Annotated in this window: 398 protein-coding genes and 3 pseudogenes (1 of these 401 only partly in view); 211 read left to right on the top strand and 190 right to left on the bottom strand. The window is 71.8% G+C overall.

Annotated features, from left to right (window positions below):
* The 5 genes from ACIA5G_RS11365 to ACIA5G_RS11345 form a co-directional block, all read left to right on the top strand.
* Positions 1-54 carry the final stretch of an Lrp/AsnC family transcriptional regulator gene (locus ACIA5G_RS11365; protein WP_395922500.1) on the top strand. It extends 441 nt beyond the left edge of the window, so 54 of the gene's 495 nt are visible here — the last part of the coding sequence; its start codon lies off the left edge, out of view; the stop codon is at positions 52-54.
* Positions 55-171: 117 nt separating this feature from the next.
* Positions 172-1563, top strand: a complete 1392-nt coding sequence (locus tag ACIA5G_RS11360) for an aspartate aminotransferase family protein (RefSeq protein WP_395922498.1) — start codon at positions 172-174, stop codon at positions 1561-1563.
* Between the two features lie 204 nt (positions 1564-1767).
* Entirely contained in the window at positions 1768-2973 is a 1206-nt protein-coding gene (locus tag ACIA5G_RS11355; RefSeq protein WP_395922496.1) for a cytochrome P450, read from the top strand.
* A gap of 30 nt (positions 2974-3003) precedes the next feature.
* On the top strand, positions 3004-3393 hold the full coding sequence (locus ACIA5G_RS11350; RefSeq protein WP_395922494.1) for a hypothetical protein: 390 nt from the start codon (positions 3004-3006) through the stop codon (positions 3391-3393).
* 3 nt (positions 3394-3396) lie between these two features.
* Positions 3397-4038 (top strand): LuxR C-terminal-related transcriptional regulator, encoded by a 642-nt coding sequence (locus tag ACIA5G_RS11345; RefSeq protein WP_395922492.1) that lies wholly within the window; start codon positions 3397-3399, stop codon positions 4036-4038.
* A 7-nt stretch (positions 4039-4045) separates the two neighbouring features.
* Here ACIA5G_RS11345 and ACIA5G_RS11340 read toward each other — a convergent pair whose 3' ends face one another.
* From ACIA5G_RS11340 to ACIA5G_RS11325, 4 genes are all read right to left on the bottom strand, one after another.
* Complete coding sequence (locus ACIA5G_RS11340; RefSeq protein ID WP_395922490.1) at positions 4046-4507, bottom strand: GNAT family N-acetyltransferase; 462 nt, start codon at positions 4505-4507, stop codon at positions 4046-4048.
* Between the two features lie 58 nt (positions 4508-4565).
* On the bottom strand, positions 4566-5717 hold the full coding sequence (locus tag ACIA5G_RS11335) for a S8 family serine peptidase (protein ID WP_395922488.1): 1152 nt from the start codon (positions 5715-5717) through the stop codon (positions 4566-4568).
* 14 nt (positions 5718-5731) lie between these two features.
* Complete coding sequence (locus ACIA5G_RS11330) at positions 5732-7858, bottom strand: hypothetical protein (protein WP_395922486.1); 2127 nt, start codon at positions 7856-7858, stop codon at positions 5732-5734.
* Between the two features lie 112 nt (positions 7859-7970).
* On the bottom strand, positions 7971-8696 hold the full coding sequence (locus ACIA5G_RS11325) for a FadR/GntR family transcriptional regulator (protein WP_395922485.1): 726 nt from the start codon (positions 8694-8696) through the stop codon (positions 7971-7973).
* Between the two features lie 142 nt (positions 8697-8838).
* Between ACIA5G_RS11325 and ACIA5G_RS11320 the strand changes: the two genes are divergently transcribed.
* From ACIA5G_RS11320 to ACIA5G_RS11285, 8 genes are all read left to right on the top strand, one after another.
* A complete protein-coding gene (locus ACIA5G_RS11320; protein ID WP_395922483.1) occupies positions 8839-10437 on the top strand; it encodes an ABC transporter substrate-binding protein in 1599 nt (532 codons plus the stop codon).
* 12 nt (positions 10438-10449) lie between these two features.
* On the top strand, positions 10450-11409 hold the full coding sequence (locus ACIA5G_RS11315; RefSeq protein WP_395922482.1) for an ABC transporter permease: 960 nt from the start codon (positions 10450-10452) through the stop codon (positions 11407-11409).
* Positions 11406-13310 carry a dipeptide/oligopeptide/nickel ABC transporter permease/ATP-binding protein gene (locus tag ACIA5G_RS11310; RefSeq protein ID WP_395922480.1) on the top strand — a complete coding sequence of 635 codons (1905 nt, stop codon included), beginning with the start codon at positions 11406-11408 and terminating at the stop codon, positions 13308-13310. Before ACIA5G_RS11315 ends, ACIA5G_RS11310 begins: the two co-directional genes overlap by 4 nt.
* On the top strand, positions 13307-14260 hold the full coding sequence (locus ACIA5G_RS11305) for an oligopeptide/dipeptide ABC transporter ATP-binding protein (protein ID WP_395922479.1): 954 nt from the start codon (positions 13307-13309) through the stop codon (positions 14258-14260). The genes ACIA5G_RS11310 and ACIA5G_RS11305 overlap by 4 nt, the downstream gene beginning before the upstream one ends.
* Positions 14260-15183 carry a dihydrodipicolinate synthase family protein gene (locus tag ACIA5G_RS11300; RefSeq protein ID WP_395922478.1) on the top strand — a complete coding sequence of 308 codons (924 nt, stop codon included), beginning with the start codon at positions 14260-14262 and terminating at the stop codon, positions 15181-15183. Before ACIA5G_RS11305 ends, ACIA5G_RS11300 begins: the two co-directional genes overlap by 1 nt.
* On the top strand, positions 15183-17141 hold the full coding sequence (locus tag ACIA5G_RS11295) for a beta-galactosidase (protein ID WP_395922476.1): 1959 nt from the start codon (positions 15183-15185) through the stop codon (positions 17139-17141). Before ACIA5G_RS11300 ends, ACIA5G_RS11295 begins: the two co-directional genes overlap by 1 nt.
* Before the next feature lie 2 nt (positions 17142-17143).
* The gene (locus ACIA5G_RS11290; RefSeq protein WP_395922475.1) at positions 17144-18970 is read left to right on the top strand and encodes an exo-alpha-sialidase; all 1827 of its coding nucleotides are present in this window, start codon (positions 17144-17146) and stop codon (positions 18968-18970) included.
* A gap of 181 nt (positions 18971-19151) precedes the next feature.
* Entirely contained in the window at positions 19152-19991 is an 840-nt protein-coding gene (locus tag ACIA5G_RS11285; protein ID WP_395922473.1) for an alpha/beta fold hydrolase, read from the top strand.
* Positions 19992-19995: 4 nt separating this feature from the next.
* On the opposite strand, the gene ACIA5G_RS11280 is transcribed toward ACIA5G_RS11285, so the two are convergent.
* From ACIA5G_RS11280 to ACIA5G_RS11265, 4 genes are all read right to left on the bottom strand, one after another.
* Positions 19996-20325, bottom strand: a complete 330-nt coding sequence (locus ACIA5G_RS11280; protein ID WP_395922472.1) for a hypothetical protein — start codon at positions 20323-20325, stop codon at positions 19996-19998.
* 51 nt (positions 20326-20376) lie between these two features.
* The gene (locus ACIA5G_RS11275; RefSeq protein WP_395922471.1) at positions 20377-21729 is read right to left on the bottom strand and encodes a protein kinase; all 1353 of its coding nucleotides are present in this window, start codon (positions 21727-21729) and stop codon (positions 20377-20379) included.
* A gap of 117 nt (positions 21730-21846) precedes the next feature.
* Positions 21847-22308: an HNH endonuclease gene (locus ACIA5G_RS11270; RefSeq protein ID WP_395922470.1), complete on the bottom strand. Its 462-nt coding sequence runs from the start codon at positions 22306-22308 to the stop codon at positions 21847-21849.
* Between the two features lie 118 nt (positions 22309-22426).
* Positions 22427-23365 (bottom strand): alpha/beta hydrolase family esterase, encoded by a 939-nt coding sequence (locus ACIA5G_RS11265; RefSeq protein ID WP_395922469.1) that lies wholly within the window; start codon positions 23363-23365, stop codon positions 22427-22429.
* A gap of 163 nt (positions 23366-23528) precedes the next feature.
* On the opposite strand from ACIA5G_RS11265, the gene htpG reads away from it, so the two are divergent.
* From htpG to ACIA5G_RS11245, 4 genes are all read left to right on the top strand, one after another.
* Positions 23529-25433, top strand: a complete 1905-nt coding sequence (htpG, locus tag ACIA5G_RS11260; protein WP_395922467.1) for a molecular chaperone HtpG — start codon at positions 23529-23531, stop codon at positions 25431-25433.
* A 125-nt stretch (positions 25434-25558) separates the two neighbouring features.
* Positions 25559-26728 (top strand): erythromycin esterase family protein, encoded by a 1170-nt coding sequence (locus ACIA5G_RS11255; protein ID WP_395922466.1) that lies wholly within the window; start codon positions 25559-25561, stop codon positions 26726-26728.
* Between the two features lie 5 nt (positions 26729-26733).
* Positions 26734-27375, top strand: coding sequence for a phosphoribosyltransferase (locus tag ACIA5G_RS11250; RefSeq protein WP_395922464.1), 642 nt, complete (start codon positions 26734-26736; stop codon positions 27373-27375).
* A 111-nt stretch (positions 27376-27486) separates the two neighbouring features.
* Positions 27487-27921, top strand: a complete 435-nt coding sequence (locus ACIA5G_RS11245; protein WP_395922463.1) for a DUF6292 family protein — start codon at positions 27487-27489, stop codon at positions 27919-27921.
* A 15-nt stretch (positions 27922-27936) separates the two neighbouring features.
* Here the strand turns inward: ACIA5G_RS11245 and ACIA5G_RS11240 are convergent, their stop codons facing one another.
* On the bottom strand, positions 27937-28299 hold the full coding sequence (locus tag ACIA5G_RS11240) for a VOC family protein (RefSeq protein ID WP_395922462.1): 363 nt from the start codon (positions 28297-28299) through the stop codon (positions 27937-27939).
* The gene (locus ACIA5G_RS11235) at positions 28296-28754 is read right to left on the bottom strand and encodes a hypothetical protein (RefSeq protein ID WP_395922460.1); all 459 of its coding nucleotides are present in this window, start codon (positions 28752-28754) and stop codon (positions 28296-28298) included. Before ACIA5G_RS11235 ends, ACIA5G_RS11240 begins: the two co-directional genes overlap by 4 nt.
* A 427-nt stretch (positions 28755-29181) precedes the next feature.
* Here ACIA5G_RS11235 and ACIA5G_RS11230 point away from each other — a divergent pair, with 427 nt between their 5' ends.
* Positions 29182-30261 carry an FUSC family protein gene (locus ACIA5G_RS11230; RefSeq protein WP_395922459.1) on the top strand — a complete coding sequence of 360 codons (1080 nt, stop codon included), beginning with the start codon at positions 29182-29184 and terminating at the stop codon, positions 30259-30261.
* Positions 30262-30333: 72 nt separating this feature from the next.
* Here the strand turns inward: ACIA5G_RS11230 and ACIA5G_RS11225 are convergent, their stop codons facing one another.
* Positions 30334-30939: a flavodoxin family protein gene (locus tag ACIA5G_RS11225; RefSeq protein ID WP_395922458.1), complete on the bottom strand. Its 606-nt coding sequence runs from the start codon at positions 30937-30939 to the stop codon at positions 30334-30336.
* A gap of 69 nt (positions 30940-31008) precedes the next feature.
* Positions 31009-32178, bottom strand: coding sequence for a glycosyltransferase (locus tag ACIA5G_RS11220; RefSeq protein ID WP_395923506.1), 1170 nt, complete (start codon positions 32176-32178; stop codon positions 31009-31011).
* Positions 32179-32631: 453 nt separating this feature from the next.
* On the opposite strand from ACIA5G_RS11220, the gene ACIA5G_RS11215 reads away from it, so the two are divergent.
* The 3 genes from ACIA5G_RS11215 to ACIA5G_RS11205 all read left to right on the top strand — a co-directional run bounded on the left by ACIA5G_RS11215 (position 32632) and on the right by ACIA5G_RS11205 (position 36736).
* Positions 32632-33822 (top strand): zinc-dependent alcohol dehydrogenase, encoded by a 1191-nt coding sequence (locus ACIA5G_RS11215; protein WP_395922457.1) that lies wholly within the window; start codon positions 32632-32634, stop codon positions 33820-33822.
* Between the two features lie 231 nt (positions 33823-34053).
* Positions 34054-35127 carry an NAD-dependent epimerase/dehydratase family protein gene (locus ACIA5G_RS11210; protein ID WP_395922456.1) on the top strand — a complete coding sequence of 358 codons (1074 nt, stop codon included), beginning with the start codon at positions 34054-34056 and terminating at the stop codon, positions 35125-35127.
* 16 nt (positions 35128-35143) lie between these two features.
* Positions 35144-36736: a phytoene desaturase family protein gene (locus tag ACIA5G_RS11205; RefSeq protein ID WP_395922455.1), complete on the top strand. Its 1593-nt coding sequence runs from the start codon at positions 35144-35146 to the stop codon at positions 36734-36736.
* Here ACIA5G_RS11205 and ACIA5G_RS11200 read toward each other — a convergent pair.
* A complete protein-coding gene (locus ACIA5G_RS11200; protein ID WP_395922454.1) occupies positions 36727-37188 on the bottom strand; it encodes an SRPBCC family protein in 462 nt (153 codons plus the stop codon). The genes ACIA5G_RS11205 and ACIA5G_RS11200 overlap by 10 nt on opposite strands.
* A gap of 84 nt (positions 37189-37272) precedes the next feature.
* On the opposite strand from ACIA5G_RS11200, the gene ACIA5G_RS11195 reads away from it, so the two are divergent.
* Together ACIA5G_RS11195 and ACIA5G_RS11190 are read left to right on the top strand one after the other, a co-directional pair.
* Positions 37273-38253, top strand: coding sequence for a YihY/virulence factor BrkB family protein (locus ACIA5G_RS11195; RefSeq protein ID WP_395922453.1), 981 nt, complete (start codon positions 37273-37275; stop codon positions 38251-38253).
* Between the two features lie 4 nt (positions 38254-38257).
* Positions 38258-38638, top strand: coding sequence for a VOC family protein (locus ACIA5G_RS11190; RefSeq protein ID WP_395922452.1), 381 nt, complete (start codon positions 38258-38260; stop codon positions 38636-38638).
* A 9-nt stretch (positions 38639-38647) separates the two neighbouring features.
* Here ACIA5G_RS11190 and ACIA5G_RS11185 read toward each other — a convergent pair whose 3' ends face one another.
* The 3 genes from ACIA5G_RS11185 to ACIA5G_RS11175 form a co-directional block, all read right to left on the bottom strand.
* Positions 38648-38986: a hypothetical protein gene (locus tag ACIA5G_RS11185; RefSeq protein ID WP_395922451.1), complete on the bottom strand. Its 339-nt coding sequence runs from the start codon at positions 38984-38986 to the stop codon at positions 38648-38650.
* Between the two features lie 158 nt (positions 38987-39144).
* Positions 39145-40158: a DNA topoisomerase IB gene (locus ACIA5G_RS11180; protein WP_395922450.1), complete on the bottom strand. Its 1014-nt coding sequence runs from the start codon at positions 40156-40158 to the stop codon at positions 39145-39147.
* 60 nt (positions 40159-40218) lie between these two features.
* On the bottom strand, positions 40219-41718 hold the full coding sequence (locus ACIA5G_RS11175; RefSeq protein ID WP_395922449.1) for an FAD-dependent oxidoreductase: 1500 nt from the start codon (positions 41716-41718) through the stop codon (positions 40219-40221).
* A 380-nt stretch (positions 41719-42098) separates the two neighbouring features.
* Between ACIA5G_RS11175 and ACIA5G_RS11170 the strand changes: the two genes are divergently transcribed.
* Genes ACIA5G_RS11170 through ACIA5G_RS11160 form a run of 3 tightly spaced genes read left to right on the top strand, consistent with a single transcriptional unit; the run spans position 42099 to position 45740 of the window.
* Complete coding sequence (locus tag ACIA5G_RS11170) at positions 42099-43109, top strand: chemotaxis protein CheB (protein ID WP_395922448.1); 1011 nt, start codon at positions 42099-42101, stop codon at positions 43107-43109.
* Complete coding sequence (locus ACIA5G_RS11165) at positions 43106-43873, top strand: ATP-binding protein (RefSeq protein ID WP_395922447.1); 768 nt, start codon at positions 43106-43108, stop codon at positions 43871-43873. Before ACIA5G_RS11170 ends, ACIA5G_RS11165 begins: the two co-directional genes overlap by 4 nt.
* A gap of 10 nt (positions 43874-43883) precedes the next feature.
* The gene (locus ACIA5G_RS11160; protein ID WP_395922446.1) at positions 43884-45740 is read left to right on the top strand and encodes a CheR family methyltransferase; all 1857 of its coding nucleotides are present in this window, start codon (positions 43884-43886) and stop codon (positions 45738-45740) included.
* Between the two features lie 5 nt (positions 45741-45745).
* On the opposite strand, the gene ACIA5G_RS11155 is transcribed toward ACIA5G_RS11160, so the two are convergent.
* On the bottom strand, positions 45746-45901 hold the full coding sequence (locus ACIA5G_RS11155; protein ID WP_395922445.1) for a hypothetical protein: 156 nt from the start codon (positions 45899-45901) through the stop codon (positions 45746-45748).
* A 157-nt stretch (positions 45902-46058) separates the two neighbouring features.
* Here ACIA5G_RS11155 and ACIA5G_RS11150 point away from each other — a divergent pair, with 157 nt between their 5' ends.
* Positions 46059-46331 (top strand): CDGSH iron-sulfur domain-containing protein, encoded by a 273-nt coding sequence (locus tag ACIA5G_RS11150; protein ID WP_395922444.1) that lies wholly within the window; start codon positions 46059-46061, stop codon positions 46329-46331.
* On the opposite strand, the gene ACIA5G_RS11145 is transcribed toward ACIA5G_RS11150, so the two are convergent.
* Positions 46310-47314: an iron-containing redox enzyme family protein gene (locus tag ACIA5G_RS11145; protein ID WP_395922443.1), complete on the bottom strand. Its 1005-nt coding sequence runs from the start codon at positions 47312-47314 to the stop codon at positions 46310-46312. The genes ACIA5G_RS11150 and ACIA5G_RS11145 overlap by 22 nt on opposite strands.
* Positions 47315-47323: 9 nt before the next feature.
* Positions 47324-48436, bottom strand: coding sequence for a glutamate--cysteine ligase (locus ACIA5G_RS11140; RefSeq protein ID WP_395923505.1), 1113 nt, complete (start codon positions 48434-48436; stop codon positions 47324-47326).
* Between the two features lie 132 nt (positions 48437-48568).
* Between ACIA5G_RS11140 and ACIA5G_RS11135 the strand changes: the two genes are divergently transcribed.
* A complete protein-coding gene (locus tag ACIA5G_RS11135; RefSeq protein WP_395922442.1) occupies positions 48569-48958 on the top strand; it encodes an STAS domain-containing protein in 390 nt (129 codons plus the stop codon).
* On the opposite strand, the gene ACIA5G_RS11130 is transcribed toward ACIA5G_RS11135, so the two are convergent.
* Positions 48955-50052 (bottom strand): glutamate--cysteine ligase, encoded by a 1098-nt coding sequence (locus ACIA5G_RS11130; RefSeq protein WP_395922441.1) that lies wholly within the window; start codon positions 50050-50052, stop codon positions 48955-48957. The genes ACIA5G_RS11135 and ACIA5G_RS11130 overlap by 4 nt on opposite strands.
* Before the next feature lie 97 nt (positions 50053-50149).
* On the opposite strand from ACIA5G_RS11130, the gene ACIA5G_RS11125 reads away from it, so the two are divergent.
* Together ACIA5G_RS11125 and ACIA5G_RS11120 are read left to right on the top strand one after the other, a co-directional pair.
* Complete coding sequence (locus ACIA5G_RS11125; protein ID WP_395922440.1) at positions 50150-50629, top strand: hemerythrin domain-containing protein; 480 nt, start codon at positions 50150-50152, stop codon at positions 50627-50629.
* Between the two features lie 69 nt (positions 50630-50698).
* Positions 50699-51886, top strand: coding sequence for an amidohydrolase (locus tag ACIA5G_RS11120; protein ID WP_395922439.1), 1188 nt, complete (start codon positions 50699-50701; stop codon positions 51884-51886).
* Positions 51887-51908: 22 nt separating this feature from the next.
* Here the strand turns inward: ACIA5G_RS11120 and ACIA5G_RS11115 are convergent, their stop codons facing one another.
* The 6 genes from ACIA5G_RS11115 to ACIA5G_RS11090 form a co-directional block, all read right to left on the bottom strand.
* A complete protein-coding gene (locus ACIA5G_RS11115) occupies positions 51909-52805 on the bottom strand; it encodes a TauD/TfdA dioxygenase family protein (protein WP_395922438.1) in 897 nt (298 codons plus the stop codon).
* The gene (locus ACIA5G_RS11110) at positions 52802-54115 is read right to left on the bottom strand and encodes an LLM class flavin-dependent oxidoreductase (RefSeq protein ID WP_395922437.1); all 1314 of its coding nucleotides are present in this window, start codon (positions 54113-54115) and stop codon (positions 52802-52804) included. The genes ACIA5G_RS11115 and ACIA5G_RS11110 overlap by 4 nt, the downstream gene beginning before the upstream one ends.
* Positions 54112-54954, bottom strand: coding sequence for an ABC transporter permease (locus ACIA5G_RS11105; RefSeq protein ID WP_395922436.1), 843 nt, complete (start codon positions 54952-54954; stop codon positions 54112-54114). The genes ACIA5G_RS11110 and ACIA5G_RS11105 overlap by 4 nt, the downstream gene beginning before the upstream one ends.
* Positions 54951-55742, bottom strand: a complete 792-nt coding sequence (locus ACIA5G_RS11100) for an ABC transporter ATP-binding protein (RefSeq protein ID WP_395922435.1) — start codon at positions 55740-55742, stop codon at positions 54951-54953. The genes ACIA5G_RS11105 and ACIA5G_RS11100 overlap by 4 nt, the downstream gene beginning before the upstream one ends.
* Entirely contained in the window at positions 55739-56758 is a 1020-nt protein-coding gene (locus tag ACIA5G_RS11095) for an ABC transporter substrate-binding protein (protein ID WP_395922434.1), read from the bottom strand. Before ACIA5G_RS11095 ends, ACIA5G_RS11100 begins: the two co-directional genes overlap by 4 nt.
* A gap of 144 nt (positions 56759-56902) precedes the next feature.
* Positions 56903-58123, bottom strand: coding sequence for an ROK family protein (locus ACIA5G_RS11090; RefSeq protein ID WP_395922433.1), 1221 nt, complete (start codon positions 58121-58123; stop codon positions 56903-56905).
* An 89-nt stretch (positions 58124-58212) separates the two neighbouring features.
* Between ACIA5G_RS11090 and ACIA5G_RS11085 the strand changes: the two genes are divergently transcribed.
* Complete coding sequence (locus ACIA5G_RS11085; protein WP_395922432.1) at positions 58213-58548, top strand: ArsR/SmtB family transcription factor; 336 nt, start codon at positions 58213-58215, stop codon at positions 58546-58548.
* 1 nt (position 58549) lies between these two features.
* Complete coding sequence (locus ACIA5G_RS11080; protein WP_395922431.1) at positions 58550-59044, top strand: SRPBCC family protein; 495 nt, start codon at positions 58550-58552, stop codon at positions 59042-59044.
* On the opposite strand, the gene ACIA5G_RS11075 is transcribed toward ACIA5G_RS11080, so the two are convergent.
* Positions 59013-59978, bottom strand: coding sequence for a helix-turn-helix transcriptional regulator (locus tag ACIA5G_RS11075; RefSeq protein ID WP_395922430.1), 966 nt, complete (start codon positions 59976-59978; stop codon positions 59013-59015). The two genes, ACIA5G_RS11080 and ACIA5G_RS11075, sit on opposite strands and share 32 nt — an antisense overlap.
* A gap of 62 nt (positions 59979-60040) precedes the next feature.
* On the opposite strand from ACIA5G_RS11075, the gene ACIA5G_RS11070 reads away from it, so the two are divergent.
* The 5 genes from ACIA5G_RS11070 to ACIA5G_RS11050 all read left to right on the top strand — a co-directional run bounded on the left by ACIA5G_RS11070 (position 60041) and on the right by ACIA5G_RS11050 (position 66867).
* Positions 60041-61171, top strand: coding sequence for an epoxide hydrolase family protein (locus ACIA5G_RS11070; RefSeq protein ID WP_395922429.1), 1131 nt, complete (start codon positions 60041-60043; stop codon positions 61169-61171).
* Complete coding sequence (locus ACIA5G_RS11065) at positions 61168-62241, top strand: winged helix DNA-binding domain-containing protein (protein WP_395922428.1); 1074 nt, start codon at positions 61168-61170, stop codon at positions 62239-62241. The genes ACIA5G_RS11070 and ACIA5G_RS11065 overlap by 4 nt, the downstream gene beginning before the upstream one ends.
* A gap of 34 nt (positions 62242-62275) precedes the next feature.
* Positions 62276-65278 (top strand): ATP-binding protein, encoded by a 3003-nt coding sequence (locus ACIA5G_RS11060; RefSeq protein WP_395922427.1) that lies wholly within the window; start codon positions 62276-62278, stop codon positions 65276-65278.
* 31 nt (positions 65279-65309) lie between these two features.
* Positions 65310-66542 carry an FAD-dependent monooxygenase gene (locus tag ACIA5G_RS11055; RefSeq protein WP_395922426.1) on the top strand — a complete coding sequence of 411 codons (1233 nt, stop codon included), beginning with the start codon at positions 65310-65312 and terminating at the stop codon, positions 66540-66542.
* 115 nt (positions 66543-66657) lie between these two features.
* Complete coding sequence (locus ACIA5G_RS11050) at positions 66658-66867, top strand: DUF2945 domain-containing protein (protein WP_395922425.1); 210 nt, start codon at positions 66658-66660, stop codon at positions 66865-66867.
* On the opposite strand, the gene ACIA5G_RS11045 is transcribed toward ACIA5G_RS11050, so the two are convergent.
* Both ACIA5G_RS11045 and ACIA5G_RS11040 read right to left on the bottom strand, forming a co-directional pair.
* Complete coding sequence (locus ACIA5G_RS11045; protein ID WP_395922424.1) at positions 66864-67313, bottom strand: HIT family protein; 450 nt, start codon at positions 67311-67313, stop codon at positions 66864-66866. The two genes, ACIA5G_RS11050 and ACIA5G_RS11045, sit on opposite strands and share 4 nt — an antisense overlap.
* A 22-nt stretch (positions 67314-67335) precedes the next feature.
* A complete protein-coding gene (locus tag ACIA5G_RS11040) occupies positions 67336-68226 on the bottom strand; it encodes an NmrA family NAD(P)-binding protein (protein WP_395922423.1) in 891 nt (296 codons plus the stop codon).
* A 101-nt stretch (positions 68227-68327) separates the two neighbouring features.
* On the opposite strand from ACIA5G_RS11040, the gene ACIA5G_RS11035 reads away from it, so the two are divergent.
* Complete coding sequence (locus ACIA5G_RS11035; protein ID WP_395923504.1) at positions 68328-68873, top strand: TetR/AcrR family transcriptional regulator; 546 nt, start codon at positions 68328-68330, stop codon at positions 68871-68873.
* Here ACIA5G_RS11035 and ACIA5G_RS11030 read toward each other — a convergent pair.
* Positions 68863-70023 (bottom strand): helix-turn-helix domain-containing protein, encoded by a 1161-nt coding sequence (locus ACIA5G_RS11030; protein ID WP_395922422.1) that lies wholly within the window; start codon positions 70021-70023, stop codon positions 68863-68865. The two genes, ACIA5G_RS11035 and ACIA5G_RS11030, sit on opposite strands and share 11 nt — an antisense overlap.
* Before the next feature lie 260 nt (positions 70024-70283).
* Here ACIA5G_RS11030 and ACIA5G_RS11025 point away from each other — a divergent pair, with 260 nt between their 5' ends.
* The gene (locus tag ACIA5G_RS11025; protein WP_395922421.1) at positions 70284-71492 is read left to right on the top strand and encodes a YncE family protein; all 1209 of its coding nucleotides are present in this window, start codon (positions 70284-70286) and stop codon (positions 71490-71492) included.
* A gap of 42 nt (positions 71493-71534) precedes the next feature.
* Here ACIA5G_RS11025 and ACIA5G_RS11020 read toward each other — a convergent pair whose 3' ends face one another.
* On the bottom strand, positions 71535-71948 hold the full coding sequence (locus ACIA5G_RS11020) for a DUF5655 domain-containing protein (RefSeq protein ID WP_395922420.1): 414 nt from the start codon (positions 71946-71948) through the stop codon (positions 71535-71537).
* Between the two features lie 17 nt (positions 71949-71965).
* On the bottom strand, positions 71966-72442 hold the full coding sequence (locus ACIA5G_RS11015; protein WP_395922419.1) for a MarR family winged helix-turn-helix transcriptional regulator: 477 nt from the start codon (positions 72440-72442) through the stop codon (positions 71966-71968).
* A gap of 217 nt (positions 72443-72659) precedes the next feature.
* On the opposite strand from ACIA5G_RS11015, the gene ACIA5G_RS11010 reads away from it, so the two are divergent.
* Positions 72660-73370: a DUF4142 domain-containing protein gene (locus ACIA5G_RS11010; protein ID WP_395922418.1), complete on the top strand. Its 711-nt coding sequence runs from the start codon at positions 72660-72662 to the stop codon at positions 73368-73370.
* Here the strand turns inward: ACIA5G_RS11010 and ACIA5G_RS11005 are convergent.
* Positions 73363-73941 carry a TetR family transcriptional regulator gene (locus ACIA5G_RS11005; protein WP_395922417.1) on the bottom strand — a complete coding sequence of 193 codons (579 nt, stop codon included), beginning with the start codon at positions 73939-73941 and terminating at the stop codon, positions 73363-73365. The genes ACIA5G_RS11010 and ACIA5G_RS11005 overlap by 8 nt on opposite strands.
* A 96-nt stretch (positions 73942-74037) precedes the next feature.
* On the opposite strand from ACIA5G_RS11005, the gene ACIA5G_RS11000 reads away from it, so the two are divergent.
* Positions 74038-75210, top strand: coding sequence for an FAD-dependent monooxygenase (locus tag ACIA5G_RS11000; RefSeq protein WP_395922416.1), 1173 nt, complete (start codon positions 74038-74040; stop codon positions 75208-75210).
* A 13-nt stretch (positions 75211-75223) separates the two neighbouring features.
* Here the strand turns inward: ACIA5G_RS11000 and ACIA5G_RS10995 are convergent, their stop codons facing one another.
* Positions 75224-77026 carry a sigma-54-dependent Fis family transcriptional regulator gene (locus ACIA5G_RS10995; RefSeq protein ID WP_395922415.1) on the bottom strand — a complete coding sequence of 601 codons (1803 nt, stop codon included), beginning with the start codon at positions 77024-77026 and terminating at the stop codon, positions 75224-75226.
* 168 nt (positions 77027-77194) lie between these two features.
* Here ACIA5G_RS10995 and ACIA5G_RS10990 point away from each other — a divergent pair, with 168 nt between their 5' ends.
* The 10 genes from ACIA5G_RS10990 to ACIA5G_RS10945 all read left to right on the top strand — a co-directional run bounded on the left by ACIA5G_RS10990 (position 77195) and on the right by ACIA5G_RS10945 (position 86621).
* On the top strand, positions 77195-77443 hold the full coding sequence (locus ACIA5G_RS10990; RefSeq protein ID WP_395922414.1) for a hypothetical protein: 249 nt from the start codon (positions 77195-77197) through the stop codon (positions 77441-77443).
* 105 nt (positions 77444-77548) lie between these two features.
* On the top strand, positions 77549-79201 hold the full coding sequence (locus tag ACIA5G_RS10985; RefSeq protein WP_395922413.1) for a methane monooxygenase: 1653 nt from the start codon (positions 77549-77551) through the stop codon (positions 79199-79201).
* Positions 79202-79220: 19 nt separating this feature from the next.
* Positions 79221-80258, top strand: coding sequence for an NADH:ubiquinone reductase (Na(+)-transporting) subunit F (locus ACIA5G_RS10980; protein ID WP_395922412.1), 1038 nt, complete (start codon positions 79221-79223; stop codon positions 80256-80258).
* 5 nt (positions 80259-80263) lie between these two features.
* The gene (locus ACIA5G_RS10975) at positions 80264-81433 is read left to right on the top strand and encodes a toluene hydroxylase (RefSeq protein WP_395922411.1); all 1170 of its coding nucleotides are present in this window, start codon (positions 80264-80266) and stop codon (positions 81431-81433) included.
* Positions 81430-81801, top strand: a complete 372-nt coding sequence (gene mimD, locus ACIA5G_RS10970; protein WP_284748407.1) for a propane 2-monooxygenase effector subunit MimD — start codon at positions 81430-81432, stop codon at positions 81799-81801. The genes ACIA5G_RS10975 and mimD overlap by 4 nt, the downstream gene beginning before the upstream one ends.
* 42 nt (positions 81802-81843) lie before the next feature.
* Positions 81844-82881, top strand: a complete 1038-nt coding sequence (locus ACIA5G_RS10965; protein WP_395922410.1) for an amidohydrolase family protein — start codon at positions 81844-81846, stop codon at positions 82879-82881.
* On the top strand, positions 82878-83594 hold the full coding sequence (locus ACIA5G_RS10960; RefSeq protein ID WP_395922409.1) for an iron-sulfur cluster assembly protein: 717 nt from the start codon (positions 82878-82880) through the stop codon (positions 83592-83594). The genes ACIA5G_RS10965 and ACIA5G_RS10960 overlap by 4 nt, the downstream gene beginning before the upstream one ends.
* The gene (locus ACIA5G_RS10955; protein ID WP_395922408.1) at positions 83591-84616 is read left to right on the top strand and encodes an NAD(P)-dependent alcohol dehydrogenase; all 1026 of its coding nucleotides are present in this window, start codon (positions 83591-83593) and stop codon (positions 84614-84616) included. Before ACIA5G_RS10960 ends, ACIA5G_RS10955 begins: the two co-directional genes overlap by 4 nt.
* A gap of 11 nt (positions 84617-84627) precedes the next feature.
* A complete protein-coding gene (gene groL / locus ACIA5G_RS10950; protein WP_395922407.1) occupies positions 84628-86319 on the top strand; it encodes a chaperonin GroEL in 1692 nt (563 codons plus the stop codon).
* 74 nt (positions 86320-86393) lie between these two features.
* On the top strand, positions 86394-86621 hold the full coding sequence (locus tag ACIA5G_RS10945) for a hypothetical protein (RefSeq protein ID WP_395922406.1): 228 nt from the start codon (positions 86394-86396) through the stop codon (positions 86619-86621).
* Between the two features lie 4 nt (positions 86622-86625).
* On the opposite strand, the gene ACIA5G_RS10940 is transcribed toward ACIA5G_RS10945, so the two are convergent.
* On the bottom strand, positions 86626-88113 hold the full coding sequence (locus ACIA5G_RS10940; protein ID WP_395922405.1) for a TIR domain-containing protein: 1488 nt from the start codon (positions 88111-88113) through the stop codon (positions 86626-86628).
* A gap of 117 nt (positions 88114-88230) precedes the next feature.
* On the opposite strand from ACIA5G_RS10940, the gene ACIA5G_RS10935 reads away from it, so the two are divergent.
* Positions 88231-91827 (top strand): NB-ARC domain-containing protein, encoded by a 3597-nt coding sequence (locus tag ACIA5G_RS10935; RefSeq protein WP_395922404.1) that lies wholly within the window; start codon positions 88231-88233, stop codon positions 91825-91827.
* Between the two features lie 15 nt (positions 91828-91842).
* Here the strand turns inward: ACIA5G_RS10935 and ACIA5G_RS10930 are convergent, their stop codons facing one another.
* The 3 genes from ACIA5G_RS10930 to rox form a co-directional block, all read right to left on the bottom strand.
* Positions 91843-92442 carry a hypothetical protein gene (locus ACIA5G_RS10930; RefSeq protein ID WP_395922403.1) on the bottom strand — a complete coding sequence of 200 codons (600 nt, stop codon included), beginning with the start codon at positions 92440-92442 and terminating at the stop codon, positions 91843-91845.
* Positions 92443-92514: 72 nt separating this feature from the next.
* A complete protein-coding gene (gene helR, locus ACIA5G_RS10925; RefSeq protein ID WP_395922402.1) occupies positions 92515-94713 on the bottom strand; it encodes an RNA polymerase recycling motor ATPase HelR in 2199 nt (732 codons plus the stop codon).
* A 30-nt stretch (positions 94714-94743) separates the two neighbouring features.
* Complete coding sequence (gene rox / locus ACIA5G_RS10920) at positions 94744-96171, bottom strand: rifampin monooxygenase (RefSeq protein WP_395922401.1); 1428 nt, start codon at positions 96169-96171, stop codon at positions 94744-94746.
* A 255-nt stretch (positions 96172-96426) separates the two neighbouring features.
* On the opposite strand from rox, the gene ACIA5G_RS10915 reads away from it, so the two are divergent.
* Together ACIA5G_RS10915 and ACIA5G_RS10910 are read left to right on the top strand one after the other, a co-directional pair.
* Positions 96427-97080 (top strand): GNAT family N-acetyltransferase, encoded by a 654-nt coding sequence (locus ACIA5G_RS10915; RefSeq protein WP_395922400.1) that lies wholly within the window; start codon positions 96427-96429, stop codon positions 97078-97080.
* On the top strand, positions 97022-97516 hold the full coding sequence (locus ACIA5G_RS10910) for a TetR family transcriptional regulator C-terminal domain-containing protein (protein WP_395923503.1): 495 nt from the start codon (positions 97022-97024) through the stop codon (positions 97514-97516). The genes ACIA5G_RS10915 and ACIA5G_RS10910 overlap by 59 nt, the downstream gene beginning before the upstream one ends.
* On the opposite strand, the gene ACIA5G_RS10905 is transcribed toward ACIA5G_RS10910, so the two are convergent.
* The 5 genes from ACIA5G_RS10905 to ACIA5G_RS10885 form a co-directional block, all read right to left on the bottom strand.
* Positions 97513-98643 carry an epoxide hydrolase family protein gene (locus ACIA5G_RS10905; protein WP_395922399.1) on the bottom strand — a complete coding sequence of 377 codons (1131 nt, stop codon included), beginning with the start codon at positions 98641-98643 and terminating at the stop codon, positions 97513-97515. The genes ACIA5G_RS10910 and ACIA5G_RS10905 overlap by 4 nt on opposite strands.
* 20 nt (positions 98644-98663) lie before the next feature.
* A complete protein-coding gene (locus tag ACIA5G_RS10900; RefSeq protein ID WP_395922398.1) occupies positions 98664-99065 on the bottom strand; it encodes a sigma-70 family RNA polymerase sigma factor in 402 nt (133 codons plus the stop codon).
* Between the two features lie 199 nt (positions 99066-99264).
* Positions 99265-100047, bottom strand: a complete 783-nt coding sequence (locus ACIA5G_RS10895) for an SDR family NAD(P)-dependent oxidoreductase (RefSeq protein WP_395922397.1) — start codon at positions 100045-100047, stop codon at positions 99265-99267.
* 22 nt (positions 100048-100069) lie between these two features.
* Positions 100070-101053: a glutathione S-transferase family protein gene (locus ACIA5G_RS10890; RefSeq protein ID WP_395922396.1), complete on the bottom strand. Its 984-nt coding sequence runs from the start codon at positions 101051-101053 to the stop codon at positions 100070-100072.
* Between the two features lie 8 nt (positions 101054-101061).
* A complete protein-coding gene (locus ACIA5G_RS10885) occupies positions 101062-101538 on the bottom strand; it encodes a MarR family winged helix-turn-helix transcriptional regulator (protein WP_395922395.1) in 477 nt (158 codons plus the stop codon).
* A gap of 107 nt (positions 101539-101645) precedes the next feature.
* Here ACIA5G_RS10885 and ACIA5G_RS10880 point away from each other — a divergent pair, with 107 nt between their 5' ends.
* Positions 101646-102203, top strand: a complete 558-nt coding sequence (locus ACIA5G_RS10880; RefSeq protein WP_395922394.1) for a YceI family protein — start codon at positions 101646-101648, stop codon at positions 102201-102203.
* A gap of 22 nt (positions 102204-102225) precedes the next feature.
* Here the strand turns inward: ACIA5G_RS10880 and ACIA5G_RS10875 are convergent, their stop codons facing one another.
* Positions 102226-102831 (bottom strand): TetR/AcrR family transcriptional regulator, encoded by a 606-nt coding sequence (locus ACIA5G_RS10875; protein ID WP_395922393.1) that lies wholly within the window; start codon positions 102829-102831, stop codon positions 102226-102228.
* Between the two features lie 54 nt (positions 102832-102885).
* Here ACIA5G_RS10875 and ACIA5G_RS10870 point away from each other — a divergent pair, with 54 nt between their 5' ends.
* The gene (locus tag ACIA5G_RS10870; protein WP_395922392.1) at positions 102886-103809 is read left to right on the top strand and encodes a pentapeptide repeat-containing protein; all 924 of its coding nucleotides are present in this window, start codon (positions 102886-102888) and stop codon (positions 103807-103809) included.
* A gap of 5 nt (positions 103810-103814) precedes the next feature.
* On the opposite strand, the gene ACIA5G_RS10865 is transcribed toward ACIA5G_RS10870, so the two are convergent.
* The 5 genes from ACIA5G_RS10865 to ACIA5G_RS10845 are packed head-to-tail and all read right to left on the bottom strand — an operon-like array spanning position 103815 to position 109834.
* The gene (locus ACIA5G_RS10865) at positions 103815-105815 is read right to left on the bottom strand and encodes a TIM-barrel domain-containing protein (protein ID WP_395922391.1); all 2001 of its coding nucleotides are present in this window, start codon (positions 105813-105815) and stop codon (positions 103815-103817) included.
* Positions 105816-105824: 9 nt separating this feature from the next.
* A complete protein-coding gene (locus ACIA5G_RS10860) occupies positions 105825-106628 on the bottom strand; it encodes a carbohydrate ABC transporter permease (protein WP_395922390.1) in 804 nt (267 codons plus the stop codon).
* A complete protein-coding gene (locus tag ACIA5G_RS10855; protein ID WP_395922389.1) occupies positions 106625-107563 on the bottom strand; it encodes a carbohydrate ABC transporter permease in 939 nt (312 codons plus the stop codon). Before ACIA5G_RS10855 ends, ACIA5G_RS10860 begins: the two co-directional genes overlap by 4 nt.
* Complete coding sequence (locus ACIA5G_RS10850; RefSeq protein WP_395922388.1) at positions 107560-108792, bottom strand: extracellular solute-binding protein; 1233 nt, start codon at positions 108790-108792, stop codon at positions 107560-107562. The genes ACIA5G_RS10855 and ACIA5G_RS10850 overlap by 4 nt, the downstream gene beginning before the upstream one ends.
* A 34-nt stretch (positions 108793-108826) precedes the next feature.
* On the bottom strand, positions 108827-109834 hold the full coding sequence (locus tag ACIA5G_RS10845) for a LacI family DNA-binding transcriptional regulator (protein WP_395922387.1): 1008 nt from the start codon (positions 109832-109834) through the stop codon (positions 108827-108829).
* A 385-nt stretch (positions 109835-110219) separates the two neighbouring features.
* Between ACIA5G_RS10845 and ACIA5G_RS10840 the strand changes: the two genes are divergently transcribed.
* Positions 110220-113108: a glycoside hydrolase family 3 C-terminal domain-containing protein gene (locus ACIA5G_RS10840; protein ID WP_395922386.1), complete on the top strand. Its 2889-nt coding sequence runs from the start codon at positions 110220-110222 to the stop codon at positions 113106-113108.
* Here the strand turns inward: ACIA5G_RS10840 and ACIA5G_RS10835 are convergent, their stop codons facing one another.
* The gene (locus ACIA5G_RS10835; RefSeq protein ID WP_395922385.1) at positions 113109-113924 is read right to left on the bottom strand and encodes an SAM-dependent methyltransferase; all 816 of its coding nucleotides are present in this window, start codon (positions 113922-113924) and stop codon (positions 113109-113111) included.
* Between the two features lie 123 nt (positions 113925-114047).
* On the opposite strand from ACIA5G_RS10835, the gene ACIA5G_RS10830 reads away from it, so the two are divergent.
* The 3 genes from ACIA5G_RS10830 to ACIA5G_RS10820 all read left to right on the top strand — a co-directional run bounded on the left by ACIA5G_RS10830 (position 114048) and on the right by ACIA5G_RS10820 (position 118742).
* Positions 114048-115379: a cytochrome P450 gene (locus tag ACIA5G_RS10830; protein WP_395922384.1), complete on the top strand. Its 1332-nt coding sequence runs from the start codon at positions 114048-114050 to the stop codon at positions 115377-115379.
* Between the two features lie 73 nt (positions 115380-115452).
* The gene (locus tag ACIA5G_RS10825) at positions 115453-116544 is read left to right on the top strand and encodes an alpha/beta hydrolase (protein ID WP_395922383.1); all 1092 of its coding nucleotides are present in this window, start codon (positions 115453-115455) and stop codon (positions 116542-116544) included.
* Between the two features lie 62 nt (positions 116545-116606).
* Positions 116607-118742, top strand: coding sequence for a putative bifunctional diguanylate cyclase/phosphodiesterase (locus ACIA5G_RS10820; protein WP_395922382.1), 2136 nt, complete (start codon positions 116607-116609; stop codon positions 118740-118742).
* Positions 118743-118986: 244 nt separating this feature from the next.
* Here ACIA5G_RS10820 and ACIA5G_RS10815 read toward each other — a convergent pair whose 3' ends face one another.
* On the bottom strand, positions 118987-119649 hold the full coding sequence (locus ACIA5G_RS10815) for a nitroreductase family protein (RefSeq protein ID WP_395922381.1): 663 nt from the start codon (positions 119647-119649) through the stop codon (positions 118987-118989).
* Positions 119650-119871: 222 nt separating this feature from the next.
* Between ACIA5G_RS10815 and ACIA5G_RS10810 the strand changes: the two genes are divergently transcribed.
* Both ACIA5G_RS10810 and ACIA5G_RS10805 read left to right on the top strand, forming a co-directional pair.
* Entirely contained in the window at positions 119872-120291 is a 420-nt protein-coding gene (locus ACIA5G_RS10810) for a hypothetical protein (protein ID WP_395922380.1), read from the top strand.
* A gap of 31 nt (positions 120292-120322) precedes the next feature.
* On the top strand, positions 120323-122422 hold the full coding sequence (locus ACIA5G_RS10805) for a (Fe-S)-binding protein (protein ID WP_395922379.1): 2100 nt from the start codon (positions 120323-120325) through the stop codon (positions 122420-122422).
* Between the two features lie 6 nt (positions 122423-122428).
* Here the strand turns inward: ACIA5G_RS10805 and ACIA5G_RS10800 are convergent, their stop codons facing one another.
* Positions 122429-123940 (bottom strand): hypothetical protein, encoded by a 1512-nt coding sequence (locus tag ACIA5G_RS10800; protein ID WP_395922378.1) that lies wholly within the window; start codon positions 123938-123940, stop codon positions 122429-122431.
* A gap of 155 nt (positions 123941-124095) precedes the next feature.
* On the opposite strand from ACIA5G_RS10800, the gene ACIA5G_RS10795 reads away from it, so the two are divergent.
* Entirely contained in the window at positions 124096-124683 is a 588-nt protein-coding gene (locus tag ACIA5G_RS10795; protein ID WP_395922377.1) for an FHA domain-containing protein, read from the top strand.
* Here the strand turns inward: ACIA5G_RS10795 and ACIA5G_RS10790 are convergent.
* Positions 124645-125964, bottom strand: a complete 1320-nt coding sequence (locus tag ACIA5G_RS10790; protein WP_395922376.1) for an MFS transporter — start codon at positions 125962-125964, stop codon at positions 124645-124647. The two genes, ACIA5G_RS10795 and ACIA5G_RS10790, sit on opposite strands and share 39 nt — an antisense overlap.
* Before the next feature lie 289 nt (positions 125965-126253).
* Here ACIA5G_RS10790 and ACIA5G_RS10785 point away from each other — a divergent pair, with 289 nt between their 5' ends.
* From ACIA5G_RS10785 to ACIA5G_RS10760, 6 genes are all read left to right on the top strand, one after another.
* The gene (locus tag ACIA5G_RS10785) at positions 126254-127102 is read left to right on the top strand and encodes a shikimate dehydrogenase (protein WP_395922375.1); all 849 of its coding nucleotides are present in this window, start codon (positions 126254-126256) and stop codon (positions 127100-127102) included.
* 319 nt (positions 127103-127421) lie between these two features.
* Positions 127422-128726 (top strand): sugar ABC transporter substrate-binding protein, encoded by a 1305-nt coding sequence (locus ACIA5G_RS10780; protein ID WP_395922374.1) that lies wholly within the window; start codon positions 127422-127424, stop codon positions 128724-128726.
* Entirely contained in the window at positions 128723-129709 is a 987-nt protein-coding gene (locus ACIA5G_RS10775) for a carbohydrate ABC transporter permease (protein WP_395922373.1), read from the top strand. The genes ACIA5G_RS10780 and ACIA5G_RS10775 overlap by 4 nt, the downstream gene beginning before the upstream one ends.
* On the top strand, positions 129706-130536 hold the full coding sequence (locus ACIA5G_RS10770; RefSeq protein ID WP_395922372.1) for a carbohydrate ABC transporter permease: 831 nt from the start codon (positions 129706-129708) through the stop codon (positions 130534-130536). Before ACIA5G_RS10775 ends, ACIA5G_RS10770 begins: the two co-directional genes overlap by 4 nt.
* Positions 130537-130539: 3 nt before the next feature.
* Positions 130540-131979 carry a glycoside hydrolase family 3 protein gene (locus ACIA5G_RS10765; protein WP_395922371.1) on the top strand — a complete coding sequence of 480 codons (1440 nt, stop codon included), beginning with the start codon at positions 130540-130542 and terminating at the stop codon, positions 131977-131979.
* A 136-nt stretch (positions 131980-132115) separates the two neighbouring features.
* On the top strand, positions 132116-132886 hold the full coding sequence (locus ACIA5G_RS10760) for a hypothetical protein (protein WP_395922370.1): 771 nt from the start codon (positions 132116-132118) through the stop codon (positions 132884-132886).
* A gap of 63 nt (positions 132887-132949) precedes the next feature.
* Here ACIA5G_RS10760 and ACIA5G_RS10755 read toward each other — a convergent pair whose 3' ends face one another.
* Entirely contained in the window at positions 132950-133480 is a 531-nt protein-coding gene (locus ACIA5G_RS10755; protein ID WP_395922369.1) for an ArsR/SmtB family transcription factor, read from the bottom strand.
* 76 nt (positions 133481-133556) lie between these two features.
* On the opposite strand from ACIA5G_RS10755, the gene ACIA5G_RS10750 reads away from it, so the two are divergent.
* Positions 133557-134786, top strand: a complete 1230-nt coding sequence (locus ACIA5G_RS10750; RefSeq protein WP_395922368.1) for an MFS transporter — start codon at positions 133557-133559, stop codon at positions 134784-134786.
* Here the strand turns inward: ACIA5G_RS10750 and ACIA5G_RS10745 are convergent.
* Positions 134773-136737, bottom strand: coding sequence for a YcaO-like family protein (locus tag ACIA5G_RS10745; RefSeq protein WP_395922367.1), 1965 nt, complete (start codon positions 136735-136737; stop codon positions 134773-134775). The two genes, ACIA5G_RS10750 and ACIA5G_RS10745, sit on opposite strands and share 14 nt — an antisense overlap.
* 316 nt (positions 136738-137053) lie before the next feature.
* Complete coding sequence (locus tag ACIA5G_RS10740; RefSeq protein WP_395922366.1) at positions 137054-138484, bottom strand: DUF1996 domain-containing protein; 1431 nt, start codon at positions 138482-138484, stop codon at positions 137054-137056.
* Between the two features lie 572 nt (positions 138485-139056).
* On the opposite strand from ACIA5G_RS10740, the gene speB reads away from it, so the two are divergent.
* Positions 139057-140082, top strand: a complete 1026-nt coding sequence (speB, locus tag ACIA5G_RS10735) for an agmatinase (protein WP_395922365.1) — start codon at positions 139057-139059, stop codon at positions 140080-140082.
* A gap of 53 nt (positions 140083-140135) precedes the next feature.
* Here speB and ACIA5G_RS10730 read toward each other — a convergent pair whose 3' ends face one another.
* On the bottom strand, positions 140136-141038 hold the full coding sequence (locus ACIA5G_RS10730) for a hydroxymethylglutaryl-CoA lyase (protein WP_395922364.1): 903 nt from the start codon (positions 141036-141038) through the stop codon (positions 140136-140138).
* A 1-nt stretch (position 141039) separates the two neighbouring features.
* Entirely contained in the window at positions 141040-142248 is a 1209-nt protein-coding gene (locus ACIA5G_RS10725; protein WP_395922363.1) for a CaiB/BaiF CoA transferase family protein, read from the bottom strand.
* 116 nt (positions 142249-142364) lie between these two features.
* On the opposite strand from ACIA5G_RS10725, the gene ACIA5G_RS10720 reads away from it, so the two are divergent.
* On the top strand, positions 142365-143159 hold the full coding sequence (locus ACIA5G_RS10720) for an IclR family transcriptional regulator (protein WP_395922362.1): 795 nt from the start codon (positions 142365-142367) through the stop codon (positions 143157-143159).
* Positions 143160-143316: 157 nt separating this feature from the next.
* Positions 143317-144726: an MFS transporter gene (locus tag ACIA5G_RS10715; RefSeq protein WP_395922361.1), complete on the top strand. Its 1410-nt coding sequence runs from the start codon at positions 143317-143319 to the stop codon at positions 144724-144726.
* A gap of 117 nt (positions 144727-144843) precedes the next feature.
* On the opposite strand, the gene ACIA5G_RS10710 is transcribed toward ACIA5G_RS10715, so the two are convergent.
* The gene (locus ACIA5G_RS10710) at positions 144844-145461 is read right to left on the bottom strand and encodes a sigma-70 family RNA polymerase sigma factor (RefSeq protein ID WP_395922360.1); all 618 of its coding nucleotides are present in this window, start codon (positions 145459-145461) and stop codon (positions 144844-144846) included.
* Between the two features lie 243 nt (positions 145462-145704).
* Between ACIA5G_RS10710 and ACIA5G_RS10705 the strand changes: the two genes are divergently transcribed.
* The 4 genes from ACIA5G_RS10705 to ACIA5G_RS10690 all read left to right on the top strand — a co-directional run bounded on the left by ACIA5G_RS10705 (position 145705) and on the right by ACIA5G_RS10690 (position 148995).
* Complete coding sequence (locus ACIA5G_RS10705) at positions 145705-146127, top strand: pyridoxamine 5'-phosphate oxidase family protein (RefSeq protein WP_395922359.1); 423 nt, start codon at positions 145705-145707, stop codon at positions 146125-146127.
* A 150-nt stretch (positions 146128-146277) separates the two neighbouring features.
* Positions 146278-147780: a GAF domain-containing sensor histidine kinase gene (locus ACIA5G_RS10700; protein ID WP_395923502.1), complete on the top strand. Its 1503-nt coding sequence runs from the start codon at positions 146278-146280 to the stop codon at positions 147778-147780.
* Positions 147780-148442, top strand: coding sequence for a response regulator (locus tag ACIA5G_RS10695; RefSeq protein WP_395922358.1), 663 nt, complete (start codon positions 147780-147782; stop codon positions 148440-148442). The genes ACIA5G_RS10700 and ACIA5G_RS10695 overlap by 1 nt, the downstream gene beginning before the upstream one ends.
* A 121-nt stretch (positions 148443-148563) precedes the next feature.
* Positions 148564-148995, top strand: coding sequence for a hypothetical protein (locus ACIA5G_RS10690; RefSeq protein ID WP_395922357.1), 432 nt, complete (start codon positions 148564-148566; stop codon positions 148993-148995).
* A gap of 56 nt (positions 148996-149051) precedes the next feature.
* Here the strand turns inward: ACIA5G_RS10690 and folE are convergent, their stop codons facing one another.
* Entirely contained in the window at positions 149052-149672 is a 621-nt protein-coding gene (gene folE / locus ACIA5G_RS10685) for a GTP cyclohydrolase I FolE (RefSeq protein WP_395922356.1), read from the bottom strand.
* Between the two features lie 84 nt (positions 149673-149756).
* On the opposite strand from folE, the gene ACIA5G_RS10680 reads away from it, so the two are divergent.
* Positions 149757-150413 carry a helix-turn-helix transcriptional regulator gene (locus ACIA5G_RS10680; protein WP_395922355.1) on the top strand — a complete coding sequence of 219 codons (657 nt, stop codon included), beginning with the start codon at positions 149757-149759 and terminating at the stop codon, positions 150411-150413.
* A gap of 6 nt (positions 150414-150419) precedes the next feature.
* Here ACIA5G_RS10680 and ACIA5G_RS10675 read toward each other — a convergent pair whose 3' ends face one another.
* The 3 genes from ACIA5G_RS10675 to ACIA5G_RS10665 form a co-directional block, all read right to left on the bottom strand.
* The gene (locus ACIA5G_RS10675; RefSeq protein ID WP_395923501.1) at positions 150420-151187 is read right to left on the bottom strand and encodes a sulfite exporter TauE/SafE family protein; all 768 of its coding nucleotides are present in this window, start codon (positions 151185-151187) and stop codon (positions 150420-150422) included.
* A 72-nt stretch (positions 151188-151259) separates the two neighbouring features.
* Entirely contained in the window at positions 151260-152357 is a 1098-nt protein-coding gene (locus tag ACIA5G_RS10670; RefSeq protein WP_395922354.1) for a CU044_5270 family protein, read from the bottom strand.
* Positions 152350-152922 carry an RNA polymerase sigma factor gene (locus tag ACIA5G_RS10665; RefSeq protein WP_395922353.1) on the bottom strand — a complete coding sequence of 191 codons (573 nt, stop codon included), beginning with the start codon at positions 152920-152922 and terminating at the stop codon, positions 152350-152352. Before ACIA5G_RS10665 ends, ACIA5G_RS10670 begins: the two co-directional genes overlap by 8 nt.
* 116 nt (positions 152923-153038) lie before the next feature.
* On the opposite strand from ACIA5G_RS10665, the gene ACIA5G_RS10660 reads away from it, so the two are divergent.
* The 3 genes from ACIA5G_RS10660 to ACIA5G_RS10650 all read left to right on the top strand — a co-directional run bounded on the left by ACIA5G_RS10660 (position 153039) and on the right by ACIA5G_RS10650 (position 159250).
* Positions 153039-153929: a hypothetical protein gene (locus ACIA5G_RS10660; protein ID WP_395922352.1), complete on the top strand. Its 891-nt coding sequence runs from the start codon at positions 153039-153041 to the stop codon at positions 153927-153929.
* Between the two features lie 83 nt (positions 153930-154012).
* Positions 154013-155056 (top strand): LacI family DNA-binding transcriptional regulator, encoded by a 1044-nt coding sequence (locus ACIA5G_RS10655; protein ID WP_395923500.1) that lies wholly within the window; start codon positions 154013-154015, stop codon positions 155054-155056.
* Positions 155057-155161: 105 nt separating this feature from the next.
* Positions 155162-159250 (top strand): beta-galactosidase, encoded by a 4089-nt coding sequence (locus ACIA5G_RS10650; RefSeq protein ID WP_395922351.1) that lies wholly within the window; start codon positions 155162-155164, stop codon positions 159248-159250.
* Here the strand turns inward: ACIA5G_RS10650 and ACIA5G_RS10645 are convergent.
* Both ACIA5G_RS10645 and ACIA5G_RS10640 read right to left on the bottom strand, forming a co-directional pair.
* Positions 159231-159935, bottom strand: a complete 705-nt coding sequence (locus tag ACIA5G_RS10645; protein WP_395922350.1) for a DUF6008 family protein — start codon at positions 159933-159935, stop codon at positions 159231-159233. The genes ACIA5G_RS10650 and ACIA5G_RS10645 overlap by 20 nt on opposite strands.
* A gap of 98 nt (positions 159936-160033) precedes the next feature.
* Complete coding sequence (locus ACIA5G_RS10640) at positions 160034-160684, bottom strand: LysE/ArgO family amino acid transporter (RefSeq protein ID WP_395922349.1); 651 nt, start codon at positions 160682-160684, stop codon at positions 160034-160036.
* A gap of 186 nt (positions 160685-160870) precedes the next feature.
* Here ACIA5G_RS10640 and ACIA5G_RS10635 point away from each other — a divergent pair, with 186 nt between their 5' ends.
* Positions 160871-161665: an SDR family NAD(P)-dependent oxidoreductase gene (locus tag ACIA5G_RS10635; protein WP_395922348.1), complete on the top strand. Its 795-nt coding sequence runs from the start codon at positions 160871-160873 to the stop codon at positions 161663-161665.
* A 301-nt stretch (positions 161666-161966) separates the two neighbouring features.
* The gene (locus ACIA5G_RS10630) at positions 161967-162092 is read left to right on the top strand and encodes a hypothetical protein (RefSeq protein WP_395922347.1); all 126 of its coding nucleotides are present in this window, start codon (positions 161967-161969) and stop codon (positions 162090-162092) included.
* Between the two features lies 1 nt (position 162093).
* Here ACIA5G_RS10630 and ACIA5G_RS10625 read toward each other — a convergent pair whose 3' ends face one another.
* Positions 162094-163563: a cellulose binding domain-containing protein gene (locus tag ACIA5G_RS10625; protein ID WP_395922346.1), complete on the bottom strand. Its 1470-nt coding sequence runs from the start codon at positions 163561-163563 to the stop codon at positions 162094-162096.
* A gap of 121 nt (positions 163564-163684) precedes the next feature.
* Entirely contained in the window at positions 163685-165724 is a 2040-nt protein-coding gene (locus ACIA5G_RS10620; RefSeq protein ID WP_395922345.1) for a phosphocholine-specific phospholipase C, read from the bottom strand.
* Between the two features lie 229 nt (positions 165725-165953).
* Between ACIA5G_RS10620 and ACIA5G_RS10615 the strand changes: the two genes are divergently transcribed.
* From ACIA5G_RS10615 to ACIA5G_RS10520, 20 genes and pseudogenes are all read left to right on the top strand, one after another.
* Complete coding sequence (locus tag ACIA5G_RS10615; protein ID WP_395922344.1) at positions 165954-166193, top strand: hypothetical protein; 240 nt, start codon at positions 165954-165956, stop codon at positions 166191-166193.
* Between the two features lie 179 nt (positions 166194-166372).
* Positions 166373-167215: pseudogene (locus ACIA5G_RS10610) on the top strand (family 16 glycosylhydrolase); the annotation flags it as partial.
* A gap of 193 nt (positions 167216-167408) precedes the next feature.
* A complete protein-coding gene (locus ACIA5G_RS10605; protein WP_395922343.1) occupies positions 167409-168332 on the top strand; it encodes a D-alanyl-D-alanine carboxypeptidase family protein in 924 nt (307 codons plus the stop codon).
* Positions 168329-169297 carry an endonuclease/exonuclease/phosphatase family protein gene (locus tag ACIA5G_RS10600; RefSeq protein ID WP_395922342.1) on the top strand — a complete coding sequence of 323 codons (969 nt, stop codon included), beginning with the start codon at positions 168329-168331 and terminating at the stop codon, positions 169295-169297. The genes ACIA5G_RS10605 and ACIA5G_RS10600 overlap by 4 nt, the downstream gene beginning before the upstream one ends.
* 231 nt (positions 169298-169528) lie before the next feature.
* Positions 169529-170572, top strand: coding sequence for a LacI family DNA-binding transcriptional regulator (locus ACIA5G_RS10595; protein WP_395922341.1), 1044 nt, complete (start codon positions 169529-169531; stop codon positions 170570-170572).
* Positions 170573-170609: 37 nt separating this feature from the next.
* Positions 170610-171629: an ABC transporter substrate-binding protein gene (locus ACIA5G_RS10590; protein ID WP_395922340.1), complete on the top strand. Its 1020-nt coding sequence runs from the start codon at positions 170610-170612 to the stop codon at positions 171627-171629.
* 10 nt (positions 171630-171639) lie between these two features.
* Positions 171640-173154, top strand: a complete 1515-nt coding sequence (locus ACIA5G_RS10585; RefSeq protein ID WP_395922339.1) for a sugar ABC transporter ATP-binding protein — start codon at positions 171640-171642, stop codon at positions 173152-173154.
* Positions 173151-174188 (top strand): ABC transporter permease, encoded by a 1038-nt coding sequence (locus tag ACIA5G_RS10580; RefSeq protein WP_395922338.1) that lies wholly within the window; start codon positions 173151-173153, stop codon positions 174186-174188. The genes ACIA5G_RS10585 and ACIA5G_RS10580 overlap by 4 nt, the downstream gene beginning before the upstream one ends.
* Positions 174185-175168 carry a galactofuranose ABC transporter, permease protein YjfF gene (gene yjfF, locus ACIA5G_RS10575; RefSeq protein WP_395922337.1) on the top strand — a complete coding sequence of 328 codons (984 nt, stop codon included), beginning with the start codon at positions 174185-174187 and terminating at the stop codon, positions 175166-175168. The genes ACIA5G_RS10580 and yjfF overlap by 4 nt, the downstream gene beginning before the upstream one ends.
* A gap of 29 nt (positions 175169-175197) precedes the next feature.
* Positions 175198-179007 carry a LamG-like jellyroll fold domain-containing protein gene (locus tag ACIA5G_RS10570; RefSeq protein ID WP_395922336.1) on the top strand — a complete coding sequence of 1270 codons (3810 nt, stop codon included), beginning with the start codon at positions 175198-175200 and terminating at the stop codon, positions 179005-179007.
* 23 nt (positions 179008-179030) lie between these two features.
* Positions 179031-180662 carry a ribulokinase gene (araB, locus tag ACIA5G_RS10565; protein ID WP_395922335.1) on the top strand — a complete coding sequence of 544 codons (1632 nt, stop codon included), beginning with the start codon at positions 179031-179033 and terminating at the stop codon, positions 180660-180662.
* Entirely contained in the window at positions 180662-181339 is a 678-nt protein-coding gene (locus tag ACIA5G_RS10560) for an L-ribulose-5-phosphate 4-epimerase (RefSeq protein WP_395922334.1), read from the top strand. Before araB ends, ACIA5G_RS10560 begins: the two co-directional genes overlap by 1 nt.
* A gap of 19 nt (positions 181340-181358) precedes the next feature.
* Positions 181359-182867, top strand: coding sequence for an L-arabinose isomerase (araA, locus tag ACIA5G_RS10555; protein WP_395922333.1), 1509 nt, complete (start codon positions 181359-181361; stop codon positions 182865-182867).
* A 17-nt stretch (positions 182868-182884) separates the two neighbouring features.
* Entirely contained in the window at positions 182885-183991 is a 1107-nt protein-coding gene (chvE, locus tag ACIA5G_RS10550) for a multiple monosaccharide ABC transporter substrate-binding protein (RefSeq protein ID WP_395922332.1), read from the top strand.
* On the top strand, positions 183988-185508 hold the full coding sequence (gene mmsA, locus ACIA5G_RS10545) for a multiple monosaccharide ABC transporter ATP-binding protein (RefSeq protein WP_395922331.1): 1521 nt from the start codon (positions 183988-183990) through the stop codon (positions 185506-185508). The genes chvE and mmsA overlap by 4 nt, the downstream gene beginning before the upstream one ends.
* Positions 185505-186725 carry a multiple monosaccharide ABC transporter permease gene (gene mmsB / locus ACIA5G_RS10540; RefSeq protein WP_395922330.1) on the top strand — a complete coding sequence of 407 codons (1221 nt, stop codon included), beginning with the start codon at positions 185505-185507 and terminating at the stop codon, positions 186723-186725. Before mmsA ends, mmsB begins: the two co-directional genes overlap by 4 nt.
* A 132-nt stretch (positions 186726-186857) precedes the next feature.
* Positions 186858-187550 (top strand): hypothetical protein, encoded by a 693-nt coding sequence (locus tag ACIA5G_RS10535; RefSeq protein ID WP_395922329.1) that lies wholly within the window; start codon positions 186858-186860, stop codon positions 187548-187550.
* 59 nt (positions 187551-187609) lie between these two features.
* The gene (locus ACIA5G_RS10530) at positions 187610-188440 is read left to right on the top strand and encodes a substrate-binding domain-containing protein (protein ID WP_395922328.1); all 831 of its coding nucleotides are present in this window, start codon (positions 187610-187612) and stop codon (positions 188438-188440) included.
* 18 nt (positions 188441-188458) lie between these two features.
* Positions 188459-189583, top strand: coding sequence for an acyl-CoA dehydrogenase family protein (locus ACIA5G_RS10525; protein WP_395922327.1), 1125 nt, complete (start codon positions 188459-188461; stop codon positions 189581-189583).
* An 83-nt stretch (positions 189584-189666) separates the two neighbouring features.
* Entirely contained in the window at positions 189667-190296 is a 630-nt protein-coding gene (locus ACIA5G_RS10520; protein ID WP_395922326.1) for a hypothetical protein, read from the top strand.
* A gap of 145 nt (positions 190297-190441) precedes the next feature.
* Here ACIA5G_RS10520 and glpK (ACIA5G_RS10515) read toward each other — a convergent pair whose 3' ends face one another.
* Positions 190442-192391 (bottom strand): glycerol kinase GlpK, encoded by a 1950-nt coding sequence (glpK, locus tag ACIA5G_RS10515; RefSeq protein ID WP_395922325.1) that lies wholly within the window; start codon positions 192389-192391, stop codon positions 190442-190444.
* A gap of 235 nt (positions 192392-192626) precedes the next feature.
* Positions 192627-193379 (bottom strand): IclR family transcriptional regulator, encoded by a 753-nt coding sequence (locus ACIA5G_RS10510; protein WP_395922324.1) that lies wholly within the window; start codon positions 193377-193379, stop codon positions 192627-192629.
* Positions 193380-193532: 153 nt separating this feature from the next.
* Here ACIA5G_RS10510 and ACIA5G_RS10505 point away from each other — a divergent pair, with 153 nt between their 5' ends.
* Genes ACIA5G_RS10505 through glpD form a run of 3 tightly spaced genes read left to right on the top strand, consistent with a single transcriptional unit; the run spans position 193533 to position 197596 of the window.
* Positions 193533-194351, top strand: a complete 819-nt coding sequence (locus ACIA5G_RS10505; RefSeq protein WP_395922323.1) for an MIP/aquaporin family protein — start codon at positions 193533-193535, stop codon at positions 194349-194351.
* A 14-nt stretch (positions 194352-194365) separates the two neighbouring features.
* Entirely contained in the window at positions 194366-195883 is a 1518-nt protein-coding gene (glpK, locus tag ACIA5G_RS10500) for a glycerol kinase GlpK (protein ID WP_395922322.1), read from the top strand.
* A gap of 9 nt (positions 195884-195892) precedes the next feature.
* Positions 195893-197596: a glycerol-3-phosphate dehydrogenase gene (glpD, locus tag ACIA5G_RS10495; protein WP_395922321.1), complete on the top strand. Its 1704-nt coding sequence runs from the start codon at positions 195893-195895 to the stop codon at positions 197594-197596.
* 54 nt (positions 197597-197650) lie between these two features.
* Here glpD and ACIA5G_RS10490 read toward each other — a convergent pair whose 3' ends face one another.
* Positions 197651-198517: an aminoglycoside phosphotransferase family protein gene (locus tag ACIA5G_RS10490; RefSeq protein WP_395922320.1), complete on the bottom strand. Its 867-nt coding sequence runs from the start codon at positions 198515-198517 to the stop codon at positions 197651-197653.
* Between the two features lie 92 nt (positions 198518-198609).
* Here ACIA5G_RS10490 and argG point away from each other — a divergent pair, with 92 nt between their 5' ends.
* Positions 198610-200058 carry an argininosuccinate synthase gene (gene argG / locus ACIA5G_RS10485; protein ID WP_395922319.1) on the top strand — a complete coding sequence of 483 codons (1449 nt, stop codon included), beginning with the start codon at positions 198610-198612 and terminating at the stop codon, positions 200056-200058.
* Positions 200059-200106: 48 nt separating this feature from the next.
* Here the strand turns inward: argG and ACIA5G_RS10480 are convergent, their stop codons facing one another.
* From ACIA5G_RS10480 to ACIA5G_RS10470, 3 genes are all read right to left on the bottom strand, one after another.
* Entirely contained in the window at positions 200107-201114 is a 1008-nt protein-coding gene (locus tag ACIA5G_RS10480; RefSeq protein WP_395922318.1) for a medium chain dehydrogenase/reductase family protein, read from the bottom strand.
* A 73-nt stretch (positions 201115-201187) separates the two neighbouring features.
* A complete protein-coding gene (locus tag ACIA5G_RS10475) occupies positions 201188-201757 on the bottom strand; it encodes a TetR/AcrR family transcriptional regulator (protein WP_395922317.1) in 570 nt (189 codons plus the stop codon).
* Positions 201758-201839: 82 nt separating this feature from the next.
* On the bottom strand, positions 201840-202541 hold the full coding sequence (locus ACIA5G_RS10470) for a S1 family peptidase (protein ID WP_395922316.1): 702 nt from the start codon (positions 202539-202541) through the stop codon (positions 201840-201842).
* Positions 202542-202798: 257 nt separating this feature from the next.
* Between ACIA5G_RS10470 and ACIA5G_RS10465 the strand changes: the two genes are divergently transcribed.
* Complete coding sequence (locus ACIA5G_RS10465; RefSeq protein ID WP_395922315.1) at positions 202799-205570, top strand: BTAD domain-containing putative transcriptional regulator; 2772 nt, start codon at positions 202799-202801, stop codon at positions 205568-205570.
* A gap of 56 nt (positions 205571-205626) precedes the next feature.
* On the opposite strand, the gene ACIA5G_RS10460 is transcribed toward ACIA5G_RS10465, so the two are convergent.
* Positions 205627-206142 carry a hypothetical protein gene (locus ACIA5G_RS10460; protein ID WP_395922314.1) on the bottom strand — a complete coding sequence of 172 codons (516 nt, stop codon included), beginning with the start codon at positions 206140-206142 and terminating at the stop codon, positions 205627-205629.
* Between the two features lie 309 nt (positions 206143-206451).
* Between ACIA5G_RS10460 and ACIA5G_RS10455 the strand changes: the two genes are divergently transcribed.
* From ACIA5G_RS10455 to ACIA5G_RS10435, 5 genes are all read left to right on the top strand, one after another.
* Positions 206452-207048 (top strand): DUF6801 domain-containing protein, encoded by a 597-nt coding sequence (locus ACIA5G_RS10455; protein WP_395922313.1) that lies wholly within the window; start codon positions 206452-206454, stop codon positions 207046-207048.
* A 225-nt stretch (positions 207049-207273) separates the two neighbouring features.
* Positions 207274-207861, top strand: a complete 588-nt coding sequence (locus ACIA5G_RS10450; protein ID WP_395922312.1) for a papain-like cysteine protease family protein — start codon at positions 207274-207276, stop codon at positions 207859-207861.
* Positions 207858-208625, top strand: coding sequence for a hypothetical protein (locus ACIA5G_RS10445; protein ID WP_395922311.1), 768 nt, complete (start codon positions 207858-207860; stop codon positions 208623-208625). The genes ACIA5G_RS10450 and ACIA5G_RS10445 overlap by 4 nt, the downstream gene beginning before the upstream one ends.
* 69 nt (positions 208626-208694) lie before the next feature.
* On the top strand, positions 208695-209732 hold the full coding sequence (locus ACIA5G_RS10440) for an Lrp/AsnC family transcriptional regulator (protein WP_395922310.1): 1038 nt from the start codon (positions 208695-208697) through the stop codon (positions 209730-209732).
* 48 nt (positions 209733-209780) lie between these two features.
* Positions 209781-211025, top strand: coding sequence for an FAD-binding protein (locus ACIA5G_RS10435; RefSeq protein ID WP_395922309.1), 1245 nt, complete (start codon positions 209781-209783; stop codon positions 211023-211025).
* Between the two features lie 15 nt (positions 211026-211040).
* Here ACIA5G_RS10435 and ACIA5G_RS10430 read toward each other — a convergent pair whose 3' ends face one another.
* Positions 211041-212021: a LacI family DNA-binding transcriptional regulator gene (locus ACIA5G_RS10430; protein WP_395922308.1), complete on the bottom strand. Its 981-nt coding sequence runs from the start codon at positions 212019-212021 to the stop codon at positions 211041-211043.
* A 230-nt stretch (positions 212022-212251) separates the two neighbouring features.
* On the opposite strand from ACIA5G_RS10430, the gene ACIA5G_RS10425 reads away from it, so the two are divergent.
* The 14 genes from ACIA5G_RS10425 (at position 212252) to ACIA5G_RS10360 (ending at position 229168) form a co-directional block, all read left to right on the top strand.
* Positions 212252-213229 (top strand): polysaccharide lyase family 1 protein, encoded by a 978-nt coding sequence (locus ACIA5G_RS10425; RefSeq protein ID WP_395922307.1) that lies wholly within the window; start codon positions 212252-212254, stop codon positions 213227-213229.
* A 214-nt stretch (positions 213230-213443) separates the two neighbouring features.
* The gene (locus ACIA5G_RS10420) at positions 213444-214628 is read left to right on the top strand and encodes a Gfo/Idh/MocA family protein (protein ID WP_395922306.1); all 1185 of its coding nucleotides are present in this window, start codon (positions 213444-213446) and stop codon (positions 214626-214628) included.
* A 210-nt stretch (positions 214629-214838) separates the two neighbouring features.
* Entirely contained in the window at positions 214839-216137 is a 1299-nt protein-coding gene (locus tag ACIA5G_RS10415) for an ABC transporter substrate-binding protein (protein ID WP_395922304.1), read from the top strand.
* Between the two features lie 3 nt (positions 216138-216140).
* Positions 216141-217115: a carbohydrate ABC transporter permease gene (locus tag ACIA5G_RS10410; RefSeq protein ID WP_395922302.1), complete on the top strand. Its 975-nt coding sequence runs from the start codon at positions 216141-216143 to the stop codon at positions 217113-217115.
* Entirely contained in the window at positions 217112-217957 is an 846-nt protein-coding gene (locus ACIA5G_RS10405; protein WP_395922300.1) for a carbohydrate ABC transporter permease, read from the top strand. Before ACIA5G_RS10410 ends, ACIA5G_RS10405 begins: the two co-directional genes overlap by 4 nt.
* Before the next feature lie 4 nt (positions 217958-217961).
* On the top strand, positions 217962-218534 hold the full coding sequence (locus tag ACIA5G_RS10400) for a DUF624 domain-containing protein (RefSeq protein WP_395922298.1): 573 nt from the start codon (positions 217962-217964) through the stop codon (positions 218532-218534).
* Positions 218531-219673 (top strand): Gfo/Idh/MocA family protein, encoded by a 1143-nt coding sequence (locus ACIA5G_RS10395; RefSeq protein ID WP_395922297.1) that lies wholly within the window; start codon positions 218531-218533, stop codon positions 219671-219673. Before ACIA5G_RS10400 ends, ACIA5G_RS10395 begins: the two co-directional genes overlap by 4 nt.
* 16 nt (positions 219674-219689) lie before the next feature.
* Positions 219690-220898 (top strand): Gfo/Idh/MocA family protein, encoded by a 1209-nt coding sequence (locus ACIA5G_RS10390; protein WP_395922295.1) that lies wholly within the window; start codon positions 219690-219692, stop codon positions 220896-220898.
* Positions 220895-221848, top strand: a complete 954-nt coding sequence (locus ACIA5G_RS10385; protein ID WP_395922293.1) for a PmoA family protein — start codon at positions 220895-220897, stop codon at positions 221846-221848. Before ACIA5G_RS10390 ends, ACIA5G_RS10385 begins: the two co-directional genes overlap by 4 nt.
* Positions 221832-223226 (top strand): polysaccharide lyase family 1 protein, encoded by a 1395-nt coding sequence (locus ACIA5G_RS10380; protein WP_395922292.1) that lies wholly within the window; start codon positions 221832-221834, stop codon positions 223224-223226. The genes ACIA5G_RS10385 and ACIA5G_RS10380 overlap by 17 nt, the downstream gene beginning before the upstream one ends.
* 170 nt (positions 223227-223396) lie before the next feature.
* A complete protein-coding gene (locus ACIA5G_RS10375) occupies positions 223397-224191 on the top strand; it encodes a pectate lyase (protein ID WP_395922290.1) in 795 nt (264 codons plus the stop codon).
* Positions 224192-224248: 57 nt separating this feature from the next.
* A complete protein-coding gene (locus tag ACIA5G_RS10370; protein ID WP_395922288.1) occupies positions 224249-225253 on the top strand; it encodes a pectinesterase family protein in 1005 nt (334 codons plus the stop codon).
* Complete coding sequence (locus ACIA5G_RS10365) at positions 225250-226236, top strand: arabinan endo-1,5-alpha-L-arabinosidase (protein ID WP_395923499.1); 987 nt, start codon at positions 225250-225252, stop codon at positions 226234-226236. Before ACIA5G_RS10370 ends, ACIA5G_RS10365 begins: the two co-directional genes overlap by 4 nt.
* A 49-nt stretch (positions 226237-226285) precedes the next feature.
* A complete protein-coding gene (locus ACIA5G_RS10360; RefSeq protein ID WP_395922287.1) occupies positions 226286-229168 on the top strand; it encodes a beta-galactosidase in 2883 nt (960 codons plus the stop codon).
* On the opposite strand, the gene ACIA5G_RS10355 is transcribed toward ACIA5G_RS10360, so the two are convergent.
* The 5 genes from ACIA5G_RS10355 to ACIA5G_RS10335 all read right to left on the bottom strand — a co-directional run bounded on the left by ACIA5G_RS10355 (position 229149) and on the right by ACIA5G_RS10335 (position 234047).
* Complete coding sequence (locus ACIA5G_RS10355; protein ID WP_395922286.1) at positions 229149-230345, bottom strand: amidohydrolase; 1197 nt, start codon at positions 230343-230345, stop codon at positions 229149-229151. The two genes, ACIA5G_RS10360 and ACIA5G_RS10355, sit on opposite strands and share 20 nt — an antisense overlap.
* An 88-nt stretch (positions 230346-230433) precedes the next feature.
* Complete coding sequence (locus tag ACIA5G_RS10350) at positions 230434-231297, bottom strand: manganese catalase family protein (RefSeq protein ID WP_395922285.1); 864 nt, start codon at positions 231295-231297, stop codon at positions 230434-230436.
* A 94-nt stretch (positions 231298-231391) separates the two neighbouring features.
* Complete coding sequence (locus tag ACIA5G_RS10345; protein ID WP_395922283.1) at positions 231392-231790, bottom strand: hypothetical protein; 399 nt, start codon at positions 231788-231790, stop codon at positions 231392-231394.
* 49 nt (positions 231791-231839) lie between these two features.
* A complete protein-coding gene (locus ACIA5G_RS10340; RefSeq protein ID WP_395922282.1) occupies positions 231840-232703 on the bottom strand; it encodes a universal stress protein in 864 nt (287 codons plus the stop codon).
* 132 nt (positions 232704-232835) lie between these two features.
* Positions 232836-234047, bottom strand: a complete 1212-nt coding sequence (locus tag ACIA5G_RS10335; RefSeq protein ID WP_395922281.1) for an MFS transporter — start codon at positions 234045-234047, stop codon at positions 232836-232838.
* Between the two features lie 114 nt (positions 234048-234161).
* Here ACIA5G_RS10335 and ACIA5G_RS10330 point away from each other — a divergent pair, with 114 nt between their 5' ends.
* Together ACIA5G_RS10330 and ACIA5G_RS10325 are read left to right on the top strand one after the other, a co-directional pair.
* Positions 234162-235049 (top strand): LysR family transcriptional regulator, encoded by an 888-nt coding sequence (locus ACIA5G_RS10330; protein ID WP_395922280.1) that lies wholly within the window; start codon positions 234162-234164, stop codon positions 235047-235049.
* 56 nt (positions 235050-235105) lie between these two features.
* Positions 235106-236074 carry an epimerase gene (locus ACIA5G_RS10325; protein ID WP_395922278.1) on the top strand — a complete coding sequence of 323 codons (969 nt, stop codon included), beginning with the start codon at positions 235106-235108 and terminating at the stop codon, positions 236072-236074.
* A gap of 42 nt (positions 236075-236116) precedes the next feature.
* On the opposite strand, the gene ACIA5G_RS10320 is transcribed toward ACIA5G_RS10325, so the two are convergent.
* Complete coding sequence (locus ACIA5G_RS10320; RefSeq protein ID WP_395922276.1) at positions 236117-237136, bottom strand: helix-turn-helix domain-containing protein; 1020 nt, start codon at positions 237134-237136, stop codon at positions 236117-236119.
* Between the two features lie 104 nt (positions 237137-237240).
* Between ACIA5G_RS10320 and ACIA5G_RS10315 the strand changes: the two genes are divergently transcribed.
* Positions 237241-238191, top strand: coding sequence for an alpha/beta hydrolase (locus ACIA5G_RS10315; RefSeq protein ID WP_395922275.1), 951 nt, complete (start codon positions 237241-237243; stop codon positions 238189-238191).
* A 4-nt stretch (positions 238192-238195) separates the two neighbouring features.
* On the opposite strand, the gene ACIA5G_RS10310 is transcribed toward ACIA5G_RS10315, so the two are convergent.
* The 5 genes from ACIA5G_RS10310 to ACIA5G_RS10290 all read right to left on the bottom strand — a co-directional run bounded on the left by ACIA5G_RS10310 (position 238196) and on the right by ACIA5G_RS10290 (position 244122).
* Positions 238196-238807: a hypothetical protein gene (locus ACIA5G_RS10310; RefSeq protein WP_395922274.1), complete on the bottom strand. Its 612-nt coding sequence runs from the start codon at positions 238805-238807 to the stop codon at positions 238196-238198.
* Positions 238808-238817: 10 nt separating this feature from the next.
* A complete protein-coding gene (locus ACIA5G_RS10305) occupies positions 238818-240623 on the bottom strand; it encodes a serine/threonine-protein kinase (RefSeq protein ID WP_395922273.1) in 1806 nt (601 codons plus the stop codon).
* Entirely contained in the window at positions 240620-242494 is a 1875-nt protein-coding gene (locus tag ACIA5G_RS10300) for a serine/threonine-protein kinase (protein WP_395922272.1), read from the bottom strand. Before ACIA5G_RS10300 ends, ACIA5G_RS10305 begins: the two co-directional genes overlap by 4 nt.
* Before the next feature lie 150 nt (positions 242495-242644).
* Complete coding sequence (locus tag ACIA5G_RS10295) at positions 242645-243601, bottom strand: zinc-binding dehydrogenase (RefSeq protein WP_395922271.1); 957 nt, start codon at positions 243599-243601, stop codon at positions 242645-242647.
* 38 nt (positions 243602-243639) lie between these two features.
* On the bottom strand, positions 243640-244122 hold the full coding sequence (locus tag ACIA5G_RS10290; RefSeq protein WP_395922270.1) for a hypothetical protein: 483 nt from the start codon (positions 244120-244122) through the stop codon (positions 243640-243642).
* Between the two features lie 116 nt (positions 244123-244238).
* On the opposite strand from ACIA5G_RS10290, the gene ACIA5G_RS10285 reads away from it, so the two are divergent.
* Both ACIA5G_RS10285 and ACIA5G_RS10280 read left to right on the top strand, forming a co-directional pair.
* On the top strand, positions 244239-246992 hold the full coding sequence (locus tag ACIA5G_RS10285) for a BTAD domain-containing putative transcriptional regulator (RefSeq protein ID WP_395922269.1): 2754 nt from the start codon (positions 244239-244241) through the stop codon (positions 246990-246992).
* A gap of 18 nt (positions 246993-247010) precedes the next feature.
* Entirely contained in the window at positions 247011-247847 is an 837-nt protein-coding gene (locus tag ACIA5G_RS10280) for a DUF1932 domain-containing protein (protein WP_395922268.1), read from the top strand.
* On the opposite strand, the gene ACIA5G_RS10275 is transcribed toward ACIA5G_RS10280, so the two are convergent.
* Positions 247831-248868: an NADPH:quinone reductase gene (locus ACIA5G_RS10275; RefSeq protein WP_395922266.1), complete on the bottom strand. Its 1038-nt coding sequence runs from the start codon at positions 248866-248868 to the stop codon at positions 247831-247833. The two genes, ACIA5G_RS10280 and ACIA5G_RS10275, sit on opposite strands and share 17 nt — an antisense overlap.
* A gap of 180 nt (positions 248869-249048) precedes the next feature.
* Between ACIA5G_RS10275 and ACIA5G_RS10270 the strand changes: the two genes are divergently transcribed.
* Together ACIA5G_RS10270 and ACIA5G_RS10265 are read left to right on the top strand one after the other, a co-directional pair.
* Positions 249049-249198 (top strand): hypothetical protein, encoded by a 150-nt coding sequence (locus ACIA5G_RS10270; RefSeq protein WP_395922264.1) that lies wholly within the window; start codon positions 249049-249051, stop codon positions 249196-249198.
* Between the two features lie 179 nt (positions 249199-249377).
* Positions 249378-249506: a hypothetical protein gene (locus ACIA5G_RS10265; protein ID WP_395922262.1), complete on the top strand. Its 129-nt coding sequence runs from the start codon at positions 249378-249380 to the stop codon at positions 249504-249506.
* A 39-nt stretch (positions 249507-249545) separates the two neighbouring features.
* On the opposite strand, the gene glgC is transcribed toward ACIA5G_RS10265, so the two are convergent.
* The 4 genes from glgC to ACIA5G_RS10245 all read right to left on the bottom strand — a co-directional run bounded on the left by glgC (position 249546) and on the right by ACIA5G_RS10245 (position 255227).
* A complete protein-coding gene (glgC, locus tag ACIA5G_RS10260; RefSeq protein ID WP_395922260.1) occupies positions 249546-250763 on the bottom strand; it encodes a glucose-1-phosphate adenylyltransferase in 1218 nt (405 codons plus the stop codon).
* Positions 250760-251914, bottom strand: a complete 1155-nt coding sequence (gene glgA / locus ACIA5G_RS10255; protein ID WP_395922259.1) for a glycogen synthase — start codon at positions 251912-251914, stop codon at positions 250760-250762. The genes glgC and glgA overlap by 4 nt, the downstream gene beginning before the upstream one ends.
* Positions 251915-252008: 94 nt before the next feature.
* Positions 252009-253544, bottom strand: coding sequence for a hypothetical protein (locus tag ACIA5G_RS10250; protein ID WP_395922257.1), 1536 nt, complete (start codon positions 253542-253544; stop codon positions 252009-252011).
* A 207-nt stretch (positions 253545-253751) separates the two neighbouring features.
* Positions 253752-255227, bottom strand: coding sequence for a choice-of-anchor A family protein (locus ACIA5G_RS10245; protein ID WP_395922255.1), 1476 nt, complete (start codon positions 255225-255227; stop codon positions 253752-253754).
* Positions 255228-255474: 247 nt separating this feature from the next.
* Between ACIA5G_RS10245 and ACIA5G_RS10240 the strand changes: the two genes are divergently transcribed.
* The 4 genes and pseudogenes from ACIA5G_RS10240 (at position 255475) to ACIA5G_RS10225 (ending at position 258618) form a co-directional block, all read left to right on the top strand.
* Positions 255475-256638, top strand: coding sequence for a sensor histidine kinase (locus ACIA5G_RS10240; RefSeq protein WP_395922253.1), 1164 nt, complete (start codon positions 255475-255477; stop codon positions 256636-256638).
* Positions 256635-257294 (top strand): annotated as a pseudogene (locus tag ACIA5G_RS10235) (response regulator); the annotation flags it as partial. The gene ACIA5G_RS10240 and the pseudogene ACIA5G_RS10235, both read left to right, overlap by 4 nt.
* A gap of 24 nt (positions 257295-257318) precedes the next feature.
* The gene (locus ACIA5G_RS10230) at positions 257319-258143 is read left to right on the top strand and encodes a BTAD domain-containing putative transcriptional regulator (RefSeq protein ID WP_395923498.1); all 825 of its coding nucleotides are present in this window, start codon (positions 257319-257321) and stop codon (positions 258141-258143) included.
* Between the two features lie 43 nt (positions 258144-258186).
* Complete coding sequence (locus tag ACIA5G_RS10225; protein WP_395922251.1) at positions 258187-258618, top strand: hypothetical protein; 432 nt, start codon at positions 258187-258189, stop codon at positions 258616-258618.
* A gap of 32 nt (positions 258619-258650) precedes the next feature.
* Here the strand turns inward: ACIA5G_RS10225 and ACIA5G_RS10220 are convergent, their stop codons facing one another.
* Positions 258651-259025: an STAS domain-containing protein gene (locus tag ACIA5G_RS10220; RefSeq protein WP_395922249.1), complete on the bottom strand. Its 375-nt coding sequence runs from the start codon at positions 259023-259025 to the stop codon at positions 258651-258653.
* A 366-nt stretch (positions 259026-259391) separates the two neighbouring features.
* Between ACIA5G_RS10220 and ACIA5G_RS10215 the strand changes: the two genes are divergently transcribed.
* Positions 259392-260261 (top strand): MerR family transcriptional regulator, encoded by an 870-nt coding sequence (locus ACIA5G_RS10215; protein WP_395922247.1) that lies wholly within the window; start codon positions 259392-259394, stop codon positions 260259-260261.
* Positions 260262-260272: 11 nt separating this feature from the next.
* Here the strand turns inward: ACIA5G_RS10215 and ACIA5G_RS10210 are convergent, their stop codons facing one another.
* Positions 260273-260707, bottom strand: coding sequence for an SRPBCC family protein (locus tag ACIA5G_RS10210; RefSeq protein ID WP_395922246.1), 435 nt, complete (start codon positions 260705-260707; stop codon positions 260273-260275).
* Between the two features lie 244 nt (positions 260708-260951).
* Here ACIA5G_RS10210 and ACIA5G_RS10205 point away from each other — a divergent pair, with 244 nt between their 5' ends.
* Entirely contained in the window at positions 260952-264563 is a 3612-nt protein-coding gene (locus tag ACIA5G_RS10205) for a discoidin domain-containing protein (RefSeq protein WP_395922244.1), read from the top strand.
* Position 264564: 1 nt separating this feature from the next.
* On the opposite strand, the gene ACIA5G_RS10200 is transcribed toward ACIA5G_RS10205, so the two are convergent.
* The 3 genes from ACIA5G_RS10200 to ACIA5G_RS10190 are packed head-to-tail and all read right to left on the bottom strand — an operon-like array spanning position 264565 to position 266302.
* Positions 264565-264726: a hypothetical protein gene (locus ACIA5G_RS10200; RefSeq protein WP_395922242.1), complete on the bottom strand. Its 162-nt coding sequence runs from the start codon at positions 264724-264726 to the stop codon at positions 264565-264567.
* Complete coding sequence (locus ACIA5G_RS10195; protein ID WP_395922240.1) at positions 264723-265958, bottom strand: hypothetical protein; 1236 nt, start codon at positions 265956-265958, stop codon at positions 264723-264725. Before ACIA5G_RS10195 ends, ACIA5G_RS10200 begins: the two co-directional genes overlap by 4 nt.
* Positions 265955-266302: a hypothetical protein gene (locus tag ACIA5G_RS10190; protein ID WP_395922239.1), complete on the bottom strand. Its 348-nt coding sequence runs from the start codon at positions 266300-266302 to the stop codon at positions 265955-265957. The genes ACIA5G_RS10195 and ACIA5G_RS10190 overlap by 4 nt, the downstream gene beginning before the upstream one ends.
* Before the next feature lie 129 nt (positions 266303-266431).
* Here ACIA5G_RS10190 and ACIA5G_RS10185 point away from each other — a divergent pair, with 129 nt between their 5' ends.
* The 3 genes from ACIA5G_RS10185 (at position 266432) to ACIA5G_RS10175 (ending at position 271673) form a co-directional block, all read left to right on the top strand.
* Positions 266432-268237, top strand: a complete 1806-nt coding sequence (locus ACIA5G_RS10185; protein ID WP_395922237.1) for a hypothetical protein — start codon at positions 266432-266434, stop codon at positions 268235-268237.
* A 78-nt stretch (positions 268238-268315) separates the two neighbouring features.
* Positions 268316-269965 carry a PucR family transcriptional regulator gene (locus tag ACIA5G_RS10180; RefSeq protein WP_395922235.1) on the top strand — a complete coding sequence of 550 codons (1650 nt, stop codon included), beginning with the start codon at positions 268316-268318 and terminating at the stop codon, positions 269963-269965.
* 304 nt (positions 269966-270269) lie between these two features.
* Positions 270270-271673 (top strand): M4 family metallopeptidase, encoded by a 1404-nt coding sequence (locus ACIA5G_RS10175; protein WP_395922233.1) that lies wholly within the window; start codon positions 270270-270272, stop codon positions 271671-271673.
* Positions 271674-271732: 59 nt separating this feature from the next.
* Here the strand turns inward: ACIA5G_RS10175 and ACIA5G_RS10170 are convergent, their stop codons facing one another.
* The gene (locus ACIA5G_RS10170) at positions 271733-272935 is read right to left on the bottom strand and encodes a cysteine desulfurase-like protein (protein ID WP_395922231.1); all 1203 of its coding nucleotides are present in this window, start codon (positions 272933-272935) and stop codon (positions 271733-271735) included.
* 37 nt (positions 272936-272972) lie between these two features.
* Positions 272973-273200, bottom strand: a complete 228-nt coding sequence (locus tag ACIA5G_RS10165; RefSeq protein WP_395922229.1) for a hypothetical protein — start codon at positions 273198-273200, stop codon at positions 272973-272975.
* Positions 273201-273296: 96 nt separating this feature from the next.
* Between ACIA5G_RS10165 and ACIA5G_RS10160 the strand changes: the two genes are divergently transcribed.
* Entirely contained in the window at positions 273297-274550 is a 1254-nt protein-coding gene (locus ACIA5G_RS10160) for a glycosyltransferase 87 family protein (protein WP_395922227.1), read from the top strand.
* Here the strand turns inward: ACIA5G_RS10160 and ACIA5G_RS10155 are convergent.
* Complete coding sequence (locus tag ACIA5G_RS10155) at positions 274501-274869, bottom strand: DUF4383 domain-containing protein (protein ID WP_395922225.1); 369 nt, start codon at positions 274867-274869, stop codon at positions 274501-274503. The two genes, ACIA5G_RS10160 and ACIA5G_RS10155, sit on opposite strands and share 50 nt — an antisense overlap.
* Positions 274870-275041: 172 nt before the next feature.
* Between ACIA5G_RS10155 and ACIA5G_RS10150 the strand changes: the two genes are divergently transcribed.
* Positions 275042-275503 (top strand): SRPBCC family protein, encoded by a 462-nt coding sequence (locus ACIA5G_RS10150; protein ID WP_395922224.1) that lies wholly within the window; start codon positions 275042-275044, stop codon positions 275501-275503.
* Here ACIA5G_RS10150 and ACIA5G_RS10145 read toward each other — a convergent pair.
* Together ACIA5G_RS10145 and ACIA5G_RS10140 are read right to left on the bottom strand one after the other, a co-directional pair.
* Positions 275473-276672, bottom strand: coding sequence for an FAD-dependent oxidoreductase (locus ACIA5G_RS10145; protein ID WP_395922222.1), 1200 nt, complete (start codon positions 276670-276672; stop codon positions 275473-275475). The two genes, ACIA5G_RS10150 and ACIA5G_RS10145, sit on opposite strands and share 31 nt — an antisense overlap.
* On the bottom strand, positions 276669-277112 hold the full coding sequence (locus ACIA5G_RS10140; RefSeq protein WP_395922221.1) for a nitroreductase/quinone reductase family protein: 444 nt from the start codon (positions 277110-277112) through the stop codon (positions 276669-276671). The genes ACIA5G_RS10145 and ACIA5G_RS10140 overlap by 4 nt, the downstream gene beginning before the upstream one ends.
* A 64-nt stretch (positions 277113-277176) precedes the next feature.
* On the opposite strand from ACIA5G_RS10140, the gene ACIA5G_RS10135 reads away from it, so the two are divergent.
* The gene (locus ACIA5G_RS10135) at positions 277177-277623 is read left to right on the top strand and encodes a MarR family winged helix-turn-helix transcriptional regulator (RefSeq protein WP_395922219.1); all 447 of its coding nucleotides are present in this window, start codon (positions 277177-277179) and stop codon (positions 277621-277623) included.
* 4 nt (positions 277624-277627) lie between these two features.
* On the opposite strand, the gene ACIA5G_RS10130 is transcribed toward ACIA5G_RS10135, so the two are convergent.
* From ACIA5G_RS10130 to ACIA5G_RS10115, 4 genes are read right to left on the bottom strand one after another with little or no spacing between them, the layout of a single operon-like run.
* Positions 277628-279091 (bottom strand): MFS transporter, encoded by a 1464-nt coding sequence (locus ACIA5G_RS10130; protein WP_395922217.1) that lies wholly within the window; start codon positions 279089-279091, stop codon positions 277628-277630.
* Positions 279082-283269, bottom strand: coding sequence for a beta-ketoacyl synthase N-terminal-like domain-containing protein (locus tag ACIA5G_RS10125; RefSeq protein ID WP_395922215.1), 4188 nt, complete (start codon positions 283267-283269; stop codon positions 279082-279084). The genes ACIA5G_RS10130 and ACIA5G_RS10125 overlap by 10 nt, the downstream gene beginning before the upstream one ends.
* The gene (locus ACIA5G_RS10120; protein ID WP_395922214.1) at positions 283266-284969 is read right to left on the bottom strand and encodes a fatty acyl-AMP ligase; all 1704 of its coding nucleotides are present in this window, start codon (positions 284967-284969) and stop codon (positions 283266-283268) included. The genes ACIA5G_RS10125 and ACIA5G_RS10120 overlap by 4 nt, the downstream gene beginning before the upstream one ends.
* Positions 284970-284994: 25 nt before the next feature.
* Positions 284995-285663, bottom strand: a complete 669-nt coding sequence (locus ACIA5G_RS10115; RefSeq protein WP_395922212.1) for a hypothetical protein — start codon at positions 285661-285663, stop codon at positions 284995-284997.
* 448 nt (positions 285664-286111) lie between these two features.
* Between ACIA5G_RS10115 and ACIA5G_RS10110 the strand changes: the two genes are divergently transcribed.
* From ACIA5G_RS10110 to ACIA5G_RS10100, 3 genes are all read left to right on the top strand, one after another.
* Positions 286112-287134 carry an alpha/beta hydrolase gene (locus tag ACIA5G_RS10110; RefSeq protein ID WP_395922211.1) on the top strand — a complete coding sequence of 341 codons (1023 nt, stop codon included), beginning with the start codon at positions 286112-286114 and terminating at the stop codon, positions 287132-287134.
* Positions 287092-287961 (top strand): SDR family NAD(P)-dependent oxidoreductase, encoded by an 870-nt coding sequence (locus ACIA5G_RS10105; protein WP_395922209.1) that lies wholly within the window; start codon positions 287092-287094, stop codon positions 287959-287961. Before ACIA5G_RS10110 ends, ACIA5G_RS10105 begins: the two co-directional genes overlap by 43 nt.
* Before the next feature lie 103 nt (positions 287962-288064).
* Positions 288065-289294, top strand: coding sequence for a glycosyltransferase (locus tag ACIA5G_RS10100; protein ID WP_395922207.1), 1230 nt, complete (start codon positions 288065-288067; stop codon positions 289292-289294).
* Here ACIA5G_RS10100 and ACIA5G_RS10095 read toward each other — a convergent pair.
* The 5 genes from ACIA5G_RS10095 to ACIA5G_RS10075 all read right to left on the bottom strand — a co-directional run bounded on the left by ACIA5G_RS10095 (position 289291) and on the right by ACIA5G_RS10075 (position 293603).
* Complete coding sequence (locus tag ACIA5G_RS10095; protein WP_395922205.1) at positions 289291-289602, bottom strand: transcriptional regulator; 312 nt, start codon at positions 289600-289602, stop codon at positions 289291-289293. The two genes, ACIA5G_RS10100 and ACIA5G_RS10095, sit on opposite strands and share 4 nt — an antisense overlap.
* Positions 289599-290429, bottom strand: coding sequence for a hypothetical protein (locus tag ACIA5G_RS10090; protein WP_395922203.1), 831 nt, complete (start codon positions 290427-290429; stop codon positions 289599-289601). The genes ACIA5G_RS10095 and ACIA5G_RS10090 overlap by 4 nt, the downstream gene beginning before the upstream one ends.
* A gap of 85 nt (positions 290430-290514) precedes the next feature.
* On the bottom strand, positions 290515-291498 hold the full coding sequence (locus tag ACIA5G_RS10085) for a YdcF family protein (RefSeq protein WP_395922201.1): 984 nt from the start codon (positions 291496-291498) through the stop codon (positions 290515-290517).
* A gap of 147 nt (positions 291499-291645) precedes the next feature.
* A complete protein-coding gene (locus tag ACIA5G_RS10080; RefSeq protein WP_395922199.1) occupies positions 291646-293169 on the bottom strand; it encodes a catalase in 1524 nt (507 codons plus the stop codon).
* The gene (locus tag ACIA5G_RS10075) at positions 293166-293603 is read right to left on the bottom strand and encodes a Fur family transcriptional regulator (RefSeq protein ID WP_395922197.1); all 438 of its coding nucleotides are present in this window, start codon (positions 293601-293603) and stop codon (positions 293166-293168) included. Before ACIA5G_RS10075 ends, ACIA5G_RS10080 begins: the two co-directional genes overlap by 4 nt.
* A gap of 103 nt (positions 293604-293706) precedes the next feature.
* Here ACIA5G_RS10075 and ACIA5G_RS10070 point away from each other — a divergent pair, with 103 nt between their 5' ends.
* Both ACIA5G_RS10070 and ACIA5G_RS10065 read left to right on the top strand, forming a co-directional pair.
* Positions 293707-294078, top strand: a complete 372-nt coding sequence (locus ACIA5G_RS10070; protein WP_395922195.1) for a DNA polymerase ligase N-terminal domain-containing protein — start codon at positions 293707-293709, stop codon at positions 294076-294078.
* The gene (locus ACIA5G_RS10065) at positions 294065-294889 is read left to right on the top strand and encodes a dihydrodipicolinate synthase family protein (RefSeq protein ID WP_395922194.1); all 825 of its coding nucleotides are present in this window, start codon (positions 294065-294067) and stop codon (positions 294887-294889) included. Before ACIA5G_RS10070 ends, ACIA5G_RS10065 begins: the two co-directional genes overlap by 14 nt.
* Positions 294890-295008: 119 nt before the next feature.
* On the opposite strand, the gene ACIA5G_RS10060 is transcribed toward ACIA5G_RS10065, so the two are convergent.
* The 6 genes from ACIA5G_RS10060 to ACIA5G_RS10035 form a co-directional block, all read right to left on the bottom strand.
* Positions 295009-295695 (bottom strand): DUF998 domain-containing protein, encoded by a 687-nt coding sequence (locus ACIA5G_RS10060; protein ID WP_395922192.1) that lies wholly within the window; start codon positions 295693-295695, stop codon positions 295009-295011.
* A gap of 130 nt (positions 295696-295825) precedes the next feature.
* Entirely contained in the window at positions 295826-296692 is an 867-nt protein-coding gene (locus tag ACIA5G_RS10055; protein ID WP_395922190.1) for an NAD(+)/NADH kinase, read from the bottom strand.
* Between the two features lie 28 nt (positions 296693-296720).
* A complete protein-coding gene (locus ACIA5G_RS10050) occupies positions 296721-298196 on the bottom strand; it encodes a flavin-containing monooxygenase (RefSeq protein ID WP_395922189.1) in 1476 nt (491 codons plus the stop codon).
* Entirely contained in the window at positions 298193-299038 is an 846-nt protein-coding gene (locus ACIA5G_RS10045) for an SDR family NAD(P)-dependent oxidoreductase (protein WP_395922187.1), read from the bottom strand. The genes ACIA5G_RS10050 and ACIA5G_RS10045 overlap by 4 nt, the downstream gene beginning before the upstream one ends.
* The gene (locus ACIA5G_RS10040) at positions 299022-299912 is read right to left on the bottom strand and encodes an alpha/beta fold hydrolase (RefSeq protein WP_395922186.1); all 891 of its coding nucleotides are present in this window, start codon (positions 299910-299912) and stop codon (positions 299022-299024) included. Before ACIA5G_RS10040 ends, ACIA5G_RS10045 begins: the two co-directional genes overlap by 17 nt.
* Entirely contained in the window at positions 299909-301198 is a 1290-nt protein-coding gene (locus ACIA5G_RS10035; RefSeq protein WP_395922185.1) for a cytochrome P450, read from the bottom strand. The genes ACIA5G_RS10040 and ACIA5G_RS10035 overlap by 4 nt, the downstream gene beginning before the upstream one ends.
* Before the next feature lie 94 nt (positions 301199-301292).
* Between ACIA5G_RS10035 and ACIA5G_RS10030 the strand changes: the two genes are divergently transcribed.
* The 4 genes from ACIA5G_RS10030 (at position 301293) to ACIA5G_RS10015 (ending at position 304814) form a co-directional block, all read left to right on the top strand.
* A complete protein-coding gene (locus tag ACIA5G_RS10030; protein WP_395922183.1) occupies positions 301293-301880 on the top strand; it encodes a TetR/AcrR family transcriptional regulator in 588 nt (195 codons plus the stop codon).
* A gap of 9 nt (positions 301881-301889) precedes the next feature.
* Entirely contained in the window at positions 301890-302309 is a 420-nt protein-coding gene (locus tag ACIA5G_RS10025) for a cupin domain-containing protein (RefSeq protein ID WP_395922181.1), read from the top strand.
* A gap of 169 nt (positions 302310-302478) precedes the next feature.
* Positions 302479-303669: an acyl-CoA dehydrogenase family protein gene (locus tag ACIA5G_RS10020; protein WP_395922179.1), complete on the top strand. Its 1191-nt coding sequence runs from the start codon at positions 302479-302481 to the stop codon at positions 303667-303669.
* Between the two features lie 101 nt (positions 303670-303770).
* Positions 303771-304814, top strand: coding sequence for an alcohol dehydrogenase catalytic domain-containing protein (locus tag ACIA5G_RS10015; RefSeq protein ID WP_395922177.1), 1044 nt, complete (start codon positions 303771-303773; stop codon positions 304812-304814).
* Here the strand turns inward: ACIA5G_RS10015 and ACIA5G_RS10010 are convergent.
* Positions 304804-304953 carry a hypothetical protein gene (locus tag ACIA5G_RS10010; RefSeq protein WP_395922175.1) on the bottom strand — a complete coding sequence of 50 codons (150 nt, stop codon included), beginning with the start codon at positions 304951-304953 and terminating at the stop codon, positions 304804-304806. The two genes, ACIA5G_RS10015 and ACIA5G_RS10010, sit on opposite strands and share 11 nt — an antisense overlap.
* A 173-nt stretch (positions 304954-305126) precedes the next feature.
* On the opposite strand from ACIA5G_RS10010, the gene ACIA5G_RS10005 reads away from it, so the two are divergent.
* Entirely contained in the window at positions 305127-305696 is a 570-nt protein-coding gene (locus tag ACIA5G_RS10005; protein ID WP_395922173.1) for a dihydrofolate reductase family protein, read from the top strand.
* Between the two features lie 7 nt (positions 305697-305703).
* On the opposite strand, the gene ACIA5G_RS10000 is transcribed toward ACIA5G_RS10005, so the two are convergent.
* The 5 genes from ACIA5G_RS10000 to ACIA5G_RS09980 all read right to left on the bottom strand — a co-directional run bounded on the left by ACIA5G_RS10000 (position 305704) and on the right by ACIA5G_RS09980 (position 314551).
* Positions 305704-308772, bottom strand: coding sequence for a TIR domain-containing protein (locus ACIA5G_RS10000; RefSeq protein ID WP_395922171.1), 3069 nt, complete (start codon positions 308770-308772; stop codon positions 305704-305706).
* A gap of 182 nt (positions 308773-308954) precedes the next feature.
* Positions 308955-309746, bottom strand: a complete 792-nt coding sequence (locus ACIA5G_RS09995) for an Asp23/Gls24 family envelope stress response protein (protein ID WP_395922169.1) — start codon at positions 309744-309746, stop codon at positions 308955-308957.
* A 212-nt stretch (positions 309747-309958) separates the two neighbouring features.
* Positions 309959-311176, bottom strand: coding sequence for an SGNH/GDSL hydrolase family protein (locus tag ACIA5G_RS09990; protein ID WP_395922168.1), 1218 nt, complete (start codon positions 311174-311176; stop codon positions 309959-309961).
* Positions 311173-313470, bottom strand: a complete 2298-nt coding sequence (locus ACIA5G_RS09985; RefSeq protein ID WP_395922166.1) for a beta-glucosidase — start codon at positions 313468-313470, stop codon at positions 311173-311175. The genes ACIA5G_RS09990 and ACIA5G_RS09985 overlap by 4 nt, the downstream gene beginning before the upstream one ends.
* 70 nt (positions 313471-313540) lie before the next feature.
* Positions 313541-314551: a LacI family DNA-binding transcriptional regulator gene (locus tag ACIA5G_RS09980; RefSeq protein ID WP_395922164.1), complete on the bottom strand. Its 1011-nt coding sequence runs from the start codon at positions 314549-314551 to the stop codon at positions 313541-313543.
* A gap of 132 nt (positions 314552-314683) precedes the next feature.
* Between ACIA5G_RS09980 and ACIA5G_RS09975 the strand changes: the two genes are divergently transcribed.
* Genes ACIA5G_RS09975 through ACIA5G_RS09960 form a run of 4 tightly spaced genes read left to right on the top strand, consistent with a single transcriptional unit; the run spans position 314684 to position 320816 of the window.
* Positions 314684-315976, top strand: a complete 1293-nt coding sequence (locus ACIA5G_RS09975; RefSeq protein WP_395922162.1) for an ABC transporter substrate-binding protein — start codon at positions 314684-314686, stop codon at positions 315974-315976.
* The gene (locus ACIA5G_RS09970; RefSeq protein ID WP_395922160.1) at positions 315973-316944 is read left to right on the top strand and encodes a carbohydrate ABC transporter permease; all 972 of its coding nucleotides are present in this window, start codon (positions 315973-315975) and stop codon (positions 316942-316944) included. Before ACIA5G_RS09975 ends, ACIA5G_RS09970 begins: the two co-directional genes overlap by 4 nt.
* Positions 316944-317768 carry a carbohydrate ABC transporter permease gene (locus tag ACIA5G_RS09965; protein ID WP_395922159.1) on the top strand — a complete coding sequence of 275 codons (825 nt, stop codon included), beginning with the start codon at positions 316944-316946 and terminating at the stop codon, positions 317766-317768. The genes ACIA5G_RS09970 and ACIA5G_RS09965 overlap by 1 nt, the downstream gene beginning before the upstream one ends.
* Before the next feature lie 15 nt (positions 317769-317783).
* Positions 317784-320816: a glycosyl hydrolase 115 family protein gene (locus ACIA5G_RS09960; protein ID WP_395922158.1), complete on the top strand. Its 3033-nt coding sequence runs from the start codon at positions 317784-317786 to the stop codon at positions 320814-320816.
* A 152-nt stretch (positions 320817-320968) separates the two neighbouring features.
* Here ACIA5G_RS09960 and ACIA5G_RS09955 read toward each other — a convergent pair whose 3' ends face one another.
* Positions 320969-322039 (bottom strand): LacI family DNA-binding transcriptional regulator, encoded by a 1071-nt coding sequence (locus ACIA5G_RS09955; protein WP_395922156.1) that lies wholly within the window; start codon positions 322037-322039, stop codon positions 320969-320971.
* A gap of 103 nt (positions 322040-322142) precedes the next feature.
* Here ACIA5G_RS09955 and ACIA5G_RS09950 point away from each other — a divergent pair, with 103 nt between their 5' ends.
* A complete protein-coding gene (locus ACIA5G_RS09950) occupies positions 322143-323159 on the top strand; it encodes an endo-1,4-beta-xylanase (RefSeq protein WP_395922155.1) in 1017 nt (338 codons plus the stop codon).
* A gap of 71 nt (positions 323160-323230) precedes the next feature.
* On the opposite strand, the gene ACIA5G_RS09945 is transcribed toward ACIA5G_RS09950, so the two are convergent.
* The gene (locus ACIA5G_RS09945) at positions 323231-324169 is read right to left on the bottom strand and encodes an acyl-CoA desaturase (RefSeq protein WP_395922153.1); all 939 of its coding nucleotides are present in this window, start codon (positions 324167-324169) and stop codon (positions 323231-323233) included.
* Positions 324170-324430: 261 nt separating this feature from the next.
* On the opposite strand from ACIA5G_RS09945, the gene ACIA5G_RS09940 reads away from it, so the two are divergent.
* Positions 324431-324658 (top strand): hypothetical protein, encoded by a 228-nt coding sequence (locus ACIA5G_RS09940; protein ID WP_395922151.1) that lies wholly within the window; start codon positions 324431-324433, stop codon positions 324656-324658.
* Positions 324659-324719: 61 nt separating this feature from the next.
* Here the strand turns inward: ACIA5G_RS09940 and ACIA5G_RS09935 are convergent, their stop codons facing one another.
* From ACIA5G_RS09935 to ACIA5G_RS09925, 3 genes are all read right to left on the bottom strand, one after another.
* On the bottom strand, positions 324720-324923 hold the full coding sequence (locus ACIA5G_RS09935) for a cold-shock protein (RefSeq protein WP_072479091.1): 204 nt from the start codon (positions 324921-324923) through the stop codon (positions 324720-324722).
* A 99-nt stretch (positions 324924-325022) separates the two neighbouring features.
* A complete protein-coding gene (locus tag ACIA5G_RS09930) occupies positions 325023-326318 on the bottom strand; it encodes a class I SAM-dependent methyltransferase (protein ID WP_395922149.1) in 1296 nt (431 codons plus the stop codon).
* On the bottom strand, positions 326300-327706 hold the full coding sequence (locus tag ACIA5G_RS09925) for an FAD-binding oxidoreductase (RefSeq protein ID WP_395922147.1): 1407 nt from the start codon (positions 327704-327706) through the stop codon (positions 326300-326302). The genes ACIA5G_RS09930 and ACIA5G_RS09925 overlap by 19 nt, the downstream gene beginning before the upstream one ends.
* Before the next feature lie 383 nt (positions 327707-328089).
* On the opposite strand from ACIA5G_RS09925, the gene ACIA5G_RS09920 reads away from it, so the two are divergent.
* The 3 genes from ACIA5G_RS09920 to ACIA5G_RS09910 all read left to right on the top strand — a co-directional run bounded on the left by ACIA5G_RS09920 (position 328090) and on the right by ACIA5G_RS09910 (position 331158).
* Positions 328090-328521 (top strand): DUF6292 family protein, encoded by a 432-nt coding sequence (locus ACIA5G_RS09920; protein WP_395922146.1) that lies wholly within the window; start codon positions 328090-328092, stop codon positions 328519-328521.
* A 203-nt stretch (positions 328522-328724) separates the two neighbouring features.
* Positions 328725-329627, top strand: a complete 903-nt coding sequence (locus tag ACIA5G_RS09915) for an aminoglycoside phosphotransferase family protein (RefSeq protein ID WP_395922144.1) — start codon at positions 328725-328727, stop codon at positions 329625-329627.
* 85 nt (positions 329628-329712) lie between these two features.
* On the top strand, positions 329713-331158 hold the full coding sequence (locus ACIA5G_RS09910; protein WP_395922142.1) for a trypsin-like serine protease: 1446 nt from the start codon (positions 329713-329715) through the stop codon (positions 331156-331158).
* A gap of 50 nt (positions 331159-331208) precedes the next feature.
* Here ACIA5G_RS09910 and ACIA5G_RS09905 read toward each other — a convergent pair whose 3' ends face one another.
* Complete coding sequence (locus tag ACIA5G_RS09905; RefSeq protein WP_395922140.1) at positions 331209-332747, bottom strand: S8 family serine peptidase; 1539 nt, start codon at positions 332745-332747, stop codon at positions 331209-331211.
* 273 nt (positions 332748-333020) lie between these two features.
* Between ACIA5G_RS09905 and ACIA5G_RS09900 the strand changes: the two genes are divergently transcribed.
* Positions 333021-335888, top strand: coding sequence for an ATP-binding protein (locus ACIA5G_RS09900; RefSeq protein ID WP_395922139.1), 2868 nt, complete (start codon positions 333021-333023; stop codon positions 335886-335888).
* Between the two features lie 2 nt (positions 335889-335890).
* Here the strand turns inward: ACIA5G_RS09900 and ACIA5G_RS09895 are convergent, their stop codons facing one another.
* Positions 335891-336340, bottom strand: a complete 450-nt coding sequence (locus ACIA5G_RS09895) for an ATP-binding protein (RefSeq protein ID WP_395922137.1) — start codon at positions 336338-336340, stop codon at positions 335891-335893.
* A gap of 104 nt (positions 336341-336444) precedes the next feature.
* Between ACIA5G_RS09895 and ACIA5G_RS09890 the strand changes: the two genes are divergently transcribed.
* Entirely contained in the window at positions 336445-338193 is a 1749-nt protein-coding gene (locus tag ACIA5G_RS09890) for a S9 family peptidase (protein WP_395922135.1), read from the top strand.
* Here the strand turns inward: ACIA5G_RS09890 and hpaD are convergent.
* The 6 genes from hpaD to ACIA5G_RS09860 form a co-directional block, all read right to left on the bottom strand.
* Positions 338176-339219: a 3,4-dihydroxyphenylacetate 2,3-dioxygenase gene (hpaD, locus tag ACIA5G_RS09885; protein ID WP_395922133.1), complete on the bottom strand. Its 1044-nt coding sequence runs from the start codon at positions 339217-339219 to the stop codon at positions 338176-338178. The genes ACIA5G_RS09890 and hpaD overlap by 18 nt on opposite strands.
* Complete coding sequence (hpaE, locus tag ACIA5G_RS09880) at positions 339216-340724, bottom strand: 5-carboxymethyl-2-hydroxymuconate semialdehyde dehydrogenase (protein WP_395922132.1); 1509 nt, start codon at positions 340722-340724, stop codon at positions 339216-339218. The genes hpaD and hpaE overlap by 4 nt, the downstream gene beginning before the upstream one ends.
* The gene (dapA, locus tag ACIA5G_RS09875) at positions 340721-341668 is read right to left on the bottom strand and encodes a 4-hydroxy-tetrahydrodipicolinate synthase (protein WP_395922131.1); all 948 of its coding nucleotides are present in this window, start codon (positions 341666-341668) and stop codon (positions 340721-340723) included. Before dapA ends, hpaE begins: the two co-directional genes overlap by 4 nt.
* Positions 341669-341697: 29 nt before the next feature.
* A complete protein-coding gene (locus ACIA5G_RS09870) occupies positions 341698-342366 on the bottom strand; it encodes a GntR family transcriptional regulator (RefSeq protein WP_395922129.1) in 669 nt (222 codons plus the stop codon).
* On the bottom strand, positions 342348-343766 hold the full coding sequence (locus tag ACIA5G_RS09865; protein WP_395922128.1) for a fumarylacetoacetate hydrolase family protein: 1419 nt from the start codon (positions 343764-343766) through the stop codon (positions 342348-342350). Before ACIA5G_RS09865 ends, ACIA5G_RS09870 begins: the two co-directional genes overlap by 19 nt.
* A gap of 73 nt (positions 343767-343839) precedes the next feature.
* Positions 343840-345276 carry an aldehyde dehydrogenase family protein gene (locus ACIA5G_RS09860; protein ID WP_395922127.1) on the bottom strand — a complete coding sequence of 479 codons (1437 nt, stop codon included), beginning with the start codon at positions 345274-345276 and terminating at the stop codon, positions 343840-343842.
* Positions 345277-345414: 138 nt separating this feature from the next.
* Here ACIA5G_RS09860 and ACIA5G_RS09855 point away from each other — a divergent pair, with 138 nt between their 5' ends.
* Positions 345415-346854, top strand: coding sequence for a GMC family oxidoreductase (locus ACIA5G_RS09855; RefSeq protein ID WP_395923497.1), 1440 nt, complete (start codon positions 345415-345417; stop codon positions 346852-346854).
* A gap of 79 nt (positions 346855-346933) precedes the next feature.
* Here the strand turns inward: ACIA5G_RS09855 and ACIA5G_RS09850 are convergent, their stop codons facing one another.
* Genes ACIA5G_RS09850 through ACIA5G_RS09840 form a run of 3 tightly spaced genes read right to left on the bottom strand, consistent with a single transcriptional unit; the run spans position 346934 to position 349825 of the window.
* A complete protein-coding gene (locus ACIA5G_RS09850; RefSeq protein ID WP_395922125.1) occupies positions 346934-347764 on the bottom strand; it encodes an alpha/beta hydrolase in 831 nt (276 codons plus the stop codon).
* Entirely contained in the window at positions 347761-348711 is a 951-nt protein-coding gene (locus ACIA5G_RS09845) for an aldo/keto reductase (protein WP_395922124.1), read from the bottom strand. Before ACIA5G_RS09845 ends, ACIA5G_RS09850 begins: the two co-directional genes overlap by 4 nt.
* 10 nt (positions 348712-348721) lie before the next feature.
* On the bottom strand, positions 348722-349825 hold the full coding sequence (locus ACIA5G_RS09840) for a zinc-binding dehydrogenase (RefSeq protein ID WP_395923496.1): 1104 nt from the start codon (positions 349823-349825) through the stop codon (positions 348722-348724).
* Between the two features lie 56 nt (positions 349826-349881).
* Here ACIA5G_RS09840 and ACIA5G_RS09835 point away from each other — a divergent pair, with 56 nt between their 5' ends.
* Entirely contained in the window at positions 349882-351162 is a 1281-nt protein-coding gene (locus ACIA5G_RS09835; protein ID WP_395922123.1) for an amidohydrolase, read from the top strand.
* On the opposite strand, the gene ACIA5G_RS09830 is transcribed toward ACIA5G_RS09835, so the two are convergent.
* Positions 351163-351897 (bottom strand): SDR family NAD(P)-dependent oxidoreductase, encoded by a 735-nt coding sequence (locus ACIA5G_RS09830; protein ID WP_395922121.1) that lies wholly within the window; start codon positions 351895-351897, stop codon positions 351163-351165.
* Between the two features lie 51 nt (positions 351898-351948).
* Between ACIA5G_RS09830 and ACIA5G_RS09825 the strand changes: the two genes are divergently transcribed.
* Positions 351949-352866 (top strand): aldo/keto reductase, encoded by a 918-nt coding sequence (locus tag ACIA5G_RS09825; RefSeq protein ID WP_395922119.1) that lies wholly within the window; start codon positions 351949-351951, stop codon positions 352864-352866.
* On the opposite strand, the gene ACIA5G_RS09820 is transcribed toward ACIA5G_RS09825, so the two are convergent.
* The 5 genes from ACIA5G_RS09820 to ACIA5G_RS09800 are packed head-to-tail and all read right to left on the bottom strand — an operon-like array spanning position 352867 to position 358701.
* Positions 352867-353583, bottom strand: coding sequence for an alpha/beta fold hydrolase (locus ACIA5G_RS09820; RefSeq protein WP_395922117.1), 717 nt, complete (start codon positions 353581-353583; stop codon positions 352867-352869).
* Positions 353584-353595: 12 nt separating this feature from the next.
* A complete protein-coding gene (locus tag ACIA5G_RS09815; protein ID WP_395922116.1) occupies positions 353596-354450 on the bottom strand; it encodes an ABC transporter permease in 855 nt (284 codons plus the stop codon).
* Positions 354447-355391, bottom strand: coding sequence for an ABC transporter permease (locus ACIA5G_RS09810; protein WP_395922114.1), 945 nt, complete (start codon positions 355389-355391; stop codon positions 354447-354449). The genes ACIA5G_RS09815 and ACIA5G_RS09810 overlap by 4 nt, the downstream gene beginning before the upstream one ends.
* A complete protein-coding gene (locus tag ACIA5G_RS09805; RefSeq protein ID WP_395922113.1) occupies positions 355388-356968 on the bottom strand; it encodes an ABC transporter substrate-binding protein in 1581 nt (526 codons plus the stop codon). Before ACIA5G_RS09805 ends, ACIA5G_RS09810 begins: the two co-directional genes overlap by 4 nt.
* Positions 356965-358701, bottom strand: coding sequence for a dipeptide ABC transporter ATP-binding protein (locus tag ACIA5G_RS09800; protein ID WP_395922112.1), 1737 nt, complete (start codon positions 358699-358701; stop codon positions 356965-356967). The genes ACIA5G_RS09805 and ACIA5G_RS09800 overlap by 4 nt, the downstream gene beginning before the upstream one ends.
* 227 nt (positions 358702-358928) lie before the next feature.
* On the opposite strand from ACIA5G_RS09800, the gene ACIA5G_RS09795 reads away from it, so the two are divergent.
* Entirely contained in the window at positions 358929-359903 is a 975-nt protein-coding gene (locus tag ACIA5G_RS09795; protein ID WP_395922111.1) for a methyltransferase dimerization domain-containing protein, read from the top strand.
* Positions 359900-360814 carry an alpha/beta hydrolase gene (locus ACIA5G_RS09790; RefSeq protein ID WP_395922110.1) on the top strand — a complete coding sequence of 305 codons (915 nt, stop codon included), beginning with the start codon at positions 359900-359902 and terminating at the stop codon, positions 360812-360814. The genes ACIA5G_RS09795 and ACIA5G_RS09790 overlap by 4 nt, the downstream gene beginning before the upstream one ends.
* Before the next feature lie 3 nt (positions 360815-360817).
* Here ACIA5G_RS09790 and ACIA5G_RS09785 read toward each other — a convergent pair whose 3' ends face one another.
* The 4 genes from ACIA5G_RS09785 to ACIA5G_RS09770 all read right to left on the bottom strand — a co-directional run bounded on the left by ACIA5G_RS09785 (position 360818) and on the right by ACIA5G_RS09770 (position 365903).
* The gene (locus tag ACIA5G_RS09785; RefSeq protein WP_395922109.1) at positions 360818-361405 is read right to left on the bottom strand and encodes a TetR/AcrR family transcriptional regulator; all 588 of its coding nucleotides are present in this window, start codon (positions 361403-361405) and stop codon (positions 360818-360820) included.
* Positions 361406-362104: 699 nt separating this feature from the next.
* Positions 362105-363334, bottom strand: coding sequence for a DUF222 domain-containing protein (locus ACIA5G_RS09780; protein ID WP_395922108.1), 1230 nt, complete (start codon positions 363332-363334; stop codon positions 362105-362107).
* Positions 363335-363514: 180 nt separating this feature from the next.
* Positions 363515-365119, bottom strand: coding sequence for an amidohydrolase (locus tag ACIA5G_RS09775; RefSeq protein WP_395922107.1), 1605 nt, complete (start codon positions 365117-365119; stop codon positions 363515-363517).
* A 4-nt stretch (positions 365120-365123) separates the two neighbouring features.
* Positions 365124-365903: a molybdenum cofactor biosynthesis F family protein gene (locus ACIA5G_RS09770; RefSeq protein WP_395922106.1), complete on the bottom strand. Its 780-nt coding sequence runs from the start codon at positions 365901-365903 to the stop codon at positions 365124-365126.
* 113 nt (positions 365904-366016) lie between these two features.
* On the opposite strand from ACIA5G_RS09770, the gene ACIA5G_RS09765 reads away from it, so the two are divergent.
* Both ACIA5G_RS09765 and ACIA5G_RS09760 read left to right on the top strand, forming a co-directional pair.
* A complete protein-coding gene (locus ACIA5G_RS09765; protein WP_395922105.1) occupies positions 366017-366715 on the top strand; it encodes an SDR family NAD(P)-dependent oxidoreductase in 699 nt (232 codons plus the stop codon).
* A gap of 12 nt (positions 366716-366727) precedes the next feature.
* Positions 366728-367519, top strand: coding sequence for an SDR family NAD(P)-dependent oxidoreductase (locus ACIA5G_RS09760; protein WP_395922103.1), 792 nt, complete (start codon positions 366728-366730; stop codon positions 367517-367519).
* A gap of 4 nt (positions 367520-367523) precedes the next feature.
* Here ACIA5G_RS09760 and ACIA5G_RS09755 read toward each other — a convergent pair whose 3' ends face one another.
* From ACIA5G_RS09755 to ACIA5G_RS09725, 7 genes are read right to left on the bottom strand one after another with little or no spacing between them, the layout of a single operon-like run.
* Positions 367524-368216, bottom strand: coding sequence for an ABC transporter ATP-binding protein (locus tag ACIA5G_RS09755; RefSeq protein ID WP_395922101.1), 693 nt, complete (start codon positions 368214-368216; stop codon positions 367524-367526).
* Positions 368213-369916 (bottom strand): ATP-binding cassette domain-containing protein, encoded by a 1704-nt coding sequence (locus ACIA5G_RS09750; protein WP_395922099.1) that lies wholly within the window; start codon positions 369914-369916, stop codon positions 368213-368215. The genes ACIA5G_RS09755 and ACIA5G_RS09750 overlap by 4 nt, the downstream gene beginning before the upstream one ends.
* Positions 369903-370763 (bottom strand): branched-chain amino acid ABC transporter permease, encoded by an 861-nt coding sequence (locus ACIA5G_RS09745; RefSeq protein WP_395922097.1) that lies wholly within the window; start codon positions 370761-370763, stop codon positions 369903-369905. Before ACIA5G_RS09745 ends, ACIA5G_RS09750 begins: the two co-directional genes overlap by 14 nt.
* 10 nt (positions 370764-370773) lie before the next feature.
* Positions 370774-371943: an ABC transporter substrate-binding protein gene (locus ACIA5G_RS09740; protein ID WP_395922096.1), complete on the bottom strand. Its 1170-nt coding sequence runs from the start codon at positions 371941-371943 to the stop codon at positions 370774-370776.
* Positions 371940-372338, bottom strand: coding sequence for a nuclear transport factor 2 family protein (locus tag ACIA5G_RS09735; RefSeq protein ID WP_395922095.1), 399 nt, complete (start codon positions 372336-372338; stop codon positions 371940-371942). The genes ACIA5G_RS09740 and ACIA5G_RS09735 overlap by 4 nt, the downstream gene beginning before the upstream one ends.
* 11 nt (positions 372339-372349) lie before the next feature.
* Positions 372350-373108 (bottom strand): MoaF C-terminal domain-containing protein, encoded by a 759-nt coding sequence (locus ACIA5G_RS09730; RefSeq protein ID WP_395922094.1) that lies wholly within the window; start codon positions 373106-373108, stop codon positions 372350-372352.
* A gap of 39 nt (positions 373109-373147) precedes the next feature.
* Complete coding sequence (locus ACIA5G_RS09725; protein WP_395922093.1) at positions 373148-374110, bottom strand: helix-turn-helix domain-containing protein; 963 nt, start codon at positions 374108-374110, stop codon at positions 373148-373150.
* Between the two features lie 115 nt (positions 374111-374225).
* Between ACIA5G_RS09725 and ACIA5G_RS09720 the strand changes: the two genes are divergently transcribed.
* A complete protein-coding gene (locus tag ACIA5G_RS09720; protein WP_395922092.1) occupies positions 374226-376439 on the top strand; it encodes a helix-turn-helix domain-containing protein in 2214 nt (737 codons plus the stop codon).
* A gap of 321 nt (positions 376440-376760) precedes the next feature.
* Here the strand turns inward: ACIA5G_RS09720 and ACIA5G_RS09715 are convergent, their stop codons facing one another.
* The 3 genes from ACIA5G_RS09715 to ACIA5G_RS09705 are packed head-to-tail and all read right to left on the bottom strand — an operon-like array spanning position 376761 to position 379710.
* Positions 376761-377483 (bottom strand): glycosyltransferase, encoded by a 723-nt coding sequence (locus ACIA5G_RS09715; protein WP_395922091.1) that lies wholly within the window; start codon positions 377481-377483, stop codon positions 376761-376763.
* Positions 377480-378763: a bifunctional PIG-L family deacetylase/class I SAM-dependent methyltransferase gene (locus ACIA5G_RS09710; RefSeq protein WP_395922089.1), complete on the bottom strand. Its 1284-nt coding sequence runs from the start codon at positions 378761-378763 to the stop codon at positions 377480-377482. The genes ACIA5G_RS09715 and ACIA5G_RS09710 overlap by 4 nt, the downstream gene beginning before the upstream one ends.
* Positions 378760-379710: an acyl-CoA dehydrogenase family protein gene (locus tag ACIA5G_RS09705; RefSeq protein ID WP_395922088.1), complete on the bottom strand. Its 951-nt coding sequence runs from the start codon at positions 379708-379710 to the stop codon at positions 378760-378762. Before ACIA5G_RS09705 ends, ACIA5G_RS09710 begins: the two co-directional genes overlap by 4 nt.
* A gap of 75 nt (positions 379711-379785) precedes the next feature.
* Here ACIA5G_RS09705 and ACIA5G_RS09700 point away from each other — a divergent pair.
* Positions 379786-380756 (top strand): annotated as a pseudogene (locus tag ACIA5G_RS09700) (magnesium transporter CorA family protein).
* A gap of 21 nt (positions 380757-380777) precedes the next feature.
* On the opposite strand, the gene ACIA5G_RS09695 reads toward ACIA5G_RS09700, so the two are convergent.
* Positions 380778-381932: an NAD(P)/FAD-dependent oxidoreductase gene (locus ACIA5G_RS09695; protein ID WP_395922087.1), complete on the bottom strand. Its 1155-nt coding sequence runs from the start codon at positions 381930-381932 to the stop codon at positions 380778-380780.
* 333 nt (positions 381933-382265) lie between these two features.
* On the opposite strand from ACIA5G_RS09695, the gene ACIA5G_RS09690 reads away from it, so the two are divergent.
* Positions 382266-386810 carry a HAMP domain-containing protein gene (locus ACIA5G_RS09690; RefSeq protein WP_395923494.1) on the top strand — a complete coding sequence of 1515 codons (4545 nt, stop codon included), beginning with the start codon at positions 382266-382268 and terminating at the stop codon, positions 386808-386810.
* Positions 386807-389179 carry a SpoIIE family protein phosphatase gene (locus ACIA5G_RS09685; protein WP_395922086.1) on the top strand — a complete coding sequence of 791 codons (2373 nt, stop codon included), beginning with the start codon at positions 386807-386809 and terminating at the stop codon, positions 389177-389179. The genes ACIA5G_RS09690 and ACIA5G_RS09685 overlap by 4 nt, the downstream gene beginning before the upstream one ends.
* Here ACIA5G_RS09685 and ACIA5G_RS09680 read toward each other — a convergent pair.
* The 3 genes from ACIA5G_RS09680 to ACIA5G_RS09670 all read right to left on the bottom strand — a co-directional run bounded on the left by ACIA5G_RS09680 (position 389163) and on the right by ACIA5G_RS09670 (position 392299).
* Positions 389163-390056, bottom strand: a complete 894-nt coding sequence (locus ACIA5G_RS09680) for a cobalamin-binding protein (protein ID WP_395922085.1) — start codon at positions 390054-390056, stop codon at positions 389163-389165. The genes ACIA5G_RS09685 and ACIA5G_RS09680 overlap by 17 nt on opposite strands.
* 191 nt (positions 390057-390247) lie before the next feature.
* The gene (locus ACIA5G_RS09675) at positions 390248-391345 is read right to left on the bottom strand and encodes a calcium:proton antiporter (protein WP_395922083.1); all 1098 of its coding nucleotides are present in this window, start codon (positions 391343-391345) and stop codon (positions 390248-390250) included.
* 51 nt (positions 391346-391396) lie between these two features.
* A complete protein-coding gene (locus tag ACIA5G_RS09670; protein WP_395922082.1) occupies positions 391397-392299 on the bottom strand; it encodes a LysR family transcriptional regulator in 903 nt (300 codons plus the stop codon).
* Between the two features lie 70 nt (positions 392300-392369).
* Here ACIA5G_RS09670 and ACIA5G_RS09665 point away from each other — a divergent pair, with 70 nt between their 5' ends.
* Entirely contained in the window at positions 392370-394103 is a 1734-nt protein-coding gene (locus ACIA5G_RS09665) for a pyruvate dehydrogenase (RefSeq protein WP_395922081.1), read from the top strand.
* On the opposite strand, the gene mftB is transcribed toward ACIA5G_RS09665, so the two are convergent.
* From mftB to ACIA5G_RS09645, 4 genes are all read right to left on the bottom strand, one after another.
* Positions 394100-394363: a mycofactocin biosynthesis chaperone MftB gene (gene mftB, locus ACIA5G_RS09660; protein WP_395922080.1), complete on the bottom strand. Its 264-nt coding sequence runs from the start codon at positions 394361-394363 to the stop codon at positions 394100-394102. The two genes, ACIA5G_RS09665 and mftB, sit on opposite strands and share 4 nt — an antisense overlap.
* 20 nt (positions 394364-394383) lie before the next feature.
* Positions 394384-395496 carry an NDMA-dependent alcohol dehydrogenase gene (locus ACIA5G_RS09655; protein WP_395922078.1) on the bottom strand — a complete coding sequence of 371 codons (1113 nt, stop codon included), beginning with the start codon at positions 395494-395496 and terminating at the stop codon, positions 394384-394386.
* 94 nt (positions 395497-395590) lie between these two features.
* The gene (locus ACIA5G_RS09650; RefSeq protein ID WP_395922077.1) at positions 395591-397204 is read right to left on the bottom strand and encodes a sigma-54-dependent Fis family transcriptional regulator; all 1614 of its coding nucleotides are present in this window, start codon (positions 397202-397204) and stop codon (positions 395591-395593) included.
* Positions 397205-397325: 121 nt separating this feature from the next.
* Complete coding sequence (locus ACIA5G_RS09645) at positions 397326-398186, bottom strand: urea carboxylase-associated family protein (RefSeq protein ID WP_395922075.1); 861 nt, start codon at positions 398184-398186, stop codon at positions 397326-397328.
* A gap of 149 nt (positions 398187-398335) precedes the next feature.
* Between ACIA5G_RS09645 and ACIA5G_RS09640 the strand changes: the two genes are divergently transcribed.
* Positions 398336-399220, top strand: coding sequence for a hypothetical protein (locus ACIA5G_RS09640; protein WP_395922073.1), 885 nt, complete (start codon positions 398336-398338; stop codon positions 399218-399220).
* 94 nt (positions 399221-399314) lie between these two features.
* A complete protein-coding gene (locus ACIA5G_RS09635) occupies positions 399315-399977 on the top strand; it encodes an HNH endonuclease family protein (protein WP_395922072.1) in 663 nt (220 codons plus the stop codon).
* On the opposite strand, the gene ACIA5G_RS09630 is transcribed toward ACIA5G_RS09635, so the two are convergent.
* Entirely contained in the window at positions 399974-400735 is a 762-nt protein-coding gene (locus ACIA5G_RS09630; RefSeq protein WP_395922070.1) for a fructosamine kinase family protein, read from the bottom strand. The two genes, ACIA5G_RS09635 and ACIA5G_RS09630, sit on opposite strands and share 4 nt — an antisense overlap.
* A gap of 34 nt (positions 400736-400769) precedes the next feature.
* Here ACIA5G_RS09630 and ACIA5G_RS09625 point away from each other — a divergent pair, with 34 nt between their 5' ends.
* The gene (locus ACIA5G_RS09625) at positions 400770-401114 is read left to right on the top strand and encodes an MmcQ/YjbR family DNA-binding protein (protein WP_395922069.1); all 345 of its coding nucleotides are present in this window, start codon (positions 400770-400772) and stop codon (positions 401112-401114) included.
* On the opposite strand, the gene ACIA5G_RS09620 is transcribed toward ACIA5G_RS09625, so the two are convergent.
* From ACIA5G_RS09620 to ACIA5G_RS09595, 6 genes are all read right to left on the bottom strand, one after another.
* Positions 401039-401902 carry a GNAT family N-acetyltransferase gene (locus ACIA5G_RS09620; RefSeq protein ID WP_395922067.1) on the bottom strand — a complete coding sequence of 288 codons (864 nt, stop codon included), beginning with the start codon at positions 401900-401902 and terminating at the stop codon, positions 401039-401041. The two genes, ACIA5G_RS09625 and ACIA5G_RS09620, sit on opposite strands and share 76 nt — an antisense overlap.
* 40 nt (positions 401903-401942) lie before the next feature.
* A complete protein-coding gene (locus ACIA5G_RS09615; RefSeq protein ID WP_395923493.1) occupies positions 401943-404015 on the bottom strand; it encodes a putative Ig domain-containing protein in 2073 nt (690 codons plus the stop codon).
* A 108-nt stretch (positions 404016-404123) separates the two neighbouring features.
* Positions 404124-404345, bottom strand: coding sequence for a hypothetical protein (locus tag ACIA5G_RS09610; protein ID WP_395922066.1), 222 nt, complete (start codon positions 404343-404345; stop codon positions 404124-404126).
* A 200-nt stretch (positions 404346-404545) separates the two neighbouring features.
* Positions 404546-406138, bottom strand: coding sequence for an acyl-CoA synthetase (locus tag ACIA5G_RS09605; protein ID WP_395922064.1), 1593 nt, complete (start codon positions 406136-406138; stop codon positions 404546-404548).
* Positions 406139-406188: 50 nt separating this feature from the next.
* Positions 406189-409158 carry a BTAD domain-containing putative transcriptional regulator gene (locus ACIA5G_RS09600; RefSeq protein WP_395922063.1) on the bottom strand — a complete coding sequence of 990 codons (2970 nt, stop codon included), beginning with the start codon at positions 409156-409158 and terminating at the stop codon, positions 406189-406191.
* 228 nt (positions 409159-409386) lie between these two features.
* Positions 409387-409977: a hypothetical protein gene (locus tag ACIA5G_RS09595; protein ID WP_395922062.1), complete on the bottom strand. Its 591-nt coding sequence runs from the start codon at positions 409975-409977 to the stop codon at positions 409387-409389.
* 56 nt (positions 409978-410033) lie between these two features.
* Here ACIA5G_RS09595 and ACIA5G_RS09590 point away from each other — a divergent pair, with 56 nt between their 5' ends.
* Entirely contained in the window at positions 410034-410399 is a 366-nt protein-coding gene (locus tag ACIA5G_RS09590; RefSeq protein WP_395922061.1) for a DUF488 domain-containing protein, read from the top strand.
* Between the two features lie 2 nt (positions 410400-410401).
* Here ACIA5G_RS09590 and ACIA5G_RS09585 read toward each other — a convergent pair whose 3' ends face one another.
* Complete coding sequence (locus tag ACIA5G_RS09585) at positions 410402-412789, bottom strand: glycoside hydrolase family 2 protein (protein WP_395922059.1); 2388 nt, start codon at positions 412787-412789, stop codon at positions 410402-410404.
* Between the two features lie 79 nt (positions 412790-412868).
* Positions 412869-413903, bottom strand: coding sequence for a LacI family DNA-binding transcriptional regulator (locus ACIA5G_RS09580; RefSeq protein WP_395922057.1), 1035 nt, complete (start codon positions 413901-413903; stop codon positions 412869-412871).
* Positions 413904-414065: 162 nt separating this feature from the next.
* On the opposite strand from ACIA5G_RS09580, the gene ACIA5G_RS09575 reads away from it, so the two are divergent.
* From ACIA5G_RS09575 to ACIA5G_RS09530, 10 genes are all read left to right on the top strand, one after another.
* On the top strand, positions 414066-415583 hold the full coding sequence (locus ACIA5G_RS09575) for a sugar ABC transporter ATP-binding protein (protein ID WP_395922055.1): 1518 nt from the start codon (positions 414066-414068) through the stop codon (positions 415581-415583).
* Positions 415580-416617 (top strand): ABC transporter permease, encoded by a 1038-nt coding sequence (locus ACIA5G_RS09570; RefSeq protein WP_395922054.1) that lies wholly within the window; start codon positions 415580-415582, stop codon positions 416615-416617. The genes ACIA5G_RS09575 and ACIA5G_RS09570 overlap by 4 nt, the downstream gene beginning before the upstream one ends.
* Positions 416610-417623 carry an ABC transporter permease gene (locus ACIA5G_RS09565; RefSeq protein WP_395922053.1) on the top strand — a complete coding sequence of 338 codons (1014 nt, stop codon included), beginning with the start codon at positions 416610-416612 and terminating at the stop codon, positions 417621-417623. The genes ACIA5G_RS09570 and ACIA5G_RS09565 overlap by 8 nt, the downstream gene beginning before the upstream one ends.
* Before the next feature lie 5 nt (positions 417624-417628).
* Positions 417629-418690: a rhamnose ABC transporter substrate-binding protein gene (rhaS, locus tag ACIA5G_RS09560; RefSeq protein ID WP_395922052.1), complete on the top strand. Its 1062-nt coding sequence runs from the start codon at positions 417629-417631 to the stop codon at positions 418688-418690.
* A gap of 55 nt (positions 418691-418745) precedes the next feature.
* The gene (locus tag ACIA5G_RS09555) at positions 418746-419090 is read left to right on the top strand and encodes an L-rhamnose mutarotase (RefSeq protein ID WP_395922051.1); all 345 of its coding nucleotides are present in this window, start codon (positions 418746-418748) and stop codon (positions 419088-419090) included.
* Positions 419087-420262, top strand: a complete 1176-nt coding sequence (gene rhaI, locus ACIA5G_RS09550) for an L-rhamnose isomerase (protein ID WP_395922049.1) — start codon at positions 419087-419089, stop codon at positions 420260-420262. Before ACIA5G_RS09555 ends, rhaI begins: the two co-directional genes overlap by 4 nt.
* Positions 420263-420264: 2 nt before the next feature.
* A complete protein-coding gene (locus tag ACIA5G_RS09545) occupies positions 420265-422283 on the top strand; it encodes a bifunctional aldolase/short-chain dehydrogenase (protein WP_395922048.1) in 2019 nt (672 codons plus the stop codon).
* 9 nt (positions 422284-422292) lie between these two features.
* Complete coding sequence (locus ACIA5G_RS09540; RefSeq protein ID WP_395922046.1) at positions 422293-423714, top strand: arabinose isomerase; 1422 nt, start codon at positions 422293-422295, stop codon at positions 423712-423714.
* A 5-nt stretch (positions 423715-423719) separates the two neighbouring features.
* The gene (locus ACIA5G_RS09535) at positions 423720-425114 is read left to right on the top strand and encodes a rhamnulokinase family protein (RefSeq protein ID WP_395923492.1); all 1395 of its coding nucleotides are present in this window, start codon (positions 423720-423722) and stop codon (positions 425112-425114) included.
* Between the two features lie 171 nt (positions 425115-425285).
* Positions 425286-426047 (top strand): NPP1 family protein, encoded by a 762-nt coding sequence (locus tag ACIA5G_RS09530; RefSeq protein WP_395922045.1) that lies wholly within the window; start codon positions 425286-425288, stop codon positions 426045-426047.
* 7 nt (positions 426048-426054) lie between these two features.
* Here ACIA5G_RS09530 and ACIA5G_RS09525 read toward each other — a convergent pair whose 3' ends face one another.
* The 4 genes from ACIA5G_RS09525 to ACIA5G_RS09510 are packed head-to-tail and all read right to left on the bottom strand — an operon-like array spanning position 426055 to position 429384.
* On the bottom strand, positions 426055-427257 hold the full coding sequence (locus ACIA5G_RS09525) for an FAD-dependent monooxygenase (protein WP_395922044.1): 1203 nt from the start codon (positions 427255-427257) through the stop codon (positions 426055-426057).
* Positions 427258-427305: 48 nt separating this feature from the next.
* The gene (locus ACIA5G_RS09520; RefSeq protein ID WP_395922043.1) at positions 427306-427914 is read right to left on the bottom strand and encodes a response regulator; all 609 of its coding nucleotides are present in this window, start codon (positions 427912-427914) and stop codon (positions 427306-427308) included.
* Entirely contained in the window at positions 427911-428981 is a 1071-nt protein-coding gene (locus tag ACIA5G_RS09515; protein ID WP_395922042.1) for a sensor histidine kinase, read from the bottom strand. Before ACIA5G_RS09515 ends, ACIA5G_RS09520 begins: the two co-directional genes overlap by 4 nt.
* Before the next feature lie 10 nt (positions 428982-428991).
* Complete coding sequence (locus ACIA5G_RS09510) at positions 428992-429384, bottom strand: hypothetical protein (protein ID WP_395922041.1); 393 nt, start codon at positions 429382-429384, stop codon at positions 428992-428994.
* Positions 429385-429505: 121 nt separating this feature from the next.
* On the opposite strand from ACIA5G_RS09510, the gene ACIA5G_RS09505 reads away from it, so the two are divergent.
* The 3 genes from ACIA5G_RS09505 to ACIA5G_RS09495 all read left to right on the top strand — a co-directional run bounded on the left by ACIA5G_RS09505 (position 429506) and on the right by ACIA5G_RS09495 (position 434403).
* Complete coding sequence (locus ACIA5G_RS09505) at positions 429506-430549, top strand: LacI family DNA-binding transcriptional regulator (RefSeq protein WP_395922040.1); 1044 nt, start codon at positions 429506-429508, stop codon at positions 430547-430549.
* A gap of 16 nt (positions 430550-430565) precedes the next feature.
* Positions 430566-431054: a DinB family protein gene (locus ACIA5G_RS09500; RefSeq protein ID WP_395922039.1), complete on the top strand. Its 489-nt coding sequence runs from the start codon at positions 430566-430568 to the stop codon at positions 431052-431054.
* Positions 431055-431178: 124 nt separating this feature from the next.
* Complete coding sequence (locus tag ACIA5G_RS09495) at positions 431179-434403, top strand: TIM-barrel domain-containing protein (RefSeq protein ID WP_395922038.1); 3225 nt, start codon at positions 431179-431181, stop codon at positions 434401-434403.
* A gap of 122 nt (positions 434404-434525) precedes the next feature.
* Here ACIA5G_RS09495 and ACIA5G_RS09490 read toward each other — a convergent pair whose 3' ends face one another.
* Positions 434526-435062, bottom strand: a complete 537-nt coding sequence (locus tag ACIA5G_RS09490; protein ID WP_395922037.1) for a DUF305 domain-containing protein — start codon at positions 435060-435062, stop codon at positions 434526-434528.
* Positions 435059-435991, bottom strand: coding sequence for a DUF1996 domain-containing protein (locus tag ACIA5G_RS09485; RefSeq protein ID WP_395922036.1), 933 nt, complete (start codon positions 435989-435991; stop codon positions 435059-435061). The genes ACIA5G_RS09490 and ACIA5G_RS09485 overlap by 4 nt, the downstream gene beginning before the upstream one ends.
* Positions 435992-436210: 219 nt before the next feature.
* On the opposite strand from ACIA5G_RS09485, the gene ACIA5G_RS09480 reads away from it, so the two are divergent.
* A complete protein-coding gene (locus tag ACIA5G_RS09480; RefSeq protein ID WP_395922035.1) occupies positions 436211-438343 on the top strand; it encodes a discoidin domain-containing protein in 2133 nt (710 codons plus the stop codon).
* 42 nt (positions 438344-438385) lie between these two features.
* Here the strand turns inward: ACIA5G_RS09480 and ACIA5G_RS09475 are convergent, their stop codons facing one another.
* On the bottom strand, positions 438386-438733 hold the full coding sequence (locus ACIA5G_RS09475; RefSeq protein WP_395922034.1) for a VOC family protein: 348 nt from the start codon (positions 438731-438733) through the stop codon (positions 438386-438388).
* 71 nt (positions 438734-438804) lie between these two features.
* On the opposite strand from ACIA5G_RS09475, the gene ACIA5G_RS09470 reads away from it, so the two are divergent.
* From ACIA5G_RS09470 to ACIA5G_RS09450, 5 genes are all read left to right on the top strand, one after another.
* The gene (locus ACIA5G_RS09470) at positions 438805-439608 is read left to right on the top strand and encodes a helix-turn-helix transcriptional regulator (RefSeq protein WP_395923491.1); all 804 of its coding nucleotides are present in this window, start codon (positions 438805-438807) and stop codon (positions 439606-439608) included.
* A 102-nt stretch (positions 439609-439710) separates the two neighbouring features.
* Complete coding sequence (locus ACIA5G_RS09465; protein WP_395922033.1) at positions 439711-440763, top strand: hypothetical protein; 1053 nt, start codon at positions 439711-439713, stop codon at positions 440761-440763.
* Positions 440764-440975: 212 nt separating this feature from the next.
* The gene (locus ACIA5G_RS09460) at positions 440976-441410 is read left to right on the top strand and encodes an XRE family transcriptional regulator (RefSeq protein WP_395922031.1); all 435 of its coding nucleotides are present in this window, start codon (positions 440976-440978) and stop codon (positions 441408-441410) included.
* Positions 441411-441442: 32 nt separating this feature from the next.
* Positions 441443-442018, top strand: a complete 576-nt coding sequence (locus ACIA5G_RS09455) for a hypothetical protein (protein WP_395922029.1) — start codon at positions 441443-441445, stop codon at positions 442016-442018.
* Positions 442019-442027: 9 nt separating this feature from the next.
* Positions 442028-443107, top strand: coding sequence for a hypothetical protein (locus tag ACIA5G_RS09450; protein WP_395922027.1), 1080 nt, complete (start codon positions 442028-442030; stop codon positions 443105-443107).
* A gap of 31 nt (positions 443108-443138) precedes the next feature.
* Here ACIA5G_RS09450 and ACIA5G_RS09445 read toward each other — a convergent pair whose 3' ends face one another.
* Both ACIA5G_RS09445 and ACIA5G_RS09440 read right to left on the bottom strand, forming a co-directional pair.
* On the bottom strand, positions 443139-443645 hold the full coding sequence (locus ACIA5G_RS09445; protein ID WP_395922026.1) for a 2'-5' RNA ligase family protein: 507 nt from the start codon (positions 443643-443645) through the stop codon (positions 443139-443141).
* Positions 443646-443661: 16 nt separating this feature from the next.
* Complete coding sequence (locus ACIA5G_RS09440; RefSeq protein ID WP_395922025.1) at positions 443662-444081, bottom strand: hypothetical protein; 420 nt, start codon at positions 444079-444081, stop codon at positions 443662-443664.
* A gap of 155 nt (positions 444082-444236) precedes the next feature.
* Between ACIA5G_RS09440 and dinB the strand changes: the two genes are divergently transcribed.
* Positions 444237-445427 carry a DNA polymerase IV gene (gene dinB, locus ACIA5G_RS09435; RefSeq protein ID WP_395922024.1) on the top strand — a complete coding sequence of 397 codons (1191 nt, stop codon included), beginning with the start codon at positions 444237-444239 and terminating at the stop codon, positions 445425-445427.
* Here dinB and ACIA5G_RS09430 read toward each other — a convergent pair.
* Entirely contained in the window at positions 445366-445713 is a 348-nt protein-coding gene (locus tag ACIA5G_RS09430; protein WP_395922023.1) for a hypothetical protein, read from the bottom strand. The two genes, dinB and ACIA5G_RS09430, sit on opposite strands and share 62 nt — an antisense overlap.
* A 216-nt stretch (positions 445714-445929) precedes the next feature.
* The gene (locus tag ACIA5G_RS09425) at positions 445930-446253 is read right to left on the bottom strand and encodes a hypothetical protein (protein ID WP_395922022.1); all 324 of its coding nucleotides are present in this window, start codon (positions 446251-446253) and stop codon (positions 445930-445932) included.
* A gap of 218 nt (positions 446254-446471) precedes the next feature.
* Between ACIA5G_RS09425 and ACIA5G_RS09420 the strand changes: the two genes are divergently transcribed.
* The 3 genes from ACIA5G_RS09420 (at position 446472) to fdhD (ending at position 449641) form a co-directional block, all read left to right on the top strand.
* On the top strand, positions 446472-446879 hold the full coding sequence (locus ACIA5G_RS09420) for an Lsr2 family protein (protein ID WP_395922021.1): 408 nt from the start codon (positions 446472-446474) through the stop codon (positions 446877-446879).
* Between the two features lie 616 nt (positions 446880-447495).
* Positions 447496-448806 (top strand): OFA family MFS transporter, encoded by a 1311-nt coding sequence (locus tag ACIA5G_RS09415; RefSeq protein ID WP_395922019.1) that lies wholly within the window; start codon positions 447496-447498, stop codon positions 448804-448806.
* Position 448807: 1 nt separating this feature from the next.
* On the top strand, positions 448808-449641 hold the full coding sequence (gene fdhD / locus ACIA5G_RS09410; protein WP_395922018.1) for a formate dehydrogenase accessory sulfurtransferase FdhD: 834 nt from the start codon (positions 448808-448810) through the stop codon (positions 449639-449641).
* Here fdhD and ACIA5G_RS09405 read toward each other — a convergent pair.
* From ACIA5G_RS09405 to sucC, 4 genes are read right to left on the bottom strand one after another with little or no spacing between them, the layout of a single operon-like run.
* A complete protein-coding gene (locus ACIA5G_RS09405) occupies positions 449629-450447 on the bottom strand; it encodes a LysR family transcriptional regulator (protein ID WP_395922017.1) in 819 nt (272 codons plus the stop codon). The two genes, fdhD and ACIA5G_RS09405, sit on opposite strands and share 13 nt — an antisense overlap.
* Positions 450447-450872: a beta-class carbonic anhydrase gene (locus ACIA5G_RS09400; protein WP_395922015.1), complete on the bottom strand. Its 426-nt coding sequence runs from the start codon at positions 450870-450872 to the stop codon at positions 450447-450449. Before ACIA5G_RS09400 ends, ACIA5G_RS09405 begins: the two co-directional genes overlap by 1 nt.
* Positions 450872-451753 carry a succinate--CoA ligase subunit alpha gene (sucD, locus tag ACIA5G_RS09395; protein ID WP_395922013.1) on the bottom strand — a complete coding sequence of 294 codons (882 nt, stop codon included), beginning with the start codon at positions 451751-451753 and terminating at the stop codon, positions 450872-450874. The genes ACIA5G_RS09400 and sucD overlap by 1 nt, the downstream gene beginning before the upstream one ends.
* Position 451754: 1 nt before the next feature.
* The gene (gene sucC, locus ACIA5G_RS09390; RefSeq protein ID WP_395922012.1) at positions 451755-452900 is read right to left on the bottom strand and encodes an ADP-forming succinate--CoA ligase subunit beta; all 1146 of its coding nucleotides are present in this window, start codon (positions 452898-452900) and stop codon (positions 451755-451757) included.
* A 284-nt stretch (positions 452901-453184) separates the two neighbouring features.
* On the opposite strand from sucC, the gene ACIA5G_RS09385 reads away from it, so the two are divergent.
* From ACIA5G_RS09385 to ACIA5G_RS09365, 5 genes are all read left to right on the top strand, one after another.
* Complete coding sequence (locus ACIA5G_RS09385; RefSeq protein ID WP_395922011.1) at positions 453185-454921, top strand: thiamine pyrophosphate-binding protein; 1737 nt, start codon at positions 453185-453187, stop codon at positions 454919-454921.
* Positions 454922-454935: 14 nt separating this feature from the next.
* Positions 454936-456165 (top strand): formyl-CoA transferase, encoded by a 1230-nt coding sequence (gene frc / locus ACIA5G_RS09380; protein ID WP_395922009.1) that lies wholly within the window; start codon positions 454936-454938, stop codon positions 456163-456165.
* The gene (locus tag ACIA5G_RS09375; protein ID WP_395922008.1) at positions 456166-458292 is read left to right on the top strand and encodes an acetate--CoA ligase family protein; all 2127 of its coding nucleotides are present in this window, start codon (positions 456166-456168) and stop codon (positions 458290-458292) included.
* A 165-nt stretch (positions 458293-458457) separates the two neighbouring features.
* The gene (locus tag ACIA5G_RS09370; protein ID WP_395922006.1) at positions 458458-459840 is read left to right on the top strand and encodes an OFA family MFS transporter; all 1383 of its coding nucleotides are present in this window, start codon (positions 458458-458460) and stop codon (positions 459838-459840) included.
* Between the two features lie 55 nt (positions 459841-459895).
* Positions 459896-461373: OFA family MFS transporter (locus tag ACIA5G_RS09365; RefSeq protein WP_395922004.1), on the top strand; the 1478-nt coding region annotated here is incomplete at its 3' end.

Below are 461373 nucleotides of genomic sequence, written 5' to 3'. Positions count from 1 at the left end.
GTGATGGTCTACCTCAAGCTGCGGAAGCAGACCTACCAGTGGGGCACTCGCTGAGGGTGACGACTAAATCCGAAGCTCGTCGCGGGTAGATGACCATGGATTAGTTGTGAAAGTTGGTCCAGGCGACTGAATCGCTTGCGTCGTGACGCTGACGCGTGCGATAACCAGGGCATGACCACTACCGCCGACCGCGCTGCTCTCGACGCCTCGGGCCTCGCCCAGTCCGCCCGCACCAACCTCTGGATGCACTTCACCCGTCACTCCGCCTACGACGAGACCGACGTCCCGGTGATCGTGCGCGGCGAAGGCGCCTACATCTGGGACGCCCGCGGGAAGCGCTATCTGGACGGGCTCGCCGGCCTGTTCGCGGTCCAGGTCGGCCACGGCCGTGAAGAGCTCGCGGAAGCCGCCGCGCGGCAGACGAAGCAGCTCGCGTACTTCCCGCTGTGGGGCCACGCGCACCCGACAGCGATCGAGCTGGCCGAGCGGCTGGCCGCCGCGTCGCCCGGTGACCTGAACCGCGTGTTCTTCACCGTGAGCGGCGGCGAGTCGGTCGAGACGGCGTGGAAGCTCGCCAAGCAGTACTTCAAGCTGGTCGGGAAACCGACCAAGCACAAGGTGATCAGCCGTGCGCTGGCCTACCACGGCACGTCGCAGGGGGCGCTGTCGATCACCGGCATCCCCGGCGCGAAGGCCGACTTCGAGCCGCTCGTGCCGAGCACCCTGCGGGTGCCGAACACCAACTTCTACCGCGCGCCCGAGCACGCCGACGACTACGCCGCCTACGGGCGCTGGGCCGCCGACCAGATCGAACAGGCCATCGAGTTCGAAGGCGCGGACACCGTCGCGGCGGTGTTCCTCGAACCCGTACAGAACACCGGCGGGTGTTTTGTGCCGCCGCCCGGCTATTTCGCGCGGGTGCGGGAGATCTGCGACAAACACGACGTGCTGCTGGTGTCCGACGAGGTGATCTGCGCGTTCGGCCGGGTCGGGTACGACTTCGCCGCCAAGCGGTACGGCTACCAGCCGGACATCATCACTACGGCGAAGGGGCTGACGTCCGGCTATGCGCCGCTGGGCGCGGTGCTCGCGAGCGAACGGCTGATGGAGCCGTTCACCCACGGCGCCACGACGTTCATGCACGGCTCGACCTACGGCGGGCACCCGGTGTCCTGCGCGGTGGCGCTGGCCAACCTCGACCTGATGGCGCGTGAGGACATCTACGGGCACGTGCTGTCGCGGGAAGCCGCGTTCCGGTCCACTTTGGACAAGCTGACCGATCTGCCGATCGTCGGCGACGTGCGCGGTGCGGGGTTCTTCTACGGCATCGAGCTGGTGAAGGACAAGGCGACGAAGGAGACGTTCAGCGCCGAGGAGTCCGAGCGGGTGCTGCGCGGGTTCCTGTCTGACGCGCTGTTCGAGGCCGGGTTGTACTGCCGTGCCGACGACCGCGCCGAGCCGGTGGTGCAGCTGTCGCCGCCGCTGATCTGCGACCAGGCGCAGTTCGACGAGATGGAACAGATCCTGCGGGACACGTTGACGCAGGCTTGGAAGCTGCTGTAGCTGGGCCGCCGCCCCCGGAATCCAGGCTAGCGGAAGGCACCGACAGTTCCGGTCCGCCTTTGGCCCGATCGGGCGGGGAACCCGGCTTTCCCGCCCGGGGGCCGGGTTCCTCGGTACCGTGGAAACCGGGGGACCGGGGGGAGCGGCCGGTGACCGGGCCGCCCGTGTTCGCGCCGTCCGGCCGCGCACCCGGGAGGAGACCCGATGACCACCACGGAGACCCCGCGCCTGCCGTTCGAGCGGCCGAACGTCCTGGAGATCGCCCCGCTGTTCGGCGTGCTGCGCCGCCAGGGGCCGGTGGTGGCGGTGACCACGCCGACGGGTGACCCGGCCTGGCTGGTCACCGGGTTCGAGCAGGTCCGCGCGGTGTTCACCGACTCGCGGTTCGGCCGTTCGCACCCGGCGCCGGAGGAGGCGGCGGCGCTGTCGGAGGCGGCGATCCTCAGCCGTCCCCAGGGCGACCACGAGACCGAGCACGTCGAACACGCGCGGATGCGGCGGATGCTCGTGCCCGCGTTCTCCGCCAACCGGATCCGGCGGCTCGCCGGGCACGTCCAGGAGCTGGCCGACGGCTGCTTCGCCACGATGGAGCGGGTCCGGCGCGGGGATGAGCCCGTCGACCTGCACGAGCACCTTTCGTTCCCGTTGCCGGTCCTGGTGATCTGCGAACTTCTCGGCGTCCCGTACGAGGACCGCGACACGTTCCGCGTGCTCTCCGACCGGATGGGCCGGATGGACATCGGCGCCGGCGCCGAAGCCGCGCTCGACGAGTTCGCCGGGTACATGGGCCGGCTCGCGGCGGCCAAACGGCGAGCGCCCGGCCAGGACGTCGTCTCGGACATGGTGCGGGCGCAGGCCGAGGACCCGGCGTTCACCGACGACGACCTCGCCCGGCTCGCCGCCGGCCTGCTGTTCGCCGGCCACGAGACGACGTCCAACCGGATCGACCTCGGCGTGCTCTACCTGCTCACCGACCTCGCCCGGCGGGACGCGCTCGCCGCCGACCCCGACGGCCGGGTGCACGGGGTGGTCGAGGAGATCCTGCGGATGTCCGCGCCGGGCGGGCTCGGTGTGCTGCGCTACGCCCACGACGACGTCGAGCTCGGCGGGGTGACGGTCGCCCGCGGGGACGCCGTCGTCCTGTCGCTGGCCGCGGCCAACCGCGATTCGGCGGTGTTCGACGACCCCGAGTCGTTCGACCCGGACCGCAAGCCGAACTCGCACGTCGCGTTCGCCTACGGCGGCTGGTTCTGCATCGGCGCGAGCCTCGCCCGGACCGAGCTGCGCGTGGTGTTCGGCTCGCTGTTCCGGCGGTTCCCGGGGCTTCGCCTGGCCGCGTCAGTTGATGAACTGGAGGTCCGGACCAACCGTGTCACCGGGGGAGTGGACCGCGTGCCGGTCCTCTGGTAGACCTGCGGCGACAGAGGGGAACGGGACAGCATGACCCTGTGGGACAAGCTCGGAATGGACGACAAGCTCGTCAAGGTGCTGCAGGAGATCCCGCCCGGGCCGGACGCCGGGGACTTCGGCCCCGCGTACGTCACGATCCACCAGCTGGCCGTCGAGCTCGACCAGCGGTTTCCCGAGGTGCGCAAGCAGCTGGACGTGCCGCTGGGCGGCGGGGCGACCCGGCACGCCGGGCTCGTGGAACTGCTCGGCAAGGAGCTGGTCGACAAGATCAAGCGGTACGGCGACGTCTACCCGATCGAAGCCGCGCAGCTGTCGTCGGTGCGGTTCCGTGAGCTGCGGCTTCGCGGGCCGGGCGGCCGGGACCTGGTCGGCGCGTCGCGGGCGGACCTGCCGTTGATCCGCCTGCGGCCCAAGGACTGAGTTGTGCTCTCACCGCAGCCGGTCCGGGTCCTGGTGGTCGAACGTGACCCCGGCGTGCGGGACCGCTTGAGCGGGCTCCTCAGCGAGGCGGACGGCATCGAGGTGGTCGGCACGGCGGGCGACGCGACGGCGGCCCGGACCACCCTCCGGCGGCGGCTGCCCGACGTGGTGCTGCTGGACCCGCGCCTGGGTCCGCTGGGCCCGGTGTCCCGCCGTCCGGCGGTGGTGGTGCTGGCGACATTCGATTCCGAGGCGGGGATCCTGCGGGCGTTGAGAGACGGCGCGGCCGGGTTCCTGCTGCGGTCCGCCCGGCGCAACGAGCTGATCAAGGTGGTCCGGCTGGCGGCGGACGGTCACGTGGTGCTGTCACCGGACGCCTCCCGCCGGCTCGTGTCCGCGGCAACGCGCTTGTCCGGGCCCCGGGATGAGCGGCTGGCGCGGGTGGACCGGCTTTCCGGGCGCGAGCGGGAGGTGCTCGTCGGGATCGGTTCGGCGCTGACGAACGCCGAGATCGCGACGCAGCTGGGCGTGGCGGAGCCGGTGGTGCGGAGTTGTGTGGCGCAGGTGGTGCGGAAGCTGGGGTGCGCGCATCGGACTGAGGCCGGGTTGCTGGCTTACGAGCGGGGCTTGTGCCGGCCGGGCTGAGGTCTGCTCAGCTCGGTTCGGCCTGCAGCAGTTTCGCCGACACGGCAAACCCGTGCCGTTCGTAAGCCGGCACTGCGCGCTCCGACGAGTGCACGGTCACCCGCTCCAGCTCGAGTTGCTCGGCCAGGTGCAGGATCGCGTTGATGAGGAGGCCGCCGAGGCCGCTGTCGCGGGCTTCCGGCGTCACGTACACGCACTGGACGTCGCCGGCGGCTCGGGTGAACTCTCGCGGTGTCGGGACTCGCGCGGTGATCGCCAGGAACGCCATGCCCGCCACCCGGCCGTCTCGCACCAGCACCAGGCACCGATGGGTGGCCGCGTTCTCCCGCGCCCACGCCGCAAAGCCTCGCACGAACTCGGCGCGGCCGGTGCCGGGCAAGGCGTCCTGGTCGGCCACCCAGCGCCAGCGCAGCTCCGCGACGGCTTCGAGTTCGGTCGGACGCACGGGACGGATCTCGATCTTCGCCACCTCTCGATTCTGGCAAAGCCGCTCCGCCGGGCTCAACACCCGGCGGAGCGGCTTCGGGTCAGAAGCCGGTGAGGCCGTTCGGCACTCCCACCCCCGTCGGCGCGTCATACCCGGCGCCGGCCACGCACAGGTAATCACCGCCGCACTTCTTGCCCGCGCCGGCCGGGTCGTTGTGGCCCGTGGTGATGTCGACGAACTGGGACGCGTGGGCGTACAAGTCCGCCGGGCCCGCGACTCCCGCGCGCCCCGAACGGCCGTACAACCCCGCGACGAACGGCGCCGATGCGCTGGTGCCGTTCACCGGGAGCCAGCCACCCGCGTCGGCGTTGAAGATCGCGACGCTGTCCGCGACCGCCGCGACGTCCGCGACTGTGCGCTTGCCGCAGTGGGTGTCCTTCTGCCACTTCGGTTTGGTGATGTAGGCCGAGCAGCCGCTGCCGCCGTACTCCCACGCCGACTCCGCCCAGCCCCGCGCCGAATCCGGGTCGCGGGCCAGCGTCGTTCCGCCGACCGCGACCGTCGAGGCCAGCACGGCCGGATAGCTCGCCGCGGTGAAGCCGGTGTCGCCGGACGATGCCACCACCGTCACGCCCGGGTGCTGGTAGTGGCTCGCGTATGCCAGCGGCGCGCCGCCTTCGCGGGCGCCGTAGCTGTTCGACACCACCTTTGCGCCGAGCCGGACCGCGGTGTCCTCGGTCTCGGCGAGGTCGGCGAACCCGGGTGTGTTTCCCTCCACGACGACGATCCGGCACGACGGGCACGCCGCCGACACCATCGATACGTCCAAAGTGGACTCCAGGGCCCAGCCGAAGTCGGCCTCCGGCAGGGGAGCCGCGGCGCCCTGCTGGTTGACCTTGGTGAAGCAGCCGTTCGCCGTGGTGCACGGCGGCAGGCCGTACTGCGCCCGGTAGGCGGCCAGGTCGGCCTCCAGGTTCGGCGCGTCGTAGGCGATCGAGATGCCGACGACGGTGTCCGGACCGGCCGAAGCCGGTAGCCGGTAGGCCGACACCAGGTCGTCCGCACCCCAGCCGACCGGGCCGTCGGCCAGGGCGCGAACCGCAGCCGGCGTGAACGTGGTGAGGCAACGCAGGACGTTCGGCCCCGCGTCCGGGCAGGCCGCGCGCGGCCCTGGTGCGGCGGACGCGGCCGGCGCCAGCGCGATCGCCGCCGCGCACACGGCGGTCAGCACGCCGAGTTTTCGGATGTACACAGTGGACACTCCCCTCAGACGGCGTAGACGTGGTAGGCGGCGGTGAGCGTCTCCGCGATGGTCGCCCCGGCGGCGTCGGCGGCGGTGACCCGCAGCGAGACGTCGTCACCGCGGAAGGTCTCCGTGGTTGCGGTGAAGTCCGCGTGGAAGACCCCGTCACCGCGGGCGGTGACGGTCGTGTCGTGCCAGGTCACGCCGTCGAGCGAGTACTGCACCGTTGCGGCTGTGACGGGCGAAGCGGCGCTCTGCTGCAGGTGCCCGACCGTGAGGTCGAGACCCTGCGGCCCGGAAACGGTGGAGCCGTCCGGCCGGAGCCCACCGACCGCGTACTCCAGGGTCAGCAGGGGCTCGACCGCGCAGGCCCGGTCCGGCACGCTCCCGCGCGCGCAGTACAGCGCCTGCGGGAGCGTGACACCCTCGACGTGCTGCGACTGCCACGTCCACTCGGTGTGGCTCGCGGTGCTCTGGCGGTACATCGGCCCGGTGCGGCCCGCGTCGATCGTCAGCCCCAGCGTCGACGGCCCGGCGGCGACCTCCTGCTCCAGGTTGAGCGCGGTGCCGCCCACCGGGTTGCCCTCGGCGACCGTCGCACCGTCCTGCGTCAGCGTGTAGTGCCCGGTGACGGTGTCCCGGGACTCGCCGTAGAAGCCGAAGCCGGTGTGGCCGGGCTCGTTGTCGCTGAACGGCGTGATCGCGAACCGCAGCAGATCGCCGGCGCGGGTCGCGCCCGGCTGGGTGTAGACGGTCGCGTGGTCCAGCGGCTCGAGGGCCACCGGGCTCGCCGGGTGCAGCGGGAACTTGTTCCAGTTCTCGGTGACCGAGGAGCCGCCCCGGTAGCCGTGGAACGCCTCGTACTGACCCCCGGCCCAGGCTTCGAACGGCCCGGGCGGGACGTACTTGGAGAACCCGCCGAGCCAGGTGAGGTCCGGCGCCGCCGAGACGTACTCGGTCTGCCGCCGGGGCAGCTGGATCGGGTGGGACACCCGGCCGCTGGAGTCCTCGAAGGCGAACATGCCGCTGCGCTGCCGCCGGCCCAGCGAGGCGAACTCGGTGAAGTAGGTGGCGTCCACGGTGGCGACGTCCTTCGCCGTGATCACGTACCGCTGCTGCGGAATCGTGCCCACGCTGGCCTTCTGCAGCACGTATTCGTACGGGGTGCCCGGCCCGGGCGGGGACACGAGCCTGCTGTACGGATACGTCTGCAGCGCCCCGGTGCGCACCGGGACCGCCGTCGGCGACACCGAGATCGGCACGCCGGGCCCGGCGTCGAAGTCGACGAGCAGCGCCGGGCCGGTCTTGGCGGCCCGCCGGAAGAAGAACCCGGTGTCGTCGAGCAACGCGGGCCGCGGGGTCACCCAGGTCACCTTGCTGGAGGCACGCGAAGCGTCCACTCGGACGGTCTTGTCCGCCTTCACCGCGAACTCGGGCTGCGCGCTGAACCGCACCTCGGTCGGGTTGCCGTCGGCGTCGGCCGTCCAGAAGAGGCCGAGCGCGCTGTAGTTGCCGTCCGGCGCGCTGAACTTCGCCGTGCCGCCCGAGAAGTAGTTGAAGTTCTCGCTCGGGTCGAGGAGGTTCCCGTCGTCGGTGTTGTACAGGAACGCGACGCCGGTGTCGGCGGGCTTGCCGCCGATGTCCGTGGCGTCGACGGACACCGTGCGCATCACCGAGCGGGGCTGGACAGCCCGCCGCGTCGGTGCCCCCGAGAGCGCGAAGGTCTTTCCCCCGGCGAAGAGCCCCTGACCCCCGAAGTGGCCCTTCGCGTTGTCCTCTTTGAACTGCTTGGCCAAGGCGGCGCCGAACGCCGACGGGTCGACCGGGGCCGAAGCGCCGGCCAGGAGCGCCTTGACGTCGAACAAGCTCAGGTCGAGCCCGCGCCCGAGGTAGGGGAGCGCGGTGCCGGGAACCTCGTAGTCGCGCTCGCCGAGGCGCAGGTGCACCAGCGCCCGCGCCATGCCCTTCTCGGCGGCGGGCCGGATCTCGAAGGTGTCGCGACCGTCCGAAGCGGTCCGGACGGTCACGCGGTCACCCGTGGGCAATGTGACAGTCGACGACGTCGTCGCGGCAAGAGCGGGCGGGGCGAGCCCGGTCAGCCCCGCCGAGCCGGCGAGCAGGACCGCGAACGCCGAAAGAGTTCTTCGCACTGGCACCTCCGTGTGGTGGTTGATCACCACTACTACGAGCCAGGCGCCGGATCCGTTGGGCCCGGTTTCCCGATCTTCCGGAAGTTACCTCGATCGGCTCAACGACCGAGAGTCAGGAATGCGCCGCCGGCACCGGCCGCGCGACACCGAAACCCCCGTACGGACCGGCTTTCGCACGCTTGCGCACCTCGTCGAAGTGCCGGTGCACGGCTTCGGCGGCGGCGTCGGCGTCGCGCAGCAGGAGGGCGTCGACGATGGCCTGGTGACGTTTTGCGGTGGCCGTCGCGGACGACGCCGGGCCGCCGAGCTCGCTTTCGGCGATCCGGTAGACGTCCCAGAACAGGCCGGTGAGCTCGCGGGCGAGGTCGAAGCCGGCTTCGGCACAGATGAGGTCGTGGAACTCGCGGTCGGCCTCCGCCGCGTCCGGGCCCTTGCGCTTCATCCGCGTGACGCAGGCCTGCAGTTCCTCGACCAGTCCGGGCCGGTGGTCGGTGGCGACGCGGCGGGTCAGCTCGGTCTCGAGCATCTCCCGCACCTCCAGGAGGTCGCGCAGCCGCCCGACGTCGGTCGCGCCGCGCGCGCGGGTGCGGAACAGCAGCCACGTCTGCAGCGACTCCGAGCCGGCGGAGCCGACGAACGTGCCGTAGCCGTGGCGGATCTCGACGATGCCGAGGGCCTGCAGGGCCTTGATCGCCTCGCGGATCGAGTTGCGGCTGACGCCGATGTCCTCCATCAGGCTCAGCTCGGTGGGCATGGGCGCGCCCGGCGGGAGCTCCCGCTCGACGATCAGGTCGATGATGCGCTTGGTGATCTCTTCGCTGCGCTGCGGACGGGCCACTGCTGTCCTCCCCGGATGCGTCGTGAGAGGACATCCTACGTCATACGTCCAGAAGGGTTGACCGGCACGCGAACCCATCCTAGGCTCACGCCGGTCATAGGACGTCCCATGTCCTACCGTTCGAGGCCAGCCGGAGACACCGATGTCCCAGAGCCCGTCGCTCAGCCGCCGCCAGTTGCTGCGCTACACCACCTTCGCCGGGGCGGCCTTGGCGTTCCCGACCGTGCTCGCCGCGTGCGGCGGGCCGGCGTCCACCAACAAGACCGGCAGCTCGGCGGGCTCGCTGACCGCCGTGATCGGCTACGGCAACAACCAGACGTGGGACCCGCTGCAGACCGCGTCCGCGTTCTCGATGGCCGCGATCCTGCACTGCTACGAGTCCCTGGTGGAGGGTGACCCGATCACCCGCGCGCCGTTCCCCGGCCTGGCGAAGGCACTGCCCGCCGACACGAGCGGCACGAGCCTGAAGTTCGACCTGCGCGACGGTGCGAAGTGGCACGACGGCCAGCCGGTGACCGCCGACGACGTCGTCTTCACCTACGCGCGGGCCCTCGACGACAAGGAAAACGTCCTCATCCACAGCTTCTTCTCCACGTGGCTGAAGGAAGTGCGCAAGACGGGCGACCGCTCGGTCGAGTTCGTCCTCAAGTTCCCCTTCCCGTACGCGCTGCAGCGGATCCAGTGCTGCAAGATCGTCCCCAAGCACGTCTACGACGGCAAGTGGGCCGACGCCGCGGCGGGCAAGGTCGTCGGCTCCGGCCCCTACAAGGTCGTCGAGCAGGCGCCGCTGTCCCACACCAGCTTCGAGAAGTTCGCCGACTACAACGGCCCGCGCCCGGCCGCGTACGACAAGATGCTGTGGAAGTCCATCGTGGATTCCGCGCCGCGCGTCGCGGCCATCTCGGGGGCGAAGCCGGACGCGCAGATCGCCGAGAACATCCCGGCCGCCAACGCCGACCAGCTGCGGAAGGCGGGCCGGACGGTCGAGTTCGCCGACGGCGGCAACAACCTCTTCCTGCTCTTCAACACCCAGCACGCGCCGTTCGACAAGAACCTCGTCCGGCAGGCGCTGCACTACGCGATCGACAAGAAGAAGATGATCGAGATCGGGCTGAAGGGCGCCGGTTCGCCCGGCACGTCGTTCATCAACCCGAAGCTCCCGTCGTCGCAGCCCGCGTCGCAGGACTTCGCCTACAACCCCGACAAGGCCAGGCAGCTGCTGCAGCAGGCCGGCGTGAGCGGCCTGAAGATCACGCTGTCCACGACGAACACCTCGCTGGTCGCCGACTGCGTCAAGGTGATCAAGGAGGGCTGGGACGCGATCGGCGTCCAGACCACTTTGGACTCCCAGGACACCAAGGCGCTGTTCTCCAAGCTCGACGCCGGCACCGACTTCCAGGTCGTCGCGACGACCAACAACCCGATGCAGTTCGGCAACGACCCCGACCTGCTCATCCGCTACTACTACGACGCCAAGTCCATCCTCACCAGCAAGTACGCCCGGTTCACCGGCCCCGACGCCCGGTCCCTGCTCGCGCTGCAGGACCAGGCCGCCGCCGAAACGGACGAAGCCAAGCGGACGACGCTGAACAAGCAGCTGCTGGACCTGATCTCCGAGCAGGCCGTCATCTACCCGGTCGTATTCACCCAGCTCGGCACGGCGTGGGACCCGAAGGCGATCTCCGGCGTGCACGCCCAGGGTTACCCGGGCATCTACCTGAACCAGGCGAAGCCGGTCTAAGAGGAGAAACCCGTGGCCGTCGTCGTGCGGATGCTGCTGAGCCGCATCCTCGCCCTGATCCCGCTGCTGCTCGGCGTGATCCTGTTCGTGTTCATCGTGATGCGGTTCGCGCCCACCGACCCGGCGCTCGCCGCGTTCGACGGCGCGAACGCCACCGCCGAGCAGCTCCAGCAGTTCCGGCTGGAGAACGGCCTGCTCGACCCGCTGCCGCTGCAGTACGTCCACTTCGTCTGGCACCTGGTCCAGGGGGACTTCGGCACCAGCGTGATCACCAAGCAGCCGGTCGGCGAGACGATCGCGACCGCGCTGCCGCTGACCGTCCAGCTGACCCTGCTCGGCCTGGTCATCGCGCTCGTCACGGCGCTGCTGCTCGGCGTGACGTCGGCGCTGTTCCGCGACCGCTGGCCGGACAAGGTCATCCGGGTGGTCACTCTGGCCGGCGTCGCGGCGCCCGCGTTCTGGGTGGCGCTGCTGCTGGTGCAGTGGCTGGCCGTCGACCGGGGCCTGTTCCCGACGAGCGGCTACGTCAGCCCGGCCGACTCGGTCGGCGGCTGGCTCAACTCGCTGACGCTGCCCGCGGTCTCCCTGGCGCTGCCGGTGGCCGCCCAGCTGACCCGGGTGATCCGGACGTCGATGGTCGAGGAGCTGGACCGCGACTACGTCCGCACGGCGCGCGGCGGTGGCCTGCCGCCGGTGGTCGTCGTCGGGCGCAACGTGCTGCGCAACGCGCTCGTCACCCCGCTGACCGTGCTCGGCCTGCGGGTCGGCTACCTGCTGGGCGGGGCGGTCGTGATCGAGACGATGTTCGCGCTGCCGGGAATGGGGCAGAACATGATCCAGGCCGTCAAGGACGGCGACACCGCCAAGGTGCAGGGCTTCGTGATCACGATCGCGATCGGGTTCGTCCTGGTCAACCTGATCGTCGACGTCCTGTACCTGATCGCCAACCCGCGCCTGCGGAGCCACTCGTGAGGCGGCTGCGCGGGTCGTGGCCCGCCCTGGCGATCCTCGGTGTCCTGGTGCTCGTGGCGGTGCTGGGCACGCTGCTGGCCACGCACAACCCGGACGCGCTGAGCACCGACACCGGCGGCCCGAGCGGCACGCACTGGTTCGGCACCGACACCTCCGGCCGCGACATCTTCTCCCGGCTCGTCGCCGGCACGCGCTGGTCGCTCGCCATCGGCCTGGGGGCGGTGGCGCTCGCGCTCGTGTCGGGGGCGGTGATCGGGGCGTTCGCCGCGACGTCGCACCGCCGGGTGGACGCGCTGGTCATGCGGGTGCTCGACGTCATCATGGCGTTCCCGGGCATCGCGCTCGCGGCGGTGCTCGTGGCGGTGTTCGGGCACGGGATCCTGGTGCTGATCCTGGCCATCGGGTTCCTGAACATGCCGCCGGTGGCCCGGGTGATCCGGGCGAACGTGCTGGCCCAGTACGGCGAGGACTACGTCGCCGCGGAACGCGTCATCGGGGCCCGCCGGTTCTTCGTGCTGACTCGGCACATTGCGATCAACTGCGCCGCGCCGGTGCTGGTCTACTGCACGGTGACGGTGGCCGACGCGATCGTGTTCGAGGCGTCGCTGTCGTTCATCGGCGCCGGCATCCAGCCGCCGGACCCGTCGTGGGGCTCGGTGCTCGCCGACGGCAAGGACCTGGTGCTCACCGGCGGCTGGTGGGCGACGCTGTTCCCGGGCCTGATGATCCTGATCACCGTGCTGGCGCTGAACATCCTGTCCGAGCGGATCTCGGACGCGTGGGCCGCGCCCTCGGCCCGCGCGGTCAAGGCGGCGGAGGTCGCGAAGGCCGTCGCCAAGCGGGAAGACGCCGACACCGCACCCGTCCTGCCGATCGCCGGGCTCCGGGAGGCGGGGGAGCGGCTGGCCCGCACCGCCCGGTCCCTGGACCACCACGAAACGGTCCTCGAGGTCGACCGGCTGGCGATCGCCTTCCCCGGCCGCCACGAAGGGGTCGACGTCGTGGATGGTGTCTCCTTCAGCGTCCGCGCCGGCGAGGTCCTCGGCCTGATCGGCGAGTCCGGCTGCGGCAAGACGCTCACCGCGTTGTCGATCCTCGGCCTCCAGCCCGCCGGGGCCCGGGTGTCCGGCCGGATCCGGTTCGCGCAGCGTGACCTGCTCGCGTTGCGCCCCGGGGAACGCCGCCGGCACCTCGGCCACGACATCGCGATGATCTACCAGGACGCGCTGAGCTCCCTCAACCCGGCGATGACCATCCGGGCCCAGCTCAAGCAGTTCACCCGCCGCGGCGGCACCCGCACCCCGGCCGAGCTGCTCGAGCTGGTCAACCTCGACCCGGGACGCACCCTGCGCGCGTACCCGCACGAGCTGTCGGGTGGTCAGCGCCAGCGGGTGCTCATCGCGATGGCGCTCTCGCGGGACCCGAAGCTGATCGTCGCCGACGAGCCGACCACCGCGCTCGACGTCACGGTGCAGGCCCAGATCATGGCGCTGCTGCTGCGGCTGCAGGAGGAGCTCGGCTTTGCGCTCATCCTCGTCTCGCACGACCTGGCGCTGGTGTCGGAGATCGCCGACCGCGTCGTCGTCATGTACGGCGGGCAGGTCGCCGAGCTGGGCGCGACCGCCGCGGTGGTCGGGTCGCCCCGGCACCACTACACCCGCGGCCTGCTCAGCGCGGTGCTGTCGCTGGAGGAGAACGAGGCCCGCCTCACCCAGATCAAGGGTGTCGTCCCGGCCCCGGCCGAGTTCCCGGCGGGCTGCCGGTTCGCCGACCGCTGCCCGGCGGCCCGCGCCAAGTGCCACGAGGAGACCCCGGTCCGCTTCGGCGAACCCGTCGCCCACCTCGTCGCCTGCCACTTCCCGGCGGTCGACATCGCTCGTGAGAAGGAGGCGACGGCGTGAACCTCCTGGAGCTCGACGGCGTCCACGTCGTCCACAAGATCCGTGGCGCCAACCTCTTCGGCCATGACAACGTCTACGCCCTGACCGACGCCCACCTGGTCGTCAACCCGGGGGAGACCATCGGCGTCGTCGGCGAGTCCGGCTGCGGCAAGTCGACGCTGGCCAAGGTGATCGTCGGCCTGCAGCGGCCCACCGCGGGCACCGTCCGGTTCCGTGGCAAGCCCCTGGACCGCGGCTTCGGGCGTGAGGTCGGCATGGTCTTCCAGGACCCGTCGACCGCGCTGAACCGGCGGCTCGCCGTCGCCAGGATCATCCGCGACCCCCTCGACGTGCACCACGTCGGCACCTCGGCCGAGCGTGACGAGCGGGTCCGCGAGCTGATGGCGCTCGTCGGCCTGCCCACCAGCGTCGCCGACGCGGTGCCGGGCCAGCTCTCCGGCGGCCAGCGCCAGCGCGTCGCGATCGCGCGGGCGCTCGCCCTGCGGCCGGCGCTGCTCGTCGCCGACGAACCGACGTCCGCGCTCGACGTCTCGGTCCGCGCCCAGATCCTCAACCTGCTGCTCGACCTGCGCGAACAGCTGGACCTGGCGATGGTGTTCGTCTCCCACGACATCCAGACCGTGAAGAAGATGAGCGACCGCATCGTCACGATGTACCTCGGCCGGATCGTCGAAGAAGCCCCGGTGACGGCGCTGCCGGACCAGGCCCGGCACCCGTACACCCGGGCCCTGTTCTCCGCGACGCCCAGCCTGCTGAACCCGGTCGAGCCGATCGTGCTCAGCGGGCCGGTGCCGTCGGCGACCCACCCGCCGAGCGGCTGCCCGTTCCGCACCCGCTGCCCGAAGGCCACCGAGGAGTGTGCGGGCGACCTGCCGCCGCTCGCCGTGGCGGACGGCGGCCACACCTACCGCTGCATCCATCCCGAGATCCCTACCGGAGTGAGCGCCTGATGCCGAAGTTCGCCGGAATCGTCCCGCCGCTGTGCACGCCGTTCAACGACGACTTCAGCGTGGACACCGACTCGCTGCGCCGCCACGTCGAGGTCCAGCTCGACGCCGGTGTGCACGGCGTCTTCGTCCTCGGCTCCTCCAGCGAGGTCGCCTTCCTGCCCGACGCCCAGCGCCGGGTCGTCGTCGAGACGACGGTCGACCAGGTCGCCGGCCGGGTCCCGGTGCTGGCCGGCTGTATCGACATGACGACATTACGTGTCGCCGAGCACGTCCGGACGGCCGAAGCCGCCGGGGCCGACGCCGTCGTCGTCACCGCGCCCTACTACACGCGGACCCACGTCGCCGAGATCGACCGGCACTTCCGCCTGCTGGCCGAGCGCACCGCACTGCCGATCGTCGCCTACGACATCCCCGTCGCCGTGCACACGAAGCTCGACGGCGGGATGGTCCTGGATCTGGCCGCCGACGGTGTTCTCGCCGGGCTGAAGGACTCCAGCGGCGACGAAGCCGCGTTCCGCGCCGTGCTGCTCGGCAAACGCGAACGTGGCCTCGACTCCTTCGCCGTGTTCACCGGGTCCGAGCTGATCGTGGACGCGGCGCTGGCGATGGGCGCGGACGGCGCGGTGCCGGGCCTCGGCAACGTCGACCCGGTCGGGTACGTGCTCATCCACGACCACTTCAAGGCCGGCAACCTCGCCGCGGCCCGCCGCGAGCAGGAGCGCCTGCTGAAGCTGTTCTCGATCACGTCCGTCGCGCCGCCGAGCCGGATGGGCCGCGGCTCGGCCGGCCTCGGCGCGTTCAAGGCCGCGATGAAGATGCGCGGGTTCATCGACAACGCTGTCATGGCGCCGCCGCAGCTGCCCCTGGACGACGAAGAGCTGTTGCGGATCAAGGAGAAGCTCGCCGAAGCCGGCCTGCTCTGATGATCCACTACGGGGCCGACTACAACCCGGAGCACTGGCCCGAAGAGGTCCGCCGAGAAGACCTCAAGCTGATGGCCGAAGCCGGCGTCACGATGGTCACCGCCGGGATCTACTCGTGGGCCGCCGTCGAACCCCGGCCGGGGGAGTATAACTTCGGCTGGTTCGACGAGGTCATGGACGGCCTGGCCGCCGCGGGCGTCCAGGTGTGCCTGGCGACGATGACCGCGTCCCCACCGCCGTGGCTGTCGTTGCGGCACCCGGAGATCCTGCCGGTGCGCGCCGACGGTGTCCGGCTCTCACCCGGCGCACGACAGCAGTTCTGCCCGTCCAGCCCGGTGTACCGGGCGCACGCCGAACGGCTCGTCGCGGAATTGGCGACGCGGTACGCCGGGCACCCGGCGCTCGCGATGTGGCACATCGGCAACGAGTTCGGCTGCCACGTCCGGGCCTGCTACTGCGACGTCTCCGCGGCAGATTTTCGCGTCTGGCTGCGCGAGCGCTACGAGACGATCGAGGCGCTCAACGCCGCCTGGACAACGACGTTCTGGTCGCAGCGCTACGACGACTGGGCCGAGATCCTCCCGCCCCGTGTCGCGCCGACGTTCCCGAACCCCGCGCAGCACCTGGACTTCCACCGGTTCTCCTCCGACGCCGCGCTCGGCTGTTACCTGACCGAGCGGCGGGTGCTGCGGCGCATCACGCCGGGCGTGCCCGCCACCACGAACTTCGTCGGCCTGGTGCAGAAGGCCCTCGACTGGCACACCTGGACACCGCACGAGGACGTGGTCAGCCTCGACTCCTACCCGGACCCCTACGACCCGCGCGCCCACGTCGAAGCCGCGTTCGCCTACGACCTGGTGCGGTCGACCAAGGACCAGCCGTGGATGCTGCTGGAGCAGGCGCCGAGCGCCGTCAACTGGCGGCCGCGCAACAGCCCGAAGCCGCCGGGCGCGATGCGGCTCGGCAGCTGGCAGGCGATCGCCCAGGGCGCCGACGCCGTGCTGTTCTTCCAGTGGCGGCAGACCAGCGGCGGCGCGGAGAAGTTCCACTCGGCGATGGTCCCGCACGGCGGCCGCGACACCCGGACGTTCCGCGAAACGTCCGCCCTCGGGCAGGAGCTGGCCCGCGTGCCGGAGCTGGCCGGGACGCGCGTGCGGGCCGACGTCGCGCTGCTGCACGACTGGCCGAGCTGGTGGGGCCTGGAGCTCGATTCACACCCGGCCCAGCTCGAGCAGCTGGAGACGCACCTCGCGCACTACGCGCCGTTGTTCGACGCCAACGTCACCTGCGACGTCGTCCATCCGCAGCGTGACCTGTCGGGCTACAAGCTTGTCGTCGTGCCGAATTTGTACCTGCTGGAACAGGCTTCCGCGGACAACTTGCGCGCGTATGTGGCGGGCGGCGGGCATCTGGTGGTGTCGTACTTCTCCGGCATCGTCGACGGGTGCGACCGCGCCTACCTGGGCGGGCATCCCGCGCCGCTGCGGGACATCCTTGGTCTGCGGGTCGACGAATTCTGGCCCTTGGACTCGATCTCCCTCGAGTTCGCCGACGGGACAACGGATTCCGGGTCGATCTGGTCCGAATGGATCGAGACCGAAGGCGCCGAGGTGGTCGCTTCCTTCGCTTCCGGAGACCTCGCCGGGCGGCCCGCGATCACGCGTCACGCGTTCGGCGACGGGGTCGCCTGGTACCTGGGCACCCGGCCCGATCTGGGCTCACTGTTCGATCGCATCACCGCCGAAGCCGGGGTGACACCGGTGCTGAGCACTCCGCCCGGTGTCCAGGCGGTGGTCCGGCACGGCGAGGAAAGCGCTTACCTGATCCTGCTCAACCACGGCACCGAGCCGGTCACCGTCGACCTGCCGCACGCCGCGCCGGACCTGCTGACCGACCCGTCGAGGCCGCTCCGTGAGGTCCGGCTCGCCCCGCGAGGTGTCGCCGTCCTGAAGGGATGAGAATGAGAACACTGGGGAGATGGGCCGCTCTGCTGGCCCTGGTGGGCAGCTCGCTGCTCGCCGTGAGTCCGGCGCAGGCCGCGCCGCAGTTCGACCAGCAGGTGCTGTTCAAGGCGGCCCAGGATCCCGGGTACAGCTGCTTCCGGATCCCGGCGATCGTCAAGTCCACCCACGGCACGCTCCTGGCGTTCGCCGAGGGCCGCATCAACAACTGCGGTGACACCGGCGACATCGACCTCGTGCTGAAGCGCTCGACCGACGGCGGCAAGACCTGGTCGCCGCTGCAGGTCGTCAACCGCGGCGGCGGGGACACCCACGGCAACCCGGTGCCCATCGTGGACGGTCGCACCGGCCGGATCGTGCTGATCACCACGTACAACAAGGGCCGTGCCGACGACAAGGCGTGCGACGTCCCGTGCCCGCGCACCCCGCATTCGCAGTACAGCGACGACGACGGCCGCACGTGGTCCACGCCGGTCGACATCAGCGCGCAGGCCAAGCTGCCGAACTGGGATTCGTGGTACGCGTCCGGCCCGGTGCACGGGATCCAGCTGACGAAGGGCCGGCACGCCGGGCGGCTGGTGTTCGGCGTCAACGCGGAGACCAGTGACGGCACGAACTCGATCGAAAACCACGCCGGGCTGGTCTACAGCGACGACGGCGGCCGCAGCTGGCACGTCGGCGCGGTGAACTCGTACCCGCACCCGGTTGGCGGGACGTACACGCAGAAGCCGTCCGAAGTCACGGTTGTCGAACTGGCCGACGGCTCGATCTACGCCGGCGGCCGCGAGCAGGGCGGCACCGACATCGGCAACCGCGACTACGCCATCAGCCGGGACGGCGGTGAGACGTTCTCCAGATCCTTCACCACCATCCCCGACCTGGTTACGCCGATGGTGCAGGGAGCGATCGTGCGGGTCGGGAACCGTCTCCTGTTCTCCTCGCCGTCGGACACCGACCGGCGCCGCTGGATGATGATCCGGTCGTCGTACGACAACGGGCGGACGTGGGAGAACGCCGAACAGGGCACGCAGATCACGACGGACTGGTCGGGCTACTCGGACCTGGTGCAGATCGGCGGCCCGGAGATCGGGCTCATGTACGAAGGCGGCGCCGTCGACGCGCGGGACGAGATCCGCTTCGCGCGCTTCAACGAGGAGTACCTGGGCTGGAAGAACTCCGCCGGACCGTCCACACCGGACGTTTCGGGTCACTCGGACGCCCGGGTGCTGGGTGGCGCTTCCGTTGCTGCCGGACGCTTCGGCGGAGCTTTGACGTTGGACGGCGTCGACGACTACGTCCGCGTGCCGTACAACCCGGCGCAGCCCCCGGGCGACGGCGACCTCACGTGGACCGGCTGGTTCCGGTACGGCGCCACGAAGGGCAACCAGGTGCTCTTCTGGCTCGGCGGGATGGGCACCACGGCCCCGCAGCTGTGGTTGCGCGGCGAGCCGGCGAACCACCGGCTGATCACCACGATGACCACGGCGGCCGGGACCGCGTCGATCACGACGGCGCAGGCCTACGACGACCAGGCGTGGCACCACGTCGCGCTGGAGCGGACCGGCGGCAAGCTGCTGCTCTGGGTGGACGGCGTCCAGGTCGCGTCCGGCGCGGCGGTCGCGGGGTCGGTCAGCCGGACGGTGTCGTTCCAGCTGCAGCTGGGGCAGCGGCTGGACAACGCGTACCGCTGGAACGGGTCGTTCGACGAGGTCCGGTACTACCGCCGGGCACTGACAACGTCGGAGCTGGACGCGATCCGGCTGCGGAACGCGGCGGTTCCCTCGGGCCAGGTGCTGCGGCTGCCGTTCGACCGGGTGCACGGCTGAGCCCTCGAACCGCACGAACCGGGGTGGATGACCGGTTCGTGCGGTTCCGGGCCGTTGTGCCCTGGTGCCCGGTTGCGCCGAGTGGTCCGATCGTGGTCGGACAGCAGGCGAGGCCACGCGGCCGAGCAGCACTTCCGTTGCGGGGCGGGCGGGGTCCACCGCCGCTGTCACGGAGGTAGCCATGTCATTCATCTCGGTGAACGGAACGACGCTGTACTACGAATTGCGCGGCGAAGGGCCGTCGTTGCTGTTCATTTCGGGCGCGGTGGGCGACGCCGGCCAGTGGAGTGCCGTCGCCGACGGCCTGGCGGACGAGTACACCGTCCTGACCTACGACCGCCGCGCCAATTCGCGCAGCCCGCGGCCGGACGGCTGGTCCGCGACCACCGTCGACGAGCAGGCCGACGACGTGTCCGCCCTGGTCGTGGCCCTCGGTCTCGCGCCGGTCCTCGCGTACGGGAACAGCATGGGCGCGACGATCCTGACGAATCTCGCCCTGCGGCACCCGGAAGTGCTGCGTGGCGCGGTCTTCCACGAGCCGCCCTACCTCGCGGGCTGTTCGGAGCCGGAGGCCACCGCCGGAGCGCTCCAGGAAGTCGTCGACGCCGGCATGGCCGAAGGCGGCCCGCGCACCGCCGTGGAGCGGTTCCAGCGGTGGATCGCCGGCGACGAGGCGTACGAGTCGTTCGCGCCCGATTTCCGGGCGCGGCTGCTGGCCGACGGTGAGGTGCTGTTCGGGATCGAACTGGGCCCGGTGATGAGTTATCTCCCCACCGATGAGCAGCTCGCGGGCATCCGGGTGCCGAGCGTCGTCGCCGCGGGAGCGGAGAACCGGGATCCGGCCTCGATCCGGCACCCGCTGTTCGAATGCGCCCAGTGGTTCTCCGAGCGGCTCGGCGTGCCGCTGGTCGAAACCCCCGGTGGGCACGTTCCGCAGTTCACCCACGCGCCCGCCCTCGTGGACCGGCTGCGCCCGATGCTGCGCACCTTCGACCAGCCGCCGGTGCCGGCCGGGAGCTGAACCGCTACTTCTCGGGGCGCGCCTTTTCCACGGCCTCGAGGAACTTCGCGACCTTCGCCCGCATCCCGTACGGGTACAGGAACGTGTTCCCGGCCAGCTTGTCGGCGAACAGCGGCACGTTCGTGACGACCTCCGCGGGCGGGCCCGGGACCACGAACACGATCCGGCCCGGCTTCCAGGCCGTCGGCGGGGTGTGCTGGATCTTGCTGATCTTCTCCACCGGGAACCGGTTCTTGGTGTCGCCGGGGACGATGAACCAGCTCTTCGTCGCGATGCTGAGCGTGACCGTGTGCCCGTCGAAGTGGAGTGATCGCCGCCTGGCCCGCAGGTGCACCGTCCGACTATGGCAGAGCGGGCGCCCGGTGGGACAGGTGCTTCCGGGTGCTCAGAGCGTCCGGCAGGTCACGGCCGGGCGCGCGGTTCCGTCGCCCTGCCCCGTCAAGGCGGTCAGGCCGAACGACGTCGAGCTGTTCGCGCCGAGCTTCGCGTTCCAGTCCGCGTTGTCGACGGTGACCGTCGAACCGTCGACCGTGAAGGTGCCGTTCCAGAGGCCGGTGATGTGGTGGCCGGCGGGCAGGGTCCAGCGGACGCGCCAGCCGAGCAGGCCCGCCGTCCGGTCGTTGCGCACCGTCACCTCCACCTGGTAGCCGCCGGGCCACGAGTTCGTCACCCGGTAGCTGGCCGCGCAGCCCAGGTCGGCCGGGGCCGACGAGCCGGTGGTGGGGGCTGCCGACGGGGGAGTGGTGGACGGCGCGGGCGCCGGCGCGGCGACCGGCGTGCCGTCCGGCACGAGCGCCGTGCCGATCACCACGCCCAGGGCCAGCAGCACCACCCCGGCGGCGCCGGCCAGCGCAAGGCGACGGCGCGGGCGCGGCACGTGCAGCAGGCGCGTCCCGGTCTTCGGGCGGGGACGCGGCGGCGGCAGCGGACGGCCGCCGGTGACGGCTTCGAACAGCTCCTGGACCTCGGCCATGGCCGGCCGCTGGTCCGGGTTCCGCTGCAGGAGCCGCCCGAGCACCTCGGCCAGCGGGCCGTCGTGCTTCGGCGGGGTGACCTCGTCGCGGGCGATGCGCTTCAGCAGGACGATGGTGTTGTCGTTGGTGCCGAACGGCGGGGTGCCCTCCAGCGCGCGGTAGAGCGTCGCGCCGAGGGAGAAGACGTCCGCGGGGAACCCGGCTTCGGCGCCGCCGGCGACTTCGGGCGCCAGGTAGGCGGGGGTGCCGGCGATGAACCCGCCACCCGTCACGGTCCCCTCGCCGGTGGCGCGGGAGATGCCGAAGTCGGCGATCTTCGTGACACCTTCGGGCGTGATGAGGACGTTGCCGGGAGTGACGTCCCGGTGCACGATCCCCTCGGCGTGCGCGGCGGCGAGCGCCGAAGCGACCTGTTCGCCGATGCGCGCGACCTGGTCGGCCGGCAGGCTTTCCCGCTCCAGCAGGACGTCGGCCAGGCTCTGCGACGGCAGGTACTCCATGACCAGGTACGGCGCGCCGTCGTGCTCGACGACGTCGTGGACGGTGATGGCGTGCGGGTGCCGCAGCCGCGCGGTGAGCCGCGCCTCCCGCAGCGCCCGCGCCCCGCCCTGGCCGCTGCCAGAAGGGTCGTAGCCCAGCTGCTTCACCGCGACGACGCGGTCGAGCCGCTCGTCGCGGGCACGCCAGACGACGCCCATCGCGCCCTGGCCGATCCGGTCGACCAGCCGGTAGCGCTCGGCGATCAGCTGTCCTGCCTCGGTCACGACGACCTCCGGTACCGGTGCTCGCCCAGGCCTTCCCCGGATGACACGGATCCGGGGACCGATCGGTTCGAGCTTAACGGCCCGCCCGCCGCCTCGCCGACGGGCGGGCCGCCCCGCTCACGCGCCGAACGGGTGCAGCTCGTCCCAGGTCGGGACGCGCGGGGTGAACCGCAGCTTCATCCCGGCCTCGCCCGGCAGCTTGTCCGCCTTGCGGGCGTTGCAGCTGCGGGACGTGCCCCCGCACGCGGCGACCGTGTTGAGCCAGCTGGTGCGGGCGCCGCCGCGGGACAGCGGCGTCACGTGGTCGATCGTGGTCGCGCGCTGCCCGCAGTAGGCGCAGCGGTGCCCGTCCCGGGCCAGGACACCGCGCCGGGACCAGCGCGGTGCCTGCGTATATCGCCACTTCATGACGACGTACCGCAGCAACCGGACGATCTTCGGGCGCGGGAACAGCCCGTAGGCGAGACCGTCTTCGGCCTCGTGGATCTCGGCGACGTGCCGCACGAGCATGCGGATCGCGTGCGGGACCGAAACGGTGTGCAGCGGCTCGTAGCCGGCGTTGAGGACGAGAACCTTCACAGTGCACCTCTTCCTGGTGGGGAGACGCAGAAAGCCGCCCGATCGGCTGGTCCGACGGGCGGCTTCTGCCTGGTGCAGTTCATCGTCGCCGAGCGGCGCGAGCTGCGTCAATCGTGTTTCACCCCAGGGGATGGGTGCGGAAGAACCGCCAGATCACCGGGGTCGCGTTGATGACCGTCGGCGTGGCCGAGTCGTTGTTCGGCGCGGTGCTGGGCCAGACGTGCCCCGCGCCTTCGACGCGGTAGTGCTCGAGGGCGCCCCGCCGGTCGCAGCCGAGCCACTTCTGGGCGACGACACCCTCGACCGGCGTCCACGACACGGGTTTCGCCCGGCAACCGTCCCTTGTGGACCACGCGGCCAGCCAGTCCGGGATCGACGGCAGGCCCTTGTCCGGGTTGCCGGTGTAGGGGATGGTCGTGTCGGCGGTGCCGTGGAAGTCGAGGATCGGCACGTCCCGGCTCGGGTGGCAGGCGCCGCCCTGCGGGTAGAAGGCGCCGGAGACGGGGGCGAACGCCGCGATCCGGCCGGCCAGCCGGCACGCCAGCACGCCGACGAACCCGCCGCCGTTCGACTTGCCGGCGGCGAAGATCCGGTTGTTGTCGACGCACAGGGTGCGCTGCAGCGAGTTCAGCAGGTCGCTGGTGAACAGGACGTCGTCGGCGGCGGCCGAGTACGGCGCGCCGGTCCAGGCCGACTCGCCGTCGGTGCCGATCAGGCCCTGCGGGTAGACCGAGATCGTGTCCAGCGCCGAGAAGCCGGACAGCTCCTCCTGGTACTGCGACGTGCGCTTGTGCCCGTGGTAGGACAGGACCAGCGGGTACGCCCGGCGCGGGTTGTAGTGCGCGGGCAGGTGCACGGTGTACTCGCGGTCGAGGCCGCCCGAGACGACGTGCTGCGGGGTCGTCACCCCGGCCGGGACCGGCGCCGTGTGCCCGCAGCCGGTGGTGCGGACGGGGCGGTCGACGACCCCCGCGGCAGCGGCGGGCGCGGCAAAAGCGGTGGTCAGGGCAGCGGCCGCGGTCAACGCGGCGGCCCACCGGGGGAAGCGTCCGGGCACTCGATCCTCCTTGATCGGCAGCGGGGCGTGGCCAGCATCACCCCACGGTCCGGGGCCCACCTAGATTGCGTTCATAAAGTGCACGACCGGGTGAGCACCGGGAATGTCGGACCGCCTCGGTAGGATCGGCCCGCTCGGCACCCCGCCCCGGAAAGGACCGGAAGTGACCACCCCGATCGAGACGCTCGAGTTCCAGTCGGAAGCGCGTCAGCTGCTCCAGCTGATGATCCATTCGATCTATTCGAACAAGGACACGTTCCTGCGGGAGCTCGTGTCGAACGCCTCCGACGCCCTCGACAAGCTGCGGCTGGAGTCGTACCGCGACAAGGACCTCGACGCGGACACCGCCGACCTGCACGTCGCGATCGAAGCGGACCCGGCCGAGCGGACCCTGACGGTGCGGGACAACGGCATCGGCATGACGCGCGACGAGGTGGTCGCCCTCATCGGCACGATCGCCAAGTCCGGCACCGCCGACTTCCTGAGCAAGCTGAAGGAGGCGAAGGACGCAGCGGCGTCGCAGGACCTCATCGGCCAGTTCGGCGTCGGGTTCTACTCGAGCTTCATGGTCGCCGACAAGGTCACCCTGGTGACGCGCAAGGCCGGCACCGCCGAGGGCGTCCGCTGGGAGTCGACCGGCGAAGGCACGTACACGATCGAGCCGGTCGAAGACGCGCCGCAGGGCACCGCGGTCACGCTGCACCTCAAGCCCGAGGACACCGAGGACCACCTCTACGACTACACGTCCCCGGCGAAGATCCGGGAGATCGTGAAGCGGTACTCCGACTTCATCACCTGGCCGATCCGGATGACCGCCGAGGCGGGCGAAGGCGAGGAGCCGAAGGTCGAGACCGTCAACTCGATGAAGGCGCTGTGGGCGCGTTCGTCGAGCGAGGTCACCGAAGCCGAGTACAGCGAGTTCTACAAGCACGTCAGCCACGACTGGCAGGACCCGCTGGAGACGATCCGGCTGCAGGCCGAGGGCACGTTCGAGTACCAGGCGCTGCTGTTCCTGCCGTCCCAGGCGCCGATGGACCTGTTCCTGCGGGAGCGCAAGCGCGGTGTCCAGCTGTACGTGAAGCGCGTCTTCATCATGGACGACTGCGAGTCGCTCGTCCCCGAGTACCTGCGGTTCGTCAAGGGCGTCGTCGACGCGCAGGACCTCTCGCTCAACGTTTCGCGGGAGATCCTGCAGCAGGACCGGCAGATCCAGCTGATCCGCCGCCGCCTGGTGAAGAAGGTCCTGTCGACGGTCAAGTCGATGATGACCGCCGACGCCGAGAAGTACGCGACGTTCTGGCGCGAGTTCGGCCGCGCGGTCAAGGAGGGCCTGCTCGACGACTTCGAGAACCGCGAGGCGATCCTCGAGATCTCGTCGTTCGAGTCGACGCACGACACGGAGAAGCCGACTTCGCTGCGCGACTACGTCGAGCGGATGAAGGACGGCCAGCAGCACATCTACTTCATGACCGGCGAGTCGCGGTCCGCGATCGAGAACTCGCCGCACATGGAGGCGTTCCGGGCCAAGGAGTACGAGGTGCTCGTGCTCACCGACCCGATCGACGAGATGTGGGTCGACGCGGTGCCGGGCTTCGACGGGAAGCAGTTCCAGTCCATCGCCAAGGGCCAGGTCGACCTGGAGTCGGACGAGGACAAGAAGGCCACCGAGGTCGCGCGCGAACAGCAGCAGAAGGACTTCGAGGGCCTGCTGTCCTGGATGGGAACGGCGCTGGGCGAGTCGGTCAAGGAGGTCCGGCTCTCGTCGCGGCTCACGACGTCGCCCGCGTGCATCGTCGGGGACACCCACGACCTGACGCCGACGCTCGAGAAGATGTACCGCGCGATGGGGCAGGAGCTGCCGCCGATCAAGCGGATCCTGGAGCTCAACCCCGAGCACGCCCTGGTGACCGGCCTGCGCGAAGCGCACACCGCCCGCCCGGAGGACGCGGACCTGGCCGAGACGGCCGAGCTGCTCTACGGGATGGCGCTCCTGGCCGAAGGCGGCGAGCTGGGCGACCCGGCCCGGTTCATCAAGCTGCTGGCGAGCCGGCTGGAGAAGACGCTCTGAGACCGTGGCCCGGGCGGGGGTTCCCGCCCGGGCCACGTCCATTGTGGACATCTCGGTCCCGGTGGCGCCGGTCCGGTCGAAGGGCCGGACGTTTCGCGCGAAGATCGAACGGGCAGACGCGAGGTATGTCCGGAACCGTGCTCGACGACGTCACGACGATCCGCGAAGCCGCCCGGCCGCTGCGCTGCCCGCAGGACCTCGACCCGCTCGTCCGGCGGATCGGGCAGGCCCGGATCGTGCTGCTCGGCGACGCGACCCACGGCACCGCCGAGTTCTACGCCTGGCGTGCCGAACTCACCAAACGGCTGCTGGCCGAACGGGACTTCTCGTTCGTCGCCGTCGAAGGGGACTGGCCGGAGTGCCACCGGCTGCACTGCTGCGCCGCCGGGGCGCCCGGTGCGCCGAAGGACCCCGGCCAGGTGCTGTGGGGCTTCCGCCGCTGGCCCACCTGGCTGTGGGCGAACGAAGAGGTGGCGGAGTTCGCCACCTGGCTGCGTGCCTTCAACAGCACCGGTGACACCCCGTGCGGCTTCCACGGTCTCGACGTCTACAGCCTGGGGGAGTCCCAGCGCGAATGCCTCGAGTCGTACGGCGACGCCGGCGCTTCCCCCGCGCCGGAAGGCCGCCGCGAGGACGTGGTGCGCCGCCTGACCGCGGCCCACACCGGCAGCGTGCCGGGCCTCGACCCGGCGCACCAGGCCGAGGTCGTCGCCGGCGCGGAACACCACTACCGGGAGCTGGTGCGGGGCGGCGTACGGTCCTGGAACGTGCGGGACACCCACCTGAGTGACACGCTCGACCGGCTGCTGCGTGCTTACGGCCCGCGGTCGAAAGCCGTGGTGTGGGCGCACAACACGCACGTCGGGGACGCGCGAGCGACCGACATGGCCGCCGCGGGCCTGGTCAACCTCGGGCAGCTGGCCCGCGAACGGCACCCGGCGGACGGTGTGGTCACCGTCGGGTTCGGCACCCACCGCGGGTCCGTGGTCGCCGCCGACCGCTGGGGCGGGCCGGTGCGCCGGATGCCCGTCGAGCCGGCGCGCCCGGACAGCCTCGAAGGGGTGCTGCACGAGGCCGTGCCCGGTGAAGACAGCTTGTACGTCTTCGATGCGGCCGAAGGGCGCGAGTGGTCCGCGGAGCTGCGCGGGCACCGCGCCATCGGCGTTGTCCACCGTGGCGGCGGGTACGTCCCGACCGTGCCGGCCGCCCGTTACGACGCATTTGTGCACTGCGACGAGACCACTGCGATCACGCCGCTGCACCACTGGGAGCCGGTTCGCACGGACGGGGACTGACAACGATGGCCGGTTGCTCGCGCGTTTTCGCCGACCGCGAGGACGGGGGACGACAGCTCGCCGAAGCGCTGCAGCGTCGCACCTGGGTCGACCCGCTCGTGCTCGGCCTCGCCCGGGGCGGGGTGCCGGTCGCCGCCGTGGTCGCCCGGCGGCTCGGGGCCGAACTGGACGTCGCGGTCGCCCGCAAGATCGGCGCGCCGGGCCGGCGCGAGTACGGCGTCGGCGCGGTGACACCCGGCGGTCCCGCCATCTACGACGAAGCGATCCTGCACACGCTGAAGCTCACGGCCGCCCGGATGGCCCGCGCGGAACGGCGAGAACGGACGGAGGCGCGCCGCCGCCTCGACCGTTACCTCGGCGGCCGGGCGCCGGCCGGCCAAGCCGACCGTGACGTCATCCTCGTCGACGACGGGCTGGCCACCGGTGTCACCGCAACGGCGGCGCTGCGTGACGTACGGGCCGGGAACCCGCGGACCGTCGTCTTCGCAGTGCCGGTGGGTGCGCCCGGCGTCGCCGCGGGGCTGCTGCACGAAGCCGATGACGTCGTCTGCGTCGCGGAACCGGCGGAATTCCGCGCGGTCGGCCAGTGGTACGCCGATTTCCGCCAGATGAGCGACGAGGACGTGCTTTCACTGCTCGCGCGGTGACCCGGGCAACTCCACACAGGACGTGCTGCTCCACCCGGGGAGTGCCGGGTTGACCGGATGGGCGGCGGGGTACCACCCGGCGGGGGCACCTACCGGATGGGCAGGCGCGTGATGATCGAACGGGACGGACTCGGCGCTCCGGCGCGCGGACTGCGGCAGTACCTGCTCGCCGTGGCGACGAAGCTGGACGTGCCCGCCTGGTTCTGCGAAGTCGAAGTGCCCGCGTCCGCTTATTTCGCCCTGGAGCGCCGGCTCGCGCGGTTCCCGGACCACGAAGCGGCGCTGCTGTGGGACGAGCGCGACGGCTGGGCCGCGGCGGTCGAGTCACCGACGGGCGAGGACGCGGTGGTGCTCGCCTACCTCGGCGCCGACGTGCTCCCGGCACCGGACACCGTCGGGGCGTTCGTGCAGGACCTTTACGGCGACGGCTACCCGGGCCGGCCCGACCCCCCGGACTTCCGCAGACCCGGGGCCCCGGACGGCTTCGACGACCGCCTCGCCACCTGGACCGGCGACCCCGTCTGCTTGCCCGAGGGCCAAGCCTGAGACTCCGAGCCGTCGTCAGCGCGGCGGCAGCACGCAGAACTCGTTGCCCTCCGGGTCGGCGAGCACGATCCACGGGTCGTCCGCGGGGTCGTCGAGGACCTTCGCGCCCAGCATCACGAGCCGCTCGACTTCTGCCCGCTGGTTCCGGCCCACCGGGGCCAGGTCGAGGTGCAGGCGGTTCTTGCCGGTCTTTCCCTCCGGCACCGGCTGGAACAGGAGCGCCGGTCCGTCGTCGACGTCGACCTGGCGGTAGTTCGTGCCGTGCGAGTCGGTCCAGGTTCGCTTCTTCCCGTTGCCGAGCGCCTTCGCCCAGAACTCGGCGAGCAGGTCCGGCCGGTGGCAGTCGACCGCGACGGCCAGGATGCGCGCGGTGGTCATGCCGCCGCCACGATCCGGTTGATCGCCGCGGCGACCAGCTCCGGCTCGGCGACCGTCACCGTCAGGCCCGGGTGGCGGACGAGCCCCCACGGGTCGATGCCGGGCACCGGCTCGTGGAACCGCAGGCAGACGCCGCGTTCGGTCGTTGTGCCGAAGGTCAGGCCACGGTCGGCGAGCGAAAGGCGGACGCCGAGTCCCTTGAGCGGGTTGAACGGGCCGCTGACTTCGGCGCCGGCGAGGTTGTGCAGCGGTGTGGTGACCAGCCACGGCCCGAGCCGCACGCGCAGGCCGTCGGCGTCCAGCTCGAGTCCGCTCCAGGGGTTGAGGACCGGGCGCAGCCAGGGGTGGACGGCGAAGTCCGCGTGCAGGCGGTGCTGCACAACAACGGCGGGTTCGCCCGCCGCCGTCCCTGGGGCGGTCATGCCCCTCGGCCGGCCGTCGCGTTCGCGGTGCATGGGCTCTCCTTCACGCCGTGTCCTCCCCGGCTACCCGGTGATCGCCCGCCGAAACCGGCTGGTCACCGGGCGGCAGCCCGGTTCGCCGCTCGGGGTGGAAGGGGCCGGACGGCGGACCCGGAAGCCCGCCGTCCGGCCCACGGCCGGGACCCGCGCCGGCCCCTGCAGCCAGGACGCGGGCCCCTGGTCTCAGGGGAAACGCCAGTCGTGCCCGGAAGCCGCCGCGCCCGTCAGACGCACACAGTCGTCCGCGGGCAACGGTGCCGGGACGGACACGAGCGGCTCCCTTGTTCCCCGTCGGCTACCACGTCCTCATGGGACTAAACCTGACCGGCCCGGGGTATCCGGGCCGCGACCCGGAGGAGGTGCGGATGCCCGCGACAGCAAGCGAAATCCGGAACGCGGCCGCGCTCGTGGCGCCGCCCCGATGACCGATCGTCACGACCGGACCCCGGTGGGCTGGTTCGCCCGCGCGCTGCGGGTCCCGGGAACCGAACGACAGAACCTGGTCCAAGCCGCAAAAGCGACCTTCGCCGCCACCGGCGCGTGGCTGCTGGCCACCTTGGTCCTGCGCCTGCCTCAGCCGTTCCTCGCGCCGTACGCCGCGGTGTTCCTGGTGGAAGCGACGGTCTACCGGTCGCTGCGCGGATGGCTGCAGCAGGTCGGCGCGGTCGCGGCGGGTGTGCTGCTCGCCGCCTTCGCCGGTCAGCTGATCCCGTCGCAGGCCGTGGCGCTCGCCGTGGTGGTGTTCGCCGGGTTGCTGGCCGGGAACTGGCGGCACTTTGGGTCCGCCGGGATCTGGGTCGGCGTCACCGGGATGCTGGTGATCTCCTACGGCACCGCGACCGAGACCGTGCTGCTGGGCGACCGGCTGCTGGAGACGGCGCTGGGCGCGACGATCGGCGCCGCGGTCAACGCCCTGATCTTCCCGCCGCTGCACGGGGAACGCCTCGCCTCGGCCGCCGGCCGGCTCGCGTCGTCGCTGGCGGACCTGCTGGAGGCGACGTCCGACCTGGTCCGCCACGACGAGCCGCCGGAGGACGTCGAAGACCTGCTGGCCCAGGCTCGTGACGTGCGGAGCCTCGTCCAGCTGGCCGAGGACGCGATCGGCCTGACCCGGGAAGGACGGCTGCTCAACCTGCGCCGCCGCCGTCCCGGGGCGGGCGGCCGCCACGAACGTCCACTTGTGACACTCATCGCGCTCTGGCCGCCGGTGGCCCAGCTGATCGCCGCGGTCCGGACCACGTCGGGGCGGCAGGAGCACCCGTTCGGCTACCCGTGGCCGGACGCGCGGGACTCGCTGGCGGACCTGATCCGCGGCCTGGCCGGCGCGGTCCGGTCGGTGGCGAAGGACGGCGAAGCGGTCGACCTCGACGGCTCCCGCGCGCTGCTGGCCCAGCTCGAAGAGCGCCTGGTCACCGCGGACGACGGGGTGTCGGCGCGGCTCGGGCTGGGCACGTTGACGCTGCCCGCGCGGCACCTGGTGGAGAAGCTGGAGAACCGCTGAGCTGCTGGACCGCGACGGCGTCGGCTTCGGAGCGGCGGGTTGCTGTCGTGGCTGATCAGCACTCGGGAGTCGTCACGACGCCGGGTACTGCTGCTCCCGGAGCAGGTTCGCGAGGTGAACGGCGTTGCGGACGAGGGTCGTGTTGGTCGAGGCCACGGCCTTCGGCGTCTCGTCGAGGTCGTTGTAGTCGCCGCCCTGCATGGCCTCGCCGTTCCAGTACGTGCCGCCCTGGGCGGGGACCGTGAAGCCGGTGTCGTTCAGCGCCTGGAACAGGTCGGCGATGATCTTGTGGGCGCCGTCCTCGTTGCCGACCGCCGCGGCTACCGCGACCTTGCCGAACATCGCGGGCCGGCCTTCGTCGTCCTGTTCGGACAGTTCGGCGTCGAGGCGTTCGAGGACCCGCTGGGCGACGCTCGACATGTGGCCGACCCAGGTCGGCGTGGCGATCAGCAGGACGTCCGCGGCCGCGATCTTCCGCCGGATCTCGGGCCATTCGTCACCCTCGCCCATGTCGGCCTCGACACCCGGGCGGACGTCGTAGTCGACCACGCGGACCAGCTCGCCGGTGGCGCCCCGCTCCGCGAAGAGGTCGAGCAGCTGGCGCGCGATGAGGTCGCTGCTCGACTTCGCGGGCGACGGCTTGAGCGTGCAGGTCAGCGCGAGGACGCGCAGTGCCATGGGTGCCTCCGGGCGTGAGTGCTGGACAGAACGGCTACCCGGTCCCCGCGTGCACAAACCCCGGGCGGTTCACCGGGCCTCGGCCGTGAAAGTGGTTTCGGGGACCAGTTGGCGGTACGCGCGCAGTGTGTCGGCGGCGACGCGGTCCCACGAGTAGCGGGCCACCACCCGGTCGTGGCCCGCCGTGCCGTAAGCGTGGCAGAGCGCCGGGTCCTCGAGGAGCCGCCGCAGCCGCGAGGCGAGCTCCTTCGGCTGGTTCGGCCGGACCAGCAGCCCGGTGACGCCGTCGACGACGGTGTCGGTGAGCCCACCGACCGCGGTGGCCACGACCGGGACGCCGCAGGCCATCGCCTCCAGCGGCACGAGCCCGAACGGTTCGTACCGCGGCGCGCACACCACGACGTCGGCCGAGCGCAGCAGGGCGGGCAGGTCCGCCCGGGACACCCGGCCGGGCCAGGACACGCGGTGGCCGACGGTCAGCCGGTCGGCGAGCGCCCGCAGGCGCGCCGCCTCGGCCGGTTCGGGGTGGCCCGCGATCACCAGTTCGGTGTCCGGCAGCCGCGCGAGTGCGGCGAGTACGAGGTCGAACCCCTTGCGCGGGACCACCGGGCCCACGGCGACCAGCCGGTGCGCCGCCCGGCGGCGCGCCACCGGCCCGTCGGGGGTGAACCGCTCGAGGTCGACCCCGCCGGGGACGATCGAGATCCGCGAGCGCGGCACGCCGAAGCCGGCCAGCGTGAAGACCTCGTCCCCGCCGGTGGCGAGCACGAGCCCGGCCCGCCGGGCGAGGAGGCGTTCCATCCGGACCCGGTCGGCCGGTCCGGTCTCCCGGGCACCCAGGTGCCGCTGCTCGGCCACGCCGAGGCCGTGGAACGTGTGCGCGACCGGCGTTCCGGTCGTGTTCGCCGCGAGCGCCGCCGCGAGGCCGGAGGTCCAGGAGTGCGCGTGCACCACGTCGGGCCGGTCGGCGGCCCACCGGTCCCGCAGGAAGCCGCCGAACTCGCCGGTGCCGGGCAGGTCGTCCTCGTGCACCGGGCCGCGCACGACGCGGTAGCCCTGCGGCGCCCGGAGCTCGGCCGGCTCACCGGGAGCCTGGTGGTGCGTGTGGACGGTGACGTCGTGGCCGGCCCGGGTCAGCGCGGCCGCGAGCTCGGCGACGTGCACGTTCCGGCCATCGGCGCCGGCTCCACCCGGTTCCGCCAGCGGGTCCGCGGGCCCGGACACCATCGCGATCTTCATCGGTGCGGCGGGTGCTCCGGAGGGTGAGGCGCCGGGTACGGTCATGGCCTCCTGGTTTCCCGGACGAGGCTCGTTAAACGTGCCCCCGCACGGGGTATCCGGGTGGGTTTGCTCCGTGTTGACGGAAGGACGGCCATCGATGCGGTTCACCCCACGGGAACCCGGTTCTTCGACCTGCTGACCGACGCGGCGAGAAACCTGTTTTGTCGCGGAGTCGGTGGCGTCGTCGGTGCCTGTACGTGACGGCGTTCGCGGTGAAGGCCCCGATCTTCACGACGCACGTGATCACGGCGGCGATCATGGGTGTCGGCGCGACCCGGCGGCTTTCCGCGGTGCGGTGGGGCATCGCCCGGGACATCGTGCTCGGCTGGCCGACGCGCTCACCTGACCCGCGTTTGTCGACCGCACTCCTGGGAAACCGGGAGGCGACAACGAAGCGGATGAGGGAGAGCCATGAAGGCAGTGACCTGGCACGGCAAGCGCGACGTGCGCGTCGAAGAAGTGCCGGACCCGAAGATCGAGGAAGGCACCGACGCCGTCATCCGGGTCACCTCGACCGGGATCTGCGGCTCCGACCTGCACCTGTACGAGGTCCTGGGCGCGTTCATGACCGAAGGCGACGTCCTGGGCCACGAGCCGATGGGTGTGGTCGAGGAGGTTGGGCCCGACGTCAAGAACCTCAAGCCCGGTGACCGGGTCGTGGTTCCGTTCAACATCTCCTGCGGGCACTGCTGGATGTGCGAGCGCGGCCTGCAGTCGCAGTGCGAGACCACCCAGGTCACCGAGCAGGGCAAGGGCGCGGCGCTGCTGGGCTACACCAAGCTCTACGGCCAGGTCCCGGGCGGCCAGGCCGAATACCTGCGTGTCCCGCAGGCGCACTACGGGCCGATCAAGGTCCCCGAGGGCCCGCCGGACGAGCGGTTCGTCTACCTCTCCGACGTTGTGCCCACCGCCTGGCAGGCCGTCGACTACGCCGGCATCCCCCAGGACGGCACGGTCGTCGTGTTCGGGCTCGGGCCGATCGGGCAGATGTGCGCCCGGATCGCCCGGCACCGCGGCGCCGGCCAGGTGATCGGCGTCGACCTGGTGGCGGAACGCCTCGCCCGGGCTCGCGAGCACGGTGTCACCGCGCTCGACACCCGTGACCACAAGGACATCGGCGACACCATCCGGCAGCTGACCGCCGGCCGCGGTGCCGATTCGGTGATCGACGCGGTCGGCATGGAGGCGCACGGCGCGCCGGTCGGCCGGCTCGCGCACAACCTCGTCGCGATGCTGCCGCAGCAGCTCGGCGCCAAGATCACCGAGAAGGCCGGCATCGACCGGCTCAGCGTGCTCTACGCGGCGATCGACAGCGTCCGCCGCGGCGGCACGATCTCGCTGTCCGGTGTGTACGGCGGGATGGTCGACCCGATGCCGATGATGGAGCTGTTCGACAAGCAGATCCAGCTGCGGATGGGCCAGGCCAACGTGCGGCGCTGGATCGACGACATCATGCCGGTGCTCACCGGCGACGGCGACCCGCTCGGCGTCGAAGGCTTCGCCACGCACAAGCTGCCGCTGGCCGAAGCGCCGCATGCGTACGAGATCTTCCAGAAGAAGCTCGACGGCGCGCAGAAGATCCTGTTGCAGCCCAACAAGTAATTCTCGGGAGGACCCTGCCGGTCACCGACCGACGGGCACGACGAGCCGGCGCCGATGCAGGCCGGTCGGTCGGCGGTGCGCGGTCGAGATCGAGCTGAACGCCGTCGCGCAGGCTTTCCCACCGGGGCACCGGATCCGACCTGGAGGTCACGGCGAGTGCTACACCTGGGTCACCGACGGACACGGAGCTGGTCTGAGTTTCGCGGCCGCGACACCGGGTAAGCCTCTCGCGTGCGGATCGTGATCACCGGGGCCACCGGCAACGTCGGAACGGCGCTGCTGGCCGCCCTCGAACCCGGGCACGACGTGGTCGGCCTGGCGCGGCGGTTGCCCGACACGGCGGCCGAGCCGTACCGCCGGGCGGGCTGGCGCGCCGTCGACGTCGGCGAGCCGGGCGCCGACCGAGAGCTGACGCGGCTGTTCGACGGCGCGGACGCCGTGGTCCACCTCGCGTGGGCGATCTCGCCGGTGCGCGGCGACCCGCCGATGTGGCGGACCAACGACCACGGCACCCGGCACGTGCTCGCCGCGGCGGCGGCCGCCGGGGTGCCGCACCTGGTCGTCGCGTCGTCGGTGGCCGCCTACGGACCCGCGCCGCGCTGGGAGAAGGTGGCCGAGGACCGGGCGTGCACCGGCATCAACGGCAGCGCCTACAGCCGCGGCAAGGCCGCGCTGGAAACCCTGCTCGACCGGTTCGAAGCCGAACACCCGGAAGTGCGGGTGGCCCGGCTCCGGCCGTGCGCGATCCTGCACCGCCGCGCAGCCGGGGCGTTCGCGCGCTGGCTGCTCGGCCCGGTGGTGCCCGCGGGTGTGGTCGGCGGCCGCGGCCTGCCGGTTCCGCTGTGGACTGATCTGCGTGCGCAGATCGTGCACCCCTCCGACGTCGCCGGCGCGATCCGGCTGATCCTCGACCGCGGCTTCACCGGCCCGGTGAACCTCGCCGCACCCGAAGTGCTCGACGCCGACGCGCTGGCCGCGGTCCTCGGCGGGGTGCGCGTGCCGGTGCCGAAGCTGTTGGTGCAGGTCGCGGCCCGGGCGGCCTGGTTCACCGGCGTGCTGCCGCTGCATCCCAGCTGGCTCGAGCTCGCCGATCGCGCCGCGCTCGCCGACACCACGCTGGCGGAGACCGCGTTGGGCTGGCAACCTCGGTACGACGCCGCGTCCGCGCTCGCCGAGCTGGTCGACGGGCTCCGCTCGGGTGCGGGGGCGGCGAGTGAGCCCCTGGCTCCGCCGCGCCGCGACGGGGTCGTGTCCCGGCTCCGCTCGCTGACGCGGGTCGGGCCGAGTCACCAGTCGCAGTCCTGACCTCCGGGAGGCCCCAGTGAGTACCGAAGCCGCCGACGTCGTGGTGATCGGCGCCGGGCACAACGGCCTGGTGGCGGCCAACCTCCTGGCCGACGCGGGCTGGTCGGTGCTGGTGCTGGAGGCGACCGACCGGCCGGGCGGGGCGGTGCAGACCGCCGAGGTGACCGAGCCCGGCTTCCGCAACGACCTGTTCAGCGCCTTCTACCCGCTCACCGCGGTGTCCCCGGTGATCAAGAGCCTGCGGCTGGCGGAGTACGGCCTGCGCTGGCGACGGGCGCCCGACGTCCTGGCGCACGTGCTGCCCGACGACCGGTGCGCGGTGCTGTCGCGGGACCTCGAGCGGACGGCGGCGTCCGTGGACGAGTTCGCCCCGGGTGACGGTGCCGCCTGGCGGCGGTTGTTCGAGCAGTGGCAGGAGATCCGCGAGCCCCTGCTGGGCGCGCTGTTCACGCCGTTCCCCCCGGTGCGCCCGGCGCTGAAGCTGCTGCGCCGCACCGGGACGGCGGACGCGCTGCGGCTCGCCCGGATGCTCACACTGCCGGCGCGGCGGTTCGGTGACGAGCTGTTCGCCGGTGAAGGCGCCAAGCTGCTGGTGGCCGGGAACTCCGCGCACAGCGACCTTTCGGTCGACAACGCGGGCAGCGCGGTGTTCGGCTGGCTGCTCGCGATGGTCGGGCAGGACGAAGGGTTCCCGGTGCCCGAAGGTGGTGCGGGGGAACTGATCGCGGCACTGGTGCGGCGGCTGGAGTCGCGCGGCGGGACCATCCACTGTGGACGTCCGGTGCGGGAGGTGATCGTCGGCGACGGCCGGGCGCTGGGTGTCCGCGACGCCGCGGGTGACCCGGTCCGGGCACGCAAGGCCGTGCTCGCCGACGTCCCCGCGCCGGTGCTGTACGGGTCGCTGGTCGGCGCCGAATGGCTGCCGTCGCGGCTGGTCGAAGACCTCGGCAAGTTCGAATGGGACAGCGCGACGGTGAAGGTGGACTGGGCGCTGTCCGGCCCGATCCCGTGGACGGCCGAAGCCGCGCGCGGCGCCGGCACGATCCACCTCGGCACCGACCTGGACGGCCTTTCTGCCTTCGGCGGCGAGCTGGCGCGTGGCCGGACGCCACGGCGGCCGTTCCTGCTGCTCGGCCAGATGACGACGAGCGACCCGACCCGCTCCCCGGCGGGCACGGAGTCGGCGTGGGCGTACACGCACGTCCCGCGCGGCACGATGGAGAACCGGGCGGCGCTGGAGCGGCGGGCCAAGCGGATCGAGGAGACGGTCGAGGCGAACGCGCCGGGCTTCACGGACCTGATCAAGGCGCGCTACATCCAGGGCCCGGTCGAACTGGCCGGCCACAACCCGGGCCTGGTCGGCGGCGCGATCAACGGCGGCACCACGGCGATCCACCAGCAGCTGTTCTTCCGGCCGGTGCCGGGTACGGGCCGCGCGGACACCCCGGTCGACCGGTTGTTCCTGGCCGGCTCGTCCGCGCACCCGGGCGGCGCGGTGCACGGCGGCCCGGGGGCGAACGCGGCTCGCGCGGCGCTGGCCCGGGCCGGCCGGCTCGGTGGCGGTTACGCGGCGGTGATCCGGGCGGCCAACCGCGCGGTCTACGGCTGAGCGTTCTTCGTGCGGGTGTGCTTGCCGGTCGCCAGGTCGGCGAGGCGGGCCAGGGATTCGGTGTTCCGCGGCTTGATCAGGAGCGTCTGCAACGCCGCCGGCAGCACCTTGGCGGGGCCGCCGACGATGTGCTCCGTCATCCGGACCTCCGTCTTCCCTTCGCCGTGCGGCACGAGGGTGAGCCCCACCGCCGCCTCGCCGAGCGGCCAGCCGCGTGCCTGCAGGGACAGCGACAGGCCCGGCTCGACCGCCGTGACCACGGTTTTGTCCTGGATGTGCACGGGCCACGGGCCCACGCTGTGGTGGATGCGCGACCCGATCGCGGGCCAGTTCTCGTCGACGTCGCGGATGTGCGAGCTCCCGACCACCCAGCCGGCGTAGAGCCAGCCGTCGGCGAGCACCGCGAACACGGCCTCGGGCGGTACGTCGATCACGCGGCTGACCTCGGTCACGGTTTCCTCCTGCTCGTCGGGCAAGGCAGGAGTACCCCGTCGCGGACGGGGTATGCCCGCGGCGACGAACTGGAGGTGGCGACGGTGGCCGGACGACACAAGGAGCCCGAAGGACCGGGAGAGCTGTCCCGGCGGTCGTGGTGGGCGGTGCTCAAGCGCACCGTGAAACAGTTCGGCCGGGACAACTTGACCGACTGGGCCGCCGCACTGACCTACTACGGCGTGCTGTCGATCTTCCCCGGCATGGTGGTGCTCACCGCGATCCTGGGCCTGCTCGGACCGGGCGCGATCCAGACGGTGATCGACAACGTCAACCAGGTGGTCCCGGGTCAGGGCAAGGACATCATCGTCGGCGCGATCCGGGAGCTGGCCGGTTCCCGGAGCCTGGCCGGGCCGCTGGCGATCATCGGCCTGCTCGGCGCGCTCTGGTCGGCGTCCGGCTACATCGGCGCGTTCATGCGGGCCGGCAACGCGATCTACGGCATGCCGGAAGGCCGTCCACTGTGGAAGGTGCTGCCGATCCGGGTGCTGCTGACCGTCGGCATCGTCGTGCTGCTGGCCCTGTGCGCGCTCGGCGTGGTCGCGACCGGCTCGGTCGCCCGGCGGATCGGCGACCTGATCGGGCTCGGGTCGACCGGGGTCCTGGTGTGGGAGATCGCGAAGTGGCCGGTGATCGCGGTACTGGTCAGCCTGGCGTTCGCGCTGCTGTACTGGGTGGGGCCGAACGTCCGGCAGCCGAGCTTCAAGTGGCTGACGCCGGGCGGGCTGCTGGCCGTGGTGCTGTGGGTGCTGGCTTCGGCCGGATTCGCGCTGTACGTCGCCAACTTCGGGTCGTACAACAAGACCTACGGTTCGCTGGCGGGTGTGATCGTGTTCCTCGTATGGTTGTGGATCTCGAACCTCGCCGTGCTGCTCGGCGCCGAGCTGGACGCCGAGCTCGCCCGCGGCCGGGGGATCGAGGCGGGGCGGGAAGCGGAGGAAGAGCCGTTCCTGCCGCCGCGCGACACAAAGGCGATGGACGACGACGAAGCCGCGGAAGTGGCGAAGGAAAGCGAACGGAGCTGAGCCGATGGCCTGCCGGATCACCGAACTCGTGCTGGACTGCCGCGACCCCGGCCGGCTCGCGGAATTCTGGTGCGCGGTGCTCGGGTACGAGGTGATCCTCCGCGACGGCGAGGACCTGGAGCTGGGCCCGCCCGGCGGCCGCTTCGGCGAGGGAGCGATCACGCTGGTGCTGAGCCGGTCGGACGACCCGCGGCGCGGCAAGCTGCCCCTGCACCTGGACGTCAACCCGGTCGGCTGTGACCAGGAGACGGAGCTGGCCCGGCTGACGGCCCTCGGCGCCCGGCCGGCGGACGTCGGTCAGGACGGCACCGAACCATGGGTGGTGCTCCAGGACCCGGAGGGCAACGAGTTCTGCCTGCTGCGCAAGGACGTCGGCGCGGCGTGACGCTCGTGGTCAGTCGCTCTCGGCCGCGCAACGGTGCCAGTGCACCTGGTCACCGGAGCGGTCGGCGTGCCACACCGCGGTGCCCGAATCCGACTCCCAGGTCGGCACCAGCCGCCCGGTGACAACGTGGCCGCGGGCCACCCGGCCGAACAGCTCAACACCGTCGGCCCGGCGGGCGGCCGGGATCCAGGCGGGGAACCGGGTGCGAGGGAGCTTGCGCTCGATCCACTCGCGGGCGGACCCCTCGCTGCCGTGCTCGGACTCGACGATGCTCGAGACCGGGCCACCGCCGCCGACGGCCAGGCCGATCGACGCGCGCCAGCGCACGGGGGAGGGTTCGGGGTCCATTACTCTCAGGGTCCCGGACGAGCGGGTGCGCGGACCAGTACACGTTCGGATGGATCGCCGTTCACTCACGGTGCCCCCTGCTGGTCGCGGGACGTCTGCACACCCCAGGCTTCCCCGTCCGGGTGACCTTCAATCACGGCGCGGGATCAGGGTCGAGATCACGACCGGGCCAGCAGGCGCGCGCACGCCTTTTCGAGCACGGCTCGCGCGTCGTCGCCGTCAAGCCGGCCCGCCCGGTTCAGTGCCGCCGAAATGGTGCGTTCGTCCCGGTACGCCGCCACCAGCCGCGGGTCCACATAGGACGAACGGCACACCGCCGGGGTGTTGCCGAGGGCCTGGGACACCTCCCGCATCACCCGGGCTTCGGCGCGCTTGCGTGCGCTTTCGGACACGGGCGGGTCCGCCGCGGCGAACGCGGCCGCCGCCAGCACCGTCGCGGTCCAGGTGCGCAGGTCCTTGGCCGAGCAGTCGTCGCCGGCCAGCTCCTTGAACCGCTCGTTGATGTCGGCCGCGTGCACGTCGTGCCAGTCGCCGCCCACGCGGTAGACCAGCAGCCGGTCGCTGTCCGCGCGACTCCGCAAGAGGGACTTCACGACCTTCGCCAGCGCGGGGTCGCGGATCGCCACCTCGCGGTCGAGACCGCCCTTGGCGACGTAGCAGAACCGGCACTCGTCCCCGCGGACCGCGGCGTGCTCGCGCAGCAGCGTCGCCACGCCGTGGGTGCCGTTCTCCTCCGCGTACTCCTCGCCGCCGGTGCGGAAGATGCCCCGGTCGAGCATGCGCAGCGCCGCCCCGAGAACACGTTTCCGGGTGAGCCCGCGCCCGGTCAGGTCGGCCTCGACCGCCTTGCGCCAGGCCGGCAGCCGGCGGGCCATCGCCAGCACGCGGTCGTGCTTCTCCTCGTCGCGGTCCTGGCGCCATTGCTCGTGGTAGAGGTACTGGCGCCGGCCGGCGTCGTCGGTTCCGACGGCCTGGACGTGCCCGTTCGGGTACGGGCAGATCCACACGTCCCGCCAGGCCGGCGGGATCACCAGGTCCTTGATCCGGTCGAGGAGCTCACGATCGGTGACGGGTTCGCCGTCGGTCGTCGTGTACGAGAAGCCGCGGCCGCGGCGGACCCGCCGGATGCCGGGGCCGCGCAGCTCACTGCGCCGGAGTCGGGTGCGTCCCACCGCCGCCTGGTACCCGCCCGGGCGGAGCGGAAACCACGATTACCCCACGCGGGGAGCGGATCAGGGGCCGCGGTGCAGCGGGCGCACCGCCGGGCCTTGGACCACTTCGCCGTCCACGCCGAACCGGGAGCCGTGACAAGGACAGTCCCACGTCTTCTCGGCGTCGTTGAACGACACCAGGCAGCCGAGGTGGGTGCAGTGCGCGCCGACCGTGTGCAGCTGCCCGGCCTCGTCGCGGTGGGCCGCGACGAGCTCCCCGCCGACCCGGACGACCTCGGCGTCGCCGGGCCGGAGGTCGTCGAGCTTCTCCGACCGCCACAGCGCGGCCACGTGGTCGCCGATCAGGTACCGGGCCACCGTCAGGTTGTCCTGCGCCACGCCGAGCACCGAACGCGTGTCGAAGCGGTTGGGGTCGAACAGGTCCGCGGCCGGGTGCGGCTCGCCGAGGATCCGCGCGGCGAGGAGGTGCCCGGCCGCCGTGCCGCCGGTCATGCCCCACTGGCCGAACCCGGTGGCCACCCACAGGTTCGCGGTGCCCGGCAGGTACCGGCCGACGTACGGCACGCCGTCCACTGTGGACATGTCGTGGGCGGACCAGCGGTGGGTGACGCGGTGCAGGTTCGCGTGCGCGTCCGCCCAGTCCGCGAGCCGCCGGTACCGGCGTTCGACGTTGACGTGCGCTCCGACGCGGTAGTGCTCACCGCCGGCGATCACCATCGGCGTGCCCTGCTCGGTGTAGCCGCGGACGGAGTGGTGGGTGTCGGCGTCGAGGAACATGCCTTCGGGTGCGGCGTTCCCGGCCGCGGGGCCGGCGACGACGAGGTCGCGGATCGGTTCGAGCCGGGCGAAGAACAGGCCGCGGTCGAGCACCGGGTAGTGGGTCGCGACGACGACTTCGCCCGCCACGACGTCGCCTCGGGAGGTGCGGACGGTCTGCCCGTTCACCGCGGTCGCGCGGGCGTGTTCGACGATCGTCCCGCCCGCGCGTTCGACTGCGTCCGCCAGGCCGAGCAGCCACCGGCGCGGGTGGAAGTGCGCCTGCCCGGTGGTCCGGACGGCGCCGAGCGCGGGCACGTCGAGCGCGATCTCCTCGACGTACGACGCGGGCAGCCCGGCCGCGGCGGCGGCGTCCGCCTCCCGCTTCAGCGAGTCCACGCTGCTCTCCCGCGTGGTGTAGACGAAGTTGTCGGCGCGCGTGAAGCCGCAGCTGATGCCGAATTCCGCCGACGTCGCGGCGATCCACTCGCCCGCGGCCGACTGGACGTCGGCGTAGGTCTTCGCCGCTTCGGCGCCGTGCCGGGACGTCAGGTGCGCGTACTTGGCGCCGTGCTGGGCGCTGACCTTCGCGGTGGTGTGGCCGGAAACGCCGGCGGCGACCCGCTCGGCCTCCAGCACGACGACCGACCGGCCGGCTTGGGCGAGCAGCAGCGCGGTGGTGAGCCCGGCGATGCCCGCGCCGAGCACCGCGACGTCGGCCGACTCCGGCACCGGCACACCGGTGCGGTCCGGGGCGGGTGCGGTGTCGACCCAGAGCGAGAGCGGTTCGGGCAGCGCTGTCATGGCGGCGGTGTTCCCGCTTTCGGGCCCGGCAAACGGCCGTCCGGTCCGGTTCGACCTGGACGAGGAGAACCACCGCTTCCACGGCCTGCTGACCCCGAAGTGCTGCAGCCCGGGCGACATCACCGCGATCGTCGGCTACTGGACTTCCCGGGCGCGGCGCTCGTCCCGATCCTGTGCGCCCGGTACGGCCTGCCCAATCGAGATCTTCTGCGACCCGGACTCGGGTCAGGTGGCCTGCTGGAGATCAACCCGCGGCACTCGCAGTCGCACGCCGAACTGTTCGAGTTCGACGCCGGGTGACCACCGGGTTTCGATCCACCCGTCCCGGTTACCCCGCGTTGGTGAGGGGGCTACCGTGAGCGGGTGAGGAGGTGTTCGCCGTGCCCCTCCACCGCGACGTGGTGGTGGTCGGCGCCTCCGCTGGCGGGGTCGAAGCACTTCGCGAGCTGGTCCGGGCGCTGCCCGCCGACTTCCCGGCCGCCGTCCTCGTCGTCATGCACCTGGCGCCCGGCGCGTCGAGCGCCCTGCCGCAGATCCTGAGCCGGGCCGGCGCGCTGCCCGCGGTGCACGCGGCACACGGCGAACGGCCGGCCAAGGGCACGATCCACGTGGCCCCGCCCGACCACCACCTGCTGCTCGGCGAAGACACCTTGGTCCTCAGCCGCGGGCCGACCGAGAACGGCCACCGGCCGGCCATCAACGCCACCTTCCGCTCCGCGGCGGTCACCGCGGGTCCTTCGGCGATCGGCGTCGTCCTCTCCGGGGCCCTCGACGACGGCTCCGCCGGGCTCTGTTCGATCGTCGAGCGGGGCGGCGTGGCGATGGTCCAGGACCCGGCCGACGCGCTTTACCCGGGGATGCCCGAGAACGCCATCGCCCGCACGTCGACCGAGCACGTCTACCCCGTGGGCGTGCTCGGCGGTGTGCTGAACCAGCTGGTCCGCACCCCGGTGGAGCCGGGTCCGGCGGCCGGGCCGTCCCCGGCCCTCCTGCTGGAGGACCGGATCGCGCGAGACGGCGTCCGCGCGGACGCAGTCACCCCGGGCGAGACGACACCCGTGTCCGGCCACATGTGCCCGGACTGCGGCGGCGCGCTGCTGGAAGTCGGCCGGCGTGGCGGGCACTACCGCTGCCGGATCGGGCACGCCTGGTCGGCCGAAGCTCTGCTCGGCGCGCACGACCTCGAGTTCGAGCGGGCCCTGTGGACGGCGCTGCGCTCCCTCGACGAGAAGGCCGCATTGGCCCGGCGGATGCAGCGGGACGTGGGACTCCGCGGCACGGTCGGGCTGACCGGACGGTACGAGACCACCGCGCGGGAGTGTGTGACGGCGGCCGAGACGCTTCGCCGGTTCCTGCTGGCGCAGCACCCCGAGCCCGGGTCGGCGTCGTGAGCCGCGAAGGCGCCGGCGTGCGCCTGGTCCCGAACGAGGACGTCGGATCGACCGTCGTGGCGGTGACCGGGCGCCTCGACCTCGCCAGTTACCCCGGCCTGCGGGACAACCTGCTCAAAGTGGCCACCGACTCGCCCGAAAGCATGATCGCCGACATCGACGGGCTCGCCGTCGCCGAAGACACCTTCGCGAGTGTGTTTTCGGTCGTCGCCACCCGGATCGGCGACTGGCCCGGCATCCCGTTCACGCTCGTCGCCACCCGGCCGGAGCACCTCGCGATGCTGGCGCGCCAGTCCATCGACCGCTTCGTGGCGGTGCACGCCGACGTCGGCACGGCCGACCGCGAACGCGACCACCCGCCCCGCCGCCGGGCGGTCCAGCTGCTGGTCGCCCCCGAGGGCGCGTCGGCGCTGGCCCGGCAGTTCGTCCTCCGCGTCTGCGCGGAGTGGGGGATCCCGGAACACACCCACGACGCGCTGATCGTCGCCACGGAACTGGTCGAGAACACCCTCCGGCACACGACCTGCACCCCACGGCTGCGGCTGGAGCTGCGCCGGCAGGTCTTCACGGTCGCGGTGGGTGACGACGACCCGCACCCGGCCGTGCTGCGCGAGCGGGTCCCCGGCGGGGACTCCGGCCTCGGGCTGATGCTGGTCGCCCAGGTGGCGCGGGTGTGGGGCTGCAGCCGGTCCGCTTCGGGCGGCAAGGTCGTGTGGGCGGTGCTGACCAAGAGGGGCCGATTGCGCCCGGTTTCGACCGCGTAGCGTGTCCGGCGTGACGGATGACCGGCCGGAAGCCGACGACGAGTTCGAATCGGTGCTCGCCTACCTCAAGGAGTCCCGGGGTTTCGACTTCACCGGCTACAAGCGGACCAGCCTCATGCGGCGGGTCCAGCGGCGGATGAACCAGGTCGGCGCCGAGAGTTACGGCGACTACATCGACCAGCTCCAGGTCAACGCGGACGAGTTCGTCGCGCTGTTCAACACGATCCTCATCAACGTCACCGGGTTCTTCCGCGACCCCGACGCCTGGGATCACCTGCGGAACGAAGTGATCCCCGCGCTGCTGGCCGAACGCAGCCCCGAAGAGCCGATCCGGGTGTGGAGCGCGGGGTGCGCGGCCGGTCAGGAGGCCTACAGCCTCGCGATGGCCTTCGCCGACGCGATCGGCGTCGAAGCGTTCCGGCAACGGGTCAAGATCTACGCCACCGATGTCGACGAAGAGGCGCTCACCCAGGCGCGGCACGCCGCCTACACGCCGGCCGAGCTCGAAGGGGTGCCCGAGGCCAAGCTGGAGGAGTACTTCGAGCAGCAGGGCAGCCGGTACAGCTTCCGCAAGGACCTGCGCCGCTCGGTCATCTTCGGCCGCAACGACCTCGTGCAGGACGCCCCCATCTCGCGGATCGACCTGCTGGTGTGCCGGAACACGCTGATGTACTTCAACGCCGACACCCAGACGAAGATCCTCGAGCGGTTCCACTTCGCGCTCGCGCCGCGGGGCATGATGTTCCTCGGCAAGGCCGAGATGCTGCTCAGCCACACGCGCATCTTCGAGCCGCTCGACCTCAAGCGGCGGGTGTTCCGCAAGGTGGCCAACTCACCGGTGGCCTACAACCACTTCCTCGCCCAGGGGTACCCGCCGCGCAAGCCGGCCGACGTCTCGGGCCTGGAGCAGATGCGCGAGCAGGCGTTTTCCGCCAGCCCGGTCGCGCAGATCGTGGTGACCGGCGACGAGGTGACGGCGCTGATCAACCAGCAGGCCGAGATCGCGTTCGGACTGTCCGAACGCGACATCGGGCGGAAGCTGTGGGACCTCGACGTCTCCTACCGCCCGGTCGCGCTGCGGCCGTACGTCGAGCAGGCCCGGCTGGAGCGCCGCTCGCTGCGCATCAAGGACGTCGAATGGCGCCGCGGCGGCGACCCGGTCTGGTACGAGGTGCACATCAACCCCTTGCTGGGCAAGGAGAAGAGCCTCATCGGCGTGTCGGTGGTGTTCCACGACGTCAGCTGGGCGCGGTTGCTGCTCACCGAGCTCGAGCACGCCAACCGGCAGCTCGAATCGGCGTACGAGGAGCTGCAGTCGACCAACGAGGAGCTGGAGACCACGAACGAGGAGCTCCAGTCCACGGTCGAGGAGCTGGAGACGACCAACGAGGAGCTCCAGTCCACCAACGAAGAGCTCGAGACCATGAACGAGGAGCTCCACTCCACCAACGACGAGCTGCAGACGATCAACGACACGCTGCGCGACCGCAGTCTCGAGCTCGACCAGCTCAACGACTTCCTGGAGTCGGTGCTCACCTCGATCCAGGCCGGGCTCGTCGTGATCGACTCCGAAATGCGGGTGAAGGCCTGGAACCGCGGGGCCGAAGAACTGTGGGGCGTCCGCCGTGAAGAGGCCGAAGGCACCCACCTGCTCAACCTGGACATCGGCCTGCCGCTCACCGAGCTGCGGCCGGTGGTCCGCGACGCGCTGGCCGACGCCGGATCCGAGACCGAGCTGACCCTGGACGCCATCAACCGCCGGGGCCGCGCCGTCGTGGTCCGGCTGCTGTGCGCTGCGCTGCGCAGCGCGAGCGGGGAGAGTGTCGGGGCGCTGCTGATGATGGAGGAAGTCAAGCCGGCTTCCTGAGCTCGTCAGCCCGACTGCGGGTCGCTGTCGTCGTGCTGGTCGCCGCTCGACGTGCCCTGCTCGCCCCGGAGCGTCTCGCGCTGCTCCTCCGAAGTGTCGCCGTGCGGGTCGTCGCCGTGGGCCGGCTCGGCCGGGTGTTGCGTGCGGTCCTCGGACGTCATCTCGGCGTCTCCCTCCGGTGTCCTATCCGGACCGGATACCCGGCCCCGGACGGTTCAACCGGCGGTGTTTGCGCCGATCTTCGCCGGGTAGCCCGGTGCGACGCGGACGTCCGCCGGCGGGGACGCCGGCACCGCGGTGAAGGTGAAGGAGACCAAGATGACCGCGTTGGCGGAACCCGTTCGCGCGAGCCAAGGCGAACCGACGGAAGCGCCGGCCCCGACCGAGCGACACCCGCGCCGCGTGACGGTCGTGCCGGGTGGCCCGGTCCTCGTCGAAGGACCGGTCGAGCTGTGCACGCCGGAGGGCGAGGTGGTGACGTCCGACCGGTTCGTGGTGGCGGTGTGCGCGTGCCGGCGGAGCAAGCGCTTCCCGTTCTGCGACACCAGTCACCGGCGGCGGGTGCGGGCTCAGCCGAGTGAGAGCGGCTGACGCAGCGAAGACCGCCCGGCCCGCCAGCTGCTCAGCAGGTGCGCACCGAAGCGGCCCTCCAGGAACTCCGTCGCCTGGAGGCCGAACACCACGTCAGCGGCCAGTTCCGGCTCGTGCTCCAGCAGGTCGCCGAGCACGTCGTGCCGCATCACCTGTTCGTGGACCGCGTCCGCCTCGATGTGTTCCGTGTAGAAGTACCGGCACGCCTCGGGCGCGCCCAGCCGCTGCAGGGCTTGGTCGATCCGGTGGGCCGACGGCCCCGTCGTGATCTCCGTTGCCGCGAAGTGGCCGCACAGCGCGCCCCGCAGGGACCGGTGCAGGCCGAACAGCGACATCATGTTGACCACCGCCAGCATCGACCCCGGGACGTGGTCGATCAGCTCCAGGTAGCCGTCCGGCAGCTCGGCCGCGCGGAGCAGGTCCGTGTAGAGGCGGGAATGCATCAACTCCGCGCGGCCGGCGCCGAACTCGTCGAACTCCACCGCCACCAGCGCGGCCTTGGCCCGGCCGCGCAGCCGCGGGATCACCCACGCGTGCGGGTCGGCCTCCTTGTGGTGGTACACCGACCGGTGGGTGAACAGCTCCAGCACGTGCTGCCACTCGCCGTGGTCGCGCAGGAAGTGTGAGAGTCCGTCGGCGTCCAGCGGTTCGACGAGCAGAGCGTCGAGCTCGGCGGTGACGTCGTCGCCGCCCGCGACGTTTTCGCGCAGCGCGGCCAGGAATCTCGCCTCCAGCACGCCGCGCAGGCGCAGCAGCTCCGGGTCCCACTCCCATTCGTCCGAGACCCCTGGCAGGCCCTGGTAGTGCAGTTCGTAACACAGGTGCAGGGCGAGCTGGAGGTCGTCGCCGAGCGGGTCGGTGTCGGCCAGGACGGCAAAACCGAGGTCCGCTCGCGGTTGTTCGCGCAGCAGCGTGCCGAGCACGGACTCCGACAGGGGGCCGCGAGCGGCCGGCAGCGTGGTGGTGGCGGTGAAGGTCGTCATGGCCCCGGGCTACCCCGTGAGCTGCGTTCCATGCCCCGCCGGCACCGTCCGTGCGGTCAACCACCGCACGGCCGCCGGGATCCCGCGTCCGGCGACGGCACGCTGGTGCGCCGAACCGGTGCCGTCCGCGCGCACGGCCGCAACGAGGTCCTGGACTTCGGCCAGGTCACCATTCGCCTCCAGTGCTGTCCGGACCTGCGCCAGCAGCGCTTCGACCAGCGACCACGCGGGCCGCCGCGTCTCTTCCACCGGGTCCACGAGCCGGTCGGTGAGGCCGTGGCGCGACGCGGTCCACAACGCCGCCGCCGCGACCTGCGGCGACAGCGGTGCGGCCTCATGCCCCCGAGAAAGGTCTTCCAGGGCCCGGCTCACCAGTGCCCGGCTCAAAAGTGCCTGCAGCACGGCGTGGTCGACGGTGAGAGCGGTGTCGGCGACGCGGAACTCCACCGTCGGGAACCGGCCGGACGGGCGGGCGAGCCAGAACGTCTGGTTCGGGTCGACCAGAGTCCCGCACTCCACGAGGGTGCCGACCGTCCGGCGGAATTCGTCGTACCCCCGGAAATGCGGCGTGAGACCGCCGCCCGGGAACCGGGACTGCAAAACCGTCCGCCAGCTGTGATAACCGGTGTCGCGGCCGTGGTCGAACGGCGAGTTGGCCGACAGGGCGAGCAGCGTGGGCAGCCAGCGGCCGACGTGGTTGACCACCGCGACCGCGGTGTCGCGGTCCTCGACCCCGACGTGGACGTGGCAGCCGCAGGCCTCGTAGTCCGCGACCACTGCGCCGTAGGCGGCGTCGATTTCGGCGTACCGGCCGGTGCTCGCCGCCAGTGTGGTCGCCGTGCCGGGCCCGATCGGCGTGCCGGTGGCCAGGAGCGCGCAGTCCTCCGCCGCCGCGGCGGCGGCCAGCACGCGCCGGGCCGCTGCCAGGTGGTCGCGCAGTTCGCCGGCGGTGGTGCAGACGCCGCTGGCCGCCTCGAGCTGCGTGAGCCGCAGTTCGCGGTGCACCTGCGCACCGTCGGGCAGCGTGCCGTGGTGGTGGTACCGGGCCAGCACCGGTTCGGCGCACGGCGACGTGTGCCCGGTGCGGGGATGCACGAGGAGGAACTCCTCTTCGACGCCCATCGTGGGCGGGCCGTCGGACACGGGCGGGCTCCTTCCGGGCGGGCGCCGCCGCGGGTTACCCGGTCCGGCCGCGGAAACACGTCCGGACCGGGGCGTGTTTCGCGATGATCATGGCCGGGGTACTTCGCAGCCATGACGACTTACGAGCGTCCGCGCGCCGATCCGCAGCGGACGCACCGGCTGCCTTCGCCGCGCGCGCCGGCGGACGGTGACCTGCACAGCCGGATCCGCTGGAAGACGGCCGACGCGATCGTCGTCGAAGTCGCCGGGGACATCGACCTCTGCACGGCGCCGGACCTGGCCGCCGCCCTGGACGAGCACGTGCGGGCCGCCCCCGGCGTGTTGCGGGTCGACCTCGGCGAAGTCCGGTTCCTCGGCGCCGCGGGCATCCGCGTGCTGCTGCGGGCCCACGAGCAGGCCGAGGCCGCCGGCGTCCACCTCGTGGTCGATCCCGGGCGGTCCTGCGCCGCCGGGCGCGCGCTCGAACTGCTCGACCGGCTCGAAGGCCGGCGCCTGCGCTAACCGCTGCCGGTGAGCAGGTCGACGACGTCTTCCGGGCGGCTCCGTTCCGCGAAGCGGCGCCGCTGGCGGTCCGCCCCGCCGCCCTCCGAGACCAGCCGCGTCGTCCCCTCCCGCGCGAACTCCAGGTCGCCCGCCGCCTCCAGCGCGGGCGCCGTCAAGGTGATCAGGTCCTCGAGCACCGCCTTCGTCGGCACCAGGTCCCCGCTGTCCGGGTGCGGGCAGCAGCCGGTGGCGCCTTCCCGCGACGCCCGCCAGAGCTGGGCGCGCAGCACCTCGTTGGACAGTTCCGGTGGGGGAGCGTCCTCGGCCAGCGCGGTCGCGACCAGGCCGCGCGCCAGCACTCCCAGCAGGACGGCTTCTTCCGGTGTCGCGGCGACGTCGGCGATGCGGAACTCGAGCGTCGGCTGTTTCTCCGAGAGCCGGACGTCCCAGTAGATCATCGCGCGGTCGAGGATCGACCCGGCGCGCAGCCAGCCGTCGACGATGCTCTCGTATTCGTCCAAAGAGGCGAACCGCGGCGGCGGACCGGCCGAAGGCCACCGGCTCCACTGCTGGTAGCGCCAGCTGCTGTAGCCGGTGTCGTACCCGTCGGCGATCGCCGAGTTCGCGGTGATGGTGAGCAGCGCCGGCAGCCACGGCCGGAGGTGGCCGAGCACCTGGATGCCGCTCTCCTTGTCGGGGATCGCGACGTGCACGTGACACCCGCAGGTGTGCGAAGTCCTCGCGGTGGCGCCGAAGTGCTCGGCCATCCGCTCGTAACGCGGGTTGGGCGTGATGATCGGCAGCCGCTCCGGGGCCAGCAGCGGCGCCGCGGCGGGCAGCAACCGAAGCCCGCGCCGGCGCGCGGCGCCCGCCAGATCCCCGCGCATCGAGCGAAGCTGCCGCAGTGCCTCGGTGTGGGTCCGGCAGACGTCGGTGGCGGCCTCGGCCTGCGACCGGGTCAGCTCGTGCTGCAGGTCGCCCTGATCGTCCGCAGTGGCTTCCGCGGCGTCGACGACGTCGTCGCCCGCCTGCGAAAGGTGGCCGCGGCGGTCGACGACGAAGAACTCCTCTTCGATGCCGAACGTCAGCACGTCACCGGTTGGTTCGTTCACCGGGGTTCTCCTGGGGGTGGGGGAGCTTCCGGAATACCCGCGGGGTGGAGCGCGCAAACGGCGTTTCCGCAGCCCGCGACGGGGTATCCCGCCCGGCATGTCGACCGATGCGATAGTGCTGCTCAAGAACGATCACAAGACCGTGGAGAAACTGTTCAAGGAGTTCGAAAATGCGGAGGACAAGGCGTACCGGCAAAAGCGCCGGCTCGCCGACTCGATCATCGAAGAGCTGACCGTCCACGCCTACATCGAAGAGGAGATCTTCTACCCGGCCGCGCGGGCAGCCGTGCCGGAGACGAAGGACCACGTCCTCGAAAGCGTGGAGGAGCACCACGTCGTGGTGTGGATGCTCTCGGAGCTGCTCGACCTCGACGCCCAGGACGAGACGTTCGACGCGAAGGTCACCGTCCTCACCGAGAACGTCCGCCACCACGTGGCGGAGGAAGAGGACGAGTGGTTCCCGGAGGTCCGCTCGGCGATGGGCCGCAAGCAGCTGCAGGAGCTCGGGCAGCGGATGATCGACGCCCGGTCGGGCGCGCCCACGAACCCGTTGAAACTCCGGAGTGCCAAAGCCTGAGGCCCAGCGCGCTCCGTGTGGAACACTTCGGAGGGTAGGAGCGTGCGGGGTGGGGGTATTCCGGTGGGCATGGAGTGGCACGAAGAGCGGCACGAGCGGGCCGACGAGCGCATCGAGCAGCTGGACGACCGGCTGTGGGCCGTGGCCACGGCGCTGCACGAACGGCCGGAACTGTCCTATGAGGAGCACGCCGCCGCGGACTGCCTGACCCGGGAGCTGACCGCGGACGGCTTCGAAGTGGAAACCGGGGTTGCCGGACTGTCCACGGCGTTCGTCGCGCGGTCGGGCGCCGGACGGCCGTGCGTCGCGCTGCTGCTGGAGTACGACGCCCTGCCCGGCCTGGGGCACGCCTGCGGGCACAATCTGATCGCCGCGGCCGGGCTCGGTGCCGCGCTGGCCGCCAAGGAGGTCCTGGCGGACAGCCCGGGGTCGCTGCTCGCCATCGGCTGTCCCGCCGAGGAACGCGGGGGTGGCAAGGTCGCCCTCGCCGAAGCCGGCGTCTTCGACGATGTCGACGCGGCCCTGACGGTCCACCCCGGTGTCCACTCGTGGTCCTGGGCCCCGCTGACCGCGCAGGTCGAGCTGAAGGTGACCTTCCACGGCCGTGCGGCTCACCCGACCGGCAACCCCGAGCAGGGGGTCGACGCCCTCGCCGCGCTGATCCAGGCGTTCGGCGCGGTCTCGGCCCTGCGCCAGCGGCTGCCCGCGAGTTCCCACGTCCAGGGCATCATCACCGAGGGCGGTGAGGCGACGAACATCGTCCCCGACCACGCCGAAGGCCGGTTCGGGCTGCGCGCGCTGACCACCGCGGCGCTGGACCGCCTGGCCGAGGACGTCGGAACCTGCGCCCAAGGTGCGGCGCTCGCGACCGGCACGAAGGTCGACGTCGAACGCCTCGGGCGCGGGTTCGCGCACTTCCGCGACAACCCGGTGCTGTCCGAGCGGTTCACCGAGCACCTTGCGGCGTGCGGGATCCACGCGACACCGCCGGCGCCGGGGGTGTACCTGGGCTCGTCCGACATCGGGGACGTCAGCGTCCGCGTCCCGGCGATCCACCCGTTCGTGGCGATCACGGCGGAGGAGTACGCGGTGCACACGGAAGAGTTCGCGGCCGCGTCGGCGAGCCCGCGCGGCCGGTCGGTGATGCTGGCTTCGGCGGCGGCGCTGGCCCGCACGGCGATCGACCTGCGGACGCACCCGGCGCTGGTCAGCCGGGCCTGGGACTACTTCCGCGAGCTGGAGCGGAACGAGCGCTGAGCGCGCCCGTTCCGCTCCCGGCTCACGCCACCGACGTGTAGTGCGAAGCGTCGCCCTCGAGGGATTCGCTCGCCCGGCCGTCGATGCCGACCGGGATGTCGCCGGCCACCGTCACCCGGTTGAGGCGGCGGGGCAGGCCGTCGTAGTTGTCGATCGCGTAGTGCTGGGTGATCCGGTTGTCGAACAGCACCAGCTGGTTCGGCTCCCACGGCACCCGCACGACGTTCTCCGGCCGCGTGACGTAGGACTGCAGCAGCCGCAGCAGATCACGGGACTCGCCGGCCGACAGCCCTTCGATCCGCTGGGCGAACCCGCCGATGTACAGCCCGCGCTCGCCGGTGACCGGGTGCACCCGCACCACCGGGTGCACGGTCCGGTACTTGCGCGAGACGAACTGGGCGCGCCGCGTCTTTTCCTTCTCGTCCACCGTTTCCGGCGGCTGGACGTAGTCGTAGTCGTTGGTGTGCACCGCGCGCAGCGTGTCGGCGAACGCCCGCAACGGCTCCGGCAGGTCGCGGTAGGCCGCCGCGGAGTTCGCGATCAGCGTCTCTCCGCCGTACGGCGGCACCACGAGGCTGCGCAGGGTGCTGGCCTTCGGCGGGTTGAGCACGAAGGTGACGTCGGTGTGCCAGTGGTTGGCGCGGCCCTGCTCGCTGTCGACCGGCAGGATCGTGGGCGCGCCTTCGACGGCGGGCACCGTCGGGTGGGCCTTGGTCAGTTCGCCGAAGCGCGCGGCGAACCGCTGCTGTCCTTCGTCGTCCAGCTCGACGTTCCGGAACACGAGCGCCTTGTGCTCGTGCAGCGCGTCGGCCAGGAACGCCACCTGCGTGGCGTCCAGATCGCCGGCGGGGTCGACGCCGACGATCTCGGCGCCGATCCGGCCGGTGATCTTGCGGACGTCGGTGCTGATCGTGGTCATGCGGGCTCCTTCACTCGGGTGCGGTGGACGGGACGCGCGAGGCCGTAGTGCTCGCGCAAGGTGGTGCCGGTGTATTCGGTGCGGAACAGCCCGCGCCGTTGCAGCTCGGGGACAACGAGGTCGACGAAGTCGTCGAGCCCGCCCGGCAGGGTCGGTGGCATGACGTTGAAGCCGTCCGCGGCGCCGCCGGTGAACCAGGCCTCCAGCTCGTCGGCGACCTGGACCGGGGTGCCGGCGAAGACGCGGTGCCCGCGCCCGCCGGCCAGCCTTTCCAGGAGTTGCCGGATGGTCAGGTCCTCGCGCCGGGCCAGGCCGACAACAAGCTCGAACCGGCTCTGGCCGCCCTCGGTGAAGCTGCCGACGTCCGGCAGGGGACCGTCCAGCGGGTAGCCGGTGACGTCGTGGTCGAGCATCTTCGACAGCTGCCGCAGCCCGTAGTCCGGGGTGATCAGCGCGTTCAGCTCGGCCTCGCGCTCGCGGGCCTCGGCTTCGGTGCGGCCGAGGATCGGCGAGATGCCGGGCAGGATCTTGAGCTCGTCCGGCGAGCGGCCGTAGCGGGCGAGCCTGCCTTTGACGTCGTCGTAGAACGCCTTGCCCTCGGCGAAGGTCTGCTGCGCGGTGAACACGGCTTCGGCGTGCCGGGCGGCGTACTCCTTGCCGGTTTCGGACGACCCGGCCTGCACGAGCAGCGGGTGGCCCTGGGGTGGGCGTTCGATGTTCAGCGGCCCGCGGACCTGGAAGTGCGCACCGTCGTGCTCGATCGGCCGGATCCGGTCGGTGTCGGCGTAGACCCCGCTCGCCCGGTCGACCAGCGCCGCGTCGTCTTCCCAGCTGTCCCACAGCTTCTTGACCACCTCGACGAACTCCTCCGCCCGGTCGTAGCGCGCCGCGTGCGCCGGCCGCTTGGCCAGGTTGAAGTTGCGGGCCTCGTCGATGCCCGCCGAGGTGACGATGTTCCAGCCCGCGCGGCCGCCGGAGAGGTGGTCGAGCGAGGCGAACTTGCGCGCCAGGTGGTAGGGCTCGTTGTAGGTCGTCGACGCGGTCGCGATCAGTCCGATGTGGACCGTCGAGGCGGCGAGCGCCGAGAGCAGTGTCAAAGGTTCGAAGTGGCTGTGGGAGTTGTGCTTCACGTTGCCCCACAGCGCGACGCCGTCGGCGAGGAACAGCGAGTCCAGCTTGCCGCGCTCGGCCGTGCGGGCGATGTCGACGTAGTGCTGGAGCGTCCGGGCCCGGTGCGGGTCGGTCGACGGGTGCCGCCAGGCGGCCTCGTGGTGGCCGTTCGGCATCACGAACGCGTTGAGGTGCATCATGGCTTCTCCTTGGGGCGCCAGGTCGAGAACCGCCGTTCGAGGACGACGAAGCCCTGGTTGACGAGCACTCCGAGCACCGAGACCGCGATGATCCCGGCGTACATCTGCTGGATCTGGAAGTTCACCTGGCTGGTGTTGATCAGGTAGCCGAGGCCGGCCTTCGCGCCGACCATCTCCGCGGCCACCAGCACCAGGATCGAGTACGACGCCGCCATCCGGATGCCGGTGAACACCGTCGGCACCGCCGACGGCAGGATCACCTTCCGGAACAGCCGCGGACTGGCCAGGCCGAGCGAGCGTGCGGCCTTGACCAGCAGCGGGTCCACGGTGTTGACCCCGGCGATCGTGTTGAGCAGCACCGGCCACACGCAGGCGTAGACGACCAGGGTGACCTTCGACAGCTCGCCGATGCCCAGCAGCAGCGTGAAGACCGGCAGCAGCGCCAGCGCGGCGGTGTCGCGGGCCAGCTCCAGCAGTGGCTGCAGGAACCGCGCCACCGGCCGGTACCAGCCGATCAGCAGCCCGAGCGGCACCGCGACCACCACGGCGATCGCGAAGCCGGCGGCCGACCGGCCGACGCTGGCCAGCAGGTGCTCGGCGAGCTGGCCGTCGAGCGTCAGCTCCCAGAGGGCCTGCAGGTCTTCCGACAGCGGCGGCAGGAAGGTCCGCGTGCCCTCGTCGAGGACGAACCGGGGGAGCAGCTCCCAGAGCGCCACGAACAGCACGACCGCGGCCGAGCCGTGCACCGCGCGGGTGAGCTTCTTCGTGAACCGCCGCGGCCGGGGCGGCTCGGGCGGGGGTCCGGTGTGGACGGACGGCGCTTCGAGGGTGGTGGTCATCCGACCGCGCTCCGTTCGTGTTCGGCCGCCTTGCGGACCTCGTCGTGCAGCAGTTCCCAGAGCCGGTGGCGCTGCCGCCCGAACGCCGGGTCGGAGCGGACGTCCCCGGCGCTGTCGGCACGGTCGCCGAGCTCGACGTCGACGACGGCCTTGAGCCGACCGGGCCGCGACGTCAGCACGGCCACCTGCTGCCCGAGGTAGACGGCTTCGTCGATGCCGTGGGTGATGAACACGATCGTCTTGCCTGTCCGGCGCCAGATCCGCAGCAGCTCGTCCTGCAACTGCTCGCGGGTCTGGGCGTCGAGGGCGGCGAACGGCTCGTCCATCAGCAGCACGCCCGGGTCGTAGGCGAGGCTGCGGGCGATCGCGACCCGTTGCTTCATCCCGCCCGACAGCTCGTGCGGGTAGCGGTCCTCGAAGCCGGAAAGCCCGACCAGGGCGAGGTATTCGCGGGCTCGCTCGGTCCGTTCCCGCTTCCCGAGCGGCCCGCCTTCGAGCCCGAACTCGACGTTGGCACGAGCGGTGCGCCACGGGAACAGCGCGTACTGCTGGAACACGACGCCGCGGTCGAGACCGGGGCCACGCACCGGCTCGCCGTTGATGAGGACTTCACCGGACGTCGGGGTGGCGAGCCCGCCCAGGAGGTCGAGCAGCGTCGACTTGCCGGAGCCGCTCGGCCCGACGAGGGACAGGAACGTGCCTTCGGCGACGTCGAGCGAGACGTCGTCGAGCGCGGTGAGCTCGCCGAAGGTCTTGGTCACCGAGCGGAGGCTGATCTTGGCGGTCACTTCGCCGCCGCCGGCGCGCCGTCGCGGTAGGGGTTGAACTCGTTGGTGTAGAGCTTCCCGGTGGTGATCCGATCGCCCTTGATGTAGTCCTGCTGCTTCAGCCACGGCTCCCACAGTGTGTAGTCCTGGTCGGAGATGAGACCGCCGTGGGTGACGCCGACGCTCTTCCAGTACTTGAGGGTGTCGGTGTTCTCGTTGCGGCCGCGGGCCTGGATGATCTGGGTGAACCGGGCGATCACCTCCTCGCGCGGGGTCGTCCGCTCCCACTCGATGGCGCGGGCCACGGCGGAGACGAAGATCTTCGTGGTCTCCGGGTTCTTCTTGATGAAGTCGGTGCGCAGCACGTACGGCCCGCCGTTGTACGGGCCGAACGCCTGCACGTCGCTGAACAACGAGCGCACGCCGCCGGCGGCAAGAGCGTGGTCCTGCAGGATTCCCTGCAGCGCGGCGACGTCGAGCTGGCCGTTGCGCAGCGCCTGCTCGGCGTTCACCGGCGGGATGACGACGAGCTGCACCTGCTTGATCTCGTCGTCGGAGAGGCCCTGGCGCTTCAGCCAGGTGTCGAGCGCGGCTTCGAGGTTCGCGCCGGCGGTGTTGACGCCGACCTTCTTGCCGATCAGGTCGCGGGCGGTCCGGATCGGACTGTCCTCTTTGGTGTAGAAGCCGATGAAGGCCTTTTCGTCGGAGCCGTAGTAGTTGACGACGGCCTTGACCGGCGCCCCGGCTTCGACGAGCTTGACCACCGCACCGGTGAAGGCGCCGCCGAAGTCGGTCTGGTCGGTGGCCGCGGACTGGATGTCCTGCGGGCCGCTGATCGTGTTGCCGACCCACTTCAGCTTGACCGGGCCGAAGTAGCCCAGGTCCGCGGCGAGCTCGGGCAGGGTCACGGAGTTCGCGCTGCCCTGGTAGCGCAGTTCGAGTTTCTCGGGTTGCCCGGGCGCACCGGTGGCCGTCGCCGACGCGCAGCCGGACAGCAGCACCGCGGCCACGGCGAGGAGGGGCAGGATCTTCTTCACGGCGGGGCTCTTTCGGCTCGGGAGTCGGCACGACGCGGCCACCGGCCGAAACGGCCGGCGGGCTCGCCGGTGGGGATACGGCAATTCTTCGCAGCCCCGGCGAGGGTGGTCAACTTTGCGAGTTTCTGAAATAACTGCGGCGCTTCACGAAGCGTGGGACAACCGCGTCAGCAGCGGACCGAGCGGATCTTCGTAGAGCACGTCCAGCAGCACCGCGCCACCCGCCGTCGCCAGTTCGGTGCCCGGGAAGCTTGTCGCCACAACGGTTTCCTCGGGATCGGCGCAGCCGCGGGACCGTGTGCGGACCTCGTCCCGGATGGCGGGAAGGCAGCCGGGCAAGCGGGCTACACTCTGGTCGACCACCACGAGCACGTCCGGGTTCAGCACGTCCAGCAGCAAGGCCGCGGCCTGGCCGATGAGCCGCGCGCGGTCGTGGAACACCCGCACCGCCGCGGATTCGCCGGAGGCGGCGAGCGTGAGCAGGTCCGGGAAGTCCGGTCGCGCGATCAGGCCGCTTTCCGCGGCTTTGCGCGCGAGCGTTCCTTCCGAGACGGTGGCTTCGAGGCAGCCGGTGCGCCCGCAGCGGCACGGCTCCGTGCTGTTGTCGACCGGCAGGTGGGCCACGGCGCCCGCGGCCGAGCGGGGCCCGTGGTGCACCGTGTCGCCGGTGGCGAACGCGGCGTCGACGACGTTCCCGGCGAACAGCTGCACCACACTGTCCCGGGCCCGGGGGTGACCGAAGAGCCGTTCCGCGTGGACGAGCGCCCGCGCGTGGCCGTCCACTTCCACCGCCAGCCCGGTGCTTTCGGTCAGCAGGTCGCGCACCGGGACGTTGCGCCAGCCCAGCAACGGGTGTTCGACCACGGTGCCCGACTCGCGGTCGACCCAGCCGCCGGTGGCGACACCGAGGCCGAGCGGCTCGCGGTCCGGCGCGTGCCCGAGCAGCAAGTCGTCGAGGATCTCCGCGGCGCGTGCGAGCAGGTCTTCGGCGGCCAGGCCGTCGTGCGGTTCTTCGTGCTGCACCAGGACGTTCCCGCGCAGGTCGAGCAGCGCGACCGTCGCGTGGTGCACGGCCAGGTGCAGCGCGCCGACAACATGGCGTCCGGTGTCGAGGTCGACCGGCACGTGCGGCCGCCCGACCCCGCGGCGTGGTTCGGCGCCGGAAAGCTCGCGCAGCAACCCGAGGCGCGCCAGGTCGGCGGTGTGCCCGGTGACCGCGGCCGCGGACAGCCTCGTCCGCCGCGCGATGGTGCTGCGCGCGATCGGCCCTGCGTCGAGCACCGCGCGCAGCACGGCACTCGCGCTCGCACTGCGCCGGGCGCCGCGTGCGTCCGTCCTCTGTGGACCGTCGGCCCCCGGCGTCATGGACCGATCGTGGCAGATGCCGCGACGCGAGCCCAGCGTGCCCAGGATGCAGGACTTGACGCATACCCATATGGGAATATGATGGGCGCGTGGCACGAGCGGCAACAACGACGGACACGTTCAACGCGGTCGCCGAACCCCGGCGGCGGCAGATCCTCGACGTCCTGAGGGGCGGTGAGCGGTCGGTCGGCGACCTCGTCGACGCGCTCGGGCTGGCCCAGCCGCAGGTGTCGAAGCACCTGCGGGTGCTGCGGGAGGTGGGTGCGGTGGACGTGCGCGACGAAGGCCGCCAGCGCGTCTACCGGCTCAACGGCGCCGCGCTGAAACCCATCCACGACTGGGTCAAGCACTACGAGCGGACGTGGTCGGAACGCTTCGAGCTGCTGGACGACGTGCTCGAAGACCTCAAGGAACAGGAGTGCTGACATGGTGGCGACGAGCAGTGCGAAGATCACCCTGCCGACCGACGAACAGATCCTGATCACGCGCGAATTCACCGCCCCGAGACACCTGGTCTACCGCGCGTGGACCACACCGGAGCTCGTGAAGCGCTGGTGGGCCGGCCACCGCGGCACGACCACGGACGTCGAGCTGGACCTGCGGCCCGGCGGGCGCTGGCGTTACGTGATCCGGGCGAACCCGGGTTTCGAAGTCGCGTTCCACGGTGAGTACCGCGAAGTCGTGCCGGACGAGAAGATCGTCTACACCGTGGTGTTCGAGGGTGCGGACCCGTTGCCCGAAGCCGATGTGCCGGTCGACACCGTCACGTTCACGGCCCTCGACGGTGATCGCACGGTGGTGCACCTGCTGACGCAGACGACGAGCAAGGAACTGCGGGACGTCATCCTCGAGTCCGGCATGGAGGTCGGCATGCAGGAGCAGATGACCATCATCGAGGAGCTGGCGAACTCCCTGCGCTAGCCCGCAGGAACCGCTCGCCCGTCTTCGCCAGTTCCGCGGCCAGCTCCGGGGCGTCGAGCACCTCGAAGTCCACTTCGAGCAGCCCGAGGTACAGCGCGAGCATCTGCGCGTTGTCGGACCCGACCTCCGCGACGCAGCGGTCGGGCGCCTCGGACGTCACCTCGACGGCCAGCGGGAGCCGGGCCCGTACGTGCTCGGCCGAGGCGTGCAGCCGCACCTTGGCGTGGAACCGCCAGGTCGCCGCGCCCGCGCTGCGCTGCACGAACTGCGCGACGTCACCCTCCGGCGGTTCACGCGGCGCGAAGCGCGGGCCGTTCGGCACCCGCGGTGTCATCCGGTCGACGCGGAAGGTGCGCCAGTCGTCCCGCGTGGTGTCCCAGGCGACGAGGTACCAGCGCCGGCCCCAGCTGACCAGCCGGTGCGGCTCGACGTCGCGGCGGCTCGCCGCCCGGTCGTGGCTGGTGTAGTCGAACCGCAGCCGCTCCCCGGCCCGGATCGCCGCCGCGATCGTGGTCAGCACGTCGGCGTCGACGGCCGGGCCGGCGCCGGGCACCGCGACCGTCGCGGCCTGCAGCGCCTGGACCCGGTGCCGCAGCCGCGACGGCAGCACCTGTTCCAGTTTGGCCGAAGCCCGCACGGACGTTTCCTCGATCCCGGCGACTCCTGCGGCCGTCCGGAGCCCGACCGCGACGGCGACCGCTTCGTCGTCGTCCAGCAGCAGCGGCGGCAGCTGCGCGCCCGCGCCCAGCCGGTAGCCGCCCTGGACGCCGGGGGAGGCCTCGACGGGGTAACCGAGGTCCCGCAGTTTGCCGATGTCGCTGCGGACGGTGCGCGGGGTGACACCGAGCCGCCCGGCGAGGTCGGCGCCGGTCCAGTCGCGCCGCATCTCGAGCAGCGACAGCAGCCGCAGCAGGCGGGCGGAGGTCTGCAACATCTTCCGAGGATCGCACGAATCGCGGAAGGAAGTCTTCCGCAATGGCTCCTACCGTCCTTCCCATGACGAATCAAATCCGCCCCTTCCGCATCCGGATCCCGCAGGCCGAGCTGGACGACCTGCACCGGCGCCTCACCGACGCCCGGTTCGCCGACCCCGTGCCCGGCGACGAGCCGGACTGGTCCCGCGGCATTCCCGCCGCCGTCGTCCGGGAGCTGGCCGAGCACTGGCGCGACGGTTACGACTGGCGGGCGCAGGAGGCAGCGCTCAACGCGTTTCCGCAGTTCACGACCGTGATCGACGGTCAGCCGATCCACTTCCTGCACGTCCGGTCGACCGACCCCGGCGCGGTCCCGCTGCTGCTGACCCACGGTTATCCCAGCACTTTCGCCGAGTTCCTCGACGTGATCGGACCGCTGACCGAGCCGGGGCCGGACGCGTTCCACGTTGTGGTGCCGTCGCTGCCCGGCTTCGGGTTTTCGACGCCGCTGAGCGGACCCGGCTGGGAGCTCGCCCGGACCACGGACGCGTTCGCCGAGCTGATGACCCGCCTCGGCTACGACCGGTTCGCCGCGCAGGGCGGCGACATCGGCGCGGGTGTCACCGGACGGCTGGCCGCGCTGTATCCCGAGCGTGTCCTCGGCACCCACGTGAACAGCGATCGCGGCACGATCGCCCTGGCCGGGGAGCAGCTGCCGATGCCGGAGCACCTGACCGTCACCGAGCAGGCCGAGCTGGACGCGGCCCGTGCAGCGTGGAAGGCTGGCCGCGGGTACCTGGACCTGCAGTCGCACACACCGGAGACGATCGCGGCGGCGCTCACCGACTCGCCGGTCGGGCAGCTGGCCTGGCTCGCGGAGAAGTTCGAGGCCTGGACGAACCCGGGAAGCGGGATCAGCCGTGACCGGCTGCTGACGACCGTCAGCCTGTACTGGTTCACCCGCAGTGGCGCGACGGCGGCCCGGTTCCTCTACGAGGCCGCCCACGCCGGGCACGGCTGGCTCGCGGCATCGGACGTGCCGGTGGGCTGGGCGGTGTTCAACACCTCCCCGGTGGTCCGCCGGATCATGGACCCGGACGAGAAGATCGAGCACTGGTCTGACTTCGCCGAGGGCGGCCACTTCGCGGCGATGGAAGCGCCCGAGCTGCTCGTGGCCGACATCCGCGCGTTCTTCCGTAAGCTGCGGCCGTGACGGTCCTGGGGCAGCGCGCGCTCAACCGCGCGCTGCTCGCGCGGCAGCACCTCCTCGGCCGCGCGGAGGTGCCCGCCACCGTGCTGCTCGGGCACCTGGTCGGCATGCAGGCGCAGGCGCCGCTCGCACCGTACGTCGGGATGTGGACGCGGATTTCCGGCTTCCGGCCGGAAGAACTGGCCAAGCTGACCGCTGATCGCGACGCTGTGCGTGGGCTGCTGATGCGGGGAACCGTCCACCTCGTCCTCGCCGAAGACGCCCGGATTCTGCGGCCGCTGGTCCAGCCGGTGGTGGCCGCCGGGTTCACCGGGCACTTCGGCCGCCTGATCGGCGACGCGGACCTGGACGCCGTCGCGAGGGCCGGGCGGGAGCTGCTGGCGGAGAAACCACGCACCCGGCGGCAGCTGCAGGATCTACTGGCCGAGCGGTGGCCCGAGCACGACGCCGTGGCGCTCTCCTACGCCGTCAGCTACCTGGTGCCGACCGCGCAGGTCACGCCCCGCGGCGTCTGGGGCGCGACCGGACCGGCCACGCTGACGACCCTCGAAGGCTGGCTCGGCCGGGCGCTGGCGGAGAAGCCGTCACTCGAGGACGTCGTCCGGCGGTACCTCCGCGCGTTCGGCCCGGCGTCGGTCGCCGACGTCCAGACGTGGTCGGGGCGGACAAAACTGCGCGAGGTCATCGAGCCGATGGGCCTCCCGACGTTCCGCACCGAAGCCGGTGACGTGCTGTACGACGTCGAAGGCGGCTTGCTGCCGGACCCGGAACTCCCGGCGCCGGCACGGTTCCTGCCGGAGTACGACAACGTCCTGCTCTCGCACGCCGACCGGGCCCGGGTGCTGCCGCCCGGGCGACGCGTCCCGCTGCCGCCGGGCAACGGCGCGTCGCGGGGGACCGTGCTCGTGGGCGGGTACTACCGCGCGGACTGGCGGCTGCAGAGCACCGGCCTGCACGTCACGCCGCACGACGACCTGCGCGAGGAGGAGCGCGCGGACGTCGTCGAGGAGGGCAGGCGGCTGCTGGAGTTCCTCGACGCGGGGGACACGGACGTCCGGTTCACCCAAAGCTGACCGCCGAACCGCGCGGTTGAGCCAGAATCGGCGGGTGCAGTTCGCCATCCTCGGGCCGGTCGAAGCCCACCGTCCCGACGGGACCCCGGTCGCCCTCGGCGGCCCGCAGCTACGCGGGCTGCTCGCGCTCCTCGCCCTCGAAGCCGGGCGGATCGTCAGCGCCGAGCGGCTGATCGACGGGCTGCACGGCGAGCACCCACCCGAGGGCGCCGCCGAGGCCCTGCAATCCCAGGTGTCGCGGCTCCGGCGGCGGCTGCGGGACGGCGGCGCTCCCGACGGCCTGGTCGAGTTCACCCCCGCCGGGTACCGGCTGGCCGTCGACCCGCTGGCCGTCGACGTCCACCGGTTCGAGCGGCTCACCGCCGAAGCCCGGGAGACGCCCGATCCGGGCACCAAACTGGCGCTGTTCGGCGAGGCGCTCGCGCTGTGGCGGGGGCCGGCGCTCGACGGGCTCGCGGACCCGCCCCGCGCGGCCCGGCTGGCCGAGCTGCGCCTGGCCGCGACCGAGGACCGCGTCGAGGCCGGGCTTGGGCTGGGCCACCACGAGCGGCTGGTCGCCGAACTGCGTGAGCTCACCGGCGAACACCCGTTGTGCGAACGGCTCGCCGCCCAGCTCGTCCGGGCGTTGCACGGCAGCGGACGCTCTGCCGAAGCCCTTGCCGTGTTCGCCGAAATCCGGGACCGGCTGGCCGACGAGCTCGGCGCCGACCCGTCACCGGAACTCGCGGACGCGCACGTCGCCGTCCTCCGGGCTGCCGCCCCCGCGCCGGCCCGGCGGGTTCCGGTGCCGCTCACCGGGTTCGTCGGCCGGACCGAACTCGGCCGGCTCATCGCGGCGCTGCGTGACGCCCGGCTCGTCACGCTCGTCGGGCCGGGCGGAGCCGGCAAGACCCGGCTCGCCGTCGAAGCCGCGTCCCGCGAAGGCGAAGTGTGCTTTGTCGAACTGGCGACGACGACCGACGTCCCACGAGCCGTGCTCGCCGCGCTGGGCCTGCGTGAAGCGGGCGTGCTGGCACCCGGTGCGCCGGCGGACCCGGCCGACCGCCTCGTCACCGGGCTCGCCGACCGGCCGTTGCTGCTGATCCTCGACAACTGCGAACACGTTGTCGCCGGGGCTGCCGCCCTCGTCCGGCGGCTGCTCGGCGAGTGCCCCGGCCTGCGTGTACTCGCCACCAGCCGGGAAGCGCTGGGCCTGACCGGGGAAACCCTGGTGCCGGTCGGAGCGCTCCCGGCGGAAGCGGCGGAGCAGCTGTTCACCGACCGCGCCGCGGCGGTGGCTCCCGGTGCCGCGCTGGACGCGAACGCCGTCACGCGGATCTGTGCCGCCCTCGACGGGCTCCCGCTGGCGATCGAGCTGGCCGCCGCCCGGCTGCGGTCGATGTCCGCGGACGACGTCGCCGCCCGGCTCGGTGAGCCCTTCCGGCTGCTGTCCCGGGGCGAACGGACCGCCGAGCCGAGGCACCGGACCCTGCGCGGTGTGGTCGAATGGAGCTGGGACCTCCTCGATCCGGACGAGCAACGGCTCGCCGCCCGGTTCGCGGTGTTCACCGGCGGCGCCCGGCTCGACGCGGCCGAGCGCGTCTGCGACGTCCCCGACGCCGACTTCGTGCTCACCGGCCTGGTCGAGAAGTCCCTCGTCGAGTTCGCCGGCGGCCGGTACCGGATGCTCGAGACCATCCGCGCGTTCTGCGCCGAACAGGGTGACGACCGTCGCGAGGCGCACGCGAAGTACTTCCTCGACTTCGCGCGCGCAGCCGAGCCGAAGCTGCGCAGTGCCGATCAGCTCACAGCGCTGGCGGAGCTGACCGCCGAGCACACGAACCTCCACGCGGCGCTGCGCTGGAGCGTCGAGCACGCGCCGGACCTCGCGCTGCGGCTCCTGGCGGCGCTGACGTGGTACTGGTGGCTGCGCGGACTGCGGAGCGAGGCGACGCCCTTTGCGGACGCCGTCCTCGCCGCGGTCGGGCCCGAGCCGCCGGCGGGGATGACCGAGGAGTACGTCCTGTGCGTGATCCACGCGTCGGCCACCGACGTCGAGATCGAGCCGATCCTCGCCGGGTACGCCGGCCCGCTGCGGCACCCGTACCTCTTCCTGCTGTGGGCGTTTTCCCCGCGCACCAAGGTGAAGGAGGGTGAACGGCTCGCCGGTCTGGTCGGCGGCGACGCCTGGTCGCGCGCGTTCACTCGGATCGGCGACGGGCTCGGCGCGCAGTACCGCGGGCGGATCGCCGAAGCCGGGGCGCACTTTTCGGCGGCGCTGGACGGGTTCCGCGCTCTTGGTGACCGCTGGGGCGAGGCGAGCGCACTGGAGAAGCTGGCGGAGTTCGCGGACTGGCGCGGGGACCACGCGCGGTTCCGCGCGCTGATGGACGAGTCCGTCCGGCTGGCCGGCGAGCTGGGTGCCGGCGAAGATGCGGCGGACCTGCTCTGCCGCCGCGCCGACGGGGTGCTCCGGGCCGGCGACGCGGCGGCGGCCAAGGCCGACTACGAAGCCGCCGCCGAGCAGGCCCGCGCGGCGGGAACGCCGCTGATGCTCGCCCGGGCCCGCGGCGGGCTGGGCGAGATCGCGCGGCGTGCGGGTGACCTGGCCGCGGCCCGGCGCTGGTACACCTCGGCGCTCGCGCTGGCGGTCGACCCGGTGACCGGCGGGGAGACGCGAATCCGGCTCCACACCGGCTTCGGCTGGACGGCGGCCGCCGAGGGTGAGCTCGACGAGGCGACCGAGCTGCACCAGGAGGCCCTGGCCACGGCGATGGAGCACACGAACCTGCCCGGAGCGGCCCAGGCGATCGAGGGCTTGGCGGGAGTGCTGGCGGGCCGGGCCGAGGACGACCGGGCCGCGTTCCTGCTCGGCGCCGCCGTCGGACTGCGCGGAGCCCCGGTTCTGGGCGACACCGACGTCGCCGCGGTGACGGCGCAGGTGCGGGCGCGCATCGGTGCGGAAGCCTATGCCGCAGCGTTCGAGCGTGGCCGGGAAATGCCGCCTGAGCAGGCCCTTCAGGAGTTCGGTCAGCGGCGGTTCGCGCTCGGTTCGTGAGCGGTCAGCGGCCGCGCCCACAGTTCGGGGCATGACGAAGAGCATCCTGATCTCCGGCGCCAGCGTCGCCGGCCCCGCCCTCGCTTTCTGGCTGCAGCAGCACGGTTTCCGCCCCACCGTCGTCGAGCGGGCCCCGAGCCTGCGCGAAGGTGGTTACAAGGTCGACATCCGCGGTGTCGCCGTCGACGTCGTCCGCCGGATGGGCCTGCTGGAGCAGGTGCACACGGCGAGCACCGACATGCGAGGAGCGGCGTTCGTGAACAAGCGCGGCAAGGAGCTCGCGACGCTCGACGCCGACACGTTCGGCTTCCGCCACGGCGACGACACCGAGATCCTGCGCGGCGACCTCGCGGAGATCCTCTACTCGGCGACCCGGGACAACACCGAGTACGTTTTCGGCGACTGGATCACCGGCCTCGACGAGCGCCCGGACGGCGTCCACGTGACGTTCGCCAATGGCGCCCCGCGCCGGTTCGACTTGGTCGTCGGCGCCGACGGCCTCCACTCCGGCGTCCGCGCGCTGGCGTTCGGCCCGGAGGAGGACCACCTGCGCCGGTTCGACGCGTACATCTCGATCTCGACCGTGCCGAACACGCTCGAGCTGGACCGCTGGGAGCTGCTGCACTCGGCGGCAGCGGGCAAGATGGTCAACGTCTACAGCACCGCCCGCGCCGACGACGCGAAGGCCGCGTTCTGGTTCACCGCACCGCCGCTGTCCTACGACCGCCGTGACGTCGAGAGCCAGAAGGACCTGGTCGCCGGCCAGTTCGCCGGCCTGGGCTGGGAAATCCCGGAGCTGCTCGAGGCGATGCGCGAGGCAGACGACTTCTACTTCGACCCGGTGTGCCAGATCGTCATGGACCGCCTGTCGGCCGGCCGCGTGACCCTCCTGGGCGACGCGGGCTACTGCGCATCCCCGGCGTCGGGCCAGGGGACAAGCCTGGCCCTGGTGGGCGCATACGTCCTGGCGGGCGAGCTGGCCGCGGCTTCCGGCGACCACTCGGCGGCGTTCGCGCGGTACGAGGCGGAGATGCGGCCGTACATCGAGAAGAACCAGGCCCTGGCGAAGACGGCGTTGCGCGGGATCATCCCGCAGTCGCGGGCGTTCGCTTGGTTCAACACCCGGATGATCAAGCTGATGCCGTACCTCCCGGGCCGCAACCGCGTCCTGGAGCAGATGTCCCGCCCGATCCGGGAAGCGGCGAATGCCTTGGTGCTGAAGGATTACTCGCTGAGTGCAGGGGGTCGTGTCTCCAGTTCATGAGCGAGTGCCGCCCGACGGATTCGGCGCTCTTGTGCTCGCGGCGGATCTGGTCGTCGTCCATATCGGACGGGTACCCCCGGTGATCGCGGGTACTCCCGGGTCAGGAGGTGGTCCCATGACCCAGGAGTTCCGCAAAGGCGACCGCGTCCGCTGGGACGCGGGCAACCAGAGCTCGGTCGGCACCGTCGAGGAGAAGATCACCGGGGATACGCACGCCGGCAAGCGTGATGTGAAGGCGTCGGCGGAGGAGCCGCAGTATCTCGTGCGAAGTGAGAAGTCCGGGAAGACCGCCGTGCACCACCCGGACAAGCTGCATCCCGCCTAGAGGACGGCGCGCACCTTTGCCGAGACCTCCGCCAGCTCCTCGCGGGACCGCACACGCCAGTCGGCGTCAAGGACGAAACCGTCGCCCGCATGGCGGGGGATCACGTGCAGATGGACGTGGGGGATCTCCTGGCCCGCGGCCGTGCCGTCGGCCAGGAACAGGTTGATCCCCTCGCAGCGCAGGTCCGTGCGCCGCAGCGCGGCCGCGAGTTTCTGGGCGATGGTGAACATCCGGCCGCCCGCTTCAGGCGGGAGCTCGGCCAGGTCCGCGTGGTGCGCGCGGGGGAGCACCAGCAGGTGGCCGGTGGTCACCGGGCACAGGTCGACGATGCCGACGAACTCGTTGTCCTCGTGCACGAACGCCGCCGGGGCGCGGCCGGTGCTGATGGCGCAGAAGATGCATTCGCCGTCGGACGTCGTTGCGGGGAGACGGGGACGCTCAGCCATGCGAGTGACCCTAACCGGGCGATCATCGCGCGGTCAGGTGGTTTTCCGCCCAGACCGCGAACGACGTCAGCGGAATGCCGAGAGCCCGCGCGAACTCGGGCCGCGCCGGGTGACCGACCTCGTTCTGCCACTCGTGCCGCACGGCGAACGGGGGCGCGCCGGCGGCGATCGCCTCCTCCGCCGTCATGTCGGGTGCGGTCAGCTCGACGCCGAGCACGCGGGACAGCACCTCGGCGATCCGCTTCATGGTCATCATCTCGCTCGCGAGCTCCAGCTCGACCCGGTGGAAGCGCGCGGGATCGGCGAAGGCGGCCGCGGCCGCGGCGCCGATGTCGGCCACCGCGACCAGGCTCAGTTCGGTGCCCGGCTTGATCGTCGTCACCAGGCGGCCGTGGGGCAGGAGGAACGACGGCGGCAGGAAGTTCTCCATGAAGAACCCCGGCTTGAGCAGCGTCCAGTGCTCGAACCCGGCGTCGCGGACCCGGTCCTGGATCGCCGTCTTGGTCTCCAGGTAGTGCTCCATCGAAGCCCAGCGGCCCTCGGCCCAGCCGGGCACGGAGCGGTGCTGCCCGGCGCCGGACACCGACGTGTGCACGAACTGCGCCACGCCGGCCGCCCGGGCGGCGTCGACCAGGTTGCGGCCCTGGACCTGCTCGGAGTCGCCCTCCAGGTTCGTCATGTCGGGCATCTGGACGGAGAAGACGCCGCGCACACCTTCCAGCGCGGGGCGAAGGGAGCCTGGGTCGTAGAGGTCGCCGGTGACCAGTTCGGCGCCGAGCGCCTGGATCGCCCGGGCTCGCTCGGACGCGGGATCGCGGACCAGCGCGCGGACGGGGACACCCGCCGCGAGGAGGGCGCGGGCGGTGGCGCCGCCTTGTTTGCCGGTGGCGCCGGTGACGAGGACAGGGGACACGGGTGCTCCTCGGACAGCTAAACGGCGGGGTCCGCCATTTCGTGTCCGCTACACTAGCCGCTAAGTGGCGGGCCCCGCCACTTCCTGTCCGGAGGTGAGCCATCCCGCGGTCCGATGCCCGGCGCAACCACGAGCGCATCCTCGCCGTCGCCGAGGCGGAGGTCGCCGCGCACGGCGCCGACGCCTCACTGGAGCAGATCGCCCGCACGGCCGGCGTCGGCTCGGCCACGGTGCGGCGCCACTTCCCGAGCCGGCAGGTGTTGCTGGAGGCCGTGTTCCGGCAGCAGGTCGACGCACTGGCCGCCCGCGCGGATGAGCTGGCCGCCTCGGCGGACCCCCGGACGGCGCTGCTCGACTGGCTCGCCGCCTTGACGTCCTACGCGGCGACGGCGCGCGGCCTGGCCACCGCCCTGATCCGCGACGACTCCACCACGGAGCACGCGCACGCTTGTTCGGTGCAGCTGACCGAGGCGGGAGAACCGTTGGTGCGCCGGGCGATCGAGGCGGGCGCGGTCGGCGAGGAAGTGACGCCCGAGGACTTGATCGCGGTGGTGACCGGGATCGTGCTGGCGACCGAGCACGGCCACGACCCGGCGAGGGAGGCTCAGCGGCTGCTCGCCCTGGCGGTGAAGGGAATCAGTCCGTGACGGTGTCCACGCGGGTCAGCCAGTGGTGCAGCGCCCACCAGGACCGCACGGAGTCCAGGACGTTCGCGCCGGCGTTTTCGGTCAGCGACAACGGGGTCAGCTCGGCGAGCCGGTCGAGGCGGTAGCGGACCGTGTTCGGGTGCAGGTGCAGTGCTTCGGCGGTCGTCCGGAGCCGTTGGCCGTGGTCGAGGTAGGCCAGCGCGGTGGCGGCGAGCTCGTGGTGGAACGGGTTCCCGGGGTCGAGCGCGCCGAGCAGGTCCGCGGTGAGCAGGTCGCCGAGCAGCGGCTGGGCCGTCAGCGCGATCTCACCCGCGAGCGCGGTCAGGTCGTGGTAACCACGCCGGTGCTGTGCCGCGGCGGTCCGCAACGCCGCCGCGCAGAGCTGGTGGATCTCCCGCAGTGCGGGCAAGGCGGCGGCGGGCGCGGCGATCAGGAGCACGCCGGGGGCGAGCGTGAGCCCGCCCGGCGGCCGCGCGGCCAGGCCGGTGAGCCGGCCCTCGACCAGCCCGTAGACACCACCGAACTCCAGCAGCGCCTGTTCGACCGCGCGCGCCTGGGCCGGGTCGCTGACGTCGGACACCACGCAGTGGTACCGGCCACCGGGACGCAGGCCCGCGCGGTGGAGTTCTTCGGGCGCGGGCGGATTCCCCGCCCCGGGCAGCAGCAAGGTGCGCAGCAGCTGGGTGCGCGCGTCGCGCACGGTGCGCGAGAGCTGGAGTTCGGCGGCGTGGTACCCCTTGACGATGTGGCGTTCCAGCGCGCCGGTGTAGCGCTCGGCGTCGAGGACGGTCTCGAGGATGACGTCGTCGGGCACCCCCGCGGCCCGGCAGCGTTCGACGGCGACGCGCGCCGCGAGCGTGCGCCCGGCCTGGACCCCGCGCAGCAGGTCGGTCAGCGGGACACCCTGCGCGGCGCGGTCGGCTCCCAGCGTCTCCGCGGTGGTGTAGTCGTCCCGCGAGGCGGAATCGGGGTTCGCCGTCGCCCGGAGCGCGGCGCCGAGCAGCACCTGGATGTGCCGCCGGTTCTCGGCCGCGGGCAGGCGCGCGACCGCGGGTGACTGGCTGCGCGCGGCCTCGACCAGTTCGTCCAGCACGGCCTCGTCCGCGGCCATCGCGTCGAGCACCTGCCGGAGCAGCGGCGTCGCCGGCACCGAACCTCCCGAACCCGTTGTGGCCCAGCCACAACGGCACACCCGCGACGTTGGGCGGACGGCCCTACCGGAAGAGCTCCCGTGCGCGGTTATCGTGGTTATACCGGACAGTAACCCCTCTACCTCGCGAAAGCCACCGAGTGCTTCGCGGGGTTGTTGCCGCACCTCTTCAGCGTCGAAAGGTGTCTCCCGTGCACATCTCCCCGACAGGTGGCAGGACCCGCCGACGGCGGTCGTACCTCTCGCGCCTGGCGATTCTCGTGTCCGCCGCCGTCCTGCTGACGACGGGCGCGGCGGTGCCGGCGACCGGCGCGCCCGCGGCCCTGCGGGAGGTGATGTTCGTCGGCAACAACTGGGAAGGGACGGCCGACGTCATCCAGTCCCGCGGGTCCTTCGCCCGCATCGGGCGGGTGAACATCATCCCGGACAAGGACGACCGGCTGCGGGAGATCTACCTGAACCCGATCAAGCTGGCGTTCTTCCTCGGCATCCGCAGCGGGCCCGGCGAGGGGCACGACCAGTTCGTCGACGACATGTACACCACACCGGACGGCGCTTCGGTGGTCGCGTCGCGCCCGAGCTTCGCCGATGTCGTGTCGATCAGCCTCACCACCGGCCGGGTCAACTGGCGGTTCCCGGTGTCGGGGTTCCGCTCCGACCACATGGCGGTCTCCCCGGACGGGCGCCGCGTCGCGGTCTCCGCTTCGACGTCGAACACCGTGCACGTGCTGGACATCGTCACCGGGCAGCAGGTGGGCTCGTTCGCCACCGGGGACAAGCCGCACGAGAACGTCTTCACCGACGGCGGCCGGACCCTGTGGAACATGTCGATCGGCGAGGTCAACACCGATCTCGACGACCCGGGGTGGGACTTCACGAAGGGGGACCGGCGCATCACCGTCGTCGACGCCGCGACCTTCCGCCAGGTCAAGGTGATCGACATGCGGCCGCGGCTCGACGCCTTCGGGCGGCGGGACCTCTCGGACGCGGTGCGGCCGGTCGCGTTCACCCCGGACGAGTCGAAGCTGTACTTCCAGGTGTCGTTCTTCAACGGCTTCCTGGAGTACGACGTGGCGGCCGACCGCATCACGCGGCTCAAGGAACTGCCGAAGAACCCGGCGACGAGCGACGACCGCACCACCTTCGTCAACGACTCGCGCCACCACGGCATGTCGATGAGCCCGGCGGGGGACAAGCTGTGCGTCGCGGGGACCATGGACGACTACGCCACGGTCGTCGACCGCGCATCCCTGCAGCAGGGCACGCTGGTGCCCGCCGTGAAGCCGTACTGGGCGACGGTCAGCGGGGACGGCAGCGCGTGCGTGATCTCCGAGGCCGGCGCGGACCAGGTCACCGCGATCTCCTTCGCGACCGGGCAGAAGCTGCTCTCGGTGCCGGTGGGCGACCACCCGCAGCGGGTCCGCATCGGGCACGTGCCCGAAGGCTGGACGGGCCCGGCGAGCTCCTGAGCCCGCGCGGAGCGGCGGCCCCCGGTCCGCCGCTCCGGCGGGTCAGGCGATGTCGAAGGCGATCGTCAGCCACTCCCGGACTTCGTCGTCCACATCGGACACTTCGCGCAGCTTCAGCTGGTGCCCCACCCGCGGCCCGCTCGCCCAGCGCGCCGGGGCGATCCGCGCCGTCTCCACCGGATGCGGCAGCCACAGGTACACCAGGACGTCGCGGGAGCGCGGCCGCAGCTCGGCGAGCTTCCGGTCGCGCTTGAGGAACACCCCGACCTTGACGGCGTCCTCGTGGACCTCGCCCAGGGTGCGCAGGTGCCCGACCACCGCGTCGTAGACCGCGCGCTGCCACGGGGCGCGCCCGGCGAACGTCTCGTCGACCGTGCTGCCCGGGACGCAGGTGTGGCCCTGGCGGGCGCGCGCGAACTCGCGGTCGCAGCGCGGGCACGTCCAGCGGGTCGGCATGCCGTCCAGGATGGCACTCACAGCGGGTGGGGACCGAGCGCGGGGATCGTGGCGGCCGCGTGCACCAGCCGCCGCGCCGCCGCGGCCGCGGCCTTTCGCTGCGCCGGCGGCAGGCGGTCCAGCAGTTCGCCCAGCGCGGCGTGCCGCCGGTCGAGCACCTGCGCCACCAGTTCGTGCCCGGCCGCGGTCACCTCCAGGGTGACGACGCTGCGGTTGCGTGGTTCGCGGCCGCGGGCCACGTAGCCGAGGGCCTCCAGCCGGTCGGCCAGCCGGGTCACCGACGACGCGTTGACCCCCATCGCCGCCGCCAGCCGCGAGCTGGGGACCCGGCCGAGGCGATCGAGGATGAGCAGCAGGCGCGTCTGCGGGAACGAGACCTCGGGCGGCGCCGCGTGCGCGCATTCCCAGGCGATCCCGACCAGGACCAGGGTGAGACCGTCCAGGGCCTCGACGTCCGGATCGGCCCCGGGGGCCGCGTCCTCAAGGGTTTGCATGAAGCAATACTTGCCATCCGCAAGAGCATCGGTCAAGATGGGGCGCCCCGGCTCTCGTCCGGGTCCTCCGGCCGGATCGGCCGCCCATCTTCGTGTCTCCACTATGGACTGTGGAAAACCGTTGGCGTGCAAGGAAAATATTCCGTGATCCGGTGAACTCCGCCGCGACGGGAGCCGTACTACCCCGTACAGGCACTTGTCGCCAGAAGGAGGAACGATGCCGGATCACCGTGGCATGACGGCCAAGGCCAGGGCTCGGACCGTGCTGGTCGTCGTGGCCACACTCGCCGTGGTCGCCGCAGGCTCGGTCATGGTGCTGAAAGCGAGCGCCCAGACCGCCCCCGGGTCGACGCAGGCGCAGGTCCCGGCCTACGGGCACAACATGGCGGGCATGCAGCCGGGGTCGGCCGCCGAAGCGTCCGCCGCCTCCGCGGGCATCGCCGGCGCCGGACCGGTCACCGACCTCGACAAGACGTTCCTGGTCAAGGTGCGGCAGGCGGGGCTGTGGGAGATGCCCGCCGGTGACCTCGCGCAGACCCACGCCAGCAGCGACGCCGTGAAACGCGCCGGACTGCACCTGCTGGACGGGCATTCCCACCTCGACCAGCTCGTCCGCGAGGACGCGAAGATGCTCGGCGTGCAGCTGCCCGACCAGGCCAGTGCCGAACAGCAGGGCTGGGTCCGGCAGCTGACCGCCGCGCAGGGCCTCGAGTTCGACAAGCTGTTCGTGAACCTGCTGCGCGCCTCGCACGGCAAGATCTTCGCGACCATCGCCGAGGTCCGCGCGGGCACGCAGAACGACGTCATCCGCCGGCACGCGACGCAGGCGAACCAGACCGTCCTCGACCACATGAACGTCCTGGAGGACACCGGTCTGGTCGACACGGCCACCCTGCAGGACGTCGCGAACACCGTGAACCCTAAGTGAGCGAGCTGCCCGCCAGGTACCGCTGCACCGTCGGCGCAATCTCTGCGACGACCTCGGCCTGAGTCAGCGCGACCACCGGGGGCAGCCGCAGGACGTATCGCGTCAGCGCCAGGCCGAACAGCTGGCTCACGACCAGGCCGGCGCGGCGGGGGGCGTCGGCCGGTTCGCCGAACCGCAGCACCGCCGGGGTGACCTGGCCGGCGAACACGCTGCGGATCTTCTCGACCACGGCGTCGTCGGCGACCGCGGACCGCAGCAGCGTCAGCAGGATCTCGTCGGTCGGCGGCTGCTCCCAGAGAACCAGGAACTGCCGGGTCAGCAGCTCGCCGACGGTGCCCGGGTCGGCCTCGGCCAGGTCGGGCAGGTCGAGCTCGACGTCGACGGCCGCCGCGAACAGGCCGTCCTTGCTGCCGTAGTAGCGCATCACCATCGACGGGTCGATGTCCGCGTCGGCGGCGATCGAGCGGATCGTCGCGCGGCGGAAGCCGTCGGCGGCGAACCGGCGGCGCGCGGCGTCGAGGATGGCCGCCCGGGTGGCGTCGGACCGGCGAGGAGCGGGCTCGTCACTCATGTCAACAAGTGTAGGTCAACACTTGTTGACAAGCCAGCGGCGGCGTGCCTACAGTCGATGCCAACAGTTGTTGGCAAACGCTTGGAGGCATCCGCCATGACGACTCAGCTGCCCACCCGGACCGACGTCCTCATCGCCGGCGCCGGCCCCGCCGGGCTCGCCGCCGCGATCGCGCTGGCCGAGGCCGGGGTCGACTTCGTCCTGCTGGACCGCCAGGCCGAGGGCGCGAACACGTCCCGGGCCTGCGTGATCCACGCCCGCACCCTGGAGGTGCTCGCCGAGCTCGGCGTCACCGAACGGCTGAAGGAGCTGGGTGTCGTCGTCCCGACGTTCACCGTCCGCGACGGCGCGACGGTGCTCGCCAAGGTGGAGTTCGGCGGCTTGCCGACCGACTACCCGTACACGCTGATGGTGCCGCAGGACCGGACCGAGGCACTGCTGCTCGAGCGGCTGCGCGAGGCGGGCGGCGACGTGCACCGGCCGTACCGGGTCACCGCGATCGCGGGGGACGACACCGGTGTGACGGTGACCGTCGAGGGTGACGGCCGGACGGGCGAGGTGCGGGCGCGCTACGTCATCGGCGCCGACGGCATGCACAGCACCGTGCGGGAGCAGGCCGGGATCGGGTTCACCGGCGCCACCTACGGCGAGTCGTTCGTGCTCGCCGACGTCCGGATGAGCTGGCCGCTGGCCCGCGAGGAGGTCAGCCTGCACCTGTCGCCGGAAGGGGTCACGGTGGTCGCCCCGCTGCCCGGCGCGGACGACCGCTACCGCGTGGTCGCGACGGTCGCCGAAGCGCCCGAAAAGCCGGGCATCACCGACATCCAGTCCATTGTGGACGCGCGGGGCCCGGAAGGGGCCCGGAGCCGGGTCACCGAGGTGCTGTGGAGCTCGCGCTTCCGCGTGCACCACCGCGTCGCCGACCACTACCGCGCCGGTCGTGTCCTGCTGGCCGGCGACGCCGCCCACGTCCACAGCCCGGCAGGCGGGCAGGGCATGAACACCGGCATCCAGGACGCGGTGGCGCTCGGCCGCCTGCTGGCGCGGGTCGTCGGCGGCGAGCCGGACACCGTCCTCGACGGCTACGAGCGGACCCGCCGCCCGATCGCGACCGGCGTGGTGGCGTTCACCGACCGCATGACGCGGATGGCGACGCTGCGTCCCCGCCCGGCGCGGGTGCTGCGCAACACGGTGATGAAGGCGGCCTTCTCACTGCCGCCGGTGCGGGCGAAGCTGGCCTACCAGCTGGCCGAGCTGGCGGCCCGCTGAGCCGGGAGCGTGCTCAGCGGGCCGGCGGCACGATCCCGTACTCGTGGATCTTGCGGTAGATCGTCGCCCGCGAGATCCCGAGCAGCTTCGCCGCCCGGACCTTGTTGCCGTCGGCATCTTCGAGGCACCGCACGATGGCGTCCCGCTCGATCGACTCGAAGCGGTTGAGCGGCCGCCGGGTCACCGCGTGGAACTCCGCCGGCAGGTCGCCCGGGCGGATGGTGCCCGCCCGCCGGCGCTGGGCCACCTTGCGCAGCACCTGGTAGAGCTGCCCGGTGTTGCCCGGCCACTCCGCCCGCATCAGCAGGTGCAGCGCCGCCGCCGAACACGTGAGCCGCCCGCCGTAGCCGAGCTTGCTCAGCACCAGCGGTACCAGTTCCGCCAGGTCCTCGACGTGGTGGCGCAGCGGCGGCACCCGCACCGTCCGCGGGAACGACTTCAGCAGCTCGGCCAGCCTCGGCTCGGTCTCGGCCTCCGGCACGAGCGTCGCGACGACCCACGGTGCGTCCGGCCGCTCCCGCAGTTCGCGCAGCACCGCCGCCAGCGCGGTCGCCGCCGGCGCCGTCAGCCGGTCGGCGTGGCGCACCACCAGCGTCCGGATCGGGGTCTCGGCGTGTTCGCGCAGCAGCGCGCTCGCCCAGTCGGGGCCGGTCGCGGTCGCCGCGTCGACGGTGAGCAGCCGGTCCGCCGGGTGGTGCCGCTGGTGCAGGCCCTTCGCCAGGACGAGCTTGCCGGTGCCCGGCTCGCCTTCGAGCGCGACCCACTCGCCGCGCTGGTGGCCGGTGTCGAGGTCGTGCCCGCAGCGCAGCCACAGCGGCGCCGAACCGACCACCCCCGGCAGGTACATCGGCAGCATCGGGGTCGAGATCGCGAGGGTTTCCTCCGCCTCGATCAGCTTCACCGACAGCACACCACCGGCGGTGTCGGTCTCGCGCTGGCCGGGGACCCGGCGGCAGAACACGCGCACCCGCAGGCCGCTGGACAAGGCGAGCGTCGCCGACGTCCGCCGCCCGTCGGTCAGCGCTTCGGTCCCGTGGCTGAGCAGCACCGACTGGTCGACCGGGTCGAGCAGCTGCCGAGCCCGGTCGTTCATCATCACGATGTCTTCGTTGAACGCCAGCACGATGCCGGTCCACCGGCGGCAGGTCTGCAGGTAGGCCTGGAAGAGGATCATCTCCCGCAGGTCGCTGTGCCGCAGCAGCGCCTGGCGGATCTGCTCGGCGGTCGAGCGGGCCAGCGCGATGAGCAGGCCGCCGGCGTCCTTGTACCAGCAGGTGAGGTCGACGGCGCCGATCTTCTTGCCGGAGATCGGGTGGTGGATCGGCACCCCGGCGCAGGCCAGGTTCTCCAGGTGCTCGGCGTAGTGCTCGTGGCCGAACACCGTCGTCGCGCGGCCGTCCTCGAGCGCGGTGCCGATGCCGTTGGTCCCGACGGACTGCTCGCCGTAGCTGAACCCGGGCACGAGCTCGACCCGCTCGAGGTGCCGGCGCAGGTCGGCGTCGCCGGTCCGCTGGGTGAGCACCACGCCGTTCGGGTCGGTGAGGATGAGGCTGATCGGCTGGCCGTCGAACTGCTCGCTCAGCTTGTGGAGCACCGGCTCGGCGCCGCGCATCAGCGGGATGTCGAGGTTCTGGTCGCCGAGGAAGTGCGGGTCGATCCGCTCCGCCTGGACCTGGAACTCCTGCGAGCGCCGCCAGGACGCCAGGATCGTCTGCCGGACGGTCCCGGGAGGCACCGGCTCGGCGGTCAGGAAACGCACCCGGGTGCGGGCGAGCTCGTCGTCGGCGAGCAGGGTTCCGGGCGCGATCTCGTCCACGTGACCTCCATTTTCCCGCGGCCCACGTGGGTGCGGGCACACCCGTTGTGCCGCCCGTCCAGCCTAAGCGCGTTAGGCCGGTCACGGTGTCTCAAATTGAGACGCCCGGGTGGCGCGGGCGGCGGTCCGATGGACCCCGGAAGAGTCCGTCGACCAGGAGGAGAGCCGATGGCCGCCGAAGGCGCTGAGACGTACAACCCGTGGACGATCGTCAACGTGGTTTTCACGCATCTGGCCGAACAGGGGCTGCACCCGGTGTTCGGCGGGGAGGGTCATCCCGGCGAGCCCGCCGCCGCGCTGCTGCGGGCGCTCGGCATCACGCCGACCGTTGAAGGAGACGCGCGCGTGCGGAACGGCGTCCAGAACGAGCTCGCCGAATTGCGCGCCCGGATGCTCGGCGCGGACGAAACGCCCTGAGCAGCGCTTCTGTCTCAGATTGAGACCCGCGTCACTGACGCACGCCCCTTGAATGGTGAACGCAGGACGTCCGCCCCGACGGCGAGCGACGGACAAGGAGTCTCCATGAGTCGCCAGAGTGTGGCGAAAGCCCACCAAAAGATCCAGGAACTGTCGTGGGAGCCGGCGTACCACACCCCGGTTTCGCACTACGGGACCGACTACACCTTCCAGAAGGCCAAGAAGAAGGACCCGCTGAAGCAGGTCCTCCGGTCCTACTTCCCGATGCAGGAAGAAAAGGACCACCGGGTCTACGGCGCCGAAGACGGCGCGATCCGCGGCAACATGTTCCGCCAGGTGCAGGAGCGCTGGCTGGAGTGGCAGAAGCTGTTCCTGTCGATCATCCCGCTGCCGGAGATCTCGGCCGCGCGGGCGATGCCGCTGCTGTTCCGCACGGTGCCCAACCCGGAACTGCACAACGGCCAGGCGATCCAGATGATCGACGAGGTCCGGCACTCGACGATCCAGCAGAACCTCAAGCGCCTGTACATGCAGAACTACATCGACCCGGCGGGCTTCAACTCGAGCCTGCGCAACTTCCAGAACGACTACTGCGGCACCATCGGCCGCCAGTTCGCCGAAGGCTTCATCACCGGTGACGCCATCACCGCGGCGAGCATCTACCTCACCATCGTGGCCGAGACGGCGTTCACGAACACGCTGTTCGTCGCCATGCCGGCGGAAGCCGCCGCCAACGGCGACTACCTGCTGCCCACGGTGTTCCACTCGGTGCAGTCCGACGAGTCCCGCCACATCAGCAACGGCTACGCGACCCTGCTGATGGCGCTGTCGGACGAAAGCAACCACCAGCTGCTCGAACGCGACCTGCGGTACGCGTGGTGGAACAACCACGCCGTGGTCGACGCCGCGATCGGCACGTTCATCGAGTACGGCACCAAGGACCGCCGCAAGGACCGCGAAAGCTACGCGGAGATGTGGCGCCGCTGGATCTACGACGACTACTACCGCTCGTACCTGGTCCCGCTCGAGAAGTACGGGCTCGTGATCCCGCACGACCTCATCGAAGAGGCGTGGAACCGGATCTGGAACAAGGGCTACGTGCACGAAGTCGCGCAGTTCTTCGCCACCGGGTGGCTCGCCAACTACTGGCGCATCGACCCGATGACGGACGAGGACTTCGAGTGGTTCGAGTACAAGTACCCGGGCTGGTACGACAAGTACGGCGCCTGGTGGGAGAACTACAGCCGCCTCGCGACGCCGAACGGGCACCACCCGATCGTCGCCGAAGACGTGAACTACGTGTACCCCCACCGCTGCTGGACGTGCATGGTGCCGTGCCTCATCCGCGAGGACATGGTGGTCGACGAGGTCGACGGCCAGCACCGGACGTACTGCTCGGAGACGTGCCGCTGGACCGACGCCGAGGCGTTCCGGCCCACCTACCAGGGCCGCAACACCCCGAACATGGGCCAGCTGGTCGGCGCCCGCGAGTGGGAGACGCTCTACCACGGCTGGAACTGGGCCGACGTCGTCTCCGACATGGGCTTCGTGCGCGACGACGGCAAGACCATGGTCGCGCAGCCGCACCTGAACCTCGACCCCAAGAAGATGTGGACGCTCGACCACCTGCGCCGGATGCCCGAGGTGCAGTCGCCGAACGTGCTGCTGAACCAGATGACCGACGCCGAACGCGCCGCGTTCGTGGCCGACTACAACCGCCAGGGCCCGGCCGGACGGCCGGCGCCGCAGCAGGCCTGACCGCGAGGAGAGGCCCGGCATGGCAGAAAAGCACCGCGTCCGGTTCGAACCGGTCGGGATCGAGATCGACGTCGCCGAGGACACCACGATCCTGCGCGCCGCCGCCGAGCAGGGCGTCATGCTCATGCACGGCTGCAAGGAAGGACAGTGCGCGGCCTGCAAGTCGTTCATCCTCGACGGCGAGGACGTCGAACACGACCGTTACTCGACCTTCGCGCTCCCCGATTACGAAAAGGAGGAGGGTTTCACGCTGCTGTGCCGGGCCCACGCCTACGAAGACCTGACGATCGAGCTGCTCAACTACGACGAGGAAATGATCCAGTCCGGCCTGCCGATCCAGGAGGCCGAGGTCGAGGTCGTGGCGAACGACCACGTCACCCACGACCTGCGCCACCTCGTCGTCAAGCTGACGGATCCGGACCAGTCGCTGAAGTTCTTTCCCGGGCAGTACCTGGACTTCGCGATCCCGGACACCGAGGAGTCCCGGTCGTTCTCCATGGCCAACACCTCGGCGCGCGAGGGGCTCCTGGAGTTCGTCATCAAGATCTACCCCGACGGGCTGTTCTCCCGGTTCCTGGACGCCGATGTCGCGGTCGGCGACCGGCTCCGGGTGACCGGCCCGTTCGGGGTGTTCACCCTCCGGGACAACCCGGGCAAGGACCTGGTCTTCGTCGGCGGCGGGGCCGGGATGGCGCCGATCCTGTCGCTGCTGCGGTCCATGGCCGAGCGCGGCATCGACCGCAAGGCGACCTACTACTACGGCGCCCGCCGCGAGGCGGACCTCTGCTTCCACGCCGAACTGCGGGAGCTCGAGGAGAAACTGCCGAACTTCCGTTACGTCCCAGCGCTTTCCGAACCGGGTGACAACGCCTGGGACGGCGAGACCGGCCTGATCACCGACGTCCTGCGCCGGGCCGGCCTGGACCTGAAAGGGGCCGACGCCTACGTCTGCGGGCCGCCGCCGATGGTGGAAGCCGCGCTGGAACTGCTGCCCGCGCTCGGCGTCGCCGACAAGCGCGTCTTCTACGACAAGTTCACCACCACGGGCGAAGGGTAAAACCCATGACAGCCACCTCCGAACGCAGCGTGCCCAAGCCGACGTTCACCGACGCCGAAGCGGGCGCCAAGGTCTTCCCGGACTCCACCGCCCGCCAGTACAACTACTTCACCCCGGCCAAGCGCAAGCAGAGTCACTACGAAGACGTCACCGTCGAAGTCCAGCCCGACCCGCGGCACTACCTCGCCCAGGGCTGGCTCTACGCCTTCGCCGACGGCAAGGGCGGCTACCCGCTCGAGTGGACCGCGCTCAAGGCCTGGGGCTCGGACCGGCCGATTCCCGAGCGCAGCCCGGGTTCCGGCGGCAAGGGTTACGACTGGCCGGCCCTCGGCTGGCACGAGTTCCGCGACCCCAACGAGGAGTGGGAGCTCACCCTCTACCGCTACAACGCGAACGTCGTGCGCCAGCTCAACCAGAACATCGACGCGGCGCGCCAGGCCAAGGCGTTCGAGCAGTGGAACCGCAACTGGATCGACTTCGTCGCCAAGAACGTCGGCGCCTGGATGCACGTCGACCACGGCCTCGGCCTCTACCTGTACGCCAACGCCAACCGGCGCGCGCCGACGAACATGCACAACAACGCGATCTCGGTGAACAGCATGCACCGGATCCGCGCGGCGCAGGACCTGGCGCTGTACAACCTGACGCTCACCGAGGAGATCGAAGGCTTCGACGGCGCCGCCCACCTGACGACCTGGGCCGAGGACCCGGCCTGGCAGGGCGTGCGGGAGACCGCCGAGCAGCTGACCGGGATCTGGGACTGGTGCGAGGCGATCTTCGCCGCGAACATCGTCTTCGAGCCCCTCGTCGGCGAGCTTTTCCGCAGCAACCTGGTGCAGCAGGCCGCGCCGGCGAACGGCGACTTCGTCACGCCGACGCTGATCGGCGCCGAAGAGTTCGACTTCTCCGAGCGCGACCTCCGCTACACGAAGGCGATGTTCCACCTGCTGATCAACGACAAGGAGTTCGCCGGCCACAACCAGGCGCTGCTGCAGAAGTGGCTCGAGGACTGGGTGCCGAAGAGCATCGCCGCCGCCCGGGCCCTGCAGCCGCTGTGGTCGCAGCCCGACGCGAAGCCCATCCGGTTCGAGGACGGTCTCGACCGGGCGAAGAGCCGGTTCGCCGGAATCCTGTCCGAATTGGGTCTCAAAGCACCGGAGGAGCTGGGCCAGTGACTGTCTTCAAGACGTCGGAAAGTCCGTACAAGGTCAACAACACGGCCTCGAACATGTGCGGCTTCACCTTGATGAACAACCAGGTCGGCGCGATCATCGCCGAAGTCATGGCCGGCAAGGACAACGTGACCGTGACGCCGCTGCCGTCGATGATCCGCGTCGACGCGAAGGGCCGGACCGACCTGGTCTACGCCGAGGTCGACGAGGCCGCCGGCGAGGAAGAGGGCTGGTTCAACGCGGCAGAGTTCGAGGAGAGCATGTCCACCCACTACGGGCGGATGATCCACGAGGACGACCGCACGATCATGTTCGCCAACCCCGAGGACGCGGCCGAGTACCTCGACTTCGACCTCAAGGTCATCAAGTAAGAACCGCAGGGAAGCACTCGATCCGCTCAGGAAGGATCACCGATGTACGAAAAAGACGGCGAAAAGTATTTCGTGGTGGACGCCCACACCCACTTCTGGGACGCGAGCCCGGACAACTGGGTGAAGGGGCAGGAGGAATACGCCAAGGGCTGGATCGAGTGCTTCCACGCCTACCAGGGCCTCGGCCCGAAGGAGACGCACTGGCCGATCGACCGGTTCCAGAAGTACTCCGAAGAGCTGATGATGCACGACCTGTTCGAGGTCGGGCACGTCGACACGGCCATCTTCCAGCCGACGAACCTGCGGCAGTGGTACAAGAACGGCTTCAACACCACCGAAGCCGACGGCGCGCTGGCCGCGAAGCACCCCGGCAAGTTCCTCGTCAACACCACCTTCGACCCGCGGGAAGGCGACGCGGGGATGAGGGCGTTCGAGGAACGGGTCAAGAAGTACGGCTGCAAGGGTGTCAAGCTCTACACGGCCGAGTGGTACGGCGACTCCCGCGGCTGGAGCCTCAAGGACCCGGAAGCGGCTCGTTATCTCGAGAAGTGTGAAGAACTGGGCGTCAAGAACGTCCACATCCACAAGGGCCCGACGATCTGGCCGCTCGACAAGGACGCCTTCGACGTGTCCGATGTGGACCACGTGGCGACGAACTTCCAGGGCCTCAACTTCATCGTCGAGCACGTCGGCCTGCCGCGCATCGAGGACTTCTGCTTCATGGCCACCCAGGAGCGGAACGTCTACGCAGGGCTCGCCGTCGTCGTCGGCGGCCTGATGCACGCCCGGCCGAAGTTCTTCGCGAAGGTCATGGGCGAGCTGATGTTCTGGATCGGCGAGGACAAGCTGATCTTCGGCGCGGACTACGCCATCTGGGAGCCCAAGTGGCAGGTCGAGGGCTTCGTCGACTGGAACATGCCGGGTGACGACGAGCTGTCGGACTTCGCGCCGCTGACCGTCGACCAGAAGAAGAAGATCCTCGGCCTGAACGCCGCGCGGCTCTACGACATCGACGTGCCGAAGGAGCTGCAGCTCGCGGCACCGGAGTCGGTCGAGCCCGTCGGCGTGCCGAACTCATGACGGCACTGCAGGACACGGGTGTGCACGCCGGCCACGCCGCGGTGTGGTCGGCGCTCGGCACCGTCCGGGATCCCGAACTGGACGAACCCCTCACCGATCTGGGTTTTGTGGCCCGCTGCGAGGTGAGCGCGGCGGGCCACGCCGTCATCCGGCTGCGGTTGCCGACCTACTTCTGCGCGCCCAACTTCGCGTTCCTGATGGTCGCGGACGCCTACGACGCCGTCGCCGGGGTGCCGGGCCTGACCGGGCTCGACATCCGGCTCGACGACCACTTCGCGTCCGACGTCATCAACCGCGGGGTGGCGGCGCGGCAGGGGTTCGTCGCGTCGTTCGAGGGTGAGGCCGTCGACGAGCTCGACACGCTGCGCTACGACTTCGTGCGCAAGGCCGTGCTGGCCGGCACCGACCGCGTCTGCCGGACGCTGTCGGGCACCGGGCTCGACCCGGCGTCGCTGACGCTCGGCGAGGTCCCGCCGGGGCCGGACGTCGAGCGGCTGCGGGCGCGCCGCCGCGAGCTGGGCCTGCCCGCCGAGGACGGCGACCCGCTGCTGCTCGACCCGGCCACCGGGCAAGCGGTGGCTCCCGCCGACGCGAAACGGCACCTGGCGTTCGCGCGGCTCACGCGTACCAGCATGGAGGCCAATTCGGGCGTGTGCCGCGGCATGCTGCGTGCGCGGTACTCGCTCACTTCGGATGAGGAGGGCACGGGATGAAGGCCGTGCGGCTGCAGAAGTACCACCAGCAACCGGTGATCGAAGAGGTGCCGGAGCCGCGCGCCACCGGGCCCTTCGACGTCGTGGTCAAGATCGGCGGCGCCGGCGTGTGCCGCACCGACCTGCACATCATCGAGGAGCAGTGGGCCGAGAAGTCCGGGGTCGCGCTGCCGTACACGATCGGCCACGAGAACGCGGGCTGGGTGCACGAGGTCGGCCCGGCGGTGACGAACGTCGAAGTCGGCGACACGGTCATCCTGCACCCGACGCCGACGTGCGGGCTGTGCCACGCCTGCCGCGCGGGCGACGACATGCACTGCCCGAACGGGAGCTTCCCGGGCATCGACTCCGACGGCGGCATGGCCGAGTACCTGCTGACGTCGGCGCGGGCGTGCATCAAGCTCGACCCGGCGACCCAGCCGTCCGACGTCGCCGCGCTCGCCGACGCGGGCATCACCGCCTACCACGCGGTGCGCAAGGCCGTCCCGCAGCTGTACCCGGGCACCACCTGCGTCGTCAACGGCGCCGGCGGCCTCGGGCACATCGGCATCCAGTCGCTCAAGGCGCTGACCGCGGCCCGCGTGATCGTGGTCGACCGCAACGCCGACGCGCTGGAGCTGGCGGCCACCCTGGGCGCCGACGAGACGGTGCTGGGCGACGGCAAGCAGGTCGAGGCGGTGCTCGACCTGACCGGCGGCAACGGGGCCGAGGTCGTGCTCGACTTCGTCGCCGAGCAGGGCGCACAACAGGACGCCTTCGCGATGACCCGGCGTGCCGGGTCGCACTTCGTCATCGGCTACGGCAGCAACATCGACATCCCGACCATCGACATCATCTCCACCGAGCGCAACGTCATCGGCAACCTGGTCGGCACCTACAACGACCTGGCCGAGCTGATGGTGCTCGCGCAGGCCGGGAAGGTCACGCTCCACACGAAGAAGTACCCGCTGGACGCGGCTCTCGACGCACTCGCCGACCTCGATGCCGGACGCGTGCGCGGTCGGGCCATCCTCACACCCTAGGAGCAGGAAACATGGCGAAGGAACTGCGGTTCGGCTCGGACGCCCGCGACCTGCTGCTGGCGGGCGTCGACAAGCTGGCCGAAGCGGTCAAGTCCACCCTCGGCCCCAAGGGCCGCAACGTGATCATCGAGAAGATCACCGGTTCGCCGGTGGTCACCAACGACGGCGTCACCATCGCCCGCGAGATCCACCTGAAGAACCAGTTCGAGAACATGGGTGCGCAGCTGGTCAAGGAAGCGGCGATCAAGACCAACGACGTGGTCGGCGACGGCACCACCACGGCCACCGTGCTCGCTCAGGCGATCGTCCACGAAGGCATGCGGGCCATCTCGGGCGGTGGCAACCCGGTGCTCGTCAAGCGCGGCATCGACCACGCCGTCGGGCTGCTGGTGGCGCACCTGGAGAAACAGGCGCACCCGGTGGTGTCCGAACAGGACTACGCGCGGGTCGCGGCGATCTCCGCCAACGACGACGACACGGTCGGCGCGGTGATCGCGAAGGCCCTGCACACCGTTGGCGACGGCGGTGTGGTGACGATCGAGGAGTCCCCGGCGATCGGCATGAGCGTCGACTTCGTCGAGGGCTTCGAGTTCGACAACGGCTACCTCTCGCCGTACCTGGTCACCGACCCGGGCCGGCTGGAGGCGGTGCTCGACGACCCGTACATCCTGATGTCGGCGGAGAAGATCACCAAGGTGCAGCAGCTGATGCCGTTGCTGGACAAGGTGATGCGGGCCCCGCGGCCGCTGGTGGTGATCGCGGAGTCGATCGAGGGCACGGCGCTGTCGATGCTGGTGCACAACCACGTCAACGGCACGTTCCAGTCGGTGGCCGTCCGCGCGCCCGGCTTCGGCGACCGGCGGCTGCACAAGCTGGAGGACCTCGCCGCGATCGTCGGCGGCGCGGTGCTGTCGAAGACGTCCGGGTTCAGCATGGAGACGATGACCCTGGAGCACCTCGGCCGGGCCAAGCAGGTCCGGGTCACCGAGAACAACACGACCATCGTCGGCGGCGCCGGCACGTCCGAGGCGGTCGAGTTCCGGGTCGGGCAGCTGCGGGCGGAGCTGGAGCGCGCGCAGTTCGGCGTCGACGAGGACGTGCTGACCGAACGGATCGGCGCCCTGACCGGCAAGGTCGCGGTCGTGCGTGTCGGCGCGGCCACCCCGGCCGAACTGAAGGAGCTGCAGCACCGGGTCGAGGACGCCCTGTCGGCGACCCGGGCGGCGATGGCGGAAGGCATCGTGGCGGGCGGGGGAGCGGCGTTGCTGCACGCCGAGAAGGCCCTCGAAGGCCTGGGGCTGGAAGGCGACCAGGCGATCGGCGTCGAGATCGTCCGGCGTGCGCTGGCCGAACCGGCGTTCCTCATCGCGCACAACGCGGGCCACCCGGCGCACGAGATCGTCGCGCGCACCCGCGAACTGGGCGACGACGAGGGCTTCGACGCCCTGCACGACGAATTCGGCGACATGATCGCGCTCGGGGTCGTCGACCCGCTTCGGGTGTGCCGGTCGGCCATCCAGAACGGCGCTTCGGTGGCGGGTCTGCTGCTGACGACGAACTCGCTGATCGCCGAGGAGCAGACCCCGTGGGGCGGCAGCGCGGCGCTGATGACCGAGTTCGGCCCGCTGGACGAAGGCTTGCACCAGCCGTCGCCCGACGCCAGCACACCGCAGTCCCTCGGGATGGGCCCCTCCGTCGGCTGAGCTTTCGTCCGCCAGCCCACGGAGATCGGAGGTCCCTTCGCCGGCGTCCTGAGCGCCGGTGAAGGGACCTTCCCGTGCTGCGCCGGGCCGCCGTCGATGCCACGCTGGTGATCATGACGCACTACGTGATGGCCCAGACGCTGGCGACGGTGACCGAGTTCGAGGCGAAGGGCTTCCTCGGCACGGTCGGCAAGATCGCCGCGGCGACGGTGATCTTCTTCATCGCTATCGGCTTGGTGGTGGGGTTGCTGCTGGGGTTCTTCATCGGCCGCTCGGTGGGCCGGCGTCAAGGCCCGCGCTGAGGCGTCAGTTCGCTCCGAGCGGGGGCGCTTTGCGCGCGGCGCGCACGACGTTCGGGTCGAGGTGCCAGTCGGTGCCGACCCGGACGGCGGCCGACCGGTCACGCAGCAGCTTGAGGGTCGCGCCCACGTCGAACGGTGCGAGGTCGTTCAAGCCGGTCACGCTCGCGGCCGAGAAGGTCGTCGTGCTCAGCCGGTCGGCGAGCAGGACGATGAGCCGCTCGTCCGGTGTCATCCGGTCGAGCACGCCTCTCGCCGGCGCCAGGATCGCCCCGGCGACCGATCCGGTGATCGCCAGGTCGTCCGCGAACGTGCGGTAGGACGCGAGACCGTGCCGATCACAGAGGTGCTTGCCGACGGTAACCAGCGAAGCGGCGTGATGGCCCAGGTGGGCCGCGAGCTCGTCGCGCGCGTTGCTGTCCTCGTCGTCGTCCGGTACCCGATAGGCGTCCAGCAGCGCGGCCGCGTCGCCCGGGGGGAGCGGGCCGACCCGCACCACCGGGAGATCGTCGCGGAATTCGTCGTCTTCGCTGATCAGGATGACCCGGGTGCGGCCGAATTCGGGCAGCGGGAGGGCCTCGAGCAACTCGGGACCGACGCCGGCCGGGATGTCGTCCACCACCCACAGGCAGCGCGGCGACGCACGAGCGGACCGGCGAGTCCGCACGACGCCCGTTCGCCCGAGCAGCCGCGGCCGGGGCGGATCGAGGTCGATCAGCGCGGTCTCGAGCCGTCGCCGCAGTTCGCCGGGTTCCGCGGTGGCGCCCTTGAGGCTCAACCACCGCACGCCGCCCGGGTATGCCGCCGCGAATCGCCACGCATAGGTCGTCACCAAGGCCGTCTTACCTGCGCCCGGCAGGCCGGACACCGCGGCGAAGGCACCGCAGGCGGTCTCGTCGATCAACGGGAACTCCGCCACGTGCAGTGCCGTGTGCAAGTCCCAAAGCTCCCGGTAGCGCCCGAGGAACCGGCGGACGGGCCCCACTCGCTGCGCGTGCCACGACGGGGGCGAATCCGGCAGGGCGGAGCCGATCGGGGTGCCGACCGCCGCGGCTCGCTTGGCGATCGCGCGCACGAGTTCGTCGTCGTCCGCGATCGCGAACTTGGCGTCGGCCAGCTGGACCGGACGGAGGTGATCGGTGTCCGGTTCCGGGTTGAGCACCATGATCCGCCCACAGGGGTCACCCTCTTGCTCGCCGGCGAGGATGGCGAGCATGAGCTCGTGCTGGCACGCGGCGCGCTCGGAGTAGTCCGTCGAGTAGTAGGCGAGCAGCGTCTTCGACTCGCTCAACGCCTCTCGGATACTCTCCGTGATACCTGAGAACAATTCGATCTTCTCGTCGAAGAAAACGCGCACACCTGAAGTGCTGAGATTGTCCGCGAGCCGCCGGCCGATCGACCGGTCCGTGCCGGCGAAGGACAAGAAGACATCGTATCTGGGTTCAGGCAAGTCGTTCGGTCCTCTCGGGCTGACGACTTGCTCACTCGTCGTCATGGGCGTTGGTCCTCAGGCTTCGCCCATTTGTACCAGCGATCACCCTGTGTTGCGGCGTTACATCGTTCCCTTCGCAGTTTGTAACGCCGATGGGCCGCAGCCGCGATCCTTGGCTCAATGGCCATGGCCGATGATGGGAGCTGCGTGGTGCAGGGCCCGGCGGCCGGAGGAGGCGAAGTGGGCGAAGACTGGGAGTCTTTCGGCGGGAGGGTCCGGGAGCTCCGGTTGCGGGCCGGGCTGTCCACGAAGGCCCTCGGCGACCTCATCCACTACAGCAAAGCGCAGGTCAGCAGAGTCGAGCAGGGTCAGTCGCCGCCGACGACGACCTTCGCGGCCGCTTGCGACCGCGTCTTCGCAACCGGGGACGAACTGGCCCGCGTGGCGGCCAGGCGGGCCGTCGGCGACCGGCGGATGTCGGCCGAGCCGAAGTTCGATCTGCCCGCCGGTCCGAGCCGGCTGATCGGGCGTGATGCCGAGGTCGAGGCGCTCACGAAACACCTCAAGGAGGTGGGAGGGCGGCAGGCGGCCCAGGTTTGCGTGCTGCACGGGCTGCCCGGGGTCGGCAAGACGGCGATCGCCCTGTGGGTCGCGGACGTTCTCCGCGACGACTACCCCGACGGTCGGCTCTATCTCGACATGCAGGGATATAAACCGGACAGCAAGCCCATCGCGGAAGACGAGGCGCTCGACCGCATCCTCCGCCGCCTGGGTGTGCCCGGCGAGCTCGTACCGAGGAACACCGATGACCGCGCCGCGCTCCTGCGTCAGAAGCTGGTGAACCGGCGGGTCCTGTTGATCCTCGACAGCGTCAAGAGCGAACAGGAACTCGCGCGCCTGCTGCCGCCGAGCGGCCGCTCGGCGGTCATCGTGACCAGCAGACAGCCGTTGACCGCCCTCGGCACTTCGTTCCACCACCAGGTCCGGACATTGGCTCCCGGCCACGCCGCCGAGCTCTTCCGCTCGGTGGCGCAGCTGCGCCAGGATTCGGACGAGCGGGGTGACCGCGCGGTCATCACCGAGATCACCCGGATGTGTTACCAGCTGCCACTCGCGCTCTGCATCGTCGCGTCACGGTTTCGCGACAACCCCGCGCGGCGGCTCGAAGACGTGGCAGCGCGGCTGGCCGACGAGGCGGCCCGCCCCCGTGAATTCGACGACGGGGTGCGCAGCATCGCAGCCGTGTTCGCGGCTTCCTGCGCGACGTTGTCCGATGCCCAGCAGGCCATGCTCGCGATGACGGCCTTGCACCCCGGGCCGCGGATCGACGTCTACGCGGCCGGGGCACTGGCCGGAATCACCCCATCCGCCGCCGAAGAGCTGCTCGACGGGCTGATCCGGTCCGGAATGCTCGAATGGCATTCTCACAACGCCTATCGATTGCACGACATGCTGCGGGATCACCTGCGTCGCCCGGAGACCGGGATCCTGTCCGAGGGGGAGGCCATCGCAGGCCGCCGCCGGTTGTTCGAGTATTTCCTGCACACCGCGGCCGCGGCCAACAGGCGGACGAACGAGCATCGCTACCGGATCCCGCTGGACCCGCCGTCGACACCGGTCACCAGCCCGGTCTTTCCTGATTCCGAGGCCGGGAAGGTGTGGATGGACCTGGAAGCCGACAACTTCCTGCCGCTGCTGCAGGAAATGGCCGACCACGGCCACGACACCGAGTGCTGGAAGTTCGCCTACAACCTTCGCGAGTACTTCTACGCCACGAAGCAGTGGGAACAGATGATCGTTTGCTTCGTGCGGGCGCACGAGTCGGCGGTCCGCACGGACGACCACAAGGCGATGGGGGTGACGCTGAACGGGCTCGGGCTGGCGCGTGGGCAGCTTGGTGAGCGGGACGAGGCGATGGACCTCTACGAGCAGGCACGAGCCGAGTTCGTCGCCGCCGAAGACCAGCACGGTGAGATGAACGTCGTGGCCAACCACGCGTGGCTCGCCTTCGAAAGCGGAGACTGCCAAGTCGCCGTCGAACTGGCCGATACGGCCTGGCAGTTCTACCGCGACGAAGGGCAGCGGTTCAACGCCGCGATCGCGCTGGATCTGATCGCTCGGTGCCAGCTGCGGTTGGGGTTGCTGGAGGAAGCGGAGCAGCATTTCCGGGATGCTTTCGACGAGTTCGTCGAACTCGAGTTCCGTGACGGTGACGTTGCCCAGCTGCTGTCTTACCTCGGCGAGACGGAGTTGAAGCTCGGCAAGGTGTCGACCTCGGGCGATCGCTACCGCAAGGCCGTGGAGCGGGCCCGTTACGGCGGGGCCACCAGAGAAGAGGCGGTGGCATTCGAAGGCCTGAGCAGGGTCGCCACCGCGATCGGTGACTTGGTGGACGCGGCGGCCCATCGCGCTGCGGCCATCGCGCTCTACGAGGAGGTCGGGGCGAACACGGACGTGGAACGGCTGCGGGCGGAAGGTCCCGTGCAGGCTCCTCCCGATCAGCCGGCGGTGCTGTCCGGCACCGGGCGCGAACCCGTCAGGATCTCCTTACGTCGTCGGCTGCGGGTGCTCGCCGTGAACACCGAATGGGAGTCGCGTAACGGTGGCTTGAGTACGTTCAACCGCCAGCTTTGCCGGGCCCTGGCCGCCGAGGATGTCGAGGTGTACTGCTCGATACCCTTCGCTTCCGCGGAGGAGCGCCGGGATGCCGCGGCGACGGGCGTGACCCTGGTCCACCCACCGGCCGCGCTCGACCGCGCCGAGACCGCCTTGTCCAGGCCGCCGCTGGGCCTGGACGGCGTTGTGCCGGACGTCGTGATCGGTCATGGACGTAAGACCGGCGAACCGGCCTCGTGGCTGGTGGAGGACCATTTTCGCGACGCGAAGCTGTTGCACTTCTTCCACGTGATCTCCGACCGTGTCGAGTTCGAGAAAGAATACGAGCCCGACGAAGACCCCACCGCTGAAGCCGAAAAGCGGTTCCTGGCCGAGTTCAAGCTGGCGAGCAAGGCCGATCTGGCAGTCGGTGTCGGTCCGGTCCTCCACCACTACCTGCGTGATCGTTTGCACGGCTCCGTGAACACGACGTCGCTGCGGCTGGACCCGGGTTTCGACGTCTCGGAGCGGCTTGTGGAGCGGCCGCCCCCGAGCGACACCGTCCGGGTGCTCCTGGTGGGCAGGCTCACCAGGCGCGAAGCGAAGCTGAAGGGAGTGGACCTGCTCGCCCGGGCACTGGGGCACGCCTGCCGGCAGCGGGGTGCGCACGACCCGGAGGTCGAACTGGTCTTGCGCGGGGTGGAAGCCAAGGAAGGCAAGCCGCTGGCGGACGCGGTCCGAGCCTGGGCCGAATCGCCGTCCTTGCGCGTCGTCCCTCGTCCGTATTCGCCGGTGGCGTCGACGCTGGCTCAAGATCTTCACCAGGCGAGCGTCGTGGTGATGCCGTCCCGTACCGAAGGCTTCGGACTGGTCGGGCTCGAGGCGATCACGGCCGGAGTCCCGACCATCGTGAGCAAACGCAGCGGTCTCGGGGCGCTGCTCGAAGAAGAGCGTGGGGATCTCTCGGTGGAGCTGACGACCCGGGTGCTCCCCGTGATCGACGACGAACGCGTGGATGCCCTGCGGTGGGGGGACGCACTCGCCGCAGTCCTGAACAATCCGAAACCCGCGTTCGCGACGGCCAGAGCGCTTCGGGACGAGATGTCGGTGAAGCGGACTTGGGCGATGGCGGCCAGGAGCCTGATCGAGTCGATGCACACGCTGACTCGGTTCACGCCTTGACGGCTTGGGGCCCGCTCAGGTCACGAGGCCGTGCCGGGCCAGTTCGTGGCCCGCGAGCTTCTTGATGACGTCCTTGTCGCGGGCCCGCCAGCCGGTCGCGACCTCACCGACCGAAGCCAGCCGACGCAACGGTTGGGTGGCCAGCGCTCGCAGCGCCAGTATGTCGAGACCCTCGTCGCCCAGGTCCCGCAAGCGGGCGGCCGCCGAGGCGCGGCGGGTGAAGTTCCAGCGTAGCGGCAGCCACGTCACCACCAGCGCCAGCAACGGCAGTGCGATGATGATCGCCGCCATCCACCACGCCAGGCTTTCCACGGCGTCGATCTGCCAGCGGCCGGCGTCGGCGAGCTGGGTGCCGACGCCGGACCCGCCGTGCAGGGCCTTGGCCAGCGCGTCCCCGATGAGCGGGATCCCGTCGGCGGAGTTCGCGGCGGAGTCGAACGTCCCGGTCAGCCCGGTGCCGGCGCCGACGAGCCCGTCGCCGGGTGCGCGCAGCTTCATGACCTCGTCGTACACCGTGGTGCCCAGCCACACCGCGACCACGACGAGCAGCAGCGCGAGCAGATCGCTGACGAGCTGGACGGTGCGGCGGATCGGCCGTTCGGCGTAGAGCTGCATCGGGGCGCCTTTCGCGGTGGGGGGAGCGCGGCCACGGCAACGTACCCGCGCTCCGCCCCGCCGAATCGTGGCCTACCGCCGGGCGGGCACCCCGGTTTCTTCGAGCCCGCTCAGCGCCGCCGGCAGCGGGTCCCGGTGCAGCACGCCGAGCCGCTGCGTGGCCCGGGTGAGGGCCACGTAGAGCTCGGCCGCGCCGCGTGGGCCGTCGGCGAGGATCCGGGCCGGTTCCACCACCAGGACCGCGTCGAATTCCAGGCCCTTCGTCTCCGCCGCCGGCACCGTGCCGGGCACGCCGGGCGGCCCGATCACGATGCTGGTGCCTTCACGGCCGGCTTCGTCCCGGACGAACTCCTCGATCGCCCCGGCCACTTCGTCGTCGGTGACCTGACGGGACCACGGCTGCACGCCGCACGCGCGGACCGACTCCGGGGCCTTCACGTCGGGGGCGAACTCGGCGAGCAGCGCCGCCGCGATCGCCATGATCTCCGCCGGCGTGCGGTAGTTCACCGTCAGCGACCGGTAGACCCAGCGCCCGGGCACGTACGGCGCCAGCATCGTGTCCCACGACCGTGCCCCGGCCTCCGACCGCCGCTGCGCGAGGTCGCCGACCACCGTGAACGACCGGCCCGGGCAGCGGCGCATCAGCACCCGCCAGTCCATTTCGGACAGTTCCTGGGCCTCGTCGACGACGACGTGCCGGTAGGTCCAGTCGCGGTCCGCGGAAGCCCGCTCGACGAGCGTCCGCGTGTCGTGCTCGACGAAGCGGTCGGCCAGGTCCTCGGCGTAGAGCAGGTTTTCGGCGGACAGCAGGACGTCCTCGTCCATCTCCTCACGGTCGAGCTTCATCGTCTGGAAGACACCTTCGGCGTACTCGGCCTCGGCCTTCTTCGCCCGCTCAGCTGCTTTCTCTGCCGCCTTCTCGGCCGTCTTGTCGTGGCCCAGCAGGTCGACCAGCTCGTCGAGCAGCGGCACGTCCGACACCGTCCAGGCCGCGCCGTCCGCCCGGAACAGCGCTTCGTTCGCGCCGGCCGCCCGCAACCGCGCGGGCGACGAGTAGAGCGACGCCAGCAGGTCCTGCGGGGTCAGGATCGGCCACAGCTCGTCGAGCGCCGCGGTGAACTTCTCGTCGGCGGCGAGCTCGTCGAGCAGGCCCGCCCGGAACTGCTCCCACTCCTCCCGGTCGTCCCGGCTCAGCCAGCCGCGGCCGATCCGGCCGATCGCGCGCTCGGTGAGCACGTAGGTGACGATCTCCCGGAACACCGCGCGGGCTTCGTTGTGGGCCAGCCCGCTGTCACGCGCCTCCTGCCGGGCCCACTCGGCGGTCTCGGCGTCGATCCGCACCGTGACGTCCTTGAGCTGGATCGGCAGCGGCTCCTCCGGCAACCGCTGCCGGTCGGCGACCGCCGCCTTGAGCACGTCGAGGATCTTCAGGGACCCCTTGAGCCGTGCGGCTTCGGGGGCGTCCTCGGCGGTGACGCTCAGGCCGGGCACCAGGCCGCCGGTCGTGGTGAACACGACGTCGGTCTCGCCCAGCGACGGCAGGACGCGCCCGATGTGGTGCAGGAACGCCGGGTTCGGCCCGACCACCAGCGCGCCGTGGCGTTCCATCCGCTCCCGCTGGGTGTAGAGCAGGTACGCGACGCGGTGCAGCGCCACGACCGTCTTCCCGGTGCCCGGGCCGCCCTCGATCACCAGCACACCCGGGTGGTCGAGCCGGATGATCTCGTCCTGCTCGGCCTGGATCGTCGCGACGATGTCGCGCATCCCCTCCCCGCGCGGCGCGTTGACGGCCGCGAGCAGGGCGGCGTCGGCGTCACCCCGCTCGCCGGCGTCCGGGCGGCCGAGGACCTCGTCGGTGAACCCCAGCACCCGGCGCCCGCGCGTGCGGAACTGGCGCCGCCGGCTCATGTCCTCCGGGTTCGCGCCGGTGGCGGTGTAGAACGGGCGCGCGGCCGGCGCCCGCCAGTCGAGCAGCACCGGCCGGTAGTCGTGCTCCTCGTCGAACAGGCCGATCCGCCCGATGTAGGACCGCTCGCCCGCCACGGTGTCCAGCCGGCCGAAGCACAGCCCGTTGTCCACCACTTCCAGCCGCTTCGTTTCGCGGCCGAGCGCACGCACGCCGACGTCGCGCTCCATGGCGCCGGCCCCGTCACCGCGCAACGCCGCCTCGTACTCGCCCTTCACCCGCGCGCGCTCGGCGTCGAGCCGCGTGTACAGCCCGTCGACGTAGTCGCGTTCGGACCGCAGTTCTTCTTCGTACCCCTGAGACAATTTCCCTCTTCGTTCTCGGACGACAGCGTTTCAGGCGGTGGGCGCGCCGAACCACTTCCGCAGCGCACCGGACAGGTCCGCGCCGTCTTCCCCGGCCCAGACGACGTGCCCGTCCGGGCGCAGCAGCACCGCGGGCACGTCCAGCTCTTCGCTGACGTCGACGACGTGGTCGACCCGGTCTTCCCAGCCCGCCGCCGAAAGCGAGCCGGTCTGGTCGAGCAGCAGGCCGCGGCCCGCGTGCAGCAGCCCGTAGAGGTGCCCCTGCTTGAGCTCGACGTCCCGCAGCCGCCGGCCCAGCAGGGCGTGTCCCTCGCCGAAGTCGTAACGGATGCCGATCGCGATGATCTTCTCCGTGAGGTACCGGTTCACCTCGTCGAAGTCCATCAGGTCCGCGAGCAGCCGGCGGGCCGCCTGCGGGCCCGGCTCGAGCAGCATCAGCTCCATCTGCGCGCGGGTGTTGTTCAGCACCTCCTCGGCCACCGGGTGCCGCTCGGCCTCGTAGCTGTCGAGCAGTCCGTCCGGCGCCCAGCCGTTGACCTCGGCCGCGAGCTTCCAGCCCAGGTTGAACGCGTCCTGGACACCGAGGTTGAGCCCCTGTCCGCCGACGGGCGGGTGGATGTGGGCCGCGTCGCCGGCCAGCAGCACCCGGTCCACCCGGTAGTGCTCGGCCTGCCGGGTGGCGTCCCCGAACCGGGAGAGCCACCGCGGCGAGTGCACGCCGTAGTCGGTCCCGGCGGTCTTCCGCAGCTGTTCCTTGAGCTCGTCCAGCGTCGGCGGGGTCCGGCGGTCCTCGGCGACGCCTTCGGCGGGAACGCCGACGCGGTAGGTGCCGCCTTCCACCGGCATGAAGCCGAACCGCTTCTGGGTCTTGCGGACCTCGATGTTCGCGGTGTCGATCTCCTCCCGCGACACCGTTACCTCCACCTCGGCCAGCAGCGTCTCGATCCGGCTGGGCTCGCCGGGGAAGCCGACACCGAGCAGCTTGCGCACGGTGCTGCGGCCGCCGTCGCAGCCGACCAGGAAGCGCGCCCGCAACCGTTCGCCGCCGGCCAGCTCGACCGCGACACCCTCGTCGTCCTGCTCGAGCCCGGTCACTTCGCAGCCGCGCCGGATCTCGGCGCCGGCTTCGAGCGCGTGCTCGGTCAGCAGCCGGTCGATGACGGGCTGGTGGATGCCGAGCGTGTACCCGTGCGCGGTGTCCAGCCGCTCCGGCGACGGCTTCGGAATTCCCGCGAAGAAACCCCCGACCGGGTACTTCGTGCCCAGTTCCAGGAACCGCTCCAGCAGCCCCCGCTGGTCCATCACTTCGATGCTGCGCGCGTGCAGGCCGAGCGAGCGGACGACCTTCGTCGGCTCCGCGTCCCGTTCCAGCACCAGCACGTCGACGCCGTGCAGCCGGAGTTCGGCCGCCAGCATCACGCCGGTCGGCCCGCCGCCGGCGATGATCACGTCAGTCAAGAGACCCCCTTGAAAATCCCCACGTTTCCGCAGGTTGTGGCTACGGCCGAGAATTGTGCGGCACTACGGGGGTCTTGCCGCAAGCCCAGGGGTGCGCTATACATTAATTACGGAGGGGAGTGGTCATTCCTCCCGCCGGTTCCGGGACGTCTTCCCAGCTCCAGCTCATCCGCATGGTGGCAGACTTGCGCGCCGTCGTCGATCTATGACGGCTGTCATAGTGTGGTTCGCGTCGCAGTGTGCTCTCATGAGGTCATGACAGCTGTCATAGAAGTCCGGGAGCTGGGCGACCGCCCGGCGGACCGGGAGTGCGTGGCCGCGCTGGTCGCGGCCTGCTCGCCGGACAGCCTCCGGCGGCGCTTCATGATGGGCGGCCCGGCCGAACCGGCCGAGGTCTTCCGGCGCTACGGCCGGTTCCTGCTCGCCGGCTCACCCGCCCTGCTGGCCACCCGCGGCGGCGTTCCGGTGGGGCTGCTCAACTTCGTCGCGGTGACCCCGGGCGAGGCCGAGCTCGGGATCCTCGTCGCCGATCCGTGGCAGCGGCAGGGGATCGGGAGCGCGCTGGCCCGGTGGCTCTGGGCTTCGGGAAGGTTCCCGGGGTGGACGGTGCGCGGCACCGTGTGGGCGGGCAACAAGGGGGCCGAAGCGCTGTTGCTGCGCCAGGGTTTCCGGCCGGTGCCCGGCTACGAACGCGGCGAACGTGACTTCGCCCTGGTCGTGCCGGACTGGGCTACCATGACAGACGTCATGAAGGAGGCAGCCGATGACGAGGACACCGCGCGAGCGGATGGTGCTCAGCGCCGCGCAGCTGGTGCGGATCCACGGTGTCGGGGCGACCGGCATGCGGGACGTGGTCGCGCACGCCGAAGCGCCGCGGGGGTCCCTGCAGCACTACTTCCCGGGCGGTAAGGACCAGCTGATCGCCGAAGCGGTCGCGTGGGCCGGCGGGTACGCCGCCCGGCGCGTCGCGCGGGTCGCGGCCAAGATCGAGGACCCGACACCCGGCAAGCTCTTCGAGGCCATGGCCGCGCAGTGGCGCGACGAGTTCACGGCACAGGGCTACGACGCGGGCTGCCCGCTGGTCGCGACGGTCGCCGACGCGGCGGCCACCAGCGAAGACCTGCGGCAGGCGGTCGGCAAGGCGTTCGACGGCTGGCAGCGCCCGGTCGCGGCGACCCTGGCGGAGCTGGGCGTGCCCGCGGCCCGCAGCGAGTCGCTGGCGGTGCTGATGCTCAGCGCGCTGGAGGGCGCGATCGTCCTGGCGCGGGCGCACCAGGACGTCGCGCCGCTGGACACAGTGGTCGCGGAGCTGCGTCCCCTGCTCGACGGCGCCGTGAAAGCCTAGAGGCCGCGGAAGAACTCGCGGATGTCGTCGACCAGGACTTCGGGCGCCTGCAGGGACGCGAAGTGCCCGCCGGTGTTGTACTCCGTCCAGCGCGTGATCGTGTTGGACAGTGCCGCGAGGCCGCGGATCGCGTGGTCGCCGCGGAAGTTCGCCACCGCCGTCGGCACGCCGGACGGTTCCGGCCGCTCGCCCCAGCCGTCCTGGCCTGCCTCCAGGTAGAGGCGTGCGGCCGAGCCGGCGGTGCCGGTGAGCCAGAAGATGGTCACGTTCGTCAGGATCGCGTCGCGGTCCACTGTGGCCTGGTTCGTCGCGGTGGGATCCCAGTCCACGAACCACTCCAGGTTCCACGCGAGCTGGCCGGCGGGGGAGTCGTTGAGCGCGTAGGCGAGCGTCTGCGGCCGCGTGGCCATCTGCGTGGCGTAACCGGAATGGCTGTACCACCAGGCTTCGTTCTCCCGCGCCTGCTTGCGGTCCTCTTCGGACAGTCGCTCGAGGTCGCCGGGCGCGGTCGGGACACCGGCGTTGGCGACGGCGTTGACGTGCACGCCGAGCACCGCCTCCGGGGCGGTCCGCCCCAGTTCGGGGGAGACGATGCTGCCGAAGTCACCGCCCTGGGCGCCGTAGCGCTCGTAGCCCAGCCGCCGCATCAGCTCGGCCCACGCCCGGGCCGTCCGGCGGGTGTTCCAGCCGCGGTCGGTCGTCGGTCCGGAGAAGGCGAAGCCGGGCACCGACGGCGCGACGACGTGGAAGGCGTCCGCGGGATCGCCACCGTGGGCGCGCGGGTCGGTGAGCGGGCCGAGGACGCCGAGGAAGTCCGCGACCGTGCTCGGCCAGCCGTGGGTCAGGATGAGCGGCGTCGCGTCCGGTTCGGGGGAGCGGACGTGCAGGAAGTGCACGCGCTGGCCGTCGATGGTGGTGGTGAACTGCGGGACCGCGTTGAGCCGGGCCTCCTGGGCGCGCCAGTCGTAGCTCGTCTGCCAGTAATCGACGAGCTCGGCCAGGTAGGGCTCACTGACGCCGTAGTCCCAGCCGGCGCCGGGCAGCTCGCCCGGCCAGCGGGTGCGGGCGAGCCGGTGGTGCAGCTCGTCGAGGTCGGCCTGCGGGACGTTGATGCGGAAGGGGTCCATGGGCTCACCCTCCCGCGCGTCTAGGACAGGTTCGGTCCTGGACGTCCGGCAGTGGCCGGACGGCTCAGGGTGCTGTCCGTGGGGTACGGCTCGGCGAGCTGCGGGCCCGGCGTCGTCAGCTGAGTCATGGCGAACACGCTCGTCGACACCACCAGTGCCGTCACGAGGGGCGCGGCCACCAGCAGGACGCGTGTCGAAGGCCGCCGGACCGGCGGTCGAGCCCGGGTTTCCCGGTGCAGCTTCGCCAGCCCGCGCCGGAGCACCGCCTCGACCGTGTCCGGTGAGCGGCCCAGGGTCTCCGCGATGTCGGTCGTGCCGAGGTCCAGGCCGTACCGCAGCACGAGGACTTCGCGCTGGCGCCGGGGGAGTGCGTCGAGCTCGGCGCCCGTCCCGAGGGCCCGCTGCTTCCGGGCCAGGCGCACCACGGTCGCGCGAAGCCGGCCGGCCGCGCGGACGTGATCGCGCAGGGGATCTCGGGACCGGTGGAGCCGGAGGAACGCCTCGTGCGCGATGTCGTCCGCGTCGGCGGCGCCGAGCAGGCGGGCCAGCTGCGTCAGCCGGCCGCCACGCGCGACGGGCGCCGCCGGTTTAGTCCTGGTGCTACGAGAAGCACCTGGCCGACTACGTGTGCGTGCCGCCGTCGATGCGGATTTCCGTCCCCGTGATGAACTTGCCGTCGTCTGACGCCAGCATCGCCACCACGCCCGCCACCGTCTCCGGGCCCGCCACCGGGTTGCCGACCTCCGTCGTGTGGTCCGTCGGGAGGATCGGCAGCAGCCGGCCGAACAGCGAAAAGTCGACGTCCTGGGGCAGCCAGCTCGCCGCCGAGTCCGTGATGCCGCTCTTCACGCTGCCCGGCGCGATGCTGACCGCGCGCAGGCCCTGCTTGCTGTACTCCAGCGCCAGCGAGTGGGTGAACGCCTGGATGCCGCCCTTGCTCGCGCAGTACGCCGCCATGTACGGGTGGGCGAACGAGGCCGACGTCGAGCTGAAGTTGACCACCACGCCGTGCTCGGATTCGAGCAGGGCCGGCAGGGCTGCCCGCGTCACCAGGAACGTGCCGGTCAGGTTGACCGCCAGCACCCGGTTCCACAGCTCCAGCGACGTCTCGTGCGTGTGCGACGCCAGCAGGATGCCCGCCGCGTTGACCACCACGTCGAGCCCGCCCAGCACGTTGACCGCCGAAGTCACCCCGAAGGCCACCGATTCTTCGTCGGCGACGTCCATGACGTACGTCGTCAGGCCACCCGTGGGGGCCGCCTTCTGGGTTTCGATCAGCCCCTCTTCGGAGACGTCGGTGCCGATCACCTGCGCCCCCTCCTCCATCAGGCGGAAGGTGGTGGCGCGGCCGATGCCGGAGCCGGCACCGGTGACGAGGACTCGGCGATCGCGCAGGCGTTCCATGGCGATCACCGTAACCAAGAAGTCAGAGCGCGGGCACCTGCTCGTCGGCGAGCGGCGGGCCCGGCGGGGTGCCGTCGCCGAACGGGCGGCCGCCCAGCTGCTCGCGGTCGTGCGGCGTCAGCCAGCCGGACACGTCCGGTCCCAGCGGCACGATCCCGCTCGGGTTCACGTTCTTGTGCACCACGTAGTAGTGCTCCTTGATCTGCGGGAAGTCGATCGTGTCGCCGAAGCCGGGCGTCTGGAACAGGTCGCGGGTGTAGGCCCACAGGACCGGCAGTTCGGTCAGCTTCTGCCGGTTGCACTTGAAGTGCCCGTGGTAGACCGCGTCGAACCGGACGAGCGTGGTGAACAGCCGGACGTCGGCCTCGGTGATCGTGTCGCCGACCAGGTAGCGCTGGTCCGCGAGCCGCTCGGACAGCCAGTCCAGCCGTGAGAACAGCTTCGTGTACGAGTGGTCGTACGCCTCCTGGGAACGAGCGAACCCGCACTGGTACACCGCGTTGTTGACGTCGGTGAAGACCTTCTGCGCCACGTCGTCGATCTCGTCGCGCAGCTTGTCCGGGTACAGCTCAGGCGCGCCGTCGCGGTGGTACGCGGTCCACTCGGTGGACATGTCGAGCGTCATCTGCGCGAAGTCGTTGGTGACGACCTGGCCGGTCGGGACGTCGACGAACGCCGGCACCGTGATGCCGCGCGGGTACTCCGGGTCGCGCTTGAAGAACGCCTCCTGCAGCCGCTCGATGCCCAGCACCGGATCCCGGCCGCCGGGGTCGAGGTCGAAGCTCCAGCTCCGCTCGTCGTGCACCGGCCCGGCGATGCCCATCGACAGCACCGGCTCGAGGCCGAGCAGCCGCCGGACGATCACCGCGCGGTTGGCCCACGGGCACGCGCGGGCGACGACCAGCCGGTAGCGGCCGGGTTCGACCGGCCAGCCGTCGCGGCCGTCGGCGGTGATGCGGTCCGGGATGTAGTTCAGGTCGCGCTTGTACTCGCCCTTGTCACTCATCGGCGTCCTCAGCAGTCGTCGGTCGGGGGAGTGGCCTCCATGGCCACGGCCAGCCGGGCCAGCACCGGCCCGGCGGTGCGGATGTCCTCGGCGCTCAGGTGGGTGAACACCGAAGCCCGCACGCGGGCGAGGTGGCCCGGGAAGGCCGCCTCCAGTTTGGCCAGTCCCGCCGCGGTCAGCACGGCGTTGGACGCGCGGCCGTCCTCGGCGCACCGGCGCTTCTCGACGAGCCCGCGGCGCGTGAGGTCGTCGACCACCCGGCTGATCCGGCTGAGCGACAACCCGGTCGCCGCCGCCAGGGCCGAGATGCGGAGCAGGTGGTCCGGCGCCTCGGACAGCGCGACGAGCACTCCGTAGTCGGTGATCGTGAGTCCGGTCTCCGGGAGGAACTGGTCGTCGAGTGCCCGCGGCAGTACCGTCGTGATGCGGATCAGCGACCGCCAGAAGGCGGCTTCCTCCTCGTCCAGCGGCGCCAGTTCACCCATACCGGCAGTCTATCGAAAGCTTGCTTGCGCAACCAGTCAAACTGAGTACAGTGTTGTTGAGCCCTCAATCAACCGGGGGAACACACCACGAGGAGAGAAGACCAGCGATGACCACCGCCACCACGTACCCCCAGCTGACCGGCGAGTACACCCTGGACGCCGCCCACTCGCGGATCGGGTTCGTCGCCCGGCACGCCATGGTGACCAAGGTGCGCGGCAGCTTCAACGACTTCACCGGCACCGCGACGATCGACGGTGACGCCCCGGAGAAGTCGTCCGCGCAGGTGACCATCCAGGCGCACAGCATCGACACCCGCAACGCGGACCGCGACGGGCACCTGAAGAGCAACGACTTCCTGTCGATGGACGAGTACCCCACGATCACCTTCACCACCACCGAGATCAAGCAGGCCGGCGAGACCTCCTTCGAGGTGACCGGTGACCTGACGATCAAGGACGTCACCCGTTCGGTGACCATCCCGTTCGAGTTCGAGGGCTCCGCCAAGGACCCGTTCGGCAACGACCGGATCGGCTTCGAGGGCTCGACCACGATCAGCCGCAAGGACTACGGCATCACCTGGAACGCGGCGCTGGAGACCGGCGGCGTCCTGGTGAGCGACAAGGTCACCCTCGAGTTCGAGATCTCCGCGATCAAGAACGCCTGACTTCGCCGAGCGGGAACCGGCCTCAGCGCCGGTTCCCGCTCGCCCGCAGGTTTTCGATCCCGACGTCGAGCGCCGCTTCGAGGTGGTCGATGCGGCCGGTCGACAGCATCACCACCACGCCGCCCTGCAGGCCCGCCAGCAGGGCGGCCGCCGTGCGTTCGACGTCCAGGTCCGGGTCCACCTCGCCGTGGTCCCGCAGGTGGCGGATCCCCACCTCGAGCTCGTCCTGCCAGCTCCGCAGCATTTCGGTCACCACGGCTTGCGCCCCCGGTGTCGCGCGGCCGAGCTGGGAGATCAGCACGTTGAGCGGGCAGTGCTGCCCGCGGCCTTCGTAGTGCGAGACGACCGTGTCGCGCCAGCGCTGCCACGCCGCCCACGACGTCAGCCGGCCCAGCTGCGGCTGCTGGACTTCCAGGACCTGAGCGGCTTCGTACTCCGCCACCGCCAGCAGGAGCTCTTCCTTGCCCTCCGGGAAGTAGTGGAAGAGCTGGCTCTTGCTCGTGCCCGTCCGCGCCCGGACGTCGTCGAGGGTCGTGACGGCGACCCCGCGCTCGCGGATCTCCGCCGCGGCGCCTTCGATGATCCGCTGCCGCGTCGCGGCGCCTTTCGAGGTCAGCTTTGGACTCACAGGTCCACTTTAAACCAGTGTTGCGCACCCGGGGTGGGACGGGACAATCCCGGCATGTCCACGCTCACGCCGTTCCCGCTGCTCGCGCTCATCGGCGCGGTCTCCGGCGCGGTCACGGCGTGGGTGCTCCTCCGCCGCGACCGGCCGGCCGAGGTGCTGACCCCGTCCGCACCGCCGGAGCCGATGCCCGACGGCGTCACCGCTCGGCTGCTGGCCGATGAGCGCGAAGCACGTCTCGACGCGCTCCGGAGCCTCTCCGAGGAGGCGGACGAGGACCCCGGGCTGCGCCAGGACTGCGTCGACGAGGTCCTCGCGCAGTTCCGCACCGACCCGCACGCGCCGTTGTGGGAGCTGCTACGGGAGCACCTGCGGCGCGACAGCCCCCGGTTCTGGCCCGGCATGGACCTGCACGTCGTGTTCGGGCTGCTCGCCGACGTGGACCTGCGCGGGTGCGAGGTGCGCGACGGGGTGTTCCCCAGCGTGGGCTTCGCCGGCGACGCGCACTTCGAAGACACGGTCTTCACCGGCAAGGTGAACTTCGAGGAGTCGTGCTTCGCCCGCCACGCCTTCTTCGACCGTGCCCGGTTCGAGGCGGGGGCGAACTTCGAGCACACCACGTTCACCGCCACGGCGGCCTTCCCCGGGATCACCACCCACGGCCGGGCGTGGTTCGACGCCGCCCGGTTCTCGGCCCGCACGGACTTCGCGGCCGCAGGCTTCGGCGACGGCGTCTCGTTCGGGGGAGTGGGTTTCAGCGGTCCCACGACGTTCCGCGACGCCCGGTTCGCCGCTGTCGCCCTGTTCGGCCAGGCGCGCTTCGGCGGCCACGCGGACTTCACCGGAGCGGTGGCCGCGGCGTTCGAATTCGCCGGTGCGCGCGTCCGGACGGACGTCCACGTCGTGCACACCTGGCCGGACGGCGTGACGGCCGGCGAGCCGGCGCCGCGGCGACCGGGCAGGTGGGCCGAGCTGCGGTAGGTCGCCTACCGCGGCCGGATGGGCAGCTCCGCCCCGTCCCGCAGGAAGAGCGGGATCCGCTCGGCCGGCGCGTCGGCGACCACCGTCGTCCCGCCTTCGTGCCGGTCCCCGGTCACCGCGTCCGTCCACACCGGACCGGCGGGCAGGTACACCTGCCGGGAGGTGACCCCGGGCGAGAGCACCGGTGCCACCAGCAGGTCCGGGCCGAGCAGGAACTCGTCGTCCACGTCCCACGCGGCCGGGTCGCCGGGGAAGTCGACGAACAGCGGCCGCATCGGCGGCACACCCTGCTCGTGCGCCACCCGCATCTGGGCCATCAGGTACGGCCGCAGCCGCTCCCGCAGCCGCAGCGACTCGGAAATCGCGGCGTACGCAGGATCGCCGTAGGACCAGACTTCGTTGGGCCCGCCGGTCATCTCCGGCCCGAACGGCGGCCGCGGGTCGCGGAAGCCGTGCAGCCGGAACAGCGGGCAGCACACGCCGTAGGAGAACCAGCGAACCATCAGCTCGCGGTACTCGGGCGACGCGGGGTCACCGCCGTGGAAACCACCGATGTCCGTGGTCCACCACGGGATCCCGGCGACCGCGACGTTCAGCCCCGCCCGCACCTGCGCCCGCAGCGACGCCCAGGTCGCCGGGACGTCGCCCGACCACAGTGCCGCTCCGAACCGCTGGCTGCCCGCCCACGCCGACCGGCTGAGCAGCACCACCTCGTCGTCACCTTCACCGCGGATGCCGTCGTGGAACGCCTGCGCGTGCACCTGCGGGTAGAGGTTGAAGACCTCCGCGCCGGGGCCGGCGTGGAAGCCGAGGTTGTGCGGGTGCCCGGGCTGGATCTCCGGCTCGTCGCCGTCCAGCCACCAGGCGCGCACGCCCAGGTCGTAGTAGTTCTCCTTGACCTTCGCCCACAGGAACCGCCGCGCCGCCGGGTTCGTCGCGTCGTAGAACGCCACCGGCATCTCGACGTCGAAACCCTTGTCCTTCCACGGCGCGTGCGCCGGCACGCCGTTCTCGGCGGCCACCAGCAGCCCCTGCTCGTGCAGCTCCCGGTAGTGCTCCGACAGCGGGCTGATCGACGGCCACACCGACACCATCAGCTTGACACCCAGCTCGTCGAGCTCCCGCACCATGGCCGCCGGGTCGGGCCACTCGACGGGGTCGAACTTCCAGTCGCCGAGGTGCGTCCAGTGGAAGAAGTCCGCCACGATCACCGACAGCGGCAACCCCCGCGAGTGGTACTCACGCGCGACGGCCAGCAGCTCGTCCTGCGTCCGGTAGCGCAGCTTGGACTGCCAGAAGCCCGCCGCCCACTCCGGCAGCATCGGCGCGTACCCGGTCGCGTCGGCGTAGTGGCCGAGGATCTGCCGCGGGCCGTCACCGGTGGTCACCCAGTAGTCGAGCTGACGCGCGTCGTCGGCGACCCAGCGGGTGCCGTTCGCGGCCAGCTCGACCCGGCCGACGGCAGGGCTGTTCCAGAGGAACCCGTACCCGCGGCTCGACAGCAGGAACGGCACCGACACCTCGGCGTTGCGCTGCACCAGGTCGAGCACGAGGCCCTTCTGGTCGAGCCGGCCGTGCGTGTGCTGGCCGAGGCCGAAGATCCGCTCGTCGTCGTAGGCGGTGAACCGCTGTTCGAGGCGGCCGTAGCCGTTGCGCGACGGCATGAACAGCCGCGCCCCGGGCCACCAGAAGTGCGCACGCTGCTCGGACAGCAGCTCCTCGCCGGTGTCCGTCCGGACGAACCGCAGCTGCGCGTCGACGCCGGTGTCGGTGTCGGCGATCTCGACGATCGCCGTGAGCGCGCCGTTCACCACCCGCCCGCTGCGTCCGTCCACCGAGGCGGTGGCGGCGGACGGCTTGGCCGGCACGAGCGCGCCCGGGACGTCGTCGAGGATCCGGTGCCGCCCGGCGCGCACCCGCAGGCTGTCGGCGCCCCACGGCTCGATCCGCAGCACCTCGTGCCGCACGGTGACTTCGAGCGAGCGGCCGTCTTCGGAAGTGATCACGCGGTCTCCTTAGTCTTTGACGGCGCCGCTGGTCAGCCCGGCGACGACGTACCGCTGGGCGACGACGAGCAGGACGGCCGCGGGGATCGCGGCGAGGACGGCGGTGGCCATGATCCCGTTCCAGTCGGCGGACTGGTTGCCGACGAACCGGTAGATCCCGACCGTGATCGGTTCGAACGACCGGCCGGTGGTGAGCGTGACGGCGAAGAGGAAGTCCGCCCAGGCGAACAGGAACGCGAACAGCCCGGCGGTGACCAGCGCGTTGCGGCTGATCGGCAGGATGATCAGCAGGAACGTCCGCCAGTACCCGGCACCGTCCACCCGGGACGCCTCGGTGAGCTCTCTCGGCACGGAGATCATGAAGGCCCGCAGCAGGAGGATGGCGAACGGGATGGTCGCCGTGGAGTCCGCGAGCACCAGCCCGAGGTAGTCGTCGATCAGGCCCAGGTTGCTGAACACGGTGTAGAGCGCGTTGGCCATCACGATGCCCGGGATCATCTGCACGATGAGCAGCACGAACACCAGTACCGGGCCGCCGCGGACCTTGAGCTGGGCGAGCGCGTACGACGCGGGCGCGGCCACGACCAGCGACACGAGCACCGTGCCGAGGGCGACGACGACGCTCGACACCAGGTGCGGGCCTTGCGACGCGAAGGCCTTCCGATAGCCGTCGAAAGTTCCGTCGACCGGGAAGAACGCCGGGTCCGGGCGCAGCAGCGCGCCGCTGGGCTGCAGCGACGCATTGACCATCCAGTACAGCGGGAACAGCAGCACGGTCACGATCAGGACCCCGAAGACCGTCCGGGCCTTCATGCCGCCGCCTCGGCCAGGGTCGCCTTCGCCGAGCGCAGGTACAGCAGCCCGAAGACCGTCGCCACCAGGATGAGGACGTTGCCGACCGCGGCGCCCTGCCCGAACGCGAAGTCCTGGAAGGACAGCCGGTAGGACCACGTCGTGAGCGTCTGCGTCGCGTTGGCCGGCCCGCCGCCGGTGACGACCATGATCACGTCGAACACCTTGATCGTGTAGACCAGCCCCAGCATGAGCACGATTCCGGTGACCGGCCGCAGCAGCGGCCAGGTGACGTGCCGGAACCGCTGCCACGCGTTCGCGCCGTCGAGCGCCGCGGCTTCGTGCAGCGACGCCGGGATCGCGCGCAGCCCGCCGTGCAGGATCACCAGGTTGAACGGGATGCCGATCCAGATGTTGGTGAGGATCACCGCGGGCAGCGCCCAGCTCGTGCTGCTCAGCCACGGCACCGCGTCGAGACCGAGGAAGCGCAGACCCGCGTTGAGCACCCCGTGGTCCTGGTCGAACATCCACCGCCAGACCGCGCCGCTGACCACCAGGGGCAGCAGCCACGGCAGCAGGAGCAGCGACCGCAGCAGCGCGCTGCCGAGGAACCGGCCGTCGAAGAACACCGCGAGCGCCAGGCCGATGCCGAACTGGAAGACCAGCGACCCCACGGTGAACAGCACCGTGTTGAGCACCGCCGTCGAGAACAGCGGGTTGTCCAGTACCGCCGCGTAGTTGGCGAGGCCGACGAAGGGCGCTTCGCCGGTGTAGAACGACTTCACCGTGTAGTTCTGGGTGCTCATCACCACGTTCGCGGCCAACGGATACCCGAAGAACACCACGACGTAGACCAGCGCCGGCAGCAGGAACGCCCCCGCCGCGAACCGGGGTTCGCGGCGGGGCTTCCGGCCGGCGCGGGGTGGTGCCGCGACGGCCGGCGCGGCCAGCGTCACGACCCGCTCGCCTGCTGCGCGGCCTTCAGGGCCTGGTCGGCCGGCTGCTTCCCGGTCAGCGCCGCCTGCAGCGCGTCGGCCAGCGCCTGCGAGACCTTCGGGTACTTCTCGCCGAGCTCGGCGGTGCGGGAGCGGGCCGTGCCGACCTCGTCGACGAACGCCTGCATCGCCGGCTGCTCCGCGCCGAACTTGGCCGCCGCGGCGGTCTTGGACGGGATGTAGGCGTGCGCCTTGCTCCACTCGAGCATGGCCGGCTCGGCGAGGATGCAGGAGAGCACCTTGCCGGCGGCCTGCTGGGCGGGCCCGTCGGTGACCGGGATCGCGCCGACCTCGCCGCCGAGGGCGACCACCGGTTTGCCGCCGGCCTGGGGCACAGGGACCGGGACCACGCCGTAGTGCAGGGCCTTCTGCTCGTCGAGCCGGGCCAGGTTCCAGCTCCCGTTGATCATCATGGCCGCGCCGCCGCCGACGAACTGGTCGGCGACGTCGTTCTGGTTCCAGGTCACCACGGACTTCGACGCCGAACCGGAGTTCACCAGGTCCGTGACGTACTGCAGGGCCTGGACGGCCTTCGGGGAGTCCAGCTGGGACAGTTCGGCGCCGTTGCTCCAGAAGAACGGGAGGAACTGCCAGGTGCCTTCTTCGGACGGGATCGCGGAGAAGGCCAGGCCGTACTTGCCGTCCTTGGTGAGCTTCGCCGCGGCGGCCTTCAGCTCGTCCCAGGTCTTCGGCGGCTCGACCCCGGCCGCGGTGAGCAGATCCTTGTTGTAGATCAGCGCGAGGCCGTTCACGCCGGGCGCGACGCCGTACACCTTGTCCCGGTAGGTCCCGGCCTTGACGATGCTCGGGTAGTAACCGTCGGTGGTGATGCCGTAGTCGCCCAGCGGGGTCAGCGCACCGGTGGCGGCGACCTGCTGCAGTGTCGGGTTGTCGGTGAAGAGCAGGTCGGGCAACGTCTTCGAGCTCGCGCCCTGCAGGACCTTCGGCAGCATCTGCGCGGTCGGCACCTTCTGCCGCTCGATCTTGATCCCGGTCTGCGTGGCGCACGCGTCGAGGATCTTCTGCCACGCGGCCGAACCCTGCTCGTCGGCGTAGTAGTCGAGCTCGGTGATCGAGGTGGCGGCCGGGGCGCCGGCCTCGCCGGAGGCCGACGGGGGCGGGCTGGGGCTGCAGGCGGCCAGCAGGGTGGCGCTCGCGGCCAGGATCAGGGCGCGACGGGGTAGGGACATGGTGATCCTCCTTCGACGCTGGAGCAGAACCGGGTCAGGCGCGCGGCGGGGCGGTGCTGTCACGCCGGGTGAGGCGGGGCCCGAGCAGCCGGACCTCGGGGGTGGTGTGGCCGGCGAGCCGGCGCATGGTCATCTCGACGGCCTGGGCCCCGACCTCCTCGGCCGGGATGGCCACCGTGGTCAGCGAAACCGCGTGCTGCGCGGCCATGCTGTCCGGGCAGACCGCGACGACGGAGATGTCCTCGGGCACCCGCAGCCCGCGGTGGCGCAGGTCCGACAGCAGCCCGGGCAGCACGGCTTCGTTGTGCACGACCAGGCCGGTCAGGTCCGGATCGGCGTCCAGGAGCTCGTCCAGGCAGGCGCTGACCGCTTCGTAGGAGTGCGCGCACGGCCGGTTCGTCGCCCGCACGTCACGTTCCTGCGCGGCCTCGTCGAAACCACGCAGGAACCGTGTCGCGTAACTGGTGCCGCGCCGGTAGACGGCGGGGGAGGGGCCGATCAGCGCGACCGAGCGGTGGCCGAGGTCGGCCAGGTGCGCGAGGCACGCCGAGCCGGCGGCGGTGAAGTCCAGGTCGACGCAGCTCAGCCCGGCCGGGTGGTCGGGCACGCCGATGAGCACCACCGGCCGGTCGAGCGCGATGAGCATCGGCACCCGCGGGTCCGCGGCCTCGACGTCCATCACCATCAGCGCGTCGGCGATCGCCGACGACGCCACCCGCTGCAGCGCGGCGGGGCCTTCGTCCTTGGTGAGCAGCAGCAGGTCGTGGTCGTGCGCGCGGGCCGCGGTGACCGCCGAGGCGACGAACTGCATCACCACGGCGACGTTGAGGTCCGTGCGCAGCGGCACGACCAGGGCGAGCACGTTGGTCTTGCTGCTGGCGAGCGCGCGGGCCCCCGCGTGCGGGTGGTAACCGAGCTTGCGGATACTCTCCTCGACCAGCCGGCGGGTCTTCGGCGAGATCGAGCGCTTGCCGCTGATCACGTACGACACCGTGCTGGGCGCCACGCCCGCCGCGCTCGCGACGTCGTTGATCGTGACCACGTGCGGCCTCCTGGGGACGGAGCGGGAGAACTGCGTCGAAGCGCATCGACGATGGCAAGAAGGTAAGTGACACCCGCCCGAAACACAAGCACTATTCGCCGTGCGGAGATATTCGATTCCCATTCGATCGCGAGGCCTGGCGTCGAATTTGTCGAACGTCCCTGGTTGCGGATCTTCCCGCAGCTCAGAGTGCAGATTCGCGCGTGATCGAAACTTCCTGGGTGCGCTCCCAGTAAGTCTTGACCCCGTGCTCACACGGCTGTAATAGTCGTCACCATCCTCACCTTCGACGCGAATGTTCCGCGCCGCGCCGTCGAAACGTTTCGACGAATCCGGGAGGCCGTCCGTGCGCCAGTCCCCGTTCCGCCGTGCCCTAGTCCCGGCGGTGACCGCGCTCCTGCTGCTGGCGCCGGCGCCGGCGCTCGCTGCGCCCCCGCCGGCGTTCCGCGACCCGGGTCTGCCCCTGGCCACGCGGATCGACGACCTGCTGTCCCGGCTGACGGCGGACGAGAAGATCTCGCTGCTGCACCAGTACGAACCGGCCATCCCGCGGCTCGGCATCGGCGTGTTCAAGACCGGCACCGAAGCACTGCACGGCGTCGCGTGGTCGACGGACTACAACAACAACGGCGCCGTCGTCAAAGCCGACGGCACGGTGTTCCCGCAGGCCATCGGCCTGGCCGGGACCTGGGACCCGGCGCTGGTCAAGCAGGTGGGCACGGCGGTCGGGCGTGAGGCGCGCGGTTTCAACGTGCGCAACCCGACGCTGTGGGGGCTCAACCTGTGGGCGCCGGTGGTCAACCTGCTGCGCGACCCGCGGTGGGGCCGCAACGAGGAGGGCTACTCCGAGGACCCGTACCTCACCGGGCAGCTCGCGACCGCGTACGGCCGCGGCATCCAGGGTGACGACCCGCGCTACCTGCAGGCCGCGCCGACGTTGAAGCACTACCTCGCCTACAACAACGAGGTCAGCCGGGACACCAGCAACTCCTCGGTGCCGCCGAAGATCCTGCACGACTACGACGAGCAGGCGTTCAAGATCCCGCTGCAGGCCGGGGCGGCGAACGCCGTCATGCCGTCGTACAACCTGACCAACGGGCGGCCGAACACGGTGAGCCCCGACCTCGGCGGGGTGCTCCGGAAGTGGGCGCCGCGGGACATCGCCGTCGTCAGCGACGCCGGGGCACCGTCCAACCTGGTCAACTCGGAGAAGTACTACGCCACCAAGGCCGAGGCGGACGCCGCGGCGATCAAGGCCGGGCTCGACAGCTTCACCGACAACGACACCAACGGCTCGATCACCGTCGAAGCGGTCAAAGAGGCGCTGGCCCGCGGGCTGCTGACGATGGCCGACGTCGAGAACGCCGACCGGCACCTGCTGTCGCTGCGGTTCCGGCTCGGCGAGTTCGACCCGCCGGGACGCAACCCGTACACGAAGATCACCCCGGCGGTGATCGGCTCACCCGAACACCGCGCCCTCGCGCGCAAGGCGGCCGACGAACAGGTCGTCCTGCTGCGCAACAACGGCGGTGCCCTCCCGCTGGACGCGGCGGCGAACCGGCGTGTCGCCGTGGTCGGCCCGCTGTCGGACACGCTGTACGAGGACTGGTACAGCGGCGCGATGCAGTACCGCGTCACGCCGGCACAAGGCGTCGCCGAACGGCTGGGCTCGGCGGGCACGGTCGCGTCGTCCGAAGGTGTCGACCGGATCGCACTCAAGGACCTGACCACCGGCCGGTACCTGACAGCGCCCGCCGCGCCGGGCAAGGTGACCGCGGGCGGGACCGTCGCGGGCACCGCGGAGTCCTTCGACGTCTTCGACTGGGGCGCGGGCAAGAACACCCTGCGCGCGGCCGCGAACGGCCGGTACCTGAGCTATTCCGGCGGCGCGCTGGTCAACGACGTCGAGCAGCCGACCGGCTGGTTCGTGCAGCAGCAGCTGAAGCTCGACCCGCAGCCGGACGGCAGTTATGTGCTCGAGTACGCGGGCAACGAGGTCACCGAACCGTGGTTCGGCCCGAACCGCTACGCGGTCGTCGGCGCCGACGGGGTCCTGACGATCTCCGCGCCGGACGCCGCACACGCCACGAAGTTCGGCCGGGAGGTGCTCCACAGCGGGATCTCCTCCGCAGTCGCCGCGGCGCAGGGCGCGGACACGGCCGTCGTGGTGGTCGGCAGCATGCCGTTCATCAACGGCCGGGAGGCGAACGACCGGACGAGCACCGAGCTGGCGCCGGCGCAGCGCGCGCTGATCGAAGCCGTGCAGAAGGTGAACCCGCACACCGTGGTCGTGGTGGAGAACAGCTACCCGACGACCGGCTGGGACACGCTGTCCGTGCCGGGGATCGTGTGGACCAGCCACGCCGGGCAGGAGACCGGGCACGCGGTCGCCGACGTGCTCTTCGGCGACCACAACCCGAGCGGGCGGCTCACGCAGACCTGGTACGCCTCCGACGCCGGGTTGCCGAGCATCCTCGACTACGACATCGCGAAGACCGGCATGACGTACCAGTATTATCGCGGGAAGCCGTTGTACCCGTTCGGTTACGGACTCAGCTACACCTCGTTCCGGTACGGCTCGGTGCGGGCTTCGCTGTCCGGCTCGGCGGTGCGGGTCAGCGTCGAGGTGACCAACACCGGGGATCGCGCGGGGGCCGACGTCGTCCAGCTGTACTCGAAGGATTCCGGCGTGCAGCGGTTGCGGGACTTCTCCCGTGTAACGCTGAAGCCGCACGAGACGCGGACGGTCCGGTTCGAGGTGCCGATCGCGGACCTGGCTTCGTGGAACGCCTCACTGGGACGGTCGGTGGTGGCGGCCGGAGTCCGCGACTTCTCGGTGGGCCGCAACGCTTCCGACCTTTCGGTGGCCCAGCCGGTCTTCGTGCCGGGGGAGCGGATCCCGCCGCGCGACCTGAGCCGTCCCACGCCGGCGCAGAACTTCGACGACTACTCGGGCACGACTTTGACGGACACGGCGAAGACGGCGGGCACCTCGGTCGCGACTGTCGCCGGGAGCTGGCTGGCCTATCGCGACGCCGCTCTCTCCGGCCCCGCACGGTTCTCCGCTTCGGTGTCCACAGTGGAGTCAGCGCGTGTCACGGTCCACCTGGACTCGCCGACCGGGCGGATCCTGGGTACGGCGGCCGTCCCGAGCACCGGCGACCGGTACGCGTACACGACGGTGACGGCGGCGCTGGCCAAGGCGACCGGCCGCCACGACGTGTACCTGACCTTCGACGGGCCGGTGAACCTGGCGTCGTTCTCCCTGCGGTGACTAGGGTTTCCGGCCCACCCCGGCGTACGGCAGGGAGTTGATCGCCGGGTCGTCGGACATGTCGCCGGCTCCCTGCGGGTTCCACATCGCGCACCCCACGAGGCCCGGCTCCACCAGCTCGAAGCCGTCGAAGAAGCGGAGGACCTCGTCGTGGGTGCGGGGGACCGGCTGGTTCTGCTGGTTCTGGTTGCTCTTGTAGACCTCGACCGCCTCGTCGAGGCGCTCCGACGCAGAGTCGGCCGCCACGTGGGAGACCGCCAGGTAGCTGCCCGGGGGGAGGCGGTCGCGGTAGCGGGCGACGATGGCCGCCGGGTCCCACGAGTCCGGCACGAAGTGCAGCAGCAGCAACATGAACACGGCGATCGGCTCGTCCGGGTCCAGGAGCTTGCTCGCGCCGTCGAAGACGTCGTCGACGTCGCGCAGGTCGGCCTGCAGCACCAGGCAGTTGTCGTTGTCCTGCAGCAACAGCTCGCTGTGCGCCACGGCGACGGCCTCGCGGTCGACGTACACCACGCGGCACGACGGGTCGGCCTGCTGGACGATCTCGTGCAGGTTCCCCACCGTCGGGATGCCGGAGCCGATGTCGAGGAACTGCCGCACACCGGCGTCGACCAGGTAGCGCGCCGCGCGGCGCAGGAACGCGCGGTTGAGGCGGGCCGCGTCGCGGACGCCCGGCATGATCTTGAGGATCTGCTCGCCGAGCTCGCGGTCCGCGGCGAAGTTGTGGTCGCCGTCGAGCCAGAAGTCGTACACCCGCGCCGGGTTCGGCACCGAAGTGTCGATCTCCGGCGGTACCCAGCTCAGTTCCCCGGTCACCGTGACCTCCACCCCTCGCGGAATCCTGGAGGCCGGAGTGTAGCGCCTCCTCCGTTCGTGTGGACCCGCGCTCGGAGCGCCCGCCGCGCCACTAGGGTGGCCCGGGTCGCGAGGAGACGAGACATGACGGACGCGCGTCCCGTTCCCGGCCGCTGGCCCGTGCTCGGGCACACGGTGCCACTGCTGCGCAACCCCCTGAAGCTCTTCACTTCCCTGCCCGGGCACGGAGAAGTCGTCAAACTCCACCTCGGCCCGCTGCCGGTGCACGTGGTCACGACGCCGGAGCTGTCCTGGCAGGTGCTGGCCACCGACGCCGACAAGTTCGACAAGGGCCTGGTCTTCGACAAGATGCGCCCGCTCTTCGGCGACGGGCTGGCCACCTCGAACGGTGAGCTCAACCGCCGCCAGCGCCGGCTGGTGATGCCCGCCTTCGGGCGGAGGCGGATCGCGGGCTACGCCGAGAACACGATGACCAAACTGGCCGACGAACTGGCGAGCTCCTGGCAGCCGGGCGAAGTCGTCCAGTTCGACCGCCGGATGCAGGACCTGGTGCTGACCATCGCCGGCCAGACGCTGTTCTCCACCGCGCTCGGCGAAGACGCGCTGGCCGAAATCCAGCGCTCGATCCCGGTCATGCTCAAGTACGTGCTGGTCCGGGCGTTCTCGCCGAAGTTCGTGGAGCGCCTGCCGATCCCGCCGAACCGGAAGTTCGACGCCGCGGCCGCGCGCCTGCGCGAAGTGATCGGCCAGACCGTGGTCACCGCCCGCGAACAGGGCGCCGACCACGGCGACCTGCTGTCGATGCTGCTCATGGCCCGCGACGAGGACACCGGCGAAGGCATGTCCGACCGGCAGGTGCACGACGAGGTGATCACGATCCTCACCACCGGCGCCGAAACCACCGCCGTCGCGCTGGCCTGGTTCTTCCACGAGCTCGCGGTGCACCCGGACGTCGAACGGCGGTTCCACGCGGAGGTCGACGAAGTCCTCGGCGGGCGGCCCGCGCGCTTCGAGGACCTGCCGGATCTGGTCTACACCCACCAGATCGTCAACGAGATCGTCCGCCGCACCCCGCCGCTGATCCTCATGCGCCGGGCCCGCGAAGACGTCGAACTCGGCGGTGTCAAGATCGCCGCGGGCAGTGAGGTCGCGGTCAGCCAGCACACCCTGCACCGGGATCCGCGCTGGTTCCCCGATCCCGAGCGGTTCGACCCCGATCGCTGGGCGCCCGGCCACACCGCGGAACTGCCGAAGGGCGCCTACATCCCGTTCGGCGCGGGCGCCCGGCTGTGCCCGGGGCACGTGTTCGCGCCGACGGAGATCGGCATCGTCGCCGCGACCATCGGCGCGCGCTGGCGGCCGGTCCCGGTGCCGGGCAAGAAGGTGTACGCGCAGATCAAGGCCACCATGCAGCCGAACCGGCTGCCGATGACGCTGGTGCCGCGCGGGACCTGACGGTGTCCGAACGGCTACCGGGTGTAGTGTTCCGGAGTTCCTTCACCTGTCCGAGTCCAGAGGGAGTTGCGGCGTGAAGCTGCCGGTCAAGTTGACGTCGGCGTTGTTCGCCTGCGGTGTCCTGCTCGCCTCGCTGACCGCCGCGATGCCCGCCGAAGCGGCCGCGATCTCCTGCAGCGACACGGATCTGCCGGTCAGCGGCCCCGGGCTGCCGCCGCTGGTGCCGGGCGCGCCGGCGACGGTGCACGGCCGGCTGTGCCTGCCCGCCGGTGACGCGCCGGACACCGTCCAGCTGCTCGTGCACGGCGGGACGTACAACAGCGCGTACTGGGACCTGCCGTACGAGCCCCAGCGGTACTCCTACCAGCGCGACATGGCGGCCCACGGCTACGCGACGTTCGCCGCGGACCAGCTCGGCGCCGGGCGCAGCAGCCACCCGCTGAGCCTGCCGCTGTCGGTCTGGGCGGCGGCCGAGTCGATGCACGAGGTGATCGGCCACCTGCGCGCCGGCAACGTCGGCGGGGTGCGGTTCCCGAAGGTGGTGATCGTCGGGCACTCGGTCGGGTCCGGCGTGGTCGCCGTCGAGGCGTCGACCTACCACGACGTCGACGGGGTGATCCTCACCGGCATCACGCACCTGCCCGCGCTGCCGGTGCTGGCGCTCGGGGCGGCGCTCGGCCTGCAGCCGGCGCTGCTCGACGGTCAGCTCGGCCGGCTGGGCAGCGACCCGCTGTACTTCACGACGAAGCCGGGAGCGCGCGCCGGGTTGTTCTACGCGGCCGGCGACGCCGACCCGGTCGTGATCGCGGCCGACGAAGCCACTAAGGACCAGGTTTCGGTGCCCGGGATGGGCACCGTCGCGTTGTTCGGGATCGTGTTGCCCGCGACGAAGGGAATTACCGTACCGGTTTTCCAGGTGGTGGGAGAAAAGGACGTGCTTTTCTGCGGGCTGCTCGCGCTGCGTGACTGTTCGAACTCCGCTGCGTTGCGCGCGCAGGAGGCGCCGTATTACGCCGATCCGTCGAACCTGTCGATGTACGTCCTGCCGGGTGCCGGTCATTCCGTTGCGTTGCACGAAAACGCCGCGAACTACCGGGACGCCACCCGGTCGTGGCTGCAAGGCCACCTGGGTGTCGCTCCGCAGGGTTACCACTCGATTGGATGAATATTAAACCGTGCGTGTCGCGTTGTTTCGCGCCAAGATATGTCGGTTGACCGAATCGGAGTATGCCCGAGACCCCTGGACAGGCTGAGGTGACTGCTCCCCATCCCCGCGGCGGCACCCCGCGGAAGAAGCCGTCCGCCGAACGTGCGGCGCGCCGGCTCGGCACGCTCGCGCGCAAGTGGGGCTACCTGGTCAGCACCACGGCCTACCTGCCGCACACGCCCGAAGAGATCGAGGGCGAGCTGGGGATCCTGACCGGCCGGCTGTTCGAGGCGGTCGCGAGCGAGCCACCGGATCTCGCGGCGGCTTCGGCGGCCGGCGCGCGGCTCGTCGAGCTGCGCTGCGTCGGCGCGGACAGCCTGCGCCGCACCCTGGAGGTGCTCGGCAAGGCGCTGGTGCGCGAGCCGGAGCTGCACCGGGTCGACGGGCTCGCCGAGCGGGTCGTGCTCGTGCTCGGGGCGCTCAGCTCGGGGTATGGCGAGATGCTGCGCGACGACATCCAGAAGCGCCAGGAAGGCCTCAGCCGCGCGCTGCTGAAGGTCGAGCAGGAGACGCGGCAGAAGCAGGTCATCACCCGCGCGCAGTTCGAGGAGGTGTTCGCCGGCTCGGCCAGCGGCGTCGCCCTCACCGAGCTGGACGGCCGGGTGCTGCGGGCCAACGCGGCGCTCGCCAAGACGCTCAACCGCACACCGGCCGAGATCACCGCGCTGACCCTGTTCGACCTGGTGCACCCCGAGGACGTCGAGCTGCTGCGGGAGGGCTACCAGGACCTGGTGGCCGGCAAGCTTCGCCGGCTGCGCGCGGGCCGGCGCCTGGTCGGCCGGGACGGCGAGCCGATGTGGGCCACGTTCGCGGCGTCGGTCATCCGTGACGCCGTCGGCGCGCCGCGGCAGCTGCTCACGATCGTCGACGACGACACCGAGGTCTCGCTGCTGCAGCGGCGCCTGTCCCACCAGGCCCTGCACGACGCGCTCACCGGGCTGCCGAACCGGCAGTTCTTCAGCACCCGCCTGGAGAACCTGCTGCGCGAGGCCGACGCGGCTCGTGGTGTCACGCTGTTCCACCTCGACCTGGACGGCTTCTCGCAGATCGCCGGCGGCCTCGGCCAGGAGCTCGGCGACCGGGTGCTGCGCGGGGTCGCGGCCAAGCTGAAGACGGTGTTCGAAGCGGAGAAGGCGCTCGTGGCCCGCCTCGGCGGGGACGAGTTCGGCGTGCTGGTGCAGAACACCGAGGCGACGCCGGGTGTCGTGACGCTCGTCCGCCGCATCACCCACGAGCTCGCGGAGGCGGAGTACGTCGACGGGCACCGCGGCGTCGCGGTCTCGGCCAGCATCGGCGTGGTCCACCGGCCGCCCCGCGACATCACGCCGGCGGAACTGCTGCGCGCGTCGGACCTGACACTGCGCCGCGTCCAGCGGACGGGCAACCAGTGGGGCCTGTTCGACCGCGAGCTGGACCGGCGCGACCGGCACGACTTCGGCCTCGCCGCATCGATGGCGGGAGCTTGGGAGAACGGCGAGATCGAGGTCCGCTACCGGCCGCTGGTCGACGCGGGCGGCGAGGTGGCCGGCGTCGAGGCGAGGCTGCGCTGGACCCACCCGGAGGAAGGCCTGCTGTCGCACGAAACCTGCGTGCGGCTGGCTTCGGAGACCGGGCTGGCGCTGCCGCTGGGCACGTGGCTGCTGCGCACGGCGGCCGAGCGGGTCGCCGCGTCCGGTGTCACCGTGCCGCTCACCGTCGAGCTCACGGCACAGCAGGCCGCCGATCCCGAGCTGGTCGGGGAGATCCGCCGGGTCCTCGAAGAAACCGGCCTCCCGCCGGAACGGCTCCGCCCCGGCTTCCCGGCGGCGGTCCTGCCCCCGGACGCCGTCGACGCGGCCGACAACCTCAAGGTGCTGTCGGAGATCGGCGTGGCGGCGGAGATCCACGACTTCGGCACGGCGGGCGACATCACGAGCCTGGTCGACTTGCCGGTGCACACGGTCCGTCTGGCCGGGAACCTGGTGGTGCGTCGGGACCATCCGCTGGTGGAGCGGTCGGCAACGGCGCTGATCGACGCGGCTCGTTCGGCTGGGGTGTCGGTTTCGGTGGCCGGAGTCGCCGGGCGGGAGCAGGCCGCGTGGTGGCGGGAGCGGGGTGTGGACGTCGTGTCGGGCGCGGCCTTCACCGAGCTGCCGGGCGGGTTGCCCGGCAGCTGAGCTGCACGAGCTTGGTCGACCTACCAGTGGCCACGGTTCGTCTGGGGCGTTGGTCTCGGTGGCCGGGGTGGCCAGTCGGGAGCAGGCCGCGTGGTGGCGGCAGCGAGGCGTAGACGTTGTGTCGGGCGCGGCCTTCACCGAGCTGCCGGGCGGACTGCCCGGCAGCTGAGCCGCCCCCGTCAGATCCGGACCAGGACCTCGTCGAGGGACTTGCGGTGCAGGTCCGGCAGCTGAGCCGCCCCCGTCAGATCCGGACCAGGACCTCGTCGAGGGACTTGCGGTGCAGGTCCGGCACCACGCAGTCGTCCGCCGGGTACCCGACCGGGATCACCGCGAACGCCTTCTCGTTGCGGGGACGGCCGAGCAGCTCGCCGAGGAACCGCATCGGGGACGGCGTGTGCGTCAGCGCCGCCAGTCCGGCCACCTGCAGCGCCGTCAGCAGCATGCCGACGGCGATGCCGACCGACTCGTCGACGTAGTAGTGCTTGTGGACGCCGCCGTCGTCGTCGAGGGCGAAGCGTTGCTGGAACACGACGATCAGGTACGGCGCGTCCGTCAGGTGCGGCTTCACCGCGTCCGTGCCCAGTGGCCGCAGCGCGTCGAGCCACGCGTCGCCGAGCCGGCCGCCGTAGGAGATGCGCTCCTCTTCTTCAGCGGCTTCGCGAATCGTGCGGCGCACCGCCGGATCGGTGACGAGGACGAACGTCCAGGGCTGCTGGTGCGCGCCGCTCGGGGCGGTGGAGGCCACCGCGATCGCGTCGAGCACCGCGCGTTCGGGCACCGGGTCGGGGGAGAACATCCGGACCGAGCGCCGTGCTTCCATCCGCTGCCGGAGGGAAGCGGCCTGGGCGACGGCTTCTTCGGCGGGCAGCCGGGCGGGCCGGTAGGGCACGGGGTGGTAGGTCATGCCCGGATTGTGGCGGGGGACACGGTCGCCGCAGCAGGGCCGAACGTGCGATTTGCGCGACGGAGGCGTCCGTTCTACGGACAGTAAGGTGATCCTTGCTTCGATTTTTACGCCGGACAGCCCAATGTAACTAGGCTGAATGGTCCTGTCGCACGAAGTGAGCTCCTCATTACCCTCCAGTAGCAGGCAGTGGTGCCGATCACAGTCGCCGGAGGAGGCCCCATGGCGTCGCGCGTCCGAGGACCTGGCTCCGACGATCGGCGCGAACTGCGGCTCAGGCACATCACCGGCTGCCTTTCCTGCACCCTCAAATGCGGGTACTGCGGGCTGCCGGTGCGGCTCACCGGACCGGGCGCCCACCCCGGTTACGGCGTCGTCGAAGAAGTGACCGGAGAACTGGTCTTGCTGCACCGGTTCTGCCGCGGCGCACTCGGCCGCTGCCGGACGCGGGGGTGCGTGCTGCGGCGCGCCCACCTCGGCCGCGCGACCGAGCAGTACGAGACCGGCCGGCGACGGCCCGGGCGTTACCAGCGCCTCGGCGTCCGCCGGTCGGCCGACCTCGATCTGTACCGGAAACACTGGCGGGTCGCGAAGATGCGGTACGCGTGCAAGGCGTGCCGCTACTACACCGGCTCGCACTGAGCCGTTCCTTCAAGCACGTCACGGAGGACTCGTGCTCGTTCGTCTCATCCTCGGTCTGCTCATGACCGTCGTCGGCCTCGCCGTCGCCGGCAAGCGCGTGGCCTTCCTGTACCGGCTGATCAAGGCCGGCCAGCCCGACACCAAGCGGTCGGACGACCTGGGTGCCCGGGTGTTCGCGCAGGTGCGCGAGGTGTTCGGCCAGCGCAAGCTCCTGAAGTGGTCCGTCCCCGGCCTGGCGCACCTCTTCACGTTCTGGGGCTTCGTGATCCTCGCTTCGGTGTACCTCGAGGCGTACGGCGCGCTCTTCGACGAGCGGTTCGCGATCCCGTGGATCGGCCACTGGGCGGTGCTCGGCTTCCTGCAGGACTTCATCGCCGTCATGGTGGCCGTCTCGCTCGGCGTGTTCGCGGTGATCCGGATCCGGCAGGCGCCCGAGCGCAAGGAGCGCGCGTCCCGGTTCTACGGCTCGCACACCGGCGGCGCGTGGCTGATCTTGCTCATGATCTTCAACGTCGTCTGGACGATGTTCTTCTTCCGCGGCGCGTCCTCGGCGTCCGGCAACTTCCCGTACGACTCGGGCGCGTACGTCTCGCTCGGCGTCGGGAACCTCCTCGAGCCGCTCGGGCACTCGACGACCGAGGTGCTCGAGACGGTCGGCCTGCTGCTGCACATCGGCGTCATGCTGGTGTTCCTGTCGATCGTGCTCTACTCCAAGCACCTGCACATCTTCGTGGCGCCGATCAACGTCTCGGCGAAGCGGCTGCCGGACGGGCTCGGCCCGCTGCTGCCGATGGAGTCCGGCGGCAAGCCGATCGACTTCGAGGACCCGGGCGAAGACGACACGTTCGGCCGCGGCAAGATCGGCGACTTCACGTGGAAGGGCATGCTCGACTTCTCGACGTGCACCGAGTGCGGCCGCTGCCAGTCGCAGTGCCCGGCGTGGAACACCGGGAAGCCGTTGTCGCCCAAGCTGCTCATCATGGGCCTGCGCGACAACCTGTTCGAAGAGGCGCCCTACATCCTCGGCGGCAAGGAGCACGAGGACGCGCGCCCGCTGGTCGGGACGGAGGCCGAAAACGGCGTCATCGACCCGGACGTGCTCTGGTCGTGCACCACCTGCGGCGCGTGCGTCGAGCAGTGCCCGGTCGACATCGAGCACGTCGACCACATCGTCGACATGCGCCGCTACCAGGTGATGATCGAGTCGGCGTTCCCGACCGAGCTGGGCGGCCTGTTCAAGAACCTGGAGACCAAGGGCAACCCGTGGGGCCAGAACAACTCCGAGCGGCTGGCGTGGACGAAGGACCTCCCCTTCGACGTCCCGGTGTTCGACGGCGAGCTGGCCGAGGACGTCGAGTACGTCTACTGGGTCGGCTGCGCGGGCGCGTTCGACGACCAGGCCCGCAAGACGGTCCGCGCCACGGCGGAGCTGCTGCACATCGCCGGCGTGAAGTACGTCGTGCTCGGCAAGGAAGAGTCGTGCACCGGTGACCCGGCGCGCCGCGCGGGCAACGAGTTCCTCTTCCAGATGATGGCGCAGCAGACCGCGGAGACGCTCAACGCCGTGTTCGAAGGCCGCGAGCCGCGGCTGCGCAAGATCGTCACCACCTGCCCGCACTGCCTGAACACCCTCGGCCGCGAGTACCCGGACCTGGACGGGCACTACGAGGTCGTCCACCACACGCAGCTGCTCAACCGGCTGGTGCGCGGCGGGCAGCTGACGCCGGTCAAGGCGGTCGAGGACGGTCCCAAGGTCACCTACCACGACCCGTGTTACCTCGGGCGGCACAACAAGGTCTACACCCCGCCGCGCGAGCTGGTGGGCGCGACGGGAGCAACGCTCGAGGAGATGCCCCGCCACGCGGACCGGGCCCTGTGCTGCGGCGCCGGGGGCGCGCGGATGTGGATGGAGGAGCAGATCGGCAAGCGCATCAACCTCGAGCGCGTGGACGAAGCGATCGCGACCGACGCGGAAACGATCGTGACGGGCTGCCCGTTCTGCCGCGTGATGCTCACCGACGGGTTGGTGCAGCGGCAGAGTGAGCAGAAGGCGGAGAACGTCGACGTCCGCGATGTCGCGCAGCTGCTGCTGGAGCGGGTGAAGGCACCGGAGGTGGCGCCGAAACCCTGACCGGGATCAGCGCGAGAACTGGTCGACGGCCTTGATCGTCGCGCAGAACCCTTCGATGGCGGCGAGGTCCTGCTTCGGGACCTCGTCGCCGGAGAAGTGCATGAGGTCGTTCCTGATCCGGCGTGCTTCCTTGAGCAGATCGAGGAACGCCTGGTGGTCGAGTGGCCAGTTCAGCATGTCGAAGTGGTGCTGCTCCTCGAAGAGGCGCACGTAGTTGCCGAACGTCGGATTCCCGTGTGCCCACTTGGGCGCGACTTCGTCGAGCAGGTCCTCGGAAAGGCTGCGCTTGGTTTGGCGGCGAAGTCGCAGCTCCGCCTCCTCCAGCAGGGAGAACGGCCGGGCGAGGGCGCCGAACTGGCGGGCGAGGTCGTTGGCGGTCACGATCCCGATGAGCGTCCGGCGGTCCTCTCCCCGGACGAAGACGTAGCCGCGCCGGAAGATCTCGTCGATCTGGCTGAACAGTTCTTCGTCGAAGTCGATGACCCGGACCGGGGTGGTGGCGTCCCGCAGGGTCGGCGCGGGGTTCGCCAGGCGGGCCCGGCCGATGGACTCCCAGCTGACCGCTCCGGCGCAGAAGCCGTCCTCGTGGAGCACCGCCAGCTGGGAGTAGTTCTTGGCCAGCATCAGGGTCACCGCGGCGGCCAGGGGCTTGCCGGCGGTGACGGTCTCGATGGCCGGCACGTCCGGCAGGATCGCGCGCACCATCCACTTGGTGGGCAGGTCGTCCGCAACCTCGACCTCGGGTGAGTCCGGCTCCGGGTCCGCCGGGCCCGGCTCGTCGGCGATCGGGACCAGCTCGACGGCGGTGTCCATCCGGGCCGTGGTGAACGGAGGCCTGGTCGTGACTCCGTGCTCGGCCAGCTCGGATTGAACGGTGACCAGCGACGTCGCGGTGCGCCGCCGGTAGTCCCACATCGACAGCAGGTCCCGCACGGTGAGCTTCACCGGCGCCGCACCGGTCTCGACGGCTTCCCATAGGTCGGCTCGGGTGGCGTCGGGATCGAGGTTCGCCGAGGCGTGCTGCCAGCCCGGATCCGCCCGGCCGGCCGCGACTTCCCCGATCCGGCGGGCGGCGTCGTGGCGGCTCAGCCGGCAGACGGTGAGCAGTGAACCGAGGCTGCCGCGCAGGTCGGGTTCGAACTCGCCGGGGCCGACGTCGGTCCGGAGCCACCGGACCGGCCGGGCGTGCCGGAACTCCGGCGCGGAGCCGGGGCGGTAGTGGTAGGACCCGGTGACCTCCCCGATGGCGAACCGCCGAACGTTCTTGAGCGGCATGACGACCAGGTCACCCTCGCTCATCTCCCGGGAGAAGCGCCACAGCTGCCCGGCCCAGTTCCCGATCACATAATTCGACCGGTGCGGGTAGCACTCCCGGAGCCCTTCCTTGAGTGCTCCCTTGCTGCCGAACCGGCCGAGCGGGGGAACGCCGCCCCAGCCGACGATCGTGAGACCGTCGGCGAGGGACTCCTGGTCGCGTTCGCCTTGCCGGCCGGCGCGGACTTGCCATGCTGACTTCATCGTTCTCCCGGTGCCCTGGAGCCGAACTGGCTTACGCACCCAGTCGGTGGAGGGGCGATGATCGTCGCCCGAATGCTGCCCGGTTCACCCGTTCGGGGCGCATTTTTCCGCCGCGGCTCCGCTCTGTCCGGAGTCGGCACGTGGCGGGAGGGGCGATGGCACAGCGGGATACGGCGACGATCGAGACGCTCGAGGGCGCGGTCGCGCGGCTGGAGGTGCGGCGGGGCTCGTGGCTGGTCGGGCGGGTGCCCGAGGCGAACCTGAAACTCTATTCGGACCGGGTGAGCCCGCGGCACGCCTGGCTCCGGCGCGACGCGCGTGGCACCTGGGTGTCCGACGCCGGCTCGCGCGCCGGCACGCTCGTCAACGGGGAAGCCCTGGCGAACGGGCAGGCCCGGCTGCTGCACGACGGCGACCGCGTGTCCTTCGGGCCGATCACCGCCGTCTACACCGAGAACTGCCCGACCGGCGAGGAACGGCCGGTGTTCGCCGACGTGCCGGCGGCGAAGAAGGGAACGGCCGCGCTGGTGCTCGGCCCGGTCCTGTTCGTGACCGGGTTCGGCCTCGGGGCGGCGCGGGTGCTCCGGCACTTCGACGCCCGGCCGGAGGTCGGGGTCACCTTGCTGGTGGCGGGGTTCGTGGTGACGCTGGCCGGACTGGCCTGGGCGCGGGCGCACCGGCGGAAGGCACGCCCGCGCCGGCCGTCAACTGTCCACAGTGGAGGGGACCATCGGGGACGGTGACTTTCGCTCGGCCGGCCGGTTTCCCAGCTCTGCCGTCGGGACGCGGTAGGTCTCCCGGGCCGTCGCCGCGGCGATCGCCGCCACCACGCAGACGGCCGCGGTGAAGATCGCCACGCCCAGCCAGTCCTCCTTGCCCGAGCCGATCGCGGCCACCACGCTCGGCGCGAAACCCGCCACCGCGAAGCCGATCTGCGTGCCGATCGCCATGCCGGACAGGCGGACGCGGGCGGTGAACATCTCCCCGTACAGGGACGGCCAGACGCCGTTGACCCCGGAGTACGCCACACCGAAGAGCACGATGCCGAGCACGAACAGCAGCGCGTACGAGCCGATCGAGATCGACCACAGGTACGGGAAGATCAGCACGCCGCAGGCGAGGCACCCGGTGATGAACACCGGCTTGCGCCCGACCCGGTCGGCGAGGCCGGCCAGCAGCGGGATCGCCGCCAGCGCGACGACGTTGGCGAGCACGCCGACCCAGAGCATCGGGGTGCGCGCCAGGCCGATCGTGTTGACCGCGTAGCTCAGCGCGTAGACGGTGAAGATCGTGCTCACCGAAGCGATCGTCGCCGCGACGACCACCCGCAGGACGTCCAGCCAGTGGTGGCGGAACAGGAGCGCGACGGGCAGCTTCGCGACCTCGGTGCGTTCGAACACCGGCGTCTCGTCGAGCTTGCGGCGGATCACGAACCCGACGACCACCACGGCCGCGCTGCACCAGAACGGGATCCGCCAGCCCCACGTCAGCAGGTCGGCCTGGGGGAGTGCCGCGACCGGCAGGAAGATCGCGGTGGCCAGGATCTGGCCGGCCTGCGTGCCGCTCAGGGTGAAGCTGGTGAAGTACGCACGCCGGCGTTCCGGGGCGTGTTCGAGTGACATCGAGTTCGCGCCCGCCTGCTCGCCGGCCGCCGAGAGGCCCTGCAGCAGCCGCAGGACGACCAGCAGGATCGGCGCGAGCACGCCGACGCTCGCGTAGGAGGGCAGGCAGCCGACGGCGAAGGTCGCGAAGCCCATCAGGAGCAGGGTGAACACCAGCACGCGCTTGCGGCCGAAGCGGTCGCCGACGTGGCCGAGGACGAAGGCGCCCACCGGCCGGGCGAGGTAACCGACGCCGAAGGTGGCCAGCGCCAGCAGGGTGCCGGTGGCGGGGGAGGAGGCGGGGAAGAAGACCTTGTTGAACACCAGCGCGGCGGCGGTGCCGTAGATGAAGAAGTCGTAGTACTCGAGCGCGCTGCCGATCCAGGCGGCCAGCGCCGCCTTGCGGGGCATCGATCCGGTCACGGGATGAGCTCCTGACGTCCGTGCTTCGTTGCTCAGAGTCGGCGGGAAGCAATGTACGGGCTAGTTAGTTAATAGAGAGTGAGAGACGGAACTCCGGGTGTCAAGAGGGGATTCCGGTGCTCCGGGTAGTTGATCAGCAGGTCGGTGGGTGCATGCCGGGTGTGCGCCGAGGGCGTCGCGGGCGGGGATCCTGCAGGTGGGCGGCCACGTTGCCAGTCGGGCCTTTCAAGTGGGTGAGTGGCGCGCTACTGTGAACTCACTAGTTCGTACATTAATCGGAGGACGCGGCGTGAGCAGCTACCTGATCGGACTCGTGGGCTCGGGTATCGGGCCGTCCGCCAGCCCCGCGTTGCACGAGCGCGAAGCCGACCAGCTCGGCCTCCGCTACGTCTACCGCCTGCTGGACCTCGACGTGCTGCGCCGGCCGGTCGCCGACGTCCTGGCGGCCGCGCGGCTGGCCGGGTTCGACGGGCTCAACGTCACCCACCCGGCCAAGCAGGCCGTGCTGCCGCACCTGGACGAGCTCTCACCCGAGGCTGCCGCGCTCGGCGCGGTCAACACCGTCGTCTTCGACGGCGGCCGTGCCATCGGCCACAACACCGACGCCACCGGCTTCGCCCGCAGCCTGAGCCGTGGCCTGCCGGACGTCCGGCTGGACAACGTCGTCCTGCTCGGGGCCGGTGGGGCGGGGGCCGCGGTCGCACACGCGCTGCTGGCGCTGGGCACCGGGCGGCTGACCGTCCACGACGTCGACGGCGAGCGGAGCGCGAAGCTCGTTTCCGCACTCCGGAGCCGGTTCGGCGCCGGTCGCGCCGACGTCGGCGGGCTCGACGCCGTCCGCCGGGCCGACGGCCTGGTGCACGCCACCCCGACCGGGATGGCCGCCCACCCCGGCTCGCCGCTGCCGGCCGGGCTGCTGCGCCCGGAGCTGTGGGTCGCCGACATCGTCTACCGGCCGCTGGAGACCGCGCTGCTGGCCGCCGCCCGCGCCCGCGGCTGCCGGGTGCTGCACGGCGGCGGCATGGTCGTGCTCCAAGCGGCCGAGTCGTTCCGGCTGTTCACCGGCGTCGACCCGGATCCGGAGCGGATGCTGCGGCACTTCGACGCTCTTGACGGGGAGACCGCCCGCGCCGCCTGAACACGCCCGTCAGCACCGCCCCGGGAGTTCTTTCCCGGGGCGGTTTTCCGTGCGCCATCCGGGTGGCTCCGCGGGGGATTCCGAGTGGCCACCGGTGAAAAACGTTCCGGACACACTCCTATTCGGACGACTTCCGCCGCAGGTCGGCGGGGTGCCGGTGACCGTGCGACTACTCCCCGTCAGACTGCCCGGTGCGTTTACAACGTTCCGGCAACCGCCTTGACAGGGCCTGTGGTACGTACCACTCTAACCCCAACATTGGTCTACACCATTTGGGGCGCCTGGCCACGGTGGCCGGGCATGGAAAGGACGGCATCGAGTGAAACGCTGGCTCAAGCTGGCGGCGGGCGCCGCCGCAGTCACCCTCGCGACCGCAGGCTGCGCGGGCTCCAGCGGCACCGACACGGCCGCTTCGTCGAGCGGTGCTCCCGCGCCGATCACCGGCGACGTCACGGTCTGGCTGATGACCGGCTCCGCGCCGGCCACGCTGACCGACGCGCTCAACAAGGAGTTCGAGGCCGCCCACCCGGGCGTCAAGGTCAAGTACGAAATCCAGCAGTGGGACGGCATCCAGCAGAAGCTGACCACCGCGCTCGCCGGCGGCACCCCGCCGGACGTGATCGAGATCGGCAACACGCAGACCGCGGCGTTCGCGGCGCAGGAAGGCGTCCTGACCGACCTGACCGCCGACAAGGACGCCTTCAACGGCGCCCAGTGGCTGAAGGGGCTCGCGGACTCGGGCACCTACGAAGGCAAGGTCTACGGCGTCCCGTTCTACGCGGCGAACCGCGAGGTCATCTACCGCAAGGACATGTTCGAGCAGGCCGGCATCACCAAGACGCCGACGTCGAACGACGAGTGGATCGAGGCGATCACCAAGCTGAAGACGAAGTTCGGCTCCGACCCGGACTTCCAGGCCCTCTACATGCCGGGTCAGAACTGGTACTCGCTGCTGTCGTTCATCTGGGACAACGGCGGTGACATCGCCCAGCCCGACGGCAAGAAGTTCAAGGCGACGCTGGACAGCGCCGGCGCGAAGGCGGGCCTCGAGTTCTACAAGAAGCTCGTCGACACCTCCGGCACCAAGGCGCCGAAGGACGCCGACGAGGCCAAGCCGCAGCAGGCGACCGTCTACGGCGGCGGCAAGGTGGCCATGATGATCGGTCTCCCGTGGGAGCTGCCGACGGCCGCCAAGACGGACCCGAGCCTGACCGCCAAGACCGGCGCGTTCGCGATCCCGAGCAAGACCGCCGGCCAGAGCGCCCCGGTCTTCCTGGGCGGCTCGAACCTGGCGATCCCGGCCAACAGCAAGAACGCGGCCGCCGCCAAGGAGTACATCAAGCTGCTCTCCAGCCCGAAGTACCAGAGCCAGCTCGCCGCCGCCGGCGTTGTGCCCGGCACGTCGACCGACCTCACCGGTCTGGACAAGGACCCGCTGGGCAGCGTGATGGCGAAGGCCTCCACCAACGGCAAGGCCGTGCCGGCCAGCCCGCAGTGGGGTGACGTGGAGTCCGGCCAGAACCCGGTCAAGGACATGCTGACCGCGTACCTGACCGGCAAGAAGACGCTCGACCAGGCGACCGCCGACGCCAACGCCGCGCTGAACAAGCTCATCGGCGGATGACGGCGACCGCCAATGTGACGATGCCGGCGGGGGCGACCCCGCCGGCATCGCCGCGCGACACGCGGGTCAAGAAGCGCAGGCGAGGCCGGTTCGGCGACCGGGTGCTCCCGTACCTGCTGCTGCTTCCCGCGCTCGCGGCCATCCTGGTGCTGCTCGCCTGGCCGCTGGTCCAGGTGCTCGCGATCAGCTTCCGCAAGCTCGACATCGGCCAGCTCGTCTCCGGCAAGACCGTCTGGATCGGGTTCGACAACTACACGAACACGCTCTCGGACCCGGAGTTCTGGACCGTCACCTTCCGGACGCTGGTCTTCACCGCGTCGATCGTGGCCGCCACCATCCTCGGTGGCCTGCTGCTGGCGGTGCTCATGCGCCACCTCGACCCGGTCGTGCGGATCATCGTGCAGGTGACGCTGGTGCTCGCGTGGGCGACCCCGGTGATCGCCACGACCACCGTCTTCCAGTGGATCTTCGACGAGCAGTACGGCATCCTCAACAAGACCCTGGACCGGCTCGGGTTCCACGGTTTCATCGGGTTCTCGTGGTTCTCCAGCGGCGCCAGCACGCTCACCGTGATCGGGCTGCTCATCGTGTGGCAGGCCGTGCCGTTCGTGACGTTCTCGCTGTACGCGGGCATCGTCGGCGTCTCGCGTGAGCAGTACGAGGCCGCCGGCATCGACGGCGCCAGCGCGTGGCAGACCTTCCGCGCGGTCACCTGGCCCGCCATCAAGCCGATCACCACGATGGTGACGTTCCTGTCGGTGCTGTGGGACTTCAACGCGTTCGCCCAGATCTGGGCGATCCGCGAGGGCGGCCCCGACGGCGAGAGCACCACGCTGGCCGTGGTGCTGTACCTCAAGGGCATCGCGGGCAACCACTTCGGCGCGGCGGGCGCGATCGCGACGCTGATGCTGATCGTGCTCGCGCTCATCACGGGCCGGTACATCCAGCTGCTCACCCGGACCCGGGAAGGTGATCTGAAGTGAAGAAGTCGCTCTCGCAGCGGATCGTGCTCTCGGTGGTCGGCGTGCTCGTCGCGCTGGCGATCGTCTTCCCGACGTACTGGATGTTCGTCACGTCGCTGCGGACGCCCGGTGAGATCCTGTCGCCGAAGTACGACCTGATCCCGACGTCGTTCTCGTTCGGCAACTTCGCCACCGCGCTGGGCAAGGACAACTTCCCGGTCTACCTGATGAACAGCCTGATCGTCACGGTCGGGTCGGTGCTGTGCGCACTGGTGGCCGGCACCCTGGCGGCGATCCCGCTGTCGCGGCTGCGGTTCACCGGCCGCAAGGGCTTCCTGGTGCTGGTCATGGTGGCGCAGCTGGCGCCGGTGTCGGCGCTGTTCATCCCGCTGTTCCTGCTGATGCGGGACGCCGGGCTGCTCAACACGCTGCCGTCGCTGCTGCTGATCTACTTCGCGACCACGCTGCCGTTCACGGTCTGGATGCTCTACGGGTTCGTCAACGGGATCCCGTACGAGCTGGAAGAGGCCGCGATGATCGACGGCTGCAGCCAGACCGGCGCGTTCCGCCGGGTGACGCTGCCGCTGCTCGGCCCGGGCCTGGTCACCACGTCGGTGTTCAGCTTCATCACGGCCTGGAACGAGTACCTGTTCGCGCTGGTGTTCATCCAGGACAAGCCGAAGGAGACGCTGCCGGTGTGGCTGGCGTCGTTCCGCACCGCGTTCGCCACGGACTGGGGCGGGGTGATGGCCGCGTCGGTCATCTACGCCATCCCGGCGCTGATCTTCTTCCTGCTCGTGCAACGCAAGCTGGTGTCCGGCGCGACCGCCGGCGCCGTGAAGGGGTAGCCGTTGTCGTCGCCCGAGAAACTCGCCGAAGCCGTCCTCCTGCCCGGGTTCGCCGGGACGACCGCGCCGGACTGGCTCCGCCGCCGGATCGCCGGCGGCCTCGGCGGGGTGATCCTGTTCGGCCGCAACATCGTCGACGACGAGCAGGTCGCCGCGCTCACCGCCCAGCTGCGGGGTGAGCGCGACGGCGTCGTTGTCGGGATCGACGAGGAGGGTGGCGACGTCACCCGCCTCGACGTCAACACCGGGTCGTTCGTGCCGGGGCCGCTCGCCCTCGGCGCGGCCGACGACCCGGAGCTGACCACGGCGGTCGCCGCCGCGCTCGGGGAACGGCTGGCGGCCTGCGGTGTCACGGTGAACCTCGCGCCGTGTGCGGACCTGACGCTGGCGGCCGAGGACCCGATCATCGGCGTCCGGGCGTTCGGGTCCGACCCGGTGAAGGCGTCCCCGCACGTCGCGGCCTACGTGACGGGGCTGCAGAAGTACGGTGTCGCGGCCTGCGCGAAGCACTTCCCGGGCCACGGCGCGGCGACCGAGGACTCGCACGTGGCACTGCCGGTGCTGCCGCGGACGCCGGAAGAGCTGCGGGAGATCGAACTGGTCCCGTTCGCCGCCGCGATCCGGGCCGGGGTGCGCTCGGTGATGACGGGGCACCTGGTCGTCCGGGCCTGGGGTGACGAGCCGGCCACGCTCAACCGCGTGGCGTTGACCGACGTCCTGCGCGGCGAGCTGGGCTTCACCGGCGCGGTGATCACCGACGCGCTGGAGATGGGCGCGGTGTCCGGCGCGTACGGCAAGCACGACGGCCTCGGCCGCTCGGCCGTGCGGGCCCTGACCGCGGGCGCGGACGCGCTCTGCCTCGGCGGCGCGGCGTTCGAGGCCGAGCACCTGGACGCGTGCGTCGCGGCGATCGTGGCCGCGGTCGCGGCGGGGGAGCTGCCCCTGGAGCGGCTCGAGGAGGCGGCTTCGCGGACGGCGGCGCTGGGCACCGACCCGGCGCCGGCGAAGGTCGGCCCGGTGGACCGTCGGCTCGGCCTGGAGGCGGCGCGCAAGGCGCTCCGCATCCGGGGTGACGTGCGGCTGGACGGGCCGCCGCTGGTGGTCGACGTCCAGACCGAGCCGACCATCGCGGCCGGCCCGATGCCGTGGGGCCTCGGCGCGCACCTGGCCGAGCTGGTGCCCGGCACCCGGGCGATCACCGCGACCCCCGACGACGTCGGTGAGATCCTCGAAGCGGCACAAGGGTTCCGCAGCGTCGTCGTGGTCACCCGGGAAGCGCACCGGCACCCGCGGGTGCGCGCGCTGCTGGCCGCGTTGTCCACTGTGGACTTCATCCGGGTGGAGACCGGCGCGCCGGGCCCGGCGGACGAGGGTGGCCCGCGGATCGACACGTTCAGCGGCTCCTACGTGAGCCTGCGCGCGGTGGCCGAACACCTGGCCTGAGTGTGTCCGGCAGGCCCCGCCTCCGGGCGGGGCCTGTCCCATTTGCCGCATCTCCACGAGCTGCCAGCGCTTTTGTACGGAGCTTGTACCGGCGCTCGCCATTCTGTCCTCACACCGGAACATGGAGGACGGACAAATGGGAATTCGGATCGGGAAGCGAGCGGCCGGCGTGGTCGGCATCGCCGCGGCGATCGTGCTGGTGGGCGCCACTCCGGCGCTGGCGGCGGCGGGCACGGTGCACACCGACTCCGGCGCGCCGCTGACCGTGCGCTCGTCGCCGAGCACCGGCGCGAGCTCGACCGGCACGGTCGCCGACGGCGCCGCCGTCGACATCGACTGCCAGACCACCGGCGAGACGGTCACCGGCAAGTACGGCACCAGCAACATCTGGGACCACGTCCCGGGCGGCTACATCACCGACACCTACGTCTACACCGGCTCCGACGGCCGGATCGCGCCGGACTGCACCGACGTGCCGACCCCGCCGGCCTCGACCTGCACGACCTCCGGGCTGAGCGACCCGAACACCTGCGCCCAGGCGGTCACCAAGGCGAAGTCGCGTATCCACACCAACAACGACCCGGCCTACGACGGCTGGTGCGACCGCATCAACGCGCAGAACTACGGCTTCAGCGCGAGCGGCTCGACCACGGCGTACGTGCACTGGACGCAGATCCCCAGCACCTACAAGCACCCGAACAGCACGGACGTCCCGGCCGGCGGCCTGGCGTTCTTCTCCAACGGCGGTTCGGGCCACACGATGATCTCCATCGGCGGCGGCAAGTTCCTGTCGAACGACATCAACGGCGCGGGCACCTACACCGAGACCACGATCGCGCAGATCAAGAGCAAGTGGGGCCAGACCTACCTCGGCTGGTCGCAGCCCTGGTTCAAGGTGAACCACTGACCTCGGTGACCGGCTGACACGCGCGGCCCCTGCCCACCTCCCCCGGGCAGGGGCCGCGCCGGGTCAGCTGTCGCGCTTCATGTGGTGCAGCACGAAGATCCCGCCGAGGGCCGGGCGGTCGAGCCGCTCGTGGTCGGTCGCCACGTACTCGTCGAGCACCGCCAGGATGCGCCGGTCGAGCTCCTCGACCTCGTCGGGGGACAGGTGCAGCAGGAACTTCTCGTGCACCGCCACCGACTCCGGCCCGGCCTCGCGCAGCTCGTCCTGGAAGATCTCGATCGGCGCGAACCGTGTCTCGGCGTCGGCGCCGGAGAGCGGGCCGTCGAGCCACCACGTCTCGTTGTTCGAGCGGTACGGCTTCTCGAGCGCGCCGCTGGCTCCCGTGCGGACCGGCGCCGGCTCCAGCAGGCCGGCGGCCACGAGCTGCCGGACGTGGTGCAGGACCGTGCCCGGGTCGCGGTCGAGGCGGTCGGCCAGCTGCTTGTTCGTCAGCTCGTCGACCAGGCACAACCGCATGATGCGCAGCCGCAGCGGGTGGCCGAGGGCCTTCGCCTCCGCCGGGGTCGCGGGCCGCCGGCGGCGGGGTTCGGTCATGAACGCAGCGTAGTCCATCGATGGAGTCCGGTCACATCGATGGAGAAAACTCCATCGATGTGCGATCCTCCATTTCATGACCGGGCTCGGGAGCACGTATTGGCGGCTGTGGACCGCCGCCGGCCTGTCCAGCCTCGCCGACGGCGTGCTCAAGGTCGCGCTGCCGCTGGTCGCGGTCGGCTACACGCGCTCACCGGCGCTCATCGCCGGGCTCGCGTTCGCCTTCAGCCTGCCGTGGCTGCTCTTCGCGCTACCCGCCGGCGCGCTGGTCGACCGCCTCGACCGCCGCCGCGCGATGCTCACCGCGAACCTCGTCCGCGGCGGGCTCCTCGCCGCGGTCACCCTGCTGACCGTCTTCGGCGGGGGATCGATCTGGGCGCTGTACGTCGTGGCGGTCGGTGTCGGGTGCGCCGAGACGATCTACGACACCGCCGCGCAGTCGATCGTGCCGCAGGTGGTCGGACGTGCGCAGCTGGCCCGCGCCAACGGCCGGATGTTCGCCGCCGAGCAGACCGCCAACGAGTTCGCCGGCCCGCCACTCGCCGGGGTGCTGGCCGCGGCCGGTGTGGTGGCCGCCCTCGTCACGCCGGTGGCGCTGTGGGCGGTGGCCGTCGCGGCGCTGCTGCTGGTGCGCGGGACCTACCGGATCGAGCGGCCGGCCCGCACCCCGCTCCGCGCCGACATTGCCGAGGGTCTGCGTTTTCTCTTGCGGCACAGAGTGTTGCGGACGTTTTCGATCATGGTCGGCACGTTCAACTTCGCCACCGGCGCGACCTTCGCCGTGCTCGTGCTCTACGCGGTCGGCCCGGGCTCGGCGATGGGACTGTCCGCACCGGCCTTCGGCCTGCTGATGGCCACGACCGCCGCGGGCGGTCTCGTCGGGGCACTGGTCGCCGAACCGGTGGAACGCGCCCTCGGCCGGGTCCGCGCGCTCTGGGTGTCGTGGCTGACCGGCGGGCTCCCGGTCGGCGTGCTCGTGGTGACGGCGAACCCGTACGTCGTCGGGGCAGCCTTCTTCACCGGCGGTGCGGGAATCCTGGTCTCGAACGTCGTCATGGTGTCGCTGCGCCAGCGCGTCACACCCGACCGGCTGCTCGGCCGGCTCAACAGCAGCCACCGGCTCGTCGCCTGGGGCACGAAGTCGCTCGGCGCCCTGGCCGGCGGCACGATCGCGCAGACCGCCGGGCTGCACACCGTGTTCGTGGTCATGGGTGTGCTGGCCTTCGCGGTCGTCGCGGGTTTGCTCGGCATCACCGAGGACACGCTGGCCGAAAGTGAAGTTGCGCAGGGAATTACTCGGGCATAGGGAGGGTGTTCAGCCGGTCCTCGGGAAGCGGCTCGGTGCGCCACCCGAGGTCGACGGCAGCCCGGCGGACCCGGCCCGCACCCCGGTACGGCAGCCCGGGCACCAGTCCCGGCACGAGCGTGTGCACGGCGTGGAACCCCGCGGCCGCGACGTCGCGAGTCGTGAGGTCGACGCTGATCACCTCGAACCCGCGGGCCTCCACCCGGTCCTGGTAGGCCTTGAACGTCCGCTCGCTCAGCGCGGGCAGGCCCTCCTGGTCGCGCACCGGCAGGTCACGGCCGAAGTCTTGGAGGTGGCGCCGGTCCGCCGGGTTCACCCTGAGCGGGCTCAGCACGGGCCTGTTGTCGGCCACGAGCTGCCGGGCGAACCCGTCGGCGAGCGCCGCCTTGGCCGCTTCGATCGCGTCCGGCCGGGTGGCGAACCCGATCGCCGGCCGCCGGCGGAGGCGGTCGAAGACCGCGGCCGCGACCACCGGGACACCGAACTCGTTGTCCAGCGGAACGATCGTGACGTCGTGGGTGTCGGCGGTCTCGGCGACGAGCGCGCGGAGCTCGGCCGGCAGCCGCAGCCGTGGCAGCCGGGGTGTGCCGGCCCACCACAACGTGGCCGTGTCCCGTTCCAGCACCGCTTCGAGCCCGGTGGTAAGGGCCTGCTCTTCACTGCTGCCGCCGGCGGCGCCGATCAGCGGCCGGGTGAAGCGAGCGCCGGGATCGGGTGAGACGAGGCAGGCGGGAACCCAGACCGGTTCGCGCGTGGTGTGCGAAAAGCCTTCCAGCCACGCACATTCGACGTCGGTGGTCAGCGGGACGAACGGGAAGCCGGCGGTCCGGTACTGCTGCGGCGAATAGAGGTTGAGCCGGCGCGGGTCGAGCGCCGGGACGCCGTCGCGGCGCAGCCGGGTGTAGCTGTCGTGGCGGATTTCGCGATCCGGCGGCAGGAAGCCACCGCAGTACCGCGCCACGGCTTTGCCGATCGCCGACTCGCGCGCGGTTTCGCCGTCCTGCCACGACACGCCGAACACCCGCCCACCGCCCGCGATGCCGGCCGTGGACACCCGCAGCCGGGCCGGGATCGCGGGCAGTTCGCGCACCCCGGTGACGATTCCGGTCCGGTCGTCAACGAGCAGTTCGGGCCGGTCTCCGCCCGCCACCACCGGCCGGGGCCGGTCGGGCATCGGCAGCACGGGCCGGGGTGAGGTGGTCAACCGGACCGGGTCCAGCTCGAGTTCGCCCCGCGTGGTCTCCGCAGGGTCTCCGGCGATCCAGCGCCCGAGCTCGACGGCGGCCGTGGCGAGCAGCCAGCGGGTGTCGGCGGACCCGAACCGCGGGCCGGGCTCGTCGGCGTGAGTGTCGTCCTCGGCCGCGCGTCGGCGGGCCAGCGCATCGGCGAAGTCGGGTCCGGTGCCCGGCGTGACGGCGGGCCCGGCGATGCCCCGGCCGCGTTCCCCGCGGAACGGGAAGAAGCGCAGTTCGTGACGGGCGCAGAACGCGCCCAGGGCGGTGAGCTCGGCATGCGCCGGATGGGCGAACGCCGCGACGACAACGGTGTTGGCCGCGTCGACGGAGAAGGTGCGGTCGAGGGTGGTCAGCACTTCGACGCGCGCGTAGCCGGCCGGGGCGAGGATGTCCGCCAGGGGAGTGGTCAGCTCGGCCGGGCCGGCGAGCAGCACGGTCGTCGCGGCGAGCCGCGGGGAACCGGTGTCGGGTGCCGGGCGCGCGGGGCCGTCCGCGGCCAGGATGTCGAGCACGTCGGCGTACCCGGGGTCCATCCAGGACAGCAGCTCGGTGCGGGTGCGCGTGCCGTCGCAGCGGCGAAGCCAGTCCCGGACCTCACCCGCCGGCGCGGGAACCGGGACTTCGCGGCCGTTCGGCGTGATCAGCAGGCACCGCCGGGGTTCGAGGTCGTGGACCTCGGCCCCGGTGATCCGCAGGCGGACGTCGTCGGCGGGCATCACGGACCTCCGGTGGGGCGGACGTGGGTGTGCCGCGGCCCCGGAGCCAGGGGGCCGCGGCACTCGGCGGGTCGAGTCGTCGAAATCCTGCGGTTCCTCCTTTTCCGGTGTGCGGGGCCCCCGGCCGCAACCGGGGAGTGGTGAGGTGACCCAGTTTCGGGCGCGGCCGGGTGTTCCGGCGTCTTCTGGAATGCGGTCCGCACCCCCGCGCCGCACGTTCGTCACGGACCCGGCCGGGAAGTTCGCACGGGCCACGACGTGCAGGCGCCCCACCGGTGACTGCCGCCGGTGGGGCGCCCGTTCGGGATCTTTCAGCTCACGCTCGGCAGGTCTTTCCGCGGTTCACGCAGTTGACCAGCCCGTTCATGATCCGCTGCGACATCACGTTGGCGAAGTCGTCGTGGTCGGACAGCGGGTTGTGCTTCTCCTGCGGGAAGGCGTCCACTTTGTACTGCTTCTTGACCTGGATGTCGTGCGGGATGTCGTAGGTCAGCGAGATCTGCAGCTGCGGCACGGCCTTGAAACCCTTGGCGCAGCGGCCGAACTTGTCGGGGAACACGATGTGCGTGCGGTGGTTCGCACTGTCGGTGTTCTGCCCGTCCCAGCAGCTCGGGAACGTGTGGATGCGCTTGATCTTGCTGTTCTGCGGGCAGATCGGGTACTTGTCCGTGACGCGGTTCTCGAAGCCGGTGCACGTCCAGCTCGCGCGGGCGTTGGCCGGCCCGTTGGTCGACTGCTTCGCGTCGCCGTAGAGCACCCGCAGGAACCGCGGCATCGCCACGACCTTGCCGACCGGGCTGCCCCGGAAGGTGATCTGGGCCTTCTGCGGCCGCTGGATCTCACCGTCGTTGCCGGGCAGCTCGTTGTTCTCGTCCTGGCCGGGCAGTGCGCCGCCCGCGGTGCTGCTCGGCGGCGGGGTGGGCGTCCCGGTGTCCTTGCCGGGCTTCGGCGCGCACGGCGCGAGCCCGCCCAGGTCGCCCGGCTTCGGCGCGAACCGGCCGATCGCGATGGCGATGCGCTCGAGGATGGCGGCGCGGCGGTCCTTCAGCGGGTTCAGGATCGCGTTGCGCACGAAGTCGGCGCCGCCCTGGCCCTGCGTCGCCGCGACCCGCTTGTTGGCCTCGTCGGTCTGGGTGTCGAGCTGGTCCAGGTTGTTGTCGACCTCGGCCATCGCCTGGTCGGGGACGTCGGCGAGCTTGCTCGCGACGTCCGGGCACGCCACCTGGACGGTCTTCGCCTCCTGGTCGGCCTGCGCGCGGTCGCCGTCGGGCACCTTCGCGGCCTCGTTCTCCTCTTCTTCGCCGGTGTCGATGCGGACCACGGGCCAGAAGTAGGCGGACTTGTCCCCGTTCCGGCAGGTGGTGCCGGCCTTGACGAGGCTCTTGTTGTTCGAGTCGGCGTTGGTGGAGAGGTTGCCGACGTAGTCGTGCAGGTGCTGGGCGCCGTTGCGGACGCCGGGCTGGGCGATGAAGTTGTCGGGGTTGAAGTGGCCGTTCTCGTTGCGGCCGCAGTCGACGGTGAAGGTGCCGGTCGCCGCGCCGGAGACCGGCCGCGGGTCGAACTGGTTCGGCTTCACCTTCAGGATGTCGATGTAGAGCGCGGGATCGGCTTCGTCGGCACTGGCTTCACCGGTGCCGCCGGTCGTCGTCGCGACGACGATGCCGCCGACCGCGATCGCCAGGGCGAGGCCGCCGGTCGCGATCTTGGTTCTGCGGGAAAGGCGATGCCGTCCTTGGGTGCTGGGCATGCGGAATCCTCCGGGGTGTCGGGCTGGCGGGAACGCGCGACACTGAACGGGCACGAGGCAAGGCTCGCCCCCATCAGGATGACAACTTCGAAAAGCTGCGTCGGCGGGAGAACGATTCCCGGCTGGTCCACCGACCCGACATCGGTGGGTGCGCGGCCACCTGCCCGCGGCCACGCCGTCAACCGGCTGGTTATCGTTCCGTGATGGAAGCTACACCGGGACTTGACGCCGGGCAAGAAGGTATTTCCGGCAATCACGAACCGTCAGCGCCGGTTTCCGTTTCCGTAGCCGGGTACGGGCGTGAAAGGGCGCGGGGAATGAACGAAGAATGGCGCACACGAAATATCGCGGGCGCGACGGCCCGCAGGTGGATCACGCTGGGTAGCCGCGCGTGACCCGCTCCGGCGTTCTCGGGTGCGCGGTCATCCTGGGCCCCCGACCGGGGCGTTGTCCAGCTTCCGGCGGTGTGGCGAAAAACTTTGAACCGATCTGAACCCGCATCCGTATCCCTGAGTGAGGCGCGCGGAATGCCCGCTGGCCGTGAACCCGGAACCGGAGGAGAATCCGTACCCATGGCACGGTACGGAACCCAGTTCGGCCCGGACATCACATTCCTGGGCGTCGAACGCTGCGATTGGGCGGACGCCGCCACATATCGCGACGCCGACGTCGTCATTCTCGGTGCGCCGTTCGACGGCGGGACCTCGCACCGCCCGGGCACGCGGTTCGGCCCGCAGTACATCCGCCAGAGCTGCTACCTCCCGCACGACGGCTCGCGCCCGTCGCTGGCGTTGCGCGTCGACGGGCTCAAGGACCTCGCCGTTTACGACGCCGGCGACGTCGAGATGTACTCGGGTGACGCCGAGCGCTCGGTCCGTTCCCTGCAGGAAGCGGTGCACGCGGTCACCGCGAACGGCGCGATCCCGCTCGTCCTCGGCGGTGACCACACGATCGCCTGGCCGGACGCCGCCGGCGTCGCCCAGCACCTGGGGCAGGGCCGGGTGTCGATGGTCCACTTCGACGCGCACGCCGACACCGGCGACATCGCGTTCGGCTCGCTCGTCGGGCACGGCCAGCCGATGCGCCGCCTCATCGAGTCCGGCGCGGTCCGCGGCGACCGCTTCCTGCAGATCGGCCTGCGCGGCTACTGGCCGGAACCGGCGACGCTCGACTGGATGGCTGCGCAGCGGATGCGGTCGTACGAGATGACCGAAGTCGTCGCGCGCGGTCTCGACGAATGCCTCACCGAAGCGTTCACCATCGCCACCGACGACTGCGACGGCGTGTTCCTGTCGGTGGACATCGACGTCTGCGACCCCGGGCACGCGCCGGGCACCGGCACCCCCGAGCCCGGCGGCCTCACCGCCCGCCAGCTGCTCGACTCGGTCCGCCGCATCGCGTACGAGCTGCCGGTGGTCGGCGTCGACGTGGTGGAGGTGTCCCCGCCGTACGACCAGGCCGAGATCACGTCGTTCCTGGCGAACCGCGTGGTGCTGGAGGCGTTGTCGGGAATCGCCCGGCGACGTCGTGACGCTGCGGACGGCACCACCTGGGATCCGACGCAGCCACTGCTGGCCGACCGCCCCGAAAGGCCATGAACGACTCTTTCCCGTCGTCCGACGCGATGAACGAGTCGTTCATGACGTTCGGGTCAGCGCAGCACGGCCGGGACCGCCGGAATCGCGGCCAGCGCCGAGTCCAGGCGGTGCCCGACCGCGTGCCCCACCTGGTCGCGCAGTTCGGCGAGCTTCTCGACGTCGATTCCCGTCGCGATGCCTTCGCGGTGGAAGAAGTCGACGAGGTCGTCGGTAGCGACGTTGCCGGACGCGCCCGGGGCGAACGGGCAGCCGCCGAGGCCGCCCAGGGCCGAGTCGAACCGGCGGATGCCGAGGTTGAGCCCTTCCCAGGCGTTCGCCGCCGCGCGGCCGTAGGTGTTGTGCAGGTGCAGGCCGAGCGGCACGTCCGGCAGCTCGTCGCGCACCGCGGCCACCGTCGCGCGCAGCTGGCCCGGCCGGGCGGCGCCGATCGTGTCGGCGAGGTGGACCACCCGCGCGCCCATCGCACCCAGCCGGGCGGCGACGTCGGCCGTCCGGTCGGGGTCGGTGTCACCGTCGAACGGGCACACGAACGCCGTCGCCACGGATGCTTCGATCGCCACTCCCGCCGCCGTCAGCAGCGAAGCGCACCCGGCCAGCCGGTCGAGGGCCGCGGCCGTCGGCACGCCGGCGTTCGCGGTGCTGTGCCCGTCGCTGGCCGAAACCACCAGCCGCACCGAGCGCGCGCCGGCGTCGATCGCCTGCTGTGCTCCGCGTTCGGTGAACACCAGGGTGTGCAGGCTCGCCGGCACGTCCGGCAGCAGCGTCCGCAGCACTTCGCCGGTGTCGGCCATCTGCGGCACCCGGCGCGCGGAGACGAACGAGCCGACCTCCAGGGAGCGCACGCCCGCGTCGATCAGCCCGCGGGCGAGGCGGACCTTCTCGTGCGACGGCACGGTGACGGGCTCGTCCTGCAGGCCGTCGCGCAGCACGACCTCGGTGATGAGGACTTCGCTCATGTCAGATCACTCCGTTCTCGCGCAGGCGGGTGACCGCCTCGCCGGTGACGCCGAGCTCCGCGAGCACGGCCTCGGTGTGTTCGCCCAGCTCCGGCCCGAGCGTGCGGGTCCGGCCGGGCCGTTCGGTCAGCGTCGGCACGATGCCGGGGAACGTGATTTCGCCGTCGTGGCCGCGTACCCGGTGCCGCTCGTGCATGCCGCGTGCCTCGAAGTGCGGGTCCTTGGTGATGTCCGCGGCGGTCAGGATCGGTCCACACGGGACGGACGCCCCGCGCAGCTCGGCTTCGGCGGCCTCCTGACCGAGCGCCGCCGTCCACGCGCCGATCGCGTCGTCGAGCAGTTCGGCGTGCGCGACGCGGCCGGCGTTGTCCGCGAAGCGCGGGTCGTCCGCCAGGTCGGCGCGGCCGATGGCGTGCATCAGCCGCCGGAAGATCGCGTCGCCGTTGCCGCTGACGACGATGTACTTGCCGTCGGCGCACCGGTAGGTGTTGGAGGGCGCGACCCCCGGCAGCGCGGAGCCGGCCGGGCCGCGGGTGACACCGAACGCGTCGAAGTCCGGGATCAGCGACTCCATCAGCGAATAGACGGCTTCGTACAACGCGACGTCGACCACCTCACCCGGCGTGGCGCCCGGCTCGCGGTCGCGCCGCAGCAGGCCCATCAGCGCGCCGATCACCGCGTAGAGCCCGGCGACGGAGTCGGCCAGGCTGACGCCGACCCGGGTGGGCGGCCGGTCGGGGTAGCCGGTGAGCGCGCGCAGGCCGCCGATCGCTTCGGCGACCCCGCCGAAGCCGGGCCGGTCGCGGTAGGGGCCGGTCTGGCCGTACCCGGAGACGCGGACGACGACCAGCCGCGGGTTGAGCGCGCGGAGCTCGGCGGGGCCGAGCCCCCAGCGTTCCAGGGTGCCGGGCCGGAAGTTCTCGAGGAGGACGTCGCTGCGGGCGGCCAGCGAGCGGACGATCTCCTGGCCTTCGGGACGCCGCAGGTCGACGGTCACCGAGCGTTTGTTGCGCCCCAGGGTGCGGAACAGCAGTGACGTGTCGCCGGCGTGCAGCCGCCAGCGGCGCAGTTCGTCCCCGGTGCCCGGGCGCTCGACCTTGACGACGTCGGCGCCGAAGTCGGCCAGCAGGCGGCCGGCGGTCGGCGCGGCGATGAAGTTGCCCAGTTCGACCACCCGGACGCCGGTCAGCGGCCCGGTTTGTTCACTCATGCCCGACTCCAAATCACTATGTGAGTTGTAAACCCAGAATACGGGCGAGTGTCGCGGAGTCAACCGGGTCCGGCGTGGATAGACTGTGCGGCACACCACGGGCACGGGGCGGGGCGATGGCAGAGGAAGAACGCAGCGGCACGACGCCGGTGCTGGTGCTGCGCAAGTTCAAGCAGATCCTCGAGTCGTTCACCATCGACGACCCGGAGCTGACGCTGCAGCAGATCACCCGGTCCACCGGCCTGCCGGCGAGCACGTGCCAGCGGCTGGTGCACAACCTGGTGCGCGAGGGTTTCCTCGACCGCTACGACGACACCTACCGCGTCGGCCTCGGCCTGGTGCGCTGGGCCGCGCCGGGCACGTTCGGCCTGGACCTGGTCCGGCTGACCCGGCCGGTGCTGCAGCAGCTGCGCGACGAAACCGGCGAGACGGCCTGCCTCTACGTCCGCGACGGCGCCTACCGCACGGTGATCTCGCTGGCCGAGTCCCGCCACCCGGTGGTGCGGCTGTTCGTCGTCGGCATGGTGATGCCGCTGCACGCCGGCTCGGCCGGGAAGGTGTTCCTGGCCTGGGACAAGCTCGCGGTCAAGGACGCGATCGGCCACGGCCTGGCGCGTTTCACCCCGCGCACGACCGTCGACATCGACCTGCTCACCGAGCAGCTCGGGCAGATCCGCGAGGCGGGGTACGCGGTGAGCTTCGAGGAACGCGACCTCGGCGCCGCGTCGCTCAGCGCCCCGGTGTTCGGCCTGAACGGCGAGGTCAGCGCGGCGATCGGGATCGGCGCGCCGACCCAGCGGATGACGGCGGCGGATGTGCCGCGGCTGGCGCCGGTCGTGGTGGAGGCCGGACGCCGTGCGTCGGAGCGCCTCGGGTACCGGCCGGGTGTCGAGCAGGTTGCCGGGCTCTGATCTTCCCCGCCCGCCGGCGTGTCCGGTTCGTGTCGGGCTGCACTCCGTTGCCCGTTAACGCACCACGGCTTCGTCCCGGGTGTCCTTGACTCCACGCGTCAGCCGTCACATTATGGGTTGGCCAACCACATAGTGGAGAAGTCAAAGGAGACGACGGATGGCGAACATCCCCGACGCCGCCGTGCCGGACGGCGGCACGATCGCGGGCCGGCTCGACCGGCTGCCCATCACCCGCACGCACCGCCGGGCCACCGTCGCCGTCGGGCTCGGCTTGTTCTTCGACTTCTACGAGGTCTTCCTGACCGGCGTGCTCAGCTCGGTGCTCGTCGAGGAGTTCTCCCTCACGAAGGCGGACCTGCCGCCGCTGCTCGCGTCGACGTTCGTCGGCATGTTCTTCGGCGCCCTGCTGCTCGGCCGGCTCGCCGACCGGTTCGGCCGCCGCGGCGCGTTCCTGCTGAACCTCGGGCTCTACTCGCTCTTCTCGCTGCTCGGCGCGTTCAGCGGCAGCGCGCTGATGCTGCTGGTGACGCGGTTCTTCGCGGGCATCGGCCTGGGCGCGGAGCCGCCGCTGGCCGACACCTACCTCACCGACCTGCTGCCCGCCCGCAAGCGCGGCCGGTTCATCGCCTGGGCGTACACGCTCGCCTTCTGCGGCTTCCCGGTGGTCGGCTTCCTGGCCCGCGGGCTGACCGAGCACGAGCTCCTCGGCATTCCCGGCTGGCGCTGGCTGTTCGTGATCGGCGCGCTCGGCGCGGGCGCGGTCTTCCTGCTCCGGCGCGGGCTGCCCGAGTCGCCGCGGTGGCTGGCCTCGGTCGGCCGCACCGCGGAGGCCGAGCACCTCGTGGCCGGGATGGAAGCCGAGGCTCGTGGGGCTGTCAACGAGAACCCCGCCCCGCCGCGCGGCACCACCCGCAAGCGGGCCGGGGCGCCGGTGCGCGAGCTGTTCGGCGCGGCCCTGCGCCGCCGCACCTGGATGATGGTCGTCTTCCACATCCTGCAGACCCTCGGTTACTACGGCTTCGGCACGCTCGTGCCGCTGGTGCTGGCCGCCAAGGGGTACGCCGTTTCGCAGTCCCTGCTGTTCGCCGCGCTGACCTACCTCGGTTACCCGGTCGGCTCGGCGCTCTCGCTGCCGATCGTCGAACGGGTGGAACGGAAGTTCCTCGTGATCGGCTCGGTGCTGGCGATGGCGGTGTTCGGCATCGCGTTCGGCTACGCCGGTTCGATGGTGTGGATCCTCGTGTTCGGCTTCCTCTACACCGCCACCAGCAACCTGTTCTCGAACGCCTACCACATCTACCAGGCCGAAATCTTCCCGACGGCGCTGCGCTCGACGGCGTCGAGCGGCACCTATTCGCTGTCGCGGCTGGCCAGCGGGGCGATGCCGTTCGTGCTGGTGCCGCTGCTGGACTCCACCGGCCCGACCACGCTGTTCCTGGTCGTGGCGGGCGCGCTGGTGGTGGTCGCGGTGGACGTCGCGGTGCTGGGCCCGCGCACCACCGGTCGCCGGCTGGAAAGCGTCAACAACGACGTCACGGCGGCCGCGTCGCAGCAGCCGCTTCGATGACCGATCAACCGCGGAGGCACCGCGGCACGCTCGCACGGCGGCCCGAACGAAGCAGGGGACGCCGCGTCGAAAGAGGCCAAGTGTTCCTTCGACGCGGCATTCCCCGCTTCGCGGGCCTCACGGCGCGGCGCCCTTCTGGGCGAGCAAGCCGCGCCGCAGCGTGGTGAGCGCGCGGTGCTGGGCGACGCGGACGGCGCCGGCGCTGGCGAGGCCGACGGCCGCGGCCGTCTCTTCGGCCGAAAGACCGAGGATGATGCGCAGCACCAGGATTTCCCGCTGGCGCGGCGGCAGGGTGTCGAGCAGCCCGGCCGACCAGTCGAGCGCGGCGGACCGCTGGACCTCGTCGCCGGTGGGATCCCGGCCCACCGACCGCTCGGCGGGCGGTTCGGCGACCGGGCTGGTCCGGTCGCGCGCCCGGCGGCGGTGGAAGTCGGACACCTTGTGCGCGGCGATCCCGAAGACGAACGGGACGAAGCCGGCCGGCTCGTAGCGGTACCCGGGCAGTGCCCGCACGACCGCGAGCAGCACCTCCTGCGCGCAGTCCTCGGCGTCGGACGAGCCGTCCTGCCAGGTCCCGAGCCGGCCGAGGCAGTAGCGGAACACCATCGGCCGCAGCGCACGCAGCAGCCCGGCCACCGCGGCCCGGTTCCCGGTGACCGCCGGCCCGACGAGGGCCGGGTCGAGTGCGGACATCGCCGTGGGTGCGGCGTCACCCTCGGCGGAGTGCGGCGGCATCTGCTTCACCCTTCCCCTTACGCTCCCGGCAACCGACGGTCATGACGCTAAGTCACCCCGCGTGGCCGCCACACCGGCCGGGCGACCGCGGCGACCCGGGTCTTCCGGCCCTGGCGCGTGATCTTGCGGTGTGCGTGCCGGGGCGTCGTGGCGGCAGCCGGGCCGAACGGCCCTACCGGCGGCCCACCACGGTCGATCACGCTGGATGCCGGGGATTTTTCACAGGAGAAACACAGGTATCCGATGGTGGACGACGTGGGCTTCGGGTTGCTGCTCGACCGGCAGCAGTGCCTCGCCCTGCTCCGGACGGCGAGCCTCGGCCGGGTGATCTTCACCCACCGTGCCATGCCCGCGGTCCGCCCGGTGCGGTTCACCGTCGTCGACGAGGCCGTCGTCTTCGCGGTGCCGACCGGCAGTCCCCTCTACGCGGGCGCGCGCGACGCCGTCGTCGCGTTCGAAGCGGACGACTTCGCCGCCGACTTCGGCGCCGGCTGGTACGTCAGCATCCTGGGCCGGGCCACCGAGCCCGCCGTCGACGACACCGATGTCGCTTGCCTGTGCCCGTGCCCCTCACTGGCCGGCCGCCGGTTCCTGCGGATCCCGGTCGAGGCCGTCACCGGTCACCGCATCGCCTGCCACGCCGAGGTAACTCCCCGGAACCAGTAACAGAGCCGTTCCGCCGATCGACCCACCGGATGGACGAACCGGATTGGGCCGTCGCGGGCAGCCGCCTGTGGCACCCTTGACGCCCCGGGGAGTCCTCCGGGAGACGGCGAGCCGACGGGGTCGACGGAAAAAGTGGCGGACGAAATCAGCATGCCGATGATCCTGGCCGCGGTGGCCGGGATCGCGCGGGAGCTGGACCTGCCGGCGTTGCTGGACCGCGCGGTGAAGACCGTGTGCGAAGTGGTCGGCGCCCGCCGGGGCCGGCTCGAGGTGACCGGTCCCGAGGGCGGTGTCGCCGAGTACGGCCGGCCCGGTGGCGCGGCCGCGGTCGAACTGCCGGTGCGGGCCGGCGAGCGGACGCTCGGCACGTTCGTGGTCGAGCCCGGGAACGGCGGCGAGTTCGGCCGCCGCCAGCGGGAGGTGCTGGGTGCGCTCACCGCCGCGACCGGGATGGCCGTCGAAAAGGCCTTGCTGGTCGACGGGATGCGCCGCCGCGAACGCTGGCTGGAAGCGTCCTACGACGTCACCCGGGCGCTGCTCGGCGCCCAGGACCTGCGGGCCACCCTGCGGCTGATCGCCGAACGCGCCCGCGTGGTGGCCGGCGGCACCGGGGGCGCGATCGCGCTGCCCGCCGGGCCGGGCCGGCTCGTCTTCGACGTCGTCGAGCCGCCGGGGGAGGACGCGGACCGGCTCACCGGGCTGACCGTCCCGACCGAGGGCACCGCCACCGGGATCGCGTTCACCACCCGCCGCCCGATCGTGGTGCGGGACTACGGCGAGCACGTCCAGAACGAGCAGCGTGACCGCGCCGGGTCGATGCCGGCGATGATCAAGGACCTCGACTCGGCGATCTCGGTGCCGCTGATCGTCGGTGACGAGACCCTCGGGGTGCTCGTGGTCGCGAAGTTCCGCGACAAGTCGCCGTTCACCGACTCCGACGTCCAGCTGGCCGAGACGTTCGCCGGGCACGCCGCGCTGGCCGTCGAGTTCTCGCGGGCGCAGGTGGCCCGTCAGCAGCTCGCGGTGTTCGAGGACCGCGACCGGATCGCCCGCGACCTGCACGACCTCGTCATCCAGCGGCTCTTCGCGACCGGGCTCGGACTCGAGGGGGTCAGCAGGCTGATCTCCGACCCGGGCGTCGGGGCGCGGGTCGCCGGGTTCGCGCAGGACCTCGACGGCACGATCCGCGAGATCCGCAACAGCATCTTTTCGCTGCAGGCGCCCGCCCAGGCGCAGGGCAGCCTGCGTGCGGAGCTGCTGCGGGTGGCGGTCGACGCCCGCGACACGCTGGGCTTCGAGCCGCGGGTCGGCTTCGACGGGCCGCTGGACGCCGCGGTGCCGGACGCGGTCCGCTCCGACCTGATCGCGTCCCTGCGTGAGGCGCTGACGAACGTCGCGCGCCACGCCGTGGCGACGTCGTCTTCGGTCGAGGTCGGCGTGGACAGCCTCGGCCGGCGGCTGAGCCTGGTGGTGCGCGACGACGGGACCGGTCCACCGGCGGAGCCGGGCCGTCGCAGCGGGCTCGCCAACCTGGCGGCCCGTGCGGCACGGTGGGGCGGGAACTGCGTGCTGGCGGCCGCCGAAGGTGGCGGCTCCCGGCTCGAATGGACGGCCGAGCTGCCGGCGCGGACCGGCGAGCAGGGGAGTGCGTGATGACGATCTCGGTGTTTCTGCTCGACGACCACGAGCTGGTCCGGACCGGGCTGAAGACCGTGTTCGAGTCCGAAGAGGACATCCAGGTGGTCGGCGAGGCGGCGACGGTGGCCGAGGCGCTGGTCCGGATCCCGCAGGTCCGCCCGGACGTGGCGATCCTCGACGTCCGCCTGCCCGACGGCCAGGGGGTGGAGGTGTGCCGTGAGATCCGCTCGACGGTCGAGCCGCCGCCCGCGTGCCTGATGCTGACGTCCTATTCGGACGACGACGCGCTGTTCGGCGCGATCATGGCCGGTGCGGCCGGGTACATGCTGAAGCAGGTTTCCGGCCGGTCGCTGGTCGACGCCGTCCGCACGGTCGCCGTGGGTGGTTCCCTGCTGGACGCCACGCTTACCGCGTCGGTGATGAACAAGCTGCGCGGCGAGACGGCGTCGTCGGGGCCGGACCCGCGGTACGAGCAGCTCAGCCCGCAGGAACGGCGGGTGCTCGACCTCGTCGCGGAGGGCCTCACCAACCGCCAGATCGCCGAGCGGCTGTTCCTGGCCGAGAAGACCGTGAAGAACTACGTGTCGTCGGTCCTGCACAAGCTCGGGGTCGAGCGGCGCACCTCGGCGGCGGTGTACGTGTCCCAGCGGCGCGCCGATACCGGCCATTCGGGGTGATCTTGCCCCCACTCGGACGAAACGGGTGGGGCGTTCGACGTATCTGGACGCCGATGGAGTACACCTGTCGGGTGATCGCAGGGGGCCGCCGGGGACCCTGCTGCGCGGTGGAGGGGACGGCATGGCGGGGTTGTCGAGCGGGGACTATGTCACGCAGCAGATCAGAGCGCTCGCGGAAGCGGTGCGCCGGGAAGGTGCCGGCGGGGTCGGCACGCACAGCTTCCAGCTGGCGGAGCACCTGGCGGCCGAGGGAGGCGTCCACCGCGGCGACATCCTGACGGCGACGGCGACCCTGCTGGCGATGACGGCGTGGTGCGACGGCGCGGCCGACGCGGCCGGCCGGTTCGCGGAGCTGGCGGGCGAGTGCGACGAGGAGTCGCGGGAGCTGGTGACGCACCTGCTGCGCCTGGAGGTCGGCGCGGACCAGGGCTGGCTGCCGGAGGCGCACGCGGAGGCGTTGCTGGAGTACGCGCAGCGGGCGCGCCGGAGCGACCTGGCGACGCGGGTGCGGTCGATCGCCGGCTCGCGACGCGGCCGGCACCGGCGCGACTGACCGGGCCGCGTCCCACCGGCTTCCCGCCGGCGCGGCCACGGTCGCGCCGGTGGGCGTCAGGCGTGGACGCCGGTGAGGGCGAAGAACTCCTGGCGCGTCTTGGGTTCTTCGCGCAGCAGACCGTGCAGGGCCGAGGTGACGGTGAGCGCGCCGGTGGCCCGCACCCCGCGCAGCGACATGCACATGTGCTCGGCTTCGATCACCACGCCGACCCCCTTCGGTGCGAGGTGCTCCTGCAGCCAGTCCGCGACCTGCTTCGTCAGCCGTTCCTGCACCTGCAGGTCGCGCGCGAACAGTTCGACCACGCGGGCCAGCTTCGACAGGCCGAGGATGCGCTCGCCGGGGAGGTAGCCCACGTGCGCGACACCGCGGAAGGGCAGCAGGTGGTGCTCGCACAGCGACTGCACCGGGATGCTCCTCGCCAGCACGAGCTCGTCGTAGCCCTCGTCGTTGGGGAACGTCGTCAGCTGGAAGTCCCGCGGCTGCAGCATCTCCGCGAAGGCGTTCGCGACGCGCCGCGGGGTGTCGCCGAGGTGCTCGGACGACGGGTCCTTGCCCAGGGCGCGCAGCAGGTCGGCGACCGCGCGTTCCGCGGCGCGCAGGTCCATGGTGTCGCGGTCGTGGACAACGCCGAGGTGCCGCAGCGGCACCGGCTCGCGGACGGGGTCGACGGTCACGAAAGGCCTCCTCAAAGCAGTTCGAGCCGACGGTAGAAGCCCGCCCGGGTTTTCGTCAACGTTCTTTTGTTTTAGAGTGCGCTGATGCACACCTCCGAGACCGGTGCGCTGGCCGCGGTCGCGGCACTCGACGAGCCGACCCGGCGCCGGCTGTACGAGTACGTCGTCCGCCGGCCGGAGCCGGTGAGCCGCGACGACGTCGCCACGGCCCTCAGCGTGCCCCGGGGGACCGTCGCTTTCCACCTCGACCGCCTGGTGGACCTCGGGCTCCTCGCGATCGGGTACGAACGCCGGACCGGCCGCAGCGGACCGGGCGCGGGCCGGCCGGCCAAGGTGTACCGCCGCGCGGACCGGCACGTGAGCGTCTCCTTGCCCGAACAGCAGTACGAACTCGCTGGTCAGCTGCTCGCGGCCGCCGTGGAGGAGGCCGACGAGACCGGCTGCTCGCCGCGGGAGGCCCTGAGCCGGCGGGCCCGCGAGCAGGGCGCCGAGCTCGCCGCGGGCGCCACGGAGATCATCGGCACGCTCGAAGAACACGGCTTCGAGCCGCGCGCCGAGGGCGGCGAGGTGCTGCTGGGCAACTGCCCGTTCCACCGGCTCGCCCGAACCCACCCGCGGCTGGTGTGCGAGATGAACCTGGGGCTGGTCGAAGGAATGCTCGCCGGCGCGGGGGAGCACGGCCGGCGGGCGCGGCTGGACCCGAAGCCGGGTTTCTGCTGCGTGCGCGTGGTCCCGGCGTAGCTCCGGCTAACGCGGGAGGAAGGGTAGTACGAAGAGGAAACCGCCGAAGGCCACCAGGGCGGCGGACACCACCCGATGCAGGAGCCGGCCCCGGAGCCGCGGCGCCAGCCGGGTGCCCGCCAGCGCGCCCGCCCCGGCCAGCACGCCGAGCACACTGCCGAGTCCGAAGTGGACGTTGCCCTGCGCCGCGTAGCCGATCGTCGCGAAGCCGACGAGCGGGATCTGGATGAGCTGCCCGGCCGCGATCGTCGTCAACGCGGGCACCCCGAGGGCGAGCAGCACCGGGACGAGCAGCACCGGCCCGCCGGTGCCGGTCAGCGCGGAGCCGAACCCGACCACCGCGCCCACCACCACGGCGGCGGGCGCGGGCAGTTCGCGGGTTTCGCGCGGCCGGGCCCAGAGGTTCCAGGCGCCGGACCCCGCCGTCACGACGCCCAGGACGAGCCAGAGCACCGTCGCCGGGACGACGTTGTTGACCAGGGCGCCGGCCGCTGCGGCCGGTGCGGCGCCGAGGGCGAGCAGCCCGCCGAAGCGCCACGGCATCGCCTGCTGCCGCGCGTAACCGACGGTGCCGACGACCCCGGTGAACAGGAAGGCCCAGCTGCTCGTCCCGGCCGCCGCGTGGATGTCGAGCCCGCCGAGCCAGGTGAGCGCGGGTGGCAGCAGCACGCCGCCGATGCCGATGGTCCCGATGAAGACCCCGACCGGGACGGCGATGACCAGGACGGCGAGCAGCACCCGGCCGACCGTAGTCCGTCGGGTACCCGGCTTGATCCAGCGGCTGGTGTCGCGCGTCCGAGGTTCGTTGACCGGGGCCCGGGCGCTCGGCCCGGCTGTTCGGAGCCGCTACCGGGCCGGGACCTCGCCGAGCCGCCCGGCGACCGCCGTGGTGATCGCGCTGGCGCCGAGTTCCGTGCCCGGCTTGATCCACGCCTCGCTCGGCTCCGCGCCGGCGACCGTGCGCTCGCCGATGAACCCGCCCGTGGCCGGGTCGATGATCAGCTGGCGGATCTCGTGGCGGTCGTCCAGGCCGAGGGCGACGCCGGTGCGTCCGTCGAGGTTGGTCTCGGCGGCCAGCACCGTCATGCCCGGGATCTTCGCCAGCGCCCGGTACCACTGGGCGCGCAGCTCGGCCGGCATCTGGCCGGCGCGGAGGATCTCGGTGCCGAAGTGGAACATCGCGGCCGGCGTCGAGCCGCGGCCCTTGGTCAGCTCCTGCAGCTTCGTGTAGAGCTGGGCCGGGTCGTGGGGGAGCGTCGCGTAGAAGGCGGGGCTGTCCCAGTCCGCCGGGTCGTCGCACTTCTTCGCCGGCTTGGACTTCGGGAAGAAGTCGCCGCAGCGGCCCTGCCACCGGCCCTGGTCGGTGCTGGTGAGCTCCGGCTCGGGCGCCTGGGACTGCGGCACCGAGCCGCCGAGGAACTTCCCGGTGGTGAGGATCTTGCGGTCCTCCTGCCAGACGTCGTGCGCGTCGGCCGGGATCCAGCGCTCGATCTGCTGCTCCCACAGGTAGGTGTAGCCGGTCGTGTCCCCGGTCTGGACCCCGCGCCCGACCCAGGTGTGCTCGGCGACGTAGCGGAACTGCCCGGGCCCGACGGGCTGATCGACCGCGCCGACGCTGAGGTCGGCCGCCCGGTTCAGGACCTCCGTCGCCGACATCAGCCGGATCTGCGGGGACGACGACACCGGCGCGGAAGGCGCGGCTTGCGGGGTGGCCGCCGGACCGGACGAACCGGCCTGCACGACGACGACCGTCACCGCGACCACCCCCGCCACGGCGGCGGCGACCGGCAGGGCGAACCGGCGGGCCCGCTTCGGCCGCAGCGGGAGCACGGTGGCGCCGGGTCCGAGCTCGGCCATCAGCTTCGCGCGGGCCGCGGACAGGTCGGCCGGCGCGGTGCGGGCGTCGCGGTGGAGCAGCTCGAGGGTCTCGTCGAGCTCATTCATGGGTGTTCTCCTCGGTGGGGACGAGCAAGGCCTGGAGCCGGTGGCGCACGCGGTGCAGGCGCGAGCGCACCGTGCTGGCGGGGACGCCGAGCGCTTCGGCGACTTCGGCCGGTTCGAGACCGGCCCAGGAGGTGAGCAGCAGGACGTCACGGTCCTCTTCGGACAGTCCGGCGAGCTCGCCGGCCAGGACACGCAGGCGGGCGGCCGCGTCGACCCGGCCGGCCACCGCGGTGTCGTGGTTCTCCGCCGGCCGGTCTTCGGTCCCGGCCCTCGCGGTCAGCTGGAAGCCGCGGACCTCCTGGCGCACGTGGTTGCGGAGCAGGTTGGTGGCGATCCCGTAGAGCCAGCCCCGGATCGGCGCCTTCGCGGGGTCGTAGCTGGCCCGTCTTCGGAGCGCGACGACGAACGTCTCCGCCACGAGGTCGTCCGCGGCGTGCACACCCACCCGGCCCGCGAGGTAACCGCGCAGGGGATGGGCGTACTCGTCGAAGAGCCGCGCGAAGACCTCCTTCGGATCCCGCGCGGCGAGGTCGGGCCGATCGAGTCGTTCGACGATTCTGGTCACGCTACTGGTTGTCGTGACCCCTCGCCCGCGTCCCCGATCACCCGCCCGGATGAGAGCCAGGCCACATCCGGGGCGGCAACGCCGAACACCAGCGGGGTCTGCGGACAACAACCGGTATGCACCGAGGGAACGTGATGCTGCTGGCCGGGATTTGCGCCGGCGCGGTGGTGGCGATGCTGGTCGTGGCCGCGGCGCTCCGGCCAGCGGAGCCTGCCGCCGCGGCCGATCCGTCGCTCGCGACCGTGCCGATGCTGACGACGAGCGTGGCGACCACGGCGACTTCGGCGCCGCCGGAGACGTCCGCGACGAAGACCGGTTCGCCCCTGCCCGACGGCGCCACGCTCGCGGCGCTGGTGCCCGGCAAGCTGAGCGTGCTCGTCCACGACCGCAAGAACGACCGGGACATCGTCTCCTACCGCCCGGGCGCGACCTACACGTCCGCGTCGCTGGTCAAGCTGCTCATCGCGCTCGAAGCGCTGAAGCAGGGGGAGCCGGCCGGTGACGTCGTGGAGATGCTTTCGCGCAGCGACGACGAGGTCGCGAGCCGGCTGTGGATGAAGCTGGGCGGGCCCACGATCGTCACGTCGTGGGCGAAGCGGATCGGGATGACCTCGACCCGGCCGCCCGCCGACGGAACCCACTGGGGCAGCACGCTCGTCACCGCCACCGACCTGGTCCGGTTCTACAGCTACCTGATGGACGACGCGCCCGGCGCCACCCGGCAGGTCGTCCTCCGCGCCCTCGACGGCGCCACCGAGCGGGGCGCCGACGGCTTCGACCAGTACTTCGGCATCCCGGGCGCGGTCACCGCCGCCGACTGGGCCGTGAAGCAGGGCTGGTCCTGCTGCGACCCGGGCCGCAACCTGCATACCAGCGGGATCGTCGGCGGCCGCCGCTACGTGGTCGTCGTGCTCAGCGCCCAGCCCGCCGGCACCAGCTGGGCGAAGTCATCGCAGAACGTGACGGCGGTCGTGAAAGCGCTGTCCGGCCCGCTCGGCTGGTCCTGACGCGCCCGGCGTCCGCCGGTGGCGGCCCCTTCGGCGGTACCGTCTCGTGGGTGGTGGCGAAGCGTGAGGTGGAGGGGGCCAGGGTGGTGGACCGGGCGAAGCCGGGCGAGCAGGTCAGGACGTCGTTCCCGGGGCCGCGGCAGCCGAGCCTGGCCGACGTCGCCGGCATGGCCGGGGTCTCGCACATGACCGTCTCGCGTGTGGTCAACGAGAGCGGGCCGGTGCGCCCGGAAACCCGCGAACGGGTGCTCGCCGCCGTGCAGAAGCTCGGGTACCGGCCCAACACCGCCGCGCGGACGCTGGTCACCGGCCGGTCCGGGACCCTCGGTGTGGTCGCGCTGGAGTCGAACCTCTACGGCCCGGCGAGCACGCTGTACGGCATCGAGAACGCGGCGCGCGAAGCCGGCTACGGGATCGCGATCTGCAGCGTGACCCGGCCCGGGCGGACGTCGATCGGCGATGCGGTGGAGAGCCTGCGGCGCCAAGCCGTCGAGGGCATCGTCGTGATCGCCCCGCACGTCACGGCCGGGCGCGCCCTGGCCGCGGCACCCGCGGACATCCCGCTGGTCGCGGTGGGCGGCGGCGAGTCCGCGCCGGTCCCGGTGATCTCGGTCGACCAGTACGACGGCGCCCGGCGGGCCACCGAGCACCTCCTCGCGCTCGGCCACCGGACGGTCTGGCACGTCGCCGGGCCCGAGGACTGGCTCGAGGCCCGCGACCGCGAACGCGGCTGGCGAGAGACCCTCGAAAAGCGCGGCCTGCGGGTGCCCGCGGTCGTGCGCGGCGACTGGAGCCCGCGGTCGGGCTACGAAGCGGGCCGCGCGCTCGTCGGCAAACGCGGGCTCAAGGCGGTCTTCTCGGCCAACGACCAGATGGCGCTGGGCCTGCTGCGCGCGTTCACCGAGGCCGGGATCCGCGTGCCGGAGGACGTCCACGTCGCGGGGTTCGACGACGTGCCGGAGGCCGCGTACTTCACCCCGCCGCTGACAACGGTGCGCCAGGACTTCATCGAGGTCGGCCGCAAGACGTTCGGGCTCCTCGAGGACCGCATGGCGGGCGGTGACGTCGGCGCGCGGCACCTCGTGCCCGCCGAGCTGATCGTGCGGGAGAGCACCGGGCCGCGCTGACCCGACGTCGGAACTGATCCATCTCGGTGTTGCATCTTGACCGCTTCTGTGTGATCGGCGAAGGATCGTGTTCGGTTCTGGTCCCCGCCGTCCCGGAGGTCCCCCGTGCGTGCCGTCATCCGGACTCTGCTCGTCGCCGTGCTCGCTCTGGCCGGGATCACCGTCCCGACGGCGTCGGCGGCACCCGCGCCCGCCGCGAAAGCGACGCACACGGTCACCTACGACGGCTATTCGTTCCTCGTCGACGGCAACCGGACCTACCTCTGGTCCGGTGAGTTCCACTCCTACCGGCTGCCGAGCCCGGACCTGTGGCTCGACATCTTCCAGAAGATGAAGGCCGCCGGCTTCAACTCGACGTCGCTGTACTTCGACTGGGGTTATCACTCGCCGAAGCAGGGCGTCTACGACTTCACCGGCGTCCGCGACCTCGACAGGCTCCTCGACGTGGCGCAGCAGGCCGGGCTCTACGTCATCGCGCGGCCCGGGCCGTACATCAACGCCGAGGTCGACGGAGGCGGGTTCCCGACCTGGCTGTCCACGACGCCCGGCCACACGCGCAGCGCCGACCCGGTCTACCTGAAGTACTCCGACGAGTGGCAGACGCAGATCGACCGGATCATCGCGCGCCACCAGCTCACCAACGGCACCGGCAGCGTGCTCGCCTACCAGGTCGAAAACGAGTACTACAACGGTAACGCCGACGGCCGCGCCTACATGAAGCACCTCGAGGACAAGGCCCGTGCCGACGGCATCACGGTTCCCTTGGTGGGCAACAACAACGGCACCTTCAACGCCGGTGAAGCCGCCCTCGACGTCGACGCCGCCGACTCCTATCCGCAGGGTTTCGACTGCTCCAACCCGACGCGCTGGAACGGCGTCCCCGACATCAGCTACGACCACGTGCCCGGCAAGCCGCTGATCACCGCCGAATTCCAGGGCGGCGCCTTCGACCCGTGGGGCGGGCCGGGCTACGAGAAGTGCGCCCAGCTGATCAACGACCAGTTCGCGAACGTCTTCTACAAGCAGAACATCGCGGTCGGCGCCACCGGCCAGAGCTTCTACATGCTGCACGGCGGGACGTCGTGGGGCTGGAGCGCGATCCCGCAGAACTACACCTCCTACGACTACGGCGCGGCGATCACCGAGGCCCGGCAGTTCGACCCGAAGTACAACGAAGACAAGCTGATCGGCTACTTCACCCAGTCCGTCACCCCGTTGACCAAGACCGACGGGCTGGCCGCGGCGCCGCTGACCGATCCGGCGCTCACCGACACCGCCCGGATCAACCCGGACACCCGCACGCAGTTCCACACCCTGCGCCACACGGATTCGACCTCCACCGCCACGAACACCACGAACATCGCGCTCGACCTGGCCGCGCACGCCGGTTACACCTACGACGACCGCGCCGGCGAGGTCGGCTACACCGGCACCTGGAGCCACGTCGGGCCCGAGGTGAACTACACCGGCGGCGACTACCAGCACACCGAGTCGTTCTCGGAGGTCACCGGGGACAGCGTCAGCATCCCGTTCACCGGCACCGGGATCCGCTGGGTGACGTCGAAGGACCCGAGCCACGGGATCGCGGACGTCTACCTGGACGACACGAAGGCCGGCACCGTCGACCTCTACGCGGCGAGCAAGCAGAACCAGGTCACCGGGTACGAAGCGCGCGGCCTGACCGCCGGGGCGCACACGCTGAAGATCGTCGTCACCGGGCAGAAGAACACGAACGCCACCGGGCCGTTCGTCGTCGTGGACGCCGTCGACCTGCTGTCCGGCAGCACCGACTACTACCCGGTCGTGCCGCAGCAGCCCGGCACCGGCCTCACGCTGAACGGCCGCCAGTCGAAGATCCTCGTCGCCGGGTACGACCTCGGGCGGACGCGGCTGCAGTACTCGACGTCGGAGATCATGACCACCGCGGCTATCGGCGGCCGGGACGTCGCGGTCCTCTACGGCGACCAGGGCGGGCCGGGTGAGACCGTCCTGCGGTTCGCGAAGCAGCCGTCGGTGCAGGTCCTCGACGGCGCCGCAACGTCCACTTGGGACGCCGGCCGCGGTGACCTGCGGCTGAACTACACCCATCACGGCCTGACGCGGGTGCTGGTGACCCCGCCCGGTGCGCGTCCCCTGCTCCTGCTGCTCGCGGACAAGGCGACGGCGGCGACGTTCTGGCGCCAGGACACCGCGGCCGGGCCGGTCCTGGTCCGCGGCACCCACCTGGTGCGAACCGCGGCCGACAACCACGGCACCCTGGCCCTGACCGGCGACACCGGCGCCGACGGCGCGTTCGAGGTCTTCGGCACCACGAAGGACGTCACCTGGAACGGTTCCCGGGTCGCAACCCGGCCGACCTCGAGCGGCAGCCTGACCGCCACCGCGCCGGCCGCAAAAGCCGTGACCCCGCCCGCCCTGACCGGCTGGAAGCACCAGCAGGAGTCTCCGGAAAGCCAGCCGGCGTTCGACGACTCCGCGTGGCCGGTGGCCGACAAGGAGAGCAGCAACAGTTCGACGGCGCTCGGCACCAAACCGGTGCTCTTCGCCGACGACTACGGCTTCCACACCGGCAACACCTGGTACCGCGGCCACTTCACCGGGACCGGGCAGCAGACCGGGATCACCCTCTCGAGCCAGAGCGGCGGCCCGGCGGGCGCGTTTTCGGCGTGGCTCAACGGTGTCTTCCTCGGCAGCTCCACCGAGCCGCAGCACACGTTCGGTTTCCCGGCCGGCGCCCTGCGCCAGGGGGACAACCAGATCTCCGTGCTGACCGTCAACATGGGACACGAGGAGGACTACGGCGCGAACAACGGCAACAAGGCCGCGCGCGGGCTCACCGCCGCCCGGCTGACCGGGGCGCCGCTGACGTCGGTGACCTGGCGGCTGCAGGGTGTCCGCGGCGGCGAGACCGGGCTCGACCCGGTCCGCGGCCCGCTCAACACCGGCGGGCTGTACGGCGAGCGCGCGGGCTGGTCGCTGCCCGGCTTCCCGGACGCGCGCTGGGCGCCGGCGTCGCTCCCGGCGAAGGACACGACACCCGGCGTCTCGTGGTACCGGACGTCGGCGGATCTGGATTTGCCGCGCGGCCAGGACACCTCGCTCGGGCTCACGATCACCGACGACCCGGCTCGGCAGTACCGCGCGCTGCTGTTCGTCAACGGCTGGCAGCTCGGCCAGTACGTCAACTACCTCGGGCCGCAGCACAGCTTCCCGATCCCGAACGGGATCCTGAACCCGAACGGCCACAACACCATCGCCGTCGCGGTGTGGAACCTCGGCGGCAGCACGGGCGGCCTCGGCAAGATCACCTGGACGAACTACGGCAGCTACCGCTCGCCGCTGACCGTCCGGCAGAACGCCTCGCCCGGGTACGACGCCGCGCGGTACACGATGCCGCCGGCGCCGACCGCGGGGGTGTCCCTGACCGCGCCGGACACCGCGTCGGGCGGGCAGCGGTTCACCGCCTCGGCGACGGTCCGGGTGCCCGCGGGCGCACCTGCGGCGTTCGACGTGAAGCCGACGCTGACCGCGCCGGCCGGGTGGACGGTCGGTCCCGCGGCACCGCCTTCGGTCGCGCGGATCGACGGCGGCGGCTCGGCGACGTTCTCGTGGCCGGTCACCGCTCCCTCCACAGTGGACACGGCTGCCCTGAAGGTGGCGGTGACCTACCGGCAGGCCGGCCGTCCGGGTGCGGTGACCGGGGAACGGATCGTCGGCGCGGTGCCGCCGGCGCCGCCCGCCGGGCAGGTCGCGGTGAGCTCACTGCCGTTCCTGACCGCCACGAACGGCTGGGGCCCGGTCGAGCGCGACACGAGCAACGGCGAGGCGAGCGCGGGGGACGGCAAGCCGATGACCATCGGCGGCGTGGCGTACCCGAAGGGCCTCGGTGTCCACGCGGCGAGCGACGTCCAGCTCTACCTGGCCGGTTCGTGCACCCGGCTGACCGCTTCGGCCGGTGTCGACGGTGAGACCGGCACCGGGGGCAGCGTCAGCTTCAGCGTCTCGGTGGACGGCGCGACCCGCGTGACGACGCCGGTGGTGCGGGGCGGCCAGGCGGCCGTGCCGATCGACGTCGACGTCACCGGGGCCCAGGTCCTGGACCTGCTGGTGGGCGACGGCGGGGACGGCAACGGCAACGACCACGCGGACTGGGCGCTGCCGACGCTGACCTGCGTCACGCCGCCTGGCGGGTGAATTCCGGCAGCGGGCGGACGAAGAACGTGGCCCGCACCTCCCGGCGTTCCTTCCACAAGTGGTACAGCGCCAGCCCGAAGATGATCGAGCCCATCACGTTCGCGATGAAGTGCCACCAGACGCGGTAGGTCGTCAGCCCCGGGCCCGGGTCGATCAGCCCGAAGAACGTCGACAGGCCGATGGCGCGCGAGCCGAGCGCCACGGACAGCGTGAGGACCAGGTGCTCGAGCCCGTGCAAGCCCTGCATCCACACGCCCATCTTCGCCCAGCGCCGGGTGCGGGTGCCGACGGCGCGGCGGGTGATCACCATGACGCCGGCGAGCCCGGCCAGGAAGATGAAGTTGCCGGTGAGGTGCAGCAGCTCCATCCCGAAGGTCGGCCGGTTCGGCAGGACCATCTGCAGCCCGTCGGCCAGCCCGGTGCCCCACGGTGTCATCCACGCCGGGGCGTTCGGGTGGCCGAGCCAGTACCCGACCTGCGCGATGTGCTCCTGGACGTGGCCGAGCTGCCCGAGCACACCGACACCGATCACCGCGAGCGAGCCGCGGTAGACCCAGGGCCGCACCGGCCCGCGGTTCGCGTACGCCAGCACCCCGACCGCGGCCCACATGGCCAGCGCCCAGAGCACGAGCAGGCTCGCCCCCGCGACGTCCCAGCCCGACATCGACGTCATCGGCATGTCCATGATCGCCTCCCGTCTCGTCCCCTCGACACTATCCGGAGGCTGGGCCGCGGAACCTCTTCCCGAATGCCCGAAAAACGTTACAGGACAACGGTTTTCGGTCAGGAGAGGACAAGTCGGACGGCCAGCGCGGTGATCACCGCACTCGACACGAGTGCGGTCACCAGCCGGCCGCGCGGCCCGGTGAGGAGCCGGCCGAGCAGGGCGCCGCCGCCGGCCAGGAGGGCCTGCCAGCTCGCCGAGGCGGCGAACGCGGCGAGCACGAACACCACCTGGCCGGGCGCCGGAACGGCGGCGCCCGCGCGGTCGCCGACGACCAGCGCGGCGAAGTAGACGACCGTGGTGGGGTTGACCAGTGTGACGGCGAGCAGGCTGACGTAGGCGCGTCCAGGCGCGAGCGGGGTCACCGTGCGCACGGCGGGGTCGCGGTGTGAGCGCAGGGCCAGCACCGCGCCGCGGATCGCCAGCACCACGAGGATCCCGGCCGAGCCGAACCGCAGCGGCCCGGCGACCGGTGTGATCACCCCGGCGATCGCGGCCCCGCCGAGCACGGCGACCAGCGCGTACACCCCGTCGGCGGTCGCGACACCGAGCGCCGCGGCGAGGCCGGTTTTGAGGGAGGTGCGGGCGGTGAGCGCGACGAGGTAGGTGGCGACGGCGCCGACCGGGATCGCGATGCCGTAGCCGGCCAGCAGGCCGGCGACCAGCGCCCCGGTCACGGCGTCGGGCGGATCGACCTCCGCGGACGGCACGGCTGCTGCCGGACCGGCGCGGTGGTCGCGGCGACGGTCGGCAGGAGCGGGGTGCGGTGCGTGGTCATGCGCCGATGGTGCTGCCGGGCGGTCCGGGCGGGCAACCGGATTTCCAGCCGGTGCGTGCCGGGGAGCTGTGCTTGAATCGGCCCGGGGGAGCCGCCGACGCGAGAAAGGGCTTTCACGATGCGGGTCGACCTGAGCGGGAAGACGGCGCTGGTCACCGGGTCCACCCAGGGCATCGGCTCGGCGATCGCCGCGGGTCTCGCGGCCGCGGGCGCGCGGGTCGCGATCAACGGCCGCGGCGAGACCGGGGTCCTGAAGGCCATCGCGCGGCTGCGCGAGGACCTGCCGGACGCGGACCTGGTGCCCGCACCCGGCGACGTCTCGGAGGAGGCCGGCGCGGCGCAGGTCGTCGAGGCGGTGCCGGACGCCGACATCCTGGTCAACAACCTCGGCATCTTCGGCGCCCAGGAACCCCTCGAGATCACCGACGCCGACTGGCGGCGCTACTTCGAGGTCAACGTCCTGGCGGCGGTGCGGCTCACCCGCGCGTACCTGCCCGGGATGACCGAGCGCGGCTGGGGCCGGATCCAGTACATCGCCAGCGACTCCGCGGTCGTTATCCCGGCCGAGATGATCCACTATGGAGTGTCGAAGACGGCGCTGCTCGGGGTGTCCCGCGGGTTCGCCAAGCACGCGGCCGGGACCGGGGTCACCGTCAACGCCGTCATCGCCGGCCCGACGCACACCGGCGGTGTCGAGGACTTCGTCTACGAGCTGGTGGACAAGGACCTGCCGTGGGACGAGGCGCAGCGCGAGTTCATGAAGAAGCACCGGCCGCAGTCGCTGCTGCAGCGGCTGATCGAGCCTGAGGAGATCGCGAACCTGGTGGTGTACCTCAGTTCGCCGTTCGCCTCGGCGACCACCGGCGCGGCCGTGCGCGTAGACGGCGGGTACGTCGACTCGATCCTGCCCTGAGCCGGGTCCCGCTCCCGCCCGGAAGCACGGGGGAACCTCTGGCGGGAACGGGAGTTCGGGGCCGGTACGGGGGGCCGCCTCGCGGCGGAAGGCACAACACGGCTCCAGCGTGACCGGTATTCCGTGAAGGCAAGGGGTGAGGCCCGGGGGCACCGCCGTACCGACACTCCGTACAACGCGCCGGGCCGCCCGGTGTTCCGCGGCCGGGAGTGACGTGCGTCGCCGGGGTACCCCGCCCAGGGGTCGCCCGGACGGGCGCGCCGGGTGTCGGGATCCGCGTTCGTGGTTCATGATCGATTTCATGGACCACATCGAGACACCGGCGAAACCCGCCCGCGGCCTGCGCCGGGTCCTCCTCGCGGCGGCAGCGGGCGCGGTGCTCGCCGCCGCCGCGTGGGTGGCCCTCTGGCTGGCCATGCACCTGTGAGCTACGGCGTGACCGGGATGTTCGTCAGCCCGGACCTGGCGTTCGTGACCGTGTTGGACGCGTACACCACGTTCGGGTCGGCCGAGCACTTCGACACCGAGCTGATCTTGATCGCGTAGCCGCCGACGCCGCCCAGGTCGGACTTGTTGTTGCGCCACACGTTGCCGCAGCCGTTGTCGAACGACGGGCTGGTGCTCGTGTTGTGGTTCTCGTAGCCGTTGGCGAACGTGCCGGGTGCGGAGAACGTGCCCGTGTTGTTCTCGATCGTGTAGCCGATGCCCTTGACGTCGATCCAGGAGTCGGCCGAGTTCTCGCCGGAGATGCCGCGGCCGTCGAAGGTGTTGCCGCGGATCACGCCGGTGAAGGTGCCTTCCTTGACGTCGATCGCTTCCGCCGCGATGAACGGGCCGATGTGGTTGTCCAGCACCTGGATCCGGTCGCCGCGGTCCACGCCGCCGGAGTTGCCGTGGCAGGCCCAGTTCGAGTTGGCCGAGCCGAGGTAGACGCCTTCGCCGTACCCGGGCTGCACCAGGCCGGTGTAGGTGATCGTCGAGTTCTTCAGCACGCTGTCGGCCGACGAGCGGCGGAAGTGGACCGCCTCCTCGTCGACGTGGTTGACGTTCACCCCGTCGATCGTCGTGTGTGGCGAGTTGTCGACGACGATGCCCTTCTTGGACTCCTGGACCGTGAAGCCGGTGAGGTTCCAGTACGGCGCGCCCGACAGCCAGAGGCCGTAACCCGAGTCCCAGCCCGCGGTCGGCGCCGGGCAGTCCGGCGCGTCGCCCGACGGGCCGTCGTTGATCAAGATGGCGTTCGCCGGGCCGGACAAGGTGATCGGCTTCGCCGCCGTGCCCGCCTTCGTCGTGACGAACGAACCGCGGTAGGTGCCGGCGGCCAGCTTGATCGCCTGGCCCGGGGCCGCGCCGGCCAGGGCGGCCTGCAGCTGGGCGGCGGTCGAGACGTTCACGGTGTCGCCGGCCGGCGGGGGAGTGGTCGTCGTGGTCGGTGGGGGCGTGGTGGTGGTGGGTGCCGGGGTGGTCGTGACGGGGCCGCCGCCCGCGCACGGCACGCCGTTGATCGTGCAGCTTCCGGGCAGTCCTGAGCCCGCGACGTTGAAACCGAAGTCCGCGGTGGCACCCGGCTCGACCGCGCCGTTGAACCCGGCGTTGGTGAACTTGTAGTGCTGCCCGGCCTGGGTCTTCACCGAGCTCCACGAGCTGCTCACCGACGTCCCGGCGGGCAGGTCGAACTCGACGGTCCACCCGGTCGCGGTGGCGTCGCCGCGGTTGGTGATGGTGTACCCGGCGCCGTAACCCCCGTTCCAGACCGAGGTCTGCGCGAAGGTGGCGGACAGGTTCGCCGCCGCGGCCTGCGCGGTCACCGCGCCGGTCAGCGCGACGGCGACGGCCGTGGCGGAAATCGTGACGGTACCCAGGAAAACGGCACGGCTGAGCGGACTTCGCAGGGACACCAGGAGCCTCCGGGAGAAGCGGACAGCGGAGGTGTTGCGGCGTACACCCGGACCGTCCCTTTATAGGTCACCCATGTGACGTGCGTCAACTCGCTGAACGCGCGTCAGATACGTGAACAACTCAGCCGGTGACGCTCGGCGCGCCCGTCTCGACGTGGCCGCTGAACCGGCGCAGGAACTTCGGGTCCGCGTCGAGCGTCGCCGACAGGTCGTACCAGCCGGAGCCGTAGGTGACGGGGTTCCAGTCGTCGGTGAGCGTCTGACCGGCGGCCAGCGCGTACGTCCACGGCCCGTCGGTGCGGTAGTGGTTCGCGGTCACCGTGAGCTTCACGGCGGTCGAGCCGCCGTTGCGCATCGTCAGCCGCAGCTTGTTCTCGGTGGTGTAACCGGCCGTGACGTCGACACCCGCGCCGGCGCTGTTCGCGTCCCCGGCGAAGACCCAGCGGAACCGGTTGGGCCCGTGCACCGCGACGCCGTACTTGCCGCCGCCGTAGAGCTGGACCCGCCAGGTGTCGCTGACCTGCGCCCCGGGAGCGACGTCGTAGGGCCACGGGCCGTCGGTCTGGCCGTCGTTGGGGTAGGCCATCAGCTGCACGGCCGCGGTGCCCTGGTTGGCGAACGTCGTGGTCAGGATCTGGTGGTCCGCGCTCAGCGAGGTCGTCACCAGCGGCCGGTAGGGCAGCGGCCGGGCGGGGCGGGTTCCGGCCTCCTGCACCGGCGCCTGCTGCTTCCCGGTCGCCGGTGGTGCGGGCTTCGGCAGTTTCCGCTGCGTGTCGTCGGCCTGCTTGCGCAGGGCCGCGGTGTCGGGCAGCACCGGGATCTGGAGGTTTTGCGTGCCGAAGTCGAAGCAGCTCATCAGGTCACCGCAGATCGCGCGGCGCCACGCGCTGATGTTCGGTTCGGCGACGCCGGTCCAGCGCTCCAGGAACCGGATCACCGAGGTGTGGTCGGTGACCTCGGAGCTGACCCAGCCGCCGCGGCTCCACGGCGAGATCACCGTCATCGGCACCCGCGCGCCGAGCCCGATCGGCTTCCCGCCGATGTACTCGCCGGTGGTGCCGGACGGCGCGATCGGCGGCACGACGTGGTCGAAGAAGCCGTCGTTCTCGTCGTAGTTGATCAGGACCACGGTGGACTCCCAGAGCTTCGGGTTGGCCCACAAGGCGTTCAGCACGGTCTGGGTGTACGCGGCGCCGTCGACCGGGCGGGCTTCCGGGTGCTCGCAGTAGCCGTACGGCGCGACGATCCAGGACACGCGGGGGAGTGCCCCGCTCGCGCAGTCGGCGGTGAACTCGGCGAGAACGTGGCCGACGTCCTTGCCCCGGCCCGAATCCGGGCCCCAGGTCTTGAACACACTGGCCCGCCTGGACAGTTCGCTCGTGTAGTCCTGGTGGTAGGCCTTGAACAACCAGAGCGGGTTGTCGCCGTAGTCGCCGACGAAGGAGCCGCTCGCGTCACCGACCTCCTTGTTGGCGTAGACCTTCCACGAAACGCCGTGCTGCTGCAGGCGTTCCGGGTAGGTCGTCCAGCTGAAGACCGGCTGGTAGTCGGCCGGGTTGTAGTTCGCCGGGCCGCCCGCCCGGCCCGCGGCGTCGATCGTGCCGGTGAACAGGTAGAGCCGGTTGGGGGTGGTCGGGCCCTGCACGGAACAGAAGTAGTGGTCGCACAGGGTGAACGCGCCGGCCAGCGCGTGGTGGAACGGGATGTCGCCCGGCCCGAAGTAGCCCATGGTCATCTCGCCCTTGGCGGCGACCCACGCGTTGTTCGCGCCGCCGGCGATCGCCTGGTGCTGGTCGGCCCAGCCGTGGCCGAGGTCGCCGAGGTCCTGACCGTCCACTTTGGTGGTGTCCACGCGGAACGGCAGCAGGTACTTCCCGTCGGAGCGGCCGGAATCGGGCTGGTGGAAGACGTCCTGGCCGTTCGGGAGCACGATCGCCGACCGGTCGCCGAAGCCGCGGACACCCTTCATGGTGCCGTAGTAGTGGTCGAACGACCGGTTCTCCTGCATGAGGACGACCACGTGTTCGACGTCGGACAGGCTGCCGCTCACCCGCGGTTCGGCGAGGGCTTCGGCCATCCCCGGCGGCAGGGCGCCGAGGGCGCCGGCGGCGGCGACCCCGCCGAGGAAGCTGCGGCGGGTGAGTCGGTTCGGGTCGGCCATCACGGGAGCCTCCAGGGGACCTCGGCGGGCAATCCACAGCCTAAATGGCTGAAGCTGCTCAAAAACACCGACCTTCGGACGTAATCGAGCAGAAGATGTTCACGTTCTGTTAGACTGCCGGTCCCGCGTTGTGACACTTTCCGGTGACGCGGAGCTGAACGGGCGCCGGGCGGGGAACTCCTCCCAGCACAAACCCCTGGCACACAGGGGATTCCGGAAGGGGAGCACCATGAAGACCCGCATCGCCGCACTCGCGGCCGCCCTCGCTCTCGCCTCGGCCGTCGCCACCGCGACCCCCGCGTCGGCGGACCCGGTGCCCGGCAGTCCGAACCAGTTCTACGCCTACTGCTCGGTCGACCTGCTCGGAGTGCCGCTGGGGTGCACCGAGACCGACGCGGCCCACTCGTCGCACATCTGCCAGTACGTCTCGACCGCGCTCGGCCTGGGCCTCGACTGCATCCAGCGCTGAACCGCGGCCCGAGTTGCCCGAAAGTACCCGGTGGTCCGGACCATCGGGTACTCGTCGGAAAATGTCCGACCGGATAGTCTTGTTCTTCGCCACCTGCCCGTTCATACTTTGTTGCCATCCACAACAAATAGGGTGCCGGTGAGCCGCCAGCCGTCGCCCGCGGAACGGAAGAGGCGACAATGATGTCGACCTGGAACTCCGCCCGAGGGTGGCGGACGGCCCGGCTGCTGGCCGCGCCCGCCGCCCTGCTCGTGCTCGGCGCCGTCGTGGCCGCCCCGCAGAGCCAGGCCGCGCCGGCCGCACCCCTCGCGAGCTTCACCGACGACTTCGACGGCCCGGCCGGCGCCGGTGTCGACGGCGGGAAGTGGGTCCACGAGACCGGCGACAACGTGAACAACCACGAGCGCCAGTGGTACACCGACGGCACCGCCAACGCGGCGCTCGACGGCCAGGGCCACCTCGTGATCACCGCGAAGAAGGAGAACAGCGGCAACAACTGCTGGTACGGCGCCTGCGAATACACCTCGGCGCGGCTCAACACCTCCGGCAAGTTCACCGCGTCCGCCGGGCACATCGAGGCCCGGATGAAGCTGCCCCGCGGGCAGGGCATGTGGCCCGCGTTCTGGATGCTGGGCTCGGACATCGGCAACGTCGGCTGGCCGCAGTGCGGCGAGATCGACATCATGGAGAACGTCGGCTTCGAGCCGAACACGGTGCACGGCACCATCCACGGCCCGGGCTACTCGGGTTCCGGCGGCATCGGCGCGGCCTACAACGGCCCGAACTTCTCCGACGACTTCCACACCTACGCGATCGACTGGTCGCAGGACAAGATCGTCTGGTCGGTCGACGGCAACGCCTACCAGACCCGCACCCCCGCCGACGTCGGCGGCAACCAGTGGGTGTTCAACCACGACTTCTTCGTGATCTTGAACCTCGCGGTCGGCGGCTACTGGCCCGGCGACCCCGACGGCAGCACCCAGTTCCCGCAGCAGCTCGTCGTGGACTACGTCCACGTGAGCTGACCCCGCGGCGCGGGGCAAGGCCTCCCGTCGTGCGCGCGGCACGGCGGGAGGCCTTCCGGCGCCTTTTGGTACAGAACCGCGACACTTCTGGTTCAGACCTGTCGAACAACCCCGACGGACCGGCGATCTTCCCCGGACAGAGTGACCGGTGTGCGCTCGACCAGCGCACCCCGGCACCCGGAGGAGACCCATGGCCCGTACCCGCATCCCACCGCTGGCCGGCGGGCTGGCCGCCGCCGTGGCGGTGGCGCTCGCCGCGGCCTGCTGGGTCGTCTTCCCGCCCGAGGTCGCCGGGCGGGCGAGTGCCGCCCGGCCGGACGTCGACCTGCCGCTGCCGTGGCCCGCCGGGGGCCAGGCCAGCGCCGAGGTCCAGGGCCTCGGCTCGCTCGGCAGCCGGGGTGAGCAGCAGCCGGTGCCGATCGCCAGCGTCACCAAGGTCATGACCGCCTACGTCGTGCTGAAGGACCACCCGCTCGCCGACGGGGAAGCCGGTCCCGAGATCACCGTCGACGACCAGGCCGAAGCCGAGTCGACGTCGTCCGAAGAGTCGACCGCGCCGGTGCGTGCGGGACGCCGGATCAGCGAACGGGACCTGCTGGCCCTGATGCTCGTCCCGTCCGGCAACAACGTCGCCCGCCTGCTCGCCCGCTGGGACGCCGGGAGCCAGGACGCCTTCGTCGCGAAGATGAACCGCGAGGCCGCCGCGCTCGGCATGACCAGCACCACCTACACCGGCGCGAGCGGCGTCGAGGACTCGACTACCAGCACCGCCGCCGACCAGCTGCGGCTGGCCCGCGAGGTGATGAAGAACGGCGTGATCCGCTCGATCGTCGGCACCGCGAGCCTGCGTGTCGACGGGGTGCCGGGTGCCGTCGTCAACACGAACACGCTGCTGGGCCGCAACGGCGTGATCGGGCTCAAGACCGGGTCGTCGACCGCGGCCGGGGGTGCCCTGATGTGGGCGGCGCAGGCGCGGGGTGGTGCGCTGATCCTCGGTGTGGTGCTGCACCAGAGCCCGGGCGGGAGCCCGGCCGCCGGGTTGCGGGCCGCGCTGGACAACAGCGAGAAGCTCATCACCGCGATCCAGCGGGAACTGCCGGCGGCAACCCGATGACCGCGATCACCGAACCGATGACCCTGCCGAAACCGGACCACCGCACCGGAATCTGGCGCCGCGGCCGCGTGATCGCCGTTCTTGCCGTGCTGACGGCGTTGCTGCTGCTCGCGCACCCGCTGGTGCCCAACTGGGTGGGCAACGCCGGCAGCCTGCTGGAGACCGTCCTGCCGTGGATCGGCCTGCTCGTCGTGCCGCTGCTGGTGGCGGCGCTGGTCCGGCGCTCGGCGCTCGCGCTGGTGGCTCTCCTGCTGCCCGCCCTCGTCTGGGGTGTGTCGTTCGGCGGCCGGGTGTTCGACAAGCGGGGGACCGGCGGCGACCTCACGATCGTTTCGCACAACGTCAACGACGAGAACCGCGACCCGCTCGGCACCGCACGCGCGCTGGCCGCCTCCGGTGCGCAGGTGATCGCGCTGGAAGAGCTGAAGAAGTCCGAGATCCCGAAGTACGAGGAGGCGCTCGCGGCGGGCTACCCGCACCACTCCGTGCAGGGCACCGTCGGCATCTGGAGCACCTTCCCGCTCGGGGACACGCAGCCGGTGGCGATCATGCCGTGGACCCGCGCGCTGCGGACCACAGTGGACACTCCGAAGGGGCCGGTGGCGGTCTTCGTGGCCCACCTGCCGTCGGTGCGGGTGCGGCTCGACTCCGGGTTCACCGCGAACGGCCGTGACGACGCGATCGGCCTGCTCGCCGACGCCGTCAAAGCGGAATCCGCGCCGCGCACGGTACTGGTCGGCGATTTCAACGGCACCACCGACGACCGCGCGCTCGCGCCGATCACCGGCCGGCTGCAGGCGGCCCAGGACGAAGCCGGCGACGGCTTCGGCTTCAGCTGGCCGGCAGCACTGCCGATGGCGCGGATCGACCAGATCTTCGTGAGCGGGGTGCGCCCGGTGGCGGCGTGGACGTTGCCCGCGACCGGCAGCGACCACCTGCCCGTCGCGGCCTCCTTGACGCTCTGACGCGGCGGGAACATGCCCTTGAACACCGGGCTGCCCGGGGGCCGGTGAATTTCCCACGACCCTTCCCGCAGGTCGGGCGACGAACCCCGCCGGCGGCGGACCGCTCGGCCCACGTGACGAGACCGTTACGCGAGCCGGGTTGACCGCGTGGGTGTTATCGCTAACACTACTCCTCGCCGTCACCGGAACGGGTGACGGGGACCACGTCGGAGCGGACGGAAGGGGATGCCGGTGGCCGAACGACCCCGCACCGGCGGTCCCGTCAAGGTGACCGCGGCAGGCACGCGGCAGCCGAGCCTGACCGACGTCGCGGGAGTGGCGGGCGTGTCCCACATGACCGTGTCCCGGGTGATCAACGGGACCGGCCCGGTGCGCCCCGAGACCCGGGCCCGGGTGCTCGCCGCGATCGAAGAACTGGGCTACCGCCCCAACTCCGCGGCTCGCGCGCTGGTCACCGGGCGGACCGGCACGCTCGGTGTCGTCGCGCTCGAGTCCAACTTGTACGGTCCGGCCAGCACGCTCTACGGCATCGAGAACGCCGCCCGCGAAGCCGGGTACGCGATCACGATCTCCAGCGTCAGCCGGCCGGGCCGGTCGTCGATCGCCGACGCGGTGGAGAACCTCCGCCGCCAGGCGGTCGAAGGCATCATCGTCATCGCGCCGCACGTCACCGCGGGCCGGGCGCTCGAGGCCGCGCCCGCGGACTTCCCGGTCGTCGCGGTCGGCGGCGGCGAAACCGCGCCGGTGCCGGTGATCTCCGTCGACCAGCGCGACGGCGCCCGCCGGGCCACCGAACACCTCCTGGCGCTGGGCCACCGCATGGTGTGGCACGTCGCCGGTCCGGAGGACTGGCTGGAGGCCCGCGACCGCGAGCTCGGCTGGCGGGAAACCCTGGAACGCCACGGTGTTCCGGCGCCGCGGGTGGTCCGCGGCGACTGGAGCTCGCGCTCCGGCTACGAGGCGGGGCGATCCCTCGCCAAGGAACGCGATCTGGACGCCGTCTTCGCCGGCAACGACCAGATGTCGCTGGGCCTGCTCCGCGCGTTCGCCGAGGCGGGCATCTCGGTGCCGCGGGACGTGCGGGTCGCCGGCTTCGACGACGTGCCCGAGGCGGCGTACTTCACCCCGCCGCTGACCACGGTGCGCCAGGACTTCATCGAGGTCGGCCGGCGCACGTTCGGCCTGCTGACCGAGCGGATGGACGGGGGCGACCGGCACGCGCGGGCCCTGGTCGTGCCCGAGCTGATCGTCCGCGAGAGCACCGGGCCGCGCTAGCGCGGTCGCCTGCCCGGAGCCGGAAGACCACCTCCGAATGTTAACGCTAACAGAATTGATCACCGTCGATCGAGGAGTGAACGTGCTGAAGAAGCGATGGGCCGCAGCGGCGGCCGCGGCGGCCGGACTCGTCCTGCTCACCGCCTGCGGTGGCGGGAGTGGCTCGGGTGCCACCGGCGGGGCGATCACGCTCGGCTTCGCCCAGGTGGGCGCCGAGAGCGGGTGGCGCACCGCGAACACGAAGTCGATCCAGGAGTCGGCGAAGACCGCCGGCATCGAGCTGAAGTTCTCCGACGCGCAGCAGAAGCAGGAGAACCAGATCTCGGCCATCCGCTCCTACATCCAGCAGAAGGTCAAGGTCATCGCCTTCTCGCCGGTCGTCGAGTCCGGCTGGGAGACGGTGCTCAAGGAGGCCAAGACCGCCAACATCCCGGTCATCCTCACCGACCGGGCGATCGACTCGCCGGACAAGTCGCTCTACAAGACCTTCCTCGGCTCGGACTTCATCGCCGAAGGCAAGAAGGCGGGCGAGTGGCTGACCAAGGAGTTCGGCAGCGCCACCGGCCAGGTGAACATCGTGGAGCTGCAGGGCACCACGGGTTCGGCCCCGGCGAACGACCGCAAGAAGGGCTTCGCGGACGTCATCGCGGCGGACCCGAAGTACAAGATCGTCGCCTCGCAGACCGGTGAGTTCACCCGCGCCAAGGGCAAGGAGGTCATGGAGGCCTTCCTGAAGTCCCAGCCCAAGATCGACGTCCTCTACGCCCACAACGACGACATGGCCCTCGGCGCCATCGAAGCGATCCAGGCCGCGGGCAAGGTGCCGGGCAAGGACATCAAGATCGTCTCGGTCGACGGGGTCAAGGACGCGCTGCAGGCGCTGGCCGACGGCAAGATCAACCACGTCGTCGAGTGCAACCCGCTGCTCGGCCCGCAGCTGATGGACCTGGTGAAGAAGGTCGCCGCCGGCGAGTCGGTGCCCGAGCGCATCGAGACCCAGGAGACCGAGTTCGACCAGGCGTCGGCGAAGGCCGCCCTGCCGCAGCGCCAGTACTGAGGGGTCCCGCATGCCCGCCGAAATCCTCACCATGTCCGGGATCCGCAAGGAGTTCCCCGGCGTCCTCGCCCTCGACGGCGTCGACTTCCGCCTGTTCCCGGGCGAGGTCCACGCGCTGATGGGCGAGAACGGCGCCGGCAAGTCCACGCTGATCAAGGTGCTCACCGGCGTGCACGGGGTGGACGCGGGCACGATCACCCTGGCCGGGACCGCCGTCGCCTTCGGCGGTCCCGGCGAGGCGCAGCAGGCCGGCGTCAGCACGGTCTACCAGGAGGTCAACCTCTGCCCGAACCTCTCGGTCGCGGAGAACGTCTGCCTCGGCCGGGAACCGCGCCGCTTCGGCCGCATCCAGTGGGGCCCGATGCGGCGGCGGGCCGAGGAGCTGCTCGCCCGGCTGGACGTCCACGTGGACGTCTCGGCCGAGCTGAGCACCTGCTCGATCGCGGTGCAGCAACTGGTCGCGATCGCCCGCGCGCTCGACGTCGACGCGCGGGTCCTGGTGCTCGACGAGCCGACGTCCAGTTTGGACGCCGGCGAGGTCGAGCAGCTGCTGCGGGTCGTCCGGTCGCTGCGGGACGAGGGCCTGGCCATCCTGTTCGTCTCCCACTTCATCGACCAGGTCTTCGCGATCGCCGACCGGATGACCGTGCTGCGCAACGGAAAACTCATCGGCGAATACCGCACGGCCGACATCACGCCGGTCGAGCTGGTCACCAAGATGATCGGCAAGGAGCTGCGCGTCCTCGAAACGCTGGAGGACTCCGGTCCCACCCGGGCCGAGGTCGCGGACGCGCCGGTGCTGCTGGCGGCCGAAGACCTCGGCCGCAAGGGCGGCGTCGAGCCGTTCACCCTGGACATCCACGCGGGCGAGGTGGTCGGCCTGGCCGGCCTGCTCGGCTCCGGGCGTACCGAGCTGGCCCGGCTGCTGTTCGGGGCCGACCACGCCGACAGCGGATCCGTCCGCGTCGACGGGGCGGCCACGAACCTGCGCACCCCGCGCGCCGGCCTCGACCACCGGATCGCGTTCTGCTCGGAGAACCGCAAGACCGAAGGCCTGGTCGAGGAACTCACCGTCCGCGAGAACATCGTCCTCGCGCTCCAAGCCTCCCGGGGCTGGGCCCGCCCGCTGTCCCGGCGGCGCCAGGACGAGATCGCGGGGAAGTACATCAAGACGCTCGACATCCGCCCCACCGATCCCGAGGCGCTCGTCGGCAACCTGTCCGGCGGCAACCAGCAGAAGGTGCTGCTCGCCCGCTGGCTCATCACCGAACCGCGGCTGCTCATCCTCGACGAGCCGACCCGCGGCATCGACATCGGCGCCAAGACCGAGATCCAGCGGCTGGTCACCCAGCTCTCGGCCGACGGCATGGCCGTCGTGTACATCTCCGCCGAGCTGGACGAGGTCCTGCGGCTGAGCCACCGCGTCGTCGTGCTGCGCGACCGGAAAGTGGTGGCCCAGCTGGCGAACCAGGCCCTCACCGCCGACGACATCATGGCCACGATGGCCGAGGGAGCCGTCTCATGACCAAGCACCGGTTGTTCTGGCCCGTCGTGGCGCTGCTCGCGCTGCTGCTGGGCGACCTGATCGCGAGCCCCGCGTTCTTCTCGATCGAGATGCGCGACGGTCACCTCTACGGGAACCTCGTCGACATCCTCAAGAACGGCGCCCCGCTGATCCTCATCGCGATCGGCATGACGCTCGTGATCGCCACCCGCGGCATCGACCTCTCGGTCGGCTCGGTCGTGGCGATCAGCGGCGCGCTCGCCTGCCTCTGGGTCAGCGACCACCCCGACGGCGCCGGCGCCACACTGGTCGCGTTCGGCCTGGCACTCGGCCTTTCGCTGCTGCTGGGGGCGTGGAACGGCTGGCTCGTCGCCGCACTGGGCATCCAGCCGATCATCGCCACGCTGATCCTGATGGTCGCCGGGCGGGGGATCGCGCAGCTGATCTCCGGCGGCCAGATCATCACCGTCAACTCCGGCTCCTTCGAATGGATCGGCAGCGGGTTCCTGTTCACCCTGCCCAGCGCGATCCTCATCGCGCTGGCGGTGTTCGTGCTGGCGTCGGTGCTGGTGCGCCGGTCCGCGCTGGGCATGCTGGTCGAGGCGGTCGGCGGCAACCCCGAAGCCAGCCGGCTGGCCGGGCTGCGGTCGGCGCGGCTCACCTGGCTGGTGTACGTCTTCTGCGCGCTGTGCGCGGGCATCGCCGGGCTGATGATCAGCGCGAACGTGCACAGCGCCGACGCCAACCACGCCGGGCTGTTCATCGAGCTCGACGCGATCCTCGCCGTCGTCGTCGGCGGCACCCAGCTCACCGGGGGCCGGTTCTCCCTCGGCGGCGCGGTGATCGGCGCGCTGCTCATCCAGACGCTGACCACCACCGTCTACGCCCTCGGCATCCCGCCCGAGGCGATCATGCTGTTCAAGGCCGTGGTCGTGCTGGCGGTGTGCCTGCTGCAGTCGCCCGCGTTCCGCCGCAAGCTCCGGCGGCGCCGGACACCCCAGGCCGGGCAGCCGGCGCCCACGTCCGCTCCGGAGAAGATCGAGGTCACGGCATGACCACCCTGGACCGCGTCCGCGGCTACCGGCCGAAGCAGCGGCACGTCCCGATCCTCGCGACGATGGCGCTGCTCATCGGCGCGTACATCTTCGGCGCGTCGAGCTACGAGGCGTTCGGGTCCGGGCAGGTCGTGCTCGACCTGTTCATCAACAACGCCTTCCTGCTCGTGGTCGCGGTCGGGATGACGTTCGTGATCCTCACCGGCGGCATCGACCTGTCCGTCGGGTCGGTGGTCGCACTGTCCACAGTGATCTCCGGCGACCTGCTGCAGAAGCACGGCTGGCCCGCGTACGCGGCGATCGCGGTGGTGCTGGTGGTCGGCGCGCTGCTCGGCGCCGGGATGGGCGCGCTCATCCACTTCTTCGAGATCCAGCCGTTCATCGCGACGCTGATCGGGATGTTCTTCGCCCGCGGCCTCTGCTACACGATCAGCACGGAGGCGTACTCGATCGACAACCCGACGATCGCCACCCTCGCCCAGACGCAGATCCCGCTCGGCGGGGAGCTGCACATCTCGATCAGCGTGGTGGCCGCCCTGGTCGTCGTCGCCGTCGCGGGGTACGTGCTGGCCTTCACCCGGTTCGGGCGCACGGTCTACTCGATCGGCGGCAACGCACAGTCCGCGATGCTGATGGGCCTCAAGACCGGCCGCACGAAGATCGCGGTGTACACGATCAGCGGCTTCTGCTCGGCCCTCGGCGGGCTGCTGCTGGTGCTGTACAAGTCTTCCGGCGACCCGCTCAACGGCGTCGGCCTGGAGCTGACCGCGATCGCCGCGGTGGTCATCGGCGGCACCATCCTCACCGGCGGTTCCGGCTACGTGCTGGGCACCGTGCTCGGGATCATGGTGCTGGGCATCATCCAGACGCTGATCACCTTCGACGGCACCCTCAACTCCTGGTGGACCTCGATCATCACCGGGGCCCTCCTGTTCGTCTTCATCGTCCTGCAACGCCTCGTCACCCGCCGAACCCCCTGACTGTGAGCGTTCACACTCGAAGGAGAGTCATGCTCCGCAGAATCCGGCGTCTCCTGGCCGTGCTCGCGGCCCTGACCCTGTTCTCCGCCATGCCCGTCACGGCTGCCGTGGCCGAGGCCGACCCGGCGCTGGCCGGGCATTGGACGTTCGACGAAGGCAGCGGGACGACCGCCGCCGACAGCGCAGGGGCGCACCCCGCCACCCTGAACGGCGGCGCGGGCTGGGGCCCGGGCATCCGCGGCGGTGCCCTGACCACCGACGGGGCCGGGGGTTTCGCCGACGCCGGTGCGCCCGTGCTGGACACCACGAAGAGCTTCTCGGTCAGCAGCTGGGTCAAGCTCGACAAGATCTCGGGCTTCCAGACGTTCGTGAGCGTCGACGGGAACCAGGTCAGCAACTTCTTCCTGCAATTCCGCGACGACTCGCGCCGGTTCGCCTTCACCCGCCTCGCCGGGGACGCCCCGGCCGACGGTGTGGTCGCCTCGGCGAACTTCGACCCCGTCATCGGCCAGTGGTACCAGCTCACCGGCGTGTTCGACGCCGCCGCGTCGACGCTGGCCCTGTACGTCGACGGCACCCGCCAGGCGACCGTCGCCGCGCCGGCCGGCTGGGCCGGCACCGGGCACCTGGTGATCGGCCGCGGCAAGTACGGCGGCAACCCGGTGGACTACGTCGACGGCACGATCGACGACGTCCGCGCCTACACCGGCGCGCTGACCGCGGCCGACGCCGCCCGCCTGGCCATCGCCGGGCACTGGCGGCTCGACGAGGGCACCGGCACCACCGCGGCGGACGACTCCCTCGACGCGCGCACCGCCACCCTCACCGGCGGCGCCACCTGGGGTGAGGGTGTGGTCGGCCCGCACGGCGTCGTGTTCAACGGCACCGACGCCTCCGTCGAGGCCCCGGCCCCGGTCGTCGACACCGCGCAGAGCTTCTCGGTGTCCGCGTGGGTGAAGCCGACAACGGCCACCGGCTTCCGGACCGCGGTCAGCGTCGACGGCTCGACGATCAGCGGCTTCTACCTCCAGCGCACCGCCGACGGCCGGTTCGCGTTCACCCGTCGTGCGTCCGACGGCGACACGGCGTCGTCCTCGGCGGTGTCCACCCTGCCCGCCCAGGCCGACCAGTGGCAGCACGTCGTCGGTGTCTACAACCGGGCGGCCGGCACGCTTTCCCTGTACGTCAACGGAACCCTGCAGCAGAGCGTCCTGTTCACCACGCCGTGGATCGCGGGCGGGCACCTGGTCGTCGGACGCGGCAAGTGGGCCGGCAGCCCGGCCGACTGGTTCGCCGGGGGAGTCGACGACGTCCGCGCCTACCCGACCCCGCTCACCGGCTCCGCGGTCGCCGCACTCGCCGCGAGCGGGTCGTGGCACTTCGACGAAGGCACGGGCACGGTCGCGCGCGACTCTTCGGCCAACGCGGCCGACGGCACGCTTCACGGCGCCACCTGGACCGCCGGCGCGGCGGGCAAGGCCGTCCAGTTCGACAGCAAGTCCACTGTGGACATGGGGACCTCGCCCGCGTTCGACACCGGCACCGGCTCGCTGTCCCTGGCCGCATGGTTCCGCACCGCGTCGGACGGCACCCTCGTCGATCACGGCGACGGTTACGCGCTCGGCGTGACCGGGGGCAAGCTCACTGCTCGCGTCGGCACGATCCAGGTGACCACGAATGGCGGCGGGCTCGCCGACGGCAACTGGCACCACGCGGCCGTCGTCCTGGACCGCACTTCGCAGCGGCTCACCGTCTACGCCGATGGCGACGCGGCCGCAGTCACCGGCACCTGCGGGACGCCGACCGGCACCACGCTCGACGTCTCGGCCTGCCCGGCCTCCGGCAGCAGCGCGGCGGCCTTCACCGTCGGCACCGGGTTCACCGGCGCGATCGACGAGGTCGAGCTGCGCCGCTTCCCGCTCACCGCGGCCCAGGTCGGCACCCTCGCCGGAGCCAACCAGCTCGCGGTCGACGCCAACGTCGTCCGCGCCAACACCCGCCCGACCACCTACGGCTCGATCCTCGAGGACATCAGCCACTCCGTCGAAGGCGGCCTCTACGCCGAACTGGTCCGCAACCGTACGTTCAAGGAGACCTACCAGCGCAACAGCGGCGCGGGGGACACCGCGGTCCCGTACTGGTCGCTGCTCACCTCGCCGGGCGCGACGGGCACGTACGCGATCGACACCGCCACGCCGCTGAACACCGCCTTGGACCGGTCGCTGAAGCTGCACGCCGACGCGGTCCCGGCCGGCGGCCGGATCGCCGCCGCCAACGTGGGTTTCTACGGCATCGCCGCAAAACCGTCCACGAAGTACACCGGCAGCTTCTTCGCCAAGGGCACGTGGACCGGCGGCCTCCGGGTCAGCCTGGAGAAGCCGGACGGCACGGTGCTGGCGAGCAAGGACGTCCAGCCGGTCGGCGCGGGCTGGGCGCAGCAGACGTTCAGCTTCACCACACCGTCGACGATCACCGCGTCCACCGACAACCGGATCGTCGTGTCGCTGGTGAACAAGGGCAAGAAGGCGCTCGCCGGCGACGCCTGGTTCCAGCAGGTGTCGCTGTTCCCGCCGACCTTCAAGAACCACGGCGTCCGGCTGGACCTCGGGCAGAAGCTCGCCGCGATGAAGCTCGGCCTCTTCCGCGTCCCCGGTGGCAACTACCTCGAAGGCAACACCCTCGACACGCGGTTCGCGTGGAAGAACACCATCGGCCCCCTCGAACAGCGGCCCGGCCACCAGAACACCGCGTGGGGTTATTGGTCCACCGACGGCTTCGGCATCCTCGACTACCTGAAGCTCGCCGAGGACATCGGCGCCCAGCCGCTGCTCGGGCTGTTCGCCGGCTACACGCTCAACGGCCAGCACGTCGACCAGGCCGACTACCCGCAGTACGTTCAGGAAGCCCTCGACGAGATCGAGTACGCCATCGGCGACGCCTCCACGACGTGGGGCGCGAAGCGGGCCGCCGACGGGCACCCGGCGCCGTTCGACCTGCGCTACGTCGAGGTCGGCAACGAGGACTGGTTCGACAGTTCGGGTAGCTACGCCTGGCGCTTCACCGACATGTACAACGCCGTCAAGGCGAAGTACCCGCAGCTGACGGTCATCGCGACGACCGGCGGCCTGCAGGGCGGGGCCGCGTCGAGCACCCCGACCGGCGTGCGCCCGGACGCCGCGGACGACCACTACTACCAGTCGCCGCAGTGGTTCACCGACAACTCGACCCGCTACGACACCGCGGACCGCAGCGGCCCGGAGATCCTCGTCGGTGAGTACGGCGCCCAGGACGGCCGGCCCACCGGCACCCTGGCCGCCGCGATCGGCGAAGCCGCGTTCCTCACCGGGCTGGAACGCAACAGCGACATCGTCATCGGCTCGATGTACGCGCCGGTGCTGGTGCACGAAAACCAGTCCAACTGGCCGGTCAACCTGATCGGCCTCGACGCCGGGAGCAGTTACGGCTCGCCGTCGTACTGGGTGCAGCAGATGTTCTCCAGCACGCTCGGCAAGCAGATCGTCACCAGCCGCCTCAACCAGGGCAGCCCGCTGCGGCAGGTGGTCAATGTGACCACCAAGGGGGGGAAGAAGACGTTCACGGTCAAGCTCGTCAACCCGACCGGGCAGGTGCAGACCGCCCGGCTGGCGCTGACCGGCGTCACGGCGGTCGACGGCACCGGGACGCTCACCACGCTCACCGGCGACCCGGCGGGCCGCAACAGCCTCGCCGCGCCGACCGCGATCGTGCCGCAGACCAGGGAGATCACCGGGCTGGCGGCGACGTCGAAGCTGACGTTGCCCGCGAACTCCGTGACGACTCTCGTGATGACCGGCCGTTGAGCCATCCCAGGAAGGAACCAGAAGTGTCAGCAGACCCTCTCGTCGTCGGCGTCGACTTCGGCACGCTCTCCGGGCGTGCGGTGGTCGTGCGCGTGGCCGACGGCGCCGAACTGGGCAGCGCGGTCTTCGAGTACCCGCACGGCGTGCTCGACGAGACGCTGCCCGCCACCGGCCGCGCGTTGCCACCGGACTGGGCGCTGCAGGTGCCGGCGGACTACGTCGGGGTGCTGCGCACTGCCGTCCCCGCCGCGATCACCGCGGCGGGGGTGGACCCGGCCGATGTGATCGGCGTCGCCACCGACTTCACCGCGTGCACCATGGTGCCGACGACCGCCGACGGCACACCGCTGTGCGAGCTGCCCGAGTTCGAAGGCAACCCGCACGCGTACGTGAAGCTGTGGAAGCACCACTCGGCCCAGCCGCAGGCCGTGCGGATCAACGACCTGGCCCGCGCCCGCGGCGAGAAGTGGCTCCCGCGTTACGGCGGGCTGATCTCGTCGGAATGGGAGTTCGCCAAGGGACTCGAGGTGTTCGAAGAGGCGCCGGACGTCTACGCGGCGATGCGGCACTGGGTCGAGGCGGCCGACTGGATCGTCTGGCAGCTCACCGGAACCTACGTCCGCAACGCCTGCACCGCCGGGTACAAGGGCATCCTGCAGGACGGCCAGTACCCGAGCCGCGACTTCCTCCGCGAACTGGCCCCGGGCTTCGAGTCCTTCGTCGCCGACAAGCTGGAACACCCCCTGGGTGAGCTGGGTGCCCGCGCAGGCGGCCTCAGCGCGGAGGCCGCCGCCTGGACCGGGCTGCCCGAAGGCATCGCGGTCGCCGTGGGCAACGTGGACGCGCACGTCACCGCACCCGCCGCGAACGCCGTCGAGCCCGGGCAGATGGTGGCGATCATGGGCACCTCGACGTGTCACGTGATGAACGGCGCCGAACTGCGTGAGGTCCCCGGCATGTGCGGGGTGGTCGACGGCGGGATCGTCCCCGGGCTGTGGGGTTACGAGGCCGGGCAGAGCGGTGTGGGCGACATCTTCGGCTGGTTCACCGAGCACTTCGCGAGTGACGGTCACGAGCAGCTGACCCGGCTGGCCGCGCAGCAGGAGATCGGCGAACACGGCCTGGTCGCGCTGGACTGGCACAGCGGCAACCGGTCGGTGCTCGTCGACCACGAGCTGTCCGGCGTCATCGTCGGCCAGACCCTCGCCACCCGCGCCGAGGACGTCTACCGCGCGCTGCTGGAAGCCACGGCCTTCGGCACCCGCAAGATCATCGAGACCTTCGGGGACGCCGGGGTGCCGGTCACCGAGCTGATCATCGCGGGCGGGCTGATGAAGAACACGCTGCTGATGCAGATCTACGCCGACGTCACGAACCTGCCGCTGTCGGTCATCGGCTCCGAGCAGGGGCCCGCGCTCGGGTCGGCGATCCACGCGGCCGTGGCCGCCGGGGCCTACCCGGACATCCGCGCGGCCGCCGCCGCGATGGGTTCGGTCCAGCGTGCGGTGTACCAGCCGGTGCCCGCGCACGTCGCCGCGTACGACGAGCTGTACGCCGAATACACGACGTTGCACGACTACTTCGGCCGCGGCGCCAACGATGTCATGCACCGCCTGGCGGCCCGCCGCCGAGCCGTCGCGAAAGGACGGTCTTGATGTCTCTGACCGACGAAGTCCTCGACACCATCGCCGAACTCCGGGAGACCGTGGCGAACCTGCACGGCGAGCTGACCCGCAACGCGCTGGTCATCTGGACCGCGGGCAACGTCTCGGCGCGGGTCCCCGGCCGCGAGCTGATGGTCATCAAGCCGTCGGGCGTGTCCTACGACGACCTGTCCGCCGACACGATGGTGGTCACCGACCTGCACGGCGAGCTGGTGCACGGTGAGCTCGCGCCGTCGTCCGACACCGCCGCGCACGCCTACGTCTACCGGCACCTGCCGGAGATCGGCGGGGTCGTCCACACGCATTCCACCTACGCGACGGCGTGGGCGGCCCGCGGTGAGCCGATCCCGTGCGTGCTGACGATGATGGCCGACGAGTTCGGCGGCCCGGTCCCGGTCGGGCCGTTCGCGCTGATCGGCGACGACTCGATCGGCCGCGGCATCGTCGAAACGCTGCGCACCAGCCGCTCCAAGGCGGTGCTGATGCGCAACCACGGCCCGTTCACCGTCGGCCGCACCGCCCGCGACGCGGTCAAGGCCGCGGTGATGGTCGAGGACGTCGCCCGCACCGTGCACAAGGCCTTCGAGCTCGGCACGCCCGAACCCCTCCCACCCGAGGACGTCGACCGGCTCTACGCCCGGTACCAGAACGTCTACGGCCAGCACTGAAACGCTTCCAGGAGAAACGATGACCCGCGCGTCGAAACCCCAGCTCTGGTTCCTCACCGGCAGCCAGGCCCTCTACGGCGAGGAGACCCTCGAGCAGGTCGCCGGCCAGTCCCTGCGGATCCAGCAGCTCCTGGCCGCCTCCGGCGGGCTGCCGGCCGAGATCGTCGGCAAGCCGGTGCTGACCGAGGCCTCCTCGATCCGCCGGGTCCTGCAGGAGGCCAACGCCGACGCCGCCTGCGTCGGCGTCATCGCATGGATGCACACCTTCTCGCCCGCGAAGATGTGGATCACCGGGCTGGACGCGCTGCGCAAACCGCTGCTGCACCTGCACACCCAGCTCAACGAAGCGCTGCCGTGGTCCACCATCGACATGGACTTCATGAACCTCAACCAGGCCGCGCACGGCGACCGCGAGTTCGGGTTCATCCAGACGCGGCTCGGCGTCCCGCGCAAGACCGTCGCCGGGCACGTCTCCGACCCGGTCGTCGTCGCGCGGATCGACGCGTGGGCGCGGGCCGCGATCGGTGCCGACCACCTGCGGAACCTGCGCCTGGCCCGGTTCGGCGACAACATGCGCGACGTCGCCGTCACCGAGGGGGACAAGGTCGAGGCCGAACTGCGGTTCGGTGTCTCGGTCAACACCTACGGGGTGAACGACCTCGTCGAGCTGGTCGACCAGGTGTCCGAAAAGGACACAGTGGATGGTCTGGTAGCGGCCTACGCCGAAGACTACGACGTCGTCCCGGAGCTGGCGGCCGGGGGAGCGCGGCACGACTCCCTCCGCTACGCGGCCAAGATCGAAGCCGGGATGCGGAAGTTCCTCACCGATGGCGGATTCGGCGCGTTCACCACGAACTTCGAGGACCTCGGCGGCCTCCGCCAGCTGCCCGGGCTCGCGGTGCAGCGGCTGATGGCCGACGGTTACGGCTTCGGCGGTGAGGGCGACTGGAAGACCTCCGCGCTGCTGGCGGCGGTCAAGGCGATGGGCGCCGGCCAGGACCGCGGCACGTCGTTCATGGAGGACTACACCTACCACTTCGGGCCGGGTACGCCGAAGATCCTCGGCGCGCACATGCTGGAGGTCTGCCCCAGCATCGCCGCTGCCAAGCCGTCCTGCGAGATCCACGCGCTGGGCATCGGCGGGCGTGAGGACCCGGTCCGGCTGGTGTTCGACGCCGCGCCCGGCCCCGGCGTCACCCTCGGCCTGGTCGACCTCGGCGACCGGTTCCGGCTGGTCGCCAACGAGATCGAGGTCGTCCCGCCGGACGAGCCGCTGCCGAACCTGCCGGTCGCGCGGGCGGTGTGGGAGCCGGCGCCGTCGCTGGCGACGTCCGCGGAGTCGTGGATCACCGCGGGCGGCCCGCACCACACCGTGCTCACCCAGGCCGTGGGCACGGAGACCCTTCGCGACTTCGCGAACCTGCTCGGCGTCGAGCTGCTGGTGATCGACCAGGACACGACCCCGCACGACTTCGCCGACCGCATCCGCTGGAACCAGGCCTACCACCGGCTCGCTCAAGGTTTCTGAGAAAGGAAGAAGGAACAATGAAGTTCACCAGAACACTCGCGGGGATCGCTGCCGCGGGGCTCGTGCTCACGCTGTCGGCGTGCGGTTCGAGCCAGAAGACCGCCGACCAGACGGCGGCACCCGGCGCCGCCGCGGCGGCGGGCGGCCTCGTCGGCGTCACCATGCCGACGAAGTCGTCGGAACGCTGGATCCACGACGGCGACAACATCAAGTCGGCGCTGGAGAAGCTCGGCTACAAGGTCGACCTGCAGTACGCCGAGAACGACATCCCCACCCAGGTGAACCAGATCGAGAACCAGATCACCAAGGGCGCCAAGCTCCTGGTGATCGCCTCGATCGACGGCACCGCGATCACCACCCAGCTGCAGGAGGCGGCCGACCGCAAGATCCCGGTCATCGCCTACGACCGGCTGATCCGCAACTCGCCCAACGTCGACTACTACGCCACGTTCGACAACTTCAAGGTCGGCGTCGAGCAGGCGAACTCGCTGGTCAAGGGGCTGGGTGACGGCGCGGGCCCGTTCAACATCGAGCTGTTCGCCGGTTCGCCGGACGACAACAACGCCACCTTCTTCTTCAACGGCGCGATGTCCGTGCTCAAGCCGCTGATGGACAGCGGCAAGCTCGTGGTCAAGAGCGGGCAGACCGACTTCGCCCGCGCAGCCATCCTGCGCTGGGACCCGGCCACCGCGCAGCGCCGCATGGAGGACCTGCTCACCAAGACCTACACCGGTGGCGCCAAGGTCGCCGGCGTGCTCTCGCCGTACGACGGCCTGTCGATCGGCATCCTCTCGGCCCTGAAGAGCAACGGCTACGGCACCGCCGGCCAGCCGTACCCGATCGTCACCGGGCAGGACGCCGAGGTCGCCTCGGTCAAGTCGATCATCGCCGGTGAGCAGTACTCGACGATCTTCAAGGACACCCGCATCCTCGCCGACACCACGGTGAAGATGGCCGACGCGGTGCTCAAGGGCGGCAAGCCCGAGGTCAACAACACGACCGACTACGAGAACGGCAAGAAGATCGTGCCGTCCTTCCTGCTGCAGCCGGTCACCGTGGACAAAGCCAACTACCAGAAGGAGCTCGTCGACTCCGGCTACTACACGGCGGGTCAGCTGAAATGACCGAACTGCTCGGCATGCGCGGGATCACCAAGACCTTCCCCGGGGTCAAGGCGCTGTCGGACGTCACCCTTTCCGTGAACAGCGGCGAGATCCACGCGATCTGCGGGGAGAACGGCGCCGGGAAGTCCACCTTGATGAAGGTGCTTTCCGGCGTCTACCCGCACGGGACGTACGACGGTGAGATCCACTTCGACGGGCAGCGGTGCGAGTTCGGTTCGGTGCGCGACAGTGAGCGGCACGGAATCGTGATCATCCACCAGGAGCTCGCGCTGTGCGGGCAGCTCTCGATAGCGGAAAACATCTTTCTCGGCAACGAACGCGGCAAGCGGGGCTGGATCGACTGGAACCGCACCAACCACGAGGCCGGCGCGCTGCTCCGGCGCGTCGGCCTCGCGGAGAACCCGGTCACCCCGGTGCGGGACCTCGGGGTCGGCAAGCAGCAGCTGGTCGAGATCGCCAAGGCGCTGTCCAAGGAGGTCCGGCTGCTGATCCTCGACGAGCCCACCGCGGCGCTCAACGACGAGGACTCGGCGCACCTGCTGGACCTGCTGCGCGAGCTGCGGTCCGACGGCGTCACGTGCGTGATCATCTCGCACAAGCTCGGCGAGGTGACCGCGATCGCCGACACCGTCACGATCCTGCGGGACGGCCGCACCATCGACACCCTCGACGCGGCCGGCCTGACCGAAGAACGGATCATCACCGGAATGGTCGGGCGCGACCTCGAGCACCGGTTCCCGCCCCGGGAACCGGACATCGGCGAAGAGGTGCTGCGGATCGAGGACTGGACGGTGCACAGTCCCACCCAGGCCGGCCGGGTCGTCGTCGACCACGCGTCGCTTTCGCTGCGGCGCGGGGAGATCGTCGGGCTGGCCGGCCTGATGGGCGCGGGCCGGACGGAGCTCGCGATGAGCGTGTTCGGCCGGTCCTACGGCAAGGACATCTCCGGGCGGATCCTCAAGCACGGCGAGGAGATCGACGTCCGGTCGGTGCGCGACGCCGTCCGCCACGGCATCGCGTACGCCACCGAGGACCGGAAGCGCTACGGGCTCAACCTGATCGAGGACATCCAGCGCAACGTGTCCGCGGCCGGGCTGGGCAAGCTGGCCAAGCGCGGCTGGGTCAACGAGCACGCCGAACACGAGACGGCCGTCGGGTACCGGCGGAGCCTTTCGATCAAGGCACCGACCGTGCGCAGCGTGACCGGGAAGCTCTCCGGCGGCAACCAGCAGAAGGTCGTGCTGGCCAAGTGGATCTTCACCGACCCGGACGTGCTGATCCTCGACGAGCCGACCCGCGGCATCGACGTCGGCGCGAAGTTCGAGATCTACACGATCATCAACGAACTGGCCGCGCAGGGGAAGGCCGTGCTGGTCATCTCCTCCGAGCTGCCGGAGCTGCTCGGGCTCTGCGACCGGATCTACGCGCTGTCGGCCGGGCGGATCACCGGCGAGGCGACCCGCGAAGAAGCCACCCAGGAACTGCTCATGCAGTACATGACCAAGGAACGGCAATGACCACGACCGAAGCGCGTCCCGACGCGCCCCCGGCCGAGCGCTCCGCCCGGCGGATCTCGATCAACCCGCGCCAGAGCGGCATCTACGTCGCGTTCGCGCTGATCGTGGTGCTGTTCGAGGTGCTCACCGGCGGCGCGCTGCTGGAACCGCAGAACATCTCCAACATCATCGTGCAGAACTCCTACGTGCTGATCCTCGCGATCGGGATGATCCTGGTGATCATCTCCGGGCACATCGACCTGTCCGCCGGGTCGGTGGTCGCGATGACCGGCGCGGTCTCGGCCGTGCTGATGGTGAACTGGCACCTGCCGTGGTTCTGGGCGGTGCTGGTGACCCTCGTCGTCGGCGCGGCGATCGGCGCTTGGCAGGGTTACTGGGTCGCCTACTTCGGCATTCCGGCGTTCATCGTGACGCTCGCCGGGATGCTGGCGTTCCGGGCCCTGACCCTGACGGTGCTGGGCAACCAGGGCATCGGCCCGTTCCCGGACGCGATCCGCACGCTGTCCAACGGCTTCACCGACGGTTACCTGGGCAACATCGGCCTCGGCCCGCTCGGCGGCGCCGACCTGGTGTCGCTGCTCGCCGGCGTCGCGGCCGTCGCCGGGATCGGGTTCACGCAGTGGCGGAAGCGCTCGGCGCGGCTGGGCTACGGCCAGGACGTCGACCCGTTCGCGGTGTTCGTGCTGAAGATCGCCGGGATCGCGGTGCTGGTGCTGGCCCTGGTGGTGCAGCTGGCCCGGTTCAAGAACCTGCCGTGGGTGCTGATCCTGCTGGCGGCGCTGGTGCTGGGTTATTCACTGGTGGCCGGGAAGTCGGTGTTCGGCCGGCACATCTACGCCGTGGGCGGCAACCTGCAGGCCGCGACGCTTTCGGGCGTCAAGGTCAAGTCGGTGACGTTCTGGATCTTCGTCAACATGGGCGTGCTGGCGGCCCTGGCCGGGATCATCTTCGCGGGCCGGCTCAACCAGGCGGGCCCGACGGCGGGCGTCAACTTCGAGCTGGACGCGATCGCGGCGGCGTTCATCGGCGGCGCGGCGGTGCAGGGTGGCGTCGGCAAGGTGGTCGGCGCGATCACCGGCGGGTTGATCATGGCGGTGATCAACAACGGGATGTCGCTGATCGGCGCCCCGAGCGAGCGGGTGATGCTGGTGAAGGGCGTCGTGCTGCTGGCGGCGGTGGCGTACGACATCTGGACGAAGCGGCGCGCGGCTTCCTGAGTCAGTGTCGAAAGGGGCTTTCCCGTTCGACGGGAAAGCCCCTTTCTTTTTCGAAGTTCTCGAATTGCTTGACCGGGTGGTAACGGGACGGTCATAGTGCTGGTGATTCCCTCACCAGTGGAGGACCTTTCCATGCACAAAGCCGTGCGTTCCCTTGTGATTTCCTTGACCGTGGCCGCTTCCGTGGTCACCTCGGCCGGTGTTGCCACGGCGGCGACGTGGTCGTCCTCGGACAAATGGGCGACCTGGTCCCACGGTGGGTACACCGTCCGCAACGACGTCTGGGGCAGTGGTGCCGGCCCGCAGACCATCTGGGCGAATTCGTATTCCAACTGGGGTGTCTGGTCGGATCAGCCGAACACCGGCGGAGTGAAGACGTACCCGCATTCGGCGAAGAACGTCGGCAAGAAGCTCAGCGCGCTGAGCCGCGTCTCCAGCAGTTTCTCCGTGACGCGCCCGGGTAGCGGCGCTTACGAGACTGCCTACGACATCTGGGCGGACAACAACGCCTACGAAACGATGCTCTGGATGAACAAGCAGGGTGCGGTCGGCCCGCTGGGCAGCAAGCAGGCCACCGCGACGGTGGGCGGGCACACCTGGGACGTCTACCGGGGCTCGAACGGCTCGAACGCCGTGTTCTCCTTCGTGCGCACGTCGAACACGAACTCCGGCACCGTCGACGTCCTCGCGGTGCTGAACTGGATCCGGGGCCGGGGCTGGTTCGGCGACGTGACGCTCGGCGAGGTCCAGTTCGGCTTCGAGATCACCTCGTCGGCCGGCGGGCTGGACTTCGCGGCGAACAGCTACTCGGTCACCACTTCCTGAGCTATTTATGGAAAGTGAAGGAAGTTCACGTCTGGCGGTGTGATCGCTAACATCGACCCATGCCCGTGGACGACGCAGGTCCCGAGTCAGCCGAAAGCCCGCTCCGCGCGCGGGCCGTCGCCCGGCGGGGCACGCTGGGTGTGATCACGACGAGGTCCGCGGGCCCGGCGCTGCACGGGCTCCGTGCGGCGGCCCGGGAACACGGGTACGCGCTCAGCGTCTTCAGTGTTCCCGGCCGCGGCGCCGCGGTGCCGGCCGCGGTCGCCGGCCTGCGGCTGCAGGGGGTGGCCGGGATCGTGCTGCTCGACCCGCACCTGGCCGCCGAGCCGGCGCCGGTCACCGGGATCCCGCTCGTCGCGGCGGTGTCGGCCGACCAGCGTGAAGGCGCACGCAGGGCCACGGAACACCTGCTCGACATCGGTCACACGACCGTCTGGCACCTCGGCGGCCCCGAGAACGGGCCGATCGCCCGCGCCCGTGAGCGTGGCTGGCGGGAAGCCCTCGAACGGTACGGCGCGGACGTGCCGCCGGTCATCCGCGGCGACTGGTCGGCCCGGTCCGGGTATCGCGCCGGGCAGTCCCTCGCCGTCGAGTCGGGGTTGTGCGCGGTGTTCACGGCCAACGACCACATGGCCCTCGGCCTGCTCGCGGCGTTCACCGAAGCGGGGATGCGGGTGCCGCGCGACGCGCACGTCGTCGGTTTCGACGACGTTCCCGAAGCTGCCTACTTCGCACCGCCGTTGACCACCGTCCGCCAGGACTTCCTGGCCGCGGGACGGCAGACGCTGGATGTGCTCACCGCCCGCATCAACGGGGTGGCCGCCCCGGTGAGCGGGACGGTCGAGGCGGTGCTGGTGGTGCGGGAAAGCAGCCGCCCGGCCCGGTGGTGACCGGTTACCCTGAGGCGCATGGCGCGCACCCGGGGGACATCGCCCGCTTTCGACGCGGCGCTGGCGGAGGTGGCGCGCCGGGCGGGGGAGTTCACCCGGCTGCGGCACGTGCCTCGCGACGTCGTTGACAAGTTCCGCCTGGCCGGGTTCTACCGGGCGACCACACCGAAACGCTTCGGTGGTGACGCCCGGCCGCCCGCGGAGTTCCTCGCGATGGTCGAGCGGATGTCCGAAGTGGACGGATCGGCCGGCTGGGTCGCCAGCTTCGGCGCGTCGGGGGTGTATCTCGCCGCGCTGCCACCGGAAACCCAAGCCCGGCTGTACGCCGACGGCCCGGACCTCGTCTTCGCCGGTGCGCTCTTCCCGGTGCAGCCCGCCGAAGAGGAGCCGGGCGGGTTCCGCGTCCGCGGCCAGTGGCGCCTGGCCAGCGGCTGCCTCGCCGCCGACTACCTCGGCGTCGGCATCGGCACGGGGTCCACGGGCCGGCCGCGCACCGCCGTGCTGCCGGCCGGGCGGGTGGAGGTCGTCGACACCTGGGACGCGCTCGGCATGCGCGGCACCGGCAGCCACGACCTGCGGGTGGACGGCGCCTTCGTCCCCGCGGAGTGGACGTTCGTCCGCGGCGGCGGCGCGACGATCGACGAGCCGCTCTACCGCTATCCAGCGCTGGCGTACGCGTCGCAGGTGCTCGCGGTGGTCAACCTCGGCATCGCCCGCGCGGCCCTCAACCACGTGACCGGGTTCGGCGCGGGCCGCACCGGCTTGACCGGCGGTCCCGTCCTCGCGGACCGCGCGTACGCTCGGATCGCCCTCGCGAAGGCCGAGGCGGACCTCCGTTCGGTGCGCGCGTTCTTGTATGAAGCCACCGAAGAGGCTTGGGAAACGGCGTTGACGGGCACACCAGGGCCGGAGCAGGTGAGCCTGCTGCGCCTGGCAGCGGCCCACACGGCCCGCGTCGGCTTCGACGTGGTCCAGGCCGCGTACCGGCTCGGCGGCACGTCGGCGATCGAAGCCGACCACCCGCTGCAGCGCCACCTACGCGACGCGGCGGTGGTGCCCCAGCACGCGTTCCTGACCGAAGGCATGTACGACGCCGCAGGCGCGGTCTTCCTGGGCGCGCAACCCTTTCCGGGATTTCTCTGATCCGCCGCGTAACGCTGCGGGGCGCGACGGCGACATCGTTGCGGAATTGCCATCCTTCCCCCGATCGGCCACGGAGCGTGCGAATGCCGGAGAACCGCGGCAATGGAGTCGCCCAGCCCGATGTGGCCCAAGGCGCCCCGGTGGCCGACGTACTCGATGTAGTCCTGTCGACTCCGGTCGGCGCGCACGAGAAGAAGGCCCCGGTCCGGCTGTACCTCCTCTTGCGGCAGTACACGGGAATGGCTCTTTTCTACGTGGTCGCGGTTGTCGTGTTCTTCCTCATCACACAACCCGCCGATCTGGGTTTGACCACGATCGTGGGCCGCTGGGCAGGAATCGGTATCGCCATCGCCGGCCTCGGCGCACTTGTCGTGTTTCCTCGGCTGTGGCCGAGGAAAGTGACCGGGGACGATTCGCCGAGTTCGGCCCTGCCGACGTCCCCGGATACCCTGCACACCGGGCGTACCCGCAATGATCTGCTCATCGAGAACTATCACGCCATGACGGTGCGGCACGCTCGGAGCTCGTTCCGGAACTCTCAGGTGGCCATGGCGATCGGCTTGATCGAGCTGGGAGCAGGCGTGATCGTCGTGATGCGGTCGCCCGAGTGGACTCGGCAGCTGGTGGTCGGTGGTCTGGCGGCGATCGGCAGCACATTCTCCCAGCCGCTGGTGAGCCACTACCTCGAGTGCTCGCGCAAGGTTGCGAAGTAACTGGGGAGCGAGCGGCTCCGGGACAAAGCGCTGGATCGCGTGGTCGACAGAGCCTTGGAAAGCGCGACCGCTTCGGTGCCCACCTCGGCCGCCGCATCGAAGCACCGCAAAGGCGAATCCAGCGACCCCGGCGAAGGATGACCGGCTAGAGCTTCAGCCGGTCGCCGAGCTCGCGGACGTGGTCCGCATTACCGCAGTTGAGGCCCAGCTGGCGGCGGCGCTCCGCGGCGAACGCCCGGCCGAGGCTCGTCCGGTCCGAAGTGGACATCGTGCGGCGCAGGTCGTTGAGCAGTCCGCGTTCCTCGCCGCGGACGTGGGCGTCGACGAGGTTCTCCAGGCGCAGCAACGCCTTCTCGGAGTCGCCGGCCTCCAAGACCGCCAAGAGGTCGTCACCGAACGGTGCGCCGGGCTCGTCGGGGCGGACGATCCGCTCGGTCGCCGTCGCGTGGGCCACCAGCAGGGCCGCCAGCTCCGCGAGCAGGGCCGGGCGGTCGGCTTCGGTGTTGCGCAGGTCGCGGAACAGCTGCTCGAACCGGCGGTGGTCGGCCAGCAGCACCTCGACCAGGTCCGAGCCGGGCGCGTCCGCGGCCGGGCCGGGACGCATCCAGCCGAACGTCAGCTCCACGGCCTGGCGCCAGTGCGCGTACTCGCTGTCGCGGCGGGCCGGGTCCATCGCCGGCAGCCACTGGCCGGCGCGGTGCCAGTTGCGCCGCAAGCCCTCGAGGTCCGGCCAGTATCCGACGGACAGCCCCGCCGCGTAAGCCGCGCCCAGCGACACCGTCTCGGCCACCATCGGACGGACCACCGGCACGTCGAGGACGTCCGCGATGCACTGCATCAGCAGGTTGTCGGCGGTCATCCCGCCGTCGACCTTCAACGTCGACAGTGCGAGCCCGGAGTCGGCGTTCATCGCGTCGACGACCTCGCGGGTCTGCCAGCCGGTCGCCTCCAGCACCGCCCGCGCGAGGTGGCCCTTGGTGATGTACGACGTCAGCCCCGCGATCACCCCACGGGCCTCGCTGTGCCAGTGCGGCGCGAACAGCCCGGAGAACGCGGGCACGATGTAACAACCGCCGTTGTCCTCGACCGTCCTCGCCAGGGTTTCGATCTCGGGCGCGCTGCCGATCAGCTCGAGGCCGTCGCGGAACCACTGGACCAGCGACCCGGTGACGGCGATCGAGCCTTCGAGGGCGTACACCGCGGGCTCGTCGCCGATCTTGAAGCCGACGGTGGTGAGCATGCCGTGGGTGGACAGCACCGGCGTCGGGCCGGTGTTGAGCAGCAGGAAGCTGCCGGTGCCGTAGGTGCACTTCGCCTCGCCGGGCGCGAAGCAGGTCTGGCCGAACAGCGCGGCCTGCTGGTCACCGAGCGCCGCGGCGATCCGGATGCCGGGCACGACCCGGGTCGTGGTGCCGTACACCTCGGTCGAGGACCGGATCTCCGGGAGCATCGCGCGCGGGACGTCGAAGAAGTCGAGGAGCTCGTTGTCCCAGCTCAGCGTGCGCAGGTTCATCAGCATGGTGCGCGAGGCGTTGGTGACGTCGGTGATGTGCACACCGCCCTCGGCGCCGCCGGTGAGGTTCCAGATCAGCCAGCTTTCGATAGTGCCGAAGAGGACGTCGCCGCGCTCGGCGCGCTCGCGCAGGCCGGGCGTGCGGTCGAGCAGCCACCGGATGCGGGGCGCGGAGAAGTACGTCGCCAGCGGCAGGCCGCACAGCTGCCGGACGCGGTCGGCGCCGGGCTCGCGGGCGAGCTGTTCGAGCATGGCGTCGGTGCGGGTGTCCTGCCAGACGATCGCCCGCCCGACCGGGTTGCCGGTGTGCCGGTCCCACAGCACGGTGGTCTCGCGCTGGTTGGCGATCCCGAGGCCGACCACCTGCTCGGCGGTGGCGCCGGCGTCGGCCAGCGCCTGCGGGACGATCCGGGCGAGGTTCCGCCAGATCTCGGTGGCGTCGTGCTCGACCCAGCCGGGGCGGGGGAAGTGCTGCTGGTGCTCCCGCTGCACGACGGAGACGAGCCGGCCGCGGGCGTCGAACAGGATGCACCGGGTGGAGGTGGTGCCCTGGTCGACCGACATCACGTACCGCTGGACCACGGATGCACCTCCATCACCATCGGGCGGCCGCACTGGCTCGGCGGCGAGCTCGCGTTCACCATCAGGACGCGCCCACTCGATGGCCAGGGCCGGGGCCGGACGCCGCTTGAGCTCAAGGAGGCGGCCCCAGGGGCTCGAAGTCGGCGACCGCGGATGCCCGGAGCGGCCAACGCGCTGAGGCTCGCGCCGTGTTGGCCGTTGCGGGCGGCGCCTCGGGTGCCGCCGTGGCGCCGGGTCACCATCGGGACGCGCCCAGGTCGCGGGACACCGCGCGCGCCGCGTCGCGGACGTGGCCCAGCAGCTTCGGGTTCGGGCTGCCGTCGTGCTCGCAGATGCGTTCCTCCGCGCCGGACACGCCGATCGCGCCGACCACGATGCCGCCGTGGCCGCGGATCGGCGCCGCGATGCCGGCCTCGCCGGAGATCATCTCGCCGTTCTCCAGCGCCCAGCCCGCTTCGCGTACCTTCGCACACGCGCGCTTGATCGCGGTCTGGGTGACCAGGGTGCGGCGTGTGTAAGCCTCCGAAGTGGCCTTCAGCGTCGAATCGTAGGCCAGCAGGACCTTGCCGAGCGACGTCGCGTGCAGCGGCAGCAGGGTGCCGACGTCGAGGGTCTGCAGGCTGTCGTCCGGCCGGAACACGTGGTGCACGACCAGCACCCGGCCGTCCAGGGGCGCGCCGATCCGGACCGCTTCGCCGCTGCGGGACGCCAGCGCGTCGGCCCAGTTGATCGCCCGGGACCGCAGCTCGTTGACGTCCAGGTAGCTCGTGCCCAGGTGCAGCAGCGCCGCCCCGAGCTGGTACTTGCCCGTGTCGCGGTCCTGCTCGACGAACCCGACGCCCTGCAGCGTGCGCAGGATCCCGTGCGCGGTGCCCTTCGCCAGCTCCAGCGACTCGGCGATCTCGCCGACGCCCAGCCGTCCCGAGCCGCGCGCCAGCAAGCGCAGGATCGCGGCGGCGCGCTCGATGGACTGGATCGGACCGGGCACGCCGCGACCCTAGCCCGACCGGCCCTGATTCGACAATGTCGAACATCCACTCCGGCCGTTCGACAATGCCGACCGGCGTCCGTTGACCGGCTGTGACCGGCGGACTTGGCTGTCCATCACCAGGGGGAAGAACGGTCCTTTGTGGAGGAAGCAATGGTGCGAAACCTCAAGGCCCACGGACTCGCCGGCGAACTGGCCGCCGAGTTCGTGGGGACGATGATCCTCATCCTTTTCGGGTGCGGGGTGGTGGCGCAGGTCGTCGCCGGCGGCATCGGGGACCACGACAGCATCGCCTGGGCCTGGGGCATCGGCGTCACGCTCGGCATCTACGTCGCTTCGCGGATCAGCGGCGCGCACCTGAACCCGGCCGTGACCGTCGCCCTCGCGGTCTTCAAGGGCTTCTCGTGGCGCAAGGTCGCCCCCTACGCCCTGGCCCAGACGGCCGGCGCGTTCCTCGCGGCCATGCTCGTGCGCTGGAACTACACCGAGGTGCTCAACGCCAAGGACCCCGGCCTCACGATCAAGACCCAGGGTGTGTTTTCCACCCTGCCGGGTAACGGCACGCTCCCGGTGGGTGACTGGGGCGCCTTCCGCGACCAGATCATCGGCACCGCGATCCTCGTCCTGGTGATCTTCGCCATCACCGACCTCCGCAACACCGCCCCGGCCGCGAACCTCGCCCCGGTCGTCGTCGGCTTCCTGGTCGTCGCCATCGGCATGGCCTGGGGCACCAACGCCGGTTACGCGATCAACCCGGCCCGCGACTTCGGCCCGCGGCTGGCCTCCTGGCTGACCGGCTACGACACCGCGTGGTCCGACCAGTACGGCTTCCCCTATTGGTGGATCCCGATCGTGGCGCCGGTGCTCGGCGCGGTCATCGGCGGTGCGATCTACAAGTACCTGATCGAGCGGTTCCTCCCGGCGGAGCAGTTCGACACCGTGTCCACCAAGGACCTCGAGCCCGCCGCCTGAAAGGGAGCACGACCATGCCTGACTTCGTCGGCGCCGTAGACCAGGGCACCACCAGCACCCGCTTCATGATCTTCGACCACGGTGGCAACGAGATCGCCCGCCACCAGCTCGAACACGAGCAGATCCTGCCGAAGCCCGGCTGGGTCGAGCACGACGCCACCGAGATCTGGGAACGCACCCGCTCGGTCATCGCCACCGCGCTCAACAAGGCCAACCTGACCGCGGGTGACCTCGCCGCGCTGGGCATCACCAACCAGCGCGAGACCACCGTCGTGTGGAACCGCCGCACCGGCCGCCCGTACCACAACGCGATCGTCTGGCAGGACACCCGCACCGACCGGATCGCCTCGGCCCTGGAGCGTGAAGGCAAGGGCGACGTCATCCGCCGCAAGGCCGGCCTGCCGCCCGCAACGTACTTCTCCGGCGGCAAGCTGCAGTGGATCCTCGAGAACGTCGACGGCGTCCGCGAAGACGCCGAAAAGGGTGACGCGCTCTTCGGCACCACCGACTCGTGGCTCATCTGGAACCTCACCGGCGGCCCGGACGGCGGTGTGCACGTCACCGACCCGACCAACGCGTCGCGCACCATGCTGATGGACCTCGAAACCCTCGACTGGGACGACGAGCTGCTGTCGTTCTTCAACGTCCCGAAGCAGATGCTGCCGAAGATCCGGCCGTCGTCGAACCCGGGTTTCTTCGGTGTCACCCGCGCGGACGGCCCGCTCGGCGGCGAGGTTGCGCTCACCGGCGTCCTCGGCGACCAGCAGGCGGCCACCGTCGGGCAGGTCTGCTTCCGGCCCGGCGAGGCCAAGAACACTTACGGCACCGGCAACTTCCTGCTGCTCAACACCGGCCACGAACTGGTCCGCTCGAAGCACGGCCTGCTCACGACGCTGTGCTACCAGTTCGGCGACGAGAAGCCGGTGTACGCGCTGGAGGGCTCGATCGCCGTCACCGGGTCGGCCGTGCAGTGGCTGCGCGACCAGCTCGGCATCATCAGCGGCGCGTCGCAGAGCGAAAGCCTGGCCCGCCAGGTCGAGGACAACGGCGGTGTCTACTTCGTGCCGGCCTTCTCCGGCCTGTTCGCGCCGTACTGGCGCTCCGACGCCCGCGGCGCGATCGTCGGGCTCACCCGCGCCACGACCAACGCTCATCTGGCGCGGGCGACACTGGAAGCGATCTGCTACCAGACCCGGGACGTCGTCGAGGCCATGCAGAACGACTCCGGCGTCACGCTCGACGTGCTGCGGGTGGACGGCGGGGTCACCGCGAACGAGCTGTGCATGCAGCTGCAGGCGGACATCCTCGGTGTGCCGGTGTCGAAGCCGGTCGTCGCCGAGACCACCGCGCTCGGCGCCGCCTACGCGGCCGGGCTGGCCGTCGGCTTCTGGCGGTCGACCGACGAGCTCGAGCAGAACTGGAACGAGGACAAGCGCTGGGCGCCGTCATGGACGGAAGAGCAGCGCGCCGAGGGCTACGCGGGCTGGCAGAAGGCTGTCGGCCGCACGCTCGACTGGGTCGACGTGGAGTGAGGCCCTGAGATGAGGAGGAACACCGTGACCGCCCTTTCCCCCGCCTACCGGGCGGAGACACTGCGGAAGCTGACCCGCGAAGAGGTCGACGTGCTGGTCGTCGGCGGGGGAGTGACCGGCGCCGGCGTCGCCCTGGACGCCGCCTCGCGCGGGCTGTCCGTCGCGCTCGTCGAAGCGCGGGACTTCGCCGCCGGGACGTCCAGCCGGTCGTCCAAGCTGATCCACGGCGGCCTGCGCTACCTGGAGCAGCTGGACTTCAAGCTGGTGCGCGAAGCCCTCAAGGAACGTGGGCTGCTGCTGCAGACGCTGGCCCCGCACCTGGTGCGGCCGGTGAAGTTCCTGGTGCCGCTCAACCACCGCGTGTGGGAGCGCGGGTACATCGGCGCCGGTGTCACGCTGTACGACACGCTCGGCGGCGCCCGCGCCCTGCCGCGGCACCGGCACCTGTCCAAGCGCGGCGCGTTCAAGGTGGCGCCCGGCCTGGCCGACGACGCGCTGATCGGCGCGATCCAGTACTACGACGCCCAGGTCGACGACGCCCGCCACACGATGACGATCGCGCGGACGGCGGCCGAGCAGGGCGCTTCGGTGCTGACCCGGGCCCGCGTGACGTCGCTGCTCCGCGACGGCGAGCGGGTCGTGGGCGCGAAGGTGGTCGACCGTGAGAGCGGCGTCGAGTTCGAGATCCGCGCTCGCACGGTCGTCGCGGCCACCGGCGTCTGGAGCGACGACATGGCGGCGGCGGCCGGGATCCCCGCGCCGTTCACCGTGCGCGCGTCCAAAGGCATCCACCTGGTGGTGCCGCGGGAGAAGATCGACCTCGACACCGGGCTGATCCTGCGCACGGAGAAGAGCGTCCTGTTCGTCATCCCGTGGGGCCGGCACTGGATCGTCGGCACCACCGACACCGAGTGGGACCTCGACCGCGAGCACCCGGCGGCGAGCCGCGCGGACGTCGACTACGTGCTGGAGCACCTCAACGCGGTGCTGCGCACCCCGGTCACGCACGACGACATCGAAGGCGTGTACGCCGGACTTCGCCCGCTGCTGGCGGCGAAGGCGGCCGCGACGACGAAGCTGTCGCGGGAGCACGCGGTGGCGCACCCGGTCCCGGGCCTGGTGATCGTGGCCGGCGGCAAGTACACGACCTACCGGGTGATGGCCTCGGACACCGTCGACGTCGTGGTCGAGGAGCTCGGCCGGCCCGCTCCGCCGTCGTGGACCGACCGGCTGCCGATCGTGGGCGCCGAGGGGTACCACGAACTGTGGGCCGACCGCTTTTCGGTCGCTTCGAAGACGGGGCTGCCGCTGTGGCGCGTCGAGCACCTCCTGCAGCGGTACGGCACGCGGATCTGGAACCTCGTCGAGCTGGTCAAGGAGGAGCCTTCACTCGGGGAGCCGATCACGGACACGTCGGAATACCTTCGGGTGGAAGCCGTTTACGCGGTTTCGCACGAGGGCGCGCTGCACCTGGAGGACGTGCTCACCCGGCGGACGCGCATCTCCATCGAGGAACGCGACCGCGGCGTGACGGCGGCGCCGGTCGTCGCCGCGCTGATGGCGCCGCTGCTGGGCTGGGATGCGCACCGGACCGACCGTGAGGTGGCCAACTACCTCGCGCGGGTCGAAGCGGAGCGCTCGGCGCAGGAGGCCCCGGACGACGAGGCGGCGAACGCCACCCGCCTCGCGGCCCCGGCGCTCCTGCCCAGCTGAGCCCGGAATGTCATGAAGGGCACCCTCGTGGTCGTAAAGCCATGAGGGTGCCCTTCACGGCTTTCGGCAGCCGAGTTCGGTGAGGACGTAGCGGGCGTTGGCGGAGATGACCGGGTTCGTGTGGCGGTAGTAGGGCAGCTGGATCACCGCCATCGACAGCGCCCGGCCGCGGCCGCGTGCCCAGGCCGCGTCGTCGGCGCCGACGGCGTCGCGGAAGACCTCGCGAGCCGCCGCCGACAGCAGGTTCCACGCGGGGATCAGGTCGCACGCGGGGTCACCGCGGCCCGCGGTCGCCCAGTCGAGGACGGCGGTGAAACGTCCATTGTGGAGCAGCAGGTTGCCCGGCATGAGATCGGCGTGGACCCAGCTTTCCGCGCCGGCGGGGGCCGCCGCGGCCTCGGTCCAGACCGCGAGGGCGGCGTCGGCGTCGAACGGCTCGCCGGTGCCGCGCAGCTCTTCGATCGCGGCCCGGGTCGCGCGATTGAGGGCGGCCAGGTGCCCACCGCGGTAGGCCGGAGGACCGGCGGCCCGCACCGTCCGCAGCGCCACGACGAACTCCGCCAGCGCCTCCGGGGCGAACGGACGGCCTTCGACCGCCGGTTCGCCGTCGAGCCAGCGGTGCACCGCCCACGGCCACGGATAGCCCTCCGCAGGCTCGCCGATCGCCTCGACGACGGGGACCGCCACCGGCAGCGCGTGGAGCGCGCTCAGGGTGCGCTGTTCCTTCGCCACGTCACCGGCGCCGCCCGCGGTGCGGGGGAGCCGGACCGTCAGATGGTCACCCAGGCGGTACACGGCGTTGACCGTGCCGCCGGAGGCCAGGGGCGTGATCGGGAGGTCCGCCCACCGCGGGTACCGGGCCGCCAGCAGCCGCCTGACCAGCGCGGCGGTGATGGTGTGCTCGCCGGCGTGCATCCGCATGGGTTCACCGAACCACGCACGTCAACGGCGTTTTCGTGAGCCGGAGCACCCCCGGATTGCACGACGATGCATAGCCGTGCATAATCATTCGCATGTCCAAGGTGCTCACTTCCCTGCCCGTCGGCGAGCGTGTCGGTATCGCCTTCTCCGGTGGCCTCGACACTTCCGTAGCGGTCGCGTGGATGCGCGACAAAGGTGCGGTCCCCTGCACCTACACCGCCGACATCGGCCAGTACGACGAGCCCGACATCGACTCGGTGCCCGGGCGCGCCGGCCAGTACGGCGCCGAGCTCGCGCGGCTGGTCGACGGCAAGGAAGCCCTCGTCGAGGAGGGGCTCGCGGCGCTGACGTGCGGGGCGTTCCACATCCGCTCCGGCGGCCGCGGCTACTTCAACACCACCCCGCTCGGCCGTGCGGTCACCGGCACGCTGCTGGTGCGGGCCATGCTCGAGGACGACGTCCAGATCTGGGGCGACGGCTCCACCTACAAGGGCAACGACATCGAGCGGTTCTACCGCTACGGCCTGCTGGCCAACCCCTCCCTGCGGGTCTACAAGCCGTGGCTCGACGCGGACTTCGTCACCGAGCTCGGTGGCCGCAAGGAGATGTCGGAGTGGCTGCAGGCGCACGACCTGCCCTACCGCGACAGCACCGAGAAGGCCTACTCCACCGACGCGAACATCTGGGGCGCCACGCACGAGGCGAAGTCCCTGGAGCACCTGGACACCGGCATCGAGATCGTCAAGCCCATCATGGGTGTGGCGTTCTGGGACCCCGAGGTGGAGATCGCCGCCGAGGACGTGACGGTCGGGTTCGAGCAGGGCCGGCCGGTGACGATCAACGGCAAGGAGTTCGCCTCCGCCGTCGACCTGGTGCTGGAGGCCAACGCCATCGGCGGCCGGCACGGCCTGGGCATGTCCGACCAGATCGAGAACCGGATCATCGAGGCCAAGAGCCGTGGCATCTACGAAGCGCCGGGCATGGCGCTGCTGCACGCGACCTACGAGCGGCTCGTCAACGCCATCCACAACGAGGACACCCTCGCCAGCTACCACAACCACGGGCGGCAGCTCGGCCGCCTGATGTACGAAGGCCGCTGGCTGGACCCGCAGGCCATGATGCTGCGCGAGTCGCTGCAGCGCTGGGTCGGCACCGCGATCACCGGCGAGGTCACCTTGCGGCTGCGTCGCGGCGAGGACTACTCCATCCTGGACACGACCGGCCCGGCGTTCAGCTACCACCCGGACAAGCTGTCGATGGAGCGGACCGAGGACTCGGCGTTCGGCCCGGTCGACCGGATCGGCCAGCTGACCATGCGCAACCTCGACATCGCGGACTCGCGGGCCAAGCTCGAGCAGTACGCGAGCATCGGCATGGTCGGCGGCAACTCGCACCCGAAGCTGATCGGCGCGGCCCAGGCGGCTTCGACCGGGCTGATCGGTGCGATGCCCGAGGGCGGCGCCCAGGTGATCGCCTCCCGCGGCAAGACCGACGACGACGAGCTGCTCGACAGCGCCGCGATGGAGTTCGGCACGGACTGAGCATCACTTCGAAGGCCGCCATGGATCCCATGGCGGCCTTCGGCGTGTTCAGGGGACGAGCACGACCTTCCCGGTGACCGTCCCGGATTCGGCCAGCGTCAAGGCTTTCGCGGCTTCGGTGAGCGGCATCCGGGCGGCCACCTGGGCGGTGATCTGCCCCTTCGCGGCCAGGGCGAACACCGCGCCGAGGTCCTCGGCGAGCCGGGCGCGGAAGCGGGGGAGGTTCCGCTTGCCACCCCAGACGTTGTAGAAGTGCGTCCGGCGCCGGTTCGGCAGCGCGTTCCACCACAGCAGGCGGGCGAAGAGCTTCAGCACCGGCACCCGCGGGCTGCCCCCGGTCTGCACGGTCGATGCGCTGCCGTAGGCGACGAGCGTGCCACCGGGGGCCAGCAGGCGGAACGAGTCGACGATCCCGGGGCCGCCGACGTGGTCGAACACCGCGTCGACCCCGCCGGGCGCCAGCTCGCGCACCCGGGCCGGCACGTCGCCGCGGTAGTCGACGGCGGTGGCGCCGAGCGCGGTGACGACGTCGAGGTTGCGGGCCGAGGCGGTACCGATCACCTTGATCCCGGCCGCCTGGGCGAGCTGGACGAGCGTGGTGCCGACCCCGCCGCTGGCGCCGTGGACGAGGATCGTGCCGCCGGCCTCGACCTTCGCGATCCGGTGCAGCATCTGCCAGGCGGTGATCCCGTTGACCACGAACGTCTCGGCGTCGGCGGCGTCCAGTGCGTCCGGCACCGGGACGAGGTCCGCGGCGGGGAGGACGAGGTGGCTGCTCCAGCCGCCGATCTTCGTCAGCGCGGCCACCCGGCGCCCGACCAGGGCCGGGTCGGCGGCTTCGAGCACCGTGCCGACGACGTCGTAGCCGGGTACGAACGGGAACGGCGGCTGGTCGTAGTACCTCCCGCGCCGCATCTGCTGTTCGGCGAAGGAGATTCCGCTCGCTTCGACGCGCACGAGCGCTTCGCCGGCACCCGGCGCCGGCAGCTCGCGGTGTTCGACGCGCAGGCCGTCCGGCTCGACGAGGCCGGGGAGGACGATTTCGGTGGTCTTCACGGGTCTTTCCCTTCAGGTGTGAGTGACTGGTCAATCACTCGGTGGGCAAACAAAAGCCCCGGGGCGGGGCGGTTCAGTTCTTGCCGGGGTGGCGGATGCCGGCCGAGAGGACGGCGGCCCACTCGCCGGCGTGGTCGTCGAGGTCGAGGGTGGCGATCAGGTGGCAGAGCTGGCCGTAGGCCACGAACCGCTGCACCTGGTCGTCGCCGGCGCCGGACCGGGTCCGGGTGAACTCGGTGACCTTGGCCAGCCCGCGGCGCACGGCGTCGGCGATCTCGGGTGTGTCCGCCGCGGACTGGGCGTGCACCTGGAGCATGAGCAGGTTCCGGTCGGCGATCAGCTCCGCGTAGGCGCCGCCCATCTCGTAGAGGATCTTCTCCGGTTCGGCGTCCCCGGCGCGGGCGGCGCCGTTCGAGAGTGCGTGCACAACGAGCTCGTAACACCGGTCGAGTGCCGCGACGAACAGGGAAACCTTGCCGGGGAACAACTTGAAGACGTAGGCGGGGGAGATGTCGGCCTTGGCGGCGACCGCGCTGATCGGGGTGCTGTGGTACCCGGCCCGCGCGAACTCGGCGATGGCCGCGTCGACCACGGCGTCCCGCCGGGCGTCGGAGGTGGAGAGGGTGGCACCGCGCTTCGTCATGTGAGTGACTGTACACTCACTCTCGTCGGCGAGGCAAGCCCCGGGTCTGTGGACGACCCGGGGCTTGCCTCGCCGGGGTGGCTCAGACCCCCGCGGTCTGGGAGATCCAGTCGCGGTACTTCGTGATGTTGATGTAGGCCGTGTAGGACTGGCGGTCGCTGGTCGACGCGACGCCGACCTGCTTGCCGTTGGCGTACATCGGGCCGCCGGAGTCACCGCCCGCGGTGATGCCGTCGCCGCGGTTCGCGCACACCGAAACGCCGGCCGCGCCGTCCGGGCAGTCGATCGAGGTGACGCTGACCTCGGCCACCTTCAGCAGCTGCGACTGACACTCGATCTCCGGCTTGTCGGTGCACGTCGCGCCCCAGCCGTAGACCTCGGCCTGGTCGCCCACCTTGACGTCACCCTCGCTGCCCAGCGGCGCGTACTCGGTGTCGACCTGCTGGTCGATCTGCACGAGCGCGATGTCGGAGTCGGGAGCCTCGTGCACCGACGTGGCGTTGACCGTGGTGCCCTTCGTCTGGTCGAGGTCGCCGACGTGGAAGCTGATCGGCTGGCCGTCGGCGCCCTGCGTGCAGTGGCGCGCGGTGAGGATCCAGTCCGGGGCGATGATCGTCGCCGAGCAGATTTCCTGGCCACCGGCGAACATCCGGGCCGCGGAGTGGAGCGAGTCGGCGTTGCCGCCGTCGATGATGGCCGGCTCGGCCGCCAGGGACGGCGCCGCGGCCGCCAGTGCCGACAGGAGCACACCGGTGACGACTACGCCGGTTCGCGCTATACGCACTTAGGATCAACCTCCAGCCGCGGACCGGGGTCTCGCGGTGACGAATGGTGAGGGACGCACCTACCGTCACCGCTGTGGGTGAATCCCGGAACCCGACGATGGTCGGTTGATCGAAAACACGACTTTCGTCGTGGGCCGTCCGGCTCAACCCGGAAACGGCTTCCCCGCGGGCCGCGTCGCACTGCCGTTACTGTCCAGTTGCTGGGTTCACCCGCCTGGGGGCGGGCTCCGGAACGGGGTGCTCGATGGGGTCTGACGTGCGCTTTGACCTGCTCGGACCGCTGCGGGTGACGGTCGGGGACCGGCCGCTGCCGCTGGGCGGGACGAAGCAGCGGGCGCTGCTGGCCCACCTGCTGCTCAACGCGAACCGGACGGTCACGCCCGGGCAGCTGGTCGACGTCCTCTGGCCGCGGGAACCGCCGACCTCGGCCACCGCCAACCTGCAGACCTACGTCTGGCGGCTGCGCCGGCTGCTGCCGGAAACCGCGCTGCGGACCCACGGCCCGGGTTACTCGCTGGCCGTCGACCCCGGCGACGTCGACGCGCACCGGTTCACCCGGCTCGTCGGTGCCGCCACTCGCGCGGCCAAGGACGGTTCGCCCGAGACGGCCTTGACGCTGCTGGCCGAGGCCGAAGCGCTGTGGCGCGGCGATCCGCTGGAGGACCTGCCCACCGCGCCCGCCTGGGACGCCGAGCTCGGCCGGCTCGTCGAGAACCGGCTCGCCGCGGTCGAGGAACGGCTTTCGCTGCAGGTGCTGCTGGGCCGGCACGACCCGGCGATCGCCGAGCTCACCGTGCTGCTCGCCGAACACCCGTACCGGGAACGGCTCTGGCAGCAGCACCTGCTCGCGCTCACCGGCGCGGGCCGCCGGGCCGAGGCGCTCCAGGCGTACACGACGGCACGGGAGCGGCTGGTCACCGAGCTCGGTGTCGAGCCGGGGCCGGAGCTGCAGGCCCTGCAGGCCGCGATCCTCGCCGGTGAACCGCTGCCCGGGCCGGTCGCGGCCGCCCTCCCGGCGCCGTTGCGGCAGCTGCCGGCGGACCTGCCCGACTTCACCGGCCGCGAGGACCACGTCCGGGAACTGGTGGCGGCACTGGGTTCGGGGCCGGCGCCGGTGGTGCTGACCGGCGCGCCGGGGACCGGCAAGACGGCGCTGGCCATGCACGTCGCGCACCGCCTCGCGGACCGGTTCCCGGACGGCCAGCTCTACGTCGACCTCGCCGGCACGGGCGCGCCGCGCGACCCGGCCGAAGTGCTCGCCGACTTCCTGCACGCCTTGGGTGTCACCGGGAACACCGTCCCCGCCGGGCTCGGCCAGCGGGCCGCGCTGTTCCGCTCCCGGCTGGCCGGGCGGCGGGTGCTGCTGGTGCTCGACGACACCGCGACCGCCGCGCAGGTCCGCCCGCTGCTGCCCGCCGACGCCGGGTGCGCGGTCCTGGTGACGACTCGCGGACGGCTGCCGGAGCTGGCCGGCGCCAAGCACGTCGAGCTGCCGGTGTTCGGCGAAGCGGAGGCTGAGCGGCTGCTGGCCGGTGTCGCCGGAGCGGACCGGGTGGTCGGCGAACCGGCTGAGGCGGCCGCGATCGTGCGCTGCTGCGGGTACCTGCCGCTGGCGATCCGCATCGCCGGCGCACGGCTGGCCGGGCGGCAGGCGTGGAGCCTGCGCACCCTGCACGACCGGCTGGCCGACGAGTCGAGCCGGCTGAGCGAGCTGCGCGTCGGCGACCTCGGCGTCCGGCCGAGCTTCGAGCTGAGCCTGCGCCAGCTGCCGGCGTCCGCGCGGACCGCGTTCTGCCGCTCGGCGGTGCTGGGCGCGCAGGACTTCCCGAGCTGGGTGTTCGACGCGCTGCTCGACCGCGACGGCACGCACGAGGTGCTCGACGTGCTCGTCGACGCGAACCTGGTTTCCTTGTCCGGCCGGGATTCCGGCGGGCACCCGCGGTACCGGCTGCACGACCTGCTGCGTTGTTACGCGGCCGAACTGCTGGCCGAGGAGCCGGTCTCGACGCAGCGCGAAACGCTCGAGCGGGTGCTGTCGGTGCTGCTGGCACTGGCCAAGGTCGCCGCGGCCGGCCTGCCGCCCGCGTTCGGCGCGATGATCGGACCCGAGCTCGGGGCGCCGGTGCCGGCCGGGTGGGCGCGGCTGGTGGCCGATCCGCTCGGCTGGTTCACCGCCGAGCGCAAGCTCCTGGCGGGCGCGGTCCAGCTCGCCGCCGAGGCGGGCCTGGACGAGCTCGCCTGGCAGCTGACCGCGGCCGCCGTCCCGTTCTACGACCTGCGCGGCGCCTACGACGAGTGGCGGCGCAGCCACCTGACCGCGCTCGCCGCGGTCGAGGCCGCCGGCAACCGGGCGGGGGCGGCCGTGCTGCGCCGCGGGCTCGGGCAAGTCCGGCTGTACCACGACGAATACGACGCCGCGGTGCACGACATGGAGCGCTCGGCGGAGCTGTTCGCCGAACTCGGCGACGTCCGCGGTGAGGCGCTGGCGGTGGCGGGGCTCGGCACCGTCGCCCGCGTCCGGGACCGGCCGCGGGACGCGCTCGACGCCTACCGCCGGGCCCTCGACGGGCTGGAACGCGCCGGTGACCGCAGCGGTGTCGCCCAGATGCGCAACTCGATCGGCTCGACCTACGTGCTGCTGGGCGAGTTCGCGGAAGCGGAGGCCTGGCTGCACCGGGCGCGCGATCTGGCCCGGGAGATCGAGGACCCGCACCGCGAGGCGAAGGTGCTCACCGAACTCGGGACGCTGCACCGCGACACCGGACGGCTGCCGGAGTCACTCACCTGCCTGCGGTTGGCGTTGAACATCCTGGAGGACCTCGACGACGAGCGGTGCAGCGCGTACGCGTTGCTCGGCATCGGCCAGACCCTGCTGGCCGCGGGCGAATCCGTCCAGGCGCGTGGGGTCTGCGATCGCGCGCTGCGGGTGTTCCGGGAGACCGGGAACCGGCAAGGGGAGACGACGGGGCTGGAGCTGCTGGAGCAGGCCCGGCGGTGGCGGACGCCGTCGACCGCGGCGCGGGCGTGACCTGAGGGGGCCTTCCTCCCACCGGATACGAGGAAGGCCCCCTCAGGCGCGCGGGATCAGTTGCTGTTGCCCGGCTTCCAGCCGAGGTAGTTGCTGAAGTAGCCCTGACGCGCGTGGCCGATCGCGCCGTTGACGCTGGTCGCCCAGACACCGCCGCTGCCGTCCGCGATGCCGACGTGGCCGTAGGCCGAGATGTTCCAGAACACGAATGCGCCGCGCGGCGGGGTGCCGGTCGTGTGACGCGCGCCGTCGGAGGAGCGCCAGTGCTCGATCGCGCTCGCGTGGTGGGTGGTTCGGTTCCACGACAGGCGCGCGGCCTTCTCGCAGTAGCCCTGGTAGGCGGTGCTGCCGTTGCGGCTGGAGTACCAGGCGATCGCCTGGGCGGCGGTCCGCGCGGCGGCCAGCTCGGCCGGCGAGTCGGTGATCACGGCGCCCGGGTCGGCGATGTCGGCGGCGGTCACCTCCGAGTACACCTCCGCCGGCGGGGCGGTGGCGGCCGAAGCGATCGTCGCGCCGCCGAACAGCAGGGCGGCCGAGAGCGCGGCCGCCTGGGTGATGGTCCTGGTGCGCATGCAAGTTCTCCCTCGGGTCGCCGGGGCCCGGTGGCCCCGGCCGGTGTCAACGGGGACGACCCTGCGGGCGGCCGCTACACCGCCACTACACCGGCGCTCGCGCGGTGCTGACGGAAATGAGTGCCCGGCCGCGCAAAATTGTCACCTCCGCCGGTGCCGCCGGAAGAGGAATGACAAATCATCGGGTCCGAACCTGCGAGGCGGGTGACAAATTCCGGGCCCGCGGGAAAGCGGAAGTCCGCTGCATTGCCCGGTTGGGAAGTTTCCACCTAGGATCCGAAATGCCGTTCAACGATGAAAGGACGTGACATGACGGAAACCCTCATGCGGAAAACGAGCCGCCGTTTCCTCGGATTCGGAATGGCCGCGCTGCTGGCGGGCGCGGTGGCCGTCGTTTCCGCGGGACCGGCCGCCGCGGCCGAGAAGACGCTCACCTTCAAGGGCGGCTTCCCGCTGATCGGCGACCAGCAGGTCTCCGTGGTCGTCAAGGCCGACATCCCCGCGACCGCCACCGCGGGCACGCCGATTTCGGTGCCGTTCAGCCTGGACGTCGACGCCGGCCAGGCGGCCGGGGACGGCCTGCGGCTGGTCGGCGCCACGAAGATCTCGGGCAGCATCAAGTCGAAGGTGAACGTGGCGATCAGCGGCCAGACGGTGGCCATCCCGGTCGAGCTGCCGATCCCGGAGACCCCGGTGCCGGCCGAAGGCACCCTGAAGTTCACCGCGCAGGGCCAGGTCGACTTCACCATCCCGGCCGGCACCCCGGCCGGGGACGCGACGAGCAGCGTGGACTCCGCGGCGACCACGCACGTGGTGACCGACAGCAGCCTCGGCGAGTTCGACGTCGAGCTGGCGCTCGACCCGCCGGACCAGGACGCCACCCTGGGCACGACGACGATCAGCTGACCCCGGCGGTGGGGAGGGCCCGGCCGGGGCCTCCCCGCCGGCCGCCGGAATCCGTCCGGCGGACCGGGGGTGATGCCGGAATCCGGCACCCGGAAGATGCCGGGATCCGCCCGAAACCGTTTCCTCCCAACGTGATCCTCCCTTAGTAGGTACCGGATCGACCGGTCCGGCGCGGAGTATTCCTTGCCACCACGTCGAATCCCCACCGGCTGGAGGAGCACTTCCGTGAAAACGTCATCACGAGTCCTTCGTGGACTCGCGGCGGTCTCGGCCGCCGCGGCCGCCGTCGTCGCGCTGCAGGCGCCCGCCGCCGCGGCCGCCGCGCGGACCGATCTCGGCATCACCATGCAGGCCCAGCAGAAGGACCAGTGGTGCTGGGACGCCAGCGGCAACACCATCGCCGACTACTGGGGCCATTCCCTGTCCCAGAACCGGTTCTGCCAGGTCGCTCACAACGAGTCGGGCAGCGACTGCGCCAACAACCAGGGTTACCTGTCCGACCAGCAGCGGGTGTTCCGCTGGCTCGGCTTCTCGAACGTCGGCTCCTACAACTCGAACGGGCAGGTGCTTTCCTTCACCACCATCAAGGGTCAGATCGACGCCGGACAGCCCATCGGCACCCGCATCGGCTGGCGTTCCGGCGGTGGCCACATGCACGTGCTCTACGGCTACGACAACAGCAGCGGGGCGACCCGCGTCGAATACGGCGACCCGTGGCCGAACAACAGCCGTTACAACTCGATGAACTACGACACCTACCGCTCGAACAACCAGTTCCAGTGGACCCACACGCTGTACGGGATCGAGGGATGAGCATGCTGAAGAAGGTGCTGGGCGCGGCCGTGCTGGCCGGCGCCGCGATGCTCTCCACGACCGGCGCCGCCGGCGCGGCGACCGGGCCCGACGGCGCCCCGACCGCGGCCGACACCGCCGCGATCGGGCAGGTCACCGGCGGCCCCGCCACGCTCGGCCGGCTCGCTTCGACGAAGTTCCCCGGGGCCCGCACGGCCGCCGCGGTCACGGCGGCGGCGGCCGACCCGCGCACGCAGGTCGCCGTCTACGAGCCGACGGCGGCGTTCGTCACCGGGAAGTCGGACGTCCCGGCCGCGCTCGCCTACGTCGCGGTGCCGGCCCGAACCGGCGACGGCAGCACCGCGACCGTCTGGGCCGAGCGGCAGGGCGCGGCGTGGAACGTCGTGAACGTCGCGTCCGGCGACTACGAGCAGAAGTACGCCCAGGCCGCGGGCGGCGGTTACCTCCTGCACGAGCCGCAGGTCAACGCCTGGTACGCGGTGCGCGGCGACGCCGTCACCGTGCTCGACGGCTCGGTCACCGGCCTGGCCGCGGGCGCGAAGCTCACGCTCGCCGACTACCGCGCGGCGCTGCACCAGCGGTACGCGGACAAGCTGCCGGGCTCGGCCTACGACCGCGACGGCGCGGGTGGTGGTTACGGCGGCCGGGAGCGCGCCGTCCCGGTGGCGGACCCCGAGGACGTGCCGGTGCTGCCGTTCGTGCTCGGCGGCGGCCTCGTGCTGGTCGCGGGCGCGGTCGTGGTGCCGCGGCTGCGGCGCCGGTAGGACGGCGAGGGGCCGCCGGCGACGTCCGGCGGCCCTTGGCAGCCGATCATGATCAGGTCACAATGCGCCATGCCCGTTTCCCCCGGTGCGCAGGTGGAGCCGGCGCGCCCGGGCCTGAGCGCCTCGGACCTCGCGCTGGTGGAAGCGCTGCAGCGCGACCCGCGGGCGCCGTGGACGCGGATCGCCGCCGCGGTGGGCACCGACGCGACGACGGCGGCCCGCCGGTGGGACCGGCTGCAGGCGGCCGGGCTGGCCTGGCTGACCGCGTACTCCACGGCCCCGACCACGACGGTCGGCTACGTCGACCTGGCCTGCCGCCCGGACGCGCTGGCCGACCTGACCCGAGAGCTGTGCGGCTGGCCGTCGGTGTTCAGCGTCGAGCGGACGACCAGCCGGTTCTCGCTGTTCCTCAGTGTGGCCGCGCGGGACCTCGACGCGCTGGACGCGCTGGTCACCGGCCGCATCGGCGCCCTGCCCGGGGTGCGCGAAGTCCGGTTCGCCGTCGCCACCCGCGTCTACCGGGAAGGCAGCGGCTGGCTGGTGAACGCGCTGGCCCCGGAGCAGCGGGCGGTGCTGGACGAGACGGCGGTGCAGGCCCGGCTGGTCGTCCCGCAGCAGTGGAACGACCGGGACCTGCGCGCGCTGGTCGAGTCCCTCGGCGAGGACGGCCGGCGCAGTTACGCCGAACTGGCCCGCGACTGCCGGATGAGCGAGTCGGCGGTGCGCCGCACGCTCGCGCGGATGCTGCGCAACCACGAGCTGGACTTCCGCTGCGACCTCGCGCACGTCCCGGCGGGCTGGCCGGTGATCGCCGGGTACCGCGTCGACGTCGCCCCCGGCGAGCTCGAGAACGCGGGCACGGCGATCGCGCAGCTGCCGGAGACCCGGCTTTCGGCGGCCGTGGTGGGGGAGGGGAACCTGGTGGTCTCGGCGTGGCTGCGGGTGCCGGCCGACTGCACGGGCTACGAGGCCCGGCTGGCCGGCGCGGCGCCCGGCGCGCGGGTCCTCGACCGCGCGATCACGGTGCGGATGCCGAAGCGGATGGGCCGGCTGCTCAGCCCGCACGGCCTCGGCGGCACCCACCAGGCGATCATCCCGGCCCGCTGACGGGGGTAGGGTCGGGATCGAGATCCGGCGCGGTGGAAGGACATTCGGGTGAGCGAGTCGAACTGGGCCGGGAACCACACCTACGCCGCCGACGAGGTGCTCGCCCCGCGCACGGTCGACGAGGTCCGGGCCGCCGTCGCGGCCGCGACCCGCGTCAAGGCGCTCGGCAGCCGGCACTGCTTCAACACCATCGCGGACGCGCCCGGCGGCACGCTCCTCGACCTGCGTTCCCTCGAGAGCGCGGTGGAGATCGGCGACGGGACCGTCACGATCAGCGGCGCGGCGCGCTACGGCGACTTCGCGGAAGAGCTGCACGCCGCCGGGCTCGCGCTCGCCAACCTCGCGTCGCTGCCGCACATCACGGTGGCCGGCAGCGTCGCGACCGGCACCCACGGCTCCGGGCGGCGGCAGCCCGGACTCGCCGCCGCCGTCTCGGCCGTCGAGCTGGTCACCGCCGACGGGGAGCTCCGGACGTTCACCCGCGGCGACGAAGCCTTTCCCGGGGTGGTCGTCAGCCTCGGCACACTCGGTGTCGTCACCCGGCTGACCCTCGACACGGTGCCGGCGTTCGACGTGCGCCAGGACGTCTTCGACGGCCTGCCCTGGGACGCCGCGCGGGACCACTTCGACGACATCGAGGACGCCGGGTACAGCGTCAGCATGTTCACGAACTGGGCGAACGACGTGGTCGACCAGGTGTGGATCAAGAGCCGCGTGGACGCCTTCACCGAGCGGGACGGGCTGTACGGCGCGGTCCCCGCCGACGGGCCCCGCCACCCCGCGCACGCGGCCGGGATCTCCGCCGCCAACGGCACACCGCAGCAGGGGGTGCCGGGCCCGTGGCACGAGCGGCTCCCGCACTTCGCGCTCGCGTTCACCCCGAGTGTCGGGGACGAGCTGCAGTCGGAGTACTTCGTGCCCTACCGGGACGCACCGGCCGTGCTCGAGGTGATGCGCGGGCTCGGCGACCTCCTGGCCCCGGTGCTCCTGGTGTCCGAGATCCGCGCGATCGCGGCCGACGACCTCTGGCTGAGCCCCAGCCACGGCGGCGACCGGATCGGCCTGCACTTCACCTGGCAGCCGCGGCAGCCCGAGGTCGAGGCGGTGCTGCCGGTCATGGAGGAGCACCTGGCCCCGTTCGGCGCCCGCCCCCACTGGGGCAAGCTCTTCCACGGCGGCGGTCTCGACGCGCTGTATCCGCGGATGGCCGACTTCCGGGCGCTGGCGGAGAGCCTGGATCCGGGTGGGAAGTTCCGGAACCCGTTCGTGGAGCGGCACGTCTTCGGGGGCTAGCGGCGGCCGCCGCGGCTACCCCGTCGGCGGAGCGGTCGTCGCGCGGACGATCAGGTACGTGTCCAGCACCTGGGTCGTCTGCTCGTCAGCCTCACCGTCGAGCAACCCCAGCAGGATCGTGACGGCCGCGCGGCCCGCCGCTTCCGTCGGCATCGCGATCGTCGTGAGCGGGGGTGCGGAGATCGCCGCGAAAACGAGGTCGTCGAAGCCGACGAGGCTGATCTCGTCCGGCACCGGCACACCGCGGGCGTTCAGGCGCGCCAATGCCCCGAAGGCCACCAGGTCGTTGTAGGCGACGATCGCCGTGACGTCCGCGGCGAGCGCGAGGTCCGCGCCCTGCAGCCCGCCCTCGAACACCGGTGGGAACGGGCCGAACTCGACCACCTCCGTGCCGTGCCGTTCGGCGGCTTCCACCAGGCCCTGCCGGCGGACGGCGTTCGACCACGACGTCCGGGGCCCGCCGAGGTAGGCGCAGCGGCGGTGGCCGAGCGCGGCCAGGTGCTGGATCGCCTGCCGCATGCCGTCGGCGGCGTCCATCACGATCGACGGGATCCCGGGCACCTCGCGGTTGAGCAGCACCAGGGTGGTCCGGACGGCGAGCGCGCGGAGCTGGTCGTCGGTCATGCTCGGGCTGCACAGCACCACGCCGTCGACCTGGGTGGCCATCCGGCGGACGAGGTTCTGCTCGGTCGCCGGGTCTTCGGCGCTGTTGGCGAACAGCACGGCGATGTCGTCCTGCCGCGCCCGGGCCTGGACGCCGTCGAGCACGCCGGTGAAGAACGGGTTGCCCAGGTCCGGGACGACGATGCCGATGTGCCCGGTGCGGACCGTGGGAACCGCCGGCGCCGCGGCGGCGTGGTAGCCGAGCTCGTTCGCCGCGGCCAGCACGCGGGTGCGGGTCTGCCGGCGGACCAGGTCCGGCGACGTGAACGCCCGCGACACCGTCGAGATCGACACGTTGGCCCGGCGGGCGACGTCGTGAATGGTCACGCTCACGGGGTTCTCCTCCGCAGGTCCTGCCACATCATGGAAACGCCCGCGACGGTTGTCAACGCCCGGACTGCGTTGGGGGGGCGGGAAACCCGCGATCGCAGGGCCGTTCGGCCGGTCTTTCCCTGAAAACACTGCAAATCGTTGACCGGGGTTTGCCGAAAATCGTAGAACGGAGCCGTCACCGCGTTCCCGCTTCCGGGACGCGGGCCCCCACTCCTGCTTCGAGGTGCCTGATGACCAGGACAGCCCGGTTTTCCCTGCGCGTTTCCGCCGCGGCCGCACTCGCCGCGGCGGCCGCCGTCACCGCCCCGGCCGGGGTCGCGCACGCGGCCTACGAGAGCTCGCCCGCCGGCTTCGGCGCGGGCACGACCGGCGGCGCCGGCGGTGAGACCGTCACCGTGACCACGGCCTCCGCGTTCACGAGCGCGGTGACGGGCACAACGGCCCGGACGGTCCGGGTGAGCGGGAAGATCACCCTCGCGAACAAGACCCTGGTGAAGATCGGGTCGAACAAGACGGTGCTCGGTGTCGGGTCCGGCTCCGGGTTCACCGGCGGCGGCCTCGCCGTGGACAAATCGTCGAACGTGATCCTCCGCAACCTCGTCATCTCGAAGGCGGTCGGCACCGACGCGATCCAGATCCAGCGCGGCGCCACGAAGGTGTGGGTCGACCACAACGACCTGTCCTCGGACCTCGACCACGGCAAGGACTACTACGACGGGCTGCTCGACATCAGCCACGCCGCGGACGGGATCACCGTGTCGTGGAACAAGTTCCACGACCACTACAAGGTCTCCCTGGTCGGGCACAGCGACAGCAACGCCGCCGAGGACACCGGCAAGCTGCACGTGACCTACAGCCACAACTGGTTCGACAACGTCAACTCGCGGCTGCCCAGCCTGCGGTTCGGCACCGGGCACGCCTACGACAACTATTTCCGCTCGGTGACCGACTCCGCCGTGCATTCGCGGATGAACGCCCAGTTCCTCGCCCAGAACAACGTTTTCGAAAGCACGAAGACGTGTCTCGAAACGACCGGCGACAGTGACGTCGACGGCTACCTGAACGAGTCCGGCAACTCCTTCGGCGGCTGCGCGAACAAGATCACGCGCACCGGCAGCATGACGTCGGCGCCGTATTCCTTCACGCTGGAGCCGACTTCGACGGTGAAGGCCACGGTGACCGCGGGTGCCGGTGCCGGCCGGATCTGACTTCCGGAGTGCGCGTGGCCGGTTCGAGAGAGCGCTATCTCGAACCGGCCACCGCCGTTCGGAGTACGCGCTTTTCGACGAATTCGACCGTGGGTCCCGCATATTGACACATTCGTCGCGAACGCCCTACCGTGACGTCCGGAAGTTTCTCCTGAACCCCTCACCCATTCGTCAGTTCCGCGCGGCCCGGCCGGGCCGCGCCGATCGGAGACCCATGTCGGGGAGCAGGCGCCGCACCGTCGCGGGCCCGCCGCGGCTGGCCGTGGTCGGCACGTCCGGCTACGCGTTCAGCTACCTGCACCGCGCGCGGATCCTGCACGACGAGGGTCTCGTGCGGTTCGCCGGCATGGCCGACATCCGGGCGCCATCGGCCGCCGCGGTCGCGCTCATGCCCGAGGGCGCCACCGCGCACGCCGGGGTCGACGACCTGCTCCGCCGGTGCCGTCCCGACATCACCGTGGTCGCCACCCCGCCGCACGCGCACGTCCGGACCGGTGGCGCGGTGCTGCGGGCGGGCAGCGACCTGCTGCTGGAAACCCCGCCGGTGCTCGACCTCGACGGGTTCACCACACTGTCCCGGCTGGCCGCCGAAAGCGGAGCGGTGTGCCAGACCGGGTTCCAGAGCTTCGGCTCCCCGGCGCTGCCGGTGCTCCAGGCGGCGATCTCGACGGGGGAGCTCGGTGAGGTGGTGGGCGTCGGTGCGGCCGGTGCGTGGATCCGCACCGATGCCTACTACCGCCGCAACCCGTGGGCCGGTCGCCGGTGGCTGGACGGCGAAGCCGTGGTGGACGGCGCCCTGACCAACCCGTTCTCGCACGCCGTGGCGACCGCGCTGCTCGTCGGCGGGGTCGCCGAGCGGGACCCGGCGGAGATCGCGCTGGAGCTCTTCGGCACGCGCGACATCGAAGCCGACGACACCGCCTGCCTGCGCATCCGGTTCACCCCCGGTCCCGAAATCGTGGTGGCCGCGTCCCTGTGCGCCGAGCAGGACCACGAGCCCTACGTCGTCGTGCACGGCGTGAAGGGGCGGGCGAAGTTCTGGTACAAGAGCCACCGCCTGGAGATCGACGACGACCGGGTCCACCTCGGCGAACCGGTGGACCTGCTGCGCAACCTGGTGGCCCACCACCTCGATCCGGCCGGGATGCCGCTGCTCGCGCCGCTTTCGGGCACCCGCGCGTTCGCCTCGGTGGTCGAGGCCGTGCGGGACGCCCCTTCGCCGGCGCGGATCCCGGCAGGCTGGATCCGCTCGGTCGGCGAAGGGGCGAGCCGGCACCCGGTGGTCCGCGGGATCGGCGAGGAGGTCGCCGTCGCCGCGGACCGGCTCGCGTTGTTCTCCGAGATCGGCGTCCCGTGGGCGAGCGGTCCGGCGGCGGGGACCGCGCACCGCACCGGTTAGGGCGGTGCGGTGCCTTCGCGCTGGCAGCCCGGAACTTCCGCCCGGTCGCTGTAAGCGCTTTCTCGGCGCGCCCGGATAACCGTAAAAGTGTTGCTGCATAAGGTGTATCGGTCCGAAGTGCCCGTTGACACCGGTGCGGCGCACTGCCTACCGTGAGCGCGCTGACAGCGTTTTCAGAAAAGTGCTGACCGGCTGAGGACGGAGAGCTCGATGCGTCGGAAAAACGATCGTCGGACCCGGGCGCGCGGGGTCGCCGCGCTGGCCGTGGTGGTCCCGTTGCTGCTGACCGGGGTGGCCGCGTGCGGCTCGGACGCCGGGGAAGGCGGCGACGTCACCATCACATTCGTCTGGTGGGGCAGTGACGGGCGGGCGAACCTGACCAAGAAGGCCGTCGAGCTGTTCCAGCAGAAGAACCCGAAGATCAAGGTGCAGACGTCGTTCTCGGCGTACGCGGCCTACTGGGAGAAGCTGGCGACGCAGACGGCCGGGGGCAAGCCGCCGGACGTGCTCAACGTCGACACCCGCTACCTCGCCGAGTACGGCGGCCGCAACGTGCTGGCCGACCTGAACGGCGGCGCGGGCAAGGCGATCTCGCTCGCCGACGTCAACCCGGAGCTGGCCGCCACCGGCGTCTACCAGGGCAAGCGGTACGCCGTGCCGTGGGCGCAGAACACCCCGGCGATGCTCTACGACCCCGCCGCGTTCACCGCGGCCGGCGCGGACCCGGCGAAGGGCCTGACCTGGGACCAGTACGCCACCGCGGCGGAGAAGGTCAGCGCGGCCGGCGGGTTCGCCGCCCGCGGCACGACCGACTTCGGCATCCTCGACACCACCCTCGAGATCTGGCTGCGCCAGCAGGGCAAGCAGTTCTACACCCCCGAAGGCAAGCTCGGCTTCACCGCCGACGACCTGAGCCGGTACTGGCAGCTTGCGAGCCGGTTCCGCGACACGAAGGCCGCGTCCCCGGCCGACGTCACGGCGTCCTACAACACCTCGCCCGAGCAGTCCCCGCTCGGCAAGAAGCTGACCAGCTCCGAGTTCGCCTACGACAACCTCCTGCCCGCGTACCAGAAGGCGAACGGCAAGCCCCTGAACGTGGCGCCGTACCCGACCGACACGGCCGGGAACACCGGGCAGTACCGCCGGCCGTCGATGTTCCTGGCGGTCTCCGCCCGCAGCCAGCAGCAGGAGGCGGCGGCCAAGCTCGTGGACTTCCTGGTCAACGACCCCGAGGTCGGCAAGATCGTCGGCACCGATCGAGGGCTCGCGCCCAACCTCAAGGTCCGCGCCCAGCTGGCCGGCGGCGCGACCGGCAACGACAAGACGCTCTACGACTACGAAGCGGCGCTGGAACCGAAGCTCGGGGCCGCGCCGCCGGTGCCGCCCAAGGGCGCGGGCGCGATCCAGAAGCTGCTCCAGCGCACCTACGAAGAGGTCGCGTTCGGCCGGATGAGCATCCCCGACGCGGTCGGCCGGTTCGTGTCCGAAGCCGAGAAGAGCCTGGGCTAGCCGATGACGACGTTGCGCACCCCGGACCCGCCGGTCGCGCCCGAGGCGGCCGCGCGGGTCCGGCGCCGGGACCGGCCGGCCGGGCGCCGCCGCCGGAACCAGTCCGAGGCGTTCGTGTTCCTCACGCCGTGGCTGCTCGGCGCGGTGGCGCTGACCGTCGGCCCGATGGTCGTGTCGCTCTACCTGTCCTTCACCGACTACGACATGTTCACGGCGCCGCACTGGGTCGGCTTCGGCAACCTCACGCACATGTTCACCGACGACGACCGCTACCTGCAGTCGGTGAAGGTCACGCTGATCTACGTGCTGGTCTCGGTGCCGCTGAAGCTGACGGTGTCGCTGCTGGTGGCGATGTTGCTCAACACGCGCCGCGGCGCGAACGGCTTCTACCGCGCCGCGTTCTACGCGCCGTCGCTGCTGGGTGCGAGTGTCGCGGCGGCCCTGGTGTGGCGGGCGCTGTTCATGGGCGGTGGCCCGGTGAACGAGGTGCTGGCCTTCTTCGGCTGGCACACGCCGAGCTGGGTCGACGACCCGCAGTTCAGCCTCGCCTCGATCGTGCTGCTCGGGGTGTGGCAGTTCGGCGCGCCGATGGTGATCTTCCTGGCCGGCCTCAAGCAGATCCCAGCCGAGCTGCACGAAGCGGCGGCCATCGACGGTGCGGGCGCGTTCCGCCGGTTCCGGCACATCACGCTGCCGATGCTGTCGCCGGTGATCTTCTTCAACCTCGTGATGGAGGCCATCCACGCGTTCCAGGCCTTCACCCCGGCGTTCGTCATCGGCGGCGGGCGTGGCGGCCCGGCCGACGCGGACCTGTTCTACACGCTCTACCTGTTCGAGGTCGGCTTCCAGGACTTCCGGATGGGCTACGCGTCGGCGATGGCGTGGGTGCTGCTGGTGGTGATCGCGATCGTGACGGCGATCGTCTTCCGCACCGCGAAGCTCTGGGTGTTCTACGACGATGCGGAGGAGCGCCGATGACCGTGCTGCCCCGCCCGGCCCGCTCGTTCGGCTGGCACGTGCTGTGCGTCGTGATCGTCCTCGTGGTGCTGTACCCGCTGGTGTGGCTGGCGTTCGCGTCGGTCAAGCCGCCGGACGAGATCCTCTCGCGGCTGTCGCTGCTGCCCACGCGGTTCGTCTTCGACGGTTACACGAAGGGCTGGGAAGGCGCGGCGGACGTCGGGTTCGGCCGCTTCTTCCTCAACTCGTTCCTCGTCGCCGGGCTGTCGGTGGTGGCCAATGTGCTGTCGTGCTCGCTGGCCGCGTACGCCTTCGCGCGGTTGAACTTCCGGTTCCGCGGCGCGCTGTTCGCGTTCATGATCACCACGCTGATGCTGCCCTACCACGTGACGCTGATCCCGCAGTACGTGATCTTCCAGCAGGCCGGGCTGGTCAACACGTTCGTCCCGCTGATCCTGCCGAAGCTGCTGGCCACCGAGGCGTTCTTCGTGTTCCTGATCGTCCAGTTCATGCGCGGGATCCCGCGCGAGCTCGACGAAGCCGCGATCATCGACGGCTGCTCGGTCTACCGGACGTTCTGGCACGTCGTGCTGCCGCTGTCGAAACCGGCGCTGGTCACGACGTCGATCTTCACGTTCATCTGGACGTGGAACGACTTCTTCACGCAGATGGTGTACCTGAACGACACGGAGAAGTTCACCGTGCCGCTCGGCCTGCGGTTGTTCGTCGACACCAGCAGCGAGTCGAACTTCGGCGCGATGTTCGCGATGTCCGCGCTCGCGCTGGTCCCGATCGTGCTGTTCTTCCTCGCCTTCCAGCGCCTGCTGGTCGAAGGCGTCAGCACCAGCGGCCTGAAGGGGTGAGGCGATGCGCAGCGCTACCGCGCGGACGAACTGGCGCGCCGGGTTGGGGGACTTCTCCGACTGCCTGCTGACCGGCTTGCTCGTCGCGCTCGCGTCGGTCCCCGTGGTGACGGCGGCGCCGGCGTTCGCGGCGGGCTGCCGGGCCCTGGATCGAGCCCGGCACGGCATCGGACGTCCACTGTGGACGACGTTCTGGGCGGACTTCCGGCAGGCCGGGCGCGGTGGGGTGGCGTTCGGTCTGCTGGGCCTCCTGGCGGCGGTGTTCTTGGCGGTGGACCTCGAAGTCGCGCGTGAGATGCCGGGCGCGGGTGTGCTCCGGCCGGCCTTGTGGCTGCTCGCCGCCGCAGCCCTCGTGGCCGCCGTGCGGACGTGCGAGGTCGTCGCGACGGGAGAGCCGTCGTGGCGCCGGGCCGTGGTGACGGCTGCGCGCGAGACGGTCGCCGCGCCCGGGAACGCCCTGCTCACGGCCACCGCGCTGGCCGCGTCCGCGGTGCTGGTGTGGATGCTGCCGATCCTGGCGCTGGTGGTGGCCGGGCCGCTCGCGCTGGCCGTGGTGGCGACCGGCGGCCGGCGATGACCCCGGTGCTGGTCGTCTTCGGCACGGCCGGCCACGCGACCACCCACCTGCGCCGCGCCCGCGCGCTGCACGACCGGGGTGACATCGTGCTCGCCGGTGCGTGTGACGTCCGCGAACCACCCGAGGAGGCCCGCGCGCTGCTGCCGCCGGACGCGGTTGTCACCAGCGCCCCGGCCGAGCTGCTGGCCCGCACGACGCCGGACATCGCGGTGGTGGCGACCCCGCCGCACACCCACCTGCCGTTGGCCAAGCTCGCGCTTGCGGCGGGCTGCCACCTGCTGCTGGAGAAGCCCCCGGTCCTCGACCTGGCGGCGTTCGACGACCTGACGGCGCTCGTGCGTGACCTCGGCCAGGCCTGCCAGGTGGGGTTCCAGAGCTTCGGGTCGGCCGCCCTGCCGGTGGTCCGCGAGGCGCTCGAGCGCGGCGAGATCGGGACGGTCACCGGGATCGCCGCCGCCGGCGCGTGGATCCGGCGGGACCGCTACTTCCGCCGGGCCGCCTGGGCGGGCCGGCGCCGCCTCGGTGGCCAGCCGGTGGTCGACGGGTCGCTGACGAACCCGTTCGCCCACGCCGTCGCGACCGCACTGCTGCTCAACGGCACGGCCGAAGCCCTGCCGGAACGCACCACCGTCGAGCTGTACCGCGCCCGTGACATCGAGTCGGACGACACGGCCTGCGCCCGTCTGAGCTTCGCCGGCGCGCCGGACGTCGTGGTCGCGGCCACGCTCGACGCCGAGGCCGACCACGACCCGTACCTGCTGGTCCACGGCACGGAAGGCCGGATCCGCTGGCACTACAAGACCGACGTCGTCGTGCTCGGCGACACGCCGGTGCCGGTCGGCCCGCCGCGGGACCTGCTGGGGAACCTCGTCGAGCACGTCCGCACGCCGGACGCCGTGCCACTGCTGGCGCCGCTGGCCTCGACCCGCGCCTTCACGGCGCTGGTGGAGGCGGTCCGCGACGCGCCCGAGCCGCGGCCGCTGCCACCGGAGTGGGTCCGGACCGTCGGGACCGGGCCCGGGCGGCGGTTCGTCGTGCCGGGCATCGACCGTGACGTCGACACCGCGGCCGAACGGCTCGCGCTGTTCTCCGAGCTCGCCCTGCCCTGGAGCAGTGCGGGATTCCGTGCCTGCGGCTGAACGAAAGGAGAAGCCGGTGCGTCGCCACGCGATCGTCGGCCTGGGCTCGCGGGCCCAGCTGTTCGCCAAGGCCTTGGCCGGGTCACCCCGGGCCGAGCTCGTGGCCTTCTGCGACCACAACGAGACCCGCATGCGGGTCCACAACGACTGGCTCGGCACCTCCGTGCCCGGCTATCGGCCGGAAGACTTCGCCGCCATGCTGGCAAAGGAGCGCGTCGACGTCGTTGTGGTGTGCACGCCGGACCACACGCACGCGGACTACGTCGTCGCCGCGCTGCGGGCCGGCTGCGACGTCGTCACGGAAAAGCCGATGACGACCGACGTCGACGGCGCGCGGCGCATCCTGGCGGCCCGGCGTGAGACGGGGCACGCGGTGCGCGTGGCCTTCAACTACCGGTACAACCCGGTGCACCGCCGGGTGCGCGAGCTGCTCGCCGCGGGCACGATCGGGGAGATCGGCTCGGTCGAGTTCAGCTGGCTGCTCGACACCGCGCACGGCGCCGACTACTTCCGGCGCTGGCACCGCGAAAAGGACCGCTCCGGCGGGCTGCTCGTGCACAAGTCCGGGCACCACTTCGACCTGGTCAACTGGTGGCTCGGCAGCGGGCCGGAGACGGTGTTCGCCCTCGGCGGGCTGTTCTTCTACGGCGACGAGAACGGCCGCCGCCACGACGACCGTTTCGCCCTGGACCTCGAGGCCTCGCCCAGGCTGCGCGCGCTCTACCACGACGCGGAGCGGGAAGACGGCTACGTGCGGAACCAGAACGTGTTCGCGCCCGGGGTCACCATCGAGGACGACGTGTCGGTGCTCGTCCAGCACCGCGGCGGGGTGGTCCTGAACTACCACTTGCACGCGTACTCGCCGCGGGAGGGCTACCGCGTCGCGTTCTCGGGCAGCTCGGGGCGTCTCGAGCTGGACGTCCGGGAAAACGAGTACGCCACGGACTCCGGCGAAGCCGGCCGGGCCAGGTTGACCCGGCAACGGCTTTGGGAACCGCCGGAAGTCGTCTTGGACGAGCCCCTCGGCGAAGGCCACGGCGGCGGGGACGAGCGGATGCTCGCCGAACTGCTCGGCGACGCCGAGCCGGATCCGCTCGGCTGCGCGGCCGACCACGACGCGGGCCTGCAGGCCCTGCTCACCGGGCTGGCCGCGAACCGGTCCCTGGACACCGGCCGAGTGGTCTCCGTGGCCGAGCTGCTCGCCGAAATCGGGGAACCGGCGTGAGCCGCGCGGCTGTGGGCGACGGAACGCTGGAGCTGGCCGAGGAGGACGACGACCGGGTGCGGATCCGCCTCGGCGACGTGGTGCTCGCCGAGTACGTCGTCGCGCCGCCGACCCCGGCGGGCGACTCGCCGAAGCCGTACCTGCACCCGCTGCGCACCACCGGCGGCGAAACCGTGACGGCGGTCCGGCCGCACGACCACACCTGGCACAACGGTCTGCAGTTCACCATGGCCCACCTGTCGGGGGAGAACTTCTGGGGCGGCCGGACCTACGTGCGCGGCCGCGGGTACACCCCGCTGGACAACAACGGCAGTGTCGGCCACGTCCGCTGGGAGAGCATCGTCTCCGCGGGCGGGCACTGCGAACTGCGGCACGAGCTGGCCTGGCGCACCGCGGCCGGCCGGCGGTGGCTCACCGAGCACCGCACCCTCCGCTTCGGCGACGTCTCGGTCGCCGAAGGCCGCTGGACGCTCACCTGGTCCAGCCGGCTGCGCAACACCAGCGGCCGTGAACTGCGCTGGGGGAGCCCGGTCACCGAAGGCCGGGACACCGCCGGGTACGGCGGGCTCTTCTGGCGCGGCCCGCGGTCGTTCGTCGGCGGCACGGTCCGGTCCGCCGACGGCCGGTCCGCGGCGGACGCGATGGGGCACCGGGCGCCGTGGCTCGCCTTCACCGGCCGCCACGACGTGAGCCTGCGGACCTCGACGCTGCTGTTCGCCGACAGCCCGGCGAACCCGGGGTTCCCGACCGCCTGGTACGTGCGGGCCGAGCCGTTCCCGGTGGTCAGCTTCGCCGCCACCTACCACCGGCCGCTGGTGTTCGAACCGGGTGAAGAGCTGACGCTGACCCACCACGTCGTCGTCCTCGACGGCGACGCGGACCCCGCCCGGCTCGCCGAGCTCGCGGCCCGGGCGGCCGACCGAAGGAGCTACTGTGCCGATCGTCACTGATCCGACCACAGTCACGGCCGAACGGCTTCGTGGCAACGGTTACGTGCCGCGCGAGGGCCGGCCTGCTTTTGGCCGGATCGGCAACACGCGCCGGATGGCTTTCGCGGGGTGCTTCGCCCTGCTCGGACTCACGCTCACGGCCGCACCCGCGGCCGCGCACGGCCACGACCCCGGCCGGGTGGTGCTCGGCGCGCACGACGGCTGGGCCGCGGCGACCACCGGGACCACCGGGGGAGCGGCGGCCGAGCCCGGCGACGTCCGCACGGTCACCAAGCACTCCGAGCTCGCCGCGGCTTTGGCGGCGCACCCGGGCGCGCCGAAGATCGTCTACGTCCGCGGCACCATCGAAGGCAACGTCGACGCCCACGACCGGCCGGTGAGCTGCGAGGGCTTCGCCGACCCGGGCTACACCCTGCCCGGCTACCTGGCGGCCTACGACCCGGCGACCTGGGGCAAGGTCGAGCCGTCGGGGCCGCTGGAAGAGGCGCGGGCGCGATCGCAGGCCAACCAGGCTGCGCAGGTGGTGCTCGACGTCGGCCCGAACACCACGATCGTCGGCCTCGGCGACCGGGCCACGCTGCACGGGCTGACGCTGCGTGTCACCGGCGACAACGTCATCCTGCGGAACCTGCGGTTCTCCGACGCGCACGACTGCTTCCCGCAGTGGGATCCCCTGGACGGCGCGGACGGGAACTGGAACTCCGAATACGACAACGTCGACCTCGTCGGCGCGACGCACGTCTGGGTGGACCACAACGACTTCGGTGACGGCGGGAACACCGCGCAGCCGACGTACTTCGGGCGGAAGTACGAGGTCCACGACGGGCTGCTCGACATCGTGAACGGCTCGGACCTCGTCACGGTGTCGGACAACCGGCTGCACGACCACGACAAGACGATGCTGATCGGCAACACCGACAAGCCCACCTACGATGTCGGCAAGCTGCGGGTTTCGGTGCACCACAACCTGTTCTCGGAGATCGGGCAGCGTGCGCCGCGGGTCCGGTACGGCCAGGTGCACGTCTACGACAACCTGTACCTGGTGCGGGACCCGGCCGCGTACACGTATTCGCTGGGCGTCGGGGTCGAATCCCGGATCTACGCCGAGAACAACTTCTTCCGGCTGCCGGCCGGGCTCCCGCTCGGCGCGCTCGTCGAATATTGGAAGGGGACGGTCCTGCACGCCACCGGCACCCTGGTGGCGCAGGGCGCCGACCGGCCCCGGCCGGTGGACCTGCTGGCCGAGTACAACGCGGCCAACGACCCGGACCTCGGGCCCGACGTCGGCTGGACGCCGGCGCTGGTGAGCCGGCTCGACCCGGCGTGGCAGGTCCCGGCGCGGGTGCTGGCCGGCGCCGGGTCACCGCACGCTGAGTGACCGCACACTGAGCGGGTTTTCTGAAAACCCACGACCATCCGGGCGACAGCACCGCCCCGTCGGCCGGTGACATTGACACCGGATATCGTGCGCCGGAAACTGAGAAAGCGCTTTCAGCACTCGGACCGACCGTTTCCCTCAATGCGGACGGAAAACCAGGACCAGGAGTGATGAAGATGTTTTCCCCAGCAAAATCCCGGGTGGCCGGTGCCGCGGCCGTGGCCGCGCTCGCGGTCACCACGCTGATCGGCACCGGCGCCCCGGCGACCGCCGCCGCGGCCTGGCCGACCCCGAGCGGCAGCCAGGCGGTCGGCCAGACCATCAAGGTCACCGGCGGCACCTACGACGGCGGGCTCAAGCGGTTCTACGGCACCGGCGACCTCGGCACCGGCAGCCAGGACGAAGACCAGGGCCCGCTCTTCGAGCTCGCCAACGGAAGCACCCTGAAGAACGTCGTCCTCGGCAACCCGGCCGCCGACGGTGTGCACTGCCTCGGCACCTGCACGCTGCTCAACGTCTGGTGGGAGGACGTCGGCGAGGACGCCGCCACCTTCAAGGGCACCTCGGCGTCGCAGAGCATGACGATCGACGGCGGTGGCGCGCGCAAGGCGTCGGACAAGGTGTTCCAGCACAACGGGCCCGGCACGATGTACATCCGGAACTTCCAGGTCAACGACTTCGGCAAGCTGTACCGCTCGTGCGGCAACTGCAAGACGCAGTACAAGCGGAACGTGGTCGTCGACAACGTCACCGCCACCGTGCCCGGCAAGGCGCTCGTCGGCATCAACACCAACTACGGCGACACCGCGAAGCTGACCCGGATCACCATCGTCGGCGACTCGAGCCGCAAGATCGAGCCCTGCCAGAAGTACAAGGGGGTCACCAGCGGCGAGCCGACGAAGACCGGCAGCGGCCCGGACTCGACGAACTGCCTCTACACCACGGCCAACATCACCTACCAGTAACCGACCCGGGGGTGCCGGCCGCCGTCCGGCACCCCCGGCGTCCTCTTCGGAGGTGCCATGTTCACCCTGCTCCTCGCCTCGGTGCTGGCCGGGGCGTCGCTCGTCACGCCCGCCTACGGGCACGTCGTGGTGGCCAAGGACGGCTCGGGAAGCTTCGCGACCGTCCAGGCGGCGATCGACGCGGTTGCCGCCGGCGGCACCGTTTCGCTCAAGCCCGGCACCTACCACGAAGTGATCACTGTGCCCGCGAGCAAAACCGGGATCACCCTGCGCGGCACCACCGGCAAGGCGTCCGACGTCGTCATCGACTACAACAACGCCAGCGGCACGAAGAAGCCGGACGGCTCGACCTACGGCACCACCGGCAGCGCAACCGCGACGATCGCCGCGAACGGCTTCACCGCGACGGCACTGACCTTCCGCAACTCGTTCGACCGCTCGGCGCACCCGGAGATCACCGCGACCCAGGCCGTCGCGGTGAAGGCGACCGGCGACCGGATGGTCTTCGACAACGTCACCTTCCTCGGCCACCAGGACACGCTCTACGCCGACACCGCGGCGGTCGGCACCGCCGGTCGCCAGTACTACCGGGACTGCTCGATCAGCGGTGACGTCGACTTCCTCTTCGGGCGGGCCACGGCGGTGTTCGACCGGGCGACGATCACCGCGCTCGACCGCGGCTCGAACCCGAACGGCTACCTGACCGCGGCGAGCACGCGCCGGACGAACACGTACGGCTTCCTGATCGTCGGCAGCAAGGTGGTCAGCGCGGCGGCGAACGCGACCTTCCACCTGGGCCGGCCCTGGCACCCGAGTGGCGACGTCGACGCCATTGCGCAGGTCGTCGTCCGCGACACCGTCCTGCCCGCGGCTATCAAGGCGACGCCGTGGACGGACATGTCCGGCTTCTCGTGGCGGGACGCCCGGTTCTTCGAGTACCGCAACACCGGACCGGGGGCGGGCACCGGCGCCGACCGGCCGCAGCTGACCGCGGCGCAGGCCGCGACGTTCACCGCGCAGCGGTACCTGGCGGGTGGTGACGGATGGAATCCCGTGCACTGAAACTGCGCCGCCTCCCGATCTTCATCGCCGTGGCCACCGCTCTGCTGAGCGCACCCGCCGCCCAGGCCGCGACCTACCCGGACCCGGGTCACGTCACCGGCGACATCGAGGCGGTGCACGACCCGTCGATGATCCGCGCGGCGGACGGCAGTTACCTGCTGTACTCCACCGACCAGTACCTGCAGATCCGCCGGTCGACCGACCGGATCCACTTCACGAAGCTCGGGTCGGTCTGGCCGGACGGCGCACCGTGGACGGCGCCGTTCACCGACCCGGCCAAGCCCGGGTACCTGTGGGCGCCGGACATCTCGTTCCACAATGGCCGGTACTACCTCTACTACGCAGCTTCGACGCTGGGCTCGCGCAACTCGGCGATCTTCCTGGCCACCAGCACCACCGGGTTGCCGGGCAGCTGGACGAACCAGGGCATCGTCGTGCAGACCAGCAGCTCCAGCACCTACAACGCGATCGACCCGAACCTGTTCGTCGATTCTTCGGGTCGCTGGTGGCTGAGCTTCGGCTCGTGGTGGACCGGCATCAAGATGTACCGGCTCGACCCGGCGACGGGCAAGCGCAGCACCAGCGACACGGCCCTGCGCGGCATCGCCCAGCGCACCGGCAGCACAACGGCCGAGGAAGCGCCGTACATCGTCCAGCACGGAAGCTACTACTACCTGTTCGTCTCGTGGGACCTGTGCTGCCAGGGCACCAAGAGCACCTACCGCGTGCTGGCCGGGCGCTCGACGTCGATCACCGGGCCGTACACCGACCGGAACGGCGTCCGCATGACGGCGGGCGGCGGCACCCAGATCCTGGCGAGCCACGGCGCCGTCCACGGGCCGGGCCACGTGGCGGTCCTGCACGACACCGACGCCGACGTGCTGATCTACCACTATTACCACTCCGACGCGACACCGCTGACGGGCAAGCTCGGCATCAACCTCATCGGCTACGACAGCGCCGGCTGGCCCTACGTCTACTGAGCGGAACCGGTTCACCACCGGCAAGAACGCCGGCGGAGGAAGGATCTTCATGCGCCGCTTGACGGTTTTTGTGCTCGCCTTGCTCGTCACGGCGGGGCTGTGCGCGGCGCCCGCGTCCGCCGTCGCGAAGCCGCCCGCCAAGCACCAGGTCACCTTCGACAAGTACGCGCTGATGCTGGACGGCCGCCGCCAGGTCGTCTGGTCCGGCGAGTTCCACCCGTTCCGGCTGCCCAGCCCGGACCTGTGGCGTGACGTGCTGCAGAAGATGAAGGCCACCGGCTACACCGCCGTCTCGATCTACTTCGACTGGAACCACCACTCCCCGGCGCCCGGCGGGTACGATTTCACCGGCGTCCGCGACATGGACCGCGTGCTCGACCTGGCGGCCGAGGCCGGGCTGTACGTCATCGCGCGGCCCGGCCCGTACATCAACGCCGAGGTCACCGGCGGCGGCTTCCCGGCGTGGCTGAGCACCCAGGCCGGGCGGGCCCGCAGCGACGCGCCGGACTACCTCGCCGCCGCCGACGAATGGCTGTCGCGGATCGACCGGATCATCGCGCGCCACCAGTACACCGACGGCCGCGGTTCGGTGATCCTGTACCAGATCGAGAACGAGCTGGCCGCCACCGGGACCGCGCAGCGGAACTACGTCGCGCACCTCTACGACAAGGCCCGGGCCGACGGCATCACCGTCCCGGTCTTCCACAACGACAAGGGCCGCAACGGGATCTGGGTGCCGCCGGACTCCGGGGTGCCCGGCACCGTGCCGGGCAAGGTCGACCTGTACGCCTTCGACGGCTACCCGGGCGGCACCTGCCGGACCGACGCGACTCCCGGCAGCCCGAACGTCGCGCCGGACTGGGGGACCTACGGCCCGGGCGGGGCGAAGGGCGGCGCGAGCGCGTCGCCGAACACGCCCGGGTTCGTCGCCGAGTTCGGCGGCGGCTGGTTCGACTACTGGGGCAGCAACGGCACCTACCCGTGCACCGCCGTCCGGCAGGGGCCGGGTTACGAGCGGGTGTTCTACGGCACCAACCTGGCCAACGGCCTGACGCTCCAGAACTTCTACATGACCTTCGGCGGCACGTCGTGGGGCTGGCTCCCGGCGCCGGTCGTCTATTCGTCGTACGACTACGGCGCGGCGATCGACGAAGGCCGTCAGCTGCGGCCGAAGGCGCTGACGATGAAGGAGCTGGGCTACTTCCTGGCCACGGTGCCCGACGTGGCCAAGATGGACCGTGGTGATCCGGTGACACCGTCGTCGACGGCGGTGAAGGTCTACCACAACGTCAACCCGGACACCGGCGTCCACCTGTACGTGCCCATGCATTCGCCGTCCAGCGCGACCACGGACGACAGCTTCACCTTCCCACTGTCCACACCGGACGGTTCCTACACCGTCCCGGTGCGGCTGAACGGCCAGGACGCCAAGCAGCTGGTGGCGAACTTCGACGTCGCGGGCCAGCACCTCGTGTACTCGACGTCGGAACTGATGGCCGAGGCCGCCGGCACGCTGCTGCTGCACGGCCGGCCGGGCGAGGACGGCGAGACCGTGCTGCGGTACGCGTCCCGGCCACGCGTGGACGTGCTCGCCGGGGAGGTCACGACGACCTGGACCGGGCACGACCTGCGGCTGAACTACCGCCACGACGGCCTCGCCCGGGTCCGGATCAGCGGTGGCGGCCGCCCGGCCGTCACCCTGCTGCTCGCCGACGACACCACAGCCGACACGTTCTGGCTGGCGTCGGGCCTGCTCGTCCGCGGGCCGGACCTGGTGCGGACCGCGGACGCGGGCTGCTCACTCACCGGCGACACGAAGGGTGTGCGGGACCTCGAGGTCTGGGGCGCGCGCGGCCCGGTGGTGCGGTGGAACGGCGCGGCCGTGCCGATGTGGCGGACGGCGTCGGGCAGCCTGGCCGCGGTCCGGCCGCTGCCGGGACCCGCCGACCCGCGGCTGCCCGAGCTCACCGGCTGGCGGTCCGCGCCCGGCTCCCCGGAGTCTTCGCCCGGCTACGACGACTCGGCCTGGGCTGCCGCGGACAAGACGTCCACGAACAGCACCACCCCGCCCCCGGCGGGCGAGCCGGTGCTCACGGCCGACGATTACGGCTTCGGCGTCGGCGACGTCTGGTACCGCGGGCGGTTCACGGGTTCGCCGGGGGAGCAGGTCAGCCTGCGTTACGGCGGAGGTGGCGCCGGGATGCTCCAGGCGTGGCTGGACGGGCAGTACCTCGGCCAGGACGTGCTGCCGTCCGCGCCGGCTTCGCCGCCGACGACCGGCACCGCGACGTTCACCGTGCCCGAAGGCCTGCGCGGCGACGGCCCGCACGTGCTGTCGGTGATGGTCCGAAACAACGGCCACAACGAGGACGGCGGGGTGAACGACGCGCACAAGGAGGGCCGCGGCCTGATCTCGTCGTCACTGGCCGGCGCGACGTGGCAGCTCCAAGGCGGGACAGCGGATCCGGTGCGAGGGCCACTCAACAACGGCGGCCTCGCGGGCGAGCGGGCGGGCTGGTCCCTACCGGGCTTCCCGGACCGGAGCTGGACCCCGGCGCCGGTCCCCGCGGCGGCCGCAGCGCCGGGCACGACGTGGTACCGCACGACGTTCACCCTGCGCGTGCCGTCCGGTCAGGACACCTCGGTCGGGCTGACCCTCGGCGACCCGGCGAAGCCGCGCTCCGGCGGCCGGTACCGGGTGCTGATCTTCCTCAACGGCTGGAACCTCGGTCAGTACATCGCCGACGTCGGTCCGCAGCACACCTTCGCGCTACCGACCGGGATCCTCGACCCGCACAGCCGCAACACCTTGGCGCTCGCGGTGACCAGCGACGGCGGTGCGGGCAACGGCCTGGAGCGCGTCGCCCTCACCGACCTGGGATCGGCACGAGGCGGCGTCCCGGTCCGGCCGGTCAGTTCACCCGGCTGGTGAGCGCGCCGCTGCGGGCGACGATCCGGCCCGCCTTCACGACGAGGTCACGCGGCGGGCGCGTCACGACGGCGTGGGCCGGCGTCTCGGCGTCGACCACCACGAGGTCGGCCGACGCGCCTTCGACGAGGCCGTAGCGTTCGAGGCCGAGCGCGTGGGCGCTGCCGAAGGTGACGGCCTCCAAGGCGATCTCGATGTCCTCGTCACGGCGGAACGTGCTGCGGTAGGCCAGGTGCATCGCCCGCTCGAGGAGGTCGCCGCTGCCGTACGGGCTCCAGAGGTCGCGGATGTCGTCGTGCCCGCAGGCGACGTTCACGCCGGCCTCGCGCAGCTTCTTCACCGGCGGGACGGGGAAGTCGAAGATCGCCGCCGTCGTGATGGTGACACCCGCGTCGGCGAGCCCGGCCGCCAGCCGGTCCTGCGTCGCGGCGTCCGCCTGGGCGAGGGCGTAGGCGTGGCTGACCGTCACGCGCCCGGCGAGGCCCGCCGCGCGGGTGCGGTCGACGATCAGGTCCAGCTCGAACACGCCGAGCGTGCCGGGGTCGTGCAGGTGCAGGTCGATCCGCACCCCGTGGCGTTCCGCGAGGCCGAACACGACGTCGAGGTGGCGGACCGGGTCACGGTCCATCCCGGCCGGGTCGATCCCGCCGACCGTGCCGACGCCGAGGCCGATGGCGCGCTCGAGCAGCTCGGCCGTGCCCGGGTTGGTGAGGATGCCGCTCTGCGGAAAGGCGACCTGCTCGACGGTGACCCGGCCGGCCAGCCGCGCGGCGACGTCGCGCACGACCTCGACGCCGGTGAGGCCGATGCCCGCGTAGACGTCGGTGTGGGTGCGGACGTGCGTGGTCCCCGCGGCGGCCATGGTCTCCAGCAACGCGGTCACGTGCGCGGGGGTGGGCAGCCCGAGCTCGGCGCGGTGGACCCGCTCGTCGGCGATCCGGTCGGCGAGCGCGGGCCCGGCCGAATGCGGCCGCCACGGCCCGCCGAAGAGCGTCTTGTCCAGGTGGCAGTGCGCCTCGACCAGCCCCGGCAGGACGAGCCGCCCGCCGAGGTCGAGCACTTCGGCGTCCCCCGCCGGCAGGCCGGGGCCGATGCCTGCGAAAACACCATCGCGGATGAGGAGGTCGGCCCGGCCGCCGGCTCTCCAGGGACGGGCGTCGCGCAGCAGAAGTCCGGGCATCGTCGCTCCTTCTCGTCGCCGGAAGCCTTGCAGCCGGAGGCGGGAGAAGGAAGGGCCCGGTGCGGCGAGGGCGCACCGGGCCCCGTGGTCACTTCACCTTGTTCTTGAGCTCTTTGGCCTTCCCCTTCGCGGTGCCCTTGGCGTCCTGCAGCGGTGCGTAGGTGCCGTAAAGCGCGGGGTCGGGTTTCGGCGCGGTGCCCGGCCCGCCGAGCGGTTTCGGATCCATCAGGTAATCGATCTTGGCCTGGGTGGTCCAGCCGCCCTTGGCGCCGTCCGGGCCGTCGGAGAGGTGCCAGATGGTGTTGTTGTGGGTCTGGTCTTCTTCGTCGAGCAGTGCATCGGGGACGATTTCGTCCTCGAGCCCGTCGGCCTTCAGCTCTTCGATGGCGGCGAGCCATTGTTTCTGGTGGACGGTGTCGCGGGCGAGGTTGAACTTCAGCATGGCTTTGACACCGGGGTCGTCGGTCATGTTGTAGAGGCGGGCGGTCTGCAACCGGCCCTGCGCCTCGGCCGCGACGTTGGCGCGGAAGTCGGCCAGGAGGTTGCCGGAGGCGACGATGTAACGGCCGTTCCAGGGGTAACCGTTGCTGTCGGCGGGCAGCGCGCCGCCACCGGCGACGATGGCCTGCTGGACGTCCATGCCGCCGATCATCGCGGCCATGACCGGGTCTTTCACCGATTCCGCGGTCGTGGTCGCGGGCGCGCCTTCCAGCAGGCGGGCGACCATGGTCGCGAGCATTTCGACGTGCCCGATTTCTTCGGTGGCGGTGTCCATGAGCAGGTCTTTGTATTTGCCTTCGATGCGGCAGTTCCAGCCCTGGAACAAGTACTGCATCGTCACGCTCATCTCGCCGAACGCGCCGCCGATGAGCTCTTGGAGCTTGTGGGCGTAAACGGGGTCGGGCTTTTCGGGCTTGGCTTCGAACTGCAGCAGCTTCGTGTGACGGAACACGGTTTTCCCTCCGACGTCCGGGTGGCTTCCGCCGGGGCTTTCCCGGGCGCCGGGGGGATAACCGCAAAGGCCCGGATTTTCCGGGCCGTCCGCGTCAGGTGATCGGGACCGTCGCGGTGCAGGACGCCGTGCCGCTGTCGAACTTCGTCGACGCGCTGCCGCGTGCCGTGACGGGGATGGCGAGCCCGGTCGGCAGCGACTGCGTGCCCTGGCTGGCCGAGCCGACGCGGGTGTAGACGGTGTGCGTCGCGAGCTCGTCGCGGTAGGTGATCTGCAAGGTCTGGACGCTCACGTCGCCGATGTACGGCCCCGACGTGGTGTAGGTGTTGAGCGGGCGGTGGTAACCGCCGGTCGTCTCGTACCGCAGGGTGAACAGGCCGGTGAAGTCGCCGGAACGGCAACTGCTCGTGACCTGCTTGACGGTGGCCGCGTCCGCCGGGGGCGCCAGCAGCGCGGCTCCCGCGAGCACCACGGCCGGCACGACGGTCTTCATCTTCTTCACCCTGCCATCCTGCCGTGAACCGCTTCCGTCCCGCTTCTCTTTAACTCGTGGTGCGCACCAGGTGGACCGGACAGGCCGCGTTGTGCAGCAGGGCCTGGCCGGTGGAGCCGAGCAGCAGCCCGGGGAAGCCGCCCCGGCCGCGGTCGCCGAGCACGACCAGCTGGGCGGTGGCGCTGCGCTCGACCAGCTCCCGCCGGGGGTGGGCGTGCACCACGACCTGCTCGACGTCGACGTCGGCGGTGTTGTGGGCGAGGACCCGCTCGTCGAGGAGCCGCCGGCCGGCGTCGGTGCCGCAGCGCGGGTCCCGGTGCGGCGGCGGGGCGTCCGCCCAGGCGTGCAGCACCACCAGGGGAGCACGGCGGGCGCGGGCTTCGGCGAGGGCGGTCGCGAGGACCCGGGTGCCGGCCTCACTGCCGTCGATGCCGGTGACCACCGGGCGGCCGGCTGCTTCCGGTTCGTCCCAGCTGTCACCGCGGACGACGACGGTGTCGCAGCGCGCGTGGGTCCCGACGGCCCCGGCGACCGACCCGGCGAGCAGGCTGGTGAGCCTGCCGTGCCCGGCCGACCCGACCACGAGCAGCGCGGCGCTGCGTGACGCCTCGATCAGCGCCTGGGCGGCGCGGTCGGGGTCGAGGCGGGTGGTCGCGCCGGGGAAGCCCTGTGCGGCGGCCAGTTCCTGCGCGGTCCGCAGCGCCCGGCGGCCACGCGCGCGCAGCGCGTCCACCATCTCCTCGGGCGGTGGCACAACCCCGCCCGCGACCAGCGCCGGAACGTCGAGGGCGTGCACGATCTCGAGCGGCGCGTCCCGCAGGCAAGCGGTCCGCGCGGCCCACCGCACGGCGTCGAGCGATTCGGCCGACCCGTCCGCCCCGACGACGATCGGCGCTCCGGGCACGGCGGTCATGGGCGCCTCCTGACGCGGCTGTCGTCCTGAAGACTGTAGGCCCGCGCGGCGGATCCGGTGCCGGTTCGCGTAATGCCATGAGGGGCACCTTCATGGCTCTTAAGTCCACGAAGGTGCCCCTCATGGACGTTGTCACGCCCGGGCGAGGGTCCGGCGCGCCGACCAGCCGAGCAGGGCCAGCTCCAGCACCACGAACCCGGCGAGCACCACGGCCCCGGACGCCACGAGCATCGCGAGCCCGACCAGCAACACCGGCAGCACCAACCCCGCGTACGCCGCGAGGAACAGCGCGGCCAGCACTTCGCCGCGGGTGAGGTCGTCGGCCAGCGCCGCGACCGTGCCGACCGACGCCCGGAAGCCGAGGCCGAACCCCGCCCCCGCGAGCACGCTCGCGCCGAAGAACAACGGCAGCGAGGCCGTGAACGCCGCCACCGCCAGCAGCACCAGGCCGACGGCCATCAGCACGTACCCGGACCGCAGCTGCGGACGGGTGCCGAGCCGGGCCAACACGAGCTGGGCGAGCGCGGCACTGCCGAGCATGGTGAACGGCGCGATCCCGGCGAGCAGGCGCGACGGCTGGTGCAGCTCGTGAGCCAGCAACGACGGCGCGAGCGCCATGAACAGGCCGCTGATGGCGAACGCGCCGAACACCCCGATCGCCGCGCCGGTGAACTCCGACCGGGCGGCCGACGGCAGCGAGAGCCGCTGCGGCCGGTAGGCCGGACGCTCCTCGCGGCGTTCGACGGTCTCCGGCACCAGGCTCACGGCGATCGCTTCCAGCAGCAGCACCACCAGGAACACGGCGAACGGCGTGCTCAGCGGGTGGCCGGCGAACCGCGCGAACACCGCGCCCACCAGCGGCCCGATCGCCAGCCCACCGGCGTTGACCACGGTCGCGACGAGGCCGGAGCGCCCGACGTCGGCGTCCGGCCGGGCGACGGCGCGGAGTTCGGACAGGTGTGCGGTGGCGGTCGCCGTGATCGCGCCGATCCCGGCGCCGCTGACCAGCCGCGCGACGATCAGGCCGGGCACGTCCGGCCAGAGCAGGAACAGCGCCGCGGACAGCGCCTCGGCCAGCAGCCCGGCGAGGAGGACACGGCGGCGGCCCAGCCAGTCGCTGACGTGCCCGGCCAGGTACAGGCTCAGCATCACGCCGACCGCGTAGGCGGCGAAGACCACCGTCACGAGGAACGCCGGGAAGCCGTCCCGCTGCTGGTAGAGCGCGTACAGCGGGGTCGGGACGGTGGAGAACGCGAGCGCCGTCGCGAACGCGACCGCGACAACGCGGAACCCCAGGCCGTGGCTGACCCGCAGGCGGGCGGTCGGGGCGGTGAGCACGGACATCGGAACCTTCCGGGACTTCGGGGATCTTCCGCTGTCCACGATCACCCCGCCGACTCAGCAAGTCCAACGAAAAGTCCTGGTCCCAGTTATCGCCTCAGCCGATAGATTGGCCGAATGGAGACGCGTCAGCTCGAGTACTTCGTCGCGGTGGCCGAGGAGCTCAGCTTCACCCGGGCCGCCCAGCGGATGTTCGCGGTGCAGTCCACGGTGTCCGCCGCCGTCCGGGCGCTGGAGACCGAGCTCGGCACCCGGCTGTTCGACCGGTCCACCCGCCGGGTCGCGCTGTCGGCGGCCGGCGCGGCGTTCCTGCCCGAGGCGAAGTCCGCGATCGAGGCCCTCGAACGGGCCCGCGCGACCGTCCAGGAGGCGTCGGAAGGCCTGCGCGGCAGCCTCCGGATCGGCACGCTGACGTCGATCGGCACCGTGGACCTGCCGGCACTGCTCGGCGCGTTCCACCGGCGCTACCCGCGCGTCGACATCCACGTGACAGTGTCGATCACCGGCTCGACCGGGCTGGCCGAAGAGGTCCGGCAGGGCCGGCTCGACGCCGCACTGGTCGGCCTGCCCGCGGCCGACCTCGCCGGGCTGGACGTGCTGCGGGTCGACACCCGGCCGTTCGTGGCGCTGCTGCCGGCCACGCACCGGCTGGCCCAGCGGCGCGCACTGCGACTGGCGGACGTCGCCGACGAGCCTTTCATCGACATGCCACGGGGGTTCGGCAACCGCGTGGTCATGGACCGCGCGTTCGACGCTCTCGGTCTGTCGCGGCGGGTCACCGTCGAGGTGGCCGACCTGCGGACGGTGCCGGGATACGTCCGGGCCGGGCTCGGGATCGCCGTCATCCCGGAGACACCCGGGCAGGAGGAGCCGGACGTCGTCGTGCGGCCCCTGGCCGGCGGGGGCCTGGACTGGCCGCTCAACCTCGTCACCGCCGGTGCGAAGCCGCCGAGCCGTGCGCTGCGGACGCTGCTCGACCTCATCGCGGCGGACCGCGCTATTTGAACACGTTCAACTCTTTCGGTACGGTGGGTTCCGGCGGACCGTGAAGGGGGACTTCCATGAAGGTCGTGATTCCCGGGGGCACCGGTCATCTGGGCCGGGTGCTGAGCCGCGTGCTGGCCGCGCGCGGGGACGAGGTCGTGGTGCTCACCCGGCGGGAGGCCGCGCCGGAGCCGGGGGTGCGCCACGTCCGCTGGGACGGCCGCGGCGCCGGGCCGTGGACCGGTGAGATCGACGGCAGCGACGTGGTGCTCAACCTGGCCGGCCGGTCGGTGAACTGCCGGTACACCCGGGCGAACCTGCGCGAGATGTGGAACTCGCGGATCGACTCGGCGCGGGTCGTCGGCGGCGCGATCGAGCGCGCCGCGCGGCCGCCGCGGGTCTGGCTGCAGATGAGCACGGCGACGATCTACGCCCACCGCTTCGACGCGCCGAACGACGAAGCGACGGGCATTCTCGGCGGTGGCGAACCGGGCGTGCCGGCGTACTGGGCCTACAGCGTCGACCTCGCGCGCGCGTGGGAGCGCGAGCAGGAGCTGGCCGCGACCCCGCACACCCGCAAGGTCGCGCTGCGGACGGCGATGGTGATGAGCCCGGAGCCCGGCGGCGCGTTCGAGATGCTGCTGCGGCTGACCAAGCTGGGGCTCGGCGGCCCGGTCGCGGGCGGCGGCCAGTACCTGTCGTGGATCCACGAGGACGACCTGGTCCGGGCGCTCGACCTGCTAGTCACCCGCGACGACGTGAGCGGGCCGGTGAACCTGGCGGCCCCGGAACCGTTGCCGTACCGCGACTTCCTCCGTGCCCTCCGCGCCGCGGCGGGTGTCCCGTTCGGCCTGCCCGCGACGAGGTGGATGGCGGAGGTCGGGGCGTTCGTGCTGCGCAGCGACAGCGAACTGCTGCTGAAGAGCCGCCGCGTGGTGCCGGGGCGGTTGGTGGCAGCGGGGTTCGTGTTCGAGTATCCGGAATGGGCTGCGGCGGCGGAGGATCTGGTGCGGCGGACCAGGAGCCTGTCGAGGGTGACTGGGTGAGGTCAGAGTTCCTGCGACGACCGCAGTGTCCTCAGAGGACGGTCAGCTGAGATCTTCGTTGTCCCGCAACCGCCGCAGCATCAGGGCGAGGTGGAGCCGGAACCGGCCCGCGGGGGAGTCGATCTCGAAGCCGAGGACCGCTTCCGCGCGGGCCAGCCGGGCGGGCATCGTGCTGTGGTGGCGGTGCAGCACGGCCGCCGCCTTGCGGGCCGAGCCCGTTGCGCACAGGGCGTCGAGCGCCGCCAGGGTGTCTTCGCCGTGGGGTTCGGCCGCCAGGCGGTCGAGCGCACGGGTGTCGGGCAGCTCGGTGAGGTCCGCCGGCCCGAGCTTGCCGGCGAGCGCCGCGAGGCTGCCGAGCCGGTCCCACCACACGACCGGCTCGGAGAGCGACGTGAACCGCAGTGCGGTCCGGGCGGCCGCCCACGAACGGGCTGCTTCGAGGGCCGGGAGGTCCGGGCCGATACCGGCCCGGCTGCCGTCGGGCAACGGCGTCACCTCCGTGGTCAGCACCGCCCGCACCCGGCCCAGCCGCGCCGACGGCCCCGCGAGCGTGTCGACGCCGGTGCCCGCCAGCACGCGCAGCCGGGCCGCCGGGCCGAACCCGAGCAGGTGCAGGGCGCGTGCCCGGTCCGCCGTGCCGACGTCGTCCGACAGCACCAGTTCGACCAGCGCGGGGTCGCCGAGCTCGGGCCGCGGCACGCCGTTGTGCTCCAGCAGGATGGCCGTGGCGATCGCGAACCGTTCCAGCAGCATGTCGTCCAGCGGGATCGGCGGGCCCGTGCGCGCCACCCACACCACCACACCGCCTTCGAGCCGGCGGACCGCCGCTCCCGCCGGCGCCGTGCCGGGCGTGGTGACGGCCGCGTCCGGGGCCGCGCGCAACGACATCCCCTGGCCGGGCGCGTGCACGCCGACCGGGCAGCCGGCGAGGTCGGCCGTGCTGCGCACCAGGGCGTCCAGGCCGGCGTGCCCGGTGATCAGGCGGTCGAAGAACCCGATCACCCGGACGGCGTTCTCGGCATCGGCGTCGAGCCCGGACAGCCGCAGCAGCAGGCCTTTCATGTCGCCACGATAGGCGCGCCCGCCGCCGGATGGCGAGGTCCGGGCCGGGAACGCCCGCCGCGTGGCGGTGGCCCGCGGCGCCGCCGGCGGCCGATGATCGCTCCATGACCTACGCGATCGATCCCGAGCTGCTGCCCTGGCTGGACATGTTGCCGGCGGTGACCCTGTCCGACCACGAATCCCTGCTGGCCGCGCGCGCTTCCATGACGCAGCTGAGCGACGTCCTGCCGGTCTACGAACCGGTGAACCCGATCGACGTCCGGGACACCGCCGTGCCCGGCCCGTCCGACGCCCCGGACGTCCCGGTGCGCGTCTACACCCCGGCGAACCGCACCGGCGCCGTGCCCGGCCTGCTCTACATCCACGGCGGCGGGTTCGTCCTCGGCGACCTGGACATGTTCCACGCGTCGCTGCTCCGGCTGGTCGACGAGCTGGGCATCGTGATCGTGTCGGTCGACTACCGGCTGGCGCCCGAGCACCCGTTCCCGGCACCGGTCGAAGACTGCTACGCGGCCCTGCAGTGGGTCGAGGCGAAGGCCGCCGAGCTGGGCATCGACCCGGCCCGGCTCGGGGTGGGCGGCGAGAGCGCCGGCGGCGGCCTCTCGGCGGCGGTGGCGCTGCTGGCCCGCGACCGCGGCGGCCCGGCGCTGTCCTTCCAGTACCTCGGCATCCCCGAGGTGGACGACCGCCTGGACACACCGTCGATGCGCGCCTACACCGACACGCCGATGTGGAACCAGCCGAACGCGGTCTTCAGCTGGACCAGCTACCTCGGCGCCGAACCCGGCAGTGACGGCGTTTCGCCGTACGCCGCCCCGGCCCGGGCCACCGACCTGGCCGGGCTGCCGCCCGCGTTCGTGACGACGTGCCAGTTCGACCCGCTGCGCGACGAGGGAATCCAGTACGCACAACGCCTCGCGCACGCGGGCGTGGCCACGGAGCTGCGCCACTACCCGGGCACGTTCCACGGCTCGGGCCTGGTCGAGACGGCGGAGATCTCACGCCGGATGTTCGCCGACGAGGTGGACGCGCTGCGCCGGGGTCTCCGGGTCTGAGCCGTCAGAGGTGCTGCCGGCCCTCGCGGAAGAAGGCCGTCACGGCGCCGTCCAGTTCGCTCAGCGGGTGGGCGGCGCCGAACGGCGCGTTCCAGAACTCGCCCTGCCGCGGCTCGAACGGCCCGACGTAGGCGTACGGCTCGCCGAGGTGGGTGTCGCCGGGGGAGACGCCGTAGTTCACTTCGTCGACGACGATCGCGACGTCGAAGTGCTCGGGCCAGAGCACCGGCACGGCGTCGGGCGCGAACTCCCGCAGCGCCCGGTCACCGTCGGCGAAGGCCCGCAGCAACGTCTCGAGCGCGCCGGGCTCGAGCACGATCGTCTCGTCGGGACGGACGCCGGGACCGCCGGAGTAGACCCCCGCGGGCTCCCCGGCGACGAGCCCGGCCGCCGAAGCGACTTCGGCGTACGTCCGCCCGGTCAACGGAACCCGGACGGCGTCCGTGACGAGCTCACCGCCGTCGACCCGCAGCTCCGGCGGCACGACGGTGGCGAATCCGCCGTCGAGCACCCGCAGCTCGATCCGGCCGGCCGCCCGGTGCTGCGGGCCGGCGAGCAGCAGCTCGGCGACGCCGTGCAGGGAACGCCGGGTCGGCGCCAGGTCGGGACCGTTCATCGGAGACTCCTCACGCCCGGGGCAGCTTGCTCGCCAGCGCCTTGCCGAACGCCACCGAAGCGTCGCAGGCGCCGTCCCCGGTCTTCGTCGCGAAGATCCGGACGTGTTCCGACCGCTTCTCGTCCAGCCGGCGGTGGTTCCACGTCACCGCGCAGCTTTCGCCGGTCTGGTGGCGCGTGCCCGTGACACCGCCGAGGTCGACCGGGCTCCCGTCGTCCGGCACATCGGGATAGCCCTTCTCGAAGGTCAGCCGCAGTGACGTCGTCGCGGTCCACTCGCACTCGCGCAGCCGGGTGAGCTTGACCTCGCGGACCGGCCCGATCGCCTGCGCCACCGCGGGTTTGCCGAGTGCCGTGCACGGGTCCAGCGCCACCACCGTGCCGGGTGCCAGGTCGTACGGGGTGCCCCCGCGGACGCGCTCGAGCACCTTGGCGAGCGTGGCCTTCGCCAGGCCGCACGTCTCGGCCAGCGCCGTCACCCCCAGCTCGGGCTGCGCGGGAACCTGGACGCTCGCGTCGCAGGTGCTGCCGCTGATCTCGGTGAACAGCACCGGCCTGCCGTCGAGGTCCTCGGTCGGCCGGCCGCCCTCGAGGTAGATCTGCTCGCCCAGCTTGATCGAGACCTTTTCGCCGGACCTCGTCCGGTACTCGCAGCGCTCGAGGAACCCGGTGTCCGGCACGGCGCCGAGCTTGCCGAGGTCCGGCACCGTGACGTCGTTGAGCACCTTGCAGGGATCGGTGCGCCGCAACGTCTCCAGGCTCGTCGGATCGAGGTTCGCCCCGGCGGTCGGCGGATCCGGGTCCTTGGCGGTGAGCGTCACGGCCAGCAGGCTGCCGGCGGCGAGCGCGGCGACGGTGGAGAGGACCGTCACCACCGGGAACCAGCGGCGACGCCGACGCGGCTCGGGCACCGGCACCGGTTCGGGGACGGGCCAGGAAAGCGCGGTGCGGACCGCGGCCTCCTGCGTCCCGATCAGCCGGTGCACCGCTTCCGGCCACGGCCGCGTCCCGGGCGCCACCGAGCCGAGGAAGTCGAGGATCCGCTGGGGTGACGGCCGCCGGGCGGGATCCTTGGCCAGGCACGGCTCGACGAGCGTGCGGATCTCGGGCGGCAGCCCGGTCAGGTCCGGGACGGCGTGCACGACGTTGTAGAGCATCTGCGCCGTTGTCGAGCCGGCGAACGGGCCGCGCCCGGTCGCCGCCATCACCAGCAGGCCACCGAGGGAGAAGACGTCGCTCGCGGGCGTGAGCGGACGGCTTTCGGCCTGTTCGGGGGACATGAACGCGGGGGAGCCGACGATGCCGCCGGTGCCGGTCAGGTCGGAGCCGCCCTCGGTGGCCCGGGCGATGCCGAAGTCGATCACGCGCGGGCCGTCGCCGGTCAGCAGCACGTTGCCGGGCTTGAGGTCGCGGTGGATCAGGCCGACCCGGTGGATCTCGATCAGCGCCGTCGCCAGCCCGACGGCGAGCCGGCGCACCGACTCCACCGGCAGCGGCCCGGTCGCTTCGACGGCTTCCTTCAGCGACGGCCCGGTGACGAACACCGAGGCGAGCCAAGGGGTTTCGGCGTCCGCGTCGGCGTCCATCACCGCCGCGGTGAAGGCGCCGGAAACCCGTTGTGACGCCTGCACTTCCTGCTTGAACCGGGTGCGGAAGCGGGCGTTGTGGGCGAACTCCGGGTGCACCTGCTTGAGCGCGACGAGCCGGCCGTCCGGCGCGACACCGAGCAGGACGCGGCCCATCCCGCCCTCACCGAGCTCGGCGACCAGGCGGTACTGGCCGGCTCGCCGGGCGTCCCCCGGCTCCAGCGGCTTCACGGCTTCGGCAATCCGGGCCGGACCGCCTTGGCGATGTCCTGCGTGCCGCGGCAGATCTCGTCGTCGGTGAGCTTGCTGGCGGACGTGCGGTAGGTGACGACGACGTTCTCCGAGAAGTTCGCTTCGAGCGGGCGGTGCTGCCAGGTCAGGTCGCAGAACCCGGACGCGGGGTTGGACCGCTTGCGGGTGTAGTACGCGGTGACGCCGCCGAGGTCGACGGTGCCGGTCGAGTCGTAGTACGAGTCCTTCGACTGGACCGGCGGGGTGCCGCGTTCGAGCGACACGGCGACCTGACCACCGACCTGCCATTGGCACTCGTGCAGCCCGCGGGGTTCGACCTTGGTGACCGGGCCGGCGATCCGCTGCACGGTGGCGGTGCCGACCAGCCCGCACGGGTCCACCGGCGCGAGCACCGCCGGCGCGGCGGGCGGATTCGCGCGGAGACGTTTCAGCGTTTCGGTGAGCCCGGCCTTCGCCGAGTCGCACGGCTTGGCGAACGGCTCCGCGGCGCTGCTGGCCTCGACCCCGATCGTGGTGTCCGGCCGATCGACGACGGGTACGGAGGCGGTGCAACCACCCGCTTTGTCGTTGATGGCGAGCGGGAGGCCGTCGAGCTCCCCGGAGGGCGTGCCCGAGGCGGTCACCGGGCCGCCGATCGTCAGCTCCAGCCACTGGCCCTGCGGGGTCTCGTAAACACACTCGAAGTAGTGCACGCCGATCTTCGGGGCGAGCTTCCCGGTCCCGGGCACCGACGGGAGCAGCTTGCACAGGTCGACCCCGCGCAGCTTGTCCGGGCCGAGCGGGTCCGGATTCGGCGCGGACGTGCTCGTCGTGACCGGCGGCGGGGCGCTGCTGCTCGCCGGGGCGGCGGTCGCGCCGTCGTCGCCGTTCAGCACGGTGACGGCGGTGATCGTGCCGGCCGCGACCACGACGGCCGCCGCCGCGGCGAGCAGGGCCCGGCGGCCGCGTCGCCGGGGCTTCGGCGGCTTGGTGACCACGGCCGTGACGTCGGCCTGGTGGCGTGCGATGAGCGCGTGCACGGCGGGCGGCCACGGGCGCTGAACCGGCGGCAGGGGCCCGAGCAGCTCCAGCAGCTGCGCGGGTGTCGGCCGCCGGGCCGGATCCTTGGCGAGGCACGGCTCGGCCAGGGCGCGCAGCTCAGGCGAGAGGAACCGCAGGTCCGGGTGTGTGTGGACAACGTTGTAGAGCGACTGCGGCGCCGACGCCCCGGCGAACGCGCTGTGCCCGGTGGCGGCGAGGACGAGGAGCGCGCCGAGGGAGAAGACGTCGCTCGCCGGGGTCAGCGGCCGCCCTTCGGCCTGTTCCGGCGATATGAACGCGGGTGAGCCGAGGATGACGCCGGTGTGGGTCAGGTCGGTGCCGCCCTCGGCGGCGCGCGCGATGCCGAAGTCGATGACGCGGGGGCCGTCGTCGGCCAGCAGGACGTTGCCCGGCTTGAGGTCCCGGTGCACCAGCCCCGCGCGGTGGATGCCGATCAGCGCGGACGCCAGCCCGGCGGCCAGGTGCCGCACCGCGGCCGGCGGCAGCGGGCCGGTGGTGTCGACGGCTTCCTGCAGCGAAGGCCCGGCGACGAACACCGAAGCGAGCCACGGCGTCGGCGCGTGTGCGTCGGCGTCCATCACCGCCGCGGTGTAGGCGCCCGAGACCAGCCGCGAGACCTCGACCTCGCGGCGGAACCGCTCGCGGAACCCGGGGTCGCTCGCGAACCCGCGGTGGACCTGCTTGACGGCGGCCAGCCGGCCGTCGGGGGCGACCCCGAGCAGCACCCGGCCCATCCCTCCCTCGCCGACCGCGGCGAGCAGCCGGTACCGCCCCACCTGCGCCGGCTCACCCGGACCCAACGGCTCCACGCCCCACCTCCGCGGGCGATCGTAGAGCGTGCCGTGGGGGCGGTGGCGCCGAATGGCCCAGTCGGGCCCGGCCCGGTGGTCTGGTAGCGGGTCGCGGTCCGGTACGGCAGCTCGCCGATGTCGGACGTCTTCGTGCGCCGGGCCGCGGGCTCAGGAGTCCGCGGCTCCGGTGCGGAGCAGGATCTTCCCGGTCACCTGCCGCCGTTCGATGTCCTCGTGCGCCACCGCGGCCTCTCGCAGCGGGTAGATCCGCCCCACGACCGGTGTCAACCGGCCCGCCGCGGTCTCCGCCAGCACCTGCCGCACCCGTCTGGGCGTGTCCGGCCAGAACTCCGGGAGCTGGGACATGTCCGTCACCGTCAGCCGGCGGCGGTCGGCGGCGGTGAGGGCGGTCTGTGCGCCACTGCTCATGCCGTAGCCGGAGAAGCGGCCGCCGTCGCGCAGGAGCGCTAGTGCCGCGGCGCCCAGCGGGCCGCCAACTCCGTCGAACACCACGTCCGGGCCCGGCACCTGCCCGGTCCAGTCCGCGTTCGCGTAGTCGACGGCCCGAACCCCCAGCTCCTCGGCGAGCGCGACCTTCTCCGGCCCCCGGACCGCGGCGATCACGGCCGCCCCCTCGGCCCGGGCCAGCTGCACCAGCAGGCTGCCGAGCCCGCCCACCCCCGGCACCACCAGGACGTTGTCTCCGCGGGACACCGGGGTCTTCTCGAGCAGCGCCGCCGCGGTGCTGCCGTCGTCGAGAACGGCCAGCGCGCGTGGCAGCGCGAGCCCGTCCGGCACCCGGAACGTGAACCCGGCGTCGGCGAGCACGGTGTCCGCGTACCCACCCCCGGGTGCGCGAGTCACGACCCGCGCACCGAGCCAGTCCTCGGCAACGCCGGGCCCGACGGCCGTCACCGTGCCCGCCACCGCCCCGCCCGGCACGTACGGCGGGTGCACCGGGAACGCGGCGGGGCCGTCGCCGCGCCGGATCAGGGTGTCCAGCCAGCCCGCGCCCGCGAAGGCGACGGCCACCCGGAGCTGCCCGGCGGCGGGCTCGGGGGTGGGGAGTTCGACGGGTTCCAGGACGTCGGGCCCGCCGAAGCGGGTGGCCATGATCGCTTCCACACCCCGAGTCTCGGACTTCAAGAACCCTTGAAGTCAAGTCAGGGCACGACGTCGGTGACCGTGTCCTTGACGACCTGCCACCGGCCGTGGTCGCGCACCAGCGTCAGGCTGATCGTGTAGTGCCGGTCGATGCCGTGTGACGGCTCCAGGTAGTGCGCGTCGAGGATCGCGAAGCCCATCTGGCAGTTCTCGATGACGGTGTGCACCACCGTCCACGGCATCGAGTACTCGTAGGGCACCTTGAACTGCTGCTCGAGCACCGGGGTCACGTTCGCGTCGTAGCCGATGTAGAGGTTGCCCTTGCGGCCCACCGTGACCATGTCGCGGTGGATGATCGCGCTGTACCGGGCGGCGTCGCGCTTGTTGTAGCTGTCCATGTCCTCCCACACGGCGTGGTCGAACGCCCGCCGGCAGTCCTGCCCGCCACCGCCGCCCTGCTCCCCGGCCGACGCCGCGACCGGCGTGGCGACCGCCGCCGCGGCCAGGACCGTCCCCAACGCCGCGTAACCCCACTTGCGCATCTGGTTTCCCTTCTTCGTGGACCGGCGACGACCCTGCCGGGACGGCGCATCACAGCTGCATCACTTCCGCACCGGCACCGCGCGAAGGCCGGTTAACCTCGCCCGCGGGGTGAGCCATGGAGTTCCGCGTCCTGGGTCCGGTGCGAGTGCTCGGCGACGGGCGGCCGATCGGGCCGGCCGGGCCGCGGCAGGAACGCATCCTGGCGGCGCTGCTGCTCGGCGCGGGCCGGGTGGTGCCGGTGGCCCGGCTGGTCGACGTCGTCTGGGACGGCGAGCCGCCGGCCACGGCGGTGCGGCAGGTCCGCAACCTGACCACGGCACTGCGCCGGACGCTCGTCGCGGCCGGCGCGGGCGAAGACGTCCTGACCGCCGAAGGACCCGGCTTCACGCTCCGGCCGGACGTGTTCGACCTCGACGTCTTCGAGGACCGGGTCGCCCGCGGTGAACTCCGGGAAGCCCTGGCCTGCTGGCGGGGACCGGCGCTCGCCGGGGTGGACAGCGCCGCGCTGCGCCCGGACGCCGAACGCCTGGCGGAGCGGCGGCTGGCCGTCCTGGAGCGGTGCCTGGCCGCCGAAGTCGACGCCGGTTCCGGGGACGCCGTCGCGGAGCTGACCGCGCTGGTCGCCGAGCACCCGCTGCGCGAAGGCCTGGTCGGGCTGCTCATGCGCGCGCTGCACCGGGCGGGGCGGCAGGCCGACGCGATCGACGCCTACCAGCGCGCGAAGCGGCGGCTGGCCGACGACCTCGGGATCTCCCCGGGAGCGTCGCTGCGCACGCTCTACGAGCAGCTCCTGCACGAAGAACCCGGGCGCTGCTTCCTGCCGTACGACGTGCCGGACTTCACCGGCCGGGCGGCCGAGGTCGCCGGCGCGCTCGAGGCGCTGCGCGGCGGGCGGCCGGTGGTGGTCGACGGGATGGCCGGGGCCGGGAAGACGGCGTTCGCCGTGCGCGTCGCGCACCGGGCCGCCCGCGAGTTCCCGGACGGGCAGCTGTTCGTCGACCTGCACGGGCACACCCCGGGCCGGGACCCGCTGCCGGCCGAAGCCGCGCTCGCGGCCCTGCTGCTGCAGCTCGGCGTGCCCGCGAGCCGGCAGCCGGACGGGCTCGACGAGCGGGCCGCGCTCTGGCGGTCCCGGGTCGCCGGGCGGCGGCTGCTCGTTGTGCTGGACAACGCCGCGCACGCCGGGCAGGTGGTGCCGCTGCTGCCCGGCGACCGCGGCGCCGGGGTCCTGGTGACCGGCCGGCGGCGGCTCGCCGCGGTCGACGGCGCACTCGCGCTCTGCCTGGACGTGCTGCCCCCGGCCGAGGCCGAAGCCCTGTTCGGCGCGGCGGCCGGTGGCCGGTCCGGCGCGGGTGTCGCGCGGCTGTGCGGGTACCTCCCGCTGGCGCTGCGGATCGCCGCCGCCCGGCTCCAAGCGCGTCCACAGTGGACAGTCGACGACCTGGTCGCCCGGCTCGGCTCCGAGCGGTCGAGGCTCGGGGAGCTGCGCGCGGGCGGCCGCGACGTCGCGGCCGCGTTCTCGCTGTCCTATCGGGACCTCACGCCCGCGCAGCGGCGGCTGTTCCGGGTGCTGGGGTGCCACCCGGGCGGCGACTTCGGGGCGCCCGCGGCGGCCGCGCTGTACGGCGCCGGCGTCGCGGAAACCGAGCGGCTGCTGGAAGACCTGCTCGACGTCCACCTGCTCCGGCAGCCCGCGCCGGGCCGGTACGGCTTCCACGACCTGCTCGCCGAGCACGCGCGGGAGGCAGCCGGCCCGGAGGAGGCCGCGGCGGCGTTCGAGCGGCTGCTGGACCACTACCGCGACGGCGAGTTCCCGGTCGCCGAGGAACGCGCCAACCTCGTCGCCGTCTGCGCGATCGAGGGACACGACGAGCACGTCTGGCGCATCACCGACCGCGCGGTGGCGGCGTTGCGCGAGCAGGGGCACCGCGACGAGCTGACGGCGCTGGCCCACGCGGGAGCGCGCGCCGCGGACCGGCTGGGCGACCCGCACGCCCGGCAGCTGAGCCTGGCGAACCTCACGAGCGCGCTTTGGGAGACGGGCCGGCTCGCCGAGGCCGTCGACACCACGGCAGAGCGGCTTCGGCTGGTCCGGGAGTCCGGCGACCGCGCGGCCGAGGCGGCGGCACTCGCCCGGATGGCCACGCTGCACGGCATGCTCGGCCGCTACCCCGACGCGGTCCGGCTCTACCGGCAGGCGCTGGTGCTGGCCGGCGAGACGGGCAGCCACGCCGTCGCCGCCCTGATCTGGGGCAACCTCAGCAACGTCCAGGAGGTGCTCGGGCAGCTGGAGGACGCGCTGACCTCGGCGTCGCGCGCCCGGGCGATCCGGTCGGAACTCGGCGACGGCGAGGGGACGATCCTGGCCACCGCCCAGCTGGGCCTGGTGCTCGCCCGTCTCGGCCGGCCGGTCGAAGCGCTCGAGGCGGCGGAGAAGGCGGTGCGCGCGGCGGTCGAGACGGAGTATGCGTTCGGCGAGGCGTGGAGCCGCATCGACTGCGCCGAGGTCCTGCTCGCGGCCGCCCGTCCGGAGCGGGCGCACGACCACGCGTCACGTGCGTGCACGATCCTCGCCCGGCTCAACCACCCGCTGCTGCTGACGATGGCGGCCACCAGCCTCGGCTCGGCGAACGAGGCGCTCGATGACCCGTCGGCCGCGCTGGCGGCGTACCGCCTGGCGTTGACGACGGCGCGTCGTATCGGCTACCGCGCCCAGGAGGCCCGCGCCCTCGCCGGCCTCGGCGCGTCGCACGCGGCGCTGGGGGAGCACACCGAGGCTGCGCGGCACGAGCGGCTCGCGCGGGAGCTGTCGGAGGAAATCGGGCTTCCGATTCCGGCTGACCGCTCGGGAGTGGCCGGGTCGCGCTAGGAAGGACTCATGCACACCGTGAAGACTTCCGTCGGACTGCTGCACCCCGGGGCGATGGGAGCCGCCGTCGGGGCGGTGCTCACCGCCGGTGGGACCCCGGTCTCGTGGGCCTCCGCCGGGCGCGGGCCCGCGACGCGGCGACGTGCCGAAGAAGCCGGGCTCACCGACGTCTCCGACCTCACCGCGCTGGCCGGCTGCGACGTGCTCCTCAGCATCTGCCCACCGGCCGCCGCGCTCGACGTCGCCCGGAGCGTCGCCGGGTTCGGCGGGGTCTACCTCGACGCCAACGCCATCAGCCCCCGGCACGCCCGCGAGGTCGAGGAGATCCTGGGCGGCACGGCGACCGTCGCCGACGGCGGGATCGTCGGGCCGCCGCCGCGGTCGGCCGGGACCACCCGGCTCTACCTGTCCGGGCCCGCGGCCGCCGTCGCGCGGCTGGAGAGCCTGTTCGCGGGCACCCACCTCCGGCCGGTCGTGCTGGACGGCCCGGTCGGCACGGCGTCGGCGCTCAAACTCGCCTTCGCCTCCTACAACAAGCTCACCTTCGCCCTCGCCGCGCAGTCCCACGCGCTCGCGGAGCGCCACGGCGTCGGCGACGAGCTGCGTGAGCTCGCCGCCGACGTCCTGCCGGACACTCCGCTGGGCGCGCCCGAGGGGATCGCCTCCGCCGGCCGCCGGGCGTGGCGGTGGGAGGGTGAAATGGCCGAGATCGCCGAAGCCTGCGCCGACTCCGGGCTGTCACCCGCGCTGCTCATCGCCGCGCAGGAGCTGTTCGGCCGGTGGCGCGAGCACCGTGACGACAACGGCGTCGCGCTCGCCGACCTCCTTCAGGCGCTGGTCACCCGGCCGGCGTGACGTCGATCAGCACTTTCCCGGTGGCGCCTTCTTCCGAGGCGAGGTGCGCCTTCGCGGTGTCGGCCAGGGCGAACCGGTGGACCGGCACACCACGCTCTTCGCCGAGCCGGAGCGAGCCGTCGGACAGGGCGGCGGTGATGTCCTCGGCGCCGGCGCGCAGCTTGTCCGCTCCGACGGTGTAGAGCACGAGGAACTGGTAGCGCGTGTTCTGCCACAGGTTCGCCCCGAAGTCGAGGCTGACCGTCCCGGTGCCGCGGTCGTCGCCGTAAACCGCGACCGTGCCGCGCGGGCGCAGGACTTCGGTGTGCAGCCCCGCGTTGACGCCGACGGCGACTTCGACGATGGAGTCGACGCCGTCCGGGGCGATCTCGCGGATGCGGGTGGCGAGCTCCGGGTCGGGGTAACGCAGCACGTGCTGGGCGCCGGCCGCGCGGGCGAGCGCGGCCTTTTCGTCGCTGCTGACCGTCGCGATCACCGTCGCGCCGGCCCAGCGGCCGAGCTGGATCGCGGCGTTGCCGACCGCGCCGGCGCCGCCGCTGACCAGCACCGTCCGGCCGTCGAGCGCGCCGGGGGAGAGCCGCGACGGCCCGTCCTCGGCTACGGTGAGGGCGCGGTGCGCGGTCAGTGCCGGGATGCCGAACCCGGCACCCTCGTCGAAGCCGACGGCGTCGGGGAGCCGGACGAGCTTCCCGGCCGGGAGCACGGTGTACTCCTGCGCGGTGCCGGCCGCCGGGCCGTGGGTGCCGGCGAGCAGCACCCACACGCGGTCGCCGGGGCTGAACGCGGTGACGTCCGGGCCGACGGCGTCGACCACCCCGGCCCCGTCCTGGTTGGGCACGGTTTCGGGGACTTCGGTCCCGGCTTCGGCGCCGCGGCCGCGCCGCTGCTTCCAGTCGGTGGGGTTGACCGCGGACACCACGATCCGGACGCGGACCTCGCCGGGGCCCGGCTCCGCGGCGGTCCGGTCGGTCAGGGTGAGCACCTCGGGGCCGCCGTTGCGGTGGAAGACGACTGCTTTCATGCCCGGTGCAATCACGCGGGACCTCGGGTTATTCCCGTCCCGCCCGGAAATGGGGCGGCGCAAATCTCTTTTTCGCCGGTGGCGGAAAAGGGGAAAACCGTGCCACGCGGGTGATCCCCCGGCCGGGCGATTTTCCGTGTTGCCCGCGCGAAAACGGCCCGCTTCGCAGAAACTGGGCGCGTGGGAGAGGAAAAGCGCACCCCGGGGGACGAGCGGCCGAAGCGCGACGACGGCGAGCCGACGCCGATCTTCGACGCCGTGTTCAGCGCGACACGCGCGCAGGCGAATAAGCAGAAACCGGCGGGGGAGCCGGACAAAGCGGGGCGGTGACCGGGCCGAATCGGTTTTGGCGGTGAGGGGCTCGGTGCACAAGGGATGGTGTGGCACGCCTGACGGTCGCATGCGCGGCGTGGCACCTTCGCCGAGGCAACCTGAGGCACTTTGTTCGACGTTCGCAGCGAACATGTAGCATCCCAGATGCACGTGCATCTGCAACCGAGGAGTGAAGCGTGGCGGGCGTCGTGAACAGCATGATCGCCGCCGAGCACGCGGCCGGAGCCTCGATCACCGAGCTCGCCGAGCGCTGGGGCATCGACCCGCGCCAGGTGGTGGAGCGCATCTCCGCGGCTCGTTCCTGAGCGGCGCGGCCGGACCACCGCCCGGCGCGCCGCCGCTCGTCAGATCGCCCGTTCGCCCTTGCCGAGCACGACGATCCCCCCTTCGCTGACGTGGTAGTGCCCCCGGTCGCGAGCCAGGTCCACCCCGATGTGCGCCCCCGGCGGGACCACGACGTTCTTGTCCAGGATCGCCCGCCGCACCACCGCGCCGCGGCCCACCCGCGCGCCGTCCAGCAGCACCGATCCCTGCACCACCGCGCCCTGCTCCACGAGCACGTCCGGCGAGAGCACCGAGTCGACGACCTGGGCGCCCGAGATGATGCAGCCGTTGCTGACGATCGACTGGTTGGCCGAGCCGCCCTCGACGAACTTGGCCGCCGCGCGCTGGCCCGGGTGGGCGAGGATTGGCCACTTGCGGTTGTAGAGGTTGAAGATCGGGTGCGTGGAGATCAGGTCGGTGTGCGCGTCGTAGTAGCTGTCGATCGTGCCGACGTCGCGCCAGTAACCGTGGTCGCGCTCGGTCTCACCGGGCACGACGTTGCCGCTGAAGTCGTAGACCGCCGCCTCACCCGACTTGACCAGCGCCGGGATGATGTCGCGGCCCATGTCGTGGTGCGACGCGGCGTTCTCGGCGTCGGCATGCAGCGCCTCCAGCATCACCTTCGTGGTGAAGATGTAGTTGCCCATCGACACGAACGACTCCTCGGGGGAGTCGGGCAGGCCCGGCGGGTCGGCGGGCTTCTCCATGAACGCGTCGATCATCAGGCCGTCGGTGGTCCGGATGACGCCGAACGAGCTCGCCTCCGCGCGCGGCACCCGGATCCCGGCGACCGTGACGCCGGCGCCCGAAGAGATGTGGGTCTCCAGCATCTGCCGCGGGTCCATCCGGTAGATGTTGTCCGCGCCGAACACCGCGATGTACTCGGGATCTTCGTCGTACACGAGGTTGAGGCTCTGGTGGATGGCGTCGGCGCTGCCCTGGTACCAGCGCGGCCCGAGCCGCTGCTGCGCCGGCACCGGCGTGACGTACTCGCCGGTCAGCGCCGAGAGCCGCCAGGTGGTCGAGATGTGCCGGTCGAGCGAGTGCGACTTGTACTGCGTCAGCACGCACAGCCGCCGGAAGCCGCCGTGCACCAGGTTCGACAGCACGAAGTCGACCAGCCGGTGCGTGCCGCCGAACGGCACGGCGGGTTTGGCGCGGTCGGCCGTGAGCGGCATCAGCCGCTTGCCCTCGCCCCCCGCGAGCACGATGCCCAGCACGTCGGCTCCAGTGTTCACGACGACCTCCCGCACACCTCGTAGAGGGCGACCGTCCGCTCGGCGATCGCCTTCCAGCCGAACTCGCCGACCGCACGTTCGCGGCCGGCGGCACCCATCGCGGCGGCCCGGTCCGGGGAGCCGACCACTTCGTCCAGCGCGGCGGCCAGGCCCGCCTCGAACCCCTGCGGGTCAGCTTCGTCGTAGTGCACCAGCAGCCCGGTCCGGCCGTTGTCGACGACCTCCGGGATGCCGCCGACGTCGCTGGCCACCACCGCGGTGCCGCACGCCATCGCCTCCAGGTTCACGATGCCGAGCGGTTCGTAGACCGACGGGCAGGCGAACACCGCCGCGTGGGTGAGCAGCTGCACGACCTCGGGGCGCGGCAGCATCTCCGGGATCCAGCGCACGCCGGTCCGGGTGCGTTCCAGCTCGGCGACCAGGTCGCGGAACTCCGCGTCCAGCTCGGGGGTGTCGGCGCCGCCCGCGCACAGCACCAGCTGCGTGCCCGGGTCGAGCGACGCGGCCGCGCGCACCAGGTGCGGCACGCCCTTCTGCCGGGTGATCCGGCCGACGAACAGCACGTACGGCCGGTCCGGGTCGATGCCGTGCTTGGCCAGCACTTCGGTGCCGGGGTCGGGGCGGTAGAGCGTCGTGTCGATGCCGTTGTGGATCACGTGCACCCGCTCGGGCGGCACCGCCGGGTACGCGGCGAGCACGTCCCGGCGCATCCCGCCGCTGACCGCGACGATCGCGTCCGCGGCCTCGTAGGCCTCGCGCTCGATCCACGACGAGACGCGGTAACCGCCGCCGAGCTGCTCGGCCTTCCACGGCCGCAACGGCTCCAGCGAGTGCGCGGTGACGACGTGCGGGATGCCGTGTGTCATCTTCGCCAGGTGCCCGGCCAGGTTCGCGTACCAGGTGTGGCTGTGCGCGAGGTCGTGGCCTTCGAGGGCGTTCGCCATCGACACGGCGATGTCCATCGTCGTGAACGCCGGCTGGCGGTAACCGTGCGGATCGGTGTGCCCGGTGGCGTCGGCGCGGTCCGCGCCCCAGCAGTGCACGTCGAGATCGACCAGCGGCCGCAACTCCCGGGCGAGGAACTCCACATGGACCCCGGCTCCGCCGTAAACCTCCGGCGGGTACTCCCGGGTGAGCAGGCCGACCTTCATGACCGAACCCTATGGCCTTTCCGGCCCGCCGCGCAGTCTGGCGTCCAGGGGAAATCCCGTGAACTTCCGGTGACTGCTCAGATGAGCGCGGCGGTCACGGCTCCCGGGTCAGGGTGAAGTGGCCGACACCCTTCGCCGCGGACCGGACCTGCCAGCTGTCCGGTCCGGTCGCCGGGCCCCCGGCGTACTGCAGCCGGTATTCCGGCTTGCGCGGCGTGATCGACCGGTCCAGCCAGTGGTAGTTCACCCGCAGCGCGAGGCTCATCAGCGGGTTCGCCGTCGCGATCCGCTGCTCGACCAGCGCGACCGCCCGGCCGCGGTCGGAGAACTCGTCGACGATCGTGCATTCGCAGAAGTAGGCGAGGGTGCCGATTTCGCCGGGACTGGCCACACTCGCGCCGTCGAGCCGTGCGCCCAGCTCGGTGCCGACCCGCGCGTAGTCCTGCGCGCTCGCCCAGTTCCCGAAGATCACCGGCGACGGCCACGGCACGCCCTGGGCGACGTCGACCGCCGCGCCGCACAGCACCAGCACCCCGGTGAGCCCGAGCGCGGCCACCGGCGGCCCGGTCCGCAGTGGCGGCCGTTCGCGGGTCTGGGCGTACCAGGTGCCGAAGGCGGCGACGGCGAACGCGCTCACCGCCGTCACCGGGGCCACGTAGTACCAGTGGAACGGGCCGACCCCGAGGAACGAATAGGCGACGTAGTAGAGGATCCCGCCGCCGGCGAGCGCGGCGAAGGGGCCCAGTGCCGGGAAGTCCGGCCACCGGACGCCGAACCGCGCCGCGGCCCACGCGGCGAGCGCGACCGCGCCGAGCAGCGCCGGCACGAACGACACCAGGACGGTCACCGGCCAGCCGAGGTAGTACATCATCGGCCCGGTGCTGTAGCTCCACGGCGCGAACAGGCCCGCCTGGAGCTGCTTGATCACCAGCGTGTCGGGCACGAACGAGCCGAAGACGACCCAGCTGACGACGAACCACGGCGCGGCGGTCAGCACCGCGGCGCCGGCCGCGGGCAGCAGGCGCCGCCGGATCGCGGGGGCGCTCACCGCGATCACCACGACGAACATCACGAGGTCGAGCCGGGTGAGGACGGTCAGGCCGGCGGTCACGCCGAAGAGGAGCGGCCGGCCTTCGAGCGCGAAGACCGTGAGCACCAGCAGCACCGCGGGGATCAAGAGGACTTCGAGGCCGATCGCGGACAGCACGAACGGGTTGAGCAGCACCAGCGCGACCCCGAGCACCCCGGCCACCGGCGGCAGCGTGAGCACCCGGCCGGCCCGCAGCCACGCCCAGCCGAGCGCGGCGCCGCACAGCACGGTCAGGATCCCGAGCGCCACCACCGGGTGCGGGCCGCCCGCCACCCGTGTCACCAGGGTCAGCGCGCCGAGGAGCAGGACGTTCAGCGGGGACGTCGCGGAGTTCGCGGGCGAGCCGGGGATCACGCCCCATTCGCCGTGCACGGCGAGGTTCTTCGCGTAGGCGAGGGTGATGTAGGTGTCGTCGGTCAGGCTGCCGCGCACCAGCAGGAAGGCAACGGCGCCCAGCACCGCCCCGAAGACGGGCAGCCACCGGCCGCGCGTGGTCGTCGTCCGCTGCTCCTGCTGCTCAGTTGTCGTTTCCGCAAGCACCTTTTCACCTTGCGGACGCGCCACCGGCGCGGGGTCCGCCCTCTGCCCGATCACCATGACCCGAGGACCGTAGTGACGGCGGATTACCGGGGTGCTACGCCCGTGTTAGGTCCGCCGGTCCCTACCTGGCCTCACCCGATGGTGGCACGCCCGGCGTGGGTCCGCAGTGTGGCTCGGCGTCCCTTGTGGACCCGCGGGCCGGATCGGTCAGCGGGTCCGCCGCCGGATCGTTACGAGCACCAGCGCGGTGCCGCCGGTCAGCAGCAGGGCGCCGAGGCCGAGGACCGGGCCCACGTCGGTGCCCGTGTCCGGGAGACCGCCGGTGCCGCCGGGCGTGGTCGGCACGGGGGCCGGTGTGGCCGAGCTGGACGACGTGGTCGTGTCGGTGGCGGTGGTTGTGGACGTGGTCACCGGGGTCGTCGTGGTGGTGGGGCCGGTCGGCGTGGTCGGGTCCGAGGTGGGTGTGGTGCTGGTCGTCGGCTCGGTGGTGGTCGTTGACGTGGTGGCGGTCGGTTCGGTGGTGCTGGTCGACGTTGTGGTGGTCGGGTTGCCGGTGGTCGGCGTCGTCGTGGTGGTGCCGGGGGTGCTCGGCGGTGTCGGGCTCGTCGTCGTGGTGGTCGTCGTGGTCGGCTCGGGCGTCTTGTCGCACGACGGGAGGTCGCCGGTGAACGGGTAGGAGTGGAACTCCTGCCCGCCGCCGCCTTGGCCGGCGCTCGAGCCGTGGACCAGGTCGCCCGCCGTGAAGAACCGCCCGTTGGTGCCGGGCAGTGTCACCGTCGTCGTGCCGCCGGGGTTGCCCGCGAGCACACTGCCCTGGAACATGCCGCTGCCGATGAGCTGGACCGTCGTCGCCTCCGGGAAGTTCCACAGCAGGCGGGGGCGCAGCCGGTTCAGCGGGTCGTTGTCGTCGAGGGTGCCGCTGTAGGTGTTGATCGTCCGGACGCCGCCGGTGAGGTTGACCAGCACCGTCGCGCCCGCGGGGATGCCGGTGAACACGATGCCCTGCGTGCTGCCGCCCCGCCCGGCGATGTCCTGGGTGACGGTGAAGACCTGCAGTGCGGACTTCCCGTCGCCGGTGAAGAGGGTCTGGTAGTTCTGGTTCTCCACGGTCCCGGTCGCGGCGGTGCGGGCATAACATTCGCTGGCCGCGGTGAGCCCGGCCCGCAGCCCCGCGTACGGCTTCATCGCCGCCGGATCGTGCACGAGCGTGCCGAGCACGGTGCCGGTGGCCGTCCCGGCGTGGCGGACCACCCCGCCGGCCGAGTCGCCGACGGCGTCGAGCCGCTGCCGCTCGGCGACCGTGAGGTCCCCGCCGACGGTCAGGTAGTCGGCGCCGTCCGGCGGCGGCACCCGGGAGCCGACCCCGGCGACGCCGACGTTGTAGATCGAGGAGCCGGACGTCTTCCGCAGGGTGAAGTCACCACCGACGACCACCCGGCCCTCGGCCTCGGCGGCGCTGCCGGTGACGCGCATGCTGCCGCCGACGAAGACGTTGATGCCGTTGTCACGCCCGGCGAACGAGCCGTTTCCGACCGGCGGGTGGGTCCCCGGGCAGCTGCCCGGCACGCACGGCCCGAGGCCGCCGGGCAGCGGGTCGGCCTGCGCGGACCGCACGAACGGCACCGAAAGCACCACGAGCCCGCAGGCCGCCAGCGCCGCCAGCGCGGTTTGGGTCACGCGCACGGAAACCTCCCCTGTCCACTGTGGACTTCCCATGGCGGACGATACGGGCCGGTCACAGCGCCGGCACGCCGATCCACCCGATCGAGGGCGCGCCGGATCAGCGCCGAGCGGGTCGCGTCGATCAGCCTGCCGGACCCGGACGGCAGCCGGCCACAGTGGACGGACCTGGGCCGATGAAATCCCGGTGAACCCCGGCGTCCTCCCGGGGCAGGATGCGCCGGTGCGGCGGAGTTCCTAGGCTGGGCGGGTGAGGGTGGTGAGCGGGGTCCGGAGCCGCCTGGAGACGAGCATCGGCCGGGCCGGGATCGCGCTCCCGTGGTGGGTCCCGGTCGGGGTGAGCGCCTTCGGGGCCGTGCTGGCGGTCGCCGCCGTCGCGCAGCGCGGGGCGCTGGTGCCGCCCGCGCCGATCGCGCTCGGCGGGCTGCTCGCGGTCGTGACGGCGCTCGGCTGGGCCGTCACCGGCCGGATCGCGCCGCCGTGGCTGAAGGCGCTCACCGTGGTGGCGGCGGTCGCGATCCTCCTGTCGGACCCGGTTGTCCCCGACTTCGCCCCGGTCATGCTGGTGGTGCTCACCGCCGAGACGGCGGCGATCGCCCGGCCGGTGGTGGCGCTGAGCGTCGCCGCGGCGAGCGTCGCGACGCTGAGCGTCGCCTCGGCGCGGGTCGGGCTCGTCGGGTTCCCGGTCTACGTCGCCGCGGTGCTGCTCGGCCTGGCCGGCGGGGTCATGATGCGCTGGTACGTGCGGGCGCTGGGAGCCGAGCGCGCGGCCCGCGACTCCGCCCGCGACCAGGCCGTCCTCGCCGAACGGCAGCGGATCGCCCGCGAGGTCCACGACGTCGTCGCGCACTCGCTGAGCATCACGCTGCTGCACCTGACCGGCACCCGGCACGCCCTGAAGCAGGACCGGGACATCGAGGAGGCCCTGGAGGGGCTCGAGGAGGCCGAACGGGTCGGGCGGGCGGCGATGGCCGACATCCGCCGGACCGTCGGGCTGCTCGCCGAGGCGCCCGCCGGCACCCGCCCGCTGCCGGACGCCCGGGACATCGGCGCGCTGGTCGAGCGCACCCGCGCGGCCGGCCTGGCGGTGCACTACGAGCGGCACGGCGACCCGGCCGGGGTGCCGGACCTGGCGGGGCTCGGGCTGTACCGCATCGCGCAGGAGTCCCTGGCCAACGTGGCCAAGCACGGCGCCGGGGCGCCGGCGCGGATGCGGCTGGCCATCGGCGCGGGCGAAGCGCGGCTGACCGTCCGCAACCGGCTCCCGGCCGGGGCCCTGCCGACCGCCGCGGGCGGGTCCGGCCTGACCGGGATGGCCGCGCGGGCGGGACAACTGGGCGCGGAGTTCAGCGCGGGACCGGAAGGGACGGACTGGGTGGTGGCGGTCAGCGTGCCGGCGGGTGCCGCATCGTGACGGACGCCGACGTCGTCCGGGTCCTGCTCGTCGACGACCAGGAGCTCGTGCGGTCCGGGCTGCGGCGGATCCTGCGCCACCGCGACGGGTTCGTCATCGCGGGGGAGTGCGGTGACGGCGCGGACGTCCCCGCGGCGCTGGCCGCCGCCGAGGTGGACGTCGTCGTGATGGACCTGCGGATGAAGCACGTCGACGGGATCGAGGCGACCCGGCGGCTCCGGCGGGCCGGCGCCCGGCCGCCGGTGCTGGCGCTGACCACGTTCGACGACGACGAGCTGCTCGCGGGCGCCCTGCGCGCCGGCGCGGTCGGCTACATCCTCAAGGACTCGCCCGCCGAAGACCTCATCCGGGCGGTGCGCGCGGTGGCCGCGGGTGACGCCTGGCTCGACGCGGCGGTGACGGCCCGCGTGCTCACGACCTACCGGCGCGCGGCCGCCGACGGGTCCGGGGGCCCGCCGCCGGGCCTGCTGACGCCGCGCGAGCTGGACGTGCTGCGTGCGGCCGGCCGTGGCCTGACCAACACCGAGATCGCCGGCGCGCTGGTCGTCTCGGAGCTGACCGTGAAGAGCCACCTGAGCCGCATCTTCACCAAGCTGGGCCTGCGCGACCGGGCCGCCGCCGTCGTCTACGCGTTCGACCACGGCATCGTCAGCCCGCGTGCCGGGTCTTCGCCGTCCATTGTGGACGACGCGCCGGTGCTGCTCCCGGCCGGGCCGGACCCGGTGCCGGGGCTGCGGTTTTCGGTGCTGGGCCCGCTGCGCGCGTGGCGGGGCGGCAGCCCGCTCGACCTCGGCCCGGTGCGCCAGCAGGCGTTGCTGGCCGCGCTGGTGCTGCGCGCGGGTGACACGGTCAGCCAGTCCGAGCTGCTCGACGGCGTGTGGGGGCTGGAGCCGCCCGGCACCGGGGGCCGGGTGGTGCCGGTGTACGTGCACCGGCTGCGCAAGTGCCTGCGCGGGCCCGGCGAGCGCACGCCGGACTCGGTGATCGGCCGCACCCGCGGCGGCTACCGGTTCGCCGCCGAAGGGGTGCGGATCGACGCGGCCCGGCTGGCGGAGCTCGACGCGGACATCGGCGCCGCCGAGGAGGCGGGCGACCCGGCCGCCGCCGTCGCGAGCTGCGCCGCCGCGCTGGGGCTCTTCCACGGCGAGCCCCTCGCCGGGCTGCCCGGGCCGTTCGCGGAGGGGCAGCGGTTACGGCTCACCGAGCGCCGGAGCACGCTGTGGACGCGGAAGGCGCGGTGGCAGCTGCGGCTGGGCCGGGCCGCGGAAGCCGCCGAGGAGCTGTCCGCCGTGCTCGCGCTCGAGCCGTTGCGCGAGCCGCTGGCGGTGTTGCTCATGCGGGCGCTGCAGGCCACCGGCCGGCGTGCCGAGGCGATCGCGGTGTTCGGCCGCATCCGCACCCGGCTGGCCGAAGACCTGGGCGTCCCGCCCGGCGAGGAGCTGCGGCGCACCCACCGGGCGGTGCTCGACGAGGCGGTTCACCAGGATTTCATCGGTGGTCCCTAGCGTCCGCGCAGCGCCGGCCGGCGCGGGGGACGAGGAGGAGCCGGTGAGCCCGGCAGTGCCCGCACCGTGGAACACGATCGTGCCGCGGACCGCCGAACCGAGCCCGGGGGAGCGCACGGCGCAGACCGGGCCGGGGTGGAGCTGGACGGCGTACTTCCTGCCGTGGCGGCTGGGGGAGCCGGTTCCGCGGCACCGGTGGGCGACGTTCGGCACGGCCGCCCAGGCCATCGGCGACCTGCTGCGCTGCCTGGACGACGGTGCCGCCGGGGACCGCTGCGCCGCGGAGCTGCGGGCCCGGCGGCACCTGGGCGAGCTGGTGCTCTGCGACGGCAAGGACCGGGCGTACGTGGTGACCGAGCTGGGGCCCGGCGTGCACCTGAGCGTGGCGGCCGCCGCCCGGTTCGCGGTCTGGCACGCCGAGGCGGCGCCCCGCCGGTGGGAGATCATCGCCGCGGGCCGGCCGGTGCTGTTCTGACGCCGGCCGGTCCTTTGTGGACCTTCCCCGGTTCAGGGGCGGCGCGGTTCGGGGGTGCCGGTGACGGCCGCTCGGGCCGCGGCGGCCGCGGGGTGCAGCGGCAGCAGCCGGTCCAGGCCCAGGAGCTCCAGGGGCCGGGTGACCGCGGGCCCATCCGCCGCGATGGCGAAGGGGACGTCGTGCGCCTGGGCGTCGCGGTGGGCTTCGAACAGCACGGTCAAGACCATCGAATCGCAGAAGGTGGCCGCGGAGAGATCCGCGACGACCCCGCGGGCGTGGCCGCGGATCGGGGCGCGCAGCGCGTCACGGAGGTGGGGCGCGGCGCCGACGTCGACCTCGCCCGCGCACCGGACGGTCACGATTCCGGCGTCGGTGGTGGTCACGGGCGCGGTACGGGGGTCCGTCATCGAGTTTGCCTCCTGCCGGACGTGGTACCCACCAAGGCGTGAGATCACTCTTCCGGCGCAGGATCGCTGCGGCATCCGAGGGATAACGATGCACAAGCGTTGCGTCCGAGGTATAGCGTGGGCTGGCATCCCTGTTTCCCCGGCCGCGGTGGGTGCCACACCCCGCGGTCGGCGGGATCCGGCTGACGCGGGCCGGATCACCGGCGCCGGGCGGCGCCGAAGGGGGACGCGGCCGGCCGACGCCCCGCCGCCGCGTCCCCTGCGCCGGCTTCGTCCGGCGGAGCGTCGCCGTGTCGTCCCGGGTGGGGTGCGGTTCGCGTCGCTAAGCTTCGGCCCATTCGCCGTCCGGTGAGGTGAAGGGACACGGTGGAACCCGAGAACGTCGACACGCCGCCCGTCTGGGCGCCCGGCAAGGTGGCCGAGCTGCTCGGCGTGTCGCCGGTGACCCTCCGCAGCTGGAGCGCGCGCTACGGGATCGGCCCGCCGGTCGGCGCGGGGCGGCACCGCCGGTACTCCGACGCCGACGTCCGCCGCCTGCAGCACATGCAACGGCTCTCCGCGCGGGGCATGCCGGTGCGGGAGGCCGCCGCCGCGGCGTTCGCCGGCCCACCGGGCGACTCGCCCGACGTGCCGGCCGCCCGCCGTGTCCGCGAGCTCGTGGACGCCACCGACGAGCTGCGGTACGCGTCGGTCGCCGGGCTCCTCGACGAGACGATCGGCACCCTCGGCCCGGCCGCCGCCTGGACCGACGTCCTGGCCCCGGTCCTGCGCGGCCTCGGCGACCGGTGGCAGCGCGGCGACGTGTGCTTCGCGTCGGAGTGGGCGCTGACCAGCGAGATCTCGCTGGCGTTCGAGCGGTTCAGCCGCCGCTTCCCGGCCGCGGTGCCGGGCCGTCCGGTGCTGCTGGCCTGCTGCCCTTCCGAACGGCACTCCCTCCCGATGGAGGCGCTCCGGGCGACCCTGGCCGAGGCAGGGGTGCCGGTCGCGTACCTCGGCCAGCTGGTGCCGGCCGAGACGGTCGCCGACCTGGCGGCCCGCCTGGACCCGGTGCTGGTGCTCCTGTGGTCCCTCGCACCCCCGACGGCCGACGACCTGCTCGCGGCGCGCGTACGTGACCTCGGACGGGTGGTCGGCACCGCGGGGCCGGGGTGGACCCACCTCGGTGACCGGGGATTCCCTCGGGTGGACGACCTGGCCTCGGCGGTCGAGCTGGCGGTGGGCCACGCCCACGCCTGACGGCCCCCGCGTCAGCCCAGCTTGCCGAGCGCCCGCGTCAGTTCCGGCACCACTTCGTCCCCGAGCCGCTCGAACTCCCGCTTCAACAACGGGCTCGCCAGTTTCGCCAGTCCGTGGAACACGATCGTCGCCTGGTACCGGACCTCCGTGCCGTCCGGGCCCGAGGTCAGCGTGAAGTCATCGGTCGACGTCGCGGTCTTGTTCTCCCCGACGAACGTCACGCGCCCGGAGTCCCGCCGCGTCAGGCGGTAGTCCAGCGCCGTCTTCTTGCCCCGGAACTCCGACACGTTGTGCCACTGCGCGCCGACCTCGAGCGGGCCCGCGTCGGTGCGGGTGCACGTCACCGTGCCGGGGTCCCAGTCCTCGGTGTGCGCGAAGTCCGCCAAATATGCCGCCACGAGCTCGACCGGCGTGCGCACGGTGACAGTGCGTTCGACCTGGACCATCTGGGCCTCCCGGGACCGGTTCGCTGCGGAGTCGATGCAACCGTAGCGGTGCCCGCTCAGCGGGGCATCACGACCGCCCTTGCCGACATCGATGTCATTATTCCTAATTCTTGTCTTCCTTGTCGTCTTGACGGCCCTGGCGGCCGGCGCCGAAGCTTTCTGGCAACGTTGTCAGCCAACGGTGCCGACGCCCCGCCAGGTCCCCGCGCCCCGTTCACGGCTGCCGCTCGAGAACGGAGTACACATGGCGGAGGAGTACGGCATCGGCCCGGACGTCGAACCCGTGGAGGTGGCCGCCGTCTCCCGGCGGCACGTCCTGGCCGCCGGGACCGGGCTGCTGGCCGGGTTCGGCCTGGCGGCCGTCCTGCCCGGTGTTGCGGCCGCGGCGCCCGCCGTGGCCGAGGGCCAAGCCGCGCGCACCGATCTGGCGCTGTTCCGGCCGGTGCAGGTGTCCTCGGCCGACTACGCCGCGACCCCGGCCGAGTTCGCCGTCGACGGCCTGGCCCAGGTCGGCGTCCGCGGCTCCGGCTGGCGCGCCGCGCAGGGGGACGACCAGTGGATCGTCGTCGACCTGCAGGCGCAGTGCCGGCTCGACTCGGTCGTGCTGACCTTCGAGGCGAAGCCCGGCGACCCGGCGTTCGACGCCGCCGCGTCCCGGTCCCACACCAGCGGCTTCGAGATCCTGTCGAGCTACGCGACGGTGTTCGACCTCGACGTCTCCGGCGACGGCAAGGCCTGGCGCACGGTCCACCACAGCGACGCCGGCGCCGGTGGCGTCGTGACGATCCCGCTCCCGGCCGTCACCGCGCGCTGGGTCCGCTTCTCCGCGTCGAGCCGCTCGACGACGAACCCCCTGGGTCTCAACGGCTTCCAGGTGTTCGGCACCGGCCCGCAGAACCGCCCGGCGGTGCACGGCTGGACGAGTTTCCCGGTGCGTCCGCACGACGACCCGCCCGCGCTCGCCGTCGCGGCCGACGGCACCGTGCCGCTCGAGTCCGGCTGGGTGCTCACGATGGACGACTGGGCGCCCACCGGGGACGGCAAGGCCCTCTCCGCTGCCACGGTGGACACCCGCGGCTGGCTCCCGGCGACCGTCCCCGGCACGGTGCTGGCCTCGCTCGTCGAGCAGGGGCAGCTGCCCGACCCGGTGGCCGGCATGAACAATATGCACGTCCCGGAGGCGCTCTCCCGGCACGCGTGGTGGTACCGCCGCCGCTTCGGCCTCCCGCGTGGCCTCGACACCTCACCGGGCCGGCACGTGTGGCTCGAGTTCGACGGTGTAAACCACGAAGCGCAGATCTGGCTCAACGGCGCGGAGATCGCCACCCAGAGTCACCCGTTCGGCCGCGGCGCCCACGACGTCACCGCGGCGTTGCGCCGCACCGGTGAGCAGGCGCTCGCCGTGAAGATCTCGCCGATGCCGCGGCCCGGCAGCCCCGGCGACAAGGGTTCCAACGGCAGTTCCTGGGTCGACGCCGGCAGCACGATGTTCGACAACTCGCCGACCTACCTCGCGGTCTCCGGCTGGGACTGGATGCCCGCGGTCCGCGACCGCGCGTCGGGCATCTGGGACCACGTGCGCCTGCGCTCAACCGGCGCCGCCGTGCTCGGCGACGTCCGGGTCGACACGAAGGTGCCCGGCCCGGGCCTCGCCGAGGTCACCCTGACCGTCCCGGTGCGCAACGCCGCCGCGACGGCCCAGCGGGTCAAGGTCACCGCCGCCTTCGGCCCGGTCACCGTGTCGAGCACGGTCACCGTCCCGGCCGGGCAGAGCACCGACGTCGTGTTCCCGAAGCAGCAGGTCAAGAACCCGAAGCTGTGGTGGCCCAACGGCTACGGCGACCCGAACCTGTACGACCTGACGCTCACCGCGGCGATCGGCGCGGCCACGAGCGACCGCCGGACGGCCAAGATCGGCCTGCGTGAGATCGGCTACCGGTACGACCTGCCGATCGTGATCGCCGACGGCCGGGCCACCCAGACCGTCGACCTCGCCCCGCAGAACACCCGGTACGTGCGGATGCAAGGCCTCAAGCGGGCCACCGGCTGGGGCTTCTCGCTCTGGACGATGGCCGTGGTCGACAGCAAGAACCCGGACACCGACCTGGCGCAGGGCAAGCCGTCCAGTTCGTTGTCGGTCGCCGACGGCAACCCGCCCGAGCGGGCCTTCGACGGCGACGCGAACACCCGCTGGACGTCGGCCTACGACGACAACCAGTGGCTGCAGGTCGACCTCGGCGCCGCGACCGCGTTCGACCGGGTCGTGCTGACCTGGGAGACCGCCTACGCCGCGACGTTCAAGATCCAGGTCTCGGCCGACGGCGAGAACTGGACCGATGCCGCGTCGGTGGACAACAGCCCGAAGCCGCTGACCTTCCTCGTCAACGGTGTCAAGATCTTCGCCCGCGGCGGCAGCTGGGGCTGGGACGAGCTGCTGCGCCGGATGACCCCCGAGCGGACCGACGCCGTCGTCGCGATGCACCGCGACATGAACTTCACGCTGATCCGCAACTGGGTCGGCTCGTCCTACCGCCAGGAACTGTTCGACGCCTGCGACAAGTACGGCATCCTGCTGTGGAACGAGTTCTGGGACGGCTGGTCGACCGACCCGGCCAACCACGACATCTTCCTGGCGCAGGCGCAGGACACCGTGCTGCGCTACCGCCACCACGCCTGCGCGACGGTCTGGTTCGGCTGCAACGAAGGCACCCCGCCGCCGGTGATCGACAACGCGCTGCGCGACATCGTCCACTCGAACACCGACCTGCTCTACCAGGGCAACTCGGCGGGCGGTGTCATCACCGGCGACGGGCCCTACTACTGGCAGGACCCGAAGCGGTACTTCACCGGCGAGGCGACCGGCGGCAAGTACGGGTTCTGGAGCGAGATCGGGCTGCCGACCGTGTCGGTCGTCGAGAGCATGCGCAACCTCGTCGGGCCGGACGACCCGGGCTGGCCGATCGGCGCGCCGTGGTTCCTGCACGACTGGTCGACCAACGGCAACCAGTCACCGCAGAGCTACCTGGCGGCGATCGACGCGCGGCTCGCGCCGTCGACGAGCCTGGCGGAGTTCTGCCGCAAGGCGCAGTTCGTCAACTACGAAAGCATGCGCGCGATCTTCGAGGCGTGGAACACGAAGCTGTGGAACGACGCCACCGGTGTGCTGCTGTGGATGTCGCACCCGGCGTGGCACAGCACGGTCTGGCAGACCTACGACTACGACCTCGACGTCAACGGCAGTTACTACGGCGCGCGCAAGGGCTGCGAAGCCCACCACGTCCAGGCCGACCTCACGACGTGGCAGGTCCGGGTCGTCAACCACACCCCGGCCGCGCTCACCGGGGTCACCGCCACCGCGCGGCTGTACGGCCTGGACGGCGCGGCGCTGGGGCCGGCGCAGCAGCAGAAGCTCGACGTGGCCCCGATTTCGGGCGCGGCGGCCTTCACGGTCCCGTTCGAGGCCGGGCACCCGGACCTGCACCTGCTGCGGCTGACCCTGACCGACACCCGCGGCGCGGTGCGGTCGGAGAACACGTACTGGCGCTACCGCAGCGACACGGCGATGCGCGCGCTCAACCAGCTCCCGGGCGCCCGGCTGAGCACAACGCTGCGCCCCGACGGCGACGCGTTCACCGCGACGGTCCGCAACGACGGTCGCACGGTCGCGGCGATGATCCGGCTGTCCCTGCGGGAGCACAACGGAACCGATCGGGTGCTGCCGACCAAGTACGGCGACAACTACTTCTGGCTGCTGCCGGGGGAGAGCCGCACGGTCCGCGTCGAGCCGCGGCGGCGCGTGCCGGGGGCGAAGCTGCTGGTGGAGGCCTACAACGTGGCGGCGAAGCTGGCGGGCTGACTCACTGGTCCTCCTCTTCCTCCTCGTCGTCCGGCGGGACCTGGCGGCGGGCGAGGAAGATCAGCAGGGCGATGATCGCCACCGGGCCGGTGAACAGGGCGATCTCGTCCCAGCCGCCCTGGTGCATCATCACCACCCGCGCCGCCGTGTCCACCGCCGTCACGCTCCCGACACGAGCGCGATGCCGACCGCGGTGTAGCCGACCATCAGCGCCAGCAAGGGGTACTGGCCGACCGTCCGGTACCCCTTGCGCAGCACACCGAGGGCGCGGTCGTGCGCCGAGCCGACCGCCAGGACGTGCCCGAGCACGATCGCGCCCACCTGCACCAGCGCGATGACCGTGGTGGACACCACCGTGTAGTCGACAACAGCGGGATCCAACCCGCGCTGGCCGTCGAACACGGCGAACGAGAAGTAATGGGCCACCGTGTACCCGACCATGATCGGCACCAGCGTGTGCGCGAATCCCGCGTACGGCTCGGTTCCGCGGCGCAGGTACGGCCGCGTGAGCCGGATCCCGCCGGCGTACGCGGCGGCGGTGAGGGCGATCGCCGCGAGGAGCCCGGCCGTGCCGAGCAGCAGCGACGGCCCGTCGCCGGTCAGGTCGCTCCAGAACGGGAGCCGGGTCAGGCCGTCGAACGCCGTCGAGCCCAGGACGACGAGGATCAGCGGCGTCAGGCCGGGGGAGCGGCCGAGCGCGAGCAGCCCGTCGAGCGGGGAGCGCACGACCAGCCGCCCGTCGGCCCGCCGTCCGAACGGCGACAGCCCGGCGATGAGGACGGCGTAGACCTCGAACCCGTCACCGCGGTCGAACCAGCGTGGCCCGAACACCGCGCCGGCGGCCACGTGCGCCACCGCGTAGAGCGTGACGAATCCGGCGATCAGGCGGGGCGAGTCGGAGTGGCCGGAAGCCAGCTCCAACCAGAGGAATACGAGCAGGCCCGCCACCGCGGGCCGGTAGCCCAGTCGCTCCGGCAGGGGACGGCGTCCGGAGCCGAACAGCGAAGCCAAGGTGCGCAACGGGTTCATCCGCCGCCAGACCGGACCCGCGATCAGCGAGAGCGGCACCAGCCCGACCCAGAACCACACGTAGAACCACGCGGGCGCCGGGTTGGCCGCCGCCGTGTCCGGGCCGAACCACGCCGTCGCCAGGAACCCGGCGAGGCAGGCGAGCCCGAGTCCTTTGAGGACGATCCACGTCCCGCGGGAGTCGATCGCCCGGGCGAACGGCAGCGGCCGGCCGGCTTCTTCACCGCGCAGCCGCGGCGTCTTCCACAACAGCGTCAGCACGACGAACGACGCGAGGACCGCGGCCGCGCCGGCGTAGAGCGCGAGCCAGAGCGGGACCGGCAGGTCGGACCGCCCGCCGAGCCCGTGGGCCAGGACGATCGTCACGCGCCGACCCGCAGCTGGGTCAGCCTCGCCCCGCTGTGGTGCAGCTCGACCTCGAACAGCCCAGGTACGTCGGCGGTGAACGCCACCGACCCGGGCTTACCGGCGGTCAGCTCGACTTCCTTGTCGTAGCCGTGGACGTGCAGCTCGTCGTCGGCGTCCGTGGTGACCTCGATCCGGACGGCCCGGCCGTGGGTGACCTCGACGCGGTCGGGGCCGGCGGTCCGCTTGCCGCCCTGCACGGTGAACCGGACGACCTGCTCGCCGGCCGGCGCCGCGGGCGCCGGGGAACCGCAGCCGCCCAGCAGCAGGGCCAGCATTGTCACCGCCACCAGGATCCGCGCCATCGTTGTCCTTCTCCTCGTGCGGGATGTCCGGTTGCGGGCACCCCGGGCTTGCCCGGGTGGTTCGCCCGGCTTATCGTGTGACGAACAGTAACAGTTACTTGAGTTCACGGAATCGGGAAGGCGCGCGAGATGCTCTTGGCGCAGGAGAACAGCCCGCCGGCCGGGGGTGCCCAGTTCGGCCAGATCGTCGTCGCCGGGCTGATGTTCCTGCTGGTCTTCTTCCCGCTCGCGATCTTCGTCCTGCGGACGCGCGCCGGCAAACGCACGCTCGTCGGCCGTCTCGCCGACTGGTCGGGCGAGCTGTCCGGCCTGCCGCGCTGGGCCGCGCTGCCGATGTTCGTCGCCTTCCTCTCCGGGATGGCCGCCCTGATCGGCGTCTACTGGGACGTCCCGATCCACATGGAGCTCGGCCGCGACGAAGGCCCGCTGGCGAACCCGTCGCACTACCCGATCTACTTCGGACTGATGGGCATCTTCGCCAGCGGAGTGCTGACTGCCGCGCTGGCCAAGGGAAAGCTGCCCAAGCGCACCTTCAAGCTCGGCCCGCACTGGCGGGTGCCGATGGGCAGCGTCCAGATGATGCTGACCGGGCTCGTCGGTATCGCCGGCTTCCCGCTCGACGACGTCTGGCACCGGCTCTTCGGCCAGGACGTCACCGAGTGGGGCCCCACCCACGTGCTGATGATCGGCGGCGGTGTCGGTGTGGTGATCGGCCTGCAGCTGCTGCTCGCCGAAGCCCGCCAGGTCGGCGCCACCGGCCCGCTCGCACGGCTGCTCGGCCCGGTGCTCGCAGGCGCGTGGATGATGGGCGCGTCGGCGTTCCTGATGGAGTTCGACCTCGGCGTGCCGCAGTTCCCGATGCTCGCCCAGGTGGTGCTCGTCGGCCTGATCGGCAGCTGGACGCTCGTCTGCGGGCGCCTGTCGTGGGGGCCGGGCGGCGCGCTGATCGTGGTCGCCGTGCTGCTCGTGACCCGGGCCGTCTTTTCGATCATCCCGCTGGTGGCGGACCTGCACGTCGCATCGCTGCTGCCGTACGCCGCCGAGGCGGTGGTGATCGAGATCGTGGCGCTGCTGGTGCGCGGCCCGCTGTTCCCGGTGGTCGCCGGGCTGGCGAGCGGCACCCTCGGCCTGCTCGGCGAGTGGGCGTTCTCGCAGTGGCTGATGCCGGACCCGTGGCCGTCCGCGGACCTCGGCCTGTTCCTGGTCTTCGGCGCCGCCGCCAGTGTTGCGGGTGCGCTGGTCGGCGCGTGGCAGTACCGGCGGATCGAGGACGTCGCCGCGGGGGCCCGCCCGCGTGAGGCGTTCGGCGCCCGGCACGCCACCGGACTGGCCGGAGCGCTCGGGGTGGTCGCGCTGATGGCGGCGGTCGCCGTCCCGCTCGCCCCGCCGCCCGGGCTCACCGCCGACGTCCGGCTGACGGAGGCCGCGGCCGGTCAGGAGATCTCGAACCCGCACGGTGGTGGCACCCCCCGCTGGGTGGACGCGACCGTGACGATCTCCCGGCCCGACCTCGCCGACGACGCCGTCTGGCTCACCGGCTTCGCCTGGCAGGGCGGGGACTTCTACTCCGCGCCGCTGGAGAAGATCGGCCCGGGCGCCTACCGCACAGCCGAGCCGCTGCCGGTCTTCGGGCAGTGGAAGACCGGTATCCGGTTGCACGTCGCGAACCGCCTGATGGCGCTCGCCCCGGTCTACGCGCCCGCCGACCCGGCGGCTAACGCCCCGGTGATCGCCGCCGCGTCCGGGCAGCGCGACTTCGTCTCCGAGATCTCGTTCCTGCAGCGGGAACGCAAGACGGACACACCACTGGTGTTGTGGACGGTCGCCTACGTCGTGGTCGGCCTGATCTTCGCCGGGATGTGGGCGGTGTTCGCGTGGCTGTACGCGGCTGCGGCGGCCGGCAACCCGGCGCGGCGCCGCGAACCGGCCAGTTAGTCCACGCAGACGAATCCAGGGGCTGAATTCGTACCCCTCGACGAACTAGGCTGAGGTTTCCGCGCCTAGTTTCGGGAGGTGCTCGTTTCGGTGAACCTGCGCCCGCACGCCAGCCTCGGCCGAGTCCTCGACGACCTGGGCGGCACCCTCCTGGACCTGGTGCTCGGGGACGGCGACCGGCCCGGCGGCATCGGCGGGGTCGCCATCCACGACCCGCTCGACGAGCCGGCGCTGCCGCAGCACGCCCTGGTGCTCGGGGTCGGCCTCGGCGAGCCCGAGGAGATCGTGCGGCAGCTGCGGACGCTCGCCCGGCACGACGCCGCCGGGCTCGTGCTGCGCGCCCCGGTCACGGTCACCGCGGCGATCACCGCCGCCGTCGAGGAGACCGGCGTCGCCCTGCTGAGCCTGGCCCGGGGCGCGTCCTGGGCCCAGCTCGCCGCGATGCTGCGGTCGCTGCTCGCCGAGGGTGACGTCGGGGGAGCCGAACCCGAGACGCTCGCCGGGCTGCCGTCGGGTGACCTGTTCGCGGTGGCCAACGCGATCGGCGCGCTCATCGACGCGCCGGTCACCATCGAGGACCGCCGGTCCCGTGTGCTGGCGTTCTCCGGCCGTCAGGACGAAGCCGACCCTTCACGTGTCGAGACCATCCTCGGCCGGCAGGTGCCGGAGCGGTTCGCGCGCATGCTGGTCGACCGCGGGGTGTTCCGCGAGCTCTACCGCAGCGACCGGCCGGTGTACATGGACGTCCCGCCGCAGAGCCTCGACGGGCTGACGATGCCCCGGGTGGCCGTCGCGGTCCGGGCCGGCGACGAGATCCTCGGCTCGATCTGGGCCGCGGTGCGCGAACCGCTGACCCCCGACCGGACCCAGGCGCTCTGCGACGCGGCCCCGCTGGTGGCGTTGCACCTGCTGCGCGTCCGGGCGGGCGCCGACGTCGAACGGCGGCTGCGCGCGGATCTGCTGAGCACGGCGCTGGAAGGCGGGGCCGCCGCACGCGAGGCGCTCAGCCGGCTGGGCCTGGCCGACCAGCCGGTGGTCGTGCTGGCGCTGGCGGTGCTCGAGACCGGAGAGCCCGGGCCCGCGGACGCCGGCCTCGCCACCGAGCGGCAGCGGCTGGCCGACGGGCTCGCGATGCACCTGAGCGCGGTGCACCCGCGCTGCGCCGCCGCGCTCGTCGGCGACACGGCGTACGGGCTGGTGCCGGTGACCCGGGACGCCGACGGGGAACGGCGTGCGCTGCGGATCGCGAAGGACTTCCTGGACCGGGTCGGCGACCGCGTCCGGGCCGTGGTCGGCATCGGCCCGGTGGCACGCAGCGCGGCCGAGCTGCCCGAAGCGCGAGACAGCGCCGACCGGGCCCTGCGGGTGCTGCGGTCGGGCAGCGGCACCGGCCGCCGGGTCGCGCTGCTGGCTGACGTGCACGTCGAGGCATTGCTGCTGGAGCTGCAGGACCTGGTCGCCGTCCGCGGCGACCGCCCGACCGGCCCGGTCGCCCGGCTCCTCGACTACGACGAGCAGCACCACGCCCACCTCGTCGAGACGCTGCGAGCCTGGCTCGACGCCTTCGGCGACGTCATCGCCGCGTCCGCCGCGGTCCACGTGCACCCCAACACGTTCCGGTACCGCCTGCGCCGGCTCGCCGAGGTCGGCGGCTTCGACATGACCGACCCGGAAGCCCGCTTCGCGGCCATGCTCCAGCTCCGAGTGGTCGCCCCGCCCGCCTCCTGACCGTGCGCCAAGAGGCATCTCGCGTGATCCGAGGGGACATACGCGTGATTCCCGGGGCATCACGGTGATGCCCGCTCGATCACGCGTGATGCCCCTCCGATCACGGGTGTGTCCCGTCTGGCTCGTCCGAAATGTCGGTGATTAACCACCGGTTTGCGGACGCTAGATGGTCAGTTACCTACTTTCGACCGGTGTGCGACCCCTTTGGGGCATGTGACTCTGCACGGACTTCACGTCAGGTGATCAAGCTTTCACGGAGGTGTACCGGGTGTCACGCAAACGGGTGGTCGCCGGAGGAGCAACGGTGAGCGCGGCTGTGGTCGCGGTGTCGCTGGCCACGATCAGCTCACCGGCCGAAGCGACCATCGCGCAGCCGTCGATGCACGCGCTGAACTCCCTCGCGATGCCGTTCGGCAGCGTGCTGCGACAGCAGCAGGAGATCGGCGGGGTGCCGGTGTTCGGCGGCCAGCTGATCCAGCTGCGCGACAAGGCGGGCGCGGTGCTCGCCACGCACGGCCGCACCACGAAGAAGACCACCGGCGCCTTCCCGAAGAGTGACGCGGGTGCCGCCGACGCCGCCATCGCGGACGTCGCGAAGCGCACCGGCCTGCCGGCGAACACGCTGAAGGCCGACACGCCCCGCGCGTACTGGTACGACGCGACCCTCGGCGGCGCGAAGGGTGACGGCGTCGCCGTGCCGACCTACCAGGTCACCGTGCACGGCAAGAAGCTGAACGACAAGTGGACCGAGGTGGTCAAGGCCGGCACGGCCGACGTCCTCACGTCCTGGTCGGAGGTTCGCGAGGCCAACCGCGACGTCTGCGACGCGAACCACAAGGTGGTCAGCGGCACCACCGACTCGGTCCGCTGCGGCACCGCGTTCGACGTCACCCGCAAGGAAGGCGGCGCCGAGTCGAGCGTCGCCGACGTCAACAACGTCTACAACTTCTTCGGCCAGGCCTCGGACTTCTACTCGAAGTACGTCAACGTCGACCTGACCGGCCTGATCGGCGCGGACTACAGCGACGGCACCGGCAAGGCGCTGCGCGGCACCGTCCGGATCTGCGTCGACGGCGAATGCCCGTTCGCGAACGCCTTCTGGGACGGCGAGCAGATGGCCTTCGGTGAAGGTGTCACCACCGACGACATCACCGGCCACGAGCTCACCCACGGTGTCACCCAGCACACCTCCGGGCTGAGCGGCGGCCAGGCCGACTCGATCAACGAAGGCCTGTCGGACGTCTTCGGCAAGTTCATCGGCATCACCTCGAACGACCCCAACGACACCGGGGACAACCGCTGGCTGCTCGGCGCGGGCTCGTCGCTCGGCGCGATCCGGAACATGAAGGACCCGCGCTCGTCGCTGACCCCGCAGCCGGACATGGTCAACGGCCCGGGCTGGGACACGAACAACCCGGACGAGCACATCAACGACGGCGTCGTGAACAAGGCCGACTACCTGATCACCGACGGCGACACCTTCAACAACCAGACCGTGCGCGGCCTCGGCCTCGACAAGTCGGTCCAGGTCTGGTGGGGCGTCGAGAACACGCTCACCCAGAGCGCGACGTTCAAGGACGTCGGCGAAGCCCTCAACTCCTCCTGCGCCGCGCTGGCCAAGGCGGGCACCGCGGGCATCACGGACGACGACTGCACCCAGGTCGCCAACGCGGTGAAGGCCACGCAGCTCGATCAGGACCCCAGCTGACCGAGCCGTAGCGGTCGTGAAGGGCACCTTCAGGGACATGAAGGTGCCCTTCACGGCGTTCAGCGGGGGACGGACGCGACCCCGGCGAGCAGGCGGTCGACGTCCTCGGCCGTGGTGTACGGCGCGATCCCGGCCCGCACCGCGCCGGTGTCCCCGAGCCCGAGGTGCCGGGCGCACTCGATCGCGTAGAAACTGCCCGCCGGCGCGTTGACGCCCTGCGTCCCGAGGTGCTCGTACACCGCCTGTGGCGGGACGCCGTCGACGGTGAACAGCGCCGTCGGGGTGCGGCGCCGGTCCGGCGCGCCGTGGCGGGTCACCCCGGGCACCTCCGCCAAGCCCGCGTCGAGGCGGGCGAGCAGCGCGTTCTCGTGCTCCTCGAGCGCCGCCAGCGAACCGAGGAGACGTGCGCGGCGCGAGCCCGTGCCGGGGACGAGCCCCGCGAGGAAGTCGATGGCCGCGGTCGTGCCGGCGAGCAGCTCGTACGGGAGCGTCCCGAGTTCGAAACGCTCCGGGACGGCGTCGGTCGCGGGCAGCAGCTTGTCCGGGTGCAACGTCTCCAGCAGCGCGGGCGCCGCGGCGACCAGCCCGAGGTGCGGGCCGAGGAACTTGTACGGCGAGCAGGCGTAGAAGTCGGCGCCCAGCGCCGTGACGTCGACCGCCGCGTGCGGGGTGAGGTGCACCCCGTCGAGGTACAGCAGCGCCCCGGCTTCGTGCACGGCCGCCGCGATCGCCGGGACGTCCGGGCGGGTGCCGAGCAGGTTGGACGCCGCCGTCAGCGCGACCAGCCGCGTTCGCGGAGACAGCAGCCCGGTGACGGCGGAAGGGGCCAGCGCACCGGTCGCGGGGTCGAAGTCCGCCCAGCGCACGGTGGCTCCGGCGGCCGCCGCGGCCTGCACCCACGGCCGGATGTTCGCGTCGTGGTCGAGCCGGGTCACGACGACTTCGTCGCCGGGGCCCCAGTTCTTGGCCAGTGTGCGGGAGAAGTCGTAGGTCAGCTGCGTCATGCTGCGGCCGAAGACGATCCCGGCCGGGTCGGCGGCGAGCAGGTCGGCAGCGGCCTGCCGGGCCTCGGTCACCACGGCGCCCGCCCGGCGCTCGGCGGCGGTGACCACACCGCGGTTGGCGATCGCGGCGCACAGCGTGCCGGCCACCGCCTCGCCGACGACGTCGGGAACCTGCGAGCCGCCCGGCCCGTCGAAGTGGGCGGCTCCCTCGGCGAGGGCGGGGAAGTGCTTGCGGACCGTCTGCACGTCGTAGCTCATGGCTCCAGCGTGCCAGGCTCCGGCGTTCCAGGACGGGTCACCGCCCGCGGTTGCGGGCGTGGTCGCGGGCCTGCCGTTCGTTGCCGTGCTTGTAGTTGCCGGTCGCGCGCGCCATCAGCAGCTGCGCGTCGTCACCCCGGTCGAGGGCGGCGAGGAAGCGCGCGGCGGCGGCACCGCGGAGCGTCCCGGCGGGACGGCCGTGGTGGGTGATCGTCACGGTGCCGCGCTCGTCGATGCGGTGGCCGAAGCCGTCCGGGGTCCCCATCCGCCCAGAGTGGCACGGGGGGCAACCGGTTTTCCCGGGGCCGGTCCGGGGGTTTCCCGGATGGCGCTCGCCCGCGGAGCCGACAGAATGCGTGAGATGACCGGAGGGGGACGAGGGGTGCGGGCCAAGCTCGGGAACAAGTACGTGCTGCCGGGCGCGCAGGTGCTGGTGCTGGTGGCCCTGCTGGTGTCCTACCACGACGGCCGGCTGCGGTTCCCCGCGTACCGCGTCGACCTGGACGTCTACCGGCTGGGCTCGGCGGCGCTGCTGCACGGCGAAGCGCTGTACGGCGCGCTGCCGCCGACCGGCGACGGCCAGCTCCTGCTGTTCACCTACCCGCCGTTCGCGGCGATCCTGCTGGCCCCGCTGACGCTGCTGCCGTACTGGGCCGCCTGCTTCGCGCTCACCCTGCTCACGCTCGGCCTGCTGGCCGTCGTGCTGACGACGGTGCTCCGCGCGCTCGGCGCCCGCTGCGACTGGCGCCGGGTCGGGGCTCTCCTGCTGGTGGCCGAGGTGCTGGAGCCGGTGCTGCGGACGGTGTACGCGGGGCAGATCGACCTGCTGCTGCTCGCCCTCGTGGTGCTGGACGTGCTGGTCGACCACCCGAAGTGGCCGCGTGGCCTGCTGATCGGCCTCGCCGCCGCGATCAAGCTCACCCCGGCCGTGTTCCTCCTGTACTTCCTGCTCCGCCGGGACACCCGGGCCGCCGTGACGACCGTCGTGACGTTCCTGGCCGCGACGGCGCTCGGGTTCCTGCTCGCCGGCGCGGATTCGGTGCGGTACTGGACGAGCGCGTTGTGGGACACCGGCCGCGTCGGGGAGCCGACCTACGCCGGCAACCAGTCCCTGCTGGGGTTGCTGGCCAGGGCCGGGGTGCCGGCGGACACGCGCACCGCGTGGTGGCTGCCGCTGGTGGCGGTGGTCCTGGTGCTGACCGCGCTGGGTGTCCGGCGCGCGCTGGCCGCGGGGGAGACCACGATCGCGCTCGGCCTGAACGCCGTCGGCGGGCTGCTGTTTTCGCCGATCTCCTGGACGCACCACTGGGTCTGGGCCGTGGTCGTCGTCCTCGGCTGGGCGGCCTTGGCCCGCCGCACCCGGCGACGCGGGCTCACGGTCCTGGCCGGCGTAGGCGCGGTGCTGTTCGTCGCCGGCCCGCAGTGGTGGTGGCCACGCGCCGGTGAGGTGGAGCGCCGGTGGACGATCTTCCAGCAGCTCACCGGGAACGGGTATGTCCTCTTCGGACTGGCGGTGCTGGTCGCCGCCGTCCTGGTGCGGTTCCCTCGGCCGGCGGGCGACGTCGTCAGCGGCGGCGTCCTCGCCCGAACCGAAGCCAGCCCGCTCCGAAGATGAGCATCGCGGTGCCGAGGCCGAAGGCCAGGCAGATCGCGGCCGTGTTCATCGGCAGCAGGTCCTCGACCGCCGGCGGCAGCGGGAGGAGCCCGGCGAACCCGAGCACGACGTACAGGCCGCCCGCGCCGATCAGGAACCGGCTCGACAGCGTGTCCGAGCGGGTGCAGAACACCGCGACGGCGCCGGTGAGCAGATGGATCAGCGTCCACAGGCCCGAGACGGCGAACACGCCGAACAGGGTGCGCGGACCGTCGCCGACGGTGACCCCCGGAATCAGCTGCAGCGCGCCGAGGACGAGGAACAGCAGTCCGATGAGCATGCCAATGCCCTGAACGGGAGCCGGGCCCGGTTTCGGCGTCCGGGCCACGGGTTCGGTGCGCGCCATGTGTTCCGGGTTCCCCGTCGGCGGGCTTTTAAAGCACTGGCGCGGGATTGCGTCCGGCGGAGCGGGGTAACCGGGGCCCGACCGGTCCGCCGACGAGGAGCTGACGATGACCCAGTACCACCACACCGCGACCGCCGACGTCCCCGCCGACGAGCTGTTCGCCTTCCTGAGCCACCCGGAGAACCTGCCGCGGTACTTCCCGGCGATGAAGGTCGCCGAGCCCCAGGGCGGCGACACGGTGCACGTCGAGGCCGAGGTGCACGGCCACCGCGTCGCGAGCGAGGCGTGGCTGCACACCGACCCGGCGAACCGCTCTCTGTCCTGGGGCGCCGAAGGCCCGGACGACTACCACGGTGAACTCCGGATCGCCGACGCCGGCCCGGCGTCGTCCGAGATCACCGTGACCCTGCACAGCGTCCGCGAGGCGGACGGCGACGAGGTCCAGCAGGGCCTCGAGCGCACCATCGCGGCGATGACGCACGCCGCGACCGCCGATGCCGACGTCGAAGCGGCCGAGGGCCACGGCGGCTGGACGTCCTACGACCGCAAGAGCGACTCGTCCAGCTGAGGCGGGAACGGGCCGTAGGCGTTGCTGCGCGCGCCGCGGGTGCGCACCGCCGGGATCGCGAACAGCAGCTTGAGCAGGGCGGGCGGCGCGGTGCCCCGGCCGCGGGCCCGCGCCGCCGCGGCTCGCCGCTCGACGCGCACCTGGTCGGCCTGCACCCGCTCGATGGCGCGGATCCGGTCGGCCTGGACCCCGGCGAGGTCTTCGTCGGTGACCTCGCCGCGCCGCAACGGCGGAACGAGGCGGTTCGCCGCGGCAACCGCGTCCTGGACCGCCATCAGGATGCCGTTGCCGCCGACCGGGGAGATGACGTGCGCGGCGTCGCCGAGCAGCAGCAGGCCCGGGCGGTGCCAGCGGTCCACACGGGAGATGTCCACCGACAGCAGCGTCGTCTGCGCAAAATCGGTGAGCAGGTGCGCCCGGTCGGCCAGCCACGGCACGCGCTCGCGCAGGAACGCGCGGATCGGCTCGACCCCGCGTTCGCGCAGCGCGGGATAAGAACCCTTCTCGATGCTGTAACCCACTTGCCAGTCGTGGACGCCGCCGAGGACACCGACGTAGGCGTCGCGCCCGAAGTAGAGGTCGAGGTCGGCGTCGGGCGGGTCGCCGGGGGAGCGCGGCAGCCGGAACCACAGCAGGTCGGTGGTGGCGCCGAGCGGCCGCGCGTCGAGCCCGGCGAGGCGCCGCACGGTGGAGAACCGCCCGTCGGCGCCGACGACGAGGGACGTCTTCAGCTCGCCGCCCCGGTAACGGACGCCGGTGACGGTGCCGTCGTCGTCCTCGAGCAGGCCGGTGACCTTGGCGTTCGTCCGCAGCGTGAACGTCGGCAGCGCGGCCGCGCGCTCGGCGAGGAAGTCTAGGAACCGCACCTGGGGCATCAGCGCGACGTACCCGAACGGCGTGGGGAGCCGGTCGTAGTCGGCGCAGCGGTAAACGCCGGCCGGGGTGTGGAAGCGGAACGAGCGTGCCTTGAAGTGGTCGAGCTCGAGCAGGTCCGTGGCCAGGCCGAGCCGGTCGAGCAGTTCGAGCGTGTAAGGGTGCAGCGAGTCGCCGCGGAAGTCGCGGTCGAAGTCGGAGCGGGCCTCGAACACGGTGACGTCGATCCCGGCGCGGGCGAGCAGGTAACCGAGCAGGAGCCCGCCGGGCCCGCCGCCCGCGACGGCGACGCTCATGGTGTGTCCACAGTGGACAATCGGAAGACGGCCATCTCCGGGAGGTGTGCGCTGATCTGTTCCCGAGTGGCGTCCTGGGGGACCGGGAACGCCTTGACCGCCCACGGCACCGACATCGCGGCCAGGTAGGTGGCGACCACGCCGGCGGCTTCGTCGCCGTCGACGGACTCGGCCCGGCAGTCCTGGCGTTCACCGGCGGCCAGCAGCGCGCATTCGGGCGCGTCGAGGAGGTTCGCGACCCAGTCGCGGTCGCGCACCGGCGAGACGAGGTAGCGCCCGCCGCCCCGCGCGACGACGGCCAGCGGGACGAGCCGTGGCTCGCCGGTGCTGCGGCCACGGGTCTCCACGACCCGCAGGGCGTACCCGCCTTCGGGCGGCGGCTCGCCGGGGGCGCCGATGAGCTTGGCGGTCATTTCGGCGTTCATCGCTCGGATGTCCACCCGGCCCACCGTAGCAAAACTCGCTAGATTGTCTAGCTACCTGGCGGTCTCTAGGATGACTTCCGTGGAAGACGTTCCGGTCGCGCTCCGGGTGAACCTCGCCCTGCGAGAACTGCTGGCGCTCGCCCACGACGTCCAGCTGGCCCTGGCCCGCCGGCTCGACCTCGGGCCGACCGACGTCCAGGCCCTGCAGCACCTGGCCGGCGGCACGCCGATGGGGACGGTCGACCTCGCACACGCGCTGAAGATCCGCTCGGCGTCGGCCACGGTCCTGGTCGACCGGCTGGAAGCCGCCGGGCACGTGCGCCGGACACCCCACCCGAGCGACCGCCGCCGGATCACCCTGACGATCGCCGAGACGGCGCGGGCGGAGGTGCGGGTGGCGCTGGCTCCGCTGGTCGACGCGGTGACCCGGCTGACGGAGGACCTGGCGCCCGGGCAGGCCGAGGTGGTGGCGCAGTTCCTCGGTGACACCACGGAGATCCTGCGCGGGTACGCGGATAGCGTATAACGATCTATACGTCTGAGGTCGAGACCGCACGCTGCCGGTGCACCGCGGAAACCACGGCGGCGACGGCGAACAGTCCACCCGCGACTCCCGCCGACACCTGCACCCCCGTGGTGCAGGCCGCCCGTGCCGCGGCCAGCAGCTCGCCGGCCGCCGCGAGGCCGTGGGCGGCCGCCTGAGCCTGGGCCGGACCCGCCGAAGCGAGGCGTCCCACCGCATCCGGCACCCCAGGCGGCACCACGAGGTGCGCCGCGTACACCGCGGCCGCCAGCGCGCCGAACAGGGCCGTGCCCAGCCCGGCACCCAGCTCGTAGGCCGTCTTCTCCACCGCGGCCGCGCCGCCGGCGCGGTCGGCCGGAGCCGCCGACAGCAGGGTGTCCGTGCTCGACGTCAGGGCGAGCGCCATCCCGAACCCCGAACCCACCAGCCACCACGGTGAATCCACCGCGCCCGCCGCCGGGATCGGCAACACCGCCGCCACCACCGTGAACCCGGCCGTCCGGAGCCGGAGGTTGCCGAACCGCGAAAGCAGCGCCGGGGCCACGACACTGCCCACCGCGGAGGCCCCGAGCACCAGCAGCAGCCGTGCCGCCGCGGCCGTCGGGGAGAGCCCGAGCACCACCTGCAGGTACTGGGCGAGCAGCAGCCCGAGCCCGACGAGTGTGCTCATCACCAGCAGCACCCCGCCCACCGCACCCGGTACGCCCGGCCGCTTGAACAGCGCGAGATCCAGCAGCGGCGCCGGCGACCGGCGCTGCCGCCGGACGAACAGTCCGAGGAGGACACACCCGGCCGCGCCCGCACCGAAGCCGCCCCCCGACGGCCCGATGGCGGACGCGACCCCGAGCACCCCGCCGGCCGCGAGCACCGCGCTGAGCGCGTCCCACCGGCCCCGCCCCGGCGGCGCCGGTGGCAGCCACCGCAGCGCCGCCACCACCGCGGCCAGGATCACCGGCGGGTTCACCAGGAACGTCGCCCGCCAGCCCCACGTCTCGACGAGCAGGCCACCGAGCACCGGCCCGAACACCGAGCCGGTGCCGGCGATCCCGCTGCACACCGCGATCGCCGTGCGCCGCTGCCGCTGCTCCGGGAACAGCTCCCGCAGCAGCGACATCGTCACCGGCATGATCATCGCGCCGCCACAGCCGAGCACCGCGCGCGCCGCGAGCAGCGCCGGGACCCCGGGGGCGAACGCGCAGCCGAGCGACGCCACGCCGAACACGACGTAACCGGTGACGAGGACCCGCCGCCGTCCGTAGCGGTCGCCGAGCGTGCCGAACGGCAGCAGCAGCGGCGCCGCGGTGAGCGGGTAGATCGCCACGATCCACACCTGGGCGGCGGCGCCCGGCCGCAGCTGCCGGACCAGGTCGGGTAGCGCGACGTGCAGCACGGTCGCGTCCACCGCGACGAGGAACAGCCCGGCGCCGAGCACGGCCAGCAGCGGCCACGCCCGGACCCGGGTCACGGCCACAGCAGGCCCGCCAGGTGCCGCGCGACCACGTCGACGTGCGGCGGATCGACCACCGACAGGTGGTGCGCGGCGACCGGCACGATCTCCAGTCGCGGGCACAGGTCCGCCCAGCCCGCGGCGAGGTCCGCGCGGGAGTACCGCGGCTCCATCGCCAGCCCGGCGGCGTACGGCTCGGTCGCCCGGTACAGCACCACGCGGCCGGCGTAGGGCCGCGGCGTCCCGCGTTCGGCGGCCAGGGTGTCCAAAAAGGACTGACGTTGGTGCCGCAGCACGCCCGGGCTGAGCAACCCGGCCTCGGCGACGCGTCGCATGGTGAGTTCGATCTGCTCCTCCTCGGGCAGCGGCGCGAGCTCGTCGTGGCCGAGGGCGACGGCCCGGCCGTAGGTGCCTTCGACGTACCCGGTGAACCGCAGGAACCGCCGCGCCGACGACGCCCGCGGGTCGAGGTCCGGCTCCGGCAGCGGGAGCATGGTGTCGACGAGCGCGACGAGATCCACCTCGTCGCCTTCCTCCGCGAGCCGCGCGGCGACGCCGTAGGCGAGCGCGCCGCCGAACGACCAGCCGGCGAGCCGGTAGGGCCCGTGGGGGAGCCGCGCCCGCACCAGCGGCAGCAGCCGTTCGACGCGCTCTTCGATGCTGGTGCCGGGAACGCGTTCGAAGCCGACGCACGGCACGCCGGCGGGCAGCCGGTCCAGCAGCGGGCGGTAAACGGTGCACGTGCTGCCTCCGGGGTGGAACAGCAGCAGTGGCGGGGTTCCGGCGTCGCCCGGCTTGAGGACGTGGACCGGCCCGCGTTCCTCCCGCGTGTCGAGGACGGCGCGCGCGACGTCGGCGATGGCGGCAAGGGAGTCGTGCCGCAGCAGCTCGGCCGGATCGACGGGGGTGTCGAGCTCTTCGGTGAGCCCGTCAGCCAGCAGCCGGGAGAGCCGTTCCGGCTGGTCGGTGCCGGTCAGCCGGACGTGCGTGCCACCCGCGTCGGTGCCGGTGTGCTCCCGCCAGAGCCGCAGGACGAGCCGGTCGGCGGCGTCCCACGCACGACCGCGAGCCGGTCGCGGAGTGTCGTCTTCGCGCGGCGCGAGATCGCGGTTGAGGTCGGCGAGGGTGGCGCCACGCAACACGGCGGCGGCATCGGGTTCGGCACCCAGCTCCCGCCGGACGGCTTCGCGGATCCGGTTGGCCATCAGGGAGTCCAGCCCGAGTTCGACGAGCGGGACGTCCGCGTCGAGGTGGTCGGGGGAGAGCCCCATGATCGCGGCGACGATCTCGGTGAGCCGGTTGCCGTCGGGTGCCGGCGGCAAGACCGGACCGACGGGCGCGGCCTGCGTGGCGTGACCAGGCGCCGGAGCAACCTCGGTGTACCAATGCCGTTCGTGCCGCCAAGGCATCGGCGGAACGTCGGCCAGCCGCGCCCCGGCGTCCGGGTCGGTGAGACTCAACGACACACCGGCGCAGTACAGCGTCGCCGCCGCCGCGCCGAACGCGCGGACCTCGTCCTGGCCGCGGCGCAACGTTCCCGTCACCACGGCATCCGGCAAGCCCGCCGCCGAGAGTGTCCGGGCCACCGAACCCCGCAGGATCGGGTGCGGCGACACCTCGACGAACACTCGGTGCCCGTCCGCGGCCGCCGCCGTGACGGCCTGGCGGAACCGCACCGGGCGGCGCAGGTGCGCGGCCCAGTAGCCGGCGTCGAAGTCCGGCAGCTCGCGCGGGTCGGTCAAAACCGTGTCGTACCACGGCACCAGCGGCCGCCGCCCGCCGAATTCGGCGAGGGCGTCGCGCAGCGGGCCGAGCACGGGCTCGACCCCGGCCGAGTGGCCGGCCACTTCGACCGGCAGCCGCCGCGCGGTCCGGCCGGCCGCCTCCAGCTCGGCGACGAGCCGATCCAGCACGTCCGCAGCGGCGGCGACCGTGACCTGCCGCGGCGCGGAGTCGACGGCGAGCTCCACCTCCGGATACCCGAGCAGCTCCTCCGGCGTCAGCTCGACGGCGGCCATCGCGCCGCCCGGCCGGACCGTGCCGAGCAGCCGGGCCCGGGTCGCGACCAGGTGGACGGCCTCGTCGGCGCTCAGCACTCCGCTCACCACCGCGGCGGCCGCCGAACCGAGGGAATGCCCGAGGACGGCGGCGGGCCGGACGCCGAGCGCCTCCCACCGGGCGGCCAGCGCCACCTGCGTCCCGAAGATCGCCAGCTGGGTTTCGGGCAGCGAGAACGGACCCGCCGAGCCCAGCAGCGCGCGCAACGACCGTCCGGTGTGCTCGGTGAACGGGTCGCCGAGCTTGTCGACCTGCGCGGCGAACGCCGGTTCGGCTTCGAGGAGGCCGCGGCCCATCCCGGCCCACTGGGAACCGTGCCCGGAGAACACGAAGACCGGGCCTTCGCCGGGGTTCGCGGTGCCGGAAACCGCGCCGGCGGGCAGCGGGTCGGCTCCGGCGCCGACCGCCCGCAGCAGCGTGGCCAGCTCGGCCCGGTCCCCGGCGACAACCGCGGCCCGGTGCCGGGCGCCGTTGTCGCGCCGGAACAGCGTGTGCGTGACGTCGGCGAGCGAACCCGCGGCCGGGGAGTCCAGCCAGTCCGCCAGCTGTGTGGCCCGCTCGGCGAGCCGGTCGCGAGTGCGGGCCGACAGCAGCCCGATCCGGACGCCGGTGCTCTCCGGCGCCGGGGCCGGGGGCGCGGCCTGCTCGACGACGACGTGCGCGTTGGTCCCGCCGAACCCGAAGGCGGACACGCCGGCCGTGGCGCGGCCCGAGTGGCGGGGCCACGGTGTCGGCTCGGTGACGACTCGCAGCCGCAGCTCGTCGAACGGGATGTGCGGGTTCGGCGCGGTGAAGTGCAGCTGCGGCGGCAGCTCGCCGTGCGTCATCGCCAGCACGACCTTGATCAGCCCGGCGATCCCGGCCGCGGCTTCGGCGTGCGCGATGTTCGTCTTCACCGACCCGATCAGCAGCGGCCGGTCGGCGGGACGACCCGCGCCCAGGACCGCGCCGAGCGCGCCCGCCTCGATCGGGTCGCCGAGCAGGGTGCCGGTGCCGTGCGCCTCCACGTAGTCCACAGTGGACGGATCGAGCCCGGCGCCGCGGTAGGCGTCACGCAGCATCGCCTGCTGGGCAACGGGGCTGGGCGCGGCCAGGCCGTTCGACCGGCCGTCGGAGTTGACGGCCGAGGACCGGACGACGGCGAGCACCCGGTCGCCGTCGACCTCGGCGTCCGCCAGCCGCTTGAGCACCACGACACCGCACCCCTCGGCGCGCGCGATGCCGTCGGCGCCGGCCGCGAAGGTCTTGCAGCGCCCGTTGCCGGCGAGCAGCCCGGCGGCGGCGAACGCGGCGGTCGGCCCGGGCAGCAGCATGAGGTTGACCCCGGCAGCGAGCGCCAGGTCCGCTTCGCCGTCCCGCAGCGCCCGCACCGCGTGGTGCACCGCGACCAGCGACGACGAGCACGCGGTGTCCACCGCCATGCTCGGCCCGCGCAGGTCGTAGACGTAGGACAGCCGGTTGGCGGCGATGCTGCCCGCGGCGCCGGTCGCCGTCCACAGGTCGGGCTCGCCGCCGGTCATCGTGAGGTGGCCGTAGTCGTGGGTGGCGATCCCGGTGTACACGCCGGTGCGGCTCCCGCGCAGCGACACCGGCGCGATCCCGGCGTGCTCCAGCGCCGCCCAGGCCACCTCCAGGAGCATGCGCTGCTGCGGGTCCATCACCGCCGCCTCGCGCGGGGTGATGCCGAAGTGCTCGGCGTCGAACCCGGCGACGTCGTCGAGGAACCCGCCGGCGACGGGCGCGGCGCCGGCGTCCCAGCGGCCGGGCGGCGCGGTCCGGACGGCGTCCCGCCCGGTCCGCAGCAGCTCCCAGAACTCGCCGGGACCGTCGGCGCCGGGCCACCGGCAGCCGAGGCCGATCACGGCGACCGGGTCGGTCCGGCGGCGGTCCTTGCCCGGCGCCTCGGCCTCGGGCTCGTCGCCTGCGATGAGACTGCGGGCGAGGTGGTTGATGGTCGGGCTCTCCCACAGCAGGGTCGCGGGGAGCCGGGTGCCGAGCAGGTCTTCGAGGTCCGCGGCGATCCCGACGGCCTGGCGGGAGGACAGGCCGTAGTCGGCGAGCGGGCGGTCGGGCTCGACGTCGGCGCCGGTGTGCTCGGCGACCAGGTCGAGCAGCCGGCGGCGGAGGGCGTCGGGGTTTCTCATTGCGCCAGGACCTTTCCGTAGTCGCCGGCGAGGTAGCGGTCGCGGCAGGCGCCGCGCGCGATCTTGCCGCTGGAGGTGCGTGGCACCCGGCCGGCCGGCACGAGCAGGACCTCGCGCAGGGCCAGGCCGTGCGCGTCGGAGACCAGCCGCCGGATCGTGGTGACGAGGTCGCGTTCCGCCTGCTCGCTCAGGTCTTCGTGGGCGCGGTGCTCGGCGACCAGGACGACGGACTCGGTGTCGGCGCCCTCGGTCGCGAAGGCGGCGACGCTGCCGGGGCGGAGCGCGCCGTGGGCGGCCGCGGCGGTCGCCTCGACGTCCTGCGGGTAGTGGTTGCGGCCGTCGACGATGATCAGGTCCTTGATCCGGCCCGCGATGTGCAGCTCGCCCTCGTGGCGGACACCGAGGTCACCGGTGCGCAGCCACGGCCCCTCGGGCAGCCCGGCGTGGTCACCGGCGAGCCGGGCGCCGAAGGTTTTCTTGCTCTCCAAGGGTTTCTGCCAATAGCCGGCACCGACGTTGGGGCCGTGGACCCAGATCTCGCCGACCGAGCCGTCCGGGAGCGCAACGGCGGTGTCCGGGTCGACCAGCGCGACGTGCTGACCCGCGGGAACCCCGCAGGCGACCAGCCGGACGCCGTCGGCGGCCGGGCGCGCGGTGCCGGTCGAGAGGGCGTCGCGGTCGAAGGTGGTGACGCGCGGGGGCACGGCGGGGCCGGTGGTGACGAAGACGGTCGCCTCGGCCAGGCCGTACGCGGGCCGCGTCATCTCCGGCCGGTACCCGGCGGCGGCGAACGCCGTGTGGAACCGCTCGAGGACGTCGGGGTTGATCGGCTCGGCGCCGTTGACGATCGCGGCGACCCGCCCGAGCCGCAGCCGGGCGCGGTCGGCGCCGGACACGCGGCTCGCGCAGTAGTGGAAGGCGAAGTTCGGCGCGGCGCTCCAGGCGCCGGCGTGGTCGCCGAGCAGCTCCAGCCAGCGGACGGGGCGTTCGATGAACGCCAGCGGGTCCATCAGCACCGACCGCAGCCCCAGTGCCAAGGGCGTGACCAGGCCGAGGACGAGGCCCATGTCGTGGAACAGCGGCAGCCACGACACCGTGGTGGCGGCGTCCCGGTCGAGCCCGAGGCCCCGCACGGCTTGGCGGACGTTCGCCAGCACGTTCGCATGGGTCAGCACCACGCCGGCCGGGCTGCGGGTCGAGCCGGACGTGTACTGCAGGTAGGCGACGTCGTCCGGCGCCGCTTCGGGCGCGGGCCACGAGCGCGCCGGGCCGGGGCAGTCGACCGCGACGACCGGAACGTCGGCAAACGCCTCGACGGCGGCGTGGGCGGTGGTCGTCGTGACGACCGCCGTGGGCGCGCAGTCGGCGAGCACCGCCGCGAGCCGTCCCGCGTGCCCGGGCAGGCCCGGGGCGAACAGCGGCACGGCGATCGCGCCCGCGGTGATCGCGGCGAGGAACCCGACGACGTAGTCCGCGCCCTGCGGGCAGAGCACGGCCACCCGGTCGCCGGGGCGCACCGGGAGCGCGGCCGCGGCGGCGTCGACACGCTCGGCCAGCTGCCGCCAGGTGAGGGTGCGCCGCCGCCCGTCGCGGTCGGTGGTGAAGTCGGCGAACGTGAGCGCGGCGTTGTCGGGGGTCGTCGCCGCCCAGTGCCGCAGGCAGGCGGTCAGGGTGTCGCCGCCGGTTTGCTCCAGGGACATGGGGTTCTCCTTGTGCTCGGCTGGTTCAGCGGCCCAGCCGCGCGGCGGCGTGCTGCCACGCGGTGACGGCCAGGGTGGTGAGGTCGACGTCGGTCGCTCCGGCGTCACGGAGCACGACCAGCACGTCGTCGGCGGCGATGGCGACGGTGCGCAGGCGCAGCCCCGGCCGGTCGGCCGGCTGCCCGGGCAAGGTCAGGACCTGCTGGTAGGAAACGGTTTCCGCGCCGGGGACGGCGGGTGCGGTGCCGAGGGTGAGCGTCGAGACGGTGGGGAGGTCCTCGTCGTCGACGGTGACTTCGGCGCACCGGCGGACCTGGGCGGTCCAGGTGGCGAGGTCGGCCGGATGGGGTGTGCGGGCGACGAGTTCGGACAGCTGCCCGCCCGGAATGGCGGTCTGGAAGCCCTGTCCGGTCGCCGTTCCGGGGCCGAGCAGCCGGCCGTGCACCACGTCCGAGCACTCGGTGCCGTCTTTGCGGTCCGCAGTGGACAGTGCGGTGGCGACGTCGAACACGTCGCGTGCTGCGGGAGCACCCGGGAGAGTCTCGGTGGGCAGCAGAGCGGCCGGCGGTACGGCCGGCTGGGGGAGGGGCGCCGCGGCCGGTTTTCCGGCCGGGCCGGAAATGGTCGTCACCGCGGCCACGGCGACCAGCAGTGCGGCGGCGCGGACCGGGGGAAAGCGAATTCTGGCAGGCATGAAAAACCCTTTCGGGAGGATTCTCGACGGGGTTCGCGGTCCCTGCGCTGGGACCGTCACCCGGGGACGTGTCGGCGGACGTCCAAGCCCGGTGGCAGGGGAAGGCTACGACAGGAAATCGGTTACCGGAAGGCCGTCAAGATTACGTCAATGCGCTTCATGTACACCGGGTGACCTGCTGAATTAGGGGTTACTGGCGAGTCAACTGCAGGGATGTGGCACGGCCGTCCGACTCTGCTCACGCTCGGTGATCGATGCCTCACCCCGGCGGGGGAGGTCTGGGGTGGTTTTGTTTGCTTGCCATTCACATTGTCTCGTTGTGTGAGCGACCGGACAATTGCTGTCCGGGCCCGGTGTACTCTAACGTGACCGCGCACCCGATGCCGGTTTCCGGGTGATCGCCGTCACTTTTCCGGATTCGATCGAACGACCGGAGAAAGGAATACGTATGCGCATATCTGCGAGGTGGTTCGGTGCCGTCGCGGTCCTGACGACCGTGGCCTGCGTGCTGCCGGTGGCACCCGCCCGGGCTGCGACGGGCGTGCCGGACGTCCGGGCCGACGACGGCTCGCACGTCGTCGCCGAGACCACTGTGGACGGTGATCCCCGGGTGCTCGACCTGACCGTGCGCTCGACCGGCGTCGGAGCCTACGCGATGGTCCGGCTGATCCTGCCGCGCGGCTGGGCGGCCGAGCCGGACCGGAAGTGGGCGGCGGTGTACCTGCTCGCCGGGGAGACGCGGCTGCAGGACTACCGCGGCTGGAGCGCCAACACCGACGTCCGGCGGCTGGCGGACGACGCCGGCGTCCTGGTCGTCATGCCGGGTTCCGGCCCGGCGGGCTTCTTCAGCGACTGGTGGAACTACGGCAAGGACATCGCGCTGAACCAGTGGGAGACCTTCACCGCCGTCGAGCTCCCGCAGCTGGTCGACCGCGGTTATCGCGGGGACGGGCGGCGGGCCGCGGCCGGCCTGTCCCTCGGCGGGTACGGCGCGCTCGAACTCGCCGCCCGCCGGCCCGGTGTGTTCCGCTACGCCGCGTCCTACAGCGGGAACGTCAACCCGACCGGGCCGACCGGGGAGCTGCTGACCGACGCCATCGTCACGTCGGCCCACCTCGACCCGGAGGCGCTCTGGGGCGACCGGCGGCGCGAATCGGCGCGCTGGGAGGCCCACGACCCGCTGGTGAACGCCTCGCGGCTACGCGGAACCGAGGTCTACCTTTCGGCGGGCAACGGCCTGCCGGGGCCGCTCGACGCCAAGCTCCCGATCGACGTGCTGCCCGGCGCGATGCTGCTGGAGTTCCTGTGCGGCGGCCAGACGACCGCGCTGGTGGACCGGCTGCGCGCGCTCGGCGTCCCGGTGACGGCCGATCTCTACGGGCCGGGCACGCACCAATGGGCGTACTGGCAGGAGCAGCTGCACCAGACGTGGCCGCGGATGCTGCAGGTGCTCGCCGGGCCGGCGTCGTGAAGCCGTCCTATGTGGTCACCGGCGCTTCGAGCGGGATCGGCCGCGCGTGCGTGGCGGAGCTCGTCCGCCGCGGCGCGCACGTGTGGGCGAGCGTCCGCTCCGACGGCGACGAGAAGGAGCTCGTGCGCGCTTACGGCGACGCGGTGTCGGTGCTGCGGATGGACCTCCGCGACGCGGACTCGATCGAAGCGTGCGGCCGGCGTGTTGCGGCCGGCGGACCGGTGCGGGGCCTGGTGAACAACGCCGGGCTCGCCCGTCCCGGCCCGCTCGAATACGTGCCGCTGGAGGTGTTCCGCGAGCAGCTGGACGTGAACGTCACCGGGCAGCTCGCCGTGACGCGCGCGATGCTGCCGGCGTTGCGGATCGCGCCCACCGCGCGGGTGGTGACGGTCGGCTCGATCGGCGGCCGGATCGCCGGGCCGATGCTCGGGCCGTACCACACGTCGAAGTTCGCGCTGGTGGGGTTGACGGACAGCCTGCGCGCCGAACTCGCACCGGAGGGCATCGACGTGGTCCTCGTCGAGCCGGGCGCGGTCGCCACGGCTATCTGGTCTCGCGCCCGAGCGGCGGCGGAGGACGTTCGTTCGTTGTTGCCGCCGGCGGGCCTCGAGCGGTACGGGGCGCAGCTGGCCGCGGCAGAGCACAGCGCGGCGCGTTCGGCGAGGACCGGGGTGCCACCGCGGCGGGCGGCGCAGGCGGTGGTCCGCGCGTTGACGAGCCGCAGGCCGGCGCCGCGGTACCTGGTCGGCACGGACGCCCGGCTGGCGGCGGTGCTGGCGAGTTTGCCGTTCCGGCTTCGGTACCGGGTGACGGCGGCGAAGCGGTGAGGTCGCGGGATGAGGTCCAGGGGCAGGCCGCGCCGGCGGTGCGCGGATGCACTGCGGAGAGTCTCCCGATCCGGCCCCGCCACCAGCCGACGGCGGCGAAGCGGTGACCCGCCTGGTAGTGATCGTCGCCCCCGGCTCGCGCGGTGACGTGCAGCCGTGTGTCGCTCTCGGCCGGGGCCTCACGTCGGACGGCGACCGGGTCCGGGTGCTCGCCGCCGAACGCTTCCGATCCCTGGTCACCGCGCACGGACTTGACTTTGCCCCGCTCTCGGCGGATCCCGGCGAAATCCTCGGCTCGGCCGCCGGCCGGACCTGGACCGCGGGGCGCAACCCGCTGACCTTCCTCTCCGGCCTGCGCGCCGTCCTGCGGCCGGTCCTGGACCGGCTGCTCGCCGACGTGCACACCGGCTCGGCGGGCGCCGGCCTGGTGCTCGCGCCGACGCTCGGGTTCCTCGGCGCGCACCTGGGCGCCCATCTCGGCGTCCCGGACGTCGAGCTGCACTACCAGCCCGGCGTGCCGACCCGGGCGTTCGCGCACCCGCTGCTGCCGTGGGCCGGCCGCCTCGGTCCGTGGGGACGGCAGCTGAGTCACCCCACCGTCGACGCCCTGGCCTGGCACCTGCTGCGACCCGAAATCGACCGCTGGCGCACGGGCACGCTCGGCCTGCCCGCGGCCGGGCGGCGCGGGCCCCGTCGGCGGGGACCGGTGCTCTGCGGGTTCTCCGAAGCCGTGGTGCCGCGACCCCCGGATTGGCCGGCGCGGGTACACGTCACCGGCTACTGGTTCCTCGACGCGGAGGCGGACTGGCGCCCCGGGCCACGGCTGCGCGACTTCCTCGCCGCGGGTCCGCCTCCGGTGTACGTCGGCTTCGGCAGCATGCGGCCGGAAGACGCGGAGCAGACGTTCACCGTGGTCCGAACGGCCTTGCGCCGCGCGGGGTTGCGCGGACTCCTGGGCACCGATGCCGAGGACACCGACGACGTCCTGACCGTGCCGGACGTTCCGCACGCGTGGCTGTTCCCGCGCACCGCGGCGGTGGTCCACCACGGCGGCGCGGGAACCACCGCGGCCGCACTGCGCGCGGGTGTCCCGGCGCTGGTCTGCCCGGTGTTCTCGGACCAACCCTATTGGGGCGACCGGGTTTCCCGGCTCAGCGCCGGGCCAAGGCCGTTGCCCTTGCCGGAACTGGACGTCGACGTCCTGACCGCCCGGCTGCGTGAGCTCACCGGAAACCCGCTCTTCCGCCGAGGCGCGCAGTACGTCGGCGCCCGGCTGCGGGCCGAGGACGGCGTCGCGCGGGCCTGTTCCGTGCTACGAGAGGACGGCTCCTAGGTGGCCCGCTCGATCGCCGACACCAGTGCCCGCAGCGCGGCCACTTCGGCGGCCAGGGCCTTGCGCCCGGCCGGGCTGATCGTGATCCACGTGCGGGGGCGCTTGCCTTCGTAACCCTTCTCCACGTCGATCAGCCCGGCCTCCTCGAGGATCGTGACGTGCCGGGAAAGGTTGCCGGCCGTCATGTCCAAGGTCCGCCGCAGGTACCCGAAGTCCACCTGCCCGGCCTCGGCGGCGATGGTGAGGATGCCGAGCCGGTGCCGCTGGTGCACGGTCTCGTCCAGGCCCGCCGCGGGGTGCTCGCTCACGCGCGTGCCCGCCGCTCGAGGCACCACGCGACGCCGCCGCCCGCGAGCAGGACGAGGCCCGGCACCAGGGTGTTGGTGAACGCCATCGTCGCTTCGCCTTCGTAGCGCGCGAAGACGCCGAGGTGGAAGAACACGTGCTGCATGTTGTAGAGGTTGGCCAGGAGCGCGGCGGCCGCGAAGCACCCGCTGATCACGCCGAGCACCTTGCTGCGTTCCAGCCACGCCAGCCCGATCAGGCCGAGCGCGATCGTGACGAGCGGCGCGTACGGCCGCACCGGCGCGAACCGGAGGTCGAGCATGGCCAGCGCGACCAGACCGAAGACCATCGCCGCGGCGGTGGCGGCGCCGCGCGCACCCCGGCTGCCGAGGCGGGACCGCAGCGCGAGAACGCCGCCGAGCGCCAGCAGAGCGGCGCCGGCCACCGGGATCGTGAACGACGGCTGGGCGTACGGAGACCGCTCGACCCGGTAGGCGAAGGACTCCACCACCGGGAATCCGAACGAGATCGCGACGACGCCGACCAGGCCGATGGCCAGGTAGGGCCGGATCGGCGTCCGCACGCCGCTGCGGGTGCCGCGGAGCAGGTACCAGCCCGCCGTGGCCAGGAACCCGCCGACCACCGCGACCAGCCAGTAGAGCTGCAGCGGCGAGCCGAACCACACGCCGGCGACGCCGAACCGCGGCGGCCCGCCGTCCGACCACAGCGGCGCCAGCAGCACCAGCACGCCGAACAGGAGCAGCGGTGGGACGTAGGCGTGCCGATCCGCCCGGGTCCGCGCCCGCAGCCGCGTCATCTCGTCGAGCAGGTCGGCGGGTGTGCCGGTCATCAAGCCCCCAGATACGTAACTGGTTTATTTGGCAAACCAGATCTGTGAGCAGACTACCTGAGTGTCCCCGCGTCGTGCCGGAAGGCTAGAGCGTCAACAGCACCACTGCCGCGACGATCACGACGCATGCCGCGATCGTCGTGCGGCGGTAGTGGAGGATCAGCGCCGCGAACTCGCGCAGCAGGGCGCTCGGCAGGAAGTAGTGCGCCGTCGGGGAGCCGACCGCGTGGAACGGCAGGTGCAGGCGGCGGCACTCCACCGCGGCCCGGAACACGTGGTAGTTGCTGGTCACCGCGACCACCCGCCGCGCCTCTTCCGGCAGCAGCGCGGCCGAGAACCGGAGGTTCTCCTCGGTCGTGCGCGCCTGGTCCTCGCGGCGGATCCGGTCTTCCGGCACGCCGCGGTCCCGCAGGTAGGCGTGCATCGCGTCGGCTTCGGTCACGCTCTCGTCCGGCCCCCGCCCGCCGGACACCACCAGCAACGGCGGTGCGGACTCCCGCGTGTAGAGCCGGATCGCGCGCTCGAGCCGGCCCGCTAGCAGCGGCGGCACCTCGTCGCCGGACAGCCCGCAACCCAGCACGATGACCGCGTCCAAACCACCGCGGCGGCCGACCCGGCTGTAGAGCACGGAGTAGACCAGCAGCGAAAGGAACAGGAACCCGAAGTAGCAGGCGAGCACCGCGGCGACCGTCACCAGCGCCGAACCCCACCGGCCCAGCGGGACGAAGAACAGCGCTTCCAGCACGATCAGCCCGACGCCGAGCGCCAGCGACAGCAGGTTCCCGGTGCTGCGGCCCTCCCGCCGCCACATCCGCCCGCCGTTGACGATCAGCGCGATCGGCAGCACCAGCGCGACGAGCACCACGACGGCGCCCAGCACCACCACCAGGACCGGCGTCAGCCACTCCAGGTGCAACGCCTGGCGCAGCAGCCACAGCCCGGTCAGCAGCAGCGCGACGCCGAGCCACACGGCGTTGCCCAGCCGCCGTGGCTCGTGCGCGAGCCGCACGGCGAACACGAACAGGGCCACCGCGGCCGCGACGGGCAGCACCCCGTCGGCAAAACGCAAGCCCGGCCTCCCTGATCGTTCCCCGCGAAGAAGCCAACCTAACCGAGCGGCCTCCGCGGCGCGCGCCCGTCCCCGGGAAAAGCCGTGAAGGCCTCCTTCCCGGCCGTAAGAGCCGGTAAGGAGGCCTTCACGGCCTTCAGGAGCGGGTCAGGCCTTGTGCTGCATGCTCGACCGCGCCGGGTTCGCCTGGTCGGCGGCCTTCGGGTCCTTCTCGTCCTGCTTGGCCCGGACACCCGACTCGATCCGGTCGCCGACGTCCTTGTCGACGTTGCGCCAGTAGTCGAACGCGCGCGCCAGCACGGGCTCGCTCACACCGTTGAGCAGGTGCCCCACGACGTTGTCGACCAGCCGCCCGCGGGCGGCGTCGTCGAAGACCTCGCGGACCATCGTCCCGGCCTGGCCGAAGTCGTCGTCCTCCTCGCGCAGCGTGTACGCCGTGCGGACCATCTCACCGTCGGCCTGCCAGCCGGACGGCGTCCCGTAACGCGCGACGTCGGCGTGCGGGCCGCCCTTCGAGTTCGGCGCGTACACCGGGTCGGACACCTTGGTGTACCGCATCGCGCCGTCCTTGCTGTAGCTGTGCACGGGCGCGACGGGGGCGTTGACCGGCAGCTGCTTGTAGTTCGCCCCGATCCGGTAGCGGTGCGCGTCCGGGTAGGAGAACAGCCGGCCCAGCAGCATCTTGTCCGGGCTCACGCCGATGCCGGGCACCAGGTTGCTCGGCTCGAACGCCGCCTGCTCGATCTCGGTGTGGTGGTCGGTCGGGTTGCGGTCGAGGGTCATCCGGCCGACGTCGATCAGCGGGTAGTCGCCGTGCGGCCACACCTTCGTCAGGTCGAACGGGTTGTAGCGGTACGTCTTGGCGTCCTCGAACGGCATGATCTGCATCTTCAGCGTCCAGCTCGGGTGGTCGCCGCGCTCGATCGCCTCGTACAGGTCACGCGTGTGGTAGTCGGTGTCGGCCGACGCCATCTGGTCGCCTTCGTCCTGGGTGAAGCACTCGACACCCTGGTCGGTCTTGAAGTGGTACTTCACCCAGAAGCGCTCGCCGGCCTCGTTGATCCACATGTAGGTGTGGGAGCTGTAGCCGTTCATGTGGCGCCAGGTCCGCGGGAGGCCGCGGTCGCCCATCAGCCACGTCACCTGGTGCGCCGACTCCGGCGACAGCGTCCAGAAGTCCCACTGCATGTCGTGGTCGCGCAGGTTGTTGTCCGCGCGGCGCTTCTGCGAGCGGATGAAGTGCTGGAACTTCATCGGGTCGCGGATGAAGAAGACCGGGGTGTTGTTCCCGACCATGTCGTAGTTGCCTTCGCTGGTGTAGAACTTCACCGCGAAGCCGCGCGGGTCGCGCCAGGTGTCGGGGCTGCCCCGCTCGCCGGCGACGGTGGAGAACCGGATCAGCAGGTCGGTCTTCGCACCCGGCTGGAACACGGCCGCCTTGGTGTACGCGCTGACGTCGCCGGTCACCTCGAACCGCCCGAACGCGCCGCTGCCCTTCGCGTGCGGCTGGCGTTCGGGGACGCGCTCGCGGTTGAACTGCGCCATCTGCTCGATGAGGTAGTTGTCCTGCAGCAGGATCGGGCCGTCGGGGCCGATCGTGAGGGAGTGTTCGTCACTTTCGACGGGGATGCCGGCGTCGGTGGTGGTCGGTTCGGGTCGGATCTGCGTCACTGCGTTCCTCTTTCCGCGAGGCGGTCCGCGGCGCACCCGGGGCAGACGCCCCAGAACACCAGTTCCGCCTCGTCGATCGTGAAGCCGTGCCCGGTGTCGGGGGCGAGGCAGGGCGCGGCGCCGGTCGCGCAGTCGACGTCCTCGGTCCGCCCGCACCGCCGGCACACGACGTGGTGGTGGTTGTCCCCGGCCCGGCGCTCGAACCGGGCCGGGTGGCCCGGCAGCTCGATCCGCCGGACCAGGCCGGCTTCCGTGCACGCGCCCAGGACGTCGTAGATCGCCTGGGTGGAGACGGAATCCAGCACTTCGCGGACGCCGGTGCCGATGGCGTCCACAGTGGAATGAGGATGTTCGGCCAGCCAGGTCAGCACGGCCCGCCGGGGTGCGGTGACCCGCAGACCCGCCGCCCGCAAACTGGTGGCCGCATCGCTCATGACACCCCACCGTCCGCCCTTCTCTGGAACCGGTCAAGTCCTCGGATGGACGGTTTGGACGTCGCGAAAACGGGTAGGAGCGCCGATCTGGCATGGTGGTCGGGTGACTGATCGGCGACCGGCGTTCGTGCTGCACGAGCACTGGCGGCCCCGGCACCACTTCGACCTCCGCCTCGAGGAGGACGGCGTGCTGCGGTCGTGGGCGGTCCCGCGCGGCATGCCGCCGGATTCCGCGGGCAACCGCCTCGCGGTCGCCGTCCCCGACCACGCGCTCGACCACCTCGCCTACGAGGACGAGACCAAGAAGATCGCGGACACCGGGTGGTGGGAGGAGCACGACCGGACGGAGAAGCGGATCCTCTTCACGTTGCACGGCCGGACGGGCGCGGTCCGGTACGCGCTGATCCGCACCGACCGCGACTGGCTCCTGCACCGCACGCGCGACCAACCGGGAGACGCCGATGCCCCGTCCTGAAGTCGTTTCCGCCACACCGACCCTCTTCCGCGACGACGGCGCGCTCGACGAAGCGGCCAACACCGCGCTGCTGACCCGGCTCCACGGCCGGGTCGACGGCGTCTTCGTCGCGGGGACGACGGGGGAGTTCCCGGCGCTCGATCGGGCCGAACGGCGGCTGCTCACCGGACTCGCGCTCGACGTCTTTGGCGCCGCTCACACGATCGTGCACGTCGGCGCCGCGAGCACCCGCGAAGCCGTCGCGCTGACCGCGGACGCCCTGGCGGCGGGCGCGACGCGGCTGGCCGTGCTCACGCCGTACTACCTGCCGGCCGACGCCGAAGCGGTGGGACGGCACTTCGCCGCCGTCGCGGAGGCGGCCGGCGACGCCGACCTCTACGGCTACCTCTTCCCGGACCGCACCGGAGTCACGGTTTCCCCGGCGGAGTTCGCCGAGACGGGCCTGCGGGGCGGCAAGCTGTCCGGCGCCGCGGCGGCGGAGCTCACGGCCTTCCGGGCGGCGGCGCCGGACGCGCGGTTCTGGTCGGGCGCCGACACGGACCTCGCGGCGGTGGCCCGGGCCGGCGGAGCGGGCATCGTGTCGGGCCTGTCGTCGGCGTTCCCGGAACCCTTCACGGACCTGGCGGCCGCCGTCGGGACGAAGGACGAAGACGCGGCGCAGGCCCGCGCCGACGAAGTGCTGGCGGCGCTGGGCGGCACGGTGGCGGGGATCAAGGAAGCGCTGCGGCAGCTCGGCGTCGGCAACGGCGTGCTCCGGATGCCGGCTTCGGCCCCGGACCCCGAACGGATCGCGGCACTGACCGGCGGCTGAGTCCGCTTCCCCGCAGACCGGGCCGGCCGGCAACGCGGAACTCGCGTGATCGAGGCCGTAACTCGCGAGTTACGGCTTCAATCACGTGACTTCCGGTTCTGATCACGCGAGTTCCGGGGTCAGGCCGGCCGGGTCCGGACCCCGGCAGGCATCGCCCGGTGCGCCCAGTGGCCGAGCACCGCGAGCAACGCGATCTCCAGCACCATCATCAGCCGCTCGACCAGGCCGGTCGCCACCGTCGGGAGGTGGCCGCCGAGCACGACGTTCACCGCGAACGGGACGATGAACGGCAGGTAGAACGGGATCGCGGCCAGCGCCAGCCGCCGCGACCAGGTGGCGAAGCGGCGCCAGCGCGGGTCGTCGCGGTGCCGCCGGCCCAGCGCCCAGCCGACCACCGGCAGGCTCAGGCACGTCACCGCGGAGGCGTAGAGGTGGATCTTGCCGGTGGCGGTGATCGCGCCGCCCTGCGGGTCCTTCGCGAAGATCGCGACCGTCAGCAGGCTCACGCACCACAACGCCTTCGCCGCCACCAGCGCCGGGTTCGCCAGCAGGCCGCGGCGGTAGAGCGCGACGAGCAGCAGTGCCGAGCCGGTGCTGGTGAGGATCAGCGCGCCGTCCCACATCCAGCGGCCGGGGACCAGGGCGTAGTCGCTGAGCATCGCGGTGACCGGATCGAGCGGCGCGAGCCGCCGGTCGAGGTGCAGCACGGCGAGCAGGACGACGGCTCCGGCGAACGCGGCCAGCGCCCCGGGCACGAGCAGCCGGGCGCGGAGACGGGGACGGACGGGCGGTGAAGGGCACAGCATGCGTTAAGACACTCCGGGACGGCTCGGCTGGTTCAGGCGCAAGCCGCGGACGCTACCGTGACCGTTCCGTAACCAGGGCGGGACACGTCCGAGATGTGACCCAGCCCACTGCGCAGGCCGCCCCGGTGGGTCAGTGGTCGCCTTCCTGGGGGATTTCCGCGGAGTCCGTCAGGCGCAGCTTGCGCCGCGCCCGCTGGTAGAACGTCGTCATCCCGAGGCGGACCACCCGGGCCGCGCTCGGGCGGCCGCGCAGGTCCAGGCGGTCGCCGGGGGAGACGTAACCGGCGACCTGGCCGTCGACCTCGACCGCGAGGCGGCCGCTCGTCGGCAGGACCTCCAGTGCCACCGTGTCGTGCACCGACAGCACCACGCCCCGGCTGTAGGCCGAGTGCGGCGCCGCGGGGGTCACCAGCAGCGCCTCCACCGACGGGCTCGTGATCGGGCCGCCCGCGGAGAAGCTGTACGCCGTCGAGCCGGTCGGCGTCGCGACGATCACCGCGTCCGCCGAGTAGCTCACGAACGGCTGGCCGTTCACCCGCACCGCCACGACCGCGCTCCCGTCACCGGGCACGCGCACCACCGCGATGTCGTTGAACGCCGTGACCCGCTTGCCGCCGAGCTCGGCGTCGACGGCCAGGCGCGGCTCCACCGTGAACTGGTGGCCGTCGATCGCCGACAGCGCGCCCGGCAGGTCCGGCACGTCGACCTCGGCCAGGAACCCGAGCTTGCCCAGGTTCACCCCGAGCACCGGCGCGCGCTGCCCGTCGGCCAGCCGCATGGCGCGCAGCATCGTGCCGTCCCCGCCCAGGCTGACCAGCAGGTCCGAGCGGCTGCCGAGCTCCTCCGACGTCACCCCGATCGCGGCGCAGTTCAGCCGGACGATCTCGTCGGCGATGCCGAGGATCTCGATGCCGCGGTTCCCGGCCCAGCCGAGCACCGCTTCGACGGCGGCCGCCGAGTCGCGGCGGGGGTGCAGGACGAGGCCGGCGCTGTGCATCAACGGCCCCGGACGTGCGTGCTGAGCGTCATGCGCCCAGTCTGCCCGCTCCCGCCCGCCGTCGCGAGAACCGCAGGGCGCCGTCGTCGATCCGGCCGTGCCGCAGCTTGACGACGTCGTGCGCGTAGCTCATGCCCAGTGTCCACGGCGCCCGCGAACCGGCTTTCGGGAATTCGTCGATGGCCCGCAGCACGTAGCCTGCGTCGAAGTCCAGCAGCGGCTGCTCGGTGACCGCCGGGTCGTCGTTGACCGGCACGCACTGGTCGTAGCCCTGCCGGTCGAGGTGGCGCAGCAGCCGGACGACGTACTCGCCGACGAGGTCGGCCTTGAGCGTCCACGACGCGTTCGTGTACCCGATCGTGAAGGCGAAGTTGGGCACACCGCTGAGCATCATCCCCTTGTACGCCATGGTTTCCGGGAGCTTCACCGGGTCGCCGTCGACCACGAGGTCGATGCCGCCGAAGGCCAGCAGCCGCAGCCCGGTGGCGGTGACGACGACGTCCGCCGCCAGCTCGTCGCCGGACTCCAGCCGGATCCCGTCCTTCGTGAACGAAGCGATCCGATCGGTCACGATCGAGGCGTCACCGTGCTTGATCGAGCGGAACAGGTCGCCGTCCGGCACCAGGCAGAGCCGCTGGTCCCACGGCTGGTACCGCGGCTTGAAGTGGGTGTCGACCGCGTACCCGGGCGGCAGCTGCTTCATCGCCGCCTTGCGGATCATGGCCTTGACCACCCCGGGGCGCCGCCGGCTGAGCTGGTAGATCAGCGTGCTCACGGCCACGTTCTTCCAGCGCGCGATCGGGTAGGCCAGCCGCGCGCCCAGCAGGCCGCGCAGCCGGTTGGCCAGCGCGTCCTCCGACGGCAGCGAAAGGATGTAGGTGGGGGAGCGCTGCAGCATCGTGACGTGCTCGGCGCGATCGGTCATCGCCGGGACGAGCGTCACGGCGGTCGCACCGCTGCCGATCACGACGACCTTCTTGCCGGTGTAGTCGAGGTCCGCCGGCCAGTGCTGCGGGTGCACGACGGTGCCGCCGAACTCCGCGATGCCGGGGAACTCCGGCGTGTGGCCACCCGCGTAGTCGTAGTACCCGCTGCACAGGTACAGGAACTTCGCCGTGAAGCGCACAGGCTCACCGTCGTGCGTCGCCTCGACCGTCCACAGTGCGTCCGCTGTGGACCATTCGGCCCGGACGACCCGGTGCCCGAACCGGATGTGCCGGTCGATGCCCGCCTCGGCGGCGGTGTCCCGGACGTACTGCAGGATCGACGGCCCGTCGGCGATGGCCTTCTCGCTGGTCCACGGCCGGAACCGGTAGCCGAGGGTCTGCATGTCCGAATCGGACCGCACCCCCGGGTAGCGGAACAGGTCCCACGTGCCGCCGATGGCGTCGCGGGCTTCGAGGATCGTGTACGTCTTGCGCGGGAAGGCGCTGCGCAGGTGGTGGGCCGCGCCGACGCCGGACAACCCGGCGCCGACGATCAGCACGTCGACGTGGTCGGTCATCGGAGCGCCTCCGTCCGCCGCGGGCGCTTCATCAGGCGCGAGAGCACGGCGTTGTAGTGGGTGGGGGTGATGCGGGCGAGCGCGTCGAACAGGTAGGCGTCCGGGCCGACCAGGATGCGGGCCTTCCCGCGGTCGACCCCGGTGTGGATGATCGCGGCCGCCCGGTCCGGCGAGGTCATCGTCACCGCCTCGAACTGCGCGGCCATCTCTTCCTTGGTGCGCCCCAGCCCCGTCGGGTCCCGGCGCACCCGGGCGTTGCGCGCGATGTTCGTCGTGATGCCGCCCGGGTGCACCGTGACCGCACGGACCGCGCTGCCGGCCAGCTCCTGCCGCAGCGACTCGGTGAAACCGCGGACGGCGAACTTCGCCGCGCAGTAGGCGCTCTGGTACGGCATCCCGAGCAGGCCGAACACGCTGGAGGTGTTCACGATGGCGCCTTCACCCTGCTCGACGAGGATCGGCAGGAACGCCCGCGTCCCGTGCACCACCCCGCGGAAGTTGATGTCGTGCAGCCAGTCGTCGTCCTCGGGCACCGCGTCGAGCACGCTGGAGGTGACCGCGACGCCGGCGTTGTTGAAGACCGCGGCGAGCGGGGCCGGGAGCCACGCCCGCACCTCGTCGGCGAACCGCAGCTGGTCTGCCGCGTCGCGGACGTCGAGGACGCGGGTGAGCACCCGGCCGTGCAGGGCCGCGGCGGTCGCCTTCAGGCCGTCTTCGTCGACGTCGGCCAGCGCGACCGGCGAGCCGAGCCGGGACAGCCGGGTGGCCAGCGCCCGGCCGATGCCGGAGGCCGCGCCGGTGATCACCACCGGCCGGCCAGTGATGCTACGGGGCCGTGACATCGCTGCTCCTCACGTGCTGGGTGATGAGGTCGAGCACCGTGGGCCACGCGCCTTCGGGCAGGTCATGGCCCATGCCGGGGACGCTTTCCAGGCGGGCGCCGGGGATCGCGCGGGCGGTGGCGGAACCGCCGGTGGGGTGGACCATCCGGTCGCGGTCGCCGTGGATCACCAGCGTGGGCGCGGTGATCTTCCGCAGCCACGGGGTCCGGTTGCCGGACTTGAGGATCGCACCGAGCTGGCGGCCCACACCGCCCGCCGTCGGGTCGCGGTCCCAGCCCGTCCCGGCCGTCTCGCGCACCCAGGCCTCGTCGAAGGGGAAGCCGTGCGAGCCGATGTGGCGGAACATCTTCACGGCGCTTTCGACGGCCTCTTCGCGGGACTTCGGCGGCTTCGCGCCCATGAGCCGCAAGGTGGACACGGCCGGGCGGCCGATCAGGCGGGACCCGGTGGTCGACATGATCGACGTCAGGGTCCGGACGCGCGCCGGGTGCAGCGCCGCCACCGTCTGGGAGATCATGCCGCCCATCGACACGCCCGCGACGTGGGCGGTCTCGATGTCGAGCGCGTCGAGCAGCCCCACGGTGTCGGCGGCCAGGTCCGTCAGGTCGTACTGCTCCGGCGGGAAGCGGCCGGCGAACATCGCGGGCAGGCTCGCCGGCCGGAAGCGCGGGTGCGTCGACCGCCCGGCGTCGCGGTTGTCGAACCGGACGACCTCGAACCCGCGCCCGGCGAGCTGCGCGCAGAACGCGTCCGGCCAGCTGTGCAGCTGCTGGCCCAGCCCGGCGACGAGCACCAGCGGCTCGGCCCCGGCGTCCCCGATCCGTTCGTAGGCCAGGGAAATGCCCCGGCCGGTGTCGGTGATCTCTTCGGTCACGAATCTCCTCCGGTGGTGCGGCGGCGCACGACCGCGCGGCCGCCCTTGGCGGGGGCGTAGGCGACACCCCGCGAATGCCAGCGTTCGTCCGGCTCGGTGGTCGGAACGAGCGTGAAGTCCCGCAGCAGGGTCCGCAACACGACGGTCATCTCCATCGTCGCGAACGCGGCGCCGAGGCAGCGCCGGGTGCCACCGCCGAACGGGATCCACTGGTAGAGGTCCGGGCGCGCGCCGGCGAAGCGGTGCGGGTCGAAGGTGGCCGCGTGCGGGAACACCGCGTCGTCGTCGTGGATCAGCGCGATGCTGACGAGCACCGCGTACCCCTTCGGCAGGGTCCAGCGGCCCAGCTGAAAGCCGTCCTGCTTGACCTGCCGCGCGGTGAGGTCGATGACCGGGCGGGTGCGCTGGACCTCGAGGATCGTGGCGTCGAGGAGCTTGTCGTCCTCGGCGATCGCTCGCATGACGGCGGGGTGGCGGCGCAGGCGTTCGACGGCCCAGGCCAGCGTGGTCGCCGTGGTCTCGTGCCCGGCGGTGAGCAGGGTGAGGAGCTGGTCGGAGATCTCTTCGCGGCTCAGCCCGGTGCCGTCGTCGTAGCGGGTCTGCAGCATCATCGCGAGGACGTCGTCGCCGTCCGGGCGGGCCTTGGCGATCAGCCGGTCGACGATCGTGTCGTACTCGCGGCGCATCCGTTCGAAGCGGCGCCACGGGCTGAAGCGGCCCTTTTTGGAGATCGGCACGACGGCCAGCCGCGAGCCGAGGGTGACGAACGGCGGGAGCAGTTCGCGCAGCTCGGCGAACTCGGCCCCTTCGGCGCCGAACACCGCGCGGAGGATGGCGTTCAGGGTGATCCGCATCATCGACGGCAGCGTCGCGAACGCACGGCCCTCCGGCCAGCTCGCCAGCTCCCGGATCGTTTCTTCTTCGACGATCTTCTCGTACGCCGCGAGCCGGCGGCCGTGGAACGGCGGGACCAGCAGCTTGCGCTGCCGTTTGTGCTCGTCGCCGGACAGGGCGAACATCGACCGCGGCCCGAGCACCCGGCCGAGGTTGACCTCGAGGTTGTCGACGAGGTCGGGCCCGGAGGTGAACAGCTGCTTGATCTCGGTGGGGCTGCTGATCACGACGGCGTTGCCGAAGATCGGCACGTTCACGGTGAAGGCGTCCCCGTAGCGCTCCCGCAGGCGGCGCATGCCGCGCAGGGGGAACGTCAGCGCGTAGGCGCCTTGGACGGCGCGAGGCGCGGTCGGTCCCGGCGGCAGCGCCACGGGCCTCGTCATGGTCGTCATCGACCCTCCCGGAAGGTGGTACGCGACCGTACCGTCGGTACGGTACGCCCGTGTACCATCGAGTTTCAAGAGGGAAGGGGCTAGCGTGGTTCCGGTGACGACAACGGCTCCCGTGGACAGCCGGTTCCGGCAGCGGCTGCTGGACGGCCTCGCCGCGGCCATCACCCAGGGCGGCTTCCGCGACACGACGGTCGCCGACATCGTGCGCCAGGCCCGCACGTCCCGCCGGACGTTCTACGAACACTTCTCCAGCAAGGAAGAGTGCCTCGTCGCGCTGCTGGCCGACGCCAACCGCGAGATGATCCGCCGGATCTCCGACGCCGTCGACCCCCGCGGCCCGTGGGCCGGCCAGGTCCGGCAGGCGATCGAGGCGTGGATCGCGTGCGCGGAGTCCGAACCGGCGATCACGCTGAGCTGGATCCGCGACGTTCCCGCGCTCGGCGCCCCGGCCCGCGAGCTGCAGCGCGACGCGATGGAGGGGTTCATCACGATGACGCAGCGGCTGACCGACACGGCCGAGCTGCGGGCGGCCGGGATCAGCCCGCCGTCCCGGCCGCTGGCGATCATGCTGCTGGGCGGCCTGCGCGAGCTGATCGCGACCACGGTCGAAGACGGCGGCCGCGCCGGGGACGTCACCGAGATCGCGGTGCGGGCCTCGATCGCCCTGCTGGGCCCGGGTTAGGTTGCCGTGATGGAAAGCGACAACACCCAGAGCGTCTTCGACGTCCACGCCGAAGCGGCGGCCCTGCCGGCCACTGCCGCGACGATGCTGGTGGACAAGTACTTCGTCGACAAGCCGTCGGCCAGCGCGCGGATCTTCCGCATCTACCGCGAGGTCCCGCTGCACTACCACGAGGAGTGCGACGAGCACCTGTACATCCTCAGCGGCGGCGGCACGTTCCACCTCGACGGTGCGGAGCTCGAGGCGCGTCCCGGGATGTTCCTGTGCTTCGAGCGGCTGAAGGTGCACGGCTTCCCGAAGATCACTTCGGAGCCGCTGGTGGTGCTGGCGATCGACGTGCCGCGCCGCCGCCCGGACGACATCGTGTTCGTCGACCCGTCCGCCGGCGACGCGAAGACGTTCATGGCTCGCAACGCCGAGCAGGACTGACCGGCCGGTCCCAGCGCGCGGACGTCCGTTGACACCCCTGAGGTGTCACGGTGTACTCGGGATCATGGACGGCAGCCGCTGCACCCGCTGTCCCGCCTGACCCATCCCGAACACGTTGCGCCCGCGCCCTCTTCGCGGGTGATTCGTCGTGCCCGCGAAAGGAACTCCCATGACCACAACGGAAAAGACCGACTGGATCGCGACGGCGAAGGACGTCGCCGCGAAGCTCGCCGTCGACGCCGTCGAGCGCGACCGGGGTAACATCACGCCGCACCAGGAGATCCAGCTGCTCAAGGACGCCGGGCTGGTGACCCTGCTCGGGCCGCCCGGCCACGGTGGTGGCGGCCAGACCTGGGAGACCGCCTACCGCGTCACCCGGGAGATCGCCCGCGCCGACGGCTCGATCGGCCAGCTGCTCGGTTACCACTACCTGTGGGCCTGGGCGGCGCGCCTGGTCGCCACCGACGAGCAGGTCGCCGCCGTCGAAGAGCTGTACGCCACCAACAACTTCTTCTTCGGCGGCGCGGTCAACCCGCGCGACTCGGACCTGACCGTGACCGAGGACGGCGAGGAGATCGTCTACAACGGACACAAGTCCTTCTCCACCGGCAGCAAGGTGTCCGACCTCACCGTGCTCGAAGGTGTCCTGTCGGGAACGGACGACCACATCTTCGCGATCGTTCCGTCCGACCAGGAGGGGATCGTCTTCCACGACGACTGGGACAACGTCGGGCAGCGGCTCACCGAATCCGGCAGCGTCACGATCACCGATGTGCGTGTCCCGTGGGCGAGCGCCGCGGGCTACGTGGACAAGAAGTTCCACCCGTTGACCTACAACACGCTCAACGTGCCGGCGATCCAGCTGGTGTTCACCAACTTCTACCTCGGCATCGCCCAGGGCGCGCTCGACGCCGGCCTGGCCTACACCCGCGAGCGCACGCGGCCGTGGCCCTACGGTGGTGACGACAAGGAAGCCGCGACCGAGGAGTGGTACATCCTCGACGGTTACGGTGACCTGCAGGCGAAACTGTGGGCGGCCGAGGCGCTCACCGACAAGGCGGGCGCGGCCATCTCGGCGGTGCTGCACGCGCCCCGGGAGGACCTCACCCCGGAGGCACGCGGGGAGCTGGCGGTGCTGATCGCGGCGGCGAAGCAGCGCGTGATCGAGACCGGTCTGGAGATCGGGACGAAGATCTTCGAGCTGACCGGCGCCCGCGCGAGCGCGTCGAAGTACGGGCTCGACCGGTTCTGGCGGAACCTGCGCACGCACTCGCTGCACGACCCGGTGGCCTACAAGCGCCGGGAGGTCGGGGTGTACGCGCTGCGCGGCGAGGTGCCGGAGCCGACCTGGTACACGTGAGCCACTGTCTCTAATTGCGACAGCCGGGCGGCCGCCACCGTCCTACCGTCGGTGGGCGGCCGTGCCCGGACGCGGGTGCCGGGCGGCCGTCGGAGGCGACGATGAAGGCGCTGGTCTACCACGGTCCGGGTGCGAAGGCCTGGGAAGACGTCCCGGATGCCGCCGTCCAGGAGCCCACCGACGTGGTGGTGCGCGTCGACACCACGACGATCTGCGGCACCGACCTCCACATCCTGCAGGGTGACGTCGCCGCGGTCACCGACGGCCGCATCCTCGGCCACGAAGCGGTCGGCACGGTGACTGCCGTGGGTGACGCCGTCCGGGCGTTCGCGGTCGGCGACCGGGTGCTCGTCCCGGCCATCACCCAGTGCGGCCGCTGCGAGTACTGCGGCCGCGGGATGCCGTCCCATTGCCAGACGGTCGGCGGCATCGGCTGGATCTTCGGGCACCTCATCGACGGAACGCAGGCCGAGCTGGTCCGCGTGCCCTACGCGGACACGTCGCTGTACGCGGTCCCCGACGACGTCACGAACGAGCAGGCGATCTTCCTCGCCGACTCGCTGCCGACGGGGTACGAGGTGGGTGTGCTGGCCGGCCGCGTCCGCCCGGGCGACACGGTGGCAGTGGTCGGCGCGGGCGCGGTCGGCCTGGCGGCGATCCTGACGACCGGCCTGTGGGGCGCGTCGAAGGTGATCGCGGTGGACTCCAACAAGTTCCGCCTGGAGAAGGCCCTGGAGTTCGGCGCGACGGACGCGTTCGAAGCGGGTCCTGGAGTCCTTGACGATGTCCGGTCCCTCACGGACGGCCTCGGAGTCGACGTCTCGATCGAGGCGGTCGGCTACCCGGAGACCCTGCTGACGGCGGCGTCCCTGGTCCGCCCCGGCGGCCGCATCGCGAACATCGGCGTGCACGGTGTGCCGGTCGAGCTGCCGATGCAGGAGATGTGGATCCAGAACCTGACGCTCACGATGGGCCTGGTGGACACGGTGTCGATCCCGACACTGCTGAAGATGGTGTCCTCGGGCCGCATCCCGGCCGAGCGCATGGGCACACACACGTTCACCTTCGGCCAAATGGACGAGGCGTACGAGGTGTTCGCCAACGCGGCCGCGAACTCGGCGCTCAAGGTGGTCATCACGCCCTGAGCGAGTCCCGCAGGATCCGATCACCGACGGCGCCGGGCGCGAGCAGGTCCATGTTGTGCCCGACGCCGTCGACCACCTCGACCTGGAGGCGCGGGGTCAGTTCATCCAGCCGTTTCCGCGCTGCGGCCGAGTCGTGCATGGGCCTCCTTTCGCCGAGGTCGAGTAGTGCGTCGTAGACCTGGCGGTATGCGGCTTTGCTGCGTTCGTCCGGGAATCCACCGATCATCTCCGCCCCCGCGGATCGTCGTGGTGCTGTCGATTCTGCCGGGGCTCGTTCGACGCCTCCATGACAACGAGCCCAGGGAGGCCACGATGACCGGTCCGATCCGCCTGTACATGACGATGTCCCTCGACGGTTACGTGACGGGGCCGGACGACCGCCCCGGCCAGGAGCTCGGCGAGGGTGGCGGACGGCTGTTCAACTGGCTGGACCACCGCCTCGGCGACGGCCCGAGCGGCCAGGTGTTCACTGAAGCAATGGCCACGGGAGCGATCATTTCGGGCCGCCGCACGTTCGAGCTGGCCGGCCGCTGGGGCGGCGACCACCACGACGGCGTCCCGATCCACGTGCTGACCCACGAGGTGGACCCCGACGACACCCCGCCGGGCAGCGCCCGGTTCTTCACGGACGTGGTGGCGTGCGCCGAGGAGGCTCGCGCGGCGGCGGGGGACCGCGCGGTCATGGTCCACGGGGCGAGCGCTGGTCAGGCGTTGCTGGAGGCAGGGCTGCTGGACGAACTGGAGATCCACCTGGTCCCGGTACTGCTCGGCGCCGGGCGGCGGTTGTTCGGGGAAAGGGGAGTGGCGCCGGTGGAGCTGGAGCTGGTTCGGCAGCTGTCGGACCGGGATGTGCTTCACCTGCGTTATGTGGTGCGCCGCTGAACGTGCGTCACCGTGTCCGGATGGCCACCACGTTCTCCGGTGCCGGACTGCCGGGCTCCGCCGCGAGCCGGTACGTGGCGGCGAGTTGCTCCTGGAGCCGGGCGTGGCGGAACTGGTACACCGCACCGACCTGGCGGAGGATGCCGCGCCCGTGCGCGTCTTCGAGAAATGTGACGAGCCGCCACGGGAGCCGTCCGGTGAGGGGCAGCCAGATCCTGGTCAGCACCAGCCAGCGGCCCCACGCCTTTCCGGCCAGCAGGACGACGGTGGCGAACGGGATGGCCAGGATCGCGCCGATCATGAACGGGGGCTCGTCGCCGGTAGCGGTCGTGAGCTGGATGAGACCCGCGGCAGCGCCGAGAGTCAGGGCGTACAGCGCGGACCGGGCGAGCGCGTTCCGCCGGTCCGCCGCCAGCAGGAACACCGGATCCAGGACAACGGTGATGTCGAACTCCGTCTCGAACTTCTCCATGATCTTGAGCAGCCCGACGATCACCGCGATCACGATTCCGAACATCGCGCCGATGCCGCCGCCGGCGAAGATCTTTTCGGCACTGCTGAAGTCAGCTTCACTCGCCAGCAGCGCCTTCGGAACCAGTGCGGGAAAGGCGATCGACAACGATCTCAAGGCCGTTCCGGCCACGGCTCCGATGGCCATGTACCGGACGACCCGGGTGCGGAGGAGAGAGCTGTGCGGCTCCCGGTCCGTTGTGGCGGCGGTGCGAGTCGCCGGCAGGCTGCCGGCGAAACCGATGGCCGCCGCCGGCGGGCCGGTCGAAATCAGGTCGGAGAAGGCCGACGATGGACCATGGGCGAGCACCAGGAAGCAGAACAACGCCGCCGGAGCCGCGACCGCTCCGATGATGGCGCAGTTGAGGCGGTATCGCGGCCGGAACCCGAAGAAGGCGCAGTTCAGCAGTGCGACCAGGCCGAAACCGATCGTCACGACGACCACCGAGGTCGCGTCCATGGCCTTGAACGTGCTCGTGTGCCATTGCAGCGCCGCGTCGAAGTAGCTCGCACACAGTAAGCCGAGCAGACTACCGACGACGATGAACAGCAGCGCTGTGCGGTATTTGGCCGACTGGCCGTGGAGGGTGAACCGCATGCGGGTCGGCGCCAGTTCTTCGCCGGTGGCCAACCTGCACAGGAGGATGAACAGCAGCGCAGTGGGTATCGATCCTGCGATTGCGCCGTTCAACGGCTCCTGCGGAGCCAAGAACACGATCGAGATGGCCGCAGCGCACGTCAGGAACAGCAGGGTGACAGCTCGCCAGGTGAATCCCACGCCCACCCCGACAGCTGCCGAAAGCCCGCACAACAGGCCGAACAGAGACCGCACCGGAGGAAAAACGCTCTCCAGCGTGCCGCCGGACTCGACCAGCCAATAGATGCCGAGCACCAATGCCAAGAGCAGGATGACGGTGGTCGCCACCGCCGCGCCGATCACGATCGCCCGGGTGCGACGGGGGATGGCCGAGCAGATCCGCCACCACGCGAGATCCCGGCTCTCGGTGCGCTGCAGGTGGTCGGCCAGGAACCCGAGCCAGCGTTCGGCGTGGGCAGCGTCGAAACCGCGTGTCCCGGTCTTCTCGTACAGTGCCGGCAGGAAGCCCTGCAGTAGGTGCTGCTCGATCGCGGCTGTCGTGCCGAAGCGGTCGTGGTCCAGAAGCTCGGCCGGGTCGTGGCCGGGTGTGTCGCTGTAGATGGCGCGGGCGAGGCCGACCATCAACGGGGTGGAGAGTGCTTCGGCGAGATTTGTCGCCGCGTGGGTCGGCGGCTGCTCGGACAGCCGGCTGAGCACCGGCGCCCACAGCGGACCTGGACGGCCGTCGACCATGCTGCGCCGGTGTGTCGTCGACGGCAGGTACTCGGCCAGGTCGGTGACTGCCAGCGGAGCGAGTTCGATCCCGGCGGCGCCGGTGAGGACGTCGACGTTCGCCACCGCGGACTCGTACTCCTCGGTGCGGCTCGTGAGCAGGAGCGGCAAGCCGGTGGCGTTGAGCGCCTTCATCGCGAGCGGATACAGGCCGCCGGCGATTTCGTCGAAGCCGTCGAGCACCGGCAGGATCCGCTCGCCGTCCACCAGATCCGCTGCCAGGGTCGAGCCGTTCGGCCCTCGCGCGGCCAAGGCCGGGTAATCCTCCGCGAGCCGGGAAGCCAGCCAACCGCGGAACGCCGTGGTCGCCGGGTGCCAGGTCTCGAGGTTGAAGATCACGGGGACCGGGTCCGTGATGGTCCGGGATCCGAGCAGGCTGAGGGTGAAGCGGATCGCGAGCACCGTTTTCCCCGACCCGCCGCCGCCCAGGACGAACAGCCGGCCGGACGGGATCCGGTGGTAGGTGCCGGTGATCGTGTCGAGTTCACCGGCCAGGTCGAGCGGTGCCGGATCGGTACCCGCCGGGCTCTTGAGGATGTTGGCCCAATGGTCGATCAGGGGCTCGCCGGCGTTCGTCCACCGCACCTGCAAGGGAGCCGGGTCGTGGAGGGCGCGGCTCTCCTCTTCGCGGATCCACTGCGCCGACACCGCGTCGGCGAGTTGACCGGCGAGCGTGTCCAACGGCCCGGGTGACCGGGGTGCGGTCCTGTCGTCCGGCGGTCCGGTGCGGTATCGGGAGATGTCCGGGAGCAGCCCGACGAGCTCGTCGGCCAGGAACTCGAAATGCTTGGGCTGGGCGCGCGGGTCCAGCCGCCGGTACTGGCACCGGGCGAGCCGCGCGATGTCGGCCGGGAGATCGGCCTCGCGCGGCATCTTGATGTTGCCGAGCAGGATGGGGATGACGGAGACCTCGCGGTCGAAGGCTTCGCGGATCTCGATGCGGACCCAGTTCGCGGGGTCGTCGATGGGACGCCGACCGTTCTTTTCGTCCAGCCAATGCGGGCCGATCACTGCCAGCAGGATCTCGCACCGGCTCAGTGCCCGGTCGATGACAACGGCGAAGTCCTCACCGGGCTTGATCGACCGGCTCGCGAAGAAGACGTTGTCGACGCCGATGCGTTTCGCGAGTAGTCCGACGAGCTTTTCGGCCGCGAACTCGCCGTCGTCGGTTCGGTAGTTGACGAAGATCGCGGTCATGCTGTTGCTGCTGCGCCTCCGATGTCGCGTCACGCTGTGCGCACAGTTTGACCCGGATCGCGACCATTGGCAACCGCGCCGCGATTCCAGCGGATCGGCGGCGGTATTCGTCGAGAAAATGTCCAGGAACTGTCCCGCGGCTCCGGCGAGAACACCGGAGCCGCGGAGTCAGCTGCGTTCGTTCAGTCGGTTTCCGGGAAGTGGATGTCCGCGACGTGGACGTCCACGATCGCGACCTCCAGGCCCAGGTACTGCTCGACGGCTTCGATCAGCTTGATGCGGATCTGCTCGGCCAGCTCCTTGACCGCGCGGCCGAACTCGACCACCAAGGTGATGGCGATCGTGACCACCTCGCCGTCGACGTCGACCGAGATGCCTGCCTCGTCGAGTTCGTGGACGCCTTCGGCCTTGGCGGCGACGCGGGTGACGAGCTTGACGACCACCCCGTCGGCGACCGTGGTGCTGCCGCGGGAACCGGCGGCGGGCCGGGTTTCGGCCGCCACGAGCGGCTCGGCCTCTGCCACGATCGCTTCGGCCTCGGCGACGACCGGCTCGGTCTCTTCGGCTACCGGCGCGGCTTCGGCGACGACCGGCTCAGCCACGACCGGCTCAGTGACGGCCGGCTCGGTGACGGGTTCGGCGGCCGGCTCGGCGACGCGGTCCTCGTCCTCGACGAGATCGTCGTCGGTGACGACGGCCTCGGCGGTGTCCTCCGTGTCGTCCTCGGTCTCGACGGCCTCGGCAGTGTCTTCGGTCTCGGCGACGGCCGGCTCGTCCTCGGCGATTTCCTCGGCCGAGTCGGTCTCGGGAGCGGAATCGGTGGTGGACTCGGCCGTCGCCTCCTCGGACTCCTCGGTGTCGACCTGCTCGGTGGCGACCTCGGCGACCGGTTCGGAGGCGCCGTAGCCGTACCCGCCGGAGCCGGGCGTTTCGTTCTTGGGGCGGCCGAAGATGCTGTTGATGACGTCGGACATGGTTTCCCTTTCCGGGAGCGACGACTCGGGTGGGGACGAACGGACGGCGAAATGATAGGGCCACCGCCGTGATTCGGATCACCGGCCCCCGCATCGAGACTTGCTTGTGTCCCAACGGATAGCGCGCTCACTATCTGTCAGGTGACGATCAGCGGTCAGCTACCTCGACTGTCCCGAAGTTGTCCCTTTTCCGGCCCGTCCACAGTGCTATGTCAGCGATCCTCGAACAGCCGGGCCGAGACGCTCGAACCCAGGGCGCGATATCCGGCCGGGTTGAGGTGCAGGTGGTCGCCGACGTCGTAGGCCGGCAGCAGCCGGGATGGTGCTGACGGATCCCGGACCACCCGGTCGAAGTCGAGCACCGCGTCGAAGTGCGCACGGATCCATTCGTTCACCGAAGTGCGCGCCGCTTCCCGCAACGGGTCGTCGTACCCCTCGTTGCCGCCGAACGGGGTCAGGGTCGCGCCGTAGACGCGGATCCCGGCGGCGTGGGCGCGGACGATGATCTGGTCGTACGCGTCGATCAGGTCCGACGCCACGGCCGAAGCGGCCGCGGGAGCCGCCGTGCCGAGGTCGTTGATCCCTTCGAACACGATCGCCCACGAGACTCCGCTCTGGGCCAGCAGGTCGCGGTCCAAGCGGGCCAGGACGTTCGGGCCCAGGCCGTCCTGCAGCACCCGGTTGCCGCCCGCCGCCTGGTTGACGACGGCGGCCGGCACCCGGGAAGCGAGGACGTCCGGCCAGCGGTCGTTGCCGTTCGTCGTCGAGCCGCGGCCGTCCGAGAGGGAGTCGCCGATCACGGCCACCGCGGACGACGGCGACAGCACCTCGACGCCGCTCAGGAAGTACCAGTGGTCCACCGGGGTCGCGCCGGGCAGGTCGGCCGACGCGACCTGGTTGCCGGACAGCAGGTAGGACGTCGTCCGCGAACCCGGGTGAGAGGTGATCGAGAGGGAACCCTGGCCGTGCGCCAGGTAGGTCGTCACCGTGATGTTCTCGAAGGGCCGCACCGGGAACGGCAGCGGGTCCGACACCACCTGTGCGCCCATCGGGACCACCGTCGACGGCTTTCCGTGGAAGGTCACCGGGAGAACACTGCCCGGCACCACCGCCGAGACGCCCGCACGTCCGTCAAGAGGACGCGCCACCGAGACGGCCGAAAGCGGCAGCGGCGCCCCGCCGAAGGCGTTCGAAAAACGCAGCCGGATACGCGGACCGCCCACCGACACGTGCGCGGTCTGGCGCAGGGAAGCGTTGTCAAGCACGCGGTCGGCGCCCGTGAAAGGCGCCGGCGGCATGTTCGACGGCTCCGTCAGCTGCGGCATCGACGTCCAGGTCGCGACCCACTGGGACGACGGCGGACGGCCCGACGCGCCCACGAAGAGCGCGGTCAGGACGGCCAGGAGCAGGACCAGCAACGGCCGTCTCACGACGAGAACTCCGGTGAGAGCACCCGGTCGAAGCCGACAAGACGGCGTGGCCCGGTCATCGTGCAGTGCAGCGTCGTCACGATCTGCTCGCTCGACGTCCCCACTCGCAGCTCGACGTCGCCGGGGTCGACCTGGCGCTCGCGCGCCCGGCCGGTGTACGACGTCAGGTCCGCGTGCAAACCGATCTCCAGCACGGAAGTCGCGCCCGGCTCCAGGGAAACCCGCCGGGCGGCGATCAGCTGACGCTCGGGCCGCGCGACTTCCGCGACCGGGTCGTGCAGGTATACCTGGACGACTTCGGTGGTCGGCCGCGAGTGGTCGTTGCGCAGGGTGACCCGGACCCGGCACACGCCGTCCGTCGGCCACACCGAGCCGGTCGCGCTGACGTCCAGCCAGGTCGCCGGCGCGTAGGACAGCCCGTGCCCGAACGGGAACAGCGCGGACGGGTCGACCGTGCTGACTTCGCTGCGCCGGCCCAGCGGCGCGGCCAGATAGGTCGACGGCTGGCTCGCGCCGGCCGCCGGGAAGCTCACCGGCAGCCGCCCGGACGGGTTGATCCGTCCATTGAGGACATCGGCCAGCGCCGGCGCGCCCTCCTCGCCGGGGTAGAAGCCGCACACCACCGCGGCCAGCCGCGAGATCTGCCGGGAAATCTCGTACGGCCGTCCCGAAAGCAGCACCAGCACCACCGGCGTCCCCGTGGCCAGCAGCGCTTCCAGCAACTCCTCCTGACGGCCGGGAAGCCGCAGGTCGGGCGCGTCGCAGCCTTCGCCGGACGTCCCGCCGCCGAACAGCCCGGCCCGGTCACCCAGCACGGCGACGCAGACCGAAGCCGAAGCGCACGCCGCCACGGCTTCCGCGATCGTGTCGTCGTCCCCGCCGGTCACCGGGCACCCCAGGGCGTAGGTGACGTCGTGGGAAGAACGCAGGGCCTCCACCACGGTCGGCACCGAAACACCGAACGGGACGTCGGGGTGGTGGACGCCGACGTGCAGCGGGAACGAGTAGCAGCCCAGCATCGCGCCGGCCGTGTCCGCGCGCGGGCCGACCACGGCGATCTCGCCGCCGGGGGAGAGGGGCAACGTCCCGTCGTTGTGCAGCAGCACGATCGACTGCTCCGCGACCGTGCGGGCCAGTGCCCGCGACGAAGCGTCGTCGAGGTCGATCTCCTCGGGCACCTCCGGCGCCCAGTCCGCGTCGAGCAGACCCAGCTCGCACTTCTGCCGCAGCACGCGTTCGAGAGCGCGGTCGACGGCGGCGGCGTCGACCGCACCCCCTTCCACCGCGGCGAGCAGCGGCTCGCCGTAGCAGTCCATGGTGGGCAGCTCGATGTCGATGCCCGCGCTCAGCGCCTGCCCGGCGGCGTCGCCGCGGTCGGCCGCGACCCCGTGCAGCCGGTGCAGGAACGCCACCGAGAAGTAGTCGGCGACCACGGTGCCGGTGAAGCCGTACGTCTCGCGCAGCAGGTCCGTGAGCAGCGCGGAATCCGCCGCGGACGGCAGCCCGTCGGTGTCGGTGTAGGCGTTCATCACCGACCGGGCGCCCGCGCGCAGGGCCTGCTCGAACGGCGGCAGCAGGACGTCGGCGATCTCGCGCGGCCCCGCCGAAACCGGCGCCAGGTTGCGGCCGGCGCGCGAGGCGGAGTACCCGACGAAATGCTTCAGCGTCGCGACGATCCCCGCCGACTCGAGGCCGGCGACGTACGCGCTGCCGATCGCGCCGACCAGGTACGGGTCCTCGCCGATGGTCTCCTCGACGCGGCCCCAGCGCAGGTCGCGCGCGACGTCGAGGACCGGCGCGAGACCCTGGTGCACACCGAGCCCGCGCATCGTCCGCCCGATCTGCGAAGCCATTCGCCGCACCAGGTCCGGGTCGAACGTCGCTCCCCAGGACAGCGGCGCCGGGTAGATCGTCGCCTGCCACGCGGCCAGGCCGGTGAGGCATTCCTCGTGCACCACGGCGGGAATCCCGAACCGGCTGCCGGAGATGATCTGCCGCTGCGTGCGCGCGAGGCTGCGCGCGCCGATCACCGGGTCGACCGGCCGGGTGCCGAAGACGCGGGTCAGCTGCCCGATGCCGTGGCGGGCCAGGTCGTCGAGGTCGATCGAGGCGTCGACGAAGTCGTGCTGGTGCGGCGCCATCTCACCGCCGGAGTCGATGCCGACCCAGACGCCGTAGAGCTGGGCGAGCTTCTCGCGGAGGGTCATCCTCGCCATCAGGACGCGGACGCGCTCGCCCGGGTCGGCCGCGGGGTCGCGCCACGGCTCCGGTGCCGTGGTGGGCTGCGTGGTCAAGGCTTTCCGCCCTTCGTCAGGAGGGAGCTTTCGGGGTTCCGGGTGGCGAAACCCCGGATGGCACAGGAGATCAGGGGAGGGCGCGGGTCGAGTGCCGCACCACCAGGCCGGTCTCGAGGGTGACGTGCGTGCGCTCGACCGCGTCGCCGTTGATCAGCGCGATGAGCATGCTGATTGCGCGGTGGCCCATCTCGCGGATCGGCTGGTCGACGGTGGTCAGCGGCGGGCTGCAGAGCGCCGACTCGGGCACGTTGTCGAAGCCCACCACGGAAAGGTCGCCGGGCACCGAGAGCCCGAGCTCGCGCGCCGCGCCGACGGTCGCGATGGCCGAGATGTCGTTCGCGGCGAACACCGCGGTCGGCCGGTCCGGGGCGGTGAGCAGGTCGTGCGCGGAGGCCGCGGAGACCTCCGGGTCGTAGGCGCCGATCCGGATGAGGTCCTCGTCGGCCGGCACGCCCGCGGCGGCCAATGCTTGCAGGTAACCGGTTTTCCGCAGTTCGGCCGACTGCAGGTCGGGACGGCCGGAGAGGAACCCGATCCGCCGGTGCCCCAGTTCGAGCAGGTGCTCGGTGGCCAGCTGCGCGCCGCGGAGGCTGTCTGAGTCGATGGTGGGCAGGTGCGACGGCCCGGTGTGCGGGTCGACGGCCACCACCGGCGTGCCGGGCACGGCTTCCAGGGAGACCGCGGGCGTGACCAGCACGGCGCCGTCGACGAGGGTGCCGCTCAGCCGGGACAGGTAGCGCTTCTCCCAGCCCTTCGGGTCGCCGGTGCGCCCGCCCGCGGAGTAGACGACGAGTTCGAAGCCGCTGCCGCGGATCGCGTCGGCAGCACCCTTCAGCAGCTCGGTGGAGAACGGTTCGAGGTCGGCGACCAGGATGCCGATCACGTTCGTCCGGTGGTTTCTCAGGCTTTGCGCCACCAGGCTCGCCTCGTAGCCGAGCTCTTCGATCACCGCACGGACCTTCGCGAGGGTCGCGGCGGAGACGCCGTAGCGCTCGTTGATGACTTTGGAAACCGTGGCCACCGAGACGCCGGCGTGTGCCGCGACGTCACGGATGGTCACCCTGGAACTGGGCTGCATCGGCCCAGACTAGCGATGTAAAACGTTATCGACAACGATTGACATCCGATTTGCCCGGGAGCAGACTCTTCGCCACCCGGGCGCTGTCACGCCCCGTCCAACTCGGCCGAAGTCGTCAGGAGTGGACCCACGATGTCTCTGAACCGCCGGATCCCCGTTCTCGCCGCCCTGGTGGCTGTTCTGCCACTTGCGCTTTCGGCGTGCAGCGGGGGGACCGACACGCCCGCGCAGCCGAGCGGCCCGGTCACCCTCACCTGGTGGCACAACGGCACCACCGATCCGATCAAGTCGATCTGGGAGAAGGTCGTCACCGACTACCACCAGGCGCACCCCGACGTGACGCTCAAGGCCCAGCCGCTGCAGAACGAGGACTTCCCCACGAAGGTGCCCCTCGCCCTGCAGGGAGCCGAGCCGCCGGACGTCTACCAGTCCTGGGGCGCCGGCGAGCTGGCCTCGCAGGTCACCTCGGGCAAGGTCGCCGACATCTCCGACGCGACCAAGTCCTGGATCTCCCAGGCGGGCAAGTTCGCCGAGAGCTGGCAGGTCGACGGCAAGCAGTACGGCGTGCCGTTCGAGCAGCACTTCGTCGGCTTCTGGTACCGCAAGGACCTGTTCGCCGACGCCGGGATCACCGCGCCCCCGAAGACCATGGACGAGCTGAACGCCGCGGTCACCAAGCTGAAGGCCAAGGGTGTCGCGCCGATCGCCGTCGGCGGCAAGGACCGCTGGCCGGATGCCTTCTACTACAACTACTTCGCCGTCCGGGAGTGCTCCGCCGACGTGCTCAAGCAGTCGGTGAAGGCGGTCAAGCTCGAGGACCCGTGCTGGACGAAGGCCGGGCAGGACCTCAAGAGCTTCCTGGACACGCAGCCGTTCCAGACCGGCTTCGCCGGCACGCCGGCCCAGCAGGGTGCGGGCAGCTCCGCGGGGCTGGTCGCCAACGGCAAGGCGGCGATGGAGCTGCAGGGCGACTGGGAGCCCGGCACGATGTCGGCGCTCACCGAGGACAAGCAGCTCGACTCCAAGGTCGGCTGGTTCGCCTTCCCGTCCGTGACGGGCGGCCAGGGTGACCCGGCGGCCGTGCTCGGCGGCGGTGACGGTTTCGCCTGCACCTCCCGCGCGGTGAAGGCGTGCGCGGACTTCCTGCAGTACCTGAACACCGAGCCCGTGCAGACGAAGCTCGCGGCGGAAGGGGCCGGCCTGCCGGTCAACACCGCTGCTGCCAAGTCGTTGAAGACCGACACGCTCAAGGAGGTCTTCGACTACGGCCAGAAGGCGCCGTACCTGCAGATGTACTTCGACAAGGCGTTCCCGACCGCGGTGGGCGCGGCCCTGAACGACGCGGTGGCCAACATGTTCGCCGGCCAGGGCACCCCCGAAGGCATCGTGGCCGCCGTCAACCAGGCCGCGGCGGGCAACAAGTGACCACGACGACGACGCCGGAGCGGACGGCTTCGCGGCCGTCCGCTCCGGCGGCGGGTTCCCGGGCGAAGCGCTCCGGCCGGGGAAAGCGGCTTGAGCTGGCCCTGCTGCTCGGGCCGGCCCTGCTGCTGTTCGGCGGGTTCGTGCTGGTGCCGATCGGGATCGCCGCGTTTTACAGCCTGTACCAGTGGAACGGGTTCGGCCCGCTCGACGACTTCGTCGGCCTGGACAACTACGCCGACGCCTTCGCCGGCGAGGTGTTCCAAGGCGCCATCGGCCACAACCTGATCATCGCCGGGCTGTCGATCGTGGTGCAGCTGCCGCTGTCGATCGGGCTGGCGATGCTGCTCAACCGGAAGCTGCGGGGCCGCGCGGTGCTGCGCGCCCTGGTGTTCGCGCCGTACGTGCTGTCCGAGGCGATCACCGCGGTGATCTGGGTGCAGATGCTGCAGCCGAACGGGTTCACCGACCAGCTGCTGAAGGGCGCCGGGCTCGGTGGCCTGATCCACCAGTGGCTGGCCGACCCGGGCATCGTGCTCTACACGCTGTTCGTGGTGATCACCTGGAAGTTCATCGGGTTCGGCATCATCCTGCTGCTCGCCGGGCTGCAGGGCGTGCCGGCGGAGCTGCGCGAGGCCGCGGCGCTCGACGGCGCGTCCGCGTGGCAGACCACCCGGCACGTCGTGCTGCCGCTGCTCGGGCCGACCATCCGGATCTGGATCTTCCTGTCGGTGATCGGCTCGCTCCAGCTGTTCGACATCGTGTGGATCATGACCCTGGGCGGGCCGGCCAACGCGTCGATGACGATGGCGACCTACCTGGTCGACCACGGCTTCAAGCGTTACGAGTTCGGGTTCGGCTCCGCGGTGGCGGTCATCCTCTTCGTCATCTGCTTCCTGTTCGCCCTGCTGTACCAGCGGTACGCGCTGCGCCGCGACACCCAGGGCGCCCTGACGAGGATGGTGGGCTGATGCGAACGCGCCCGTTCGGCCTGTCGATGGGCTACCTCGCGGCGATCGTCGTGATCGGCGTGACCCTCGTGCCGCTGCTGTTCGTCGTGCTCGGCGGGTTCCGCACCAACGCGCAGATCAACACCGATCCGGCGGGGCTGCCCGGCCCGTGGGTCACGGACAACTACGCGTCGGTCCTCGGTTCGAGCGCGTTCTGGATGTTCCTCGGCAACAGCGCCCTGATCGCGGTGATCGCGACCCTGGTCGCCGTCGGCCTGGGCTCGATGGCCGGGTTCGCGCTCTCCCGTTACCACTTCAAGGGCCGGGAGGCGTTGTACACGCTGTTCACGCTCGGCCTGCTGTTCCCGCTCACCGTGGCGACGCTGCCGCTGTACCTGTGGCTGCGTCAGCTGGGCATGCTCGAGAGCTTCTGGGGCGTGGCGATCCCCGAGGCGGCGTTCTCCTTGCCGGTGACGATCGTGATCCTGCGCCCGTTCATGCACGCGATCCCCGGGGAGCTCGAGGACGCGGCGGTGCTCGACGGCGCCAGCCGGCTCGGGTTCTTCTGGCGGATCCTGCTGCCGCTGTCGGCGCCCGCGCTGACCACCGTCGGTGTGCTCGCCTTCGTCACCAGCTGGAACGCCTACCTGCTGCCCTTGCTGGTGTTCAACGACTCCGCGCACTTCACGCTCCCGCTCGGCGTCGCGACGTTCCAGTCCCAGTACTCCCAGGACACCGCCAAGGTGCTCGCGTTCACCGCGTTGTCGATGATCCCGGCCCTGGCGTTCTTCGTGCTCGCCGAACGGCGCATCGTCGGCGGGCTCACCGGATCCGTGAAGGGCTGACTCAGGAGGTCTCCCGTGCCGTCCGAGGTCCACCGTCGTGCGTTCTTGCAGTTGCTCGCCCTCGCGGGGGCGGGATCCGTGGCCCTGCCGGGCCTCGCCGGAGCCGGGACCGGGTTCCCGCTGGTGTCGCGGGGAAAGGCCGCGACGATCGTCGTGAGCTCCGGTGATCAGCCGGGGGTGCGCCGGGTCGTCGGCGACCTGGCCGCCGACGTCGAACGCGTCACCGGGATCCGCCCGGTGGTCTCGGTCGACGTCGTCCCGCGGCAGGGGCCGGTGGTGCTGGTCGGCACCCTCGGCCACAGCCCGCTGGTCGACGGCCTGGTCGCCGCGGGGAAGCTCGACGTCACCGGAATCGCCGGGAAGTGGGAGACGTCGCTGAGCCAGGTGGTCGACGGGCGCCTGGTCCTCACCGGCAGCGACCAGCGCGGTGTCATCTACGGCGTCTACGAGGTTTCGCGGCGCATCGGCGTCTCGCCGTGGTACTGGTGGGCCGACGTCCCGCCCCGGCGCAGCGCGGAGCTGCACCTGCCGGGGGAGCGGTTCAGCCTGGGCACGCCGCACGTGAAGTACCGCGGGTTCTTCATCAACGACGAAAATCCGGCGCTCGGCACCTGGGCGCCGGCGTACTTCGGTCCCGGCAAGGCGCCGGGGTACCCGGGCGGCTTCAACCACCTGTTCTTCGCCAAGGTCTTCGAGACGATGCTGCGGCTGCGCGCCAACTACCTGTGGCCGGCGGTGTGGGGGCGCGCGTTCGCCGAGGACGACCCGCTCAACCACGCCACCGCCAAGGAGTACGGCGTGGTGATGGGCACCTCGCACGAGGCGCCGATGATGCGCGGGATCGAGGAGTGGAACCGGCACGCGGTGCCGGCGGTCCGCGATCCGGCGGGGAACATCACGACGCCGGGGCACGACCCGTACGGCGGCACGGGGGAGTGGAGCTTCCGGCGCAACGGCGAGGCGATCAAGGCCTACTGGACCGACGGGATCCGCCGGATGGTCCGCGAGGACTTCGAAGGCGTCGTCACGCTGGGCATGCGCGGCAACGGCGACGTCAGCCTGCCCGACGGGGACGGCATCGAGCTGATGCAGGAGATCATCGCGGCGGAACGCGACATCCTCGCGCGCGAACTGAGCACGGACGTCCCGCAGGTGTGGACGCTGTACAAGGAGGTGCAGCGGTACTGGGCGCAGGGCCTGCGCCCGCCCGACGACGTCATCGTGGTGTTCACCGACGACAACTGGGGCAACGTCCGCAAGCACCCGGATCTCGCCCTGCCGCCGCATCCCGGCGGGTACGGGCTGTACTACCACTTCGACTACGTCGGCGGCGGCCGCAACTACAAGTGGGTCGACACGGCGCTGCTCGCGAACACGTGGGAACAGCTGAACCAGGCCGTGTCGTACGGGAACGACCGGCTGTGGGTCGCCAACGTCGGTGACATGAAGGGCAACGAGCTGCCGCTGCAGTTCTTCCTCGACTACGCCTGGGATCCTTCGGCGCTCCCCGCTTCGCAACTGTCCACTTGGGAGCGTGGGTTCGCGGCGGCGAACTTCGGGGCCGCGGTGGCGTCGGAGATCGCCGGGGTGCTGCACGACTACGGGCGGTTGCAGTCCCGCCGGAAGCCGGAGCTGCTGAACCGGCGGATCACGCTCCAGCCGGACGGCACCATCGTGTACGACGACCAGGCGACACCGTTCAGCCTGGTCAACCACCGCGAGCTGGACCGGGTCACCGACGAATGGCAGGAGCTGGCCGCGCGGGCGTCGAAGATCTCTTCGCGGCTGCCCGCGGCCTGTCGTGATGCGTACTTCGAACTGGTGTTGTACCAGGTCGAGGCGTCGGCGAACCTGTACGCGCTGCGGCGGGCCGAGTTCACGAACCTGCTCTTCGCGGCGCAGGGCCGAGCTTCGGCGAACGCGCTCGCCGCCGTCACCGAGGCCCGCTTCGCCGACGACCTCGCGCTGGCCTCGAAGTACAACACGGGCATTGCGAATGGCAAGTGGAACGGCTTCCAGACCCAGCCGCACATCGACTACGGCGACGTCGAGCGGTACGGCCCGAACGCGCCGTGGCAGCAGCCGGAACTGAACAACGTCGCGCTGCCGGACGTGATCTTCCCGGCCGTACGGCGGCTCTCGCTGCCCGCTGCGGCTTCGCTGGGTGTCGCCGTCGACGGGTCCGAGCAGTCGTGGCCGGGGCCGCCGGGCCGTCCGGCGCTGCCGGAGTTCAGCCCGTTCCAGAGCGCGCCGCCGCAGTACATCGACGTGTTCAACCGCGGGCGGACGCCGTTCCGCTGCACCGTCACGGCCGGTGCGCCGTGGGTGCAGGTCGAGCCGCGCGGCGGCCGGGTGGAGGAGGAGCTGCGGATGACCGTGCGGATCGACTGGGCCCGGGCGCCGAAGGGCACCACGACCGTGCCGGTCACGGTGGCGGGCGCGGGTGGTTCGGTGGTGGTGGACGCCGTCGTGCGCAACCCGGTCGTGCCGCCGTCGTGGCGGCGCGGGTTCGTCGAAGCCGGGGGATACGTGTCGGTGGAGGCGGAGCACTGCAGCGCGAACGTCGGTTCTTCGGGGACCACGTGGCGGCGGATCCCGGACCTCGGCCGCACGGGCGCGGGCATGACGCCGTTTCCGGTCACGGCGCCGAGCCGGGCGGCGGGCGCGGGCCCGCGGCTGGAGTACCGGATGACGCTGGTCACGGCCGGGCCGGTGACGGTGTGGGCGTACCTTTCGCCACGCAGCAACGTGCTGCAGGGTGACGGACTGCGGTACGCGGTCTCGTTCGACGACGCTTCGCCGCAGGTCGTGAACATCACGAAGGCGACCGGCGCCGATGACATGACGATGAACCGCCAGTGGGAACGCACCACGTCGGACAACGTGAACCTGACGTCGACGCGGCACGAGGTGGGTGCGCCGGGGCCGCACGTGCTGAAGGTGTGGATGGTCGACCCGGCGGTGGTGGTGCAGAAACTGGTGGTCGACACCGGTGGCCTGCGGCCGAGTTATCTGGGGCCGCCGGAAAGCACGCGGTGGCCGTCATGACCCGCGGCGGCTCGGGGCTCGCGGGCTCGACGACCGGTGGTCGGTGCCGGCGGGCCGTAGTGGCCTCGAAAGTGCCGCGCAAGCCGGAGGCGGCCGGTGGGCATCCGGGGGTCGCAACTGCCCCGAAGTACCCGCGCCAGTCTCCCGCTCGGCTAGCTCGCGCCGCCGGCGAGGACTTCGAAACCCTGGTGGGCCGGGGTCGTTGTGCTCTGCCGGACCACCAGGCTGGTCGCCAGCTCCAGCCGGTGGCTCTCCGGGTGCGACCCGCGAGCCAGCGAGATCGCCAGCCGGGCGCCCGCCGCGGCCATCTCCTGCAGGGGCTGGCGGACCGTCGTCAGCTCGGGCGTCAGCCAGCGGGCGATCGGCAGGTCGTCGAAACCCACGACACTCAGGTCGTCCGGAATCCGCAGGCCCGCGTCCCGCGCGGCCTCGTAGACGCCCAGCGCCTGCAGGTCGCTGCCGGCGAAGACGGCCGTCGGGCGGTCCGGGAGGGTGAGCAGTGAGGCCAGCTCGCGGTAGCCGGACCGGACGTGGAAGTCGCCGCGGCGGACCAGGGCCGGGTCGAACGCCAGGCCCGCCGTCTCCAGCGCCGTGCGGTAACCGTCGATGCGGGCGCGGCTGCACAGCACGCCGTCCGGGCCGCCGATCATCGCGATCCGGCGGTGGCCCAGCTCCACCAGGTGCCGGGTGGCCGTCAGCCCGCCCTGCCAGTTGGTGGCCCCGATCGAGGGCGTCTCCGGGCCGGGCGCGCCGGCCGGGTCCACCACCACCAGCGGGATGTCACGGGCGCGCAGCTTCGCCAGCTGCCCGCCGGTGAAGTCGGAACACACCGACACGATCCCGACCGGCCGCCGGGCGAGCACGCTCTCCAGCCAGCTCTGCCCGGGCGTGTGGCGACCCGACGATTCCGCCAGCACGACCGCCATCCCGTTTTCGCGGGCGACGAACTCGACCCCGCGGATGATTTCGAGCGCCCAGGTGCTTTCGAGTTCGTGGAACATCAGTTCCAGCAATCGCGAACGGCGGGACCGTTCGTCGGCACGGCGCCGGTATCCGTATTTCCCGATGACCGCTTCAACGCGGGCTCGCGTGGTTTCGGCGACGTCCGGGCGGCCGTTCAGCACCTTCGAAACCGTCGGCACCGAAACGCCGGTCTCGGCGGCGATCCGGGCGATGGTGACCCGGGACGCCACGGGCTCCAGATCTTCGGACTTCGTTGTCATGAAGGAGATTCTAATTCATCAACCCGCGGAAGAACACGGTCGAAACTTTCGGCCGTTGCTCCGAAAGAGGCCTTGACGTTCGTCGGACAAAGGAGTGGACGAGATGCCGGGAACAATTCCTATAAAACGCACGCTGGTGGTGCTGGCTGCGCTGGTCGGAGTAGCGGTCGGACAGGCGCCCGCGGCATCGGCGGCGGTTCCGCTGAAATACCTCACGAACCGCTACGTCGGCAGTGCCGTCGCCGCGGCTTACCTGGCGGATGAACCCGATTACCGGGCCGTGCTCACCCGTGAATTCGACAACGTGACACCCGAGAACGAGATGAAGTGGGGCACCGTCGAGGCGGTGCGCGGGCAGCCGGACTGGTCCGGCGCGGACGCGATCGTGCGGTACGCGCAGCAGCACCACAAGACCGTCCGCGGCCACACGCTCGTCTGGCACTCGCAGCTCCCGGACTGGGTGGCCGCGCTGCCCGCCGCCGAGCTGCGGCAGGTGCTGCGTGAGCACATCACGACGGAAGTGAAGCGGTACCAGGGAAAGATCCGTGCCTGGGACGTCGTCAACGAGATCTTCAACGAAGACGGAACCCGGCGGGACACGGTCTTCCGGCAGAAGCTCGGCGACGGCTTTGTCGCCGACGTCTTCCGCTGGGCGCACGCGGCCGACCCGAAGGCGACGCTCTACATCAACGACTACAACATCGAAGGTCGCAACCCGAAGAGCGACGCGGTGTACGACCTGGTGAAGACACTGCGACGGCAAGGTGTGCCGATCGGCGGCGTCGGGGTCCAGGCGCACCTGTCGATCCAGTACGGCTTCCCGGGGGAGTACCGCGCCAACCTGGAGCGCCTGACGAGGCTCGGGGTGGACGTCGCGATCACCGAGGCGGACGTCCGGATCCCGACCCCGCCCGACGCGGCGAAGCTCGACACCCAGGCGAGCTACTTCGACCAGCTGTGGGACGGCTGCCACGCGGTGCGGCGGTGCGTCGAGTTCACGACGTGGGGCTTCACCGACCGCCACTCGTGGGTCCCGGACGTCTTCCCGGGTGAGGGTGCGGCCTGCCTCTTCGACGAGAACCTGCGCCCGAAGCCGGCGTACACGCGCATCAACCCCTGACCCGATGCCGTGAGGGGCACCTTCATGGCCGTAAAAGCCATGAAGGTGCCCCTCAGGGCGAACGCGAGGTGTCAGCGCGCGAGGGCCGCGAGCCGCTTGGCCGTCGGCCAGCGGACGTTCCACGCCCAGCCGAGCTTCTCGAACAGCCAGATCACCCGGGCGGAGATGTCGATCTGCCCGCGCTGCGCACCGTGGCGGGCCGACGTCGGGTCCGCGTGGTGGGTGTTGTGCCAGGACTCGCCCAGCGACAGGATCGCCAGCGGCCAGAAGTTGGCCGAGCGGTCGCGGCTGGTGAACGGGCGCTCGCCGATCATGTGGCAGACCGAGTTCACCGACCACGTCACGTGGTGCTGGAAGGAGATCCGCGCCAGGCCCGCCCAGAGGAACGCGGTCAGCGCGCCCCACCACGAGAGCGTGATCAGGCCGCCGAGCAGCGGCGGCAGCAGCAGGCTCGTCACCACCCACAGCGGGAAGAGCCGGTCGACGACCCGCATGTCGCGGTCGGCCGCCAGGTCGGGGGCGAACCGGTCGATGTTGGTCTTGTCACGTCCGAAGAGCCAGCCCATGTGGGCGTGCCAGAAGCCGCGTGCCAGCGCCGCCGGCGAGGTGCCGAACAGCCACGGGGAGTGCGGGTCGCCCTCGCGGTCGGAGAAGGCGTGGTGCCGGCGGTGGTCGGCGACCCAGCCGATCACCGGGCCCTGCGCGGCGAGCCCGCCGGCGACGGCCAGCGCGATCCGCAGCGCCCGCTTGGCGCGGAACGCGCCGTGGGTGAAGTAGCGGTGGTAGCCGACGGTGATGCCGAGCGTCGACACCAAGAAGAACGCGCCGCCGATGGTGAGGTCGAGCCAGCTGACGCCCCAGCCCCAGAACACCGGGACGGCCGCGGCGAGCGCGAGGAACGGGACGAGCAGGAACGTGCGGATCGTGATGAGCTCCGCCAGCGTCTGCCGGCCGGAAAGCACCGGTTTGGGGGCGGCACGGGGTGCCTTCACCGGGGTGGAGGTGGTCATGCACTCTCGTTTCGAAGTCTTCGCGCTGGTCCGAGCCGAGCGCGGGAGGCCGGGGGCGGAAACACCCGGCGGTCAACTGTCCGAACGCGGCGCTGGGGAGGGAGCGTGGTCGCCGCTCCTGATCGGCGATCGGCCCTGCTGGCCACGTGAAGCGGGAGTGAGGCCGGCTGGGGTGCCGGCATACGAGGTGCTCCCGCTCTTCCGAGGCTACACGAGCGCCGGCGGCCCGCCGGGTGGTCGCGAGCCGCGTACGGTGGGGCGATGGCAGCCCAAGCAGGTGGACCCGCGCTCGATCCGACGTTGTCCGAGTGGCTCAAGGCCCGGGCCGACACCCTCCGTCACCTGGACAGCGCCACGGCCCCGGTCGACGAGGGCTGGACCCAGCGGCTGGCCGACCTGCTCGCGACCGAGCAGTCCTGGCAGGTGCAGTACACCGAGCTGATCGCGCTCGGGACCCGCGGAGGCCGGTTCCCGTCGTCCAACCGATGACGGGGAACGAGTGAGGCCCCCGCCCCGGGATACGGGGCGAGGGCCTCAGGTGCCTCGTGGCTCAGATGACGCTCACGCGCTGGGCCTGGGGGCCCTTCTGGCCCTGGCCGATTTCGAACTCCACGCGCTGGCCCTCGTCGAGCGACTTGAAGCCGTTGCCCTGGATCTCGGAGTAGTGGACAAAAACGTCCGGTCCCCCGCCGTCCTGCGCGATGAAGCCGAAGCCCTTTTCACCGTTGAACCACTTGACACTGCCCTGAGCCATACCAATACCTACTCTTTGTAGTGAGCCTGGGCGCCCCGTTCGGACACCCGGTCTCGCGACCATCATTCCATTACCGGTCCCGACCGGCTAGCCCGGTGGTCAAACTCCCCAATCGGGGCGCAGCGGCATGCCCATCCCGCCCTCGCTGTCGGTCCGGACCCCGAGGATGTGGTGCAGTTCGATCTCACGCCGCTCGAACGCCAGCCGGCAGGCCGCGAGGTAGAGCGCCCACACACGGCTGCGCCCGGCGCCCGCCTCGGCCACCGCCTCGTCCCAGTGCTCGTCGAGGTTGGCGCACCAGGCCGCCAGCGTCGTCGCGTAGTGCTCGCGCAGGTTCTCCGAGTGGCGGACCTCCAGGCCGGCGTCGTGCATGGCCGTGACCAGCTCACCCGGGGCTTCCAGCTCGCCGTCCGGGAAGACGTAGCGGTCGATGAACCCGCGGGAGCGGTGCGCGACGCTGGTGTCCGGGTTGGTGATGCAGTGGTTGAGCAGGCGCCCGTGCGGCTTGAGCTTCCCGGCGAGGAAGCGGAAGTACCCGGGCACGTTGCGCGCGCCGATGTGCTCGGTCAGGCCGATCGACGAGATCGCGTCGAACCCCGTTTCGGTGACGTCCCGGTAGTCGAGGTGCCGGATTTCGGCGCGGTCGGCGAGGCCGAGGGCGACGATGTTCTTCTGCGCCCACTGAGCCTGTTCACGCGAAAGAGTGACGCCGATGGCCTCGACGCCGTAGTGCCGGACGGCGTGCGCGACCATCCCGCCCCAGCCGCACCCGACGTCGAGCAGCCGCATCCCGGGCTTGAGGCCGAGCTTGCGGCAGACCAGGTCGAACTTGTTCGCCTGCGCCTCCTCGAGGGAGGCGTCCGCCTCCGGGTAGACGGCGCAGGTGTAGGCCATCGACGGGCCGAGGACCAGCTCGTAGAACCGGTTGGACACGTCGTAGTGGCTGGCGATGGCCTCGCTGTCGCGGGCCTTGGAGTGCCGCAGCGCGGTCATCCCGCGCCGGAACCGGCTCGGGTGCTCCTCGGCGGGCGGCTTGACCACCCGCAGGTGGCGGGGGCCGAGCTTGCGCAGCAGCCACACCCGGTCGGCCGCCGAGAGCTGGTCGACCTGGGCCGACAGCGCGTGCAGCGCCGTGTAGAGGTCGCCGGTGACGTCGAGCGCGCCGGCGACGTACGCGCGGGCGAGGCCGAGGTCGCCGGGGGAGGACATCAGGTAGTCCAGCGCCAGCGGTGAGCGCACCTCGATCGCGACCGGCGCGTCGGCCGGGCCGCTGCTGCTGCCGTCGTAGGCGGTGATCGACACCTGGGCGCGGGGGCCGAGCAGGCGCTCGAAGACGGCGCCGACGGTGGTGCTTTCCTGGGTCACGTTCGTTCCTTTCACCGGCGGCGGACGCATTTTTCGTAGAGGCCGAGCAGCCGCCCGGCCGGGTCGTACGTCCGCTTGAGCTCCCGGTACACGTCTCCGTTGTACAACCGCCAGAACTCGTCCTCGGCGTAGAAGCTGTCCGAGTAGAGCGACTTGTGCCCACCGAGCCGGGTGACCTCTGCCTCGATCATCCGGTTGTGCACGCCGTCACGCTCACCGGGGTCCAGGGGAACGGCCGACCAGAACCCGAAGTTGACGTAGAGCTCGTCCGGGTTCAGCTCGTAGAGCGGCCAGCGCACCCCGCCGGGCCGCTGCCGCAGGGGGCAGATCCACACCGGGCTGATCGGGATCTCCCGCTCGAAGAACTCGAGGAACTCCGCCGCGCGCGCGAGCGGGACCTCGATGTCCTGCACGATGGTCTCTTCCGGCGGCATCCGCCGGAGCTTGAGCAGCCGTTCGGCGATCTTGAACCGGCGGTCGAGCGCCACGGCCTTCCAGTAGACCGACGACCGCAGCAGCTTGCGGCCGAGCAGCAGCCGCGGCAGCCGGTGCTGCACGCCGAACGCGCGTGAGCACCAGAACCAGTCGGTGTCCCAGCGCCACAGGTAGTCGCGGACGGTCAGGTGGTCGGTCTCGCGCCGCTGGATCGAGCGGTAGTAGATGTCCAGCCAGGTGTAGTCGCTGGTCGCGGGCGCGCTCTCGGTGAACGTGCCCAGGGTGAGGTACAGCTCGTCGGGGCCGAAGACCGTGCCGTCGACGAAGTCGACGTGCTCACCCTGGTACTCGCTGCTCCGGCAGATCTCGCCCAGCGCCGTGAAGTAGGTGTCGCGGTCGTGGTGGCGGACGTGCCGGACCTGCACGAACGGCTTCACCGGCTCCAGGGCGATCCGCAGCCGCAGGGCGTACCCGAGGGAGCCGTAGGAGTTGGGGAAGCCGTGGAACAGCGCGCTGTGCTCGTTGTCCGGCCGGGCGACGACGATCCGGCCGTCGCCGGTCATGATCTCGAGCTCCAGCACCGACTCGTGCGGCATGCCGTTGCGGAACGACGAGGACTCGATGCCGAGCCCGGTGACCGCGCCGCCGAGGGTGATCGTCTTCAGCTGCGGCACGACCAGCGGCATCAGGCCGTGCGGCAGCGTCGCGTCGACGAGCTGCTCGTAGGTGACCATCCCTTCGACGTCGGCGGTGCGGGTCTCGGGGTCGACGCGCAGGACGTGGGTGAACCCGGACACGTCCAGGCCCGGGTGCTTCGACGCGGCGCGGGAGCGGAAGAGGTTCGACGTCCGTTTCGCCAGCCGGACGGTGGCTTCGCCGCTGACCGCGGCGAGCTGCCGCCGCAAGTCGGCGACGCGGGTTTCGTGCTCGGGGAACGCCGGGCCCGGACGGGCTTCGGGCACCCCGGCCTGATCAATGGTCACCCCTCGATCCTGCCTCACCGGAAGGGCGGACGCACTTCCCCCGGGGCACCGGAAAAACCGGGCCGTCCCAGCCGGCGGGATTCCGCCCGGGCGGCACCACCGAGCCGCGTTCAGCCTGGTGAATCCCAGGATCGAGCCGACCGGCGTTTTGTCCCGCAAGGCCGGGTTCCACGCCGGGGTGCGGTTCGGTCACGGCGGTCCGGACAAGCTTGGCCCGGCCGGCTTCTTCTGGCTAACATGTCATCGAAACGATGACATGCGAACAGTCGCCGGACGGACTCCGCCGCAGAGGTCGGACCTTCGCGGTTGATCGCCGCGACGGCGGGGTATCCGGCGCTCGGACCGCGGGGATCCCGCGGCTGGACGGGGAAAGCGAGGCGGCGTTGAGCATTCTGATCGACTTCGGGCGCGACACGGAGTTCTCGTTCGAGCGGCGGTTGCGCCGGTACCTCGGCGCGGTGGCCCGGGCGGTCGGGGTGGGGCTGGAGTCCTGCACACTGGACGCCGGCACGCCCGCTGCCGCCTACATCGCCCTCGACTGGCGGCTGGACCGCTTCCCCGGCCACGATCTCGCGCTCGTCTGGGACGAGGTGCACGGCTGGGCGGCCGCGATCGAGGACGCCACCGGTGAAGCCGCCACCGTCCTCGCCTACCTCGGCCGTGACGTGCTCCCCGAACCCCGGGCGGTCGTCCGGTTCCTCGCCGCGGTGCGCGCCGGCGATCCGGGGGCCGGTGCGCTCGAAGCGCCGGTGCTCCGCGAAGCGGGCGACCACGAGCACCTGCTGACGCTGGTTCCCGAGTCGGCGGTCTCGTAGCCGGTTTTCGGTGGCGGGGTTCGGCCGGCCGGTTGTGGTCGGGCCGCTCGGGGGTCGGCGAGCCGGCGGCGTTGGTGGTGCGCGAGGCCGGTGACCACGAGCGTTGGTCGCGTAGCCGATTTTCGGTGGAGCGGACGCGGTCCGGCCGGTTATGGTCGCGCGGATCCCACCCACCAGCTTCCGCAGCCGACGAGGATGCCGCATTGAGCACGATCCCGAGTCTCGGTGCCGTGCCCCGGCGCCGGACCGTCGACGCGGACCAGGTCCGCCGGCTCGTCGCCGAGCAGTTCCCGCAGTGGGCGGGCCTGCCGGTTCGACCCGTGGCCCGCGGCGGCTGGGACAACTTCACCTTCCACCTCGGCGACACCATGGTGGCGCGCCTGCCCAGCGCGGCCGAGTACGCCTTGGCGGTCGAGAAGGAACAGCGCTGGCTCCCGGTGCTCGCTCCACGGCTGCCGCTCCCGATCCCCGTCCCGCTGGCGGAAGGCAAGCCCGGCCCGGACTACCCCTTCGCGTGGTCGATCTACCCGTGGCTTGAGGGTGAGCCCGCGAGTGCGGAGCGCGTCGCCGACCCCGTCCGGTTCGCGGTCGACCTGGCCGGGTTCCTGGCGGCCTTGCAGTGTGTCGATCCCACCGGGGCTCCGCCGCCGGGAAAGCACAACTGGTTCCGCGGTGGCACCCTGCGCACGTACGACGAACAAACCCGGCGTGCGCTCGCGAAGCTCGACGGCCACGTCGACACCGGCCTGGCCCGCGACATCTGGAAGACCGCGCTGGACGCACGCTGGGACGGTGTGGACCGGTGGTTCCACGGTGACGTCGCCGAGGGAAACCTCCTGCTCGGCCAAGGGGAGCTGACGGCGGTCATCGACTTCGGGACCTGCGGCGCCGGGGATCCGGCCTGTGACATGGCCGTCGCCTGGACGCTGCTGACCGCCGACGGCCGGCAGGCGTTCCGCGAACGGCTGTCCGTCGACGAGGCGACCTGGGCGCGCGGGCGCGGATGGGCGCTCTGGAAGACGCTCGTCACCTGCGCTCGCACCTGGGGCAGTGCCGACCGGGAGGCCGGGGAAGCAAGGCGCGTCCTCGTGGAGATCGGTCAATAGTTCCGTAGCCGTACGGGGCGGCTCCCCGGTTGTTCTGGCACCCGGCGTCACCGGAAAGTGACCGGCAGCAACCTAAGGAGCTGCCGTGAACTCGAGACAACGCTTGCTGGGGGCGTTCGCCGCCGTCCTCGCCCTGCCGCTGATCGCCGTCCCCGCCGCCGGCGCGGCCGGGAACCCGCCCGCGGTCACCCCGCTCGGCGGAACACCGCTGCCGGCCGGTGTTTCGCCGTCGTCGGTCGGCGGAACACCGGCGTCCGTCGCGGACCACCCCTTCATCATCGCGGGACTGCGGGAAGGCGGTTCCCGGCCGCTGGGCCAGACCTGCACCGGGTCGGTCGTCGCGCCGCGGAAGATCCTGATCGCCGCCCACTGCAAGGCGGCCGACGGCCGGAAGTCCTTCCTGTACGGACTGGACGACCTCAACGCCGGCGGCGGCACACCGATCGGCGTCACCAGTTATGACACGCACCCGAAGTACGTCAACTTCGACCAGGGGTACGACGTCGCGGTCGTCACCACCGACCGCGACATCCCGGTGCCGGGCGGGCAGTACGCGAAGGTCGCGACGTCGGCCGACACCGACCTCAACAAGCCGGGCAAAACCGGGCTGGGCCTCGGTTACGGCAAGAAGGACTTCAACGACAACACGCGTGACGTCACGCTGACGAAGTTCAGCCTGCCGATCGTGGCCGGCAGCAACTGCAGCGGTGTCGGCGCCGGGTTCCAGGACGCCACCATGATCTGCAGCGGGTACTCCGACGGTCATGTGACGATCCTGCCCGGCGACAGCGGCGGGCCGCTGATCGTCGACGGCAAGGTCGCCGGTGTCGCTTCGTGGAGCCGCAGCGACTTCAAGTGGTACAGCGTCTACGGCCGGCTGAACAACGACATGGGCGACTGGGTCAAGCAGCAGCTCGGCGACGTCACCCCGCCGGAGACGTTCGGCCTCGGTGTCACGCCCGGCACGGTCAAGGTCGACCCGGGCAAGTACGTCTCGGCCACGGTGACCAGCACCGCCGGCAAGAACGGCAGTGAGAAGGTCGATCTGACCGCATCGGGGCTGCCCGAGGGCGCGAAGGCGACGTTCCAGCCGTCGACGATCAACTCCGGTGAAACCGCGAAGCTGACCATCGAGACGGCCGCGAACACCCCGCAGCAGGACTACCCGGTCACGGTCACCGGCACCGGCCCGAGCGGCACGGCGACCGCGAAGCTGACTTTGACCGTCGGCAATGCCCAACCGCCGACCGGCGACCTCAAGGTGAGCGTCAACCCCGGCAGCGGGACCGTGCAACCCGGCTTCTTCACCACCGCCACGGTCACCGTGTCCGGTGGCACCGGCACCGTGACGCTGTCGGGCACCGGCCTGTCGTTCGCGCCGTTCTTCAACCCCTCGACGGTGAGCGGCAGCGGGACGTCGCAGATGCAGGTCGTCGGCCCGTTCCAGCGCGGGACCTACCCGGTCACCGTGACGGCGAAGGACTCGACGGGCAAGACAGCCACCACGAAGTACACCCTGACCGTCCAATAGGGACGAACGAGCGGGAGGCCGCCGCGCCACGGCCTCCCGCTCGGCCCGGGTCAGAAGGTGATCGTGAACCCGTCGATCGTCCCGGTGTCGAACCGGTAGACGTCCTGCACGCGCAGCTGCCAGGTGCCGTTGGCGGTCTCGGCGGCCGCGTTCACCGCGTAGGTGGTGTGAACGCCCGACGCCGTCCCGGAACCGCCGGCCTTCTGCAGCGGGAAGACCGCGCCGCTCGGGCCGACGAGGTCGAGCACCAGGTCACCGGGGTAGGAGTGGCTGATGTCGACCTTCACCGCCAGTGCCGCGGACGCCTTGCCGTCACAGCCTTCCTGGGTGACCGAGCTGGTCACCGCCGCCCCGGCGTCCGGAATGGCCACCGGTGTGGTGTTCGACTTCGCGCCGCACCGGGCCGGCGGGGTGCCACCGCCGATGAACGACACGTTGAGCAGCTTGTTCGGCGAGCCGCTCCCGGCGTTCTTGACCACCCCCGAGGTGGCGCCGCCGACAAGCGCGTCCCGCACCTGTTGCGCCGTGGCGCCGGGATTGGCGGCCAGGTAGAGCGCCGCCGCGCCGGTGACGTGCGGGGTCGCCATCGACGTGCCGCTCATGTTCGCGCTGCCGCCGTTCGACAGGCCGAGCGACGTGATGTTGTTGCCGGGCGCGAAGATGTCGGTGCAGCTGCCGTAGTTGGAGAACGACGCGCGGTTGTCGTTCTCGTCGGAAGCGTTCACCGTGATCGCCTCCGGCACGTGGGCCGGGCTGGTGTTGCAGGCGTCGGTGGAGCTGTTGCCCGCGGCCACCGAGTAGACGATCCCGGCCGCGATCGAACGCTTGATCGCGTCGTCGCCGACCCCGACCTGGTCCATGGTCAGGCTCATGTTGGCCACGGCGGGCTTGACGGCGTTGGCGGTCACCCACTCGATCGCGTCGACCGCGGCGGAGTCCGGGCCGTTGCCCGAGCAGTCGTTGCCGAGCACCTTGAGCCCGACGAGCTTGACCTTCTTCGCGACACCGTAGGTCTTGCTGCCGATCGTGCCCGCGGTGTGCGTGCCGTGGCCGTTGCAGTCGCTGCCGTTCCCGCCGACGAAGTCCTTCCCGATCGAAGCGCGGCCTTCGTACTCGGGGTTGTCCGGCTTGATCCCGGTGTCGAGGTCGTAGGCGGTGACACCCTCGCCGGTGTTGGGGTAGGTGTAGGACTTGTCGCGGGGGAGGTTCGCCTGGTCGATGCGGTCGAGGCCCCAGGTCGGGTTGGCCTGGGTGCCGGCGATCCGCGCGGTGCCGTCTTCGTAGACCGCCGCCACCGCCGGGTCGGCGGCCAGCCGGCGCGCCTGCTGCGCGGTGAGGTGCCGGGCGGAGAACCCGTGCAGGACGCGCGTGTAGGTCGACCGGACCTGACCGCCGTACCGCCCGGCGAGCGACGCCGGGGTCGCGAGAGCTTGGGCGTCCTTCAGCACCACGATGTACTGGTCGCCGTAGTGCTGCCGGGCCGGGACCACGCTGCCTTCCGGCTGCGCGGCGGCGGCCGCGCCGGTGGTGGCCAAGGTGGCCAGGACCGCCGCGGCGAGCACACCCGCCTTCCGATGAACTGTGCGCATGCTTCAGCTCCACTCACTCGAACAGGTGAATCGGGGTGCGGTCCGCCCGGGTGACCGAGAGCCACCGCGGTCTCACTGTCGGGGGTGATCACCTGCACGAACAAGCGAGGCAGTTACCCGTAGGGCTACGTAACTAATGCCGCCGGCGCCACCCCTACGAAAGTTCCGTGCCCGCCGTCGCGGGTTCCGTGCGCCCGAGCGGCGGACCTAAGCTCCGAATCACCCGAACAGGGTGGTTCGGGGCGCGGTGCCGCTTTCAGGCGGGGGACGGCGATGACAAACGGGATCGTGGCCAGGACCAGCTCACCGGTCCTGATCGGGCGGACGGCCGAGCTGGCCGCGCTCGTCTCCGCCGCGCTGCGCCCGCCCGCGGTGCTCGTGCTCGAAGGTGAGGCCGGCGTCGGCAAGACCCGGCTGACCGGCGAACTGCTGGCGCGCCCGGAACTCGCCCGGGCGCGCGTGCTGGCCGGCTGCTGCCAGCCGCTGCGGGAGCCGTTCCCGTACGGCGTGGTCGTCGAGGCGCTGCGGGACGCGGGGAAGTACCTGCCGTCGGCGTCGCGGCTGAGCCCGCTCGCCGGTGTCCTGGGCCGCTACCTGCCGGAACTGGCGTCGCGGCTGCCACCGGCCCCGGCACCCCTCGGTGACCGCCGCGCCGAGGCCCACCGCTTCTTCCGCGCCGTCCGCGAGCTGCTGGACCTGCTGGGCCCGCTGGTGCTGGTGATCGAGGACCTGCACTGGGCCGACGACGGATCCCGGCGGCTGCTGCGGTTCCTGATGAGCGACCTGCCGCCGGGGACGGTCCTGCTGGTGAGCTACCGGCCCGAGGACGCGCCCGGCGGGATCCCGCTCGGCCGGGCGCACCGCCCGGCGCCGGGCAGTTCGACCACGCGGGTCCGGCTCGACCCGCTCGACCCGGACGGCGTGCGGCGGCTGGCCGGTGCGCTGCTCGGCGAGCCCGGGGTGTCCGCCGCGTTTGCGGCCCGGCTGCACGAGCGCACGGCCGGGATCCCGTTCGTCGTCGAGGAAACCCTGCACGCGCTGCGCAACCCCGCCGGGGCGGTGCACGCCGACGGTGCGGCCGCGCGGCGGCTGCTCGACACCGCCGAGGTGCCCGCGCTGCTGCGGGAAGCGACGGTCGAGCGGCTCGCGACGTTGCCGCTCGCGGCGCGCCGGATCACCGAGGCCGCCGCGGTGCTCGCCGAGCCCGCGCCGGCCGAGCTGCTCACCACGGTCGCGGGTCTGGGCGCGGCCCGCGGGCGGCACGCGCTCGTCTCCGCCCTCGAACGGGCCGTGCTGGTCGAGGGGCCTGAGTGCCGCTACGGCTTCCGGCACGAGCTCGCGCAGCAGGCCGCGTACGGGACGATCCCGGGGCCGCACCGGCAGGAGCTGCACCGGCGGGTGGTCCGGGCGCTGGCCGGCCGGCTGCCGGCGCCCCTGGTGCGGCTGGCCGAGCACAGCCGGAAGGCCGGCAGCACCGCCGACGCCCTGCGGTACGGCGAAGCCGCGGCCGACCGCGCGATCGACGTCGGCGACCCGGCGACGGCGATCGCGCTGGTGCGGGCGCTGCTGGCCGCGCCGGACCTCGATCCGTCCGATGTGGACAGGCTGGCGGCGAAGCTGGCTTCGGTGGCCAACAACGGCGTCTCGCAGGCCGAAGTCGTCGCGACGCTGGAGGGCTTGCTGACCGGCGACCGGCTGTCGGGCCGGCTGGCGGCGGAGATCCGGCTGAGCCTGGGGCTGTTGCTCATCCGGCAGGCCGGGGGACTGGAAGCGGCCCGGGCGGAGATCGAAGTGGCGCTGGCCGGGCTCGGCCACCGGCCGGACCTCGCCGGGCGCGGCATGGCGGTGCTCGCCCAGCCGTGGATCGGCGCGACGCCGTTGCGCGCGCACCTGCCGTGGCTGGACCGGGTCGACGAGCTGATCGCCACCGCGGCCGACGCGAGGCTGCGGCTGACGCTGATGGCCAACAACATCCCGTCCCGTCTGCACACCGGCGACCCGCGAGCGTGGGCCGCGCTTGACGGCGCGCCGGCCGTCGCCGGAACGGCCGAGGAGCAACGCCAGCTCGCCCGGCTGTACTGCAATGCCGCCGACGCGGGCGCGTGGACCGGGCACCACCGGCGGGCGCGGGGCCTGCTGGAGCGCGGGACGCAGCTCGCGGCCGACTCCGGGACGCCGTACGTCGTCAGCACGGCGCGTACCACCGGCGTGCACATCGACTGGCTGAGCGGCGCGTGGGCCGGGCTGGACGAACGTGCGCTGGCGCTGCTGGCGGAGTACCGCGACCTGCTGCCGGTGACCAGTGAGCTGTCCCTGGTCCTGGGCCTGCTCGCGACCGCCCGCGGCGCCTGGGACCGGGCGGCAGCCTGCTTCGCGGCGACCGGGGTCGACCGGCCGGAGAACGCCTTCACCCCGGTGGTGGTCGCCGCGCACGGCGGGATCGCCGGGATGCTGCTGGCCCAGGACGCCGTCGACGCGGCGGCGTCCGAAGCCGGGCGCGGGCTGGAGTTGTTGCGCACCAAGGGAGTCTGGGCGTGGGCGGGCGACCTGGTCCCGGCGGCGGCGGAGGCGTTCTGCCGGACCGGCCGGGCCGGCGAGGCTCGCGAGCTGCTCACCGAGCTGGAGCGCGAGACGAGCGACCTCGACGCGCCGATGGCTGCCGCGGTCCTGGCCGAAGGCCGCGGGATCGTGGCCGCCCACGACGGCGAGGTCGCGGACGCGGTGAAGTTCTTCGACGAGGCCCGTGACCGCTACGAGCGGCTCCCGGCGCCGTACCCGTCCGCGCTGGCGGCGGAACGCCGGGCGCGGTGCCGCCTCGACCACGGCGAAGGCGAGGCCGCAGCCGAGTTCAGCGACCTGGCGGACGTCTTCGCGGCCTTGGGCGCGACCCGTGACGCGGCCCGCTGCCGCCACACGTTCCGCTCGACCGGGGCGACGGCGCCGTCACGCCGAGGTCGTCGGGGGTACGGCGACGAGCTGTCGCCCCGGGAGCGGGACGTGGCGCGGCTGCTGACGGACGGGCACACGAACCGCGAGATCGCCGAGGTGCTGTTCCTGTCGCGGCGCACGGTCGAGCAGCACGTGGCGAACGTGCTGCGGAAGCTGAAGGTGCGGTCCCGGGGTGAGCTGCGCACCGGCTGAGGTCAGAATCCGCGGAACATCCGGGTCGGCACCATCGCCCACACGACCTTCCCGCGCTCCGTGACCCGGACCCCCCAGCCGTGCGAGAGCTGCTCGACCAGGCGCAAGCCGTAACCGCCGCCCGCCGCCACCTTTCCGATCGTGGCGTCCTCGTCGGACACCTCGACCAGCAGACCGCCTCGCTGCCGCGTCACCCGCAGCCACGACGGGCGGGCCGTGTGGCGGTAGGCGTTGCCGACCAGCTCGTCGACCACCAGCAACAGCGCACCGAGGGGCTCTTCGCGCGGACGTCCGAAGGCGAGGCAGTCGGCGACCGTCGCCCGGACCCGGCGCAGGGAGGGCCGCGTGCTCAGGTCGAGCGTCAGCTCCGCCGCCGTCGCCACGCGCAGGCTGAGCCACTCCACCGCCTGCGCCCACTCCGGCGGCACCGAGCCGGCCGCTTCGACGTCCATCCCCATCGCTCCCTCACACCCGGCCGCCCCCACGAGGTGTTCGGCGTCACCCGCCGCCCGGATGGGCCTGGCAGACTGGATTCAACGGAACGGGGGTACCGCGAGTGCGGGAACTGACGGCGGAAACCGTGGTCGACCGGGTGGTGCCGCGCACCCCGCGGATCTCCCCGGACGGCCGGTGGGTCGTGTTCGTGAGCGCCACCGTCGGCCGGACCGGGGAGCACCCGGTCAGCGGCCTGTGGCTGGTGCCCGCGGACGGCGCTGCGCCGCCGCGGGAGCTCGCCCCGAGCCTGGCCGAGGACCACGAACCGCGGTGGGCCGGGGACACGGTGTTCTTCCTTTCGGACCGCGCCGAACGGGGGACCGCGCAGCTCTACCGGATCCGGCTCACCGGTGAAGAGCCCGAGCAGCTGACGGACCGGCCCGCGGGGATCACCGCCTACGAGCCGCTGTCGGACGAGGTCGTGCTGGTCGCCGCCGAGAAAGGGCTCGACCGGCTGTGGCTGCTCGACCCGCGCACCGGCGCCGTCCGTCCCCTCGGTGACCTCGGCGAACGCCACGTCCGCGAAATCGCCGCCCGGCCGGACGGCGCCCTCGCCGTGCTCACCTGGTCGAGCGCCGACCGCGCGCGCGGCGTGTTCGAACCTGGGCTGTACCTGGTCGATCCCGCCACCAACGCCGTCCGGGACCTCGGTGCTCCCGCGCTCGAAGCGACCTCCCTCGCCTGGTGGCGGCACGGCGACGAGTGGCACCTGTACTACCTCGGCCTCACCCCGCCCGGCCTGATCGGCGGCCACGCCGTCTTCGCCGTGCCGGGGCACCACAACCTCACCGCCGGCCTGACCGTCTGCCCCGTGGAACTCGCGCCCGGCGGGCTGGCGTTGTTCGCCGAAGGCCTCGACACCACGATCCGGCAGTTCGACCCCGGCGCGGAGACCTGGGTGAAGGTCGCCGAAGCACGAGGGGCGCTGACCGGCCTGACGGTGAGCGAAACGGGCGCCGTCGCAGTGGTCGCGAGCAGCGGCGGCGAGCCCGACGAAGTCCACGCCGGACCCCCGGAGCGGCTCCGCAGGCTGAGCGAGACCGCACCCGAGGACATCCGGTGGGGCACCCAGCACCGCCTCCACCACCGCGCCCCGGACGGTCTCGACCTCGACGGCCTCCTCGTCCTGCCGCCCGGCAAGACTCGGGCCGACGGCCCGTTTCCGCTGGTCACCCTCGTCCACGGCGGACCGTACGACCGGTACGCCGACCGGCTCAACCTGGGCTGGTACCCGTCGGGGCAGTGGCTCGCCGCCGCCGGCTTCGCGGTGTTCTTGCCCAACACGCGGGGCGGCCTCGGCCACGGGCACGCCTTCGCCGAGAGCGTCGCCGGCGACGTCGGCGGTGCCGACTTCACCGACGTCCTCAGCGGGATCGACCGGCTCGTCGAAGACGGCGTCGCCGACCCGGACCGGCTCGGGATCGGCGGCTGGAGCCAGGGCGGGTTCATGGCGGCCTGGGCCGTGACCCAGACCGACCGCTTCGCCGCGGCCCTGGTCGGCGCCGGTGTCACCGACTGGCCGCTGATGGCGGTCACCGGTGAGCACAGCCGGTTCGAAGCCGCGCTGGGCGGCGCGGAGAACAGCCCGATCACCCACGCCGCGAAGATCCGCACCCCGGTACTCATCCTGCACGGCGAGAACGACCCCAATGTCCCGCTCTCGCAGGCCGAACTCCTGCACCAGGCCCTCGCCGGGAAGGAGCACGAGTACGTCGTCTATCCGCGGGAGCAGCACTCGATCCGCGAACGCGAGCACCAGCTCGACGTCCTGCGCCGCACGCGCGAGTGGTTCCTACACCTGCTCGCCTAGCTTGAACTCCGTCTCCCCGGTGCTGAACGAGAAACCGTCCGCGCCGATCGTGACGTCGGCTTCGCGCGGTTCGGACCGCGCCTCGACCGGCTGGACCGCGCCGTCGAGGTCCAGCACCACCGACGCGTCGGTGTACCAGCTCGGCACCACCGGGTTGCCCCACCAGTCACGGCGCTGGTTGTCGTGCACGTCCCAGGTGATCACCGGGTTGTCCGGGTCGCCGGTGTAGTAGTCGTGCGTGTAGATCTCGATGCGGTGCCCGTCGGGATCCCGGACGTAGAGGTAGAACGCGTTCGACACACCGTGGCGGCCGGGGCCTCGCTCGATCGCGCCCGACTGCCGCAGCGCGCCCAGGTGGTCGCAGATGTGCAGGATCTGGTGCCGCTCGTGCGAGGCGAACGCGATGTGGTGCAGCCGCGGGCCGTCACCGCCGGTCAGCGCGACGTCGTGGACCGTCGGCTTGCGGAACATCCAGGCCGCGTACACCGTGCCTTCGTCGTCCTGGATGTCCTCCGAGACGCGGAAACCCAGGCCCTCGTAGTACTTCCGGGCCGCCGGGACGTCCGGGGTGTCGAGGTTGAAGTGGTCCAGCCGGGACAGCGCGCCGGCGCCGTGGACGTCGTAGCGCTGGGTGAACCGCTCGACGTGCTCGGCCTCGTGGAAGAACTCCACCGGAAACCCGAGCGGGTCGAGCACGCGCACCGCCTCGCCGATGCCGCGGGTCGCGCCCGCCGGGCGGCGTTCCACCCTCGAGCCGAGCGACCGGTAGTACGCCTCGGCCAGGTCGAGGTCCGCCGCGCTCCGCACGCGGTAGGCCAGCACGCCCAGGGCAGCCGTGGAACCCTTCCGCAGCACCAGGGAATGGTGCAGGTACTCCTCGAACGCCCGCAGGTAGAGCGCCTCGGCATCTTCGTGCGTCACGACGAGCCCGAGCACGTCGACGTAGAACGCCCGCGACGCGGCCAGGTCGGTGACGACGAGTTCGGCGTACGCGCAGCGCAGGACGTCCGGCGGGGTGGCGGTCATGACTTTCCCTTCCCGTCGGCGCCGAACCGGGCGGTGTGCACCGGCCCGAGCGAGACGTGGATCGCCTGCTGGTGGGTGTAGAAGTCGAGCGAGCGGTAGCCGCCTTCGTGGCCGAGGCCGGACGCCTTGACCCCGCCGAACGGCGTCCGCAGGTCGCGGACGTTGTGCGAGTTCAGCCAGACCATCCCGGCCTCCACCGACTGCGCGAAGGTGTGCGCCCGCGCCAGGTTCGACGTCCACAGGTAGGCGGCCAGCCCGTACTTGACGTTGTTGGCCAGGGCGAGTGCCTCGGCTTCGGTGTCGAACGGCGTCAGCGCGACGACCGGCCCGAAGATCTCCTCCTGGAAGATCCGGGCGTCCGGCGCGACGTCGGCGAACACGGTCGGCGCCACGTAGTTTCCCCTGTCCAAACCGGACGGACGGCCGCCGCCGGCGAGCAGCCGGCCCTCGGACTTGCCCAGCTCGACGTAGCTCATCACCTTGTCGTAGTGCTCAGGGTGCACCAGTGCGCCGACCTCGGTGGCCGGGTCGTGCGGGTCGCCGACCACGATGTTCTTCGCGCGCGCGGCGTACCGGGCGCAGAACTCGTCGTAGATCGGCCGCTCGACGAGGATCCGGCTGCCCGCGGTGCAGCGTTCGCCGTTGAGCGAGAACACGCCGAAGAGCGTCGAGTCGAGGGCCGCGTCGAGGTCGGCGTCGGCGAACACGATCGCCGGGGACTTGCCGCCCAGCTCCATCGACATGCCCTTGAGCCCGGCGGCGCAGTTGCGGTAGATCGTCTGCCCGGTGGTGGTCTCGCCGGTGAACGAGATCAGCGGGACGTCCGGGTGCTTGACCAGCGCGTCACCCGCTTCTTCGCCGAAGCCGTTGACCAGGTTGAACGCACCTTCCGGCAGGCCCGCGCCGGCGAAGATCTCCGCCCACAGGCTCGCCGACAGCGGCGTGAACTCGGCCGGCTTGAGCACCACCGTGCAACCCGACGCCAGCGCCGGTGCAAGCTTCCAGCTCTCCAGCATGAACGGTGTGTTCCACGGCGTGATCAGCCCGGCGACACCGACCGGCTTGCGGTGCACGTAGTTCACCTGCCGCCCGGGCACCTGGTAGGTGTCGTCGGCCTGCGCGACCACGAGGTCGGCGAAGAACCGGAAGTTCTCGGCGGCGCGCTGCGCCTGCCCGAGCGCCTGGGTGATCGGCAGCCCGGTGTCGAACGTCTCCAGCTCGGCGAGCCGCTTGTCCTGCGCTTCGACGGCGTCGGCGATCTTGTTCAGCACCCTGGCCCGCGCTCGCGGCAGCATCCGCGGCCACGGCCCGTCGGTGAACGCCCGGCGTGCCGCGGCGACCGCTCGGTCGACGTCCTCGGCCTGGCCCGCGGCCGCGGTCACGTACGGGGTGTTCGACACCGGGTCGAGCACGTCGAAGGTCTTGCCGGAGACGCTGTCGACGAGCTCACCGCCGATGTAGTGCTTCAGCTCGCCCGGCAGTCCTTCCGGGACGTAGTGGGTCATACCGTTCCTTTCACGGTGAAGCCTTCGGTCGGCGAGAGGTACTTCTCGCCTTCCGCCATGAAGTCCTTGATCCGGGCGAGGCCGGCTTCGGTCGGCGAGATCAGCGGGGGCCGCACGTGGCCCGAAGCGATCAGCCCGCGCTGTTCGAGAACCCACTTCCCGGGCGCCGGGTTGGTCTCGACGAACAGCAGGTCGACCAGAGGGTGCAGGCCGTAGTGGATTTCCCGCGCGCGCTCGTGGTCGCCGGACTGCCACGCGGTGTACATCTCGGCGCAGGCGGCGGGGGCGATGTTGGCCGTCGCGCTGACGAACCCGGCGCCGCCGAGGGCCAGCAGCGGCAGGCAGAGCAGCTCGATCCCGGACCACACCAGCAGCTCGCGCCCGCAGAGGTGCAGCACGCGGGAGAAGTGCTCGAAGTCCTTCGTCGTCTCCTTGATGCCGACGAAGTTGTCACACGAGCGGAACAGCCGCGCGACCGTGGCCGGCGCGAGGTCGACCGCGGTCCGGCTCGGCACGTTGTAGGCGACGATCGGCAGGTCGGGGAACTCCCGGCAGACCGTGCGGTACCAGACGAACAGCGCGTCCTGCGTGGGCCGCGCGTAGTACGGCGTGATGACGAGCGCCGCGTCGATCCCGGCGTCGCGTGCGGCGGCGGTCAGTTCGAGGGTCTCGTCGAGCTTCGCCGAGCCGGTGCCCGGGACGAACGGCACCCGGTCGCCGACCTCGGCGGCCACCGTGCGGATCGCCTCCGCGCGCTCGGCAATGGTCTGCGAACCCGGTTCGCCGGTGGACCCGCCGATGGAGATCCCGTGCGTGCCCGAAGCGAGCTGCCAGCGCACGAGGTTCTTCAAGCCGTCGTGGTCCACCGCGCCGCCGGCGGTGAACGGCGTCATCAACGGCGCGATCGACCCGCGGATGGCCTGGGGGTCGGAGCGGAATCGCATGGCTTCTCTCCTGTGTCGGTCTTCCTGCGTCAGGGATGACGGTGGGCGAGGAACGCGTCGAGCGTGGCCAGCCGGTGGTCGCGGACGGCCCGCTCGACCTCGGCGGCCGGGGCGCCTTCGCCGAGCAGGCCGAGGATGTGGTGGTGCTCGGCCACCGACTCCCGGGCCCGGCCCGGCACGAAGCTGAACGTCGAGGTCCGCAGCCCGCTCAGCCGGTCCCAGCCGCGCCGGACCAGGTCGAGGACCTGCGGGTTGGGGCAGGCGTCGAACAGCACGGCGTGGAAGTCCCGGTTGAGCGCGGTGAACCGCGCCGGCTCGAAGTGCCCGAGGCAGTCCGCCAGTTCGGTGTTCAGTGCCCGCGCCCGCTCGAGCGTGCCGGGGAGCAGCAGCGGCGCGGCGAGGGCGGCGGCGTACCCCTCGACGAGCGCGAGGGTCTGCATCGTGTGCTGGTACTCGCTTTCGTCGACCATCGCCACCTGGGCGCCGACGTTGCGCTCGAACGTCACCAGGCCTTCGGCCTCCAGCAGCCGGATCGCCTCGCGGATCGGGACCACGCTCACCCCGAGCTCCTGGGCGAGCTGGCCGAGCACCAGCCGGTAGCCGGGGGAGAAGGTGCCGTCGGCGATCCGGGCCTTGATCCACTGGTAGGCGATGCGCGACTTGCTCATCGCGGCGCCGTTCACCGCTTCGCGAGCCATTCGGCGTACCTCCCGCGCCAGTGCTCGTCCATCGGGTAGAGGCCCTCGACACGCTCGCCCGCGGCCACCTGCTCGGCGATGAACGTCTCCTGCAGCTCCTGCTCGATCGCCCCGTCGACGACCTCTTCGACGAGGTCCGGCGGGATGACCAGGACACCGTCGGCGTCACCCACGATCACGTCACCGGGACACACCGCCGCGCCGCCACAGGCGATCGCGACGTCGACGTCCCACGGCACGTGCCGCCGGCCGAGCACCGCCGGGTGCGGCCCGGCGTGGTAGGTGGGAATGTCCAAAGCGGACACCGCGGCCAGGTCGCGGACGCCGCCGTCGGTGACGATCCCGGCCGCGCCGCGCACCTGCGCCCGCAGCGCGAGGATGTCGCCGACGGTCCCGGTGCCGCGCTCCCCGCGGGCCTCCATGACCAGGACGTCGCCGGGGCCGAGGCCGTCGATCGCGCGCTTCTGGGCGTTGTAACCGCCGCCGTGCTTCTTGAACAGGTCTTCGCGGTAGGGCAGATACCGCAGGGTGCGCGCGCGGCCGGTCAGCCTGGTGCCGGGCCGGGTCGAAGTGAGCCCGTCGATGGACACCGCGTTGTACCCGCGCTTGCGCAGCTGGGCGGACAGTGTTGCGGTGCCGACGGATTCGATGCGCTCCTTGAGAGCCGGGGTCAGGTCGAACCCCGGCTCGGCCGTCCCGTGGGCGTCCGCCCGCTGCTGCTCGTCGACCCGGGGGAGCGCGCCGTACGGTCCGAACGGGACGGTCCCTTCGGTGATCGGGGTGACCAGCCGGCCGGTGGTGTGCCCGGCGGTGTCGACCTCGACCTCGACAACGTCGCCGGGGGTGGCGACCGACGCGCCCGCGGGGGTGCCGGTCAGGACGACGTCGCCGGGGTCGAGGGTGATCAGCTGGGAGAGGTCGGCGACCAGCCGGCCGAAGCCGAAGAGCAGGTCGCCGGTGGTGTCCTCCTGGACGAGTTCGCCGTTGAGCCAGGTGCGCAGGCGCAGCGCGGCCGGGTCGACGTGCGCGGCGGGCAGCACCGCGGGGCCGAGCGGGGTGAAGCCGTCGCCGCCCTTGGACCGCAGGTTGCTGCCCTTGTCGGCGTACCGGAGGTCGTACACGCCGAAGTCGTTGGCGGCCGTGACGCCGCCGACGTACGACCAGCCGTCCTCGGGCGGGACGCGGCGGGCGGTGCGGCCGATGACCAGTGCGATCTCGCCTTCGAACCCCAGCAGTTCGGTGCCCGCCGGGCGCTCGAGCACGTCGCCGCTCGCCGCCACCGACGTCGGCGGCTTGAGGAAGTACGACGGCTGCTGCGGCACCCGGCCGCGCTGGGCGGCGCGGGAGCGGTAGTTGAGGTGCAGCGCGATGATCTTGCCGGGCCGCCCGATGCTGGTCATCCGTGGTTCCTGCCTGCCGGTGCGAGAAGATATTCCAAATGATATACGATCTGCGACACGGGGGAACCCCCTTTCAGGTCCCGTAGTGCAGCCACACGGATTTGGTCTCGGTGTACGCGTCCAGGGCCCACGGCCCCATCTCGCGGCCCCAGCCGGACGCCTTGTAACCACCCCACGGCGCGGCCATGTCGGGGACCGGCGGCATGTTGACGAACACCGCACCGGCCCGGATGCCGTCGGCGTAGCGCTGGGCGGTGCGGATGTCGCGGGTCCAGACCGTCGCGGCCAGGCCGTACTCGGTGTTGTTGGCGCGGGCGAGCAGCTCGTCACCGTCGTCGTAGGCGGTCACGGCCAGGACCGGGCCGAAGATCTCCTCGCGCATGATCGCCATGTCGTCGGTGACGCCGGCGAAGAGGGTCGGGGTGTAGAAGTAGCCGTCACCGTCGACCGGACGGCCGCCGGTGACCAGGTCGGCACCCTGCTCGCGGCCGGTGGTGACGAGGAAGTCGACGTGTTCACGGTGTCTCGCCGAGACGAGCGGGCCGAGCTGCGTGGCTTCGTCGGTGCCCGGGCCCAGCCGCAGGCCGTCGAGGCCACGGGCCAGCTTGTCGACGAACTCCTGCTCGCGCTTGCGGTCGACGTAGAACCGCGTGTAGGCTGCACAGACCTGGCCGGTGTTGAGCGTCGCGCCGGCGAGGTTGCCCGCGACGGCGGCGTTGATGTCGGCGTCGGCCGCGATGATGCTCGGGGCCTTGCCGCCGAGTTCGAGGGTGAGCCGCTTGAGGTTGGACGCCGCGCTCGCCGCGGTGATCAGCTTCCCGACCGCCGTCGAGCCGGTGTAGGAGACGTGGTCGACGTCCGGGTGCTCGGTCAGGAGGGCGCCGACCGCGCCGTCCCCGGTGACGAGGTTGACCACACCCGCCGGGATCCCGGCTTCGTGGGCGAGTTCGACCAGGCGGATGCTGGTCAGCGGCGTGACCTCACTGGGCTTGATCACCACGGTGTTGCCGGTGGCCAGCGCCGGCGCGAGCTTCCAGGCGAGGATCATCAGCGGGAAGTTCCACGGCGTGATCAGCGCGTTCACCCCGACCGGCTCCCGGCGGGTGTAGTGGAGGGTGTCGGGGAAGGACACCGGGTTCGTGGTGCCCTGCAGCTTCGTCACCCAGCCCGCGTAGTAGCGGAAGTGCTCGGCCGCGCCGGTCGCGCTCACCTGCCGGGACACGCCGATCGGCTGGCCCTGGTCGAGCGTCTCCAGCCGGGCCAGCTCTTCGTGGTGCTCCTCGATCAGGTCGGCGAGCCGGAACAGCAGCGCGGCGCGGCGGACCGGGAGGAGCCCGGCCCACTCCGGCGCGGTCAGCGCACGCCGGGCGGCCGCGACGGCGGCGTCGACGTCGGCCTTCGACGCGGTGCCGACCTCTTCGAGCACCCGGCCGGTGGCCGGGTCGAGCGTCGGGATCGTCCCGCCGCCGGCCTCGGTCCACTGTCCGTCGATGCACAGGCGTGTCGCCATCCCGGGTTCCTCCTCGGCCTTGGATGAGGCGAGTATCGGGGCCCAGGACGGGGTGGGTCTTGTCCGCTCACGCATGCCCGTTGACCGACGGCGAAGGAAAACTTCATGCGCGGCGGCGCAGGCACCAGGCTCGAACCCATGGACGTGATCGTGGTGGGCGCCGGCTCGGCCGGCTCGGTGGTGGCCCGGCGGCTGGTGGACGCGGGCGCGGCGGTGACGCTCCTCGAAGCGGGCGGGCCGGACGTGAACCCCGCCATCCACGATCCCGCCCGGGCGGGGGAGCTGTGGCACGGGCCGGAGGACTGGGACCTGTACACCGTCCCGCAGCCGCACGCGGCCGGCCGCCGGCTGCACCTGCCACGCGGCAAGGTGCTCGGCGGCTCGCACGCGCTCAACGCGATGATCTGGGTCCGCGGCGCACCCGCCGACTACGACGGCTGGGGCCTGCCCGGCTGGACCTGGTCCGACGTGGCACCGGTGTTCGAACGGATCGAGAAGGACCTCCTCGACGTCGTCCCGAACGAGCCGCTGCACCCGATCCAGCAGTCCATAGTGGACGCTTGTGGTCAGGTCGGTCTCGTCTTGAACCCGGACTACAACAGCGGAACCTTGGACGGGGTGTCGGTCCAGCAGATCACCTTGCGCGGCAACCGGCGGTTCACCACCTGGCACGCCTACGGTGCTCCGGTCGCCTCGCGGATGACCGTCCACACGGGAGCGCTGGTGCACCGGCTGCGGTTCTCCGGCAGCCGGGTGACCGGGGTTGTCGCTTCGGTCGGCGGCACGGTGCGTGAACTGTCCGCGGACCTGGTGGTGCTCGCGGCGGGTGCGCTGGCCTCGCCCGCGATCCTGCTGCGCAGCGGCGTCGGCCCGGCGGACGAGCTGGCCGCGCTCGGCCTCGACGTCGTCACGGACCTGCCCGGGGTGGGCCGCAACCTCCACGATCACCTGCTTTCCCCGGTGATCTTCGCGACGGACCGCCCGGTGGACCCGCCGTCGCCGGGCCGGTCGGTCACGCAGGTCCACTGGTTCTGGCGCAGCCGGCCGGAGCTGGCCGTCCCGGACACCCAGCCGATCTGCTTCAGCGTGCCGATGTACGAGCCGTGGATGACCGGGCCACCGACGGGGTTCTCGCTGATGGCGGGCATGGTGTCGCCGGAGAGCCGCGGCAGCCTGCGGTTGTCCGGGCCGTCGCCGGAGGACGCGCCGCTGATCGACCTCGCGGCGCTGGCGTCGCCGGCCGACTTCGAGAGCCTGGTGGCATCGGTGGAGCAGTGCCGCGAGGTCGGCCGAGCTCCGGCGCTGGCGGAGTGGGGCGCGCGAGAGCTGTACCCGTCGGCCGGCGCGGACGTAAGGGAGTACGTACGCCGGACGGCGATCACGTACCACCACCAGGTCGGCACGTGCCGGATGGGCACGGACACCTCGGCGGTGGTGGACCCGACCCTGGCGGTGCACGGGCTGGAGGGGCTGCGAGTGGCGGACGCGTCGGTGCTGCCCCGGGTGACGACGGGGAACACGAACGCACCGGCGGTGCTGGTGGGGGAACAGGCGGCGCGGTTCATCCTCGGCGGCTGAGTACCGGGCAACTGGTACCGCGGATTCGCTGTTGCCGCCGGACGAGCGGTCTGCGAGTCCGGCCGATGCGGCGCCGCCTTCACTCGCTCTCGCCGAGCAGGCGGCGCAGCCACGACGACCGGGCTGCCAGCGCCGCCCGGGTCACCTCCGCCTCGGGCGCGAACCGGTCGAAGCCGTGGTGGGCGTCCGCCCAGACGTGCAGCTCGGTCGGGACTCCGGCCTGGGCCAGCCGCTGGGAGTAGGCCACGTCCTCGTCGCGGAACAACTCCGCCCCACCCACCTCCACGAACGCCGGCGGCAGCCCGGCAAGGTCCGCCATCCGTGCCGGTGCCGCGTACGGCGAGATTTGCCCATTCAGCAGGCTGCGCCAGCCGAATTCGTTCGCTTCGCGGGTCCAGACGAGGTCAGGGAGGTCCGCCGAGGTGCGATCGTCGAGCATCGGGCACAACAGGAGCTGCCCGGCCAGCGCCGGCCCGTCGCGATCCCGCGCCAGCAGCGCCACTCCCGCGCTCAACCCACCACCCGCACTGCCACCCCCCACGACCAGCCGGGAGAAACCGAACTCGGCGGCGAACCACACCAGACCCGCGTAGCAGTCCTCGAGCGGCGCCGGATGCGGGTGCTCGGGCGCCAGCCGGTACTCGACCGTCGCGCAGACGAACCCGAACTCCTCGATCAACGCCACCAGCCGCGGGAGGTCGGCGAACCGGTCGTCCATGACCATGCCGCCCCCGTGGATGCTGTACAGCCCGGGCGCGTCCGGCCGCGCGCGCCGCGGCCGCAGCACCGTGACGACCACACCACCGTCGAGGACGTGATCCGACCACACGATGTCCCGGTCGCCGATCGCCTCCGCCGGAGTGAGGTTGCGGAGCGCGGCGCGCATCGCGGACAGTTCGGGCGAGGTCATGGCCCCTCCGTGTCGACGGCGTCGCGGTCCGCGCAGAACGGCTCGACGAGTGAACGCAGCGACGCGGCCCCCACCCGGTCCACCAGGGCGACCGCTGCCAGGTTGTCGGAAAGCTGCTCGACGCTCGTCGCGCCGAACAGGGTTGTGGTGTTCGCCGGGTGGGTGAGCGTGAACGCCAGGCACAGCTGCGCCGGCGTCGCCCCCAGGCTCGCCGCGACCTTCTGCACCTCGGACGCCGAATCGGCGATCCGCTGCCGGACGTCACCCGGGTCCCGGCCCACCTGGCGGCCGCCCTTGCCCAGCAGCACCCCACCTTCGAACACGTCCGACGACTGCAACGAGACACCCAGCGAGCCGAACACCTCGGCAAAGGGCGCACCGTCCGGAATGGACCGTCGAGAGACGCTGTACTTCAGCTGCGCGATGGCCGGCCCGGGCACACCGGCGGCGAGCGCGAAGTTGTGCACCGCCCGGATCGACGGCGCCGACCAGTTGTTGACACCCCACTGCCGGATCAGCCCGGCCGAGCGCAAATCAGCGAGGTCGGCGACGAGAGCCTGCAGATCGGTGTCCTCCCGCCGCAGGTCACCGAGGATGACGAGGTCCGCGTGCGACACTCCGGCGCGGAACAGCGCGTTCTCGAGTTGGGCGCGCAGACTCTGGGCGGGATAACCCTCCAGCCACAGCTTCGCCGACAAAAGGTAGTCCTCGCGCCGCAGCCCCGCGGCCCGGACCATCGCCGAGAACAGGACGTCGGTGAACACCGGCGGGCTGCCGGGGAAGCCGTACACGGCGACGTCGAACAGCGTGATGCCGGCGTCGACGGCGGTCCGCAGCAGGGTCACGGCCTCCCGGAAGTCCATCCGGTCGTAGGTGTGCCACGAGCCCAGGGACAGGACGCCGGTGTGCGGGCCGTCGGGTCCGATGCGGCGCTGGGGGATGCTCACGGGAACCTTCCTAGGGCAGTCGGGGGTCGATGACGGCTTTGAGCTCGCCGAGCCGGGACATCGACTCGACGGCGGTGGACGCGCCGGCCAGCCCGACCGGCGGGCTGAACAGCTCGGCCCACGGCATCCGTCCGGCGAAGGCGCGGAAGAACTCCACCGAGCGGTGGTAGTCGGCGATGTCGCCGTTGAGCGAACCGGCGATCGTCAGCTCCTTGCCCATCACCGTGCCCAGCGGCACGGGAGCGGGCGCCGGGCCGGTCGACCCGACGATCGCGACCGTTCCGCGCTGCGCGGCGAAGGCGACAGCCTCCTCACCGATCGTCGGGCCGCCCGCGAAGTCGAAAACGTGGTCGGCGCCGCGGCCGCCGGTCAGTTCACGCACCTGCTCGATGCGGTCCGCCGGGGTGGAGTCGACGGACACGGTCGCCGTGGCGCCGAACCGTTCGGCCGCTTCGAGCCGGCCGGCCGGGCCGCCGACGGTGATCACCGCACCGGCGCCGCAGAGCCGCGCGACGGCGGTGGCGAACACCCCGAGCGCACCCGCGCCCTGGACGACGACCGTCGCGTTCGGACGGATACCGCCCGACCGCGCCACCGCGCGCAGCACGGTTTTGCCCGCACAGCCGGACATCGACGCCCAGGTGTCCTCGACGTCGTCCGGCAGCAGTAGCTTCGCCGCGCCCGGCGTCACGTAACACAGCCGGGCCAGACCACCGGTGGCGTAGGGGAACCGGTCGGCACGCTGGAGGAATCCGTAACCCCGGCTTTCGCAGGCGACCGGTTCACGCAGGATCGTGCAGCCGTGGCACTTCCCGCACGTCGACTCCGACCAGCCGATGCGGTCGCCGGGGTGGATATCGCGGCCGAGTGTGTCGGTGGTGCCGGGTCCGGCGGCGACCACTTCGCCGACCATCTCGTGACCCAGCACCATCGGCAGCATGCCGGGCAGGCTCAGCTGCCCCGACCACAGGTGGACGTCGGTGCCGCACAACGTGGTGCAGGTGAGCCGGACGAGGGCGGCGCCGGGCTCCGGCTCCGCGGGCAGCGGAAGTTCCTGCAGTTCGAGGGGGGCGTGGTGGCCGGTGAGGACGGCGGCCTCCGTGTGGGTGGGCAGAGCCATCTTTTTAGTCTACATTCGTGGAAGAAAAAGTCCAGGTCCGGGAGGAAACCATGACGGCACAGCAAATCCCGGCGGATCTGGTGGTCCGAGGTGGCACCGTGCTCACCTTCGACACAGCGGGCACGGTGGCGGACGGCGTCGCAGTGCGCGACGGTCGTGTTGTTGCCTTGAGCGACCTCGACGACCACATCGGACCGGACACCGAAGTCCTCGACCTGGCCGGGCGCACGGTGCTGCCCGGAATCAACGACGCACACCTGCACGCGACCTGGCTCGGCGCCCGCTGGCCGCATCCGCTGCTCGGCCCGGCGCACGAGGAAAACGCCGTCACGACGACGGCCGAGCGGCGCACGGCGATCCTGCGTGCGGGTGACATCTGCGCGTCCCTCGGCATCACGAGCTACACCGAGCCCGGGCTCGGTCCCGGTGAATCCGGCTGCTTTTCGGCGGAAGTCCTGGACGAGTACGCGGCCCTGCTCCACGAAGGACTGTTGCGAGCCCGCGTGACCGTCCTGCGCCTGTTCGGTCTGCTGGACGGCGCCAGTGCACTGCCGGACTTCGCGCGCGGCCTCGACACGCCGGTGCCGGACACCGACCCGGAGTGGCTGGCGGTCACCGGAGTCAAGATCTTCGCCGACGGCATCCCGCCGATGCGCACGGCCTGGACGCACCACTGCTACGCCGACGGCACCCACGGCGCGCTGCTCGTCGACGGCCCCGAAGGTCGCGCGGCCGCTCTGGCCGGGATGATCACCCTGGCGCACCGGAAGGGCCTGGTCGTCGGTGTGCACGCGACGGGGGAGCGCAGCATCGAAGCGGCCCTTGCTCATCTGCGAGACGGCGACCACCTCGTGCACGGCGACCTCGTCACCCCGGCGCAGCTGCGGCGGATGGCGGCGAGGCGAGTCGGCTTGACCACTCAGCCCGCGATCGCGACGGCGATGCGGCCACTGGTCGCGGCGGCGCTCGGGGACGACGTCGCCGCAACGGCGTGGCCGCTGCAGGAGATCCTCGACGCCGGCGTCCGGCTCACCTTGAGCAGCGACGCGCCGGTCGTCACCCCCGACTGGCGTGTCCACCTCGCGGCGGCGGGAGAGCTGCTGGGGGCACACGGCGTCACGCCGGACCTCACCGCCCGGCTGCTGCGCTGCTACACGACCGAAGCCGCCGTCCAAGACGGCTCCGCGAGCTGGAAGGGCTCCCTCGAACCGGGCATGGCCGCCGACTTCTGCGTCCTGGCCGCCAATCCCGTGGACGTCCCCCTGGCGGACCTGCCGTCGGTCGCGTTCGAGCTGACCGTGACCGGCGGCCGGATCGTCCACAAGGGATAGTCAGGTCAGCAGCTGGCCGCCGTCCACCGCCAGGCTCACCCCGGTGACGTGCCCGGCGGCGGGCGAGGCCAGGAAGAGCACGGCGGGCACCACGTCCTCGACGGCCGCGATCCGCCCCAGCGGAATCCGTGCCTCCCAGGCCGCGCGGGCCGCGGTGTCGGCGGCGAACCCGGCGGTCATCGGCGTGCGCACCGGGCCGGGCGCGACCGCGTTGACGCGGATCCCGTGCGGCGCCAGCTCCAGCGCCGCGGACCGGGTCAGCGCGTCGACGGCCGCCTTCGTGGCTTCGTAGTGCCCGAGCCCGGGTGTCGGCTGCCGGACGCCGATCGACGAGACGTTGACGATCGCGCCGCGTGTTCCCGCCGCGACCATGTGCGCGCCCACCGCACGGGTCATCAGGAACGTGCCGCGGAAGTTGACCCGCACGCACCGGTCGAACACCTCGACGTCGAGCTCGGTCAGCGGGCCGCCACCGCCGGCGAGCCCGGCGTTGTTGACCAGCACGTCCACCGGCCCGAACCGGGCGGTGACCAGGTCGAGAGCCGCCTTGATGGAAGCCGGGTCGGCGATGTCGAGTTCAACGTGCTCCGCGCCGAGCTCCCGGCCGGCGTCGTGCGCCGCGCGGGCGTCGACGTCGGCGAGCACAACTCGCTCGCCCGCGGCGAGAAACGCTTCGGCGACACCCCGGCCGATGCCGCTCGCACCGCCGGTGATCACCACGATCCGTGTTTTCATTCTACAATCGTAGACGTATGAGGCGTTGCAGCGAAAGGAAAACTCGTGAGCGTGATCGGCAGATCGGCCTTCGGCCTCGGCTCGTGGAACACCTGGGACCGGATGGACTTCGGCGACGCCGTCCGGTTGCTGAAGACCGCCGTCGACGCCGGCGTCACGGTGTTCGACGTGGCGCACTACAACTTCGGCCCGCACGCGGAGAACTCCCGCACCGACATCCTCTTCGGCGAGGCCGTGCGGGCCGCCGGGATCACCCGCGACGACTACCTGCTGTGCGGGAAGCTCTGGCTGTGGGACTACCCGCGCACCGGGTTCGAGCAGCAGCTGGAGACGTCACTCGCGCGGATCGGCGTCGACCACGCCGACCTGGTCGTGGTGGGCGACTACGGTGACCGCCCGGACGTCCCGCGGGTGGTCACCGAGGTGGCCGCGCAGGTGCGGGCCGGGCGCATCGGCGGCTGGGGTGTCAACAACTGGCTCGCCGACGATCTGGACCTGGCGTGCGGGTTCGCCGACCGCGAAGGCCTGCCCGGCCCGGAGTTCGCGCAGCTGAAGTACTCGATCGCCCGCCGCTCGATGGCCGAAGGGGAGTGCTACCGCAAGCACTTCGCGAGCGGGCGGCTGGTGCTGCAGGCGTCCGACGTCTTCGAAGGCGGTGTCCTGCTGGGCAACTCGGCGCCCACCCGCAAGATCGGCGCCGACCCGGGTGGGATCCGTGAGTCCATCGTGGACGCTTCAGCCGAGCTGAGCACCATCGCGGCGGACTTCGGCGTGACGCGGGCTCAGCTGGCGCTGGCGTTCTGCCTGGCGTACACACCGGTGGCCAACGTCCTGTTCGGAGTGAGCCGGGCCGAGCAGCTGACCGACAACCTCGGCGCGCTCGACCTGGCCCGCATCCACGGCAAGGAAGTCCGTGCCGCCGTCAACCACCTCTGGCTGGACCAGGACGTCAATCCCGACGGCACCTGACTAGGAGAGGAACGTGAGCGCGGCGGTCCGGAACGGCCCGCCGCGCAGCGCGCCACCGTGGTCGCCGGGTACCAGGAGCAGATCGCTGCCCTGCACCAGGGGGACCAGCGTCTCGATGCCCTGGCTGACCGGGTCGTCCCGGCCCGCGACGAACCGGGTCGGCACCCCGATCGTCCCGATCCGCGGGGCGAACGGTTCGCGGCGCAGACCCTCGATGCAGCGCACCAGGGCCACCGGGTCGCGGCCGGGCGCGGTGATCATCCGGGCGATCGCCGCCGTCAGCGGGTCGGCCGGGAGCCGCCCGCCGGCGGCGAAGGCCAGCGCGGCGTCGAGGTCCACGGCGCCGAACGGCTCGTGCGGGCTGAGCCCGGCCAGCACCAGCCGCCGGACGGGCAGGAGCGCCGGCAGTTCCCACGCCAGCCGCGCCCCCAGCGAGTAGCCGACCACGTCCACTTCGGACACGTCGCCGACCGCCAGGGTCAGCTCGCCGGTGATGGACTTCGGCGTGCTGTCGGGGAGTGCGGGGCTCGAGCCGTGACCGGGCAGGTCGGGCACCAGGACCTCGCGGCCGGCGGAGGTGAGGGCGACGGGCCAGCCGGTGCTGACCCAGTCGGTGGCGCCGTCGGAGGCGAACCCGTGCAGGAGCAGCACCGGCGGACCGGCGGGCCGGCCGGTGGGGGAGAACCGGCGCACGGCCAGGGAGGTCGGGGGAGTCAAGGAAGGTCTCTCCTACGAGCGGGAACGGGCGGGACGGCGCACACGCAGGCGCTGCAGCTCACCGAGCGTGCGGGCGCGGGAATCGACGGCGATCCGCAGCGCGGAGCCGATCAGGTTGAGCAGGAACACGCAGAGCATGATCGTCACGCCCGGCACGACCACCAGCCACGGCGCGGTGACCAGGTACGAGCGGCCCTCGGCGATCATGATCCCCCAGGTCGGCGTGGGCGGGGCGATGCCGAGGCCGAGGAAGCTCATCGCGCCGTCGACCAGCATGGCGGCCGCGGCGAGGATGACGACCTGCACCAGCGCGAGCGGCAGCACGTTGGGGAACACGTGCACCAGCAGGATCTTCCGGCGGCTCATCCCGGACACGCGCGCGGCGCCGATGTACTGCCGGCCGGCGATGCCGAGGACACGGCTGCGGATCACCCGGGCGGTGAACGGCGTGAAGATCACCGTCAGCGCGATGAGCTCGGTCCAGATGCTGGCGCCGAGCGAGATGGCCAGCGCCATCGCGAGGATGATCGCCGGGAACGACATCCACGCGTCCATCAGCCGCATCAGCACCGCGTCCGCCGCCCGGTAGAACCCGCTGACCAGGCCGATCACCATGCCGGAGAACGCCGCGCACAACGTGATCAACGCGGACAGCCCGAGTGACGCCCGCCCGCCGGACACCAGCCTGGCCAGCACGTCGCGGCCGAACGAGTCGGTGCCGAGCGGGTGCCCGGCCGACGGCGGCAGCAGCCGGTGCACCGGGTCGGTCGCGCTGACGCTCGGCAGGAAGAACGGCAGCACGACCACGGCGAGCACGATCAGGCCCAGCAGCACCGAACCCACCACGAGCGTCCGGTTGCGGTTCACGCGACACGCACCTTCGGGTCGAGCAGCGCGTAGGAGAGGTCGACCAGCAGGTTGACCACGACGAACAGCACCGCGACGAACAACGTCACACCCTGGATCAGCGGGAAGTCGCGAGTGGACACCGCGCCCATCAGCAGGTGCCCGAGCCCGGGCACGACGAAGATCGACTCGATGATGACGATCCCGCCGACCAGCATGGCGAAGTTGCTGCCCAGCTGGGTCACCAGCGGCATCAGCGCGTTGGGCAGGACGTGCTTCAGCATGACCCGCCGTTCGGGCAAGCCCTTGACCCGGGCGGTGCGCAGGTAGGCCAGCGGGAGCTCACCGAGCACGCTCTCGCGGAGGGTGAGCACGAACAACGCCGTCTGCCCGATGACGAGCACGGTCACAGGCAGCACCAGCGCGGGCACCGCGGCCACCGGATCGGTGAACAGGTCGTGGTAACCGCTGGACGGGAACCACCGCAGCGTCACCGAGAAGACGAGCACGAGCACCAGCGAGATCCAGAAGTCCGGCATGGCCATGCCGAGCGAGGACACCCGGTCGAGCGCGCGGGCCACCGGGTTGCGTGGCGACACCGCCTGCCACGACGTGATCACGACCGAGAGGAAGAAGCTGATCACCGTGGACAGCACGGCCAGCGTCAGCGTCGGCACGATGTGCCCGGCGACCACGCCGAGCACCGGCTGGTGGTAGGTGATCGACGTCCCGAAGTCGCCGCGCAGCACGTGCCCGGCCCAGCTCAGGTACTGCTGCCAGAGCGAGCCGTCCAGGCCCATGCTCGAGCGCAGGGCGGCGACGTCCGCCGGGCGTGCGGTCGGGCCGAGGATGGCCTGGGCCGGGTCACCCGGGATCAGCCGGATGACGAAGAACATCATCGTGCCGACGATGACCAGGATGATCACCAGGTCGCGCAGCCGGCGCAGCAGCACCCGGGTCATGCGGCCAGCCAGGCGTTCCAGAACACGCGGTAGAAGTCGCCGTACCCCTTGAGGCGTGGGGTGTAGGCCGCGTAGAGCTTCGACTGGCTCAGCGTGATCACGGACAGCTGCTTCCAGGTGAAGGCCTGGAGCTTGTTGATGACGGCCTTGGCCTGCTCCGGCGTGGTCGAGGTGTTGAACTCGGTCATCAGCCCGTCGAGCTCCGGCGACGATGAACCGTTCAGCGTGCCGAGGGTGAGCGCGGGCATCTGGGCGGGTGAGGTCAGTGACGAGTCGAAGAACAGCGTGGTGATGTCCCAGCCGCCCGGGTCCTTCGTCAGCGTGCCGAGCATGGTGGCGAAGTCGTAGGTGTCGATCTTGGCCTGCAGCCCGATCTTCCCGAGCTCGTCCTGGATGAGCACGGCCCACTTGCCGAACTCGGGGTAGGAGTTCGTGGTGACGATGTGGATCGTCGCCCCGGCGGTGATCCCGGCCTCGGCGAGCAGTTCAGTTGCGCGGGCCGGATCGTGCTGCCGGTAGACGTCGTCGCCGGCGGTCGAGTACGACGCCTGGTTGTCCGGCGAGGCGAACGCGCCGGTCTCGATCGTCAGGTCCTTGCTGCCACCGGTGGCGGCGTTGATGGCCGGCTTGTCCAGCAGCAGGTTCAGGGCCTGCCGCGCCCGCGGGTCGGCGAACTTCGAGCCGGGGTTGAAGTTGGGGATGATGACGTTCTCGTTGCCGCCCGGCAGGTTGTGCACCACGAGGTTCGGGTTGGCCTTGAGCTGCTCGTACTGGTCGTTGGCCGGCATCGCGTGGTCCCACTGGCCGGTCTGCAGGCCGTTGATCAGGGCGTCCTGGTCGCCGACGATCTTGTAGGTGACGGTGTCGAGGTAGGCGTGCTTGGCGCCGGCCTGGCCGCCCCAGTCCTCTTCGGACCGCGACTTGTACCCGTCGTAGCGCGCCAGCACCAGCTGCTGGCCGATGTCCCAGCTCTTGAGCTTGTACGGGCCGGTCCCGATCGCCTTGTCCTGGCCGAAGCCGGTGGCGGGCAGGCCCACGAGGTTCTTCGCCTCGTAGATCTCGGTGCCCGCGCCGGCGAGTTCGTCGATCAGCGGGTAGCGCGGCCGCTTCAGGTGAATGGTCACGGTGGCCGGGTCCGGCGCGGCGATCGTGGTGATGTCCGGTGTCACCAGCTGGCCGGTGCGGTGGCTCTTCTGCCAGCGCTGCAGGCTCGCGACGACGTCGTTCCCGGTGAGCGGGTTGCCGTCCTGGAAGGTGACGCCCGGCCGGAGCTTGAACGTGTAGGTCAGCCGGTCCGGGCTGGTGGTGAACGTGTCGACCAGCATCGGCCGCGCGACGAAGTGCTGGTCCACTTCGAACAGCTTCTCGTACATCATGTTGCCGATCTGCGCGGTGACCTGGCCGGGGTTGGCGACCATGTCGAGCGACTGCGGATCGGTGGGGACGGCGACGGTGAGGTTGCCCCCGCGGACCGGTGGCCCGTCGGCGGCGCCGGTGGTCGGTCCCGCGCCGCCCATGCAGCCGGCGAGGAGCGCGGCCGCGGAGGTGAGGGCGGCGAGCAAAGGAATTCTCTTCATGGGCGCGTCGATCCTGTGTAGGGGAGGGCGGGCAGGTCGGGATTGGCGGCGAGCAGCCGGCGGGTGTAGTCGTGACGCGGGGAGAGCCGGATCTCGTCGGGCGTGCCCGTCTCGATCAGCTCGCCCCGGTACATCACGCCGACGCGGTCGGCCACCGACAGCACGAGGCTGAGGTTGTGGGTGATGAACAGCAGGCTGAGCGTGCGGGTGCGGCGCAGGTCCAGCAGCAGGTTCATGACCTGGCCCTGCACCGAGACGTCCAGGGCCGACGTCGGCTCGTCGGCGACGATCAGCTCCGGCCCGGCGGCGATGGCGCGGGCGATCGAGACGCGCTGCCGCTGCCCGCCGGAGAGCTGGGAGGGCAGTTTGCCCGCGGTGTCCCGCGGGAGGCCGACCTCCTCGATCAGGTCGGCCACCCGCCGCTCGAGCTCGGCGCCGCGCAGCGGGGTCAGCTCCTTGAGCGGCTCGGCGATGATCCGCGCGGCGGTGTGGCGGGGGTCGAGCGAGCTCTGCGGGTCCTGGAAGATCAGCTGGACCCGGCGGCGGAACGCACGTTCGTCGCCGGTGAGCCCGGCGGGTGTGATGCCGTGCGGGCCGAAGACGACCGTGCCCGACGTCGGCGGCTCGAGCGCGCTCACCAGCCGGCCGAGAGTGGACTTGCCGGAGCCGGACTCGCCGACCAGGCCGAAGAACTCACCCGGCGGAATCTCGAGGGAGACGTCGCGCACGGCTTGCACCCGGTGTCCTTTTCGGCCGTACACTTTGGACACCGCGGTGATGGTGAGCGGAGTGCCGTTGTGGTCCGCTTGGGGGTGCGGCTTCAGCATCCGAGTCTCGACGGCCTCGGTCGTCTCGCCGGCCATCGCGGATTCGAGCAGCGCGGGGGAGATGGTCGGGAAGCCGTCGCGGCGGCTGACTCCGAGCTGCGGCACACAGCCGAGCAGCGCCCGGGTGTACGGGTGCCGTGGCCGCGTCAGGACGTCGTCGCGGGAACCCGTTTCGACGAGGCGGCCGCGGTACATCACCGCGATCCGGTCGGCGACCTGCGCGGCGACACCCATGTCGTGGGTGATGAACACGCACGCGGTGCCGTGGTCGCGGCGCACCCGGTCGAACAGCGTGAGGATCTCCGCCTGCGTGGTGACGTCGAGCGCGGTGGTCGGCTCGTCGGCGATGAGCAGATCGGGGTCGGCCATCAGGGCGAGCGCGATCATCACGCGCTGCTGCATGCCGCCGGACATCTGGTGCGGGTACAGGCGCAGGATCCGGTCGGTGTCGGTGAGCCCGACCTCGGTCAGCAGCCGGCGGGCCTTGACCTCGGCCCGCTTGTGCAGCGGGCTGCCCCGGCGGGCGGCTTGGCCCGGCAGCGAGCCGGCTTCGCGGTAGGCCTCGACGAGCTGCCCGCCGACCCGCCGGCCCGGGTTCAGCGAGTCGAGGGCCTCCTGGAAGATCATGCCGATCCGCGTGCCCCGGTAGGCGCGCATTTCTTCGGCGGGCAGCTGCGTGACGTCCACACCGTCGACCGTGATCGCCCCGCGGGTGCGGACCGGGGCGACGAACTCGAGCAGCCGGATGATCGACAGGGCCGTCACGGTCTTACCGCTGCCGGACTCGCCGACCACGCAGAGCGTCCGCCCTTGCCCGAGATCGAGGGACAGCTCCCGCACGAGTTCGCGCTCGGTGTCATCGGTGACCACACCGACGGTGAGATCCCGGATTTCGAGCAGCGTCATGGATTCCCCTTCCTCGTGCCCGCCACGACGGGCGGGCCGGACTGCCGGGCACCGGCAGGGGTAGTTCTACGCATGTTGACACTCCCCGGAGACCGTGTCAATGGTTTTATTCTACGAACGTAGGAAGTTGAAATACGACAGATTTCCGTTGCTGCGCGTGGGAAATCGGCACTGGATTCTTTTATCTACGCATGTAGAGTGTCCGGGTCGAACAGAAGGAGGACGACGTGACGACCACCCCAGCCACGCCGGAACGCATCGTGGACATCGCCGTGGGCTACATGGCGGCCCAACAGCTCTTCGCGGCCAACCGGATCGGCCTGTTCCCGGCGCTGGCGGCCGGACCCTCGAGCGCCGCGGAACTGGCGTCGCGCACGGGCCGGCCGGAGAAGATCACCCGCATCCTCGGTGACGCCCTGTCGTCACTGGGTCTGCTGTCCCGCGTGGACGGTCGCTACGCGCTCACACCCGACACGGCCGCGTACCTCGGGGGAGGGGGGTTGGACCTGGCGCCGTTCCTGACCTTCCTCGAGACCATCAGCTACCCGCACTGGCAGCAGTTCGCGCACACCACCGACACCGGCGAACCCGGCGCGCTCGACCTCACCGGCGACCGCTGGGACACGTTCCTCGGTGGAGTGATGGTGTATAACGCCCTACACGCCCGAATGTTGGCTCGCGCTTTTGACTTCAGCGATGTCAAAAACCTCTTGGACCTGGGCGGCCTCTCGGCGTCGTTCGCCCTGGAAGCCCTGCGGGCGAACGACGTCCTGCGTGCGACGTTCGTCTACGACCCGCGTTCGGTGCCGTCGGTGACCGAAGCGGTCGCTTCGTTCGCGGATCGGGTTTCCGTCAGCGGTGCGCCGACGGCGGAAGCCCAGCCGGCGGGGGAGTTCGACCTGGTGATGGTGAACCACGTGGTGCACCGGTTCTCCGTCGACGAGAACCGGGCGATCCTCCGGCACGCCCGGGCCGCGGCGGCGCCGGGTGCGCGGCTGCTCCTGCTCGACTTCTTCCTCGACGACGACGTGGTGCCGCGCCCGCTCGACGTGCTGCACGCGGGGGAGTACCTGGTCATCGACGGCACCGTGGTGTACCCGGAGGCCGAGGTCCGCGGCTGGCTGTCGGACGCCGGCTGGCGGCCGGTGGACCGGCTGACGCTGCCCGGCTCGCCGCGGGTCCTCGTGGCGGAGGCGGTATGAGCCTCGACCCGGCGGTGCGGGAGCTGCTCGCCCGCAGCCCCGAAGGACCCGCCCGGCCGCTGACGGCTGTGGAGCTGCGTGCCGCCTTTGCCGCTTCGCGGCCCCAGCCGGGTGCGGTGGCTCCGGTCGCTTCCGTGACCGACCTTCGTCTCCCCGGCGGCGTCCGGGTGCGGTTGTACCTGCCGGAGGCTGCGGGTCCGGTGCCGGTGTTCGTCTGGATCCACGGCGGTGGCTGGACGATCGGCTCGGTCGAGGAGAACGAGGTCGCGTCCCGGGCGGTGTGCGCGGCCGCGTCGGTCGCGGTCGCCGCGGTCGAGTACCGGCTCGCACCCGAAGACCCCTACCCGGCGGCGCCTTCGGACTGTTACGCGGTGCTGGAGTGGCTGGCCGCGGGCGGCGCCGGACCGGCGGTGGCGCCGTCCCGGATCGCCGTCGGCGGCGAAAGCGCGGGCGGCAACCTGTCCACAGTGGTCTCGCTGATCGCCCGCGACCGCGGCGGCCCGCCGATCGCGGCCCAGGTGCTGATCTGCCCGGTGTTCGGCCACCCCGACGACGGCCACGCGTCCTACGCAGACTTCGCGACCGGCTACGGCATGACGGCCGACGCAATGCGGTTCTTCTTCGCGCAGTACGCGCCGGATCCGTCCCGGTTGGACGATCCGTACCTGCTGCCGTCGCGAGCCCGGGACCTGTCGGGCCTGCCACCGGCGCTGGTGCTGACGGCGGAATACGACGTCCTCCGTGACGAAGGAGAGGCCTTCGCGCGGCGACTGTCCGAGGCCGGGGTAGCGGTGGACCTCACGCGGTACGCGGGGCAGATCCACGGGTTCTACGGGCTGTACACGGATCTGCCGGCGTCCCCGCGGTCACACGCGGAGGTGGCGGCCTACCTCCGGGGGATCTTCGCCTGAACGTCAGGGGCGGGTGAGCCGATCCAGGAAGGACTCCAGGTGACGGTGCTGGAGTTCAACCGTGGAGAACTCACCCGCCACCAGGCTCATGACATTCGCCCCGGCGTTGAGCAGCACGATCTCGTCGACGAGCTGCTCGTCCGGCGTCTTGGTGACGATGTCGCCGTCTTCGCGGCCTTCGGTCAGGAAGCGGTGCAGCAGCCCGCGCCACTCGCGGACGTGCTCGAGGTACTTGTCGTGCATCGTCCGGTTGGCCAGCGACATCTGCCAGAAGATCAGCAGCACCCGCCCGGCGGTGATGCGTTCGGGGTCGATCGGCATGGAAGACACGCAGAGCTCACGAAGGGCGGTCAGCCCACGCAGCCCATCAAGCTCGACGTACTGGCGCATCATGTCGAGCGCCCGCTCGTAGGTGGCCGCGATGATGTCTTCCTTGCTGGGGAAGTACAGCTTGAGCGCCCCATTGGCAAACCCGGCGGCAGCGGCGATCTCCCGCATCGTCGCGGCTTCGATCCCGCCGCGCACGATCAGGTCCCAGGTGACGTCAACGATGTCACTGCGCCGCTGGTCGTGGTCGATGATCTTGGGCACCTGGAACCTCCCGCACTGGTTTCTCTACCAGTGTAGGAGAAACTACCGGCGAGTACAGCCCCCGGGGTGCCGGGCGTGTCTGGCGGTGGCGGGGAGGGGGTTTGCGGTGGGGGCTTGGTCTGTGGCGTCGCGGGGGGTGTGGGCTGGTAGGTGGCGGCGGTTTCGCGGTTGCTGATGCGGTCGAAAGGCGGCGGTTTGCGGTGGGTGGACGGTGCGGTTTTGTCGGGTTCCGGCTGCCGCCGCTGCTGACCTCGCGGCTGTTAGTGCTCGCGGTGAGGTGGGGGAGTCTGAGTTGCCGGTGCTGCTGAGTTGCGGCTGGTGCCGAGCCTGGCCGTGACGCGAGGGAGCCGGGCCGCGGGGTGGATGAGCTAGTGCAGCTTTGCCGGAGTTCCGGCGGCAGGCATCGTGGTTCCTGTGGGGGTGTAGGCCGGTGTTGGTGCTGCTGACCTGCGGCTGGCCGGTGCGGAGGCCCGGTAGCGGAGGCGGGAGAGCCGAGGGCGCCGGTGGATAGCTGGTGCGGCCTTATGGGTAGTTTAGGCCGGAGGCGATGTGGCTTCCTGGGCCCAGGTTCAGGCTGGCGCTGCCGGCTAGCGGCTGTGGAGCAGTCGTCGTCTGTGGGGTGAAGCGGTGGTTCGTGGCTCGGGACGTGGGTGTAGGCCCGGAGCCGGTTGGCTGCGGGCCTTTCCCGTGTTCGGTTGTTCACGCCGCGAACGGCAACGGTTGGTGGAGGTTGTTGCGCCGAGGTTTTCGGCGTTTGTCCAGGAACACTGGCGGCAGAAACTCCGGTAGGCCGTCGGCAGCGATGCGGACTTCCCATCCGGAGCGGTGCAGGAGCCGGTGGTGGTGTGCGCACATCAGCACCAGGTTGCCCAGATCCGTGGGGCCGCCGTCGGCCCAGTGGCGGATGTGGTGACCCTGGCAGTGCCGGGGTGGGCGGTGGCAGCCGGGGAAGGCGCAGCCGCGGTCGCGTAGGTAGAGGGCGCGGCGAAGGCTGGTCGGGATCGAGCGGCGTGAGCGGCCGAGGTCGAGGGGTTCGCTTTTGTCGCCGAGGACTGCGGGGATGAGTTTGCAGTCGCAGGCGTGGATTCGGGCTTCGGCGGCGGAGATGCGTCCGGTGTCGCCGAGGGTGGCTTGGCCGATGCCGGTCTGAAGGTGTTCCAGGGAGATCGCGACCATGACGTGGGCTCGTTCACCAGCCTGCGTCGGCAAGTCCGGGGTATTCAAGGCGAGGTTGATGGCGTCGGAGAAGGCGTCGCCGTAGCGTTCCTGCGGGGAACGGAAGTCCGGACCGTCGTCGGCGGTGCGGCGTTGGGCGAGCGAGTCAAGCAGGGCGCTGGCGCGGGCGCCGGTCTCATCGTCGAAGCGACCGTTGAGCTCCCACACCCCGGATCTCTTCCGGCGCAGCGACAGTTCCCGGCTGGGGGTGGCGGGCTCGGTGAGGTCGGGTTCAGCACCGTCGGGGTCGAGGTGCGCGACGATCCGCGCCCCCAGGGCGGCGACCTGCTTGTGCCCGGCGTCGGAGGAGAAGGACAGCAGATCCCGTTCGGCGTTGTCGCGGTGTTCGGGTGGAATCTGGGTCAGGACTTCGACGATGGTGTCGATCATCGGGTTGCTCAACCGGCCATCCAACGCAGCGACGCCGGTGGCGGGAGCAACAGCAGGCACCGGACTACCATCGAGAGCACGCCCGGGATTGACCGCCCGCGCTCGTTTCACCACACGTTCGGCAGCCGCCTTGGGAACATCAGCCAGATGCTCGAACAACCGCGCCACAGACCGGTACCCGAACAGCTCCATAACCCCGCGAGACTCGATTTCCACCAGCAGCGAACCGATCTCAGCCTCGGCGGACCGCGCGACGGTGAGCAGCGCGGAGACACGGTCGGCCAGAGCCACCGCATCTGCTTGCCACACCGTTTCGCTGTCCACGCACCAAGATTATCGACGATCGAACGAGTGTTCATCACTCGATCAGGTGGAAGCGGTGGCCCGGCAGGGACACCGTTGCGTGGGGAATCGGCGCTCCCGCACCGAGCAGCAAGCAACCACGAGCAAGCGCCGATTTCCCACGCCCCGGCGAAGCCGCATCTCTAGAAAGAAGCAGCGTCTTTAAAACACGCGCCGCCCAGCAAACCAAGTCTCGACAACACGCGTATCACCCACAGAAGGACTCCGAAAAGGATCCCGGTCAAGAACCACAAAATCCGCCGACCGCCCCGGAGTCAAAGCCCCGGTGACATCGTCCAAACCACAAGCCCGAGCCCCACCAAGCGTGAAAACCTCGATTGCCTCGGCCAGGCTGATCGCCTGCTCCGGCCACAACGCCCCGGACCGCCGACCACGCGGATCCCGCCGGCTGACCAACCCCGCAATGCCCTCCCAAGCGTTCGGCGACTCACTGACCGGCCAGTCCGACCCGCCCGCAACCAGAGCGCCACTGTCCAGCAAAGCCCGGTTCGGCTGCATCCGCGAAGCGCGCGAAGCCGGCAACACAGCAGCGATCGCCGATGGAATGACACCCGGCACCCAGAGGAACGGCGAGATGTCGGCAGCCACCCCGAGCGCGGCGAACCGCGGCAGGTCGTCCGGGTGCACGAACTGGCCGTGCGCGACCTGGAACCGAGTGTCCACGTACCCCGCGGCCCGCACCTGCGACACCGCGTCCAGGAACTGCCGCACCGACGCGTCCCCGGTGCAGTGCACCTTCGCCGAGAACCCCGCGGACGCTGCCTCGAGCAGCCAGCCGGTGAGCTCCTCGGGCGGCATCGTCGTCGAGCCGTGGTGACAGGCGCCGTGGTCGTCGTCGGGGAGGTACGGCTCGAGGAACGCCGCCGTGCGGGTTGGTGGTACGCCGTCGAGGAAGATCTTGACGAAGTCCGGGCGGTGGTGCTCGGTTCGATACTGGCCGGCGACCTCCAGCAGCGGTGCGCCGACCGGGTCGAAGCCGAAGATCGGGTCGTTGATCAGCAGTGAACTCACCACCCACGAGGAGAGTTCCCCGGCCTCGTCCAGCGAGCGCAGCGCGCCGAGGATGTCGGTGGAGACCCCGGCGTCCTGGAACGCGGTGACGCCGAAGCCGTGCAGGATTTCGATCGCCCGTTGCGACGCGCGTCGGTGCTGCTCCGGGGACAACCCCGCGATGACCCGTTCGACGAGCACACCCGCGGCTTCCAGCAGCAGCCCGCTCGGCTCGCCGCCGTCACGGCCGATTACCCCGCCGGGCGGGTCCGAGGTGGTCGCGGTGATTCCGGCCAGTTCCAGGGCACGGCTGCTCACCCAGCGGTTGTGCCGGCTGTCGTCGCTGAGCGACACCGGCCGCCCGCCCGCGGCGTCGTCCAATGCCCGCCGGGCCGAGGCGGACGACAGCGTCTCGACCAAAGTGGACGCCCAGGCGCCGCCGGTCAGCCACTCGTCCGGACCTAGTGAGCGAGCCCGTGCGCGGACGGCGTCGAGGATGTCTTCGAACGCCGCGTCGGCGCCGAAGGTGAGTTCGAACAGCTCCGCTCGGCCGGCCATCGCGTGGTGGTTGTGCACGTCGACCAGGCCTGGCATGACAAATGCGCCGCCGAGGTCCAGCACCTCCGTGGCCGGCCCGCGGGACACGTCTTCGAGGGCGAGGATCTTCCCGTCGGCGACGGCCAGCGACGACGCCCACGGCCGTGCGGTGTCCACTGTGTACACCAGGGCGTTGGTGAGGATCAGGTCGGCGGCCACGGGCTCAGGACTCCGCCGGATCGAACTCGGCCGGGTGCACCGTGGTGCTCAGCAGCCGTCCGTATGCGCCGAAGGTGAAGTGCGTCGGCCGCTCGGCACCGTCGAGTCCGAAGAGGACGCCGTGAGAGCGCAGCGCCCGGGCGTCGCGGTGGTCGGCGATCGTCACCGACGCGCACGGGATGACCTTCTCCCGCCAGGTGAAGACGTGGATCCCGGGCCGGATCCGGTACACGGTGTTCTCGTCGGTGTCGGCCAGCCCGCGCTCGGGCCCGGCCAGGCACTGCCAGGTGTACCAGTGCGGGCTGAGGTAGACGTGCTCGTACGCGTGTTCGCGGCTGTACACCCACAGCACCCGGCGGCCGATCAGGGCGGTGCTCGGCGCCATCGGCTCGCCGCGCACCTCGTGGCCGTCGATCGTCGCGGGCCGGAACTCCTGGGTGACGCGCGGGGTGCCGGCGTCGCCGATCGTCGTGGTGACGACCAGCGCACGGCCGTCGCGCAGGTCCAGGAAGAGCGAGACGGCTTCGCGTGGGCGAGCCGACGGGTGGAACTGGACGTAGTAGAGGCCGTCGTCGACCAGGAACGTCTCGCAGCGGTCGGTGGCGCCGTCCCAGGCGACCCGCGTGCCGGTGAACCGGGCGGTGCGGTCGGGGCCGCCTTCGTCGTCGTGCAGGACGAGCACGCGGCCGTGCAGGTCGCCGACCGCGGGGGCCTTGTTCGCGTCGAAGCCGGGGGCCAGCCCGTCGAGGGGCAGCCAGGTCGAGGTGTCGGAGAGCGTCGTCACCCTGGCGAGTCTCGGCGCGCGCCGCCCCGCGCGGAACCGCCCGTGCGGGCGCGGACAACAACGGTGCGCTCGCGGCCAACCACGGCGCGGGCGCACGCGGTGAGGATGGGCGCATGCGAACCGAGCTTGCCGGGAAAGCGGTGCTGGTGACCGGCGGGGCGTCCGGCATCGGGCTCGCCTGCGCGCGGGCGTTCCGCGCCGAAGGCGCCCGGGTCGCCGTTGTCGACCGGGAGCCCGGAACCGACGTGGTCCGGGCCGATGTCACCGACGAACCGGCGTTCGCCGCGGCGGTGGACTCGATCGCCCGCGAGTTCGGCGGCCTCGACGTCGTCGTCGGCTGCGCCGGGATCTCGGGCCCGGTCGGCAAACCCCTCGCCGAGACGACCGCCGCCGAAGTCGCCGCGGTGCTCGCGGTCAACGTCACCGGGCAGTTCCTGCTGGTCAAGCACGCGTTGCCGTGGCTGGCCGACGGTGGCGCGGTGGTGCTGCTCGGCAGCGACTCGGCGTTCACGGCCGCGCCGGGCATGGCGCCCTACTGCGCCTCCAAGGGCGCGGTGGTCGCCCTGACCCGGGCGCTGGCCGTCGAGGTGCCCGGGGTGCGGGTCAACTGCGTCTGCCCGTCGGTGGTGGACACGCCGATGGCGCGCGCCGACCTCGGCGAGGTGCTCGACGACCCCGCGTTCCCGGTCCAGGCGGCCGACGACGTCGCCCGGCAGGTGCTCTTCCTCGCGTCCCCGGTTTCGCGGCCGGTCAACGGCCAAGCCCTGCTCGCCGACTTCGGGATGTCGGCGCGCTCGGCGTTCCCCGCCTAGAAAGGATCCACAGTGGACACAGTTGTCGCCGTCACCGGCGGAGGCACCGGCATCGGTGCCGCGGTCGCTCGCCGCTACACGAGCGAAGGAGCCCGGGTCGTCGTGCTGGGACGGCGTCGCGAGCCCCTGGACGAGGTCGCCGCGGAGACCGGCGCGCACGTCATCACCTGCGACGCGAGTGTGCGAGCGGACGCCGAGAACGCGGTCGCCGAGATCGTCGGGCGGTACGGACGGCTCGACGTCGTGGTCGCCAACGCCGGCGGTCACGGCCTGTCCTCGGTCGTGGACACCGGCGACGACGAGTGGGAGCTCGCGCTGCGGTCGAACCTGTCGAGCGCGTTCGTCTTCTGCCGGGCCGCGCTGCCTTCGCTGGTCGAGACCGGCGGGCAGGTCGTGGTGGTGTCGTCGCTGGCCGGGCTGTTCGCCGGGCCGAACGTGGCCGGCTACACGGTGGCGAAGCACGCGCTGATCGGCCTGACCCGCTCGATCGCCCGCGACTTCGGGCCACGCGGTGTCCGGGCGAACGCCGTCTGCCCGGGCTGGGTCCGCACGCCGATGGCGGACGGCGAGATGGACCAGTTCGCCGCGGCGGCCGGGTTCGACGGCGGCCACGACGAGGGCTACCGCCGGGTGACGGCGGAGGTCCCGCTGCGCCGGCCGGCCGAGCCCGCCGAGATCGCGTCGATCGTCCGGTTCCTGGGCTCGGCCGAGTCGTCGTACATCACGGGTGCGGTCCTGGTCGCCGACGGTGGCGCCCACTGCGTGGACCTGCCGACGCTGGCCTTCGAACGCGCCGGCATGTGAGGGGTCACGACCCCAGGTAAGCGGTGTGCAGAGTGGCGGGGGAGTCCAGGAGGGTCCGGGCGTCGCCGGAGTAGGTGACGCGGCCCGACGACACGACCAGGGCCTCCTGGGCCACGCCGAGCGCCAGGTGCGTGAACTGCTCCACCAGCAGGATCGCCGTGCCTTCGGCCGCGAACCGCGTCACCACCGGCAGCAACCGCGTGAACACCACCGGCGCCAGGCCGAGGGACATCTCGTCGATGAGCAGGAACGCCGGGCGCGCCGCGAACGCCCGTGCCAGCACCACCATCTGCTGTTCACCGCCCGACAGCAGGGCCGCGGCGGAGTCGCGGCGCTTGTCCAGCTCGGGGAAAAGGGAAAGCACGGCGTCAAGCCGGGCCGGGGTGCGGGCGGTCAGGCGGAGGTTCTCCAGGACCGTCAGCCCGGGGAACACCGCCCGGCCCTGCTCGATGTGGGCCAGCCCGAGCCGAGCCCGCGCCACCCGGGAGTGCCGGGTGACGTCGACGCCGCCGACGTGGACACTGCCGGCCGACGGCGCCACGACCCCCGACACCGCTTCCAGCAGGCTCGTCTTGCCGGCGCCGTTCGGCCCGACCAGTGCGGTGATCCGGCCCGGTTCCAAGGTGAACCCGACGTCCCGGATCACCGGGCCCGCCCCGCGCTTCACCGTCAGCCCGTCGACCCGCAACGCGTTCACAGCAGCTCCGTTTCACCCATGTACGCCTTCAGCACCGCCGGGTCGGCCAGTACTTCCGCCTGCGGCCCGCTCGCCAGCACCTGCCCGAAGTCGAGCACCGTCAGCCGGTCGCACACCGACCGCACGAGGTCGAGGTCGTGCTCGATGAGCAGCACCGACACCCCGAACCGCGCGGGCACCTGACGCAGCCGCCGGCCGAACGCGACGTGCTCCTCGTGTGGCAGGCCGGCCGCCGGTTCGTCGAGCAGCAGCACCCGCGGCCAGGCCAGCAGGTGCCCGACCACCTCGACCAGCCGCCGCGCGCCCGCGTCCACCCGCGACAGCGGGGTCCGCGCCGCCGGGCAGCCGAAGAACTCCAGCGCGTCGGCGACCTCGGCGGCGGTGACCCGGCGGCGGGCGACGAACCGCACGTACGCGCCGACGGTCAGCCCGGGCGGGACGCGGTCCTGCTGGAACGTCCGCCGCAGCCCGGCGCGGGCACGGCGGGCCGGCGAGCCGGTCAGCGGCCGGCCGTCGAGCGTCACCGTCCCGGTGGCCCGCGGCAGGAACCCGCTGATCACATCGACCAAAGTGGACTTCCCGGCGCCGTTCGGCCCGATCACCCCCAGCACACCGTGTTCCGGCACCAGGATGTCCACGTCGGACAACGCGCGCACGTGTCCGAAGGAGACGCTCAGGCCGCGCACCTCCAGCACGGGGTCGCCGGGTGGCAGCGGTTCGACGTCGGCGACGTCGGTGAGGCCGACTCCGGCCGTGGTCCGGGACCGGCGGCGGTACCAGAGGTTCCGCCAGGCCGTGCCGAGGTTGCCGCGCCCGGCGAGTGCCTGGACGCCGAGCACGCCGAAGATCACGAACCCCCAGTCCTGCGGCACACCCCAGCGTTTCAGCAGCTCCGGCACGGCGACCCAGAGCAGCGCGCCGAACACCGCCATGTCGATCAGGTGCGCGCCGGACATGATCGCCAGCACGTACAGCGCGAGCGACTGGATCGACGTGAAGCTCGCCGGGAACGCCAGCCCGACCTGGCCGGTGAGCAGGCCGCCGCTGATGCCGCCGAGCGCGGCGCTGACCGCGAACGCCGTCAGCTTCGACGTCCGCACGCCGGCGCCGACCGCGGCGGTGCCGCGTTCGGAGAAGGCGACCAGGTGCCAGCTGCTGCCCCAGCGACCGCGGCGCAGGAAGTGCACCACCAGCCCGCAGACGACGAGCACCAGCACCGCGAACAGGAAGTACGACCGGTCGTCGGAGAACGCCTCCGGCCGCTCGACCGAAAGCCCCTCGGTGGCCCCGGGGAACTGGATCTGCACCAGCGTCAGGTCGGCGGCCGCGGCGAGCCCGAGCGTGACCACGGCGAGCGTGATCCCGCGCAGCCGCAGCGCGGGCAGCCCGACGAGGACCCCGGCCAGCGCCGCGGCGAGGCCGCCGAGAACCAGCCAGACGACGAACCCGCCCGGCACACCGGCGACGTTGCACGCCGAGACGACGAACGCCCCGACCGCGCCGAACGTCAGCTGGCACAGGGAGATCATCCCGGCGGTGCCGGTCACCACGCCGAGCCCGAGCAGGGCGATGGCCGCGACCACGGCACTGACGCCGAGGTAGACGAAGTACCCCTCCAGCCCGACGCTCAGGGCGTACCCGGCCGCCACCGCGGCGACCGCGACGAGCAGCGGCAGCCCGAACCGCTCAGCGAGCCGCATCCCACACCTCCTTGCGCTGCGTCCACAGCAGCAGCGCCACGATGACCAGGAACGGGAGGAAGTACCGCAGCACCGACAGCCGGTCGGACTGGGCGACGGCACCCTGTGCCATGCCCAGGACCAGCCCGCCCGCGACCGCGAGATCGAGCCGCCGGAAGCCGCCGAGCAGGGCGGCCGCGGCCGCCGGGACCACCAGCATCGCCAGCGACGTCGGGTCGTTCGACTGCGACGGCGCGACGATCGACACCGCGAGGGTCGCGATCACCCCGGTCGCCGTCCAGACGCCGACCGACAGGGGCCGGGCCGGGATGCCCAGCAGCTCCGCCGTGGTCGGGCGCTCCGACAGCGCCCGCAACCGGACACCGAGGGTCGTGCGAGCCAGCACCGCGCGGCAGGCCAGCGCCACCACGATCGCCAGCGCGACGGTGACCACGGTGACCTGGCTGACCACCACCCCGCCGACGGTGAACGCCGGCCCGGCCAGCAGCGGGTGGAACGGCTGGGGTTTGTTCCCGAACAGGATGAACGCCAGCGAGATCAGCAGCAGGAGCACCGCCACGGTCACCGCCGACCGCGTCCCGGTGTCCGCCTCGGCGAGCCAGGTGGAGACGATCCAGCCCAGCACCGCGCTCAGCGCGCCGCCGACCAGGATGCCGGCGAGCGTTGCCGCCCATTCGGAGAGTCCCAGGTGGACGGACAGGAACACGGCGACGTAACAGCCGAACATCCCGGTGGCCGACTGCGCGAAGTTGACCACGCGCACCAGGCGCGACATCAGCGTCAGGCACACCGCGAGCACCGCGTAGAGGCCGCCGGCGGCGAGACCGGCCAGAGCGCCCTGCAGCATGAACGTCCTCCTAGGAGCGAGGGATCCGGAGCCAGTCCTGCGCCGCCAGCTCCCACCTGTTCGTGCCACTGGCGAGCTTGATCGGCCAGCCCGCGGTGTTGTCGTGGTGGGTGGCGGCGGGCCCGAAGACGTACGGCGTCCCGGCCATCGGGTCGCTGACCGGCTTCATCTCGCGCAGCGCCTTCGTCACCGATTCGCGGGTGATGTCACCCTTGATCCCGCGCACGACGTCGAGGAAGTACTTCGCCGCCAGGTAACCGCCCTGGCTGAACGACGTCAGCGGGATCTTGTTCTTCGTCATCAGGTCGCGCCAGTCCTTGGTCTGCGGGCTGCCGGCGTCGGTGAACGGGGAGAACTCGGCGGGCACGTACACCCCCGCGCCGGCGTTCGAGATCGCCTTGGCGTAGTTCTCGCTGTAGACGCTGGTCAGCAGCAGCCAGGTGACGTCGGTCCAGCCCTGCGCCTGCGCGGCCTTGAGCTGGCCGATCGAGTCGGGCTCCACCGGGTTGACGGTGATCGCCTTGCAGCCCGCGGAACGCGCCTTGACGATGTAGGAGGTGTAGTCCGAGCCGCCGTAGGGGACCGTCGAGTCGACGTACTTCAGCTTCTTGCCGGTGATCTTCGTCCACTCGTCGATCGCCGCCCGGTACGCCGGCAGTGTGTTGCCCGCGATCTCCAGCAGCGCGCAGATGTCGGTCAGCTTCAGCACTTCCGAGCCGTAGAGCAGGCTGAGCGTCATGTCGTGGAACGGCCCGACGTTGACCGGCGCGATGTTGGGGCTGGCGAAGCACGCCGGGTCGACCCCGATGCCCTGCACCGACAGGATCTTCTGCTGCTCGTAGTACTTCGCGTTGATCTCGCACTCGATGAGGCTGGACGACCCGACGAGCGCGACGGCCTCGTCCCCGCCGACCACTTCGCGGGCGGCGGCCGCGGCGGCTGCCGGATCACCCTTGTCGTCGATCGCCTTGTACTCGAGCTGCCGGCCGTTGACCCCGCCGGCGGCGTTGGCCGCGTCGAACACGGCTTTCGCCGCCTGCGACGCCTCCGGAAAGGTGGCCGCGCCGCTCAGCGCGTTGACCGAGCCGACGACGATCGGGCCGTTCGCGCCCGCGCCGGAACCGGCACAGCCGGCCGCCAGCAGCGTGACCACGGCCAAGGTGGGAAGGATCTTTCTCATGAGTTCTCCTGGGTGGCGGCGGCCACGACGGGCGCGGAGTCGACGATCTGCTCGAAGCTGACGACGCTCTGGCCGCCGAACCGCCACAGGTGCGCGACCCGGGCGGTGAAGGACCGGCCGGTGCGGCGGTGGGTCCCGGTGTAGGTGCCGACGCCGACCACGGTGTCACCGGCGTCGAGGAGGTCGGCGAGGGTGAAGCGGTAGCCGTCCCAGTCCCGCCCGATCGCCTCGAAGACGTGCTCCCGGACTTCACCGGGGCCGGTGTACGTTCCCGCGTAAGGGAATCCGGCGGCTTCCGTCCACTTCGTCTGCGGGCCGAGCGGGGCCAGCATGCCCGGCAGGTCGCCGCGGTCGCTGGCGGCGTAGTGCGCGCGGATGACGTCCACATTGGACACGAAATGCTCCTTCAGACGGGCTGGGCGTCGGGGTAGCTGACCGAGCCGAGCGGGTAGACGTGCCCGCCGGCGCGCGAGTGCTCCGACCGGCCGTCCCCGGTGAGGCCGAGGAACACGCCGGTGGTGCGCAGGGCGTACCCGAGGTCGTGCAGCCACACGCTGGCCACCGCGATCCGGAACTCCCGGAAGCAGAAGAGGTAAAGCCCGTCCTGGAACTTCCACACCGTCGACAGGTCCATGTCGCCGTGGCCGCGCTGGACGCCTTCCAGGCACTGCCAGGCGTAGCGCTCCGAGGAGAGGTAGACGTGCTCGTAGAGGTGGTCGAGGCTGTAGCGGTAGACGTTGCGCTTGCCGATCAGGTCGCGCGACGGCCCCGGCACGTCGCCGGACGGCGTTCCACCGTCGGTGACCCCGGCGGAAAAGCGCTGGGAGACCCGGGGAACACCCTCGGCGCCGATCACCGAACGGACGGCGAGCGCGCGGTGCGTCGCCGTCGAGTGGACGACGGTCAGCGCTTCGCCGTCGACGCTGGTGAACGGCAGGTTCACGAAGAAGACGTCGTCGCGCACGGCGACCGCGTCGTACGGATCCTCGACGCCGTTGCAGACGACGTGTTCGGCGTCCTTGAAACTCAGCGCGAGGACTTCACCGTCGTCGAGGGTGATCGTGACTTCATGACCGGAGAGGTCGGCGTTCGGCAGGCGGTAGGTGGCGATCCCGGCGGCGAACTCGTCGTAGGTGCGCCAGCCGTCGGTGGGGGCTTCGGGCATGGCCCCATCGTCGGGTCGGGCCGCCCGCCCGGCGAGTGGTCACGCGCTGGATGGCAAGAACCCGTCGCGGACGGTCAACTCCCGGCGCAGCTCGCTCGGCGCGCGCCCGAAGGCGCTCTTGAAGACCCGGCTGAAGTGCGCGGCGTCGACGAACCCCCAGCGCGCGGCGATGGCCGCGACCGGGCGGCCGGCGTACACCGGGTCGAGCAGGTCGCGGCGGCAGTGCTCGAGCCGGCGCGTGCGGATCCAGCCCGAGACGGTGGTGCCCTGCTCCTGGAACAGCCCGTGCAGGTGCCGGGTGGAGATGAAGTGCTCGGCGGCGATCCGCGCCGGGTTGAGGTCGGCGGAGTGCAGGTTCGCGTCGATGTGCGCGCGGATCCGGCGCATCAGCTCGTGGTGCGGGTCGGCGCCGGAGTGCGCCAGGTCGAGCTCGGTCGCGACGAGCGTGGCGAGCAGGTCGATCGCGCTGTGCGCCAGCCGGGCGCCCGCCGGGCCGGCCAGCTGCTCGAGGTTCCCGCCGAGCTGGGCGAGGAACGGCACGACGACGTTGCCGACCCCCTCCTTGCCGGACATGCGCACCGCGGTCAGCTGCCCGACAAGCTCGGCGGGCAGGTCGATCAGCCGTTGCGGGAACATCACCACGAGCGTGCGGAAGTCCTCTTCGAACACCAGCGAGTACGGCCGGTGCGTGTCGTAGAGGGCGACGTCGCCGGGGCGCAGCACGGCTTGGCGGCCGTCCTGCACCAGCAGGCTGGTGCCGGCGAGGACCAGGCTCAGCTTGTAGTAGCGCCGTTCGGCGCGCGCGATCAGCTCGGGTGTCCGCTCGACGACGTGGGGGGACGCGGTCACCTCGGAGACCTGGACCTCGTCGGCGGCGGACGAGCGGATCCGGCCGCGGAAGCCGTCGCCGCCCGCGGTGACGTGCAGCGGGACGAACGACCGCGAAACCGCGGTGCGGAAGTCGGTGAAGTCGCGGGCGATCAAGGTGGTGGGGGCGGACACGGGGTCACCTCGCAGCGTCGAGAGGAGAGCAGTGTCGTATACGATAAGCGATACGATCTTCCGCGACAATGCTCGTGAGCACCCCGAAGTAGGATTCCCGGCGGGAGGGGCGGGGATGGAAACCTTCGGGACACGGCTGCGCCGGCTTCGGCGCGCGGCCGGGCTGACCCAGGAAACGCTGGCCGAAAAGTCAGGGCTCAGCGCGCAAGCCGTCGGCGCGCTCGAACGCGGTGACCGGCGGTTCCCGCACCGCGACACCCTCGATCGGCTCTCCGACGCCCTCGGCCTCACCGGCGACGACCGGTCCGCGTTCACCACCGCGGCCGCCCGGCCCGGGACCCCGGCGGGCGCGGGCGTCGTCCCGCGGGAGCTGCCCGGCGGCATTGCCGTGTTCACCGGCCGGGACGCCGAACTGGAGCGCCTGCTCGGGTTCTTCGCCGAACCGCGCCAAGGCGTCGTGGTCGCCATCGCCGGAATGGCCGGGATCGGCAAGACCGCGCTGGCGCTGGAGGCGGGTCACCGCCTCGCCCGGCGCTTCCCCGGCGGATCGCTGCACCTGGACCTGCGCGGGCACGCGGCCGACCCGCCGGACCCCCTCGACCTGCTCGACCGGCTGATCCGGGAGCTCGGCGGGGAGCCGCCGACGCCGTTGACGCTCGAAGCCGCGTCGGCGCGCTTCCGCACGCTGCTCGCCGGGAAGCGCGTGCTCCTGGTGCTCGACAACGCGCGCGACGCCGCGCACGTCGCGCCGCTGCTGCCCGGGGCCGGCGGCTCGGCGGCGATCGTGACCAGCCGCGCCGCGCTGCCGGACCTGCCGCAGGCGCACCAGGTGCTGCTGGACGTGCTGCCCGAGCCGGACGCGCTGCGCCTGCTGGCGGCGGAGATCGGCGCGGAGCGGGTCGCCGCCGAGCCCGCCGCCGCGCGGGCGGTGGTACGCCTGTGCGGATACCTGCCCCTGGCGCTGCACCTGGCCGGCGCGCGGCTGGCCACCCGTCCGAACTGGCCGGTCGCGCACCTCGCGCACCGGCTCGACGACGAACGACGGCGTCTTGACGAAACGGGTGTCCGGACCAGCTTCGGTCTTGCCTTCGGCGCGCTGGACCCCGCTTCGGCCCGCGCGTACCCGTTGCTGTCCCTGCTCGACGTCCCGGAACTCTCGGTGGCGGTCGCGAGCCGGCTGCTCGACGCGCCGGAACGCGAGACCGAGGAATTGCTGGAGCGGCTCACCGACTGCCACCTCCTGACCACACCCGCGCCCGGCTGGTACCGGCTGCACGACCTGCTCCGGCTCTACGCGCGGGAGCACGCCGAGCGGCTGACCGCGGGCGAACGCGCCGCGGCGATCACCCGGGTCGTCGAGCTCTGCGCGGCGGTGGCGTGGCAGAGCATGGCGCTGGTCTCGGCGGCTTCGCACCGCCACGACTGGGCGGCCGGGCGCTGGGCGGCTCCCGAACCGGCGTCCGCCGAAGAGGTGTTCGGCTGGCTCGACCGGCACCAGGCGCACCTCGTCACCGTGGTGCGGCAGGCCGCGGCCACCCCGGGCGTGCCGTCCGAAACGATCGCCGCGGTCGGGCTCGGCCTGTACGAGTACCACCGGGCGCGGGCCCGGTGGCGTGACGCGATCCAGGTCGACGAAGTGGCGCTGGAGCTGGTCGACGGCGTCGACGCGGTGGCGGCCGCGACCCTGCGCAACGATCTCGGTGTCGCCGAAGCCGAGCTCGCCCACGGCGGCGAAGCGGCCGACTTCCAGCGGTCGCACGCCCACCTGCGGCGGAGCCTCGCGGACTGGGAGGCGATCGGCGACCAGCGTCAGCTCGCCGGCGCGCTCAACAACCTCTGCTTCGTGTTCGGCCTCGGCGACGACGTCGAGGCGGCCATCGAGTTCGGCGAGCGCAGCCTGGCGCTCAACCGGTCGCTCGGCCTGCGGCACGTCGAGACGCTGAACCTGGTCAACCTCGGTCTGCTGTACGGCCGCCAGGGTGACCGCGGTCGCGAGCTGGCGTACGCCGCCGAAGCCGTGGCGGTCGGTGAGGACACCGGTGACCTGCGGGGGATGGCCTACGGCCGGATGCGGATCGGCGTTGTGCACCGCGAGGAGGGCCGGTACGACTCCGCGGTTGCGGAGCTGAGCCGCAGTGTGGAGCTCTGGCGCGAAGCCGGGGTCCGGCTGTACGAGGCGCTGACGCTCGCCGAGCTGGGCCGCGCCCACCTGGGCCGGGACGAGCGCGACCGGGCGCGGGAGGTCCTCACGGCCGCTCTGGAGCTGCTGCGGGAGTTCGGTGGTGAGGCGCACGTGGCAGAGGTCCGAGCGGAGCTGGAAGCGTTGTGACGACGGCGAAGCCGGCGGTCAGGTAGGGCCGCGGCCGGTGGGTGGCGCCGCAGGTGACCTTGCCGGTGTGCGCCGCGCAGGTGACGACCACCGTGTCGCGGACCCGCTGCACCAGGATCAGCCGCGGGGCGAGTTCCGCCGCGGTCGCCGGCGTGGGCACCCCGGTCAGGACGGTGGCCGCGAGCAGCGCGGCGGGAAGCATCCTCCAGGCGGTGGTCACCGGTGCCTTTCTCGTCCGGGAGCTGCGGCACGCCGATCTTCGCGGCGGGCCGCCGGACGCGACAGCGACAACCTCTACGAACGACCTCTACAACTCCGGTTTCACGCGACCGAGCCGGCGTCTTCGGCTAGGCCCCGCAGCAGGGCCGCGAGGCCGTCCGGGGCGCGGCCGTGCAGGCGGGCGCTGGTGACCACCGGCGCGCCCGACTCGTAACAGCGGTGGAACCCGGCCTGCCCGAGCCGGCGCCACAGGTCGTGGTCCTCGCCGGTCGCCCGCGGGCCGAACCCGCCGACCACGTCGAACGCGTCCGCGCGCACCCCCAGGTTCGCGCCGTACACCGAGCCGTGGCCTTCCGACGTCCGCGCGCGGTCGAGCACGTGCTCGTACCGCAAAAGCGTCGGGGCCGACGCGCTGAACGGCGCCGACAGCTCGGCCGTCCCCGCGATCGCGTGGTAACCCTGCCGCGCCCGGGCCAGGTGCGCCCGCGCCCAGCCCGGCGTGACGCGGGTGTCGGCGTCCGTGCTCAGCAGCAGCGTCCGCGCGGCCGGCGTGCCGAGCGACGACCGCACCCGCGCGACCCCGAGGTCGCGGACCTCGCCGATGGTCCGCGCCGACTCGTTCACGGCCACCATCCCGCGGAGGGGGCCGAACGCCGCGCGGGCCACGGCCGCCGTCGGGTCACCGCAGCGGTCGGCGACCACGCAGACCGCGTGCGTGATCCCGCCCGGCAATCGCCGCAGCGCCTCGCCGATCGCCCGCAGGCACGCGCCGACGAGCTCCGCTTCGTCCCGCGCGGGGACGACCACCCCGACCGCCGTGATCACCGGCGCCTCAGCACGTGCAGCAGGAACTGCTCGTCGGTGTGCTCGACCAGCGGCTCGAGCGCCGGGTGGGCGAGCAGCCGGGCATGGGCGTCCCGGCCGTCACGCGGCGCTTCCGGCGCCCACGGCAGCCAGTGCACGGCGAGCAGGTGCCCGCCCGGGCGCAAGGCCGCCACCGACGCCTCGATCGTCTCCTCGAGGGCGCGGTCGTCCAGGTAGTACAGCAGTTCGCCGTACACCAGCAGATCGACCGGCCCGGCCGGCAGCCCACCGGGCACCGCTCCGCTGTGGACGTCCACATGGGACAGACCGGCGACGGCGGCGCGGGTGCGTTCGGCTGCCGCGGGCACCGGGTCGAAGGCGACCAGGTGCCCGGCCCGGGCGGCGAGGTCGCGGGTGAGCGCGCCGACGCCACAGCCCGGCTCGACGACCTCGGCGTAGTGCTCGTCGGGCAGGCAGGCCAGCACCATCGCGCGCTTGCGCCGCTCGTACCACTTCGTGCCCACCGACCACGGGTCTTCGGCGCCGGCGTACAGCTCGGCGAACCGGCTCACCGGCGCCGACGTGCGCGGCGGCTCGCGGAAGAACACCTCGGTGTCGCGGGAGAAGTGGGCCAGGACTTCGTCCGGCAGGATCGGCGCCTCGCCGCGGGGGCCGGGCTTGAGCTGTGAGGTGAAGGTCGCGATCGCGGCGGCTTTGGCGGCGCGCTCTGCCGTCGTGAGCTGCAGGGACCGCGCCCGGGCCCACGGGATCGCCGGATCGTCGGGACGCAGCCAGTGCCAGAGCCAGATCGGGTACGACCAGCACTGGGCCGGCACCGGCGCCGCGGCCAGGGCGGCCCGGGCGGCGGCCTGGTGGTCGGGGTGCGGGTCGTCCGGCCACGGCATGAGACACAGGTCGTGCCCGGCGGCGCGCTCGCGCAAGGCTTCGGTGAGGTCGCCGACGTGCGAGGTGAGCCCCGAGTCCGGCAGCCCGAGCCACACCGGCTCGACGTCGGAAAGTCCTTGGGCCCGCAGGGAATCCCGCAGTTCACGGCGGCGCGTCTTGGCCAGCGCCTGCCGTTCCGCGGCATCGGCGGCCGGGAACGCCGCTTCGCCGTCGGTCGCCACCACGAGCGTCACCGCGGTGCCGGCGGTGTGCAGGTGCTGCAGGAGCCCGCTCGCGCCGAGCGTCTCGTCGTCCGGGTGCGCGGCGACGACGAGCGCGTTCTCGAACGGCTCCTCCGGCCAGCCTGCCAAGGTGGGCCGCGCCGTCCAGTCGGCTTCGGGGACGAACGCGGTCATGCCGGGCCCAGGACGGTGCGGCCGAGGGCGGCGAGGTCACGTTCGGCGTGGTGTTGCCGCACGTACACCGGCAGGTCGGCGATCCGCTGGGCGAAGCGCCGGTCGCGGCACGCCGGGGTCGGCCCGGTCACCTTCAGCGCCCGTTCCAGCACCTCGACGGCGGTGCGTTCCGCCGCGGCCCGGCAGGTCCCCGCGAGCAGCGCGTCCACCTCGCTTTCGGCGGCCTGCGCCAGCACGGCTTCGGCGGTGCTGAGCGCCGTATGCATGGCGCCGACGTGGGCCAGCTGATGCTCGTCCGCTGCGCCGCGATCACGCAGGTACGCGAGGACGCCGTCGAAGACACCCGCGGCGCCGCCGAGCCAGACGGCCGCGACACCGGCGCCGCCGAGGGCGAACCCCGGCCGCGCCACGTACCAGCCGGGCGGCCCGACGAGCGTGTCCACCGGCACGCGGTCGAACACGACGTCACCGCTGTCGGAGGCGTCCATCCCGACGGCCTGCCACGCGTCCGGGTGGCGGCCGACACGGGGATCGGCCAGGTCGACCTCGACCAGCCGGTCGCCCGCGGCGACCAGGGCGCGTTCGAGCAGGGACAGCCCCGAGCAGAACCGGACGGTGCCGGTCAGCGTGCCGTCGTCCAGGGCCGCGCCGGTGCCGCCGGACTTCGCCGCCCAGACGCCGTACAGCGCACCCGGGACGGGGGAGCGGCCCGCTTCGGCGAGGATCGCGACGGCGTCGGTGTGTCCCTCGGCGAGCCGGGCCAGCGTCAGGTCGCGCCGGCCGAACGCGGCCAGCGCCGCCCAGCGGGCCGCCGTCCGCCCCTCGCCGGGCCGGGGCAGGTCGAGCTCGCCCGCGGCGTGGAGCGAGCGCAGTTCCGCGCCGACCGTCGCGGCGGTCCGGGGCGAGGGCAGGGGCTTCGGCGGGGTTTCCGCCAGCAGTGCGTTCACAAGATCGACGGTTACCCGGTTTGCCGCGGGTTACGCGGGCGTGTGAACGCTTTCCCGGCCGGGCATCCTCGGGACATGACACGAACCCGCGCCTACCGCGACGGTGTGCTGCAGAAGGAAGACTTCCCGGTCGAGGAGGTTTCCGACTTCCTGGCCGAACCGGACACCGCGGTGTGGGTGGACCTCTGTGCACCGTCCGAAGCGGACCTGGCCGAGCTCGCCGGTGAACTCGGCCTGCACCGGCTCGCCGTCGAGGACGCCGTCCAGGAACACCAGCGGCCCAAGCTCGACCGGTACGACGGGCACGCGTTCCTGACCGCCTACGCCGTCCGCTTCGAGGCCGGCAGCGGGCGAACCACGACCTACGAGCTGGCCGCGTTCGTCACGCCGGCGGCGCTGGTGACGGTGCGCAAGGACGACGGCTTCGACATCGAAGCGGTCGTGAACCGGTGGGACCAGGCGCCCGACCTGGCGAAAGCGGGGGTGCCCTTCCTGGTGCACGGCCTGCTCGACTTCGTCGTCGACGGGCACTTCGAGGCCGTGCAGCAGCTCGACGAGGAGGTCGAGGGCCTGGAGGACCTCGTGTTCGACGACCGCCCGGACCAGTCCGAGCTGCAGCGCCGCTCGTTCCGGCTGCGCAAGAGCCTGACCGCGCTGCGCCGGGTGGTGCTGCCGATGCGCGAGGTGGTCAGTTCGCTGATGCGGCCGGACCTCCGGCTGGCCGACGAGCTGACCCGCCCGTACTTCGAGGACGTCCACGACCACGCCCGGCAGGCCGCGGAGCAGACCGAGGCGCTGCGCGAGCTGATCGCGACGGTCCGGGAGACGCAGCTGAACCTGCAGAGCAACCGGCTGAACCTGGTCATGAAGAAGGTCACCGGGTGGGCCGCGGTGATCGCGGTGCCCACCGCGGTGACCGGTTCTACGGCCAGAACGTGCCGTACCCGGGTAATGGCGCGGAGAGCGGGTTCTGGGCGTCGACGATCGCGGTGCTGGTGCTTTCGGTGGGCCTGTACGCGCTGTTCAAGAAGAAGGACTGGCTGTGAGCCGGTCTCGGCGAACCGGGCTCAGTCCCCGGGCACCGGCTCGCCCCGCCGGATGAGGTCCTGGCCCCGCTCGTAGTCTTCGTCGGCTTCGTGGGTGAGGACGCCGACCGTCTTGCCGTCGCGTTCGTACCAGATCGTGAAGCCGCCGTCGCCGCGCGGCCGGGGGCGGGCGTGGTCAAAACCGTCACCCCAGGCCGCGTACTTGAGGACGCGGTCGCCGATCACCGACCAGAAGCCGGGCACCGCGTCCCACGACGCGTCCTCACCCGCCGCCGTCCGGCCCGCCACCTCGCCCATCGCGAGCCCCTCGCCCCAGTGCTCGACCGCCAGCGCGCGGCCCGCCGCCGGGTTGTGGGCGAAGGCGACGTCGCCGGCCGCCAGCACGTTCGGCGCGCTCGTGCGCAGGTGCTCGTCGACCCGGATGCGGCCCTGTTCGATCGTGAGGCCGGCGGCTTCGGCGAGGTCGATCCGCGGCCGGACACCGGTGGCCAGCACGACCAGCCCCGCGTCGAGGATCGGCACGAGGTCGGTCCGGATCCGGTAGCCGTTCTCGATCGATGCCAGCTTCGTGCTGCGCAGCACGCTCACACCCTCGGACTTGAGCCAGCGCAAGAGGAATTCCCCCGCTTCGGGGCCGAGGCGCTTTTCCTGCGGGACGTCTTCCGGGCACACGATCGTCACCTGCACCCCGAGGCGGGACAGCGAGACCGCGGCCTCGCAGCCGATGAACCCCGCGCCCACGATGATCGCGCTCCGCACCCCTGACGCGGTCTCGCGCAGTTCACGGGCGTCGGCGGCCGACCGCAGGACGCGCACGTCCGGGTGATCGGCGCCCGGGATGCCGGGCCGGACCGGTTCGGCGCCGGTGGCGAGCACACACTTGGTGAACCGGTGCTCAGCCCCCGCCGCCGTGCGGACCCGGTCGGCGCCCAGCTCCACCACCGGGTCGCCGAGGGTGACGGTGACGTCGTGCTCCTTGAGGAAATCCTCGTCCAGCAGCGAAAGTCCGGCTTCGCCGCGCAGGAACTCCTTCGACAGCGGTGGGCGTTCGTAAGGCGGGTCGGCGTCCGCGGTGAGCAGGCGGACCGGGCCCGTGCCACCCGCTTCCCGGTAGGCGCGGGCGGCGGCCACGCCGGCCGGCCCGCTGCCGACGACGACCAGGTTCTCGGCATCCATGCCGAGGGCGTACCCGCTCGGCGCGCTCCGCACACCTCGGCCCCTCGTTTTCCACAATGGAGTGTCCATTGTGGACGTAGCACGAAGGGCGGCGGGACGGGTGTCGTACCGCCGTTCAGCCGAACGGGTCAATGCGGCCGGATGGCCTGGGAGGGAAGGAAAGGCTTGCGAGCACCGCCTGGAGGAACGCACGTCGACACGGGCGCGGCTGGTTGCTCAACCGTTGCCGCTCAGCATAGTGCAGCTGCACTATGCTGAATCATCCGGTGTGCACACCGGGATGGCGCGCGGGGCGCCGACAACCGAAGAGACAGGTGGCGGATGGGTGGGGCAATGGTCGACGGCGTGCGCCCGGGGGCGGACGCTTCGGGCGTCGGCGAGGCGGGGGAGCAGGAGCTGCGCCGGTTGCTGGCCGGCCTGACCGCGGTGCGCGACGGCGACTTCGGCATCCGGCTGCCGGGCGGGGCCGACGGCCTGCTCGGCGAGATCGCCACCGTGTTCAACGGCATGGCCGACCAGCTGTCGCTGTTCACCTCCGAGGTCACCCGCGTCGCGCGCGAGGTCGGCAGCGAGGGCCAGCTCGGCGGTCAGGCGAAGGTCCCCGGCGTGTCCGGCACCTGGAAGGACCTCACCGACTCGGTCAACGCCATGGCCGGCAACCTCACCACCCAGGTCCGCGACATCGCGCAGGTGGCGACGGCGGTCGCGAAGGGTGACCTGTCGCAGAAGATCGACGTCGACGCCCGCGGCGAGATCCTGGAGCTGAAGGACACCGTCAACACGATGGTGGACCAGCTGTCGTCGTTCGCCGACGAGGTCACCCGCGTGGCCCGCGAGGTGGGCAGCGAAGGCCGCCTCGGCGGCCAGGCGCAGGTGCCCGGCGTCGGCGGCGTCTGGCGCGACCTCACCGACTCGGTGAACTTCATGGCCGGGAACCTGACCGACCAGGTCCGCAACGTCGCCCAGGTGACGACGGCGGTCGCGAAGGGTGACCTGTCGCAGAAGATCACCGTTGACGCCCGCGGTGAGATCCTCGAGCTCAAGAGCACGATCAACACGATGGTCGACCAGCTGTCCTCCTTCGCCGACGAAGTCACGAGAGTGGCGCGCGAGGTGGGCACCGAGGGCCGGCTGGGTGGCCAAGCCGACGTCAAGGGTGTCTCCGGCACCTGGCGCGACCTCACCGACTCGGTGAACTTCATGGCCGGCAACCTGACCGACCAGGTCCGCAACATCGCCCAGGTCGCCACCGCGGTGGCGAAGGGTGACCTGTCGCAGAAGATCAACGTGACCGCGCGCGGCGAAGTCCTGGAGCTCAAGGACACGCTGAACACGATGGTGGATCAGCTGTCCGCGTTCGCGGACGAGGTCACGAGAGTGGCCCGCGAGGTGGGCACCGAAGGACGGCTGGGCGGTCAGGCCGACGTCAAGGGTGTCTCCGGCACCTGGAAGGACCTCACCGAGTCGGTCAACGTCATGGCCGACAACCTCACCGCGCAGGTCCGGTCGATCGCCCAGGTCACCACCGCCGTCGCGCGCGGTGACCTCTCGCAGAAGATCCGGGTCGACGCCCGCGGTGAGATCCTCGAGCTGAAGGACACCATCAACACGATGGTGGACCAGCTGTCCGCGTTCGCGGACGAGGTCACCCGGGTGGCGCGCGAAGTGGGCACCGAGGGCAACCTGGGCGGCCAGGCGACCGTCCGCGGCGTGTCCGGGACCTGGAAGAACCTCACCGACAACGTCAACGTGATGGCGTCCAACCTGACCGGCCAGGTCCGCTCGATCGCGCAGGTCGCCACGGCCGTCGCGCGCGGTGACCTGTCGGGCAAGATCACCGTCGAGGCCAAGGGTGAGGTCGCGGCGCTGGCCGACGTGATCAACACGATGGTCGACACGCTGTCGGCGTTCGCGGACGAGGTCACCCGCGTGGCGCGCGAAGTGGGCACCGAAGGCATGCTCGGCGGCCAAGCGCGCGTCCCGAACGTCGCGGGCACCTGGAAGGACCTCACCGACAACGTCAACTCGATGGCGAACAACCTCACCGGGCAGGTCCGCAACATCGCCCAGGTGACCACCGCCGTCGCCCAAGGCGACCTGACCCGCAAGATCGACGTCGACGCCCGGGGCGAGATCCTCGAGCTCAAGACGACGATCAACACGATGGTCGACCAGCTCTCGGCGTTCGCCGCGGAGGTCACGCGCGTCGCGCGCGAAGTCGGCAGCGAAGGCCGCCTCGGCGGCCAGGCCGAGGTCGAAGGCGTGTCCGGCACCTGGAAGCGGCTCACCGAGAACGTCAACGAGCTGGCCGGGAACCTCACCCGGCAGGTCCGGGCGATCGCCGAGGTGACCAGCGCCGTCGCCGAAGGCGACCTGACGCGCTCGATCACCGTCGACGCCTCCGGTGAGGTCGCCGAGCTCAAGGACAACATCAACTCGATGGTCGAGTCGCTGCGCGAGACGACGCGGGCGAACCAGGAGCAGGACTGGCTCAAGTCGAACCTGGCCACCATCACCGGGCTGATGCAGGGCCGCCGCGACCTCGCCGTCGTCGCGGCCGCGGTGATGGACGAGCTCGTCCCGCTGGTCAACGCCCAGTTCGGCGCGTTCTACCTGGCCGACGACACCGCCGAGGTGCCGGAGCTGCGGCTCGTCGGCGCGTACGGCCACCCGGACGACGGTGACGGCCCGGCCGTCCGGTTCCGGATCGGCCAGTCGCTGGTCGGGCAGGCCGCGCGCAGCCGCCGCCCGATCGTGGTCGACGACGTCCCGCCCGGCTACGCCACGATCTCCTCCGCACTCGGGAGCACCGTGCCGGCCAGCCTGATCGTGCTGCCGATCGTGGTCGAGGACCAGGTGCTCGGCGTGCTCGAACTGGCGTCGGTGCACGGCTTCACCGCGGTGCACCGGGCGTTCCTCGAACTGCTGATGGAGCAGATCGGCGTCAACGTCAACAGCATCGTCGCCAACGCGCGCACCGACGAGCTGCTCGGCGAGTCGCAGCGGCTGACCGCGGAGCTGCAGGCCCGGTCGGAGGAGCTGCAGGCGCGCCAGGAGGAGCTCCAGTCGTCCAACGCCGAGCTGGAGGAGAAGGCGGCGCTGCTCGTCACGCAGAACCGCGACATCGAGACGAAGAACCTCGAGATCGAGCAGGCGCGCCAGGAGCTGGAGGCACGCGCCCAGCAGCTGACGCTGGCGTCGAAGTACAAGTCGGAGTTCCTGGCCAACATGAGCCACGAGCTGCGCACCCCGCTCAACAGCCTGCTGATCCTCGCCCAGCTGCTCGCGCAGAACCCGACCCGCAACCTCAGCGCGAAGCAGGTCGAGTACGCGGGCATCATCCACTCCGCCGGGTCGGACCTGCTGCAGCTGATCAACGACATCCTCGACCTGTCGAAGGTCGAGGCCGGGAAGATGGACGTCACTCCCGAGCAGGTGTCCCTGCGCGGCCTGCTGGACTACGTCGAGGCGACGTTCCGGCCGATGACCTCCCAGCGCAACCTCGACTTCCGGATCACCGTGGCGCCCGGCTCGCCGGTCGAGCTGCTGACCGACGATTCCCGGCTGCGGCAGGTGCTGCGCAACCTGCTGTCCAACGCGGTCAAGTTCACCGAGGTCGGCGGGATCGAGCTGCACATCGAGCCGGTGGACCCGGACCGGCTGCCCCGCCCGCTGCGCGCGCACGGGCCCGCCGTCGCGTTCCGGGTCACCGACACCGGCATCGGCATCGCCGAGCACCAGCTGGAGTCGATCTTCGGCGCGTTCCAGCAGGCCGACGGCACCACCAGCCGCAAGTACGGCGGCACCGGGCTCGGCCTGTCGATCAGCCGCGAGATCGCCCAGCTGCTCGGCGGGTTCATCACCGCCGAAAGCACCCCGGGCGAGGGCAGCACGTTCACCTTCTCGCTGCCGGTCGCGCGGCCGGACTTCGCCCCGCTGCCGGCGGGCGAGCGCCCCGGCACGGCCGTTTCGATCGGTGACCCGGGCACCGGGCTCGCGACGTCCGTCCCGCGCGCCCACCGGCGGCTGCTGGTCGTGGAGGAGCGCCCGCACGGGCTGCTGACGCTCGTCGCCGAGAGCGCCGCCGCGGACCTGGCCGACAGCCGGGACATCGGCATCTCACCGGCCGAGGTCCAGGTCGTCACCGCGGTCGGCACGCAGGAGGCCGCGGCCGCGCTCGCGACCGACGCCTACCACTGCGTGGTGCTGGACCTGGACCTGCCGGAGCGGGCCGCGTTCGGCTTCCTCGACGCGATGCAGGGTGACGCCGCGCTGCGGCTCGTGCCGGTGCTCGCGCACAACAGCCGCCGCCTCGACGGCGAGCTGGAGCAGCTGGTGCAGTCGCGGGCGGACGTCCAGTCGCTCGAGGTGCTGTCCGGGCTGGACGAGCTGCGCGAGCGGATCGCGCTGCACCTCTCGGCCGAGGAGCCCGGCGCGGTGCTGCCGCTGGTCCGCCCGGACGAGCCGCCCGCACCGGTGCGGGCGGCCGACGTCGACACGACGCTGTCCGGGCGCACCGTGCTGATCGTCGACGACGACCCGCGCAACGTCTACGCGCTCACCGGGATCCTGGAGCTGCACGGGATGCAGGTGCTGCACGCCGAGGACGGCCGCAAGGGTGTCGAGACGGTCGCGGCGCACCCGGGCATCGACCTGATCCTGATGGACGTGATGATGCCGGAGATGGACGGGTACACCGCGACCGCGAAGATCCGCGCGATGCCCGAGCACGCGGCGATCCCGATCGTCGCGGTGACGGCGAAGGCGATGCCGGGCGACCGGGAGAAGAGCCTCGCGTCGGGCGCCACCGACTACGTGACCAAGCCGGTCGACGCGGACGACCTGATCGCCCGCATCAAGCGGCACGTGACGGCGTGACCGCCGAAGAGGAGACCCTCCCGGTGCTGGCGCCACCCGCGGAGGTGTCGGCCAACCTCGCCCGGCTCGCCGACACCGTCGCGCGCCTGCGCGGCGAGGTCGACCACGCGCACGCCGTCGCCGACGGCCGCGCGCTGATCGAGCTCGCCAAGGGTGTGCTGATGGAACGCCTCCACTGCACGCCGGCCGATGCCGCGCGGCAGCTGGAAACCCTGGCCGAGCAGGCCGGGATGACACCGCTGGAGATCGCCGCGGACGTGGTCGGCGAGGCCGCCGAGGACCGCATCACCGAGGTCACCCAGGAGTTCCTGGCCCGCGCGGACGGCGAAGAGTCGGTCGCGGTGCGGCTGCGCACCGCGGAGAGCGGCGTGCTCGCGGCGGGCGACACCCAGCGCGTCGCGGAGTCGATCCTGGAGCACGCGCTGCGGCCGCTCGGCGCCACCGCGGTCGCGGTGTGGCTCGCCGGGCCGGACGGGTCGCTGACCCTGGCCGGGTCGGCCGGGTTCTCCGCCGAAGAAGCGGCACGCTGGCGTTATGTCCCGCCTGGCGTGGCGACGCCCGCCCGCAGCGCGCTGATCGAGCGTGACACCGTCTGGTACCCGACACTCGCGGCCGGCGAGCTGCCCTCGATCGGGCAGCACACGCTGTCCGGCGGCGGGCGCGTCGCGGTGCCCACCGGCACCGGCGGGCGGATCATCGGCGTGGTCGAGATGTGCTGGCCGGACCCGCTGCCCGCCGAACCCGGGCGGCAGCACCGGCAGCTGGACGCGCTGGCGGAGCTGTGCGCGCACACGCTCGACACCTGGGACGGCGTGATCGCGCCGGTCGCCGCCGACGGCTCGGGTGACTTCCTCGGCGAGCTGGTGGACTTCGTCGACGGCCTGCACGACCCGGCCGTGCTGCTGTCGCCGTGCCTCGACGGCGGCCGGCTGAGCGACTTCCGCATCCACCACGCCAACGTCCGGTTCGCCGACCCCGGTGGGCGGCCCCGCAGCCGGATCGTCGGCACCCGGCTGCTGGAGACCTATCCGCTCGCGGCCGAGGAGAGCGGCCTGCTCGACAAGGTCCGGCGGGTCTACGCCACCGGTGAGCCGTTCCGCGCCGACAGCATGGCGATCACCACCCTGGTCGACCAGGTGCCGCTGACCGTGCTCACCGACATCAGCGTCACCCGCTTCGCCGGCAACGTGCTGCTGATCCTGCGCATCCAGGACGACGCGGCGAAGCTCGCCGTGCTGCTGCAGCACGCGCAGCGGCTCGGCCGGATCGGCGGGTTCGAGGAGAACGTCGTCACCGGGGCGATCACCTGGAACACCGAGCTGTTCGCGCTCTACGGCCTGCCGCCGAACGCGGCGCCGCTTTCACTGCACGAACTGGCCGGGCACGCGCACTCCGACGACGCGCAGTCGATCGGCCGGTTCCTGCGCGCGGTGCTGCACCACCGGCGCCCGTCGTCGACGGCGTTCCGGCTGCAGCGCTCGGACGGCGTCGCGCGGCACATCCGCGTCGTCGCGGAGCCGGTCGTCGACGGCCGCGGGGAGCTGGTCGCGGTCCGCGGCGCCTACCAGGACGTCTCGTCGCAGCACTGGACCGAGGTCGCGCTGGCCGCGACGCGGGACAGGCTGGCCGAGACCGAGCAGCAGTCGATCGAGCGCAACCGGCTCGCGCTGCAGCTGCAGCACGCGATCATGCCGCCGGCCAAGGGCCCGATCGACATGCCGGGCCTGCGCGCCGCCGTCCGCTACCGGCCCGCGGAGAAGGAACACCTGGTGGGCGGCGACTGGTACGACGCGGTCGCGCTGCCGACCGGTGAGGTGCTGCTGTGCGTCGGGGACGTCGCCGGGCACGGCATCGACGCGGCGACCGGGATGGTGAGCCTGCGCAACGCGCTGCGCGGCCTCGCGGCGACCGGCGCCGGGCCCGCCCAGCTGCTCACCTGGCTCAACCTGGTGGCCTACCACCTCACCGACCACGTCACGGCGACCGCGGTCGCCGCCGTCTACGACCCGGCGACCCGGAAGCTGCGCTGGGCGCGGGCCGGGCACCTGCCGCCGATCGTGCGCCACACCGGCGGCGACGCGACGACGTTGCCGCTGATCCGCGGCTCCCTGCTCGGCGCGGTCCGTGACGTCGCCTACCACGAGGAAGAGGTCCAGCTCGACGAAGGCGACATCCTGCTGATCTACACCGACGGCCTGATCGAGCGCCGCGACCGGCCGGTGCAGGAGTCGGTGGCCCGGCTGGTGACGCTGGTGCAGGGCCACGGCGGCGGGCTCGAGCACCAGCTCGACACGCTGTTGACCTACAGCACGGCCGACACGGACGACGACACCTGCGTCGTCGGCATCGAGGTCACTTCGGCGAAGTGAGGCGGCGGGCGCCGGCCCCGTCGCCGTGGAAGACCGCCGCGAGGATCTCCGCACCCCGGACCACGCGCGGGCCGGGCCGGTTGAAGTACGCCGGGCCGTCGAGCACCCACACCCGCCCGGCGCGCACCGCGGGCAGGTCCGCCCAGCCCGGCCGGGTTTCGAGTGCCGCTGCTTCGGCGAGGGTGCGCTCGGGCGGGAAGCCGCAGGGGAGCAGGAGCAGCACGTCGGGCCGGGCTTCGACAACGGCGTCCCACTCGACCGGCCGGGTGTGTTCGCCGGGTTCGGCGAGCAGCGGTTCACCGCCGGCGAGGGTGATCTGCTCCGGTACCCAGTGGCCGGCGGGCCAGACGGGGTCGAGCCACTCCAGCGCGACGACCCGCGGTTTGGTGGTTTGCGGGCGGACGGCGTTCAGGCGTTTTCGGAGCGCGGCGATCTCGGCGTCGGCCCGGTCCGGGACCCCGAGCACGTCGCCGACCTGGCGGAGGCAGTCGAGCACACCGTCGAGCGTCGCGGGTTCGAGGCTGACGACCAGCGGGCCGCCGTCGAGGGTCCGGACGGCTTCGGAGACCCGGCGGTAGGAGACCGCGCAGACGTCGCACAGATCCTGGGTGAGGACGACGTCGGGCGCGAGTTCGGCGAGCCGGTCGCTGTCGAGGGCGTACAGCGAGGACCCGCCGTGCGCCGCGCCGCCGACGGCTTCGGAGATTTCGCGGCTGGACAAGGCATCGGGGTCGAACTCGGCCCGCGTCACCACCGGCACGTGCTCGATTTCCCCGGGCGGCCAGTCGCATTCGTGGGTCCGGCCGACCAGGTCGGGCAGCTTTCCGAGCACCGCGACGATGTCCGTCGCGGCGGGCAGCAGGGACACGATCCGCATCGCTTCACCGTAACCGGCCCGCCGTGTCGACCGCCCGAGCACGAGTGATGCCCCTTCAATCACGCATGATGCCTCCCCGATCACGCGAGATGCCGTTTCCCGCCCGGGACGAACCCGGCATCAGCCGTGATCAGCGGGGCATCATGCGTGATGGGGAGGGCATCACTCGTGATCGGCGGGGCGACACGGCGTCAGGGGTTGACCGCCAGGACCAGGAAGCCGGCCAGCAGCACCAGGTGCACCCCGCCCTGCAGGCGCGTCGCCCGGCCGGGGACGACCGTCAGGACACTCACCACGACCGTGAGCGCCAGCAGCACGATCTGCGTCGAACCCAAGCCGAGCAGCAGCTCACCCGGCAGCCAGATCGACGCCAGCGCGATCGCGGGGATCGTCAGGCCGATGCTCGCGATCGCCGAGCCGTAGGCCAGGTTGAGGCTGATCTGCATCCGGTCGCGCTGGGCCGCGCGGGTGGCCGCGAGGGTCTCCGGGAGCAGCACCAGCAACGCGATCACCACCCCGACGAACGACTGCGGGAACCCGGCCGCGCTCACGCCCGCCTCGATCGCCGGGGACTCCACCTTGGCCAGCCCGACCACCGCGACCAGCGCCACCAGCAGCAGCGCGAGGCTGCCCAGCGCCGCCCGGCTGGTCGGCGGCTCGGCGTGGTCGTCCTCCTTGACCTCGCCGTCGGCCGCCACCGGGAGGAAGAAGTCGCGGTGGCGCATCGTCTGCGTCAGCACGAACGTGGCGTACAGCGCCAGGGACGCGACCGCGGCGAAGGTCAGCTGCGCCGACGAAAACGCCGGGCCGGGGGTGCTGGAGGTGAACGTCGGCAGCACCAGGCTGAGCGTGGCCAGCGTCGCGACCGTGGCGAGCGCCGCGCCGCTGCCCTCCGAATTGAAGAGGGTGACGCCGTAGCGCCGCGCGCCGACGAGCAGCGAGATGCCGACGATCCCGTTGGTCGTGATCATCACCGCGGCGAACACGGTGTCCCGCGCCAGCGAGCCCGCTTCGGGACCGCCGGAAACCATCATCGTGACGATCAGCGCGACCTCGATGACCGTCACCGCGACCGCGAGCACGAGCGACCCGAACGGCTCACCCACGCGGTGCGCAACGACCTCGGCGTGGTGCACCGCGGCGAGCACGGTCGCTCCCAGCGCGATCGCGACGATCGCCACGAACACCGGTCCGAGGTCGCGGCCCCAGGCGAGCGCCAGCACGACCAGGCCGAGCACGGGGGTTACGGAGGTCCAGGACGTCAGGAAGGATCTCAGCGCGGCGACCATGCCTCCACCCTGTCATACCGGTGGTCACTTTGCGTGGTCGTACGGCGCTTCTCACATAGTCCCTTGTGGACGGTCGAAGTCCGCGGGCACGGCGGCGAGGACGTGCCGCCGGAAGGTTTCGCTCAACGGCGGGAGAGTCCGCCCGGCCGCCCAGGCGAGGCCGATGTCGCGCGCAGCGTCCACATCGGTCAGTTCGAGGTGCGGCGCCGGGAACGTCGCCGTGTGGGGGAGCGGCAGCACCGAAACGCCGAGTCCGGCGGTGACGAGCCCGCGCAGTGTCTCGACTTCGTCACCCTCGAAGCCGATGCGCGGCGTGAACCCGGCTTCGGCGCACAGCCGTTCGGTCGTCTCGCGCAGTGCGTACCCCGGCCGGAGGAGGATGAACGTCTCGTCCGCGAGGTCGGCGAGGCGGACGCGGTGCCGCCGGGCGAGGCGGTGCTGTGGCGGGATCGCGAGCCGCAGCGGCTCGACGAGCAGGCGTTCCCAGTGCAGCTGGGCGTGCCCCGGGTCGCCGCTGGTGATGACGAGGTCCGCGGTGCCGTCGAGCAGTTCTGCCTCCAGCCCGGCCTCGCCGTGCTGCCGCAGTTCGAACCGGGCGCCGGGGTGGTCGCGGAGGAACCCGCTGAGCACCGACGGCACCAGCCACGTCCCGAACGTGTGCAGGAAGGCCAGCGGGACGACGCCGGTGCCCGGCGCGACGATCTCGCCGACCTCACGCAGCCCCTGGTCGAGCTGGTCGAGCACGAGGTCGACGTGCCGCTTGAACGCGTGCCCGGCCGGGGTCAGCCGCAGCACACGCCCGGACCGCCGGAACAGCTCGGCGCCCGCTTCGTGCTCGTGCCGCCGCAACGCCCGCGAGAGCGCCGGCTGTGTCAGGTGCGCGCCGGCCGCGGTCTCCGTCACGGTCGCACCCGCGGCGACCTCGCGGAACAGCCGCAGCGTCTGGACGTCCATGTCTGCAGTGTATGGAATTTCATCCAATCAGGCATTGGACGCATCGATCGGGACGGGCCACCCTGGAGGTATGGCAACCGTGGCAGAACAGCTGGTCAGGACCCTGCGGGACGCGGGCGTCGAGCGCATCTACGGCATCGTGGGGGACAGCCTCAACCCGATCGTCGACGCGGTCCGCCGCACCGACGGCATCGAGTGGGTGCACGTCCGGCACGAAGAGACCGCCGCCTTCGCCGCGGCGGCCGAAGCGCAGGTCACCGGCAAGCTCGCGGTGTGCGCAGGCAGCTGCGGGCCGGGTAACCTGCACCTGATCAACGGCCTGTTCGACGCCCACCGCTCGGGCGCGCCGGTGCTGGCGATCGCGTCGCACATCCCGTCGAACCAGATCGGCACCGGCTTCTTCCAGGAGACGCACCCCGACCGGCTGTTCGCCGAGTGCAGCCACTTCAGCGAGGTCGTCGCGGACCCGGCGCAGCTGCCGCGGCTCCTCCGGATCGCCACCCAGGCCGCCGTCGGCAAGGGCGGTGTCGCGGTGCTGACCATTCCCGGCGACCTCGCCGACCGCAAGGCCACCGGCCCGCTGACCGAGCGCCTCCCGCTCGTCACGCCGTCGCCCGCCGTCCCGCCGGCCTCCGTCGTCCAAGAGCTCGCGGAGCTGCTGAACTCGGGGGAGCGGGTGATGCTCTTCGCCGGCGCGGGGGTGCGCGGCGCGCACGACGAGGTCATGGCGGTGGCGGAGAAGCTCGCGGCGCCGGTCGGGCACTCGCTCGGCGGCAAGGAATGGATCCAGTACGACAACCCCTTCGACGTCGGCATGAGCGGCCTGCTCGGGTACGGCGCCTGCTACGACGCGATGCACGAGGCCGACCGGATCGTGTTGCTGGGCACGGACTTCCCGTACGACAACTTCCTCCCGCAGGCCCGCACCGTCCAGCTCGACCACGACGCCTCGCGGCTCGGCCGGCGGACACCGCTGGAGCTGGCCGTGCACGGCGACGTCAAGCTGACGCTGCAGGCGCTCCTGCCGCTGCTGCGCCCGCGCACCGGCCGCGCGTTCCTCGACCGGATGCTGCGCGAGCACGTGCGGAAGCTGGAAAAGGTCGTCGGCGCGTACACGACGAAGATCGAGCAGCGGCGGCCGATCCACCCCGAGTACGTCGCGTCGGTGCTCGACGAGGTCGCCGCCGATGACGCCGTGTTCACCGTGGACACCGGCATGGGCAACGTCTGGGCGGCGCGCTACCTGACCCCGAACGGCCGCCGCCGGGTGCTCGGCTCGTTCCGGCACGGCAGCATGGCGAACGCGCTGCCACACGCGATCGGCGCGCAGCTCGCGCAGCCGGGCCGCCAGGTCGTGTCGCTTTCGGGTGACGGCGGGCTCGCGATGCTGATGGGCGACCTGCTGACGCTGCCCGCCTACGACGTCCCGGTGAAGGTGGTGGTGTTCAACAACGCCACGCTGGGCATGGTGAAGCTGGAGATGCTCGTCGACGGGCTCCCGGACTTCGGCACCGACCACCCGCCGGTGGACTTCGCCGCGATCGCCGCGGCGTGCGGGATCTTCGCGGAGCGGGTCGAGGACCCGGCCGGCGTCCGCGGCGCGCTGGAGAAGGCGTTCGCCCACCCCGGCCCGGCGGTGGTCGAGGTGGTGACCGACCCGAACGCGCTGTCGATCCCGCCGCGGATCACCGGCGAAATGGTGCGCGGGTTCGCCATCGGCGCCACGAAGACGGTGCTCAACGGCGGTGTCGGCAAGATGGTCGACCTGGCCCGCACCAACCTGCGCAACACCCCGCGCCCTTAGGGATCCACGACGATGACACCGGTGTCGGCCAGGGCTTCCAGCGCGGCGAGGATCCGCGCCCGGCGGGTGCCGCCCAGCTCCGCGGCGTCGAGTGCGTCGCGGAGCGAGGCGTGCATCACCAGCGCGCGGACGAACCGCACCAGCTCCGGGCAGGTCAGGTAGGACAGTTCCCGGTTGCCCGTGTGGTAAGCGAGCGCCCCGAACGGTTCGGGGCGCAACGCCACCAGCGGGTTGATCCGGTACGCGGCATCGAGGTCCATTGTGGACTTCGCGGCACCGGCTATGCGGAGTGGACGATGACGCCGCGGATGTTCTTGCCGTCGCGCAGGTCCTGGTAGCCCTCGTTGACCTGGTCGAGGGTGTACTTGCGGGTCACCAGCTCGTCCAGCTTGAGCTTGCCGGCGTCGTAGAGCCGCAGCAGCCGCACGATGTCGTACTGCGGGTTGGCCGAGCCGAACAGCGTGCCCTTGATCGTCTTCTCGAACAGCGTCATCACACCGCCGGAGACGTGCACGGTGAGCTTCTCGGGGTTGGCGAGCCCGGTGATGACCACGGTGCCGCCCTTGCCGACGACGTCGAACGCCTGGCTGACGACGTCCTCTTCCACGGTGCCGACGGTGATCAGCGCCTGGTCGGCCAGCTGGCCCCAGGTGAGTTCGTTGACCTTCTCCGCGGCCTCGGCGGCGGTGGCGAAGGCGTGGGTGGCGCCGAACATGAGCGCCGCTTCCCGCTTGAACTCGACGGGGTCGACGGCGACTACGTACTTCGCGCCGGCGTGCGCGGCGCCCTGGACGGCGTTGATGCCGATGCCGCCGATGCCGTAGACGACGGTGGTGTCCCCGGCCCGGACGCCGCCGGCGTAGTTCGCGGTGGCCCAGCCGGTGGGGACACCACAGCCGACGAGCACGGCGGTCTCCAGCGGCAGCCAGTCGTCGACCTTGACGACCGAGTGCTGCGAGATCGTGGCGCGCTCGGAGAACGTGCCGAGCATGCACATGGCGCCGAAGTCCTGGCCGCCGCCGTGGAAGCGGAAGGTGCCGTCCGGCATGTGGCCGTCGAGGATGGTGGCGCCCATGTCGCACAGGTTCTGGCGGCCGGTGGAGCAGTAGCGGCAGGTGCCGCAGTTCGGGATGAAGCTGCAGACGACGTGGTCGCCGGGCGCGACCTTGGTGACACCGGGGCCGACGTCCTCGATGATCCCGGCGCCTTCGTGGCCGCCGATGATCGGGAAGCGCGGCACGAGGTCGTTGTCGATCAGGTGCAGGTCCGAGTGGCACAACCCGGCGGCGGTGTACTTGATCAGCACCTCACCCGGGCCCGGCCCGTCGAGGTCCAGTTCCATGATCTCGAACGGCTTCCCGGCATCGAACAGTACGGCTGCCTTGGTCTTCACGGCCATCTCCTCCACGTGCGGCGGTGCACCTCTCGCCGTCGATTGTGTGGACCCGGCGGGGCCGTGAAGTGTCCGATTCCCGGACAGTGGCTGGTCAGCGGACCCGCAGGGCGCGCATCCGGTTGTAGAGCGTCGAGCGGCTGATGCCGAGCTGCTTCGCCGCCCGCACCTTGTTCCCGTCGCACGCCCGCAGCGTCCGGACGATCACGTCGTACTCCGCCTGCTCCCAGCCGCTCAACGCCGCGCCCGGGGCGGTCTCCAGACAACCCGGGGCGACGTCGGACGCGGTCAGGTCGCCGGCCGAGCGGCGGTCCGCCGCGCTCGCCAGGACGCCGGCCAGCTCGCGGAGGTTGCCCGGCCACTGCTGGGACCCCAGCAGCTCCAGCGCTCCGGGTGTCAGCCGCAGTGACGCTCCGAGGTCCCGGAGCAGCGTCCGGGCGATCGCCGGGATCTCGTCGCGGCGCTCGCGCAGCGGGGGCAGCTCGATTCGCCGGTGGACGCGCGCCGCCAGGGTTGCCTGCTCGCCGTGCAGCTCCGACGGTGGGCCGCTGACCAGCGCGAACCACGCGGATGTGGTGTCCAGCAGGCGGGCCAGGCGGACCGCGGCCAGGGGTGGCAGCAGCTGGATCCCGTCGATCACCAGCAGGCCCGGCCCGCCGGCGGCCGCCTCGACCTGCGCGCACCACGCCGCCGCTCCCGAAACGATGTCGGACGCGTCGAACTCGTGCAGCGGCTGGTCGCCGGCGACAACGCGGGCCGCCGTGCTGCGGCCGGCTCCGGGTTCGCCGCAGATCAGCACCCGGCGGCGGGCGCGGCCGGCGCGGCGGAGGCGGTCCTCGACCGGGGCGGGGAAGAGCCCGCGGGCGGCGCGCGGGCGGGACACCACCGGGCTGGCCGGGCGGACCGGCGCCAGCTCGAACAGCAGCCCGGCGTTCGCCGACACCGCCTCGACCCGGACCTCCACCGGTGTGCCCGACGTCAGCCGGAGCCGGCGCAGGCCGCGCTGGGTGCGGGCCAGCTCCTGCAGCAGGCGGTGGTCGGCGGTGTCGACCAGCTCGGTCGCCGCGGTGTTGGCCAGCACGACGTCCTGGCCGAGCGCCAGCACCGCGCAAGCCCGGTGCTGCACCGACTGGAACGCGGCCAGCAGCTGCTGCTCGGCGAGCTTCGCGCCGTCCAGGAGCCGCCGTTCGATGTCGGCGACCGCGCGCCGCAGGAACGGCCCGAGCAGCGGGTTCGCGTCGCCGGCCGGGCCGGTGATGTCGAGGACGCCGGCCAGCCGCCGGGTCACCGGGTGCACCACCGGGTGGCCGTAGCAGGTGAACTGCTTCATCGCTTCGAGGAAGTGCTCGTCCCCGTCGACGGCGACCCCGCGGCGGGTCTCGAACGGCGTGGCGAGGGCGTTCGTCCCGGTCCGCTCCTCCAGGAACTGGCAGCCGGGGACCGCGCTGATGCCTTCGAGGGCGAGCTCGACCGACCGCTCGGTGAACCGCCGGGCCACGATCCGGCACTCGTCGTCGGCGAGCACGATGCAGAACCGCGTGCCGGCCAGCTGCCGGGCCAGCTCGTCCAGCACCGGCGAGGCGGCCCGCAGCAGCCGGCTGCGGTTGTCGACGTCGGCGACGTCCAGCCGGTCGACGGCCGACGCCGGGGAGAGCCCGGACAGCTCCGCCCGCCGCCACGACTGCGCGATCTCGGTCCGCAGGTCCACTCGCACTCCTCGTCGAGCCGATCGGTGTCCCCGGATTTCCATCATCACACGGACCGCGAGCGAGGTGAACCTCTCCGGTCGGGCCGGCGCCCGCCCGCGCCGGACCGGCCGGCCGGCTGCGTCAGCCCGGCGTCCGGCCCGTCCGATCGGGTAGGTCGGCCCACTCCGGCGACCGCAGACCATGACGGCCGCGGTAGGCCGCGCGCTCCGGCGGCGACCAGCCGGTCAGCAGGCCGGGCCGGGGTTTGAACACCTCGACGCCGATCGGGTGGCAGACGTCGATCGGGTCGCGGGCGTCCGGTCCCCACAGCGGCACGGACAGGTCGCCGCCCGGGCAGGTGGACAGCGCGCACAGCAGGTCGACCTCGGCGAAGAACTCGAAGTGGTCGTCGGGGCGGGCGGGGCAGGCCTTCATGAAGTACTGGTCGTCGTGGTTGAGGCCGGTGCACTGGAAGACGTTCAGGACGTCGTGCACGTCGAACTCGGTGAGCCCGAACGGCGCGACCGCGCGGACCAGGTTCGAGTGGCAGTGGAAGTCGAAGTCCTCACCGGTGAGCATCCGGTTGACGTACGGGTCGCAGCGGGTGCCGAGCAGGTCGTGCACCCGGCCGCCTTCGCCGTCCACGCCGTGGTTTTCGAGGGTGTCCGAGGTGATCGTGGCCAGCGGGCGCAGGAACGGCAGGGTCGACCACAGCCGGTCGAACGTGCTGACGTGCGCGCGCTGCAGCTGGCGGGTGCGGGCCGCCCAGAAGCGCTCGCGCGGGTCGTCGGCGTGCCACAGGTTGAGGTCGCCGACCTGCGGGCCGTCGACGGTGCGCAGCCGGCACAGGTGCCCGCGCGGCACCCGCCACGCGCGGCCCGAGCGGATCGGCACCTCGAACGCCTCGACGACCTCGCGGCCGTCCTCGTCGGCGAGCCGCCGGTAGAAGCCGCGGTCGACGTCGAGCGCCGCGCCCTGGTACGCGGCCGGGGGTGAAGCCATCGGCGGTCTCCTCTCCTCGGATGTCCGTCCAGGATGCCCCGGCTACGCACCGTGGTGTTCGACCACTCGTTCGGCTGCTGGGGCGGCGGCGGTCCGCCTCCTACCGTCGAAGGGGCGCTCGCCGTCTCGTCGTGGGAGGTGTGACCGGCGTGCTCGTGGCACTCCAGCGTTCCGGCGAAGACCGGGACCTGCCCGCCGCCGGGGACCACCTCGTGCGGCTGCTCCGGTCGTGGGGACCGGGCCCGGACCACCTGACCGGGCTGGCGCTGGCCGGGATCAGTCTCCCGAGCCGGCTCGGGAGACTGATCGTCGACGCGCTGGTGTTCACCCGCAACGGCGTGGTCGTGATCGCCGCGCACGAGGCCGGCCTGGCGCCGTGGCCCGGCCCGGGGGAGCGGGCGGGCGCGGGGGTGGCGGCGGCGAGGGGCGCGTTGTCCGGCCACGACGGCGGCCGGTACGTCACGGGCCTGGTCGCGGTGACACCGGGGGAGGCGCACTGGCACGAGCCGGCGGACCCGGATCCGCGGTGGAGCACCCGAAGCTCGTTCGAGAGCGGCCCGGTGGGCGAGCAGGACGCGCTCTGGCACGAACCCGAGGCCGTGCCCGGGGTGGCCGTCGTGCTCGCCGATCCCCGCGGGCTGCGGCGGATCATCGGGCAGCACAACCGGTGGCGGACCGTCTGGTCGGCCGACGACGTCCTCGACGCCTGTTACGCCCTCTCCCTCGCCCACCTCGCGCCACCCCGGGCCGCCTTGCTCGCCGACGGGTTCCCGGCGCGGGTTCCCCCGGCGGCCCGGGTGCCGGAGCTGCCCGCGGTGGTCGCGATTCCGCCGGAACCGCCGCCGCTGACGGCGGCGCCGGTCGCCGCCGAGGAACCCGCGCCCCGGAGAGCGCGGGGGCCGGTGTCGGCGGTCTTCCCGCGGCCGCGCCCGATCCGGCAGGTGCCGTGGGGGCTGGTGATGGTGCTGAGCCTGCTCGTCACGGTGGGCGTGGTGGCGGCGGTGTTCGTCGCTCAGGTTTTCCACGGCTCCTGAGCTGCAACGATCATTTCGCGTCAACTACGCCATCTGCACCGTTTCCCCGCGGCGTCTCCTGGGCACCTCCCGGTAGATGTGAAAGGGGTTCACGATGCCGCGCACCGTGTCCGTGGTTCTGCTGGCCGTCCTCGCGGGCGCCTCCCTCTCCGGCTGCAAGCTGGCCGACGAACTGGCCTCGGGGTCCGGCACCCAGCCACCCGGGACGGCGGCCGCCGCGCCGGTCGCGCCCGCGGAGGCCCGCACCCAGCTGGGCGCGCTCCAGGTGGCCGTCCGCGGCACGATGGACGGCTACAGCCGCGAGAAGTTCCCGCACTGGGACAAGGTCGACGGCGCCTGCGACACCCGCGAGCAGGTCCTCAAGCGCGACGGCAAGGACGTCTCCGTGGACTCCCAGTGCGCCGCCAAGTCCGGCACCTGGGTCAGCGCCTACGACGGTGAGACCTGGACGAAGGCGTCCGATGTGGACATCGATCACATGGTGCCGCTCGGCCAGGCGTGGATCAGTGGCGCGAAGTCGTGGACGACCGAACGCCGCGAGCAGTTCGCCAACGACCTGGTCCGCCCGCAGCTGCACGCGGTCACCGACAACCTCAACGAGCAGAAGAGCGACAAGGCGCCGGACCAGTGGAAACCGCCGCTGGTGTCCTACTGGTGCACCTACGCCACCGACTGGATCGTGGTGAAGCGCAACTACGGCCTGACCATCACCGTGCCGGAGAAGACCGCCCTGGAGACGATGCTCGCCAAGTGCTAGCCCAGTGACCGTGCCGCGGCGAGGGCCTGGCCGGCGTAGGACTGTCCGAACAGGACGGTGTGCACCAGCAGCGGGAACAGCTGGTGCATCGCGATCCGGTCGCGCCAGCCCTCGGCCAGCGGCGCGGTCTCGTCGTAGGCGGCGATGATCCGCTCCAGGTGCGGGCAGCCGAACAGGTGCAGCATCGCCAGGTCCGTCTCGCGGTGGCCGCCGTGGGCGGCCGGGTCGATCAGCCACGCTTCGCGGCCGTCCCACAGGACGTTGCCGTTCCACAGGTCGCCGTGCAGCCGCGCGGGCGGCTCGGCCGGGGCCGCGAGCCGGGAGCACGCGCGCTCGAACGGCGCGGCTTCGAGCAGCCCGGCGTCGACGGCCTTCCGCACGTAGGGCCGGACGCGGTGTTCGGCGTACCACGCCGCCCAGTCGTCACCCGGGACGTTCACCATCGGCGCCAGGCCGATCCACGCGTCGGCGGGCCCGTCCGGGGGAGGGGAGCCGAACGCGGGTGCGCCCGCCGCATGCAACCGGGCCAGCCCGCGGCCGAACCGCTCGGCGGCTGCCGCGTCCGGCCGTCCGGCGGGGACGCGGTCCATGACGAGCTGGTCGTCGTCGTGGCGGTGCACCTCCGGCACCGGGACCGCGGCGGCCGCGGCCAGCCAGCGCAGGCCCGCCGCTTCGGCCGCCGTCGCGCGCGGTCCGGCGCCGCGTTTGACCACGACAACACGGCCGTCGTCCAGCACGGCCTCGGTCAGGTCGCTCATGACCCGCACGGTACCGGCGCGCTACGGTGGTCGGGTGCAGGACTTCGAACGGGTGTTGACCGCGCTGGCGGACGTGGAACGGTCCGAGGCGCGTGACTACTCCTCGTTCAGCGTGCGCGGCAAGCGGTTCGGCTACTACTGGCCGCGGACCCGGACCGTCGGCCTGAAGCAGACGATCTCCGAGCAGCTCGCGCTGGTCTCCGAGCGGCCGGACGTCTTCGAGATCCAGTTCACCGCGGGCGGCTTCGGCTGGGTCGTCGTCCACCTGGACAGCGTCGGCACCGACGAGCTCGCCGAACTGATCTACGAAGCCTGGCGGCTGTCGGCGCCCGAAGAGCTGGTCGCCGAGGTGCCCTTCACCAAGATCGCCCGCGTGTAGAGCAGGTCGAACCCCTGCCGTTGCACGTTCTGGTGTGACTTCGACCCCGGCTGCGTGGTGACGACGGCGACGTCGCACTCGGCCTCGGTCGCCGCGGCGAGCCGGGCCCGCAGCAGCGCGGTCTGCACACCACGCCGCCGGTGCGCGGGCACGGTGGCCGCGCCGGTGAACTGCGCGATGCCTTCGGTGACGCGGAAACTGGCGCCACCGGCGAACTCGCCGTTGCGCTCGGCCAGGTATCGCCGGACCCCGGCCATGTCCCGCATCGCGTTGACGACGGTCTCGCGCGGGAAGTCTTCGTGCGAGGGCAGGCCCTCGGTGTCGGCCACCGCGACGGCGTCGGCGACCTCGGACAGCCAGGTCTCCAGCTCGTCGTCACGGCTGAGCCGGACGCCATCGGGGACGTCGGTGTCGCCGAGCCGCCGCCCGAGCACGTTCTCGAACGACTCCAGCCGGTAGCCGCGTTCGGTGAAGAACCCGCCGGTCCCGGCGTCGGCCAGCTGGCACAGCTCGACCTGCACCGGCGAGCCCAATTCGGCGAAGGCGTGCTCGATCTCGTCCAGCTCCGCGGTCGACGGCAGGCCGCCGAAGCCGAGTCCGATGACCTTGTTGAACGGCGAGTCGTCCTCGGCGAAGCTGGCGACACCGCCCGAGAACGGCCGCGCGAACCCGATCGTGTCCCCGCGGCGCGCCCGCGCGGCGTCACTGCTTTCGGCCGTCAGCCGCGCTTCGGCGCGTTCGATCCGCGCCGCCAGCGCGACGTCGCAGAAAAGCCGTTCCCCGCCCATGCGCCCAGGGTGCCGGACGCACGGGCGGGGACCCAACCGATTAACCCTCCACTCGGTGCGAAGCCCAGAACGACGTCAGGTCGGTCGAGCCGGCCGCCGCCTGCGCCGCGGCCTTGAACTCGGCCGTGGTCGACACGCCGTACCAGTGCGACTGCGCGTACGACTTCAGCAGGTTCGCCATCGGGGTGTCGCCGATCAGCCGTCGCAGGTCGTGCAGGGTGCACTTGCCGTAGTTGTAGACCACGGTGGAGTACCGCGAAGAATGCGCGTCCCAGTACGCCATCGAGTTGGTCAGCTTCTCCGCACTCGACTGCCACGTGATGCCGCAGCCGCTGCCGGTGACCCCGCGGTAGAGGTCGGTGGCGTAGTCGGTGAAGCTTTCGTCCAGCCACGGCGAGGTGTACTCGTCGTCGCCGACGATCCCGTAGAACCACTGGTGCGCCAGCTCGTGCGGGAGCGCCGTGGTGGACACGAGGTCGAGCACGAAGCCCGGGTACTCCATGCCGCCGAACCAGAAGTTGTTGTCCAGCACCACGTCCACCTCGCCGTACGGGTAGTCGCCGAAGCGGCCCGAGTGGACGTCGATGGAGTCGGCGGCCAGCGTCAGCATCTGGTTGGCGCTGCTGGTCGAGATCCCGCTGACCGAGTAGACGTTGACCCGCACCCCCTTGCCGGACGTCGTGGTGATCTTCGCGAACGGCCCGGCGGCCCAGGCGAAGTCGCGCACCTTGTTCGCCACCGCGTGCGTGGTCGTGGTGCTGCCGCTGGTCGTCTCGGTCGACGAGCCGGTGGCCGGGGTCAGCAGCGACGTCGGGTGCACGAGCGTGACGTCGAAGTCGCTGATCAGGCTGTAGAACGACTCGCCGTTGTTGGTGTAGGGGTCGAGGTGCCAGCCGGCGGCGTCGCGGACCGCGAGCACCGGCAGCGCGTTGCCGATCATGTTGTACGCGCCGTCGTGGCCGAACCGGTCGGCCCCGCTCGGCACGACGATGCCGAGGTCGAAGCCGATGGTGGCGGACTGGCCCTGGGCCAGCGGGCTCGGCAGGGTGATCTTCAGGGCGGTGCAGTTCACGCTCAGCGCGGCCGCGGTGCCGCCGGTGACGTTCGTGACCGTGATCGGCGTCGACGGGCAGCTGCCGTGGTAGTTGTCCCACAACCGCAGGTAGACCTCGGGCAGCGCGGTCGCCGAACCGTTGGTGAAGCTGGCCGTCTGGTGCCCGGTCCAGGTGGTGCCGGAGGTGTTCGACGTCAGGTTCACCGTGTAGGCCGGGTTGATCGGTGTGCGGGTCGAATCGGCGGGCGCCGCGGTGATCGTCCAGGCGAAGGTGGCGCTGCCGCTGTTGCCGGCCGGGTCCTTGGCCGTGACGGTCACCGAGGACGTGCCCGCCGTCGTCGGGGTGCCGGTGATCTTCCCGGTGCTCGCGCCGATCGTCAGGCCGGCGGGCAGGCCGGTTGCGGTGTAGGTGAGCGCGTCACCCTGCGGGTCGGTGGCCTGGACCTGCAGCGACACGGCCTGGCCGGCGGCGCCGGACTGCGCGCCGGGCGAGGTGACGACCGGCGACTGCGGGTTGCTCGTCCCGGTCGTGGTCAGCGAGAAGTCGTCGAGGAGGAAGTTGGTCGCCAGGCTCGAGTCCTCGGTGCCGGTGACCTTGAGCGTCACGGTCTGGCCCAGGTAGCGCGACACGTCGACGGTGCGCTGGACGTACCCGGTGTTCTTGTCGAGGTTCGAGTAGCTCGCGAGGGTGTCGGAGCCCGCCTGCACCACCAGCTTGTCGTAGGCGGTGCCGGTCGTCGTCTCCTTGGTGTCGATGTGCGACCACCAGGAGAGCGTCGCGGACGCGCAACCGGCGGGCAGCGTCAGCGCCTGGGACAGGGTGTCGGTGTGCGTGCTGCCGTAGCCGTCCAGCCAGGCGACGGACGTGCCGCCGTGTGCGGGTTCCGCCGCGGTGGCGGCGGAGACGACCCCGCTGGTCTGGGTCCACGGCGCGGTGCCGCTCTCGAACCCGCCGTTGCCGACGACCTGGTCACCGCAGACCGCGGCGGCCTCGGCCGGCGCGGCGACGACGACCGTGCCCAGCAGGCCCACGGCCGCACTGAGCGCAGCAGAAAGCACCCTCGATCTCATGGGGGGAGTCCTTTCCCGGCCCCGTCCGTCGGGGCCAGGAGAAAGCGTGCGCTGCTGCCGGGGCGGCAACAACCCGCCATGAGTCGGGTTCCGCGATCAGGCCTGCTGGAGGACGTTGAGCAGGATGAAGAGCAGCACGAGGGCGCCGACCACCGCGAGCGCGGCCGACACCGCGGACCGGATCATCTCCCCGAACCCCTTCGCGGTCCGGGCCCGGTAGGCGGAGTAGTTGGAGCGTGCCTCGCGCGCGTTGTGGACGCGGCTGCCGACGAGCAGCCCCGCGGCCAGGGCGAGCAGAACGGCGAGGAAAACGGACACGAGAGATCCTTTCGGGGTTCGGGAACGAGGAACGGCCTCATTACTAGACCCGACGGACGCCGCGCGCCATGGCTTTCCGGTATCCCGTTTCCGGGCCGGACGGCCCTGGTGGGACAGTCGTCCCGCGTTCCTCGGAGAGCGCCGGCGGACAGCCGACGGTATCCGCGGTCTTCCCTGAGGCACAAGGAGTTTTCGGTGGCTCAGCCCTCGGCGGCGAGTCCTTTGTGCCGCTCCCGCAATTCTCGTTTGACGATCTTTCCGCTGGGATTCTTGGGAAGCCGGTCCGCGAAGACGACGTACTTGGGACATTTGTAACCGGCGAGATGTGACTTGGCGTGGTCGACCACTTGCGCTGCGGTGAGAATTGCGCCTTCGCGCGGCACGACCACCGCGGTGACCGCTTCGATCCAGTGTGGATGGCTGATCCCGAACACCGCGGCTTCGGCGACCCCGTCGAGCAGGTAGAGCGCCTCTTCGACTTCGCGGCTCGCGACGTTCTCACCGCCGGTCTTGATCATGTCCTTCTTGCGGTCCACGACGGACAGGTAGCCGTCCTCGTCGAGCACACCGAGGTCGCCGGAGTGGAACCAGCCGGACCGGAACGCCTCGGCGGTCTTGTCCTCGTCGCGGTAGTAGCCGAGGGTGGCGTGCGGGCTGCGGTGCACGATCTCGCCGACGACGCCGGGTGCGACGGGCAGGTCTTCGTCGTCGACGATCCGCGTCTCGACGTTGAGCGACGCGCGCCCGGCCGAACCGGCGCGCTCGAGCTGCTCGTGCGGGCGCAGGATCGTCGCCAGCGGCGCCATCTCCGTCTGGCCGTAGAAGTTCCACAGCTCGACGTCGGGCAGGCGGCGGCGCAGCTCGCGCAGCACTTCGACCGGCATCGCCGAAGCGCCGTAGTACCCTTTTCGCAAGCTGGACAGGTCGGTCCGGTCGAAGTTTTCTTGCCGCAGCAAGGAGATCCACACCGTCGGCGGGGCGAACAGCTTCGTCGCCCGCTCCCGCTCGACGGCGGCGAGCACCGCCGCGGGGTCCGGGCCGGGCAGGATCACGCTGGTCGCGCCGAGGTAGACGTCGACGGAGAAGAAACAGTCCAGCTGCGCGCAGTGGTACAGCGGCAGCGAATGGACCTCGACGTCGTCGGCGCTCATCCCGCCGTCGATGACGCACGAGACGTACTGCGCGATCAGGGAGCGGCTCGACAGCAGCACACCCTTCGGCCGCGACTCGGTGCCGGAGGTGTACATGATCCGCAGTGGATCGTCGTCGGCGACGAAGACCTCCGGCGCCGAAGCGTCCCCTTCGGACAGCCACGTGTCGACGTCTTCCCAGTCGCCGCCCGCGCCGGTGGTGATCCGGCCGCGGACGACGGCACCCAGCTCGGCCAGTTCGAGGGCTTTGGCCGCGGTCGGTTCGAGGGTGTCCTCGGAGACGAACGCGGCGACTTCGGCGTGCCGGAGAATGTAGGCGATTTCGTCGGCGCCGAGCATGAAGTTGACCGGCACGAGGAGCACCCCGAGCTTGGCCGTGGCGAAGGCGAGGACGCCGAACTGCCGGCAGTTGTGGCTCAGCAGCGCCAGCCGGTCACCCTTGCGCAGGCCGCGCGCGGCGAGCGCGTGGGCACAGCGGTTGGCGGCGGCCTCGAACTCGGCGAAGGTGAGCCGCGCGTCCCCGTCGACGATCGCGAGCTTGTCCGGCAGCCGCAGCGCGGTCCGGCGGAGAAGATCGCCCAGCGCATGCTGCCGGGCACGGTCGACGAGGGCGGCAGTGGCCTCGGAGAACGGCTGGTCCATCCCGGCAGTCTCGGCCGGGGCGGGAAAACTCGCAAGCGTGTGACTCGCGTTCAGTCGCCCAGCTGCTCCAGGAGGCGGGTGGCCCGGGTTTCGAGGGGCCGGTAGCCCGCCTGGGCGGCCAGCTTGGTCGCCGTTTCGCCGTGTGTCCGGGCCAGTTCGACGTCCCCGCCCGCCAGGGCCGCCTCGGCCAGGCCGGTGAGCGCCGCCGCTTCGCACCACGTGAAGCTGGTCTCCCGGGCGACGTCCAGCGCTGCCGTCAGGTGCGTTGCGGCGTCCGCGGCGTGGCCGAGGCGGAGGCAGACCTCGCCGGACGCCGCGAGGGCCGACGCTTCGGTGCCGCGGTCGCCGATGCGGCGGGTCAGCTCCACCGCTTCGGCCGCGTCGGCGAGGGCACGCGTGCCGTCTCCCGCCCGGGCCTCCAGGACCGCGCGGCCGGACAGCGCCGCCGCTTCGCCGTACTGGTACCCGAGGTCCCGGTTGGCCGTCAGCGCACGCTCGTAGAACCCGGCGGCGAGCGGACTTCCGAGGTCGCGGTGGACGTGCCCGAGGTCGACCAGCAGCACGGCCACGCTGAACGTCGCGCCGTCGTGTTCGGCGATCTCCAGCGCGCGGCCGAAGTGGCGGAGCGCCTCGTCGAAGTCGCCGACCTGGCCGCAGGCGAACCCGAGGTTGGCCAGCGCCATCGTGACACCCGGGATGGCGAGCTCTTCGCACAGCCGCAGCGACTCCACACCGCACACGATCGCCTCGTGCGGGTCGCCGAGCCGCTGGTGCACCGCGCTCAGGTTGTTGAGCACCGCCGCGCGCCCGGCCGGCCAGTCCGCCGCCAGCCCGTCGGCCAGCACCGTCGTCAGGTGGGTGCGGGCCTCGGCGTAACGGCCGCTGTTGACCCCGGCGAGCGCGATGGACAGCCGCATCGCGGCCTGCGCCTGCCGCGCCCCGGCGGCCTGCGCGGCGGTGAGCGCGGTGGTGGCCGTGTCGATCCACTCGGTGTGGTGGCCGCGGTGGTGGAAGAACGCCCGGAGCGCGTCGGCCAGGTGCCAGGCGTACTCCCGCGGGCCGTGCGCCGCCGCGTGCTCGACCGCGGCGGCGAGGTTCGGCCACTCGGTGTCGAGCCAGGCCAGCGCATCCTCGGTGCCCTCGAACGGGTTGTCGGCTTCGGGCCGAGGGAGCCGCAGGAAGTGCGGGATCAGCCGGCGTCCGGCCGCGTCGGCCGTGGTCAGGTAGTGCTCGAACAGCCGCCGCAGTGCCGCGTCCCGGTCGCTCGACGGGTCGTCGGCGGGGACGCGTCCGGCGGCGTAGCTGCGCAGCAGGTCGTGGAAGCGGTAGCGCCCGGGCAGGTGCCGTTCGACAAGGTTGGCCGCGGCGAGGGCCTTGAGTTGCTGCCCGGCCCGGGCCTCGGTGACGCCGGCGAGCCGGGCGGCGACCGGCGCGGTGAAGGTCTGGCCCGGCACCAGCGCGAGCCGCCGGAAGAGCAGGCGGTGCTCGGCGGGCAGCGCCCGGTACGACACCGAGAACGCCGTGGTCACCGCACTTTCCTCGGCACCGTCGACACTCAGCCCGGCCAGCGGATCACCGTCGGCGAGCTCCCGCGCCAGCTCCGCGATGCCGGACACCTCGCCGGCGCCGAGGTTCGCCGCGGCCAGCCGCAGCGCCAGCGGGAGGTGTCCGCACAGCCGGGCGAGCTCCGCCGCCGCGGCCGGCTCGGCGGCCACCGCCGGCGGCCCGAGGACGGTTTCCAGCAGCTGCCGCGAGTCGCGGGCCGGCAGCACTGCCACCGGCACCGCGTGGGCGCCGGTGCGGGCGATGAGGTCGCCGAGACGTTGGCGGCTGGTGACGAGCACGGTGCCTGACGGCGGCAGCAACGGCGTCACCTGCGCGCTGTCGCGGGCGTTGTCGAGCAGGACCAGCACCTTCCGGTCGGCCAGGAGCGAGCGCCACAGCGCCGTCCGGCCGTCCGGGTCCGGCGGGATCGCGCGCGGATCGGTGCCGAGCGCCCGCAGCAGCTGCGCGGCCGCGACGGCCGGCGTCAGCGGCTCGTGGTCGGCGTCGAACCCGCGCAGGTCGAGGTAGAGCTGGCCGTCCGGGAAGCGGTCACGGACGTGGTGCGCCCACCGCACGGCCAGCGCGGTCTTGCCGACCCCCGCGGTGCCGGTCAGCACCCGGATGTCCGGACCGGGCCCGGCGCCGGCCGGCTCGTCGAGCCGGGCCAGCTCGGCGGCGCGGCCGGTGAAGCCGCGGACGTCGTGGGGGAGCTGGGCCGGGCGCACCGGTTCGGGTGTGCCGTCCAAGGCCGGGTCGGCGGCGAGGATCCCGGCTTCCAGCCGGGCCAGCTCCGGCGCCGGGTCGAGGCCGAGTTCGGTGGCGAGCCGGGCGCGCAGGCCGCGGAAGGCCGCGAGAGCGGCGTCGGTGCGGCCTTCGCGGTGCAGGGCGAGCATCAGCTGGCCGACGAACCGCTGCCGCAGCGGGTGCGCGGTGACCAGCGTCGTCAGCTCGGCGAGCACGGCCCGGCCGTGGCCGAGCCGCAGCTGCGCGTCGAGCCGGTCTTCCAGCGCGCTCCACCGGGCTTCGTTCAGCCCGGCCAGCAGCCGTTCGGCGACTTCGGCGGACGCGGCGCCGGCCAGTGCGTCGCCTCGCCAGAGTGAGAGGGCCTCGTCGAGCAGCGCGACGGCCGTCTTGTCGTCGGCCGCGCGAGCCCGGTGGACGAGGGCGGTGAACCGGTGCGCGTCGACCGCCTCCGGGTCGGCTCGCAGGGCGTATCCGGGGCCCTCGGTGACCAGTTCGGGGCCGCCCGCGGCGCGGAACACCGCGCGCAGCCGGGAGATCAGCGCCTGGACGGTGTTGCGGGCGCTCGCCGGGGGAGCAGTGGGCCAGAGCAGGTCGACGAGCCGGTCTCGCGCCACCGGGCGGCCGGCTTCGAGGAGCAGGACGGCGAGCACGAGGCGCTGCTTGCGGGAGCCCAGGTCGACCGGGGCTCCGCCCGCTGTCGCCTCGACGGCGCCGAGGACGCGGAACTCCACCCGGTCACCTCCCGCTCGTCGGCGTGCAAGCGTACTGCAAGCCCGGTGCAGGCCCGGCCCGCGATCCTGGGCGGGCTGCAGGACACCAACCCCGACGATGTCCACGGCCGGCTCGGACGCCGGTGTCACCGACGGGTTCGGCGGTCGCTCACGCGGGCGGCACGAGCTGGGGGTAGGGCCACCTCGGCGACCCCTATCCCCGGTCGTCGTGGTGGCCCTCTGTCCTGTTCAGCGCGCGGCAGCATCGATCTGGACGGGGTAGCCGGCCCGCAGGACGCCGATGGTGGCCGGTGGTGTCAGCACCGGGACGGTTCCTGCCGTGGGCAGCTTCTGCCGGCCGCCGTAACCGGCGGTCGTCCACTCCGTCAGGTGCCCGTCGACAATGAGCTCCGGGTGGTCGCCACGGAGCACGAACACGCCGTCCGGGAGGTCGGCCCAGCGGAGCTCGTGCAGCCGGCGGACGTGGGTGCCGGGGTGCAGCCGTTCCCGGTGCAGCTGCCGGTTCATCCCGGTGGCCGACGGACGGCCGGGCCAGGCGTCGCGATAGGCGGTGTAGGCGGGGCGGCGGCACTCGCCGCAGGGCCGGTGCCCGGCGGCGAACGAGACGGCTTCGTCGAGGAAGAACAGGTGCGTGTAGCGGTTCGGCAGCCACTGCTCGCGCCGGCGGCCGCGGAACTCGAGCGCGCAGGTGATCCACAGGTCACCGGCGTGGAACCGGACGATCTCGTGGCCGTCGTGGAGCACACCGCGGTTGCCGGTCCAGGCGCCGCGCAGGGTGCTGTCGACGACGTCCCCGGTGGGGGTCACGCGGTTGCGCACCGGGGCTCCCGGTTTCCGGAGTGGCGAAGCGCGCGGGCGCATCGCAGAATGCGCGCATGCAGCCGACGGTCGTCCGGGTGGCGCGCCTGACCGACCCGGCCGGGCCCGCCGACGGCGTCCGCGTGCTCGTGGAGCGGGTCTGGCCGCGCGGCAGCAGCCGGACGTCGGTGGTGCTCGACGGCTGGTACCGGCAGCTGGCCCCGTCCGACGCGCTCCGCACCTGGTACGGCCACGACCCGGACCGCTTCCCGGAGTTCGCCGAGCGGTACCGGGCGGAGCTGCGCGAGCCGGAGCGGATGGCGGCGCTGGAGCGGCTGCGGGAGCTGGCGAGTGGCGGTCCGGTGACGTTGCTGACGGCCAGCGGGTCGCCACCGATCAGCCAAGCGGCGGTGCTGGCGGGAGTGCTCAGCGGCGAGGGATGACCTCACGACCGCGCCACCCCGGCCGCGGTCGTCGTCACCGTCGCGGTGGCGGTGCCCAGGGTGTCGTGCCGGGCGGTCAGGGTGAGCGTCCCCGGCGATCCCGCCGAAGGCCGCAGCCACACCGCAGCCGCACCGCCGGTCGCGCCGAAGTCCAGCATCGAGTCGCCGACCAGCTCGCCCGGCCCGGTCAGGCTCAGCGTCACCGGCCCGGTCGTCCCCGCCCGCAGGGTGCCGAAGCGATCCATCGCCGCGACGACCACTCGCGTCCCGTCGGAGCCGTCGGCGCGTAGTTCGGTGTCGTCCGCGACGCAGCTCAGCACGTCCCGGCTCCGGTCGCCGCTGAACCGCCGGGTGACGACCAGCCGGTCACCCACGTAACCCTCGACCCGCAGCTGGGGACGGCTGCCCCGGGGCACCGACAGATCCACGGCGAACGGCGGGTACCGCAGGTGCGGGAAGTCCGCCCGGCGGCTGCGAGCCGGGCCCGCAGGCCGGTCGTCGAGGAACAGCAGGAGCCGGTCGCAGTTCGACCAGATCGTCGCGCCCGGCCCCGGGCCGCCCGGCTGGGCCGTGAAGTCCCAGGCGAAACCCGGCTCGACCACCGCCCGCACCCGCGGGTCACCCTGCGACGCGTAGAACGCCGCCGCGGGCTTCGGAAGCCGGAAGATGTCCGACACCCCGGCGAACTTCGACCCGCCGGACGACCGCTGCCAGCCCGACGGGTAGTCGAACGCGCACCAGGCCAGCAGCCCGCAGTAGCGGTCGTCGGCGGCGGCCAGGTCGTGGGCCTTCGCGTGCAGTTCGGCCTGCAGCTGCTGGGTCGCGGCCGGATCGATCCGGCGGTAGAGGCGGGGGCCGGCGAGCGTGCCGATCGACTCCGTCACCAGGTACGGCACCCCCGGCCGCGGCGGGCGCAGCTGGAACGGCGCGCCGCGGCGGGCCGTGTAGTCGTTGTACGCCAGCACCTCGACGTCGCTACCGGCGAACCGCGCACCCGTGCTGCTGGCCAGCGCGCCGCTGGTCGGGCGGGACGGGTCGAGCTGCCGCGCGAGCCGCCCGGTCCGGCCGTACATCGCCGTGGTGCCGTTGGCCTCGTTCACCCGCGTGCCCCACACGACGATGCTCGGGTGGTTGCGGTCGCGGGTGATCATGCCCGAGACGTCCCGGAAGTTCTGCTGCTGCCAGGCGGCGTCCCCGGTCCGGCCCCAGCCGGGGATCTCCTCCCACACCAGCAGGCCCAGCTCGTCGCAGGCGTCGAGGAACGCGCTCGACTGCGGGTAGTGCGAGCAGCGGACCATGGTGCAGTTCAGCTCGCGCCGCAGGATCTCGGCGTCACGCCGCTGGACCCGGTCGGGCATCGCGCCGCCGGCGAACGGGTACCACTGGTGGCGGTTGAGCCCGAACAGCTTCAGCCGCCGGCCGTTGAGGAAGAAGCCGTCCGGGGTGAACCGCGCTTCGCGGAACCCGATCCGCACCACACGCCGGTCGAGCGACCGCGGCCCGGACCGGACGTCGACCACGACGTCGCACAGCGCGGGGTCCTCGACGTCCCACAGCCGGACCGCGCCGAGCCCGCCGACGTCGAACTCGACGGTCTGGACCCCGATCGGCATCGGCGCGACGTCGGTCCAGCCACGCGCCAGCTCCCGGCCCGCCTGCCGCACCGACGCCGTGACCCGCACGGGTTCGTCGAGCGCGACCGTCGTGTCGAGCTCACACCTCAGGTGCAGCGACCGGGTGGGGGAGAGGACGTCGGCGGGGCGCGCGAAGACGTCGGACAGCCGGGTGCGGGGCACCGTGCCGATGGTGGCCGGGCGGTAGATCCCGGCCGGCTGGTAGAAGTCGATCACCGACGGGCCCGCGGCGCTGGGCAGGTTGGGCGGGACGTCGAGCGCCCAGCGCCCGTCGACGACCACGGCGAGGACGTTGTCGCCGGCCGTCACCTGTGGCAGCTCGACCTCGAACGGGAGGTAACCGCCGTCGTGGGTGGCGACGAGGGTGCCGTTGAGGTGCACCGCCGCGTTGGTCATGACGCCGTCGAAGCGCGCCCGGACGCGTTCGGCCGTCATCACCGGGGGCACGGTGAAGTGCTTGCGGTAGATCCACCGGTCCTGCCACGACGACGGCTGCCAGCCGGTCCACGAAAGCGGCGTCACGCAGTGAGGCAGCTGGACGGGCGAGAGGTCGGTTTCGTCGAAGCCGAGGTCGGCGCAGCCGTCGGCGTACCGCCCGAACAGCCAGAAATCGCCCAGCCGCACGGCATCCGGGTCGGGTTCGCCGAGCCCGGCCGACCCGGCGGCGGTGGTGCCGACGAGGGCCGCGCCGAGCAGCGCGGCGCCGCTGGCGGCCAGGAACCCGCGCCGCGACAGGCCCGGCTGAGAGTCGGCCATCGAGTCCTCCGTGGCTCGGGGTGCCCCCACCGTGCATCGCTTCCGGAGGTTCAGACGTCACAACGGATCGAAGGGTTGCTCAGTGCAGGGTCGAGGCGCGGACGACCAGCTCCGGGGTGAAGACGACCTGCCGGTGCTCGTGGCCCGGCTCGGACTCCGCGAGCAGCAGCTCCGCGGCCGTGCGGCCGAGCCGTCGCCGGGGCTGGCGGACCGAGGTCAGCGGGACCGCGGCCGCCGCGGCGAACTCGATGTCGTCGTACCCGACGATCGCCAGGTCGTCGGGTACGCGCATGCGCAGGTTCGCGCACGTCTGGAGCAGGCCGAGGGCGACCAGGTCGTTGGCGCAGAACGCGGCGGTCGGGCGGATCGACGCGGGCAGCCCGGCGATCCGCTCGCCGGCGCCGCGGCCGTCGGCCACCGTCAGGGCGGTCGTCGTGAGGTCGACGAGGCGGTCCGCGTCGAGCCCGGCCGCGCGCAGGGCGCGCAACGCGCCGAGCCGCCGGTCGCGGACCTGGCCGACCGTCGTGTGGTTGCCGATGAAGGCGATCCGCTCGTGGCCCTGCTCGATCAGGTGCCGCACGGCGATCTCACCGCCGTAGACGTCGTCGACCGCCACCGAGCAGTGCGTCGTGCCGCCGGGGGTGCGGTCGACGACCACCACCGGCGTGCCGCGGCGGGCGATCTCGTGCAGCACGGCTGCGTCCGGATCGACCGGGGTGATGAGGATGCCCTGGACACGCTGCTGTTCGAGGCGGCCGAGGTAGGCCTCCTCCCGCGCGGGCTGGTGGGCGCTGTTGCAGAGGAACAGCGAGAGGTCGCTCGCGTCGGCGGCGTCTTCCATGCCGGCCGCGACGTCGGTGAAGAACGGGTTGCTGCCGTCGAGCATCACGTAGGCCAGTACCCGGCTGCGCCCGGCCCGCAGCTGCCGCGCGGACTCGTTGCGCACGAACCGGAGCTCGGCCATCGCGGTTTCGACCTTCGCGCGGGTGGCGGGGCTGACGCGGTCGGGCCGGTTGAGCACGTTCGACACCGTGCCGAGGGAGACCCCGGCGGCCGCGGCGACGTCCTTCATACCGGCCGCTCTCGGCTCGGCGCCGGACTCCTGGACCGTCATCGGACCCCCTCCTGGCGGACGCTGTTGAAACGTAACATCGCCACGAACTGCGCGGCCTTGAAGCCGTTTGGCCACGGTTCGGCGGATGCATTGACTTGCTCTTCAACCGCATAGTAGCGTCACCGCGCCAGGTTTGTGAAACCTTTCAATCCGGAGGTCGCGATGACGCGGCAGGACCCGGGCCGAGCCCCTCTGCTGGAGGTGCGCGGCGTGACCAAGTCTTTCGGCGCCGTCGCGGCGGTCGCCGGGGTGAGCTTCGGCCTGTACGCCGGGGAAGCCCATGCGCTCGTCGGCGAGAACGGCGCCGGCAAGTCCACGATCGTCAAGATGCTCGCCGGGGTGCACAAGCCCGACGACGGCACGCTGCTCCTCGACGGGCAGCCGGTCGAGTTCGGCTCCCCGGCCGACGCGAAGGCCGCCGGCATCGCGGTGATCTACCAGGAACCCACGCTGTTCCCGGACCTTTCGGTCGCGGAGAACATCGTGATGGGCCGCCACCCGCGCAAGAGCCTCGGCCGCATCGACCGGGCCGCGATCCGCGCCGAAGCCGACCGGCTCTTCACCCGGCTCGGCGTCCGGATCGACCCGGCCCGCCCGGCGCGCGGGCTGTCGATCGCCGACCAGCAGATCGTCGAGATCGCCAAGGCGCTCAGCGCCGACGCCCGCGTGCTGATCATGGACGAGCCGACCGCCGCGCTGAGCCGCGTCGAGGTCGAGCGGCTCTTCACGGTCGCGAGGACGCTGCGCGAAGAAGGCGCGGCGATCATGTTCATCTCGCACCGGTTCGAAGAGATCACCGAGCTCTGCCAGCGCGTGACGATCATGCGCGACGGCAAGCACGTCTCGACGGACCTGCTCGAGGACGTCACGGTCGACGAGATGGTGAAGCGCATGGTCGGCCGCGACCTGGACGCGCTGTTCCCCAAGCAGGACGTCACCCCCGGCGCGGTGGTCCTCGAAGTCGAAGGCCTGGCCCGGGAAGGCGTCTTCCGCGACATCTCCTTCTCGGTGCGGGCGGGCGAGATCGTCGCGTTCGCCGGGCTCGTCGGGTCCGGCCGCTCCGAAGTCGTCCAGGCCGTCTTCGGCGTCGACGAGCGTGACGCGGGTGTCGTGCGCGTCAGCGGGAAGAAGCTGAAGCCGCACTCGTCCCGCACGGCGATGGCCGCCGGGATGGCGCTGGTCCCCGAGGACCGGCGGCAGCAGGGGCTGATCATGGACCTGTCGATCGAGCGGAACGTGACATTGCCGCGCTCGCGCGCCCTGGCGAAGCTCGGCCTGCTGTCCGGGGCGAGCGAACGGCGGGAAGCCGAGCGCTGGACCGAGCGGCTGCGCACCAAGTACCGCCGCCTCGGCGACCCCGTCGGGACGCTGTCGGGCGGCAACCAGCAGAAGGTCGTGCTGGCCAAGTGGCTGGCGATGGCGCCGAAGGTGCTGATCGTGGACGAGCCGACCCGCGGGATCGACGTCGGCACGAAGGCGGAGGTGCACCGGCTGATGTCGTCGCTGGCCGCCGAAGGCGTCGCCATCGTCATGGTGTCGTCCGAGCTGCCGGAGGTGCTGGGCATGGCCGACCGCGTGCTGGTGATGCGGGAAGGGCGGATCGTCGCCGAGCTCCCGCGCGCCGAAGCCACCGAAGACTCGGTCATGTTCGCCGCGATGGGACAGGGGGCGGCCGCGTGAACGCGACCAAGGTGGCCGCGGCGCCCCGGGAGTCGTCGGCCGAACGGCGGTCGTGGACCACGAACGTCTTCAAGGCGCGCGAATCCGGCATCGTGCTGGCCCTCGTGGTGCTCGTCGTGTTCACCGCGACGCAGAACTCCCGGTTCCTGTCCGGGCAGAGCATCCGCGACATCCTGCTCGGCACGGCGATCCTCGCGGTGCTGGCCGTCGGGCAGGCGGTCGTGATCATCACCCGCAACATCGACCTCTCGGTCGGGTCCGTGCTCGGCCTGTCGGCGTTCGCCGTCGGCTCCCTGATGCGCGACAACCCGGGCCTGCCGGTGGTCGTCGCGCTGCTCGCCGGGCTCGTCGTCGGCGCGGTCTGCGGGCTGCTCAACGGGGTGCTCGTCCGGTACGGGCAGGTGCCCGCGCTGGTCGTCACCCTGGGCACGCTCTACGCCTTCCGCGGGGTCAGCTTCTTCTGGGCCGGTGGCCAGCAGATCAACGCCGACAAGCTGCCGCCGTCCTTCCTGGACTTCGGCACCGCGTCGATCCTCGGGATCCCGTGGCTGGTGCTGATCGCGCTGGTCGTGCTGGTGATCGCCGGGATCGTGCTGCGCAGCTACCGCGCCGGCCGCGAGCTGTACGCGATGGGCTCGAGCCCGCAGGCGGCGAAGCTCGCCGGCATCAAGGTCGGCCGCAACACCAGCGCCGCGTTCCTGGTCAGCGGCGCGCTCGCCGGGCTCGCCGGAGTCCTGTTCGCGGCTCGGTTCGGCACCGTGGACGCGGCGGCCGGCACCGGCTACGAGCTGAACGTCGTCGCCGCGGCCGTGGTCGGCGGGGTCGCGGTGTTCGGCGGCAGCGGCTCGGTCTGGGGCGCGGGCCTCGGCGCGCTGCTGCTCACGGTCATCGGCAGCGCCCTGGCCGTGCTCGACATCAACCAGTTCTGGCAGCAGGCGATCGTCGGCGCGCTGATCCTGCTGGCCATCGGCGCCGACCGGCTGGTCGCCGTCCGGGTCGCCAAGGCACTGAAGAAGAGGGATTCCCATGTCTGAAACCGGGAACCGGCTCGGCAGGCTGCTCAGCTGGGACGCCGCCGTCGTCCTGGTGACGGTGGTCGTGCTGATCATCGCCTCCGGCGCCGTGGAGAACTTCGGCACCAGCCGCAACTTCACCTTCCTGCTGCTCGACCTGCTGCCGATCGCGCTGATCGCGCTGCCGATGACGTTCATCATCGTCACCGGCGAGATCGACCTGTCGGTGGCCAGCACGCTCGGGCTGACGTCGGCGGTGATGGGCTCGCTGTGGGACGCGGGGCTGTCGATCGAGACGATCATCCCGCTCTGCATCCTGCTGGGCGCGGTGCTCGGCGCGGTCAACGGCTTCTTCATCACCGTCCTGAAACTGCCCGCCCTCGCCGTCACCATCGGCACCCTCGCCCTCTACCGGGGCCTGGCCTTCGTGGTGCTCGGCGACGGCGCCGTGGCCGACTTCCCGCGGGACTACACGAGCTGGGTCACCGGGACCATCGGTGACGGCCCGATCCCGAACGTGCTGATCCCGCTGGTCGTCGTGGCGCTGATCTTCGGTGTGGTGCTGCACGCGACCCCGGTCGGCCGCGGGGTCTTCGCGGCCGGCGCGGGGGAGCAGGCCGCGCGGTTCGCCGGGATCCGGACCGGACGGCTGAAGTTCTGGCTCTACGTCGTGAGCGGCGCGGTCGCCGGGGTCGCCGGTGTGCTGTGGACACTGCGCTACTCCAGCGCCCGCGCCGACAACGGCTTCGGCCTCGAACTGGCCGTCGTGGCCGCCGTACTGCTCGGCGGCGTGTCCATCTTCGGCGGCAAGGGCACGCTCCCGGGCGTGCTCGCCGGGGTGGTCCTGCTGGCGACCCTGCAGAACGCGTTGCGCCTGCAGGACGTCTCGAACGAAGCCCTCAACATCGTGACCGGCGTGCTCCTCATCGTGTCGGTCCTGCTGCCCAACATCGTGTCCTCGGCCCGCACGGCGCTCCGCCGGCGGAACCGGGCCACAGCTCCCAGCGCGGTATCCCCAGAAAGGTGACGAAGATGTCCCGACGGTTCATCACCGGCGCAGTGTCGGCCGGGCTGGTGCTCGTGCTGGCCGCCTGCAGCGGCACAACGAAGGACGACAGCGCCGGTTCCGGCGCCCAGCAGTCCACCGCGGCGGCGAACCCGAACGCCGCGGCCAAGGAGGGCGTCAAGATGGCGTTCCTGCCCAAGCAGCTCAACAACCCCTACAGCGACATCGAGGTCAGCGGCGGCAAGGCCGCGCTCGAGGAGCTGAAGGGTGAGTACAAGCTGGTCGGGCCGAACGACGCGAGCGCGTCGTCGCAGGTCAGCTACATCAACACGCTGATCCAGCAGCAGCAGGACGTGATCGGCATCGCCGCGAACGACCCGAACGCGGTGTGCCCGTCGCTCAACCAGGCCCGCAGCGCCGGCATCAAGGTCGTCGCGTTCGACTCCGACGCCGCCAAGGACTGCCGCGACGTCTTCATCAACCAGGCCACCACCCAGGGCATCGGCGAGGCGCTGGCCAAGCAGGCCAAGGACCTCTCCGGCGGCTCCGGCGAGATCGCGGTCCTGTCCGCGACGCCGAACGCCACCAACCAGAACGCCTGGATCGAGGTCCTCAAGAAGGAGCTCGCCAAGCCGGAGTACGCGAACATCAAGCTGGACAAGGTCGCCTACGGCAACGACGACGACCAGAAGTCCTTCCAGGAGGCCCAGGGCCTGCTGCAGTCGTTCCCGAACCTCAAGGTGATCGTCTCGCCGACCACCGTGGGCATCGCCGCCGCCGCGCGCTACGTCAGCTCGTCGAGCTACAAGGGCAAGGTCGCGGTGACCGGGCTCGGCACGCCGAACCAGATGCGCGCCTTCGTCAAGGACGGCACCGTGAAGCAGTTCGCGCTGTGGAACCCGGCCGACATCGGCTACCTCGCCGCGTACGCCGGCGTTGCGCTGTCCTCGGGCCAGATCACCGGTGCCGAAGGCCAGAAGTTCAAGGCCGGCAAGCTCGGTGACTACACGATCGGGGCGAACGGCGAGATCGTCCTCGGCCCGCCGACGACCTTCGACACGAACAACATCGACAAGTTCAACTTCTGAGTCCCCCGGCCGGGCCGCGGTTCGCGGCCCGGCCGGTCTCCACTAAGGACGGACTGTGCCCCGATACTGCTTCTGCCTCCAGGTGAAGCCCGACCGGAAGGCCGAGTACGCGCAGCGGCACCGCGCGGTGTGGCCGGAGATGCGGCAGGCCCTGACCGACACCGGCTGGCGCAACTATTCGCTGTTCCTGCGTGACGACGGCCTGCTCGTCGGGTACGTCGAGGCGGACGACCTCGACGCCGCGCAGGCCGCGATGGCGAAGACCGAGGTCAACGGCCGCTGGCAGGCGGAGATGGCGGAGTTCTTCACCGGCCTCGACGGCGGCCCGCCCGACGAAGGGTTCCAGTTGCTCGACGAAGTCTTCCACCTCGAACCCACCACCGTCGCGGAAGGACAGTGATCGCCGTGGGCGACTTGACAGCCGTGAAGCAGGCTTTGCGGGCGCAGCGCATCGAAACGCCGTCGTGGGCGTACGCCAACTCGGGCACCCGGTTCAAGGTGTTCCCGCAGCCCGGCGTCCCGCGCACCCCCGAAGAGAAGATCGCCGACGCGGCGACCGTGCACCGGTTCACCGGGGTCGCGCCGAGCGTCGCGCTGCACATCCCGTGGGACCGCGTCGACGACTACGGCGCCCTGACCGCGTTCGCGCGTGACCAGGGCGTCGAGATCGGCGCGATCAACACGAACGTGTTCCAGGACGAGGACTACAAGCTCGGCTCGGTGACGAACCCGGACGCCGGGATCCGCCGCAAGGCCACCGACCACCTCCTGGAAGCCATCTCCATCATGGACGCGACCGGCTCGCGTGACCTCAAGCTGTGGTTCTCCGACGGGATCAACTACCCGGGCCAGGACGACATCCGCGACCGCCAGGACCGCCTGGCCGCGGCGCTGAAGGAGACCTACGACCGGCTCGGCCCGGACCAGCGGATGCTGCTGGAGTACAAGCTCTTCGAGCCCGCCTTCTACGCCACCGACGTCCCCGACTGGGGCACGTCCTACGCGCACTGCATCGAGCTGGGGGAGCGGGCGACGGTGTGCATCGACACCGGCCACCACGCCCCCGGCACGAACATCGAGTTCATCGTCGCCTTCCTGCTGCGGGCGGGAAAGCTCGGCGCGTTCGACTTCAACTCGCGCTTCTACGCCGACGACGACCTCATGGTCGGTGCCGCGGACCCGTTCCAGCTGTTCCGGATCATGTATGAGATCGTCCGCGGTGAAGCGCTGGACCCGGCCTACGGGATCGCGTTCATGCTCGACCAGTGCCACAACATCGAGGCGAAGATCCCGGCGATCATCCGGTCGGTGATGAACGTGCAGGAGGCCACGGCCAAGGCGCTGCTCGTGGACCGCACCGCACTGCGCGCCGCCCAGCAGGCAGGGGACGTGCTCGCCGCGAACGCCGTGCTGATGGACGCCTACAACACCGACGTCCGGCCGCTGCTGGGCGAGCTGCGCGAGGACGCCGGGCTCGACCCGGACCCGGTTGCGGCCTACCACCGCAGCGGGTACCAGGAAAAGATCGTGGCCGAGCGCGCCGGCGGCACGCAGGCCGGATGGGGAGCATGACGATGACCGTGCCGGAGCAGCTCATCGCGCGCAGCAACGCGCTCGGGGCCGACCCGCGCAACACCAACTACGCCGGCGGCAACACCTCCGCCAAGGGCGACGTCACCGACCCGGTGACCGGCGCGCCGACGGAGGTGCTCTGGGTCAAGGGATCCGGCGGCGACCTGGGCACGCTCAAGGAGTCCGGCCTCGCCGTGCTGCGGCTGGACCGGCTGCGGTCCCTGGTGGACGTCTACCCGGGTGTCGAGCGCGAGGACGAGATGGTCGCCGCGTTCGACTACTGCCTGCACGGCCGGGGTGGTGCGGCTCCGTCGATCGACACCGCGATGCACGGCCTGGTCGAGGCCCCGCACGTCGACCACCTGCACCCCGACTCCGGCATCGCGCTGGCCACCGCGGCCGACGGCGCGGCGCTGACCAAGGAGTGCTTCGGCGACCGCGTCGCGTGGGTGGACTGGCGGCGGCCCGGGTTCCAGCTGGGCCTGGACATCGCCGCGGTCAAGGCAGCGAACCCGCAGGCCATCGGCGTGATCCTCGGCGGGCACGGCATCACGGCGTGGGGCGCGACCTCGGAAGAGTGCGAGCGCAACTCCCTCGACATCATCCGGACGGCCGAGGAGTTCCTGGCCTCGCGTGGTTCCGCGGAGCCGTTCGGGCCGCTGGTGCCCGGCTTCGAGGCGCTGCCCGATGCCGAACGCCGGGCCCGGGCCGCCGCGCTCGCCCCGGTGGTCCGCGGGCTGGCGTCGACCGACCAGCGTGTCGTCGGGCACTACACCGACAGCGACGTCGTCCTCGAATTCCTGGCCCGCGAGAAGCTCGCACCGCTGGCCGCGCTCGGGACGTCCTGCCCGGACCACTTCCTGCGCACCAAGGTCCGGCCCCTGGTCGTGGACCTGCCCGGCTCCGCGCCCCTGGAAGACGTCGTCGCGCGGCTGAAGGAACTGCACGCCGAGTACCGCGACGAATACCGCGCTTACTACGCGCGGCACGCGACCCCGGACTCGCCCGCGATGCGCGGCGCCGACCCGGCGATCGTGCTGGTGCCGGGTGTCGGGATGTTCTCCTTCGGCAAGGACAAGCAGACCGCCCGCGTGGCGGGGGAGTTCTACGTCAACGCGATCAATGTCATGCGTGGCGCCGAGTCGGTCTCGGCTTACGCGCCGATCGCCGAGAGCGAGAAGTTCCGCATCGAGTACTGGGCGCTCGAAGAGGCCAAGCTGCAGCGGATGCCGAAGCCGAAGCCCCTCGCCGGGCGGATCGCGCTGGTGACCGGGGCGGGCTCGGGCATCGGCAAGGCCATCGCGCTGCGGCTCGCCGCCGAGGGCGCGTGTGTCGCGATCGCCGACCTGAACACCGCCGCGGCCGAAGAGGTGGCGTCGGAGATCGGCGGCCTCGCGGTCACCGCGGATGTCACCGACGCGGCCGCCGTCCAAGCCGCGGTGGACGCGACCGTGCTGGCCTTCGGCGGGATCGACCTGGTCGTCAACAACGCCGGGCTGTCCATCTCGAAGCCGCTGCTCGAGACCACTGAACGCGACTGGGACCTGCAGCACGACGTGATGGCCAAGGGCTCGTTCCTGGTCGCGCGCGCCGCGGCGAAGGCCATGATCGACCAGGACAACGGCGGCGACATCGTCTACATCTCGTCGAAGAACTCCGTGTTCGCGGGCCCGAACAACGTCGCGTACGGCGCCGCCAAGGCCGACCAGGCCCACCAGGTCCGGCTGCTGGCCGCCGAACTCGGTGCGTACGGCATCCGCGTCAACGGCGTCAACCCGGACGGCGTCGTCCAGGGCTCCGGCATCTTCGCCGGCGGCTGGGGTGCCCAGCGGGCCGCAGTGTACGGCGTGGAGGAGGAGAAGCTCGGCGAGTTCTACGCCCAGCGGACCATCCTCAAGCGCGAGGTGCTGCCCGAGCACGTCGCGGCCGCGGTGTTCGCCCTCACCGGAGGCGACCTCACCCACACCACCGGCCTGCACGTGCCGGTGGACGCCGGGGTGGCCGCCGCGTTCCTGCGTTAAGGAGGACCGATGACCCTCGACCGCATCACCCCGCGCCGCACGCGGGTCGGGCTCGTTTCCGGCGGGCTCGGCGCGTACTGGCCGCAGTTCCCGAAGCTGTTGCCGCAGCTGGAGGCGTCGGCCCGGCGGGTCGCCGAACGGCTGTCCGGAATGGACTGCGAGATCGTCGACGCCGGGTTCGTCTCGGACGCTCAGGAGGGCGCGGCCGCCGCGGAGAAGCTGCGGGTCGCCGGCTGCGACCTGATCATCGGCTTCCTCACGACGTACCTGACCTCCAGCATGCTGGCCCCGGTCGCGCAGCGCTCGGGCGCGCCGGTGCTGCTGCTCAACCTGCAGCCCACCGAGGTGATGGACCACGAGTCCTTCGACACCGGCGCGTGGCTGGCCTACTGCGGTGCCTGCCCGCTGCCGGAGATGGCCAACACCTTCCGCCGGGTCGGCGTCGAGTTCCGGTCGGTGTCCGGGTACCTGGAGGACGAACGAGCCTGGGCCCGCATCGAGCGCTGGATCAAGGCCGCCGGGGTGCGGGCCGCGCTGCGGCACGGGCGCCACGGCCTGCTCGGGCACCTCTACCCGGGCATGATGGACGTCTCCACCGACCCGACGCTGGTCTCGGCGCAGCTCGGCGGGCACGTCGAGGTCCTGGAGATCGACGACCTGCGGGTGCGGGTCGAGCAGGTCTCCGAAACCGAGACCAAGGACCGGATGACACTGGCCCGCGATGTGTTCACCGTGGACGAGTCCGTTGTGGACGAAGACTTCGCCTGGGGCGCCCGGGTTTCCGTCGCGCTCGACCGGCTCGTCGAGGACTTCTCGCTCGACTCGCTGGCCTACTACCACCGCGGCCTCGACGGTGAGACGCACGAACGGGTCGGCGCCGGGTTCATCCTCGGCGCGTCCCTGCTCACCGCGCGCGGCATCCCGGCGGTCGGTGAGTACGAGCTGCGCACGTCCCTGGCGATGCTGGTGATGGACCGGCTCGGCGCGGGCGGCTCGTTCACCGAGCTGCAGGCGCTGAACTTCCGCGACGACGTGGTCGAGATGGGCCACGACGGCCCGGCGCACCTCGGCATCAGCGCCCGCAAGCCCCTGCTGCGCGGCCTCGGCGTCTACCACGGCAAGCGCGGCTGGGGCGTCTCGGTCGAGTTCGACGTCAAGCACGGGCCGGTGACGCTGTGCGGGCTCGGGCAGGAGCGGGACGGGACGTTCAAGCTCATCGCGTCGGAAGGCACGGTGGTGCCCGGGCCGCTGCTGCGGATCGGGAACACGACGTCCCGCGTCGACTTCGGGGGTGACCCGGGGGAGTGGACCGACGCGTGGTCGGCCAGCGGGATCGCGCACCACTGGGCGCTCGGCACCGGCCACCGCGTCGCCGAGCTGACGGCCGTCGCGGACCTGCTCGGTCTCGAACTGACCGTGGTACGCCCGTGACGCGAGTGGCGGCGGTCGACCTCGGCGCGTCCAGCGGCCGGGTGATGGCCGGGACCGTCGGGCCGTCCGTGCTGAGCCTCGACGAGGTGCGGCGGTTCCCGAACGGCGGCGTCCAGGCAGGACCGGTGCTGTACTGGGACGTCCTGGGGCTCTTTCGCGAAACCCTCGCCGGGATCCGCGACGCCGGCGCCCTGGACGGCATCGGCATCGACTCCTGGGCCGTCGACTACGGGCTCCTCGACGAGTCCGGCGCCTTGCTCGGCAACCCCGTGCACCACCGCGACTCCCGCACCGAAGGCGTGCCGGAGAAGGTGGCCGCGTCGGTGTCGGCCCGGGAGCTCTACGACGTCACCGGGCTGCAGCAGCTGCCGTTCAACACGCTGTACCAGCTGGTGTCCGAACCGGACCGGCTGGCCGCGGCCCGCACGATGCTGCTGATCCCGGACCTGCTCAACTACTGGCTGACCGGCGAGATCGGGGCCGAGCGCACCAACGCGTCCACCACCCAGCTCTACGACGTCCGCGCGCGGACCTGGGCCACGGACCTGGCGACGCGGGTGGGCATCCCGCCGCGATTGCTGCCGCCGCTGCGCGACCCCGGCACGGTGGTGGGCGCGGCGCGGGAGCTGTCCGGCGTGCCGGTGATCGCGGTCGGTTCGCACGACACGGCGTCCGCGGTGGTCGCGGTGCCGGCGTCACCCGGGACGAACTTCGCGTACATCTCGTGCGGCACCTGGTCGCTGGCCGGACTGGAGCTGCCGGAACCGGAGCTGGGTGACGCGGCGCTGGCCGCGAACTTCACCAACGAAGGCGGTGTTGACGGGACGATCCGGTTCCTGCGCAACGTGATGGGCCTGTGGGTGCTGTCGGAGACGCTGCGTACGTGGTCGCGTTCGGACCTGCCGCAGCTGCTGGCGGCGGCCGCCGAGGCCCCCGGGCTGGCCGCGGTGGTCGACATCGACGCGCCGGAGTTCCTGGCCCCCGGCGACATGCCCGCGCGCATCACGGCGGCCTGCCGCGCGACCGGCCAGCGCCCGCCGTCGACCCCGGCGGAGGTCGTCCGGTGCATCGTGGACAGCCTGGCGCTGGCCCACCGCCGCACCCTCCGCGAGGCCGCTGCGATCACCGGCCGCACGATCGACGTGGTCCACGTCGTCGGCGGCGGTGCGCGCAACGAACTCCTGTGCCAGCTGACGGCCGACGCGTGCGGGGTGCCGGTCCTGGCGGGCCCGGTCGAGGCGGCCGCGCTGGGGAACGTGCTGGTGCAGGCCCGGGCGCTGGGGGAGGACCTGCCGGACCTGGCGTCGATGCGGGCTTTGGTGCGGGAGACGCAGGAAGTGCGGCGGTATATCCCCGCCGGCGGCGACTGGGACGCGGCCGAGGCCCGGCTGGCTCACTGACCCGCGCTGTCCGGGTTACCGGTCACCGGACAGGATTGCGCGTTCGTCCCCTTCCGGCTGTCCTGGCCGGGCACACTCGCCGGAGCACGGTTGCGGGCCACGGCGGCTCGTGGCGAGCCTGATCACGGACCTCTTGTCGGAAAATTTCCGACCGTGACCGAGGAGCACGTTATGGCGCACCGTTCCCGCACCCTGGCCGCCGCGGCCGCCGGCGCACTGGCGCTGTCCCTCGCCTTCCCGGCGACCGCCTTCGCTGACCCGCCCAGCGCCCTGCCCGGCAACGCGCCCGACTTCGAGAAGACGTTCCAGCCCGCCTTCGACTACGACAAGGACGGCTGTTACCCGACCCCGGCGATCGGCCCGGACGGGACGATCGCGCCCGGCCTGTCCCTCGGCGGCGACACCAACGGCCACTGCCGTGACTCCTGGGACCTCGACAACACCAACTCGTACTCGCGCGAGAAGTGCAACAACGGCTGGTGCGCGATCATGTACACGCTCTACTTCGAGAAGGACCAGGCCTCCCTCGGCCCGGGCAGCGCCGGCCACCGCCACGACTGGGAGCACATCGTGGTGTGGGTCAAGGACAACCAGGTCGAGTACGTCGCGACGTCGCAGCACGGCGGCTTCGCGGTGCACGACCGCGCGAGCCTGCTCTTCGAAGGCACGCACGCGAAGGTCGTCTACCACAAGGACGGCGGCTCGACGCACTGCTTCCGCTCGGCCAACGGCAACGACGATCCGCCCGAGAACCACAAGGGTGCCTGGCAGTACCCGGCACTCGTCGGCTGGGACGGCTACCCGTCCGGGATCCGCGACAAGCTCGTCGCCGCCGACTTCGGCAGCGCGACGTTCGGGATCAAGGACGGCCAGTTCACCGGCAACCTCGGCAGGGCGAAGCCCGGCGGCATCCCGTTCGACGAGAACGCCTGACCGCCGCCTACGCGGTGACGGCCGGGGCGCCGGAGTCCGGCAGGCCGGCGTAGTCGGGCAGCTCGACGCCGTTGATCGCGCGTTCGACCAGCTCGGTGAGCGCCGCCATGTCGGGCTCCTCGGCCGGCCCGGCGTCCGGCGCCGGCGCCTCGAGGCTGCGCACGTGCAACCGGCCGATCTCCTGGTTGGCCTCGACGAACGAGCGCATCCGGGCCTCGTAGGCGGCGAACCCGGCCGCCGGGTCCCACCCGGCGGCGGCCAGCTCGCCGGCCAGCAGGTAGGCGCCGATCAGGGCCAGCCCGGTGCCCTGCCCGGACATCGGCGACGAGCTGTACGCCGCGTCCCCGATCAGCCCGACCCGGCCGGCCGACCAGCGGTCCATCACCACCTGGGCGACCTGGTCGAGGTAGAAGTCGGGGGTGTCGTCCAGGTGCGCGAGGATACGCGGGGCCAGCCAGCCCAGGCCGGCCGTCCGCTCGCGCAGCAGCCGCTTCTGGGCTTCGACGTCGCGGTAGTCGACGTCGAAGTCGGCCGAGGGGAAGGAGAACATGGCCATCGCCCGGGTGGCGTCCCGGATGGGCCGCAGGCTCGCGGAGCGCCCGGACTCCTGGTAGTCGAGCAGCCAGCGGTCCAGCCCGAACTCGTTGGGCACGCTGTAGAAGGCCAGCACGAGCCCGAGGTGGCGGACGAACCGCTCGCGCGGCCCGAAGACCATCGCCCGCAGCGCGGAGTGCAGCCCGTCCGCCCCGATCACCAGGTCGAAGCGCCGCCGGTCGCCCCCGGCGAAGACCACGTCGACCCCGTCGGCGTCCTGGGTGAGCTCGGCGATCCGGTCGCCGAAGACGTACTCGACACCGTCGCAGGTGTCGTCGTAGAGCACCTGCGACAGGTCTCCGCGCAGGATTTCGATCTCCGAGATGTACCCGTCGCCGCCGTCGTCTTCCGCGCTGAAGGTCTCCAGCACGGTCCCGTCCGCGTCCACGGTGTGCGCGCCGGCGGTCGTGGTGCGGGCCGCGCGGACCGCCGCGTCCAGCCCCATCCGCCGGATGACCTCCTTGGTCACCCCGCGCGCGTCCACCGCCTGCCCGCCGGGCCGCAGCCCGGGAGCCCGCTCCACGACGGTCACCTCGGCTCCCCGCCGGCGCAACCAGTGGGCCAGCGCGGGCCCCGCGATGCTCGCTCCCGCCACCAACACCCTGATACCGCTCACCGTGCCCCCTGCTCGCTTCTGGATCCCGGCCCGGAGTGTACGGCGTGCCTAGAGCCAGCCGCGCTCGTCCGCGACCCGCACCGCCTCGACGCGGTTGCGCGCGCCGGTCTTGGTGATCGCCGCGGAGACGTAGTTCCGCACCGTGCCTTCGGACAGGTACAACCGGGACGCGATCTCGGCGATGGTGGCGCCGGTCCGCGCGGTGATGAGGACGTCCCGTTCCCGCGCGGTCAGCGGGGATTCGCCCGCCGCCAGCGTCGCGACCGCGAGCGCCGGGTCCACCACCCGCTCGCCCTTCCGCACGCGGCGGATCGCGTCGGCGAGCACGTCCGCGGGCGCGTCCTTCACGACGAACCCGGCCGCGCCGGCCTCCATCGCGCGGCGGAGGTAACCGGCGCGGCCGAACGTCGTGAGCATGACGACGCGGCAGTCCGGCACCTGCGCGGCGAGCACCGCCGCGGCCGCGAGCCCGTCGAGGCCCGGCATCTCGATGTCCAGCAGCGCCACGTCGGGCCGGTGTTCGCGGGCCGCGCCGACCACCTCGTCACCGCGGCCGACCGAGGCGACCACCTCGAAGTCGTCCTCGAGCGCGAGCAGCGCGCACAGCGCCTGGCGGACCAGCTCCTGGTCGTCGGCGAGCAGCAGGCGGATGGTCACAGCGTCACCCGCAGCCGCCAGCCGTGCGGCTCCACCGGCCCGGCTTCGACGCTCCCACCGGCAGCCTCGACACGCTCCCGGAGGCCCGCGAGCCCGGAGCCCCCGCCGGGCGGCCCGCCGACACCGTCGTCCACAACCTCCACAGTGGACGCCGACAGCGCCACCGTGCACCTGGTTGCGCGCGCGTGCCGGGCGACGTTGGTCAAGCCTTCCCGCACCACCCAGCCGAACAGCTCCTGACGCTCCGGCCCGACAACGTCGATGGCCGTCGGCAAGTCGGCGGTGACCCCGCACGCACGCAGCAGCTCGCGGCCGCGGGCGAGCTCACCGGCGAGCGTGACCTCGCGGTAGCCGGACACCGCGGCACGGACGTCGGTCAGCGCCTGGCGGGCCAGCGTCTCGACGGCGGTCATCTCCTCGCCCGCGCGCTCGCCGTCGGCGGTGAGCAGCCTCCTCGCCAGGGTGCTCTTGACCGTGATCGCGGTGAGCGAATGGCCGAGCAGGTCGTGCAGGTCGCGCGCGATCCGGGCGCGTTCGGCCTCGGACGCCAGCCCCGCGACCTCGGCGCGGGCCTCGACGAGCGCGGCGTTGGCCCGCACCGCCTCGGCGAACACGTGCACAACGAGCACGGTGAACACGAGTGCGACCGCCTCGGTCCAGCCCGGGCCGTCCCACACGACCCACGGGACGACCACGGCGGCGAGGGCGGAGACGGCGACGAGCGCCCAGGCGTGGCGCGGAAGCCGGGGCGCCGCCAGGGAAACAACGACGATGAGGAGGAAAAACGCGGCATCGTGGGCGAAGGGGAGGGTGGCGGCGAACAGCACGGTGCACACCCCGAGCAGCGACCAGAACCGGACCGCTGCCCGCTTTGCCGCCGCCGTCGCCGCGAGGACGTAACAGCCGGAGAAGACGGCGACGAGCACACAGCCGGCGACCGCGGCGCGGCCGGCCGAGTTCTGCAGCACGCCGGGCACGGTCACCGCCGGGTAGACGAGCATGCCCGCGTCGAGCAGCATCACCCGCCAGCCGCGCACCCAGCGCTGCACGTCCGTCGTCCGGTTCACCACCGGGACGCTACCGCGCACGCAGCCGCCGGCTGTTGACGAGCACCGTGACGCCGAGCAGGAGCAGCCCGCACGCGGCTTGCTCGATCCGCAGCCACAGGGGGAACAGGCCGGGCAGGGCGACGATGACGACGATCGCCACGAGCATCACCCCGGCGACGATCCGCAGTCGCAGCAGGCCCTTCCGCGACCCGCGGGCCGCGCTGCGGGCGAAGGAGAACGTCAGCAGCGAGCTGGCGACGACGATCGTGGCGCGCACCCACACCGCGTCGGTCACCATCGTGTGGTTGTCGCGGAACAGGACGATCACGATGAGGGTGAGCACGGAGAGCGTGAGGTAGCCGCCGGTGAGCAGCAGCACGGGCCGGAAGCCCGCGACGGTGTTCGGAGTCGTGGTGGTCATGCCGGAAATGCTCGTCGCGCGGGCCCCCGCCGGGGCAGTGCCGTCCCACACCGGCCGCCCATGACATTTGTCATCGGCGCGGCGGTGGGAGAGCGCTCTCACAGCGTGCTACAAAGAACGGGTGACGACGCAGCCGCCCTCGGCGCCGCCGACCTTGGAGGACGTCGCGCGGGTTGCCGGCGTCTCGCGGGCCACGGTGTCCCGCGTGGTCAACAGCGTGCGCAACGTCGACCCGAAGCTGCGGGAGACCGTCGAACGCGCCATCGCCGACACCGGGTACGTGCCGAACCGGGCCGCGCGCTCGCTGGTCACCCGGCGCACCGGCGGAATCGCCCTGGTGGTGTCCGAGCCGGAGCGGCACGTCGAAGCGTTCACCGGGGGAGTGTTCGGCGACCCGTTCTTCGGCCGGGTGGTCGAAGGGGTGGTCTCGCACCTGCGCCCGCAGGGCCTGCACCCGCTGCTGATGCTGGTCGACAGCGACGAAGAGCGCTCGAAGCTCGTGCCGAAGCTGCGGCAGGAGCAGGTGAGCGGGGTGCTGCTGATCTCGCTGCACCCCGCGGAGGACCCGCTGCCGCGGATGCTGACGGACGCGGGTGTCCCGACGGCGCTGTTCGCGCGCCCGGCCCGCCCGGCGCCGGTCTGCTACGTCGACGTGGCGCACCAGGACGGCGCCCGGATCGCGGCCGACCGGCTCGTCGCGCGCGGCTGCCACCGGGTCGCCACGATCGCGGGCCCGCCCGGCACCCCGGCGGGGCAGGACCGGCTGGCGGGCTTCCGGGACGCGATGGCCCGCCACGGCCACGCGTACGTCGCGGTCGCCGAGGGCGACTTCACCGAGCACGGTGGTGAACGCGCGATGGAGCGGCTGCTGGCCGAGGAACCCGCGCTGGACGGGCTCTTCGTCGCCAACGACCTGATGGCGTACGGCGCGCTGACCGTCCTGCGCGACGCGGGCCGGCGCATCCCGGACGACGTGGCGGTGATCGGCTTCGACGACAGCCGGGTCGCGCTGAGCTGCCGTCCCCGGCTGACGACCGTCCGGCAGCCGGTCGAGGAAATGGGCGCGGCGATGGCCCGGATGGTGCTGGACCGCATGGCGGACCCGGAGCTGCGTGCGGAGTCGGTGATCTTCGAGCCGAAACTGGTGGTCCGGGACTCGGCCTGAGCGCTAGGTTCCCCGCATGGCCGAGACCCAGCGGCAACCGGTGCCGCGCGACGACAACGGCGAGCTCGACACCGCGACCGCGTTCCTGACCTTCGCCCGGAACTGCGTCCTCAAGAAGACCGACGGGCTCACCGAGGAGCAGCTGCGCCGGGTCCTCGTCGGCTCCGGCACCACGCTGCTCGGCCTGGTCCACCACCTGACGTTCGCCGAGCTGGTCTGGTTCCGCCACCACGTCGCCGGCGGCGCCGATCCCGGGGACGTGGACATGAACGTCCCCGAGGAGCTCACCGCCGCGGACGTCCTCGCCGGGTACCGCGCGGCGATCGAGGAAAGCGACGCGGCGATCCGGGCCGTGGGGGATCCGGGCCGGCCGATCGCGGTGGCGATCGACGGCAAGGTCCACACGCTGCGGTGGGTGCTCGCGCACATGACCAGCGAAACCGCCCGGCACGCGGGCCATGCGGACATCCTGCGGGAGCAGATCGACGGGGTGACCGGCCGCTGATCTGTCCGGACAGTTCGGCCGAGTGGTCTGGACATCCGGTCGTCCGCTGTGATCGGATCGGACCGGGTTTTTTCCAACGTTGTAAAACTGTTCGGTCCCCTTTTCCCGGAACGGAGTTCCGCCCGTGCGGACGAGACCAGCAAAGACCCTCCACCTGGTGTGCGCGCTAGCCGTCGCCGCGGGCGCCGTCGCGGCCGTGACCGTCGCGACCCCGGCCGCCGCCGGACCCGCCCGGCAGACCGTCACCGCCGGGAACGCCCGGTTCCAGGTGCTGTCCCCGACGGTGATCCGCACGGAGTACGCCGGTGACGGCCGCTTCACGGACGCCGCCACCTTCAACGCCGTCGGCCGGGGCTCCTTCACCCCCACGCCGTTCACCTCCACGACGTCCGGCGGGGTCCTGACGATCCGCACCAGCGCGACCACCCTGACCTACCGGCCGGACTCCGGGCCGTTCGACTCCGGCAACCTCAAGGTGCGCACCACGGCCGGGGCGACGCCGGTGCTCGCCGCGCCCTGGCGGCACCTGACCTGCGCGGTCGGCGCGTTGTGCGAGGGCGAGGACATGGCGGCCGACGGGCTCGGCGTCGCCACCGACCACCGCGGTTACACCGGCGAAGGCTTCCTCGCCGGGTTCGAGAGCACCGGCGCGGCGGCGACCGCCGACGTCGTCGCGGCCACCGCCGGGAGCTACACCGTGGCCGTCCGGTACGCCAACGGCACCGGCGGGGACGGCCAGCACGTCACCCGCACCCTGAGCGTCTCGGTCGACGGTGGTGCGGCGCAGAAGCTGTCCCTGCCGGCCACAGTCGACTGGGACACCTGGGCCGTCGCTTCGGTCCCGGTCACCCTCGGCGCGGGCCGGCACAGCGTGCGCCTGGCGCGGACCGCGGCCGACTCCGGCAACGTCAACGTCGACGCGCTCGCGGCGCTCACCCCCGGCGCGGCCTTCCCGCCCGCGTCGGCCCGCGCGTTCACCGGCTGCGCTCTGGAAGTGAGCTGTGAGGCGGAATCCGCGCTGCGGGCCGGCTCGGCCGTGGTCGCGACCGACCACCCCGGGTACGCCGGCCGCGGGTTCGTCGCCGAGCTCAACCGCGGCTCGTCGCTGACGCACCGGGTCGTGGACGTCGCCTCGGCCGGGACCTACCAGCTGCACGTCCGCTACGCCAACGGCACCGGCGGCGACGGGCGGCACGAAACCCGGACCGCGACGGCCGCGGCGAACGGCGTGACCCGCACGCTGACCCTGCCGATCACCGAGAACTGGGACTCGTGGGGGAGCGCGTCGGTCCCGGTCGACCTGAAGGCGGGCACGAACGACGTGGTGCTCGGCTGTCCCGACGACACCAGCTGCCACGTCAACGTCGACACGGTCGCCGTCACCCCGGCCGGCGCCGCCGCACCGCAGCCGCACCTGACGCTCGGCGGCTACCGGCGCGGCCTCGACGGCGTGAACGGCGACAACGGCTCGCCGTCACTCACCGAAGGGCTGCTGCACCAGGACGGCTGGTACCTGCTCGACGACACGACGTCCGCGCTGTACAACACCGGCACCCGCGCGGTGACCCAGCGGCCGTCGCACGGCGGGAACCCCTACCAGGACGGCTACGTCTTCGCCTTCGGGCACGACTACAAGGCCGGGCTGCGTGATCTGGCGACCCTGACCGGGCCGCCGCAGCTGCTGCCGCGCTGGGCCTACGGCGTCTGGTACTCCGAGTACATCGACCGCACCGCGGCCGACTACCGCGACACGATCCTGCCGCGCTTCCGCAGTGAAGGCGTGCCGCTGGACGTCCTGGTGACCGACACGGACTTCAAGGCGCCGGACACGTGGAACGGCTGGCAGTTCGACACCACGAAGTTCCCGGACCCGGCCGCGTTCTTCGCCTGGTCGAAGTCGCAGGGGCTGCACAACAACCTCAACACCCACCCCAGCATCATGGGTTCGGACCCGCAGTTCGCCCGCGCCCAGGCGACCGCGAAGGGCAAGCTGACCAAGTCCGGCTGCGGCACCGACTGCTACGTCTTCGACTGGGGCGACCCGGACCAGCTCAAGGCCTACCTCGACCTGCACGCCGGGATGATGCAGCAGGGCAACGACTTCTGGTGGCTCGACTGGTGCTGCGACAGCTCCCGCTCGAGCCTGCCCGGTGTCACGCCGGACGCGTGGATCAACCAGCAGTACGCCGACCTGGCCGCCCCGGCGACCGGCCGCGGGTTCGTCATCTCGCGGGCGTACGGGTCGCTGCAAGCCGGCGGCTACGGCGGTCCGGTGGGGCTCTCGACCGGGCCGTGGGCGGACAAGCGCAGCACGCTGCACTTCACCGGCGACACGTCCTCGACGTGGGGCACGCTGCGGATGGAGGTCGGCGCGACGCCGGGTGAGTCGGCCGCGACCGGCATGTCGGCGATCAGCCACGACATCGGCGGGCACAACGACACGACCGGGTTGCGCGGCAGCGAGACCTACACCTCCGGCGGACAGCAGCACCAGACGTACAAGCTGCCCGACGACCTGTACGCGCGGTGGGTGCAGCTCGGCACGTTCCAGCCGATCGACCGGCTGCACAGCAACCACAGCGACCGGCTGCCGTGGCAGTACACGGGTGCGGCGAAGGACTCGGCGACGAAGTTCCTGAACCTGCGTGAGAACCTCGTGCCCTACACCTACACCCTGGCCCAGGAAGCCGCGACGACCGGCGTCCCGGTGGTGCGGCCGACCTACCTGGAGTACCCGAACGAGCCGGGCGCGTACGCGGCGGCGCAGAGCGAGTACTTCTACGGGCCGGACATGCTGGTGGCGCCGGTGACGTCGGCCGGCACCTCGGCGACCACGTCGGTCTGGTTCCCGCCGGGGCAGTGGACGGACTACTTCTCCGGCAAGACCTACGCGGGCGGCACCACGCAACAGGTGACCTCGGACCTCGGCACGATGCCGGTGTTCCTGCGCGCGGGCGGCATCACGGCGACCCGCACGGCCGACGTGACCAACGACGTCCAGAACCCGCTGAACCGGGTGACCGTGACGGTGGCGCCGGGTGGGTCCGGATCGTTCTCGCTGTACGAGGACGACGGCACTTCGTCCGCGCGCAGCTCGACCACGCCGATCCGCTACACCGAGCGGGGCGGCGCGCACACGCTGACGGTGGGACCGGCGCAGGGCCGGTTCCGCGGCCAGGTGACCGACCGTTCGTGGACGGTGAAGTTCCTCGGCGTCTCCTCGCCCCCGGCGCGGGTCAAGGTCGGCAACGGGTGGGCGCCGTCGTCCCGGTGGAAGTGGGACGCGGCAACACACACCCTGACGGTGACGGCCCCGGCGACCCGGGGACCGGTGGTGGTGACGTACTGAGCCTCCGGCGGGCGGAGCCGGAAATGCCGTGAATGGCACATCGAGGGACTCAGCGTCCCTCGATGTGCCATTCACGGACTTGCTTGCCGGGCGAAGGTGCGGTCATCGCCCGGCGGCCAGGCTCAGGTCGTCTTCGCCAGCACCTGCTCCTGCCGCGTCCCCTCGGCGCCGACCTCCGCGGCCAGCTCCCGGGTCTGCGCGTCCGCTCCCGAGGTCTGCTCACCCCGGGCGAGCACGACCAGCTGCGCCGCATGGGCGCGCAGCAGCGCGACGAGCCGCTGGTCGAACTCCGCACCCCGGCCCGTCCGCAGCGAAACCAGGTCGGCTGCCGTCACCATCCCCGGCATCCGGTGTCCGCTGTGGACGTCGGCCGCCGGGAGGCCGGCCCGGTCGCGGGCCGCGAGCAGGCGCCCCAGCAGCTTCTCCTGGGGCGCCACGACCGAGCCGGCCGCGGACCGGACCGCCGCACTGGCCGCGTGGTCCGGTGCGAGCCGGGCCGCGGCCAGTGCGTTCTCCGTCATCGGCACGACCAGCTGCAGCCATGCCACGTCCGTCGGGTTGAAGGACGGTGCCGGCGCGGCCACGAGGGCGGGGCTGGTGGTGGCGCACCCGCCCATGGTCAGCGCCACCACCACCGCCCCCAGGGCCCGGCGGATCACGGCCGGCCGGGCAGCCGGTAGTTCGGGCCGAGCACGGTGCCGCGATCCGGCTTGTACAGGTCGAACCCACGCGGGTCGCACTGCAGGCCGCCGTTGATGCAGTGCGTGACCAGCGCGGCGAGGGTCGGCGGGTCCCACGCGTTGAAGAAGTCGTAGTGCCACGAATACCCGCGTCCGCTGGCCAAGTGCACACCGGACATGTTCCCGCTGACCGGGAACGCGATCTTGAACTCCAGCATCGGCACCGCGACCGGATGGTCGGCCGGGCACGTCAGCGTCGCCCGGTCCGGGTACGCCATGTGGCTCTTGTGGTCGGCCGAATCCAGGTGGACGCCGTCCCAGCAGCTCGGCGCCTGGTAGCGGATGTTGAGCTGGCTGCCGGGCACGCACTGCACCGGGATGTCCCAGTTGTGGAAGCTGTCCCCGCACTCCCAGCCTTCGACGGCGCCGGCCGCGTGCTGGAACTGGTCCTGGGTCGCGGTCACGGTCCCGGCGACGTATCGCAAGCCGGGCGGAAAGGGCACCACCTTCGTGTAGTCGAGGACGCCGGACTTGTAGTACACGACCTGCGCGAAGTTCGGCAGGATCACCTGGTCCCCGTTGTAGACGGTCGGGAACCAGTACGCCGACAGGTCGTCCGGCGCCAGGCACGTCGTGTTGCCGACACCCGCGGCCTGCAGCGACTGCGTCGTGCTGGCCGCGTTGGTGGTCTTGTTGCCGATGAACGTGTGGTCGTGCGACGCGCCGGGCAGGCCCGGGAAGACGATCGGGTCGTCCGGCTGGTGGTGGCTGGGGGAGCAGTTGACCTGGAACTCGTGGTGGGTCACCAGATCGTCGGCTCCGGCGGGCGACCAGGTGGCCGCGGTCAGGAAGGCGCCTGCCAGCACGGTGGCGGCGGTGCAGGCGAGGAGCGCGGCTTTTGTAACCAAGGGTCCTCCACGGTGAGGGTGCCTGGGGAATGGGAGAGCGCTCTCCAAGAGCATGCGCACCGAGCCGCCACCCTGTCAAGGAGCACCCGGATCCGGGCGGGGGAAGTCATTGTCCGATTCCAGACGAGAACCTTGACAACGCGGGCGGCGGTGACGAACCATCGGTCGCGTCGGAGAGCGCTCTCCAGCCTCCGTCCCCTTTGCCGTACGGGAGTCAACGTGGACCGACCGTCGCTCCGCCGTGCCGTCCCGGCGCTGGTGGCCCTGCTGGTGCTGGGGCTGCTCGCCGGCCCTTCGCCGGCGCACGCCGCGACCGTGCTTTCCCAAGGAAGACCGGCGACCGCGTCGAGCAGCGAAGGCGCCGGGACCCCGGCGTCGGCCGCGGTCGACGGCGACCCGGGCACCCGCTGGGCCAGCGCCTGGACCGACCCGCAGTGGCTCCAGGTCGACCTCGGCGCCCCGGCCGACATCAGCCAGGTGACCCTGAGCTGGGAAGCCGCCTACGCGACTGCCTACGAAATCCAGGTTTCCGACAACGCCGCGTCTTGGCGGACGGTGTACAGCACGACCACGGCGACCGGCGGCACGCAGAACCTCGCCGTCACCGGCCACGGTCGTTACGTTCGCCTCTACGGCACCCACCGCGTCGGCGGTTACGGCTACTCGCTCTGGGAATTCCAGGTCAGCGGCACGCCGGGCACGCCCACGCAGGACGGCCCGGGTGTCACGCGGGTGACCGGCAGCCAGGGGAACTGGCAGCTGACGGTCGACGGGACGCCGTGGACCGTGAAGGGCCTCACGTGGGGCCCGCCGGTGAGCGAAGCGGCGACGCGGATGCCCGAGCTGCACTCGATCGGTGTCAACACCGTCCGCACCTGGGGCACCGACGGCACCACCCAGCCGCTGCTCGACGCCGCCGCGGCCAACGGCATCAAGGTCGTCGCCGGCTTCTGGCTGCAGCCCGGGGGCGGCCCCGGCAGCGGCGGCTGCATCGACTACACCACCGACACGAACTACAAGAACACGATGCTCGGCGAGATCCAGAAGTGGGTCAACGCCTACAAGGCGAACCCCGGCGTGCTGATGTGGAACGTCGGCAACGAGTCGATCCTCGGTATGCAGAACTGCTACTCCGGCACCCAGCTGGAGCAGAACCGGATCGCCTACGCCCGGTTCGTCGACCAGGCCGCGCAGGCGATCCACGCCATCGACGCCAATCACCCGGTCACCTCGACCGACGCTTGGACCGGCGCGTGGCCCTACTACAAGGCCTACACCCCGAGCCTCGACCTCTACTCGGTCAACTCGTACGCCCAGGTGTGCCAGGTGAAGCAGGACTGGCTGGCCGGCGGGTACACGAAGCCGTACATCATCACCGAGACCGGTCCGGCCGGCGAGTGGGAGGTCCCGAACGACGCGAACGGCGTCCCCACCGAACCGACCGACCAGCAGAAGCGCGACGGGTACGTCAACGCGTGGAACTGCGTGCTGGCCCACCCCGGGGTGGCGCTCGGCGCGACGCTCTTCCACTACGGCACCGAAGGCGACTTCGGCGGCGTCTGGTTCAACATCACCACGGGCAACGAAAAGCGGCTCTCCTGGTACGCCGTCCGCCGGATCTACAGTGGACAGACGGGCGGCAACACCCCGCCGGTGATCGCGTCGATGAACCTCAGCCGCAGCACGGACGTCCCGGCCGGCGGCACGTTCACCCTGACGACGAACGTGTCCGATCCGGACGGTGACCCGATCAGCTACACCATGGGCTACAACAGCAAGTACATCAACAACGCCGCGGGCCTGATCCCCGCGCAGTTCACCGGGAACGGGACGTTCACCGTCACCGCGCCGCAGCAGCTGGGCGTGTGGAAGATCTACCTCTACGCCCGGGACGGCCACGGCAACGTCGGCATCGAGACGCGCTCGCTGCGCGTGGTCGCGCCGCCGGTGCCGGGCACGAACCTGGCCCGCGGCGCGGCGACCACGGCGTCGACCTACCAGGCCGACGGTCCCGGCGCGCCCTACCCGCCGCAGGCCGCGACCGACGGCAACACGGCCACGCGGTGGGCGAGCGCGTGGGCCGATCCGCAGTGGCTGCAGGTGGACCTGGGCAGCAGGCAGGCGTTCGACCACGTCCAGCTGGTCTGGGAGTCGGCGTTCGGCAAGGCCTACGAGATCCAGGTCAGCGACGACGCGGCGAACTGGCGCTCGGTCTACGGCACGACGTCCGGTGACGGCGGCGCCGACGACCTCGCCGTCTCGGCCACGGCCCGCTACGTCCGGGTGAACGCCACGCAGCGCGGCACGGCGTACGGGTATTCGCTGTACGAGTTCGGCGTCTACCGGAGCTGACGGCCGTGGTGGCCCCTCCTTCGCCGAGGGGCCACCACCGCGTCAGCCCGGGATGAGGCAGAAGAGGTGACCTTCGGGATCGGCGAGCACCACCCAGTCGTCCCCGCCGGGCTGGAAGTCCGGCTTGGTCGCGCCGAGCGCCTCGAACTCCTTGACGGCGCTGCGAAGGTCGCCGACCTTGAAGTCGAGGTGCGCGTGCTTCGCCGCGTCCGGCCAGCCCGGGCCGCGGTAGCCCGCAACACGCTGGAAGCCGAGGCCGACCGGGCCGCCGAGCTGGACGGTCTCGTCGTCCTGGTAGGTGACTTCCCAGCCGAGCGCCTTCGCGTAGAAGGCGGCGAGGGTCGCCGGGTCGGCGCAGTCGAGGACGATCGTGGTGAGTTCTGCGGACATGGGGTGACTCCTTTCGTCGTGCGGGAGCCTGCCCGCGGCCCGGCTCGCGGTCTTGAAGATCCTTGCGGGAACTGTCGTACCCCCGGCGTAGCTTCCGGTCCGTGCGTGAAGCAGTCGAAGTTGTGGCCCGCCCCGGGTACACCGTCAGCGTGGTGCGCTGCGCCGACGACCACACCGGCTGGTCAGCACCCGAGGTGGCGGACGGCCACCGGCTGGTGCTCGTGCGCCGCGGCCGGTTCCGCCGGTACGCCCGGGGCATCGCGGCGGACGCGGACCCGACGCTGGCCTACCTCGCCGTGCCCGGCGAGGAGGAGCGGTTCGCGCACCCGGCGGGCGGCGACGTCTGCACCTCGGTGACGTTCGGCGCGCAGCTGTGGCGGCACCTCGCGGGGGACCGGGTCGTCCGTCCCACGGTGTACGTCGACGGCGCGCTGGAGCTGGCCCACCGCCGCGCCGTCGCCTCGGTCGCCGACCCCGATTACGCGCTGGCGGAACAGCTTCTGGTCCTGGTGGGCCGCGCGATCCGGACGGCGTCCACACCTGTCTCGGACGAAGGCGCGTTGGTGGCGAAGGCACGCGAAGCGATCACGACGGACCACCCGGCGGCGGCCGGGCTGTTCCCGCTCGCCGAGCTGCTGGGGGTGTCGCCGTACCGGCTGAGCCGGGCGTTCCCGCGTGAGCTGGGGGTGTCGCTGACGCGCTACCGCAACCGGGTCCGGGTGAGCCGGGCGCTCGAGCGTCTGGAGGCGGGGGAGAAGCGGCTGGCGGTCCTGGCCGCGGATCTGGGGTTCGCCGATCAGGCCCACCTGACCCGCACGGTCCGGGAGCAGACCGGCGCGACGCCGGCAGTGCTGCGGCGGTTGCTCGCGAAGTGAGCCGGACGCGAACCGCACCGCCGCCCACTACGCCGAAAGCCGTTGGCAAGGGCGGCTTTTCTGCCGTACCCCACCCCGGTCGCCGCCCCTACCGTTCGGCGCATGTCGGAGACCCGTGTCCTCCCGTTGTCCCGGGCACGCCGGTGGACCTGGGTGGTCCTCGCGGTGGCGCTCGCCTTCACCGCGTGGCACGGCTACGGCATCACCGTCGCCCCGGAACGCCCGTTCTTCTGGATCGGCGTCGGGTTCGACGTGCTGGTCGCGGTGGTCGCCTGGCTGATGGGCCGCGCCTGGCCGCCCGAAGCGGAATTCGGTCCGGACGCGATCGTCTTCGGCGGCTCCCGCCTGCCGTACGCGGAGATCACCGAGGTCCGGCGCGGTGCGGTGTCGGCCAAGCCGTTCTGGCTCGCCTTCTGGCTGCCGACCTCGTTGCTGATCGGCCTGATCGTCGCGCTTCGTTCATCGAGCGAGTTCGACCGCGAGGTTGTCGAGCTCCGCACCGGCGGCGGCCGGGTGCGTGCCCGCTGGCGCGACTTCCGGGCCGCGGACGCCTTCGTCACGGCGGTGCACGAGAAGCGGCCGGATCTCGAAGCCGGCTACGGCGTTGTTCCCGATGCCTTCGCACGCGATTATTCACCCCGGCTGGGTGTCGGTGGTGGCTTCCTCGCGTTCGGGCTCGGGCTGTGGCTGTTCTTGGGCGGCTGGTTCGGGCTGCAGCTGCTCGACCAGTCGCTCTACCGCGGCCCCTTCCCGGCGGCGCCGACCGGAGCGGCCATCCAGGACCTGACCGCCGGCCTGTCCGGCTTCGCGCCGCTGCCGGACGTCACCCGCGACTTCACCGAGTGGCCCTGCGACCGCACCAACGACCTGATCCTCGGCCCCGACCCGGACGCGGCCGACCTGCACCTCAAGCTGGAGAGCCGGACGCTGCCCGAGGCGGCGGCGGGAGCCGTCGAAGACCGGCTGCGGCAGGCCGCCGGGATGGACCCGGGGCAATACCTCGAGCGTTACGACCTCGACCTCGACTTCGAGGTGGACATCCCCGAGGTCGACGATCTCTACGTCGAGTTCTCCACCGGCTGCGTCACCGGCGACGCCGTGCCGGGACTGCGCGACGACCTCACGAAACTGGCCGCGGCCATGGGGGTGCGCTGAACCGGAGCGGCGCGGCGGAACGGGGCTAGGCGCGTGGCCACCCCCAGCGACCACGTGAGTCACCCCGCGGCCGCCTGCGCCACCCCGGGTCCTCTGTCCTGTTTACGAAACACCGGACAGGGGTATCGTAGTCTTTCCGGGACAGGCTGTGTCAAGTTTTCAGGACAGTTAGGCTGGGGCGTGTCACGTTTCATGGCTGAGGGTGGTGTGTGGTGAGCGAGGAGCGCAGTTTCGCCGAACGGCTGGCGCATTTGATCGCGACCGTGCACCCGCCGGACCGCAAGCCGTACTCCTACCGGGAGATCGCGCACGGGGTCGCCGAGCAGACCGGCGTGACGATGTCGGCCACCCACGTCCAGCAGCTCGCCGTCGGCGCGCGCAAGGACCCCAAGCGCTCGCACATCCAGGCGCTCGCCCAGTTCTTCGGCGTGCCGGTGACGTACTTCTTCGACGACGACGTCGCCGGGCAGGTCGACAAGCAGGTCGAGGACGTCGTCGCGTGGCGTGACAGCGAAGCGCGGAACCTCGCGCAGCGGGCCATGCAGCTTTCGCCGCGCGACCGCGACACCGTGACGGCGCTGCTCGACCAGCTCGCCGGCTACGACGACACCCGGCGCCGGGAGGGCCGGCGGCGGAAGCCCGAGTGAGCCCGGCCGCCTCGGTTACGATGATCTCGTCCGTGATCGCGCCCCGGTGCACCCGGCTGGCGCCCGAGCGGGGAGGCCCCATCAACGAGCGCGGTCTGCCGGACCTCCGAGCCGGCGCACGGAAGCGGGTGCGGACGGTGCTCGCCGCTGTCCCGCTGCCCCGGCCGTGGTCGATGAACGCCTGGGTCGACGGCCTCGAAGCCTGGCGCGGGCGCGAGATCGACCTGGTGCCGGTCGAGTACCGGCCCGGTCAGCCGTCCGGCGCGTGGCAGGCCCGCCCGGACTACGACCTGATCGCCTACACCGAGCACACGTCGGCGCTGCACCAGGACCACATCATCGCCCACGAGCTCGCCCACCTGCTGTGCGCGCACACCGGCACCTGCCTGATGTCGGAGTCCGAAGCCGCCGAGCTCGCCCCGGACCTCGCGCCGCGCGCGTTGTCACACCTGCTCACCCGCGTCACGAGCGGCACCGACGAGTACGAGGCCGAGCTGATCGCGGTGCTGCTGATGAGCGCGGCGACGAGCGAACCGCCCGCCGTCCAGCCCGGCGCGTCCGGCCGCGCGGCGGACCAGGCCCGGCGGCTCGCGGCGTTGCTGGGATAGTCCTCTTCCGTGATCGACATTCTGTTCCTCGGGGTCGGGGTTTTTGCGCTCGCCGTCGGCATTTGGCGGGCCCTTCGCGCCCGGCGCACCGGCGCGGGCGCGGGCCTGGCCGTCTCGCTCATCGCGCTGGGGGCGGCGTTCTGCTTCCTGTCCAACCGCGCGCAGCTCGTCGAGAGCGAGCTCTACCCCAGCCTCGGGCGCCTGCTGTCGAACCTCGCGACCATGGTCGCCGCGTACGGGATCGGGCTGACGGTCGCGGAGATCAGCGGCACCCGCGACCGCGGCCGGCGCACCCGGCTCGTCGCCCTCGGGGTGGCGCTGACCGTGCTGGTGGTGACCTTCTTCAGCACCCCCGACCTGCCGCGCGGCATCGGCTTGTTCGACGAGCTGTACCGCACGCACCCCACGCTGGTCGTTTACGTCTTCGCCTACACGGTCTACCTGGGGTTCGCCGTGCTCGACATCGGGGTCGTGGCCGCCGTGACGGTCCGCGCGAGCGGTGGTGCGCTGCGCGCCGGGCTGGCGCTGTTGCTGCTGGCGTCGGCGTTCGCCGTCGCCTACCTGGCCGGGAAGGTCGTCGCGACGATCCAGGCCCTGCAGGCCGACCATCCGGCGAAGGCCTTGTGCCGTGGGCCTTTCTCGACCTTGCCGTGCACGCTCGACGTCGGGTTCCCGGCGGTGTCGGTGCTGCTGATCGTGCTGGGGCTGACGATCCCGTCGGTCCCCGGCCTGGCGGCCGCTCGCCGCGACGCGCGGACGCTCCGCCTCCTGCGGCCGCTGCGCGCGCACCTCACCCGGCGGTTCCCGGAGATCGTGCGCATCGACCCGGGCGGGCCGTCCCGCCGCGAACGGCTGCTGACGGCGATGAGCGAGACCAACGACGGGCTGATCCTGGCCGGCGTGACACCGGAGCTGCCGGCGTCGGCCGCGGCCCGCCTGGTGCGCGACCTCCCGGACGAGCCGGGGGAGGAGGAACCGCCGGTCGCCGCAACGGAACCGTTCGCCGCGGACGTCGCGCGGCTGCGGGCGATCGCCCGTGCGTACCGGAAGTCGGACGGGGTGACGAAGGCGGCCAGTCCGGCGCGTTGACGGCTCAGCCGCCGAACGGCGCGCTGACTGTTCAGCCCCCGAACGGCGCTTCCAGCCGGGGCTCCCATCCACGCTCGGTCAGCGCGACCAGCTGCAGCGTTTCCGCCCGAACGCCCAGCGGAAGCAGCGGCCGGACCTCGTCGCCCACCCGCTCGAGGTCACCCTCACCCATCGCCACGGTGAGATGAGCGGTCGGTTGCGGCCCGAACCGGCCGCCGTACGGCAAGACCTCCGGCCAGCGCGCGCACACGGCGTCGGCGACGGGCTGGAGGGAAGGCGTGAGGATCGCCGTGAAGCCGGGTGTCGTCACGATCTCGGCGAGCCGCACCTCGGCCGGCGGGAATCCTGCGGCGACCTCGCGGACGGCGGTGCGCACCTCGTCGGTCAGCGCGGTGTCCGGCAAGAACGGGTACAGCGCCGTCACGTGGGCCGGCAGGCCGGGGCGGACCAGGGCGGGGTCGACGCGCCGGGCCGCGGCCAGCACGGGTTCGGCGGCGGGCAGCAGGATCACCAGTGCGGTGGTTCCGGGTTCGGGCACCTCCGCATCATGGCAGTCAGGCGGCGGCGCTCTCCGGGAACCGGCTCGAGCGGGCCAGGGCCAGGCTGCGGCGGCACAGCTCCACGAGCTCCCGGTTGGCGCGGCTGTGCGGGCTGCGGCCGCAGAGCCCGCAGTGGATGGCGACGTCGCCGGTCAGCTCGTCCACCGCGACCAGCGCCTGGTGGTCACAACGGCGGCACCAGCGGTAGCCGATCGCCGGGTTGGTGTGCACCGGGGACGACACGCACTCGTGCAGCCAGCGGTGGTGCGTGCGGCAGGTGACGCGGTCGGTCGGGTCGAGCATCCCGGCGTCTTCCGCCCGGTCTTCACGGGCCAGCGTCGAAGCCAGGATCGGCTGCCGCGGTGCGTGCGGCCGGTCTTCCGGGCTCGGGCCGGCCCACGCGTGGTGGTCGCCGCAGTGGCACTTCTCGGTCATTTCGCCCCCAGGGTCGGGTGGTTCGATGGCTTCGAGTGTGGGCGCGGTCACGCACGGCGGACAACCGGGAAAACGCTCAGTTTCGGCCAGCGGCACGCCCGCCGCGGCAGGCGGATGAGCGGACTTCGGCGCGGGTCTATGCGAACATATGTTCTATGACGGACGAGGGTCCCATCCTGCACGCCGACCTCGACTCGTTCTACGCGTCGGTCGAGCAACGCGACGATCCGGCGCTGAAGGGACGGCCGGTGATCGTCGGCGGCGGGGTGGTGCTGGCCGCGAGTTACGAGGCCAAGGCCTACGGCGTGCGCACCGCGATGGGCGGCGCGCAGGCCCGGCGGCTGTGCCCGCACGCGGTGGTCGTGCCCCCGCGGATGTCGGCGTACCTGGCCGCCAGCCGGGCGGTGTTCGAGGTCTTCCACGACACCACACCGTGGGTGGAAGGCCTTTCGATCGACGAAGCGTTCCTCGACGTCGGAGGGTTGGCCAGGATCGGCGGGCGGCCCAGCCGCATCGCCGAACGGCTGCGCGAGGCCGTCGCCGAGCGGGCCGGCCTGCCGATCACCGTCGGGGTGGCCAGGACCAAGTTCCTCGCCAAGGTCGCGAGCCGGGTGGCCAAGCCGGACGGCCTGCTGGTCGTCCCGCACGACGCGGAGCTGGAGTTCCTGCACCCGCTGCCGGTCGGCGCGCTCTGGGGCGTCGGCAAGGTCACCACCGAAAAGCTGCGGGCGCGCGGGATCACGACGGTCGGCCAGCTTGCCGCGTCGGAGCAGGTGGACCTGATCGGCCTGCTCGGGCGGGCGTCGGGCGGCCAGCTGCACGACCTGGCGCACAACCGCGACCCGCGCCGGGTCGAGGTGGGCCGGCGGCGCCGCTCGATCGGCGCCCAGCGGGCCCTCGGCCGCGGCAGGCGGACGCCGGCCGAGCTCGACGTCGTGCTGGTGGCGTTGATCGACCGGATCGCCCGCCGGCTGCGCGCGGCCCACCGCGTCTGCCGGACGGTGACGATCCGCCTGCGCTTCGCCGACTTCACCCGGGTCACCCGCTCGCACACGCTGAACCAGCCGACGGCCGGCACCGGCGTGCTGCTCGAAGCGGCGCGGGAGCTGCTCGTCGCGGCGCTGCCGCTGATCGCCGACCGCGGGATCACCCTGCTGGGCGCCGCGCTGTCCAACCTGGCCGACGACAACCCGTTCCAGCCGGCCCTGCCGTTCGAGCGGCAGCGGGCGACCGAGCTCGACACCGCGCTGGACGCGGTCCGGGACCGGTTCGGCAAGGCGGCGGTCACCCGCGCGGTCCTGCTCGGCCGTTCGGACGACCTCGAAGTGCCGATGCTGCCCGATTGACGGCGAACTGTTCGGCTTCCGCCGCCGCCGATTCCTGCTCGGCCGGGAATGTGCGCGTGCGCCGGCGCGGAAAGCGCGGCGGGCCGCACCGGATCGACGCAGCCGAGCTGCCCGGTCGGTTCGACGACTTCGAACTCCCGGCGTTGCCGAGGGGCACGGCCATGGCTGCGGGGGAGAGGAAGCTGTGCCACGGCTCACCCTGTTCCGCGGCCACCGGCGCGACGGCCGCGGCGTAGGCGTTTCCGGCCGCGGCGCGCAGTTCCGGCGGCAGCAGGTGGCCGGTCACGATTTCCGATCCCGGGTGCAAAACCGCCGGGATCCGTCAATGTGGTGAGAATCGCCTTCCCCGTCAGGGGCACGGTGACACCGAGCCAGCTCACGAACACGGGGCGGAACGGTCGAGAGTCCACTCTGGACGGGCTGTTCCCGGAGCGAATCGGCTTCGAAGCCGACCGGGACGAAGGCGGCCGAAGCCGGCTCGGCGATGCCGGCAGTTCCCGTTTCACCGTCCGGGGCGCCGGGTGGTCGACCTCGAACGCCCGGAATCGTCCGTGCGCGTCCCGATGCCGAGAATCACATACTGGTCTATACCGGAATTGACGCGGGTGAGCCGCGCTTCGGTGAACCGGTTCCGGCACCCGGCCTGGGCGCGAGCGCCGGCGAGGACGAGACGCGCGCCGTGAAGCCGGTGACACACCAGGAGTTCCTCCGCGCGGTCGCCGAGGAGACGTTCGGCCCAGCTGTCCGGCTCGGCGTCGGCGCGCAAATGTGCCGCCGCGTGGCGGCTCGCACGGGGAGCATTACCGGGAAACTCGGCGGCTGTCATGTCGCCACGGTACCGATTTGATTTCGAGCATATCACGAAATTATTTTCTCGCCAAGATCGCGGGCATTTCGACCCGGTTGCGGTCACCCTGGACCCGGGCGACCCGCTCGCCCGGGCGGCCATTGTGGACGCTTCACGGGTGTCGCGCGTGCCGGACGTGATTCGACAGGTTAGGGTCTGTCCGACCGTGTTCTGGAGAAGATGAGGAACGACGAACCATGGCGCAACGGGTGCACGTCGAGATGGTGGACGATCTCGACGGGAGTGACGCTTCGCAGACCGTCCCCTTCAGCCTCGACGGGGTGCAGTACGAGATCGACCTGTCCGAGGACAACGCTTCCGCGCTGCGAGACGAACTCGCCCGCTACGTCGGCGCTGCCCGGCGGATCGGCGGCCGCAAGGTCCGCCTCGCCACCGGCCAGTCGCTGTCCGGCTCGTCGAGCTCGAGCACCGACCGCGAGCGCAACCGGCAGATCCGCGAATGGGCGCAGGCCAATGGCTACGAGGTCGCCGAGCGGGGCCGTCTCTCCAGCGAGATCATCGCGGGTTTCGAAGCCGACCAGGTCGCCGCGGCCGAGCCGGTCGAAGCCAAGCCGGCGCGCAAGCGCGCGACGCGCAAGAAGTAGTCCTGACCCGGAACCGTTGCCGGGCAAGAGAAACCGGCCGGCGTGACCGGGCTTCCGGTCCGTCCGGCCGGATTCCGTGGCGAATGACGCCGCGGGCCCGGCCGGCCGGGTGACGGCCGTTGCGATGAATGGCCGCCGGTGTGGTTCGTGCCGTCGGGGTAGTGGCTTCTGACCGACGACCCCCGCGCGACCACCTTTGCCGGTGGCGCCCAAGCCGATCCGTACGGCGTCCGACCCTTCTTCCGGTGACTCGGCGACGACTCTTCGTCACTCCACTTCGGTATCCGCGCGATTGCCGCGCGTGACCGATTGCCGTCACCGCGTCCCCTGTGGTCACCCCTGCCGCCCGGCGACCCGGCATTCCGGCCGGGCAAAAGCTTGTCGGAGGGTGGCTCCGATGGCCAGACTGGCAAGTGCTCCTCGCGGCCGGTACCGCGACGGAGCACCGGCCCGGTGGCTGCCTCCTCCCTCGATGGCCACCGGGCCGCCTTCATGTCTTCCCCGCGCACCGTGCTGACGGCCGAGCATCCCAGTGGACATCCGAGCCCAATAAGCGCACACTCAGGCTACTCCATACTGCATACAATCTTCAGTACGGTCTGAGGAGGCGGTCACCATGGCCGAGGTCCGCGAGCTCCAGGACGTCTACGGACGGCGGTACCGCGTCGGCGAGTCTGACCGGGAGCTGCTCGGCCGGCCGCGGACGTGGATCACCTGGCTGGCCGCGGCGGCGATGCTCGCCGCCGGGGTGCAGCAGTACGGCTTCGGCGCGATCGTCCCGGCGCTGAGCCGGGCGCACGGCTGGACGTTCGGCGGCATCGTGCTGTCGCTGGCCGTGTGGGCGATCTGCCAGGCCGGGATCGCCTTTCCCGCGGCCTGGCTGCGCGAACGCGGTCTGCTGCCCGCGCCCGCGGCGATGGCCGCCGGCGCGGTGCTGTGCGCCGCGGGGCTGGTGACGCTCGGCCACGCGAACAGCCTGCTCGTCGTGTTCCTCGGGTACTCCGTGCTCGGCGGCCTCGGCACCGGCCTGGTCTACGCGACCTGCGTCGGCGCGGTGCTCGCCTGGTTCCCGGACCGCGTCGGACCCCGCACCGGCATCGTGAGCGGGGCCTTCGCCTACGGCAGCGTGCCGTTCGTCGTGCTCGCCGCCGCTCTGCCGGCCGCGCGTCCGGTGCTGCTGGACGTCACCGCGGCCGTCGTCCTCGTGGTGATCGCCGGGTGCGCCGCGCTCCTGCGCTACCCGCCGCGTCACTGGTGGCCCGCGACACCCGAGCCGCGTGCCTGGGCCCTGGACCGCGCGCACAACCGGCGGCCCGCGGTCCGGCACTACCGGCCGGCGGAGCTGTTCCGCTGCGGGACGACCCTCGCGCTGTACCTCGTTGTCGTGCTGGCCGCTGCCGTGCTGCTGTTCGACCTCGCCTACCTCGCGACGTTCGTCGCCGAGCGCACCGGGCCCGGGCTCGCCGCGGCCGCGCTGGCGTTGCTCGCCGCGGCCACCGGCAGCGGCCGGGTCCTCATCGGCCGGCTCGCCGACCGGCTCGGCCGGCACCGGATCCTGCGGTTCGCGTTGCTGGCCGGTGGTGGTGCGCAGTTCGTGCTCTTCTACTCCGGTGAACACCGGCACGCCGTCGGGCTGCTGCTGGGGGTCGCGCTCGCCGGGCTCGGCAACGGTTGCTGCTACACGCTGCTGGTCGGCCTGGTGCGCGAGTACTTCGGTGAGGAGTCGGCCGCGCAGAACTTCGGGATCCTGTATTCCGCCAAGGCGGTCGGCGCGGTGGTCGGGATCGGGCTCGCCGCCGTTGTTGTCACTTCGCACGGCTTTCTGGGCGCGTTCACCGCGGCCGGCGTGCTGAGCCTGGCCGGCGCGGTGCTGTCCGGGCGGCTGACCCAGCCGGGCCGGCCCAAGTCGCTGCTCCCGGTGGCGTGACATGGGGCGGATGACCAGCCGGCGCCGGGTGGTGCGCGTCCACGACGGCGCGCACACCACGCGGCCGGACACGCTGACCGTCGAAGAACCCCTGGAAATCCGGGTCGCCGGGAAAGCGCTCTCGATCACGATGCGGACCCCGGGGGACGACTTCGACCTCGCCGCCGGCTTCCTGGTCGGCGAAGGTGTGGTGCGCGCACCCACGGACATCCACTCGATCCGCTACTGCGCCGGCGCGACGGCCGACGGCAGCAACACCTACAACGTGCTCGACGTGGTGCTCGCACCCGGCGTAGCACCGCCGGACGCCTCGGTGGAGCGCAACTTCTACACGACGTCCTCGTGCGGCCTGTGCGGCAAGGCGAGCCTGGACGCCGTGCGCACGAAGGTCACCTGGCCGGTCGACGCGGACCCGTTCACCACCGACCCGGCGACGCTGACCGGGCTGCCGGACGAGCTCCGCGCCGCACAGCGGGTCTTCGACCGCACCGGCGGCCTCCACGCGGCCGGGCTCTTCGACGCCGACGGGAAGCTGCTCTGCCTGCGCGAGGACGTCGGCCGGCACAACGCCGTGGACAAGGTGGTCGGCTGGGCGACCCGCGACGGCAAGCTGCCGCTGTCGGGGACGGCGCTGATGGTCAGCGGGCGCGCGTCGTTCGAGCTGGTGCAGAAGGCGGTGATGGCCGGGATTCCCTTGCTGGCCGCGGTTTCCGCGCCGTCGTCGCTGGCGGTCGACCTGGCCGCGGAGCTGGGCCTGACACTGGTGGGCTTCCTGCGCGGCACGTCGATGAACGTCTACTCACGACCCGACCGCCTGGGCCTTCAGGCGAGCTGAGCCAGCACGGCGGCCACGGCGGCCGAGACACCGGCCCGGTGCACGGCGGCGAGCTGCCACACCGGCGGCTGCGCGAACCGCCGGACGGTGAGATCCGGGAACCGCGCGGCCGCCGAGCCGGGGAGCACGCAGGCCGCGAGCCCGGCCCGCACGAGCCCCGCCGCGACGGCCGGATCGTCGACTTCGAGGCTGATCCGCCGGCGGGGGAACGCCCGGTCGACGGCATCGCGGATCGCCCAGCCCGGCGGAAAGTCCACCAGGGACAGTTCGGACAGGTCCGCCGGCGCCGAGCGGGAGCCCCCGGGTGCGGTGGCGAGCACCAGTTCCTCGCAGGAGAGCAGGGTGGTGGCGAGTCCGGCGGTGCTGCCGGGGTCCGGCAGCACCGAAAGCACGGCATCCACAGTGGACTCGGCGAGCGCCTGCCCCCATCCGCCGCACGCCTGCTGCCGAACCTCGACCGCCAGCCCCGGGTGCGCGTTCCGCAACCTCACCACCACCCCGTGCAGATCGGCGAGCAGTCCCGGACAGACACCCAACCGGACCCGGCCACCCACCGGCGACACCGCGGCCCGGGCCCGCTCAGCCGCCTCCAGGGCCGCCCGCGCGGCGGGCACGAAGGCCTCGCCGGCGGGCGTCAGGACCACCCGGTGGGTGGTGCGGTGGAACAGCGGGGTGCCCAGATCGCGTTCCAGGGCCCGGACCACTGTGGACACCGTCGACTGGACCGTCCGCAGCCGGTGCGCGGCCGCGGTGAAGCCGCCCTCTTCGGCGACCGCCACCACGACCGCCAGCTGGCGCAGGTCCATCACGGCACCTCGGCCAGCTCGCCGGTCCGCTCGGACAGCACGTACCCGCGCACCACGTTCGTGTGCGGCAGGAACGGCGAAGCCCGCAGCCGCGCGATGCACTGCCGGACGTCCCGGACCGGATCGGTGAACGTCTCCGCCGCCCAGCCGGGCCGGATCCCGGTCTGCGTCTCCAGCCGCCGCGCGAACTCCGTGTCGGTGAACTTGCGCATCCCGCAGTCGTCGTGGTGGATCAGCACGATCTCCCGCGTGCCCAGGAGGTGCTGGCTCACCGACAGCGACCGGATCGCGTCGTCGGTGACGGCGCCGCCCGCGTTGCGGATCACGTGCGCGTCGCCCTTCTGCAGTCCCAGGAGCCCGTAGACGCTGATCCGCGCGTCCATGCACGCCAGCACCGCCAGCTTCAGCCGCGGGACCGCGGACATCAGCCGAGCACCTCGCGCACGAGCGCCGCGGTCTCGCTCGGCGTGCGGCCGACCGCGATCCCGGCCGCCTCCAGCGCCGCCTTCTTGGCCGACGCCGTGCCCGACGAACCCGAGACGATCGCGCCGGCGTGACCCATCGTTTTGCCTTCCGGCGCGGTGAACCCGGCGACGTACCCGACGACCGGCTTGGAAACGTGCGTCCGGACGAACTCCGCGGCCCGCTCTTCGGCGTCCCCGCCGATCTCGCCGATCAGCACGATCAAGTCCGTTTCCGGGTCCTTTTCGAACGCTTCGACGGCGTCGATGTGCGTCGTCCCGATGATCGGGTCACCACCGATCCCGACACACGTGGAGAACCCGATGTCGCGCAGCTCGTGCATGAGCTGGTAGGTCAGCGTGCCGGACTTCGACACCAGGCCGATCCGCCCCGGCCCGGTGATGTCGGCGGGGATGATCCCGGCGTTCGACCGGCCGGGGGAGATGATGCCCGGGCAGTTCGGCCCGATGATCCGCGTGCGCCCGCCCGCGGCGACGGCGTGTGCCCACAGCCGGGCGGTGTCGTGCACCGGAACGCCTTCGGTGATCACCACCGCGAGCCCGATCCCGGCGTCGACGGCCTCGATGACGGCGTCCTCGACGAACGGCGGCGGCACGAACAGCGCACAGACGTCGGCCCCGGTCGACCCGATCGACTCCGCGACACTGCCGAACACCGGCAGCGAACGACCGGAGATCTCCACGTGCTGCCCGGCCTTGCGCGGGTTCACCCCGCCGACGACGTTCGTGCCGGCGGCCAGCATCCGCCGGGTGTGTTTGGCGCCTTCGGAGCCGGTGATGCCGGAGACGACGATCCGGCTGGTCTCGTCCAGGAAGATGGCCACGTCAGACCTCCGCGATCGCGAGCTTCGCCGCCTCGCGGGCGGCGTCGTCCATGGTGGCCACCACGGTGACCAGGGGGTGGGCGGCTTCGGCGAGGATCCGCCTGCCTTCGGCGACGTTGTTGCCGTCGAGCCGGACGACCAGCGGTTTGGTGGCGCGGGAACCCAGGACCGCCAGGGCCCGCACGATCCCGTTCGCCACCGCGTCGCAGGCGGTGATGCCGCCGAAGACGTTGACGAACACGCTGCGCACCTGCGGGTCGCCGAGGATCACGGTCAGCCCGTCGACCATCACCTCGGCCGAGGCGCCGCCGCCGATGTCGAGGAAGTTCGCCGGCCCGCGCGCGCCGGCTGCCGAAGCGGCCGCGGCCACGACGTCCAAAGTGGACATGACGAGACCGGCGCCGTTGCCGATCACGCCGATGTCGCCGTCGAGCTTGACGTAGTTGAGGCCCTTCGACCGCGCTTCCCGTTCGAGCGGGTCGCCGTCGTGCGGGTCGTCGAACGAGGAGAGGCGCCGGAACGCGGCGTTGTCGTCCAGGGTGATCTTCCCGTCGAGGGCGACGATCCCGGTGGACGTGCTCGCCAGCGGATTCACCTCGACCAGCGTGCAGTCCTCGGCGACGAACACGTCCCACAGCTTTTCGACAACACCCGCGACCTCCGCCCGGACGTCGGCGGGGAACGCGGCGGCGACGGCGGCCGCGTCGACCCCGGCGAGCGCGTCCACCGGGACACGAAGCAGCGCGTCCGGGTTGGTGGCCGCGACCGCCTCGATCTCCATCCCGCCTTCGGTCGACGCCATCGCGAGGAACGTGCGCCCGGCGCGGTCGAGCAGGAAGGAGACGTAGTACTCCGCGGCGATCTCACTGGCTTCGGTCACCAGGACGCGATGCACGGTGTGGCCCTTGATGTCCATGCCGAGGATGTCGTCGGCGGCCTGCTCGGCGTCGTCGGCTGTATGCACCACGCGGACGCCACCTGCCTTGCCGCGGCCGCCCGTCTTCACCTGGGCCTTCACCACGACCGGGCCGCCGAGTCCGGCGGCCGCGGACCGGGCCGTGGCGGGATCGGCGGCGACCCGGCCACGGGGGACGGGCACACCGTGCTTCTCGAAGAGATCTCGGGCTTCGTGTTCGAAGAGGTCCATGCGGGGGCGTCCTTTCCGCGACGGTGCAGGGCAAGGAGGTCCGCCGTGTCCGGGCACGCGGTGGTGGTCCGCGGGGGCCGGCTCGAAGCCCGGGAAAAACCCTGCGGATGGCCCTGGACACGGGCTGCTTGAGGAGTGACTATATGCCTACCCCATACGGTATGCAATCTACAGTCTGCCGCGAAGAGGCCGCTGACCTCGACGGACAGGGGAGCGGCGGCGAGCGGACCGAGTACGGAGCGCCGGACAAGAGAGATCCGGCGGTGGACCAGAGGAGTTGAGTGATGGCGCTGACCACGACCGGCACCACCGCGGGGGAGAGTGCCCGAGCGACGAACGGCGCCGAGCCCGCGCCGGCCGAAATATCCGGCGGCCACCTGGTGGCCAAGGCGCTCAAGGCCGAAGGTGTCGACACGATCTTCACCCTGTGCGGCGGGCACATCATCGACATCTACGACGGCTGTGTCGACGAAGGCATCCAGGTCATCGACGTCCGGCACGAGCAGGTCGCCGCGCACGCGGCCGACGGATACGCGCGGATCACCGGCAAGCCCGGCTGCGCGGTGGTCACCGCCGGACCCGGCACGACGGACGCGGTCACCGGGGTCGCCAACGCGCTGCGCGCGGAGAGCCCGATGCTGCTGATCGGCGGCCAGGGCGCGCTGACCCAGCACAAGATGGGGTCCCTGCAGGACCTCCCGCACGTGGACATGATGACGCCGATCACCAAGTTCGCCGCCACCGTGCCGCACACCGCGCGGGTGGCCGACCTCGTCTCGATGGCCTTCCGCGAGGCCTACGCCGGCGCGCCCGGGCCGTCGTTCCTGGAGATCCCGCGCGACGTCCTCGACGCGCGAGTGCCCCTCGAACAGGCCCGCATCCCGGAAGCCGGCCGCTACCGAGCGTCGACGAAGAACGCGGGCGACCCCGCCGACATCGAGAAGCTCGCCGATCTGCTGGTGCACGCGAAGAAGCCGGCCATCCTGCTCGGCAGCCAGGTCTGGACGACGCGCGCCACCGAGCCGGCCGTCGACCTGGTGCGCACGCTGAACATCCCGGCGTACATGAACGGCGCCGGCCGCGGCACCCTGCCGCCGGGCGACCCGCACCACTTCCAGCTTTCGCGCCGGTACGCCTTCGACAACGCCGACGTCATCATCATCGTCGGCACCCCGTTCGACTTCCGGATGGGCTACGGCAAGCGGCTGTCGAAGGACGCCACCGTCGTCCAGATCGACCTCGACTACCGCACGGTCGGCAAGAACCGCGACATCGACCTCGGCATCGTCGGCGACGCCGGGCAGGTGCTGGCCGCGGTCGCCGAGGCCGCGTCCGGGCGGGCCGACAACGGCGCGGTCGGCCGCAAGGCCTGGCTCGAAGAGCTCCAAGCCGTCGAGGAGAAGGCGAAGCAGAAGCGACTGCCGCTGCAGCACTCCGACGCGAGCCCGATCCACCCGTACCGGCTGGTCCACGAGATCAACGAGTTCCTCACCGAGGACTCGATCTACATCGGCGACGGCGGCGACATCGTCACCTTCTCCGGCCAGGTCGTGCAGCCGAAGTCACCCGGCCACTGGATGGACCCCGGTCCACTCGGGACACTCGGCGTCGGCGTCCCGTTCGTCCTGGCGGCCAAGCACGCGCGTCCCGACAAGGAAGTCGTCGCACTCTTCGGTGACGGCGCGTTCAGCCTCACCGGCTGGGACTTCGAGACGCTGGTGCGGTTCAACCTGCCGTTCGTCGGGATCGTCGGCAACAACTCGTCGATGAACCAGATCCGCTACGGCCAGGCCGCGAAGTACGGCCTGCCGCGTGAGCGCGTCGGCAACACCCTCGGCGACGTCCGCTACGACGAGTTCGCCCGGATGCTCGGCGGGTACGGCGAAGAGGTCCGCGACCCGGCCGACATCGCCCCGGCGCTGCAGCGGGCGCGGGAGTCCGGCAAGCCGTCGCTGATCAACGTCTGGGTCGACCCGGACGTGTACGCCCCCGGAACCATGAACCAGACCATGTACAAGTGAGCGGAGGACAAGTCATGGGTAAGGCTCTTGACGGCGTCCGTGTCCTCGACATGACGCACGTGCAGTCCGGTCCGTCGTCCACGCAGCTGCTCGCCTGGCTGGGCGCGGACGTGATCAAGCTGGAGACCCCCGGCCGGGGCGACATCACCCGCGGGCAGCTGCGTGACCTGCCCGGAGTGGACAGTCTCTACTTCACGATGCTGAACGCCAACAAGCGCAGCATCACGCTCAACATGAAGAGTGCCGAAGGCAAGGAAGTCTTCGAGAAGCTCGTGTCCGGTGTGGACGTCTTGGTGGAGAACTTCGGCCCGGGTGTGGTCGACCGGTTCGGCTATCCGTGGGAGAAGCTGGCCGCGCTCAATCCCCGGCTGATCTACGCCTCCATCAAGGGGTTCGGCCCGGGCCGCTACGCCGACTTCAAGGCCTACGAGGTCATCGCGCAGGCCATGGGCGGCGCGATGAGCACCACCGGCTTCGAGGAGGGGCCGCCGACCGCGACCGGCGCGCAGATCGGCGACTCCGGCACCGGCATCCACCTGGTGGCCGCCATCCTCGCCGCGCTCTATCAGCGGACCTCCACCGGCCGCGGGCAGCGCGTCCAGGTCGCCATGCAGGACGCCGTGCTCAACCTGTGCCGCGTGAAGCTGCGTGACCAGCAGCGGCTGGCACACGGCCCGCTCGGCGAGTACCCGAACGACCACTTCGGCGACGAGGTGCCGCGCTCGGGCAACGCGTCCGGCGGCGGGCAGCCCGGCTGGGCGGTCAAGTGCGCGCCCGGTGGGCCCAACGACTACATCTACGTGATCGTCCAGCCGCCCGGCTGGGCGCCGCTCGCCCGGCTGATCGGCAAGGCGGAGCTGGCCGACGACCCGGCGTGGGCCACCCCCGAGGTCCGGCTGTCCAAACTGGACAAGATGTTCGCGCTCGTGGAGGAGTGGACCGAGAAGCACAGCAAGTGGGAAGTGATGGAGAAGCTCAACGCCCACAGCATCCCGTGCGGCCCGATCCTGTCCACGAAGGAGCTGATCGAGGACGAGACCCTCGAAGAGCTCGGCTCGGTCGTCGAGGTGGCCCACCCGGAGCGCGGCAGCTTCAAGACCGTCGGCTGCCCGCTCAAGCTGTCCGACTCGCCGGTCGAGATCGAACGCTCGCCCCTGCTCGGTGAGCACAACAACGAGGTGCTGGCCGAGCTCGGCTACGGCGAAGCGGAGCTCGAGAAGTTTCGCGCGGCGGGGGTGATCTGAGTGGTGGATCGCGCAGCGGTCGAGAAGATCCTCGACCAGGCGGCCGCGGAGGGGCGGTCTTCGCTGACCGCGCCCGAGGGGCGTGCGGTCTGCGAGGCCTACGGCATTCCGACGCCGGCCGAACGGCTGGCCGCCACGGCGGACGACGCCGTCGCCCAGGCCGAGGAGATCGGCCTGCCGGTGGTGCTCAAGATCGTCTCGCCGGACATCCTGCACAAGACGGAAGCAGGCGGTGTCCTCGTCGGGCTGAACACCGCCGAAGCGGTCAAGGCCGGCTTCACGAAGATCGTCGACAACGCGAAGGCGTACAACGCCGACGCGGAGATCCTCGGGGTCCAGGTGCAGCAGATGCTGACCGAGGGCCAGGAGGTGATCATCGGCTCGGTGACGGACCAGACCTTCGGCAAGATCGTCGCGTTCGGTCTCGGCGGTGTCCTGGTCGAAGTGCTCAAGGACGTCACCTTCCGGCTGGCGCCGACCAGCACCGAGGAAGCGCTTTCGATGATCGACGGCATCCAGGCCGCGGAGATCCTCCGCGGGGTCCGCGGTGCCGAGCCGGTCGACCGCGACGCGCTCGCCGCGGTGATCACCGGGCTCGGGCAGCTGGTCGCGGACTTCCCGCAGCTGTCCGAAGTGGACCTCAACCCGGTGCTCGCGACGCCGGCCGGGGCCACCGCTGTGGACGTGCGGATCCTGGTCGACCCGGACGCGGCGAAGGAGCCGTTCCGGTTCACCCAGGAGGAGATCCTCGCCTCGATGAACCGGATCATGAAACCGGCGTCGATCGCGGTGATCGGCGCGTCCGCCGAGGCCGGCAAGATCGGCAACTCGGTGATGAAGAACCTCGTCAACGGCGGGTACGCGGGGGAGATCCACCCGATCAACCCGAAGGCCACCGAGATCCTCGACCGCAAGGCCTACGCCAGCATCACCGACGTGCCCGGCGACGTCGACGTCGCGGTGTTCGCCATCCCGGCGAAGTTCGTCCCTGCGGCGCTGGAGGAGGTCGGCAAGAAGGGCGCGGCCGGCGCGATCCTCATCCCGTCCGGCTTCGGCGAGACCGGCAACATCGAGCTGCAGGACGAGGTCGTCGCCATCGCGCGCAAGCACGGCGTGCGCATCCTCGGGCCCAACATCTACGGCTACTACTACACACCGGAGAACCTGTCGGCGACGTTTTGCACCCCGTACGACGTCAAAGGCGGCGTCGCCCTTTCCTCGCAGAGCGGCGGGATCGGGATGGCGATCCTGGGGTTCAGCCGCTCGGCGAAGATGGGCGTGTCCTCGATCGTCGGCGTGGGGAACAAGGCCGACATCGACGAGGACGACCTGCTCACCTTTTTCGAGCAGGACGACAACACGCAGCTCGTCGCCATGCACCTCGAAGACCTCAAGGACGGCCGGTCGTTCGCGGAGACGGCGAAGCGGGTCTCGAAGCGCAAGCCGGTCGTCGTGCTCAAGGCCGGGCGGACATCGCAGGGCGCCAAGGCGGCCAGCTCGCACACCGGCGCGCTGGCCGGCAACGACAAGGTGTACGACGACATCCTCCGCCAGAGCGGCGTGATCCGGGCGCCCGGGCTGAACGACATGCTCGAGTACGCCCGCGGCATCCCGCTGCTGCCGACACCGCAGGGCGAGAACGTCGTCATCATCACCGGCGCCGGCGGGTCGGGCGTGCTGCTCTCGGACGCCTGCGTCGACAACGGGCTGGACCTGATGGAGATCCCGCCCGACCTCGACACGGCGTTCCGGAAGTTCATCCCGCCGTTCGGCGCGGCCGGCAACCCGATCGACATCACCGGCGGCGAGCCACCTGCGACCTACCGCAACACGATCGCGCTGGGCCTCGAGGACAACCGCATCCACGCCCTGATCCTGGGCTACTGGCACACCATCGTCACCCCGCCGATGGTGTTCGCGGAGCTCGTCTCCGAAGTGGTCGAGGAGTACCGCGCGAAGGGCATCCACAAGCCCGTCGTCGCGTCGCTCTCCGGTGACGTCGAAGTCGAGGAGGCGAGCACCTACCTCTACGACCACGGCGTGGTCGCCTACCCGTACACCACCGAAAAGCCCGTGGCCGTGCTCGGCGCGAAGTACCGCTGGGCGCGGGCCGCGGGACTGCTCTGAACACCCTCCACAGGGGCTGGTCCGCCGAAGGAGAAAGGACGAAGATCCACCCGCACGACGGCAACAGAGGGACCACCAGTGCTTTCGGGGGTTCGGGTGGCGGAGCCCCCGGCCCGGGGCGAAGCACCGGTGAATTTCAGTCAACGGTGACGAAAGAGAACTCTCATGACCGTAGCGACGTTTCAGGAGATAGTCGACAAGAACGGAAGAACCTACCGGGTCGGTGAGTCCGACCGGGACATCATGGGCCGGCCGCGGTGGATGATGGTGGTGCTGCCCTGGGTGGCCATGATGGCCATCAGCTCTTCGGAATACGCGTTCACCTCCGCCGAGGACACGCTGTCGGCGGCGCACGGCTGGCACGGCGCGCACATCTTCTGGCTGCTGGCCGTCTGGGTCTTCTTCCAGGCGGCGGTCGCGTTCCCCGCGGGCAAGATGCGGGAAAGCGGCAGACTGTCCGCCCGGTCCGCGATGCTGATCGGCGCGGTCGGTACAGTGCTCGGTTACGTGGCTCTAGCCTATGCGCCGAGCGTCTTCTGGGCGTACCTGGGCTTCGGCCTGTTCGGCGGCGGTGGCGCCGGGTTCGTCTACGCGACCTGCATCAACATGGTCGGCAAGTGGTATCCGGAGCGCAAGGGCGGGAAGACCGGCTTTGTCAACGGCGGGTTCGCCTACGGGTCGGTGCCGTTCATCTTCATCTTCACGAACTACCTCGACCTGGGCAACTACGGCGCCATCCTGCCCGCGGTCGGGCTGTTCCTGGCCGCCGCCGTTGCGGTGAGCGGGTTCTTCTTTCGCGACCCGCCGAAGAACTGGTGGCCGGCGCACGTCGACCCGCTGAAGGTGCCGGACGACCCGCGGGTGCGCCGGTCGCTGGCGAAGAACCCGCCCGCCGTCAAGCAGTTCACCCCGCGTGAGGCGGTCCGGACCGGGATGCTGCCGCTGATGTGGATCTGCCTGCTGTGCACGGCGGGGGTGAACATCTTCGGCATCTCCGCGCAGGTCCCCTTCGGCAAGGAGATGGGCTTCGCCGGTGGCATCGTCGCGCTGGCGATGAGCCTGAAGGCGGTCATCAACGGCGCCGGGCGGGGTGTGATCGGCTGGATCTCCGACCGGTACGGGCGGCGGCAGACGCTGCTGCTGGTGTGCGTGGTCCTCGGGCTGGCCCAGGTCGCGGTGTTCCTGTCCGGTTCGATCGGCAGCATGCCGCTGTTCCTGCTGGCGTCGATGGTCTCCGGGTTCGGTGGCGGGGCGATCTTCCCGCTGTTCGCCGCCTTGACCGCCGACTACTTCGGCGAGAACAACAACGCCAGCAACTACGGCCTGGTCTACAGCTCGAAGCTCGTCTCCGGGATCGTCGGGGCGGGCCTCGGCAAGCTCGTCATCGACGGGTGGGGCTACGGCGCGGCCTTCTACCTGGCGGCCGGGACGAGCCTGCTGGCCGCGGGGCTGGCCCTGTTCCTTCGCCAACCGGGTCGCAAGCCCGGCGGAAAGCGTTCCCTGCTCGCCGAAACCGAGCTGGTGGCGCGACCGGCGGCCGCCGGCTGACCGGAGCCGGTGCGCACAGCGGGAGACAAGTCAACGGTGACGAAAGAGAACTCTCATGACCGCAGCTAGGTACCAGGAGATTGTCGACGACAACGGACGCGTGTACCGGATCGGCGAGACCCCGCACGACATCATGGGGCGCTCGCGCAGCTGGATGGTCTGGCTGCCGTGGATCGCCATGATGGCGGTCAGCGTGTTCGAATACGGCTGGGGCGCCGTCGAAGGCACCCTGGAGGAGAAATACGGCTGGACGCTGTCGGACGCGTTCTGGCTGGCCAGCATCTGGGCGGTGTTCCAGGCCGCGGTCGCCTTCCCCGCCGGGCGGTTGCGGGAGAAGAACATCGTGTCGGCGAAGACGGCCATGCTCGCCGGCGCGGTGTGCAGCGCGATCGGTTACTTCACCATTTCCCACAGTGGCAACCTCGTGCTGGCGTTCGCCGGCTACTCCGTGCTCGGCGGCATCGGCGCCGGGCTGGTGTACGCGACCTGCATCAACATGGTCGGCAAGTGGTACCCCGAGAAACGGGGTGCGCGGACGGGCTTCGTCAACGGCGGCTTCGCCTACGGCGCGGTTCCGTTCATCTACGTGTTCGCCGCGTTCCTGACCCCCGCCAACTACTCGGTGATCCTCGACGTCATGGGTGTCTACATGCTCATCGCCGTCGGGATCTGCGGGTTCCTGTTCAAGGACCCGCCGAAGAGCTGGTGGCCCCACGATGTCGACCCGCTCGGCTGGGTCCGCGACCGGCAGTCCAAGAACGGGCGCCTGGCCAAGAACCCGCCCGCGGTGAAGCAGTTCTCGCCGGTGGAGGCGGTCCGGACCGGGATGCTGCCCCTGATGTGGATCTGCCTGGTGATCATCGGCGGGGTTTCGCTGTTCGGCATCAACTTCCAGGTGCCGTTCGCGAAGGTGAGCCACTTCGGCGCGTTCGTCGCGGCTTCTTCGGCCGGGGTCCTGGCGATCGTGAACGGCACCGGCCGCGCGGTGGTCGGCTGGGCGTCGGACAAGATCGGGCGGCGGCAGACACTCACCCTGGTGCTGGTGATCGCGGCCGGCGCGCAGTTCGGTGTGCTGTACGCCGGGAACACGCACAACCTGTTCCTGTTCATGGTGTTCGCGTTCCTGACCGGGTTCGGCGGCGGCGCGTTCTACCCGCTGTTCGCGGCGCTGGTGCCGGACTACTTCGGCGAGAACAACAACGCCTCGAACTACGGCCTGGTCTACAGCGCGAAACTGGTCGGTGGCGTCGGCGGCGGCGGGCTCGCCGCGGGGGTCATCAGCGTGTGGGGCTACACCGGCGCGTACGTCCTCGCCGGGTGCATCGCACTCCTGTCCGCGGTGCTGACGCTGTTCCTGCGCCAGCCCGGCCGGACGCGGGGGGCCCCCCCCCCCGCCCCCCCGGGGGGGGGGGGGGGGGGCCCCCCCCCCGCGGGGGCCGGGGGGGCGGCCCCCCCCCCCCCCCCCCCCCCGGGGGATCCCCCACCCGCGCCGGGCCGGGGTTTCCCGCCGGCCCCGGGCCGTGGTTACTGTCG

Origin of the sequence: Amycolatopsis sp. NPDC051758 (assembly GCF_044453095.1) — a bacterium.
Lineage (GTDB): Bacteria > Actinomycetota > Actinomycetes > Mycobacteriales > Pseudonocardiaceae > Amycolatopsis.
The sequence above is the reverse complement of the archived record's forward strand: the minus strand, read 5'-3'. Positions and strand labels throughout refer to the sequence as shown.

What these genes read in the sequence shown, in the direction of transcription:
- ACIA5G_RS11360 (WP_395922498.1), top strand. Translation starts at nt 172, where the DNA reads ATGACCACTACCGCCGACCGCGCTGCTCTCGACGCCTCGGGCCTCGCC.
- ACIA5G_RS11355 (WP_395922496.1), top strand. Translation starts at nt 1,768, where the DNA reads ATGACCACCACGGAGACCCCGCGCCTGCCGTTCGAGCGGCCGAACGTC.
- ACIA5G_RS11350 (WP_395922494.1), top strand. Translation starts at nt 3,004, where the DNA reads ATGACCCTGTGGGACAAGCTCGGAATGGACGACAAGCTCGTCAAGGTG.
- ACIA5G_RS11320 (WP_395922483.1), top strand. Translation starts at nt 8,839, where the DNA reads ATGTCCCAGAGCCCGTCGCTCAGCCGCCGCCAGTTGCTGCGCTACACC.
- ACIA5G_RS11300 (WP_395922478.1), top strand. Translation starts at nt 14,260, where the DNA reads ATGCCGAAGTTCGCCGGAATCGTCCCGCCGCTGTGCACGCCGTTCAAC.
- ACIA5G_RS11295 (WP_395922476.1), top strand. Translation starts at nt 15,183, where the DNA reads ATGATCCACTACGGGGCCGACTACAACCCGGAGCACTGGCCCGAAGAG.
- ACIA5G_RS11290 (WP_395922475.1), top strand. Translation starts at nt 17,144, where the DNA reads ATGAGAACACTGGGGAGATGGGCCGCTCTGCTGGCCCTGGTGGGCAGC.
- ACIA5G_RS11285 (WP_395922473.1), top strand. Translation starts at nt 19,152, where the DNA reads ATGTCATTCATCTCGGTGAACGGAACGACGCTGTACTACGAATTGCGC.
- ACIA5G_RS11255 (WP_395922466.1), top strand. Translation starts at nt 25,559, where the DNA reads ATGTCCGGAACCGTGCTCGACGACGTCACGACGATCCGCGAAGCCGCC.
- ACIA5G_RS11250 (WP_395922464.1), top strand. Translation starts at nt 26,734, where the DNA reads ATGGCCGGTTGCTCGCGCGTTTTCGCCGACCGCGAGGACGGGGGACGA.
- ACIA5G_RS11245 (WP_395922463.1), top strand. Translation starts at nt 27,487, where the DNA reads ATGATCGAACGGGACGGACTCGGCGCTCCGGCGCGCGGACTGCGGCAG.
- ACIA5G_RS11240 (WP_395922462.1), bottom strand. Translation starts at nt 28,299, where the DNA reads ATGACCACCGCGCGCATCCTGGCCGTCGCGGTCGACTGCCACCGGCCG.
- ACIA5G_RS11235 (WP_395922460.1), bottom strand. Translation starts at nt 28,754, where the DNA reads ATGCACCGCGAACGCGACGGCCGGCCGAGGGGCATGACCGCCCCAGGG.
- ACIA5G_RS11230 (WP_395922459.1), top strand. Translation starts at nt 29,182, where the DNA reads ATGACCGATCGTCACGACCGGACCCCGGTGGGCTGGTTCGCCCGCGCG.
- ACIA5G_RS11225 (WP_395922458.1), bottom strand. Translation starts at nt 30,939, where the DNA reads ATGGCACTGCGCGTCCTCGCGCTGACCTGCACGCTCAAGCCGTCGCCC.
- ACIA5G_RS11220 (WP_395923506.1), bottom strand. Translation starts at nt 32,178, where the DNA reads ATGAAGATCGCGATGGTGTCCGGGCCCGCGGACCCGCTGGCGGAACCG.
- ACIA5G_RS11215 (WP_395922457.1), top strand. Translation starts at nt 32,632, where the DNA reads ATGAAGGCAGTGACCTGGCACGGCAAGCGCGACGTGCGCGTCGAAGAA.
- ACIA5G_RS11190 (WP_395922452.1), top strand. Translation starts at nt 38,258, where the DNA reads ATGGCCTGCCGGATCACCGAACTCGTGCTGGACTGCCGCGACCCCGGC.
- ACIA5G_RS11185 (WP_395922451.1), bottom strand. Translation starts at nt 38,986, where the DNA reads ATGGACCCCGAACCCTCCCCCGTGCGCTGGCGCGCGTCGATCGGCCTG.
- ACIA5G_RS11175 (WP_395922449.1), bottom strand. Translation starts at nt 41,718, where the DNA reads ATGACAGCGCTGCCCGAACCGCTCTCGCTCTGGGTCGACACCGCACCC.
- ACIA5G_RS11155 (WP_395922445.1), bottom strand. Translation starts at nt 45,901, where the DNA reads ATGACGTCCGAGGACCGCACGCAACACCCGGCCGAGCCGGCCCACGGC.
- ACIA5G_RS11150 (WP_395922444.1), top strand. Translation starts at nt 46,059, where the DNA reads ATGACCGCGTTGGCGGAACCCGTTCGCGCGAGCCAAGGCGAACCGACG.
- ACIA5G_RS11145 (WP_395922443.1), bottom strand. Translation starts at nt 47,314, where the DNA reads ATGACGACCTTCACCGCCACCACCACGCTGCCGGCCGCTCGCGGCCCC.
- ACIA5G_RS11140 (WP_395923505.1), bottom strand. Translation starts at nt 48,436, where the DNA reads ATGGGCGTCGAAGAGGAGTTCCTCCTCGTGCATCCCCGCACCGGGCAC.
- ACIA5G_RS11135 (WP_395922442.1), top strand. Translation starts at nt 48,569, where the DNA reads ATGACGACTTACGAGCGTCCGCGCGCCGATCCGCAGCGGACGCACCGG.
- ACIA5G_RS11125 (WP_395922440.1), top strand. Translation starts at nt 50,150, where the DNA reads ATGTCGACCGATGCGATAGTGCTGCTCAAGAACGATCACAAGACCGTG.
- ACIA5G_RS11120 (WP_395922439.1), top strand. Translation starts at nt 50,699, where the DNA reads ATGGAGTGGCACGAAGAGCGGCACGAGCGGGCCGACGAGCGCATCGAG.
- ACIA5G_RS11115 (WP_395922438.1), bottom strand. Translation starts at nt 52,805, where the DNA reads ATGACCACGATCAGCACCGACGTCCGCAAGATCACCGGCCGGATCGGC.
- ACIA5G_RS11110 (WP_395922437.1), bottom strand. Translation starts at nt 54,115, where the DNA reads ATGATGCACCTCAACGCGTTCGTGATGCCGAACGGCCACCACGAGGCC.
- ACIA5G_RS11105 (WP_395922436.1), bottom strand. Translation starts at nt 54,954, where the DNA reads ATGACCACCACCCTCGAAGCGCCGTCCGTCCACACCGGACCCCCGCCC.
- ACIA5G_RS11090 (WP_395922433.1), bottom strand. Translation starts at nt 58,123, where the DNA reads ATGACGCCGGGGGCCGACGGTCCACAGAGGACGGACGCACGCGGCGCC.
- ACIA5G_RS11080 (WP_395922431.1), top strand. Translation starts at nt 58,550, where the DNA reads ATGGTGGCGACGAGCAGTGCGAAGATCACCCTGCCGACCGACGAACAG.
- ACIA5G_RS11075 (WP_395922430.1), bottom strand. Translation starts at nt 59,978, where the DNA reads ATGTTGCAGACCTCCGCCCGCCTGCTGCGGCTGCTGTCGCTGCTCGAG.
- ACIA5G_RS11070 (WP_395922429.1), top strand. Translation starts at nt 60,041, where the DNA reads ATGACGAATCAAATCCGCCCCTTCCGCATCCGGATCCCGCAGGCCGAG.
- ACIA5G_RS11055 (WP_395922426.1), top strand. Translation starts at nt 65,310, where the DNA reads ATGACGAAGAGCATCCTGATCTCCGGCGCCAGCGTCGCCGGCCCCGCC.
- ACIA5G_RS11050 (WP_395922425.1), top strand. Translation starts at nt 66,658, where the DNA reads ATGACCCAGGAGTTCCGCAAAGGCGACCGCGTCCGCTGGGACGCGGGC.
- ACIA5G_RS11045 (WP_395922424.1), bottom strand. Translation starts at nt 67,313, where the DNA reads ATGGCTGAGCGTCCCCGTCTCCCCGCAACGACGTCCGACGGCGAATGC.
- ACIA5G_RS11020 (WP_395922420.1), bottom strand. Translation starts at nt 71,948, where the DNA reads ATGCCGACCCGCTGGACGTGCCCGCGCTGCGACCGCGAGTTCGCGCGC.
- ACIA5G_RS11015 (WP_395922419.1), bottom strand. Translation starts at nt 72,442, where the DNA reads ATGCAAACCCTTGAGGACGCGGCCCCCGGGGCCGATCCGGACGTCGAG.
- ACIA5G_RS11010 (WP_395922418.1), top strand. Translation starts at nt 72,660, where the DNA reads ATGCCGGATCACCGTGGCATGACGGCCAAGGCCAGGGCTCGGACCGTG.
- ACIA5G_RS11005 (WP_395922417.1), bottom strand. Translation starts at nt 73,941, where the DNA reads ATGAGTGACGAGCCCGCTCCTCGCCGGTCCGACGCCACCCGGGCGGCC.
- ACIA5G_RS11000 (WP_395922416.1), top strand. Translation starts at nt 74,038, where the DNA reads ATGACGACTCAGCTGCCCACCCGGACCGACGTCCTCATCGCCGGCGCC.
- ACIA5G_RS10990 (WP_395922414.1), top strand. Translation starts at nt 77,195, where the DNA reads ATGGCCGCCGAAGGCGCTGAGACGTACAACCCGTGGACGATCGTCAAC.
- ACIA5G_RS10985 (WP_395922413.1), top strand. Translation starts at nt 77,549, where the DNA reads ATGAGTCGCCAGAGTGTGGCGAAAGCCCACCAAAAGATCCAGGAACTG.
- ACIA5G_RS10980 (WP_395922412.1), top strand. Translation starts at nt 79,221, where the DNA reads ATGGCAGAAAAGCACCGCGTCCGGTTCGAACCGGTCGGGATCGAGATC.
- ACIA5G_RS10975 (WP_395922411.1), top strand. Translation starts at nt 80,264, where the DNA reads ATGACAGCCACCTCCGAACGCAGCGTGCCCAAGCCGACGTTCACCGAC.
- ACIA5G_RS10965 (WP_395922410.1), top strand. Translation starts at nt 81,844, where the DNA reads ATGTACGAAAAAGACGGCGAAAAGTATTTCGTGGTGGACGCCCACACC.
- ACIA5G_RS10960 (WP_395922409.1), top strand. Translation starts at nt 82,878, where the DNA reads ATGACGGCACTGCAGGACACGGGTGTGCACGCCGGCCACGCCGCGGTG.
- ACIA5G_RS10955 (WP_395922408.1), top strand. Translation starts at nt 83,591, where the DNA reads ATGAAGGCCGTGCGGCTGCAGAAGTACCACCAGCAACCGGTGATCGAA.
- groL (WP_395922407.1), top strand. Translation starts at nt 84,628, where the DNA reads ATGGCGAAGGAACTGCGGTTCGGCTCGGACGCCCGCGACCTGCTGCTG.
- ACIA5G_RS10940 (WP_395922405.1), bottom strand. Translation starts at nt 88,113, where the DNA reads ATGACGACGAGTGAGCAAGTCGTCAGCCCGAGAGGACCGAACGACTTG.
- ACIA5G_RS10935 (WP_395922404.1), top strand. Translation starts at nt 88,231, where the DNA reads ATGGCCATGGCCGATGATGGGAGCTGCGTGGTGCAGGGCCCGGCGGCC.
- ACIA5G_RS10930 (WP_395922403.1), bottom strand. Translation starts at nt 92,442, where the DNA reads ATGCAGCTCTACGCCGAACGGCCGATCCGCCGCACCGTCCAGCTCGTC.
- ACIA5G_RS10915 (WP_395922400.1), top strand. Translation starts at nt 96,427, where the DNA reads ATGACAGCTGTCATAGAAGTCCGGGAGCTGGGCGACCGCCCGGCGGAC.
- ACIA5G_RS10905 (WP_395922399.1), bottom strand. Translation starts at nt 98,643, where the DNA reads ATGGACCCCTTCCGCATCAACGTCCCGCAGGCCGACCTCGACGAGCTG.
- ACIA5G_RS10895 (WP_395922397.1), bottom strand. Translation starts at nt 100,047, where the DNA reads ATGGAACGCCTGCGCGATCGCCGAGTCCTCGTCACCGGTGCCGGCTCC.
- ACIA5G_RS10890 (WP_395922396.1), bottom strand. Translation starts at nt 101,053, where the DNA reads ATGAGTGACAAGGGCGAGTACAAGCGCGACCTGAACTACATCCCGGAC.
- ACIA5G_RS10885 (WP_395922395.1), bottom strand. Translation starts at nt 101,538, where the DNA reads ATGGGTGAACTGGCGCCGCTGGACGAGGAGGAAGCCGCCTTCTGGCGG.
- ACIA5G_RS10880 (WP_395922394.1), top strand. Translation starts at nt 101,646, where the DNA reads ATGACCACCGCCACCACGTACCCCCAGCTGACCGGCGAGTACACCCTG.
- ACIA5G_RS10870 (WP_395922392.1), top strand. Translation starts at nt 102,886, where the DNA reads ATGTCCACGCTCACGCCGTTCCCGCTGCTCGCGCTCATCGGCGCGGTC.
- ACIA5G_RS10860 (WP_395922390.1), bottom strand. Translation starts at nt 106,628, where the DNA reads ATGAAGGCCCGGACGGTCTTCGGGGTCCTGATCGTGACCGTGCTGCTG.
- ACIA5G_RS10850 (WP_395922388.1), bottom strand. Translation starts at nt 108,792, where the DNA reads ATGTCCCTACCCCGTCGCGCCCTGATCCTGGCCGCGAGCGCCACCCTG.
- ACIA5G_RS10830 (WP_395922384.1), top strand. Translation starts at nt 114,048, where the DNA reads ATGACGGACGCGCGTCCCGTTCCCGGCCGCTGGCCCGTGCTCGGGCAC.
- ACIA5G_RS10820 (WP_395922382.1), top strand. Translation starts at nt 116,607, where the DNA reads ATGCCCGAGACCCCTGGACAGGCTGAGGTGACTGCTCCCCATCCCCGC.
- ACIA5G_RS10815 (WP_395922381.1), bottom strand. Translation starts at nt 119,649, where the DNA reads ATGACCTACCACCCCGTGCCCTACCGGCCCGCCCGGCTGCCCGCCGAA.
- ACIA5G_RS10810 (WP_395922380.1), top strand. Translation starts at nt 119,872, where the DNA reads ATGGCGTCGCGCGTCCGAGGACCTGGCTCCGACGATCGGCGCGAACTG.
- ACIA5G_RS10800 (WP_395922378.1), bottom strand. Translation starts at nt 123,940, where the DNA reads ATGAAGTCAGCATGGCAAGTCCGCGCCGGCCGGCAAGGCGAACGCGAC.
- ACIA5G_RS10795 (WP_395922377.1), top strand. Translation starts at nt 124,096, where the DNA reads ATGGCACAGCGGGATACGGCGACGATCGAGACGCTCGAGGGCGCGGTC.
- ACIA5G_RS10775 (WP_395922373.1), top strand. Translation starts at nt 128,723, where the DNA reads ATGACGGCGACCGCCAATGTGACGATGCCGGCGGGGGCGACCCCGCCG.
- ACIA5G_RS10760 (WP_395922370.1), top strand. Translation starts at nt 132,116, where the DNA reads ATGGGAATTCGGATCGGGAAGCGAGCGGCCGGCGTGGTCGGCATCGCC.
- ACIA5G_RS10755 (WP_395922369.1), bottom strand. Translation starts at nt 133,480, where the DNA reads ATGACCGAACCCCGCCGCCGGCGGCCCGCGACCCCGGCGGAGGCGAAG.
- ACIA5G_RS10750 (WP_395922368.1), top strand. Translation starts at nt 133,557, where the DNA reads ATGACCGGGCTCGGGAGCACGTATTGGCGGCTGTGGACCGCCGCCGGC.
- ACIA5G_RS10745 (WP_395922367.1), bottom strand. Translation starts at nt 136,737, where the DNA reads ATGCCCGCCGACGACGTCCGCCTGCGGATCACCGGGGCCGAGGTCCAC.
- ACIA5G_RS10740 (WP_395922366.1), bottom strand. Translation starts at nt 138,484, where the DNA reads ATGCCCAGCACCCAAGGACGGCATCGCCTTTCCCGCAGAACCAAGATC.
- speB (WP_395922365.1), top strand. Translation starts at nt 139,057, where the DNA reads ATGGCACGGTACGGAACCCAGTTCGGCCCGGACATCACATTCCTGGGC.
- ACIA5G_RS10730 (WP_395922364.1), bottom strand. Translation starts at nt 141,038, where the DNA reads ATGAGCGAAGTCCTCATCACCGAGGTCGTGCTGCGCGACGGCCTGCAG.
- ACIA5G_RS10725 (WP_395922363.1), bottom strand. Translation starts at nt 142,248, where the DNA reads ATGAGTGAACAAACCGGGCCGCTGACCGGCGTCCGGGTGGTCGAACTG.
- ACIA5G_RS10720 (WP_395922362.1), top strand. Translation starts at nt 142,365, where the DNA reads ATGGCAGAGGAAGAACGCAGCGGCACGACGCCGGTGCTGGTGCTGCGC.
- ACIA5G_RS10715 (WP_395922361.1), top strand. Translation starts at nt 143,317, where the DNA reads ATGGCGAACATCCCCGACGCCGCCGTGCCGGACGGCGGCACGATCGCG.
- ACIA5G_RS10710 (WP_395922360.1), bottom strand. Translation starts at nt 145,461, where the DNA reads ATGCCGCCGCACTCCGCCGAGGGTGACGCCGCACCCACGGCGATGTCC.
- ACIA5G_RS10705 (WP_395922359.1), top strand. Translation starts at nt 145,705, where the DNA reads ATGGTGGACGACGTGGGCTTCGGGTTGCTGCTCGACCGGCAGCAGTGC.
- ACIA5G_RS10700 (WP_395923502.1), top strand. Translation starts at nt 146,278, where the DNA reads ATGCCGATGATCCTGGCCGCGGTGGCCGGGATCGCGCGGGAGCTGGAC.
- ACIA5G_RS10695 (WP_395922358.1), top strand. Translation starts at nt 147,780, where the DNA reads ATGACGATCTCGGTGTTTCTGCTCGACGACCACGAGCTGGTCCGGACC.
- ACIA5G_RS10690 (WP_395922357.1), top strand. Translation starts at nt 148,564, where the DNA reads ATGGCGGGGTTGTCGAGCGGGGACTATGTCACGCAGCAGATCAGAGCG.
- ACIA5G_RS10680 (WP_395922355.1), top strand. Translation starts at nt 149,757, where the DNA reads ATGCACACCTCCGAGACCGGTGCGCTGGCCGCGGTCGCGGCACTCGAC.
- ACIA5G_RS10670 (WP_395922354.1), bottom strand. Translation starts at nt 152,357, where the DNA reads ATGAATGAGCTCGACGAGACCCTCGAGCTGCTCCACCGCGACGCCCGC.
- ACIA5G_RS10660 (WP_395922352.1), top strand. Translation starts at nt 153,039, where the DNA reads ATGCACCGAGGGAACGTGATGCTGCTGGCCGGGATTTGCGCCGGCGCG.
- ACIA5G_RS10645 (WP_395922350.1), bottom strand. Translation starts at nt 159,935, where the DNA reads ATGGACATGCCGATGACGTCGATGTCGGGCTGGGACGTCGCGGGGGCG.
- ACIA5G_RS10635 (WP_395922348.1), top strand. Translation starts at nt 160,871, where the DNA reads ATGCGGGTCGACCTGAGCGGGAAGACGGCGCTGGTCACCGGGTCCACC.
- ACIA5G_RS10630 (WP_395922347.1), top strand. Translation starts at nt 161,967, where the DNA reads ATGGACCACATCGAGACACCGGCGAAACCCGCCCGCGGCCTGCGCCGG.
- ACIA5G_RS10620 (WP_395922345.1), bottom strand. Translation starts at nt 165,724, where the DNA reads ATGGCCGACCCGAACCGACTCACCCGCCGCAGCTTCCTCGGCGGGGTC.
- ACIA5G_RS10615 (WP_395922344.1), top strand. Translation starts at nt 165,954, where the DNA reads ATGAAGACCCGCATCGCCGCACTCGCGGCCGCCCTCGCTCTCGCCTCG.
- ACIA5G_RS10605 (WP_395922343.1), top strand. Translation starts at nt 167,409, where the DNA reads ATGGCCCGTACCCGCATCCCACCGCTGGCCGGCGGGCTGGCCGCCGCC.
- ACIA5G_RS10600 (WP_395922342.1), top strand. Translation starts at nt 168,329, where the DNA reads ATGACCGCGATCACCGAACCGATGACCCTGCCGAAACCGGACCACCGC.
- ACIA5G_RS10590 (WP_395922340.1), top strand. Translation starts at nt 170,610, where the DNA reads ATGTTAACGCTAACAGAATTGATCACCGTCGATCGAGGAGTGAACGTG.
- ACIA5G_RS10585 (WP_395922339.1), top strand. Translation starts at nt 171,640, where the DNA reads ATGCCCGCCGAAATCCTCACCATGTCCGGGATCCGCAAGGAGTTCCCC.
- ACIA5G_RS10580 (WP_395922338.1), top strand. Translation starts at nt 173,151, where the DNA reads ATGACCAAGCACCGGTTGTTCTGGCCCGTCGTGGCGCTGCTCGCGCTG.
- yjfF (WP_395922337.1), top strand. Translation starts at nt 174,185, where the DNA reads ATGACCACCCTGGACCGCGTCCGCGGCTACCGGCCGAAGCAGCGGCAC.
- ACIA5G_RS10570 (WP_395922336.1), top strand. Translation starts at nt 175,198, where the DNA reads ATGCTCCGCAGAATCCGGCGTCTCCTGGCCGTGCTCGCGGCCCTGACC.
- ACIA5G_RS10560 (WP_395922334.1), top strand. Translation starts at nt 180,662, where the DNA reads ATGTCTCTGACCGACGAAGTCCTCGACACCATCGCCGAACTCCGGGAG.
- araA (WP_395922333.1), top strand. Translation starts at nt 181,359, where the DNA reads ATGACCCGCGCGTCGAAACCCCAGCTCTGGTTCCTCACCGGCAGCCAG.
- chvE (WP_395922332.1), top strand. Translation starts at nt 182,885, where the DNA reads ATGAAGTTCACCAGAACACTCGCGGGGATCGCTGCCGCGGGGCTCGTG.
- mmsA (WP_395922331.1), top strand. Translation starts at nt 183,988, where the DNA reads ATGACCGAACTGCTCGGCATGCGCGGGATCACCAAGACCTTCCCCGGG.
- mmsB (WP_395922330.1), top strand. Translation starts at nt 185,505, where the DNA reads ATGACCACGACCGAAGCGCGTCCCGACGCGCCCCCGGCCGAGCGCTCC.
- ACIA5G_RS10535 (WP_395922329.1), top strand. Translation starts at nt 186,858, where the DNA reads ATGCACAAAGCCGTGCGTTCCCTTGTGATTTCCTTGACCGTGGCCGCT.
- ACIA5G_RS10530 (WP_395922328.1), top strand. Translation starts at nt 187,610, where the DNA reads ATGCCCGTGGACGACGCAGGTCCCGAGTCAGCCGAAAGCCCGCTCCGC.
- ACIA5G_RS10525 (WP_395922327.1), top strand. Translation starts at nt 188,459, where the DNA reads ATGGCGCGCACCCGGGGGACATCGCCCGCTTTCGACGCGGCGCTGGCG.
- ACIA5G_RS10520 (WP_395922326.1), top strand. Translation starts at nt 189,667, where the DNA reads ATGCCGGAGAACCGCGGCAATGGAGTCGCCCAGCCCGATGTGGCCCAA.
- ACIA5G_RS10505 (WP_395922323.1), top strand. Translation starts at nt 193,533, where the DNA reads ATGGTGCGAAACCTCAAGGCCCACGGACTCGCCGGCGAACTGGCCGCC.
- glpK (WP_395922322.1), top strand. Translation starts at nt 194,366, where the DNA reads ATGCCTGACTTCGTCGGCGCCGTAGACCAGGGCACCACCAGCACCCGC.
- glpD (WP_395922321.1), top strand. Translation starts at nt 195,893, where the DNA reads ATGAGGAGGAACACCGTGACCGCCCTTTCCCCCGCCTACCGGGCGGAG.
- ACIA5G_RS10490 (WP_395922320.1), bottom strand. Translation starts at nt 198,517, where the DNA reads ATGCGGATGCACGCCGGCGAGCACACCATCACCGCCGCGCTGGTCAGG.
- argG (WP_395922319.1), top strand. Translation starts at nt 198,610, where the DNA reads ATGTCCAAGGTGCTCACTTCCCTGCCCGTCGGCGAGCGTGTCGGTATC.
- ACIA5G_RS10475 (WP_395922317.1), bottom strand. Translation starts at nt 201,757, where the DNA reads ATGACGAAGCGCGGTGCCACCCTCTCCACCTCCGACGCCCGGCGGGAC.
- ACIA5G_RS10460 (WP_395922314.1), bottom strand. Translation starts at nt 206,142, where the DNA reads ATGCGCACCAGGACCATCACCCAGGCGGCCGCGCTCTCGGCCGCCCTG.
- ACIA5G_RS10455 (WP_395922313.1), top strand. Translation starts at nt 206,452, where the DNA reads ATGACGGAAACCCTCATGCGGAAAACGAGCCGCCGTTTCCTCGGATTC.
- ACIA5G_RS10445 (WP_395922311.1), top strand. Translation starts at nt 207,858, where the DNA reads ATGAGCATGCTGAAGAAGGTGCTGGGCGCGGCCGTGCTGGCCGGCGCC.
- ACIA5G_RS10440 (WP_395922310.1), top strand. Translation starts at nt 208,695, where the DNA reads ATGCCCGTTTCCCCCGGTGCGCAGGTGGAGCCGGCGCGCCCGGGCCTG.
- ACIA5G_RS10425 (WP_395922307.1), top strand. Translation starts at nt 212,252, where the DNA reads ATGACCAGGACAGCCCGGTTTTCCCTGCGCGTTTCCGCCGCGGCCGCA.
- ACIA5G_RS10420 (WP_395922306.1), top strand. Translation starts at nt 213,444, where the DNA reads ATGTCGGGGAGCAGGCGCCGCACCGTCGCGGGCCCGCCGCGGCTGGCC.
- ACIA5G_RS10415 (WP_395922304.1), top strand. Translation starts at nt 214,839, where the DNA reads ATGCGTCGGAAAAACGATCGTCGGACCCGGGCGCGCGGGGTCGCCGCG.
- ACIA5G_RS10410 (WP_395922302.1), top strand. Translation starts at nt 216,141, where the DNA reads ATGACGACGTTGCGCACCCCGGACCCGCCGGTCGCGCCCGAGGCGGCC.
- ACIA5G_RS10405 (WP_395922300.1), top strand. Translation starts at nt 217,112, where the DNA reads ATGACCGTGCTGCCCCGCCCGGCCCGCTCGTTCGGCTGGCACGTGCTG.
- ACIA5G_RS10400 (WP_395922298.1), top strand. Translation starts at nt 217,962, where the DNA reads ATGCGCAGCGCTACCGCGCGGACGAACTGGCGCGCCGGGTTGGGGGAC.
- ACIA5G_RS10395 (WP_395922297.1), top strand. Translation starts at nt 218,531, where the DNA reads ATGACCCCGGTGCTGGTCGTCTTCGGCACGGCCGGCCACGCGACCACC.
- ACIA5G_RS10375 (WP_395922290.1), top strand. Translation starts at nt 223,397, where the DNA reads ATGAAGATGTTTTCCCCAGCAAAATCCCGGGTGGCCGGTGCCGCGGCC.
- ACIA5G_RS10370 (WP_395922288.1), top strand. Translation starts at nt 224,249, where the DNA reads ATGTTCACCCTGCTCCTCGCCTCGGTGCTGGCCGGGGCGTCGCTCGTC.
- ACIA5G_RS10360 (WP_395922287.1), top strand. Translation starts at nt 226,286, where the DNA reads ATGCGCCGCTTGACGGTTTTTGTGCTCGCCTTGCTCGTCACGGCGGGG.
- ACIA5G_RS10355 (WP_395922286.1), bottom strand. Translation starts at nt 230,345, where the DNA reads ATGCCCGGACTTCTGCTGCGCGACGCCCGTCCCTGGAGAGCCGGCGGC.
- ACIA5G_RS10345 (WP_395922283.1), bottom strand. Translation starts at nt 231,790, where the DNA reads ATGAAGACCGTCGTGCCGGCCGTGGTGCTCGCGGGAGCCGCGCTGCTG.
- ACIA5G_RS10340 (WP_395922282.1), bottom strand. Translation starts at nt 232,703, where the DNA reads ATGACCGCCGTGCCCGGAGCGCCGATCGTCGTCGGGGCGGACGGGTCG.
- ACIA5G_RS10335 (WP_395922281.1), bottom strand. Translation starts at nt 234,047, where the DNA reads ATGTCCGTGCTCACCGCCCCGACCGCCCGCCTGCGGGTCAGCCACGGC.
- ACIA5G_RS10330 (WP_395922280.1), top strand. Translation starts at nt 234,162, where the DNA reads ATGGAGACGCGTCAGCTCGAGTACTTCGTCGCGGTGGCCGAGGAGCTC.
- ACIA5G_RS10325 (WP_395922278.1), top strand. Translation starts at nt 235,106, where the DNA reads ATGAAGGTCGTGATTCCCGGGGGCACCGGTCATCTGGGCCGGGTGCTG.
- ACIA5G_RS10320 (WP_395922276.1), bottom strand. Translation starts at nt 237,136, where the DNA reads ATGAAAGGCCTGCTGCTGCGGCTGTCCGGGCTCGACGCCGATGCCGAG.
- ACIA5G_RS10315 (WP_395922275.1), top strand. Translation starts at nt 237,241, where the DNA reads ATGACCTACGCGATCGATCCCGAGCTGCTGCCCTGGCTGGACATGTTG.
- ACIA5G_RS10310 (WP_395922274.1), bottom strand. Translation starts at nt 238,807, where the DNA reads ATGAACGGTCCCGACCTGGCGCCGACCCGGCGTTCCCTGCACGGCGTC.
- ACIA5G_RS10290 (WP_395922270.1), bottom strand. Translation starts at nt 244,122, where the DNA reads ATGCGCAAGTGGGGTTACGCGGCGTTGGGGACGGTCCTGGCCGCGGCG.
- ACIA5G_RS10285 (WP_395922269.1), top strand. Translation starts at nt 244,239, where the DNA reads ATGGAGTTCCGCGTCCTGGGTCCGGTGCGAGTGCTCGGCGACGGGCGG.
- ACIA5G_RS10275 (WP_395922266.1), bottom strand. Translation starts at nt 248,868, where the DNA reads ATGAAAGCAGTCGTCTTCCACCGCAACGGCGGCCCCGAGGTGCTCACC.
- glgA (WP_395922259.1), bottom strand. Translation starts at nt 251,914, where the DNA reads ATGAAGGTCGGCCTGCTCACCCGGGAGTACCCGCCGGAGGTTTACGGC.
- ACIA5G_RS10220 (WP_395922249.1), bottom strand. Translation starts at nt 259,025, where the DNA reads ATGACGGACCCCCGTACCGCGCCCGTGACCACCACCGACGCCGGAATC.
- ACIA5G_RS10210 (WP_395922246.1), bottom strand. Translation starts at nt 260,707, where the DNA reads ATGGTCCAGGTCGAACGCACTGTCACCGTGCGCACGCCGGTCGAGCTC.
- ACIA5G_RS10205 (WP_395922244.1), top strand. Translation starts at nt 260,952, where the DNA reads ATGGCGGAGGAGTACGGCATCGGCCCGGACGTCGAACCCGTGGAGGTG.
- ACIA5G_RS10190 (WP_395922239.1), bottom strand. Translation starts at nt 266,302, where the DNA reads ATGGCGCGGATCCTGGTGGCGGTGACAATGCTGGCCCTGCTGCTGGGC.
- ACIA5G_RS10185 (WP_395922237.1), top strand. Translation starts at nt 266,432, where the DNA reads ATGCTCTTGGCGCAGGAGAACAGCCCGCCGGCCGGGGGTGCCCAGTTC.
- ACIA5G_RS10170 (WP_395922231.1), bottom strand. Translation starts at nt 272,935, where the DNA reads ATGAGCTACGACGTGCAGACGGTCCGCAAGCACTTCCCCGCCCTCGCC.
- ACIA5G_RS10165 (WP_395922229.1), bottom strand. Translation starts at nt 273,200, where the DNA reads ATGGGGACCCCGGACGGCTTCGGCCACCGCATCGACGAGCGCGGCACC.
- ACIA5G_RS10160 (WP_395922227.1), top strand. Translation starts at nt 273,297, where the DNA reads ATGACCGGAGGGGGACGAGGGGTGCGGGCCAAGCTCGGGAACAAGTAC.
- ACIA5G_RS10155 (WP_395922225.1), bottom strand. Translation starts at nt 274,869, where the DNA reads ATGCTCATCGGACTGCTGTTCCTCGTCCTCGGCGCGCTGCAGCTGATT.
- ACIA5G_RS10150 (WP_395922224.1), top strand. Translation starts at nt 275,042, where the DNA reads ATGACCCAGTACCACCACACCGCGACCGCCGACGTCCCCGCCGACGAG.
- ACIA5G_RS10145 (WP_395922222.1), bottom strand. Translation starts at nt 276,672, where the DNA reads ATGAGCGTCGCCGTCGCGGGCGGCGGGCCCGGCGGGCTCCTGCTCGGT.
- ACIA5G_RS10125 (WP_395922215.1), bottom strand. Translation starts at nt 283,269, where the DNA reads ATGAGAAACCCCGACGCCCTCCGCCGCCGGCTGCTCGACCTGGTCGCC.
- ACIA5G_RS10120 (WP_395922214.1), bottom strand. Translation starts at nt 284,969, where the DNA reads ATGTCCCTGGAGCAAACCGGCGGCGACACCCTGACCGCCTGCCTGCGG.
- ACIA5G_RS10115 (WP_395922212.1), bottom strand. Translation starts at nt 285,663, where the DNA reads ATGCCTGCCAGAATTCGCTTTCCCCCGGTCCGCGCCGCCGCACTGCTG.
- ACIA5G_RS10110 (WP_395922211.1), top strand. Translation starts at nt 286,112, where the DNA reads ATGCGCATATCTGCGAGGTGGTTCGGTGCCGTCGCGGTCCTGACGACC.
- ACIA5G_RS10090 (WP_395922203.1), bottom strand. Translation starts at nt 290,429, where the DNA reads ATGACCGGCACACCCGCCGACCTGCTCGACGAGATGACGCGGCTGCGG.
- ACIA5G_RS10075 (WP_395922197.1), bottom strand. Translation starts at nt 293,603, where the DNA reads ATGAGCGATGCGGCCACCAGTTTGCGGGCGGCGGGTCTGCGGGTCACC.
- ACIA5G_RS10065 (WP_395922194.1), top strand. Translation starts at nt 294,065, where the DNA reads ATGCCCCGTCCTGAAGTCGTTTCCGCCACACCGACCCTCTTCCGCGAC.
- ACIA5G_RS10060 (WP_395922192.1), bottom strand. Translation starts at nt 295,695, where the DNA reads ATGCTGTGCCCTTCACCGCCCGTCCGTCCCCGTCTCCGCGCCCGGCTG.
- ACIA5G_RS10055 (WP_395922190.1), bottom strand. Translation starts at nt 296,692, where the DNA reads ATGCACAGCGCCGGCCTCGTCCTGCACCCCCGCCGCGACTCGGCGGCC.
- ACIA5G_RS10050 (WP_395922189.1), bottom strand. Translation starts at nt 298,196, where the DNA reads ATGACCGACCACGTCGACGTGCTGATCGTCGGCGCCGGGTTGTCCGGC.
- ACIA5G_RS10045 (WP_395922187.1), bottom strand. Translation starts at nt 299,038, where the DNA reads ATGTCACGGCCCCGTAGCATCACTGGCCGGCCGGTGGTGATCACCGGC.
- ACIA5G_RS10035 (WP_395922185.1), bottom strand. Translation starts at nt 301,198, where the DNA reads ATGACGACCATGACGAGGCCCGTGGCGCTGCCGCCGGGACCGACCGCG.
- ACIA5G_RS10025 (WP_395922181.1), top strand. Translation starts at nt 301,890, where the DNA reads ATGGAAAGCGACAACACCCAGAGCGTCTTCGACGTCCACGCCGAAGCG.
- ACIA5G_RS10020 (WP_395922179.1), top strand. Translation starts at nt 302,479, where the DNA reads ATGACCACAACGGAAAAGACCGACTGGATCGCGACGGCGAAGGACGTC.
- ACIA5G_RS10015 (WP_395922177.1), top strand. Translation starts at nt 303,771, where the DNA reads ATGAAGGCGCTGGTCTACCACGGTCCGGGTGCGAAGGCCTGGGAAGAC.
- ACIA5G_RS10010 (WP_395922175.1), bottom strand. Translation starts at nt 304,953, where the DNA reads ATGCACGACTCGGCCGCAGCGCGGAAACGGCTGGATGAACTGACCCCG.
- ACIA5G_RS10005 (WP_395922173.1), top strand. Translation starts at nt 305,127, where the DNA reads ATGACCGGTCCGATCCGCCTGTACATGACGATGTCCCTCGACGGTTAC.
- ACIA5G_RS10000 (WP_395922171.1), bottom strand. Translation starts at nt 308,772, where the DNA reads ATGACCGCGATCTTCGTCAACTACCGAACCGACGACGGCGAGTTCGCG.
- ACIA5G_RS09995 (WP_395922169.1), bottom strand. Translation starts at nt 309,746, where the DNA reads ATGTCCGACGTCATCAACAGCATCTTCGGCCGCCCCAAGAACGAAACG.
- ACIA5G_RS09980 (WP_395922164.1), bottom strand. Translation starts at nt 314,551, where the DNA reads ATGCAGCCCAGTTCCAGGGTGACCATCCGTGACGTCGCGGCACACGCC.
- ACIA5G_RS09975 (WP_395922162.1), top strand. Translation starts at nt 314,684, where the DNA reads ATGTCTCTGAACCGCCGGATCCCCGTTCTCGCCGCCCTGGTGGCTGTT.
- ACIA5G_RS09965 (WP_395922159.1), top strand. Translation starts at nt 316,944, where the DNA reads ATGCGAACGCGCCCGTTCGGCCTGTCGATGGGCTACCTCGCGGCGATC.
- ACIA5G_RS09955 (WP_395922156.1), bottom strand. Translation starts at nt 322,039, where the DNA reads ATGACAACGAAGTCCGAAGATCTGGAGCCCGTGGCGTCCCGGGTCACC.
- ACIA5G_RS09950 (WP_395922155.1), top strand. Translation starts at nt 322,143, where the DNA reads ATGCCGGGAACAATTCCTATAAAACGCACGCTGGTGGTGCTGGCTGCG.
- ACIA5G_RS09945 (WP_395922153.1), bottom strand. Translation starts at nt 324,169, where the DNA reads ATGACCACCTCCACCCCGGTGAAGGCACCCCGTGCCGCCCCCAAACCG.
- ACIA5G_RS09940 (WP_395922151.1), top strand. Translation starts at nt 324,431, where the DNA reads ATGGCAGCCCAAGCAGGTGGACCCGCGCTCGATCCGACGTTGTCCGAG.
- ACIA5G_RS09935 (WP_072479091.1), bottom strand. Translation starts at nt 324,923, where the DNA reads ATGGCTCAGGGCAGTGTCAAGTGGTTCAACGGTGAAAAGGGCTTCGGC.
- ACIA5G_RS09930 (WP_395922149.1), bottom strand. Translation starts at nt 326,318, where the DNA reads ATGCGTCCGCCGCCGGTGAAAGGAACGAACGTGACCCAGGAAAGCACC.
- ACIA5G_RS09905 (WP_395922140.1), bottom strand. Translation starts at nt 332,747, where the DNA reads ATGCGCACAGTTCATCGGAAGGCGGGTGTGCTCGCCGCGGCGGTCCTG.
- ACIA5G_RS09900 (WP_395922139.1), top strand. Translation starts at nt 333,021, where the DNA reads ATGACAAACGGGATCGTGGCCAGGACCAGCTCACCGGTCCTGATCGGG.
- ACIA5G_RS09895 (WP_395922137.1), bottom strand. Translation starts at nt 336,340, where the DNA reads ATGGACGTCGAAGCGGCCGGCTCGGTGCCGCCGGAGTGGGCGCAGGCG.
- hpaD (WP_395922133.1), bottom strand. Translation starts at nt 339,219, where the DNA reads ATGACCGCCACCCCGCCGGACGTCCTGCGCTGCGCGTACGCCGAACTC.
- hpaE (WP_395922132.1), bottom strand. Translation starts at nt 340,724, where the DNA reads ATGACCCACTACGTCCCGGAAGGACTGCCGGGCGAGCTGAAGCACTAC.
- dapA (WP_395922131.1), bottom strand. Translation starts at nt 341,668, where the DNA reads ATGCGATTCCGCTCCGACCCCCAGGCCATCCGCGGGTCGATCGCGCCG.
- ACIA5G_RS09870 (WP_395922129.1), bottom strand. Translation starts at nt 342,366, where the DNA reads ATGGCTCGCGAAGCGGTGAACGGCGCCGCGATGAGCAAGTCGCGCATC.
- ACIA5G_RS09865 (WP_395922128.1), bottom strand. Translation starts at nt 343,766, where the DNA reads ATGACCAGCATCGGGCGGCCCGGCAAGATCATCGCGCTGCACCTCAAC.
- ACIA5G_RS09860 (WP_395922127.1), bottom strand. Translation starts at nt 345,276, where the DNA reads ATGGCGACACGCCTGTGCATCGACGGACAGTGGACCGAGGCCGGCGGC.
- ACIA5G_RS09855 (WP_395923497.1), top strand. Translation starts at nt 345,415, where the DNA reads ATGGACGTGATCGTGGTGGGCGCCGGCTCGGCCGGCTCGGTGGTGGCC.
- ACIA5G_RS09850 (WP_395922125.1), bottom strand. Translation starts at nt 347,764, where the DNA reads ATGACCTCGCCCGAACTGTCCGCGATGCGCGCCGCGCTCCGCAACCTC.
- ACIA5G_RS09835 (WP_395922123.1), top strand. Translation starts at nt 349,882, where the DNA reads ATGACGGCACAGCAAATCCCGGCGGATCTGGTGGTCCGAGGTGGCACC.
- ACIA5G_RS09830 (WP_395922121.1), bottom strand. Translation starts at nt 351,897, where the DNA reads ATGAAAACACGGATCGTGGTGATCACCGGCGGTGCGAGCGGCATCGGC.
- ACIA5G_RS09810 (WP_395922114.1), bottom strand. Translation starts at nt 355,391, where the DNA reads ATGACCCGGGTGCTGCTGCGCCGGCTGCGCGACCTGGTGATCATCCTG.
- ACIA5G_RS09805 (WP_395922113.1), bottom strand. Translation starts at nt 356,968, where the DNA reads ATGAAGAGAATTCCTTTGCTCGCCGCCCTCACCTCCGCGGCCGCGCTC.
- ACIA5G_RS09800 (WP_395922112.1), bottom strand. Translation starts at nt 358,701, where the DNA reads ATGACGCTGCTCGAAATCCGGGATCTCACCGTCGGTGTGGTCACCGAT.
- ACIA5G_RS09790 (WP_395922110.1), top strand. Translation starts at nt 359,900, where the DNA reads ATGAGCCTCGACCCGGCGGTGCGGGAGCTGCTCGCCCGCAGCCCCGAA.
- ACIA5G_RS09765 (WP_395922105.1), top strand. Translation starts at nt 366,017, where the DNA reads ATGCGAACCGAGCTTGCCGGGAAAGCGGTGCTGGTGACCGGCGGGGCG.
- ACIA5G_RS09750 (WP_395922099.1), bottom strand. Translation starts at nt 369,916, where the DNA reads ATGCGGCTCGCTGAGCGGTTCGGGCTGCCGCTGCTCGTCGCGGTCGCC.
- ACIA5G_RS09745 (WP_395922097.1), bottom strand. Translation starts at nt 370,763, where the DNA reads ATGCTGCAGGGCGCTCTGGCCGGTCTCGCCGCCGGCGGCCTCTACGCG.
- ACIA5G_RS09740 (WP_395922096.1), bottom strand. Translation starts at nt 371,943, where the DNA reads ATGAGAAAGATCCTTCCCACCTTGGCCGTGGTCACGCTGCTGGCGGCC.
- ACIA5G_RS09730 (WP_395922094.1), bottom strand. Translation starts at nt 373,108, where the DNA reads ATGCCCGAAGCCCCCACCGACGGCTGGCGCACCTACGACGAGTTCGCC.
- ACIA5G_RS09720 (WP_395922092.1), top strand. Translation starts at nt 374,226, where the DNA reads ATGGAAACCTTCGGGACACGGCTGCGCCGGCTTCGGCGCGCGGCCGGG.
- ACIA5G_RS09710 (WP_395922089.1), bottom strand. Translation starts at nt 378,763, where the DNA reads ATGACCGCGTTCGTCCCCGAAGCCGACTGGACGGCGCGGCCCACCTTG.
- ACIA5G_RS09695 (WP_395922087.1), bottom strand. Translation starts at nt 381,932, where the DNA reads ATGGATGCCGAGAACCTGGTCGTCGTCGGCAGCGGGCCGGCCGGCGTG.
- ACIA5G_RS09690 (WP_395923494.1), top strand. Translation starts at nt 382,266, where the DNA reads ATGGTCGACGGCGTGCGCCCGGGGGCGGACGCTTCGGGCGTCGGCGAG.
- ACIA5G_RS09680 (WP_395922085.1), bottom strand. Translation starts at nt 390,056, where the DNA reads ATGCGGATCGTGTCCCTGCTGCCCGCCGCGACGGACATCGTCGCGGTG.
- ACIA5G_RS09675 (WP_395922083.1), bottom strand. Translation starts at nt 391,345, where the DNA reads ATGGTCGCCGCGCTGAGATCCTTCCTGACGTCCTGGACCTCCGTAACC.
- ACIA5G_RS09670 (WP_395922082.1), bottom strand. Translation starts at nt 392,299, where the DNA reads ATGGACGTCCAGACGCTGCGGCTGTTCCGCGAGGTCGCCGCGGGTGCG.
- ACIA5G_RS09665 (WP_395922081.1), top strand. Translation starts at nt 392,370, where the DNA reads ATGGCAACCGTGGCAGAACAGCTGGTCAGGACCCTGCGGGACGCGGGC.
- mftB (WP_395922080.1), bottom strand. Translation starts at nt 394,363, where the DNA reads ATGGACCTCGATGCCGCGTACCGGATCAACCCGCTGGTGGCGTTGCGC.
- ACIA5G_RS09645 (WP_395922075.1), bottom strand. Translation starts at nt 398,186, where the DNA reads ATGGCTTCACCCCCGGCCGCGTACCAGGGCGCGGCGCTCGACGTCGAC.
- ACIA5G_RS09635 (WP_395922072.1), top strand. Translation starts at nt 399,315, where the DNA reads ATGCCGCGCACCGTGTCCGTGGTTCTGCTGGCCGTCCTCGCGGGCGCC.
- ACIA5G_RS09630 (WP_395922070.1), bottom strand. Translation starts at nt 400,735, where the DNA reads ATGAGCGACCTGACCGAGGCCGTGCTGGACGACGGCCGTGTTGTCGTG.
- ACIA5G_RS09620 (WP_395922067.1), bottom strand. Translation starts at nt 401,902, where the DNA reads ATGGGCGGGGAACGGCTTTTCTGCGACGTCGCGCTGGCGGCGCGGATC.
- ACIA5G_RS09605 (WP_395922064.1), bottom strand. Translation starts at nt 406,138, where the DNA reads ATGGACCAGCCGTTCTCCGAGGCCACTGCCGCCCTCGTCGACCGTGCC.
- ACIA5G_RS09590 (WP_395922061.1), top strand. Translation starts at nt 410,034, where the DNA reads ATGCAGCCGACGGTCGTCCGGGTGGCGCGCCTGACCGACCCGGCCGGG.
- ACIA5G_RS09585 (WP_395922059.1), bottom strand. Translation starts at nt 412,789, where the DNA reads ATGGCCGACTCTCAGCCGGGCCTGTCGCGGCGCGGGTTCCTGGCCGCC.
- ACIA5G_RS09580 (WP_395922057.1), bottom strand. Translation starts at nt 413,903, where the DNA reads ATGACGGTCCAGGAGTCCGGCGCCGAGCCGAGAGCGGCCGGTATGAAG.
- ACIA5G_RS09575 (WP_395922055.1), top strand. Translation starts at nt 414,066, where the DNA reads ATGACGCGGCAGGACCCGGGCCGAGCCCCTCTGCTGGAGGTGCGCGGC.
- ACIA5G_RS09565 (WP_395922053.1), top strand. Translation starts at nt 416,610, where the DNA reads ATGTCTGAAACCGGGAACCGGCTCGGCAGGCTGCTCAGCTGGGACGCC.
- rhaS (WP_395922052.1), top strand. Translation starts at nt 417,629, where the DNA reads ATGTCCCGACGGTTCATCACCGGCGCAGTGTCGGCCGGGCTGGTGCTC.
- ACIA5G_RS09545 (WP_395922048.1), top strand. Translation starts at nt 420,265, where the DNA reads ATGACCGTGCCGGAGCAGCTCATCGCGCGCAGCAACGCGCTCGGGGCC.
- ACIA5G_RS09540 (WP_395922046.1), top strand. Translation starts at nt 422,293, where the DNA reads ATGACCCTCGACCGCATCACCCCGCGCCGCACGCGGGTCGGGCTCGTT.
- ACIA5G_RS09530 (WP_395922045.1), top strand. Translation starts at nt 425,286, where the DNA reads ATGGCGCACCGTTCCCGCACCCTGGCCGCCGCGGCCGCCGGCGCACTG.
- ACIA5G_RS09510 (WP_395922041.1), bottom strand. Translation starts at nt 429,384, where the DNA reads ATGACCACCACGACTCCGAACACCGTCGCGGGCTTCCGGCCCGTGCTG.
- ACIA5G_RS09500 (WP_395922039.1), top strand. Translation starts at nt 430,566, where the DNA reads ATGGCCGAGACCCAGCGGCAACCGGTGCCGCGCGACGACAACGGCGAG.
- ACIA5G_RS09475 (WP_395922034.1), bottom strand. Translation starts at nt 438,733, where the DNA reads ATGTCCGCAGAACTCACCACGATCGTCCTCGACTGCGCCGACCCGGCG.
- ACIA5G_RS09465 (WP_395922033.1), top strand. Translation starts at nt 439,711, where the DNA reads ATGTCGGAGACCCGTGTCCTCCCGTTGTCCCGGGCACGCCGGTGGACC.
- ACIA5G_RS09440 (WP_395922025.1), bottom strand. Translation starts at nt 444,081, where the DNA reads ATGACCGAGAAGTGCCACTGCGGCGACCACCACGCGTGGGCCGGCCCG.
- dinB (WP_395922024.1), top strand. Translation starts at nt 444,237, where the DNA reads ATGACGGACGAGGGTCCCATCCTGCACGCCGACCTCGACTCGTTCTAC.
- ACIA5G_RS09425 (WP_395922022.1), bottom strand. Translation starts at nt 446,253, where the DNA reads ATGACAGCCGCCGAGTTTCCCGGTAATGCTCCCCGTGCGAGCCGCCAC.
- ACIA5G_RS09420 (WP_395922021.1), top strand. Translation starts at nt 446,472, where the DNA reads ATGGCGCAACGGGTGCACGTCGAGATGGTGGACGATCTCGACGGGAGT.
- ACIA5G_RS09415 (WP_395922019.1), top strand. Translation starts at nt 447,496, where the DNA reads ATGGCCGAGGTCCGCGAGCTCCAGGACGTCTACGGACGGCGGTACCGC.
- fdhD (WP_395922018.1), top strand. Translation starts at nt 448,808, where the DNA reads ATGGGGCGGATGACCAGCCGGCGCCGGGTGGTGCGCGTCCACGACGGC.
- ACIA5G_RS09405 (WP_395922017.1), bottom strand. Translation starts at nt 450,447, where the DNA reads ATGGACCTGCGCCAGCTGGCGGTCGTGGTGGCGGTCGCCGAAGAGGGC.
- ACIA5G_RS09400 (WP_395922015.1), bottom strand. Translation starts at nt 450,872, where the DNA reads ATGTCCGCGGTCCCGCGGCTGAAGCTGGCGGTGCTGGCGTGCATGGAC.
- sucC (WP_395922012.1), bottom strand. Translation starts at nt 452,900, where the DNA reads ATGGACCTCTTCGAACACGAAGCCCGAGATCTCTTCGAGAAGCACGGT.
- ACIA5G_RS09385 (WP_395922011.1), top strand. Translation starts at nt 453,185, where the DNA reads ATGGCGCTGACCACGACCGGCACCACCGCGGGGGAGAGTGCCCGAGCG.
- frc (WP_395922009.1), top strand. Translation starts at nt 454,936, where the DNA reads ATGGGTAAGGCTCTTGACGGCGTCCGTGTCCTCGACATGACGCACGTG.
- ACIA5G_RS09370 (WP_395922006.1), top strand. Translation starts at nt 458,458, where the DNA reads ATGACCGTAGCGACGTTTCAGGAGATAGTCGACAAGAACGGAAGAACC.